The organism is Bacillus sp. EU52, from assembly GCF_037964975.1.
GTDB classification, from domain to species: domain Bacteria; phylum Bacillota; class Bacilli; order Bacillales; family Bacillaceae; genus Bacillus; species Bacillus subtilis.
This window is the reverse complement of the sequence record NZ_CP150177.1, coordinates 2,164,753-2,623,634: the sequence shown is the minus strand read 5'-3', so window position 1 is coordinate 2,623,634 and position 458,882 is coordinate 2,164,753. Positions and strand designations below refer to the sequence as shown.

Here is a 458,882-nt window from a genome sequence, read left to right as displayed (position 1 = left end):
CTTCAAATTGACGGCCGGTTTTATATCAGTATTGACACAAATACCGGTGAAAAAGAGAAAACGTATATTCAACTGCTGAAAGACCAGCATTTCAGGGATCTTTCTGTTATCAGGCGTGCTTCCTGTCTATGTATTGTGGCTGTTAAATAAAAAATTTCTCGGGAAATATATCCAAGATCCTTGTATTAGGATTTGGGTATATTTTCTTAATTTTTTATTTTTTGCATATACTTTATATTAAAAAAAGTTTTTTTCATATAAACTTATAACAGAAGAAAGAACAAAGAGGTGATATCAGACAGGGCAGACATTCTTTGTGAACAAAAGGAATGAATATTCATTCCGTAAACGAATCGGAGGTTGTCAGATTACATGATATCCGCATCCAGCAGTAAATACGACATGATTATGAAAGCGTCAGTCTCACTTTTTACGGAAAGGGGTTTTGACGCTACCACTATTCCTATGATAGCTGAACGTGCTCATGTAGGGACAGGAACGATCTATCGTTATTTTGACAGCAAAGAAACACTCGTTAACGTACTGTTTCAAGAAAGCATCCAGCGATTTACGGAAAAACTGAAGCAAGACGTTTCAGAATTGCCTGTCAGAGAAGGCTTTCACCACGTATTTTGCTGTCTCGTTCAGTTTACGAAAGAGAGCGACTATGCGCTTTTTTTTCTTGAAACCAAAAAAGACGCTCATTACTTAAATCATACAAGCAAAAAAATGATAGAAAATCTGACTCAAATGCTTGATGACTATTTTAATAAGGGAAAAGCGGAAGGCGTGATTCGCAGCCTGCCCTCTAATGTGTTAATTGCGATTGTATTAGGGGCGTTTCTCAAGATATATCAGCTCGTTCAAACAGGTGATATAGAGATGGACACTGATTTAATTACTGAATTGGAACAATGCTGCTGGGACGCCATTAAGCTTCATTCATCACAAAAATAGGAAAGGGAGATGTTAATGAAACAGGCAAGCGCAATACCTCAGCCCAAAACATACGGACCTTTAAAAAATCTTCCGCATCTTGAAAAAGAACAGCTTTCTCAATCCTTATGGCGGATAGCTGATGAATTGGGGCCGATTTTCCGTTTTGATTTTCCGGGAGTATCCAGTGTTTTTGTATCGGGTCACAATCTTGTGGCTGAAGTGTGTGATGAAAGCCGCTTTGACAAGAACCTTGGCAAAGGCTTGCAAAAGGTGCGCGAATTCGGGGGAGATGGCTTATTTACAAGCTGGACGCACGAACCGAACTGGCAAAAAGCCCACCGCATTTTGCTGCCGAGTTTTAGTCAAAAAGCGATGAAAGGCTATCATTCTATGATGCTGGATATCGCAACCCAGCTGGTTCAAAAATGGAGCCGGTTAAACCCTAATGAAGAAATTGATGTAGCAGACGATATGACACGTCTGACGCTTGATACGATTGGGTTATGCGGATTTAACTATCGATTCAACAGCTTTTACCGTGATTCACAGCATCCGTTTATCACCAGTATGCTCCGTGCCTTAAAAGAGGCGATGAATCAATCAAAAAGACTGGGCCTGCAAGATAAGATGATGGTGAAAACGAAGCTGCAGTTTCAAAAGGATATAGAAGTCATGAACTCCCTGGTTGATAGAATGATAGCGGAGCGAAAGGCGAATCCGGATGATAACATCAAGGATCTCTTGTCTCTCATGCTTTATGCCAAAGATCCAGTAACCGGTGAAACGCTGGATGATGAAAACATAAGGTATCAAATCATCACATTTTTAATTGCTGGACATGAGACAACAAGCGGTTTGCTTTCCTTTGCGATTTATTGTCTGCTTACACATCCGGAAAAACTGAAAAAAGCTCAGGAGGAAGCGGATCGCGTGTTAACGGATGACACGCCTGAATATAAACAAATCCAGCAGCTCAAATACACTCGGATGGTTTTAAATGAAACCCTCAGACTGTATCCAACAGCTCCGGCTTTTTCTCTATATGCGAAGGAGGATACTGTTCTAGGCGGGGAATATCCGATCAGCAAAGGGCAGCCAGTCACTGTTTTAATTCCAAAACTGCACCGGGACCAAAACGCTTGGGGGCCGGATGCGGAAGATTTCCGTCCTGAACGGTTTGAGGATCCTTCAAGTATCCCTCACCATGCGTATAAGCCGTTTGGAAACGGACAGCGCGCTTGTATTGGCATGCAGTTTGCTCTTCAAGAAGCGACAATGGTTCTCGGTCTTGTATTAAAGCATTTTGAATTGATAAACCATACTGGCTACGAACTAAAAATCAAAGAAGCATTAACGATCAAGCCGGATAATTTTAAAATTACTGTGAAACCGCGAAAAACAGCGGCAATCAATGTACAGAGAAAAGAACAGGCAGACATCAAAGCAGAAACAAAGCCAAAAGAAACCAAACCTAAACACGGCACACCTTTACTTGTTCTTTTTGGTTCAAATCTTGGGACAGCTGAGGGAATAGCCGGTGAACTGGCTGCTCAAGGCCGCCAGATGGGCTTTACAGCTGAAACGGCTCCGCTTGATGATTATATCGGCAAGCTCCCTGAAGAAGGGGCAGTCGTCATTGTAACGGCTTCTTATAATGGGGCGCCGCCTGATAATGCTGCCGGCTTTGTAGAGTGGCTGAAAGAGCTTGAGGAAGGCCAATTGAAAGGTGTTTCCTATGCGGTATTCGGCTGCGGGAACCGGAGCTGGGCCAGCACGTATCAGCGGATTCCCCGCCTGATTGATGACATGATGAAAGCAAAGGGGGCATCGCGTTTAACAGCGATTGGGGAAGGTGACGCCGCCGATGATTTTGAAAGCCATCGCGAGTCTTGGGAAAACCACTTCTGGAAGGAAACGATGGACGCATTTGATATTAACGAAATAGCCCAGAAAGAAGACAGGCCTTCATTATCGATTACTTTTCTCAGTGAAGCGACGGAAACGTCGGTTGCTAAAGCATATGGCGCGTTTGAAGGGATTGTGTTTGAGAATCGAGAACTCCAGACAGCTGACAGTACGCGTTCAACCCGCCATATTGAATTGGAAATTCCGGCTGGTAAAACATATAAAGAAGGCGATCATATCGGAATCCTGCCGAAGAACAGCAGGGAGCTTGTTCAGCGGGTTCTCAGCCGATTCGGTTTGCAGTCCAATCATGTGATAAAAGTAAGCGGAAGCGCTCATATGTCTCATCTGCCGATGGATCGGCCGATCAAAGTAGTGGATTTATTGTCGTCCTATGTAGAGCTGCAGGAACCGGCATCAAGGCTTCAGCTTCGGGAGCTGGCCTCTTATACAGTCTGTCCGCCGCATCAAAAAGAGCTGGAACAGCTCGTTTCAGATGCTGGCATTTACAAAGAGCAGGTACTTGCAAAACGTCTTACCATGCTTGATTTTTTAGAGGATTATTCTGCCTGCGAAATGCCGTTTGAACGGTTTTTAGCACTTTTGCCATCACTAAAACCGAGATACTATTCCATTTCAAGCTCACCGAAAGTTCATGCAAATATCGTGAGCATGACGGTAGGAGTTGTGAAAGCCTCAGCATGGAGCGGCCGAGGTGAATACCGGGGTGTTGCCTCTAATTACTTAGCAGAATTGAATACAGGTGATGCAGCAGCCTGCTTCATTCGTACACCGCAGTCCGGATTCCAGATGCCGGATGAGCCTGAAACGCCTATGATTATGGTCGGGCCGGGCACAGGAATTGCGCCATTCAGGGGCTTTATTCAGGCAAGATCGGTTTTGAAGAAGGAAGGAAGCACCCTTGGTGAAGCACTTTTATACTTCGGCTGCCGCCGTCCGGACCATGACGACCTTTACAGAGAAGAGCTGGATCAAGCGGAACAGGAAGGTTTGGTCACAATCCGCCGATGCTACTCGCGCGTCGAAAACGAACCAAAAGAATATGTCCAGCACTTGCTCAAGCAAGATACGCAGAAATTGATGACACTCATTGAAAAAGGGGCTCATATTTACGTATGCGGTGATGGATCACAAATGGCTCCTGATGTAGAGAAAACTTTGCGATTGGCATATGAAGCTGAAAAAGCAGCAAGTCAGGAAGAATCAGCTGTATGGCTGCAAAAGCTGCAAGATCAAAGACGTTATGTGAAAGACGTTTGGACAGGAATGTAAAATATAAAATCCCGCCAATCTGATTGGCGGGATTGCTTTGCATATGAGAAAACCGGCACGATAATGAAATCTACTGAAAAGGATGTTATAGGGAGTATCGCGCCGGCCTTATTATTCATATCGGCATGCAGAGGCAAAAGTTTAGTTCTTTTTACCTTGTTTTTAAAAATAAATAGTCTGAAAGTCTTGTTTTTGATTTTCGACTCAGGCTTTTGGCATTTTGTTCTTTCTTATTCCTTAAGATCAGTCATCTGTTGAAGATTGATGCTTGAATTGCTGTTCCACATGCTTACGGTAATGAAAGTCATGAATCAGCCGAATGGTCGGCCTGATTAACAGCAGCAAACTTCCGATCGCAAACAGCCATATCCCTGCCGACATTAACCGGTCATAAAAAAAGAAAAAACTTCCAACGAGAAACATAGCACCGATGATAAAATCGTTTACTGTATAAAGAACCTTATATCGTTTTTTGAAAAAAAGCTCATATCGTTTCAACTCTTTTTGGATGTCATGTTCTTCATTTCCTTTCATTATCATCCCTCCATTCAATTTTGGCTTACCCTTACGTAAACGGCATGTAAACATAAGGGCTGCCTTGCTGAAAGAAGACATAATCAACGATCAGAAACTAAAGTAAAAAAGTGATCTGTATAGGATCTCTTTTTTACGATTTCATCGCCTGAACAATAAGAGCAGTCAAAGTTTTTGCCCCTTTAGGAACCAAGTGAACACCATCAGGGGTAAAATATTCCGGATGCTGAAGAGCTTCTGTATGCCAGTCAACTAACGTAACATTTTGATGTGCGTGGGCCTGTTGCTGCAAAGATTCATTTACCTTGCTTTCCCATTGGCGGGGAACCCGTGTATTGACAAGATAAATATGAGCTTTTGAGAAAGATTGAAGCAGTTGTTCGATTTGGCTGTTTGTAAAATAGCCATTGGTTCCAAGCTCAATGATGACAGCCTTGTTGGGCTGATTAAAAGACTTGTATTCCCTTGCGAGTTCCAAAGCTTGAGACATTTGTCTCCCTACCTTTCCATCAATCGTCACATTTGAAAATGACTGACGCAGGTGTGAAGAAATATCAAGCATGACGGAATCTCCTATAGCTAAAACTTCTTTCGCAGTGTCTGCTGGTTTTTTCAACTGTTGGGATTGCGTGTCTTTCTTTTTATGAGTCTCTTGCCCACTATCTTTGTTTTCCTTTTGACCCTGATTGGAATCTGTTGTCTTTTGTTCAGGATTGTGTTTTTTATCTGCTGCAGCGTTCTTTTTATCCCCAGAAGCCTGGCTGGTGTCAGCATTTGTTTCTTGTGAGCTATAGGTCCATTTGGTAGGGTGCTTTTGCTCGCCGGCTAGCCCTGACAGCCCGCCTGCAAAAATAAGTATAGCGAAAATAATGAAACCAATTGACATTTTGCTGATGACAGATGTCGTTTTCCATTCCTTGATTCTATGTATAAAAACACGGCGGGAAAATGACCTAAATCCCTGTGTCCGTATCGGCTTCTCAATAAAATGGTAGGAGAGCTCGGCAAGTATACATGTCACAATGACCTTTAGCACGATATGCCAAAAAACAGGGTTTCCGATTTCTTGAACTGGCGTGCTTAACACAATAACAGGGTAGTGCCAAAGATAAATTCCGTAAGACCTCGTTCCAAGCCACCGAAGCGGCCTCCATGAAAGCAGATTGCCTAAAAAGCTGCTCGGATGGCAAACACATGCAATAAGGATTGCGGCAGTCACGCTAATGAATAGCATTCCGCCTCTGTAAAGAAAAGGCTCGTATTCATCTGTGAAATAGACACACAACACTAAAATACAAAATGCCAAAAATTCAGTGGCGTGCAAAGTGTGCTTCAGTTTGCTTGGCAGCCTGTTGGAAGACAGCCTTTTCATCGGCCATACCAAAGCCAAGGCACATCCGATGAGAAGTTCAAACGAACGAGTGTCTGTGCCATAGTAAACGCGGCTCGGATCTCCGCCAGGTTCATACAGTACGCTCATCATCACGGCTGAACAAAGCACAAGCAATGATATCACCGCAGCCAATCTGGCGCGGCTTTTCATTATGTACATTCCAACAACTAAAAACATCGGCCATATGATATAAAATTGTTCTTCAATCGCCAGCGACCAAAGGTTTTTTAGAGGTGATGGGGAACCGAAACTATCAAAATATGATAGCTTGTGAAAAATAAACCACCAATTGCTCATATAAAAGAGAGAAGAGATCGCATCTCCACGTACAGTGTGTAATAGTTCTCGATCAAACAATACGACCCACACAACAGTGGAAAAGATCATAAGGTAAGCCGCTGGCATAAGCCGCCGAATGCGGCGCACCCAAAAATCCCGAAAATCAAGATTGATATCATTTCCATATGCCGGTAATAGAATAGATGTAATCAAATATCCGGATAAAACAAAAAAGATATCAACTCCGATAAAACCACCGTTAGCCCAATTGAAATTTAGGTGATAAGCGATAACTGACAGGACGGCGAAAGCCCGAAGGCCATCAAGTCCAGGAATGTATCGATGATGCTGTGTCTTGTGATACATGGGTATTCCTCCAATAGTATGCAAATATTCTCGTTGTTTTTGGTAGCGAGGTTACGACCTCGAATAGAGAAGAGAGAAAACATCCATAATCTTAGATGGATGTTTTTATTTTATCGAATATAACGTTCTCCCACGAGCAAGTTTGAAATGACGCCGGTTGGAATTGTAAACTCTGTAACGCCCATATAGCCGGGGGCGACTTCATATTCGTCAAATGAGATCACAAGTTTATGGTCTTCAGTAATGTAAAACGTCTGATCAGGAAGAATCGTTTTGAACGGTTCTGCATCTTCGTCAGTGAGCCAATATATTTTATTTGGATCTTCCTTCATTTGCTGTTTCATTTGTTCTTTGATGTTTTGACTGATGACTTTGATATAGCGCTCATCTTTGAATAAGCTTTTTAATGTAAGTAAAATATCATTCTTTTTGTCAATTGTAATATAACGGCTTTGTGTGTAGGAAGATGCTTGTGTTGTTTCAATATTGCGCCGGATAGAGAGTAAATCTGGCGTGTCTGTGACCGTCTCGTAATCACTGTAGATGCTGAGATGCCCTTTTTTGTTTTTGGATGTGGACTGTATAAACTCTTTATACAGCTGCTGGCTTTCTTTCAAGTATTTCTGGTTAATGCTGTTTTCAAGCTCTTTATTAGAAAGCCCGGACAAAGCAGGTGTTTTGACATCAATGCTTGATTGGTCTTTTTCCTCTTTGATTTCAATAAAGGTGATCGCTTTGACGATTTTGCCGATGACAGGGATCTTGGACATAGCCTGAGCGGCGTCCGGGTTGATATTAACAAGCGCAGTGAATAAAATAGCTGCAGCGATTGCTGCTGATGTCGGCCACATGACGATTCTTTTCTTTTTTGGTTCTTGCTGAAGGGCTTTTTCAACAATGATATCCAATTCTTTAGGAATCGGAACATTTTTATATTCTTCTCTTAATTGCTGTAATCTCTTATCCATTAAGAAAGATCCTCCTTCGTCAACTGAATGCGCATCAGCTTCAATGCTCTGTATAGGCGCGTTTTGACGGTATTCGTGTTTTCTCCTGTAATTTCCGCAATTTCTTCTAATTTGAGGTCTTCAAAAAAACGTAAAATAATAACGGTTTTATAGCGGTACGGCAATTCGTCAAGCGCTTCATAGAGATCAGTATCCTTGTAATGGTCTTCCTTTCCTTTGCTTAAAAATTCTATCGTTTCGTCGTCCATCACTCTTATCTTTTTTTGTTTGCGCAAAAAATCAATGGCTGTCCGCACCAAAATTTTATAAAACCAGCTTTTTATCGTCTCAGGGTTTTTGACCGTTTCAACTGAGCTCAGCGCTTTTTTTATCGATTCTTGAACAATATCTAATGCGTCATCTTGATTTTTTACATAACTGAAAGCCAACCGGTAGAAATCTTGCTTATGATCAGTTATGCATGTGACAAGCAACGCTTTTGTTGTTTGTTTTTTCTTCATTGCAATAAAGGGCTCCTTTTTGAATATACGTATATCGTAGGCTGTTACCTAGGATAGACGCGGCAGGCTGAAAAATAGTTTGCGCAGAATCACATTTTTTAAAAGAGAGAAGTAAATCAGCATGGGGATGGGGGGGTTATGCATAAAAAAACAAGGCTTGTTTTGTACAAGCCTTGTTTTTGGGGTAAGAGATGCCAAACATTATTCCAAATAATGTTTTTTGAAATCTGAGTGAATAGAAAATTTACGGCGCAACTGGATGAGATTTTTCCCGAAGCTCTCTTCTAATAGCTCTCTATGCTTTTTCAGAATTTCCATGAGGTACAGATCATGAATGATCACTTCAGTAATAGGCATGACTAAACCTACATGCATCGTCCATGCAGCACGGCTGTCATTGCCAAGTGAGACAATGCCCGCTACTACTTCTGAATCATCTCCGCTATAGACAAGCCACCGTCCGTCATACTCTTCTGTAATTTCACTGCTCATATCATGAAGGTAAACATTGGAAAAATCAGATACGATGTCTCCGTACGCAATAATGGTGACAATAACGCCTTGTTCTGCCGCCTGTTTTAGCTCTGATTCTATCTCCTCAAAATCCTCTTTCCATATTTCTAAGAGGATTCTTTTTTTGGCAGATAAAATACAAGCCTTCACCTTTTCAAGAATTTCACTGCGGCCGGTGATATTCCAGATGTTTTCCCGGTCATTAGCAGTCTGCTCGAACTTTTCAAAATATTTCTCAGCCTGATCAAAATGCTCTTCCGCTTTGAGCCGGCGGTTTTTAATCAGTTCTTTTGCGGGGACTGGAACATACTGAGGTGTATTTCCATGACTGACAAAAACATCTCCCCTTATGACAAGGCTTTCCAAGACTTCATAAATTTTAGAACGGGGCACTCCGGATTTTTTGGCAACGGCATAGCCTGTTAAAGGTGATTCTTGCAATAATGCCAAATACGCTTTCGATTCATATTCTGTAAAATTGAGGTTTTTTAAAATGTCTAACATATTTTCTTTCATATATCCTCCAATATAAAGAGCAATCGCTGCCTTAGTAATCGCTATTTTAACAAACCATATTGATTTATTCCAAATGCATTGATACACTTTTATAAGTAGTTACTTTTGTAGTCACTATATGATTGAGGGGATTTTTAAAGGGGGAGAGAACAATGCACAGCTTACTCGCATACATACCGATCGCTGCCATGATGGTTATCATGCCGGGGGCAGATACGATGCTTGTGATGAAAAATACGCTTAGGTATGGTCCGAAAGCCGGCCGTTATAACATTCTCGGATTGGCGACAGGACTTTCCTTTTGGACGGTGATTGCCATTTTAGGATTATCAGTGGTAATCGCAAAGTCAGTGATTCTTTTCACAACGATCAAATATTTGGGAGCGGCATACTTAATTTATTTAGGTGTAAAAAGCTTTTTTGCTAAAAGTATGTTTTCGTTAGATGACATGCAATCCCAAGCAAAAAATATGGCAAGTTCTCCGAAACGTTATTATAAAACTTCCTTTATGCAAGGATCACTCAGTAACATTCTAAATCCTAAAACTGTTTTAGTGTATGTTACAATCATGCCCCAATTTATCAATTTGAACGGAAATATAAACCAGCAGCTTATCATTTTAGCTTCAATTCTAACCTTATTAGCGGTGTTGTGGTTTCTGTTTCTTGTTTATATTATTGATTACGCAAAAAAATGGATGAAAAACTCGAAGTTCCAGAAAGTGTTTCAAAAAATTACCGGAATAATATTAGTAGGTTTCGGCATCAAAACTGGTTTGAGTTAACACTTAAATGAAGTGAATGAGATTTGAAACCAAAGTTTAATTTAGTGTTTGACACATATAAAAAGACAAGGGAGTGAGTATCCCTTGTCTTTTTTTTATTTCATCTTATGTCCTCTGCGGGTTTGCACCTTATACAAAATAATCAATAAAACAAACCAGACCGGGGTGACAAACAAAGCAATACGTGTATCATTCGCCAGTGCCAATATGACAAGAATGAACGCGAGAAATGCAAGTGTTAAATAGTTGGATAATGGGTAAAAAGGCATTTTGAATTTGTTTGCTTTCGCTTCATGCTGCCTTGTTTTTCGATATTTCAAATGGCAAATCACCGTGATGCCCCAAATAAAAATGAAGCATATTGTAGAAACACTTGTAATCAGTGTAAAGACTTGTTCGGGCATTAAATAATTCAGACTAACGCCAATCAGAATGGCGACGGATGAAAAGAACAGCGCATTGCTTGGCACGTTAGAAGAAGTTAATTTCTTTAATAGTCCAGGTGCGTGATGATCCTTTGCAAGTGAATAGACCATTCGGCTTGTGCTGAATAAAGCGCTATTTGCAGCTGAGGCGGCTGATGTTAATACAACAAAATTGATCAAACTGGCAGCCACAACGATGCCTACTGCAGAGAAGACCTGAACAAATGGGCTTTCGTTTGGATTCAACACATTCCAAGGATAGATACACATAATCACGAAAAGTGCGCCAACATAAAAAAGTAAAATCCGGACAGGGATTTGATTGATGGCTTTAGGGATCACTTTTTGGGGATTTTCTGTTTCACCTGCTGTCAGTCCAACAAGTTCAATACCCACGAAAGCGAAGACGACCATTTGGAACGATAGGATAAACCCATGCCATCCATTTGGGAACATGCCGCCGTGGCTCCAAAGGTTGGTGAGGCTGGCAGGGCCGGAAGCTGCCGAAAAACCTTTCGCAATCAGGAAAATGCCAGTTACGATCAGAGCCAGTATGGCAATGACTTTGATCAATGCAAACCAAAATTCTAATTCTCCGAAAAGTTTAACGGTGGCAAGGTTCATGATCAGCAGGATAATAAGCGCAAGAAGACCCGGCAGCCATTGAGGCACATCGGGAAGCCAATATTGCGTATAAATGCCGACCGCCGTTAAATCAGCCATCGCGAGGGAAATCCAACAGAACCAGTAGGTCCACCCAGTGATAAATGCTGCCATGTTTCCTAAATAGTCCCTTACAAAATCAACAAAAGAGTGGTATCCCGCATTTGATAAGAGCAGTTCTCCGAGCGAACGCATAATGAAAAAGCAAAATACGCCGGTGATCAAGTAAGCAAATAAAATGGATGGTCCTGCAAAATGGATGGATTTACCTGAACCTAAAAATAAACCTGTACCGATTGCACCTCCAATCGCCATTAATTGTATATGCCTGTTTTTAAGGCCTCTAGACAATTTCTGTTGCTGGCCAAAATTGTCTTTGCTAGAATTGCCTATCAATTTTATTTTCCTCCAGTAATAAAAAGATGTGTAAAGTTTTATCGGATATTATAACATTTAAAAGAATAGATACTTTTATTTTTAAATTTTAAAACTATTTTAAGTGCTGTTACATGTCTTGTGGCTCTATTTTCACTCCTGATTCTACCTGAATAGCAGAGTAAAACAGGAAAGTCATTTGGACAATCTGACAGGCTAGTTTTAATCGGTAACGATTTGTATAATTGCATACCCACTATGTTTGAGGCCTACAGGGGGGATCAAATCGAGAGATATCGGAGATAAAGTTTTTAAGCTTACAGATTCCTTAACTTTGCAAAAATGACGAAGTTTTGCAAATTGTAATACTGTGGCGGTCACATAGAGTGCCCGTCTTTTTAGTTGTGAGCGAACTTAAGGGGTTATATTTGGGTAATTTGTCATGATCTATAAGATTCATTTTTTGTCATTGATGATTTTGACATCATTACATTCCCCGAGAATGATAAACTGTTTACTGATTATTACTTTTGAAGGGGACTGGCCCTCGAGAACTGAGCATCTATCATACTAATATGAGATGCAAATGATTCAACATGTAAACATATACGCATAAAAGCCAGTTTTGTCAATCTGCTATAGAGACCTTTTTAAACGTGTATCAGCAGATAATCTCAACGCGGACTATAAAGTTTCGAAATATTCTTGTTAATGGCTTATCTAATAAGGACAAAGGATGATAGACGTGAGAAGAATAGATAAAATATACCATCAGCTCAAGCATAATTTTCATGATTCAACCTTAGATCATCTTTTAAAAATACAAGGGAATTCAGCAAAGGAGATTGCCGAGCAGCTGAAAATGGAGCGGTCCAATGTCAGCTTTGAATTGAACAATCTCGTCCGGTCCAAAAAGGTCATCAAAATTAAAACGTTTCCTGTAAGATACATCCCAGTCGAGATAGCAGAAAAATTATTCAACAAGAAATGGGATACAGAGATGATGGAAGTGAAAGACCTTCAGGCGTTTTCCGGAAATTCAAAGCAAAATCATCAACACATTTCCACGAATCCCCTAGAGCTTATGATAGGGGCAAAAGGGAGTTTGAAGAAAGCGATCTCCCAGGCAAAAGCAGCTGTCTTTTATCCGCCGAACGGTCTGCATATGCTCCTCCTAGGGCCGACTGGTTCCGGTAAATCCCTTTTTGCGAACCGAATTTACCAGTTTGCCATTTACTCTGACATATTGAAGGCCGGCGCACCATTTATTACATTTAACTGTGCAGACTACTACAACAACCCTCAATTATTGCTTTCTCAATTATTCGGACACAAAAAAGGTTCATTTACAGGTGCTGCCGAGGATAAGGCGGGTTTAGTCGAACAGGCCAATGGGGGCATTCTTTTTATGGATGAAATCCACCGTCTCCCTCCCGAGGGACAAGAAATGCTGTTTTATTTTATTGACAGCGGTTCTTATAACAGGCTTGGAGAATCTGAACATAAACGAACATCGAACGTATTGTTTATTTGTGCGACTACAGAAAATCCGAGTTCTGCACTATTGAAAACGTTTTTGCGAAGAATCCCAATGACCATTCATATTCCTTCGCTTGAAGAACGATCGCTTAAAGAAAGAGTGGATCTGACGACGTTTTTATTAGGGAAAGAAGCAGAGCGAATTAAGAAGAATCTGAGTGTGCATATCGATGTCTATAATGCGCTTATTCACTCTGCGAAATTTGGGAATGTCGGACAGCTGAAATCAAATGTCCAGTTAGTTTGCGCACACGGATTTTTGCATAACCTTGACAGAAATGAAGTTATTGAACTGACTGTTCGCGATCTGCCTGATGAAATCAAGCAAGAATGGATGTCCAGCAGCAAAAACATGCAAAGAAGCAAAGCCATTTCTGAATATGTCAATATTACAACGATTATCTCTCCGATTGTAGAAGATGAAACAACAAAAATTGACGAAGACCTCTCATTTAACTTATATCATTTGATTGAGGAAAAAGTGAAAACGCTTATGAAAGAAGGTTTATCCAAAAAGGATATTAACCAATACATCTTGACTGATGTCCATTTGCATGTCAGAAGTTTTTTTCATCATCAAGCTTTTCAAAAAGACAGCCTGCTGACATTCGTTGAAGATGACGTGATTCAAATGACAAAACAGTTAAAAGAAATAGCTGAACATGAGCTGGATTGCACATTTGACCGCAAGTTTATTTATTTCTTGAGTATGCATATTGACGCATTTTTAAAGCGAGGAAAGCAAATTGATGTTTTAAATACACAGGAGACGGATGAAATTCGTGATACCCATGTGAAAGAATATCGGGTGGCGATGATTTTTAAAGATAAAATTCAGGAATATTTTAAAGTGGCTATTCCTGAAATAGAAGTCATCTACTTAACGATGTTAATCCATTCCATCAAATCGTTAAAGGAGAACAAAAGAGTCGGTATCATCGTGGCTGCTCATGGAAACAGCACGGCGAGTTCAATGGTTGAAGTCGCGACAGAACTGCTAGGGAGCACGCCGATTGCAGCAGTCGATATGCCGCTTTCTGTTTCACCTTCGGACATTCTTGAATGCGTAGCAGAAAAAATGAAACAGGTTGATGAAGGTGAAGGTGTTTTAATGCTGGTAGACATGGGGTCGCTTGCAATGCTGGAAAGCAGGCTGGAGGAAAAGACAGGCATTTCCATTAAAACGATCAGCAATGTTACGACTTCAATGGTGCTGGATGCTGTCAGAAAGGTCAACTATTTGAATTTAAATTTGCATGCGATCTATCAATCGGTCACGAAGGATTTTATCGAGTTGTGGGAGCGTCAGCCAGCGGCATCCGGCAAAAAGAAGGCATTGGTATCCATCTGCACGACGGGTAGCGGAACGGCCAAAAAGCTGGAAGACATTCTAACCACGATCGTAAACAAGGCCTCCGATACCCCGATTCACATATTGACCGTATCATCGATTAAGCTGGCCAACAGCATAAAAGAAATCGAAAAAGAGTATGAAATCCTTGCGACAGTCGGAACGAAAGACCCTAAAATCAATGCTCCGCATGTATCTTTAGAAGTGTTAATTGAAGGGGAGGGAGAGAAGCTGATTCAACAGGCGATTACAAAAGGAAGCATCCCCTTGAGCAATGGATTGAACGAAGCAAATATTATTGTCAGGGAGCTTTGCGAGGATAGCCTGAAAAAATACCTTGTGTTCTTGAATCCTCATCATGTGATCGAAATGTTATTGGAGTGGCTGCAAACCGTTCAAGATGAGCTGGGGGTCATTTTCAATAATGCGGTTTTGATCAAAGTCATTATGCACACGGCTTTCGCCTTTGAAAGGGTAATTAAGCAGAATCCGATCGCTTTCTCAGAGGAAGAAGAGATCAATGATCAGCTGAAGGAAATGGTGTACGTGACAGAGCGAACATTAGCCCCTTATGAAGAAAAGCTCGGACTTCGCATAAGTGATGATGAAAAATTATTTATAGCCGCCATATTTGCTGAAGAAGTGCATGGCCAGCTGTTTTAAAAACAGTTTTTTCATATGAACCTGTATTAAATGGAACACCATTTTAATACAGGTTTATTTTTTTCGTTTTAAGTGTTTCAACAACAAATTGCTATTGGCTGAAATAACAATGAAAACGCTTAACCCACCTGTGTTGGCACGATCCTTGCATTATATTTGGATGTACAAAACAGGAAAGGAGCAATAGATATGATTTCAGTTATTATCAGCGGTCATGGAGATTTTCCCATAGCATTAAAAGAGTCTTCAGGGATGATATTCGGTGAAGAAAATAACCTGATTGCAGTGCCGTTTTTTAAAGGGGAAGGAATACAAACGCTGCAAGAAAAATATCATCAGGCGCTCAAGGATATCCCGGAAGAACATGAAGTGCTTTTTTTAGTCGATATTTTTGGAGGGACGCCATATAACGCGGCAGCTTCCTTTATTGCTGAGGATCAAAGAATGGATATGGCAGCCGGCGTAAACCTGCCGATTCTGCTGGAGGTATTAAGCCAGAGAGAACATCTGGCTCTCAAAGATTTGCTGAACAACTTAAAAGCAATGAGTCAGCAAAGCTTTCAAGTGTGCAGTGAACATTTAGAAAAAGTAAAAACAGCCAATCAAGATACAAGAGAGGATGAATTATGATGAACATTGTGTTAGCAAGAATTGATGACCGCTTTATTCACGGCCAAATCCTGACAAGGTGGATAAAAGTCCATGCAGCCGACCGAATCATCGTTGTCTCCGACGATATTGCTCAGGACGAAATGAGAAAAACGCTGATCCTTTCTGTTGCGCCTTCAAATGTAAAGGCGAGTGCCGTCTCGGTTTCTAAAATGGCAAAAGCATTTCATAGTCCGCGCTACGAAGGGGTAACGGCAATGCTCTTGTTTGAAAATCCGTCTGATATTGTATCTCTTATAGAAGCAGGTGTACCGATCAAAACCGTAAACGTCGGGGGAATGCGTTTTGAAAATCATCGCAGGCAAATCACAAAATCAGTCAGTGTCACAGAACAAGATATAAAGGCATTTGAAACATTAAGTGACAAGGGCGTGAAACTGGAATTGAGGCAGCTGCCTTCAGATGCCAGTGAGGATTTTGTACAGATTTTACGGAACGTAACAAAATAATCAAGGGGATGAGAATATGTCTTCATTACAAATTATTTTGTTGTTAATCATTGCAGCAATCACCGGAATCGCAAGTGTATTGGATGAAGGGCAGACACACCGGCCGCTAGTGGCCTGTACGTTGGTTGGCTTGGTGCTCGGGGACTTAAAAACGGGAATTATTCTTGGAGGCACACTGGAGCTGATGGCGCTCGGCTGGATGAACGTCGGGCTTGCCATGGCACCTGATACAGCGATCGCCTCTGTCATCTCAACCATTTTAGTTATTACCGCTGATCAAGGAATTGGTGAAGGGATTGCTGTCGCTGTTGCTTTAGCAGCTGCGGGTCAGGCGCTGACGATTTTTGTTCGGACGATCACTGTCTTTTTCATCCACCGCGCTGATCAATATGCAAAAGCAGGAAATATAAAAGGAATTGAAATTATGCATATTACCGCGATGGTGTTTCAAGCTTTGCGCGTCATGATTCCTACATTGATTGTTGCTTTAATTAGTGTCAGCGCTGTTCAGGCGTTCCTGGGAAATATTCCTGATGTCATTACAAAAGGACTGCAAATAGGCGGAGGCATTATTGTGGTTGTCGGGTATGCCATGGTGATCAATATGATGAATATTCCTTATTTAAAGCCATTTTTCTATATTGGTTTCTTATTAGCGGCGTTTACCGATTTTAACTTAGTGGGATTTGGAGCCCTTGGTCTCTGTCTGGCGCTTTTATACCAGCAGGTGATGCAAAAACAAAGCGCTCACGGAGCAGTCGCGGCCGCATCAGACAGTGGCAGTGTTGCTGTTTATGATGACGATGATGATGATCTTGATGCCTAAACGATGAGGGGGGAAGAAAAGATGGAGAAAGAAAAACGATTAACGAAGAAAGAAATTTTCAGCATGTTTATTCGTTCAAATTTTTTACTCGGTTCCTTTAACTTCGAACGTGTGCAGGCAATGGGATATTGTTATGTCATGATACCGGCGATCAAAAAATTGTACGGTCCCGGAGCGAAAAGAAACGAAGCCTTGCAGCGGCATTTGGAATGGTTTAATACACATCCGTGGCTGACAGCGCCTATATTTGGTGTGACGGCAGCCATGGAAGAAGAAATGGCGAACAATAAAGGAATTGACGGAAAAGCGATAAGCGGAATGAAAATTGGTTTGATGGGACCAATAGCGGGCGTAGGCGACCCAATTTTCTGGGGAACGATTCGTCCTGTCTTAGCTGCGCTAGGAGCCTCCCTTGCTTTAGGAGGAAACATTGCCGGCCCTTTGCTATTCTTTTTCTTGCTGAATGCCATAAGATTAAGCACAAAATATTACGGATTAAAGTATGGCTATGTGAAAGGAATGGAGATTCTTCAGGATTTAGCGGGGAATCGCATTCAAAAGCTTACAGAGGGCGCTTCGATTCTCGGGTTATTTGTTATGGGGGCTCTCGTGTCCAAATGGACCACCATCAACATTCCAATCGTTGTATCCAGGATTAAGGATGAAAGCGGAAAAGTAGATGTTCAAACTGTACAAAACGTGTTAGACAGCATTATGCCGGGTGCGCTGCCTCTCGGATTAACGTTATTGGTGGCATGGATGCTTCGCAAAGGGGTGAATCCACTTCTCATTATTTGCGGCATCTTTGTCATCGGGATTCTCGGGTATTGGGCTGGATTCTTAGCATAAGGTGTGTGAAGGAAAGAGAGAGAAACTGCAGCAGTCTTTTCATATATAAATCATTCGGATAACAGTGTAACAGAGGAGAATTGCCAGAAACGGACCAGCTTGCGCAGCAGTCTCTCTTGAAAGTGTTCAAACATGAAGAGAGGAGCGAAGGAACAAATGAAAAAGAGACTGATTCAAGTCATAATCATGTTCACCCTGCTGTTGACTATGGCATTTTCGGCAGATGCAGCCGATTCAAGCTACTATGATGAGGATTACCGTCCTCAATACCACTTCACACCGGAGGCAAACTGGATGAATGACCCAAACGGAATGGTATATTATGCCGGGGAATATCACTTGTTCTATCAATACCATCCATACGGGCTTCAGTGGGGGCCCATGCATTGGGGGCATGCCGTCAGCAAAGATTTGGTTACATGGGAACACCTTCCTGTTGCGCTTTATCCGGATGAAAAAGGCACGATCTTTTCTGGAAGCGCAGTTGTAGATAAAAATAACACAAGCGGTTTTCAAACAGGCAAAGAGAAGCCGCTTGTGGCCATTTATACACAGGATCGGGAAGGCCATCAAGTGCAAAGTATTGCCTATAGCAACGACAAAGGAAGAACATGGACGAAATACGCTGGCAACCCTGTCATTCCAAACCCGGGTAAAAAAGATTTTCGCGATCCAAAAGTCTTTTGGTATGAGAAAGAAAAAAAGTGGGTGATGGTGCTTGCGGCCGGTGACCGAATCCTCATTTATACATCAAAAAATCTGAAGCAGTGGACGTATGCAAGTGAATTTGGACAGGATCAAGGAAGCCACGGGGGAGTATGGGAATGCCCGGATTTATTTGAGCTTCCGGTAGACGGCAATCCGAATCGAAAAAAATGGGTCATGCAGGTCAGTGTCGGAAACGGAGCGGTCTCGGGAGGATCAGGCATGCAATATTTTGTAGGGGACTTTGATGGAACTCATTTTAAAAATGAAAACCCGCCAAACAAAGTTCTCTGGACGGATTACGGCAGAGACTTTTATGCGGCTGTATCCTGGTCTGATATTCCATCCACAGACAGCCGCCGGCTATGGTTAGGGTGGATGAGCAATTGGCAATATGCGAATGATGTTCCGACATCCCCATGGAGAAGTGCAACGTCCATTCCAAGAGAGTTAAAATTGAAAGCGTTTACCGAAGGGGTTAGAGTGGTCCAAACACCGGTGAAAGAGCTGGAAACCATTCGCGGAACCTCTAAGAAGTGGAAGAATCTGACCATATCGCCTGCAAGTCATAATGTGTTAGCGGGGCAATCTGGAGATGCCTATGAAATAAATGCAGAATTTAAAGTAAGCCCTGGTTCAGCTGCTGAATTTGGTTTTAAGGTCCGAACAGGTGAAAATCAATTTACGAAGGTCGGCTATGACCGAAGGAACGCCAAATTGTTCGTTGACCGGAGCGAGTCAGGCAACGACACCTTTAATCCGGCCTTTAACACCGGAAAAGAAACAGCCCCGTTGAAGCCGGTAAATGGGAAGGTTAAGTTGCGCATTTTTGTTGACCGCTCCTCGGTTGAAGTATTTGGGAATGACGGAAAGCAGGTCATAACAGATATTATTCTCCCAGACCGATCAAGCAAAGGGCTTGAATTATATGCTGCAAAGGGCGGTGTAAAGGTAAAATCTTTAACCATACACCCTTTAAAAAAGGTATGGGGAACGTCACCTTTTATGTCCAATATGACTGGCTGGACGACTGTAAATGGCATGTGGGCCGACACAATTGAGGGGAAACAAGGGAGGTCGGACGGAGATTCCTTTATCTTGTCTTCAGCATCCGGGTCAGACTTCACTTATGAATCTGATATCACCATTAAGGATGGAAACGGAAGAGGGGCAGGAGCACTAATGTTTCGCTCTGACAAAGATGCCAAAAACGGTTACCTTGCCAATGTGGATGCGAAGCATGACCTAGTGAAATTCTTTAAATTTGAGAACGGTGCTGCTTCTGTCATTGCTGAATACAAAACACCGATAGACGTTAATAAAAAGTATCATCTGAAAACAGAGGCCGAGGGCGATCGCTTTAAAATCTATTTAGATGATCGTCTTGTGATTGATGCACATGATTCCGCATTTTCAGAAGGCCAATTTGGCTTGAATGTGTGGGACGCGACTGCTGTCTTTCAGAATGTAACGAAGGAGTCTTAATTTTAAAAAAGGCACAGACCTGAACAGTCTGTGCCTTCTCGTTTTATTTTAACAAATTTAATGATTCGCGGTTAAATGCTTCCAAATCATCAGGTGTTCTGCTTGTGACAATGTTGTGGCTGACGACTACTTCTGCATCTTTGTAGTTTGCACCGGCATTGATTAAATCTTTGCGGATGCTGCGGTAGCCTGTGATATCTTTGCCTTTTAGAAGATCCGTATCAATCAGTACTTGCGGGCCGTGGCAAATTGCGAAAACAGGTTTTTTGTTTTCGACAAATGCTTTTGCGAATTCACCCGGACGGTCATCTGCACGAAGCAAATCCGGAGAGAATCCTCCAGGAATTAGAAGTGCATCAAAGTCACTTGCATCCACATCAGAGATGGCTTTGTCAATCTTTACTTTCTCGCCATGTTTACCGGTGACTTCTTTGCCGGCTTCCAAATCGATAGCCACAACACTGTAGCCAGCTTCTTCGTATGCTTTTACCGGACTTGTATATTCGATGTCTTCGAATTGGTCTGTAACAAGAACTGCAATTTTTTTGCTCATAAAAAACCCTCCTAATAACTCTCTATTCATAGAATAACAGGAAGATTGACCGGCCTTCAAAATATTTGCTTAAAGAGATCGCTTTTCGTGAGTTTCAATAAAAGCGGGTCAGCCCATATAAGGACTAACCTATTACAATGTGGAAATATCAATCACAAATCGATAACGGACATCGCTTCGAAGGATACGTTCGTATGCTTCGTCCACTTGGTCAGCTCCGATGACTTCGATTTTAGGTTCGATGCCATGCTCAGCTGCGAAATCCAGCATCTCTTGAGTTTCTTGAATTCCGCCGACTAGAGAACCTGCAATGCTGCGGCGCCCCATGATTAGGGAAAACACACTGTATGTGTCCGGCTTGGCAGGAGCTCCAACGTTTACAAGTGTCCCGTCTATACGAAGCATTGATAAATAGGCATCTACATCGAGATTTGCCGATACCGTATTTAAGATCACGTCAAAACGCCCGGCCAATGCAGTGAATGTAGCTGGGTCACTTGTTGCAAAGTAATGATTTGCACCGAGTTCTAGAGCTTCCTCTTTCTTATTCATGGAACGGCTCAGGACGGTTACCTCTGCACCCATCGCATGTGCAAATTGAATCGCCAAATGTCCAAGGCCACCCACGCCTACAATCGCAACTTTTTTACCCGGGCCAACATTCCAGTGTTTCAGCGGAGAATATGTTGTGATACCTGCACACAACAGCGGACTGGCAACATCCATTTCCAAACGATCTGGGATTCGAACAACAAATCTGTCAGTGACAACGATTTTTTGGCTGTACCCGCCATAAGTGGGGTTTCCGTCGTAGTCTACTGAGTTATACGTTTGAACAACACCCTTCGTGCAGAACTGTTCCTCTCCGTTTAGACAGTATTCGCATTCTCCGCATGAGTCAACAAAACAGCCGACACCAACGCGGTCCCCGACAGCAAATTTGGTGACTTCTGCTCCAACGGCTGTTACGACACCGGCTATTTCATGTCCTGGCACCATTGGGAAGATGCCACCGCCCCATTCATCAAAAGCACTATGAATGTCTGAATGGCAAATACCGCTGAATTTAATATCGATTAAGACATCGTGCGGCCGTAATCCTCTTCGCTCAATCGTCGTTTGTTCAAATTTGGCTTTTGCATGTGACACGCTTAATACACGGGTTTGATGTTGATTACACATACGAACCTATCCTTTCTTCATCATAAGTGTTGTAAATAAAAACATGCACTTATTTATGTTTTATGGTGTCTTCAACATAACGATAAACCTTAAAGTCTGCTTTAAGGCAAGGGTTTTTTTTGAAAACCATCTAAAATGAACCTGATTTATAAGCTGAGAAACAGTCAGCAATTAATGCAGAAACTGTAATCATGCTGCGATCCCGGGATGAAAGTTCTTCTTCTCTTGCCCAAATGTCACCGAATAGAACATCATCATGAAGTTCAGCAAACTTTGGCGCAAATTCTCCTAATTGTTCTCTTCCGGCAGTGTGTTTATTTGCCATTCAACAATCCCTCCAACTACACTGTTTTTAGTGCATGGAGAAGTATAGAGTTTAAAGTGTGCTTTAAGGCAAGTCCCGAATATATAAACTCAGATTCAGCAGCTAACCAATTGTTTTGAGCTTGACTTAAAGTTAACTTTAAGTGTTACCTTCACAACATACAGGTTAGAGAGGTGAAGATCATGAATATTGCTCAGGTGGCAAAGCAGTTTGGCCTGACAGCCGCAACACTCCGATATTACGAACGTGTAGGATTAATCCCGCCTGTAAAACGAAAAAACAGCGGCATTCGCGACTATGATGAAGAAGATATCAAATGGATTGAATTCATTAAATGCATGCGAAATGCGGGACTATCGATAGAAGCGCTAATTGAATATACAACATTATTTACCGAAGGTGACCGTACAGTAGAAGCTCGAAAAAATATCCTGGCTGACGAACGACAGCGGCTGATAGAGAAGCGGAAAGAAATTGAGAAAACAATTAAAAGATTAGACACAAAAATTAAAGATTATGATGGGAAATTGCGCGAAAACGAGGCAAAGCTCAAAAGCAGGCCTAAAACGGAAAGTCTTCACGGATCAGTGGAGCAAAGAAGGTAGCATTCTTTGCGTGTGAAGAGGGCAGGTCAAAAACGAAGGATTTTGTTTCTGGCCTGTTTTCTCCATCAAGAAATCGCATAAAAAGAGGTGGTTACGAATTCTTATTTGATTGGAGAATTTGCAAACATTATCGGAGATCAGATGGGGAAAAGCGGGTTAATCTATTTACGGTCATAGGACCCGAACAAACAGTGCTCATTTTGAAGCTGAGGAACAGTTGTGGCCAATCAATACTGTTCCTCAGCAAATCAGTCATTGTATGTTAAAGGGTTGGCAATTGAATGGCTGTATCAATATTTTTTAAATTCAGCTTGACTTGTTCGTCAGGGTTCCAAGGATGGTACCAGCCTTTTTCCATCATATAGCTTGAGAGTTGTTCGTGCATATCGAGTGCTTCTTCCAAATGGCGGATAAGGACCTCTTTTACTTCAGGTGTTCCGGCTTCAGTGGCTGCCATCGCATAATTTCTGACTCCGTTCTTTGCTGAAATTAATAAGTCCATAGCAATGATTTGGTCTGTTAGAACATTCATGCCAGTCAGATATTCTATGATAGGATTCATGATTTATTCATCTCCTCATTCGTGCTTTGCATTAGATAAAATAGAGGCAAATTCCTGCAACTGGCGTGTGGTGATATCAACATCTTGCTGCATGATTTCTTTCAGCTTCGGATCAGATACCAGTGCTTTCATTGTTTTAGATTTCGTCAAACAAAGTGTCTTAAATGCAGTCATTTCCTGAACCTCAAGCACTTCGTGTAAGGCGTATTCCATTTCTGTAACCTCCGTTTTTTAAGGCTTTAACACAACTTTGATACAATCATCCATTTTTGAATCAAAAATGTCATAGCCATGCTTGGCTTCACTAAGCGGCAGGACATGGCTGACAACATCTCCCGGATCAATTTTCCCTGTCGATACTAGTTCAAACATGTACGGCATATAGTGGATCACTGGAGCCTGTCCAGAGCGTATATTGACGTTTCGCTGCATAATATCTCCTAACGGAAAACCGTTATATCTGCCTCCATACACACCTGTAATTTGTATGGTTCCTCCTTTGCGAACAGCTTGGGAAGCAATGACCAATGCACTCATCGTTCCGCCATGAAGCTTTAAGCCGCTGGCAAGGAACTCGAGATCGCTCATTTTACCATCCATCCCAACAGCGTCAATGACTACATCCGCTCCGCCTTTCGTGATTTCCTTTAAATAATTCCCTGTATTCTCATGGTCTTCAAAATTAACGATTTCTACTTTGTTTGTACGTTTCGCATGCTGTAAGCGATAGTTTACATAGTCAACTGCTATGACTCGTTTTGCGCCTTTTAGCCAACAAAACTTTTGAGCAAACAGGCCGACTGGTCCGCAGCCGAGAACGATAACTGTATCGTCTTTTTTTACGCCGGCATTATCCACACTCCAAAAGCCGGTGGTCATGGCATCGGCAATCACGCTTAATTTCTCATCGGGTTCCTCACAAGATTCAGGGATTTTAAAATGGGTAAAATTCGCAAACGGCACTCTTAAATATTCAGCTTGCCCGCCTGGATAACCGCCAGTTTGCCCTGAATAGCCGAAATAAGCACCCATTTCCCCATTGTCATTAGACTGATCACATTGGCTTTCCAGCTGGTTTTTACAAAAAAAACATTCACCGCATGCTATATTAAAGGGAATAATTACCCGATCTCCCTTTTTTAGTTTAGTCACACCAGAACCAACTTCTTCGACGATTCCCATCGGTTCATGGCCGATGACATAGTCTTCTTGCATATTCGGAATAAATCCATGGATTAAATGTAAATCTGATCCGCAAATGGCTGTACTGGTGACTTTGATAATCATGTCATCGGATTTTTCAATCTTTGGATCGGGGACATCTTTGACAACAACATTTTTAATGCCTTGATACGTTACTGCCTTCATGCTGTAAAACCTCCAGTGTTAGTGTTCATCAGGTGTCCGGTCAAACATCCCTTTGCGATTTGTTTCATCAGGAAAGAGGTTCATATTGCCGACCATGATCGTGTTTTTTGCAGAGAGCTGATCCAGCTTATACTGTTCGCTCAGCTCATATGGATGGAACCACTTTTTGCTGATCATCAGTTCCGTAATCTCTTGGTGCATCGCAATTCCTTGCATCAGCTGTTTCCGAAGCAGTGCTCTTACATCTGGTGAAGCGGTTTCTGTCAAAGCTACAGCAGTATTCCTTACGCCTTCCTTAGCTCGTATAAGAAAATCCATCGCGAATGTAGTGTCTGCTAGTTCAGGCACATTCAGCGAATTAATGGGGTCTAAATGATCATTATTCAAAGAGGCTTACCTTCCTTTCAATTGATGATTGGCGTTGGGCGGCTTTGAGGGACAGGGGCCTGAAATGAGGCACGCTCATAAACCGTTTGTAATTTAGTAAGGTCTTGAATGGATTGCTGTACATCTTTTTGCATCAAGTCCTTCAGTTCTTGGTCAAACACAAGTCCTTGCATTAACTTTGATTTCGCTATACAAAGTGTTTTAAAGTTCACGATTTCATGTAAGTCAACAGCCTCGTGAGCTGCTAATGTTTGATGATCCATATTGATGCAACCTCCTTTTATCAACATTACATTTCCCGAAATGCAGCTGAAGCATACAGAAAGTACTCTCGGTATCATTTTTTGTTTTAAGAATCGCTGTTTTTGCTCGTTCTTATGACATGGAATAAACTGCACTTAAATCTGAAATAAAGGTGAAGTATAAAAATTTATTAAAGGAAACTTGACATAGTGCTGTCAGGTTTCCTTTTGTATTGTTAAATTGGATGACCAGTAAAAAGTATGGTTTTATAGGAGGCACTCGATATGAAGCTGTTACAAATTAGACTGTTGGTGAATGATTTTAAGAAAAGCGTCGAGTTTTACAAAGATTCATTAGGACTTCCAATAAGTTGGTTAGAGAATGAAATGGAATATGCACTCTTTGATAATGGGGAAACGAAAATAGAGCTTTTATCTCGAGAAACGATGGCTGAAATCGTTGGAGAGGAAAAAAAATCGTTGGAAGGAGAAGCTCAATCAAAATTTTTGCTTCAGTTTAAGGTAGAAGATGTTGATAAAACATATGACGATTTACACGAAAAAGGAGTTAAATGTGTGAATAAACCGCATGATCGCAAGGAATGGAGTGCCCGAGTTGCTCACTTCAGAGATCCAGATCATAATCTGATTGAAATATATAAAATGTTATGATTTTTCGACTCGCAAAATCATAGAATATAACGTTTGATAACGTACCTAATCATTTTTATACGCCCTGGTAAAAGAAAGCAAAGTCATAATAGGTTACGGACACTGAACTTGCAGCATTTACGCTGATTTGTTTGGTGTCCGTTTTTGATTGGTGAAAAAGGTGGAGTATCTATGAATCGAGAAGAAGCATGGATACAAGGCAGAAGTACACTGATTGAATTGGTGGACACGGAACCGCTTGATCCATGTCTTTATTCCTGATTGTCAATCGTGATTACCGACTGGACAAATGATTAAGAGCCAAATGTAACACACACTCAATACCAAGCCTGACTACCATTTATTTGTATCCTTAATTGTCGAAAACATAGGAATAATTCCACTTTTGAAAGATCTAGTTTATGGTACATTGATAAATATATGGGAGGGGAGGGGGCATGGTATCTGAAAGTAAATCCTTAACTGGATGTAAGAAAGTCAAACGTACGGCATTTATAAGGGGAGGGTATTAGGTGAATAAGCTAAAGAGGCTAAGTATGCTAACGGTGATGATTGCATCTGTGTTCATTTTTTCTAGCCATGCACTTGCAGCTCAGTATTATACGGTTTCAACAAGCAGCGGTGCTCCTGTCAATATGCGCAGCGGCCCAGGTACAAGTTGGGGAATTGTAACGACCATTCCGAGCGGAACCCGCATCCCGATCTATTGCTACAAAACCGGTACAACTGTAACTGGAAAGTATGGAACGAGTAATATTTGGAATTACACAGAGCGGACGCTTGCCAGCGGGGAGATCGTTCCTGGATTTGTCTCTGATACATATATGTATACAGGCTCAGACGGTCCGGTTGTTCCTAAATGCAGCTGGTAGCATATGTTCTATCGTTTCTTAAAATGAAGGAATTGAAGAAAGAGGGATGACATTGACTAAACTGAAAATGCTGAGTATGTTAACCGTGATGATTGCATCTTTATTCATTTTTTCCAGTCAGGCACTTGCCGTGCAGTACTTTACTGTCTCAACAAGCAGCGGTGCGCCTGTCAATATGCGCAGCGGTCCTGGTACAAATTATCCTATTATGCTTTCCATTCCGAGTGGCTCCCGTGTTCCTTATTATTGTTACGCTTATGGAACGACTGTTACAGGGAAGTATGGAACGAGTAATATCTGGGACCAAATCCAGTGGAAAGATTCCCGGGGTGTCGTGAATATTGGATATGTGTCTGACACATATGTGTACACAGGTTCAGACGGCCCTGTCGGTTACAAATGCAATTAGCTAAATACTCCGTACAATAGAATCTCTTCTTAAGGGCCTATCTAGGACGAACCATACCAACAACAATAGTTGGTATGGTTTTTGCTGCGATGAAGTCTTCCATACCTGCATTTGTGGTTATTTTCAAAAGAGATTCATGATGTTAGACACTGGTTGTTGTTGAGGACAAAATAACGAGCCGCTTTAGAGTTGTATCTAATGGTATAAAATACGGAATTAAGATAGGAAATAATCAATAGGAGAACGTAATGTACAAACCTATTTTTCGATGAAATCCCTAATATCACTTTGGTTAAACATCTCACATTGCGTTCTCGTTAGTGAAAAGTTCTTTTTACGCTTTGTGAAATCTTCTCCAATTCCATAGTTAGTTTTACCTGTCCTATTTTGAAAATTTTAATCAATCCTTAACACGTATGTTTCTTTTCTTTTTCTAACATGTCGTGTAACCTCTCAGAAAATTCTTTATGGTACATTGTGTACCCCGTATGATTTCCGGGGAATTCAACCAATTCTGTTTCCAATTGTTCCGCTAGGGCGTTCGCGCAACGATAAGGAAAAAGCTCCCGAGAAGCACTTCCGCCAGCTGGGAGTACCTTTATCGGTGAAGATGTAAACACAGTTTTTAATGCTTCGAAATCTAATGTATAGTTGAGAATTCCTTGAATTTCATACTCAGTGAAATACGTTGAATTGCCGAGAAGCCGCTTTGTCAGCACAGCCTTTGATTGTTCGTCTGTCTCTAATCTTGACATTAACTTAATGACTTCACTTCGATGATTTTTCTTAAGGTCTTCCATGAATTGCTCGGCTTGTTTCAGCTCATTTCCATGCAGAAGCTGCAATAAGATTGGTTCGTGTGGGATCATGACATGTACTTGTTCGGGATGGCGTATGCACAGATCAAGCCCGATAACAGCCCCGGAGCTGCTTCCAAATACATAGGCCGGCTTATTGGTGATTTTGGCTAGAAGACGGTGAGCATCGTCACTGTGTGTTTCCACACGGTAATCCTCAATCTGATTGGCGAGATTGCTGCGGGAATGGCCGCGGCGATCATAAGTAACAACCGTGTACCAGTTAGCCAGATGATTGGCAACATGATGGAACTTGTCGGCATCACCGCCTCCGCCGTGGACCAAAAGAATGATTGGACCTGAGCCACGCACCTGATAGTGGATGTTCGCGCCGGGTACTTGCAACGTTCCATTGTTTATCGTCATTTGTAGGACCTTCCTTTCTTCTCATCTCCCTTAACTTTACACAATTGGCCAATGGTATCATATGCAGGAAATAACTAAGAAACAAACTCGCCATATAAAAAGCACTGATTATTTTTTATCAGTGCTTCCGTTTTGTTTATTTAGAGTAGACAATTTTTTTATTGTTTCAATAGAGAGGTGATATTCATCAGATAATTGATGAATGGTTTTGCCGTTTTTAAATGCTTTTTTAATAGAAGCGTTTCTGTCATCGATCAGCTTTCTTGTTCCTGAACACGCACCCCATTTTTGATGAGAGGATTCAGGTTTAGGGATATATATTGTTTTTCCTTGAACATACTTTTGAATTTCCGATATCAGCTTTTCAGGTAAAATAGCGGTTGCTTTTACATATGCCATTTCTGCCAGCTCCTTATTTTTTTATGTCAAATAAGGTGCAAAGCCACTATATCAGAAAAGCTTACTTGGGCGATCTTTTAGAAAGTCTACCCCATGCAAAGTATCGCCTTCCCAATAGTAGGCTTTGCATGGGACGTTGCGGAATCTGGCATTCTCATCTTGCTTGCCATTTACATCACCTCCCTAACGATTTTCGATGATCACTTCCATTATAAAATAGAGGAAAGCCTTATGGCATCTTGTTAATTAAAGTTGAAGCAGTATGAAAATCAAGGGACCTTCCCAGTGAGAGGGGCTAAGGCTGATTGGCAATGAATAGAGTAAGATTCAAGCTATATTACTTTAGATTCAAAATATTGACAAATTGATGTATTTTCAACAATAGGGCAGTTTCTTCATGTATACTGAGTCTGTATTTACAATATTTAGAAAGGGGAAGTAAAATGAAAATCAGTATGCAAAAAGCAGATTTTTGGAAAAAAGCAGCGATCTCATTACTTGTTTTCACCATGTTTTTTACCCTGATGATGAGCGAAACGGTTTTTGCGGCGGGACTGAATAAAGATCAAAAGCGCCGGGCGGAACAGCTGACAAGTATCTTTGAAAACGGCACAACGGAGATCCAATATGGATATGTAGAGCGATTGGATGACGGGCGAGGCTATACATGCGGACGGGCAGGCTTTACAACGGCTACCGGGGATGCATTGGAAGTAGTGGAAGTATACACAAAGGCAGTTCCGAATAACAAACTGAAAAAGTATCTGCCTGAATTGCGCCGTCTGGCCAAGGAAGAAAGCGATGATACAAGCAATCTCAAGGGATTCGCTTCTGCCTGGAAGTCGCTTGCAAATGATAAGGAATTTCGCGCCGCTCAAGACAAAGTAAATGACCATTTGTATTATCAGCCTGCCATGAAACGATCGGATAATGCCGGACTAAAAACAGCATTGGCTAGAGCTGTGATGTACGATACGGTTATTCAGCATGGCGATGGTGATGACCCTGACTCTTTTTATGCCTTGATTAAACGTACGAACAAAAAAGCGGGCGGATCACCTAAAGACGGAATAGACGAGAAGAAGTGGTTGAATAAATTCTTGGACGTACGCTATGACGATCTGATGAATCCGGCCAATCATGACACCCGTGACGAATGGAGAGAATCAGTTGCCCGTGTGTACGTGCTTCGCTCTATCGCCAAGGAGAACAACTATAATCTAAACGGACCGATTCATGTTCGTTCAAACGAGTACGGTAATTTTGTAATCAAATAAGCAGTGAGGAAAAGAAACCGCTGCAGATGAACTCAATCTAAAAGATACCAATGATGTTGGTATCTTTTTATTTGCAGTAAAAAGTATTCAATTTTCTCTATAATGATTATGTCATGCTTGAGGCAGATACATGAAAGGACCTTGGCGATTTCATAAAAAACAATATAGAGGCTTTTTTAAAAGCCATGCAAGATTACAATGGATCTGTGCAAGAAGGCGCATTCAATCCATCTATTAACGATGGAAAGGGGGAGGCTTTTTGCACAGTCCATCTACATCATTTGATAGTCTCCATGCGTATAAACTGTTCCGTCCATAATACGTCGTGCGGTACGGACGATCTTTATACCAGTGGGCTCCACCATTGTTTCAATAATACCAGAAGAATGAGCTAGCCGAACCTTTGTAGAGTGGTTTTTTGCTATTCTTGCAGGGATTGCACCTTCCACTGAAAGGGCTCTTGTTGTACATATCGCTCCAGTGACAGCCAGTGCTTGATGTGGCTTTTGCATGGACATCATCCTGATGTGTAAGTCCATCTCAACGCTTGAATGCCAAGCACCTGTACTATCTTTATATTTCTCTGGTTTTGCTACTATAGCCAGTTTGGGGACAGCCGGCGATAACTTTGTAGCTGAAAATCGACTGGCAAAGCCGCATTTCTCTGCCGCAATGGATCTTAATTCTTCAAATTGAGCCAACTGTAGATCAGTAAATTCTTCTGCAAGTTCCGTTCCATCTAGGCCGATACTGCTCGCTTCCACAAAAACTAATGGATTTGCATAGTCGATAATAGACACCTCTATTTGGCCTTGACTTGTATCTAAAAACTCCGAACTATTTCCAGTAGGCAATAAATGACCGGTAACTGAACCAGCGGCATCATGAAAGTTTAAATAGATTGGAGATCCAGATCCAGGTACTCCAGATATCGTAACATCTCCGTCATATTTGACCTGACCGTCTTCCACTTCTACTTCCGCAATGATCATTTTATTCGTATTGGTATTCAGGATCCTTACCGCAGTCATTGGTTCTGTCGCTTTTACAAGTCCTTCTTCGATAGCAAATGGACCAACAGCAGCGGAGATATTTCCGCAGTTCCCCTTAAAGTCCACTTTTTCTTCTGAAATGCTGACTTGACCGAAAGTATAGTGAACATCAATATCCGAAGTATATGCTTTCTTTATTATTGCCACTTTACTAGTAAGGGAATTACCGCCACCCAAACCATCTATTTGTCTTTTATCAGGACTTCCCATGACATCAAGCAAAAAGGGCTCCCATTCGTTTTTATTGTTAGGCATGGCTGATTCGTGGAAAAAAACGCCTTTGCTTGTTCCGCCTCTCATGATTGTTACATTCGTCTTGACCATCGTCATCATCCTCATCTTAAAGGTAGTATTTTTTATGTTTTTTAGTGTAGAAGGTAAAAAAATAAAAATAAAATATAAGTTTTCTTAATATTCGATAAAAAAACTTTTATAATTGTGAAAGAAGGACTAGAAAGGAAGATGAAAATGGATGAGAAAGATTGGATTTTATTGAAAATTCTTCACGAAGAACAAAGTGTAACAAAAACAGCAGAACGATTATTTACATCACAGCCTTCCATCACTTATCGGTTGAATAAGATTGAGGAGATTTTCGGAATTGAATTATTCACCAAAAGGCATAAAGGAATTACCTTTACTGCGGAAGGAGAACACTTGGTTGCTTATGCAAGAAGAATGCTACAGGAACTTCAAGATACCAAAGATCATATCTCTAATCTAAGCAAAGAGGTGCAAGGACATCTAAGGCTGGGGGTATCAAGCAATTTCGCTCAATATAAGCTCCCTAAGTTATTAAGGGAATTTTCCACTATGTATCCTAATGTCCAATATAGTGTACAAACAGGCTGGAGCACAGATGTCATGAAATTATTAGATGCTGGTATTGTACAAGTCGGTATACTGAGAGGAAGCCATCGCTGGAAAGGGGTGGAGGAACGGCTGACACGGGAAAAATTACATATCATCTCAAAAAAACCAATAACGATAGAGCAGCTTCCTTTTTTACCTTTTATCAAATATAAAACGGATGCTTCTTTAAAAACGATTATAGAAGATTGGATGCATACGAATCTAAAACAAGCCCCCATTATTGCAATGGAAGTGGATCGACAAGAGACTTGCAAAGAGATGGTAAAGCATGGTCTTGGTTACTCCATAGCACCAGAAATTTGCCTGCAGGAATCTGATCATTTGTACACAATGGAACTGTATAATGCTAAGGGTAAGCCTCTAATGAGAGATACTTGGCTAATGTACGATCAAAAATCATTAGGAATCAAACTCGTTAAAGCATTCATTGATTTTTTAAAGGGTGAACAAATGGTAACCATTTAAAGTTATGATAGAATTTTTTTTGAAACACAGTAAAAAAATATTTATTTAACTTATTACACCGTATAAGATATGTTAATCAAAAGTCATTTGAAAGCGCATTCTTGGAGGTGTAATATGCTTACTATTTTAGGTTTTTCGATGGTAACTGTTTTTACAATATTAATAATGACAAAGAAAGTCTCGCCTATTGTTGCCTTGACCATCACTCCCATTGTTTTTGCTCTTATTGGAGGTTTTGGTAAGGGTATTGGCGACATGATTTTAGAAGGAATTCAAACAGTTGCAAGTTCAGCGGCATTGCTATTGTTTGCTATTCTTTTTTTCGGAATTTTAATTGATGCAGGTTTATTTGATCCGCTAATAGAAAAAATTTTATCTATAGTAAAGGGAGACCCTGTGAAAATAGCGATAGGGTCTGCCGTCTTGGCAATGCTTATCGCTTTAGATGGGGACGGTACAACAACCTATATGATAACAGTCTCAGCAATGTTACCTTTGTATAAAAGAATTGGTATGAATCCCATGGTTATGGCGACATTAGCAATGCTGTCGTTGAGTATCGTTAGCGGAATGACTCCATGGGGCGGACCAGCTACAAGAGCGATTTCAGTGCTGGGTTTGGATCCTTCAGATTTTTTTGTGCCATTACTTCCGACCATGCTTGGAGGTATTGCTTGTGTGATATTTCTGGCTTTTCTAATGGGAAGGAAAGAGAGGAATCGAATAGGCATCGTTCAATTAGAGCCTAGACATATAACAAAGGACAGCTCTCAATCTTATATGGCTGCTAGTTTGGAGAGCGAGCAATTGAAAAGGCCACGCTTAATATATCTTAATTTATTCCTCGTTATAAGTATCATGGTGTTTATTGTGCTTGGAACTAAGCATCCGTCAGTTTTATTTTTAATTGGTTTTGTTCTTGCCCTTACTATAAATTATCCGAATGTAAAAATGCAGAAGGAGCGAATCGCCGAGCATTCTGGTAATGCCATAACTGTAGTATTATTGGTATTTTCAGCAGGAGTATTTGCTGGTATATTATCCGGGACAAAGATGGTGGATGCCATAGCAGGATCATTAATATCCATCATCCCCTCATCAATGGGAGGGTTTTTCCCCGTTATTGTAGCACTCACTAGTATTCCGTTTACTTTTGTTTTATCAAATGATGCATATTACTTTGGTATGGTACCTATCTTTGCAGAAGCTGCCTCAGCATATGGTATAGAACCAGTAGAAATTGCAAGGGCTTCTATAATGGGGCAGCCGGTTCATCTGATGAGTCCATTGGTTGCGTCAACAGTATTGCTAGTAAGCATGCTTAAAATGGACTTGGGGTCATTTCAAAGGTTTGCCGTTAAGTGGGCTGTAATTACATCATTAGTTATTACGTTGTTAGCAATCATTACAGGGGCTATTACTATTTTGTAAAGAAACAATAATAATATTTAGACTGCCAATGAATCATTAGTTTGATTGATTTAAATACAGCTGAAAGGGGTCCCAAGCTGATCAAGCCAGTTGTCTCTCCAGTTACTCTATTGTTTAGGGTTCTTTTTTAGAAGTGGCAGCATTTTTGTCGATGTTTAGCCAGCATTTCAGCATGATGTGGAAAAGACAAGAGACAAACATGCTCTTGTCTTTCTTAATATGATAGTTCAGTATAAATATTTAAGAAAAATGTCAGTATTGAGTAATGAATGTATCACCAGGCGTATGCCTCAGGTGTCTCTCCTCCAGGTCCGGGAAAGATATCATTTAACATGCGGAGAATCTCCTTATCCAGACTGATTTCAACGGCTTTTATCGTATCACGCAGCTGCTCAACCGTTCGTGGTCCGATGATCGGCGCAGTTAAAACTGGATTTGCCAGCACCCATGCCAAAGCCACATTTGCTTCTTTTTCTCCTAGTTCTTTGCATAAATCTGAAAATTTCTCGAGTTGCAAACGATGTTTTTCAATTAAATCTGCTCTTTTTGCTGTACGAGTTCCGGCATTGCTTTTCAATGCCTTCCCGCCAAGAAGCCCTCCTGCAAGGGGACTCCACGCCACTACTCCTAAACCAAGATCCCGTGCAGCCGGCAGCACTTCCATTTCAGCTGTTCGTTCTAATAAACTATACTTATGCTGTTCAGTGACGAGTCCCATGAATCGCCGTTTTTCAGCTTCAGCTTGCGCTTTAACTAAATGCCAGCCTGCAAAATTACTGGATCCAATATAGTCTACTTTGCCGGAGCGAACCTGAGTCTCAAAAGCTTCCCATATCTCATCCCACGGTGTCCGCCTATCGATATGATGCATTTGGTACAATTCGATATGATCTGTCTGAAGCCGCTTCAGTGATCCTTCCAGATGACGTCTGATTTTGTATAGAGACAAGCCCCTCATATCATTTGGTCCGTCATTCGGATCAGAAATCGGTTCATATACTTTTGTCGCCAGAACAACTTTCTCGCGGCGCTGTCCTCCTTGTGCAAACCATTTTCCAATGATGCTCTCTGTCAATCCTGCGTTTTTGCCCCAGCCGTAAATATTGGCAGTATCAAAAAATTGAATGCCGTTATCAAGCGCTTCATCCATGATACGGAACGCAGTCTTTTCGTCTGTATCAACTCCAAAATTCATCGTGCCTAAACATAAACGGCTCACCCGCAATCCTGTTCTCCCTAAATAGGTATACTCCACAACAAACCTCTCCTTTATCATTATTTTTGGCAACAGCTGCAATACAATTGATTCAACAATTGTTTGCTCTTTGTTACGATTAAAAAGACGAAGCAAATGTAAAGCAGACGCAAAATTATAGGAGGTTTTTTCAAATGAATATAGAGGATCTATGGGATCAATTTCATCAGCCGTTAAAAACATATATTTCACATAGGGTTAACGATCAATCTATCGTTGATGACCTCTTGCAAATCGTATTTATGAAAATACAAGTGCATCTCCCAAATCTGATCGATGAACAAAAGATCGACAGCTGGATTTATCGGATCACTAGAAATACGATTATTGATTTTTACCGTACAAAAAAAACAAGCGAAATATTGCCTGATGTTCTACATTTTAATGACAGTGCAGAGGAAGAAAATTTCACCAAGGAAGCAGCTGTGTGTATTCGATCGACCATCAAACGGTTGCCTGAAAAGTATCGAGAGGCGCTCGAGTTAACTGAATTCCAGGGGTTATCACAAAAAGAGTTGAGTGAAAAGCTCGGCATTTCTTACTCCGGAGCAAAATCAAGGGTACAACGCGGACGTGGAAAATTAAAACAGCTGCTTGAGGGGTGCTGTCATATTGAAGCGGATCGATATGGAAATATCGTAGACTTTCGTATTTTAAAGGAATAACTGATGAACATAGTCAGTTATTCCTTTAAAATAGGCCATCCGCATGAAGAGCATTTTTCCTTTGATGTTTGCAAGAGATGTATGTATAATATAAATCGTAATGTTTTCGATTTAATAAAAAAGGAGTGTTGGAATGAACATTTTATTTTCAAAACGGCTAGGCATATTAACGATTGGTTCATTACTAGTTTTGGCAGGATGTCAGACTTCCGGTTCTTCTGCAGGTGAGTCTAATCAAACAACATCATCCTCAGCAGTTGAAGAAGACTCTTCCAAAACGCAAGAGCAAACATCTGACAGTCATACACACGAACATTCTCACGATCATAGTCATGCGCATGATGAAGAAACAGAAAAAATATATGAAGGCTATTTTAAAAACAGCCAAGTAAAGGATCGCTTACTTTCTGATTGGGAAGGAGATTGGCAATCTGTATATCCATACCTGCAAGATGGTACTCTTGACGAAGTGTTTTCATATAAATCAGAGCACGAAGGCGGCAAGACAGCTGAAGAATATAAAGAGTATTATAAAAAAGGCTATCAAACAGATGTTGACCGTATTGTAATCCAGAAAGATACTGTAACGTTCTTCAAAAATGGAAAAGAATATTCTGGTAAGTATACGTATGACGGATACGAAATTCTAACCTATGATGCGGGCAATAGAGGGGTAAGATACATATTCAAACTAGCTAAAAAAGCAGAAGGGCTGCCTCAGTATATTCAGTTTAGTGATCATAGTATTTACCCGACTAAAGCTAGTCATTACCATCTCTATTGGGGGGACGACCGTGAAGCTTTACTTGATGAAGTCAAAAACTGGCCTACTTACTACCCGTCAAAAATGGATGGACACGATATTGCCCATGAGATGATGGCTCATTAAATGATGATTACTCTATGAAAGTTGTTCTGCCATAGCCATTTTTTCTGTGGAGAATTGATAGAATGGGGAAAAAACTGATTGAGACCATTCAGTATCCGCCATATTATTGTGACGTGGCATACCTTGAGTCATCTCACATGAAGAGTAGAAGAAACCTATTTCAAAATAAAAAATCATTGGATGTATGGCAGTGGATTACGCTTGAAATCTATTGGCTTATATGAAGCAAAGAAGAGACCCAAAAACCGCAAAGCTTCTTCAAGAAAGCTTTGCGGTTTTTTATATGTCTAAGCCTCGATTCATCTCACCATAAAAATGCATTTCAACTTTCTCTTTTGATCGACAATAGTCCATAAAGGGAAGAATATTTCCCTCACAAAGAAGTCGTGGCAGTAATCTCCATAGGTGTGTTTGCATGGCCCACTTTAATGGTTTTGTTTAAATCTAATAAAAAACAGACGCCATAAAGATTTCTTATGGCGTCTGATGGATATGAGGTAAGGTGTGTTCTTAATAGCCACCAAAGAAAGATGTCCCAACGATGATTAATAGGATGAATAGAACTACGATTAATGGAAATGACCTCATAACATCACCTTCCTTAAAAGAGGATAGTACATGATATGCAGATCGAGCTTATTCGATAGTGATGCTAGTTTAATTGATGTAAAAATATTTTTAAGGCTGGACTGCTAACTGATCTTTATTAGTTATTGGATCATACTTATGATTTTGGAATGAATCCGTTTCAAAGTGATGTGTTGTTCTCGGCCAATCGCTGGTTAATCTTCCTGGTGCAATCGAGCTATATGAAGCCATCCCTCTTTTATGAAAGTACATCCAAAACTTCTCTCTCTTGCAGACCCTTAATCATTTGACTTGCATATCGAGCGTAAGCATGCCTCATCTAAAAATAAAGTGCACCATCTGCTATTTGTTTTAACATTTTTAAGACAGTGATGCACACCTTTTGCGTTGAGCAAATGGAACAGGTTCAGAAGGGGCGAGCTGCTCCTTACTTCACCCAGATAAAAGACGGAGATAGACGGCATGTACCGAAGCTAACTGAAAGTTAAATTGAAATGAAAAAAGGGGCATGTTAAGCCCCCTTTAAGACTATCGAGAGCTTCTCAATAGCCTAACGCATTGTATGTTTAACATGTTTTAATTTTTGACAACGGATAAACTGACACTGTTGCCTGAGACTGTTACTTTAGCGAAGTCTTGTGTATCAATTACAGGTGTTATTGCTTTGTTGTCGATGGTGATGTTTGTAAAAGATGTTGAAAAATTTGATTTGATAGATTGGCGTGACCCTGTTGTTGCAACTGTAGCGAGCGCTTTCCATTTGGAGATAGAGCCGACATTTGTTTTGCTGATTTCTGAAATGAGACGGCCGTTGTATCCTGCATTGTTTGTGCCCCAGTATGTAGCGCGGGTATTGCCGTTAAGGTTTTTGTAGATGGTAAGTTGTACGGTGCTGCCGGGACGGAAGCCTTTCGTATTCGTGAATTGGCTTCCTCCTTCGAGGTACTGAACCTGATCCTGTCCTTTTGAACCGACTTTCATATATGGTTTCCATACGTTATATTTATCACTGTACTGAAATCCGATATCGGATTCTGTGCCCCCGCTAAAGCCAGAGTAGATGTAGGCTGTCCCATTTGAAACCTGAATGGAGCTAGGAAGCTGGATTTTCGTAACAAAAATGGCACCAGTGCTGTTCAAGTAAGCCCTTCCGCCGATTCCATCAGTTAGCTGTGATGCAGCTTTTGCGGTTTTTGGACTAATAATACCCGGCACATCTACTGCACATGTGCCAAAAAGCACAGTTGCCGTAAGCGCACCCGCAAGCAGTCCTTTTTTCATCATCATTATTTCCCCCTATCATTATAATTAGAAAGCGTTATCATCTTGTATTATAAAACATTATGAAAATAATTCCATAATCAACATGAAAATAGACACAGAATTTACACATTATGACTTTGTGTATCTGGCAAACGGTCGATTTCTAATCTCGAAAAATGTCCTGTGAAGTGTAAATGTTACGATAACTTTTCAATCGATAATTGTGCTTTATTGTAATAGAAAAGCTATAGAGATGGGGTAGAAATAAGAGGGGAAAGAGAGAAAACACTGTAATCAGATATGTGTGTATAACTCAATTGTTTGTTAGAAAAAAAGTGGGCTTTTTAAGCCCGCTTCTTAGTTCATGTTTCCCTTCAGGAGACTGTCTTTTTCATTTACATTGGATAACAAACCCGAATTCATACTTCTCTCTTTTGTACATTTACTGAAAAATTGTTTATAACCAGAGCCCCTTACATTCAATATCCAACATGACTCCTTTGAGTTGCATCTAATATTTCAAACAATCTTTTGTACTTTGATATGATTTCTTGGTCCACAATTTTGTGGCCAGAATCGAAAAAGGTGATTGAGCCCGATCCTTTACCAAGCTGATTACGATCTGCAAGAACTTTTTTCAACTGTTTTGCAGTACCGACACTGCCTGAAATCATATCAACTTTTATCCCAAACAGTTTTTCAAAACTGTTTTTGAAAAACGGAAAATGAGTGCATCCTAACACAATCGTTCCATATTGTTTCAGATCAAAAGAAGATAGTTCGTTCTTTAGATATTTAATGATTTTGTCTTCACTAAAATCAAAGTTCTCAGCAAATTCAACTAGTCCTGGAAGAGCTAAGCAATCAACAAGGTCATGGTGATCAATTTCTTTAACTAGATTATGAAATTTCTCTTCTTTAAGCGTCAAATTAGTAGCAACTACCAGAACTCTTTTTCTTTCCTCTGTACATTTATTTATAGCAGGCTTTACAGCGGGTTCGATTCCGATTATCGGAAAGTCGAAGTTTCTCCGAAGATCCTCTATCGCAATGCTAGTAGCTGTATTACACGCAATAACAAGAGCTTTGATATTTTGACTGGCCAGAAATTCAGCTGCATTGAAAATATATTCTTTAACTTTACCCTTTGATTTTTCACCGTATGGAACGTTTAACGTATCTGCATAAAAAATGTAATCTTCATAAGGAAGAACTTTTATGGCCTCATACAATACAGTCATGCCACCAATTCCAGAATCAAAAAATCCTATTTTCATCACTTCTCACGCTTTCTGTCTCATTCTTTTTTTATCATATGACTTTATATCATCTGAATCAAACGAAAAAGAACCATTTTACTATTCGAATTTAATATGGGAGTTATCGATTTTTCGAATAGGTAGCAAAATTTAAGAAGGGGAGATAAGATCGAAATGTTGGTGATGTATTGTGGTGAAATCATCAAGATCGCACCGTATCAGTGGGATGATTTTAGCTTTGAAAATGTAGAGTATTTAGATTTCCAGAGTCAGGGGATGAAATTACGAAAAAAAGCAAACTGCCTGTCGAAGTTTGCTTTTTGCTCTATCAATGAGGTGCGCCTATATTTTTATATCCTCTTGGCAAAGCTGATTTAAAAGCTGCTTAACCGAAATTTCCTCAGTCAATGACCGTATCCCTTGACCTGCCCATAAAGACATCTGATCATGGTTATTTTGAAGTGAAGCCTTCTGTCTCATTGCCTTCGTTAGTGTATTTTGATAAGGGTACGGAAGGGTTTGTGTCTCAAACTGTTCATTTTCTTCCATCCATTTATTTACGATTCCTCTGGCCTCTTTACCTGAAAATAATGTTGTAAGCTTTGTATCTGCTTCGTTTGCTTCTAGTATTTTCTGTTTATGTACTGGATGTGCGTTACTCTCGTGACAAATTAAAAAGGCAGAACCGATTTGAACTCCTTGGGCTCCGAGGGTTAAAGCTGCTTTTACTCCTCTGTGGTCTATCATTCCCCCAGCAGCTATGACAGGTACGCTCAGTGCATCTGCTGCTTGTGGAATCAGAGCCATTAAACCTACGGCAGATTCACCTTTGGAAGGTAAGAATGCTCCGCGATGTCCACCGGCTTCACTTCCTTGAAGGACTACTATATCCATTCCCCGTTCTTCCATTAACAATGCTTCTTCTACTGTTGAAGCGGTTCCTATTAAACAGCATCCAGCGGTTTTTAGCTCCTTTACTGCGTCTTCAGGCGGCAGATCAAAAGTGAATGAGCAAGCCTTAACCTTGTATTTTAAAATTAGATCAATTTTTTGATAGAAGTCATCCCACTCTTCTTGTACAGATGTGAATTGATTTACTTGATTAGCTAATGGTATGTTTTCTTTCCACTTTTTAATCTGATCTTCTGGTGGCATTTCTAGACCAAGCGGAACAAACACATTAATTTGAAAAGGAGCGTCTGTCAGCTCAAACATTTCTTTTATTTGTTGTTCTAGCAGGTCTGGTGTAAGATACCCCGATGCTAAGCTGCCAAGAGCACCTTGATTCGAAACTGCAGATGCAAGTCGGGGCTTTGTAATACCGCCGGCCATTGGAGCTTGAATAATCGGTTTTGTTAAGGAAAACTTCTTCATAAATTCATTCATACCGAATCCCCCCGTTAAGACATGATTTTTGAAAAAGTGTCATTTTTAAGTTTACTCAAAAACTCGTATTCGCTTAAATATATCGTTTTCCTTCTTTTTGTCAATCTCTCATACCAGTTAACATGTCGATAAAGCAGGGGGGATTAAAGTGTGTCAAAGATAGTGTCGTCCCATGGCGGCTCTACAAAAAACTGAATATTCATGTAGTCCGTCATAGTTGATATCTGATTTTGAGATGTCTTGCATCTTAATATTGAATGATACATAGGAGAACATCATGTAAAATAAAGCTTAGAAGAATACATCACATTCAAGAGTAAAAAAATCTATAAGACGTACAGATCAATATTCGGTTTTACAGTTAGATATTAAGGCTGAAACGGAGGAACATGTAATGCGAAGTGAGCAGGAAATGATGGACATTTTTTTGGACTTTGCTTTGAACGATGAGAGAATCCGATTGGTCACTTTGGAAGGGTCACGTACAAACAGAAATATCCCTCCTGACAACTTCCAAGATTATGACATCTCGTATTTTGTAACTGATGTAGATTCTTTTAAAGAAAATGATCAGTGGCTCGAAATCTTTGGGAAGCGCATTATGATGCAAAAACCAGAAGATATGGAGCTTTTTCCTCCCGAATTAGGTAATTGGTTTTCATACATCATTCTTTTTGAGGATGGGAACAAATTAGATCTAACCCTTATTCCAATTCGTGAAGCAGAAGATTATTTTGCTAATAACGATGGTTTGGTTAAGGTCTTGCTCGATAAGGATTCGTTCATCAACTATAAAGTGACCCCAAATGATCGCCAATACTGGATGAAAAAGCCGACTGCAAGGGAATTTGATGATTGCTGTAATGAGTTCTGGATGGTTTCGACTTACGTAGTAAAAGGACTAGCAAGAAATGAAATCCTTTTTGCCATTGACCATTTAAATGAAATTGTACGTCCTAATTTATTGAGAATGATGGCCTGGCATATCGCATCTCAGAAAGGGTATTCATTTAGTATGGGGAAGAACTATAAATTTATGAAGCGGTACCTTTCAAATAAAGAATGGGAGGAACTCATGTCTACATATTCTGTGAATGGGTATCAAGAAATGTGGAAGTCTTTATTTACTTGCTATGCATTATTTAGAAAGTATTCAAAAGCTGTATCAGAAAGTCTTGCATATCAGTATCCTGATTACGATGAAGGCATCACTAAGTATACCGAAGGGATTTATTGCTCAGTAAAGTAATAAGAATATAGGATTGTTTTCATATGATATTTGATTCTCGCTGACAATGGAGACCAAGGAGTCACCATGTTTGTAAAAAGATGCGTAAATCGTTATGTTTAAGAATGTCTACGCATTTTACTATGATTATTCTTGTCCAAAATTTTTGTTCTTTTTAACAAAACGAGGCATTATAATTAACCTATAGGCACATTGAAAAAACAAAAGAATAAAAAGGAGGATTTTTGTGTTTCAAACCTTAGACCATTTTTTGAATTCTTGGGAGTTCGAAGCAGATGCTACACAGAAACTATTAAATAGTCTGACTGATGAATCACTTAATCAAGAAATAACTTCACAAAATTGGACTCTAGGCCGTATTGCCTGGCACACTGTTGCTGCCATTCGCATCATTGCCTCAAACACAGACTTAACGTTCCATGCCCCAGCTGAAGATTATCCTGTTCCAACTTCTGCTCAGTTTATAGCTGACAGCTATCATCAAGCCAGTAATGCATTTGTACAGGCATTAAAAACCCAATGGACTGACCATACACTTCAAGAACGTATCAACTTTATCGGACAACAAATGCCTAACGGTTCACTTTTGATGTTTTTAATTCAACATCAAAACCACCATCGGGGACAAATGACTGTTCTTATGAGACAAGCAGGTTTAACTGTTCCAGGTATTTATGGTCCAGCAAAAGAAGAATGGGCAAAATTTGGTTTGGAAGCCCCGAAAATGTAATCAACCTTTTTATAAAAAGTTACGCTATGACAACATATAAGAAGATGTTTTGATCAATCTTTTTTCAAAACATGTTCTTTTTTTGTTCGTTTACCAATGATAAGAACATATTCGAATCATTTTTACTCCAAACCACTTCAAATGACAACGTTCTTCCGCTTTATTGTTGGCCTGTTCCCAACGATGTAAGTATTTTAATGCTGTCAAATCTTCTAGATACACATGTCTATAGATTCCTCTCTAACAAAACCCCCGTTTTTTCTGCCATCACTCGAGGTGGGTAAGGCATTTCATTTTTCAACCACCATTCGACTACTCCTACGTATGCATTTGTAACAAATTCAGCAACGATCTATGGTTCAGAAATTCCAATGAAACATTCAGGTGTTGCTCAATTTTTGAATAAAAGCAGCTGCGCCAAAAGGAAGCCTATTGGAAGAGTCTAGCTAAGTTGCAACAAATGGATATAAGAGAGGAACGTCTTCTCAAAAGGGAAGGTAGTGTATTACTGTAATTAATACAATGAGTAAAGCCTCCCAGGTATAATCTTTACTTCGTTCGACAAATTCTGCAAATTGTAGACAACTTCCTGATTATTTGGATAATTAACTGGATAGGAGGGGAAAAGTTGTCATATTTCATTATACTTATCATCGGTCTATTAATCGGAGCATTGGTAACAGCAGCAGTCGGTATCATCTCTTCAAAAGTGGAGGTAATCTCGACGAAACTACAATAGAATCTAAAGAGGAAGAACAGAAAAGTTTTTATACGCTGAAATAAAGCAGAGAAAGAGCATCTCCTACGGGGGTGTTTTTTATAGAGGAGTTGGAAAAACTGAATCAGACTAATTTACTTTTAAGATTCACCCTTGAAATGGCTGCACTAATCTCCTTAGGGGTGTTTGCTTGGATAAGCTTTAATGGTTATTTTAAATATGTTTCAACTTTGGTTTTACCTATTGCAGTTATGATTGTCTGGTCTGTATTTGCAGTACCTAATGATCCTAGTCGAAGCGGACAAACTGTAATAGCTGTAAACGGGGTAACAAGGTTAGTTATTGAATTATTGATCTTTGCACTGGCTGTTGCAGCGCTTTATTTTAGTCATTTAAAACCAGTTGGTATTGTCTTTTTATGTCTAATAATACTCCACTACATCTTTTCAGCTGAGCGTATCAAATGGCTTCTAAATCAATAGTTTTTCATTTCGGCACTCGTTATTAGAGTGCTTTTTATCATTCTCTGTAGAGCCAGTGATTCTCAGATTAGATTATTGAAGGTTAACGGCTTGGGCACAGTTGCAGTTTAGAACGCATTTTCCAATAAAGAAGGCGCTCATTTGAAATTCATCATTAAACAATTGTACAAAAGTAAAATTTGTATTTAGAATGTAGTAATAAATAGAAATTCTACATAGGAGGGTATCTTGTGGAAGAAAAGAAAAAAGCTTTAATCATTGTGGATGTACAAAAAGCCTTCGATGATAAAAAATGGGGGGAACGGAATAACGTAAAGGCGGAAGAAAATATTAGTAAAATACTAAAATTATGGAGAGAAAAAGGATGGACAGTCATATACATACAACACACTTCTGATAAACCTCATTCTTTATTCCATCCAAAGAATGAAGGGTTTGCGATAAAGGAAATAGTTAAGCCTATGGATGAAGAAGTCATTATAACCAAGACAGTAAATAGCAGCTTTATTGGTACGAATTTAGAAGAATTCTTAAAATTAAATGAAATAAACACTGTAGTCATAACTGGTTTAACCACGCCTCACTGTGTATCAACCACCACAAGAATGAGTGGTAATTTAGGGTTTGATACATACCTGATTTCAGATGCAACAGCAGCCTTCGGAATGAGAGACCAAAATGATACATATTATGATGCGGCGACTATTCATAATATATCTCTAGCTACATTGCATGATGAATTTGCCACAATATTGACAACTGATCAATTAATAAATGATTTTATAAAAACTCACTGATGAAAAACATTTTGGCACAGTAAAACGGCAGGCGCCTTTCCAATAGGAAGGGCGCTTTAATTCGATTTCCTTCTTTACTTGCTCAGAGGAGATGTATCAATGTTTCTTTATCGACAAGCTAGGGCAGATGAATAAGCTAAGTGGCAAAGCTACTCCATGAATCTTTTAATCAATATCCTTTTATGGATTTACTCGTAAAACGCGAAAAAAAGATCATTCATTTATTTTTGAAATGCATAAAGTACTGACAAGAGCATATTTTAAAAAGCATTTCTTTTTTGTTGACATTCAGTAATGGTGAAATGGTTGTCGCCGCTCGATTAAAACATCGTGATAAACCCGACATTAACTTGATCGATTATATAGCAGCAGGGGGGATAACATTAATCAAAATGAGGCTAAAAAATCTTCCAAATCCTTAAAAGAGCCGGCATAGAAGTATTAGGAGTTTCGCCATTTTATCAGGGAAAGAGTTTAGGCAGCAAAATGATTAATGACTGTCTCATATCTTTTATTTCAAAATGCGGGGGCGGCATTTTGGCCCTTATCATGAATACTGATCTCAATGGATCATTTTACAAATCGTCCTGATTTTATATTTAAAGATTATCATAACCTTTCATAAAGATGGAGGTCGAATGAATGTCTTCAAAAGAAAAAAAGAGTGTAACCATCTTGACGGAAAGTCAATTGTCTTCGAGAGCATTTAAAGATGAAGCGTATGAATTTTATAAAGAATTGCGAAAATCACAGCCTCTCTACCCATTATCTTTAGGAGCTCTGGGGAAAGGCTGGCTCATATCGAGATATGATGATGCAATACATTTATTAAAGAATGAAAAATTAAGGAAAAACTATGAAAATGTATTTACCGCAAAAGAAAAACGTCCTGCTCTATTGAAGAATGAAGAGTCTTTAACAAAACATATGCTTAATTCAGATCCCCCTGATCACAACCGCTTGCGAACTCTTGTTCAAAAAGCATTTACGCATCGGATGATTTTGCAGTTGGAAGACAAAATCCAACATATCGCAGATTCTTTATTGGATAAAGTGCAGCCCAACAAATTCATGAACCTAGTAGACGATTATGCGTTTCCATTGCCGATTATCGTGATAAGTGAAATGCTCGGCATTCCCTTGGAAGATCGTCAAAAATTCAGAGTGTGGTCGCAAGCAATTATTGATTTTTCAGATGCCCCTGAAAGACTTCAGGAGAATGACCATTTGTTAGGGGAATTTGTTGAATATCTGGAATCCTTAGTTCGCAAAAAAAGGAGAGAACCTGCAGGAGATTTAATCAGTGCATTAATTCAAGCGGAAAGTGAAGGCACACAATTAAGTACAGAAGAATTGTACTCGATGATTATGCTGCTTATCGTTGCAGGTCATGAAACAACCGTAAACTTAATCACCAATTTGACATATGCTCTGATGTGTCACCAAGATCAATTAGAAAAGCTCCGCCAGCAGCCGGACTTGATGAATTCAGCCATAGAAGAAGCATTGCGGTTTCACAGCCCTGTTGAACTAACGACAATTCGCTGGACGGCTGAACCGTTTATACTGCATGGGCAGGAGATTAAAAGGAAAGACGTGATCATCATTTCTTTAGCATCAGCAAACCGTGATGAGAAGATATTTCCAAATGCCGACATATTTGATATTGAAAGAAAGAACAACCGCCATATTGCTTTTGGCCATGGCAATCATTTTTGCCTTGGTGCACAGTTAGCCCGCTTAGAAGCCAAGATTGCGATTTCCACCTTATTACGCCGCTGTCCAAATATACAGTTAAAAGGCGAAAAGGAACAAATGAAATGGAAAGGGAATTTTCTGATGAGAGCAATCGAAGAACTGCCGCTTAGTTTTTAATTCTTTGGGGATATGTGATTTTCAAACATATTTCGTTTTACTCCTCAATTAGATTAAACGATAGTAAAAGCTGTAACATAAAAATTTGATATGATAGCTTTTCAAAAACAAAGTTTAGCATTATTTATGCCTACCGGGCATGAAAATGTCTTGTAAACACCAATAGTTTCCCCCTATCGGTGTTTTTTATTTGTTTTCAGCCTCATTTGGACAAACAGCTGTTACATAGAAAACGTTTGTTAAGATAAAATAATGGAGGGCATAGTTTCTAATGAGAAAAATAATGATAGATGGAAGAGACTTTGAAAATATAGAAGTTTTACATGATGTTTTAAAAGATAAACTAGACTTCCCAGACTACTATGGGAGAAATTTAGACGCTTTATGGGATTGCCTGACAGGGTGGGTGGATTTGCCGCTCACTTTAGTCTTGAAAAATTTTGAGTTCAGCAATACATTTTTAGGTTCATACGCAGATGATGTATTAGAAGTTTTACAAGAGGCTCAAGAGGAACTAGAGGACGAATTTAAAATAATAATAGAGTAGACTTTCTGTTTTGTGAATTTTAACAATTTTTGTTCGCAGAAAAAGGCAATAGGGCACCGCAAATTCAATTTTCGGTGAGACCGCAATAACTTTTTGGCTTCTGATAAGTTTCTTATGATGTTGGTATCAAGTCACACAAGTACATAACTCTCCCATGACTTCTTTCTGATGTAAGTTAATTTAATTATGAGGTAATCATGGGGATAATTTTATTCTGTGAATAATATTTTAAAAGGAATTAAATTTAAAAAATATTTGATTATCGAATGAAAATTCGTTATTGTTTAAATCGGATGAAATGTAATTCTGTTAAGTCGTATTGGGGGTTATGAAATGGGTATTATGCTTGACGAAACTGATAAGGCCATCTTAAGAGAATTGCAGGAAGATGCTTCAATATCAAATCTGAATTTATCTAAGAAAATTGGGCTTTCACCATCAGCTTGCCTTGCAAGAACAAAGAACCTAGTAGAAGCAGGTATAATTAAAAAGTTTACGACTATTGTTGATGAGAAAAAACTTGGAATCGAAGTCACAGCACTAGCTCTCATCAACTTATCACCCTTAAATAGGGAGACAATTCATTCATTTTTAGAGGATATAAACAAATTCCCACAGGTACAAGAATGCTACACACTTACAGGAAGCCATGACTATATGCTTAAGATTGTGGCGAAGGACATGGAGAGTTATCGGAATTTTATCATTGATTCATTAATGCAGAACCCTGCTATTAGTGGAGTTGACACAAGCATAGTCATGAGTACAGAAAAAAGAACTGTCAGTGTGCCAATTGATGAAATGTAGGAGGTTGTTGATTTGAATAAAAATAAAGAATCGTTACATTTAAGCTCTCCTGCTATAAACACTCATATGAATAAGAGAAGTCAAATATGGGCTGCATTTCGTTCTGCATTCCCATATACCATTCCGATTTTTGCGGGGTTTTTATTTTTGGGGATAGCTTATGGAATCTTTATGCATTCTTTGGGATTTAGCGCAATCTATCCAATCATCATGAGTTTTATGATATTTGCGGGCTCAATGGAGTTTGTTGCAGCGAATTTTTTACTTGGTGCGTTCAACCCTATGAATGCTCTTTTTTTGACGTTAATGGTCAATGCCCGGCATTTGTTTTATGGAATTTCCATGTTGGATAAGTACAGGGGGACTGGAAAGAAAAAGCTTTATCTGATTTTCGGAATGTGCGATGAGTCATTTTCTATCAATTATACCGCTAATGTTCCGGCGAATGTTGACAAGGGCTGGTTTATGTTTTTTGTGACACTGCTTAATCATTTATATTGGGTCGCGGGGGCAGCGATAGGAGGTATTTTTGGGTCGTACGTGAAGTTTAATACCGAAGGGCTTGATTTTGTGATGACTGCTCTGTTTATTGTGATATTCATAGAACAATGGATGAAAGAGAAAAAGCATTACAGTGCTCTCTCAGGACTTGGACTTTCAGTAGCCTGTCTTATCCTTTTTGGCGGAAACCAATTTATTATTCCTGCTATGCTCGCCATTTTAGGGGTACTGACTGTTCTGAGAAAACCATTGGAGAAAGCTGAGGTTTCCGTATGACGATGACGATGACGCAGCAAATGATCACCATTGCAATGGTCGTGCTAGGAACAATGCTGACACGGTTCCTTCCATTCATGATTTTCCCGTCTGGCAAACCGACACCGAAATATGTACAGTATCTTGGTAAAGTGCTGCCATCAGCGGTAATCGGGCTTTTGGTCATTTATTGTTTAAAAGATGTGAGTCTGCTTTCTGGAAGTCATGGCATTCCTGAATTAGTTGGAGCAGCTGCAGTTGTACTGCTTCACTTGTGGAAGAAAAATATGCTTCTTTCCATAGCGGGGGGAACCGTTGTTTATATGGTTTTGGTGCAATTGGTTTTTTAACCGATATCGGAAACTATCAAATCATGCTTTTATTAAACTTGATAAAAATATATAAAACTGACACAAGCTTATTTTGGAATCAACACTGTGCCAGTGCAAATAGCATCTGTAATGTTTCCTGGCTATTCAAGAAGTGTCTACTTTAATCGGAGGATATATAATGTCAAAAAAAGTGTCTGCTTCCTATATCATCATTATAGGATTAATGCTATTTGCATTGTTTTTTGGAGCAGGAAATCTCATTTTTCCACCTATGCTTGGTCAATTGGCCGGGAAAAATGTATGGGTCGCTAATGCAGGTTTCTTAGTGACCGGAGTTGGATTGCCATTACTGGTTATAACAGCATTTGTTTTTTCTGGTAAACAAAACTTACAGTCGTTAGCCAGCCGTGTTCACCCGGTGTTTGGCATTGTATTTACGACGATTCTCTATTTGGCAATCGGGCCTTTTTTCGCTATCCCGAGATCAGGAAACGTATCGTTTGAAATTGGGGTAAAACCTTTTTTATCAAATGATGCAGGCCCTGTCTCATTGATCATATTTACAATATTATTTTTCGGATTGGCATGCGTGTTATCACTTAATCCTTCAAAAATCATTGATATAGTTGGGAAATTTTTGACACCAATTAAGCTGACATTTATCGGATTGCTTGTAGTGGTAGCTCTTATTCGCCCAATTGGAACCATTCAAGCACCATCAAAAGGGTACACATCACAAGCGTTTTTTAAAGGATTTCAGGAAGGATACCTTACTCTGGATGCCCTTGTAGCATTTGTTTTTGGAATTATCATCGTGAATGCATTGAAGGAACAAGGAGCTTCTACCAAAAAACAGCTGATGGGTGTTTGTGCAAAAGCAGCCGCGATTGCAGCTGTATTCTTAGCAGTTATGTATACAGCTCTTTCCTATATGGGGGCTTCCAGCGTTGAAGAACTAGGGATTTTAGAAAATGGAGCAGAGGTTTTGGCTAAGGTTTCATCCTATTATTTTGGTTCTTATGGTTCAATCTTATTGGGCTTAATGATTACAGTGGCGTGTCTGACGACAAGTGTCGGACTGATCACTGCGTGTTCTTCATTTTTTCATGAACTATTCCCGAACATTTCTTATAAAAAAATTGCTGTCGTTTTATCAGTGTTTAGTACGCTTGTCGCAAATATAGGATTAACCCAGCTTATTAAGGTGTCAATGCCTGTCTTACTGACGATGTATCCTATCGCGATTTCCTTAATATTTTTAACGTTTTTGCATTCTGTATTTAAAGGGAAGACAGAAGTGTATCAAGGCAGTTTATTATTCGCATTCATCATCAGCTTATTTGACGGTTTGAAGGAGGCGGGAATAAAAATTGAAGTTGTGAATCATATTTTCACTCAGATTCTTCCTATGTATAACATAGGGCTGGGGTGGCTCATTCCAGCTATTACAGGGGGAATATGCGGCTATATACTGAGTATATTCCGAACAAAAACAAGTTGATCAATCAACAGCAATATCACTCAGATCTGCAGGATCTCCTCCATCAGTGGATACTTCAACTGTTACAATTGGATGTTCTGCCCCTGTCCAACCGAAAATATCAATCTTTCCGTTGGCACCCGAAATCTGTAGGTGAATATTTAATAGTTGTGAGAGCGACTGACTCTTTAGGAAATAGTCAGCCTTTAACTTCAAGACGCAACCAAGTGTCTAGGGCAATGATCTTCGTTCAAAATTCTTTGAATGAGGAAAATCTACATTCTAATATCGACTAGGTTTCACAATTCAGAGTGCAAAATCACGAAGAAAAAGCAAACTACATACCGAAGTTTGCTTTTTTGCTTTATACAAACAATGAGATGCTCCTATATTTTTATATCAGACAACTGATCAGAGGTATTTTGAGGCGAAGCCTGCCTTCCATCCATTTATTTACGATTAATCTGGCCTCTTTACCTGAAAATGATCCCTCATATGCGTTAAAAAAGCAGATAAAGCAGGGGTAATTAAAGTGTCTTTCCGCCTTATAAACATGGTTGATACGAAAGAATATTTGTCAGAGATAGTGTGGCTGCGGATGCGGCCTTCTTTTTCATGCGAAGCAATGATTGAACGAGGCAGCAGTGAAATCCCCAAGCCGGCGCTTACACAGCCAATGATCGCTTCAAGTATGCCAAATTCCATTAATTTTATAGGTAATAAACCTTCTTCTTGCAGGATATGATTGAGCTTTGCTCTGTAAGAGCATCCTTTACGGAATACAAGCATTGTTTGTGTTTGAACATCCTGAATGGAAGAAATCACAGGGTGTGAAGCGCTTGTAACAAGAACCATCTCTTCATCCAATACCTTTTCTTGAACTAAATCAGGGTGTTCAATAGGCCCTGAAATAAAAGCGCCGTTTAACTCATAATGTAAAACTGCTTGTATTTGTTGTTCCGTAGGGCCGGTTACTAGGTTCAAATCAACATTTGGATAGAGGTTATTATAATCTGCAAGGAGTTGAGGAAGCCAAACTGCAGCTGTTGTTTCCATTGATCCTATACGCAGTGGCCCAGAAGGCGCGGATGATTCGCCCATGGCTGCTCTAGCTTCTTCAATAGTATGTAGAATTTTCTCTGAGTAAGAAACAAGAATTTGCCCTGGGGGAGTAAGTGTGATTCCTCGACTATGGCGATAGAATAATTTTGTCTGTAAATCGTTTTCTAGTTGTTGTATCTTATTCGTTACATTCGATTGTGCATAATTTAAAGTCTGAGCAGCCTTGGAAATACTGCCTTCACGAGCAGTAGTGAGAAAAACCTGTAACAACTGAATATTCATGTAGTCCTCCATAGTTGATATCTGATTTTGAGATGTCTTCCATCATAATTTTGAATTATATATGATAGCAGAGCTTCATGTAAACTAAAGCTTAGAAGAATAAATGATTTCTAGAGTAAGTGATAAGGCTATTTCAAAAAATGGTTAATTTACTTGAAGTTGATTCTGTATATTGCCTATGGAAATACACATCATAACATAGGCTTGACTAACACCAGAATGAAGGGGTTATTGGGAAATTACTTTATTCTAAATGTAGCAGCTGCTTGGAAATAGCTGACACATTAACGAATGAAATTAAAAAGACTGTTGTAGTAGAAGGAGGGGATTTTATGCCATTACTTCGTTTTGACTTAATAGAAGGGCGAGATCAATCAAGTTTGAAAAAACTTTTAGATGTCGCTCACAATGTTGTAGTAGAGGCTTTTGATGTGCCTCAACAAGACCGTTATCAAATTGTTCATGAACATCCAGAAAATCATATGATTATTGAGGATACTGGGTTAGGATTTAACCGAACTAAAAATCTTGTTGTTCTTTCAGTTACAAGTAAATCCCGACCGGAAGAGAAGAAACAAAAATTTTACAGGCTGTTAGCTGAAAGACTGGAATCTGAGTGTGGTATCGCATCAACTGATTTAATTGTATCTATTGTTGAAAATGATAATGCTGACTGGAGTTTTGGACTTGGTGAGGCCCAATTTTTAACAGGTAAATTGTAGTTGAATACTACCCTCAAATGCTTGATTGAAGAAAAGGATAGAGAAACTAGGGTAGCGGAGCAAACCATGTGTTTGCTCCGCTTTTTTATGTTTATAAAAGAATAATTAAGGAGGTATTGTGGATTTCTATAAAAAATATTTTGACATTTCAGTAAAGAGCAGATATATTTATATATGAACACATGATCATATATAAATATTGTTTGCATTATGTTAGAATGCTTCATAACAGATTTGAAATAATAAATACATATGTATCAATAAACTTTAGGTAAGGAGGAGTTTTTTATGGGTCACAATCATAGTCACAATCATAATGAAGGAGCAAATAAAAAGGTTTTATTGATCTCTTTTATCATGATTACAGGTTATATGATAATAGAAGCTATAGGTGGATTTTTAACAAATAGTCTGGCGCTTTTATCTGATGCAGGCCATATGCTGAGTGATTCAATTTCATTAATGGTTGCCCTGATTGCTTTTACATTAGCTGAAAAAAAGGCAAATCACAATAAGACATTCGGCTATAAACGATTTGAGATTCTTGCAGCTGTGATAAACGGTGCTGCCTTAATTCTTATTTCTCTTTATATCATTTATGAAGCAATCGAACGCTTCTCTAATCCACCAAAAGTAGCAACAACCGGCATGCTTACAATTAGTATCATCGGGTTAGTTGTGAATCTATTGGTCGCTTGGATTATGATGAGTGGCGGAGATACAAAGAATAATCTGAATATAAGAGGAGCTTATTTACATGTAATAAGCGATATGCTCGGCTCTGTAGGTGCCATTTTAGCTGCCATCCTCATCATCTTCTTTGGATGGGGCTGGGCAGACCCATTGGCTAGTATCATTGTGGCTATTCTTGTTCTAAGAAGCGGTTACAATGTGACTAAAGATTCCATTCACATCTTAATGGAAGGAACTCCAGAAAATATCGATGTCTCTGATATCATTCGTACAATTGAAGGGACAGAGGGAATTCAAAACATTCATGATTTACACATATGGTCTATCACAAGCGGATTGAATGCTCTTTCTTGCCATGCAGTTGTTGACGATCAACTGACCATTTCAGAAAGTGAAAATATTTTACGCAAAATTGAACATGAACTTGAGCATAAAGGCATTACGCACGTAACCATTCAAATGGAAACCGAAGCGCATAATCACGACAATGCGATCCTTTGTCAGCCCAAAATGGAGAAGCCGCGTGACCACCATCACCATTAAATTTTTTATCTAACTTTATAGTGAGGAGATCAACTAGCATTTTGCAGATTCTGTCTACTGACAATTTGAAATTGGCGGGGTGATAATGTGTACGACACTATAGTAATCGGGGCTGGTCAAGCAGGGATCTCGATAGGGTATTATCTAAAGCAGTCCGATCAAAAGTTTATTATTTTGGATAAAAGTCATGGGGTGGGGGAGAGCTGGAAAGATCGGTATGACTCATTAGTTTTATTTACTTCTCGAATGTATAGCTCTTTGCCTGGAATGCATCTTGAAGGAGAAAAACATGGATTTCCTTCAAAAAATGAAATTGTTGCTTATCTAAAGAAGTATGTTAAAAAATTTGAAATTCCAATCCAATTACGGACAGAAGTAATAAGTGTCCTAAAAATAAAGAATTATTTCTTAATAAAAACAAATCGGGAAGAATATCAAACGAAGAATCTTGTCATTGCTACAGGGCCTTTTCATACCCCTAATATTCCATCAATATCAAAGGATTTATCCGATAATATTAATCAACTACACTCATCACAATATAAGAATTCAAAACAATTGGCATATGGAAATGTACTAGTAGTTGGTGGTGGGAATAGTGGTGCTCAAATAGCTGTTGAATTATCCAAAGAAAGAGTTACATATTTAGCTTGTAGTAATAAACTTGTTTATTTCCCTTTAATGATCGGAAAAAGAAGCATCTTTTGGTGGTTTGATAAACTAGGAGTTTTACATGCAAGTCATACATCAATAGTAGGCAAATTCATTCAAAAGAAAGGTGATCCAGTATTTGGGCATGAATTAAAACATGCAATAAAACAGAAGGAGATCATCTTAAAAAAAAGAGTCATTGCCGCAAAGCAAAATGAAATCATTTTTAAAGATTCATCTACATTAGAAGTAAACAATATTATTTGGGCTACTGGTTTCAGGAATCCCTTATGTTGGATAAATATAAAAGGTGTTTTGGATCAAGAAGGTCGAATCATACATCATAGAGGTGTTTCACCTGTAGAAGGATTGTACTTTATAGGTTTGCCTTGGCAGCATAAGCGAGGTTCAGCGTTGCTTCAAGGCGTAGGAAATGATGCTGAATACATTGTAAAACAAATGAACGGTGAATAAACGAAGCAGAGCAGTAACTCACATGTTTACTGCTCTATTTTTTGCGTGAATAAGGGTAGCGAAGTGGAGATGAGCCTTCTCTTTTATTTAAGAAGTTAGAATATAGAAAGAGAAAAATCACTTTAAGCCATACTCATATTTTTATGTTCAACAATGGTCTTAAGGAGGCTGCGCATTGAATTTGTCAGGTACGCATCTTTATGGCGTATAAAGATTGTGGAGATACAGCTGTCTTTCTCAGGCAATGGGTGGCAATAAACCTTACCTTGTACAGCTAGATGCATAACAGCAGATTCCGGTACCACTGTTATACCGAGTCCAAGTGCAACACTATTTAAGATTGTCTCCAGGATGTTAAATTCCATCATTCTGTTTGGGAGCACACCTTCATCTTTGAGCCACTGTTCAAGCCTAGACCGATACCCGCACCCCTGATTAAAAACAAGAATCGGAGTCGTTGAAAAATCCTCTATATTAAACGTTTTGTTACTGGTTACAAGAGTAAGTTTTTCAGTATAAACATCATACTGTTCCAGGATAGAATGTTTCAAAGGGCCTGAAATAAAAGCTCCGTCTAATTCGTGATTCATGACCTTTTTAATAAGTTCCTCTGTTAGACCAGCCTGCAATGATAAATCCACATTAGGATACTTTTTATAATAGGAAGCTATGATGGTCGGCAGTATCCTCACTGTTTCCACTGTACCGATTTTTAATATTCCAGACGGTATATCAGTATCTAGAAAGACTTGCTCCAGTTCTTCAACATCTTTCAAAATTTTGTTAACGTATTCAATCATTTTTCGGCCCTCTGGGCTTAGTGAAACCCCTTTTTTATGGCGATTGAAAAGAGGTGTTTTGAGTTCATTCTCTAATTGCTTAATCCGCGCAGTTACATTAGATTGTACATAATTTAACTCTTTTGCAGCACCGGTAATACTCTTGTGATGGGCTACGCATTTGAAAATTTGTAAGTCTCGCAGTTCCATGAAGATCCCCCCTTCATTAAAGTATCATTATCAATGATGTTTTTCATCACTTTTGTTCATTTTACTTGATGCTTACTTCTTTTTATAATTCTCATTGTAATTTTAAAGAAAAGGGGGGGAATTCAATGAAAAAAGGTCAATTATTCATTGGTGCCCTTACATGTTTAGTAGCAAGTATGTCTTGGGGCGCGATGTTTCCAGTTGCAGATCATGCATTAGAATTTGTTGATCCGTTTTATTTTTCATTTATTCGCTACGGTGTGGTAACGATTATGTTAGTGATTTTATTATTGGTGAGAGAAGGAAAAAAATCATTTTATTTAGAGGGTAAAGCAAAATGGATCATTTTATTTGGGGTGATGGCGTTTACTGTATACAATGTTCTTATTTTTTTAGGTCAAAGGTTGATGGGGAAGTCTGGAATTATGACAGCATCCATTGCCGAGGCACTCATGCCGATGCTTTCAATTGTTATTCTATGGGGATATAAACATGTGAAACCTAAAAAATACACAATGATCAGTATATTGATTGCCTTTTTGGGGGCTTCGATGGTCATAACCAAAGGTAATATAAGTTTCTTTTTTTCATTAGGGGATCATCTATTCTCGATACTCTTTATATTCATTGGTGTTTTAGGGTGGGTTGTCTACACAATGGGGGGACAGATATTCCGAGAGTGGTCCACACTTCGTTATTCAACTTTGACATGTTTATTCGGCACAGCTATAACAGGAATCATGACAGCTATACTTACCGCGCAAGGTTACGTGTCGGTACCGAGTATTAAAGTGATTGCAGCAATTAAGTATGATTTTTTATTTATGATTACTTTACCAGGTATCATAGCCCTCCTTAGTTGGAACTATGGCATTAAAATCCTATCATCCATTAATGGGATTTTATTTATTAACTTTGTCCCCATTACTACATTGTTAATCATGGTGATCAAAGGATATAACATAACTGCATTTGATATAGTAGGAACACTGTTTGTCATTATTGGACTCATTTTAAATAACATATATCAGCGTAAGGAAGATTATAAGCAGGTATTACAAAAAGAAAAAACAAATTTGACTATCACTTAGACGGTGGGGGATTTAAAATGTTTGAAGGTTTATTGTTTTTCATTTCAGCTGGAATTGTCTGTGAACTTGCTGCAATTAATAGAAATGGCCGCAAAAATATAAAGCAACAGGCGGAATTGATTCAAATTTTAAAAGAAAACCTTAATAAAGACATTAAATAAATCAAGACGGTTGGATATTATTGAAACACACCAGAAAATTCAGGTGTGTTTTTATTTTGCTTTCTTTTAAAACGTCACCAATCGCTAGTTGAATACTATGGGAACCACTCTCCATACGGAAAAAAATGATTATTTACATCATTCAGAGTTGATTTTAGGTTCTTTTGAACTTATAATGTTATATATACTGTTTTTTGTTTATTCAGAAAAAACGGGTTATAAAAATAAATATTTATATCGGAGGTGTACGCCTTACTAGGTAAGGCAAATCATTGACAACCATTAACCTTATAATCTTTACTATTTTAATTGTCTTAACAGCATTTTTTGTTGCGACTGAATTTGCGATAGTAAAGATCAGGTCATCAAAAATTGACCAACTCATATTAGAGGGAAAAAAAGGTGCCGTATCAGCCAAAAAGGTCATTACTCATTTGGACGAATATTTGTCAGCTTGTCAATTAGGGATCACGGTTACAGCGTTGGGAATTGGCTGGGTTGGAGAATCGACTTTTGAAGTGATTTTGCACCCCTTATTTGCTCATTTTCATGTAAGTGAAACAGTCTCACATGTATTGATCTTAGTGATTGCTTTTGTGATGGCGACTTTTTTGCACGTTGTAGTTGGAGAACTTGCTCCTAAAACACTCGCTATCCAAAAAGCGGAAACCATCACTCTTTTGACTGCAAAGCCAATTATTTGGTTTTACCGCATCCTGTTCCCTTTTATATGGTTTTTAAATGGTTCAGCCCGGTTTATAGTAGGACTCTTCGGTTTGAAACCTGCATCAGAACATGAACTTGCTCATTCTGAAGAAGAACTGCGCATCTTACTGTCTGAAAGCTATAAGAGCGGTGAAATCAATCAAAATGAGTTGAAATATGTAAATAATATTTTTGAATTTGATGAAAGAATCGCCAAAGAAATTATGATTCCGAGAAGAGAGATCGTAGCGATTTCTAGTGAGGATTCTTATGAAACTATTGTTAAGGCCATTAAGACAGAGAGTTATACAAGGTACCCAGTCCTAAATGGAGATAAAGATTCAATCATTGGTTTTATCAATGCTAAAGAATTCTTGTCAGCTTATATTGACACAGACCAGAAGATAAAAGAGGATTTCAAGTTAGAAAATCATATCAACCCTGTTATCCATGTTATTGAATCCGTTCCAATTCATGATTTATTGGTAAAAATGCAAAAAGAGCGAACACATATCGCTATTCTTGTGGATGAATATGGCGGAACTTCAGGTTTAGTCACTGCTGAAGATATTCTTGAAGAAATTGTCGGGGAAATCAGAGATGAATTTGATAAAGATGAAGTGCCTAATATTAGAAAAGTAAATGATAATCACTATATCTTAGATTCGAAAGTGCTCATTGAGGATGTAAATGATTTATTGGGAACGACGTTAGAAAGTGACGAAGTGGATACAATAGGCGGCTGGTTTATGACTCAACAAATAGACGCTGCAGTTGGGTCCGTTATAGAAGCCGATGGGTATATTTTTAAAGTGTACAAAACAGTTGGCCGGCATATTAATTATTTAGAAATTGTCTGGAAAAAAGAATAACATCTGGATAAAACACATGAGATTTTGACTAATAAGATGCTTAAAGCCTGAGATGAAATTTTCATCCAGGCTTTTTTAAACAATGATCTTGCAGTTTAAGTAGGTAATCATTATCGAAGTTCAAACGTTTCTCAGCAAACAAGGAGGCTTGGATATCTATAGCTCTTTTACCATTACCTTCTCACCATTAAAGTCGAGTTCACCATTAAATTGAAAACCAAACCTTTGATAAAGGCGTATAGCATGAATATTATTTTCAAATATACTTAAATAAATTCTTTTGCATTTATATAGCTCAGCAAGGTGCTGAATGAGGGCTTTAAGCATTTTCTTCCCTAATCCTTTTCCCTGATAGCGTTCGTCAATAAAAAATCGGTCAAGCCAGACTCGTCCGTTTTTATTATCTTCATCATACTCGGGAAACAATCCATACATTGCAAAACCGACTAGATCTCCTTCATAGTAAAGCCCGACAGGTTTATAATAGTGACATTCTTTTGCATCCTCTAAACATACTTTTGTAGTTTCAATATATGATAATTGATTCTGGCTGACATGCAGATCAAGAATTGCAGCACGATTATCATCAGTTACTCCTTTTATTTTTATACTCATACTACATTCTCCTTTTTTCTTATCCCGGTTAGGCTGCGGCTTAAGGTGATGGCAGATGAAATCCTGATATTGCTAAAACTCAGCTTAAACTATATTCACGTCAAGCAACATGTAGCCTATCATATTAAGTACCTTTCTTATTGTGCCTAACCAGGGGCATTCCCTGCATCCAAATGACTTGACTTTATAGAGGCTGAATTAATTCAAAGCTGCAGCATCATTCTTTTTTTCTTTCCAAACCATTGTAAGACCAAGGCCGACAATCATAACGAAACCTGCAAAAAGGAAAGGATAATGAATGTTAAGATCAAATAGTATACCGCCTAAAGCAGGTCCAAATATATTTCCCAGGCTGGTGTATGTGGAGTTCATGCCTGCTACGAAACCCTGCTGGTTACCGGCCATATTGGATAAATGAGCGGTTAAGGCCGGACGTAGCAAATCGAACGCCAGAAAAATAAAACAAGTTACAAGCAAAACAGTTAAAAATCCTGACATAACAGTAGACACGAAAGCCAAGATCGCACCGGTTATTAAGCACAGCTGAATCATTCTTTTCTCTCCAAGTTTGTTGACCAATTTCCCGAAAAGTAAAACTTGAATAACTACCGCAACAATGGAACTAATCGTAATAATGGCTGCAATATCTTTTGGTGTGAAGCCAAATTTATGATCAGAAAACAAGCTGAATACCGTTTCATAAGCTGATAAACCAAAAGCCATTACAAAGACGATAATAAATGCAATGAAATAGACAGGGTGAATGGATCTCTTCAAGTCTTTAATGAAATTTGATTCCTTTGTATGAGATGAGAGTTGATGGCGTTCTTCTATCGACAATGACTCTTTTAGTATAAAAACGGAAGTGACAGCTGCTATTAACGCGATGGCGGAGGCGAAGAAAAACGGCATGCGGATGCCAAAGCCGGCAATAAATCCTCCCGCACCAGGCCCAATAATAAAGCCTGTGCTAATTGCAGCAGAAACATACCCCATAGCCTTTGACCTTTCCTTTAGGGTTGTAATATCAGCTACATATGCTGTTACCGCGGGCATGATAAAAGCCGCACTTACACCACCCAATATCCTCGAGAAATAAAATATTGAAACATGGGTCCCTAATCCGAAAATCAACTCAGATAAACTGAATATAAGCAACCCGAGAATAATCATTTTTTTTCTCCCGAAACGGTCAACCCACCTACCTGCAAAAGGTGAAGTAATTAACTGAGAAATGGCAAAAGCCGCAACAAGATAACCCATTGTGCTGCCGGATAAATGCATGATTTTCATAAAAGAAGGCATAACTGGAATGATTAAACCGATACCAAGAAATGCTACGAAGATGTTGCTTAATAGTATAATGAATATCGTTTTTTGCTCATTTATTGATTTTTTCATCTGAATTCCCCTTTTACTCAATTGAACCCTTTTTACCTATCCTTTTCGCTTGAAGCTTTTTTCAAGTACAATCAAATCATAAGGTATATGGTTACCGTATAGTCAAGGAGGTTTTTATGAGCGAAGATGTTAAGAAGTATTTCACAACAGGGGAGTTTTCGAAGCTCTGCCGTGTAAAAAAACAAACCTTATTTCATTATGATGAGATTGGTCTTTTCTCGCCGGAAATAAAAAAAGAAAATGGGTATAGATATTATTCCTATCATCAATTTGAGATTTTTCAAGTCATCAGTCTATTTAAAGAGCTTGGGGTTCCATTAAAAGAAATAAAGTGTCTAATAAAAGGAAAAACACCAGACAAGATCCTGCATGTTCTAAAAGAAAAGTCTATTGAGATTGATAAAAAAATAAATGAGCTTAAGCAGTTGCAAACGATCTTACAAACAAAAGTGACGCTTACAGAACAAGCACTTGAGACTGATTTTTCCTCAATTTCTTTTGAATATTTAAATGAAGAAACATTCATGTTAAGCCGAAAAACATTAAACTTACCGGAACGAAAATATGTGGCAGCCATTTCAGAACTCATTCATGAAGTTCAGCAATATGAATTAGATGAAGGATATCCGATAGGCGGAATCTTTGCACGGGAACAAATCTTAGAAAAAGACTTCTACAATTACAGTTACTTTTATATAAAAGTAAAAAATGGGGGAGAGAACATAAATTATCATGTACGGCCAAAAGGCCTGTATGCAGTTGGATATGAAATAGGCGGAAATACTGAAGAGGCGTACCGGAGAATCATTGAGTTCATTGAAAAGAATGGAATGCAAATAGGGGAAAATGCATATGAGGAATATATGCTGGATGAGATGGTAGTTGACGGGTATGAAAATACATATGCAAAAATCCTCCTTCAAGTTAAAGAGGTGTAAGATTACGAAATTTTCATATGAAAAATTGCTTCTATTGTGTGCCCAAAAAGAATATAAACTAGTTTACTAAAAACGAGCCCACATACAGGTGACGGTACAAACGGCACTGGGAACCGCAAGTTTATCGGCGTTGAAATATGCTATAACGATTCAGGAGGCGCTAAATACTACGCTGCTGAAAAGCTGGCCATCAAGGCGCATACAAAGGGATAAATCTAAAAGAGCTGGGATAGGGGGGACAAACAACAGAATTCCGTATACTCTGTTGTTGTGCTATGTAAATGTCAAAAGCCATTTAGGATCGTCGACCTTTGATAATCCATCATATAAAGGTGTCATTCGATGTCTTGTTAACAAAGGCTAGTGAAATTCAACATCCAGAAAACGATTACAAGGTCGGTGATAAATTATTCATCCATGAATCAAACGGTGATCGAACATTCATTTTTGTGTTTAATATGAGTTTTCTTGATTTAGCACACTCCCTTAATAAATGCATAGGATACTATCACAAAAATTTATAATTGCGGGGATCAAAAAATGTACTATAACCCTTTTTCGCCTCAATGTTATTATTATGTGACTGTGCCGATGTATAATGATGGAAGATCTGTTTATTGGACTATTCCAAATGAGATGGAGAACGTACACAGAGGTGCCGATTTGCGCTCTTCATATGAAGATAGAAACCTTCTTTTGAAGGATTATGGACCAAAACCATTTGTTGTAAATATCAATAGAGCCACAAAACAAAACAATACATTCCGTACTGCTTTATGGACAGGAAAGCATTTTCAAGTTACTTTGATGAGTATTGGTATTGGAGAAGACATTGGTTTGGAAATCCATCCTAACGTTGACCAGTTCTTACGGATTGAGCAGGGGCGTGGGATCGTCAAAATGGGAAAGAGTAAAGATCATTTGAACTTTCAAAGAAATGTATATGATGATTCTGCCATTGTTGTCCCTGCCGGCACTTGGCACAACGTAATTAATACAGGAAATACGCCATTAAAACTTTACTCCATTTATGCTCCTCCTAACCATCCATTTGGTACAGTTCATGAAACCAAAGCAGATGCAGTGGCTGCGGAAGATTAGCACAGATATTCTGCAGAATTCTAGAATAATTAAAGTCACATTTAGCATGAAACATGGGGAACCAGTACCATGCTAATGAAACCCCATTTAATATCCAAGCAGCGTGTCTTGTGCTAATTTTAAGTAATTGATAAATAAAGCCGATTTAAAATTAAATCGGCTTATTGCTTTATTCGAGTTCCTTTTAGCAGAATTGGCATTATCCAAATGTAAGTATTTTTTCAATCCGCGGATATTGAAATGAATCTATCAGCTCAAAGAAAGTAACTTTCACACTTGACTATATACCTATGGGGGTATATTATTGTTTTGTGAATAACAAAGAGTTAATAAGGTGGTGTAAGTAGTATCAATTATTTAGTTATTGCATTCCTGCTTATTTTTGTGATTATCATTGCAACGTATAGACGGTATTATCCTATAACCGGAATCTCTTGTATCCATAAAGATAAATTAGAGGCTATGGACATCACAATATTAGATATTCGTCATTATAACGATGTACCCAATTTTTCGGATAATATTATTTTAAACATCCCATATGCGTATCTAAAACGTTTTTATTTAGAGATTCCACGTGATAAAATACACGTAATAGCTCGTGACCGGGTGGAATTAAATTTAGGAGTGCGTTTTCTAAAGCGCAAAGGTATCCATGTAAACAGTTATGAACTGGCAGCATGTAAATGTAAAAATAAATGAAAGAAAGGATTTCATTGATATATGGAGTATGATCAAAAGATTAAAAACCGCTTACGACGGATTGAAGGACAAATTAAAGGTGTATTGACTATGATGGAACAAGGAAAAGATTGTAGAGAGGTTGTGACCCAATTAGCAGCTTCCCGTAATGCGATCGATCGAGCGATGGGTTTAATTGTGAGCACAAACCTTGAACATTGTGTTCGTGAAAGTTTAGAAAAAGGCGAAGACACACAAAATTTAGTAAAAGAAGCAGTCGACTTATTGGTAAAGAGCCGATAAAAATTCATCAACCTAAGGTTGACGAATTTTTATATGCGTTATATTATACCCCCTATGGTATTTAAAGAGTTGAATAATAGCAGATCTTTCGAAAAAATTTTTTGACTTTAATATACCCGCGGGGGTAATTGGTTAGGAGAATAAACATGACAGAACAAACAAAACGCACAACAATTGTTTTATTTAGCGGGGATTATGATAAGGCAATGGCAGCCTATATTATTGCAAATGGTGCAGCTGCCTACGATCATGAAGTGACGATCTTCCATACTTTTTGGGGATTAAACGCTTTACGTAAAGAAGAGCTGATTCCAGTGAAAAAAGGATTTCTTGAAAAAATGTTTGGAAAGATGATGCCTCGTGGTGCTGATAAGATGGGTTTATCTAAAATGAACTTTGCAGGTATGGGCCCTAAAATGATTAAAAATGTGATGAAAAAGCATAATGCACTTACTTTACCTCAGTTGATTGAGATGGCTCAAGAACAGGGGGTAAAGCTCGTAGCTTGTACGATGACAATGGATCTTCTTGGTTTACAGGAAAAAGAACTATTAGATGATATTGACTATGCTGGTGTAGCAGCCTATTTGGCTGATGCTGAGGAAGGCAGTGTCAACTTATTTATCTAATGTTACTCATTTACTCATTGCTAAGCGGAATGAGAAGTTTAAAGGCAAGTAAAAATATTGAAGAAACAAGGATTTAAAAACATCACAAATATAAAAGGGGGCATGAATACATGGTATTAACTTCTAGTGAGAAACTTTTTGTATATTTATATACCCCCACCCCTATATGAAAAAAGGAGGAAAAAATGATGAAAGCAACTATTGTACTAGACGCTAAAGGTTTGGCGTGTCCAATGCCTATCGTAAAAACGAAGAAGAGAATGAAGGATTTAAAAGCTGGTGAAGTATTGGAAATTCAAGCAACAGATAAAGGTTCCACAGCAGATCTGGAAGCATGGGCAAAAAGTACAGGCCATGAATATCTAGGTACTGAAGCAGAGGGAGAAATACTTCGTCATTTTCTTCGAAAAGGAGGAGAGCATTCATCAGAAAATGCATCTTCAATTCCTGAGATTTCATTAGAAGCTTTCAAACAGAAAGTGGATAGTGACGAGTCTCTTAACATTTTAGATGTACGAGAGATAGAGGAGTATGAAAAAGCTCATATTCCTGGAGTTGTGCATATCCCTCTTGGTGAAGTGGAAAAGCGCTCTAATGAATTAAACAAAAATGATGAAATTTATATTATCTGCCATTCGGGAAGAAGAAGTGAAATGGCGGCCCACACCATGAAGAAACAAGGTTTTAAAAAGGTTATTAATGTTGTCCCCGGTATGCGGGATTGGACAGGTAAAACCGAATAAATAAAAAGCATGATGAACAGATGAGTACAAGAGTAGCGATTATTGCGGCAAATGGCGGTCTGTTTGATGCTTATAAAGTCTGTAATATTGCGACAAGGAAAAGAACATGTCGCAGAAGGTTGTAAGAAAGCAAATGTGCCTTCTATTCCTAAACTGATTGAAATGGGAGTTGCATGAATTGGTTGTCAAATAACGATGGACGTTATGGGTTTAACAAAAGATGAATTTATACAAGGAATCGAAGTAGGCGGGGCTGTTACCTTTTTAGATTTTGTTAAAGATGCTGATGTATCCTTAACGTTTTAGTTTCGCTAAAAGATTTGATATAGGAGGTATTGAAACATGACCGTAAAGGCAATGACCCCAAAAGAAGTGACAAAAAAAATCTATAACAAAGAACCTTTATTTATTTTGGATGTGCGTAATGAAAATGATTTTAATGATTGGAAGATAGAAGGGCATGACTTTGACCATTTGAATGTTCCTTATTTTGATCTTTTAGATGGCGTAGAAGATATATTGGAGAAAATTCCTTCTGATAAAGAAGTGCTGGTCGTTTGTGCAAAAGAAGGTTCATCCGTCATGGTATCCGAAATGCTATCTGAAGCAGGTCATTCTGTATCCTATCTTAAGGGTGGAATGAAAGCATGGAGCGAACATTTAGAGCCGGTAAAAGTCGGGGATTTAAAAGATGGCGGTGAGATGTATCAGTTTGTTCGAATCGGTAAAGGCTGCCTGTCATACATGGTCATTTCCAATGGTGAAGCAGCAATTATTGATGCGACACGTATGGTAGATTTCTTTATGGATTTTGCGAAGGAGAAGGGTGCAACGATTACTCACGTATTTGATACACATCTTCACGCGGACCATATTTCAGGCGGCAGAGTCATTGCTGAAAAAACAAAAGCAACCTACTGGTTACCGCCTAAAGATGCTGAAGAAGTGGTATTCGATTATCAGCCGTTGGAAGAAGGAAACGACATGATCATTGGAAATACAACGATTAAAATTCAACCGATTTATTCTCCGGGACACACGATTGGGTCCACTTCTTTCATTGTCGATGATCTGTATCTTCTTTCAGGTGATATTTTGTTTATTGATTCAATCGGCAGACCAGACTTAGCCGGTATGGCAGAAGATTGGGTAGGAGATTTAAGAAAAACGCTTTATAGCCGTTACAAAGCGTTATCAAAGGATTTAATTGTATTACCGGCACACTTTATGATCATTGACGAGCTAAATGAGGATGGAAGTGTTGGTAAAAAACTAAGTACATTATTTAGCGAGAACCATGGTTTGAACATTGCGGATGAAACAGAATTTAGACACCTAGTAACAGATCATTTGCCTCCGCAACCAAATGCATACCAAGAGATTCGAGAAACAAACATGGGGAAAATCAGCCCAGATGAAGAAAAACAGCGTGAAATGGAGATTGGCCCAAACCGCTGTGCAATACGGTAACACAAGTTTCTATTAATAAGAGGAGAGATGAACATGAAATCAGATAAAGTATTAGACGCAAAAGGCCTGGCATGCCCAATGCCAATCGTCAGGACAAAAAAAGCGATGAATGAACTGGAATCAGGTCAAATATTAGAAGTGCATGCAACAGATAAGGGAGCTAAAAATGATCTTGCAGCCTGGTCTAAATCAGGCGGACATGACCTTTTAGAGCAAACGGACGAGGGCGATGTATTGAAATTTTGGATTCAAAAAGGCTAATGAATGTGAAAGGGTATCGAATAGAAAGATACCCTTTTCCTTTGATAGGAGGAAACCAAAGTGGATATTGCCTTTATCACAACTCTTTTCATTATAGGGTTTATTGGTGCCTTTATTTCCGGAATGATTGGTATTGGCGGAGCAGTTATTAATTATCCAATGCTATTGTACATTCCTTCTTTAGTGGGAGTGATGTCATTAACTGCCCATGAAGTTTCAGGGATAGGGGCTATTCAAGTTTTCTTTGCGACACTCGGCGGTGTTTGGGCTTATCGTAAGAGTGGTCTTCTAAATAAAGCATTAATAATTTACATGGGAAGCAGCATCCTTTTAGGGAGTGTATTGGGGAGTTACTTTTCTCATTATATATCTGAAAAAGGAATTAACTTTATATACGGAATTCTGGCTATTATAGCAGTTATTTTAATGTTTATACCTAAAAGAGGGCAAGCCCATAGAGAAGGCGAAGAAGTGATATTTAATAAATGGTTAGCTTCGTCCATAGCCTTTATCATTGGCGGCGTATCAGGTATTTTAGGAGCTGGCGGCGCCTTTATCCTAGTCCCCATTATGTTATCGATTTTAAATATTCCTGTAAGAATCACTGTTGCTTCATCTCTTGCGATTACATTTCTATCATCTATTGGAGCAACAGTTGGAAAAGTAATCACGGGACAGGTGCTTTTTGTACCAGCCCTGGTTCTTATTATCGCTAGTTTCATTGCTTCTCCTATTGGCGCATCAGTTGGAAAAAAAGCAAATACAAAATTCCTGCAATGGATTTTAGCGCTATTAATAAGTGCGACAGCCATTAAAATTTGGTTAGAGCTCCTTTGATATAAGTCAGCGGGTAAAATGAAAGATTAACAGGTTGATACGGCTGAAGTTTTTGAAAATCAAATGAATATGAAACATCAATTGAGGGTTTTTTATTGAATGGTTTAAAACTGTGAGTCAGAGAGAGAAAAAGGCAATAGGGCACCGCAAATTAAAATTCTCAGTAGATCAAAATAACTTTTGGATTGGTATTAGAATCTTGATTATATGCTGCGGAGAAAGTGACGGGTTGGAACTGCTGTTAAGGAAAACATCAGATTATGAAAAACCAAGAAGAAAGAAACTAAGTTAGAGGAGTAAACCATACGTTTGCTCCTCTTTTTCTGTTTATAAAGGACTTTGTACCAAAAGTAACGTTTGCTGCTATGAATAGGGATCAAAATGATTTGTTTTTTGATTATTTTTTAAAATAATTTAAAAGGATAAAAAAGAGAGTGAAAATCATCCACCACTTAATATCGAAAATAATTCGACTTAACGAAATAGGTAATAAGGTTTAAATTCAAAAGGAAAAGTTTTCTTTATAGTCTGTAAGGTATAAAGTAAAAATAGGGAAAACGTCTGATGAAAGAAGATATTTTTCGGTTTAATATAATTAATGCCCAAAAAATGGAGATTTACAATGGGTAAATGCAAATATCTCTAAGGAAGGTCTCTCTTATTTTAAATATGAAAGGGGATGAAAAAGCGTAAATGACTTAATAGATTCTGTGCTTTATAAATCTTTAACAGAATAAATGATATAAATATATAAAAAGTAGAAGACGGAGAATATTATGTATAAAAAAATTGCTGTTTTTATATTACTATCTTTCATAATCGTTTCATCTTTTTCACAGTCGGCTCTTGCTCATACAGTTTACCCTGTGAATCCTAATGCACAGGCAACAACGAAAGAGTTGATGAATTGGCTGGCTCATCTGCCAAACCGATCTGAAAATCGCATACTGTCAGGTGCATTCGGCGGATTCACAAATGCTTCGTTTTCCATGAAAGAAGCCAACCGAATTAAGAATGCTACTGGCCAGCTACCCGCAATTTATGGTTGTGACTATTCCAGTGGATGGTTGGAGAAGCCCTATATTTCTGATATTACTGAGACGATCGACTATAGTTGCAACAGTGACTTAATCTCATATTGGAAAAGCGGTGGAATACCACAGATTAGCTTACATCTAGCTAATCCTGCATCCAGTACTTTTGGGAAAAATGCTTCCCATATTTCAAACAGTGAGTATGAAAAAATCTTAGACTCATCAACTACAGAGGGTAAGCGATTAGAGGCTGTTCTGAGCAAAGTTGCAGATGGCCTTGATCAGTTAAAAAATGAAGGTGTACCTGTTCTATTCAGACCTCTTCATGAAATGAATGGAGAATGGTTTTGGTGGGGACTAACCGAATATAACAAAAAAGACAGCCAGCGCTTCTCACTTTATAAACAACTGTATCAAAAAATCTATCATTATATGACTGATACAAGAGGTTTGGACAACCTGATATGGGTTTACTCACCGGACGCCAATCGAGACTTTAAGACTGACTTTTATCCTGGATCTTCATATGTTGATATTGTTGGATTAGATGCGTATTTCTCAGATGATTTTACAATTCAAGGATATGATGAGTTAACAGCTCTTAATAAGCCATTTGCGTTCACAGAAATCGGCACACAAAAACAAGATGGTAATTTGGATTATGCTGTGTTTCTTAATACAGTCAAACAAAAATATCCGAAAACCGTGTACTTTCTAACTTGGGATGAGGTTCACAGCCCTTCGGTTAATAAAGGTGGGTCTAATTTTTATAATGACAGCTGGACCCTTAATAAGGGAGAGGTATGGGCTGGTAGTTCACTTACACCAATAGTTGAATAACTGAAATGTCAAGGACATAAACAATTTCTTCATGTCGTTGAGTAACACTTGTTGAATTTCTTACAGAAAAATTGATCCAAAGAAGATACTAGACGTTGTGCAAAGAAAAACGTTAAGACGCAGACATCGGTTTGCTCCTCTTTTTCTGTCCATGAAAAGAGGAGTGGTGACTTTTGCGTAAATCGCAATTTGTGTAAATATCATTATTGTTTTTGATGATTCTAATCGTGTATTTAAAAGGAAGAGAGTAAAAAGCCCGACGTTTACTGTTTTGAGCTCACTTTTTAATATATAAGCTTCATAATCAATGATAGTGAGCGGAATAACTCGTGCGGGTTCAATTCTTCTAAACCACATTAATAATAAAGTGGGAGGATTTGAGAAGGGGATAGTTTAGCCGATTATGAGGGCTAAACTATCTTTTTTTACATATTTGATTAGTTTACAATACGGATTTAAATGTCATATGTTTACTAGCACTTAACTATTCAATTCAGGCTGCAATTTGTTCCTCAAAGCATAAAGCATGATGGCACCTACAAGGAATGCGACTGTATCTGCAATGACAAGTGACCAAACCACCCCATGAAAGCCGTTCACCTGATTGGCGATGAACAATACAGGAATCAGAGTAATTCCTTGAATAAATGACATAACAAAAGCGGCCGTTCCTTGCGCGGTAGCTTGGAAGATACCAGTAAATAATGAGGACATCCCTGTAATAAATATGGATAAAAACGTAACATGTAGAATGTAGCTGCCTATTTTAATTAATTGCGGGTCATTTGTAAATAAACCTATTAGATGGTCGGAAATTAAATAGACGATAACGCCAAACATTACTGCTAGCGTCACAATCGCTTTTAATGTAAATCCAATGGTATTTTTCATGCGTAATTTATCCGCTGTAAAAGAGAATGCAATTAACGGTACAACCCCTTCACATAGTCCCATCAAAATAAATTCAGGAAATTGAAATAAGCGGGATGAAATTCCGTATGCAGCAACGGCTTTGTCCCCATATTCGACAAGAAAATGATTAAAGATAAGAGACATTGCCCCCAAAAAAATACTCATAATAAAGACCGGAATGCCGATTTTTAATACATTGCTCAGAATATCCAGGCCAACCTTGAACCACTTTACGGAGACAGTTAAGAACTGGCTCTTATATCCCATGTGGAAGGCATAGAATGAACTCGCAGCCAAGTTGGAAATGACGGTAGCAGACGCAACTCCGATTACACCCCAATGGCATACGAAGATGACTAACGCATCAAGCATAATATTTACAACAACACTGAGAATCATACCGGTCATCGACGTGATTGCTGAACCCTCTGAGCGCACGATATTCTCCAGCGTGAAAAATAATACGACGAAAGGTGAACCAATAAGCATAACCATGACATAGTCCTTCGTGAAGCCGAAGGAGTCAGATGTTGCCCCCAGGCCATGAACAATTGGATCGATTAAAGGGAGACCCACTGCCATCACAATAAGACCAAGAACTAAACTGCTGTAAAAGGCAAATGAGGATACATGCTTTACATCATCATATTTTTTCTCCCCGAGCAAACGGGAGATGAATGTACCGCTGCCCATGCCAATCAAGTTGCCTAGCGCCATAATGATTGCAAATAACGGCAAGGTTAATGCGAGTGCGGTTAATATGGCGGTATTATGGAGTGTACCAAGGAAAAAGGCATTTAGAATGGAATATATGACACTCATTGATGTACCTAGCATCATCGGTATAGCGAAGTGAGCAACAGCTTTTGCGATCGGTGCTTTTTCAAAATAATAGAGGTTTTCTGTATCCATTATATTTCACTTCTTTCTTGTTTATATTTAATCTAACACTGTTAGTTTGAGTCTTACAGTGTTAGATGGTATCATCATTTTATAAACCTGTAAAGAGAAACTTACACTGTTAGATAAAAGGACGGATAATATGAAAAAGCAACAGCCTCAGATTTCAGAGGAAAAGATTTTAGAAACCTCGTGGGAACTTCTTGGGGAGGGAGGCATCGAAACATTCAGCATGAGACGATTGGCCAACAGGCTAGGGATTCAGGCTCCCTCTCTGTACTGGTATTTCAAGAGCAAACAGAAGCTTTACCAGCGTCTGGCTAACCAAGTATCGAAAATGATTCTGGAGGAGTTCCACTCCGAGGGAGACTGGAAGGAGCAGCTGATGGGGCTTGCGATAACGGTACGGAACGTGCTCAGCCGATATCCTTGCTCTACGCAGCTCATGATGATGACGCTGCCCCATGAACCGGACATCATCCGATTCACGAACCGAATGTTACTCTGCGTGGAATCAACACCACTTAAGCAAGAGCAGAAAATGCAAGTGGTTACTACGCTTGTAAACTATGTCTTCTACTTCGTTTTAGACGATTATCAGCATGAGCGCAATGTCACTGCTATCCTAAAGGACCAAGAAGAGCATCCGGGGGAGGAGATGATACGCCTTCTTGATTCCATGAGCGAGACAGATGCGGGATTATTCCGGAGGATGTTTACGAACGGGCTGTTTGAGTTGATGGGGACTGACAGAGCATTTGAGTTTGGCTTGAAACTGATTTTATATGGGATTGAGAGGGTGATAAAGGAACAGGAGAGGTAATAATTAAACTGCCCGCCATCGGATGGGCAGTTTTAATGAGATTTTCTCGTCCCTCTATATGTGTCACCGTACTGGAGGAGCACTTATTAGGGATTGGAGTCAACAGAAGAGATTGTGAAGAATTGTACTTAAACGATCAGTGATTAATTGAAGAAGAAATAAAATGAGTAGTTCTTTAAAACGAACTGCTGCTAACCAATGTTTTTTAACTGATTCTTCATATTCATTAAAAGTCCTCTCATTGTGATAGTCATATATGTAAGGGTATCGACAGCATAGATGAGGCCTCTATAAAGAAAGCAGTGACTAGGAATGTACTGAAGTATACCGATCTAAGGATTTTCTCAGGAGAGCTTTTAGAACGTCCGGCTTAGAATCGCTTGATGGAGGGAAGTAACGCCCCATAAGAGAAGCCATCTGCTATGATCCAGACGCTTTTCTCGAAGAGTTTATCAGTGATGACAAAACTGATTTTCATCACTCTTTTATATATTTTTTCTCTATTTCTTTTTAAAAAAACTTTAATGAAATAGAGAAAGCCGGAATATGAGATCCGGCTTTTTCCAAAATCATTTTCCCTTCGCCTTCTTCCGCTTCTCCTTCTCCGCTCGATAAAACTCATGAAACATCTTCATCAGCGCCCGTTTTTCAATCCGCGATACATAGCTGCGTGAGATACCGAGTTCTTTGGCAATCTCTCGCTGCGTTTTTTCCTTCTTCAAATCAAGTCCAAACCGCCCGACAATCACTTCTTTCTCACGGTCATCTAAAATGTCAATGTATTGTTTTACTTTTTCAAGCTCCATATTGAGCTGGATCATATCTATCACGTCTTCGTTTTCTGATTTCAAAACGTCAATCAGGCTTATTTCATTCCCTTCCTTATCCTGCCCGATCGGATCGTGAAGGGAGACGTCTTTTTTTGTTTTTTTCAATGCGCGCAAATGCATGAGGATTTCATTATTCATTACAAAAGGGGGGCGCATAGATTTCCCTTAATTGTTTGGCTAAATAAATGTTGAGTCAGCTTCCTGTAGTAAAGGTTCAAACGTTTCTTCGCAAACGAAGGGGATACCTTAAATAACCAAGCTATATTTTCTATTGCATGTGATTGTATGTACGAAAGATTAATATTACGCAACATGAAAGTTGGAATGCAAAAGTGGTATGTAAAATAATTGGACTGCCACTCTAAATAATATGTCCAAGTTGCAGGCATTGTTTTTTTATCACCTTCATGTCTGTATATATGGCAAAATACATGAGCGAAATCATACCATTGTTCAGTTCGGCTTTTTCGGCTGTCCAAGCATATATTATAAATTCCGCTGTGTTTAAGTGCGAAGCTTGTAACAGGTTTAAACGACAGCCTAATATCTAAAGCCTCGGCAATCCGTTCAAAATTAATTTGTTCAGGCTCTGTAATATTAATCTTCCTGTATAAGTTTTCAATCCAATCCTCTAAATGACTGTTTGTATACCTCAAGATGAAAAACCTCCTTAAAGACGACAATCTAAAAATTGGATTCGTTTAAATATTATAGGGAAATCAAGACTTTTTTCATAGGAAAATGCATCTGAGGAGATGGAATATGAATCCGTTTAATAATGACTGTTTTCGTAAGTATGATGATTTTAACACGCATTTGGATTTCTCTAGAAAAGTAAAGGTCTTTAGGGATTTATGTCAAAATAATAGTAAGTACCTTATGCAACAGGGAGTTTGGTTGCTTAATAAGGAGGGGGAAGTATGAAAAAAAATATTCACATATTGGGAGCCTCTGGGGTCGGAACGTCAACATTGGGTGCTGCATTATCAAAGCATTTGCCTCATACGCATCTTGATACCGATGATTACTATTGGTTAGATAAATTCACTAAAAAAAGAGAAATTCCTGAAAGACGAAAGTTGCTTGAAAAAGACTTAACAATAAATGAGAAATGGATTCTTTCTGGTGCAGTGTGTGGCTGGGGCGATAATCTAAAAAGTTATTTTGACCTTGTCGTCTTCTTATGGATTCCACAAGATATACGGCTTGAGAGATTAAGGCATAGGGAATTTCAGCGTTATGGAAATGAAGTGTTAGCCGGTGGCAGTAAATATGAACAATCAAAAGCATTTTTAGAGTGGGCTTCTTTATATGATACTGCTGGAATGGAAGTCAGAAGTAGAGCTTTGCATGATCATTGGATGGCAGATTTATCTTGTCCAGTGTTAAAAATTGAAGGCGATTGCTCAGTCAGCGAAAGAGTTCACCGCGTCTTGGATTATTTGAATTCTAATTAAACTAACGGCTAGCGATTGAAAAGAAGAACACGGAGCTGATTCACTTGCTCTTGTTGGGGGCAAGTGCTGACAACCCTATTACTGGTTTAATTAAAGAAGGAGTATAAAACCTGTATAAAAGATGTTACTAAATATCTACGACACAGGTTTTATATGTAGGTAACTAATATTCTTATTTTTAACTTTGCATTTTTTTATTCTGCAATAGTTGATTCTATTTCTGCTTTCAATTTTTCAAACCACTCTAAATTAACCAAGTGATGTGAACGGGAATTTTCGTTCATACGGCGAAAGTAATCGATTGTGCCGGGAATTTCTTGAGTGATGGACAGGTATTCATCAAGGAGCTCGATTCGAGTTTTAGTCTGATCGATTTGTGATTGGATCAGATCCAGTAATTTATTTTTGTCGAATTCATCTGCAAAGAGTAACGCCCCATAAAATTGCAGGTTCACATATTCCGATTTGGCGCCGTATTTGATCATTAATTTTTCGAATTCTGCCCTTCCCGAATCTGTGACTTTGTAGTTGCGGATTTCACGCCCGCTGGTTGAGGGTTTCTGCTCAATCTGTTCAATAAAACACTTTTCTTCAAGCTGCTGCAGATTGTAATAAAATGAACCTTTCGTGAAGTTAACAATGTATTTGTAATGACGTTTTTCCATTAAGGCCAAAAGTTCATAGCCGTGAGCTCCGGGGTTTTGGATTAGCAAGCCAAGGATAAGTAAGGGAATCATGGTTTCATCACCTTCGCCATCCGCGCCTCAAATTCCGCGTACGTGATTTTACCCGAAGCCAAATCCATACTATGAAGGTAAATCTGTTCTGTTTTAGAATAGTCACCATTCACTTTCAGCGATTGCTCCTCTCCCGAAATGGGTTTCAGGATATGGTACTTTTTCGAAAAAGCCTCGAAATAGCGGTAACCGAATTTGCGTTGTGAAGCTGCGTCTAAATGAATGCCATCAGGATTCGCAGTCAAACCTGCTGCAGTAACAAAATAACAATTCTGTTGTTCATTAGCAAAACGCAGCAATTGTTCATTAACCTGTCGAAATTCAGTCGCGTGCTGTCCAAAACCGGTCTTTCCAAGAAAGTCACCAAGCCCTCCAATAATCAACGGTACCTCATCAAGTTCCAACTCGTTTCTTAGTGTCTCGATGATAAGAGTTAATTTCTCGTAATAAGTTTCATGTAGCGAACGATAACTGTCACTCTCACCTTGGTGCCAAAGGATTCCACAAATTTGACTGGACCGGAGGGCGAAGCGGGCTTCGGACAAAGCATGCTGAAAAAGGATGCCTTCCGGATGCCAGTCATTCAATGAACTGCCACCTTCGGCACAAGGGATCAAGCCAATTTCTTCATCAGGATGAGCTTTCGACCAAGCATCTGCAAAAGATGCCGCCAGGCCAACGCCGGAGACCGGACGGTCGTAATTAATCGGCTCTGTCATCATCTGCCACTGTCCATTGCGCAACATTTTTATTTTTTCATTATAGATCGGGTCTACTTCATTCAAAAATCCACGGCCGGCCATATTCGACTGCCCCAACATTAAAAAAGACTTTATCATCTAATTTTTCCCTTCTTTACATCAATATTTTAGTCTAATTAGACTATAGTCGATTCAGTTTGTGTTGTAAAGTTTTAATAAGGTTTTACTTTTATTATTAGTATGTATGAAAAACAAACTAACATTGAACATTTGGTTGATGTATTTGAGAAATAGCAAGTTCTTTTGCTTTTTCTTATCCAACTATCGAGGGCTTTAGTTCAATAACGATCTTCCACAATCGGGCGCGATTATTGAACAAAAATTAAAGGAGTGATACATATTAGTCATGTATAATATGTATCACTCCTTATTTTTTATGGCTTTTTTTGATTTAGGTCTTGATAAACAATGAAAAAATAACACAAACCCTGTCATGTAAGGGTTCCTATGAGGTTCAAAATCATTTTTCATAGGAAATACGTTCAATGATGGGGGTGTATCCCAAATGAAATGGATTGTTAAAAAGGGAGGGCTATGTTGAAGGGGTTAAATATCAATAAAAAATTATTAAAAAGGTTAACGATTGTACCAATTCTATTCATTTCAGCAGAAGATTGACCCAGGGAAAGTTCAAATCATTGTTTTATATGGAAATCAAGGTACAGCCCATGTCTTAGATGCTCCGGAGCACGGGAAAACAGTGATTTCAAACTGTAAAGGGCAGTTTTGCGCGGGTTGACCATGAGATAGGTTACAAAATCAAATAGCAGTGGCTTTCCACTGCGGGGGGAGGAACGGTATGGATAAATTATAGGAAATTTAGTGACATCCACGAAAGATGACAGTTGAGCAGGAGGCGGAATATTTGAAAGTGCATCCGGATTACATAGCGATACTCGTGCCAAAGGCAGAGAAACAAGATCGGTGATGAAACAATTATTGCAAAGCGTGATAGGACAAACGATTGGCTCCTTGGTGCTATCGCTGTGGTTTTATTATTTGCGATTGCAGTCCTGCCGGGATAGGGGATAAAGGCATTGCAAGAATACGAGAAGTGGCATAATTTAAAAGAAGGCTGGAATAAAAAAAGGGAGAGCTATCTCCCCCTATATATTAGTAACAACGTTCATAATTTCCATACCATATCCCACTCCACGAGGTAACACCTTTCAGATACCACTTATAAACGCCGTCATCATAGACGTTAGGTATTTCATTTCTTGAATTATAAGGACCGAATTGTTCTACTATACAAGTTTTTAGTGCGTTTGCCTCGGTAGTTGTGTTTGTGGTCGAAGAAGTGGTTGCAAATGCAGGAGCTGCTGAAACAAGTAAAGCAAGTGATAAAGCTGAACCAGTTAACACTTTTTTTAATTTCATTTTAAACACTCCCTTTGTTTTTTTAATACAACTGTATTATCGCATGTCATCCATAAATATCCAAGTTATTTTTTGTTAATGTTTTGTGAACTTAGTTGAAATAAAGAAATCTGCCCGAATGCCTGTACCCCGAAAAGGGGGCACAGCATGGGCGATGAGGAGGTAATATTGTCCAAGATGGAAAACCTGCGGACACTGAACTTACAGCATTTACGCTGTTTGTTTGGTGTTCGTTTTTTATTTGAAAAAGGGGGATACAATCATGAATCAAAAAGAAATTGAAACTCTAATCACTGGATGGTGAAAGAGGTTCGTCGTTTGCAAAAGGTACTCTATGGTTCAGTAATTCCCATGAAGAATTGGAGTGTTGCACAATATGGATTAGAATCAGCTATGCCAAAAGGAAGTCCCGGGAAGAGTCAGGCAGAATTGCGGCAAATGGATTTAAGAGAGGAACGTCTTTTCAAACGACTTAAGTATTATGAAGAGCGAGTATATGCAGTTGAATTAGGGGCTGAAAAGATCAAAGGGGAGCAACATAAAGTCATTTATGATTGCATGATGGAGGGGATGAGTTACCGTGCTATTGGTCTTCATCTTGGTATTTCACGGGAAACTGTACGCAAAATGAAAGACGAGTTGATCAGCCAATTATGCCAAGATTGCCACTTTGAGCGTTTGTTGAATCTGAAAAAATCTGTGGTGTAAAATGGGAGGCAGGATCGGCGCGGCGGATTATTCCTGCGTCACCACTACATTCATGGAATGAGAAAACCCCCAGCGATAAGCGAGGATCAACTCAACTGGGAGGTTTTATACAGTTAATTCGGGTGATAAAACACCAGCAGTATTGCGTAAAAATTAATATTCCCGACAAAAACAAAATAAAGCCTCATGTTTGATGATGATAAGGGTTGAATGTGCTCTATCAAACGAGGCTTTTAGAGCGAATTCACTAATAACGGGTGCATTCGTTCGTAGGAGAATTATTTCCAAGAAAAATGGGTTCTATTCATATTGAGGAGCGCTTTTCATAATAAAACCCCACGTTGATCATAAAGAGTTGGAGAAACGTGGGGCAGAGCGATGGGGTATTTATGTGGAGAGTTGCTCTAATAAGTAATCTATACAGCTTTTGTTGTTATGTGCATGGTTTTGTTTGCTAAATCCTCATGGAGCGGTAAATAGGTGGTTGTAATAGTACTAGTAGATGCTTCTGAACATAGTTTATAACAGATAAAAAATAATGAAGGGAGAAGAAAATATGCATCATTGCAAAATTTTACCTCCAATTGTGCATCCGACTAAGTGTTGTGAACATCATACGTTCTCAAATACAATTGTTCCTCACATTCATCCGCAACATACAACTAGCGTGAATCATCAACATTATGAGCATGTTCATTACTTTCCGCATAGTTACTCAAGTTACGATCCTGTCACTGAGCATCATAAGTATTGCGGAAAACCTTGTTGTTAAGGATTTCCGAAAACAATTAATTAAAAAGAGAGGTTTTAAAGTGGCCTCTCTTTTATTGTCTATCCTATTTTGACAATTTAAGGGTGTTGTTAATAACATAGCAAAACGCCATAAAAACTTCTTATGGCGTCTTCGTACAGGGAGGTGAAATCCAAAAGGCCGCTTTGGATTAAAGTGCCTAAAGACTAATAAAGGAATGTAGCACCAACAATGATTAACAGGATGAATAGCACTACGATTAATGCGAAAGTGCTACCATAACCATTCGAGTATCCCATATAGTTACCTCCTTTAATAGTAGATTAAAATATTTCAAGACTAATAAAGGAATGAAGCACCCACAATGATTAACAGGATGAACAACACCACAACTAACACGAAGGAGCTATTGTAACCATTTGACATGTTATCACCTCTTTTAATGGAGTTAGTATAAGATATGTCAAACAATAATTTTCGACATAGATTTAAGTCTAAATAAGAGAAAATGAATATTTTGTCTAAAGGTGTAATAGCAGATACATCAGCAAAAACTATTAAAACAAACACAAACTCAAACATGAGGTCCGGAGGTGGGTAAGATGTAATGCCAAGACCACGAGATCCACGCAGAGACAAAGCTTTTCGTTTGTGGGAAGAGAGCCGGCGGGAGTAAGAAGTTAAAAGACATTGCTGAGCAATTAAACGTAACAAGTAGCACTGTCCGAAAATGGAAAGCAAACGATAAATGGGAAGAAAAAATAAAAGGGAGCGCTCCTAAATCGAAAGGGAGCGCTCTTTTGCGTCGAGGCCCACCTAAAGGGAACAAAAATGCAAAAGGAAATAAGGGAGGAAGAGCACCGCTTGGAAATAAAAATGCATTAGGAAATAAAGGTGGTGCAGCTCCACTGAGAAATCAAAACGCTGTGACTCATGGATTCTTCTCTAAGTTCCTGCCAGAAGAAACGCTATCCATCATGGAAGGTATTCAAGAACGTTTGTCTGTCGATATGATATGGGATCAGATACAGATCCAATATGCCGCAATTATAAGGGCGCAAAAAAATCATGTTCTTTTCTGATAAGCAAGAAATGATTAAGGAACTAAAAAAGAAAAAGTCTGTCCTATCTGAGACAAACGAAGTCGAAGAGGAAGAATACGAATTCCAATTTTCTTGGGATCGTCATGCAACGTTCTTGAACGCTCAATCTAGGGCAATGGCAGAGCTCAGGAACTTTATTAAACAGTTTGATGTAGCCCACTCGGAAGACGAACGACGCCTTAAATTGGAGAATATGCGTTTAAATATCAACAAGAAAAAATTAGAGATCGAAAAACTTACAGAAGAAGACAAACCTTTTGAGATCACCATTGTAAACAAGAGTGATGACAAATGATTAAACAAGTAAATCCTCATTTTAAAGAATTTCTCTTTGACTGGAATCAAAAGTTTCAGTTTCTTGTGGGTGGTTATGGATCATCCAAAAGCTATCATGTGGCACTCAAAATTGTTCTGAAATTGCTTAAAGAAAAACGAACTGCACTTGTTATCAGAGAGGTGTACGACACACATAGGGATATTTTACCTACGTGCGTCAGGAAGCTGTCGCTAATGAAGAATTGTCAATAACTGAAAATTTAGCACAGATCGGTGTTAAAATCCCTTCAACGATAACAGACCGATTACAAACCATTGAGAACGAAAAAGAACAGAGTAAGGATAACGCAGACAGAGCTGCTGGCTAAGCCAGTGGCTTTTTTTTATTACACAGACAGAAGGAGAGAGGATATATGGCCATTAAAGTTGTAAAGAATTTAGTCTCTAAATCAAAGTATGGATTGAAATGTCCTAATCCAATGAAAGCTGAATATATCACTATTCACAACACTGCGAATGATGCTTCAGCAGCCAATGAGATTTCTTACATGAAGAATAACTCTAGCTCAACAAGTTTTCACTTTGCAGTAGACGATAAACAAGTCATTCAAGGTATTCCAACGAATCGTAACGCTTGGCACACAGGAGATGGAACAAACGGCACAGGGAATCGAAAGTCGATTGGTATCGAAATTTGTTATAGTAAGTCAGGAGGGGCACGATATAAGGCAGCGGAAAAGCTCGCTATTAAGTTTGTGGCGCAGCTACTTAAAGAACGTGGATGGGGTATTGATCGAGTCCGCAAACATCAAGACTGGAATGGTAAGTATTGCCCGCACCGCATTTTGTCAGAGGGAAGATGGATTCAAGTTAAGACTGCAATTGAAGCAGAATTGAAAAAGTTGGGCGGAAAAACAAGCTCAAGCAAAGCAAGTGTAGCTAAAAAGAAAACAACAAACTCCAGCAGCAAAAAAACGTCATATGCGCTATCTTCTGGCATCTATAAAGTCACAAGCCCTATGCGAAAAGGGGATGACGTAAGGCAGATTCAAAAAGCTCTTGCTGCTCTTTATTTCTATCCGGACAAAGGAGCGAAGAATAATGGTATTGACGGCGTATACGGTCCGAAAACAGCAATGCAGTTAGACGATTTCAGTTGATGCATGGGTTTTCTGCTGATGGAATTTATGGACCTAAGACAAAAGCGAAAATTGAAGAGAAATTGAAGGATAACAGAAATTGAGAATAACCTTTATAATCCTATTGTGTCAAATTTATGAAGTTTAATCCGGGTGGGAGGATTTGTTAAATGAAGAGAAGTATTATTACAGTGAGTTAAATTTAAAAGGGGGAAATGTGAAATGAAAAAGTCGTTAGTATCAATGTTTTTTGTTCTGATTTTAATGTTTACTGCTATGGGAAGTGCTTCAGCCTATGAATTTAAAGGTATGCTGCCTCTTAATGACAAGGTAAGTGGATCTTTTGCTGATGCCGCTGCTGCTAAAGAAGGGCATGAGTGGCAATTCCATCCAGGATCAGCTGCAAAAGTAAAGTTTTATTTGTCCAAAGATAGTACAACAACTCCGTTAAAAGTTAGTATTTACAAAACGGATGTAAATGGTGGTGGGACAACTTTTGTGAATTCTTATGATTCCTCAGAATTATCGAAACATACTATTGCAGTCAGTAAAAGCTATACTTATAGCATAAGGGTTGCTGGATATAGCACTGCAAAAACTGGCGGATCATACACATTAGAAAGTTCTGTAATTCAGTGAACAAAAGGGAGCGATGGCTCCCTTTTAAAGTTACTACATCAGGGTAAACAGCAGGAACAATGATTCCTCGCTTGCTATTGTTCTCGTCAAGAATGTACCAACCGCCTCGATATGTAAAACCCTTCTTTATGTAAGAAGGGTTTTAATTTTATTCAACCTTTAAATATATCTGGAATCTTATCTCGCCATATTAATAGCAATTCTCTAAATTGATCGGTTTCAATTGAGTTTTCATAGGGTTCTTCTATCCTAAAAGAGTTTTCAACAATTGTCACATCTTTTTTGATGAGAACATTTGTAGCATTTAACTCAATCTCAAAGTCTTCATATATCCCTTCTGAAATTTTCTCAATGTAATCTATATACTCGTTGGTTTGTTCTTCTGTAGCGATGTTTTCAATGAAATCAGAGAAGATACTGATTTCTTCTGGCAATACTATTCCTAAATCACCAAATGGATCTTCTTCAAATTTATATGAATATTTCATATGTTATTTCACCTTAAAGATTATTATTTATATAACGGATATGCAGTTTTGTTTATATCTTAATATCATACTTTTCCTTAATTCTTTTCATGTAGTTCTCTACCTCGGGTTTATTTTCTGGGTGTCGTTCTACATATTCCCTAACAATTTCATTTAAATATTTATAGAAATTTTCATAATCTAATATGACTTCTTCATCTTCCTCGACTGCTGGGTAATCGAAATAAAAAGCTATACCCTCATCTCCAAAATAATCTTCTTCCCACTCTTCGTAGTCATCAGCAAATACACACCAGACATTCTCTATACCATAACCTTCTCCGTTGGAGAATTTCTCTAAAATTCGTATAAATCGTTCATCACCAATAACCTTAAAGAAATAATTAATTAATTCTTTATTTTTATTATCCATTTCATTTTTCCACCGAATTAAAGCCTCTCATAACGAGAAGGGCTTTCCACCTTTTAATACTCTCTCCTCAAAAAGAAGGGGAAAGGCTTTATCCGTTTATCCCTCGTATAGTTTATTAATCAACTCTGTAAATGAATCACAAACATAGCTAATGGAACTTTCCTTATCTTCATAAGCTATCTCATGATCCCAAAAAACAATTACGGGTTCTTGAGAAGACATTCTGTAATCAAAACAAAAAAGGTTTCCCCCTGCATCTGTAGCAAAAGGTATGATCTTATCAACTAACCGGTCTTTAACATTATCAATGGTACTAAGGAGATCAATTGGCCGAGTAGGATCTCCTATGCTCAGTAAATTGTTGATTGTTTCTCGAGAATTTTGGAATAAAACAACCTTTTTATCTATAGGGGAACATCCATTATGGTCTTTAATGAACTCTCTGTAATCTGTTGGGAACTTGATTTTTAATTTCTCTTCTACATACTCAATTTGATTGTTTGTAGCCTCTTGAAAAGTGCTTCGTTTTCTCCATTTAATACTTTGCATTTGTTAACCTCCTACTGTCATATACCGGGCAAAGTTATCCCTTGTATTAAATAAAAAGAGCCTTTCTCCTCAAAAAGAAGGGGAAAGGTCTTATCCGTTTATTCCTCGTATAGTTTATTAACCAACTCTGTAAATGAATCACATATATGACTCAAAGCTTTATCAGGATCTTCATATGCAATCTCGTGATCCCAGAAAACTACGGACGGATTCTCTTTATTAAGACGATAATCGAAGCAGATTTCGTTACCGAAAGGATCACAAGCAAAAGGAACTACCCCAGAAAGCATCCTTCCATCCTGGTAATCTTCAAAGACCTCTAAAATAAAACTTGAACTATCCTCAGTTAGACCATGTAATCGATTAAAAACAGCACCTTTTGTATTTTTAAAGTCAAATATCTTTTTATTTGGGCGCGCCCCATTGTTGTTTAATATAGTTGTAACATAGTTGCTAGGGAACTTAATATCTAATGCCTTTTCGATTTTTTTAACAGTTGTTTCCCCAATAGGTTTTTCGGCAAATCTCCACTCTGTCATATTGTCCAACTCCTATCTGTTCTTACTTCCTTCACCCCAAAGGTGTCGACCTCCTGTATGGCCTGTTTTCTGTTGCGTCTTTTGATCAACTAATTGCATCCTCCTGAATCTTGATGATATTGTCAAGTATAACCATTCGGTGTTATCTCATCTTCAAACAGAATAAGAATAGAAATATTGTCGAAGTTTTCTGGAGATAAGTTTCAGCCTTGGGATAGTGAATAAAATATAATCTCTTTCGGCCTTTGACGGAAATATCGTCTGAAACAGCAGACAGTTAGACGATTGTATAATGCATGGGCTTTCTGCTAATGGAATTTACGGACCTAAGACTAGAGAGAAAATAGAAGCGTTATTGAAATAAAAAAAGGCCTTCTTTTCAAGAGGACCTTTTTTATAATATTAATTCTCGATATTTTCAATTACCTGTCTAACCATCTCATGTATTTGGTCAAATTGCCATTCTATATCACCTATTACTAAATGTAATTGTAGTAATTCAGAAGTTAGTTTTTCTTTATCTTCAATTTGACTTAAGTTAGCTAAAACTTTATTCATTCTTTCATCTATTTGCGGAAGTTCTTTAATATTTTCCTCTTCTTCTAAAAGTTCTTCTGTTGAAATTAATGTACTATTATATTTTTCATTTAATTCTTTTAAAGCACTAAAGATTTTATCAATATTTTTCATGTATCATAACCACCTATTTTAATTTTCTTCCAATGGCATTCTTAGTCTTAACTTCGTTCAATGTTCCATCCAAATTCAACACTACTCTTAAATTTCCTCTTTTATCGAAAACTTCTAAATGATCCTTGTGCAAATTATCTAAATAAAATCTATCTCCTTTTTTCAGATACGGATTATCCAATTTTTTATTAACTTCATAGATTGATTGGCCTTGGAATTGATTTTTTGTTTTTGTAACATTGTTTTTTATACTTTTTCCAAACCCATCTTTAAAAAATTCTTTCATATTCGATACTGATTTAGCTTCACTAGTTACCTTACTACCATTACCATTCCCCTTAGAACCATGATCAACATCAAAAGACTTTTTAATTTGTTGAATTGTATCTTGTCCAGATTTTTGTAAGTTTAGCACATTTATAGGAACATCACTAGCTAACAGAAGTTCTTTAGCAAAAGGATTTGGTATTGACTCTAAACCTTTTTTTAAAAGTTTCCCAAAGTCTTTGGTGTCTGTTACTACTTTTTTTGATGCAGATTTACCAACATTTCCGGCGCTGTTTATCCCTTTTTTACCCGACTTGCTGATTCCCTTCTCTGCGACTCTCCCGACCTTTGAAACGACTGATCCACTCTTTGTAACAGCACCACCGCCGCCTGATATGAATAAGCTGGCTACATTTAAAGTGAAATATGTGGTGTAGTGCGATTGTGAATACATATCTCCGTGTACAAAGTTTTTGTCCCAGCTTTCTTTTACCTCATCCCAAGTAGAATCCCAGGCTTTTTTATAGTCGAATTCAAAAACGGACTTTATCGTTTCTTTTGGATCTAAACCGAGATCGATCCCGAATTTTGCAATTCCTAAAAGTCCTTCACCAGTTTCCTTCGAAAAATCATAATATGCCATTTGTTTGCCTTTATAGTATTCATATACTGGACCTAGATATTTTTTACCCGCCGCATCTATAGGGGCTAAATATTCTTTAACTGTCTTCTCTGTATCATCTATACCGGCTAATAAACCTTCATATACACCGTCAATCTGTTCTTTCAAAATATCCTTGGTCGCTCGAAGAGGATTATCCCAAAACTCGAGGGAATTAACATACTCCTGTTGTTCAGTGGTGAGGTTGTCGTATCCAATCTCTTTAGCAACTTTTAGATACTCGTCAGGATCATCAACTAACGTATTGAGCTTTTTCTTTAAATCTTTAATTTCCCGTTCTTTTTCTTCTTTCTTTTTAATCGTCAAATAAGCCTCTGTACGCTTCTCAATATCGCCTTTTTTCTTATGTATATCACTCTCACGGTATGCCTTGGCGTTGTAGTGGATGGGCGTAGCGTTTTTGCCTTTGCCCGTTGCTTCTTGGAGCTTTTGGAAGTCTGACTTGATGAATTGTTCATTAGGTTCTGACAGGGCATATTCTGTCAGTAAATCTTCGTCAAGGTCACCTAGTTTTTCAATTGTTTTTTTGCGTTTGTCATTGGCATCTGCAAGCTCATCCTTGAAGGTTTCTGTTGAAAATAGGTCGAGCGGAAGGATGTCGTCAATATCGTTTAGGATATCTTTCATGGCTTTTTTCTGTTCAGACATGATGGATTTTGATTTTTTATGGGCGTTAGCCAGTTCATGTTCTAAAAAAGACTCTTCAATATAAGCATCAGAGAGGCCCTTGTCCTCGACAGCTCCGGCAATGCTGTTAAAGAATGCGATTTTCATGTCAATGTAGTCGATCCATTGATCAGTGACACCAACATGATCGTGATAGAATGCTTTAATGTTATTAGCGCCTTTACCTGAGAATTCGCTGTTGTCAAGTTCAGCGACGCTTTGTAAAGCTTTTCTCAAGTTGACCATTTGCGTCCTTAGTTCTTTATATTCTTTGGCGCGGTCTGTAGCTTCAGACATAAGTGTTTTAGCTTCAAAGACTTTCATAATCATACCCTTTCATTTAATCATATATCAAAATATTACCATGGGAGAAAGAAGAAACGAACCTAAAATTAACTTGATTGATCGTATCAAAGATAGCGAATAAAAAGTTTGCGGTTTTTTTGCGGTCCGAACACTTTTTGGAAATGTTAGAATATTACATAAAAAGATATAAAAGGAGGGGTCCTGTGAATCCGGTTTTATCATCGTCAGAAGTTGGCGTAAAGATCAATGAATGGTATAAAATGATACGTCAATTTAGTGTCCCGGATGCAGAGATTTTAAAGGCAGAGGTCGAGCAAGAAATCCAACGGATGGAGGAAGATGAGTATTTACTCATTTACTTCTCCTTAATGAAATTCCGTCATCAGCTCATGTTAGATTATTTGGAACCCGTAACGACACGTATAAGACCAACTATTGAGGAACTTCTTGAAAAAATTGAGACTTCAAATAAAGGCATATCTGGCCTGTTATCGTATTATTCTCTGTTTTTCAGAGGGATGTACGAGTTTGATAAGAAGCAATACATGAAAGCTATCTACTATTATAGAGAAGCCGAAAAGCAGCTTATACATGTCCCTGATGAGATCGAAAGGGCAGAGTTTCATTTTAAGTTAGCTGAAGCATATTATGGTATGAAGCAAAGTCATGTGTCTATGCATCACGTTAAACAAGCATTGGATATTTATAATCAATATGAACTTTATAAGGTGCGAAAAGTTCAATGTATGTTTGTTATCTCAGGGAATTATACTGATTTTAAACATTACGAAAAAAGTCAGCCGCATCTTGAAAAGGCATTAAAGTTATCTAGGGAATTGAATAACAAAAGGTTGATTAGTTCTGCACTATATAATTTAGGCACTAATTTTGCTGACAGTGGTGATTACGAGCAGGCGGAAGTATACATAAAGCAAGCAGTGGAGATTACAGAAAAAGAAAAGCTCACAAACTTGCCACATTCTTTATTTTCTTATGCAAAAATCCTTTTTAAACAAGGAAAAATGAATGAGGCTATCCAAGTAAGTAAGAAAGGTTTGTCAGCAGCTCTTTATCAAGGTGATGAGCTTTTCGCAAAATTACAGGGATATTTAAAAGCTCTTTATGTCGATGCAGTGGACCAACAAGGTGTTAATCAAACAATAGAATACTTAGAAAAAAATAAGAACTATTCATATATTGAAGACATTGCCTGTGAGACCGCAGCTGCTTACGCAAACTCAAAAGAATTTGAAACATCCTATGTATATCATCAGAAAATGCTTGAGACTCAAACACAAATTCAAAGGGGAGAATGCCTGTATGACTTTTAAAAAGAAGGTATGCCTAATCCTGGGTTTGTCACTTGTTTTAGTGTGTGGTTTCGGATCCAGCTTAACAGAAAATCAAACTCAAAACACATTCCATATTGCCTCAGATCGTTTTCAAACTTGATAATATTACATTAAACCTCCTTCGCGAATGGATATTTTTAGCGAAAATAAAAGGCTGTCGAGATTTCTCGACAGCCTGACCATTCTACATAGGATGGTCTTTTTTCTGCAGGTGGCGTGCCAGTTCGCTTACCTGTCAGTTTCCTGGTCATGAAGCTGTTCTCAAGTGCCGCCGGCGCTGCTAATAAGTGAGTTGGATCGGTGCGCGATCCCGTGCGCGTTTAGGCAGTTCAGGGCCGTTCAATGCCCGCGAAGATGCGCAGGACTTCGGCCGCACGGGCGGTAGGGTCGTATGGTGGGTTGCCGATCCCATGTGAGATAGGTTCCGTGGTCACGGAGTTCCAAAGCTGGTCGTGGTTGCCTGCGGCGAAGTCGAGTAGGGCGTCGCGGACGAAGGTGTCCCGGATGGCTTGCTCGTCGCTATGTCGGGAGCGTTGCTGTCCGACGATGCCGTACATCTCCGTGCCGTGTACGGCTGGCGCATCCTCAACAGGGCCAACGGCCAACAGGTGGGCGTTGCCGCCTGCGGCGGAGTGGGCGAGTGCAGCACGGGCGGCGGGTAGGGTATAGAGATAGTCGGTTAAGAACGCCCCGCGAACCTCGACAGGAGTTCGTCCGTTGACGTCATAGGCGGCAATGATGGATCGGGCACGACTTCGGGGGATCCGCGACTTTGTTACTAGCTCGTCAACGAGGTTGTCGATCCTGCCCGGGTCGAACGTCTCGGTCGCATTGATGACCCACCAGTCCGCCTCGTTTGTCGCCGTACTAAAGAGAATGTCGACGTCGCGGTGACGCCCGGATTCGAGGACACGCAGCGGCGTGTCTGCGAGAATGGCCCCAGGCTGTGAGTGGTCGTTCACGATGCCTAGAGTCGTGTTGTCGATGCCGTTTCTATCGCCAATGTCGCGAGGGCTAACCTTGATGAGCGTCTCGGCGAGGAGATTCCCATCCATGGTGAGCAGTTGTTCGGGATCGTCCGCGATGCCGAGTTCGGTGAGAAACTTGAACGCTAGTTCTTCGGCCCACCAGGCGGGAACGATCCGGGATGCGCCGCCGGAGAATGCAGCGAGGCGATGGTAGAGACCGTCGGCCGCCGGAGCTGCGAGAAGGGCTATCGAGGAGAACGCGCCGGCGCTGTGGCCGGTGACGGTAACGTTCTGAGGATCGCCACCGAAGTGAGCGATGTTCTCCTGCACCCATCTGAGCGCGGTGATGATGTCCTGCAGGCCGAGGTTGGTGGCGTCCGCGAACGCGCCACCGTACTGGGAGAGCGAAAGCCAGCCGAACGGACCTAGCCGGTAGTTCAGGGACACCCCGATGGCTCGGCCGGTCGCGGCGAGACCTGAGGCGTTCGAGGTGGTCTGGGTGTTCGCGCCGCGTTCGAATCCGCCACCATAGATATAGACGACCACGGGGAGCGGTTCGTCGCCAGCGTCTTCGGGTACCCAGACGTTGAGGTTCAGGCAGTCCTCGCTGAATCCGTTGTCGGCCTCCAACCAGCTATTGTCGCCAGGTTGCAGCGGTGCGGGTCCCTTCTGATCGTATGGCAGGTCCGGGTTGAACGGTAGCAAAATGGGTCGGCGGAAGCGTTCTGCACTGGCGTAGGGGATGCCCAGCCAGGAGCGGACCGCTTGGGCAGCAGTATCGGTCTTGTGTTCGGTGCCTCCGTTGAGGGTGTGGTCATGTTTCATTTATATCGATCCTTTCATATGTAAGATGATATGATCATTTTAGGCCATTATTTATAATAATAAAAGGCGAAATCAAGACTATGAATGACATATTTCGGACATTCCAGTCAGCGCCATCGGCCTTGGATTAATTGATGATGCCGTGATGGTGAGCACGTCCAATAAGAGTGAAAATATCGAATGCCGTAGTTACCGACCGTTGAACAGCAAGATTATGAAAACTTTTTTTGAGAAGCAAATCTATTTAATTGCTAAACTATTTGCATATTTCATGGAACATCTTTGCTTTTTCACCTATTTTTGATTGATTTTATGTTTCCTGAAAGGCGTATGCCCACCTGAATACAGTAATCCCGTCTGAAATCCCAGGGATTTCACCAAAAGCAGCGGATCACATTCCTTTTGCTGTTCCAATAAATTTAACATAATTTGGGCACATGCCCGGGCATCATCGAGCGCATTATGGTGATTTAAACGAATTCCGAAATAGTTAGAGATGATGTTTAATTTATGGGAGGATAGCTCTTGTAGCAGCTTTTTCCCAATTCTATACGTACATAAATATTGTATCTCTGGATAGCTTTTTTCAGCGGCATCTAAACAACACCTTAGCACGCTTATATCAAAAACAGCATTATGTGCAATAATAATTTCTCCGGATACTAGTGGTTCAATGGTTGTCCATAGTTCTTCAAATATTGGTTGCCCGTCAACCATGGAAGGTGTAATACCATGGATGGCGATATTCATTCGATTAAAAGGCTGTTGTGGATCAATTAGCCATTCATATTCACCAGTTACAATTCCATCTCTAACTTGAACTAAACCCAGAGAGCACGCACTCGATCGGTTTAAGTTTGCGGTTTCAAAATCAATTGCTGTAAAGTTCAACTGTTCATTCTCCTTTATCTTCCTATACCATAAAAGTGGATAGGATCTGCCTATTTAAATACTTTTCCTTTTAAGGGATAAACTTTATCGGAAGAAATAAATATCATTTCTTTCGGAAAAAACTTTTTAAAATACTTTTCCACTCTAAGATGAATATCCGTTTTATACCATTCGGACAACTCGTTCTCTTTAAACAAAAATGGCATGCCTAAGCGCTCGGAACGTTTCCCTCTTGTTCCATCTCCAATATTAAGGGTGTCGATATAGATGCGATCAACGATGGACTCCAGTGTTTTAGGAAAATCGGGTGTGAATGGAAGTACAGGCGAAATGGAAGCTTGGGTAGCGATTCCTACATTATTCACTTCTTTTAATGCCTTCAAGCGTAACTTAATACCTGGAGCGTGGGGAGCGAACAATCGTTTCATATCTTCCCGGTCCGTTTCTATAGTCATAGAGACAAGGACCTCACATTTTTGATTTAGTTCAATTAATAGATTAAGATCCCTTACGACAAGAGGACTTCGTGTTTGTATCTGAAGGAAATCTGGAGGGTGTTTGACCATTTCCTCTAAAATAGAGCGTGTTAGTTCCGTCTTCCGTTCCAGTGGTTGATAGGGATCTGTTGCAGTAGATAAAAAAAGATTAATGGATTTATTTCTTCGGCGGAGATTGACCATCTCATTCCGATATTTATCGGCCGCATTTTTTTTAATGCTTATCCATTCTCCCCAGGGGGTATCACTGTACTTTTGAATAGGCATTTCTCTAACGTAGCAATACCTACATCCAAAAGCACAACCACTATACGGATTTAATGAATGTGTGAAACCAACACTTGAATCTCCTTTCATTTCAGTTAAGATTTTTTTTGCTGTTATGTTATTGATCTTCATGTTAGCCTCCCTTTTTGGGTGCTGATACTCAATTAAATTAAAGAGTACCGGATAAATCACTATGAGTAACGTAAAAATTTTATATAGGGATAATATGTACTGCTTTGTTGAGACACTAACGTAACAATTATTTTTTAATTGAACTAATTAAGTTAAGAGCATACCACTAAAATCCCCTACTAATCATTGGTTTTAATGTGTCTCACATTAGGATTACATGTTACTTCTATGCACTATCGATTTTGTTTCGTTCCAATATTATGTTATGATCATTTTAGGTCATTTATCAGAATCAATAAAGGTAAAAATGGGAATTTCAATGACACTTTACGGACATTTCAATTTACCGATTACTCTTAAAGGAGGTTATTGTAATCGTTCATTCATTCAAACAGGAAAAAAATATAAGGCCTATTAAATATAAACCAGTGTTTTCTTATCCATACGATCTGGAGATTTTTAGTGTATCTTCTCTCAAAGAGCGAACAACAGAGGATAGTATGAAAATCACTTATCGTTATGAATTTTATATGCTCATTTGTGTCACGGAAGGAATGTGTACTCAATGGGTCGATTTTGAACCCATCTCTTGTAAGAAAGGAACACTTATAGTAGTAACACCAGGACAAGTCCATAATTTTGGACAAGATGAAAACTGGGACGGATGGGTTATTCTATTCCGTGAAGAATTCCTTCTTCCTGCTTCACTTACGTTGAGTGAACTGAATTTAACGTTTGATATCGGAAGAACGCCTAATAGTTTGACTTTAAATAATACAGAGCTGCATCGGGCAAACACTTTAATAGAGCAAATGGTTCAAGACTCTTTAATACAAGTAGCCAAAGAGGATGTTCATATGTTGTTACGCTATCAGCTTTATGCATTCGTAGCTTGGCTCAACATTATTCATAAACAAAAAAATATCCCTACTACTTCTCAGGTCTCACAAAAGTTTTTAAAATTTCAAGAATTAGTGGAGAAAAATTATGCCAAGTTACATCATGTTAGTGACTATGCTGCCCTTTTAAATTGCACAGAAAAAACATTAACACGGGTTACGGTTGCAGCTGTTGGAATAAGTGCTAAAGCTTTCATATCAGCTCGAATTAGTCTCGAAGCGAAACGTTTATTAATGCATACAGATTACTTGATTAGCGACATTGCAGAAATGCTTAACTTTCAAGAAACCACTCACTTTAGTAAATTTTTCAAACGAGAAACTGGTTATACGCCTATAGAATTCCGAAAGCAGAACCTTTAACTATATCTTGTATAAAGTGTATTTTTGTTTTATATATTTTTTTATCATGCAAAAAGTACGTGGTAGGAGAGCATACATCTAAAAGGAATTGGTTGTTTAAAATTTTTAAGGAAACACATTTGTTCTACAAAAGGGAGTGATACTTTGATACAAGGAGCATTATTTGATAATGAACATGATCGACCGTTGGCTAATCGTGTGCGACCTCAATCGTTGGAAGACTTTATAGGTCAAAAACATTTACTTGGCCCTGGAAAAGTTCTGCAAGATATGATCAAAAATGATCAAGTGTCTTCTATGATATTTTGGGGTCCTCCTGGTGTTGGCAAAACAACACTAGCTAAAATCATTGCCAATCAAACCAAGTCTAAGTTTATTGATTTTAGTGCAGTAACTAGCGGTATTAAAGAAATCCGAAATGTAATGAAAGAAGCTGAAGAAAACAGGAAATTTGGGGAGAAAACCCTCTTATTCATTGATGAAATTCATAGATTTAATAAGGCACAACAGGATGCCTTTCTTCCGTATGTAGAGAAAGGGAGCATTATTCTCATCGGCGCAACAACCGAAAATCCATCGTTTGAAGTTAACTCAGCCTTGTTATCTCGTAGCAAAGTTTTTGTACTTCACCAACTAAGCAGTGAAGATATTGTTGAATTATTAAAAAAAGCGATTTTGAATCCTAAAGGATACGGAGATCAAAAGATAGGTTTAGAAGAGGGCGTACTTTCTGCTATTGCGGAATATTCAAATGGAGATGCCAGGGTGGCATTAAACACGTTAGAAATCGCTGTGCTAAACGGAGAGAAACAAGGTGAATATATTGAAATTAGCAAAGAAGGGCTGCAGCAAATTATTCATCGAAAATCACTTTTGTATGATAAAGATGGAGAAGAACACTATAATCTCATTTCCGCATTGCATAAATCCATGCGAAATAGTGATGTAAATGCATCTATTTATTGGTTGTCTCGAATGTTGGAGTCAGGTGAAGATCCTTTATTTATTGCTCGTAGGCTAGTTAGGTTTGCAAGTGAGGACGTGGGTTTGGCGGATAATAGAGCTTTGGAAATCACTGTTTCCGTGTTTCAAGCATGTCAATTCATAGGGATGCCAGAGTGCGATGTGCATCTAACACAAGCCGTTATATATCTGACCCTAGCTCCAAAATCGAATTCTGCTTACTTGGCTTACCGCTATGCGAAAAAAGATGCCCTGCATTCCATGAGCGAACCTGTTCCTTTGCAACTACGGAACGCTCCAACGAAGCTTATGAAAGAGCTGAACTATGGTAAAGGGTATCAGTACGCCCATGGCACAGAAGAAAAGCTAACAACGATGCAGACTATGCCAGATTCCCTGATCGGACGCGAATATTACCATCCGACAACACAGGGGTCAGAATTTAAAATTAAACAAAGGATGAAAGAAATTACAGCATGGCACAAGAAAAACAATAATCATGAATAGGCTTTACAGATAGGAGAATACCAAAATGAAATTAGAAGAGATCGTAGAATACTGTTTATCTTATCCAGCCTCATATGAGGATCATCCTTTTGGAGAAGGTTGGACAGCTATACGCCACAAAGGACACGAGAAGATCTTTTCGTTAATATTTGAAAAAGATGGTCATCTTTGTGTTAACTTAAAATATGATCCTGATCGATCTGATTTCTTTCGATACACATTTAAAGAAGTTAAGCCGGGATATCATATGAATAAAGAGCATTGGAATACGATTATCTTAGATGGAAACCTTCCGGAGGATATTCTTCACGATATGGTAAAACATAGTTTTGACCTAACGAAACCTAAACGTAAAGTGAAAAAATAACTTATATAGATACGTAATTCAATATAGGAACAATGCAATGAGTATTTCTTTAGGCGGGAAATCAATCAAACAGCGACATATAAGATTATATTGGAATTTGAATTTAATGTTCAGCAATATAGAATAGATGATTTAAACAAATTGATCTTTGTAACCCTTAAAACAGACAATATACTTCCTACGGACTAGTGGGTGTGGTATATGTCAGAAAAGAAACCGATGGTTCAAACCATCGGTTTTTTATTTGTTTTCACACTTATTGAAATCACCTCATTAGGAGAAACAGTTGTTATATAGCCATTACCCAAGGGGAGAGCATTTTATGATTGAATCAAAAGGAATAAAGGTTGTATCCCCTTTTTAATCCTTGAGGCCTAACTTTATTTTGGGGGAGAGAAAAAGGCAATAGGGCACCGCAATTTAAATTTTCGGTGGGACCGCAGTGACGTTTCTCCATTGTGGTTTTAATTTGTACATAACACTCTCTTGTAAATCGCACTAGATCTATATCAAGTTAACAATTAATAATTTTATTCTGTGAGGCTGTTTTGTAAAATTAAATTGACGTTGATATTGTGATTAACGAATAGTTCGTTTTACACCCTGATTGTTAGACATAACTAATAATCAGGGTGCAGTTTCTTAATAAAAAATATAATTTAAACACTCAATTAACAGCTATTTGAGTCATTTCCTGAGGGACAGAATCAGTTAGATTAGCACCCTTTTTTATTTATTTCCTTTGGTTAGAGTAAAACGTGCCAAATCGTTTCCAAATTTCCTCAAGTTTTTCAAGACGATCCTCAGAGTCATTCATTCTTTTTTTTCCAACAAACGCTATAAGTGTATTAATAAGACTTAGCGGAGCAACAAAAGAATCAAAAAAAGTTGGTAACTGACTTGAAGCAGTTAGTACTACATCCGCATGAGGGACGAGTGGAGAAAGGAAATTGTCAGTAATGACAATTGTGGCTGCACCTCGTTCTTTGGCAAAAGCAATCATATTAACAGTACTTGTTGAATAACGTGAGAAACTAATACCGACTACTACATCTTTCTCATTTAATCTATATAATTGTTCAGGTTTATTTTCAACGGGACCCAGTAATTGAGCGTTTCCTATGATAATATCCAAGTAGTATTGCAGAAATAGCCCAAGGGATGTGGCACTCCGATTCGCAGATATATAGACTTCTTTTCCGTTTGTCAGAAGGTTTGCTGCATCTAAAAATGCTTTCGAATCTAAATTTTCCATTGTCGATTTAATATTCGCTATATCATCTTTAAATATATCGTAGATGTCCTGGTTTGGATCATCATAAACTTGGGAAGACATTTTTAATCTGTCCTGCGTAGTCAATTGCATCTGAACAGAGTTCTGCATCTGGTTCTGCAGTTCACGATATCCGGAAAATCCTAAAAAGACAGCAAAACGTACCACCGAAGCTTCACTTACACCTGTTAGTTTCGCTAGAGTTGCAACTGTATAAAAAGGGACCGTGTTCGGGTTGTTAATGATATAGGCAGCCAGCTTTTCCTGGGACTTACTCATAGCAGGCATTTTCTCAGCTATTAATTGATAGACATTTTTCTGACCCATATAGTTACCTCTTTTTAATTTTTTCTTTATAAAAAGGATAGTTCAATTTATAAACAAATGCAATAGAACTTTCATTTTTAAAAGTTTTTTGAAATATTTCTGTCGTTTTTGTTCTAAAAGGTTTCCAAATAGACTTTTTTCGTCTAATATGAAATATATATTTCATTTCATATTTATTTTAGAATCGATTATTTCTTTTTGTGGGAGGATAATGAGATGACATTAATGAAAAAACATTTTTTAACAGAGTTTGAGAACCGAACATCAAAATCCAGAGCTTTCTTCTCAAAAGCAAAGGAAATCATGCCGGGCGGGGTAACAGCTAATATCAAATCTTTTGACCCCTATCCAATTATTATGGAAAAAGGAAAGGGAGCTTATTTATACGATCTTGATGGAAACAAGTATGTTGATTATCTGCTTTCCTACGGTGCTCTAATGCTTGGACATGGTCATCCCAAGATCATTAAAGCCATAAATCAACAGCTTGAGGAGGAGGGAACGATGTTATTTGGGACCCCTCATCAGCTTGAACTTAGTATGGGGGAGAAGATAAAAGAGCTTTATCCAAGTATGGAAAGAATCCGTTATACCAACTCTGGAACAGAAGCTACTCTTTTGACTTTACGTTTGGCATATGCGTACACGGGTAAAACCAAAATTGCTAAGTTTGAGGGTCATTATCACGGGGGGTATGATCAAGTTCTTTTAAGTGTAAATCCTTCTCTTGAAGAAGCAGGTCACCCTTACTCGCCAAAATCAGTGATCGAATCTAAAGGGGTTGACCCATATCATGAGAAACATACTATAACACTACCTTTTAATGACCTAGAACATACTTCTGACATCTTAATGAAAAAAAAGGATGAGATTGCCGCGGTTATCCTTGAGCCTATACAAGGAGGATTTATTCCGGCAGAACCTTCTTTTATGAAGGAGCTGAGAAAGTTAACGGAAGAGCTAGGCATCTTGCTAATTTTTGATGAAGTAAAAACAGGTTTTCGCTTAGGGCTTGGAGGAGCTCAAGGGCACTATAATATTAAACCGGATCTCACTGCACTAGGAAAAGTGATAGGTGGCGGTTTTCCTGTGGGAATCGTAGGGGGGAGAGAAGAAATATTGAGGATAAGCGCCCCCACCGCTTCGTCTGATGTTTTTGACAGCAGTCAGAGCAAAAAATCTAATGCTAAAGATGTTCTTTTTCACAGTGGAACATACAATGGACACCCTACGATTCTGGCAGCTGGTCTTGCTACTATAAAAGTTTTAGAACAAGAAATCGAACACGTTTTTAAGATGACCGCTAGATTAAAAAAGGGAATAGAAGGTCTTTTTGAATACCGAGGAATTACGGTGCAAACGATTGGACTGGGTTCCATTTTTAATGTTGTCATTACGGAAGAAGAAAAAGTAAGAAACTACAGAGATTTGCAACAAGCTAATTTTTCTATGAGAAAGGAATTGGATTTTGGATTACTTTCAAAAGGAATCTATACAAAGCCATTAAACAGATACAGCATGGCTACAGTGCATGGGGAGAAAGAAGTAGACTATACACTTGAGGCGTATGATACAGTTCTATCTAAAATGATTTAAGAATCATCTCCTAAGAAGATAACTGATTTTTCACTTTATCAATGATTTATTGTGCCATAACCCATAAAGGTTTATGTTCTCTCGATTGCACCTTGGATAATAATGACCTTTCTCTTTAATTTTTTTATAATATATTTAACTTGATTTTCATACTCTGATCATATTCTTAAATGTAGTCTTGATATTAAGGCTGTTAACTATAAGATAGTATTGAGAGACCATTACTAACATTTGTAACTGGTCTCTTTTTTTGAAAAAATAGAAATCCACAAAAAAAGAGGGGGTTCTGTTGAATGGATCACTATCTGACTAAACCTTTTGAGCCGAAAGAATTACTGTTTCGCATAAAAGCATTATTACTGCGACAAAAAAAGAAGCAACTACCTTAGGCAGATTCTTCTCTCTTTTAAAACCATATCAGATCGCACTCATATGTAATATAATATTGCTAAACCATATTAGTTGATTACTCTAAGAGAGGTGGCACGAGGAGGGAAAGGGAGATGGATTATCTCGTAGTATTTTTTTGTTTTGCTATTACACTGCATAATATTGAGGAAGCTATTTGGTTACCTGAGTGGTCACAACAATCTTCAAAGTTTCAAAAGCCAGTAACTGCAAATGAATTTCATTTTGCTGTCATTGTTATAACTATGTTGGCTTATATATCTGCATTTGTTTTTTTATATATGCCGGAATCAGAAATTGTAAAATGGCTTTTCATTGGCTTTCTAGGTTCTATGGTTATTAACGCTATTTTTCCACATCTTATTGCAACTGTTTTAATGAAAAAATATGCACGGACTTCTTACGGGCTTATTGCTTAACATTCCAGTAAACTCATTAGTTATTTATCAAATGTTTTTAAAGAATTTGATTGTATGGAAGGAATTAATAATATCTACTTTGGTTGTAGGAATTATTTTATTAGCACTTATTCCATTATTATTTAAAGTTGGTGATAAAGTATCTCCTTAATGAGTTTAAATTGGTAAGGGTTGAGGGAAAGGGTGGAAATTTTCTAAATAAGGGATTATTCTGTTATATCGGATTTCTACAAAACAATGTCTTAAGTCATCATTGATTTTGGTGCCCAATTAGTTGTCCTGAATTCATTGAAAAAGGATAAAATAGGTGTAAATAAAGTTGCTATTTTAAAATTAGAATCAATTCATTATCGTAAAAGCAATAATAACTAATTGGCGAAGAAAGGATAATAAGTAAAATGAAAACATTAGTTATCGTTATACACCCTAATTTGGAAACGTCTGTTGTCAACAAAACCTGGATGAATCGTTTAAAGCAAGAGAAAGACATTACGGTTCATGACCTGTACGGTGAATACCCTAATTTTATCATTGATGTAGAAAAAGAGCAGCAGCTCCTGTTAGATCATGAGCGTATCGTTTTTCAGTTCCCAATGTATTGGTACAGCAGTCCCGCGTTACTCAAACAATGGGAAGATGATGTGTTAACACATGGCTGGGCTTATGGAACTGGAGGAACTAAATTGCATGGAAAAGAACTACTCTTAGCTATCTCCTTAGGCGCACAGGAATCTGATTATCAAGCAGGCGGAGAATATAATATCACGATCAGCGAGCTTATCAGACCGTTTCAAGTCACTGCTAACTATATAGGAATGCGTTTTCTTCCTGCGTTTACACAATATGGGACACTTCATCTTTCAAAAGAAGAATGTAAGAACAGTGCGGAGAGATTGGTTGACTATCTTAAAGCCGAGCATTAATCCGGTATTCGCGAGGGAAGCTGAAACAAATGATGTGTTATGAAAATAAGAGTTTGTGATAGATTTTCATAAAACTTAATTTCAAAGTTACATCGAATACTGAATTCAGGGGGGCATAGAGCGAGGGCTTAAAATTAATTAAAGCAGGGCAATGAGTACATATTTCTTAATGAAATGTAGAGTTCCTTGGTCTCTAATAGGTGCCCAATTTGTGCCCAGAATTCATGAAAAATGATGAAAATAAGTATAAACAGATGCTTTGAATAAAAGCTTTTGTAACTCATGATATGTTTTTACTATGTTGAGGGACTAGTGTGCGTGGTATATGTCAAAAAAGAAACCGATGATTCAAACCATCGGTTTTTTTATTTGTTTTATACTCCTTGAAAATCACCTCATTAGGACAAACAGTTATTACATAGCATTACCCAAGGGATGATGCATTTTATGAAGGTAATAATCATCGAGGGACCGCGAGCTGACAAATGCATTAACGATTCCTATCATTATTTAATAAAATTTGATAGGAAGGAAATCCAGTGTAATGGCAACCTATGTAAGGGTATCAACGAGGAACAAGCGATCAAGGGATCGAGCATCGACAGCCATCGAGGCCTGCATAAAGAAAGCAGGGACTAAGGATGTGCTGAAGTATGCCGATAAAGGATTTTCTGGAGAGCTTATCAGCGATGAAAAAAATGATTTTCATAACTCTTTCAAATAGAGAAAGCCGGAATATGAGATCCGGCCTCTTCTGCATTATTTCCCCTTCGCCTTCTTCCGCTTTTCCTTCTCTGCCCGATAAAACTCATGAAACATCTTCATCAGCGCCCGCTTTTCAATCCGCGATACATAGCTGCGTGAGATCCCGAGTTCTTTGGCAATCTCTCGCTGCGTTTTTTCCTTCTTCAAATCAAGTCCAAACCGCCCGACAATCACTTCCTTCTCACGGTCATCTAAAATGTCAATGTATTGTTTCACTTTTTCAAGCTCCATATTGAGCTGGATCGTATCTATCACGTCTTCGTTTTCTGATTTCAAAACGTCAATCAGGCTTATTTCATTCCCTTCCTTATCCTGCCCGATCGGATCGTGAAGGGAGACGTCTTTTTTTGTTTTTTTCAATGCGCGCAAATGCATGAGGATTTCATTTTCAATACACCTCGCAGCATACGTCGCCAGCTTTGTCCCTTTACCAGCGGAATAGCTTTCAATTCCTTTTATCAGCCCGATCGTTCCGATGGAGATTAAGTCCTCTGCATCCTCACCTGTATTTTCAAATTTTTTCACAATATGGGCGACCAAGCGAAGATTATGCTCAATCAGCATGTTTCTGGCATGTTCATCCCCTTTAGCCATGAGCTCTAAGTATTTTTTTTCTTCGCTGCTTGAGAGCGGTTGTGGAAAGGCATTGTTTTTCACGTAAGATACTAAAAAGACAAGCTCTTTAACAACAAAGCCGAGCGCTGCGAAAACACCTGTCACCATCGTCACCTCCACAAAAGTATGTAGGCAAAAGCCTATATGTAAATGTATGTGACCGGGAGGCTGTCTGTGTCTGTACCGGGAAATTTCTCGCGGGGGAGTCCGGCTTTGGTAAGCAGCATACTAACTTCAAATGTTAAAAATATTCTTCATCAAGCGCCCATACATTGAAATGAACAAAGGTATGGGGGGATGGGAATGAAAAAATGGATGGCAGGCCTGTTTCTTGCTGCAGCAGTTCTTCTTTGTTTAATGGTTCCGCAACAGATCCAAGGCGCATCTTCGTATGACAAAGTGTTATATTTTCCGCTGTCTCGTTATCCGGAAACCGGCAGTCATATTAGGGATGCGATTGCAGAGGGACATCCAGATATTTGTACCATTGACAGAGATGGAGCAGACAAAAGGCGGGAGGAATCTTTAAAGGGAATCCCGACCAAGCCGGGCTATGACCGGGATGAGTGGCCGATGGCGGTCTGCGAGGAAGGCGGTGCAGGGGCTGATGTCCGATATGTGACGCCTTCTGATAATCGCGGCGCCGGCTCGTGGGTAGGGAATCAAATGAGCAGCTCCCCTGACGGCACCAGAGTGCTGTTTATTGTGCAGTAATAAAGAAGAGGCTCTTTCTTGAGCCTCTGTTGTTACAATCCTTCGCCGAGCTGAATTTTCGGGGGATAGGTTTCTGCTTTTCGCCAATATTGGCGTGTGCCTTCGTCCCGTACAACGATGCCCAGCTGTGCCAGTTCGAGACGGAATTCTTCAATATCGTCTTTTTCTTCGTCCTGCAGTGCTTTGTGACGAGCTTTTAATAAGGCATGGGCGCCTTGCGATAGGTCTGGTGCATCAGGAATCCATCGGCGAAATTGATCTTTAAACGGATCACCATCTGTTGCCCATTCGTAATGATGCTGTCTAAAGGCCTTCTCAACGTTTACTGGTTTTTCATCAATTTCTTCCCGTACCAATTCATATCCGGCTGTTCCCAGGAGGACAAGCCGTTTGTGATCCATAAATACAAGAGCGATGTCATCGGAATGAATTGTTTGCACTTTTTTTCCTTTGATGAATTCCACTGTGTGATCTGTAATTTTGACAGACAGCAGCATTGCAATAACAGAATGAGCGAACCAAATCCCCGCACACATACCGAGAAGAGCAGTGATAAATGAAGCTGTAGATCCCTGAAAAGAGGTAATGAGCCGAAGCGGTCCTTCAAGAGGGATCCAGGGGAGGGATAATGCCCATTTCGCAATCTGCGGAATAAAATACCCGATTGCAAAACCGATGATTGCAAGTGCAGCGTATAAAAAGAATACAGCGGTTTTCGTAACTCCGATAAGAGTATGAGATTGATTCTGCAACATGTCACCTTCTTTTTACTAAAAAAATCGAATACCTTCCCATATTTTAACTTAAACTGATGGTAAATCAAGGATAAAGTGATAATTATGGATATAAAGAGATTCAGTAATAGAACTGGCAGGCACAGTCAGTCATGAAAAATAAAATTTACATGCGCATACGATGTAAGCCCCATTTGTTTTCTGCGTATCACAATACAATCCAAAGGGAACATAAAGAGTAAAGGCTTTTTAGACAATCAGGAGGAACAGATATGAAAATCGGATTAATCGGCTTAGGGAAAATGGGCATAAACATAGGAAAGCAATTCATTGACCGCAATCATCAAGCGGTTGGATATGATGTAAATCAAGCGGCTGTTGATGAACTGAAAGCATACGGGGCTGAGGGGACAACGAATCTTAAAGAGTTCATTTCTTTATTAGACCCGCCGCGTATCCTATGGGTTATGGTACCGCATGGCATTGTCGATGCTGTTTTGCGTGATGTATCACCTTTATTAAGTAAAGGCGATATGATTATCGAAGCTGGAAACTCTCATTATAAAGAATCAATTCGCCGCTACAATCAAATGAAAGAAGCGGGTATCCATTATCTCGATGCCGGAACGTCGGGCGGAATGGAAGGCGCACGGCATGGAGCCTGTTTTATGGTGGGGGGCGATCATGAAGCATGGGAGATTGTGGAACCGCTTTTTCGTGATACTGCCGTCGAAAATGGTTATCTATACGCTGGTGAAGCGGGAAGCGGACATTTTTTAAAAATGATCCATAATGGAATTGAGTATGGAATGATGGCCGCGATTGGTGAAGGATTCGAAGTGCTTGAAAACAGCCAATTTGATTTTGACTACGAGAAGGTTGCCAGAGTGTGGAATCATGGTTCTGTCATTCGTTCTTGGCTTATGGGACTGACTGAGCGAGCTTTCGCTAAGGATGCGAAACTGGATCAGATCAAGGGCATTATGCATTCCTCAGGTGAAGGAAAATGGACGGTGGAAACCGCGCTTGATCTGCAGACGGCAACGCCGGTCATCGCCATGTCACTAATGATGAGATACCGTTCTTTAACAGACGATACGTTTACAGGAAAGGTGGTTGCTGCGCTTCGAAATGAATTTGGAGGCCATGCGACAGAAAAAAAGTAAGGGGGCCAACAAGCCTCCTTATTTTTTTGGCACCTTCAGAAGATGAGGGAACTTTTTATAAATGACCAGCATGATGATCAGAATATATGTACCGTAAATGCTGATAGACAATAATTTATTGCTGGTGAAATTGGCACCTGCAATAGTGACAACAACAATATTGGGGATTTTCCCTATTAAAGACGCAAAGAAAAAAACATGCCAGCGAACCTGGCTCAGCCCGCAGATCACGTTCATTACAAGTGAAGGTATGACAGGTATCAGCCTTCCTAATAAAACAGCGGTAAAAGCGTTTTTGTTGAAGGAAGCCTCGTAGCTTTGTATGGCAGGATAGGCCTGAACTTTTTTTCTGGCCCAATCTCTAAAACTGTACCTGGCGAGAAAAAACAGCAATATTGTACCAAGCATTGAGCCGGTCAGTGTAATCCAAATTCCATTTGCAGTCCCGAACACTGCGCCATTTAAAGCAGCAACCAAAGCAAACGGCACTATTGGGAAAAAAACATCGGCAGCAATCAGCAACATACTAAATAAAACGGAAAACATCCCTCCTGCTTTGATTGCATCAAGCCAAGCTTCTTTCTGAAAAAAACCGACTGCAATGATAGCGATAATCACAAGTATACCTATTACTTTTTTTAACATGTCTATGGTCACTCCCAACTTAGGTGATGTCAGGAGCCAAAACCTCCGTCATCTAAATTAGTATAACTGGTGCCATTTCAGCTGTTCAACTGAAAACCAGGTTAAGAACACAATTCTTTTTTACCTCATAAAAAAGGCTGTCCATCTCTCTGTTTTCTGCATTCTTAATAATAGGGAGGGATAGAAATGGTAACCATAAAAAAGGATTTTATACCGCTATCAAATGATAATCGTCCTGGCTATTCGATGACGCCTGCTTATATTACGGTGCATAATACAGCGAATACAGCAAAAGGCGCTGATGCGAAAATGCACGCCAATTTTGTGAAAAACCCGAACACATCCGAAAGCTGGCATTTTACAGTTGACGATTCAGTCATTTATCAGCATCTCCCGATAGATGAAAACGGCTGGCATGCGGGAGACGGTACAAACGGGACAGGAAACCGCAAATCGATCGGGATTGAAATCTGCGAAAATGCTGACGGCGATTTTGAAAAAGCAACATCAAATGCCCAGTGGCTGATCAGAAAGCTGATGAAGGAAAACAATATTCCGTTACATCGTGTTGTTCCCCACAAAAAATGGTCCGGGAAAGAATGTCCGCGGAAACTCTTGGGCCACTGGAACTCTTTTATAAACGGAATTTCTTCCTCGGATACACCTCCAAAAGAATCTTCACCATCATATCCTCTGCCGTCTGGGGTTATAAAGCTCACTTCGCCTTATCGAAAGGGCACAAACATTCTCCAGCTGCAAAAGGCTTTAGCTGCACTTCACTTTTACCCTGATAAGGGAGCCAAAAACAATGGCATAGATGGAGTTTACGGACCGAAAACAGCGAATGCCGTCAAGCGTTTTCAGCTCATGAACGGATTAACTGCAGACGGGATTTATGGGCCAAAAACAAAGGCCAAGCTTAAATCGAAGTTAAAGTAAATGCAGGATTTAACGGATAACCTGTTTCCGGTGCGGATTCAGGTTATTTTCTTTTTCTTTGGTTTGTGTGTTTTTCAGATTGGAAAGAAGGGAATTTTAAAAAATCATCAGCTGCGCCGCAATGAAAGCAGAATGATATTCACTGAGGGGGACACGTTAACTATAGGAAAAAACAGTGATAGCAAAAAACTCTTCATTGAACGAAGAGAAACAGAGGTATAACATTAAGGTGAGGCTTTTGGGGGTGTAAAGATGAAACATTTTATCATCCTTTTCCTTCTGCTGTTCGTTACAGCAGGATGCGCGGGAAGGGGATACGAAGACGTTGTAGCATTTGGTGACAGCAATACGCGTGGCTCTAATTGGGATTATCGCGATTATCCAAAAGCACAGCAGTGGGTCAATATATTAAAAACAGCTGAGCGCGGTAACCTTGATATACTCAATGCGGGAATCGGCGGACAGACGACAGAGGATGCCCGTCTCCGATTTCAGACAGATGTGCTGGATCAAAAACCGAAGTATTTGTTTATTATGTTCGGCACCAATGACGCTGCCATACTGACTGAGGGGAAACCGAGAGTGTCGAAGCAGCGTTTTAGAGAAAATCTGGTTTATTTTATTGAAGAAAGCAGAAAACACGGAATCAAGCCTATCTTAATGACGTGTATCCCAATTATAGAAGGTAATGGGAAGCATCATCTGTTTTACTATTCCAGATATCAAGCAGCTGCTTTTAAACCAAAAGGCGGAGCAAGGAAATGGCACAACTCATATAACGATATTACAAGAGATGTGTCGAAGCGCCTGGATGTCCCTCTTGTAGATAACTGGAAGCATTTTATAGAAGCAGACGGCGGAAAAGCAACTGATGAAGCGCTTATCCAATCTGGTTTAATAGATCCTTCTGGAAATCATATGACACCTAAAGGGGCAAGGATCGTATATGAAGGAATACAAGATGGGCAGATCCTGCAGCGTTGAGCCGGACAACCGCCTAGTCCGATTTATTTCTCCTACATAGGCTGTTATAAAACCTTATTAAGGAGGCGCTTCACATGTATTGGGCAGGCAGAGCATATGGATACGCTTTTATTGTTGTTTTAGTTGTTGTTCTCCTGGTTGTGGGCGGCATATACTGGTTAGCATAATAACCGGCCCTTTAAAACACCTCTTTTTAGGGGTGTTTTTTGCTGAAAGTAGTAGTAAAGCGCGCAGCCAAAGTGATATAATATCAGTCATCTGAGTAAAAAAAGGAAATACGCCCGGAAAAAATAGACAAATTCCTATTAAGAAGATACGGAAATAATATGTCCGAGCGATCTTCTTTTTATTTCGTTTTCAATTAACTCGATAAAGTCACGGTTTAAATTCATTTCGGTGGCTTTGAAATAAGATTCTATTAGTAATTCATCAGACAGTTTTCTCATGCTAGGAACCCAATTAATGGGAGAGGCACCTCCTTCAAAGTTGGAATCATTCATGATTTTAACGCATACAATGATAAGTTGTGTTCATCTGAGGTTGAAGTTATCTTTAATCTACCATGAAATGCATATAAGAACAATCGTTCTGTTATCCACACCAAAAAGTGGATAACTTGTGAGTATCGTGTTTATAATTTGTCTAAAGAGTGATGTAATAAGAGTGGATAGTGTGTGTAAATTTATCCACACCTGGTGAAGAAACCCAATTTTTGTCGAAATTTTTTTGCTCAGTTTTTCTTTAGGCGCAAGTTCGATTTTTTTCGACAATCATTTTGAGAGAAAGAAAAAAGGGAAGGGTGCGGGTTTTGTTAAAAAAGTTTTTTTTACCTGACGAGTTTGTAAAAAATATTTTTCATATTACACCTGAGAAATTAAAGGAACGAAATGTAAAAGGGATTATTACTGACCTGGATAATACGCTTGTTGAATGGGACAGGCCGAACGCGACGCCGCGATTGATCGAGTGGTTTGAAGAAATGAAGGAACACGGCATTAAAGTGACAATTGTCTCTAATAATAACGAAAGAAGAGTGAAACTTTTCTCAGAACCGCTTGGAATCCCATTCATCTATAAAGCAAGAAAACCGATGGGTAAAGCCTTTAATAGAGCGGTGCGTAATATGGAGCTAAAAAAAGAGGACTGCGTTGTCATCGGAGACCAGCTGCTGACCGATGTACTCGGGGGAAACCGAAACGGCTACCATACGATTTTGGTCGTGCCAGTCGCTTCCTCTGACGGATTCATTACGCGCTTTAACCGCCAGGTCGAACGCAGAATACTGAGTGCTCTTAAACGAAAAGGGCACATTCAGTGGGAGGAGTAAGAAATGGAAAAGGTTGTTTGTATCGGGTGCGGAGTTACGATCCAAACCGAGGACAAAACAGGTTTGGGGTACGCGCCGCCTGCATCGCTTACGAAAGAAAATGTGATTTGCCAGCGTTGCTTCAGACTGAAAAACTATAATGAAATACAAGATGTCTCCTTAACTGATGATGATTTTTTGAACATTCTTCACGGTATTGGAGAAACGGACTCTCTTGTCGTAAAAATTGTTGATATTTTTGATTTTAACGGCAGCTGGATTAATGGGCTGCAGCGCTTGGTGGGGGGAAACCCTATCTTATTAGTTGGCAATAAAGCGGATATTTTGCCTAAGTCACTGAAAAGAGAGCGTCTGATCCAATGGATGAAGCGTGAAGCGAAAGAGCTTGGCTTAAAACCGGTTGACGTATTTTTGGTCAGTGCGGGACGCGGCCAGGGAATCAGAGAAGTAATTGACGCGATTGAGCATTACCGCAACGGAAAAGACGTCTATGTTGTCGGATGTACAAATGTAGGAAAGTCAACCTTTATTAACCGGATTATTAAAGAAGTGTCAGGTGAAGAAGATATTATTACAACATCCCAATTTCCTGGCACAACCCTTGATGCGATTGAAATCCCGCTGGATGACGGTTCATCGCTTTATGATACACCGGGAATTATCAACAACCATCAAATGGCGCATTATGTCAATAAAAAGGACCTGAAAATATTATCTCCTAAAAAGGAGCTGAAGCCTCGCACATTCCAGCTTAATGATCAGCAAACACTGTATTTTGGCGGACTTGCAAGGTTTGATTATGTGTCTGGGGAAAGATCTCCTTTTATTTGCTATATGCCGAATGAGCTGATGATTCATAGAACAAAACTTGAAAATGCAGACGCGCTTTATGAAAAGCATGCAGGGGAATTGCTCACACCTCCGGGTAAAGATGAAATGGATGAGTTTCCTGAATTGGTCGCCCATACGTTTACGATAAAAGACAAAAAGACAGATATCGTTTTCTCTGGGTTAGGCTGGGTTACTGTCCATGACGCCGATAAAAAGGTAACTGCATACGCGCCAAAAGGCGTTCATGTATTTGTTCGGCGTTCATTAATTTAAGAAAAGGGGAGAGGAGTATGAAAAAGCTGTACGGGGTTATCGGAAATCCGATTGGCCATTCTATGTCACCTGATATTCATAACGCATCATTGAAAGACCTCGGGCTTGACGGACATTATCATGCCTTCAAGGTAGAAGAGAATGATCTGGAGGATGCGGTAAAAGGAATAAGAGCTCTAGGCGTACAAGGAATCAATGTGACTGTTCCGCACAAGGTTTCCATTATGGATTATCTGGATCATATTGATGAGAGTGCAAAATTGCTCGGTGCCGTAAACACGGTCAGAAGAGAGGGAGATAAGCTTGTCGGATACAATACCGATGGGGAAGGCTTCGTGAAGTCATTAATGAAGGTATTAGACAAGCCCATCTCTGAACTGTCATTCTTAATGATCGGCGCTGGCGGAGCGGCGAGAGCCATTTTTACAACAATTGTCCGAAATACCCCGAAAAAATTTGACATTTGCAACCGGACGTTAGAAAAAGCAAAGCGGCTTACAGAAGCTACTCCCTCGTTTCACAATAAAGAAGTATTAAGCATAAAAGAAGCAGAAGAACGTCTTGAGCAGTATGATGTTATCATCCATACAACGTCTGTGGGCATGTATCCGAACGTGGACGATGTGCCGCTTTCATTACAGCGTGCCGCGAGCAGTGCCGTCGTATGTGATATCGTGTATAATCCAATACAGACGGCCCTTTTAAAGGAAGCAAGCCAAAAAGGCTTGAAAACACTCGACGGTGTGGGCATGTTTGTTGAACAGGCAGCATTGTCTTTCCAATTGTGGACTGGACAAGAGCCTGATATTGAAAAAATGAGATCCATTGTAATAGGAAAATTAGGAGGAACAGAATGTTAACAGGTAAACAAAAACGTTTTTTGCGTTCAAAAGCGCATCATTTAACGCCGATTTTTCAAGTAGGTAAAGGCGGAGTAAACGACAACATGATTAAACAAATTGCTGAGGCGCTTGAAGCGAGAGAGCTGATTAAAGTCAGCGTGCTTCAGAATTGCGAAGAGGATAAAAACGATGTAGCGGAAGCTCTTGTAAAAGGAAGCCGCTCTCAATTGGTGCAGACAATCGGCAATACGATTGTGTTATATAAGGAATCAAAGGAAAATAAACAAATCGAGCTTCCTTAAAGGTGGTTGAAATGAAGAAAATCGGAATTTTCGGAGGCACGTTTGATCCTCCGCATAATGGTCACCTCTTAATGGCGAATGAGGTGCTGTACCAGGCGGGGCTTGATGAAATTTGGTTTATGCCTAATCAAATTCCGCCGCATAAACAGAACGAAGACTATACCGACAGCTTTCATCGCGTGGAAATGCTAAAGCTTGCAATTCAATCTAATCCGTCCTTTAAGCTGGAGCTTGTTGAAATGGAAAGAGAAGGGCCATCATATACCTTTGATACCGTTTCTTTACTGAAGCAGCGTTATCCAAATGATCAGCTGTTCTTTATTATCGGCGCTGATATGATTGAATATTTGCCGAAATGGTATAAGCTGGACGAGCTGCTGAACCTCATTCAATTTATTGGAGTAAAGCGCCCCGGTTTTCATGTTGAAACCCCTTATCCGCTTCTCTTTGCAGACGTTCCGGAATTTGAGGTATCATCAACTATGATAAGGGAACGGTTTAAAAGCAAGAAGCCCACTGACTACTTAATCCCTGATAAAGTGAAGAAGTATGTAGAGGAGAATGGTTTATATGAATCGTGAGGAGGCACTTGCATGCGTGAAGCAGCAATTGACCGAACACCGATATATCCATACGGTTGGCGTGATGAACACGGCGATCGAACTTGCGGAGCGTTTTGGAGCCGATTCTAAAAAAGCGGAAACAGCGGCAATCTTTCATGATTACGCCAAATTCCGCCCGAAAGAAGAAATGAAACAAATTATTGCGCGTGAAAAAATGCCTGCGCATTTATTGGATCATAATCCGGAGCTCTGGCACGCTCCGGTCGGCGCTTATTTGGTCCAAAGAGAGGCAGGGGTTCAAGATGAAGACATTCTTGACGCCATTAGGTATCATACCTCAGGGCGCCCCGGCATGACACTTTTAGAAAAAGTCATTTACGTTGCCGATTACATTGAGCCAAACCGGGCATTTCCCGGTGTCGATGAGGTGCGTAAGCTTGCTGAGACAGATTTGAATCAAGCGCTGATTCAGTCCATTAAAAATACAATGGTTTTTCTTATGAAAAAAAATCAACCGGTTTTTCCAGACACATTTTTAACGTATAACTGGCTTGTGTCTGGCAGCTGAACAGGAGGAATTTGTGAATGAACCAAAAGTCCATTTTAAAGATCGCAGCTGCGGCTTGCGATGATAAACGGGCAGAGGATATTTTAGCACTGGATATGGAAGGTATTTCTCTGGTTGCTGATTATTTTCTGATCTGCCACGGAAATTCAGATAAACAGGTACAGGCTATTGCCCGTGAAATCAAGGATCAAGCTGATGAAAACGGCATTCAAGTCAAAAAGATGGAAGGCTTTGATGAAGCAAGATGGGTTCTCGTTGATCTAGGCGATGTGATTGTCCATGTCTTCCACAAGGACGAAAGAAGCTACTACAACCTTGAAAAGCTGTGGGGAGACGCTCCACTCGCAGATCTTGATCTTGGAATGAATCAATGATTTATCAAGGCTTTGCAAGCGTGTATGACGAGTTAATGTCACACGCGCCTTACGATCAATGGACAAAATGGATTGAAGCATCTCTCCCGGAAAAAGGCCGTATTCTCGATCTGGCATGCGGCACGGGGGAAATCTCCATCCGGCTTGCCGAAAAAGGCTTCGAGGTTACAGGCATCGATCTCAGCGAAGAGATGCTTTCTTTCGCCCAGCAAAAGGTATCGAGTAGCCAGCCTATTTTATTTCTTCAGCAGGATATGAGAGAGATTACCGGCTTTGACGGTCAGTTTGACGCTGTTGTGATATGCTGTGACTCATTAAATTATTTAAAAACAAAAAATGATGTGATGAAAACCTTTAAAAGTGTATTTCGGGTATTGAAGCCTGAAGGCATTTTGCTGTTTGATGTTCATTCATCTTATAAAATTGCGGAAGTCTTTCCGGATAGCACATTTGCTGACCAGGACGAAGATATCAGCTATATTTGGCAGAGCTTTGCCGGAAGTGGCGAGCTTTCTGTCATTCATGATATGTCGTTTTTTGTGTGGAACGGAGAAGCGTATGATCGTTTTGATGAGACACACGAGCAAAGAACGTTCCCGGTGGAAGAGTACGAAGAAATGCTTAAGAGCTGCGGCTTTCAGCTCCATCGCGTGACAGCTGATTTTACGGATACCGAGCCATCAGCACAATCAGAACGCCTATTTTTCAAGGCGCAGAAATCAAAAACCATCGTTTCCTAAAACGATGGTTTTTTTAAATGCTTTTTTATGCCTTTGCAGTACAGACGAACGTATGACATACTCGTCTACACATGAAACTGCTTTTTCACTGCGGAAATATCCTCCTCGTACTTCATATGAGTATTTTGAAATACTCGGTGAAACATATCCTGCACACCGCTTTCCAGCGCTTTAATGCCTTCTCCTGTTACACCGCCTTTAACGCAAACCTTTTCCTGTAATGCAGGCAGGGTATACAATTCGGTTTCTAACAGTTTTCCCATTCCGACAAGCATTTCCTTACACATCAAAATCGCGTCCTGTTTAGACACTGATGTTTCCGAAACAGCTGCATCTATAAACCGCTGAATCAGATAGCTCATAAAAGCGGGGCCGCAGCTTACGATGTCTGATGCAACCCTTGTGATGTCACTTTCAATTTGCAACGGATGAGAGATATGCTGCATCAGCTCATTGATTTTCGCTTTTGCAGATTCGCCGCAGCTTGTGCCGAACGTGACAAGAGAAACACCTGCCAGCGCTCTGTTCGTAATACTTGGGATCACTCGCGCCACTTGACACGGTACATATTGTTCGAGCTGTTCGGTTTGAACGGGGCTTGTAATTGAGATGAGAATATGATCTTTTCTTAAATAAGGTAACGCTCTTGCCAGTAAAGGATATATATCCAGCGGCTTAACACAAATAAAAATCATCTCGTTCTCAGAAACGAGCTTTTCGAGACTTTCGGTAACGTTTATGCTGTTGTAGCGATTTTTTATGTGCAACGCTTTTTCAATTGTGCGGTTTGTGATTGTCATGTTTGAGGGATCGGCTGCTTTTGATTCAATAAATGATTCGATAAGGATCGTACCCATATTTCCTGTGCCGATAAAGCCTATCTTCAATGGTTTCCCCTCCTTTGAGCTATTATCCTCTAAACCATATGTGTTATGAAAATAAAATATGACGAAAGCGGGGAACATGCACGATGAATTGGTTGAATCAGCATAAGAAAGCAATTATTCTAGCGGCTTCTGCGGCTGTTTTCACAGCGATTATGATCTTTCTGGCCACAGGGAAAAATAAAGAGCCGGTGAAGCAAGCTGTACCAACAGAGACAGAAAATACAGTGGTAAAGCAGGAAGCAAACAACGACGAGTCAAGCGAAACAATTGTGATAGACATCAAAGGTGCTGTTCGGCATCCTGGCGTTTATGAAATGCGAACAGGGGACAGAGTATCTCAGGCAATTGAGAAAGCGGGCGGGACCAGTGAACAAGCAGACGAAGCGCAAGTAAATTTGGCGGAGATTCTGCAGGACGGGACAGTGGTGTACATCCCGAAAAAGGGAGAGGAAACAGCAGTGCAGCAAGGTGGCGGAGGGTCTGTCCAAAGCGATGGAGGGAAGGGAGCGCTGGTGAATATCAATACAGCAACCTTAGAGGAGTTACAAGGCATCTCAGGGGTGGGGCCATCCAAAGCTGAAGCTATTATTGCATACCGGGAAGAAAACGGGCGTTTCCAAACAATTGAAGATATCACTAAGGTTTCAGGAATAGGTGAAAAGTCATTTGAGAAAATAAAGTCTTCCATTACAGTAAAGTGATTTGACGGTCATGCATTATGATAGGTAAACTAAAGGTCAGGCAACACAACATTTGGAGGGAACAACGTGGAACGAATTTCATGGAATCAATACTTTATGGCTCAAAGCCATTTATTGGCGCTGCGCAGCACATGTCCGAGATTATCTGTCGGCGCTACTATAGTCAGAGACAAACGCATGATAGCAGGAGGCTACAATGGGTCAATCGCGGGCGGCGTACATTGTGCAGATGAAGGATGCTTAATGATAGATGATCATTGCGCAAGAACCATTCACGCTGAAATGAATGCGATTCTTCAATGCTCTAAGTTTGGGGTGCCGACTGATGGAGCTGAGATTTATGTGACGCATTATCCGTGCATTCAATGCTGCAAATCTATTATTCAAGCGGGTATCAAAACGGTTTATTATGCTGAGGATTACAAAACACATCCGTATGCGCAGGAATTATTTGAACAGGCGGGTGTAACAGTTGAACAGGTTGAACTCGATGAAATGATCGTTGATCTGAAAAACAGGGAAAAGCTTTCATTTGTAGCGGGTCTTATAGGGAAATTGGCTGATGCCGGTTTAGCGGAGGAAGAATTGAAAAAGATACATGAACAGGCGAATACACTTTTCACGAGCTACGTGTGATGAATGCGTAATTCGCGCTTATTATTGCCTATGGCGGCAGCTTCGGCAACGGCTGGAATTACTGCCGCCGCTTATTTCCCCGCTATTTTTCTTTTCATCCTCTTTCTCCTCATCATTTTAATCAAAACGAGGCACGCTTTTCTAATTATTGTTTGTTTCTTCTCTTTTATATTGTTTTTTGTACTGTATGCAGTCACAGATTCTCAGAATGTCTCTTCCTATCGGCAGGGAACTTATCAATTCAAGGCAGTGATTGACACTATTCCCAAAATTGACGGCGACCGTATGTCTATGATGGTTGAGACACCTGATAAGGAAAAATGGGCTGCTGCGTATCGCATTCAGTCTGCTGGTGAAAAAGAACAGCTGTTATACATAGAACCAGGAGTGTCATGTGAGTTAACTGGTACATTGGAAGAACCGAATCACGCAACTGTGCCGGGTGCATTTGATTATAACGAGTATCTTTATCGGCAGCATATTCATTGGAACTACTCTGTCACGTCTATCCAAAACTGCAGCGAACCTGAAAATTTTAAGTACAAGGTGCTCAGCTTGAGAAAACATATCATATCATTCACAAACAGCCTTTTGCCTCCTGATTCGGCAGGGATTGTACAGGCACTTACAGTTGGTGACAGATTTTATGTGGAGGACGAAGTGCTTACCGCGTATCAAAAGCTTGGTGTTGTCCATCTCTTGGCAATATCAGGGCTCCACGTGGGGATTTTGACAGCAGGTTTGTTTTATATCATGATTCGCCTTGGTATAACTAGAGAAAAGGCGTCAATTCTGTTGCTGTTATTTCTGCCGCTCTATGTGATGTTGACCGGCGCTGCTCCTTCAGTGCTACGCGCCGCTCTCATGTCGGGTGTTTACTTAGCTGGAAGCCTTGTCAAATGGCGTGTCCACTCTGCAACTGCAATTTGTCTTTCATACATCGTCCTTCTGCTCTTCAATCCTTATCATCTCTTTGAAGCCGGTTTTCAGCTATCGTTCGCCGTCAGTTTTTCTTTAATTCTATCCTCTTCTATTTTTCATCAGGTTAAAACCTCCTTGGGGCAGCTGACAATTGTATCACTCATCGCTCAGCTGGGCTCGCTTCCGATTCTCCTGTATCATTTTCATCAGTTTTCTATCATCAGCGTACCGATGAATATGTTGATGGTACCATTTTATACCTTCTGTATTTTGCCGGGAGCTGTAGCAGGTGTTCTTCTATTAAGTCTTTCCGCTTCGTTTGGGAGATTGTTTTTCAGCTGGTTTGATTTATTGATAAGCTGGACCAATAGGCTAATCACAAACATTGCAGATGTTGATGTGTTCACGATTATGATCGCACATCCTGCACCTGTTTTGCTTTTTTTATTCACAGTCACGATCATCCTATTGCTTATGGCGATTGAAAAACGCTCCTTGTCGCAGTTGATGGTAACCGGAGGCATTTGCTGCACGGTGCTGTTTCTGCTCTTTATATATCCGTGTCTTAGTTCCGAAGGAGAAGTGGATATGATAGATATTGGACAGGGTGACAGCATGTTTGTAGGTGCTCCGCATCAGCGGGGGCGTGTCTTAATTGATACCGGCGGCACTTTGTCTTACTCGTCAGAGCCTTGGCGCGAAAAACAGCATCCGTTTTCACTGGGGGAAAAGGTGCTGATTCCGTTTTTAACTGCTAAGGGAATCAAACAGCTTGACGCTTTAATTCTGACGCACGCTGACCAAGATCATATCGGAGAGGCGGAGACTCTGCTGAAGCATCATAAAGTAAAGCGCCTCGTGATTCCGAAAGGGTTCGTTTCTGAACCTAAAGATGAGAAAGTGCTGCAGACAGCCAGAGAAGAGGGAGTGACAATTGAAGAGGTGAAGCGAGGCGATGTATTGCAAATAAAGGATTTGCAGTTCCATGTACTGTCACCTGAAACACCTGATCCGGCAAGCAAAAATAATTCTTCTCTCGTTCTGTGGATGGAGACGGGCGTTCTGAGCTGGATTTTGACGGGTGATCTGGAGAAAGAAGGGGAACAGGAGGTGATGGACGTGTTTCCAAATATTAAAGCAGATGTCTTAAAGGTGGGGCACCATGGGAGCAAAGGCTCTACCGGTGAAGAATTCATCCAACAGCTTCAGCCGAAAACGGCCATTATCTCAGCCGGGAAAAACAATCGGTACCATCATCCTCATCAAGAAGTTCTGCAACTATTACAGAGACATTCTATCCGCGTGCTGCGAACAGATCAAAACGGAACGATCCAATATAGATACAAAAACAGAGTTGGAACCTTTTCTGTCTATCCTCCATATGATACATCAGATATAACAGAGACGAACTAAAAAAGACTGCCGAGAAATCAGCAGCCCGGGCAGTCGCTGTTATGAACCAACTAGGTGAATAACCGTTGCCATGACAAACAAGAAGGCGAAAAATCCGAAGGACACAACAAAACCAACAGCTGAATCTACAGCATCATTTCGTTTGCTTTGAACGTTTTTTTCAAAATCATTCAACTTTATCCCTCCTGACTGACTTAAGTATAATGGAATTGTTTTGAAAAATCTAGAAGCTAAGGTAACGTTTTCTGTTCTGGTGATTATCGCCTTTTTACAAGCTGTCCCGGGGGCTTGCGAACAGGCGTTTAATATAAATGGGGAAGCAGCAGTCAGGCTTCCTCTTTACTATTTTGCAAACTCAATTTAGGATAGTAGGGGATGATGAAAGAGAGGAAGTCGTACAACAATGGTATTTGATGTGTGGAAAAGCCTGAAAAAAGGAGAGGTCCATCCGGTTTATTGTTTATACGGAAAAGAGACATATCTGCTGCAAGAAACCGTCAGCAGGATCAGACAGACGGTCGTTGATCAGGAGACAAAGGATTTCAATCTGTCCGTTTTTGATCTGGAAGAGGACCCGCTGGATCAAGCAATTGCAGATGCTGAAACGTTTCCGTTTATGGGGGAGCGGCGTCTTGTCATTGTGAAAAATCCATATTTTTTAACAGGTGAAAAGAAAAAAGAAAAAATTGAGCACAACGTCAGTGCGCTTGAATCATATATACAATCACCTGCTCCTTACACAGTCTTTGTCCTGCTTGCTCCGTATGAAAAGCTTGATGAGCGGAAAAAGCTGACGAAAGCGTTAAAGAAGCACGCGTTTATGATGGAGGCGAAGGAATTAAACGTAAAGGAAACGACGGACTTTACTGTCAACCTTGCAAAAACAGAGCAGAAAACAATCGGCACGGAAGCGGCGGAGCATTTGGTTCTGCTTGTGAACGGGCATCTGTCATCGATTTTTCAGGAGATTCAAAAGCTCTGCACGTTTATTGGAGATCGTGAAGAAATTACGCTGGATGATGTGAAAATGCTTGTTGCTAGAAGCCTTGAACAAAATATTTTTGAGCTGATCAATAAAATCGTCAACCGAAAACGAACAGAGAGTCTGCAAATTTTTTATGATTTGCTTAAACAAAATGAAGAACCGATCAAAATTATGGCGCTTATTTCGAACCAGTTCCGGCTGATTCTGCAGACAAAGTACTTCGCGGAACAGGGATACGGACAAAAACAAATCGCTTCTAATCTAAAAGTTCACCCATTTCGGGTAAAGCTGGCGATGGATCAAGCAAGGCTTTTTTCAGAGGAGGAGCTCCGTTCAATTATTGAACAGCTTGCCGTCATGGACTATGAGATGAAAACCGGGAAAAAGGACAAGCAGCTCCTGCTCGAACTGTTCCTTTTACAGCTGTTAAAAAGAAATGAAAAAAACGATCCCCATTATTGAGGATCGTTTTTATATTATGCAGAAAGTCCGTTCACTTTTTTCGCTAGTCTTGATTTGTATCGAGCTGCGGTATTTTTGTGTACAAGACCTGTTTTCACTGCTTTATCAATACGTTTAGCTGCTTCAGTAAGAGCAGTTTTCGCTTTGTCAGCTTCGTTGTTGGCAACAGAAGCTTCAACTTGTTTGATTGCAGTACGCATAGCAGATTTGATTGTCGCGTTATGAACGCGGCGTTCGTTGTTTGTTTTTGTACGTTTAATCGCTGATTTAATGTTTGGCATGTGTTTCACCTCCTAAGATACAACCTGTAGCACAGTGTCTTAAGGTTAAATCTTCTTCACAATAGAACAAATTGTATTCTATCAAACACACCTTTAGATTGCAATATAAATGTAAAGTATTTTTCATTGAAGGTTCTCTTTTTAGCATGATTCATTCAGCAAATGGCAACAATATAGGTACTTAATGTGAAGGAGGCCCCTGTATGAAAAAGAGTGAGCTGGATGTGAATCAGTATTTGATACGTACCGATTTGGCAGTGGAAACGAAGGAAGCAATGGCCAATCAGCAGGCTGTGCCGACAAAAGAAATTAAAGGCTTTATTGAAAAAGAGCGTGATCACGGCGGCATTAAAATCCGCACAGTTGATGTTACAAAGGAAGGCGCAGAGCTTTCAGGAAAAAAAGAAGGGCGCTATTTAACGCTTGAAGCACAGGGAATCAGGGAGAATGATTCGGAAATGCAAGAGAAGGTCTCTGCTGTCTTTGCGGAGGAATTCTCAGCTTTTCTTGAAAACCTTAATATCTCAAAAGATGCGAGCTGTTTGATCGTTGGGCTCGGCAACTGGAACGTGACACCTGATGCGCTTGGACCGATGGCAGTAGAAAATCTGTTGGTAACAAGGCACTTGTTTAAGCTTCAGCCGGAAAACGTACAGGAGGGTTACAGGCCTGTCAGTGCTTTTGCACCGGGTGTCATGGGGATAACAGGAATCGAAACAAGTGACATTATTAAAGGTGTGATTGAGCAATCGAAGCCTGATTTTGTCATCGCCATTGATGCGTTGGCGGCGCGGGCGGTGGAAAGGGTCAACACAACCATTCAAATATCGGATACAGGCATTCACCCGGGATCTGGAGTGGGGAATAAACGAAAAGATTTAAGCAAAGACACGCTTGGTGTTCCGGTGATTGCTATCGGTGTTCCGACAGTAGTTGATGCCGTGACAATTGCCAGCGACACGGTAGACTACATATTAAAACATTTTGGCAGAGAAATGAAGGATAACAGGCCGTCAAGATCGCTTGTTCCGGCAGGCATGACGTTTGGGAAAAAGAAAGTGCTCACTGAAGAAGATCTTCCCGATCAAAAGCAGCGCCAATCGTTCCTAGGGATTGTCGGAACCCTTCAAGAAGATGAAAAACGGCAGCTCATTCACGAGGTGCTTTCGCCTTTAGGACACAACTTAATGGTTACGCCGAAGGAAGTCGATTCATTTATCGACGATATGGCAAATGTTTTAGCGAACGGACTAAACACAGCGCTTCATGAAAAAGTGTCACAAGAAAACAAAGGCTCCTACAATCACTAAACAGTTCTACTTCCTCTAGCTTGTTCATAGAGTAATTACTAGACAAGCGCTGGAGGGATTCAATGAGAAATAAACGCAGAAACAGACAGATTGTTGTTGCGGTAAATGGAGGGAAAGCGATAAAAGCCATCTTTCTATTTATCGTAAGCCTTATCGTGATTTTTGTTCTATCCGGTGTGCTGACGTCTCTCCGGCCGGAACTTAGGCCGTCGTCTGACTCTTTTTATGGGATTGCTGAAGAATTGCCGGGTGACGTATTTGCACATTTGCTGCGGATGGAAAACCATTATTTCGCTTCTGACCTCTCTCAAACCGACAGCTCATTTCATCTTTCTCGTCTTTCTTTAAAGCTGGCGACGAGCATTAACCTCGAAGATCCGCGGAGCTTTCTCGGTCGGGAGCTGCCAGGGTTTGCACAATTTGATACCGAGATTTTGTTAGCTGGACAAGGAACCGATTATACGAATATGCCTGCGGAATCGCCGCCGCCGTCTAAGGTGATGGAGGAAGAAAGGGAAGCGAATTTGGCAGAGATTGAAAAACAGCAAACGCAATCAGATAATGCGCAAAAAGATCCGCCCAAACAAACAACAGGTGATAAAAAGGTCGTGTTTATCTATCACACGCACAATACGGAATCATATCTCCCTCTATTAAAAGGTGAGACCGATCCTGACATGGCGCGCCATTCTAAAGCCAACGTCACGCTTGTAGGAGATATGTTCGGACAAGCGCTTGAATCCCAAGGCATCGGAGCCACAGTGAATAAAACCGATATACAATCAAAATTGAATAAAAAAGGCTTAAACTATGCCAGGTCCTATGATGAATCAAGGCCGGTCGTGAAAGACGCCCTCGCTTCAAACAAAAATCTGCAATATATCATTGACATCCACAGAGACTCACGGCGCAAAAAAGACACAACCGCAACGATTAAAGGGAAAAGCTATGCCAGGGTAGCCTTTGTCGTCGGGAAAAAAAGCAAAAACTTCGAAGAAAACTATAAAATTGCGAGTGAGCTTCATAAACTGATGGAGAAAAAATACCCCGGACTTAGCACAGGTGTCTTTTCCAAAGGCTCGCCAGGCGATAATGGTGTTTACAATCAGGATTTAACCGATAGAGCGCTTTTGCTCGAGTTTGGCGGAGTAGATAATAATCTCGAAGAGCTGCAGCGTGCGGCTAACGCGGCCGCGGACGTATTCAGCGAAATGTACTGGGATGCTGAAAAGGTCAACGCAGCGAGCGGGGAGACGAAAAAACAATAAGAAATAGGTGGTTGATTTGATTGCATACTTTGGAAAATGCTTACTGCTTATCACGATCATGTTTTTAGGCGTACTGTTCGGCATGCAGCAGGCAAACAACGGGATGCTGAGTATGAAAGGCTATCATGACCCTTCACTGAAGGGGGCGTTTACGCTCACCGACGGAAAAGATAATGAAAAAGAAGCCTCAATCCTAGGAGAAACAGTCACGGCAAAAGATTTAGAAGAAAAACAAAAAGAGCTGGAAAAGGTGGAGACATTCAATATGTTTTCAAAAGCCGGAAAAGCGCTTTCGGACACCGTAACCAATACTGCCCAGTCAATGTATGAATGGATACGGGATATGAATCAATAAGTACGTGAAAGAGAAAAGCAGCCCAGATATGATAGGGAACTTTTCTCTTTCTTGTTTTACATTGAATCTTTACAATCCTATTGATATAATCTAAGCTAGTGTATTTTGCGTTTAATAGTAGGAGTGATAGATTGTGACAGATAAAGAAAAGCGTTTAGAGAGGCAATCGAGAATACGGAATTTCTCTATCATTGCCCATATTGACCACGGAAAATCGACCTTAGCGGATCGTATTTTAGAAAAAACGTCGGCAATCACTCAACGAGAAATGAAAGAACAATTGCTCGATTCTATGGATCTTGAACGTGAGCGGGGCATAACCATTAAATTAAACTCTGTTCAGCTTAAATATAAAGCAAAAGACGGAGAAGAATATATCTTTCATCTAATCGATACGCCGGGACACGTCGACTTCACGTATGAAGTATCCCGAAGCCTTGCTGCCTGCGAGGGAGCGATTCTTGTCGTGGATGCAGCCCAGGGGATTGAAGCGCAGACGCTCGCCAATGTCTACTTAGCGCTTGACAACGATCTTGAAATCCTTCCGGTCATCAATAAAATCGACCTTCCGAGCGCCGAGCCCGAACGTGTGCGCCAAGAGGTAGAAGACGTTATCGGCCTTGACGCATCAGAAGCCGTGCTTGCTTCTGCAAAAGCCGGTATCGGGATTGAGGAGATTTTAGAACAAATCGTAGAAAAGGTGCCAGCTCCGACCGGAGATCCGGAGGCGCCGCTCAAAGCGCTGATCTTCGACTCGCTTTATGACGCCTACCGCGGTGTCGTGGCTTATATCAGAGTCGTTGAAGGAACGGTAAAGCCGGGACAAAAAATCAAAATGATGGCAACCGGGAAAGAATTCGAAGTAACAGAGGTGGGCGTGTTCACGCCGAAAGCAACTCCGACAAATGAACTGACGGTCGGTGATGTAGGCTTCCTGACTGCCTCAATCAAAAATGTCGGTGACACACGTGTCGGTGATACAATAACGAGCGCTGCCAATCCTGCAGAAGAAGCGCTGCCGGGATACCGCAAGCTAAACCCGATGGTGTACTGTGGTTTGTATCCGATTGATACAGCGAAGTATAATGATTTAAGGGAAGCTCTTGAAAAGCTTGAGCTGAATGATTCCTCCCTTCAATATGAAGCGGAAACTTCGCAAGCGCTTGGATTCGGGTTCCGCTGCGGATTTTTAGGCATGCTTCACATGGAGATCATTCAGGAGCGAATTGAGCGTGAGTTCAACATCGACCTGATTACGACAGCGCCAAGCGTTATCTATGACGTGTATATGACAGACGGCGAAAAGGTCGTTGTCGACAACCCGTCCAACATGCCGGATCCTCAAAAGATCGAAAGGGTTGAGGAGCCATACGTAAAAGCGACGATGATGGTGCCGAATGACTATGTCGGCGCTGTAATGGAGCTTTGCCAAGGAAAACGCGGCAATTTCATTGATATGCAGTATTTAGACGCAAACCGTGTCAGCATCATTTATGATATGCCATTAGCGGAAATCGTATATGAGTTTTTTGATCAGCTGAAATCAAGCACTAAAGGCTATGCGTCCTTTGATTATGAACTGATCGGCTACAAACCGTCCAAGCTTGTGAAAATGGACATTATGCTGAATGGTGAAAAAATCGATGCCCTTTCCTTTATCGTGCATCGTGATTACGCATATGAACGGGGAAAAGTGATCGTTGAAAAACTGAAAGAACTCATTCCGCGCCAGCAGTTTGAAGTTCCGGTACAAGCCGCAATCGGCCAGAAAATCGTGGCCCGCTCCACCATAAAAGCAATGCGTAAAAACGTATTGGCTAAATGTTACGGAGGGGACATCTCGCGTAAACGGAAACTTCTTGAAAAACAAAAAGAAGGAAAGCGCCGTATGAAGCAGGTCGGCTCAGTTGAAGTGCCGCAAGAAGCATTTATGGCAGTTCTGAAAATGGACGACAGTCCGAAAAAACAATAGAAGCCGCCGCAGTCTTGTACTGCGGCTTCTTTCTGTAAAGAAGGTGAATCCGTTGAAATCAGCTTATATCCATATCCCATTTTGTGAGCATATTTGCCACTACTGCGATTTCAATAAATATTTTATTCAAAGTCAGCCAGTCGACGAGTATTTAAACGCACTCGAACAGGAAATGATAAATACAATAGCAAAAACCGGGCAGCCTGATCTCAAAACAATCTTTATCGGAGGAGGCACGCCGACCTCCCTGTCTGAGGAACAGCTTAAAAAGCTGATGGATATGATCAACCGCGTGCTAAAGCCCTCAAGCGACTTATCGGAATTTGCGGTTGAAGCGAATCCGGACGATTTGTCCGCAGAGAAATTAAAAATATTAAAAGAAGCAGGCGTAAATCGCCTTAGCTTTGGTGTGCAAACGTTCGAAGACGATCTGTTAGAAAAAATCGGCCGAGTGCACAAGCAAAAAGATGTATTCACCTCTTTTGAAAGAGCGCGGGAAATCGGTTTTGAGAATATCAGTCTTGATCTCATGTTCGGGCTTCCGGGGCAAACCCTCAAGCATCTGGAACATTCCATAAACACTGCTTTATCATTGGACGCTGAGCATTATTCCGTTTACTCCCTTATTGTAGAACCGAAAACGGTATTTTATAATTTGATGCAAAAAGGGCGGCTTCATCTTCCGCCGCAGGAGCAGGAAGCTGAAATGTATGAAATAGTGATGAGCCAGATGGAAGCTCACGGCATTCATCAATATGAAATCAGCAACTTTGCTAAGGCAGGCATGGAATCTAAGCACAATCTAACGTATTGGAGCAACGAACAATATTTCGGTTTCGGAGCTGGCGCTCACGGATATATTGGCGGCACACGAACAGTGAACGTCGGACCTGTTAAGCATTACATTGACCTGATAGCTGAAAAGGGTTTTCCGTACAGAGATACACATGAAGTGACAACAGAAGAACAGATTGAGGAAGAAATGTTTTTAGGTTTGAGAAAAACAGCCGGTGTCAGCAAAAAACGATTCGCAGAAAAATACGGCCGCTCCCTGGATGGACTTTTCCCAAGCGTGTTAAAAGACCTCGCTGAAAAAGGGCTGATTCACAATTCGGAGTCTGCCGTTTATTTGACTCATCAAGGGAAATTATTAGGCAATGAAGTTTTTGGCGCTTTTTTGGGTGAGTTATAATTGACATTTTTCTTGTGGTTTGATACTTTTGTTATAGAATTAGCACTCGCTTATTGAGAGTGCTAACAGAGGTGATGATGATGTTAACAAATCGTCAGCTGCTGATCCTACAGGTTATAATCAACGATTTTATTAAATCGGCACAGCCGGTGGGATCAAGAACTCTTTCGAAAAAAGATGAAATCACATTTAGCTCTGCAACAATAAGAAACGAGATGGCTGACTTGGAGGAATTGGGCTTTATTGAAAAAACCCATTCATCCTCAGGACGTGTTCCGTCAGAAAAAGGGTATCGGTACTATGTTGACCATTTGCTGTCACCCGTCAAACTGACGAAAAGCGACCTGGACCAAATCCACTCGATCTTCAAAGAGAAAATTTTCGAGCTGGAGAAGACAGTTCAAAAATCAGCGCAAATTTTGTCCGATCTGACGAATTACACATCCATCGTACTCGGGCCGAAGCTGAGTGAGAATTACCTTAAACAGATTCAAATCATTCCGATTCAGCCTGATATGGCGGTAGCGATTCTCGTTACCAATACGGGGCATGTGGAAAACAAAACGATTAACTTTCCGACCAAAATGGATCTGTCTGATATTGAAAAACTGGTCAATATACTGAACGACCGATTAAGCGGCGTTCCAATGGATGAACTGAATGAGCGCATATTTAAGGAAGTTGTCATGTACCTAAGACAGCACATTAAGAACTATGACAATATACTCGACGCGCTTCGTTCAACCTTTCATTCCACAAATCACGTTGAAAAGTTGTTTTTTGGCGGGAAAATCAATATGCTGAACCAGCCTGAGTTCCATGATATCACCCGAGTTCGGTCGCTGCTTTCATTAATTGAGAAAGAACAGGATGTTTTAAAGCTGGTTCAATCCCCGCACACGGGAATTTCGATTAAAATCGGAAAAGAAAACGACTATGAAGAGATGGAAAATTGCAGTCTGATTACGGCTTCTTATTCCGTAGACCAGAAGCAGATCGGCTCAATTGCGATTATCGGCCCGACCCGCATGAATTATTCCAGGGTTGTCAGCCTGCTTCAGCATGTGACTTCGGACTTGTCAAAAGCATTAACAAGTCTGTATGATGAATAAGGGAATTTTGGCAAATTTTATCGAAGGGCAGCACCTGTCCTTCTCCTTACACTTTGAGGGAGGTGAACACAATGTCAGAAGAAAAACAAACCGTTGAACAAAACGAAACAGAAGAGCAAGAAATCATTGAAGAACAAGCTGCCGCTGATGAACAGCAGGAAGAAACAAATGAAAGCGAACTTCTTCAAAACCAAATTAACGAATTGCAAGGTTTGCTTGAGGAAAAAGAAAACAAACTTTTGCGTGTTCAAGCAGACTTTGAAAACTATAAACGACGCAGCCGTTTAGAGATGGAAGCGTCCCAAAAATACCGTTCTCAAAATATCGTGACTGATTTACTGCCGGCTCTTGACAGCTTTGAACGAGCGCTTCAGGTTGAAGCCGACAATGAACAGACGAAAAGTTTGCTCCAGGGAATGGAAATGGTCCACCGTCAGCTCGTAGAAGCCTTGAAAAAAGAAGGCGTCGAAGCCATCGAAGCTGTAGGGCAGGAATTTGATCCTAATCTGCACCAAGCTGTTATGCAGGCTGAAGACGAAAACTACGGCTCCAACATTGTTGTTGAGGAAATGCAAAAAGGCTATAAGCTGAAGGATCGCGTCATTCGCCCTTCCATGGTCAAAGTGAATCAATAATTACATAGCAGGAGGTTATTCAAGTGAGTAAAGTTATCGGAATCGACTTAGGAACAACAAACTCATGTGTGGCAGTGCTTGAAGGCGGCGAGCCTAAAGTTATTGCTAACGCTGAAGGAAACCGCACAACGCCATCAGTTGTTGCATTTAAAAACGGCGAACGTCAAGTAGGGGAAGTGGCTAAACGCCAATCTATTACAAACCCTAACACAATTATGTCTATCAAACGTCATATGGGTACTGATTATAAAGTTGAAATTGAAGGAAAGGATTACACTCCACAAGAAGTGTCTGCTATCATCCTTCAACACCTTAAATCATACGCTGAAAGCTATCTTGGCGAAACAGTATCAAAAGCAGTTATCACAGTTCCTGCATACTTTAACGATGCTGAGCGTCAAGCAACAAAAGACGCTGGTAAAATTGCAGGTCTTGAAGTAGAACGTATCATCAACGAGCCGACTGCAGCAGCGCTTGCATACGGACTTGATAAAACAGATGAAGATCAAACGATCCTAGTATACGACCTTGGCGGCGGTACATTCGACGTTTCCATCCTTGAGCTTGGCGACGGTGTATTCGAAGTTCGTTCAACTGCCGGCGACAACCGTCTGGGTGGGGACGATTTTGACCAAGTTATCATCGATCATCTGGTGTCTGAATTCAAAAAAGAAAACGGCATTGATTTGTCAAAAGACAAAATGGCGCTTCAGCGTTTGAAAGACGCAGCTGAAAAAGCGAAAAAAGATCTTTCCGGCGTATCTTCTACGCAAATTTCTTTACCGTTTATCACAGCTGGAGAAGCAGGACCGCTTCACCTTGAACTTACATTAACTCGCGCTAAATTCGAAGAGCTTTCTTCTCATTTAGTAGAGCGCACAATGGGTCCTGTCCGTCAAGCGCTTCAAGATGCAGGACTTTCTGCAAGCGAAATCGACAAAGTCATCCTTGTCGGCGGATCAACTCGTATCCCTGCCGTACAAGAAGCAATCAAAAAAGAAACTGGAAAAGAAGCGCATAAAGGCGTAAACCCGGATGAAGTTGTAGCGCTTGGTGCTGCGATTCAGGGCGGCGTTATCACAGGTGACGTAAAAGATGTTGTTCTTCTTGACGTTACACCGCTTTCTCTCGGTATCGAAACAATGGGCGGTGTGTTTACAAAACTGATCGACCGCAACACGACGATCCCAACAAGCAAATCTCAAGTGTTCTCAACTGCTGCTGATAACCAAACAGCTGTTGATATCCATGTTCTTCAAGGTGAGCGCCCAATGTCTGCCGACAACAAAACACTCGGCCGCTTCCAGCTTACTGATATCCCGCCAGCACCGCGCGGCGTGCCTCAAATCGAAGTTTCTTTCGATATTGACAAAAACGGTATCGTAAACGTAAGAGCAAAAGACTTAGGCACAGGAAAAGAACAAAACATTACAATCAAATCTTCTTCAGGTCTCTCAGATGAAGAGATCGAACGCATGGTAAAAGAAGCGGAAGAAAATGCTGACGCTGATGCGAAGAAAAAAGAAGAAATCGAAGTCCGCAACGAAGCAGATCAGCTTGTTTTCCAAACTGAGAAAACATTAAAAGATCTTGAAGGCAAAGTGGACGAAGAACAAGTGAAAAAAGCCAACGATGCCAAAGACGCTTTAAAAGCAGCGATTGAGAAAAACGAATTTGAAGAGATCAAAGCGAAAAAAGATGAGCTTCAAACAATCGTTCAAGAGCTTTCTATGAAGCTTTATGAAGAAGCTGCTAAAGCACAGCAAGCTCAAGGCGGAGCAAACGCTGAAGGCAAAGCGGATGACAACGTTGTCGACGCTGAATACGAAGAAGTAAACGACGACCAAAACAAAAAATAAGTTCTTTTTAGTGTCAGCCCCGCTTCCGGAGCTGACCGAAAAGAACACATTTCATAATCTGATTCAATGATTAGAAAGTCAAAGTCAGGCATCTCTTGGCTTTGACTTTTTTTCTTGCCCGGGATAAAAGGAATTGAAAAATCATAATTCAAAATGATACAATCTAATTTATGTGAGAAATTCGGGAGAGTGAAGCGAGATGAGTAAGCGTGATTACTATGAAGTGCTGGGAGTAAGTAAGAGCGCTTCAAAGGATGAAATTAAAAAAGCTTATCGGAAGCTGTCAAAAAAATATCATCCTGATATTAACAAAGAAGCCGGATCAGATGAAAAATTTAAAGAGGTAAAAGAAGCATACGAAACGCTGTCAGATGACCAAAAACGTGCGCATTACGATCAATTTGGTCACATTGACCCTAACCAAGGCTTCGGCGGCGGAGGTTTTGGCGGCGGCGATTTCGGCGGTTTTGGTTTCGATGATATTTTCTCAAGTATATTCGGCGGAGGCACAAGACGAAGAGATCCAAACGCTCCGCGCCAGGGTGCTGATTTACAGTATACGATGACCCTGTCGTTTGAGGATGCGGCTTTCGGTAAAGAAACAACCATCGAAATTCCCCGCGAGGAAACGTGCGAAACATGTAAAGGCTCAGGTGCGAAACCTGGAACAAATCCAGAAACATGCTCCCACTGCGGAGGCTCCGGCCAGTTAAACGTGGAGCAAAATACACCGTTTGGAAAAGTCGTTAACAGACGGGTCTGCCACCACTGTGAAGGTACAGGCAAAATCATTAAAAACAAATGTGCGGACTGCGGCGGCAAAGGAAAAATCAAAAAACGCAAGAAAATCAATGTGACAATTCCAGCCGGTGTAGATGACGGGCAGCAGCTTCGTCTCTCGGGACAGGGTGAACCAGGAATAAACGGCGGCCCTGCCGGGGATTTATTTGTCGTGTTCCATGTACGCGCACACGAGTTCTTCGAGCGTGACGGCGATGATATTTACTGTGAAATGCCGTTAACGTTTGCTCAGGCTGCTCTTGGAGATGAGGTAGAAGTGCCGACGCTGCATGGAAAAGTGAAATTGAAAATTCCGGCCGGTACACAAACAGGAACGAAATTCAGATTAAGAGGCAAAGGCGTTCAAAATGTCAGAGGCTATGGACAGGGTGACCAGCATATCGTCGTCCGCGTCGTTACGCCGACAAATCTGACTGATAAACAAAAAGACATTATCCGCGAATTTGCCGAAGTCAGCGGAAACCTGCCTGACGAACAGGAAATGAGTTTCTTTGACAAGGTAAAACGCGCGTTTAAAGGCGATTAATTATTGGATGAGGAGTTGGTAGTTTTGAAATGGTCCGAATTAAGCATTCACACAACACATGAAGCGGTCGAACCTATCTCAAATATATTGCATGAAGCTGGTGCAAGTGGGGTTGTGATAGAGGACCCGCTTGATTTAATTAAAGAACGTGAGAATGTGTACGGGGAAATCTACCAGCTCGACCCCAATGATTACCCAGATGAGGGTGTCATTGTCAAAGCATATCTGCCGGTTAACAGTTTTCTGGGCGAAACTGTAGACGGCATCAAAGAAACGATTAATAATCTCCTTCTTTACAATATTGATTTGGGCAGAAACCACATCACTATTTCTGAAGTAAATGAAGAAGAGTGGGCGACTGCCTGGAAAAAGTATTATCATCCTGTGAAAATTTCTGAAAAGTTTACAATTGTGCCGACGTGGGAGGAATATACGCCGGTCCATACTGATGAACTGATTATTGAAATGGACCCGGGAATGGCTTTCGGCACAGGGACACATCCGACAACCGTACTCTGCATTCAGGCGCTTGAACGCTTTGTGCAAAAGGGTGATAAGGTGATTGATGTCGGCACTGGTTCGGGAATTTTAAGTATTGCGGCTGCAATGCTTGAGGCTGAATCGGTTCATGCCTACGATCTTGATCCCGTGGCTGTAGAAAGTGCACGCCTCAATCTCAAGCTGAACAAAGTCAGCGATATTGCTCAAGTGAAGCAAAACAATTTGTTAGACGGGATTGAAGGGGAACATGATGTGATTGTGGCCAACATTTTGGCTGAAGTCATTCTTCGCTTTACTTCACAAGCGTACAGCCTGTTAAAAGAGGGCGGCCACTTTATTACGTCAGGAATCATCGGTCATAAAAAACAAGAAGTAAAAGAAGCACTGGAACAAGCTGGCTTTACCATTGTAGAAATCCTTTCAATGGAAGATTGGGTCAGCATTATTGCGAAAAAATAACAGTTAGTAGGTGTCACAGCGTATGCAACGATATTTTATCGAGCTCACGAAGCAGCAAATAGAGGAAGCGCCGGCTTTTTTGATTACTGGCGAAGATGTTCATCATATTGTGAACGTGATGAGAATGAATGAGGGAGACCAGATTATCTGCTGCTCTCAAGACGGCTTCGAGGCAAAATGTGAACTTCAATCTGTTTCCAAAGATAAAGTGTCCTGCCTTGTGATAGAATGGACGAATGAAAACAGAGAGCTTCCGATAAAGGTCTATATTGCGAGCGGCCTTCCGAAAGGAGATAAGCTTGAATGGATTATCCAAAAGGGGACTGAGCTCGGAGCTCATGCCTTTATTCCTTTCCAAGCCGCGCGTTCTGTTGTCAAGCTGGATGACAAAAAGGCAAAGAAAAAGCGGGAAAGATGGACGAAAATTGCGAAGGAAGCGGCTGAGCAATCGTACCGTAACGAAGTGCCGCGAGTGATGGATGTCCATTCTTTTCAGCAGCTTCTTCAAAGGATGCAGGATTTCGATAAATGTGTCGTTGCATACGAGGAGTCATCGAAGCAAGGGGAAATAAGCGCATTCAGCGCGATTGTAAGCAGCCTTCCGAAAGGATCATCTCTATTGATCGTATTTGGTCCCGAAGGCGGTTTAACAGAAGCGGAGGTTGAACGGCTCACAGAGCAAGACGGTGTGACGTGCGGCCTTGGACCGAGAATTTTAAGGACAGAAACCGCTCCGCTATACGCGTTGAGTGCGATTTCTTATCAAACAGAGTTATTAAGAGGTGATCAGTAATGGCAACTGTTGCTTTCCATACGCTTGGCTGTAAAGTCAACCATTATGAAACAGAAGCAATCTGGCAGCTTTTCAAAGAAGCGGGCTATGAAAGAAGAGACTTTGAACAAACAGCTGATGTATATGTCATTAATACATGTACGGTTACAAATACGGGAGATAAAAAAAGCCGCCAAGTGATCAGACGCGCCATTCGTCAAAATCCTGACGGTGTCATCTGTGTCACAGGCTGCTACGCGCAAACCTCACCTGCTGAGATTATGGCGATCCCCGGTGTCGACATTGTAGTCGGAACACAGGACCGTGAAAAAATGCTTGGCTACATTGACCAATACCGAGAAGAACGCCAGCCGATTAATGGCGTCAGCAACATCATGAAAGCAAGAGTATATGAAGAGCTTGATGTGCCTGCTTTCACGGACCGCACAAGAGCGTCATTGAAAATACAGGAGGGCTGCAATAATTTCTGCACATTCTGTATCATTCCGTGGGCGCGCGGCCTGCTCCGCTCCCGCGATCCTGAAGAAGTCATTAAACAAGCGCAGCAGCTTGTTGATGCCGGATATAAGGAAATTGTTCTTACGGGTATTCATACAGGCGGCTACGGCGAAGATATGAAAGATTACAACTTCGCGAAGCTTTTGAGCGAATTAGACACCCGTGTGGAAGGCGTGAAACGGATCAGAATTTCTTCAATCGAAGCCAGCCAAATCACTGACGAAGTGATCGAGGTCTTAGACCGCTCAGATAAGATAGTGAATCATTTGCATATTCCGATCCAATCCGGATCAAACACAGTGCTTAAACGGATGAGACGCAAATATACAATGGAATTCTTTGCAGACCGTTTAAATAAATTGAAAAAAGCACTGCCAGGCTTAGCTGTTACTTCTGATGTCATCGTCGGATTCCCTGGAGAAACAGAAGAAGAATTTATGGAAACCTATAACTTTATTAAAGAACATAAATTCTCTGAACTGCATGTTTTCCCTTACAGTAAACGTACAGGAACACCAGCTGCGCGAATGGAAGACCAAGTGGATGAAAACGTGAAAAACGAACGTGTGCACCGCCTGATTGCTCTTTCTGACCAGCTTGCAAAAGAATACGCTTCTCAGTATGAAAATGAAGTGCTTGAGATTATTCCTGAGGAAGCCTATAAAGAAACAGAAGAAGAGAACATGTTTGTCGGTTACACAGACAACTATATGAAGGTTGTTTTCAAAGGCACGGAAGATATGATCGGCAAAATCGTAAAAGTCAAAATCCTAAAAGCAGGTTATCCTTACAACGAAGGACAGTTTGTCCGTGTGGTTGAGGATGAAATAACTGAACACATGCGTTTGTCTTCTTAACCTAAAAAATCGGTGCATTAAAATGTACCGGTTTTTTATTTAGCCGGGATAAGAAGGTGAATCAATCGGTAAAACAAGTTTGTAAGCGGAAGAAACAAAAGAGCTGTCACCACATTAAATAAAAGGCTGAAATGAGCAATCCTTTGGGCAGGATCAGGTGATAACTGTTCTACAAAGCCGGTCGCTGCGGTCAGAAAAGGCAATACTAGAGCGACCCCTAGCACGTTAAATACCACATGGGCATACGCTGTCTGTTTCGCCGCATATCCGCCGGATACAGCAGCCATGACAGCTGTAATGCATGTCCCGATATTTGATCCGAGTACGACGCTCATCGCCTGTGTCAGTCCGATAATCCCTTCATTCATAAAACTCATCAAAATGCCGATACAGACAGAACTGGAGTGAATGATGGCAGTTAACACCATCCCGATGAGCAAAGCGGACCAGTTTGAATCGTTAACATGATATAGAACGTCGGCTCCCGTTTTCAGCTTCGTCAGCGGCCCGGCAAGATGGCTGAATCCGCTGATGCAAAAGAAGATGATGCCCAGTCCAAGGAAGCTTGTTCCCAGCTGTTTCAAAGGATACCTGCCAGTCAGAAAAAACAATAAACCTCCTATTAAAAGAACCCAAATCAAAATATCCATTTTGATAGCAATAAATTCAGTTGTAAAAGTAGAGCCAACATTTGTCCCCAGAATCATCGGTATCGTCCGCTTAAAAGAAAGAACGCCCGCACTTACAAAGCCGATGACAATGACCATAAAGGCTGAGCTGCTCTGAAGTATCCCCGTAAATACAATGCTGATAAGAAACGCTTTTAACGGATGGTCTGTAAATAAAAGCAAACGATCTTCAATTTTTGAGTACGCCATAGAAATTAAGCCTTTTCGAAGCATGTTCATGCCTGTGAGAAAGAATAATATAAGAGCAGTAAAGCTAATCAGAATTAACATCCTATTCACCAACCCCTTTCTATCATTATATAGACAGGCAGTCGCACTCATGACGGAAAAGTGAACTCACTTAGTTGACCTGACTGATGGCTTATATTATAATGTCAAAGTACATGTTTATATGTGTAACTTAAAGGTAGTCGATTGGTGTATTCGGAGGGAGGGAAAGAGAATGTCAAAAACGGTCGTTAGAAAAAACGAATCGCTTGAAGATGCTCTTCGTCGCTTCAAACGCAGTGTATCAAAGACAGGTACTTTGCAAGAAGCAAGAAAGCGTGAATTTTATGAAAAACCTAGCGTAAAGCGCAAGAAAAAGTCTGAAGCTGCTAGAAAACGCAAATTCTAAAAGAGGGTGGATTTATGAGTCTTCTTGAGCGTCTCAACCAGGATATGAAGCTGTATATGAAAAACCGTGAGAAAGACAAACTGACTGTCGTTCGAATGGTTAAGGCTTCACTTCAAAATGAAGCAATTAAGCTTAAGAAAGACAGTTTGACCGAGGATGAGGAACTCACTGTCCTTTCTCGTGAACTTAAGCAACGTAAAGACTCCCTCCAGGAATTTTCAAACGCTAATCGTTTAGATTTAGTAGATAAAGTTCAAAAAGAGCTGGACATTTTAGAAGTTTATTTACCTGAGCAGCTGTCAGAAGAAGAGCTGCGTACAATCGTAAATGAAACCATCGCGGAGGTCGGTGCGAGCTCAAAAGCGGACATGGGCAAAGTGATGGGGGCAATTATGCCTAAAGTAAAAGGTAAAGCTGACGGAAGTTTAATTAATAAGCTTGTGAGCAGTCAACTGTCTTAAATGGCAAAGAAAAGGACATCTTTCTAAGAGAGATGTCTTTTTTTATACATAAAAAAATGAAACCTTTGATACATTTGTTACGTATGAAGAGAAGGCACTTATTATAAAAGGAAGGAGGGATACACCGCCCTTGCTTCAAATCAAAGGATTTCGTGCTGCTCTTTTGGGTATATTTTTACTTTCTTTATTAGGCGTACAGCTGAACGCAAAAGCAGAAAAACAAACTGTTTATGTGATCCCGGTTGAAAAAAATGTCGAACAGGGTCTCGCCTCGTTTTTGTCCCGTTCGTTACAAGACGCAAAGGATGCACATGCAGACCATATTGTTCTTGATATCAATACCCCAGGGGGATTGGTCAAATCTGCTATTGATATGGCCGATTTGATAACCGAAAGCGAGATCCCCGTAACTGCATATGTCAACAAACGCGCGTTGTCTGCTGGTGCATATATTGCACTTCAAGCAGATCACATTTATATGGCGCCTGGCGGAAAAATGGGAGCCGCCGCGATTGTTGATGGCCAAGGCAATGCCGCTGACCAAAAAGCTCAATCACTTTGGCTGGCAGAGATGGAAGATGCCGCAGTGAAAAATAACCGCGATCCAAAATATGCGCTCGCAATGGCTGACCCAGATATAGATGCCAAGGAAGTCGACGCGCCTAAGGGAGATCTGCTGACACTTAACGCAGACAAGGCGATTGAGGTAGGCTATTCAGAAGGCACTGCTGACAATTTGTCCACGCTCGTAAAGAAGCTTGGGTTCGAAAAGGCGCAGATTAGCTACGCAAAGGAGAGCTTTGCGGAAAAGACAGCAAGATGGCTGACGAATCCGGTCATTGTCCCTATTCTGCTGACAATCGCTTTTTTAGGTCTGACGGTGGAGCTTTTTTCCCCGGGTGTCGGCCTCCCTGGAACGGCTGGACTCATTGCGTTATTGCTGTTCTTTTACGGGCATCTTGCAGCCGGCCTTGCCGGGTATGAGACGGTTCTCCTCTTTATAGCAGGGGTGATTCTCATTCTGCTTGAGATTTTTCTTCCCGGAGGAATCATTGGATTACTGGGCTTGGGAGCGATTATTGCGAGCCTGTTTTTAGCCGCGGGGAGCTTCACTGTCATGGCGGTTTCTCTCTTGATCGCCTCAGCTGTTTCGATTACAGCGTTTATTTTACTGACAAGGGTGTTGGGAAAGCGTATGAAATTCTTTAAGAAATTGATATTAAATGATTCTACAAACACGGAGAGCGGCTACGTTTCAAATCAAACGCGCACGGACTTAATGGGAAAAGTGGGTATAACCTTTACACCGCTGCGCCCTTCCGGTACCGTCATTATTGATGATGAACGCCTTGACGTTGTATCGGAGGGATCGTTTACAGAAAAAGATAAAAAAGTAAAAGTGATAAAAGTAGAAGGCTCACGCATTGTCGTGAGAGAAATTTAAATAGAAACGAGGAGAAGTTATATGGATCCGTCAACACTTATGATTCTGGCAATTGTCGCAGTAGCGATCATTGTTTTGGCAGTATTTTTTACATTTGTGCCTGTAATGCTTTGGATTTCAGCTTTGGCAGCCGGAGTGAAAATCAGCATTTTCACTCTAGTTGGGATGAGGCTTCGCCGCGTCATTCCGAATCGGGTTGTTAACCCGCTGATTAAAGCGCATAAAGCGGGACTTAATGTTGGAACAAACCAGCTTGAAAGCCACTATCTGGCTGGAGGTAATGTTGACAGAGTCGTCAACGCGCTTATCGCCGCTCAGCGAGCTAACATTGAACTCACATTCGAGCGCTGTGCTGCCATTGATCTTGCAGGCCGGGACGTGTTGGAAGCTGTTCAAATGAGCGTTAATCCTAAGGTGATTGAAACACCGTTCATTGCAGGTGTCGCAATGGACGGGATTGAAGTGAAAGCGAAAGCGAGAATCACAGTAAGAGCGAATATCGAGCGCCTCGTTGGGGGAGCAGGGGAAGAAACCATTGTAGCTCGTGTAGGTGAGGGGATCGTTTCTACAATCGGTTCATCTGATAATCATAAAAAAGTGCTTGAAAACCCTGACATGATTTCTCAGACAGTCCTTGGAAAAGGATTGGACTCAGGAACTGCGTTTGAAATTCTCTCAATTGATATTGCAGATGTAGATATCGGCAAAAACATCGGGGCAATTTTACAAACCGATCAGGCCGAGGCTGATAAAAACATCGCGCAGGCAAAAGCGGAAGAACGACGTGCGATGGCTGTCGCTCAAGAACAGGAAATGCGTGCCCGCGTAGAAGAAATGCGCGCGAAAGTGGTAGAAGCCGAGGCGGAAGTGCCGCTTGCGATGGCAGAAGCTTTGCGTGAAGGGAATATTGGCGTCATGGATTACATGAATATCAAGAACATCGATGCTGACACAGAAATGCGTGATTCATTCGGCAAGCTGACGAAAGACCCTTCGGATGAAGACCGCAAATCATAATCTCTCTAAGAAGGGAGAATGCTGATGGAAGATTTACTGACCAATCCGCTTATTATTGCAGCGATCATCGGAATCATTTCTGCGATTTTCGGCAAAAAGAGCAAAGAAGAAAAGCAAAACAGCCAAAAAAGTAAAAAACCTCAACACGTGCAATCTGCTTCTCCTCAAAAGAAGCAGTCAAAAGAAGATGCCCCTGCACCTATCCCTAACCGTATGGAACAGGCAAGACGGGAAGCGGAAGAAAGACGCAGGGAAACAGCAAGAAACCTGAAAGGGCTGGAACGAGATCTTGCTGCTGCGAAACAAAAAACAGTATACACAAAACAAAAAATGCTTCAGGTGAATAAAGACACCGTCGTACAGGGGATCGTTCTAGGAGAGGTGTTCGGACCTCCACGGGCGAAAAAACCACACCGTACGATGCGCCCGGCCCGTAAAAATTAAAGTGTTAGAACCTCCTTTCAAATCATACATATGAGATGAAAGGGGGTTCTTTTTGTATGGGGCAAAGAAAGAATCGTATGAAAGCTTGGCTGACAAGAGCATTGGAAATTCCCCCGGACGTTATGATGGATCTGCCGAGGATTACAATGGTTGGCAGACTTCATATCTACATAGAAAACCACAGAGGCCTTTTGCTTTTCAGTGAGAATGAAGTGCGGCTGATGCTGAAGCAGGGCCAGTGCATCATATCTGGTAAAAATTTTGTCATCAAGGCGATTCTTCCGGAAGAGATACTTTTGGAGGGTACGATTGATGTCGTTCGATATGTTGAGTCATAAAGCCGAGGGGGAAATGTTGTGAAAAATAAATGGCTGTCTTTTTTTTCGGGTAAGGTCCAGCTTGAATTGACGGGAAGAGGGATTGAGCGGCTCCTTAATGAATGCACAAGACAGGGGATTCCGGTCTTTCATGTCAAAAAAAAGAAAGAAGCCGTATCGTTATATATACAGCTTCAGGATGTACATGCCTTTCGGCGGGTGAGAAGTAAATTTAAATGTAAAGCCCGATTTATCAATCGGAAGGGTTTTCCCTTCCTGTTGCTTAAATCAAAGCTGAATATAGGGTTTACGATCGGTTTTGCGATTTTTTTCATCCTTTTGTTTTTGCTGTCCAATATGGTGTGGAAAATTGATGTGACAGGCGCTAAGCCTGAAACAGAACATCAAATGAGGCAGCATCTTAATGAAATCGGCGTCAAAAAGGGCCGTCTGCAGTTTTTAATGATGTCGCCCGAAAAAATACAGAAATCATTAACCAATGGAATAGACAATATCACTTGGGTCGGAGTTGATCTGAAGGGGACGACCATTCACATGAAAGTTGTGGAGAAAAATGAGCCCGAAAAAGAAAAGTATGTTAGCCCGCGCAATATTGTCGCCAAAAAGAAAGCAACCATTACGAGAATGTTTGTGCAAAAAGGACAGCCCATGGCTGCCATACACGATCATGTTGAAAAGGGGCAGCTGCTTGTTTCGGGACTGATCGGCAGCGAAGACCATCAGCAGGAAGTCGCCTCAAAAGCAGAAATTTACGGAGAAACCTGGTATAGATCAGAAGTGACTGTCCCGCTTGAAACATTATTTAACGTCTATACGGGCAAAGTAAGGACAAAGCACAAGCTTTCTTTTGGCTCGTTGGCAATCCCGATCTGGGGGATGACGTTTAAAAAAGAGGAATTGAAGCATCCAAAAACAGAACAAGAAAAGCATTCGCTTCATTTTCTCGGGTTTAAGCTCCCTGTATCCTATGTCAAAGAGCAAACGAGAGAAAGTGAAGAGGCTTTGCGAAAATATACAAAAGAAGAAGCAGTTCAAGAAGGCATTAAATTGGGTAAACAGGATGTAGAGGATAAAATAGGCGAAAACGGCGAGGTGAAAAGTGAAAAAGTTTTGCACCAGACTGTTGAGAATGGTAAAGTAAAGTTGATTATTCTCTACCAAGTTATAGAAGATATCGTTCAAACCACACCTATTGTCAGGGAGACTGAAGAATGACAGAACATTTACTTGCGATGAATCAAAAACTGAAAAACCCGGACGAGGCGCTTTCACTCTTCGGGAACCAAGATTCTTTTTTGAAATTGATGGAGAAAGATCTGAATGTAAATATCATTACGCGCGGCGAGACGATTTATGTTTCAGGCGATGATGAATCGTTTCAGATTGCAGACAGGCTGCTGGGATCGCTCCTCGCTTTAATTCGCAAGGGGATAGAGATCTCTGAACGTGATGTGATTTACGCCATCAAAATGGCAAAGAAGAATGAACTTGAATACTTTGAAAGCATGTATGAAGAAGAAATTACAAAAAACGCAAAAGGCAAATCAATCCGTGTAAAAACAATGGGACAGCGGGAATACGTGGCCGCTATGAAGCGGAATGACCTTGTATTCGGCATTGGTCCGGCGGGAACCGGGAAAACGTACCTGGCTGTCGTAAAAGCAGTCCATGCTTTAAAAAACGGACATATCAAAAAAATCATTTTAACAAGACCTGCCGTGGAAGCCGGTGAAAGCCTCGGTTTTCTCCCAGGTGACCTAAAAGAAAAAGTAGATCCTTATTTGCGCCCGCTGTATGACGCTCTCCATGATGTGCTTGGGGCAGATCATACAGAACGTCTGATGGAAAGAGGCATCATTGAAATTGCTCCGCTCGCATATATGAGGGGACGGACGCTCGATGATGCTTATGTTATACTTGATGAAGCACAGAATACCACGCCTGCTCAAATGAAAATGTTTTTGACGAGACTGGGTTTTGGCTCTAAAATGATCATTACAGGTGACGTCAGCCAAATTGATCTGCCGAAAGGCGTCAAATCGGGACTTGCAGTAGCGAAGGAGATGCTGAAAGGAATAGACGGCATTTCTATGATTGAGCTAGACCAGACAGACGTGGTCAGACATCCGCTTGTTGCGAAAATTATTGAAGCATACGATAAGCAAAATTAATGCTGAATGACCCGATCGCGCGTTATCGGGTCATTTTTATGATTGCTTATGGGCTTGATGTTTCAAGAGGAGGTTCTTGTGTTGAAAAAGAAGGCTAAGACCAAAAGCAGCTCGAAAAAATGGAGCAGTTTTAAAAATGCCCGCTCCATGCATGTACTGCTGTATCTTCTGCTGGCTGCCATTATGTTTGCTTTGCTTTTTGTACATGTTAAGCCGGAAACACTTGATTTAGACCTGTTTTCAGTCAGCGACAAGACCATTTACGCTCCGGCAACCGTAGAAGATCAAAAAGCCACAGAGGAAAAAAAGCAAGCCGCTGAGGATGCGGTTGAAGATCAATATACATTAAAAAAAGAATATACAGACAATCGGATTGACCTTGTGTCATCAATATTCGACAGTATTAGTGAAGTGAAAAAATCATCAGAAGAAGGCAGTAAATCACCATCGGAAAAATCAATGGTCAAATCTGTAAAGGACAAATTGACATCAGATGTGAATGATTCTATATCGGAGGATTCCATCAAGACATTGCTGAAAGCAGACAGTGAAGACTTTTCTTTTGTCAGAGATACGGTCATTACCGCAGTAAATACGGTCATGAGCAGTGAAATCCCTTCGGATAAACTATCTGATGCAAAGGATAAGGTAGAAAAAGAGCTAAAGAGCAATTCTATTCCGTCTAAATACTTGGGAGCCGCGACAGAAATCGGGCGTTTTGCTATTATTCCGAATTACGTCTTCGATCCGAAAGCAACAGAGGCAAAACGGCAGGAAGCCTCAGATAATGTCCAGCAGGTTCAAATCAAACAGGGGCAAGTGCTCGTGGAAGAAAATGACCTCATTGATCGGGAAGTGTACAGGAAACTTGAGCTGACCGGGTTATTAAATAACTCAAATCTCTTTAAACCGATCAGCGGGCTATTGATTATGATCGGACTTTTCATTGCAACACTTGTATATTATTTTGAAAAACAGAAACAAAATCTGAAGTTTAAAAACCAATCCATTCTGTTATTCTCCATAATCACAACACTTTTGCTTGTGATCATGGAGGTTGTCAGTTTGTTTCAGAAGATGGAGTATAATAATATCGGCTATCTGGTCCCCATTGCGGCCGGCGCCATCTTAATCAAACTGCTGATGAATGAACGCATTGCCATTTTGGGAAGTATCATTCTTGCGATTTGCGGAAGTATGATGTTTAATCAGGGTGTGACAGGAACATTCAATTATGTCATAGGGATTTATTATTTGATCAGCGGCATTTCAGGTGTATTATTTTTAGGAAAACACAATGCAAGATCAAAGATTTTGCAGACCGGGCTTTTCGTGGCGTTTATTAATATGGTTGTCGTTCTATCCTTATTATTGATCCAGAACACTGCGCTGTCGGGTCTTGAAATCGGCACGTTAATGCTCATGGGGGTTGTGTCGGGGTTTGCTTCATCTGTATTGATCATCGGCCTGATGCCGTTTTTTGAGACGGGCTTTGGCATTTTATCCACCATGAGGCTGCTCGAGCTGTCTAATCCTAACCATCCGCTATTGCGCAAAATACTGACGGAAACACCAGGTACATATCATCACAGTGTAATGGTTGCCAATTTATCAGAGGCAGCCTGTGAAGCGGTTGGGGCTAATGGTTTGCTTGCAAGAGTCGGCGCATATTATCACGATCTCGGAAAAACAAAGCGCCCGCAATATTTTATTGAAAACCAAATGAATATTGACAATCCGCATGACAAGCTGTCACCTCAGTTGAGCAAAAATATTATTATCTCGCATACGACAGACGGTGCGAATATGCTGAGAAGCTATAAATTTCCGAAAGAGCTTGTCGACATTGCTGAGCAGCATCATGGAACTTCGCTTTTAAAGTTTTTTTACTATAAAGCGAAGGAAAAAGGCGACCAGATTACAGAGGAAGAGTTCCGTTATCCGGGACCGAAGCCGCAGTCAAAGGAAGCCGCAATTATATCAGTGGCCGACAGTGTTGAAGCGGCCGTCAGATCCATGCATAATCCAAATCCTGAACGAATTGAAAAGCTTGTCCGGGGTATTATATCCGATAAGCTTCAGGACGGACAGTTCAGTGAATGCGATTTGACATTTAAAGAGCTGGATACAATCGCAAAAACGCTCTGTGCAACATTAAAAGGAATTTTCCACTCCCGGATTGAATATCCGGAGGCTACTAAGAAGGTGAAATAGATGAGTTTACTGATTGATATCGTTGATGAAACAGGAAGCGTCTCAGAAGAGATGCTCAAAGAAGTAGAAAATCTGCTTCAATTTGCCGCTGAGCGTGAAGGCGTTCAGGATCAGGCTGAAGTTTCTGTCACGATTGTTTCCAATGATGACATACATCAGATTAACAAAGAATACCGGGGAAAGGATGCTCCGACAGATGTCATCTCATTTGCTCTTGAAGAAGAGGGGGAAGGCGAGATCGAAATCGTGGGCGCCGAAATGCCTCCGGTTTTAGGTGATATTATCATCAGTGCCGATCGCACAAGAGAGCAGGCAGAGGAGTATAATCATTCTTTTAAAAGAGAGCTCGGATTTCTAGCTGTACACGGATTTCTGCACCTTTTAGGATATGACCATATGACGAAAGAGGAAGAAGAGGAGATGTTTACTAAGCAAAAGGAATTGCTGGACGCTTATGGACTCAAAAGATCATAGAAATGAGCTGAAGCGATTCTTCAAAAGCTTCGTGCATGCAGGCCGGGGCATATGGGAAACAGCGCGGACGGAGCGGAATTTCCAATTTCATGCCGCAGCCGCCTGCGCTGTTCTCATTTGCGGCTTCCTTGTAGAGCTCAGCATGATTGAGTGGATGATTATATTCCTTTTGATAGGCGGTATGTTTTCGCTTGAGCTTTTAAATACAGCCATTGAACATACGGTTGATTTAATAACTGACAAACATCACCCTCTTGCTAAAGCGGCCAAGGACGCTGCCGCCGGGGCTGTTTGCGTTTTTGCCGTGATTTCGTGTATCATTGGTTTACTTATTTTTTTGCCAAAGCTGTAATGGCTGAAAATTCTTACATTTATTTTACATTTTTAGAAATGGGCGTGAAAAAAAGCGCGCGATTATGTAAAATATAAAGTGATAGCGGTACCATTATAGGTAAGAGAGGAATGTACACATGAACAGACAAGAATTAATAACAGAAGCTTTAAAAGCGCGTGATATGGCATATGCGCCGTATTCCAAATTCCAAGTAGGAGCCGCTCTTCTTACCAAGGATGGAAAAGTGTACAGAGGCTGCAACATTGAGAACGCGGCATACAGCATGTGCAATTGCGCCGAGCGTACCGCTTTATTTAAAGCTGTTTCTGAAGGGGAAACAGAGTTTCAGATGCTGGCCGTTGCGGCTGACACCCCTGGACCGGTATCTCCGTGCGGAGCCTGCCGCCAGGTGATTTCTGAGCTTTGCACAAAAGACGTTATTGTCGTACTAACTAATTTACAAGGACAAATAAAAGAAATGACTGTGGAAGAATTATTGCCAGGCGCATTTTCATCGGAGGATTTACATGACGAACGAAAGCTTTAAATCAGGATTTGTATCCATTATTGGAAGACCAAACGTAGGAAAATCTACATTTTTGAACAGAGTCATTGGACAAAAAATCGCGATCATGAGCGATAAGCCCCAAACGACGAGAAACAAGGTGCAAGGAGTACTGACGACAGGCACATCACAAACCATTTTTATTGACACACCAGGGATTCATAAACCTAAGCATAAGCTTGGGGACTTTATGATGAAAGTGGCGCAAAATACATTAAAAGAAGTCGATTTGATCTTGTTTATGATCAATGCTGAGGAAGGCTACGGGAAGGGCGACGAATTCATCATTGAGAAATTGCAGACGATGTCTACGCCTGTATTCTTAATCGTAAACAAAATTGATAAAATTCATCCCGACCAATTGCTTCTGCTAATTGACGAATACCGCAAACGTTATCCTTTTAAGGAAATTGTTCCGATTTCTGCTTTAGAAGGAAATAACATCGAAACCTTGCTCGCTCAGATTGAAGCGTATTTGCCGGAAGGGCCGCAATTCTATCCGAGTGACCAGGTAACTGACCACCCTGAGCGATTTATCATTTCTGAATTAATCAGGGAAAAGGTGCTGCATTTGACGAGAGAAGAAATCCCGCACAGCATTGCGGTGGCCATCGAATCCATCAAAGGGCAGGACAACGGTTCTGTGCACGTAGCGGCAACGATTGTGGTCGAGCGGGATTCTCAGAAAGGCATCGTGATCGGTAAAAAAGGAAGCCTTCTAAAAGAGGTTGGAAAAAGAGCGAGAGCGGATATTGAAGCACTATTGGGCTCCCGTGTCTACCTTGAATTGTGGGTGAAAGTGCAGAAGGACTGGCGTAATAAAATGTCCCAGCTTCGCGATTTTGGCTTTAAAGAGGACGAATATTAATCTCTTCCCGTGTGTGTCATTATCTCACAGGAACAGGGATACATTAGCAAATTTTGTTTAACATGAAATGGAGGACATCTGGTCAAGATAAAGGTAAGAATTTGGAGTTTAGGTAAGCTAGTTTAACTACAGAAAGGTGGGTTTCTTGTGTTGAATTTTACCTGGAACGTATTTTCTCAAACAGGAAATGTTGATACGTATCTTCTTTTTAAAGAACTGGAAAAAGAGAACATGGAAAGACCCGAAGAACTAGAAGATGAGCTAGCCCGATTTGATTATCCAATTTTATAAACCTCTTGGCCGCTCCTGCTTGAGGAAGGTGCGGAAATGCTGACAAAATGTGAAGGAATCGTTCTTCGCACAAATGATTACGGAGAGACGAATAAAATCGTAACATTACTGACAAGAGAACACGGAAAAATAGGTGTTATGGCACGAGGCGCCAAAAAACCGAACAGCCGTTTATCAGCAGTCAGCCAGCCCTTTTTGTATGGTTCTTTCTTAATGCAAAAAACATCGGGCCTCGGAACGCTTCAGCAGGGGGAAATGATCCTCAGCATGAGAGGCATCAGGGAAGACTTGTTTTTAACAGCATATGCTGCCTATATTGCTGAGTTAGTCGACAGAGGCACAGAAGAAAAAAAGCCAAACCCTTATTTATTTGAATTCATATTAGAATCATTAAAACAGCTGAATGAAGGAACAGATCCGGATGTTATCACCTTCATTGTTCAAATGAAAATGCTCGGTGTCATGGGCCTGTATCCTGAGCTGAATCATTGTGTACATTGTAAAAGCCAGGACGGAACCTTTCATTTCTCTGTTCGTGATAATGGTTTTATATGCCACCGCTGTTTTGAAAAAGATCCTTACAGGGTACCGATTAAACCGCAAACGGCAAGGCTGTTAAGACTCTTTTACTATTTTGATCTGTCGAGGCTCGGCAATGTGTCCTTAAAAGAGGAAACAAAAGCTGAATTAAAGCAAGTGATTGATTTATATTACGAAGAATATTCGGGATTGTATTTAAAATCAAAGCGCTTTTTAGATCAAATGGAAAGCATGAAACATCTTATGGGTGAAAACAAAAGTTGACATTTGGTCCATCTTTTTATATGATCATTTATTATAAAATATGTTGCAGTGAGAGAAAGAAGTACTTGCGTTTACCTCATGAAAGCGACCTTAGGGCGGTGTAAGCTAAGGATGGGCACGCAACGAAAGGCATTCTTGAGCAATTTTAAAAAAAGAGGCTGGGATTTGGTTCTCAGCAACTAGGGTGGAACCGCGGGAGAACTCTCGTCCCTATGTTTGCGGCTGGCAAGCATAGAGACGGGAGTTTTTTGGTTGCTGCCGCAGGCAACTTATGAAAGAAAAGTGGAGGTGCTTGAAATGAATATTCAAGACATGATTCTAACCTTGCAAAAGCATTGGTCCAGTCAGGGCTGTGTGCTTATGCAGGCTTACGATGTAGAAAAAGGAGCCGGCACGATGAGCCCGTATACATTTTTGCGCAGTATCGGCCCTGAGCCGTGGAGAGTGGCTTATGTAGAGCCTTCCAGACGTCCTGCAGACGGCCGCTACGGGGAGAACCCGAACAGACTGTATCAGCATCATCAATTCCAGGTCATTATTAAACCGTCACCTGATAACATTCAAGAGCTGTATTTGGATTCCTTGCGTGCTCTTGGAATTGATCCGCTTGAGCACGATATTCGCTTTGTTGAAGACAACTGGGAGAATCCGTCTTTAGGCTGCGCGGGTCTAGGCTGGGAAGTTTGGCTTGACGGAATGGAAATAACACAATTTACGTATTTCCAGCAGGTCGGGGGATTAGAGTGTAAACCCGTTTCTGTAGAGATTACGTATGGAATTGAGCGTCTCGCGTCTTATATCCAGGATAAAGAAAACGTGTTTGACTTGGAATGGACGTCAGGGTTTACAGTAAAAGATTTATTCATGATGGCTGAATATGAGCATTCTGTTTATACGTTTGAAACATCAGACGTCGATATGCTGTTCCAATTGTTCAGCACATATGAAAAAGAAGCGATCAAGCAAATGGACAACGGACTTGTTCATCCAGCATATGACTATGTGCTGAAATGCTCGCACACCTTCAATCTGCTTGACGCCAAAGGTGCGATCTCTGTTACCGAGCGGACGGGCTATATCGCAAGAGTGCGGAATTTAGCTAGAAAAGTAGCAAAAACCTATTATGAGGAACGAGAAAAACTAGGGTTCCCAATGCTTAAAGGGGAGGGTTCTTCTCATGAGTAAACAGGATTTACTTTTAGAGATCGGATTAGAGGAAATGCCGGCGCGCTTTTTGAATGAAAGCATGGTTCAGCTTGGCGACAAGCTGACAGGCTGGCTTAAAGAAAAAAATATTACTCACGGTGAAGTGAAACTCTTCAATACACCGAGACGTCTTGCTGTGTTCGTTAAGGATGTCGCAGAAAAGCAGGATGATATAAAAGAAGAAGCAAAAGGGCCTGCGAAAAAAATTGCCCTTGATGCGGACGGGAACTGGACAAAAGCGGCAATCGGCTTTTCAAAAGGCCAAGGCGCGAATGTGGAAGACCTGTACATCAAAGAAGTAAAAGGCATAGAGTATGTATTCGTGCAAAATTTCCAAGCCGGCAAAGAAACGAAGTCGCTTCTGCCAGAACTGAGCGGTTTAATTACAAGCTTGCATTTCCCGAAAAACATGCGCTGGGGAAATGAAGATTTGCGTTATATCCGACCGATCAAATGGATTGTCGCATTATTTGGACAGGATGTCATTCCATTTTCGATCACAAACGTTGAGTCTGGACGGACAACACAGGGACACCGTTTCCTCGGACATGAAGTGTCAATTGAATCACCTTCAGCTTATGAAGAGCAGCTGAAAGAACAGCATGTTATTGCTGATCCTAGCGTCCGAAAGCAAATGATTCAATCTCAGCTGGAAGCAATGGCTGCTGAAAACGATTGGAGCATTCCAGTTGACGAAGACCTTCTTGATGAAGTGAATCATTTAGTAGAATACCCGACAGCTCTTTACGGTTCATTTGAATCCGAGTTTCTGTCAATTCCTGAAGAAGTGCTTGTCACAACAATGAAAGAGCATCAGCGCTACTTCCCTGTCAAAGACAAAAACGGTGACCTGCTGCCTCACTTTATCACAGTCCGAAACGGCAACAGCCACGCGATTGAAAATGTGGCCCGAGGTAATGAAAAAGTGCTGCGCGCACGTTTATCTGATGCTTCATTCTTCTACAAAGAAGATCAGAAACTAAACATTGATGCAAATGTGAAGAAGCTTGAAAATATCGTTTTCCATGAAGAGCTTGGTTCTCTTGCTGATAAGGTTAGAAGAGTCACATCAATCGCAGAGAAACTTGCCGTTCGCCTTCAGGCTGATGAAGATACATTAAAACATGTGAAGCGGGCTGCTGAAATTTCTAAATTCGACCTTGTGACGCATATGATATATGAATTCCCTGAACTTCAAGGAATTATGGGCGAAAAGTATGCGAGAATGCTTGGCGAAGATGAAGCTGTGGCGGCGGCAGTTAATGAACATTATATGCCTAGATCAGCGGGCGGAGAAACGCCTTCTACTTTCACCGGAGCTGTTGTAGCAATGGCGGATAAGCTTGACACAATCGCTTCATTCTTCTCTATCGGCGTAATTCCGACCGGTTCCCAGGACCCTTACGGACTGCGCCGCCAAGCAAGCGGTATTGTTGCGATTCTTCTTGACCGCAACTGGGGAATTTCATTTGAAGAGCTGCTTACTTTCGTACAAACCGATAAAGAAATTGAACTGCTGGATTTCTTCACTCAGCGCTTGAAATATGTCTTGAATGCTGAACAAATCAGACATGATGTCATTGACGCCGTGCTAGAAAGCTCTGAGCTTGAGCCGTACTCTGCCCTGCATAAAGCACAAGTACTGGAGCAAAAGCTTGGTGCACCTGGCTTTAAGGAAACAGCCGAAGCGTTAGGCCGAGTGATCTCTATCAGCAAAAAAGGAGTCCGCGGAGACATTCAGCCTGATCTGTTTGAAAATGAATACGAAGCAAAACTGTTTGATGCCTACCAAACAGCGAAGCAAAATCTGCAGGAAAACTTCAGCAAAAAAGATTATGAGGCGGCGCTTGCTTCACTTGCAGCCTTAAAAGAACCGATCGATGCTTACTTCGATCATACAATGGTTATAGCGGATAATGAGGCATTAAAGGCAAATCGTTTAGCGCAAATGGTAAGCTTGGCGGATGAGATCAAGTCCTTTGCGAATATGAATGCCCTTATTGTAAAATAAAGAGAGAAAAGGCGGTTGCTGTGTGATCGGTAATCGTCTTTTCCCCATTTATAAGTTTTTTGTTTGATTACAAGATATTTACGTTATAATATGGATTATTATTTCTTTACATAGCTATGAAGTGAAAAGGTGGTGAGTACGATCGAACTAAATAAACGGCAAGAACATATTTTGCAGATTGTAAAAGAAAACGGGCCGATTACAGGGGAGCATATTGCAGAAAAGCTGAACCTAACCAGGGCGACATTGCGCCCGGATTTAGCCATACTCACCATGTCAGGATTCCTCGAGGCGCGCCCGAGAGTCGGTTATTTCTATACGGGAAAAACCGGCACACAGCTTTTGGCGGATAAACTCAAAAAGCTTCAGGTGAAAGACTTTCAATCTATCCCCGTAGTGATTCACGAAAACGTTTCTGTGTACGATGCGATTTGCACCATGTTTTTAGAAGATGTAGGTACTCTGTTTGTGGTGGACCGCGATGCTGTTTTAGTCGGGGTGCTTTCACGAAAAGACTTGCTCAGAGCGAGCATTGGCCAGCAGGAGCTTACATCGGTCCCTGTTCACATCATCATGACAAGGATGCCGAACATTACGGTGTGCAGACGCGAGGATTATGTGATGGACATTGCAAAGCACTTAATAGAAAAACAAATTGATGCACTGCCTGTCATCAAAGACACCGATAAAGGCTTTGAAGTGATCGGCAGAGTGACAAAAACAAATATGACCAAAATACTTGTCAGTTTATCTGAAAATGAAATCCTATAAGATTGCAAACTAACGGGGGGATAATATGAATAACCGCATCATCTATGTTGTATCGGATTCCGTCGGTGAAACGGCTGAATTGGTAGTAAAAGCAGCACTCAGCCAATTTAACGGATCGGCGGATGATACCCATGTAAGAAGAATTCCTTATGTTGAAGATATAGGCACTATCAATGAAGTGATTTCACTTGCAAAGGCAGACGGCGGCATTATCTGTTTTACACTCGTGGTGCCGGAAATCAGAGAATATTTGATAGCCGAAGCGGAAAAAGCAAATGTTTTATATTATGATATTATCGGCCCGTTGATTGATAAAATGGAAACAGCCTACGGTTTAACAGCGAAATACGAACCGGGGCGGGTGCGCCAGCTTGATGAAGATTATTTCAAAAAAGTGGAGGCCATCGAGTTTGCAGTTAAATACGATGATGGACGTGATCCAAGAGGGATTTTAAAAGCTGATATCGTTTTGATCGGCGTGTCAAGAACGTCTAAAACACCGCTGTCTCAATATCTCGCACACAAACGCCTGAAGGTTGCCAATGTTCCGATTGTACCGGAGGTTGATCCGCCGGAAGAACTCTTTAACGTTGATCCGAAAAAATGCATCGGTTTAAAGATTAGCCCTGATAAACTGAATCATATCAGAAAAGAACGTTTAAAATCACTCGGGCTTAATGATAAAGCGATTTATGCAAATATCAACAGAATCAAAGAGGAACTCGAGTATTTCGAAAAGATTGTGGATCGGATCGGCTGCCAGGTTGTTGATGTTTCAAATAAAGCGGTTGAGGAAACAGCAAATATTATCCATCATCTCAAAACAAAAAACATATAACTCAGGACGCTCTATCCTGGGTTTTTGGCTGTGCCAAAAGGGAATAATGAAAAACAATAGCATCTTTGTGAAGTTTGTATTATAATAAAAAATTGTGATAAAATGATTAATTTTAGGTTTAAGGATCGTGTGATACGAATAAACTATTATGGGTAAGATGTCAAGAATTTCTCCCGGAAATTTTTCGACAAATTCATATACATCCACAATAATAAAGGATGTGCGATTTTGCTTGCTTTTATGCAGGAGTTTAATGGAGGGATGGAGAATTACTCTTCTTAATGAACAAGAAAAGACGATTTTTGTCGATGCTGATGCTTGTCCGGTAAAAGATGAAATTTTACAAACAGCATCCGAGTATGAAGTTCAAGTTCTTTTTGTCGCTTCATTTGAACATTATCAGCTTTCCAGAAGCAATGAAGAAAAATGGAAGTATGTTGATCCTCATAAAGAAGCCGCTGATTTATATATCGCAAATCACGTGAAACCGGGAGATATTGTTGTGACGCAGGACATCGGATTAGCATCTCTGCTGTTGAACAGAAATGTCTCCGTTATGTCGGAAAGAGGTCGTCTTTACAAAGAAGACACGATTGATTTTGCCCTAGAGGGCCGTCATTTTTCCGGCAAACAAAGAAGAAAAGGCGTATATGCCAAAGGGCCTAAAAAATTGAATAAAGAAGATCGAGAACGATTTATTACACTGCTGCAAAAAATCCTGTCGAACGATGAAGGGATTTTGCACTAAAGCATCGAATAATGTACGACGGAGTGTTATAAGATGGGAAATCGGATACCAGATGAAATTGTGGATCAGGTGCAAAAGTCGGCAGATATCGTTGAAGTCATAGGTGATTATGTTCAATTAAAGAAGCAAGGCCGAAACTACTTTGGACTCTGTCCTTTTCATGGAGAAAGCACACCTTCGTTTTCCGTATCGCCCGACAAACAGATTTTTCATTGCTTTGGCTGCGGAGCGGGCGGCAATGTTTTCTCTTTTTTAAGGCAGATGGAAGGCTACTCATTTGCCGAGTCGGTTTCTCACCTTGCTGACAAATACCAAATTGATTTTCCAGATGATATAACAGTCCATTCCGGAGCCCGGCCAGAGTCTTCTGGAGAACAAAAAATGGCTGAGGCACATGAGCTCCTGAAGAAATTTTACCATCATTTGTTAATAAATACAAAAGAAGGTCAAGAGGCACTGGATTATCTGCTTGCTAGGGGCTTTACGAAAGAGCTGATTGATGAATTTCAGATTGGCTATGCTCTTGATTCTTGGGACTTTATCACGAAATTCCTTGTAAAGAGGGGATTTAGTGAGGCGCAAATGGAAAAAGCGGGTCTCCTGATCAGACGCGAAGACGGAAGCGGATATTTCGACCGCTTCAGAAACCGTGTCATGTTTCCGATCCATGATCATCACGGGGCTGTTGTTGCTTTCTCAGGCAGGGCTCTTGGCAGCCAGCAGCCTAAGTATATGAACAGTCCTGAAACCCCGCTCTTTCATAAAAGTAAACTGCTTTACAATTTTTATAAGGCCCGCCTTCATATCAGAAAGCAGGAAAGAGCAGTCTTATTTGAAGGGTTTGCTGATGTCATATCGGCCGTAAGCTCGGGTGTAAAAGAAAGCATAGCCACGATGGGAACGTCTCTTACAGATGATCATGTCAAAATCCTGAGAAGAAACGTCGAAGAAATCATTCTTTGCTATGACTCTGATAAAGCCGGTTATGAAGCCACCTTAAAAGCTTCGGAGCTTCTGCAAAAAAAAGGCTGCAAAGTCAGAGTTGCAATGATTCCTGACGGATTGGACCCTGATGATTACATCAAAAAATTCGGCGGGGAAAAATTTAAAAATGACATTATTGACGCCAGTGTCACCGTAATGGCGTTCAAAATGCAATATTTCCGAAAAGGAAAGAACCTGTCCGATGAAGGCGACCGACTAGCTTACATTAAAGACGTACTGAAAGAAATCAGCACGCTTTCAGGGTCTCTAGAGCAGGAAGTCTATGTAAAGCAGCTTGCTTCAGAGTTTTCGCTTTCACAGGAGTCTTTAACTGAGCAGCTGTCTGTTTTCAGCAAGCAAAACAAACCTGCTGACAATAGCGGTGAAACAAAAACGCGGCGAGCGCATCTGACGACAAAAGCAAGGCAAAAACGTTTGCGTCCGGCGTATGAAAATGCAGAAAGGCTGTTACTCGCTCACATGCTTCGAGATCGGAGCGTCATCAAAAAAGTGATTGACCGGGTAGGGTTTCAATTTAATATTGATGAGCACCGGGCATTAGCCGCCTATCTTTATGCTTTTTATGAAGAGGGAGCCGAGCTGACGCCTCAGCATCTGATGGCCAGGGTGACGGATGATCATATAAGCCAGCTCTTGTCTGATATATTAATGCTTCAGGTTAATCAAGAGCTTAGCGAAGCCGAGTTATCAGATTATGTAAAAAAAGTGTTGAATCAAAGAAATTGGTCAATGATAAAAGAAAAAGAGGCGGAAAGAGCCGAAGCCGAAAGGCAAAAAGATTTTTTAAGAGCTGCTTCTCTGGCTCAAGAAATCGTTACATTGAACCGATCTTTAAAATAACTGGAGAACTGATGAGGAGCATGTATTGGCAATGATTCCTTGCGGAGGAGCAAATAGATCGCTTAACCTCATCATGAATTGTCATTTCATTATTCGCACATTATTAAAGGCAGTTCACATAGAAAACGCCTGAATGGACCGAATAAGAATCATACCGCTTATAGAATTCGTTGCAAGCTTTGGAAGGAGGGATCCATAATGGCTGATAAACAAACCCACGAGACAGAATTAACATTCGACCAAGTAAAAGAGCAATTAACAGAGTCTGGTAAAAAACGTGGCGTTTTGACATATGAAGAAATTGCTGAGCGTATGTCCAGCTTTGAAATTGAATCAGACCAAATGGATGAGTATTATGAATTTTTAGGTGAACAAGGTGTTGAATTAATTAGTGAGAATGAAGAAACAGAAGATCCTAATATTCAGCAGCTTGCCAAAGCCGAAGAAGAATTTGACCTTAATGACCTAAGTGTACCGCCTGGCGTTAAAATCAATGACCCAGTTCGTATGTATTTAAAGGAAATCGGTCGGGTTAACCTTCTTTCTGCAAAAGAAGAAATCGCCTACGCTCAAAAGATTGAAGAAGGTGACGAAGAATCTAAACGCAGATTGGCTGAAGCGAACCTGCGGCTTGTTGTCAGTATCGCAAAACGGTATGTCGGACGCGGTATGCTGTTCCTTGATCTGATCCAGGAAGGAAACATGGGTCTGATGAAAGCCGTTGAAAAATTTGATTATCGCAAAGGTTATAAATTCAGTACGTATGCTACGTGGTGGATCAGACAGGCGATTACACGCGCCATTGCCGATCAGGCGAGAACGATCCGGATTCCCGTTCATATGGTTGAAACCATTAATAAATTAATCCGTGTGCAGCGTCAATTACTGCAAGACTTAGGCAGAGAACCAACACCTGAAGAAATTGCGGAAGATATGGATTTAACGCCTGAAAAAGTACGCGAAATCTTAAAGATTGCTCAAGAGCCGGTATCTCTGGAAACACCGATCGGTGAAGAGGATGACTCGCACCTTGGTGATTTCATTGAAGACCAAGAAGCAACTTCACCTTCTGACCACGCCGCATACGAGCTATTGAAAGAGCAGCTGGAAGATGTGCTTGATACGTTAACTGATCGTGAAGAAAATGTATTGCGTCTTCGATTCGGTCTTGATGACGGCCGTACAAGAACATTAGAAGAGGTCGGCAAAGTATTTGGAGTAACGAGAGAGCGTATTCGACAAATCGAAGCCAAAGCGTTGCGGAAACTAAGACATCCTAGCAGAAGTAAACGTTTGAAAGATTTCCTTGAATAAGATGGAACGGGTCTTGAAGATCCGTTCTTCTTTTTTTAAAAAGATATATGGATAATATGCCTTTATTTTACTGAAAAATGATGTCATTTGCAAATGAACATTGTGGTGAAAAATTTCAAAATCTAATTCCATATTTTCTATTGTAAGCGTATACAATACATTATACAATAGAATAAAAAGGATATTAGAGATTTAGGCATGTTTCTATTCAATTTTGTATAAAGTGTGAATAAAAAACTTTTGTATAGCAATCCATTTACTTTTTGTAAAAATAAGTTAGAATTAGAAGTGTTTACATAGGGGGAAGGATCAAAAAGGGGGAAGGGAAATGAAATGGAACCCGCTTATTCCATTTTTGCTGATCGCTGTTTTAGGAATTGGTCTAACTTTCTTTTTATCAGTAAAAGGACTTGATGACTCTCGGGAGATTGCGAGCGGAGGAGAAAGCAAATCTGCTGAAAAGAAAGATGCGAACGCTTCACCAGAAGAAATTTACAAGGCAAACTGCATCGCATGCCACGGTGAAAATTATGAAGGTGTTTCGGGTCCTAGCTTAAAAGGTGTAGGGGATAAGAAAGATGTCGCTGAAATTAAAACAAAGATCGAAAAAGGCGGTAATGGAATGCCTTCCGGTCTTGTACCGGCCGATAAGCTGGATGATATGGCAGAGTGGGTGTCAAAAATTAAATAAAAGAACCATTTTTCTCTTTATACATTCACAGGCCGCCGAGATGTTCTCGACAGCCTTTTATTTTTGACTGCCGCGTGCAGACCCGCATCAAAAGAAATAATCTCAAAATCATTTGCTTCAGCTTGGATTCCGGGCTGATTTTTTATATGATAGTAAAGGAAAAAATGATTGAGAAAAGTTGTGATGACAAGTGAACGAATTAAAATTATCTAAACGATTGCAAACAGTAGCGGAGTACATACCGAATGGAGCGGTGATGGCCGATATCGGCTCTGACCACGCCTACCTTCCTTGTTATGCGGTGCTGAATCATAAAGCCAGCGGGGCGATTGCCGGAGAAATAACAGACGGCCCATTTTTGTCTGCAAAGCGGCAGGTTGAAAAATCAGGCTTAAACTCGCACATTTCTGTAAGGCAGGGAGACGGACTGGAAGTGATTAAAAAAGGTGAAGCTGATGCCATTACGATTGCCGGAATGGGCGGGGCTTTGATCGCTCACATTTTAGAAGCGGGCAAAGACAAATTAACGGGGAAGGAACGGCTCATTTTACAGCCGAATATTCATGCTGTTCATATCAGGGAGTGGCTTTATAAAGAAAGATATGCGCTGATAGATGAGGTAATCCTTGAAGAGGACGGAAAGTGCTATGAGGTGCTGGTGGCAGAAGCGGGAGACAGGGATGCGGCTTATGACGGTATTTCTTTATCAGCCGGGATGCTCGTCGGCCCTTTCTTAGCAAAAGAAAAAAATGCTGTCTTTTTGAAAAAGTGGACACAAGAGCTTCAGCACACTCAAAGCATTTATGAACAGATCAGCCAAGCGGCGGATACAGAGCAAAACAAACAAAAATTAAAGGAGCTCGCCGATCGAATGGAGCTGTTAAAGGAGGTAATCGATCATGGCTAAAAGTGTAAATGGGCAGCAGATCATCCAGCTGTTTGAACAATTTTCCCCGAAAGCCTATGCGGTTGAAGGAGATAAAATCGGCCTGCAAATCGGCACTTTAAACAAACCAATTGAAAATGTGATGGTTACACTTGATGTGTTAGAGAGCGTTATCGATGAAGCGATTGAAAAAGAGGTTGACTTGATTATTGCACACCATCCTCCTATTTTCCGGCCGCTAAAGCATATTTCAACAGATCAGCCTGCCGGAAGGTTAATTGAAAAGTGTTTGAAGCATGATATTGCTGTTTATGCAGCTCATACAAATTTAGACGTTGCGGACGGCGGCGTGAATGATTTGCTTGCTGAAGCATTAGAGCTGAGTGAGATGGAAGTGCTGGCACCTACTTATACGGATCCTTTGAAAAAGCTGGCAGTATACGTGCCGAAGGAATATGAAGAGCAGGTCAGAGCCGCGGTCGGAAATGCGGGGGCCGGCCATATCGGTGAATACAGCCATTGCGCGTTTTCATCTGAAGGAATCGGCAGCTTTAAGCCATTGGACGGAGCTAAGCCTTTTATCGGTGAAGTGGGAGAGCTTGAGCTTGTTCATGAAGTAAGGCTTGAGACTGTATTTCCTAAAAGCGTCGAAAAAGCTGTTATCAATGCAATGATAAAAAGCCATCCATATGAAGAAGTTGCTTACGATATCTATCCTGTCGAACAGACTCCCGCCGAAAAAGGGCTCGGCCGTGTCGGAACCCTTAAAAATGAGATGACGCTTAAGGAATTCGCTTTATTTGTGAAAGACAAGCTTGACGTCAATGGTGTCAGAATGGTGGGAGATGCAGACAGCATGGTGAAAAAGGTAGCTGTTCTTGGTGGAGATGGAAACAAGTATATTCATCATGCAAAACGAAAGGGAGCCGATGTTTACGTCACAGGGGATTTATACTTCCATGTGGCCCATGATGCGATGATGCTTGGCCTAAATGTGGTTGATCCGGGCCATTACGCGGAAAAAATCATGAAAGAAGGCGTCACGAGAAAACTGACATCAATGTGTAACGATAAAAAGTTTGACGTGAATATCTTTGTTTCTGAAACAGATACAAATCCATTTACATTTCTATAAAAAAACTGAGGCTTTTACAGCCTCAGTTTTTTGCTTTTACTTTTGGAAGTATTTTTTTGAGCGGTATATTATGTTCAGTTGTCCAAGTTGATGGATCTTCGTGATCAAACTGCTCTAAAAAGCGAATGACTTCTTTTGTGATCGGCGTCGGTGTTGAAGCTCCCGCTGTAACTGCAACGGTATTAACGCCTTTCAGCCATTCGAGCTTCAATTCGCTTAAGTCGCCGATCCGGTATGCTTTTGTCCCGGCTATTTCCTCTGACACTTGAGCAAGCCTATTTGAATTGTTGCTTTTCGGGTCTCCGACAACGATTGTTAAGTCCGCTTTTTTTGCCTGCTCTGATACAGCTTCCTGCCGCACTTGAGTAGCGAGGCAAATCTCTTGGTGATATTCGACATGAGGATATTTTTCTTTGACAAGCTCCATAATGTCGTGAACATCCCATTGAGACATTGTTGTTTGATTCGTCACGATTAACTTCTCGGCTTGGATATCAAGGTTCTTTACATCTTCTTCTGTTTCAACTAAGTGAACGATCTCCGGCGCTACGCCAACGGCTCCCTCAGGCTCTGGATGCCCTTTTTTGCCGATATAGATCACGTGATATCCTTTTTCTTTCATCTCTAAGATTAGATTATGAGTTTTCGTCACATCCGGACATGTAGCATCAATTGCGACTAACCCTTTTTCTTCTGCGATTCTTCTGACTTCGGGAGAAACACCGTGCGCAGTGAAAATGACAGTTCCTTTGTCAACCTGCTTTAAGATGTCCAGACGGTTAGAGCCGTCCAATGTAAAAATCCCTTCCTCTTCAAACGCATCAGTGACGTGTTTATTATGAACAATCATCCCGAGTATATAGATGGGTCTTGGCAAGCTTTTATCTAGTGACGCATTTTTGGCAATGACCATAGCATCAACAACACCATAGCAATAGCCGCGCGGTGAAATTTTAATTACGTCCATTTTCGGTTGTCCTCCAATACTGAAGTGAGTAAAGGCAATATAAAAAGCCGTAATCAAACGGCTCTATTCTTGCATTCTTCTGATCTCATTATAGCCAATCTCACTTCAGATATCAAAGAATGTTAAATATATAATCTCGGTTTTGAACTGCCTGATGTTCTTTTCGGAGCAGGAGAGGCAGCTTCCTTTTTCTTCGGGGCAGATGTTTTTGATTCTTGTTCTTTATTGTCAGTTGTTTTAGATTTCTTTGGGAGAGAAGAACTTTTTGGTTTTGATTTTTTGTTCCCATCTGAGGTTTTTGTTTCAGTCTCTTTTTCTTTTTCTGATGATTCTTCTGAAACGGATTGTTTTTCACTTTCCTCATTGGTCTCTGTCTCAGTATCATCACTTTTACTTAATTGGCTGTACAGCTTCATCATTGCTGGCAGATTGCGGACTAATGGGCCGTACTGCTGGATCATAGGGGTGACTTGCTGCGCCATGCCGAGTACTTTTTGCACATTTCCAAGCATACTGGATAATGATGCAGGATTGGCGATATTTTGAATGCCTTGCAGGCCAGCACCTCCGCTCGCTGCGGCACCTGCTCCTGGAACTCCGGCGCTGCCAGCGCCTCCTCCGCCGGGTAGGAATCTTGACAGCATTCCTTTTAAGCCTCCGCCTGCACCTGCACTATTTCTCGCTCCGGCATTTGCCTGAGGAAGAAATTGTCCGGCTTGCTGAAAACCTTGCTGCTGTGCTCCAAATGAAGGTCCTCGCATATTAGGCGGTCTTCTGCCCATCATTCGCTGATTTGGCATGGGGCGGGGCGGTCCGGGCTGTGGGTAATTTCTCATTGGCTGCTGCGGTGAAAACATACTTGTACCTCCTTTCAGCTCTCTCTGCTATTAGAATATGCATGGGCTGCGGTATTTGCTTTACATAACTGAATAAAACAAACGCCTTGCAAACGTGGTGTTTTTAAGCAAAATCGGGTATAATGTGATGATGGACACATAATGTGCCGCTTTAAGGAGCTGGGAAAAATGAAAGAAACGAAATTTGAACTTTATGAATTGAAACCATTTATTATAGATGCAGTACATCGCCTTGGTTTTTACGAACCGACTGATATCCAGAAAAGGCTGATTCCTGCAGTGTTAAAAAAAGAAAGCGTCATCGGCCAGTCTCAGACGGGTACTGGAAAGACTCACGCTTATTTACTGCCTTTATTAAACAAAATCGATCCTGCTAAGGATGTCGTTCAGGTAGTCATTACGGCTCCGACAAGAGAGCTAGCCAACCAGATTTATCAGGAAGCGCTTAAAATCACGCAGGGTGAGGAAGGCAGTCAGATTCGCTCGAAATGTTTTATCGGAGGCACTGATAAACAAAAATCAATTGATAAATTGAAAATACAGCCGCATCTTGTTGTCGGTACACCCGGACGGATTGCTGACTTAATCAAAGAACAGGCGTTAAGTGTTCATAAAGCGGAATCTCTTGTTATTGATGAAGCGGATTTAATGCTGGACATGGGATTTCTTGCAGATGTAGATTACATCGGTTCCCGCATGCCTGAGGATCTGCAAATGCTTGTGTTCTCAGCGACCATACCGGAAAAGCTGAAACCATTCTTGAAGAAATACATGGAAAATCCGAAATACGCCCATGTGGAGCCAAAACAGGTGACTGCTGCGAAAATCGAGCATATCCTCATTCCTTCGAAACATCGTGACAAGGACAAGCTCCTTTTTGACATCATGTCGCATCTGAATCCATACCTGGGGATTGTGTTTGCCAACACGAAAAATACGGCTGACCATATTGCCCAGTATCTGACTGGCAAAGGCATGAAAATCGGCTTGCTGCACGGCGGATTAACACCACGTGAGCGGAAAAAAGTCATGAAGCAGATCAATGATTTGGAATTCACATATATCATTGCAACTGACCTTGCCGCAAGAGGTATTGATATTAAAGGTGTCAGCCATGTTATCAACTATGAGCTGCCGGATGATCTCGATTTCTATGTTCACCGTGTGGGCAGAACGGCTCGTGCCGGCTCATCAGGACAAGCGATGACCATTTATGAGCTTACTGATGAGGATGCATTAGTAAGACTTGAAAAAATGGGCATCGAATTTGATTACTTAGAGCTTGAAAAGGGCGAATGGAAAAAAGGCGATGACCGTCAGCGCCGCAAAAAGCGTAAAAAAACGCCGAATGAAGCGGATGAAATTGCTCATCGTCTCGTGAAAAAGCCGAAGAAGGTTAAGCCTGGGTATAAAAAGAAAATGAGCTATGAGATGGAGAAAATCAAGAAAAAACAGAGAAGAAACCAATCTAACAAAAGAAAGTAGGGGAACCTGTTGCTGAGAATAGGCTCACACGTCTCTATGAGCGGAAAACATATGCTTCTGGCAGCAAGCCAGGAAGCAGTCTCTTATGGGGCGAATACGTTTATGATTTATACAGGCGCACCGCAAAATACACGCCGAAAGAAAATTGAAGACTTAAATATAGAAGCAGGCCGGGCACATATGCAAGAAAACGGCATTGACGAGATTATCGTGCACGCGCCTTATATTATTAATATTGGCAACACGACAAATCCGTCCACTTTTGAGCTGGGTGTTGATTTTCTTCGTTCAGAAATTGAACGGACAGCGGCCATCGGAGCGAAGCAAATTGTCCTTCATCCTGGCGCTCACGTAGGGGCAGGAGCTGAAGCCGGCATCAAAAAAATTATTGAAGGCTTAAATGAAGTGATTGATCCGAATCAAAATGTCCAGATTGCATTAGAAACAATGGCTGGAAAAGGATCAGAATGCGGCAGAAGCTTTGAGGAGCTTGCGCAGATTATCGAAGGCGTTACACACAATGAGCAGCTGTCAGTGTGCTTTGACACGTGCCATACACATGATGCCGGATATAACATTGTCGAAGACTTTGACGGAGTGCTAAATGAGTTCGATAAAATCATTGGCATTGACCGTATTAAAGTGCTTCATATCAATGACAGCAAAAATGTTAAAGGGGCGAGAAAAGACCGCCATGAAAATATTGGCTTTGGTGAAATAGGTTTTGACGCACTGCAATATGTTGTTCACCATGAGCAGTTAAAAGACATTCCAAAAATTCTTGAAACACCATACGTCGGTGAAGATAAAAAGAACAAAAAACCGCCATACCGTTTTGAGATTGAAATGCTGAAAGAAAAACAATTTGATGATACATTGCTCGAAAAGATTTTACAGCAATAAAAAATGGGGGATAACACCCCCATTTTTTAGCTTGTAAATTGTTTGAATAGTTCATTAACTGTTTGAGCTGTTTCTTTCGATGTAATCGTCTCTACTTGTTTCAACAGCCGCATTCGTTCACTCTCATTAAAGATGTTTACATTTTTCCCGTATAACAAGTTCGCTACTTCAACGGCCTGCGATCTTGTTAAGCTGATTCCGTATTGTTTAGAGTACTTCAGCAAATCATCAGCAGTAGCCTGATTAAGCCGCTGTAAAATAATTCTTTGAAATAAAATCATCGGTCATTCCACCTCCAGACTTAATGTATGGGCAAATCAGTAAAATGTGTCAGTGTTTAATGGTAAAATAGATTTATAATGTATTTAAAATAGTTATTGCAGGAAAGGAGATTTTATGACCCCAACAAAACAACATAAGAAAGAAACATTTACCCATTTTATTTTCAGGGTCTTTATGATTCTGGTAGGAGCTGCATCTGCGGCTGTAAGTATTGAATTATTTTTAATCCCCAATGATTTTATTGATGGCGGGATTATCGGTGTATCACTTATTTTAGACCACCTCTTTATGTCAAACCCCTTTCTCAATTTCGCTTTTTTCGTTGTCATATTAAATATTCCTTTTATGATCTTCGGATATAAATATATCGGTAAGACCTTTCTAGTCTCTACGTTTATAGGGATTGTCGGGCTTGCCGTTATTGAATCCTCACTTCACCATGTAGAAGCCATTACAACCCAGCCTATTTTGGCTACTGTGTTCGGAGGTCTTTTACTCGGCTTTGGCGTCGGGCTTGTTATTCGAAACGGAGGTTCAATGGATGGTACAGAAATTCTCGGTATTTTGCTGACCAAAAAACTCCCGTTTTCAGTAGGTGAGTTCGTTATGTTCATCAATGTGTTCATCTTCATTTGGGCAGTTTTTGTGTTCGGTCCTGAGCAAGCGATGTACTCATTCATGACTTATTATATTGCGATGAAAACGATTGATGCTGTGATCCAAGGGCTTGATGAAACAAAAGCTGTCATTATTGTGTCTGAGCAGTATGATGAGATTTCCGACGCGATTTTGCACCGTCTTGGTCGGGGCACAACGAAGCTGAAGGGGAAAGGCGGGTATACGGACGAAGAAAAAGACGTAATTTACGCGGTTGTCACAAGGCTGGAAGTGACAAAGCTCAAATCGATCGTGTTTGAAGTTGATCAAAATGCATTCATAACAATTATGAATACTCATGAAACGAGAGGCGGAAAATTCAAAAACGCAATCCACTAGGCTTTCATTTACTTTTATTCATTTTATGGGTATAATTTTATCTGCAGTAAAGACAATGGCTTGCTGGACAGACAGCTGCCATTTTCTTTTTCATACATGTGATACGTTCTTAAGCAAAGCGAAAAGGGGGACCCTTCATGAACGTACAAGAAGCGCTGAACCTACTAAAAGAAAACGGATATAAATATACAAACAAACGGGAGGATATGCTGCAGCTTTTTGCTGATTCAGACAGATATCTTACCGCTAAAAACGTACTGTCTGCACTGAATGATGATTATCCAGGCTTAAGCTTTGATACAATCTACAGAAATCTTTCTTTATATGAAGAACTTGGGATTTTGGAAACAACTGAGCTGTCCGGTGAAAAGCTTTTCCGATTTAAATGTTCATTCACCCATCACCACCATCATTTTATTTGTCTTGCCTGCGGCAAAACAAAGGAAATTGAATCATGTCCGATGGACAAGCTTTGTGATGATTTGGATGGCTATCAGGTCAGCGGACATAAATTTGAGATTTACGGCACATGCCCTGATTGTACAGCGGAAAACCAAGACAACACTACTGCGTAAAATGCGTATATATGAAAAAGGGGCCCGGTTTGGGCTCCTTTTTCAGTTATTGACGCGTATTAAGTGATGCTTGTTGTTGTTCATCCATTGAACGGCTTCTAGCCAGTTGTTTACTCTGATGATGTTTGAATCAATCGGAAGCTGATTATAAGGGGAATTGAACAAAATCACCGGTATCCCGGCTTCTTTCGCAATCATCATGGCGTTACCGTGATGATCCTCAAAAAACAGGTCGATGTTATGATTCTTGACCGCTTCAACTTTGTGATGACCGCCAACGAGTTCGATGTGGTCATAATGAATGTTTTGTCTGTCAAACCATTCATAGGTAATATCAGTTAAATGAGTCCGTCTCGCTGTAATATAAATAAGCTTGTGCTCCTCTTTGAGAAGATCAAGTGACTGTTTCGCATGCTGTGCAAGCAATGCTTCCTTATATATGATCGCTTCATTTTGATTCATCCAATCCCAAAATTCTTCCTGGGTAATGTTTAACAGCTTTGTTAAATCATAATCCGTCATATCGTTTAATGAAATGGAAAGATTAAACGAACGGTTCAAATAAGGGACGAATGTATCCTGAGCCGTGATTGTGCCGTCAATATCTATTCCTAAGCGTAACATGCCCACACTCCTTCAGTTTCATCCCTTCAAGTGTAACATAAACAATTGACATTAACAGAAAAGTTTAGCAAACATGAATCAGGCAAAATGGATCAAACTATAAAAGCTCCTTTAATAAAACAGAAGGGGGAATTGAAGGTGGCAAACGATTACGAAAAGCGTGATAACGACAGTTACTATGTTGATCATGGGTCTGAAGGGACAAATATTACCCGCGACAATGACGGTTTTTTTGAGGAAACAGCTGCTGAAATCGCAGAGCCTTATCGTGCTGCTGACCGCAGCAATGACCAAGACAATGATCGCAGCGGCGGCAATGTCAATGAAGGACGGGGAATAGGATATATCGCTTTAGCCTTGTCCATCATTTCATTGTTTGTACTGCCTGTTTTATTGGGAGCTGCTGGTATTATTGTCGGCTATATCGCAAGAAGAAGAGGTGCTCAAGGCCTTGGAGCCTGGGCAATGGGTATCGGTGTCGTTTCATTAGTGCTTGGAATATTTATTATTCCATTTTTCTAACACAAAAAAGCTTGACGGGTTCCCGTCAAGCTTTTTGTGTTTCTTCTTTTAATTTTGCTTTTTCAGCTTCAAGTTTTGCGTAGTGTTCCTCAGCAAGAATGTCAATTTCTTTTTTGAGTTCTTCTACCATCGTTTCCTCTGGAACCTTACGGACAATTTTCCCTTTCCGGAACAGCAGTCCTTCACCGCGTGCGCCGGCGATTCCGATATCAGCTTCTCTCGCTTCACCAGGTCCGTTTACAGCGCAGCCGAGAACAGCAACTTTAATTGGCGCTTTTACCTTAGAAATATACTCTTCCACTTCATTGGCAATGCTGATTAGATCAATTTCAATACGGCCGCAAGTCGGGCATGAGATGAGCGTGGCAGCATTGGAGGCTAAGCCGAAAGATTTCAGAAGCTCCCTTGCTACTTTTACCTCTTCTACAGGGTCTGCGCTTAGTGAAATGCGCATGGTGTTCCCGATGCCTTTGCTTAAAATGGCGCCGAGTCCTGCTGCGCTCTTTACTGTGCCGGCAAACAGTGTTCCTGACTCGGTGATCCCGAGGTGAAGCGGGTAGTCAAACGCTTTCGCCGCTTTTTCATAAGCCTCGATTGCAAGGTTCACGTCAGAGGCCTTCATGCTGACAATAATATCGTGAAAATCAAGATCCTCAAGAATTTTAATGTGATGAAGTGCGCTTTCTACCATTCCATCGGCAGTCGGATAACCGTATTTTTCTAAAATGCGTTTTTCCAATGAACCGGCGTTTACTCCGATTCTGATCGGAATGCCTTTGTCTTTGGCCGCTTTAACAACCGCTTCAACTTTTTCGCGCCGGCCGATGTTGCCGGGGTTGATTCGGATTTTATCTGCGCCGCCTTCAATGGCTTTCAACGCAAGTTTATAATCGAAATGTATGTCAACAACGAGAGGAATGGAAATGCGCTTTTTAATATCCGCAATGGCGTTTGCTGCCCGTTCATCCGGACATGCTACCCGAACGATTTGGCATCCGGCTTCAGCCAAACGGTTAATTTCTGCAACCGTTGCTTCTACATCATGTGTTTTTGTTGTTGTCATGCTTTGGATGACAACTTCATTGTTGCCGCCTATTGTTAAAGGTCCCACTTTGACGGGACGCGTTTTTGTACGATGTGTGATTTCACTCACTTGCAATCGCTCCTTAATTGTAGTTGCCGCTTCTAGATATAACAATTCTAGTATGGTTTATGTGAATTTATTTTACAAATTACATTGTAACAGTGTCTTCGCCGAACTGACAAGAAATTAACGTTAAATTAAGGGTAGACCGGGAATTTATACGCTGTTCCCGCTTGAATGGCATTGGCTTTCACATTTGGATTCAGTGCTTCAAAATCCTTTACAATGTCATCCGGAGAACCTGCTGATCCGACTATCGACATAACCGTATCACCCGGCTTTACCTTCACCGTTTTATAAGCCGGTTCTTGTACAGCCGTTTTTGCTGATGCTTCATAGACAGGGAGGTCCTGAATGGGGATGGTTCCAATTTTAAGGTCATAAAAAAGAATAAAAAGTATAAAAACAATGCTGCATACTAAGGTGAGACGCTTCATCGCTTTTCCTCCCGCATACGAAATTTTATACCATAGTATGCTTGTCCATTTCGATTCATGACAAAAGAAAAGAGACTGCGAATGCAGCCTCGGTTTATACAGCAGCTTTTTTGGACGGAATCTCTTTTAAAACGAGAAACAGGATGACAAAATTGACAAACCAGTTCAGCAAAAATTCACTTGGTACGGTTGCTTCTAATGCCCGCATGATTGTAAAGAATACAGTTGAAAGGGTGATGGAATAAGCAGAAAGCTTCCAGAGCTGATGATAGGATAAATGTTTTTTCTGCGAATTCTTAATGATTAACCCGATAAGCGCTAAAAACGATACTTCAATAAATTTTCCCGCTGCAGTTACGAGAAAAATAAGAGCTGAGAGAACAGTTACAATCATCGCTTTATTTTGGTTTAAACCTGCAATGACATCTTTTTTCTGTAACTCTGACGGCATCATTGAGTAAGACATTTCTTGGGCTTGTCCGTCAATGGCCAAAACAAATTTGTTCTGAAGGATGCCGATTGCGTTTTGCTTTGCTTCAATTTGTTCAGTGCCATAGGAGTCTGTTGGATCGAACACGATAACGAAACCATTTGCTTGAGATTCCGTGGCTTTTTTCTCATCCGTTTGAAGTTTGCCGTTTGAAATTGTGAAATCAGGGAAATCTTTGTTTAAAACAGTTTTAAAGCCGTTCATTGATTTTACGGTCCCTGTACTTACATAATAAGCGGTAGGGATTGCAAACAGGACAGAGAGCAAAAATACATAAAGAATCGCTTTTCCGATTCCTTGAAATCTTGTTTTTGCAATATCACGGGGAGAGTATGTACTTTTAATGAAAAGCTGAAACACATTCACTATCTTCACTTCCTAGCTAAACTAATATATGTTGCTTATTGTATCGTTGCATGCGTGTGAATACAAGGAAGACATAAAGAAGAAAGAGTAAAATGGGAGGATGGAAGCTATGGATATGTTGTATTGGCTGTTGATTGCAGCGGTTTTTATCATTGCCTTTATCGGGCTGGTGTATCCTGTTATTCCGAGCGTAGTATTTATTGTTGCCGGATTTGTATTGTACGGATTTTTATTTTCATTCAGTCCGTATTCTTATATGTTCTGGCTTGTTGAGGCAGTTTTTGCGGCAGTATTATTCGCAGCAGATTACGTGTCGAATCTGCTTGGAGTAAAAAGGTTCGGAGGAAGCAAAGCTGCCATATGGGGAAGCACGATCGGTTTATTAATCGGGCCTTTTGTCATTCCGGTTGCAGGGATCATATTGGGGCCGTTTATCGGGGCTGTTTGCGCAGAACTTATCGTCCATCAGAAGGACTTAAAGTCAGCGTTTAAAATTGGCCTCGGCTCACTCATTGGTTTTTTAACAGGGGTTATTGCAAAGGGCATCATACAGCTTTTGATGATCGGATACTTTTTATGGACGGTCCTATAAGAAATGCTGGCGGCAGGTTTAATGGGGCAGATTATCGGTTAAAGTGAAATATGTCCGCTGAAATGAGCCAAATCGTGAGCTTTTTCATTGATTACAAAGCATTCTTTTGTTACATTGAATGAAGAAAGGCTCGCTGTGAAGCGGCATTTCAGTACATATATACTAAGGAGGAATTATCATGGCTTACGAACTTCCAGAATTACCTTATGCGTACGATGCTTTAGAACCGCATATCGACAAGGAAACTATGACTATTCACCATACGAAACACCACAACACATACGTGACAAATTTAAACAAAGCGGTTGAAGGAAACACTGCTCTTGCCAACAAATCAGTTGAAGAGCTTGTTGCAGATCTTGATTCTGTTCCTGAAAACATCCGCACTGCAGTCCGCAACAACGGCGGCGGACACGCGAACCACAAATTATTCTGGACACTTTTATCTCCAAACGGCGGAGGCGAACCGACTGGCGCGCTTGCTGAAGAGATCAACAGTGTATTTGGAAGCTTTGACAAATTCAAAGAGCAATTCGCAGCAGCAGCAGCTGGACGCTTCGGTTCTGGCTGGGCATGGCTTGTTGTGAACAACGGTAAACTTGAAATCACAAGCACGCCAAACCAAGATTCTCCGCTTTCAGAAGGCAAAACGCCTATCTTAGGTCTTGACGTTTGGGAGCATGCTTACTACCTTAACTATCAAAACCGCCGTCCTGATTACATTTCAGCTTTCTGGAATGTTGTAAACTGGGACGAAGTGGCTCGTCTATACAGCGAAGCAAAATAATGGCACAAACAAGGTCCTCATTATGGGACCTTGTTTTTTTATGTCTTCTTTTTACATATCTCGGTTTGAGTGAGACAGACTAAGGGATAGTAAAGGGGAGTCAGTAATGAGCAAACTAAAAAAAGTGATAGGCGATGTAGACGTAAACAAAGGGTTACTCTTTCTGCTGACCATTGGCGGGCTTTATTCGCTGGGAATTGCACTGTCCAATACATTTGTTAATGTGTATCTTTGGAAGCAGTCAGGGAAATTTATTGATTTGGCGATATATAATTTATCCATTGTGACAATGCAGCCGATAACCTTTTATTTGGCTGGACGGTTAGCCAAAAAAATAGACAGGGTATTCATTTTAAGGTTCGGCGTCATTTTTTTAGCTGCCTTTTATTTAAGTGTGCTTTTAGCCGGAGAAACGGCGGCCAGCCGCCTCGTGCTAATCGGCGCGGTGCTCGGAGTGGGCTATGGCTTTTATTGGCTAGCGTTTAACGTGCTGACCTTTGAAATAACAGAGCCGGATACGCGAGACTTTTTCAACGGGTTTATGGGCATTCTGTCTTCCTCTGCAGGAATGATCGGCCCGATTGTAGCCGGATTCGTGATCTCAAGGCTTGAAAATAATACGGGTTATACAGTGATTTTCAGTCTCTCCCTCAGTTTATTTGCCCTGGCCGTCGTGATGAGCTTTTTCTTAAAACGGAGAGAATCAAAGGGCCGTTTTATGCTGAGCAAAGTATTTGGAGAGCGCCATAGCAATATGAATTGGCGGAGAATCACGAATGCGCATTTTTTTCAGGGTTTGAGAGAAGGGATTTTTGTCTTTTTAATCAGTGTGTTTGTATTTATTGAGACAAACAGCGAACTTGCTCTCGGTACATTCGGTCTTGTCAATTCAGCTGTTTCCTTCTTTGCCTACTACTTTGCATCCAGGCTGATTAAGAAAAAGGCGAGAAAAAAATCGATTTTGCTGGGCGGACTTATTTTGTATGGCGCGCTGTTTTTGATTCTGTTCCATATGAGCTTTTCGACATTATTAACGTACGGCGTTTTTATTGCCATCGGCTATCCTCTGTTGCTTGTGCCATATGTATCACTTACATATGATGTGATAGGGCGGGCGAGGCATGCCAGAAAAGCAAGAATTGAATATATCGTGCTTAGAGAAATGTTCTTGAACGCCGGCCGAATTGTTTCCATTTTGTGCTTTCTCCTGATTGTGGCCCTTCTGAAAGAGGATGTGGGAATTCCTTTGTCACTTGCGATATTGGGTATAGGACATCCTTTGATTTATTACTTTGTCAAGGATATTCGTTTTAAGGAGAAAGAAGGGGAAAATGAAACCATGGAAGAAGACGGCCAAAAACGGGTAACAGAACCGACCCTGTTAAAAGGCGAGAGATAATTTTTTTGCCAAAAAGGGGTTATCTGTAGAAAAAAGTCGAAAAAACCTTTAAAATGAAAACTGGCACTCTTACTTGAGTGTCTTTTCTTTCTGTAAATAGAAAAGGTGATGTTATGAGGAGAAATAAACCAAAAAAGCAAAATCATAAAGAGAAAAAGAAGTCGCTTCCGATCCGGCTGAATATTTTATTTTTAGCTGCCTTTGTTATATTTACCTGGATTATTGTGGAACTGGGCATCAAGCAGATCGTGCAAGGCGATGATTACAAAAACCAAGCGAATAAGCAGGAACAAAGTGAAGTCAGCTCAGCGGTACCACGCGGGAAAATTTATGATCGAAACTTTAATGCCATTGTGACAAATAAGGCTTTAAATGCAATCACATACACGAGATCTAAATCGACCACGCAAGAACAGCGCTTAAAGATCGCAAAAAAGCTGTCTGACATGATCAAAGTCGATACAAAAAAAGTAACAGAACGGGATAAAAAAGATTATTGGATTTTGACTAGACCGAAAGAAGCGAAAAAGCTCATTAGCTCTAAAGAAAGACAGCAGGTTGAAGACAAAAAAATATCCGATGACGATTTATACCAGCTTCAGCTAAAACGGATTACTGATAAGCAGCTGAATGAATTGACGGATAAAGATATGCAGATCCTTGCTATCAAAAGACAGATGGATTCGGGCTATGCATTAACCCCTCAATATATCAAAAACGAAGATGTATCAGCGAAGGAAATGGCAGTGGTAAGTGAACATTTAGACGAACTGCCAGGTGTTGATGTCACGTCCGATTGGGAACGTGAATATCCTTATAAAAACCTTCTTCGCTCAGTGCTCGGAAGTGTTTCCAGCTCTAATGAAGGATTGCCGTCCAACTTGCTCGACCATTATCTGTCGCTTGGCTACAGCCGTAATGACAGGGTAGGAAAAAGCTATTTGGAATACCAATACGAAAGCCTTCTGCAGGGCCAAAAAGCCAAAGTCGAAAATATCACAGATTCAAACGGCAATGTCACGGGAACGAAAACCGTTTCTGAAGGTAAAGCCGGTAAAGATCTCGTGCTTACGATTGACATTGATTTGCAAAAAGAAGTGGAAAAAATCATTGAGAAGAACCTCAAATCTGCTAAAGCAAGACCAAGCACGCAATTGTTAGACCGGGCATTCGTTGTCATGATGGACCCAAGAAACGGTGAAGTGCTTTCAATGGCGGGCAAGCAGATTAAACAAGAAAATGGGAAATATAAAATTGATGATTACGCTTTAGGTACAATGACGTCATCTTACGCCATGGGTTCAGCAGTCAAAGGCGCAACAGTCTTGACAGGCCTTCAAACCGGAGCTATCAATCTGAATACTGTTTTTCAAGATGAACCTTTATATATTGGTCAGGATAAACGCGGTAAAAAGTCATGGACTAACTTAGGACCGGTCAATATTCAAAGAGCCTTAGAGCAGTCTTCTAACGTATTTATGTTTAAAACAGCGATCGCGCTCGGAAAAGGTGAATATAAACCGCACCAAGCTTTACCGATTGATACGACGGCCTTTGATACGTTCCGTAATTATTTCAGCCAATTTGGATTAGGTGTCAAAACTGGAATTGATCTTCCGAATGAAATGACAGGCTATAAAGGAACAGACAGATTGACGGGATTCTTGCTTGACTATGCAATCGGCCAATACGACACATATACACCGCTGGAACTGGCGCAATACGTATCAACGATTGCAAACGGCGGGTATCGCTTAAAACCTCAGCTTGTGAAAGAAGTCAGGGATCCTAATCCTGAAAAAGGAATCGGTGCTGTCGTACAATCCGTTCAGCCGGAAGTGCTGAATAAAATCGACATGAAGAGTGAATATATTAAAGAGGTTCAGGCCGGATTCAGACGGGTGATGACAAAAGGGACAGCTGCCAGCCAATTTGCTTCAGCGTCATATCAGCCTGCCGGTAAAACAGGAACAGCACAATCGTTCTATGATGGACCTGATAAATCAAAAACAGGAACATCGACTTATAATACGACACTTGTTGCCTATGCACCGGCTGATAATCCTGAGATTGCGATCTCTGTAGTAGTCCCTTGGGCTTATATTGATTACAGCGCTAAATATACCATTACAAACGAAATCGGCAGGGAAGTAATGGATAAATATTTTGAGCTGAAATCGAAGCAGGACAAAGAAGATACTCAGCAAAAGAATAAAGACAAAATTGAAGAAAATGCAGAAAACACAACGTCTTCTGATAACTAAAAAGAAACGCTCACATGATGTGGGCGTTTTTTTTATACAAAAAAACGCACTGATTTACAAAACCTTAACATTCGGTTCAAACCCTTTTTACATAGAACCTTTACTCTATACGTGTAGGACAAATTACACATTATACGCAGGGGGAATTCAGGAAATGAAAAAAAACAAATTGGTGCTTATGCTTCTGATGGCTGCATTTATGATGATTGCAGCTGCATGCGGAAATGCAGGAGAAAGTAAAAAATCGAATAGCGATTCTGCAAAAGGAGAAGAAAAGGCATCAGGTTCTTTAACCATTTCTGGTTCATCGGCCATGCAGCCACTAGTACTTGCAGCCGCGGAAAAATTTATGGAAGAAAACCCTGATGCTGATATACAGGTACAAGCTGGCGGTTCTGGAACAGGGCTTTCTCAAGTCTCTGAAGGAGCTGTTCAGATCGGGAATTCAGACGTTTTTGCTGAAGAAAAAGAAGGCATCGATGCAAAAGCGCTTGTCGATCATCAAGTCGCTGTAGTTGGTATGGCAGCAGCTGTAAACCCTGATGCTGGTGTAAAGGATATTTCAAAAGATGAATTGAAAAAAATCTTCACTGGCAAAATTAAAAACTGGAAAGAGCTCGGCGGCAAAGACCAAAAGATTACACTTGTAAACCGTCCTGATTCTTCTGGCACACGTGCTACATTTGTGAAATATGCGCTTGACGGAGCGGAGCCTGCAGAAGGCATTACTGAAGATTCCTCCAACACGGTGAAAAAGATCATTGCTGATACTCCGGGAGCGATTGGATATCTTGCATTCTCATATTTAACAGATGACAAAGTAACTGCTCTATCTATTGACGGTGTTAAACCTGAAGCGAAAAATGTAGCAACTGGCGAGTATCCGATCTGGGCTTATCAGCATTCTTATACAAAAGGTGAAGCGACAGGTTTAGCTAAAGAATTTCTTGATTATCTAAAGAGTGAAGACATTCAAAAAAGCATTGTTACTGACCAAGGCTACATTCCGGTTACTGATATGAAAGTGACACGCGATGCCAAAGGGAAGCAAAGCTGATCTTAATAAAAAGAGGAGTGCGGGGACAACCGTTTCTCCTCTTAACACATTCATAGGAGTGTAAAACAATGATAAACAATAGAGAAAATATGTCTGTGAGCGAGCGTTTAATCAGCTCAAGGCAAAATCGGCAATTGGATGAAGTTCGGGGAAGAATGATTGTAACAGCATGTGCGCTGATTATGATTGCGGCATCTGTTGCAATCACCATTTTCCTCGGCGTGAAGGGGCTGCAATCTTTTCTTGTAAATGGTGTAAGCCCAATTGAATTCTTAACGAGCTTAAATTGGAATCCTACAGATAGTGATCCGAAATACGGAGTGCTGCCATTTATTTTTGGCTCATTTGCAGTAACGATTCTTTCTGCTCTAATCGCTGCGCCGCTTGGCATTGCAGGTGCGATTTTTATGACAGAGATTGCCCCGAATTGGGGAAAGAAAGTGCTGCAGCCGGTGATTGAGCTTTTAGTCGGTATTCCATCTGTTGTTTATGGATTCATAGGTCTTACAGTATTGGTGCCGTTTATCGCCCAGTTCAAATCGAGCGGAACAGGGCACAGTTTATTGGCGGGAACGATTGTCCTTTCCGTCATGATTCTGCCGACGATCACATCGATTTCTGCTGATGCAATGGCTTCTCTTCCGAAGAGTTTACGAGAGGGTTCTTACGCGCTTGGTGCGACAAGATGGCAGACGATCAGAAAAGTACTTGTGCCTGCAGCTTTTCCAACATTGATGACAGCTGTTGTGTTAGGCATGGCTCGGGCGTTCGGCGAAGCTTTGGCTGTTCAGATGGTCATTGGAAATACAAGAGTATTGCCGGAAAGCCTGTTTGACACTGCGGGAACGCTGACAACGATCATCACGCTGAATATGGGCCACACCACATACGGAAGTGTTGAAAACAATACGCTGTGGTCAATGGGGCTTGTGCTTCTGGTGATGTCATTCCTGTTCATCCTGCTTATTCGCTACTTGTCATCTAGGAGGAAAGTGTAATGAACCGCAAAATAACAGATAAACTAGCGACCGGAATGTTTGGTTTGTGTGCAGCCATTATCGCTGCCATTTTAGTAGGTTTGTTTTCCTATATTATTATAAACGGTGTTACTCAGCTCAGTTTTCAATTTATTACAACAAAATCGAGCGCCATTGCAGCTGGAGGAGGCATACGAGATCAGCTGTTTAACTCCTTTTATATTTTGTTTATTACAATGCTGATTACAATCCCGCTCGGTGTGGGCGGCGGAGTCTTCATGGCTGAATACGCGCCTAATAACAAAGTAACTGACTTCATCAGAACATGTATAGAGGTGCTTTCATCTCTTCCGTCTATTGTCATTGGGATGTTTGGATTATTGATGTTTGTCAACTTAACAGGCTGGGGATATACGATCATAGGCGGAGCGCTTGCGTTAACTGTTTTTAACCTTCCTGTCATGGTGCGTGTGACAGAAGACGCGATCCGTTCAGTCCCTAAAGATCTGAAGGAAGCCTCTCTCGCTTTAGGTGTATCACGCTGGCATACCGTAAAAACAGTTTTAATTCCAAGTGCGATTCCTTCTATCATCACAGGAGCAATTTTAGCGTCAGGAAGGGTGTTCGGGGAAGCGGCCGCATTATTATTTACGGCAGGCCTGACAACACCGCGTCTTAATTTTACGGAGTGGAACCCGTTTTCGGAAACATCACCGCTTAATATTTTCAGGCCCGCTGAAACACTTGCGGTCCACATTTGGAACGTCAATACACAAGGAATGATTCCGGATGCTGAAGCGATTGCCAACGGTGGTTCTGCCGTGCTGGTGATTTCTGTTCTTGTGTTTAATCTCGCGGCGAGATGGCTTGGCACGATGATCTACAAAAAGCTTACGGCAAATTAGAACGGAAAGAGGCGAAAAACATGTCTGAACAAATGGTAAAAGAAAAAACTGAGCGAGCTGTTATTGTTCCGAAGCAGAATCACGTGCTTGAGGTCAAAGATCTGTCTATTTTTTACGGAAATAAACAAGCCGTTCATCATGTAAACATGGATATTGAAAAAAATGCGGTGACTGCTTTAATTGGGCCGTCGGGATGCGGAAAATCTACTTTTTTGAGAAATATTAACCGAATGAACGATTTAATTCCATCTGCAAGAGCGGAAGGTGAAATCCTTTATGAAGGATTAAATATATTGGGCGGCAATATTAACGTTGTCAGCTTGAGAAGAGAAATCGGAATGGTTTTTCAAAAACCAAATCCATTTCCGAAATCGATCTATGCGAATATCACACATGCATTGAAATATGCCGGAGAGCGGAATAAAGCTGTTTTAGATGAAATTGTGGAAGAAAGTTTAACAAAAGCAGCGCTCTGGGATGAGGTGAAGGATCGTTTACATTCATCCGCACTCTCGTTATCCGGCGGCCAGCAGCAGCGTTTATGCATCGCGAGAACGCTTGCGATGAAGCCGGCTGTTCTTCTGCTTGATGAACCAGCTTCAGCGCTTGATCCGATTTCAAATGCAAAAATAGAGGAATTAATTACAGGATTGAAAAGAGAATACTCAATTATTATTGTCACACACAATATGCAGCAGGCTCTGCGGGTTTCTGACCGGACGGCATTCTTTTTAAACGGCGAGCTTGTAGAGTACGGACAGACCGAACAGATTTTCACGAGTCCGAAAAAGCAAAAGACAGAGGATTATATTAACGGGAAATTCGGATAGGAGGGCGGCAATGAGTATTGCTACCGAAGCTGTAATGAAACAGGAAGTCTATCAAGTCAATGGAATGAACTTATGGTATGGAAAGCATCATGCTTTAAAAAATATCAATTTGAGCATTTATGAAAGTGAGGTTACGGCGATTATCGGGCCATCCGGATGCGGGAAATCGACCTTTATCAAGACATTGAATTTAATGATTCAAATGACGCCGAATGTAAAGCTTGCAGGTGAGCTGAACTATAATGGCAGCAATATTTTAAAGGATAAAGTGGACATCGTGGATTTGCGAAAAAATATCGGCATGGTATTCCAAAAAGGGAATCCGTTTCCGCAATCTATTTTTGATAATGTGGCTTACGGACCGAGAGTCCACGGCACCAAAAATAAGAAGAAGCTTCAGGAAATTGTGGAAAAGTCATTAAAAGACGTGGCGTTATGGGATGAGGTGAAGGATCGATTGCATACGTCCGCGCTATCGCTGTCAGGGGGCCAGCAGCAGCGTCTTTGCATCGCCAGAGCACTTGCGACCAATCCTGATATTTTGCTGATGGATGAACCGACATCTGCACTAGATCCAATCTCAACGAGAAAAATTGAAGAACTCATTCTAGAGCTGAAAAATAAATACACAATTGTCATTGTCACGCATAACATGCAGCAGGCAGCAAGGGTTTCTGATCAAACCGCCTTTTTCTACATGGGCGAGCTTGTTGAATGCGACAATACGAATAAAATGTTCTCTAACCCGAAGGACCAAAGAACGCTCGATTACATTTCAGGAAAGTTTGGATGAAAAAACAGGCTGAGTCAGCCTGTTTTTTTATCGTGTTAACGTTTTTACGATCTTTTTGAAACTCATGTCTGATTTTACTTTAAACTCGCCGGCACGAATTTCTTTGTGATAGCCGGCATCAATGACATAGTCATTAAAGTCTTGAGCCGAAGAGATAATGCCCTCTTTTTCAAGAATAGCAGATACATCCGCAGTGCTCATGCCATCTTTAATTTTGAGCTTGTACGTTTTGACTTTGTCTGTTTTCGTGTCTGAGCTGTTGTCATCGGTCAACGATTTCTCTTTTGAATCAAGAAGTTTTTGATATTCATCACGGTTCACAGAAACCATTTTTTTAGAATCAAGGTAATTGTTCACGTCTTGTTCAGTTACTGTTTTATTATCTTTTACAGCAGCGGCTTGGTCTTCGTCAGTCAGATAAAAAACAGCTGCAAGAACGGCTGTCGCTAAAATGATGCCGCCAGCAAATGCCTGAATGCCCCGTTTTGTCATACGAGCACCTTCTCATTATCTTTGATAATCGTATTCACGTCTTCCACTGATACATGCTCAGCTTTAGCAATCGCTTCAGCTGACATACCGTTATTATATTTAGAAAGTATTTGTTTAGCGATTTTTTGATTGATATCGTTCTGCTTTGATTTGCGAATGACAAGGTTTGTTTCCAGTAATTCTTCCTCAAGCACTGTCATTTTCTTTTTGAGCTTGTAAATTTCCTGCATCGCAGAAAGCTGCAGTGTTTCGAGCTCCTGTTCTACATCTTTCATCGGGTCTCTTTGAGAATATGAGAATGCAATTAGCGCTATACTGACGATAAACAACGCAATAATAGCAATTTCCACGTTTCATCACCTTCTATTCTTTTTTTATCCTTCTTTTTTATACCATAAAACCAATAGTTTCTAAAGGAATTCGCGAAAAAAACGAGATTTTGTCGAGAAATCTTTCTTTGCTTCTTCTTTATGTAATGGTTTAATAGGAACACGAAGTGAACGATTGGAAAGGAGAATGTTAGGAGTCCATGGATAAACACCCATTTCCCTATAATATACGACATAAGCTTTCCTTTTTTAGGGACACATTCGACATAATCATTCAAAACGCTCACACCTTGACCGTAAGCTGGGAAATCTCAGAAGAAACAATGCGGCTGGCTGAAGCGGTCCTTTTCGAAAAAACGCAGGATATGATAAAAGAATTGCGCATTGTCATCAAAAGAAAAGACATTGAAGCTGTCAGGACAAAACGCACAACGTATGATAAAGGAGAATGGACGATTAGACAGGCGGCTGGTGATGCTGTATATCGGGCTGAATACAGAATTGTGAATTCAATGAATGTCTCTCTCAAGCTTGCCGGTACAGACGACATCTATCTTGATGAAAATGGGATTCGTCATATAAACAGTTTTCAGATTGAAGAAGCGCACACCAGGTGGGAGGCGCAATTTTCTGCATACACCTGTTATGGGAGAGGGGAAAAAGAACGGTGAACATTCTCATGCTTTCACCCGAACATCCCGATGAGCCGAAAAGCGGGCTCGGTGTCCATTTAAACCGCCTCATTTCCTATTTAAAGCCTCATATCAACATTACAGTTTGTACTCCGAGCGGGCAGCTGTTTTCGTATGCGAAGTTTGAAGATTACATAGCTGATGCTAACTTTACAATGGTTCGCCATGTGTTATCACACAATAAACGCTTTGATATGATTCATGCCCATGATGACACAACTGCCCCTGCCGCCCAGTATTTGAAACAACGGCTTGGCCTTCCGCTTACTGCGACAATCCACGGTCTTGAAAGAGAAAGGAAGAAGGTGTGCCGAGAAGCCCCACACCCATACAGGCTCAAGACCGAACGGCTCCTTATAGAATCGGCTGATGCATTGATCGTATTAAGCACATTTATGAAGCGGTCTCTTAATAAGGCAGCACATAAAAAAATAACCGTTATCCCAAGCCCTGCATCTATGGAGGAAGAGAAGGGGAAAATCCAAAGAAGCATAAATAGAAGATTCCTCTTTTCATATGGAAGGTTCGTTCCGGAAAAAGGATTTTCGCAGCTGTTAAAGGTATTTGCCATCTTGAAACAGCGTCAGCCTGACCTCTATCTAGTGCTGGCTGGGGAGGGGCCGTCTCTGTCCTCCTATGAGAAATTGGCTGCGGCATATAACCTGAAGGATCGTGTCATGTTTCTGCCGTTTCTAAATAGGAAAGACATCAGAACGTTACTGTCTCACTGTGAAATGGCTGTTTTCCCTAGTTCTTATGAACCGTTTGGGCTTGCCGCGCAAGAAAGCATGGAACAAGGTGTGCTGACTGTCGTTTCTCAGTCGGGTGGTTTTTGTGATTATGCCGTTCATGACAAAACGGCAATCATCGCTAATTTTACGCTCGTACAGGAAGCGGCTGATCTGCTGGACAGTTTTTTAAAAGACCGGGGAAAAGCCCGCCGGATAAAAGAAGCTGGCAGACAACAAGTGTTCAAGCTCCACCACCCCCGACTCATTACGTCATCATATTTGCAGCTTTATGAGCGTATCTTCAATAATTCAGCAATTCATTGAAAAACAGCCTAGCATTCCGTCCATTATAGTGGTATTATATATAAGTCTGAATAAGTAAATGATTTTAGTTTGGAGGGAAAATAATGCGCGTTAATATTACTTTGGCTTGCACTGAATGTGGTGAGCGTAACTATATTTCTAAAAAGAACAAACGCAACAATCCAGACCGCGTTGAATTTAAAAAATATTGCCCACGTGATAAAAAATCTACGTTACACCGTGAAACAAAATAACAGCCTTGCTGTTTGAGGTGTAAGAAAAAAGCCAGAGCTTTGAAAAAGGTTCTGGCTTTTTTCTATTCCGAGGGGGATGAGAGATGAAATCACAATTAAGAAAAAAGACGCTGGAGGCACTGTCTGCTTTATCAAATGAAGATATTCTTCAAAAAACGGAACGTATGTATAAGTACTTGTTTTCTCTGCCGGAGTGGCAAAATGCCGGCACCATTGCCGTCACTATTTCCAGAGGATTAGAGATACCGACGCGTCCTGTCATTGAGCAGGCTTGGGAAGAAGGGAAACAAGTTTGCATCCCAAAATGCCATCCGGACACGAAGAAAATGCAATTTCGCACATATCAGACTGATGATCAGCTCGAAACCGTGTACGCCGGACTGCTCGAGCCGGTAATTGAAAAAACAAAAGAAGTAAACCCATCACAAATTGACTTGATGATCGTTCCAGGTGTTTGTTTTGATGTTAACGGGTTTAGGGTCGGCTTTGGAGGCGGCTATTATGATCGCTATTTAAGTGAATATGAAGGGAAGACAGTCTCATTGCTTTTGGAGTGCCAGTTGTATGCGCACGTACCCAGTCTACCACATGACATCCCGGTACATAAGCTGATAACAGAGGATCGGATTATTTCTTGTTTTTCATAACTTTCCTGTCCCTTATTCGAGAATAAATAAGGCAGAATAACAAACCCTATTGGCAGGAGGGATATCATGAAAAAACTTTTGATTTATGCCATTTTCGCGGTTTCTGCCGTCATGTTTTATCAAAATCGCTACCGTCTTATGAATACTGTACTCAGCCAGCCAGGAATCAGGCGGTCTTTTATCCATTTGTTTTTAAGAATTCCATTTATCCGCAATAAGTTTATACAGCAAGCTTTCTAAAATCCCGTGAAAAACGGGATTTTTTGCTTTCAGTAGGCGTTTGGGAGCGCCAGCTGTTATAATGAAAAAAAACTATTGGAGCGGTAAACATGTTTTTGCTGGAGTATACATATTGGAAAATTGCGGCGCACCTGGTGAATAGCGGGTATGGCGTCATACAAGCCGGTGAGTCAGATGAAATATGGCTGGAAGCGCCGGACAAGTCCTCTCATGATCTAGTTCGTCTTTATAAGCACGATCTTGATTTCCGTCAAGAAATGGTTAGAGACATCGAAGAGCAGGCCGAACGAGTAGAACGAGTCAGACATCAATTGGGCAGACGAAGGATGAAGCTGCTGAATGTGTTTTTTTCAACGGAAGCCCCTGTTGATGACTGGGAAGAGATTGCAAAAAAAATGTTTGAGAAGGGAACTGTGTCAGTTGAGCCGGCGATCGTTAGAGGAACGATGCTTCGAGATGATCTTCAAGCGGTTTTTCCATCATTTCGTACAGAAGATTGTACAGAGGAACACGCTTCGTTTGAAGACGTGCAAATGGCGCGAGAACGTTTCCTTTCGCTAGTGCTGAAACAAGAAGAACAGAGAAAAACTGAAGCGACGGTTTTTCAAAACGGAAAACCGTTTTTTGCATATTTATTTATTGCGCTTCAGATCCTAATGTTTTTCTTGCTCGAAATAAACGGAGGGAGCACTAATACGGAGACGCTGGTCGCTTTTGGAGCAAAAGAAAACAGCCTGATTGCACAAGGAGAATGGTGGCGGCTTCTGACACCGATCGTGCTTCACATCGGCATAGCGCATTTAGCTTTTAATACGCTGGCTTTATGGTCGGTTGGTACAGCGGTTGAGCGGATGTATGGATCGGGGAGATTTTTGCTGATTTATCTGGCTGCTGGCATTACGGGTTCGATTGCGAGTTTTGTGTTCAGCCCGTATCCTTCGGCAGGGGCATCAGGAGCCATATTCGGATGCTTAGGTGCATTACTGTATGTTGCTTTGTCTAATCGAAAAATGTTTTTAAGAACTATAGGAACTAATATTATTGTCATTATTATCATCAATCTGGGCTTTGGTTTTGCGGTTTCGAATATTGATAATTCAGGACATATCGGCGGCTTGATTGGCGGCTTTTTCGCTGCAGCAGCACTGGGGTTGCCTAAAGCCGGAGCCTTTGGAAAAAGATTGTTGTCAGCGGTTTTGCTGATTGCTTTGGCTGTTGGATTTTTATATTACGGATTGCATTCGCCTTCACACCAGGAGTCAGCGCTGATTCAGCAGGCAAGCGAGCTGTATCAGGAAGGAAAGTATGAAGAAGTAACAGAATTGCTGAACGGAGAAGCAGCGCAAAAAGATGCCTCTGCCGATCTTTTGAAAATTCTTGCTGTTTCTGATATTCAAATCGGCGAATATGATCAGGCGGTTTCCCTTTTGGAACGAGCAGTGAAAAAAGAACCTAAAGACCATGCTTCCTATTACAATTTAGCGTTATTGTATGCGGAAAAAAATGAGCTTGCACAAGCAGAAAAGGCCATCCAGACGGCTGTGAAACTGAAGCCGAAGGAGCAGCGCTACAAGGAGCTGCAGCGGCAAATTGAAAACAATAAAGAATCATAGAGGTGGAATATGGAAAGGAAGCTGGCTTTTTTGTCAGCGTTTTCTTCTTGACTGACCGCTTCCTTATGAATACGCTTATGATAGTTAAGTTCAAGAAATGGTGAGGAAAATGAATACATTTTATGATGTGCAGCAGCTGTTAAAAACGTTTGGCCACATTGTTTATTTTGGAGACAGAGAGCTTGAAATTGAGTTTATGCTGGATGAATTAAAGGAATTATACATGAACCACATGATTGAAAAGGAGCAGTGGGCCAGAGCGGCAGCTGTCCTTCGAAAAGAATTGGAACAAACAAAAAACGGAAGAGATTTTTATAAAGGCTAAGGTGATAAAAATGGACGAGATATGGTTTGCGGGCATTGACCTGGGAGGAACGACGATTAAACTCGCTTTTATTAATCAATATGGCGAAATTCAGCATAAGTGGGAAGTTCCGACTGATAAAACCGGCGACACGATTACTGTCACAATTGCAAAAACTATCGACGGCAAGCTGGATGAGCTGCAAAAACCGAAGCACATCATCAAATACATCGGAATGGGTGCACCAGGCCCTGTAGATATGGCGGCAGGAGTTGTTTATGAAACAGTAAATCTAGGGTGGAAAAATTATGCTTTGAAAAACCATCTGGAGACAGAAACCGGCATCCCAGCTGTTATAGAAAATGACGCGAATATTGCTGCGCTCGGGGAAATGTGGAAGGGAGCGGGTGATGGCGCAAAAGACGTCATTCTCGTGACGCTTGGCACAGGAGTTGGCGGCGGCATCATTGCAAATGGTGAAATTGTACATGGCATAAATGGCGCCGGCGGAGAAATCGGCCATATTTGCAGCATCCCTGAAGGCGGAGCGCCCTGCAACTGCGGCAAAACGGGCTGTATCGAAACAATTGCGTCAGCAACCGGAATTGTAAGAATTGCAAAAGAAAAAATAGCAAATGCTAAAAAGACGACACGTTTACAAGCAACCGAACAATTGTCAGCGCGGGATGTGTTTGAAGCGGCGGGTGAAAATGATGAAATTGCCCTTGAGGTGGTTGATTATGTAGCCAAGCACCTTGGTTTGGTGCTCGGAAATTTGGCAAGCTCGCTTAATCCATCCAAAATCGTTCTTGGCGGCGGCGTATCGAGAGCCGGAGAACTGCTGAGATCAAAAGTCGAGAAAACATTCCGCAAATGCGCGTTTCCGCGGGCAGCCCAAGCTGCTGATATTTCAATCGCAGCACTTGGAAATGATGCCGGCGTTATCGGAGGCGCTTGGATCGCTAAAAATGAATGGCTGAAACATCAAAATTGTTAAAATTGTGTAAATGAAATTGATTTTTTGTTGTACTCAGGTTAAGATTTAATTTGATGTGTTAATGAGAATGTTGGGAATAGACTGATTTTTTTGAGCGTGCTGCATAGGAGGTTGAAATGCGAAAAACGTTTTTTTCGAAGATTTCATTTATGCTGATTGCCATTTTATTGATGTGGCTGAAAACGTATGCTGTTTACAAAACCAGTTTTCATATTAAAATCGACAATCTAACACAGGAATTTATTCTGTTTATCAACCCATTGAGTTTTTTGTTGCTTATTTTTGGCCTCAGCCTGTTTTTAAAAGGCAAAAACAGAAATCGCTACATTATCGCGATGAGCTGTCTTGTCACGTTTGTATTGCTGGCAAATATGGTTTTTTACCGTTTTTACAATGATTTCTTAACAATCCCTGTTCTTTTTCAAACGAGCAATATGGGTGATCTCGGAAGCAGCATCGGAACACTTCTTGAGCCGACAGACCTCCTATTAGCTGTAGATATTGCGGTTTTAATATGGCTTCACATCCGGCAAAAAGCTTTTCAATCGGACATTCCCTCAACGAAAAATGAACGGGCGGCTTATTTTTTGTTCGTTGCTTCTGTTTATTTCTTCAACCTGGGCTTGTCTGAGGCGGAAAGGCCTCAGCTATTGACACGCTCATTTGACAGAGAAATGCTTGTTAAAAACATTAGCCTGTTTAATTTTCATATTTACGATGGCGTTCTTCAGTCAAAGCAATCCGCACAGAGAGCGTTGGCAGACAGCAACAGCCTGACGGAGATTGAAAACTACGTAACCGCTAATGCGAAGGATGCCAACAAACGCTTATTCGGCGCTGCAAAAGGAAGGAACGTCATTCTCGTATCCTTAGAGTCGACGCAAAGCTTCGTGATTAATGAAAAATTGAATGGAGAAGAAATCACGCCTTTTCTGAATGACTTTATAAAACAGAGCTACAACTTTAATAATGTTTACCACCAAACAGGCCAGGGGAAAACCTCGGATTCTGAATTTATCGTGGACAATTCACTGTATCCGCTTGGACGAGGTGCCGTGTTTTTTACGAATGCGGGCAATCAATATATGGCCGCTCCTGAAATTTTGAAAAACAGCGGATACTATTCAGCGGTGTTCCACGCTAATAATAAGAGCTTTTGGAATCGTGATTTAATGTACGACTCATTTGGATATGATTCGTTTTTTGATATTAACTCGTATGATGTAACTGACGAAAATTCAGTCGGCTGGGGACTTAAGGATAAAGAATTTTTTGAGCAGTCTTCAGAGCTGATGAAAAATCTGCCTCAGCCGTTTTACTCGAGGCTGATTACACTGACGAACCACTTCCCGTTTGATCTTGATGAAGAGGATCAATTGATTGATGAATATGATTCAAGCAGCCAGACGCTAAATAAATATTTTCCGACAGTGCGTTATCAGGATGAGGCGCTGAAACGGTTTATCGAAAAGCTGAAGGAAGACGGGTTATACGACAACTCTGTTATTGTATTATATGGTGACCATTATGGTATATCAGAAAACCATAATGAAGCGATGGGGCAGTTTTTAGGAAAAGAAATAACCCCATTTGAAGAGGTACAGCTCCAAAAAGTGCCGCTGGTCATTCATATTCCGGGTATTACTGATAAAAAGCCGCAAACCATTGAAACAGTAGGCGGGCAGATTGATATCAGGCCGACGCTGATGAATCTTTTAGGGATTGATACGAAAGATCAAATTCAATTCGGCAACGATCTGCTTTCAGACGAAAAACTGGACTTCACGGTGCTCCGGGACGGGAGCTTTATCACAGATCAGGTTGTTTATACAGACGGTGCGTGTTATGACAAAGAGACGGGAAAACCGTTAGAAGAGACAAAACAATGTGAAGCATTTGCTGATAAAGCAAAACAGGAGCTATCACTTTCTGATGAAATCATTTATGGGGATTTGTTGCGATTTTATGACCAGAAAAGGCTGGACAATTCGTCAAAGCGGAAAGAAAAACAAATGCTTGATCAGGCATCATAATCACAATGTCTCCCGCATCGAAGTGAGCGGGAGGCTTTCTTTTTTTAAATACGCTGTCATATAGTAACAAAAAAGGGGGATGATGATGGCGTTTATTACTGTGAAACCTGAGATCAAGAACAATTTGGCCAATGTGGCGAAAGAACTGAAGATAGACGAGGCATTGCTTAAAAGTGCAAATCGCTCCGCACAAAAACATCAATTGTATTGCCCTGGTTATGTGATAGAGGAGCATAGCGGCAAAGAGCTTCAAACCATTCAGGACATAAAGCGCTTTTTACAGCCTCGGCAGCTGAAACTTTCAGATAGCTGGATTGAGCAAGAGAAAATCTATGATGATTCAGCTGTTGAAAAGGAAATAAAGAAGATTATTGATGTTTTTCCGTTTGTCTCATGCCGGGAAATTGGCCGTTCTGTACTCGGCAGGCCTATCTGGGAGCTGAAGGCTGGTGGGGAGCATGCCGTAAAAAAGGTCCATATGAACGCGTCATTTCATGCGAATGAGTGGATTACAACGTCTGTCCTGCTAAAATGGTTGAAGGAATACTGTATGTCATTATGCTGCAATTCGCCTTTCTTTGGCTTTTCTCCCATAAAGCTGTTTAACAGCACATCCTTATCCCTCGTTCCTCTTGTCAATCCGGATGGCGTTGATCTTGTTTTAAACGGATCAGAAGTCATGGGAGCCAGAAGAGATGAGCTCGAAAGGCTAAATGAACATCGTTCAAATTTTAATGAATGGAAGGCGAATATAAACGGGGTTGATTTAAATAAACAATTTCCATCATTATGGGAAATTGAAAAATACCGAAAACCGACAGCACCCAGCTACCGTGATTTTCCGGGAATCTCTCCGCTTACGGAGCCGGAATCTATTGCGATGTACCGGCTGATCACGGAGAATCCGCCTGACAGACTGCTGGCTCTTCATACTCAAGGAGAAGAAATTTATTGGGGCTATAAAGGCCTTGAGCCTGAGGAATCTGCTGCCGTCATAAAGGATTTTGAGGAGTTAAGCGGGAACATTTATAAGGGAGTAAGGGATATAGACAGCTATGCTGGATTTCGTGATTGGTTTATTCACCATTATTTTAAGGAAGGGTATACGGTGGAACTTGGAAAAGGCCAAAATCCTTTGCCGTTTCAGCAGTTTTCACACATATATAACGCCACAAGCGGTATCTTGTGGAGGGCGTTATTTTTTCATGAGTAACTGAAACTTTTTCTTTTTTCTGCCGAAGCAAATATGAGAGAATAAAGATGATCGGAGGGGAATGCTGATGAGATCAGTTTGTTTTATTCTGCTGGCGGTATTGCTGTTTAGTTTATCGGCATGCGAACCATCTCATCAGCAGCAAAAACAGGCATCGGCGGCAAAAGATGAGAAAAAAGACATCATACCGCTTTCCGCGGAAAAAGCGGATGGGGCGGAAGGCTGGCTGAATAACAGCACAATATTATATACTGCGTCTAATCCGACGAAAACAGAGCTTTTTGCGTACCGCATCTTTACAGGCAAAGCGAAAAAGCTCTATCAAACGGATGGTCAAATCGTTGATGTTCAAATCAATGCGAGGGAGCAGATGATTCTGCTGCAAATCACACATAGCCAAAAGACGGCAGTGGTTTTGCTTAATGCAGAAGGAGAGACGCTTTACGAAAAAGATTACGAAACGTATGAGCTTGAGGCTGCTTGGAATCAGTATGATCCTTATCAAATGATGGTGACGGAATTCAATGAAAACTGGGATTTCCATACATATCAGGTGAATGCTAAAAAAGACGAATCTTTCTTAAGCCCGGTACAGGTTCCGTTCATTCATTGGACATCCAAAAATACATTTGATTATGTAAAAGAGGGAAGAGACGATAAAACAGGGCCTTTATATACGTTCGATACAGCTTCTAAGACGGAACAGAAGCTTGAGGATGACGTTCTATTCTTCGATTCTTTCCATCAAATGAGTTTTACTGTCAAATCAGCTTCCGGAGGAAAAGGGACGTATCAGTTTAAAACGCCGCAATCAACATCACCTGTTACAGCGAAATGGCCGCTCCAAGCGAAATATACAAATTTGGCTCCAATGGAGTATGACTATGATGAAGCAGGAGGCCTGTTTTATACATTCAAACAAAGCGGCGATGCATATAAGCTCGCAGCAGTCAATGTAGCATCGGGAGAGACAAAAGATCTTGTGTCTCTGCGGGAAATGGAGCCGATTCAAATATCTCCGAACGGGAAATATGCGTTATACGGCTTTCATTTTGAGCAAATTATTTTATTGAAATCACATGAAACGAAGCAACTCATCATTGATCAAAAGGAGATGGAATAACGATGGCTATCGCAGATGTAACCATTATCCCAATCGGTACGGAAACACCCAGTGTCAGTGCTTACGTAGCCGATGTGCAAAAGATATTAGAAGGATATCAAGCAGAAGGGAAAATCAAATATCAGCTGACACCGATGAATACGCTGATCGAGGGAGAACTCAGTGACCTTTTTGCAGTCATTCAGGCAATTCACGAAGCGCCATTTCAAAAAGGATTGCACAGAGTGGCAACGAATATCCGTATCGATGACAGGCGTGACAAAAAAACGACGCTTGAGAGCAAAATAGAAAGTGTCAATAAACATTTACAGCCATAAAAATAAACCTGTATCCGATCGGATACAGGTTTTAATGTGCGGTTGGATACCCGCTGTTTATTACGGTCATCACGGTAAACCATCCAAAGACAAATAAGGTGGCACCGGCTAATAAAAACCCCAGTATATTTTTATTTCTAACAGAACGCAAGACTCCCCATAAAGCGAAAAGAGCGACAAGGCCGAAAATCACGACAAGTAACATAACACAGCCCCCTTTACATTGAAAAACCTGCAATTCTTTCCAGTTTTATTCTACCTGTTTTTTATAGGTTTGTCGATAGCGTTTTCATTGCGATTGTTTGAATCTTTTTTTAAAAACCCTCATAATAAGAGCATAAAAAAGAAAGAGGTGATAATAGTGAAATGGAGACGAATGCCAGTAGGGCCGATTCAAGCGAACGCATATTTTCTCATCAGTGATGATCAATGCCTGATTTTTGATCCGGGCGGCGAGGGACATAAAATCAATCAATACATAAAAGAAAAAGGGCTGACGCCTTTAGCCATTTTGCTTACACATGCCCATTTTGACCATATTGGGGCGCTTGATGAAGTGAGAGAAAAATGGGATATCCCTGTTTACCTGCATCAAAATGAAAAAAATTGGCTTACGGACGCTTCTTTAAATGGCTCCGGCATGCTGCGAGGGATAGAAGTCACAGCTAGGCCTGCAGATCATTTAATTGAAGGTGACGGTGAGTTGAATATCGGGCCGTTTCATTTGGAAACATTATTTACGCCGGGACATTCACCAGGCAGTGTGTCTTACTACGTGAAAGATGCAGACTTGGTCATCTCCGGAGATGTTTTGTTCCAAGGCGGTATAGGACGTACGGATTTAATAGGCGGCGATCAAGAGACGCTGCTGACGTCCATTCATGAAAAACTGCTTACACTTCCGGAACACACGCTGGTGTTAAGCGGCCATGGACCTGAAACAGACGTACTGACTGAGCAGGATCAAAATCCGTTTTTAAATGGGTTTTCATTGTAAAAAAAGAGACAAACCGATAAGGTTTGTCTCTTTCTGCATTTAATGGCCTCCGCCGCCGGGCATCATAATAAAAATTGAGTAATATGTAAAGCCGGCGAAGAAAATTGTTAAATAAGCGCCAAAAATATAAATATACATGCGTTCGGTTAAGTTCAAATACGATAGAAACACAAATAAGATCGTCTGTCCAAAAAATAAAAGGGAAGCATCTTTCATATCACCTAAATAAAACATGACTGCAAAAATTCCCGTCCAAAATCCTAACACCCGGAACATGCGATTCATTTTTATCCCCTCCCGAGAGTCCCTCTGACTGTTATTATAATAGATCACACCTAGTAATGTAAACATTTTCATTATTAATATACAAATGGAATTTGTCCCTTTGATTGTGTTTTCTATTGTATGAATGTTTTTTTAAAAATAATCCGAAAAAAGTTCTGTAAATGGTTTAAATGAAAAATGATCCGGGTAGTTATTCTACAAAGAGATGGTTAACTGAGGAGGAAAACGAATGGAACAACAATTAACTTTTTACTCATATCCAAGCTGCACGTCATGCCGAAAAACAAAACATTGGCTTAAAGCACATCAAATTGAATTTAACGAACGGCACTTATTCAGAGAAACCCCGACAATAGAAGAATTAAAGTACATTTTATCGTTAACGACAGAAGGAATTGATGAAATTTTGGCGACAAGAAGCCAGACTTTCAAAAATTTAAATTTAAACATTGAAGAAATGACGGTAAATGAGGTGCTGGAACTTTTAATCGAGAAGCCGAAGCTTTTGCGACGCCCGATTCTAGTAGACAACAAAAAGCTGGTGATTGGTTATAACCCGGGAGAACTGTTGAAGTTATCGAAGAAGAAAACGGTTCATCAATCTGCATGATGAAAAACCGAAGATCCGCTGATTTATACGAATCAGCTTATCTTCGGTTTTTCACCTGTTCAGAAACTGGGCTAGCTGGATTCGAACCAACGATCACGGAGTCAAAGTCCATTGCCTTACCGCTTGGCTATAGCCCATTGAATCTAAACATAGTATGTGTAAAGGCAGACGCGTTATACATATATAGCGTACATTTTTCAAAAACAGGAGGTAGCTCATTAAGATGATAGCTCTTGATCAGCACTTAACAGAGCACAAAGAAGATATCACACAACAATGGCTGGAAGTTTGTACATCAACAGGCAGCTGGCTGTATTCAGCGAAAGATCAGCAAAAACTAGAACAAAAGTTAAAAGACCAGCATGAATTATTGGTGACCATCGTAGCAAAATCCCTTAGAAAAGAAGACGTAGAGGATGAGCTCAACCGGTGGTCTCTTCAATGCGCCAGAGACCGTGCCGTTCATGAAGTGACGGTTACACAAAGTGTCGGCCAGTTTAACACTTTCAGGCACATCATGTTTGAATGGATTCAGAAATTCAGCGAAGCTTCTTCTCAAGACATCAGCATTCAGGAATTTTATGAGTGGAGCCGGATCTTGAATCAAAACATTGATGAGATCATCGAAGTGTTTACGGAAGAATATCACCAGGTGACCATGATACAATTAAACGCGCAAAAAGAAATGATTAATGAATTGAGTGCGCCGATTATGCCGATTACTGATGGAATTGGGATTCTTCCGCTTGTCGGTGAAATTGATACGCACAGAGCGAGGACGATTTTGGAGTCTGTGCTGGAGCAGTGCTCAGCGTTAAAGCTCTCGTATTTATTTTTAGATATTTCGGGCGTTCCTATCGTTGATACCATGGTAGCCTATCAAATTTTTAAAGTGATTGACAGCACCAAATTGCTCGGCATTGAGACGATTATTTCAGGAATCAGGCCGGAAATTGCCCAAACTGTCGTGAAGCTGGGTCTGGATTTTTCGAATGTGAAAACCGAGCAAAGTCTTGCTAAAGCCCTGGCCAATAAAGGGTTTAAAATAAAAGAGTGTTGATGCCTTTGCCATGTTTATCTTGAAAGATAGCAGCTGAACAGCCTTTCACGGGCTATTCAGCTTTTTTTAACTTCTATAAATAAAATGTGATGGCTGTTGATGTCTTTTACCTTAAAAGAGTAGCCATCATATTCTATGGTACTTTCAGGCTCAGCGTCTATGTTTTGTGTCAAAAACCAGCCGCCCAAGGTGTCTACTTCTGTGTCTGATAAATCGGTTCCAAGCAGGCTGTTAACATCGCTGATTAATAATTTTGCATTTAACAAGTAATGATCCTTTCCAAGTTCGCGGATATGAGGCACTTCATCCGCATCAAATTCATCACGGATTTCTCCTACAATTTCCTCGATAATATCTTCGACAGTGACCAAACCGGACGTCCCGCCATATTCATCTATGAGGATCGCCATATGAGTGCGTTCCTTTTGCATTTTCAGCAGTAGTTTATAAATAGGAATCGTCTCAATGACATGGATAACGGGCTGTACGAAAGGTTCAATTTGATGCTTCTTGATTGAAAAATCTTTCGTCAGCATGGAAAACAGCACTTCTTTCATATTAATCACGCCAATGACGTTATCTTTATCCTCTCTTACAACCGGGTACCGTGTATATTTTGTTTGCTTGACTGTTTCCTGAAGATTTGAAATGGAGTCTTCATCTAGTGACAAACTGACCATTTCATTTCGCGGCACCATAATTTCCTTTGCCATTCGTTTATCAAAGGTGAAGATATTATTCATGTACTTTAATTCACTTTTTCTGATCTCGCCGCTTTTATAGCTTTCAGCCAATAGGACCCGAAGTTCTTCCTCTGTATATGCCAGCTCATGCTCTGATGCCGGCTTCAGCCCAAACACTCCTGTAATCAATCGGGCAGAGTGGTTCAACAGCCAAATGAATGGAAACATGATCTTATAAAACCAAATAAGCGGTTTAGCGAACAACAAGGTAATGCTTTCTGCTTTTTGAATGGCGAAACTCTTTGGAGCCAGCTCCCCGATAACGACATTTAAATACGTAACCGCTAAAAATGCGATGACGAGTGAAAGCAGGTGGGTAAGCGATTCATTCAAGCCTGCTTTATGAAAAAGCGGTCGAAGCAGAGTTTGCACAGTCGGTTCCCCAAGCCATCCCAGTCCTAAGGCTGCGACTGTGATGCCCAGCTGACAGGCTGATAAATATTCATCAAGGTGAGTGATGACATGCTTTGCCGCTTTAGCACCTTTCTTTCCTTTTGCGACAAGCTGATCAATTTTGGATCGCCGCACTTTTACGATTGAAAATTCTACGGCAACAAAAAATCCTGTTAACAAAATGAGAATAGCTACTGCTAGTAAATTGACAAATTCCAAAACAACTGCCTTCTCCAAGGAAGGCATGCACCTCCCTTTTCCGATGTCTTTCTACATTCCATACCACCTGAAAATGCTCATAAAACATGTGTTGAAGCGGCAGACTGGTTTAGTGACACGGTTATTGGGCAATTAAAGAATAAAGAAAAAAAGTTTGGAGGAGCTTGACATGAAGGCACATACGGGAAAGGATTGGTTTTGGTACCAAATGGGGCCTCAAGAAAGAAGTAAGGCAAGGGATCTAATCCATTTTTCTCACTGGCCTCAGTGTGAAAAGTGGTTTGAAAATAACCATCACGTTAATTTTTTACGAGTAGATACAACTGAAACGGAAAATGAAGCGGTATTTGGGTCGATTGTTTATGATCAGGGGCTTGGTGAAGAAAAAGATCATACTGTTTTTCACTTTTATATCACCAGACAATATTTTTTTACAATCAACTTTGATTTTTCGATTTTGAGAGAGATTAAAGGCAAAGAAGTTGTTCGGCAAATGGAAAGAGCGGACAATGCGATAGAGGGGTTTTTAATTCTTCTCGGCGAACTAATGAATGCGTATTTAATCGGTGTTGATGAATTTGAAGTAAAGCTGAGAAAGCTCAGATGGCAAATTAAAGACGACAATAGCAAAAGCATTTTAAACCGCGTCCATCTCCTGCGCCATGAACTGATGATTTGGAAAAATTTGATATTAAGCGCTAAAAAAATTGAAATGGCGTTGAAAGAAACCTTTTTACCTCAAAATGAAGGGAAAAAGGATTATCAGCGGACACAACTGAAAATTGACAGGGGATTTACATACATCAGCGAATTTGAAGGGGAGCTTAACAATCTGCTGCATTCAGAGGAAGTCATTACCTCACATAGGGGGAATGAAATTGTAAAAGCGCTGACCATTTTTACGACGCTTTTTACGCCGATTACAGCTCTGGGGGCCTTATGGGGGATGAACTTTTCAGTGATGCCGGAACTGAATTGGAAATACGGATATCTCTTTTCTCTCTTATTGATTGTCACATCTACAGTTCTGATCTATCTCTATTTGAGGAAAAAAGGCTGGACGGGAGATATGCTGCAGGAGCGGAAGAAGAAAAAGAAACCTCGAAAAAGGCGGACTCTATAGGATGTTTCATATTTTGTGCAGCGTGCCCCGCTTTTTCATCAGACATATCAGGGTGACCGGATACGATGTCAAGGGGCTTATGACAGAGCATTAAATCCGCAGTTTATCGATTCTTGAAAATGACCAAATGACCGGTAATGTTGCATTAGGCGACCTTTCCGTTGAGAAAGATACTGGTCAATAAGCGAAAACAGCATAATGAAAATGGAATCTAGCAGGCATGGTGACCATGTCTGCTTTTTTATTTATAGGGAAAATTATAATGACAGGGGTACATTCAGTTGAAAGTCTTTTTTCTTGCCAGAAAGAATTGGTTTTTCAGCATATAACATCTCACAAAATCACGTTTTCCCTGTTTGATTACCTTTTCTTCTTTTTCTACAATATGCGTTGAAAGGAGAGGGAATCAAATTGGATTCAATAGAAAAGGTAAGCAAAAACTTGATTGAAGAGGCATATCTAACAAAGGCTTCTGATATTCACATTGTGCCGAGGGAGCGGGACGCTATCATTCATTTTCGGGTCGATCATGCCTTGCTGAAAAAAAGGGACATGAAAAAAGAAGAGTGCGTAAGACTGATTTCACATTTTAAATTTCTTTCAGCAATGGATATAGGTGAAAGGCGAAAGCCGCAAAACGGTTCGCTTACGTTAAAGCTGAAAGAGGGAAATGTTCATTTAAGAATGTCAACGCTGCCCACAATTAATGAAGAAAGCCTCGTGATCAGAGTGATGCCCCAATACAATATCCCTTCGATTGATAAATTGTCGCTATTTCCGAAGACAGGAGCCACATTACTCTCGTTTTTAAAACATTCCCATGGCATGCTCATTTTTACCGGGCCGACTGGTTCAGGGAAGACTACCACATTATACTCTCTCGTTCAATATGCAAAAAAACACTTTAATCGAAATATTGTCACATTAGAGGACCCTGTTGAAACAAGGGACGAAGATGTTCTTCAGGTTCAGGTGAATGAAAAAGCCGGTGTAACTTATTCCACAGGTCTGAAAGCAATTTTGCGCCATGATCCCGATATGATTATTTTAGGTGAGATCAGAGACGCGGAAACAGCTGAAATTGCGGTGCGGGCAGCGATGACGGGACATCTGGTACTGACGAGCCTTCATACGAGAGACGCAAAGGGCGCCATTTACAGACTGCTTGAATTCGGTATCAATATGAATGAAATCGAACAGACTGTCATTGCAATAGCGGCTCAGCGCTTGGTTGATTTGGCTTGCCCGTTTTGTGAAAACGGATGTTCATCAGTGTATTGCCGACAGTCACGAAATACCAGGAGAGCTAGCGTTTATGAGCTTCTATACGGGAAAAATCTTCAGCAATGTATCCAGGAGGCAAAAGGAAATCATGCAAATTACCAATATCAAACGCTTCGTCAAATTATCAGAAAAGGAATTGCACTCGGCTATTTAACGACAAACAACTATGACCGGTGGGTTTATCATGAAAAAGATTAGAAAAGTCTGGTCGTTAAAGGATCAAGCCAGGTTATTAAAGAGGCTCGGTGAAATGACTGCGGGCGGATATACGCTTCTGGATGGATTACGCCTGATGGAACTTCAGATGAATAAGAGGCAGGCGGCTGACTTGACTGATACGGTCACTTGTTTGAGGGAAGGGGCTCCGTTTTATCAAGTACTAAAGAGTTTGTCATTTCATAAGGAAGCCGTAGGTATTTGTTATTTTGCTGAAACACATGGTGAACTGCCTGCTTCAATGATCCAGAGCGGAGAGCTGCTGGAACGAAAAATTGCACAGGCAGACCAGCTGAAAAGAGTGCTGCGCTATCCGCTTTTCCTCATCTTTACGGTCGCTGTCATGTTTTATATGTTACAGTCCATCATCATTCCTCAGTTTTCCGGTATCTATCAATCGATGAATATGGAAACCTCACGTTCAACCGATATGCTTTTTGCTTTTTTTCAGCATATTGATCTTGTGATCATTTTGCTTGTTCTTTTTACTGCAGGTATCGGGATTTATTATTGGCTTGTGTTTAAGAAAAAATCACCTGCCCGGCAAATGCTGATTTGTATCAGGATTCCTTTGGTTGGAAAGCTTGTCAAGCTGTTTAACAGCTACTTTTTTTCTTTGCAGCTAAGCAGCCTTTTAAAATCAGGCCTCTCAATTTATGACAGCCTTAATGCATTTAAACATCAAACGTTTCTCCCTTTCTACCGCTGCGAGGCTGAACAATTGATTGAACGGCTAAAAGCCGGTAAGTCAATTGAATCCGCTATTTGTGGAAGCCCTTTTTATGAAACTGATTTATCAAAAGTCATATCTCACGGCCAGCTGAGCGGCCGATTGGATCGGGAGCTTTTCACATACAGCCAATTCATATTACAGCGGCTGGAACACAAAGCGCAAAAATGGACAGGCATCCTTCAGCCAATGATTTATGGATTTGTTGCAGCGATGATCTTACTTGTGTATTTATCTATGCTTGTGCCTATGTATCAGATGATGAATCAAATGTGAAAGGAAGAGGCTGATGAATGAGAAAGGATTTACACTTGTTGAAATGTTAATCGTGCTCTTTATTATTTCGATTTTGCTTTTAATTACGATACCGAACGTCACGAAACATAATCAAACCATTCAAAAAAAGGGCTGTGAAGGCTTGCAAAACATGGTTAAGGCACAAATGACTGCATTTGAGCTTGATCATGAAGGACAAACTCCGAGCCTTGCCGATTTACAGTCAGAGGGCTATGTGAAAAAGGATGCTGTCTGTCCAAATGGTAAGCGCATTATCATCACCGGCGGAGAAGTTAAGGTTGAACATTAAATTAAACGAGGAGAAGGGGTTTACCCTTTTAGAAAGTTTGCTTGTGTTAAGCCTTGCCTCTATCCTCCTGATTGCCGTCTTCACCACACTTCCTCCTGCTTATGACAATACAGCTGTCCGACAGGCAGCAAGGCAGCTGAAAAATGATATTATGCTCACACAGCAGACTGCTATTTCCCGTCAACAAAGAACAAAAATTCTCTTTCATAAAAAAGAATATCAATTAGTCATTGGTGATACGGTCATTGAACGTCCGTATGCAACGGGACTTTCTATAGAACTGCTGACATTAAAAGACCGTTTGGAATTTAATGAGAAAGGGCACCCGAATGCAGGCGGAAAAATACGAGTAAAAGGCCATGCCGTTTATGACATAACAGTTTATCTAGGGAGCGGGAGAGTCAATGTGGAGAGAAAATAAAGGTTTTTCTACAATAGAAACAATGTCTGCGCTAAGTCTGTGGCTGTTTGTGCTGCTGACAGTCGTTCCCTTGTGGGACAAGCTAATAGCTGATGAAAAAATGGCGGAATCACGAGAAATCGGCTATCAGATCATGAATGAGAGCATTAGCAAATATGTCATGAGTGGTGAAGGAGCCGCGTCAAAAACGATTACAAAGAACAATCATATCTATGCAATGAAGTGGGAGGAGGAGGGCGATTATCAAAACGTATGTATCAAAGCCACAGCTTATAAAGAGAAATCATATTGCCTCAGCATCCTGCAGACAGAATGGCTACACGCTTCTTAACGTATTATTTTCGCTCTCAGTCTTTTTGCTCATATCAGGATCGTTAGCTGCGATTTTCCATCTGTTTTTGTCTCGACAGCAGGAACATGACGGTTTCACACAGCAAGAATGGATGATTTCGATAGAACAGATGATGAATGAATGCAAGGAGTCACAGGCAGTTAAGACAGCCGAGCATGGGAGCGTGTTAATCTGCACCAATCTTTCCAGACAAGACATCCGTTTTGACATTTATCATTCAATGATAAGAAAAAGAGTGGATGGCAAAGGGCATGTTCCGATTTTAGATCATATTACTGCCATGAAAGCTGATTTTGAAAATGGTGTTGTTTTGCTGAAAATTGAGAGTGAGGACCAAAAAGTGTATCAAACTGCTTTTCCAGTCTATTCGTATTTAGGAGGGAGGTGAATGTATCGTACAAGAGGGTTTATTTATCCAGCAATTCTTTTTGTGTCAGCGCTTGTGCTGTTAATCGTGAACTTTGCTGCTGCTCAATATATTTCACGCTGCATGTTTGAGAAGGAAACAAAAGAGTTATACATAGGAGAGAATTTGCTTCAAAATGGGGTGCTTCTTTCGATTCGGCATGTTCTAGAGGAACGGAAAGGCCAGGAGGGGACGGAGCAATTTCCATATGGACGGGTTTCTTATTACATTCATGATACATCGATAAAAGAACAAAAAGAAATCAACTTAAGAGTGTCAACGGAGTCGGGAACAGAAAGAACTGCACAGATCGTGTTTGACCAAAAACAGAAAAAGCTGCTGAGATGGACAGAATAAAACAGTGTAAAGGGTATAAAAAAAGTCATGTGAGACAACACTCATAATAATTGAATGATGAGGTGATCACGTGAAAACGAATGATTATGTTAAATATATGACGCAGCAATTTGTCAAATATATAGATACTCCGAGAGATGAGCGAAAAGAACGAAAAGAGGTGCGGAAAGAAACAAAAACGCCTGCTTCCCAGCAGTGGTTCGGTATTTTACCCTATGGCTTCCGACTTTGGCTGAAACGGAAAAAATAACCGCAAATAAATGAATAAGGTCCTTCAAAAAATGGAGGACCTTATTGATATTCTTCTAATATGGCAATTTTATTGACCTTTTGGCTATAAGGATCAAATGAAATCGTTACAAAAACGCCGAATTCTTTTGACCCTTCCCTCAGAGTTAAATGGTATTGCTTCACTGCTTCATCTTTTCTTTTACGGTCCCATACTTTTTGTTTGAACAGTACCTGTGCGAGCGGGTACCTTTTTTTTGCTTCTTTTACAGCAATCTCTTCCCATTTGGACATGTGGCGGGCGGTTACAAGCGGTGTTTCTTCTGCGTGAGCGGCTGTGGTGCCAAAGACGAGAAGAGATAGACAAATCACACATTGTTTGATCATCATGCTGTCACCCTTTCTTTGTTTATTATTACCAAATAATAATGGGATATGCATTTAAATTCTCACATAACAATCCCAAAAATTTCTAAAAAATTGAAAAAATGAGTAATACTGAGCAAGACTTTGTAATATGATGAAAACATTCTTTTAAACGAACGAAATGGGCGATTTTGGTGTTTTTAAATCTATAAATCGTTGATTATACTCTATTTGTGAAGTTCTTTAAAGAGAACGATTGTCATATCAAGTTACAGTGTTTTACAGGAGGTAAGATATGTTTCGATTGTTTCACAATCAGCAAAAGGCGAAGACGAAATTGAAAGTTCTGCTTATCTTTCAGCTTTCAGTCATTTTCAGTCTGACTGCCGCAATATGCTTACAATTTTCCGATGATACAAGCGCTGCTTTTCATGATATTGAAACATTTGATGTCTCACTTCAAACGTGTAAAGACTTTCAGCATACAGATAAAAACTGCCATTATGATAAACGCTGGGATCAAAGTGATTTGCACATATCAGATCAAACGGATACGAAAGGAACTGTATGCTCACCTATCACCTTATTTGCTGTGCTCGAAAATATAGGTGAGAAACTTAAGAAATCAAAGTGGAAGTGGGAGCTTCATAAGCTTGAAAATGCCCGCAAACCGTTAAAGGATGGGAACGTGATCGAAAAAGGATTTGTCTCCAATCAAATCGGCGATTCACTTTATAAAATTGAGACCAAGAAAAAAATGAAACCCGGCATTTATGCATTTAAAGTATATAAACCTGCAGGCTACCCGGCAAACGGCAGTACATTTGAGTGGTCGGAGCCTATGACGCTTGCAAAATGCGATGAAAAACCGACAGTCCCTAAAAAAGAAACAAAGTCGGACGTCAAGAAGGAGAATGAAACAACACAAAAGGATATACAGGAAAAAACAATGAAAGAAGAAACATCTCAAGAAGCTGTAACCAAAGAAAATGAAACTCAATCAGACCAGAAGGAAAGCGGGGAAGAGGATGAAAAAAGCAATGAAGCTGATCAGTAATATTTTATACGTGATCATCTTTACTCTTATTATTGTGCTGACACTTGTCGTGATTTCAACACGTTCATCCGGGGGAGAGCCGGCGGTGTTTGGGTATACGCTGAAATCAGTTCTGTCAGGTTCGATGGAGCCGGAGTTCAATACAGGTTCCTTAATATTGGTAAAAGAAATCGCTGATGTGAAAGAGCTTCAAAAAGGTGACGTTATTACATTTATGCAGGATGCAAATACGGCTGTCACCCACAGAATTGTTGACATAACAAAGCAAGGAGACCATTTGTTATTTAAAACAAAAGGTGATAATAATGCAGCAGCTGATTCAGCGCCTGTATCGGACGAAAATGTTCGCGCGCAATACACAGGTTTTCAGCTTCCATATGCAGGCTATATGCTTCATTTTGCCAGCCAGCCGATTGGAACGGCTGTATTATTGATTGTTCCCGGCGTGATGCTGTTAGTGTACGCTTTTGTGACGATCAGCAGCGCCATTAGAGAAATTGAAAGAAAGACAAAAGCCTTGGAAACAGATACAAAGGACAGCACCATGTCTACTTAACTTCAGTTGTAAACCTGGCAACAGGTTTCGATATAAAATCATTCAATAAAAGGGGAGTTTACCATGGGTATGAAAAAGAAATTGAGTTTAGGAGTTGCTTCTGCAGCACTAGGATTAGCTTTAGTTGGAGGAGGAACATGGGCAGCATTTAACGACATTAAATCAAAGGATGCTACTTTTGCATCAGGTACGCTTGATTTATCTGCTAAAGAGAATTCAGCGAGTGTGAACTTATCAAATCTAAAGCCGGGAGATAAGTTGACAAAGGATTTCCAATTTGAAAATAACGGATCACTTGCGATCAAAGAAGTTTTAATGGCGCTTAATTATGGAGATTTTAAAGCAAACGGCGGCAGCAATACATCTCCAGAAGATTTCCTCAGCCAGTTTGAAGTGACATTGTTGACAGTTGGAAAAGAGGGCGGCAATGGTTACCCGAAAAACATTATTTTAGATGATGCGAACCTTAAAGACTTGTATTTGATGTCTGCTAAAAATGATGCAGCGGCTACTGAAAAAATCAAAAAACAAATTGACCCTAAATTCTTACATGCAAGCGGTAAAGTCAATGTAGCAACAATTGACGGTAAAACCGCTCCTGAATATGATGGTGTTCCAAAAACACCAACTGACTTCGATCAGGTTCAAATGGAAATCCAATTCAAGGATGATAAAACAAAAGATGAAAACGGGCTTATGGTTCAAAATAAATATCAAGGCAACTCCATTAAGCTTCAATTCTCATTCGAAGCTACACAGTGGAACGGCTTGACAATCAAAAAGGACCATACTGATAAAGATGGTTACGTGAAAGAAAATGAAAAAGCGCATAGTGAGGATAAAAATTAATAACAGCCATAAAAAGAGACGGCCCAGTATTCATATACTGGGCCGTCTCGATGGTTATTGACAAAAGAGGAGTTAGTGCCTCTGCTCAGGCACTACTCCTCTTTTTGGGATTTTCTCCATTTTTGATAATCTAAAAATTCACGAAATTGTTTTTTCGATACCCCGGATGTCATCGCATCGCGAACCAATTTCTCCCATTCACTATCTAATTGACCATCGTATTCGGTTTCATGTTTCTCATCGAGCAAAGTATGAACCGAGACGTCCAGAACAGCGGAGACTTTTTCGAGAAATTGAATGGAGGGGTTCGTTTGTAGATTTCGTTCTATTGAGCTTAAATAAGACTTCGCTACCCCAGCTTTTTCAGCTAGTTCTGATAGTGAGTAGCCTTTTTCTTTACGGTATTGTTTAATACGCTGGCCAATCAATGTCATCACCTTCCTTGTGATATTATAGCACATTCAGAAAGGATTTACGGTATGACTTCTGGCTGCCGGACCAGGATGAGCAGACTTTTTGTTTAAAAGTAAATATTTTCGTATTTCTTCCGGGCTGATATTTGCCTCTTTGGCTTCCACCATTAATTCAACCCATTCTTGATCCAATTCAAAGTGCTCTTGTTTTGCATTCTTCATGCAGTTTCTCCTCCTAAAATACTTGTTTATGTATTTCAGCCAGTCCGGCCATGACTTATTGTATGCTTCATTAGTCTCTGGAAGTCATTTGCCATTAAATCACCAGAATTTTTTTCCAATATACCTTTATTATAATCGTATTTTCTCAAAAAAAACGAGAATGATGTCGAATGGTAAAAAAGTTAGCTTGAAATATTATTTTGCAGATAAAACAATCCGCCATTTTCAATTTCAACTGATATCTTTGGTTGATACAAGGTTTTCAGCGCCTGTTTTTCTAGATGGTATTCTTCTGGTTTTTCTTCTATATGCTCGTAAAACTTATCAAGCAATGTCATATCATTCTTCCACCTGTTAACCGCCTGTTCCGCCCAGTCGGATGGCTCCTGCATAGCGGATTTGGAAATATAGTTTTCCATACGCTTAAGTCCGCTTTCTGGTTTGATCATAGGTGAAATGGTGAAGCAATAGTCACATATTTGAGACGTCAGTGAAAACTGGGTCAGCTTGCTTTGAAAATCTTCAATTATCGTTCCAGAGACTAGGTGAAGACCTAGTGACAATAACTTATCCTTTTTCATGTCGGACTGGTATGAAATCGTGACATTTATACCAAGCCAAGGCTGAAGTGGGACTTTAGCTCCGGCTGATTCAATTTTCTCATACATTCTGGTAAATCTCCCATTTTGTTTAACAGCTTTAAATATTTGAAAAAGACGCGGGGCCCCAAAATATATAAATTCACCATCTAGGTCTTTTGGCGCATTTTCTTTATCTGTAATAAAAGTGATTTTCATTGGATTCGGATCACCGCCTGTCTTCTCGCGCCAATGCCAGTAGAAAGGGCGGTTCATGATTTGTTTGTCCATTTCAACTGTAAGCTGCACTGTCATATAGCCTAAGCCTTGATCGACGATTTGGCAGCTGTTTGCTTGAAAAAAACGCAGCAGAAAATCGTGAACCTCTTGCTGTCTCACTAATAAAACCTCCTTACAGGCTAAGATCCTCTTTTTTCAGCAGGCTGCTGTTTTTTATAAGACAAAAATGAGGTTAAGTTATCCATTTTTATTTTCATTTCTTCTTCTGTTGCTGAGTGATACAAAATGTCATGCAGATGCTCTTCAAAATTGTTCACTTGAATTTTCGTTAAAATATCATCAAGTTCGCCGACCACTTTTTCAAACAAATGAATTTTTTCATATAAAAGCTTTAGAATATGCTCTTCCACCGTATGTTTTGTCGCCATGTTATAAATGTGCACGTCACGCTCCTGCCCGAGTCTGTGAATTCTTCCGATTCTTTGCTCAAGTCGCATCGGGTTCCATGGCAGGTCATAGTTGATCATATGATTGCAAAATTGCAGGTTAATTCCCTCACCGCCTGCTTCAGTTGCAATAAGGACTTGGATTTTCCCGCGGAAAAGATCCTTCATCCAGTCTTTTTTCCCACGTTTAAATCCGCCTCTAAACGGCACAGAACTGATGCCGTTTTGCTGAAGAAACCACTGCAAATAAATCTGGGTTGCACGGTATTCTGTAAAAATGATGACCTTATCGTCGATTTTTTTGATCAAATCAACGACTTGAAGCGCTTTAGAGTTTTGTGTCACTTGATTGATGCGATCTATTAAAACTGAAATCGTATCCTCATCAATGGCAGGTGCTTGTTTCTCTTTTTGATCTAGCATCTTTTTCAGCGTCATATACACCGCTTCTCTGCTCGAACAGCATTCTCTTTGCAAGGTCATAATCGAGAACATGCTGGCTGGTTTATTGATACTTTCCTTCAAGCGAGAAATTTCATCATAAAGCGCCTGCTCTGATGGAGAAAATTGAATCGGCACTGTTTCAACATGGCGCTGTTTCCAATTCAGCCCTGTATCATGCCGCCTGTTACGGATCATGACTTTATTCACAAGATCTTTTAAATGTTCATGCGCTTCTAAACTGGATTTCTTCTTGGCGAACTCCTCCTGAAAGTGATTCTGACTGCCTAAATGGCCGGGTTTTAATAAGGACACCAAATTGAAAATCTCTTCGATACGGTTCTGGATTGGCGTCGCGGTAAGAAGCAGGCAATATTTTTTTACGAGATTCCGGACAAATTCATAGTTCTTCGTTTTGCTATTTTTCAGTTTGTGTGCCTCATCAATAATGACAAGATCATATGGGATAGACAGAACGATTTCTCGATGGGGCGAGCGCTTCGCGGTGTCTATTGATGAGACGACAATATCGCATTGCTCCCACACATAGCTTTTCTTTTGTTCAACAGCCGGAATCAAAAATTTTTCCTGAAGCTCTTTGACCCACTGTGACACAAGGGAAGCGGGCACAAGGATCAAAATTTTTTTTGCTAATCCGCGAATCATATATTCTTTTAAAATTAAACCGGCTTCCACCGTTTTCCCGAGACCAACCTCATCTGCTAAAATCGCTTTCCCGTTCATTTTTTCAACCACTTTTTGCGCCACTTCAAGCTGGTGGGGGAGCGGCGTAAAGGAAGGCAGATATAAAGGAGCCCGTAAGCCTTCAAAATCTGGAATTGCTAATGTTTTCTGGATTTCTGCAGAGAGCTTGTACAGTTCCCAGTTTGCCCAAGGGCCATCGTTTTTCAGTCTTTCAGCAAATTCTTCAGGCCATTTTGCATCGTAGATCATTTCTGTATTCATTGCTTTGAAACCGCCTTTCTAATTCTTCGATTCTTAAGATGAATAATATAAGAAAAATCTGCCCAAATTGCTGTTGCCCAGCATATAGTGATGATGGTAGGATATGAGTATGTATTTGATGTAAGATATTGCTATAGTATGTCCATAACAGCATGAAAATATGAGCGAATGACAGCAAGGGGAGAGACCTGACCGAAAACCTCGGGATACAGGCGCCGAAGGAGCAAACTGCGGAGTGAATCTCTCAGGCAAAAGAACTCTTGCTCGACGCAACTCTGGAGAGTGTTTGTGCGGATGCGCAAACCACCAAAGGGGACGTCTTTGCGTATGCAAAGTAAACTTTCAGGTGCCAGGACAGAGAACCTTCATTTTACATGAGGTGTTTCTCTGTCCTTTTTTGTATGTTTTTTAGCTGCGCCGTTGATAAAGGGGAGGAATTAGATGCTGAAAAGAACGCCGTTATTTGACCTGTATAAGGAATATGGAGGAAAAACGATTGATTTCGGAGGTTGGGAGCTTCCTGTTCAATTTTCTTCTATAAAAAAAGAACACGAGGCTGTCCGAACTGCAGCCGGTTTGTTTGATGTATCTCATATGGGAGAAGTCGAAGTGTCAGGGAACGACAGTCTGTCTTTTTTGCAAAGATTGATGACAAATGATGTTTCCGCGTTAACGCCAGGCCGTGCTCAATATACAGCGATGTGTTACCCGGATGGCGGAACCGTCGATGATTTGCTTATCTATCAAAAAGAAGAGAACCGCTATCTGCTTGTCATTAATGCTTCTAATATAGATAAAGACTTGGCTTGGATGAAAGAACATGCAGCAGGTGATGTACAGATTGACAACCAGTCAGATCAAATCGCGCTCTTGGCTGTACAGGGACCGAAAGCAGAAGCGGTCTTAAAAAATCTGACAGATGCAGATGTGTCTGCATTAAAGCCGTTTGCGTTTATTGATGAAGCCGATATCAGCGGCCGCAAAGCACTTATTTCACGCACTGGCTATACGGGAGAAGACGGGTATGAAATTTACTGCCGCAGTGATGATGCTATGCATATTTGGAAAAAAATCATCGATGCAGGGGATGCATACGGATTGATTCCATGCGGTCTTGGTGCACGTGATACACTCCGGTTTGAAGCGAAGCTCCCGCTCTACGGTCAGGAGCTGACCCGGGATATTACACCGATTGAAGCAGGTATAGGCTTTGCTGTAAAGCACAATAAGGAGTCTGACTTTTTCGGTAAGTCAGTATTGAGTGAACAAAAAGAAAACGGAGCGAAGCGCAAACTTGTCGGTCTCGAAATGATTGAAAAAGGGATACCGCGGCACGGATATGAGGTTTTCCAAAATGGCAAGTCTGTCGGAAAGGTGACAACCGGCACGCAGTCACCGACATTAGGGAAAAACGTCGGCCTTGCCTTAATTGATTCGGAAACAAGTGAGATCGGGACTGTTGTAGATGTAGAGATTCGCAAAAAATTAGTGAAAGCAAAGGTTGTCAAAACACCATTTTATAAACGCTAATATTTTTTCTTGGAGAGAGGAGACAACACATGAAGCACCGTTATTTGCCCGCAACAGAAAAGGATAAACAGGAGATGCTTGCTACTATCGGCGTAAGCAGCATCGATGATTTATTTGCTGATATACCGGAAAACGTCAAATATAAAAAAGAGTATCAAATCAAAAAAGCGAAATCAGAAACAGAATTAACAAGAGAACTGACAAAGCTGGCCTCTAAAAATCGTGATACCGTACAATACGCTTCTTTCTTAGGAGCGGGTGTATATGACCACTATCAGCCTGTCATTGTGGATCATGTCATTTCGCGCTCTGAGTTTTATACCGCATATACGCCTTATCAGCCAGAGATTTCACAAGGAGAGCTCCAGGCTATTTTTGAATTCCAAACGATGATCTGTGAACTGACAGGCATGGATATCGCCAACTCCTCGATGTATGACGGCGGAACAGCCTTGGCAGAAGCAGCAATGCTTGCTTCAGGCCACACGAAAAAGAAAAAAATTGTTGTGTCAAAAACCGTGCATCCTGAATCGCGAGAGGTGCTGAAAACGTACGCAAAAGGTCAGTATATTGATGTTGTTGAAGTACCCGCTGCGGATGGCGTTACGGATCTTGATGCATTGCGCCAAACCGTTTGCGAGAACACAGCCGCAGTGATCGTTCAGTACCCGAATTTTTTCGGCAGGATCGAGCCGCTAAAGGATATTGAGCCTATCGCTCATCAAGGGAAATCCATGTTTATTGTTTCAGCTAACCCGCTGGCGCTAGGTCTTCTCACTCCGCCGGGCAAGTTTCAGTCTGATATCGTCGTCGGTGATGCGCAGCCTTTCGGCATTCCTTCAGCATACGGCGGCCCGCATTGCGGCTTTTTTGCCGTTACTAAAAAATTAATGAGAAAGGTGCCGGGCCGTCTCGTCGGACAAACGGAAGACGAAAACGGAAAAAGAGGCTTTGTGCTTACCCTGCAAGCCAGGGAGCAGCATATCCGCCGGGATAAAGCAACATCAAATATATGCTCGAACCAAGCTTTAAATGCGCTGGCAGCATCAGTGGCCATGACTGCTCTCGGAAAAAACGGCGTAAAAGATATAGCCCGCCAAAATCTCTTAAAAGCCAACTATGCAAAGCAAGAAGCAAAAAAAGCAGGCCTTACTGTTATGTTTGACGGGCCGATGTTTAATGAATTTGTCATCAAACTGGATGAGCCGGTGAGAGCTGTGAACAAGCGTTTGCTGGCAAAAGGCATGATTGGCGGATATGATCTTGGGTTGACGTATCCGGAGCTGGACTGCCATATGCTGATTGCTGTAACGGAGCTGAGAACAAAAGAAGAAATTGACGCACTCATTCAGGAATTGGGGGATCGCCATGAGTAATCAGGACCAGGCACTTATTTTTGAACTTTCAAGAGAAGGCCGAATCGGCTATAGTCTGCCGGAGCTCGATGTACCGGAAATCGAATTGGGGGACCTCTTGTCAGACACCTATATTCGTGACGAAGACGCAGCGCTGCCGGAGGTTTCAGAGCTGGACATCATGCGCCATTATACAGCGCTGTCCAAACGCAATCACGGGGTGGATTCCGGTTTTTATCCTCTTGGTTCTTGCACGATGAAATATAATCCGAAAATCAATGAAAAAATCGCACGTATTCCTGGTTTTGCTGCGATTCATCCTCTTCAGGATGAAGACACGGTGCAAGGCGCATTAGAGCTTTTATATGATTTAAGCAAACACCTTGAAGAAATAACGGGAATGGATGAGGTTACGCTTCAGCCTGCTGCCGGAGCGCACGGCGAATGGACGGGGCTGATGATGATCCGTGCCTATCATGAAGCTCGCGGGGATTTCAAGCGGACGAAGGTCATTGTCCCTGATTCCGCGCATGGGACGAATCCTGCATCAGCAACAGTAGCAGGCTTTGAAACCGTTACGGTGAAATCGAATGAAAAAGGGCTTGTTGATTTAGAGGATTTAAAAAGAGCAGTGAATGAAGAAACTGCAGCTCTTATGCTGACGAATCCGAACACGCTCGGCTTGTTTGAGGAGCAGATTACAGAGATGGCGGAAATTGTACACCAAGCGGGGGGGAAACTGTATTATGACGGCGCTAATTTAAATGCCGTTTTAAGCAAGGCGAGACCTGGTGATATGGGATTTGACGTGGTGCACCTCAACCTGCATAAAACATTCACAGGCCCTCATGGCGGCGGAGGCCCCGGCTCAGGCCCTGTCGGCGTAAAACAAGATCTGATTCCTTATTTGCCAAAGCCAGTTTTAGTCAAAAAAGAAGGGCGCTTTACGTTTGATTATGACCGCCCTCATGCGATCGGCCGTGTGAAGCCGTATTACGGCAACTTTGGCATTAATGTGAGAGCGTATACGTATATTCGCTCCATGGGGCCTGACGGATTAAAGGCTGTTACTGAGAACGCAGTGTTAAACGCCAATTATATGATGAGAAAACTCGCGCCTTATTACGATCTTCCGTTTGACCGCCATTGCAAGCATGAATTTGTATTATCAGGGAAGCGGCAGAAAAAGCTGGGAGTGCGTACGCTTGATATTGCAAAACGGCTGCTTGATTTCGGCTATCATCCGCCGACGATTTATTTCCCGCTTAATGTTGAAGAATGCATCATGATCGAGCCGACAGAGACCGAATCAAAGGAAACACTGGACGCGTTTATTGATGCTATGATTCAAATCGCAAAAGAAGCGGAGGAGAATCCGGAACTTGTTCAGGAGGCCCCGCATACAACGATTGTAAAAAGAATGGATGAAACAAAAGCGGCGAGACACCCGGTGCTCAGATACGAGGCGGTAGAAAGATAAATAAAAACAGCTGTCTACCAGACAGCTGTTTGCTTTATTTCTTCGCTTTAATCTTTCCGCCCCATTTTTTAAAGCCGCCTTTTAGGTTGTAAATCTCAGTGCAGCCGTTTTTGCGCAGGGTTTGTGCCGCGCGTCCGCTGCGGACACTGTTTTGGCAGTACAGGTAAACAGGCTTGTCCGTACGGATCTCATTTTTTCTCTGTTTCAGCTGGGAAAGCGGGATGTTGCGGGCGCCTAAAATATGTCCGCCCTCAAACTCATTTGGCTCACGAACGTCAATAAGCTGCGCTTTGCGGTAACCCGCGCGGAATTCTTCTTCGGTAAGTGTTTTCATAATTCGCTGCTGATAGACATATGAAGCAATCATATAGATGATAAACGCAGCAAAAATAATCAAAACGATCATATTAGACAATGTGATTCTACTCCTTTAGCATATAAAATCAAAACCCTGCTTCATAAAACAAGGTCATAGAGCCGTTTTCGACAAATACTATTATAGTAAAGCACAGCGTGATTGTCATCTATAATGGAACTAAAATATTTTTCATTTTCCCGACAGTTTGATAAACTGATTCTATTAAAACGGTAAGGAAGGTCTTAAAATGCAAAAAGAAACTTGGCGGTTTATAGACTCAGGCAATGCAAGTCCTGCATTCAATATGGCGCTTGATGAAGCGCTTTTATATTGGCACAGCGAAAAGAAAATCCCCCCGGTTATCCGTTTTTACGGCTGGAATCCGGCGACACTTTCTGTAGGGTATTTTCAAAATATTAAAAAGGAAATCAATTTTGAAGCAGTACATAAATATAATCTCGGATTCGTCAGACGCCCGACCGGCGGGAGAGGTGTGCTGCACGATCAGGAACTGACATACAGCGTAATTGTTTCGGAAGAGCACCCCGAGATGCCGGCGACTGTTACTGAGGCTTACCGGGTTATTTCAGAAGGCATACTTCAAGGCTTTAGAAATCTCGGTCTGGACGCTTACTTTGCCATCCCGAGAACTGAAAAAGAAAAAGAAAGCTTAAAAAATCCGCGGTCATCTGTTTGTTTTGACGCGCCTTCATGGTATGAGCTAGTGGTTGAGGGGCGCAAGGTGGCGGGAAGCGCGCAAACGAGACAAAAAGGCGTGATTCTTCAGCATGGCTCCATTCTTCTTGATTTAGATGAGGACAAGCTGTTCGATCTGTTCTTATATCCAAGTGAAAGAGTAAGAGAGCGGATGCAGCGCAATTTCAAAAATAAAGCGGTTGCCATTAATGAACTCACCGAAAAGCGGGTGACGATGGATGAGGCTCGCAAAGCCTTTAAAGAAGGATTTGAAACAGGTCTTAACATTCATTTGGAGCCATATGAACTTTCTCAGGAAGAGCTTGATTTTGTTCATCACTTGGCTGAAACAAAGTATGCTTCAGATGAATGGAATTATAAGCGGTAAACAGGGCTTTTGACCCGCGGAGCATCCTTGTTTTTTCAAGTTCATTAGTGTAAACTTGTAATGGTTTATAAAGTTAAGGTGCTTTTTGGGAGGGTTTCGATGACAACACCAAGTATGGAAGATTATATTGAACAGATTTATATGCTGATTGAAGAAAAAGGATATGCACGAGTTTCCGATATCGCGGAAGCATTGGCAGTCCATCCCTCCTCTGTAACAAAAATGGTTCAAAAACTAGATAAAGACGAATATTTAATTTATGAAAAATATCGCGGTCTCGTGTTAACGTCTAAAGGGAAAAAAATAGGCAAACGGCTGGTATACAGACATGAATTGCTTGAGCAGTTTTTAAGAATCATTGGTGTTGATGAAGAGAAAATATATAACGATGTCGAAGGAATCGAACATCATTTAAGCTGGAACAGTATTGATCGCATCGGGGATCTTGTTCAATATTTTGAAGAAGATGATGCCCGTAAAAAAGATCTGAAATCAATCCAAAAGAAAACAGAACATCATAATCAGTAAAAAGGCGGTCTCGAAGGAGGCCGTCTTTTTTGATACGCTGACGCCGCCCGTCATTCATTGGTCTATTTCTTCGCGTGTTTTCTTAAAATGGTAATAAACGATCGGATGGAGGGGGAGGGAATGAGATGTATATTGACGGTGTGTTTTCCGGCGGAGGAGTAAAAGGCATTGCGCTTGCAGGCGCTTATGAAGCGCTTGAGGAAAAAGGCTTCCGCTTTAAAAGGGTTGCGGGTACAAGCGCGGGCGCCATTATTGCCGCTTTCATTGCGTCAGGTTACACCAGTAAGGAAATCCACGCTTTAATTGAAGAAGTGGACGGAGAGAAATTGCTGGATCAGAGGTACTCATTTCTCCCCTTAAAGATGCTCCAGTGGGTGTCCATCTACTGGCGTCTTGGCTTATACAAAGGCGATACGATAGAAAAATGGATTGCTGATCTGTTAAGAGCGAAAGGCATAAGGGTTTTCGGCGATTTGCAGAAAGGGTCTCTGCGCCTTATTGCTTCTGATCTGACAAACGGCACCATGATTGTTTTGCCGGACGATTTGGCCCGTTACGGGTTAAATCCAGATATGTTCCCGGTTGCCAGAGCGGTCAGAATGAGCTGCAGCATCCCGTATTTCTTTGAACCGATAAAATTAAAAACGGACACAGGCACCGCCACGGTTGTCGACGGAGGCGTGTTAAGCAATTTTCCAATCTGGCTGTTCTCAAAGGAAAGAAAGCGCCCTGTGATCGGTGTCACGCTTGCGCCACGTGAAAGAGAGCGTCCGAAAAAAAATATCCGCAACGCTTTTGAACTGTTCGGCGCCCTGTTTGAAACGATGAAGGATGCCCATGACGCAAGGCACATTGCGTCACGCTATGAACAAAATATCATTTTTCTCCCGGTTGATGGCGTAATGGCAACTGATTTTCATTTAACACAACAAAAAAAACTAGCCCTGATTGAGCTAGGTAAAAGACGGACAGAGCTGTTTTTAAAGCAGTGGACCTATTAAAAAAGCGCCCTGTTTTTCTTTTTATTTTTTTTCCCTTCTATAACAGTCAGCTGAGTCTGGCTTTTTTTCTTGAGAATCATCGGCTTAGGCTTGCTGGCGCTCGGAACGCTTCGCAGGTGGCTGACACGTCCCTTATGTCCGGCGCGGTGTTTTGCTTTTTGTTCTTTCATCCGGCGCCGCGATTGTTTCGCCGCTTTTTTGAAGGCTGCTCCTTCGCTGCCCGCATTTCGATTCATTACATATTTCACAATAAAATAAATAATGATACCTGCCACGATGACGGTTACCGCCATTTTTGCCATTTCTCCGGGATTGGTTACCAGCACATAGAGGAAACCGAACGCTCCCAGCGCAATTAATACAGCAATAATAGGTTGTACACGATGATTCATAACTGTCCACCTCCGAAAGTAATAGCAGGGCAACGGATTTTAGATGACGTTGTGAGAAGGCTTCTGATTTTGCTCAGACAATGCTTCGAGTCTGAGAAGTTCGTTAAAGCTTTCGATGGCAACTTCAACCTGGTCATCCTTAGGTTCCTTTGTGGTTAACAGCTGAAGCCAAAGACCCGGGTACCCAAGTAATTTCAGACCGGGAATGTCACGCACTTTGTTTGTCAGCTGCAGAACTTCAAAGGATATACCAAGCACGACCGGTATCAGTGCGACACGATCTATAACACGCAGCCAAAGCGGATCTGTCGGAACGAGTAAATAAACAAACATGCCGACAATAATCGTAAATAAAATAAAGCTTGATCCGCAGCGGTAATGAAGCCGAGATTGGTTTTGGACGTTCTCCACAGTAATTGGCAAATTCTGTTCATAACAGTTTATGACTTTATGTTCGGCTCCATGATATTGAAACACTCTTTTAATAAGCGGTGTCATGGACAAAAAATAGATGTAACCGAGCAGCAAAATCAACTTAAACAGGCTTTCAACCGCGATTTGCGCCGTGTCCGAGGAAAAAATCGGCCTTGTCAGTTCCGCTAAGAAAACTGGAACCAATGTAAATACGAATTTACTGAACAAAAATGATAGAACGCCTATAACTGCGAGGCTGAGATACATAGACAGCCCGGAGGATTTTTTTTCTTCCTGCTCAAGTGTCTCGTCTTCAGATGGATCGAGCCCGTAACGTTCGCTTGAAAAATTCAAATGCTTTGTGCCGTTTGCACTCGCTTCGATAATGGCCGCGATCCCCCGTAAAAACGGGATCTTTTTCACGATGTTCAGTTTCGGGTTGTGTTTGCGTGGAAGCTTAAAAAAGTCAATGCTTCCATCCGTTCTTCTGATGGCTGTAACGTAATGATGCTTTCCGCCAAACATAACGCCTTCCACAACAGCCTGCCCGCCGTAAGCGGGCGGAACTTTATGTTTTGACATATTATCAACCTGCCTATTTCTTTAGGATTGCTAACCATTTCCTTTCACTCTATTGTACAGGAAACAACGCTAAACCTCTAGATTGACAGGCTGAAAAAATTGCCATAGCCTTGCTTTTTCTACATGCATTATACCCGTTATTTTCAAATTTTACTCGCAGCTGTCAAAAAGTGTGAGCTTTTTTATTGACATTTCATTTTTTGGGCACACTTTAACTGGAGGTGCCATGATGACAAGCGAAAAAGATACAGAACAAAATGAAGAATTGAATGAGAAGCAAAAGCCGCCTGTTTCAATGGCCGGCAGGGTGGCGGCAACAGGTTTTTGCGGAGGCGTACTTTGGAGTTTCGTTGCTTATATCGCATATTTGTTTCATTTTTCCGAAATCAGCCCGAATATGATATTGCAGCCATTTGTGCTCGGAGAGTGGAAAAAACATGGGCTGGGAACGGTAATCAGCATCATTTTGATTGGAGTAATTTCAATTGGCGCAGCATTTCTTTATTTTCTTCTATTGAAACGTTTAAAAACAATGTGGCCGGGTATTTTATACGGCTTGGTGCTTTGGCTGCTCGTGTTTTTTGTTTTTAATCCGATTTTTCCAGATGTGCGCACGGTGACCGAACTGACATCAGATACAATTATTACGACCATTTGCATTTATTTGCTTTACGGGCTGTTTGTCGGGTATTCTATTTCATTTGAATACAATGAGCTGAATTCGGAAAAGCTTGCACGTGCGCTGGGAATGCATAGAGAATAGTGTATAATCCTTTTCCAGTATGATAAAATGTTCACGAGAAGTGAACATTTTTTACATGAGAAACCCTCGCAAAAAGGAGAGATTATGTGCCTCATTTTTTGATTTTGAACGGACCGAATGTTAACCGGCTTGGGAGTCGTGAGCCTGAAGTATTCGGCCGCCAGACACTGACCGATATTGAAACAGATCTTTTTCAGTTTGCTGAAGCCTTACATATCCAGCTCACTTTCTTCCAGTCTAATCACGAAGGTGATTTGATAGATGCGATACATGAGGCTGAGGAGCAATACAGCGGGATTGTTCTGAACCCCGGCGCCCTGAGTCATTACAGCTATGCGATCAGGGATGCTGTTTCAAGCATCAGTCTTCCTGTGGTAGAGGTGCATTTATCAAACTTATACGCCAGGGAAGAATTTAGGCATCAGTCGGTTATCGCTCCTGTTGCGAAAGGGCAGATTGTCGGTCTTGGAGCTGAAGGCTACAAGCTTGCTGTTCGCTACTTATTAAGCCAGCAAGGGGGAGAATCAAGATGAAGCTAGAGAAATTAAGAAACCTGTTTGGACAGCTGGGAATTGACGGCATGCTGATTACAAGCAGCACGAATGTACGCTATATGACAGGGTTTACAGGTTCGGCGGGTTTGGCTGTTATATCGGGTGACAAAGCAGCGTTTATTACGGATTTTCGTTATACTGAGCAGGCGAAGGTTCAGGTAAAGGGTTTTGAGATCATTGAACATGGCGGCAGCTTGATTCAGACCACTGCCGACACTGTTGAATCGTTTGGCATCAAGCGTCTCGGTTTTGAACAGAACAGCATGACATATGGCACTTACGCTTCATACAGCGCCGTTATCAGTGATGCCGAATTAGTGCCTGTGGCTGAATCCGTGGAAAAGTTGCGCTTGATTAAGTCTAGTGAAGAGATTAAGATATTAGAGGAAGCTGCGAAGATTGCAGATGATGCCTTCAGACATATCTTGACGTTTATGAAACCCGGCATTTCTGAAATCGCTGTTGCCAATGAGCTGGAGTTTTATATGAGAAGCCAGGGAGCAGACAGCTCTTCTTTTGATATGATTGTCGCCTCAGGCCTTCGTTCAAGCCTTCCGCACGGTGTGGCCAGTGACAAACTGATTGAAAGCGGAGACCTTGTTACGCTTGATTTTGGCGCTTATTATAAAGGATATTGTTCTGATATTACCCGGACGGTCGCTGTAGGTCAGCCCAGTGATCAATTGAAGGAGATCTATCAGGTTGTATTTGATGCTCAGGCGCTTGGCGTCGCACATATTAAGCCGGGAATGACAGGAAAAGAGGCTGACGCCCTCACAAGGGATCATATTGCTGCAAAAGGCTACGGTGACTATTTCGGCCATTCAACCGGGCACGGGCTCGGCATGGAAGTTCATGAATCGCCGGGATTATCCGTCAGATCTTCAGCTATCCTTGAACCGGGTATGGTGGTCACAGTGGAGCCGGGCATTTACATACCAGAAACAGGCGGTGTCCGCATTGAAGATGACATCGTGATTACAGAAAACGGCAACCGGACAATCACCCATTCCCCAAAAGAACTTATTATTTTGTGATTGGAATATAGGAGGACATTAAACATGATTTCAGTTAACGATTTCCGTACAGGATTAACAATTGAAGTAGATGGCGGCATTTGGCGCGTCGTTGACTTCCAGCACGTAAAACCTGGAAAAGGTGCGGCATTTGTCCGCTCTAAACTCCGCAACCTTCGCACTGGCGCCATTCAGGAAAAAACATTCCGCGCTGGTGAAAAAGTAGCGAAAGCGCAAATCGAAACCAAAACAATGCAATATCTATATGCAAACGGAGATCAGCACGTATTTATGGATACTTCTTCTTATGAGCAGCTTGAACTGAGCGCAACTCAAATCGAAGAAGAATTAAAATACCTGCTAGAAAACATGTCTGTGCATATCATGATGTACCAGGATGAAACACTTGGTATCGAACTTCCAAACACAGTTGAGCTGAAAGTTGTTGAAACTGAACCTGGTATTAAAGGTGATACAGCGTCAGGCGGTACAAAACCTGCGAAAACTGAAACCGGGCTTGTTGTAAACGTGCCGTTCTTTGTGAATGAAGGCGACACACTTGTTGTCAATACATCAGACGGTTCTTACGTTTCAAGAGCATAGAAAGAAAAAAAGAAGTCTGTTCCCAAATGGGAGCAGGCTTTTTTTTGTGCCCAAAAACAGAATCTTTCTTTTATACGAAAATGACAAGACTACTTCAGCAAGCTAGAGCATATCATATAAAAAAATGGGAGGTTGGGAGAGTGCTATGAAATTTTTACTTGGAAATATCAATTCTACTGTTTTAACAATGGCGGGATTACGAGTTTTATCCTCTATGATTGAGCTGACGGCAGCAATTGTCATGCTTGTGACCAACGATGTCCGGAAGGCGGTTGTGGTTAACAGCATTCTCGCTATTGTCGGTCCGTTGATTTTTATCATTACGATGACTGTCGGAATCTACCAAATTGCCGGGCAGCTTTCGTATGCAAAGCTGATTCTGATTTTTACGGGTGTTGTTTTGATTTTGGCGGGTGTTCATAAATAAAGAGAGGCTTGTCATAAAGTCTGCCTCACATCATACATTTTAAAGAAGCCAATCGGTAGAAAGGAGGAGGCTCTGTTGAATGAAATCGCTGAGGTTCTCCCCGAATCCATGAAAAACGCCCTTTCTGAAATACCGGAACAACAATGGCTGGAAATCGAAGAAGTCAGAATTCGGATCAACCGCCCTGTTGAATTGATTCGAAGAGGACAACCTGTTTATTTGTCCTATGCGGGCACGGCCGAGGATGCCCATCTGATCCTGGGCCGGCTTAGCAACTATAGTATGTATACTCTTGAAGAAGAGCTGAAGAAAGGGTATGTCACGATCAGAGGCGGCCACAGAGTCGGACTGGCGGGCAGAGTCATTACGGAAAACGGAGGTGTGAAAGGCCTCCGTGACATCGCATCTTTTAATATACGAATTGCCCGGCAAAAGCTGGGGATTGCGGAGCCGCTGCTTCCATATTTATATCAAGACAGCTGGCTGAATACGCTGATTATCGGACCGCCCCAAACAGGCAAAACAACACTTCTCCGGGACCTTGCGAGGCTCTCAAGCACCGGCAAAAAACCCATGCTGCCCGTTAAGACAGGAATCGTCGATGAACGGTCAGAAATTGCCGGATGTCTTCGCGGCATTCCGCAGCATCAATTTGGTCAGAGAATTGACGTGTTAGACGCCTGTCCAAAAGCTGAAGGGCTGATGATGATGATTCGATCCATGAGCCCTGAGGTGATGATTGTCGATGAAATCGGGCGTATGGAAGATACAGATGCACTTCTGGAGGCACTGCATGCCGGTGTTTCAGTAATCGTATCGGCGCATGGCTGGAGCATATCCGACCTGATGAAGCGGCCTTCATTGAAGCGTTTGTGGGAAGAAAGAGCCTTTGACCGCTATTTGGAATTATCAAGAGCAAAAGGGCCGGGCACAGTGAGCCAAATTTATGACAAAGACGGAAATGTGCTGTCTAGGACGACGGGCGTGAAAACATGCTGAAGCTGCTGGGCGCTGTATTCATTGTGGTAGCGACAACATGGACAGGTTTTGAGATGGCGAAGATTTATACAGAACGGCCGCGGCAAATCCGCCAGCTGCGTGCGGCGCTTCAATCCCTCGAGGCTGAAATCATGTACGGCCATACACCGCTTCATACTGCTTCACAGCAGATTGCCAAACAGCTCGCACAGCCTGTTTCAGCTCTTTTTTCCGCATTCAGTGATCAGCTGGACAAGGGAAGTGATTCCGCGAAAACGGCGTGGGAGCAAAGCTTAAAGAAGGTATGGGATACCCTGTCTTTGAAAAAAAGCGAATACGAAGTGCTGAAGCAGTTTGGCGAGACGCTCGGGATTCATGATCGAATCTCTCAGCAAAAGCACATCAAGCTGGCGCTGACACATTTGGAAGCCTCTGAAGCGGATGCTGAGCAGGCGCAAGCGAAAAATGAAAAGATGATAAAAAGTTTGGGCTTTTTAGCGGGCTTGTTACTCATTCTTCTATTGATGTAAACGTGAGGGGAGCAAAAATAAAATGGGAGTAGACGTGAATGTCATATTTCAAATTGCCGGAGTGGGAATCGTGGTCGCTTTTTTACACACGATATTGGATCAGATGGGCAAGAAAGAATACGCTCAGTGGGTGACGCTGTTAGGTTTTATCTATATTTTATTTATGGTCGCCACGATTGTAGATGACCTATTTAAAAAGATAAAAGCTGTGTTTTTATTCCAAGGATAGGGGGGCTTGCAGATTGACATTGTTCAAATTGTAGGTTTAGGGCTGATCGCCACCTTCCTTTCTTTAATTGTAAAAGAACAAAAGCCGACTTTTGCGTTTTTAATCGTCGTTTTTGCCGGATGTACCATTTTTCTTTATTTGGTAGACCAAATCTACGACATTATTCGAATGATAGAAAAAATTGCGATTAATGCAAATGTCAACATGGTCTATGTTGAAACCATTTTAAAGATTATCGGAATCGCCTATATTGCTGAATTCGGGGCACAGCTCACAAAAGATGCCGGTCAAGGAGCCATCGCCTCGAAAATAGAATTGGCGGGGAAAATTTTAATACTCGTAATGGCTGTGCCTATTTTAACCGTCATTATCGAAACGATTCTCGGACTTATACCTTCTATGTCATAACCGAAAGGAGGCGGTAGATTGAAGCGCTTTCAATGGGTTTTGCTTTTGGCCGTGCTGATTATAGCAGGCCATGCAGAAATTGTACAAGCAGCTGGTAATGCAGAACAAACGGAAGACCATGCTGAAACAGCCGAGCAATTAGCGGAAAGGACAGCAGCCTCGCTTGAAACAGATAAGATCGGGAAATTTTGGAATGACATTATGACAGAATACGGCGGACTGCTGCCGGAAAGCCAAAAAGGCAGCTTAATGGAGTTTATCAATGGCGATAAATCATTCTCACCGCAAGAATGGCTGAAAGCTCTCTTTTCTTATTTGTTTCATGAAGTGCTTGCCAACGGAAAGCTGCTGGGCACATTGATTTTGCTCACGATTTTTTGCGTCATTCTGCAGCTTTTGCAAAATGCTTTTCAGCAAAGCACCGTCAGTAAGGTCGCTTACTCAATTGTGTACATGGTGCTGATTATCCTTGCGCTTAATAGCTTTCATGTGGCGATTAACTATGCAACTGAGGCGATTCAGACGATGACCAGCTTTATCCTGGCGCTCATTCCGCTCCTCTTGGCGCTTTTGGCTTCCTCAGGCGGAGCTGTATCTGCTGCCTTCTTTCATCCTGTTATCCTCTTCCTGATGAACACGAGCGGTCTCTTGATTCAGAATATCGTCATGCCGCTGATTTTTTTATCAGCGATTCTGAGCATTGTCAGCACGATGACTGAACAATACAAAGTAACACAGCTGGCCAACCTGCTCAGAAATATCGCCATCGGAGCACTGGCTGTTTTTCTTACCATCTTTCTCGGCGTCATCTCTGTTCAGGGAGCCTCAGCTGCAGTGACAGACGGCATTACGCTCAGGACGGCTAAATTTATAACCGGAAATTTTATTCCTGTGCTTGGCCGAATGTTTACAGACGCAACAGATACAGTAATCAGCGCCTCTTTACTGCTGAAAAATACGGTAGGGATTCTCGGTGTCGCTATTTTGATCTGTATCGCGGCATTTCCGGCAATCAAAGTGCTTTCCCTCGCTTTTATTTATAAGCTGGCAGCCGCGATTCTTCAGCCGCTTGGAGGCGGGCCCGTCATCACCTGCCTCGACGTCATCAGCAAAAGCGTCATTTATATTTTTGCAGCTCTCGCTATTGTGTCTCTCATGTTTTTTTTAAGCCTTACTGTCATAATCACAGCCGGAAACCTCACGATGATGATGAAATGAAGGAGGCAGGCGAATGAGTTTTTTAACGGAATGGCTTACCACCATCGTGTTGTTTATCCTATTTGCAATTGTGATTGATATGCTGCTGCCGAGCTCCAGCATGCAAAAGTACGCAAAAATGGTAGTCAGCCTGCTCTTGATTGTCGTCATGCTTACGCCGATTTTTAAACTTTTCAAGACAGACCCCGAAATCATCTTTGAATATCTCACAAAAAACGGGCAGTCAGAGTCTGCCGACATAAAAAATCAAATCAATTCAAAAAAAATAGAAATACAAGCTTCCCAGCGCGCATATATTCTAGAAGAAATGGCTGTCCAACTAAAAAAGAAAGCGGAGGAGAGATTCAGTCATGATGAATATAAAGTAGGCCGCATCAAACTCACGGCAGGAGAAAAGGTAGATTCAGAAGAGGATATTAAAACAATCAGCGTGTATATGGCCCCGTCTTCTGAAAAAACGGTCCAAACGGTCGCGCCGGTCCACATTGATACAGATCATGCATACGTAACGAAAGAAGCAGCCGAACAAAAAGAAGCCAAACAGATAAAAACGCAGCTCGCGGACATTTGGGAAATCGGAAGTGAGAAAATTACGGTTCATATGGAAGGCGGGGAGAGTGTCGGCAATGAATAAAAACGGATTATGGAATGTATTGAAAAAGCAGTTTCTTCCGGGACAAACGAAGGACGGCGAAAAGCCGAAGCTGACCAAATATCATTACTTTCTATTCGTTTTTGTTCTCGGAGTTTCCTTTATGCTTGTCAGCCAGCTGTTTTCTTCACCTGAGAAAACAGAAAACGCCAAAACGATAACGGCCGTATCATCACAACATTCCGCAGACAGCAAAGAGAAAACAGCCGAAGTGTTTAAAGCCTCAAAATCTGATAAACCTAAAGACTCGATCGATGACTATGAAAAAGAATACGAAAATCAGCTGAAAGAAATTCTTGAAACAATCATTGGTGTGGACGATGTCTCGGTTGTCGTGAATGTAGATGCAACGTCGCTGAAAGTATACGAAAAAAACAAATCAAACAAAAATACAACCACTGAAGAAACTGATAAAGAAGGCGGAACAAGAAGCGTTACAGACCAAACATCGGAGGAAGAAATCGTCATGATCAAAAACGGCGATAAAGAAACACCTGTCGTCGTCCAAACGAAAAAACCTGATATACGCGGTGTACTCGTTGTTGCTCAAGGAGTGGACAACGTTCAAATAAAACAAACCATTATCGAAGCGGTGACACGGGTCCTGGATGTTCCAAGCCACCGGGTTGCGGTTGCCCCTAAAAAAATAAAGGAGGATTCATAAATGCTTAAAAAACAAACCGTTTGGCTATTAACAATGCTCAGTCTTGTCGTGGTGTTAAGCGTCTACTATATCATGTCGCCGGAAAGCAAAAACGCCGTGCAGATGCAAAGTGAAAAAAGCGCGTCTGACAGCGGAGAGGTCGCAACTGAAAAAGCGCCTGCCAAGCAAGACACGAAGGAAAAAAGCGGTACAGAAACTGAAAAAGGAAAAGAAGATGGAACAAAGGGAACGAAAGATTCATCAGCAGACAAGGAAACATCCGCTGAAGCCAGTGAAAAAGGAACTGTTGTTACGGAAACAGCCGATGATGATTTGTTTACAACGTACCGTCTTGATTTAGAAGATGCCAGAAGCAAAGAAAGAGAAGAGCTGAATGCCATTGTGTCAAGCGATGATGCAACAGCCAAGGAGAAAAGCGAAGCATACGATAAAATGACGGCTCTCAGTGAAGTGGAAGGAACAGAAAAACAGCTGGAAACGCTGATTAAAACACAAGGTTACGAGGATGCGCTTGTTAATGCTGAAGGAGATAAAATCAATATTACAGTCAAATCAGACAAACACTCTAAATCGAAGGCGACAGCCATTATAGACCTTGTGGCAAAAGAAATCAAAACAATGAAAGATGTCGCTGTCACATTTGAACCATCCAAGTAAGAAAGAGGAAAAAGAAGTCCGCTAAACAAGCGGGCTTTTTGCGTTGCTGTCATATTAGAGTTGAATTCAAAAGTCCGCTCCTGTAAGATGAACATAGTATGTACTTTTAGTAGTAACCTATAAAAAAGAAATTTCATACATAGGAGTGCGATTGAATGTTAAATATCAAAGAAATCCACGAGCTGATTAAAGCAATTGACGAGTCTACAATTGACGAATTCGTATATGAAAATGAAGGTGTATCCTTAAAACTGAAAAAACACGAAGCAGGCACGGTTCAAGTCATGCAGCAGGCACCGGCAGCACCTGTACAAGCACAGGCTCCGCAGGCAGTCCAGCCGCAAGCGCAGCAAGCAGCGGCACCTGCCCAAGAAGCACCAAAGCAAGATGAGAATCTGCATAAAATCACTTCACCAATGGTAGGAACATTTTATGCTTCTTCATCACCGGAAGCTGGCCCGTATGTAACAGCCGGTTCAAAAGTAAATGAAAACACAGTTGTCTGCATTGTAGAAGCGATGAAGCTTTTCAACGAAATCGAAGCAGAAGTGAAAGGCGAAATCGTTGAAGTATTAGTAGAAAACGGCCAGCTGGTCGAATACGGACAACCTCTATTTCTTGTAAAAGCGGAGTAAGGAGACTGAACATGATTAAAAAGCTATTGATCGCCAACAGAGGAGAAATTGCTGTCAGAATCATCAGAGCCTGCAGAGAGCTCGGAATTGAGACTGTCGCTGTTTATTCAGAAGCTGATAAAGATGCCCTTCATGTTCAAATGGCCGATGAAGCTTTTTGTATCGGACCGAAAGCATCAAAAGACAGCTATTTAAACGTTACAAATATTGTGAGTGTTGCAAAGCTGACTGGTACCGACGCCATTCATCCGGGATACGGATTTTTAGCTGAAAATGCTGATTTCGCTGAATTATGTGAAGAAGTGAATGTCACGTTTGTCGGCCCTAGCGCTGACGCCATTTCAAAAATGGGAACAAAAGACGTTGCGCGGGAAACGATGAAACAGGCCGGCGTGCCAATCGTACCGGGTTCACAGGGAATTATAGAAAATGTGGAAGAAGCGGTTTCGCTTGCTAATGAAATTGGGTATCCTGTAATTATAAAAGCCACCGCAGGCGGAGGCGGAAAAGGAATTAGGGTTGCCCGCACTGAAGAGGAATTGATTAATGGCATTAAGATTACACAGCAGGAAGCGGCAACTGCATTCGGAAATCCAGGTGTATACATCGAAAAATACATAGAAGATTTTCGCCACGTTGAGATCCAAGTGCTTGCTGATAACTATGGAAATACGATCCATTTGGGCGAACGCGACTGCTCGATCCAAAGACGCCTGCAAAAGCTTTTGGAAGAATCACCATCTCCTGCCCTTGATTCAGAAATCAGGGAGCAAATGGGAGATGCAGCGGTAAAGGCTGCAAAAGCGGTTGGCTATACAGGTGCTGGAACAGTTGAATTTATCTATGACTACAATGAACAGCGCTATTACTTCATGGAAATGAACACCAGAATTCAGGTGGAGCACCCAGTCACAGAAATGGTGACGGGAACTGACCTGATCAAGGAACAAATCAAAGTGGCATCAGGAATGGAACTGAGCCTCAAGCAAGAAGATGTTGAATTTGAAGGCTGGGCCATCGAATGCCGAATCAACGCAGAAAACCCAAGTAAAAATTTCATGCCGTCACCTGGTGAAATTAAAATGTACCTGCCTCCTGGCGGTCTTGGTGTCCGTGTCGATTCAGCTGCGTACCCTGGCTATTCCATCCCACCGTACTATGACAGCATGATTGCAAAGGTAATCACATACGGAAAAACGAGGGATGAAGCGATTGCCCGCATGAAGCGCGCATTGAGCGAATTCGTCATCGAAGGCATTGAGACAACAATCCCTTTCCATTTAAAACTGCTTGAACACGAAACATTTGTGAGCGGAGAGTTTAATACGAAATTTTTAGAAACATATGATGTAATGGGCTCATAATTTTTACGGAGGTGAATTGAATGAAAGACAACAGCTTGCTTAAAATGGATCACGAAGATACGCATTTGGGTAAGGTTGAGATTGCACCGGAGGTCATTGAGGTCATTGCCGGCATTGCAGCATCAGAAGTTGATGGGGTTGCCGAAATGCGCGGAAACTTTGCGACAGGCGTCGTTGAGCGTTTTGGCAAAGTGAATCATGGCAAAGGTGTCAAAGTCGACCTGGCGGATGACGGAATTACGATCGATGTATACTGTGTCGTTACATTTGGCGTTTCGATTCCGAAAGTTGCAGCATCCGTTCAGGAAAACATTCGTCAAACCTTATTAAATATGACGTCTCTTTCGATTAACGAGATCAATATTCACATCGTCGGCATTCAATTTGACACAAAAGCCCAAGAAGTCCAAATCGACGAAGAAATGTAAATGGCTTAACACGAAACCAAGGGGAGGGCGGCCCTTTGGTTTTTTTACACGTTACCCTTTATTTCAAAGCATGAAGAAAGCCGGCTTACATAGCCGAGTTTCTTCATGAACGTGAAATCCGAATAATCATATTAAGGTGTGTGAAAATATTCGGTAATAGGGTAAAAAAACCTTGATTTCAATATGCGGATACGAAAAAAATATGTTATGATCTCTTTGTGGCTTAACGACAAGCGGATAAAGAGGATCAAAGGAGAAAGAAAATGAAAAGAAGAACAGCAAGAGAAAAAGCTTTGCAGGCACTATTTCAAATTGATGTCAGCGATATTGCAGTGAATGAAGCCATAGAACACGCACTGGATGAAGAAAAAACAGATCCTTTCTTTGAACAGCTTGTACACGGGGTATTGGAACACCAAGACCAGCTGGATGAAATGATCTCCAAGCATCTGGTGAATTGGAAGCTCGATCGGATTGCCAATGTTGACCGTGCGATTTTGCGCCTGGCAGCATATGAAATGGCATATGCCGAAGACATTCCGGTGAATGTCTCCATGAACGAAGCGATTGAGCTGGCAAAACGGTTTGGTGATGACAAAGCGACAAAGTTTGTAAACGGGGTTCTTTCTAACATTAAATCTGATATTGAACAATCATAGGAGGAAAGAAAATGACTGCAACAATCATCGACGGAAAAGAAACGGCTAGAGAAAAACGCGAACAATTGGCAAAAGAGGTAGAAGAGCTTAAAAAGCAAGGCGTCACTCCCGGACTGGCGGTTATTTTGATTGGAGATGATCCTGCTTCTCACTCTTACGTGCGAGGAAAGAAAAAAGCGGCAGAAACAATGGGAATGAATTTCAAGCTCGATCAATTTGACAGCAGCCTCACAGAAGCTGAACTGCTTTCCATTATTGATCAATATAACCAAGACCCTGAGTTTCATGGCATTCTCGTTCAGCTTCCGCTCCCAGACCATATTTCTGAAAAAGCGGTGATCGAACGTATCTCCCCTGATAAAGATGTAGACGGTTTTCATCCGTTAAACGTAGGGAAAATGCTGCTTGGCGAAGATACGTTTCTTCCTTGCACGCCTCATGGAATTGTTGAGCTTTTGAAGAAAACCAATATTGACCTTTCCGGTAAAGAGGTTGTTGTAGTCGGCCGAAGCAACATTGTCGGCAAACCTGTCGGCCAGCTTTTATTAAATGAAAACGCGACGGTTACTTACTGTCATTCAAGAACAGAAAATATTACTGAACATACGAAAAAAGCGGACATCCTGGTGGTGGCAGTCGGCAGAGCCAACTTCATCAGTGCAGACCAGATCAAAGAGGGCGCTGTTGTCATTGACGTCGGCGTTAACCGTCTGGAAAACGGAAAGCTTTGCGGAGACGTTGAATTTGAAGGGGCAAAGGAAAAAGCGTCCTTCATCACGCCGGTTCCGGGCGGAGTAGGTCCGATGACCATCACGATGCTTGCGCATAATACTGTTAAATCTGCGAAACGTACGTTATCATAGATAATTGGAGATATTCACAGGCGAAATGTTTGCCCGCCTTGAATATGAGCACGATACCCGCTTCTTCAGGCTCCTAAAGCCAGGGCGGGTTTTCTTTAGTTATGGTGCAGGAATGCTTAGGAGAGGAGTTTTTAGACATGGGTGAAGCAGCGTATGTGACCGTCTCAGCGCTGACAAAGTATATAAAACGAAAATTCGATGTAGATCCTCACCTTGAAAATATTTGGATTAAAGGCGAATTGTCGAATGTAAAGATACACACACGAGGGCATATTTATTTCACTTTAAAAGACGAAAACGCAAGAATGCAGTCGGTGATGTTCGCGAGACAAAGCGAGCGTCTGCCTTTTAAACCTGAAAACGGAATGAAAGTGCTGGTAAGAGGCGGAATTTCCGTATATGAACCGAGCGGAAACTATCAATTATATGCCAAAGAAATGCAGCCTGACGGGGTTGGAGCGCTTTATTTAGCGTACGAAGAATTAAAAAAGAAGCTTGCCGGAGAAGGTTTATTTGACGACCGCTACAAAAAACAAATCCCCGCATTTCCAGCCACAATCGGGGTTGTGACATCTCCAACGGGTGCCGCTGTCAGAGACGTTATTACAACTCTAAAAAGAAGATATCCCCTTGTAAAAGTCATTGTTCTTCCAGCGCTCGTACAAGGTGAAAATGCGAGCAGATCCATCGTTACGCGCATTGAAGAGGCAAATGAAAAAGAGATTTGCGACGTATTAATTGTCGGGAGAGGCGGCGGTTCGATAGAAGAACTGTGGGCATTCAATGAAGAAATTGTAGCACGCGCCATCTTTGCTTCCAATATTCCGATTATATCGGCAGTCGGACATGAGACGGATTTTACGATCAGTGATTTTGTCGCCGATATCAGAGCCGCGACGCCGACAGGAGCAGCTGAGATTGCTGTGCCTCATACCACTGATTTAATCGAACGGACAAAAACAGCGGAAGTCAGAATGACAAGAGCGATGCAGCAGCATCTCGGCCAGAAAAAAGAACGGATTCAAACGTTGCAATCGTCCTATGCCTTTCGTTTTCCAAAGCGTTTGTATGCGCAAAAAGAGCAGCAGTTTGACCTCGCGTACCAGCAGTTTCAAGCACAGCTGACCGCTCTTTTAGATCGGAAAAGCAGACAGCTGGAGCGTGAAACGTACAGATTAGAGGCACTGCATCCTCATGAACAGCTGAAACAAGCGAGAACACGATACCAGGAACAAACAAATCAGCTGAGAAAAAATATGAATATCCAAATGAAGCAGCTGCATTCCCAATTTCAAACCGTTCTTGGCAAGCTGAATGCACTAAGTCCTCTTCAAGTGATGGAGAGAGGATACAGCTTGGCTTATAAAGAAGATAAACTCATTAAAAGTGTCAGTCAGATAGAAGAGCAGGACCGGCTTGAAGTCAAGCTGAAGGATGGCGTGCTGACCTGTGAAGTATTAGAAAAGAGAGGGGAAGAAAAATGACAGACGTGAAAAAAAATGAAAACATGACATTTGAAGAAGCGATGAAAGGGCTTGAGAGCATTGTATCAAAGCTTGAAGAGGGAGATGTGCCTCTAGAGCAAGCCATTAACTATTTCCAAGAAGGCATGGCTCTGTCAAAAATGTGCCATGAAAAGCTACAAAAAGTCGAAAAGCAAATGGACTTCATTTTAAAAGAAGACGGTGAACTGGCACCTTTCAGTGTTCAGGAGGAAGACGAAGGTGACAAATAAATTAACGAGCTTTCTGGCGGACCGGAAAAAAACAATTGAAAATCAGCTTTCTGTCTATACAGAAAAGCTTGATATGCCGGACTCATTAAAGAAATCTATGCTGTATTCTCTAGAGGCCGGCGGAAAGCGGCTGCGGCCTCTGATTGTACTGGCTGTTTTAAACGCATATGGAAAAAGCGAAAAAGACGGCATTCCGGTGGGCTGTGCTGTCGAAATGATTCACACGTATTCGTTAATTCATGATGATCTTCCATGCATGGATGATGACGATTTGCGCCGCGGGAAGCCGACAAACCATAAAGTGTTTGGTGAAGCGACGGCAGTATTAGCGGGTGACGGGCTGCTCACAGAAAGCTTTAAGCTGATTACCTCCCACGTGTCAGACGAGGTGTCAGCAGAAAAGCGCCTGCGGCTTGTGAATGAACTGATTTCAGCGGCAGGCACCGAAGGCATGGTCGGTGGGCAAGTAGCTGATATGGAAGCGGAAAACCGACAAGTCACGCTTGAAGAGCTCGAATCCATTCATGAACGGAAAACTGCCAAGCTCCTTGGCTTTTGTGTAATCGCCGGTGCTATTTTGGCTGATGCGCCTGAGGAAGACATTGAAACACTGCGTACCTTCAGCAGCCACATTGGAATCGGATTTCAAATCAGAGACGATATTTTAGATTTAGAAGGCAGTGAAGAGAAAATCGGCAAACGTGTCGGCTCGGATACCACAAATGACAAATCGACATACCCGTCGCTTCTTTCATTGGAAGGGGCCAAACATAAATTGGATGTTCATATAAAAGAGGCGAAGCGATTGATCGGCGGACTCTCTCTTCAAAAAGACCTTTTATATGAGCTTTGTGATTTAATTGCGGCAAGAGATCACTAAAACGATCCTAATTTGAAGCGGCTGCACGAGGTATGGTAAAATGTAAGCAGTTTATATGAAAAATGAAAAGGAAAAGCGCGTTTGTCTTTTTTTATGTCTGAGATTATTGTCAGCTCGGCATGCAAAAGACATGTATCATTGCAGAAATTCATGCTGAAAGTGAGTTGATCCGCTTTGGATCTTTTATCAATACAGGACCCGTCGTTTTTAAAAAACATGTCCATTGATGAATTAGAGAAATTAAGTGATGAAATCCGTCAGTTTTTAATTACAAGTTTATCCGCTTCCGGCGGCCACATCGGCCCAAACTTAGGTGTCGTAGAGCTTACTGTTGCCCTGCATAAGGAATTTAACAGCCCGAAAGACAAATTTTTATGGGATGTAGGCCATCAGTCGTATGTCCATAAGCTGCTGACAGGACGCGGAAAAGAATTTGCGACGCTTCGCCAGTACAAAGGGCTTTGCGGATTTCCAAAGCGGAGTGAAAGCGAGCACGATGTTTGGGAAACCGGGCACAGCTCGACTTCTCTGTCAGGCGCGATGGGAATGGCAGCTGCCCGTGATATTAAAGGAACGGATGAATATATTATTCCGATCATTGGTGACGGCGCGCTGACCGGCGGTATGGCGCTCGAAGCCCTTAACCACATCGGCGACGAGAAAAAAGACATGATTGTCATCCTTAATGATAATGAAATGAGTATTGCGCCAAACGTCGGTGCCATTCACTCTATGCTCGGACGGCTCCGCACTGCGGGGAAATACCAGTGGGTCAAAGATGAGCTTGAATACTTATTTAAAAAGATTCCGGCAGTTGGGGGCAAGCTTGCCGCCACGGCGGAACGGGTCAAAGACAGCCTGAAATACATGCTCGTCTCCGGAATGTTTTTCGAGGAGCTCGGTTTTACGTATTTGGGCCCAGTGGACGGACATTCTTATCATGAGCTGATTGAGAATCTTCAATACGCCAAAAAAACGAAAGGCCCTGTTCTTCTGCACGTCATTACGAAAAAAGGGAAGGGGTACAAACCGGCTGAGACCGATACGATTGGGACATGGCATGGTACCGGACCATATAAAATTAATACCGGTGACTTTGTAAAGCCGAAAGCCGCAGCTCCTTCGTGGAGCGGTCTTGTCAGCGGAACTGTGCAGCGAATGGCGCGCGAGGACGGACGCATTGTAGCCATTACGCCGGCTATGCCTGTCGGTTCAAAGCTTGAAGGCTTCGCAAAGGAATTCCCTGACCGGATGTTCGACGTAGGAATCGCAGAACAGCATGCCGCAACAATGGCTGCAGCTATGGCAATGCAGGGTATGAAGCCGTTTTTGGCGATTTACTCAACCTTCCTGCAAAGGGCATATGACCAAGTTGTTCATGACATCTGCCGCCAAAACGCTAATGTGTTTATTGGAATTGACCGTGCAGGACTCGTTGGCGCTGATGGAGAGACACATCAAGGCGTGTTTGATATTGCGTTTATGCGCCACATTCCAAACATGGTCTTAATGATGCCGAAAGACGAAAATGAAGGCCAGCACATGGTTCATACAGCACTTAGCTATGACGAAGGCCCGATAGCAATGCGTTTTCCGCGCGGAAACGGACTCGGCGTAAAAATGGATGAACAGTTGAAAACGATTCCGATCGGTACGTGGGAGGTGCTGCGTCCAGGGAACGATGCTGTCATCTTAACATTCGGCACAACAATCGAAATGGCGATTGAAGCAGCCGAAGAGCTGCAGAAAGAAGGCCTTTCCGTGCGCGTTGTGAATGCGCGTTTTATTAAGCCGATTGATGAAAAGATGATGAAGAGTATCCTAAAAGAAGGCTTGCCAATTTTAACAATTGAAGAAGCGGTCTTAGAAGGCGGTTTCGGAAGCTCGATTTTAGAATTCGCTCATGATCAAGGTGAATATCATACTCCGATTGACAGAATGGGTATACCTGATCGGTTTATTGAACACGGAAGTGTAACAGCGCTTCTTGAGGAAATTGGACTGACAAAACAGCAGGTGGCAAATCGTATTAGATTACTGATGCCGCCAAAGACACACAAAGGAATTGGATCATGACGTCAAAGAAAGAACGATTAGATGTATTATTAGTGGAAAGAGGGCTGGCGGAAACGCGTGAAAAAGCCAAAAGAGCCATTATGGCGGGGATCGTCTATTCAAACGAAAACCGCTTGGACAAGCCTGGAGAAAAAATTGACCGCGACCTTCCGTTAACTGTCAAAGGAAACCCGCTGAGGTATGTGAGCAGGGGCGGCTTAAAGCTCGAAAAAGCGTTGAAGGAATTTCCCGTCTCTGTCAAAGATAAAATTATGATTGATATTGGCTCCTCCACCGGCGGTTTTACGGACTGCGCTTTGCAAAATGGAGCTAAACAGTCATACGCTGTGGATGTAGGCTATAATCAGCTTGCATGGAAGCTTAGACAGGATGAACGGGTCGTCGTGATGGAACGGACGAACTTTCGTTATGCAACACCGGCAGACTTTACAAAGGGCATGCCGGAGTTTGCCACAATTGATGTGTCCTTTATTTCACTGCGGCTCATCCTGCCTGTCCTAAGGACTTTGCTCGTACCGGGCAGCGACTGCATGGCTTTAGTTAAGCCTCAGTTTGAAGCGGGACGGGAATCCGTCGGCAAAAAAGGGATTGTCAGAGATCCTAAAGTGCATGCTGATGTGCTCAAGCGAATGATCAGTTTTTCTGCCGCTGAAGGCTATATCTGTAAAGGCTTGTCATTTTCTCCAATCACGGGAGGAGACGGAAATATTGAGTTTCTCCTTCATTTGCATTGGCCGGGAGAGGGACAGGAAGGCCAGGAGCTGCCGGAAGAAGAGATCATGCGCGTTGTAGAAGAAGCACATAAGACGTTAAAAGAAAAAAAAGCAGATGTACCGGAATAATAGGGCGCTATTATTCCTTTTTTCTGCATTCATGTACAATGTGCAGAGAATCATATAACATAAAAGAACAGATAAGCTTGGAAATAGAGGTGCTTACATGAACAAAGGCCAGAGGCATATTAAAATCAGAGAGATCATTACAAGCAATGAAATCGAAACGCAGGATGAATTGGTCGACATGCTAAAGCAGGATGGATACAAAGTAACGCAGGCCACGGTATCACGGGATATTAAAGAACTTCACCTTGTAAAAGTGCCTACAAATAATGGTTCTTACAAATACAGTCTTCCGGCGGACCAGCGTTTCAATCCGCTGTCAAAGCTAAAGCGGGCATTGATGGACGCATTTGTGAAAATAGACTCAGCAAGCCATATGATTGTGCTGAAAACGATGCCGGGCAATGCCCAGGCAATCGGGGCGCTGATGGACAATTTGGACTGGGATGAAATGATGGGGACCATTTGCGGGGATGATACGATTTTAATTATTTGCCGGACTCCTGAAGATACAGAAGGCGTAAAAAACAAGCTCCTTGAACTGCTGTAACAGAAAATCTAACAAAGATAAGAGGTGTAATGCTGTTTGTTAGCTGAACTATCGATTAAAAACTTTGCCATTATTGAGGAACTGACGGTTTCTTTTGAACGCGGGCTTACGGTTTTAACAGGAGAAACCGGAGCCGGCAAATCCATCATCATAGATGCCATTTCTCTTTTAGTCGGAGGCCGCGGATCATCTGAATTTGTTAGATATGGGGAAGCAAAAGCCGAACTTGAAGGGCTGTTTCTGTTGGAGAGCGGCCATCCTGTTTTAGGCGTATGCGCTGAGCAGGGAATCGACGTTTCAGACGAAATGATCGTCATGAGAAGGGATATCAGCACGAGCGGGAAAAGCGTTTGCCGTGTCAATGGCAAGCTTGTCACGATTGCTTCGCTAAGAGAGATCGGCAGGCTTTTATTAGATATTCACGGGCAGCACGATAACCAGCTGTTAATGGAAGACGAAAATCATCTCCAGCTTTTGGACAAGTTTGCCGGGGCCGAAGTGGAAAGCGCGCTCAAAACGTATCAGGAAGGGTACCAGCGGTATATGAAGCTACTCAAAAAGCTTAAGCAGCTTTCTGAAAGCGAACAGGAAATGGCCCATCGTCTTGATCTTATTCAATTTCAGCTCGAAGAAATCGAATCGGCAAAGCTTGAGCTTAACGAAGATGAACAGCTCCAAGAAGAGCGCCAGCAAATTTCAAACTTTGAGAAGATATATGAGTCGCTGCAAAATGCATATAACGCGCTTCGCAGTGAGCAGGGCGGATTGGACTGGGTTGGAATGGCATCAGCGCAGCTTGAAGATATATCTGATATAAACGAACCGCTGAAAAAAATGTCTGAAAGTGTTTCGAACTCCTACTATTTGCTTGAGGATGCCACATTTCAGATGAGAAATATGCTGGATGAGCTTGAATTTGATCCGGAACGCCTGAACTATATTGAGACGCGACTTAATGAAATCAAACAGCTGAAACGAAAATACGGTGCCACTGTTGAAGACATTTTGGAATATGCTTCTAAAATTGAAGAAGAGATTGACCAAATTGAAAACAGGGACAGCCACCTTCAAAGCTTGAAAAAGGAGCTTGACTCCGTCGGCAAAGATGTCGCAGTGGAAGCGGCAAATGTGTCACAAATCCGAAAAACATGGGCGAAAAAGCTGGCTGATGAGATTCATCGGGAATTAAAAAGCCTGTACATGGAAAAATCAACTTTTGATACGGAATTTAAGGTCAGAACAGCGTCACGCAATGAAGAGGCGCCGCTTGTAAACGGCCAGCCCGTTCAGCTGACTGAACAAGGGATTGACCTGGTGAAGTTTTTAATTTCAACCAATACAGGCGAGCCGCTGAAATCCCTTTCGAAAGTCGCTTCAGGTGGAGAGCTGTCACGGGTGATGCTTGCCATAAAAAGCATTTTTTCCTCACAACAGGATGTGACATCGATCATTTTTGATGAGGTTGATACCGGTGTAAGCGGCAGGGTCGCACAGGCAATCGCTGAGAAGATCCATAAGGTGTCAATAGGATCACAAGTGCTGTGTATTACACACCTCCCTCAGGTGGCTGCCATGGCCGATACGCATCTTTATATTGCGAAGGAGTTAAAAGACGGCAGAACGACGACACGTGTCAAGCCGCTCTCTAAGCAGGAAAAGGTAGCGGAAATCGGGCGCATGATTGCAGGTGTCGAAGTAACCGACTTAACGAAACGCCATGCGAAAGAACTTTTAAAACAAGCGGATCAAGTCAAAACAACTGGGTAAGCTGCGCGAGAAGCGCAGCTTATTTTTTTCGTGCACATCCATTCGTTCATCAGTATATCCAATGTTTTTCTTCATATGACAGTTATAAATAAGCCGTCAGAAGGCAAAATTAAATGATGTAGCAGCAAGTCATAAAGAAGGTGTGGGATAGGAGCGAGGAGAGTGAAGTAGTGAATGCCCGATAACATCAGAAAAGCAGTAGGTTTAATTCTCCTTGTTTCGTTATTAAGTGTAGGTTTATGCAAACCGCTAAAAGAATATTTACTGATTCCAACGCAAATGAGAGTATTTGAAACCCAAACACAAGCGATTGAAACGAGTTTATCGGTAAACGCTCAGACATCAGAATCCTCAGAAGCGTTTACAGTAAAGAAAGATCCGCATGAAATCAAGGTGACGGGCAAAAAATCAGGTGAGTCAGAATTGGTATATGATCTTGCCGGATTTCCAATTAAAAAAACAAAAGTGCATGTTCTTCCTGATTTAAAAGTTATACCTGGCGGACAATCAATCGGTGTAAAACTTCATTCCGTCGGTGTTCTTGTCGTCGGATTTCATCAAATCAATACAAGTGAAGGCAAAAAATCTCCGGGAGAAACGGCAGGAATTGAGGCGGGCGACATCATTATTGAGATGAATGGACAGAAAATTGAAAAAATGAATGATGTAGCCCCATTTATTCAAAAGGCTGGGAAAACTGGTGAATCTTTAGACTTACTGATCAAACGTGATAAACAGAAAATCAAAACGAAGCTGATCCCAGAAAAGGATGAAGGAGAAGGCAAATACAGAATCGGGTTATATATCAGAGATTCTGCTGCCGGCATAGGCACTATGACCTTTTATGAACCGAAAACAAAAAAATACGGAGCACTTGGCCACGTGATTTCCGATATGGACACAAAGAAACCAATTGTAGTGGAGAATGGAGAAATTGTTAAATCCACTGTAACATCAATTGAAAAAGGGACAGGCGGTAATCCGGGAGAAAAACTGGCGCGATTTTCCTCAGAACGCAAAACGATCGGGGATATTAACAGAAACAGCCCGTTTGGGATTTTCGGCACACTGCATCAGCCGATTCAAAACAACATATCAGATCAAGCATTGCCGGTTGCGTTTTCTACCGAAGTCAAAAAAGGGCCGGCTGAAATTTTAACGGTTATTGATGATGACAAAGTAGAAAAATTCGATATTGAAATCGTCAGCACAACGCCGCAAAAATTCCCTGCGACAAAAGGAATGGTGTTGAAAATTACCGATCCAAGGCTGTTGAAAGAAACAGGAGGCATCGTACAGGGGATGAGCGGAAGCCCGATTATTCAAAATGGAAAAGTGATCGGTGCTGTCACCCATGTATTTGTAAATGACCCGACAAGCGGCTACGGTGTTCATATTGAATGGATGCTGTCAGAAGCAGGAATCGATATTTATGGAAAAGAAAAAGCAAGCTGACTGCCGGAGTTTCCGGCAGTTTTTTTATTTTGATCCCTCTTCACTTCTCAGAATACATACGGTAAAATATACAAAAGAAGATTTTTCGACAAATTCACGTTTCCTTGTTTGTCAAATTTCATTTTTAGTCGAAAAACAGAGAAAAACATAGAATAACAAAGATATGCCACTAATATTGGTGATTATGATTTTTTTAGAGGGTATATAGCGGTTTTGTCGAATGTAAACATGTAGCAAGGGTGAATCCTGTTAACTACATTTGGGGAGGAAGAAACGTGGAGAAAATTAAAGTTTGTGTTGCTGATGATAATCGAGAGCTGGTAAGCCTGTTAAGTGAATATATAGAAGGACAGGAAGACATGGAAGTGATCGGCGTTGCTTATAACGGACAGGAATGCCTGTCGCTGTTTAAAGAAAAAGATCCCGATGTGCTCGTATTAGATATTATTATGCCGCATTTAGACGGACTTGCAGTTTTAGAGAGGCTGAGGGAATCAGATCTGAAAAAACAGCCGAATGTCATTATGCTGACAGCCTTTGGGCAGGAAGATGTCACGAAAAAGGCCGTCGATTTAGGCGCGTCCTACTTTATTCTCAAACCGTTTGATATGGAAAACCTTGTCGGTCATATCCGCCAGGTCAGCGGAAATGCCAGCAGTGTGACGCATCGTGCGCCATCATCTCAAAGCAGTATTATACGCAGCAGCCAGCCTGAACCAAAGAAGAAAAATCTCGACGCGAGCATCACAAGCATTATCCATGAAATCGGCGTCCCAGCCCATATTAAAGGCTATCTCTATCTGCGCGAAGCAATCTCAATGGTATACAATGACATCGAATTGCTCGGCAGCATTACAAAAGTCCTCTATCCGGACATCGCCAAAAAATTTAACACAACCGCAAGCCGTGTAGAAAGAGCGATCCGTCATGCAATTGAAGTGGCATGGAGCAGAGGAAACATTGATTCCATTTCCTCGTTGTTCGGTTATACTGTCAGCATGACAAAAGCTAAACCGACAAATTCGGAATTCATTGCAATGGTTGCGGATAAGCTGAGATTAGAACATAAGGCTTCTTAAACATGAGCTTATTAAGTGGTCATTAAATCAAACGTCTTTTATTTATTAGTTTGCGCTGATAAATAGGAGGCGTTTTGTTTTGGGGACATTTGTAGTATGGGAGAAGAATATTAAGTATCCGCATATAGTAAAGGATAGGTTTGAAAAGTAAGGAAAGCAAATGGCGGTATTACCTGCACTCTTGGTCCATTCATACATCTTATAGGATCACGAAGCATGATCGACCCTAGATGTGTCCGTTATAAAATGAAACCTTTCTCCTGCAAAATCGTAAGTAAGGCGTATTCATGTAAAAAGGAGACGTACGATTGAAAAAGAAAAAGCAAGAAAGCGTGAGGGGTTTTTCCTGGATTTTCTTTTCGAAGTTGGTGGGGAGCTCTTTCTTTTGCTGTTTAGATGTGTACACAAACTATTTATATAAAGGGAAAAAAGACTGCCGAATCGTTTCGGCAGTCTTTGCACATTAATCTTTATAAGGCACCCAGCCTGGCGTGTTCACAATTGCTTGCCATAGCGGTTCAGGCAAATGATATTTTTCTTTATCTGTGCCTTTGATCACTGTTTCGATTTGCTTTTCACGGCCTTCTTTTACTTTTACCGTCCAGTTAGGGTCAACTAGAATTTCGCGTCCCATAGCGACTAGCGGAATACCGTTTTCGATGACGGCAAGCGCGTCATCAGCGGAATGGATGGAACCGACGGCGATCAGCGGCACTTTGTTTCCGACACGTTCATTCAATAAGTCCATGCGTGTGCGAGTCGGATCTGCACCGCGGCGCGCTTTTGAGTTCACGTCCATCAGTGAGATATGAAGATAATCCAATTCTTTATCCCCTAAAGCATCAACAAGCGTATAAGTTTCAGTCATTGTCAATCCCGGTGTCTCAGGTTCTTCTGGAGACAGGCGGTATCCGACTAAGAACGCACCCTTCGCATGTTCTGAAGCGGCTTTTTTCACTTCATCGACAATAGCGAGCGGGAAGGTTAATCGTTTTTCATCGTTTCCTCCCCAGCGATCCGTGCGCTGGTTGGTTTTCGGAGAATAAAACTGCTGAATTAAGTAGCCGTTTGCACCGTGAATTTCGACACCGTCAAAGCCGGCTTCAATGGCGCGTCTTGTCGCTTCTCCAAACGCCTTCACAATGTTTTCCACTTCTTCTTCTTTTAATGCGCGAGCAATTTGTTTGCCGTTATCAAACACGTCACTTGGCCCCACAACATCCTGTTGAGGAACGAGCTCAGACGGGCACTCAATACCGCCGTGATGAATTTGTACAACAGCTTTAGCGCCTTGTGCCTGAATGGCTTGTGCTAACTTTTTTAAACCTGGAATGTTGGAATCGTCATGGATGGCCGGCTGCCCGGGGAATGCTTTTCCGTCCGGTGTAACATTTGCGCAGGCTGTAATCACCATTCCCATCTCTTTTGAACGGGGGATGATGTAGTCGAGCTCCGCTTCAGATATTGTACCGTCTTCATTAGAAGCGTAATGAGTCATCGGTGCTACTGCGATCCGGTTGTCGATTGTAACGCCGCTTTTAAACGTAAATGGTTCAAAAAGTGGCTTATACTTAGGGTTCATTTGATCATCTTCTTTCGTTTGGATTCGCACATATTCTAGCCTATATGTAAAAATTAATGCAATTGATCTGCTTTACCGACTGAATATCTTGAGTGCAGAGTGATGTTTTCGCCGCTCTTTTTCGGGGCCTTTGTAGCCGCCGCTGATTTGGTGGCCGATGGAGCATGTGATGACAGCTGCCGCCAGCAGCAGAACGAATTTTTTCATGGCTTTAACTTCTTTCAATAAAGTAAATATCCTTTAAAAGGTTACGCTTGGCTGACCCACCCGTCAAACGATTTGCTCACCCTATTCTCAAATTTTTAAAAATGAATAAAAAGTTGCTTCTTTCCGCTAATTTTTTCTAATTGGCGCCTCAATTAGAGCCATCCTCATAGACAAATCTGCTCGTTATCTTTCTAACAACAGGAAATGATCGGGTCGTATAGCCCTTTTGAAAATCATGGAACTTGCTCGCCTACATTCGCGTTGTCTTTACAAATTTGCCATTCTGGTCAAAGATAAAAGCCAAACATCAGGAAGAGGTGGTCATGTGAAACAAACGGTTCTTTTGCTGTTTACTGCGCTCTTTCTTTCGGGGTGCAGTGTCGCAAGTGCGGATGACTCAGTGCCAAGGTTTACCGAAGAGGGAAAATACATTGGCTCGGCTGATCCTCATACGATTGCGGTTTCTCTTAATGGAGAAGAAACCATGATACAAGTTCCGAAGGATAAACGTGATGAATGTGAATCACTGCCAGATCAGACACATGTCCTGGTGAAATATACAAAGAAGGATAATGGAACTTTACAGCTGGAAGATATTCAGCTGCGAAAGAACTCGTCATAAAAAGACCGGAGGGAGTAAGTTGAGAATGTTATGGAGGAGCTTGGCGCTGTGCGGATTGGCTTTGACGCTCGCGCCTTGTGCACAGGCAGCAGAGCCGATAGAAGGGAAAACAGTGTATATTGATGCCGGACACGGCGGTGAAGATAGTGGAGCGGTCGGAAACGGGCTCTTTGAAAAGGATATTAATTTGGCTGTCTCAGAGCATGTGACAGACAAACTAAAAGAGGAGGGAGCCAATCCTGTTGCATCCCGGTCTGACGATCATTTTCTGACCTTGGAAGAAAGAGTGGCTAAGGCAAGTGCCAATCAGGCTGACCTTTTTGTCAGCATTCATGTGAATTCAGGGGTTGCTTCAGCTTCAGGAACAGAAACGTATTTTCAATCTGATTATGAAGGGGAGAACAGCCGGCGTCTGGCATCCGATATTCAGTCAGAGCTCGTTTCTTCCTTACAAACGAGAGACAGGGGCGTGAAAGAATCAGACTTTTACGTCATTACATATTCACAAATGCCAAGTGTGTTGGCGGAGCTTGGGTTTATCACTAACAGCTCTGACGCGGACAAGCTGGGAAGTGAAGAATACCAGCAAAAGGCCGCAGATGCGATTGTCAACGGCATTGATTCTTATTATGATCAGTAGATTGATACAGCCTTAATCCTAGAGTGGAACCGACAAAATAAGTATAATGGAGAAAACTTTAGGGTTTGAGGTGAAACGATGACAAAGATTTTTGCCCACCGGGGGGCATCAGGTCAATTTCCCGAAAATACAATGCTTGCATTTGAAAAAGGAATTGAAGCCGGAGCGGATGGGATAGAGCTTGATGTACAGCTGACGAAAGACGGACGCATTGTTGTAATTCATGATGAAAGACTTAATCGCACGACATCACTTAAAGGATTCGTGAAGGATACAGCCTATGATGAGGTAAAGACTGCGAATGCGGCCGCTGGTCACGATCAAGCGTACAGCGATATAAAAGTGCCGCTGCTAGAAGATGTGCTCTCGTGGGCGGTAAAAAAGGATTTTCTCATCAACATTGAATTAAAAAACAGCGTGATCCGCTATGAGGGAATGGAAGAAAAAGTGCTGGAGGCAGTGAAGCGATTTAATGTAGAGGACAGAGTCATCCTATCCACGTTTAATCATGACAGCTTGGCGCTATGCGCCCGGCTTGCACCGCATATCGACCGTGCAGTATTAACTTCAGATGTGCTTTATCAGGCAGATCGATATATCGCGTCTATTCCGGCTTCCGGCTATCACCCGAAGCTAAACAGCCCAGGGGTCACAGATGAAGTGCTGAAGAAAATGAGGAACAGTTCGATTAAGGTAAGGCCGTATACAGTTAATCGTCCGGAAGATATGAAGCGTCTCATTGAAGCGGGAGCAGACGGCATGTTTACCGACTTTCCAGAAAAGGCTTCGGCATTGCTGAAAAATGAATAGTTGTTAGAAGGAGGCTGTTTGACGCAGCCTTCTTTTTTCATTCATTCATGCCCGTTTCAAAGCATACATTCATAGAAGACAACTAGAAATTGTAAGCGCTGTCTATCTTCTGAATGAGGTGAAACCATGAGGAAAACAGTCATTGTAAGTGCTGCAAGAACGCCATTTGGCAAATTTGGCGGAGTATTGAAAGAGGTGAAAGCTGCTGAGCTTGGGGGCATTGTGATGAAGGAGGCGCTGCAACGGGCTGGAGTCTCTGGAGATGATGTAGAAGGAAACGTCATGGGCATGGTTGTCCAGGCCGGCTCAGGGCAGATACCTTCCCGTCAAGCTGCCCGTCTGGCGGGAATGCCTTGGAGTGTGCCGTCAGAAACACTGAATAAAGTCTGTGCTTCCGGCCTTCGCGCTGTCACTTTATGTGATCAAATGATTCGGGCGCAGGATGCGGACATACTTGTTGCGGGGGGGATGGAAAGCATGAGCAATATTCCGTATGCCGTTCCCGCCGGGCGCTGGGGAGCACGGATGGGGGACGGCGAGCTTAGGGACTTAATGGTGTATGACGGATTAACGTGCGCATTTGACGAGGTGCACATGGCTGTTCACGGAAATACAGCTGCCAAGGAATATGCAATCTCACGAAGAGAGCAGGACGAATGGGCGTTGAGAAGTCATGCAAGGGCAGCTAAGGCCGCCGATGAAGGGAAGTTTCAGGATGAAATTGTTCCCGTCAACTGGATTGGTCGAAAAGGAAAACCAAACGTTGTTGATAAAGATGAAGCGATTCGCCGTGACACAAGTCTGGATCAGCTCGCGAAACTTGCTCCGATTTATGCAAGTGACGGTTCTATCACAGCCGGCAATGCTCCTGGAGTCAATGACGGAGCCGGCGCGTTCGTGCTGATGTCTGAGGAAAAAGCTGCTGAGCTTGGCAAACGGCCTCTGGCTACAATTCTTGGTTTTTCAACTACGGGAATGCCAGCGCGCGAGCTGGCGGCAGCGCCGGGGTTTGCCATTAACAAGCTCCTGAAAAAGAACGGTTTAGCTGTCCAAGATATTGACTTGTTTGAAGTAAATGAAGCTTTTGCTTCAGTTGTTTTGACATGTGAAAAAATCGTAGGTTTCGATCTTGAAAAAGTAAATGTAAATGGCGGTGCGATCGCGCTCGGACACCCGATCGGCGCGAGCGGTGCGAGAATTCTCATGACGCTTGTTTATGAATTAAAGCGACGGGGAGGGGGTCTGGGCGTTGCCGCTATTTGCAGCGGGGCAGCACAGGGAGACGCCGTCTTAGTGCAGGTTCATTAAAACATGATGAAAAAGGGGATTTGAATGGAAATCAAACAAATAATGGTAGCTGGCGCAGGTCAGATGGGAAGCGGAATTGCTCAAACAGCTGCCGACGCGGGCTTTTATGTGCGGATGTATGATGTGAATCCAGAGGCCGCGGAGGCAGGATTGAAACGGCTGAAGAAACAGCTGGCCCGTGATGCTGAGAAAGGAAAAAGGACCGAGACGGAAGTGAAGAGCGTAATCAACCGCATTTCGATTTCTCAAACGCTTGAGGAGGCAGAGCATGCGGACATTGTGATTGAGGCTATCGCAGAAAACATGGCGGCAAAAACTGAGATGTTTAAAACGCTTGATCGCATTTGCCCGCCTCATACGATTTTGGCCAGCAATACATCTTCCTTGCCTATTACAGAAATCGCTGCTGTAACAAACCGGCCTCAACGGGTTATTGGCATGCATTTTATGAATCCCGTCCCTGTAATGAAGCTGGTAGAAGTGATTCGAGGCTTGGCTACATCAGAAGAAACGGCCTTAGATGTTATGGCATTAGCGGAAAAGATGGGGAAAACAGCGGTAGAAGTCAATGATTTTCCTGGGTTTGTTTCCAACCGTGTGCTTCTTCCAATGATTAATGAAGCCATCTATTGCGTGTATGAGGGAGTGGCGAAGCGGGAGGCAATAGATGAAGTGATGAAGCTGGGCATGAATCATCCGATGGGTCCGCTTGCATTAGCGGATTTTATCGGACTGGATACGTGTTTATCAATTATGGAAGTCCTTCACTCAGGCCTTGGCGATTCCAAATACCGTCCTTGCCCGCTGCTCCGCAAGTATGTCAAAGCAGGCTGGCTTGGCAAAAAGAGCGGACGCGGTTTTTATGACTATGAGGAGAAGACTTCCTGAAGTCTATTCCATCCGGGGGTGGCCGAGTTGCATGTAACCCAAGAGCAAGTCATGATGCGAAAAATGGTGCGTGATTTTGCACGAAAAGAAATTGCTCCCGCTGCGGAAATCATGGAGAAAACGGACGAATTTCCCTTTCAGCTGATCAAAAAAATGGGTAAACACGGACTGATGGGAATACCGGTGCCGGAACAATACGGCGGTGCTGGAGCGGACGTTGTTTCTTATATTTTGGCAATTCATGAGATTTCTAGAATCAGTGCGGCTGTCGGCGTGATTCTCTCCGTTCATACCTCAGTCGGCACGAATCCGATTCTGTATTTTGGCAACGAAGAACAGAAGATGAAATATATACCAAATCTCGCGTCAGGAGACCATTTGGGCGCATTTGCACTAACGGAGCCTCACTCGGGGTCGGATGCCGGGAGCCTCCGCACAACAGCAATCAAAAAGAACGGCAAATACCTATTAAACGGATCGAAAATATTCATAACGAATGGCGGAGCAGCTGATATCTATATCACATTTGCTTTAACAGCTCCAGATCAAGGCAGGCACGGGATTTCGGCTTTTATTGTTGAAAAAAACACACCCGGTTTTACCGTTGGAAAAAAAGAAAGAAAGCTGGGGCTTTATGGCTCCAATACTACGGAACTGATTTTTGATAATGCAGAAGTGCCTGAAGCCAATTTGCTTGGCAAAGAGGGGGATGGCTTTCACATTGCCATGGCGAATTTAAATGTCGGTCGGATCGGCATTGCGGCACAGGCCCTCGGAATTGCAGAGGCGGCTCTTGAGCATGCCGTTGATTATGCGAAGCAGCGAGTGCAATTTGGAAGGCCGATTGCAGCCAATCAAGGCATATCATTTAAGCTGGCTGATATGGCGACTAGAGCTGAGGCGGCAAGACATCTTGTCTACCACGCTGCAGACCTTCATAACCGCGGCCTAAACTGTGGAAAAGAAGCGTCTATGGCTAAACAATTTGCTTCCGATGCAGCCGTAAAGGCGGCGTTAGACGCCGTTCAAATTTATGGGGGATATGGCTATATGAAGGATTATCCAGTTGAGCGCTTGCTTCGCGATGCAAAGGTGACGCAAATTTATGAAGGGACGAACGAGATTCAAAGACTGATTATTTCCAAGTATTTGCTTGGCGGAACCTGATAGACAAAAAACGCAAAAACGGAGGTTGAGGATATGGAGGAGAAACAGCATTATTCTCCAGGGTTGGACGGTGTGATTGCGGCAGAAACTCATATTTCTTATCTTGACACGCAGTCCAGCCAGATTTTGATAAGAGGCTATGATTTAATAGAACTTTCTGAAACAAAAAGCTATCTGGAGCTTGTCCATTTATTGCTGGAGGGCAGGCTGCCAGAAGAAAGTGAAATGGAGACGCTGGAACGTAAAATAAAAAGTGCCTCAAGCCTGCCTGCTGATCATCTCCGTCTGCTTGAGCTGCTCCCTGAGGACACTCATCCAATGGATAGTCTGCGTACCGGCCTGTCGGCACTTGCTGGCTATGATAGGCAAATTGATGATCGGTCTCCTTCCGCAAACAAAGAACGCGCCTATCAGCTTCTTGGGAAAATGCCTGCCCTCACTGCTGCCAGCTACAGGATCATTAATAAGAAAGAACCGATTCTTCCGCTTCAAACCCTATCCTACAGTGCGAATTTTCTCTACATGATGACAGGGAAACTGCCGTCTGCATTGGAAGAACAGATTTTTGACCGGTCGCTCGTCCTGTACAGTGAGCATGAGATGCCGAATTCAACCTTTGCGGCCAGGGTCATTGCATCTACACATTCAGACCTTTATGGCGCTTTGACTGGGGCTGTCGCTTCCCTGAAAGGGAATCTTCACGGAGGAGCAAACGAAGCTGTGATGTATTTGCTTTTGGAGGCAAAAACGACATCTGATTTTGAGCAGCTTCTGCAAACAAAACTAAAAAGAAAAGAAAAAATCATGGGCTTCGGCCACCGGGTGTATATGAAAAAAATGGACCCGAGAGCACTCATGATGAAAGAGGCGCTGCAGCAATTATGCGATAAAGCCGGTGACTATCGTTTATATGAGATGTGTGAAGCGGGTGAGCGGCTGATGGAGAAGGAAAAAGGGCTTTACCCGAATTTGGATTACTATGCTGCCCCGGTGTATTGGATGCTCGGCATACCGATTCCTTTATATACGCCGGTCTTTTTCAGCGCGAGAACGTCCGGTTTATGCGCCCATGTGATCGAACAGCATGCCAATAATCGGCTCTTCCGTCCCCGTGTCAGTTACACGGGCCCGCGATATCAAACAAAACCATGAAAGGAACTGGTAGAATGCCGAAAACGGATCGTGTTATCGAAGAAATCACAGACTATGTGCTTGAGAAAGAGATTACTAGTGCCGAAGCGTATACAACAGCGGGGCATGTATTGCTGGATACCCTGGGCTGCGGGATCTTGGCGCTACGGTATCCGGAATGCGCAAAGCTGCTTGGCCCGATTGTTCCAGGAACGACTGTGCCGAATGGAAGCAAAGTGCCGGGAACGTCATATGTTCTCGATCCTGTGAGGGCAGCGTTTAATATCGGCTGCATGATTCGCTGGCTCGATTACAACGATACGTGGCTGGCGGCGGAGTGGGGGCATCCATCCGATAACTTGGGAGGGATCCTTGCCGCTGCTGATTATGTATCAAGAGTGAGGCTGTCTGAAGGAAAAGAGCCGTTAACGGTACGCGACGTACTTGAGATGATGATCAAAGCACACGAGATCCAAGGTGTGCTGGCGTTAGAAAACAGCTTAAATCGAGTTGGCCTTGACCATGTGCTGTTTGTCAAAGTTGCGACAACTGCTGTTGCGGCAAAGCTTTTGGGCGGCGGAAGAGAAGAAATCAAAAATGCGCTTTCGAATGCATGGATTGACAATGCAGCATTGAGGACATACCGCCATTCACCGAATACAGGCTCGCGTAAATCATGGGCGGCAGGAGATGCAACGAGCAGAGGTGTTCATTTGGCGCTGATGTCGTTAAAAGGGGAAATGGGTTATCCGACAGCCCTGAGTGCACCGGGTTGGGGGTTCCAAGACGTTTTATTCAATAAGAAAGAGATCAAGCTTGCCCGTCCGCTTGACGCTTATGTCATGGAAAATGTGTTATTTAAAGTGTCTTATCCTGCGGAATTTCACGCCCAGACAGCGGCGGAGTGCGCCGTCATTCTTCACCCGCAGGTAAAGAACCGGATTGACGAGATTGACCGAGTAGTCATCAGAACGCATGAATCCGCTATCCGTATCATTGATAAAAAAGGCCCGCTCCACAATCCGGCAGACCGTGATCACTGTCTCCAATACATTACAGCAATCGGTTTGCTTTTTGGTGATATCACCGCACAGCATTATGAAGCTGAAACAGCGAGTGATCCGAGAATAGATAAACTTCGTGATAAAATGAAAGTGACTGAAAATAAAACATATACCGAGGATTATTTAAAACCTGATAAACGTTCCATCTCAAATGCCGTTCAGGTTCATTTTAAAGACGGAACGAGCACGGAAATGGTGGAATGTGAGTTTCCCCTCGGCCATCGTTTTCGAAGAGAGGAAGCAGTGCCGAAACTGCTGAAAAAGTTTTCTGACAATCTCAAAACCCATTTTCCTGATAAACAGCACAAACACATTTATGAGCGCTGTACCAGCTATGAGACATTACAAACGATGCGCGTAAATGAATTCGTAGACATGTTCTGCATGTAAAAGGGGGATTTTGTTTCATGTCGTGGATCGTCAATAAGCAATCGTCACAAGAGGAGCTTGCCGGGCGTTTCCGCAAGCTGATGTCAGCACCGGACATTCTTCAAATTCCCGGCGCCCATGACGGGATGGCCGCTTTGCTTGCGAAAGAAGCCGGTTTTTCTGCTATTTATTTGTCCGGTGCTGCCTATACAGCCAGCAGGGGGCTGCCTGATTTAGGGATCATCACATCGGCAGAGATAGCTGAACGGGCCAAAGATCTTGTGCGTGCAGCTGATCTGCCTTTGCTTGTGGATATCGATACGGGATTTGGCGGTGTCTTAAATGCCGCCCGAACAGCCCGGGAGATGCTTGAAGCCAGGGTAGCAGCCGTTCAAATAGAAGACCAGCAGCTCCCAAAAAAATGCGGACATTTAAATGGCAAACAGCTAGTTCCGATCAAGGAAATGGCGCAAAAAATCAAAGCCATTAAACAAGCGGCACCCTCCCTTATTGTTGTTGCCCGTACTGATGCCAGGGCGCAGGAAGGGCTTGATGCCGCAATAAAACGTTCAGAGGCTTACATTGAGGCGGGGGCGGACGCAATTTTCCCGGAAGCACTACAGGCGGAGAATGAATTCCGCCAGTTTGCTGAGCGTATCTCCGTTCCGCTCCTTGCGAATATGACTGAATTTGGGAAAACGCCGTATTATCGTGCCGATGAATTCGAAGATATGGGGTTTCACATGGTGATATATCCTGTCACCTCGCTTCGAGCGGCGGCAAAAGCTTGTGAGCGGATGTTTGGTTTGATGAAGGAGCACGGCTCACAAAAAGAAGGACTTCATGATATGCAGACACGAAAAGAACTGTACGATACGATTTCTTATTATGACTATGAAGCGTTAGACAAAACGATTGCCAAGACCGTTTTGCCTGACGAATAATGCAACAAAAAAAGCCGGAGCATTCTCCGGCTTTTTTGCAGCTATCGTTTTCTGAATCGCGGGCTGACTTGATTGCGTTTTCTGTCTCTGTATAGAATGAACCCGGCCAGCACATAGAGGCCGATCGCAAAAAAGATGAATCCTGACAACCCTTGGAGCCAAAGAGCTGAAAATGGCTTGATTGTATGGCCGAAAAGTGTATCTCTCATCAGTTTAATGCCTAAAGCAGAAATAGCCCCGGGGATGACTAATATTAAAAGCGCAAGAAGTCGGCTCATATCTTCAGAAAACCCCTTTATCTTTTCATTTCCTTTATTGTCCAGCGGAAAAAATATTTTGTCAAGAGAAGAAAACGTGGTAACATAGGGTTGTGCAAATTATTGCAACGGAATAAATAGGTGTGCAAATTTTTTCATACAAAGGGGTATCGGGATGCAAAAGGTACTGATAGTAGGTGCCGGCAAAAGGGGAACGGCGTTATTACATATTCTGATTAAAACAGCCATCATAGATATCATTGCCGTAGTTGACAAAGACCCCGAGGCGCCGGGATTGAAAGAAGCAGAACAGTATGGGATTGCCGTATCATCTGATTGGAAACCTTACATACAACAAAAACCGGATATCGTCATTCATACCACCGGCGATCAAGCCGTGTTTGACGAGCTCCTTCAAAGAAAGCATGAAGATACCATTGTCATGCCGGGAAAAATGGCATACATCGTTTTTCAGCTGATGGAAGAAAAGCAGCACCTGATTCAAATGCTAAAAGAGCAAACCTATAAATATGACAGAATTTTTAATTCCACCCATGATGGAATGATTTTTATTGATATCAATGAAGAAATCATTCTCTTTAACCATATGGCCGAAAAAATGGTCGGGAAAAAACGTGAGGAAGTCATTGGGCGCCCAATAAAAGAAGTGATTCCGAGCACTAAGATGCCGCGGATTTTAAAAACAAGAGTGCCTGAATACAACCAGAAGCAACTGTTAGGCGATCATTTGCAAATTGTAACCACAAGACTGCCGATTATTGATGAAGGCGGACGTCTGCTCGGTGCTCTTTGTGTGTTTAAAGATATCACTGATGCGGTCGAGCTGGCAGAGGAAGTGACCAACTTAAAGCAGGTCCGTACGATGCTGGAGGCGATTATTCAATCCTCCGATGAGGCGATTTCTGTCGTTGATGAAAACGGCATCGGCCTGCTAATCAATAAAGCGTATACGAAAATGACGGGGCTTTCTGAAAAAGAAGTCATCGGCAAGCCTGCAAACACTGATATTTCCGAAGGCGAAAGCATGCATTTAAAGGTGCTTGAAACAAGACGTCCTGTCCGCGGTGTTAGAATGAAGGTCGGCCCGAATGAAAAAGAGGTCATCGTTAATGTAGCACCGGTGATTGTGGACGGGATTTTGAAAGGCAGCGTCGGCGTGATTCACGATGTTTCCGAAATTAAAATGCTGACAGCGGAGCTTAATCGCGCCAGACAAATTATTCGCACGCTTGAAGCGAAATACACGTTTGACGACATTATTGGCAAAAGCGAGCAAATGCTGGTTGCGCTTGAGCAGGCGAAGCTCGGTGCGAAAACACCGGCAACCATCTTGCTGCGCGGGGAATCAGGAACAGGAAAAGAACTGTTCGCCCATGCCATCCATAACGAAAGTGACCGGAAATACAATAAATTTATTCGCGTGAATTGTGCAGCCCTTTCTGAAAACCTGCTCGAATCAGAATTGTTCGGCTATGAGGATGGTGCATTTTCAGGAGCGAAACGCGGCGGTAAAAAGGGTTTATTTGAGGAAGCAAATAACGGCAGTATTTTCTTAGATGAAATCGGTGAGCTGACACAAAATATGCAGGCCAAATTGCTGCGCGTCCTTCAAGAAAAGGAAATCGTCAGAGTGGGCGGCACGAAAGCGATCCCTGTCAACGTCAGAGTGATCGCGGCGACAAATGTAAATATTGAAAAGGCGATGGCGGACGGAACGTTCCGGGAAGACCTGTATTACCGGATCAACCGCTATCCGATCTCCATCCCGCCTTTGCGTCAGCGGTTGGAGGACATTGAAGCTCTGAGCGTCAGACTTATCCAAAAGATCAACCGGGATTACGGTAGGAATGTAAAAGGGCTCTCACAGCAAGCCTTGCGCGCCTTATCTGCCTACCATTGGCCTGGGAATGTCCGGGAGCTTGAAAATGTCCTTGGACGAGCCATGATTTTTCTGAATCCGCATATGGAATGGATTGAAAAAGATCACTTGCCTGTATTCGAACTTGAGCAAAAAGAAAATGACACAGACCAGGGAACAGGTTTTGATTTTCCGGATATTGAAGGCGAAAAGCTGTCTGTCGCAGTAGAAAAATTTGAAGCACATTTGATCCAGCAAACGCTTGAAAAGCATCATTTTAACCGGACAAAAACAGCAAAAGCTCTCGGTGTCAGCATTCGGAACTTATATTACAAAATGGATAAATATGGCCTTGCAAATGAAGGCATGCAATAATTTGCAGAATAAACGCAAACATCTGCACGAATGTTTCAATATACCTGGTATGACAGCACCCTTAAGAGCTGGCATGGAACTTGCATAATAAAAGGCGGAGTCGAAACAAGAAAGGTGGTAACAGATGAAGCTGAAAGATTTAATCGGCAAAGCGTCGATACACAAAAATAAGACCATTGCGGTTGCTCATGCTGAGGATGAGGAAGTGATCCGGGCTGTAAAGCTGGCAGCCGAGCACCTATCCGCCCGTTTCTTGTTAACGGGCGACAGCACAAAACTGAACGAGCTGACATCATCCATGCAAGGGCATCAAGTGGAAATCGTCCATGCCGATACTCCTGAGGAATCGGCGAATTTAGCGGTTCGTGCTGTGCATCATAAAACAGCGGACGTTTTAATGAAAGGCAATGTGCCGACTTCTGTTTTGCTTAAAGCGGTATTGAACAGACAGGAGGGGCTTCGGTCAGCAAGTGTCCTTTCCCACGTGGCTGTCTTCGATATACCGGATTTTGACCGGCTGATGTTTGTGACAGATTCGGCAATGAATATTGCTCCTTCGCTGGAAGAGCTCCGGCAGATTTTGCAAAATGCCGTTCATGTGGCCCATGCAGTGGGGAACAATATGCCAAAAGCAGCTGCCCTTGCAGCGGTCGAAACGGTGAACCCTAAGATGGAAGCGACCGTGAATGCAGCTGCTCTAGCTCAAATGTACAAAAGGGGCCAGATCAAAGGCTGCATTGTTGATGGACCGCTTGCTTTGGATAACGCAGTTTCTCAAATTGCCGCGGCCCAGAAAAAAATTTCGGGAGACGTAGCGGGCAACGCAGATATCCTTCTCGTCCCAACAATTGAGGCCGGCAATATTTTATACAAATCTCTGATTTATTTTGCCAAGGCCAGCGTGGCGGCTGTCATTACAGGAGCCAAAGCACCGATTGCCTTAACAAGCAGAGCGGACTCTGCTGAAAATAAACTGTATTCCATTGCGCTGGCAATATGCGCATCTGAAGAATACACACATTAGGAGGAACGAACATGGAACTTTTTAAATATATGGAGAAATACGATTACGAACAATTGGTATTCTGCCAGGATGAACAATCTGGATTAAAAGCGATTATCGCGATTCATGATACAACGCTTGGTCCGGCGCTTGGCGGAACGAGAATGTGGACATATGAAAATGAAGAAGCGGCAATTGAAGATGCGCTCAGATTGGCTAGAGGCATGACCTATAAGAACGCGGCGGCAGGCTTAAACCTTGGCGGCGGAAAAACAGTCATTATCGGCGATCCGCGCAAAGACAAAAATGAAGAAATGTTCCGCGCGTTTGGCCGCTATATTCAAGGGCTGAATGGCAGATACATCACGGCTGAAGATGTGGGTACAACGGTCGAGGATATGGATATCATTCATGATGAGACAGACTATGTCACAGGGATTTCTCCTGCTTTCGGCTCTTCTGGAAATCCGTCCCCAGTCACAGCGTACGGGGTGTACAGAGGAATGAAGGCAGCAGCTAAAGCTGCTTTCGGAACCGACTCTCTTGAAGGAAAAACCATTGCTGTACAGGGTGTTGGGAACGTAGCCTATAACCTTTGCCGCCACCTGCATGAAGAAGGAGCAAACTTAATCGTTACGGATATCAACAAACAATCTGTACAGCGTGCAGTTGAAGATTTTGGCGCCCGGGCGGTAGATCCTGATGATATTTATTCACAAGACTGCGATATTTATGCGCCATGTGCCCTTGGTGCGACTATTAACGACGACACCATTAAACAGCTGAAGGCGAAAGTGATCGCAGGTGCGGCTAACAACCAATTAAAAGAGACACGCCATGGTGATCAAATTCACGAAATGGGCATCGTTTATGCACCGGATTACGTGATTAACGCGGGCGGTGTCATCAACGTGGCAGATGAGCTTTACGGCTATAATGCAGAACGTGCATTGAAAAAAGTTGAAGGCATTTACGGCAATATCGAGCGTGTACTTGAGATTTCTCAGCGTGACGGCATTCCTGCATATTTAGCGGCTGACCGCTTGGCAGAGGAACGGATTGAACGCATGCGCCGCTCAAGAAGCCAGTTTTTGCAAAACGGCCACAGTGTATTAAGCAGACGTTAAGAAATTGATCTGGAGGTTATGAAAGTGCTACATGACGAAAAACGCATTCTCACAATTAATCCAGGCTCAACTTCAACGAAAATCGGTGTTTTTCATAATGAAAGAAGCATTTTTGAAAAAACATTGAGACACAACATAGAAGAGCTGCAGCGATTTGACCGAATTATTGATCAGTATGAATTTCGTAAAAACCATATTCTCGAAACGCTTCATGAACAGGGAATCAATATCTCGAAGTTTGATGCAGTCTGCGCAAGAGGCGGCCTTCTCCGGCCAATTGAAGGCGGGACCTACGTAGTGAATGATGACATGATTGAGGACTTGAAAAGCGGTTACGCCGGTCAGCATGCTTCTAATCTCGGCGGCATTATCGCGCGGGAAATCGCTGACGGCCTGAATATCCCTTCGTATATCGTCGACCCTGTTGTCGTAGACGAAATGTCAGTGCTTGCGAAAGTTTCAGGCATGCCTGAAATTGAACGGAAAAGCATTTTCCATGCGTTAAACCAAAAAGCTGTCGCTCGTAAAGCGGCAGCCTCCCTTGGCAAACGATATGAGAACATGAAAATGATTATTACCCATATGGGCGGAGGTATTACAATTGGCGTCCATGACCGCGGGCGAGTGGTAGATGTCAATAACGGCCTGCACGGCGAGGGACCATTCAGTCCTGAACGAGCAGGAACAGTGCCTGCGGGAGATCTTGTTGATCTATGTTTTTCAGGGGAATATACAAAAGAAGAAATCATGAAAAAGCTTGTTGGCACCGGCGGACTTTTAGGCTATCTCGGTACAAATGATGCAGTAAAAGTGGAACAGATGATTCAAGGGGGCGATGAAAAAGCCCGCTTCATTTATGATGCCATGGCATATCAGGTAGCAAAGGAAATCGGGGCAGCCAGCGCAGCGTTAAAAGGAGAAGTTGAAGCGATTGTGCTGACGGGAGGCCTTGCGTACGGCAAAAGCTTTGTTTCTGCTATCAGATCATACATAGATTGGATTTCAGACGTTTTAGTCTATCCGGGTGAAAATGAACTGCAGTCTCTTGCCCAAGGGGCGCTCAGAGTATTGCAGGGCGAAGAGCAATCCAAACAATATCGTATTGAATAGACAGACAGGAGTGAGTCACCATGGCAACTGAGTATGACGTAGTCATTCTGGGCGGCGGTACCGGCGGTTATGTTGCGGCCATCAGAGCCGCTCAGCTCGGCTTAAAAACAGCCGTTGTGGAAAAGGAAAAACTCGGAGGAACATGTCTGCATAAAGGCTGTATCCCGAGTAAAGCGCTGCTTAGAAGCGCAGAGGTATACCGGACAGCTCGTGAAGCCGATCAATTCGGGGTGGAAACGGCTGGCGTGTCCCTCAACTTTGAAAAAGTGCAGCAGCGTAAGCAAGCCGTTGTTGATAAGCTTGCAGCGGGTGTAAATCATTTAATGAAAAAAGGAAAAATTGACGTGTACACCGGATATGGACGTATTCTTGGACCGTCAATCTTCTCTCCGCTGCCGGGAACAATTTCTGTTGAGCGGGGAAATGGCGAAGAAAATGACATGCTGATCCCGAAACAAGTGATCATTGCAACAGGATCAAGACCGAGAATGCTTCCGGGTCTTGAAGCGGACGGTAAGTCTGTACTGACTTCAGATGAGGCGCTCCAAATGGAGGAGCTGCCACAATCAATCATCATTGTCGGCGGAGGGGTTATCGGTATCGAATGGGCGTCTATGCTTCATGATTTTGGTGTGAAGGTAACGGTTATTGAATACGCGGATCGCATATTGCCGACTGAAGATCTAGAGATTTCAAAAGAAATGGAAAGTCTTCTTAAGAAAAAAGGCATCCAGTTCATAACAGGGGCAAAAGTGCTGCCTGACACAATGACAAAAACATCAGACGATATCAGCATACAAGCGGAAAAAGACGGAGAAACCGTTACCTACTCTGCTGAGAAAATGCTTGTTTCCATCGGCAGACAGGCAAATATCGAAGGCATCGGCCTAGAGAACACCGATATTGTTACTGAAAATGGCATGATTTCAGTCAATGAAAGCTGCCAAACGAAGGAATCTCATATTTATGCAATCGGAGACGTAATCGGTGGCCTGCAGTTAGCTCACGTTGCTTCACATGAGGGAATTATTGCTGTTGAGCATTTTGCAGGTCTCAATCCGCATCCGCTTGATCCGACGCTTGTGCCGAAGTGCATTTACTCAAGCCCTGAAGCTGCCAGTGTCGGCTTAACAGAAGACGAAGCAAAGGCGAACGGGCATAATGTCAAAATCGGCAAGTTCCCATTTATGGCGATTGGAAAAGCGCTTGTATACGGTGAAAGCGACGGTTTTGTCAAAATCGTGGCGGACCGAGATACAGATGATATTCTCGGCGTTCATATGATCGGCCCGCATGTCACCGACATGATTTCTGAAGCGGGTCTTGCCAAAGTGCTGGACGCAACGCCGTGGGAGGTCGGGCAAACGATTCACCCGCATCCAACGCTTTCTGAAGCAATTGGAGAAGCAGCGCTTGCCGCAGATGGCAAAGCCATTCATTTTTAAAAGCATAAAGGAGGGGCTTGAATGAGTATAAACCGACATCAAGCACTAGGGCTGACTGATCAGGAAGCCGTTGATATGTATAGAACCATGCTGTTAGCAAGAAAAATCGATGAAAGAATGTGGCTGTTAAACCGTTCTGGCAAAATTCCATTTGTAATCTCTTGTCAAGGACAGGAAGCAGCACAGGTAGGAGCGGCTTTCGCACTTGACCGTGAAATGGATTATGTATTGCCGTACTACAGAGACATGGGTGTCGTGCTCGCGTTTGGCATGACAGCAAAGGACTTAATGATGTCCGGGTTTGCAAAAGCAGCAGATCCGAACTCAGGAGGCCGCCAGATGCCAGGACATTTCGGACAAAAGAAAAACCGCATTGTGACGGGATCATCTCCGGTTACAACGCAAGTGCCGCACGCAGTCGGTATTGCGCTTGCGGGACGTATGGAGAAAAAGGATATCGCAGCCTTTGTTACATTCGGGGAAGGGTCTTCAAACCAAGGCGATTTCCATGAAGGGGCAAACTTTGCCGCTGTCCATAAGCTGCCGGTTATTTTTATGTGTGAAAACAACAAATACGCAATCTCAGTGCCTTACGATAAGCAAGTCGCATGTGAGAACATTTCCGACCGTGCCATAGGCTATGGGATGCCTGGCGTAACTGTGAATGGAAATGACCCGCTGGAAGTTTATCAAGCGGTTAAAGAAGCACGCGAAAGGGCACGCAGAGGAGAAGGCCCGACATTAATTGAAACGATTTCTTACCGCCTTACACCACATTCCAGTGATGACGATGACAGCAGCTACAGAGGGCGTGAAGAAGTAGAGGAAGCGAAAAAAAGTGATCCCCTGCTTACTTATCAAGCTTACTTAAAGGAAACAGGCCTGCTGTCCGATGAGATAGAACAAACCATGCTGGATGAAATTATGGCAATCGTAAATGAAGCGACGGATGAAGCGGAGAACGCCCCTTATGCAGCTCCTGAGTCAGCGCTTGATTATGTGTATGCGAAGTAGGGAGGAAGAACAAATGTCAGTAATGTCATATATTGATGCAATCAATTTGGCGATGAAAGAAGAAATGGAACGAGATTCTCGCGTCTTCGTCCTTGGGGAAGATGTAGGAAGAAAAGGCGGTGTGTTTAAAGCGACAGCCGGACTCTATGAACAATTTGGGGAAGAGCGCGTGATGGATACGCCGCTTGCTGAATCTGCGATCGCAGGAGTCGGTATCGGAGCGGCAATGTACGGAATGAGACCGATTGCTGAAATGCAGTTTGCTGATTTCATTATGCCGGCAGTCAACCAAATTATTTCTGAAGCAGCTAAAATTCGCTACCGCAGCAACAATGACTGGAGTTGTCCGATTGTCGTCAGAGCGCCATACGGCGGAGGCGTGCACGGAGCCTTGTATCATTCTCAATCAGTCGAAGCAATTTTCGCCAACCAGCCCGGACTGAAAATTGTCATGCCATCAACACCATATGACGCGAAAGGGCTCTTAAAAGCCGCAGTTCGTGACGAAGACCCCGTGCTGTTTTTTGAGCACAAGCGGGCGTACCGTCTGATAAAGGGAGAGGTTCCGGCTGATGATTATGTCCTGCCAATCGGCAAGGCTGACGTAAAACGGGAAGGCGACGACATTACGGTGATCACATACGGTCTGTGTGTCCACTTCGCCTTACAAGCTGCAGAACGTCTCGAAAAAGATGGCATTTCAGCGCATGTGGTGGATTTAAGAACAGTTTACCCGCTTGATAAAGAAGCCATCATCGAAGCTGCGTCCAAAACTGGAAAGGTTCTTTTGGTCACAGAAGATACAAAAGAAGGCAGCATCATGAGCGAAGTAGCCGCAATTATATCCGAGCATTGTCTGTTCGACTTAGACGCGCCGATCAAACGGCTTGCAGGTCCTGATATTCCGGCTATGCCTTATGCGCCGACAATGGAAAAATACTTTATGGTCAACCCTGATAAAGTGGAAGCGGCGATGAGAGAATTAGCGGAGTTTTAAAGACGTAAGGGAGGATACAATCATGGCAATTGAACAAATGACGATGCCGCAGCTTGGAGAAAGCGTAACAGAGGGGACGATCAGCAAATGGCTTGTCGCCCCCGGTGATAAAGTGAACAAATACGATCCGATCGCGGAAGTCATGACAGATAAGGTAAATGCAGAGGTTCCGTCTTCTTTTACTGGTACGATAACAGAGCTTGTGGGAGAAGAAGGCCAAACCCTGCAAGTCGGAGAAGTGATTTGCAAAATTGAAACAGAAGGCGCGAATCCGGCTGAACAAAAACAAGAACAGCCAGCGGCTTCAAAAGCCGCTGAGACTCCTGCTGCAAAAAGTACCGAAGCAGCTGATCAGCCCAATAAAAAGCGCTACTCGCCAGCTGTACTCCGTTTGGCCGGAGAGCACAGCATTGATCTAGAACAAGTAACAGGAACAGGTGCCGGCGGGCGCATCACCCGAAAAGATATTCAGCGCTTAATTGAAACAGGCGGCGCGCAAGAACAGAAGGCTGAGGAGCCGAAAACAGCAGCTCCTGCACCGAAGTCTGCATCAAAACCTGAGCCAAAAGAAGAGACGTCATATCCTGCGTCTGCAGCCGGTGATAAAGAAATCCCTGTCACAGGTGTAAGAAAAGCAATTGCTTCCAATATGAAGCGAAGCAAAACAGAAATTCCGCATGCTTGGACGATGATGGAAGTCGACGTCACAAATATGGTTGCATATCGCAACAGTATAAAAGATTCTTTTAAGAAGACAGAAGGCTTTAATTTAACGTTCTTCGCCTTTTTTGTAAAAGCGGTCGCTCAGGCGTTAAAAGAATTCCCGCAAATGAATAGCATGTGGGCGGGGGACAAAATTATTCAGAAAAAGGATATCAATATTTCAATTGCAGTTGCCACAGAGGATTCTTTATTTGTTCCGGTGATTAAAAACGCTGATGAAAAAACAATTAAAGGCATTGCGAAAGACATTACCGGCCTAGCTAAAAAAGTAAGAGACGGAAAACTCACTGCAGATGACATGCAGGGAGGCACGTTTACCGTCAACAACACAGGTTCGTTCGGGTCTGTTCAGTCGATGGGCATTATCAACTACCCTCAGGCTGCGATTCTTCAAGTAGAATCCATCGTCAAACGCCCGGTTGTCATGGACAATGGCATGATTGCTGTCAGAGACATGGTTAATCTGTGCCTGTCATTAGATCACAGAGTGCTTGACGGTCTCGTGTGCGGACGATTCCTCGGACGAGTGAAACAAATTTTAGAATCGATTGACGAGAAGACATCTGTTTACTAAATAAGAAAAAAGAGCATTTTTTGAAGTTTTGTTTCAAAAAATGCTCTTTTTCTATTATTCAGCGATTCGTATTTTCATTTCGACACGATATTCTTCTTGTTTTTTCGGGGAGTAATGAATCGGTATGATTAACTCGTATACATCACTGACAACTGTTAATTGGCGGTCTGCGATATACTTGATAAGCTTCTGTAAGTTGAGAAAATAATGTTCAGGCGAAAAATTATACGCGATACACGCATACCTCCCTTTAGGGATCGTTGTGATTTCCATATCCGGCGTAATTGATGAAATCTGTTTATTCGTCAATACAGGCGTGAAAATATGACGGTAAGTCATTTCATCAATGCTGGTGTAGGGCTGAAAAGAGAAAGTAGCGCCGTAGCTATTGTTCGTAAATCCATCTGCTGACTCGATAAATTTTTTTAATTTGCTGTAGGAGGCATTGAGCACGTTTTCAGGCCCGATTCCTTCTGCCTCTGTCTGAATAATCCGTAATTCTTCTTCATCTAACACAAACACCTCACCGAGTGCTGGGTATTCCATCTGCCGTTTCATCCGCTTTTTCACCAACGAAATCGTTTGCTCCAGTGCTGATAAAAAGTCTAATTTCTCCCTGATTTGCCTCTCCTGCTCTGTATAAAAAGCAAACAGTTCTTCCATCTCTAAGTCCTGTGCTTTTTTCATTTCTTCTAAAGGTGTGCCGATATATTTCAATGATTTGATCAAATCCAGATGAATGAGCTGAGAATCTGTATAATAGCGGTAGCTGGTATCCGGGTCGACGTAGGCGGGTTTAAATAAATCAATTTTATCGTAATAACGGAGCGCTTTTATCGACACGTTTGCCAGTTTTGATACTTCCCCAATTGAGTAATACGATTCCTTCATGCCATCACTCCTTCTATCATCAGTATAAAGAAGAAGCGCATTCTTTGCAGTACACAAAGAATGCGCTTCTTATCACGTGCTGGCTTTAAGATGTGCAGGCGCTTTCCAAGCAATGGTCAGTGCAATCCCTATGGCTAAGGTGACCGTTGCAAAGTAGAAGGGATAGTTTACATCAATATCGAACAGCATTCCGCCGATAATAGGCCCGAATACATTGCCGATACTTGTAAACATTGAATTCATACCGCCGGCAAACCCCTGTTCATTTCCCGCAATCTTTGACAGGTAAGTCGTTACCGCAGGCCGCATGAGATCAAATCCGACAAATACGGTGACTGTCACCAGCAGAATCGCAACATATGAATGTACCGTTGTCAGCAAGAATACCAGACTCGTAGAGAGAATTAAGCTGTACCGAATTAAATGGATTTCACCAAACCATCTTGTGAAGCGGTCGAATAAGACGACTTGCGTAATGGCGCCAACAATCGCTCCTCCTGTAATCATAATGGCAATGTCGCTGGCCGTAAATCCGAATTTATGATCCACGAATAATGCAAATAAAGATTCAAATGATGCTAAACCAAAAGACGAAATTAAGATAATGAGAAAAGCTATGAAATACATGGGGGCAAAAATTCGTTTAAAGCCTGTCTTCTGTCCTTTTATTTCCTGATTTTCAGGGTTTCGTTCCGGCTCGCGCAGCGTGAGGATTGATAAAATGGCTGCTAACAGTGCAAAAGCTGCCGCAAAGAAAAAAGGCAGCCGGGAATGGACTTCTGCTAAAAATCCCCCGATGCCGGGGCCGATAATAAATCCTGTTGAAATAGCGGCTGACATATAACCGAGCGCTTTTGGCCGTGTTTTAATGGTCGTGATATCTGCAATAAAAGCCGTGACCCCGGGCATAATGAAGGCTGCGCTGATACCGCCCAGCATACGGGAGATAAATAACATCTCAACTGTTTTTCCAATGCCGAACAAAAACTCCGACACACTAAAGAACAACAGGCCGATTATGATCATGATCTTGCGCCCGAAGCGATCAACCCATCGTCCGGCTATTGGTGAGACAATGAGCTGTGTAATAGCGAAGCAGGCAACCATATAGCCGACCGCGGTCCCCGATAAATGCAATTCATTCATAATGGTCGGCGTTACTGGAATCACAAGCCCGATCCCCAAAAAAGCAATAAATAAATTGGTTAATAATATAGTTAAGGTAATATTTTTCTTCTCCATATGACTTCCCCTTTTTCAAGTGTGTATCCCTTATACTGTAAGACCTCCTCCTAGGGGAGAGTCAACGGATTTGCAAAATCTTTCTAAAGCCCTATGACAGTTATTCATTTGCGGGAACAAGCATGTCGATATGCTGCGGCAGGACCTGAATGACTGCGGGTGTATGTGTATAAACTTCTCCATCCATATCCGCCTTTTTGGCAGTGTCTGTTTCAATCTCGATACGGGAAGCCTGGACATAGGACAACTCTCCGGTAAAACGATCAATTGAACCCTGTTCCATGCTCATCAGCTCCCGCAGCGCGGTGAGGTTGGTATTGCGGCATATGAGAACATCAAGTAAGCCGTCTTCAATACTGGCATCGGGGAGAGGAATTCGATTCGTTCCAATATATTGGCCATTCATCACAAGCAGCATAACGGCTTCTTCTTTAATTTCTTCTCCATCAATTTTTAATGTCATCGGAAACGATGCAGCGGATGAGACGGTTCGCAAGGCACTTGTAAAATAGCTGATTTTTCCCAATAATGCTTTTTCCGTTTCGTTGATTTGATTCGACGTTTCTGCAATTAAGCCGATCCCCCAGAAATTCAAAAAATAACGGTCATTCATCTGACATACGTCTACGCTGGTTTTTTTTCCTGACATAAGTGCTTCCGCAGCCTTTGCAAGATTTTGAGGGATGCCAAGCACTCTTGAAAAGTCGTTGCACGTGCCGCCGGGCAAAATTCCGACCGCGGGTTTTCTTTCTAGAGCGCTGATAGCATTTATGCATTGATGGATCGTGCCGTCGCCGCCGAGAATGAAGACGGTGTCGACAGAATCATCAATGGATTGGCAAAAATGATACGCATCATCCTTTTTCTTTGTCTGCTTAATAATCACCTCATCTAAATCGTGAGATAAAACCGGCACCACAGCACCAAGTGCTTTTTCTATATTTTTGTTGCCGGCATTTCCGTTATGAATCAGTAACGCTTTCCTGTGGCTCATATACAACTGCTCCTTTATTTTGCTTCTGGTTATATAATCCCCTTTTTCTGTAAGCAGTAAACGAAGAGCAAAAAAAGTGCACGGCGAAGCAAAGTCATTTGCCGATATGGACGTTTCCTTGCTATCATAAGAACAGATGATGAAAAAGGAGAGGTCTTCATTGAACATGGACTTTAATTTATTTATGAATGATATTGTCCGCCAAGCGAGACAAGAAATAACAGCTGCCGGATATACCGAGCTTAAAACAGCCGAAGAGGTGGATGAGGCACTTACGAAAAAAGGAACGACGCTCGTCATGGTAAACTCTGTTTGCGGATGCGCCGGAGGAATTGCAAGACCGGCAGCCTACCATTCCGTTCACTATGATAAAAGACCTGATCAGCTCGTCACCGTTTTTGCCGGACAGGATAAAGAAGCGACAGCGCGTGCGCGTGACTATTTTGAAGGTTATCCGCCATCTTCTCCGTCCTTTGCGATTTTGAAAGACGGAAAGATCATGAAAATGGTAGAGCGCCATGAAATTGAAGGCCACGAGCCGATGGCCGTAGTGGCAAAGCTGCAGGAAGCCTTTGAAGAATATTGTGAAGAAGTATAAGACGAACAACCCGGATGCTCAAGCGGCCCGGGTTTTTTTGTGCATAAATTTCCAAGGGTATATGAATAAATATTAAGGGATTATTCAATCGGATTGTACAGTGATTTTATTTTTATCTAGTAATATCAAAAAGAGATCACTGGAAAGATAAGCTTGAAGATAATTTTTAAAAATAGTATTGCATAAAAATAAGAAACTGTTTAAAATACAAATTAACGAATAAATATTCAAATACACCAAAAGTAATGAATACGGGGGAAATGGATCATGAAAAAATGGCTCTTATTACTTGTAGCTGCCTGCATTACCTTTGCATTATCTGCTTGCGGCTCAAGCAATTCAGGTTCAGAAGGCGGCAAGAAAAAATTAATTATGGGTACTTCGGCGGATTACAAACCGTTTGAATATAAAGAAGGCGATAATATTGTCGGCTTTGATGTAGAGTTGGCAAAAGCTCTGGCGAAGAAGGCAGGCTATGAAATTGAAGTGCAGGATATGGACTTCAACAGCTTAATTACAGCGCTTAAATCAAAACAGGTGGATCTCGTTTTGTCAGGAATGACACCAACGCCTGAGCGTAAAAAACAAGTTGATTTTTCCGATGTGTATTACACAGCGAACCATATGATTGTCAGCAAAAAAGACAGCGGCATTCAATCTTTGAAAGACCTGAAAGGAAAAACAGTTGGCGTTCAGCTTGGCTCTATTCAGGAAGAGAAGGGGAAAGAGCTTTCTCCGGAATATGGTTTTAAAACAGAAGACCGCAACAGAATTTCTGATTTGGTGCAGGAAATCAAATCTGACCGCTTCGATGCCGCGATTATTGAAGACATTGTTGCAGAAGGGTATTTCAAATCAAATGATGACCTGCAAGGCTTTGTGATTCCTGATGCGAAAGCGGAAGAAGCCGGTTCAGCAATTGCTTTCAGAAAGGACAGTGAACTGACAGACAAATTCAATAAAGCGCTCAAGGAAATGGAAGGTAACGGAGAGCTTGAGAAATTGAAGAAAAAATGGTTCACTGGCGAGAAGTAAAAAAAAAGCGGCTCAACTTTTTCGTTGAGCCTTTTTATTGAATAGGAAATCTTTTTTCCTGTAAGAAAAGGAGACAAAGGCTATGAATTTGGATTTTTCAGCAACGATCCCCCAAATTCCTTTTATATTAGAAGGCTTGGCAATTACATTAAAAATTGTTGTTGTATCTGCTATTATCGGACTTATACTCGGTATTGTGCTAAGCTTATGCAAGATCAGCACATTCCGCCCGTTTATCTGGATCGCTGATTTTTATACATCAGTGTTCCGAGGCACGCCTTTAGTGCTGCAGCTTATGATTGTCTATTTTGGCCTTCCTCAGCTGCTCGGATTTCAAATTGACCAGTTTTGGGCTGCGGTTGTCGCATTGTCTTTGAATTCCGCCGCTTATGTATCGGAAATTATCAGAGCCGGAATCAATGCCATTGATAAAGGGCAAAAAGAAGCTGCTGTTGCACTCGGTGTCCCATATGGAAAAATGATGAAGGATCTGCTGCTGCCGCAGGCCTTCAAAAATATCTCACCTGCAATTGTGAATGAATTAATTACGTTAACAAAAGAATCGGCGATCGTCACCGTTATCGGGCTTGGTGATGTCATGAGACGCGCATATCAAGCTGGCGCAGCCACTTACAATTACCTTGAGCCGCTCATTATCGCGGGATTGATTTATTATGTGCTTGTCCTGATTTTAACGTTTATCGGCAAGGCTGTAGAAAGGAAGCTGAAATCCAATGATTAAGGTTGAAAAGCTGTCAAAATCATTTGGGAAACACGAAGTATTAAAAAACATTTCAACAACAATCGCTGAGGGTGAGGTTGTTGCCGTGATCGGTCCTTCAGGCTCAGGCAAATCAACGTTCCTACGCTGTTTAAACCTGTTGGAAAAGCCTAACGGCGGAACCATTACAATAAAAGACACAGAGATTACGAAGCCGAAAACCAACACATTAAAGGTCCGGGAAAACATCGGGATGGTTTTTCAGCATTTTCATCTCTTTCCGCACAAAACGGTTCTCGAAAACATCATGTACGCGCCTGTCAATGTAAAAAAAGAATCAAAACAGGCTGCACAGGAGAAAGCTGAGGACCTGCTTCGCAAAGTCGGTTTGTTTGAAAAGCGAAATGACTATCCAAACCGTTTGTCTGGCGGACAAAAACAGCGTGTCGCGATTGCCAGGGCTCTTGCGATGAATCCGGACATCATGCTGTTTGACGAGCCGACCTCCGCCCTTGATCCAGAGATGGTCAAAGAAGTGCTACAGGTGATGAAAGAGCTGGTCGAAACCGGCATGACCATGGTGATTGTCACACATGAAATGGGCTTCGCAAAAGAAGTGGCAGACCGTGTGCTATTTATGGACCAAGGAATGATTGTCGAAGACGGCAATCCGAAGGAATTTTTTATGTCGCCAAAATCCAAAAGAGCGCAGGACTTTTTAGAGAAAATATTATAGAATATAAAAAAGAAGAAGGCTGGCCGCCTCTTCTTTTTTATTGAAGAAACAAATAGAAATGGAGTCCGACATGTTTAAAATTGGTTATCGCACAATAAAGACCGCGCTAGGAACAGCTTTGGCTATTTATATAAGCCAGTTATTGCATTTGCAAAACTTCGCATCAGCAGGAATCATCACCATTTTGTGCATACAAATCACACAAAAACGGTCGCTTCAGGCCTCATGGGCCCGCTTTGCGGCATGCTGTCTGGCAATTGTTTTTTCTTATCTCTTTTTCGAGCTTATTGGCTACCACCCGTTTGTGATCGGAGCGCTTCTTTTGATATTCATTCCGATAACGGTTCTGTTAAAAATTAACGAGGGTATCGTCACCAGTTCCGTTATTATCCTTCATTTATACATGTCCGGCGGCATTACGCCTACTTTCATCTGGAATGAAGTTCAGCTGATTACGGTCGGCATCGGCGTCGCTCTATTGATGAACTTGTATATGCCGAGTCTTGATCGGAAGCTGATTGCTTACCGTAAAAAGATAGAGGATAACTTTGCTGTCATTTTTGCAGAAATCGAACGGTATTTGTTAACTGGTGAGCAAGATTGGTCAGGAAAAGAAATTCCGGAAACGCACCAGCTTATTACGGAGGCTAAAAACCTGGCATATCGAGATGTGCAAAACCACATTTTACGTTACGAAAATCTGCATTATCATTATTTTAAAATGAGAGAAAAGCAATTTGAAATTATTGAACGCCTTCTCCCTAAAGTGACATCGATCTCCATCACGGTAGATCAGGGAAAAATGATCGCTGAATTTATTCATGATTTGCGGGAGGCGATACACCCTGGGAATACAGCGTATAAATTTCTGAAAAGACTTGCTGACATGAGAAAAGAATTTGAGGAGATGCCGCTTCCTGCGACTAGAGAGGAATTTGAAGCGAGGGCCGCTCTCTTCCATATTCTCGGCGAAATGGAACAATATTTAGTGATTAAAAGTTATTTTAAAGGAATAAAAGCGCAAAAATCACTCGGATGATTCGCATGAGCTCTTCCTTCATTGGTCAACCTAATGAAAAAGGAGGAGCTTATGCGTTTTTTCTTATGTTCGATTTTCATGATGATTTCACCGATTTGGCCGCTCGGCGAAAATCCCCTGCCGGGTGATCCGTATGTTATTGTCAACAAGCGAACAAATGAACTTGCTGTTATCCTCGACAACAAAGTAGAAGGCGTGTATAGTGTGGCGACTGGAAAAACAGATGATTTGACGCCTGAAGGAGAGTTTTCGGTAACGGTAAAAGCGGAAAATCCTTACTACAGAAAGAAAAATATTGAAGGGGGATCTCCTGATAACCCGCTTGGGGCAAGATGGATCGGATTTGACGCGAAAGGAACGGACGGGCGGATTTATGGAATTCATGGGACAAACCGAGAGGAATCAGTAGGGAAATTTGTGTCTAACGGCTGTATACGTATGCATAACGATGAGGTTGTTCATTTGTTTCAAACGATACCAGTAGGAACGAGAGTGCTGATCACGGACGACAACCGTTCTTTTGAGGAGATTGCCATCGAGCATAAAGCTCTGATAAAAAAGCAGGATATTCCCATTGAATAAGGCGCCTGCTTTTTTATCGTTATAGAAACATGACGATTCCTGAGAGTACAGTTGAAAGAATAAAAACTCCCAAAATCACGATCAAAACGCTTTTCATCAGTTTTTGAGACATGATTTTCACTCCTTAAACAATCTGTCTATATTTTAGCGTGTTTTGAATGGGCGGACAAGCGATATCTATTAGCGAAAGCAGGGATGAAAATGAACAGGCTTGACCATATCGGGATAGCCGTTTTTTCGATAAAAGATGCAAGAAGCTTTTATGAAAATGTATTGGGGCTTGCATTTCTTCATCAAGAAACGGTTGAAGAGCAAAAGGTGAATGTTGCTTTTTTTCAAGCTGGTAGCGTCAAACTTGAGCTGATAGAGCCGTTGACAGCTGACAGCCCCGTCCATTTATTTTTGGAGAAGAAAGGGCAGGGACTGCATCATATTGCGTTTTTGTGCAACGGCCTATCTGAACAACTTCAAGCATTGTCTGACCAGCATGTTCAATTGATTGACAGGTTTCCAAGACAGGGAGCGAACGGGAAAAAGATCGCGTTTATTTCCCCTCGGGAAACAAACGGTGTTCTTGTAGAGCTTTGTGAACCGAAAGGAGACCAACACAATGAGCATGAATGAGCACATGGATCATTTATACACGAAACGCAAGCAGGCAGAAGAAGGCGGAGGACGGGAAAAGCTGGCTCAGCAGCGGCAAAAGGGCAAGCTCACTGCTCGGGAAAGGATCATATTTCTTCTAGATCAGGACAGCTTTATCGAATTACACCCCTTCATGGAAAGTCAAGTGTTAACAAGAGAACAGCGCATGTTAGGGGATGGGGTCGTGACAGGGTACGGCACAATTGACGGTCGCTCAGTTTATGTATTTGCGCAAGACTTCACAGTGTACGGAGGGGCGCTTGGCGAAACCCATGCCAGGAAAATCTGCGCTTTGATGGATCTGGCAGCAAAAAATAAGGCGCCGATTATCGGGCTGAATGACTCAGGTGGTGCGAGAATTCAAGAGGGTGTGTTATCATTAGATGGATACGGTCACATATTTTACCGAAACGTCTTATATTCCGGAGTCATTCCGCAAATATCGGTTATTTTAGGGCCGTGCGCTGGAGGCGCTGTATATTCTCCGGCACTCACAGATTTTATATTTATGGCTGAACAGACCGGCCGGATGTTTATTACCGGCCCGAAGGTGATTGAAAAAGTGACAGGGGAACAGGTTGATGCGGAGAGCTTAGGCGGAGCGGGGATACATAATGCCGTCAGCGGAAACGCCCACTTTTCCGGGCATACGGAGAAGGAGGTTCTGACAGGGGTGAGAAAACTGCTGTCTTATTTGCCGCTGAATGGCCGGACAACAGAGCCGAAGCCAGAGAAAGAGGCGTCCAGACCGTTATTAAACCGTCTTGTCCCTGCTGATACGACAAAGCCTTATGATGTTCGGAAGGTGATTAGGGAGCTGGCTGACCCGCAATCTTTTTTTGAGATTCAGCCATTTTTTGCGAAGAACATTGTCATTGGGTTTGCAAGGCTGGGTGAAAAAGCAATCGGCATCGTGGCGAGCCAGCCGAAGCATCTGGCGGGAAGCCTGACGATTGACGCTGCTGATAAAGCAGCAAGGTTCATCCGTTTTTGTGACGCATTTGATATCCCGCTATTGACTGTCGAAGATGTCCCGGGGTTTCTGCCGGGTATTCAGCAAGAGCACAATGGAATCATCAGGCATGGAGCAAAATTATTGTTTGCTTATGCTGAAGCGACTGTCCCAAAAGTCACACTCATCATTAGAAAAGCGTACGGCGGCGCCTATGTGGCCATGAACAGCAAAGCGATCGGAGCGGACCTTGTGTTTGCATGGCCGAATGCTGAAATCGCAGTGATGGGTCCAGAAGGTGCGGCATCGATTTTGTATGAAAAGGAAATCAAAGCTTCAGCTGACCCGCAAAAGACGAAACGCGAAAAAACAGCTGAATACAAAAAGCAAAACGCCGGCCCATACAAAGCGGCAGCTTGTGGAATGGTCGATGACATCATTTTGCCGGAAGAATCAAGGGGAAAACTGATTCAAGCTTTTCATATGCTTGCACATAAGACAGAAGAGAGACCGAAAAAAAAGCACGGTAACATACCGCTTTAATATGGAGGGACTTACAAATGGTGAATGAAAAACGCCTGCTGGAAGAATTTTTAGAGCTTGTCCAAATTGACTCAGAAACAAAGCACGAAGCTGAAATCTGCAAAGTGCTGAAACGAAAATTTTCTGATTTAGGTGTGGACGTTAAAGAAGACGATACAATGGATATCACGGGCCACGGAGCCGGTAACCTGATTTGCACGCTAAAAGGGACAAAACAAACAGATACGATCTATTTTACATCTCATATGGACACAGTTGTACCCGGAAACGGCGTAAAACCAGTTGTAGAGAACGGTTACGTCAAAACTGACGGCACGACGATTTTAGGCGCTGATGATAAAGCGGGATTGGCTGCAATGTTTGAGGCGATTAAGGTGCTGAAAGAAGAAAACATTGAACACGGCACGATTGAATTCATCATCACAGTAGGGGAAGAATCGGGTCTGATCGGAGCGAAGGCGCTTGACCGTTCTATGATCACTGCATCCTACGGCTATGCTCTTGATTCAGACGGAAAAGTCGGAAATATCATTGTGGCCGCGCCGACACAGGCGAAGGTAAGAGCGGCAATTTTCGGGAAAACCGCTCACGCCGGGGTTGAACCTGAAAAAGGCATTTCAGCGATTACAATCGCTAGCAAAGCCATTTCAAAAATGCCATTGGGCCGTATCGATGAAGAAACAACAGCTAATATCGGCCGGTTTGAAGGCGGCACACAAACAAACATTGTGTGCGACGAAGTTCATATTCTTGCTGAAGCGCGCTCTTTAGTTCCTGAGAAAATGGAAGCTCAGGTTCAAAAAATGAAAGCTGCTTTTGAAGAGGCAGCTGCTGATATGGGCGGACGCGCAGAAGTCGAAATTGAGGTTATGTATCCGGGCTTTAAATATCAAGACGGCGACCAAGTTGTTGAAATCGCGAAAAAAGCGGCTGCTAAAATCGGACGTCCAAGCGAGCTGCAAACGAGCGGCGGCGGAAGCGACGCGAACGTAATCGCTGGTCATGGCATCCCGACGGTCAATCTTGCTGTCGGTTATGAGCAAATCCATACAAAAAATGAAAAAATGCCGATCGAAGAGCTCGTTAAAACGGCAGAAATGGTTGTTGCCATTATTGAAGAGGCGGCAAAATAAAAAAAGAAAACCCGAGTGCGATTTCCCGCATCGGGTTTTTTTAGCTCCATTTCCTAAGCGGCCAAAATAACACATCCTGTTTTTTAGCGTAATGAAGCAAGGGGTCTGACTCTGGCAATGTAATGCCGTGAGCATCAGTCACCGTATTGACTGAAATTTCCGCTTCGGCGTTTTGCAGCAGCCATGGATGATGATGGATGTCTTCGTAATAGAGCTTATTGCGATAAGTAGTGTAGAGCCTGTATCGTTCTGTCAGCCAGTAATCGAGCGAATCCTTTTCTGCTGTAAAAGGCGCTGAAATGGGCCGGTATGCGGCGTGGAATGCTGCTTCTTTGTCATTTTTCCGCTTGCTGACATAGTCAATGGCATCACCGTTTTTTTCGGACTTCATATCCGCGTAAAAATAAGGCAGATGAAAGAATGTGCGAGCGCCAAGGACCGCCAGACGATCATCGGCATCTAAGCTAAAAAAATAAATGCCGGGCTTGCCTTTATACGTGACATAGGTGCGGAGGTTAAGCTCAGGAAATGCACGCGCACCGGGAATGACAGGAAGATAACGCGCCCTCAGGTTCGTGAGCATAAAGGGAAGCATGCTGATCCAAGCTTGCCCGTTATATGTATCTAATTCTAAAACGGACGGTACCAAAGCGCGAAGGATAGAAACATCAACAGGCCAGTGAGCAAATAAGACATCATTCCAGGTTTGTCTCATGATCCAGATTCCATCAGGTACAGAAATATTTTTTTGCTGAAAGCGTTCCGTCAACGTATATGCTCCTTTCGGTTGGAGGTGAGTAAAGGTATTCCCGATTTCCTTCTTTTTAAACGATACGGCTATTTTTTAGGATGGCCATTTCTGCTTCAGCCATGATAAACAAGACTGTTTGGCGCGGTACTTTACAAGTAACAAAAAACAACCCCGGCTTTTCGCACGGGGTTGCTTTTTTATTTCACCGACTCAGTAAGAGCGGCTGTTTTTTTACTTTTATGATGCGTCATCTGAAGGACGATGTTTTGCACTGTCAAAAACAGTCCGCTTGTAAACCAGTACAGCGGAAGGGCTGCCGGGACATTAAGCGAGAAAATCGTCATCATCACAGGGAAGATGAACACCATCAATTTTGCGGATTGCTGCGCCGCAGGGTTTTGCGGGACAGCGGAATATTTCGCGCTCAGTTTTTGAGCGATATAGGCTTGGACAAAATACATAATCCCTGCACTAAGGGACATGAGAATATCAGATTGCCCTAAACTGAACCATAGAAACGAGTGTGACGCAATTTCAGGTGTTGAGCGAATCGCGTAATAAAGCCCAATCATAATCGGAGACTGAATCAGCATTGGAAGACAGCCCATCGCAAGCGGGTTGATATTATGCTCCTGATACAGCTTCATCATTTCCATTTGCAGCTCTTTTTGCTTTTCCGGGTCCTTCGTCTTTTTCAACTTAACCTGGATACTGTCAACCTGAGGTTTAATAACGGCCATTTTCTCTTGGAAGATGCGCTGTTTTTTGAACTGATTGACAAACAAAGGCAATACAACTATACGCACAATAATGGTTACGAGGATAATAGAGAGTCCGTATTCTCCGTGAAACAGCCCGGCAACACCCTTAAGCAGAGCGGAAAACGGTTCGATTAAATAATCGTGGAAAAAACCTACGTTGCTGAGGCCTCCCACCTGATTAGTCGCTGCAAATGCAGCATTGCCCGAGCATAATACGATCAAAAAGATACCCATAGCCAAAAGTTTTTGATATGTTTTTAACAATTTTGTTCTCCTCCTTTTTATAAATGCGGTTTATAAAAGAAGAGAACCGGCGTCTTCCTCATCGTTCACAGGCGAATTCATGCGGAAGACTTTACGTATCCAAGTTGTAATGCGATGATATATAATAATAAGAAAGTCTGTTCGGTTAATGTGAAAGACCGTCTGATGTTCATCTGTTCGTTTTGATTTCCATTGCTCGCCCGCACGGCACTCCCGTAAGAGGAATGCAATCCCGATTGCCGTTAGAGCAGGAAGAATAATTGTGAAAAAATCGACTAAGAATAAAACGTCATTTATCGATTCCACAAACATTGTCATCACATCCATTCAATAGCTTCATTTTACTATATGTACAAGCTGTTGTCTAATGACCGAAAAGGAGATTTGTTTATGCCGGGAAAGAGCCGAATTATTTTCCATATTGATATGAATAGCTTTTATGCGTCGGTTGAAATGGCATATGATCCGGCTCTCCGGGGAAAGCCGGTCGCAGTTGCCGGAAACGTAAAAGAGCGAAAGGGCATTGTGGTAACATGCAGCTATGAAGCAAGAGCGCGCGGCGTCAAAACAACGATGCCGGTTTGGCAAGCGAAGCGCCATTGTCCTGAGCTCATCGTTCTTCCGCCGAACTTTGACCGCTATAGAAACTCTTCACGAGCGATGTTTACCATTCTTCGTGAATATACTGACCTGGTGGAGCCTGTCTCTATCGACGAAGGCTATATGGACATGACCGATACACCATACAGCAGCCGCGCTCTAGAGACGGCAAAAGAAATCCAAAGCAGGCTGCAAAAAGAGCTGCTGCTCCCGTCAAGCATAGGGATTGCGCCGAATAAATTTCTCGCTAAGATGGCGTCTGATATGAAAAAACCGCTTGGAATTACGATCTTAAGAAAGAGGCAAGTGCCTGATATCCTGTGGCCGCTTCCTGTTGGAGAGATGCACGGAGTCGGCAAAAAGACAGCGGAAAAACTGAAGGGACTCGGCATCCATACAATCGGAGAGCTAGCTGCAGCTGATGAACACTCGCTGAAGCGCCTGCTTGGCATCAACGGTCCGCGCCTTAAAAATAAAGCAAATGGCATTCACCATGCGCCGGTTGACCCGGAGCGCATTTACGAATTTAAAAGCGTCGGCAACTCATCGACACTTTCCCATGATTCCAGTGATGAAGAAGAGCTGTTAGGCGTCTTTAGAAAGCTTGCCGCTTCTGTGAGTGACCGTTTACAGCGCAAGGAAGTCATGGCTTCGAAGCTTTTTATTATGATTAGATATGCGGATTGGAAAACCATCACAAGAAGCACTACGCTGAGAAACCCGATTGATCAAAAAAATGACATTTTGAAAGAAGCGGAGCACCTCTTTTTTAAACATTGGAATAAAAATCCTGTCAGGCTGCTTGGCATTACCGGAACGGATTTAGTAGAAAAAGAGCAGGCCTATAAACAGCTCGATTTGTTCAGCTTTAATGAAGATGCGAAGGATGAGCCCATTCAGCAGATGATGGAAAAGCTGAATAAAAAGTACGGTACCAAACTGATCAGAAAAGGGGCAACGTTAAAAAAAGAGGAGAGCAAAACAAAGGGAACAAGCTTTAATAAAGATTTTTTTCAAGATGAAAAGAAAAGCTGAATCGCTTGAAAAAAAGGGTGAATGTATGGTAATTTCTTTATTATAAATATCATTTTATTTTAATTTAAATTTTAAAATGATTAAACGTTTGCAGAAGGGACGTTAGAATATGTCAAAACAACAAATCGGCGTTATCGGACTTGCGGTCATGGGTAAAAATCTGGCTTTAAATATCGAAAGCCGGGGATTTTCTGTTTCTGTTTACAACAGATCAAGCAGTAAAACTGAGGAGTTTTTACAGGAGGCAAAAGGAAAAAATGTTGTTGGCACTTACAGCATTGAAGAATTTGTCCAATCCTTGGAAACACCGCGCAAAATCTTATTAATGGTTAAAGCGGGAACTGCAACAGATGCGACAATTCAATCTCTTCTTCCTCATCTAGAGAAGGATGATATTTTAATTGACGGCGGTAATACATACTATAAAGATACACAGCGCCGTAACAAAGAACTCGCTGAAAGCGGCATTCATTTTATCGGAACAGGCGTTTCCGGCGGAGAAGAAGGGGCGCTTAAAGGACCTTCTATCATGCCTGGCGGACAAAAAGAAGCACATGAGCTTGTAAAACCGATTCTTGAAGCCATTTCTGCAAAAGTTGACGGAGAACCTTGTACGACATATATCGGTCCGGACGGCGCCGGCCATTACGTAAAAATGGTGCACAACGGAATTGAATACGGAGATATGCAGCTGATCTCTGAATCATATTTCATTCTGAAACAGGTGCTGGGCCTTTCTGCTGATGAGCTTCATGAAGTTTTCGCTGAATGGAATAAAGGTGAGCTTGATAGCTACCTGATTGAGATTACGGCTGACATCTTCACAAAAAAAGACGAAGAGACAGGCAAACCGCTTGTTGATGTGATTCTTGATAAAGCAGGCCAAAAAGGAACAGGAAAATGGACAAGCCAAAGCGCACTTGACTTAGGCGTTCCGCTTCCGATTATTACTGAATCTGTATTCGCACGCTTTATCTCAGCTATGAAGGAAGAGCGTGTAAAAGCGAGCGGACTTCTTTCAGGACCAGAAGTGAAGCCTGTTACAGAAAATAAAGAAGAGCTGATTGAAGCGGTCAGAAAAGCGTTGTTCATGAGTAAAATCTGTTCATACGCGCAAGGATTTGCCCAAATGAAAGCTGCTTCTGAAGAATACAACTGGGATCTGAAATATGGTGAAATCGCTATGATCTTCCGCGGTGGCTGCATCATTCGCGCGGCATTCCTTCAGAAGATCAAAGAAGCTTACGATCGCGAGCCTGAGCTTGACAACCTGCTTCTTGACAGCTATTTCAAGAATATTGTAGAAAGCTATCAAGGAGCGCTTCGCCAAGTGATTTCACTTGCAGTTGCCCAAGGTGTGCCGGTGCCATCATTCTCAAGCGCATTAGCCTACTATGACAGCTACCGCACAGCCGTACTGCCTGCAAACTTAATCCAAGCACAGCGCGACTACTTTGGCGCTCATACGTATGAGCGTACTGACAAAGAAGGCATCTTCCATACTGAATGGATGAAGTAATCAATAGAAACCCCCAAAGCTATAGAGCTTCGGGGGTTTTGTTATTAATGAGAGTGCTATACCTCTGTGACAGCTGCAAAAAAGCCGAAAATGCTTGTAAACATTTTCGGCTTTTTTCTTCTTATTATATATTCCACCAGTGTAAGCCGTCTTTCGCCAAAAGATCATCAGATACTTTCGGTCCCATTGAGCCTGATTCGTAGTTAGGAGATAAGGTTTTGTTTGCTGCCCATGTTTCAGAAATAGAGTCGACAAAGCTCCAAGAAAGGGCAACTTCATCCCAGTGTGCAAAGTTTGTTGCATCGCCAAGAAGACAGTCGTGAATTAGTTTTTCATATGCTTCAGGGGTGTTCAACTCGTCATTGCAATTGCTGCAATAATCGAGTTTGATTGGCTGTGCGTGTGCTGCTCCGCCAAGCTTTTTAGCATTTAAGTAAAGCGTAATGCCTTCGTCAGGCTGGATATGAATGACAAGCAAGTTCGGATTCATGTTGTTTTCATTACCGTAGTACAGGTTCATCGGAATGTCCTTAAATTGAACGACAATTTTTGTGGACTTTTCTTTCATTCGTTTTCCGGTTCTGATGTAGAATGGAACACCAGCCCATCTGAAGTTGTCGATCAGGAGCTTGCCGGCAACAAAGGTTTCTGTATTGGAGTCAGGAGCGACATTATCTTCATCTGTATAAGCAGGAACCGGTACACCGTCAATTTCACCAGCTTGATATTGTCCGCGCACAAAGTATTCATCCACTTCGTCTTTTGCAATAGGACGCAGTGCTCTCAGCACCTTCACTTTCTCGCTGCGGATTTCTTCTGTGTTCAATTTGATAGGCGGCTCCATTGCAAGAAGGGCAACCATCTGCATAATATGGTTTTGCACCATGTCGCGAAGGGCGCCTGATTTTTCGTAATATCTTGCGCGGTCTTCAACGCCTAGTGATTCGCTAGATGTGATTTGAATGTTTGAAATGTAGCGGTTTGTCCAAAGCGGTTCGAAAATCGCATTGGCAAATCGAATCACTTCAATGTTCTGAACCATTTGTTTGCCTAGATAATGGTCGATTCTGTAAATTTGATCTTCCGTAAATGCTTCGCGGATTTCTTTATTCAATGCCTGTGCGCTTGGCAGATCATGGCCGAACGGTTTTTCGATGACAAGGCGAGACCAGCCGGTTGTAGCTGTTACACCCTCTGATTTTAATGTTTTTGCAATCGTTCCGAAGAATTCAGGAGCCATTGCCAAGTAGAACATTCTGTTGTTAGGAATTTGATATGTATCTTCCAGCTGGTTAAGCAATACGTTTAGCTCTTGATAAGAACCAGGGTTTGTCACGTCAAACGGGTGATAGTAAAAATGAGACGTGAAATCATCTATATGCTTATCTGCAGATGAGGAAATGGATGTTTTAACAGTTTGGCGAAGATCCTCATTAGACCAAGGTCTTCTTCCAACTCCTACCACTGCAAACTCTTCTCCGATTTGTCCGTTTTGATATAAACGGTGAATAGACGGATACAATTTTCGTTTTGCTAAATCTCCAGTTGCACCGAATATGACAATTACTGCTTTTGGTTGTTGGTTTGTTTTCACTAAAAGTACCTCACTTTATTCGAAGCTTTATTTTAGTACACCCCGTATATTTCCTTCATTTTAAATCTAAAATTCAACGAAAGCAAACATTTAAGCCCTTTTTTAAGCAGAATGCTGAAAAAATGTTTCTAGCACGAAAGGATTGTTCTTTTCAGAGGCAAGATTCACATTTTCCGCTTGATCCTGTATTCTTGTAGGTATCTGGTTCTAGTAGGAGGAAGGAAACGTGGAATTACTTTTTTTAGGGACGGGAGCCGGCATCCCCGCCAAGGCGAGAAATGTAACGTCGGTGGCATTAAAATTGCTTGAAGAAAGGCGTTCGGTATGGCTTTTTGACTGCGGGGAAGCCACACAGCATCAAATTTTACATACAACGATTAAACCTCGTAAAATAGAGAAAATCTTTATTACACACATGCACGGCGATCATGTATACGGACTTCCGGGGCTTCTGGGGAGCCGTTCCTTTCAAGGCGGAGAGGACGAGCTGACAGTGTACGGACCTAAAGGGATCAAGGCGTTTATTGAAACAAGCCTTGCCGTCACGAAAACCCATTTGACATATCCGCTTGCGATCCAGGAAATTGAAGAAGGAATCGTGTTTGAGGACGATCAGTTTATTGTCACAGCGGTATCTGTTATTCATGGAGTGGAAGCCTTCGGGTACCGTGTGCAGGAAAAAGACGTACCGGGTTCCTTGAAGGCTGACGTATTAAAAGAAATGAACATCCCGCCCGGACCTGTATATCAGAAAATCAAAAAAGGCGAAACGGTAACGCTTGAAGACGGACGAATCATCAATGGGAATGATTTTCTGGAGCCTCCTAAAAAGGGAAGATCTGTTGTGTTCTCCGGTGATACGAGAGTAAGTGACAAACTAAAAGAGCTTGCGAGGGATTGTGATGTGCTTGTTCATGAAGCAACCTTTGCTAAGGAAGACCGTAAACTTGCTTATGATTATTATCACAGTACAACGGAACAAGCGGCTGTAACAGCGAAAGAAGCAAGAGCGAAGCAGCTCATTTTAACCCATATCAGCGCAAGATATCAGGGAGATGCTTCTTTGGAGCTTCAAAAAGAAGCGGTTGACGTTTTCCCCAATAGCGTGGCGGCATATGATTTCTTAGAGGTAAACGTCCCGCGAGGCTGAAGGCAGAGCTCTTATTTGACAATTTGTGATGATGTTGTATAATAAAACGTAATCATTACGTTTTATAAGGAGATGTTAATTATGAGAGTAAATGTTACTTTAGCCTGCACTGAAACGGGAGACCGAAATTACATCACAACAAAAAATAAACGCACCAATCCAGACCGTTTGGAGCTGAAAAAATATTCACCGCGTTTAAAGAAATATACCCTTCACCGTGAAACAAAATAATATAAAAGACCGGGAATCCCTTACGGCCCGGTCTTTTTTTACGTTAATTGACTGCCTGGTAAAGAGGAGCGGCCTGCTGGCACGCTGCGCACCATACGTCATAAATAGCCAAGTGAACGATATGAGGTTCATCATGATGGATGTTGTGGGAGCTGTTTTTAGCTTGAATCCAGCCGCTTTGGTTAGATAGAGACAATATGCTGCTGTGCAAGTTTTGCCACTCCTGTTCAGCAGCGAATTTCTCAGTCCGTTCTCCTGATGACAACACAAGGAGAGGCATGTTTCCTAAGTGGACTTGCCGCTTTTTGAGCTCCTGCAGACTTTTTGAAAACTCTGCATGCGTGCCCTCAAGCATCATCTTTCTCGTATGTGATTTGTGCATTTCTTCGGGTATAAAGGTAAAGCTGGCGCAATCGCCTAAAGCTGGGTCAAGAAGGACCATGCCGATAATATCATACTTGTTTTGGCAGGCCCATAAACCGGTGATGACAGCTCCGTATGAGTGTGAAACAGCCAAATAAGGAGGTTTTACATCAGCTGCTTTAAGCAAACTCTCCAATTCTTTCACTTGTTGATCAGCTGTTCGTTTAGCTCTGCTTTGCCCGCTTTTTCCTATGCCTGCCCGATCATATGTGAAAATGCCAAATTCATCATCAATGTCCGCCATTAATGGTTTCCACGTCTCAGAAGAAGTACCATAGCCGGCCTCAAAGACAATCGTTACACCGCTTGATCCTTTCCGGTGCTGTGTATGAAACGCACATCCGTCAATTGTATATGTCTTTTCCATCCAAGCTGATTTCATTGGAGTCATCTCCTCTAATTGGTTCTACTAGGGAGACGGAGAACCTTAGCCGATCGTTTCTCTAAAAATAAAAAAAGAGATATCCTCTACAGGATATCTCTTATGGGCATTACCAGCCTCTTTCGTATTGAACAGGGGCCGGAATCTCTGTGTTGAGCTGTTTCGCAGCAGTTCTTGCAAAGAATGGATCCCGCAAAAGCTCTCTGCCGATAAAGATGAGGTCGGCACGTCCGTTTTGCAGAATTTCTTCAGCCATTGAACCGTCTGTAATCATGCCGACGGCACCAGTAGCCATGTCCGCCTGTTCACGGATTTTCTCAGCGAAGCTGACCTGATAGCCAGGGAATACGTTAATGTCTGCGTGAACAAGGGCGCCTGAGCTGCAGTCAATTAAGTCAACACCCTGCTCCTTCATCCATTTTGCAAAACCGATGTGATCGGCAATGTCTAAGCCTTTATCAGTGTAGTCAGAAGCAGATACACGGACAAATAAAGGACCGTCCCATACTTGTTTGACTTCATCAATGATCTCTCTCAAGAAACGATAGCGGTTTTCAGGTGAGCCGCCATATTCATCTGTGCGATGGTTGGAAAGCGGAGACAAAAATTCATGAATTAAATATCCGTGCGCCGCATGAATTTCAATCACATCAAAGCCGGCTTCTTTTGCGCGGGCAGCCGCTTGCTTGAACTCCTGGACCGTTTCTTTTACTTTTTCTGCTGACATTTCTACAGGTGTTGCTGATTGTTCGTCAAACGCAATCGCCGATGGAGCGAAGATATCTCCTTCAAGCTCAGCTTTACGTCCGGCATGGGCAAGCTGAATGCCGATTTTTGAACCTTGTTCTTTGACCTGCTCAGTCAGTTTTGCAAAGCCTTCAATATGCTCGTCGCTCCAAATGCCTAAGTCTTGGTTAGTGATTCGTCCTTGAGGGTTAACCGCTGACGCCTCTACAATAATCAGTCCGACCTGGCCGATTGCGCGCGATATGTAATGTGCCATGTGGAACGGTGTTAATTTTCCGTCCTTTTCATGAGAAGAATACATGCACATTGGCGACATGACAATGCGGTTTTTTAACGTCATATCTTTAATTATAATAGGTGTAAATAATTTTCTGGCCATTTCTTTCGCCTCCCGTAAGGTTTTTAGAGATTGATTATATCAAGTCATTTCTTTCCCGTCATATAAACTGCTCAAAAGAACCGCTTTTGTCAAACATTTCTGTATAATAGACGAGAAATCAGTTTATTTTTCAGTATAGAAGCATTTTTATTCATAGGAGGGGCGGAATCAATGAATTGGCAGACGAAGGACGAATTGCTGGCACTTTTAATTTCTCTTGTGCAATACGAAAGCATCACCGGTTCAAAGGGCGAGGCAGCGCTTGCAGAGTATCTTTATTTTATTTTGAAGGACAAGCCCTATTTTCAAAAGCACCCTGATGATGTAACACTTCATCCGATGGACGATGGCAGATCTTTTCTTACGGCTCTAGTCAAAAAGAAGAATGTCAAAAAGACAGTGCTTCTGCTGAGTCATTTTGATGTCGTTGACATAGAAGATTACGGCGAATTTAAACATATGGCTTGCAAGCCTGCTGAGCTTTTGAGCTCCTTTTTAGAGAAAAAAGAGCTGCTCCCGGAACGTGTGAGAAGAGATGCCGAAAGCGGAGACTGGCTGTTCGGAAGAGGGACGATGGATATGAAAGCGGGGCTTTGTGTTCAACTGTCGATGCTGGAGAGGGCAATGAACGGGCATTTTGAGGGCAATCTGCTGTTGATAACGGTTCCGGACGAGGAAGTGAATTCAAGAGGCATGATTGAAGCGGTTCCTGCATTGAAGGAGATGGAGAAAAAGCATGATATCACATTAACCGCTTGCCTGAATGCCGAACCGATGTTTGAAAAATTTCCCGGCGATCAGCAGCAATATTTTTATACAGGAAGCATTGGCAAGGTGCTTGCGGGTTTTTTCTGCAAGGGGATTGAGACACATGTTGGAGAGCCGTTTTCAGGCCTAAACGCAAATTTAATGGTATCTGAGATTAACCGTTTGCTTGAACTGAATGCTGATTATTGCGAAAAGGTTGATGGCGAGGTCACTCCGCCGCCGGTAAACTTAATGCAAAAGGACTTGAAAGAGGCATATTCAGTCCAGACACCGCATACAGCCGTCACATTATTTAATGTGCTGTCAATGAAACGCTCAGCTAGTGAGCTGCATCAGATGCTGCTTAAAACAGCAGAACAGGCGGCGGAGGAAATCATGTCGAACGTTCGGAAGAAAACACAGGATTTTCAACAATTTGAGCCATTTCAGCCGATTGAGCGGGACGTCACTGTTTTGACATTTGATGAGCTGGTCTCGCGTGCAAAAAAGCGTGCGGGGATCTCGGAAACAGAGCGGGCTCTAAATTATGCCTTTGCTAACAGGGGCGAGCTTGGAGATAGGGATTTTTCGACGAAAATTGTTTCTGAGCTTGCTTCACTTTGTAAGGAGGATGCGCCGCTCATCGTTCTGTTTTATAGTCCGCCGCTTTATCCAGCTGTTTCTTCAAAGGATGATCAATTGATCAGAAATACAGCAGAACAGTTAAAGCATTATGCGGCTGAGCGATACGGCATTGCATTACAGGAGGTTCAGTACTTCCCCGGACTTTCCGACTTGAGTTATCTTCAGCTGGAAAAGCAGGAGGTTGATGCATACACAAGCAATATGCCGCTCTTTAACAGAGGATATTCATTGCCAAGCGGTAAAAATCAGGCTTTATATGTCCCGGTTTTAAATGTCGGTCCGGCTGGTAAAGACCCGCATAAATGGACGGAAAGATTGTATATGCCTTATTCCTTTGAAGTGCTTCCCGATTTGCTTTCATTTACGATCTCCGCGCTATTAAAGCAATCAGAATCTGCCGGCCAGCTGCTGCGGGAAAAATAAAAAACAGAAGGCACTGTGCCTTCTGTTTTTGTCTTACATCTAAGAATGTCTCTCTAAGGCGGCGCCGGCAAACTGTTCTTTGATTTCTGCGCTCCGTTTAGCTGTTTCTTCAATACAGTGAATAATTGCTTCTTCAAAGCGGGAGTCCTGTAAAGCGCGAAGACCTGCCTCTGTAGTGCCCCCAGGACTGGTGATTTCTTTACGCAGCTTTTCCGGCTGTTTGCCGCTTTGAAGGAGCATATCTGTTGCCCCTGCCATTGTCTGCAAAATGAGTGCTTTTGCCGTTTCTTTATCTAATCCTACTTTTTGTGCCGCTTTTTCCATCGCCTCAATATAACGATACACATAGGCCGGGCCGCTGCCTGCGATTGCAGTGACAGCGTCAAGATGCCGCTCCTCAACCAGTGTTGCATCACCGATTGTTTCCAATAGAGCTTTTGCGGCAATAATATCATTCTTGCTTGCTTCCGTGCTTACGGAAAATCCGGTTGCTGATTTTCTGATTGCCGCTGATGTATTAGGCATGACGCGAATGACTGCGAGCTTTCTGCCAAAATAATGCTGAATGGTTTCGATGGTAAGGCCTGCAAGTACTGAAATGACAAGCTGGTCCTTGATATACGGCCGGATGCTGTCGATGCTTTCCGCCGCGTCTTTCGGTTTGAAAGCGAGGATAATGATATTGGTGTGAGTGAAAAACTCATTTTTATCTCTGCATGGACGCACGCCGTACGTTTCCTTTAATTCAATCAGACGCTCGTCATTTGAGCGATTTGTAATATAGATATGTTCTGGTTTTGTGATGCCGCTTTGCAAAATGCCGTTGATCATTGCTTCTGCCATTGACCCGGCGCCGACAAATCCTATCTTTTTCATTGATATCCTCCTTCTATCAGAACAACAAAAAAACCTTTTCATCACGTAAAGGACGAAAAGGTTCGCGGTACCACCCTCATTAGCACAAATTGTGCTCAGCTCAAATCCCGTAACGCGGGAAACGTTTAGGTTTTCCTAACCGCGACTTGAGGGCAGGTTCTACAAACAAGCGGGCCGCAACACCTTTCAGCCGGGGGTATCGCTCTCTTAGGCCATTGCCTTGTATACTATTCCTCGTCATAGCGTTCCAATGGTTCTCGTTTTAGTTTGTTGTTCATTATGCAATGGCGGACAAGCTAATGTCAATAGCTTTTTCAAAAAGGTTTGTTCTCATTCTGCAATAATGACACAAGACCGAGAAAAAGCTAAAATATGAATAATGAATGAAGACAAGGAGCGAAAGGATGACAACTGAAGATGTAATTGCGATCCGCGTCCCGACGCCGTTTGCTGTCGGCGATGTTATCGTTTACCTCGTAAAAGGTGAAGCACTGACACTTATCGATGCCGGGCCGAATACAAAAGAGGCTGCCAGAGCCCTACAAGAGCAGCTTGCCGCTGTAAATGTGAAAATGTCAGATATCGAGCAGGTTGTACTGACTCACCATCATGCTGATCATGCAGGCTTGCTTGATGTCTTTTCAGATGAAATCGAAGTGATTGGGCATACATTCAACGAACCTTATATCAGCCGAAATCAAGCCTTTATGGATTGGCAAAAACGTTTTTTTCAAAAGCTGCTGCCTGAATTAGGCGTTCCATTTGATACGGGGAAGGCGGAAAAGCTGATTCGATCAGCGTACGCATTTTCCTGTACGAGATCTCTGACAAAATCAATCAGAGAAGGTATGGGCATAGATGGGCTTGAGGGCTGGTCTGTGTTGGAGATGCCTGGACATGCTGAATCGCATATCGTTCTGTTCCATGAAAAAAGCGGAAGGATGCTTGGCGGCGATCTACTGCTGGCAAACAGCTCGTCTAATCCGATTTTGGAAGCGCCGAAAGCGGGAGACGTTAGGTCAAAGCCTTTAGTGGATTATCAGCGGTCATTGCGAAGGCTGTCTCAACTTGATCCAACAATCGTATTTCCTGGTCACGGCGAGCCTATCACCAGTGTACAAGCGCTGATTGAGAAGCGTTTTGACAAGCAGAGGAACAGGACGGAGGATGTTCGTCGCATGCTGGATGAAAAGCCGATGACCGCTTTTCAGGTCTGTCAGCAGCTTTTTCCTGCTGTATATGAAAAGGAATTGTTTTTAACGATGTCAGAAACGGCAGGTCACCTTGATGTGTTAGAGGCTGAAGAAGCCATTACGTCATATTGGGAAGGAAATACCGCATACTTTAAAACAATGAAGAGGTGAAATGGGTGAAACATATAGCGGGAAAAAGGATTTGGATAACCGGCGCTTCAGGAGGGCTTGGTGAAAGAATCGCATACTTATGCGCAGCTGAAGGAGCCCATGTCCTGCTGTCGGCTAGACGCGAGGATCGTTTGATAGAAATCAAAAGGAAAATAACCGAGGAATGGAGCGGACAGTGTGAGATTTTTCCTCTGGATGTCGGCCGCCTAGAGGATATCGCCCGGGTCCGCGATCAGATCGGCTCGGTTGATGTACTGATTAACAATGCGGGCTTCGGTATATTTGAAACGGTTTTAGACTCTACATTGGATGACATGAAAGCGATGTTTGATGTGAATGTCTTCGGCCTGATCGCCTGTACAAAAGCGGTGCTTCCGCAAATGCTTGAGCAAAAAAAGGGCCATATCATCAATATCGCCTCTCAAGCGGGGAAAATCGCAACACCGAAGTCTAGCCTTTATTCCGCGACCAAACATGCCGTGTTAGGTTACTCAAACGCTTTGCGGATGGAGCTTTCGGGAACCGGCATTTATGTGACAACAGTCAACCCGGGCCCGATTCAGACGGACTTTTTTTCCATTGCTGATAAAGGCGGGGACTACGCCAAAAATGTCGGCCGCTGGATGCTTGATCCTGATGACGTGGCAGCTCAAATTACAGCTGCAATTTTTACGAAAAAGCGGGAGATCAATCTTCCGCGTTTAATGAATGCCGGCACTAAGCTGTATCAGCTGTTTCCAGCTCTTGTAGAAAAGCTGGCAGGACGCGCGCTCATGAAAAAATAATGATGGAACTGCCTGTGGTGGAGTGGCTTGTTTCTCACGAGGCAGTTTTTGATAGTGGAAGGGAGAGATTGTTGAATGTCAGTTCATTCAGAAGTCCTTCATGCTCTGCTTAAAGATCCGTTTATTCAGAAACTGATTGATGCAGAGCCTGTATTCTGGGCAAATTCAGGCAAGAAAGAGGGGCCAATACCCCGTGCAGATGAGTGGGCAACCGAGATAGCGGAAGCGGAAAAAAGAATGCGGCGGTTTGCACCTTACATTGCCGAGGTGTTTCCTGAGACGAAAGGCGCTAAAGGAATCATCGAGTCTCCGCTTTTTGAGGTGCAGCATATGAAGGGAAAGCTGGAAGCGGCATATCAGCAGCCATTTCCCGGAAGATGGCTTTTAAAGTGCGACCATGAGCTTCCGATTTCAGGATCGATTAAAGCGAGGGGCGGGATTTATGAAGTGTTAAAGCATGCTGAAAATCTCGCGCTTCAAGAAGGGATGCTTCAGGAAACCGATGATTACCGCATCTTACAGGAAGAGCGGTTTGCCGGGTTTTTCTCCCGCTATTCGATTGCTGTCGGTTCGACAGGAAACCTGGGTTTAAGCATCGGCATCATCGGCGCGGCACTCGGCTTTCGCGTGACAGTGCATATGTCCGCCGATGCTAAGCAGTGGAAAAAGGATCTCCTCCGCCAAAAGGGAGTCACTGTTATGGAGTACGAAACAGATTACAGCGAAGCGGTGAACGAGGGGAGACGGCAGGCGGAACAAGATCCATTCTGTTATTTTATTGATGATGAACATTCTCGTCAGCTGTTCTTAGGATATGCTGTTGCCGCAAGCCGATTAAAAACACAGCTTGACTGTATGAATATAAAGCCAAGTCTTGAGACGCCCTTGTTTGTGTATCTGCCGTGCGGAGTCGGCGGAGGACCGGGCGGTGTAGCATTTGGGCTGAAGCTTTTATACGGAGATCATGTTCATGTGTTTTTCGCAGAACCAACTCATTCACCTTGTATGCTGTTAGGGCTTTATTCAGGACTTCACGAGAAGATCTCCGTCCAGGATATCGGCCTGGATAATCAGACGGCTGCTGACGGACTTGCCGTAGGGAGGCCGTCAGGATTTGTCGGCAAGCTGATTGAACCGCTTCTGAGCGGCTGTTATACGGTAGAGGACAATACGCTTTATACTTTGCTTCATATGCTGGCTGTATCTGAAGATAAATATTTAGAGCCCTCTGCTCTTGCCGGCATGTTCGGGCCGGTTCAGCTTTTTTCGACAGAAGAGGGAAGGCGCTATGCTCAGAAATATAAGGTGGAACATGCCGTACATGTCGTCTGGGGAACGGGAGGAAGCATGGTTCCAAAAGATGAAATGGCTGCGTATAACCGAATCGGTGCTGATTTGCTAAAAAAACGAAATGAAAAATAAGCAGACAGTGAAAAGGTTTTCCGTTACAATCTTTGTAAGGGTTTTAACCTACAGAGAGTCAGGTGTAAACAGTGAAAAATAAAGAACTTAACCTACATACTTTATATACACAGCACAATCGGGAGTCTTGGTCTGGTTTTGGGGGGCATTTGTCGATTGCTGTATCTGAAGAAGAGGCAAAAGCTGTGGAAGGATTGAATGATTATCTATCTGTTGAAGAAGTGGAGACGATCTATATTCCGCTTGTTCGCTTGCTTCATTTACATGTCAAGTCTGCGGCTGAACGCAATAAGCATGTCAATGTTTTTTTGAAGCACCCACATTCAGCCAAAATTCCGTTTATTATCGGCATTGCCGGCAGTGTCGCAGTCGGAAAAAGCACGACGGCGCGGATCTTGCAGAAGCTGCTTTCGCGTTTGCCTGACCGTCCAAAAGTGAGCCTTATCACGACAGATGGTTTTTTATTTCCTACTGCCGAGCTGAAAAAGAAAAATATGATGTCTAGAAAAGGGTTTCCTGAAAGCTATGATGTAAAGGCGCTGCTCGAATTTTTGAATGACTTAAAATCAGGAAAGGACAGCGTAAAGGCCCCGGTGTATTCCCATCTAACCTATGACCGCGAGGAAGGTGTGTTCGAGGTTGTAGAACAGGCGGATATTGTGATTATTGAAGGCATTAATGTTCTTCAGTCGCCCACCTTGGAGGATGACCGGGAAAACCCGCGTATTTTTGTTTCCGATTTCTTTGATTTTTCGATTTATGTGGATGCGGAGGAAAGCCGGATTTTCACTTGGTATTTAGAGCGTTTTCGCCTGCTTCGGGAAACTGCTTTTCAAAATCCTGATTCATATTTTCATAAATTTAAAGACTTGTCTGATCAGGAGGCTGACGAGATGGCAGCCTCGATTTGGGAGAGTGTCAACCGGCCGAATTTATATGAAAATATTTTGCCGACTAAATTCAGGTCAGATCTCATTTTGCGTAAGGGAGACGGGCATAAGGTCGAGGAAGTGCTGGTAAGGAGGGTATGAAATTGTGCATCATATTGAACTGTATGTCTCTGATTTGGAGGCGTCTAGGCGGTTTTGGGGCTGGTTCTTAAAAGAACTTGGCTATAAAGAGTATCAAAAATGGAGCTCAGGCATCAGCTGGAAGAAAGATCGTTTTTACCTAGTGATTGTGCAGGCGAAAGAGCCATTTCTAGAGCCGGAATACCATAGATGCCGAGTCGGTCTGAACCATCTCGCATTTCATGCTGAATCCAAGCTTCAAGTCGATCAGATGACTGAAAAATTGACGGCAAAAGGTTATCGTGTGTTGTACCGAGACAGGCATCCTTTTGCCGGAGGAGACGGGCATTATGCAGTCTATTGTGAGGATCCGGACCGGATTAAGGTAGAGCTCGTTGCCCCAAGCTGTTAATCGTGATCTTCGGACAGGCTGTTCAGCTTTTTCTCAATGCGATCCAGCTGCGCTTTTCGGTTTTTCGCATACTTGAAGCCTGTAACAGCCGCAAAGACGACAGCGGCAAATATAATAAATACAAACAGCTGAAACATCACATCACCTATATTCATGTTCTTCACCTCATGTTTGCGGGAGAGTTTCATTCTCTTCCGTTTTTTATTTAAAGCGGCTTTTCCAGACGGGAACGGTGTTTTGTGGTCTCTGTTTTCATTTGCCGATAGGCGAACGCTAAAAATGGCAGGCCGAGCAGGGTAATGCCGCTCAGGACAGAAAAAATATAAATCGGCCGGCCAGCGCCAAACAGGTCTATACATATCCCCCCGACCCAAGGGCCGATGACGTTTCCGAGCTGTGAAAAACCGATTGCCCCGAAATAAGTGCCTTTTAATCCTGGTTTTGCAATCTGGTCTACATACAAATCCATCATAGAGAATAAAAGCACTTCGCCGATTGTAAATGTGATGACAATCATCACAATTGAAGGAACACCGTGTGATACGGTAAAAATGGCCATGCTGATACTAACCATCACATTACCGAGCATAAGAGAACAAAGCGGCGAAAAACGTTTTGCAAAATGGACAATGGGAAATTGCGTCGCCAACACAACGATTGCGTTTAATGTCAGCATCAGCCCATACAGCTTCGTTCCATTGTCGATCAAGGGGTTCTGCGCCATATACTGAGGGAATGTGGAACTGAATTGTGAGTAGCCGAAGGTGCATAGCGTAATGCCGACCAAAGCAATGGTAAAAAGATAATCCTTTTGCGTGACCATAAACGCTTCCCGCACGCTCATATTTCGGGACTGGGCTGGTGCTGATAAGGATGGATGTTTTTTAAATTGGAGGGCAAGCACAATTCCGTATAGTCCGTAAATGACTGCAGGCACCAAAAAGGGCGTAGTCGATTGCGATGAGCCGAAATATAGGCCAAGCACAGGTCCGAAGACAACGCCGATATTAATAGCCGCATAGCGTAAATTAAAAACTAGCAGTCTCGTTTTTTCTTCTGTCATATCAGACAGCAAGGCCTTTGAAGCGGGCTCAAACAGTGATTTGCAAAGACCGTTTAATGCGTTAACTACAAAAAACACCCAGAGATGAGATGCCGCCGCAAAGCCTGCAAATACCAGCATCCATCCGAAAATTGATACAAGCATCATGTTTTTTCTGCCGAATTTATCTGAGATATATCCGCCGTAAAAGCTTGCGAGGATGCCGACTGATGAGCTCGCGGCGATGACCAGCCCTGCATAGGAAGCTGATGCGCCTTGGACGGCTGTCAAATAAATCGCTAAAAAAGGAATGCTCATCGATGTTGCCATTCTGCCGAAAATGGTTCCGATTATAATTGTCCAGCTGATCGGGTGGATATCTTTCCATTTCTTCATGAATTATATTCTCTCCTGTATGTATGATCTTTCTCTATCATATATGAAAAAATTTCCTTCTCCAATAGATCGTTCAAAATATTTCGTTATTGACATGTAGTATGCCTGATTGTATGGATGGCAATATACTTTGCGTTGAGGATGCGTGTGGCTGACGGAGTTTACATCTTGAAAGAAGGAAAATGACGGGATGTCCGATTTCAGTGAGGGTGTGTTTGAAACATTAAAAGAGTTTAAGCCGCCAGGACGTGGATCATATCGGCAGTGAAACCGGCTATGAGATCAAGATGTACGCTGAAAACCGGCATGGGCCTCATGACAGAACAAGAGAGCACATCTCTTCGAAAAAGTGTATACGCGTGATCATGGACAGCTTATTCCGTTTTGCGCGAGTTCTGAGGGGGAATTTTACGCCAGGCCATATGAATCTATGGAGCGTGAGAAAATCCTGCTTTTTCTGTAAGCCTGAGACTGTTTATTTGTTTCAGGCGGTGTTTTCAAAGGGAAGCCGCATCAGCGGCTGAAAGACTGACAGTCATGCGTTTAAGAGAACAGGCCTTGGTTTGTGACATAGTCATAAATGATATCTTCTATATGCGCATGCAAATCCTCATCTGGTTCTTCATTCCGTCTCTCTTGTAGAGCCGCTTTCAGGCTTTGTTTTTCATACGGGCTTAACGGATCTATAGCAACGTTTCTGCCGTATTGCCGCAATGCCTGTCCCAGCATTTTTTCGACAAATTTCTCCATCATGACTCTCCTATCCTTATGCTTCGCTTTTATTCTACTAAATGTTTTTCTTCTCTCAAACCCTTGGATCATATTTTCTGTCAGACAAGAATCATTTACCAGTATAAAACGAACATACTTTCGCATATAATGAAAAGCGAACATAAGTTCTTTTTAGAGGTGTGTATGATGAAAGAAAAAGTGATTTTTCTCGTTGACATGCAATCGTTTTATGCATCTGTAGAGAAAGCGGAAAATCCACATTTGAAAAATAGGCCCGTCATTGTTTCGGGTGACCCTGAAAAAAGGGGCGGAGTCGTATTGGCTGCCTGCCCGCTGGCGAAACAAAAGGGTGTGGTGAATGCTTCACGGCTGTGGGAGGCGCAGGAAAAGTGTCCTGAGGCTGTTGTGCTCCGGCCGCGTATGCAGCGGTATATTGATGTATCACTGCAAATTACGGCCATTCTCGAGGAGTATACAGACCTTGTGGAGCCGTATTCCATCGATGTTCTGTTACTATTAATTACACGATATAATCATAGTTTACAAAGTTCGACTTTATCCTCAAGGTTATCACATAACAGCTAACAAAAATGTATAATATAAACTGTGAGTTTGGGGGAGGGAAAGATTTCTTGAAAGATGATAATGGACTTGAACTAAGAGTTGAATTAGCTAAGGCAAAAAACGATCTGCGTTATATGATTACTGATAATGGAATACCAATACATGATGCTTGTCTTTGGCTTGATTTTGTGAGTTTGAATAGTTATCTCACTGGCGAAAGATATGCATATGCGCTTTTACGTTACTTTCGCTTTTTAAAAGTTAATAAAATTCATTATAAAGAAGTTGTGGATAAGACTGTAATTGAGGAATACATTAAAGATCTCCTTGGACTAGGTAACAAAATAATTGATTATGAAAGTCAAATTACATACAATGCAATGTCACTGTACATTACCGTAGTAAAATCATTTTACCTTTGGCTTGAAGATGAAAGGAAAATAAGCGTTAATCCATTACTTGTTCATAGTATTACTGACACAAATAAAACTTTTAATAAAACCAAATTATTGTATGGACAGATATGGAAGTTTGATATAGAAACGACTTTATTATCAAGAGTGACTTATCGTAAGCAAAGAGATCATTTGAAATGGTATACGGAAAAAGAAGTCGAAACAATCAGAAAAAATCTACCCACTATTAGAGATGAAGCAGTTTTCGCAATTAGTGTCGAAACAGGAATGAGAATCGGTGAAATTTTAGGATTAAAAATAAATCATTTTAATCCATTTGAGGCAACATTAGAGATAGTTAGAGAACGGAATATTGAGAATCGGGCACAAGTTAAAACAGCTGAACGTACAATACATATTTATAGCTCGTTAGTTGATTTAATCCAAGAATATATTATAACTGAAAGGGCTTCTGCTGATATTAATTATTCGAATTTTTTATTCTTAAATCTTAAAGGCAAACACATGGGGCAACCTCTAAAACCTAGAAATTTTTTGCGTATATTAAAAGATTCAGGAGAGAAGTCAGGTTTAAAAAGAAACGAAATCAGAACGCATAGTGGCAGAAGCACAAGAGTGCAGCAACTAGTGGAATTGATGAGAGACAAACCTGAATTAGGTATTACTCAAACATACATTGATGAAGAGCTTGGATGGAGAAGCGAGAGAAGCATAAAAAGTTATGAGAAGGGATATAGTATGAGACAAAAACGAAAAATTTTAGAGAGAATAAAAAACGTATCAATCAATAAAGGAGAGGGTTAAATTTGATAAATATAAAGCTGGTCAAATCTTTAACCCCTACGAATTATATAATTGATGTAAATCAAAATAGCATTCATTTACTCAATATTCAATTAGGTTATGCCGAATTAAAAGAATTTATAATGAAAATTGAAAAAGTGTTTACTGAAAGGAATATAAACTCTTTTTACTTGGTTTTTAACAACTATGGAATTAAATCTTTTAAAAATGTTGAAGAACTTTTCATTTTAGGATTTCCTAATCAGTTTCAAGACTTTTTATTATATATAGGACAGCAATATTTAGAGCAGGGTACCTATTTTTCTGTAACAAAGATTCTCAAAAATCTGAATCCTAAAGGTAGTGGAATGCAAAAAAGTGAAGATCTAAAAAATTTTATTGTAATGGTTGAGAAAAAATTTCTTATTCAAATTACTTTACCCCAACTTCGTAGTGCATTTAAAGGTGGAGAAAGAAGCAAAGTAGCTCTTTTTTATAAATGTTTAACCTATTCAAAATTTATGAATTTGAGCCTAAAAGAATTAAAACAAGAATTTGTGTCTTATCTATATTCATGTACAGATGCACTATTCAAAAAAAATAAAGTTGTGTCTTATTCGAATCTTTATTCTTTTGCATTTGGTGTGCAATATTTACAGTACAGTTATTTGTCTGAACCTCTAAAGAGTTTATTTACTAATTTATTAAACAATAAAAAATACTCTTTAGAGAAAAGCATTGTTGGAGTTGGCTTAGATAAATGGTTTTTGTTGATTAAGAATATACAGCAGGTTAATGTACAGGTATTAAAGTTTGAATGCTTACCGAACAATTTGAAGTCTGAGATTCAACAATATCTTTTTAATTGGTGGCAAAAAGGAGAAAATGAAAAAGCAATTGCACGGAGATACTCTAATGTAATGAGGATAGGGAATGCTCTCGTTAGCACTGGGATAAGCTTTCAATCATTGCTAGATCTAACTTATGTAGATGTACTAAATATTAATGATGTTTTGCATCAACTTAAATTAAAGGGGAAAAATAAATATTCACCTAAAACCATTCAGGGATCTTTCTCTGAGGCTCGAATGTTTTTTGACTGGTTAAATAAAAAAAGAAACCCTAATAACTCATTAAATAATCCTTTTAGACGTTTTAAGTATTACAATATAAATTCGTTTGTGAAGAATGCAAAGTATATTCCTGAAGAAATAATTGAACAGTTAACTAATGTTATTCATGAATGTTCCAGAAGTATTCAACTTATTTGGCTGATTATGATGAATACGGGAATGAGAGTTTCAGAGGTATTAAATCTAACAACAGATTGCTTAGTCTACGACCAAAAAGAAAAAACGTTTTTCCTCGAGTTTTTAGCTTCAAAAAATTTAAAAGAACGACGTAAAAAAGGTTTAGATGATTTTCATACGATTCCTTTGACTAATGAGGAACTTATAACAAAAATTCGAGAGCAAATTGATAATACCTCTGACCTTAGGGCTTTAGGTAATACAAATTTTATTTTTATCCTTATCGATGATATACATAGAAGCTCTATAAAACGTTATACGGGCAATATGGTTTCCAATGAGATTAATAAATGTATAAAAAAACATCAGATTAAAGATCATACAGGTAATCTTTTTCATTATGCCAATCATCAATGCAGAAAAACATTAGCTGTTTCTTTATTAAGTGAGGGAAGTTCTATCACAGATGTTTCTCAGATATTAGGGCATTTAGTAGAAAAAACAACCCAACAATATTATCAAGATGTTGATTCGTTAAAGATAGCTAAGCTTGATCAAAAACTTTTTGAGGAGTTATTCCATACACTTGATAAAAAAACTGTTGAATCTTATAATCCTCATGATTTTGAGCAGCTTAAGCAAGAAATTATGTTAGGTGCTCGGGAAACGCCTGAAGGTCATGGTAGCTGTGTTAAACATGTTTCTTTTGGTCCCTGCAAAAAAAGGTCCTGTGTGGGTTGTTCTTTCCTGTTAACTGGACCGCAAAAACTTCCTATGTGGAGAAAACTTTATCGAGAACAACAGAAATATGTTTACGATTTACGTTCGCTAATGATAAGGCAGGGTATCGAAAACTATAAAGACTATAGAGATTTTCAGCATGAGAATCATCTGCTTAATCTGTACAAGAATACTATTGAACAGCTAGAAAAATTTATGAAAGAGAGGGATTTGAATTTTTAATGAATATAAAAAAACAGTTTCATTTAAGAGAGAATTATTCAAAAAATCTTAAAGAATTTTTAATACGTCGTATAGACCAACTTGGGTACTTTGATTTTTTTGATGACTCTTGGTATTTCGAAAAGAGACATAAAGATTCCCTTCCTAAAGGCTCCTATACCTTAGTTTTTCATCAGGTACCAATTCAATATAAAGAGTCGGTGAAATATTATGCTCTCTTATGTGATAATCAAGTGAGCACCATACAAAAAAAGTGTTTAAATATTGCCCGTTTTTTAAAATTCATTGTAAAGCAATTTGGTTATTTAGAGATAGAAAAAATAACTAGACAACATGTTAATGCCTTTGAATATTCTTTGAACCTCTCTTCTTATTCAATGAACAACAAACAAGTGACTTATGCTTCAGTTCATAATTTCTTTACAAAGATTTCTGATTTTGATGAAAACCTTAAGAACATACCATCTAAAAGAATAAATCCTTTTAAGCAAAGTAGATATAAAAAAGAAAATTTAATTAGTTCTGAGGATCTTAAAATCTGGGATACTCTTCTGAAAGATGAACAATTAAATATACCATTAGAATTTCGAACATTGTATTGGCTTATTCGTTCCTTTCCAAATCGCATTACGGAAGTATTATCTATGAAAAGGGATTGTCTTAAGAGTTTTTATAGTGAATATGTAATTCAAATCCCCACTTTTAAACAAAGTGGAGGCTATGGTAAGCCTGTAATTAAATCAATCCCTGTAGTATATCAAGGCCATGGAAAATACGTAATTGACCTCATTAAAAAACTTCAAGAACAAACTAACTCAAATCTTTCTAAATATCCAATCGCCCAAAATCAAAAACACGACTACCTTTTTCTTATTAGGAGATGGAATTTTTATGATGACAACGGTTTAAACTTTCGTTTTAATCAAAAATTTACTAATCAACTATATAATTGGACAGGACCAAAAATAAATGATTTGTTGAAACAAATGGGTTTAATTATGAACATAAGAAATAAACATAATCAATTAATAATCCCCACCACTCATCATTTTCGGCATAGCGCTGTAACTGAGAGGTTATATACCGTTGGATATACAATTGAACAAGTTCGCCGCCTAACTGGACATAAAAATGAATCCATGACAAAATTCTACACTCATCAGCTGGTTGAAAAGCACAAGAAAATTCATTTAGGAATTTCCCAATTGAGTAAACCTTATGAAAGTGCTGTGGAATTCAAAGGGAAAATTCTAAATTTAGATGAAAGGACAACTCACCAATTATCTAAAGATCCTAGGCGTTATTTAACGTGGGAGGCTAATGGGAAAAAGGGTGTCGGTATTTGCAGTGATATCTCAGGCTGTAATCCTCAAGGTACTTCAGTGCATTTTGAGTGTTATGCATGTGATTGGTTTGTACCAAAAATTGAATATCTATCTGATTATAGGGTCGAATATGCTTACTGGGAGAAAGTTATTGATAGAACTTCAGGAGATTCCAGGCGTGCAGCCCATTTTGAAAATGCTGTTCGCAATCTAAGTTATCTCGAAAGGATTATTTCCATATGCGAAAATGGGGTTGCTCATTTTAAGGAAAAGTTGGTCTTAAATAAAGCTAAAAAGGATTTGAAACCATATAATTGGGAGTGATTTTTCGTATGCCTAATGAGGGAATCTTAATGTTGCAGCAGAGAAAGAGAAACGAAAGTATTGAAAAAGTCAATTGGGCAATTCAGTATTTTCGTGATTTAGAAGGACCAAATTCTCGAATTACTGCAAAAAAACTCTCGGAGTTAACACAATTAAGCCGCACAGTGCTCTATAAACCACATTTGCGTTCTCTTTGGGATAAAAATTGGCACGGTGAGAATATAAAGATTTCTAAAAAAAATGACCTTACTGAGGAAGATAAACTTGAAAAAAAAATTGCTTGTTTAAAAGCTGAATTACAAAAAAAAGAAACTAAAATTCATCGACTTGAAGAAGCATACAAAAATGAAAAGAATCGTTCGAAGGCACATGCGCAAGATTATGAAGAGTTGAAAGTTCGGCATCAAAGATTATTGCATCATAATTTGATGTTAACTAGAAAATTACACTTGCATGGTCTTGAATATGATGATCAGCCTGATTTATAACATGGATCAAAGAAGCCGACTATTTTGAGATAGTCGGCTTCTAATAAGACAGTTCAACTGAAATAATTTGTTGATAGGGTATTGTTATTGCATCTTCATCGTTAATGATTTTTAATTGGTGTTGCTTAACTTGTGTCACCCATCCCCAAAAATGTTTTTTCTCATAAGTTGAAGCATACGTGATCGTGATAGCGCGATCCTCGTTTATAGATTGTAAAATGATACGATTGATTTCATCTAATTGGTCGTCACTAAGCTTGCTTTGGCGAAATTCTCTCTCTTTCCGCCTTTTATCTAGTAATAACTCTCGATGTTCAGGTAGCATCATACGGCTTGATTCCCACATGAGGTTATAGCCTGGTGTTAACTTATTGGGATTCATAAATATCACCTCGATTATTTGTAATGTCCTCCTATTTTTTCAGCACGATGGTTCGCTTGGCCGGCCTTTGTTAAAGAAGAGGCATGAAGTAAAGAAGCAGGACCGTACTTTGTGTGAATTTCATCAAATACTTTACTCAAGTTTTCTTTTTTTTGATGAAGTTCAAACAAGTTAAGTTGATAATAGCGATCTGACTGTAATTGAGAAAGGGTAATTCCGATACTCCGAACAGGTTGGCCATCCCAATGTTGCTGAAATAATTCTACGGCTGCATTAAAAATGTCCATTCCGAAATGGGTAGGAGAATCTAGCTTTTTTTGCCGATGAAATCCTGAGATAAAATTAAAATCAGCTCCACGAATGCTTACAGATACTGTATGTCCAATGTAGTGCTTAAAACGAGCTCTGCGAGCCACCTCTTCACTTAGTTCAAGTAAAATAACCTTAATATCTTCAAAGGTACTGTAGTCGTAAGGAAGGGTCATATTATGTCCAATCGCCTTTTGTTGGTCATGTGTGTTTACTGTTACAGGGGAAGGGTCTATTCCATTGGCGGTTCTTTGCAAAAGTTCTCCATTAATTCCCCAACGTTTTTTCAGGAGTGCTCTGGGATGAACTGCTAATCCTCCAATTGTGCTGATTCCCATTCTGTTTAAATGTTTTTCCATCCGTTTTCCTACACCAAACAGCTTACCAACAGGTAATGGCCATAAATCTTGCTTTAAATTTGAGAAATTCAGTTCATAGATACCTGATGTATTTTTTTTAGCAAAATGATCACACGCCATTTTGGCCAATACTTTATTTGGACCTATTCCAACACGGGCATAAATGCCTGTTTTACTCCTAATAGAGGCTTGTATTTTTTTTGCGATAACTTCAGGAGCACCAAATAGTTTAGTGCTTCCAGTTATATCAAGGAATTGTTCGTCGATTGAAAACGGTTCAACTAAGTCTGTATACTGCTCAAGTAATTCAGTAATCATAACAGAGACATTAATGTATTGTTGCATGTGAGGACGCAAGATAATCGCATTTGGACATTTTATTTGTGCCTCCCAGAGCAGTTCAGCATTTTTTACACCAAATTGTTTAGCTATGGGACAAGCAGCTAGCACAATACCGCTGCGTCTTTCGGGATCCCCTGATACGATAACAGGCTGATTTCTAAGGTGAGGTGCTGTTGATTTTTCTACAGAAGCGTAGAATGACTCCATATCGACAAGAAGAATGTTTCTTTCAGTCATAAAACCACTCCCGAACGTTTGTTCTGTTTATATTTTAACCGAAATGCTGCTGAATTTATACTGGTAAATAAAGCGTTCAATGGTTATAAATGATAAGGAGTGCACAAAGTTTTTCGAAAAAAATGGAAGTCTAGAAAAATATGTCGATTATAAAGATAAAGGAGCAAAACAAATATGTGATTACAATAAACAAGGAGGAAAGTATGTATATATCTCAGGTTCATATTCAAAATTATAGGAGCTTTAATGATTTTAAAATAAGCTTAAATGAAGGATTGTCCATAATAATAGGCGAAAATAATGTTGGAAAATCAAATTTCTTAGAGAGCCTCAATTTAGTTTTTAATAGAAACTATTCATTAGCTAAAAAGACTTTGCAGCAAGAAGATTTTTGGAGTGGCTTAATCATTAAGGATAAATGGCCAGAGGTTAAAATAGAAATAACACTGAGAGGCATTAAGACAGAAGATGAACTAGCTGTGACTAGTAAGTGGTTAACTAGAAATCCAGAAGAAGCAAAGCTCACTTATAAATTTAGGCCTAAATCAAATATTTCTGCCAAACTTCCAAAAAAGTCTAAGTCCATTAGTGAAATTCAACTTCCATTACACGAGTACGAATGGGTGATTTATGGAGGGGACATTGAAACAACTGATGCATTTGATTTTAACATGTTAGCTAAGTTTGGGATTGAGTACGTAGGAGCACTAAGAGATGCGACGTCTGAATTAAAAAAGTCATCAGGGCAATTACAACAGATATTGAAAAGTCTTGATATAAAAGAGAATGAATTAGACAGGATATCTAAAAAATTAGAAGCACTAAATAAAGAAATTATAAAAGGTAACGGTGTGCAAGAGACACAAGCTCATATTAATAGGTTCTTGGGGAAAATTACTGGTTTTTCAAGACAAGAAGTAAAGATACAAATGAGCGAAAATGATTATGCTTCTCTTCTAAGGGATTTGAAGGTTTTAATTGGATCGGTCGGCGAAAATGCGCATCCAGTTAATATAAACGGATTAGGCTATAACAATTTACTTTACATAAGCATGTTATTAACAAAATTTACAACCCTAAAAGAGTTAAAACAGAATTCAAACTATCTATTTCCTATTTTAATTGTTGAAGAACCAGAAGCGCATCTCCATACGCATTTACAAAAATACTTAGCTAAATATTTTTTTGGGCAAGAAGTAGTTGGACAAGTAATTATGACAACACATTCCACTCATGTGAGTTCTCATGCAGATTTAGACAGTTTAATTGTTTTTTATAAGAAATCTGGAAGAAACTATTCAAGACGAATTGGCACAATTTTTGATTCGAACAATAAAGAGCAAAGGGAATATAAACAACACTTGAAAAGGTGGCTGGACGCAACTAAATCCGACATTTTCTTTGGGAAAAAAGTTTTATTATTAGAAGGTATTGCAGAACGGCTATTAATGCCAAAGTTTTTTTCTATATTGTACAACTCTAAAGATAATGGTTCAGGTTGGGAGAATACCTTGGAAAGTGAGGGAATATCCTTAATTTCAGTAGACGGGGTAGCATTTAGGCCATTCTTACAGTTGTTTAGCGATAAAGGATTGGATATAAAGTGTGCAGTTTTAACGGATAGTGATCCAGAAGCTATTCCAGTGAGAAATGAAAACGGAGAAGAAGTTCGAGGGACGGATGGTAAGATTCTCAAGGAAAAAGTTTATCCCTTTAAAGAAGGTCAATATGAAATATGCTCGAGAACAGCGAACCTTAAATCAGACTATTGTGAACAAGAAAATGTATATATATCAACCAATTTAAAAACCTTTGAGTATGATTTAATTTTAGAAAATAATCAACAATTCTTTCTTGAATTAATTGAAAAACACAAAATAGGAACAGCTAAAGATCGTACAATCATTAGAGGTTTAGAAGGTCACGAGTTTGCCAAAGAAGCCTATGAATTAATCTCAAAAGAAAAAGGTCAGTTTTCTCAATATATATTAGATGAAATAAACGATGGAAAAACGATTAATATACCATCATATATTAGAAAAGCCTTTGAATTTCTTAAAGAACGGGATGAATCTGATGCTACTAATAGATAATGAAAAGTACAGGCGAGAAATTATAGAACAACCCATAGAAAATTCAATTGTTGTACATGCAGGACCTGGGAGCGGTAAAACAACTTTACTGATCCAAAGATTAAAATATATAATTGAAAATCGCAAAAAGTCTTACTCTGGAATTGCATGTATTACTTATACAAATGCAGCAAAAGACGAGATTATATCAAGATTGCAAAAGGAACAAATTGTACCGCCAAAAGAGTTCTTTATTGGAACAATTCATTCATTTCTATATGAGAATGTTATAAAACCATATTCTCATTTGTTAAATCAGAATGAACAATTTAAGGTTACACCAATTGGTTTTGTAAGAGGATTAAAGAGAGAAGTGGGTGAGATGTTAAATAAGTCTCAATACACTATAACAGAAAGTGAATTAGCGGCTTTTGAAAGTTTGGGACATGATAAAGATGGTCGTCCTTATTGCTTTAGAGGACAAATACCTTCACAAGTAGCTAGGGAATGGAAAAAAATGTTGAAACAGAAGGGGTACATAGATCAACAAACAGCAATCTATGTTTCTTATGAAATTTTAAAAAAATATGAGCATATAAAAAAAGCTTTCAGTTTACGTTTTCCTTTTATATTAATGGATGAATATCAAGATGTAACATATTATCAAGATAAAGTGTTCTCCTTGTTAACGCATTCTTCATTTTTTTGTGTAGGAGATGCTAATCAATCTATATTTAGCTTTACGGGAGCAGAACCAATTATTTTTACGTCTAAGGATAAAGATGAAAAATTCAAAAGGTATAATTTAATCAATAATTTTCGAAGTACGAGTAATATTGTACAGTTTACCAATCGAAAAACGGATATTATCCAAAATGATGCTAGTGAACATACATCCTTAAAGGAAAAAGTTTTATTTATAACAAATAAAAAAGAAATGAAAGAAGTTATTGAAATTTTTCAGAGAGAACAAGCAAAGATAAAAATTGATGAAGGTCAAATCCCATTTCTAATATTAACGAGGCAAAATAAACTTCATAAGCAGATAAACCAAATTATAAAAGAAAGTAACTTCGAGGTGAACCCATTTTTAGATAAATTAAAGAACCATCACTATAGGAGATATCTTATACTAAAAAATCTATTAATCGCTATTGCTTTCAAAAAGAGCAACCAATTAGATGAGGCAATAAATTATATTTCAGAAAGCTTAAGTTATCTCTTCTTCAATGCTCCTCCAGCGTACATTAAGTTAACCGACATTCAATATGATGCTTTTATGTGGAAGAAATTAAATGTATTCACAATACTTTATATAGATAGCTTAGACCTTAATCAAATGACTCCAGATAAACTGTTTGTGGAGCTGAAAGAATTTATAGGTGAAACATCTGAAAAGGTATTTGAGAGAAAAGTAAATAGAAAGTTGAGGATGCTCGATTATGATTGGAAGGGGTCAAAAAGAGAAGTAAAAACAATTAAACTGTCTGAACTGGTTGAAAGCCTATTGTATGAACATCAATACACTCAGAAACTGAGTAATATTAAGAGTATACATTCAGCTAAAGGGATGGAGGCCGAATGTGTATTAGTACTAGCTGAAACACAAAATGAACTTAACGAGTGGTTGGCTAATAATCAAAAGTCAGAAGAGGCCAGAATAGGGTATGTAGCGTTTTCTAGGGCAAGAAAACTCCTATGTATATGGGCGCCTTTATTAAAAGCTGAAGAACTCGAGTATTTGCAAGACAACGTAAAGTTTATATAGAGAATTAAAGGTTGAAAAAACTGATAAATGAAAATCAGTTTTTTCAACCTTTATTTTTTTCGTTAAATTCAAGGACAACTTTTGATATTTGATTTATAAGCTCTATTTCAGAAATAGATCTAGTAGACAAAAATTCGGTATGCTCCTTAAGCTTTGCTAATTGGATATTCTCAGTGAAAAAAAACATTGAGGGAGTAATCTCAAGGACTTCAAGTAATCGATCAAGTGTATCCAACGTTATGTTTCTCTCGCCGCGCTCCACACCTGCTATATACGAGCTCTGAAAACCGGATTTTTCTGCAAAATTTTCTTGTGTCCAGCCCTTTGCTTTTCTTAAATCTCTTATTTTGTGACCAACAAATAAAATTAGCTCATTCATTCTTAACTCACCTCTCTCTCAAGATTAGAGAGAGGTGAGTTAAGTTAACAGATAATTAAATTGTAATATTACCATTGAAAATTGAACTTATAAGTACTATATTGTTTTTTATATTTTATTGTTCGATTAAGGAGGTCAATTTTTTAAATGTTTGAAGAGAAAAAGCAGTTGTCAAATACAATAGTAATTGAAAATGTTATTCAATCTAAGATGAGAGGCAAAGTGGTTTATCAAAGCAGTGTAGCAGCTACTGATGCAATTAAAATGACTTTTATAAAGCCTTATAATGATCCATCTGAGAAAGGGTATCAAAGACCGGTTAGTAAAAAAAGATGCGTTGACTTTTCAATCTATTTATCAAAAGGAAACGAGGCTTTGTTCACACCTATATTGATAAATGCAGGGGGAGAATGGGATTTTACACCCTATGATAAATCAAGAACTTCATTTGGACGTCTAGTATGCAAGAAAAAAGGTTCCTTAATGGATGGTCAACACAGATTAGGCGGCATTGAGCTATATTTAAAAGAAACGAATGCACAAATAAATGTACCAATACTAGCATTTCATTATCTAGATGATGATGAAGAAATCAGACTGTTTGATACGATAAATACAGAAGCTAAGGGAATAGGTTCATCTCTCAGCAGGTATTTAAAAAGGGAATCAGATGATTTAAGTTGGGTGGCTACCCAATTAATTACCCAAGCGGACAGTCCATTTCACGAATTGGGAACAATTGTGGGAAAAAGAAGTACTGCAAAGCATATAACTCTTCAAAACATATACAAAGCGCTTATTTACTTAACGAAGCATCCTAAGTTGAAAAAACTAAATAAAGAGAAGATACTTATCATTTCAATGCTTTATTTCGAAAATATCAAAAAAGTTTTTCCGGATGATTGGGGCAACTATAAAGAATCAAAACTTACTCATATTGTATGTATTAACGCTTTATCAATTTTAGGCTCAAAATTATTAGTAAAGTGCATGATTGAAGAGAGTAACCAAGTAGACAGTTCAAAATTGAATAAATATCTTACAAGGATAAACAAAGTGAATTGGTCAAACCAAGGGGAAATGAAATATTTAAAAGGACTCTCAGGCTCTAAAACACTTGCAAAAGATTTAGAAGTCCAAATGAATATTTAAGTTTTTGTTATCAATTTTAGTAGTAACCATGCCTATATTATATCTGCAAAATTGGTGAAAGAATTTGGTGGAAAAAACCTTTACACTGCATAGTCATTGTGGTTTTGATAGCAGTAAATATACATTAACAACTCGATCCTACCGGCTTCCCGACTGGTGTTTTCAAAGAAAGATGAGAAGGAGAACGGTAATACAAATTCAGAAAGCTCTAGCGCCTCTTTAACAGAAAACAATGAACGGCCTCGTTCCTCATTTTTTCTTAAATCTATCCGGACAAAGGGGCGAAGAATAACGGTAGTGACGGCGTGTATGGTCCGAAAACAGCAACGCAGTCAAACGGTTTCAACTGATGAATTGGCTTTCTGCTGATGGAATTTATGAACCTAGGACTAAAGCGAAACTTGAAGCTCTACTATAATAGTGAAAAATCCCTCTCTTTTTACCAAGGGAGGGTATTTTGTTCGCCTTCGAGTTAAATATAATACACAATATAGTGAGACAATACATATTGCTTTTTACCTTTCTCCCGGCAAAGTTTGAACATTCATTTAAAAAAACACCTCAATTAGAATTATATGTAGATTAAGAATTAAGACTCTTCTTCAAAATGATTTTCTAATTTAATATAAAATTGCAATTAAAATTCCAATTTAAGGAGGAAGAAGCGATGAAAATCTCTAGAAAGTTAGTTGGGGCATGCTTAGCTTTATCTTTAACTTTACCTATTGCAGAAAGTGCATCTGCGGCTAGTAAGCCAAACGAAATTAGTGCACCTCAAGTTTCAGCTGTGGTCAATCCATTAGAAATTGCACAAGAATCAAATTCAAACTTTAAAGCCTCTGGTGTTGGTGGGAATGTAAATGTGGATTTTGACGTACTTGGTATCGCTGATCGCATTGCCAATGCTGTTAAATCTAATCAAAACCGAGGCGGATGGGTCAAAAATGTAATGGAAACTGCTTTCTATGCTGCAAATGGAAACTATAATGTTATGGTATTTAATTTAAACCAAGAATATCAAGAACGGTTTAGAGGTGTAAAATTCTACGGCTCTGCTGTTTATGATGGTATTACTTACGGAATTTGGGTCTTTGAAGATGGCTCATTTGATAATAATGGAGACGGCAGTTGGATTAACTGGGCATTCAAAGGTTGGTTCGATCGCGATAATAAACATGTTGAGTTTCATAAACGTTAATCAAAAGAAATAGATTGCAAGGATATATTCTTGCAATCTATTTTATAGTAGTTACGCTTTGTGTTCTCCAGTAAGTCCAGCTCGATGAAGTGCTGTTCCGGCAGGTGTCCAGGTAACTGCCCTAAGAACCGCTTCCGAGTATAGAAAGTGGTGAAGAATTGACCGAGCAAGAAAAGCTTGATTTTTACAAAATTAATAGCGTTTCAATATTGTGCCCATATTTGATCATTTATATCGTATTTTACAAGTGAAAGAAACGAAGCACCTATTATATTGCCAATCATGAATACGGCAATAATGATCAAAGATCAAGAGCTGCTGAATTAGCAAACTCATAAAAGCTTACTAAAGAAAGTGAGCGTTTGATTATTTACGTCCCATTCCTCTTTTCTTTTATCCCACTTCAATTTCCCATACGTCATTAGACTTTTCACAGCTGCACGAATATCCTGTTCATTCTCTTCAGTTCTTCTTATCAAATGATTCAGAGTCGGATTCTTTCCGTACAAATGAATAGCCCTCTGTTTTACCTTTTCTATGTAACGAACATGTTCAGTTGTGTTGATAATAGGTATCCCTAAAGCACTAATCTATATCTAAAACGAAATTCCCTCCTTTTAAAAAAACCAAACGACAAATTAACTAACCAAAAAAAGATACGCTTAGTATTTATTAACCAAATAATGGGTTAGGGGTTTTTTTCTATTTTAAAGTTTGTTAGGGTTTAACCAAGGAGGAGGAAATATTATGAAATTAAAAATCTTTAGTTCTGTAATGTCTGTTGCACTCGTTTCTAGTCTTACGTTGCCATCCTTTGCATCCGCAAAAACTGCTGAGCCTGAGGTTTCTAAAGGTTGTAATCAACCATTAACTGAAGAGGAGTTTACTGAAAAATATGGAACTCCTACAGATCTTAGTGAAGATAATACTGACTTAGATTTAGCGTTTGAAATTGCTAACTCAGATTTAGAAGAAAAAGCTATTGTTAATAACAAAGGATTAGCGGAAAACTACTATAAAAATGCAAAAGAAGCAAATGTAAGTGAAAAAGCATACAATGAATTTAATGCTGTATTGGAGAACTTAAACGATGGAATTAATTCTGGGCAATATACTCTAGGTGAAAATATCTCCGATATTCATTTCGCTGAATCAAGTGGTGATGTCTCACAAAAAGGCTCTTGGTACATCTCACACTCAAAAGCATCGAAAGCAACCAAGTTAATTGCAGCAGGGGCGGGAGTAGCTTTGCTTGCTTCTGAATTAGGTGTTCCGGTATTAGTGGCTTCTGGATTAGCGGCATTGTCGGCAGGCGTAGGGCTCTGTGATTGGAATGACAAAGGTTTCTATATTATGTATATCGGAAATGTTTGGACTTGTGTACCTAAAGTTTAATAAAAATTAAGATTCAGGGTGATAACATGCACAAAATTATTAATTACATCTTAGTGGGGTTATTATTACTCTACATCATTGTTTCTTTCACATTAAATATAAATAATGATACTCCTTATATAACAGTTGCTCTGGTTCTTATCATTGTATCTTTTGTTATAGAAAGAAAAAAAGTACACAAAAATTAGTAAGACCCTCTTCTGATTTGGAGAGGGTCTTTACTTTTGTAAATTTGCTGCAATACAGAATCTAAGCTAATAAAACTGGTAGCTCCTTTTAAATCCTTCACGCGTAACTGTCCAAAACATCATATGGGGTCAAACGGTACCCAGTCAATGTACGGGCTGGCTGCTGATGGGATTTATGGTCCTAAAATGAAAGCCGAGTTGGAAAAGTTACTAAAATGACAAAAAGCTCTGTCCCTAATGGATGGTTCTTGTGAAACGTTTTTGAAGTGATTATTCTTTACCGAATTTAAAGACATGAGAAAAATTCAAATAATACTTTTGTAGCAAATATTGTAAAACTTTTAAATTCATATTGAATTTATTTAAAATTCATGATAATTAATAATTATCTAAATTTTTAAAAGGAGTTAGTATAATGCACAAGTTTTTCTTGGTTCTGTTTTTATCTGTATTCACTTCTATCAGCATTGTTTCAACAGCAAATGCAGCTGTACTCGATCATGACAAGGTTGTCAGTTTTAAAGAGGTGTCGCCCACCACTGTTACTCAAAAAGCGGCCAAACGTTTTCAGCCATATTTGAAGGTTTATAGCGGCTGTGTGCCTTTTCCTGCAGTCGATGCACAAGGCAATACGAGTGGAGGTTTAGAACCTACTGGGGCGCCTGAAGGACATTGTAGTAAAAATATTGGACAAGTATATTCCCGTTCTACTTGGTACAATGGAGTTTGGGCAATTATGTATGCCTGGTATTTTCCTAAAGATGAGCCTTCTACGGGAATAGGGCATAGACACGACTGGGAAGGAATCGTAGTATGGGTTGATAATCCAGAAAATCAAAATCCAAAAGTTTTATCAATTGCATATTCCGGACATGGAAAATTTACAAACGCAGCACCGAGTGGAAGTAACATGAGAGATAATCATCCTTTGATTGCGTATGATAGCACTTGGCCACTGGACCATGAACTACTTATGAGCGATGATGTAGTAGGCGGAACTCAACCGTTAATTGGATGGGATGATTTAACTCCTGCCGCAAGGAATGCATTAAATACAACAGATTTCGGTAAAGCGAACGTTCCTTTTAATGATAGTAATTTTACTAACAATTTAAAGAAAGCTTGGTTTAAATAAAAATTCAATATATTTTTATCTAGGTATTGAGAAGAGTCCTACTTAAGGAAGGACTCTTTTTTCTTTACTGAACTTTAGGTCCTTTTTTAATTTGCTTAAATAAAAGATGCGGTATGATTGTTCCAGCTAAAAAAACAGAATAAAGCCTAATTGATTTAATGATCAAAACTCCTTTATTGATCGAAACGCTAGTGTACTATATTTCGAGATGTCTAATTAATTTAGCTGGATCTACCCCCAACCATAGCATTATCTGGCACATTTTTAGTAACAACAGAACCAGCAGCAATAACCACATTGTTACCTATCGTAACTCCTGGATTAATGACTGAGCTTCCTCCAATCCATACATTATTTCCAAAAGTAATGGGTTTTCCATATTCTAACCCTGAATTGCGTTCTGTTGGATGAAGAGGGTGTGTTGCCGTATAGATTTGTACACTAGGGCCAAGCATACAATTGTCACCAAATCGCACTTCACATACATCTAAAATTGTACAATCAAAATTTGCGAAAAAGTTATCACCTACATAAGTGTTATATCCATAATCAAACCTAATATTGGGTTGCATATATACGTTTTCTCCTGATGAACCAAGTAACTCTTTCAATAAATTAACTCGTTTAACCACTTCGGTTTCTGTAGTTTGATTGTAAATTCTAACAAGTTGACTTGCTTTTTGTCTGTCTTTTGCTAACTCGGAGTCCGACGGATCATATAAATCTCCGGCTAACATTTTCTCTTTTTCTTTTATCATTAATATCCCCCTTGTTATGTTTTAATAATGGGCGATTTTAAATTAGGTTTAAAAAGTTGGTACAGTGCAAGAGAAATAATCCACTCTTCTTTAGTGATATGAGTGGATTATTTCTAAGCTCTTATTTCTCTTGGATTTCCGTCCTCGCTGAAATAAAGTTTAGTACATGCTGTCTGTCCGGTGCAGCGTGAATTGCTCCTTTTACAGAAGCAGTGAGAGCTCCGCTTGCATTTGCAAACGTCAGCAAGCGTCGGTGATGTTTACTTATTTGTTCGCACAGCGTCTCCTTTGATATGCCGATTGACATCAATTCAGATAAAAAACCGCCGATAAAGGCATCGCCCGCACCGGTTGTATCGGAAACAGCGACTTTAAACCCTTTATGTTCGTACGACTCGCCATTTTTTAAATAAATCGCTGCACCGTCGCTTCCTTTTGTCAGAACAACGACATTAACAAGTCCGGTGAAAAGCGATGTGGCTGCTTTTTGTTCATCATCAATGTTTGTGATAAACTGCAGTTCCTCATCGGACACTTTTACGATATCCGCAAGAGGCAAAAACCTCTGAATCGTTTCACGGCAGCTTGCCTCATCAGGCCATAAAGGAAGCCTGATATTGGGGTCAAAGCTTATGATTCCACCATTTTTTTGAAAGTCCTCAATAACTTTGATATGGGCTTGTTTCATTGGGCTGTCAACTAAATCGATTGAACAAAAGTGAAGCATATCTCCTTGGTTAAACCTTTCCGACATCAACTCATCCGGTGAAAGCAGCAAATCAGCGGCATTTTTCCGATAAAAATGAAAGCTTCTTTCCCCAGACTTGTCTACGGATACAAATGCCAGTCCGGTTTCACCTTCATCGCTTTGAATAATATAAGAAGTATCTACGCCATTTTCTTTAAGAACGCCAACTATATAATCCCCGAAATGATCGTTAGCAATCTTCGTCAGCATGACGGCATGCGCGCCGTATTTTGCAGCAGCGATTGCCGCATTCATCGGCGCGCCGCCGGCAACGCGCTCAAAGGAAGTGACATCTTGTAAAGCCTTTTCTTTTTGGACGGGAATGAAATCAATCAGTGTTTCACCGATACAAAATATTTTTTTCAAGCGATTCATCTTCCTTCCAGATGTCTTTTAAAGTCCAATAAGTGAATTCCTCAACCCTTACAGCGCCTTTCTCAGAAAAAAGCTCAATTCCCAATCGGCCTTCTTTCGGATAAATGCGGCTTGTCATCGTTGTTTCCCCATGGTTTGCGAATACTTCTATTGAGGATCTGTCAATAAATATACGAAGTGTCAGCTTTCCATTTGCTTCTAGCGGCGCAGTTCTCACACTGTCTCGCGATTTCCCCATCTTAGAGCAATCGAGTGAGAGCTTTTGATCAGTTATGCTGTATTTGATAGCTGTTTCTTCTTCTTCAAGGCCTCGAATCTTCAAACCTACTGTTTCCGCACTGCAATCTGTTAAATCATACACGACTTGAATTTCAAGAAGCTCTTCGGCTGTTTCTGCCAAGAAATTCCCTGAAATCAACTGTTTAGCACAATCCATATGTTTTGATTTTCGCAACAACTTAGTTTCTGCCACAGGATTCATCAAAATTTTATGATCATCCCGCAATGTTAATTCTCTCGGCAATGTCAAAGCGCCGCACCATCCATCTGCTTTTGTCGGCATCTCAGATTCCCACATATCCATCCAGCCTATGGCAATTCTGCGTCCTTTATCATCTAATAACGTTTGTACAGCATAAAAGTCATGGCCGTGATCCAGCTCTGTAAAAGCGCCATACACAAATTCGTTTGTTTCATCATTATATTCTCCAATTAAATAGCCGGTTTGATGCAAATTCTTATATAAATCACCGTCTGCCTCAATGCCCTGCGGAGATATCAGCAAGACATGTTTGCCGCCCAATTCGAAGAAGTCAGGACATTCCCACATATAGCCGAGATCTCCCTCACTTTGGGCAAGAACACCTTTGTATTCCCAATCTCGCAAATTGGGCGAGCGGTATAAAATAACTCGTCCGACGTTTTCTTTCGTTGAATTTCCGACTACCATATACCAGCTGTTACGATGCTTCCATACTTTCGGATCGCGGAAATGGCGGGAGCTGTCTTCCGGCGGTTTCGCGATGACAGGGTTTTCCTGAAGCTTTTCAAACACGATCCCATCTTGACTGACAGCGATATTTTGATTTTGATAGAAAATGTCTTTCTCTTGATCTATCACATTATGCCCTGTATAAATTAAAGCAAGTTTTCCGTTATAATCTACTGCGCTTCCTGAGAAACAGCCGCTTTTATCAAAAGAGTCACCGGGAGCTAAAGCGACCGGAAGATGTTCCCAATGAATGAGATCTTTACTTTTTACATGGCCCCAATGCATTTGTGCCCAATTTTCATCATACGGATGATGCTGATAAAAGACATGGTATTCTCCTTTATAGTGAATAAGCCCGTTCGGGTCATTTATCCAGTTTGCCCGGGGCATAATATGGTACCCTAATCGATAACGAGTGTTCATTTTTTCCTCCGCTTTTTTCAACGCTTCCTCTGCCTGTTTGATTCTATCCATTTGTGACATCCTCTCTATATCTGTTTTTTTGAAAAGGTTGAGCATATGCAACGCCTTTCTTTGAATCTAATAAAGTGAAAATCGAAATAATTGTGAAGCATAGAGCCAGGGTTCCCATGAAAAGGTATGTGTGACGGAAACCTATACTATCGTATAAACCACCCGCAATCGGGGAGAAAATCGATGTACCTACTTGAGATGCAAATTGAAAGCCGACAAGGTAAAGAACTGATGAAAGACGTGTATCAAAATTCGCGGCTAAATACTTAAAAATCGCAATCAGCATGATTGGCAATTCTAAAGCATGAATAAGTTTCATTGATGAAATTCCGAACGGTCCGATGACAATTCCAGACCCAATAATTCGGAAAGACATCAAAAGCCCCGCGAGAATCAAGCTTTTTTTAGGTCCGAGTCTATTAACAATAAAGGGGGCTAAAAACAACATGCCCGCTTCAATAAATACTTGAAATGAGTTTAAATATCCAAATATTTGATTTCCCATAGCTGAAGTGGGGAATAAAGAAGCGTAGTAAATCGGGAATTGCTGATCATAGACGCCGTACACGCATGTCACTCCGATTACGTACAACATTAAAAACCAAAAGTCTTTTAATAGAAAAAGTCCTCCTACGTCTTTTAACCGGATCGAACCCGCTCTTTCCTTATCATAATCCGTCATCTCAATTTTTATGGACATAATAATGGCCACCAATATGACTGCTGAAAGGGACGCAATCCAGAAATTGATATTCGGATTGATGTTGAACAGCTGCCCTGCAAAAAAAGTTGCTACCGCCCAGCCGAGTGAACCCCACATCCTTGTCTTGCCGTATTCGAACTGATATTTTCGGCTGACCTTTTCAATATAGGTTTCAATAGCGCCGACTCCAGCAAGAAAAGCAGTTCCTAGATAAATACCACCGACAATGGCGCCAAGGAAGATATCATATTGTAAAAGCGGTCCGTAGATAAAGATATAAAACGGTCCGGTAAAAACGATAAGTACACTAATCATAAATAATATGTTTTTCTTCAGGCCGAGTTTATCAGAGATAAAGCCATATAAAGGCTGCATGCACAAAGTAAAGATAGCGTTTACAGAAAAGATAATCCCAGTCGCCGATCCATTCAATTTGACTTCCTGTCCCAACCAAATCGCAAACAAAGAGTAGCTGGAAGACCATGTAAAAAAGAAAAAGAAAAGATAAGCGCTCAGTTTCCAATACAGACTTTTTGAGCCTTTCATTTCTACAGCTCCTTTAACCCAACATTGATATCTATTTAATACCTGTTCCTGAACCGCTAAGACCTTCCAAAATGTAGCGCTGAGCCACAATATAAATCAAGATCAATGGGATGGTGGAAATCGTCAATACAGCCATAACTTGATTTGTGTAGACAGGCTCTGTGCTGTTGATAGCTGTAATTGCAACTTGAATCGGAAATTTCGACTTATCCGTTAAAACCATTAGCGGCCAAATATAATCATTCCAGCTGCCGATAAAGGCTAAGGTTCCGACAGTGGCGACAGCTGGTTTAGACATCGGTATCATAATTCGCCAGAAGATTTGCCATGTATTTGCCCCGTCAAGCTTGGCCGATTCAATCATTTCCTCCGGAATTGCCATGAAAAAGTTTCGGAACAAATAAATATTGAATGCCCCCGCTAATGCCGGCAAAATAACGGCAAGGCGTGTATCGACCAGACCGATTTTATGAATAATTGTAAACTGTGAGATTAAAATCGTTTCAAACGGTACAATTAAAAGCGCCAACAAAATGCCAAAGAGCATCTTTTTCCCTGAAAATTGCAGTTTGGCGAATGCAAACCCTGCCATTCCGTTAATCACAACAGATCCGGCTGCTACGCACAAACCATAAAAAAGACTGTTACCAATATACATAAGCAAATCAAACCGAGTCAGCACTTCCCTATAGGACGAAAACCATTCTGCCAGATGAAGAGAGGGCAGAAACGCTTTAAAGCTGTTCATATTGTTGTAAATTTCCGCTTCCGGTTTCATTGAGGATGCGATCATCCAAATTAGCGGAAAAATAAATAGAACGGCCAGCAAAACAAGACACGTATACTCCAGAATTGTCAAAGGCCCGAACTTACGTCTCAATGGTCTTCACCCTCCTTAACCAGCTTGCGTTGTGCGAGTGTCACCAATCCAATAATCGTTCCAAACAAGAGCGCGATCGAGCTTGCATATCCGACCATCCGATCGGTAAATCCAGTTTGATAAATATAATAGACAACTGTCATCGTTGAATTGACTGGTCCGCCCTGGGTCATAACCATGGGCTGAACAAGGAGTTTAAACGCGCTGATCAGCGTTGTGATAAAGATAAAAACAGATGTCGGTTTTAACAAAGGTAATGTAATGTAAATAAAACGCTGCCATTTATTCATACCATCTAATTGTGCCGCCTCGTAGACATCCTCGGGAATGTTTTGCAAACCAGCTAAAAAAATGAGCATCTGAAAACCTGCTCCCTGCCAAGCGGAAACGACAACGATCGTAAAGATTGCTTGCTTAGGGCTCGTCAAGAAAGGCTGTGGTGATAGACCGAAGTGCGCCAATACATTATTTATCATACCTTCATTCGGATTCAGCAAGTACATCCACAAAACGGAGATGACAACCAGTGACATGACGACAGGACTAAAGTATGCGACTTTGAAAAATGCGTTGGCTTTGCGCTTTTTATTCAATAGGAGGGCAAGCCCAAGTGCTGCCCCGATCTGTAACGGTATCAATAAGACAACAAATTTTATGGTGTTGCCCAAACTTTTTAAGAATATTGGGTCCTGAAAAAGTTTGATGAAATTATCAAAGCCAATAAACTTACGCAAATCAGGCGTCAACAAATAGTAATCTGTAAATGCGTAGTACACAGCCATGATAGAAGGAATCACAAGAAACATTAATAAAATAAGCAACGCCGGTCCTAAGAACATATATGCGACTGCGTTTTCCCGCCAGCGTATTCTATTCAATGTCTTTCTTTCTATTGGAAAGGCCGGCCTAGTCTCTTTCAATATTGTTTTATTCATGGCGTCCACCTGCTAGTTTGCCTTATCGATGGCAGATTGCATTTCTTTTACACGTGTATCCAGCACTTTTTGAATATCCTGATTTTGATCATAAAAGCTAATATCATCGATTGTTTGTTGAAATGCTCGAGTTACCTGCGGATATGCCGGTGTCACCGGACGTGCATGGCCTGTTTCTTTCAGTTGCTGCATAAAGACATTCATCTCATCAGAAAATTCTTTTGTCAGCACTTTCTCTGATGAATAACGTACAGGCAGGGCGGCGATTGATCGGCTCAATTCGATATTGGATTCCTTATTAGTCATCCAATCTACTAATTTTGCTGCCCATTCTTTATTTTCAGACGCTTGTGTCATTGCGAACTGCCAGCTTCCCGAAGGAGAGACGAGCTTTTTAGTTTTTGGTGATACAGGATACGGCATCACTCCATAATCGACGTTGGAAAAGTTTGTTTTTAGATCGGTTATTGTCCACACGCCGCTCATCTTCATCGGGTATTTCTCCGTTTCAAACGCTTGTTTGACAGGGGTGCGTGTTGTGTAGCCCTCTTTAAGCATCGTTTGTATAAACGTCATCGCTTCAGCGGTTGGTTTTTTGTCAAAGACGCCATCCGCTTTCTTCCCGTTTTCTGAAAGAATATCCCCGCCAGCTGACCAAACAAACGGTAAAAGCGCATAAGTCAATATTTCGTCTTTTGACTGTAATTGCATATCGATGGCTGGTTTATCGTATTTATTTTTCAGCTTTTTGCAAAGCTCAAGAAATTCTTTCCATGTCCAAGGATCTTTTACTGTTGGTAGCGTTTTCAAATCAACCCCGGCATCTTTAAGCATTTTTTTGTTATAGTAGATGCCGACCGACGATTCACTGACGCCGATGGCATACAGTTTACTTTGGTAGGTGCCTTGCTGCTTAATACTTGGCAATAAATCATCCTGGTCTTTAATATACTCATCCAAAGGTGCAATAACGCCAGATTTCGCATAAGCCGCAGTATTTGGTCCGTCCAAAGTGATGACATCAGGCAGGGTGTTCGTTGTTAATGCCGCATTCACTTTGTCTTCATAACCTCCGCCGTTTCCGCTACGGGGAATGAATTCAATTTTTGCCTCGACATTTTCTGAAGCGTACTTTTTGTTAAAGGCATCAACCCTTTTTTTATAAACCTTTCCTTCTTCGTTATCATCAGATACATGCACCCACATCGAAATCATTTTCTTTCCACCGTTATTTGCACTTTCGCTTTTATTACAACCCCAGACTGCAAACATGAGCAACAGTGACAAACTTCCTAACATCAACCTTTTCATATTCGTTAATTTCCCTCCTTTTGCGCAAAATTTAAAAGCGCTTTCAAGAAGAATTGTATGTCAACCGGTTTCATGTGTCAACCGGTTGACATAAATTTATGCATAATTCTAAATTTAAGAACAAACTTGTGCATAGCAATATGATCTATGGAAAATCCTTGCACATGTCAGTCTGATTCTCTAAAATAAGTGCGTGACGAGAATTGTAAGCTATTTCAGTAAAGCAGGGGGAAAGGGAATGAAGCCTAGCATTCATGATGTTGCAAAAATAGCGGGAGTTTCATCTACAACCGTTTCGAGAGTATTAAATAATCGCGGCTATATTAGCGAAAAAACTAAAGAGAAAGTTTACAAGGCGATGGAAGAAATCAATTACTTTCCAAATGATTTGGCCCGTTCTTTATTTCGAAAGCGCACCAATTTAATAGGGCTTATCATTCCAAACTCCAGCAATCCATTTTTTGGCGAACTCGCCTTTTATATTGAAAGCATTTGCACGTCCATGGGCTATAAACTGCTGCTTTGCAACAGTTTAAATCGAATAGATAAAGAAGAAAAATATCTTGAAATGCTGATTAGAAATCAAGTGGATGGTGTCATTGCCGTCACTTACAACCGGGGAATACTCAATTATCACCAACAAAATCTTCCGATTGTCGCAATTGACCATTACTTATCGGAAAAAGTTCCTGTTGTAGGCTCAGATAACTTTGACGGAGGAAAAAAGGCAGCAGAACTACTTATACAAAAGGACTGTCAGCACATCATTCACATCAATGGGCCGATTGAACTTGAAACACCTGCAAATCTCAGAAGAAAAGCATATGAAGATGTTATGCGTGAACACGGAAGACAGCCTATTACATATGAAGTGTCGTTTCATGAAAACTACCGGAACATCATTTCAAAACTATTTGATGAACAGCCTGCAGTTGACGGAATTTTTGCCAGTGATGATATCATGGCTGCCGGAGTCATTACGGAAGCCAAAAAACGTGGAAAAGACATTCCAGGTCAATTAAAAGTGATTGGTTATGACGGTACAGAAACCATTCAGGCTATTCTGCCAGAATTGACTACTATCCAACAGCCGATCGAATTAATTTCCAAAACGGCCATTGAGATTTTAGAAAAACAAATTGAAGGCAAATTTGATGATTTGCCACTTGAAACGTATTTGCCCGTACAGCTTTTCGAAGGTAGCACAACTTAAAAATTGCTTGAGTAGGTACTCTATTGTGTAATCGAGTAATATTATTTCTCCAAAATCAGGGAAGGGTGTCTGTTTCGAGCTCATTCAGAATCGGTACACGATATGAAACGGGTAGGAATAGAATTTCTGCCGTTTATTATTTACATGGTGCTAGGAGCCGTTAAAACTGCTTCTATTTGTTCTGCTTTTATAATTTAAGGTATTTCTTAACTGTTCATTACATGAAAGTAATGTTCTGATGACTATACTAGATGATGGAAATATGAACCATTCCTAAATTACTTGGCAAAACCTAATGGAATCATATAATATATAAACTAAACTTTGCGATTAAGGTGTGAGAAATTTGTCTAAAAAGCATGAAATAATATCAGCTGCAAGAGAGATTATATATTCTAAGGGATATCAAGCAACCTCTATAAATGATATTCTTATGGCTGCAGAGATTGGAAAAGGCCAATTTTATCATTACTTCTCATCTAAATATGATTTAGGATTAGCAGTAGTGGAATCTATAGTCCATGAATGGCAAACAGAGTTAATATCAGATATTCTTCAGTCAGATAATACTCCAGTAAATAAGTTAAATATGATGCTGGACAGAACACTTACTTTTCATACTGAAGTGAAGAATAAATCAGGTTGTCCTATAGGAAACTTAGCTATTGAAATGAGTGAGCATGATGAAACGTTTCGTGTGAAAATTCAACATTTGTTTGAATGTTGGATAGGGGCTATAGAGATTACATTAAATGAAATGGTTGAACAAGGTCTGTTAGATTCCTTTGATACTAAAAAAGATGCTCAAGCAATTGTAGCTATGATTGAAGGAGGAATTTTGCTAATGAAAAACCAACAAAACGTCAACTTTTTAAGTGACATTATAGAAGTAATCCGAAAACAATTTAATCTAGAATAGTCAACTGTTTTTTTTCTTGCAATATTTTTTTTCTTATGTTAAGCTCTTTTTGTACCGACTGGTAGGTACAATCCTGTACTGAAGGAGAGATAAACAATGGCAAAATTAAATGGTGTTGATATGAGTATTATTGAAGGTTTAGTGGAGCAATACAAAAAAAATCCTGCTGAAGGTACTGGAAGTTGGTCATCTTCTGTAAAATGGGATAACGGATTCCATGTTGAGGCAAAAGTAGGTGATCATGCTCCTATTCATGTTGATGAGCCAAAATGGTTAGCAGGTTCCAATAAGGGAGCAAACCCAGTGGAATATTTATTAAGCGCACTAGGTTCTTGCTTGTCAGTGGGGTTTATTGCAACTGCTAGTGGAATGGGAATCAAGATAAACTCATTAGAAGTAGAGGTTTCAGGACAACTAGATTTGAATGTCTTTTTAGGATTAAAGGAAGGAAATCCTGGTTTTGATGAAATCAATGCGCATTTTAATGTCGATAGTGATGCGGATGAACATCAGATTGAAGAACTTGTTGCACAGGCCATGAAACTTTCACCTGTAAAAAATACAATCCAAAGAAATGTTCATGTTCAGGCATCTTTAAGTCACAATAAGAAAAAAGAATAATTATAAGAGTATTTTTCAAAAGTTACTGTACCAAATAGTAGGTACAGTAACTTGCTTATAACTGACTGAAGGAGTACAACAGATATGTATTATTCTAAAGAACATTTATGGGTAAAGGTTGATAACAGCATTGCTACCTTAGGAATTACTGATTATGCTCAATCAACGCTTGGAGAAATTGTATTTCTAGAACTCCCAGAAATGGGAACTTCAACAGTGAAAGATGCTAGCTTTGGGAGTATTGAATCAGTTAAAACTACATCTGAGCTTTTTTCTCCGATTAACGGACAGATTATAGAAGTGAATACAGAATTAGAAGATAGTCCAGAATTTGTGAATGAATCACCTTATGATAAAGGGTGGTTACTGAAAGTAAAAGCTTCTAACACAGAGGAGATAAAAGAACTTCTAAATGCGGAGGAATACGATAATTACGTAAGTCAAATTTAAATAATTTAATTAAAGGAGTGTTCATATGAAAATTGAAGTTTGGTCTGATGTAGCATGTCCCTTTTGTTATATAGGTAAACAAAATTTAGAAAAAGCATTGAAACAATTCCCTTTTAAAGATGAAGTTAAAGTTGAATATAAAAGCTTTGAATTAGATCCTAGTGCGCCAGTATATAACGGGCAAAGTTATTATGAAAAATTACTCCCTAAATTTGGGGATTCCGAACAAACAAAACAGTTCCTTGAAAACTTAACTCAAAGTGCAAAAAAGGTTGGATTAACATTTAATTTAGAAGGTTTGAAACCAACTAATACGTTTGATTCCCATCGCTTAACAAAATGGGCAAAAACAAAAGGAAAAGAAGCTGATATCTCGGAAACTCTGCTTTATGCACACTTTACTGATTCTAGGGATGTAGGTGATCATGAAACTCTTGCAGATTTAGCAGAAGCTTCTGGTTTAGATAGACAAGAGGCTCTGAAGGTCCTAAATGACAAGTCTCTTTATGCAGATGAGGTAAGATCAGATCAAATAGAAGCTAAGCGTTATGGTATCTCTGGAGTTCCCTTTTTAATTATAAATCAGAAATACGCCGTTTCTGGGGCACAACCAGCAGAGGCTTTCTTAGAGGCACTCAACAAGGTATGGGAAGAAGAAAATCCGTTACTGAAACTTAAGAATCTATCAGTGAATAGTGAGGATGACACACTTTGTACTGATGGAAGCTGCGGAATTCCTACAAGTAAAAAATAAGTGGGAGCAACAAATTTCTCTTAGATGAGTTTGTTTTTAAACTCTAACTTCTCTTCTAAAACTGATCTGATCTCTTTAGCAATGGCAATTTTAAGTTTAATCCTATTAAAGACTAGTATTAGGAGGGAGAGAACTAATGGTAGAAACAGTTGAATTAACATCTTTAGATTCAATAGATAACTTTATCCATCAAAATAAATTTAGTTTTTTGTATATTTCAAGGCCGGATTGTGGAGTATGCCATGCAGTCTTGCCTCAACTCAGAGAATTACTTGATAAATTTCCACATATCAAATTAGGGTATATCAATGCTTACAACGTAGAGGAGATAGCCTCAAGGTTTTCAATTCTTACGGTTCCTGCACTCCTTTTATTCATTGAAGGAACTGAATATTTGAGAGAAGCACGCTTTGTTCATTTTGAACAATTAGAAGAAAGACTAGAAAGAGTAAGTAAAATATATACAACATGATGTTTTAACAATGTTAAAAAAGTATGGCAACCAAAAACTAGAGGAGTGTTTCATATGTCTAATTTGAATGTAAAACTGAATGCTGTTTGGAAAGGAGGAGTAGAAGGAAACGGCATCATCAAATCTCAATATATTGATACACCCATTGCTATAGGAACAGAGTATGGAGGTAATGGGGAAGGAGCATCACCTAAAGAAATCCTTGTGTCATCAGTACAAGCTTGTTATGTAGCAACATTAGTGTCGATGGTTGAATCAAGAAAACTGCCAGTAGTGAGTATTGAGGTTGATTCTGAGATGGTTGCTTCTGACAGTAGTTTTGATATTATCCATTATCCTCGTGTTGTTTTATCTGCTGATGCAACAGAAAAAGAAGTACAGTCAATGCAAAGAGTGAATGAAGCAGCTGATAGAGCATGTATAGTAGGTAATATGATCAAAAAAGCAGGCGTAGAAATAGAAGTCAAAGGTAAAGTGTCTACTCTTTAATCCGATTTAATTAATTATTAAAAAAGCTTTTTACAACTCAGGAGGAAAAACAAAATGACTATAATCAAAGTAACAGATGGTAATTTAGAAAAGAACTTAAATACAGATAAAGTGGTTTTACTAAACTTTTCAGCATCTTGGTGTGGACCATGCCGGGTTTTTGCTGAGACATTAGAGGAGTTTGACAAAGAGTATGGTGATAAAGTACAAGTTGTTAAAGTTGATGTGGATGAGAATCCGGAGCTTGCTGCAGAATTTGGTGTAATGAGTATCCCTAATACACGCTTCTATTCTAATAATAAATTCGAAAAACCTTTTGCTGGTATTGTTGGTATTGCGCAATTAAAAGAAGAAGTTTCAAAAATTAAGTCCCTTTAATCAAATGTGCATTAATGGATTCTTTTAAAGGAGGGAGAACATATTGGAGGAAATGAAAATTTATGATGTCATCATAGTTGGGGCAGGTCCTGCGGGAATGACAGCAGCAGTTTACACTTCACGTGCTAATTTGAACACATTGCTTATTGAACGTGGAATACCTGGTGGACAAATGGCTAATACGCAGGATGTAGAGAATTATCCTGGTTTTGATCATATTTTAGGTCCAGACCTCTCTAATAAAATGTTTGAGCACGCCAAAAAGTTTGGTGCTGTATATGAATATGGAGATATAAAAGAAATTATAGATAAAGGTCGTTTAAAAAAAGTAGTGACTACAAAGAAAGAATTTTATGCAAAATCTGTTATCATCGCTACTGGGGCAGACCATAAAAAGCTTGGAGTTCCAGGGGAGAATGAGCTTGGTGGTCTAGGAGTTTCATATTGTGCCGTGTGTGATGGGGCATTCTTTAAAGGACGTGAACTTGTTGTTGTGGGTGGAGGAGACTCAGCTGTAGAAGAAGCTGTGTATCTTACACGTTTCGCTTCAAAAGTCACCATTATTCACCGTCGAGATCAGTTGCGTGCTCAAAAAATACTCCAAGAAAGAGCATTTAGCAATGAAAAGATTGAATTCATTTGGAATAAAGAAGTTACAAGTATAAACGCAGGAAATGGAACAGTGAATACAGTAACGTTAAAAGATACAAAAACAGGGGAACAATCTCAATTCCCTGCGAATGGTGTATTTATTTACGTGGGTACACTTCCGTTAAATGGTGCATTCAAAAACTTAGATATAACCAATGAAGAAGGTTATGTAATGACGGATGAAGCAATGGCTACAAAGATTCCTGGTATTTATGCAGCTGGAGATATCCGTGATAAAACCCTGCGCCAAATTGTCACAGCTACGGGTGATGGATCAATAGCAGCTCAAAGCGTCCAACATTATATTGAAAACCTTGAGAATTCATAAGAAACGACATTGATCTATTTTGGTAATATATCATCACACCTAATTGTACCGAATAGTAGGTACAATTAGGTGTGAAATAAAAAAGTTAGAGGGGAAAATTATGAATTTGAACGATAGTTTATACAAAAAATCACATTTTAACCGTTTAGGTGAATTTAGTACACTTTCACCTGAAAGCTTTAAAACATTTGTAGCTTTTGACAGAAAAGCGTTATCTGAAGGAAAGTTAACAGCTAAATTAAAGGAATTAATTGCAGTTGCTGTTGCTCATACGACTGGATGTCCCCATTGTATTGATTTTCATGTTAAACAAGTTAAAAAACATAGAGCTTCTAGGGAGGAAATGGCTGAATCCATTATGGTAGCAACAGCATTGAAAGCCGGATCTGCTCTTGCTCATGGCGTCAATGCTTTAAACGCTTATGATGGAACAGCTGATGATGAATTATATAGAGCTCCTTATATCAACCGGCTAAAAGAGTTTTCTCAGTTAGATGGAGATGCCTTTAAAGCGTTTATGACATTTGACCAACAAGCGATGAAGGCGGGATTACTTAGTGTGAAGGAAAAAGAGTTGATTGCTATAGCAGTGGCGCATACAACAGGTTGCCCTTACTGTATTGATATCCACACCAAGGCAGCTAAAAAAGCGAAAGCAACAAAGGAAGAAGTCGCTGAATCAATTATGGTAGCAACTGCACTTAAAGCCGGATCTGCTCTTTCTCATGGAGTTAATGCATTAGTTGCATATGATGAATAATCTTATGGAGGGTTTTGTACTGTTGGCAGCTGTGTCATTCCCCAAAAAAATCATAATAACTTTTATTAGATAACGAGCGTAGAAAGAGATAATCCTTATAAAAAACAAAATGAAGGAGATATAAAAATGACAAAAATTAATGGAGTCGATACAAAAGTTATTGAAAACTTAGTACAAAATTATAAGAAAAATCCTGAGGAAGGAATGGCAGGATGGTCTTCTTCGGTAAAATGGAAAGATGGATTTTACGCTGAAGCGCATGTAAGTGACCACAAACCCATTCCGATTGATGAGCCAGATTGGTTCTCAGGATCTAATAAGGGTCCAGGCCCAGCTGAACTTTTATTAAGTGCTCTGGGTGGTTGTTTATCACTTGCATTTATTGCAACAGCTAGTTTAAAGGGTATTAAGGTGAATTCCCTAGAAGTTAGCACTTCAGGACAATTAGACTTAAATGTAATGTTGGGCTTAAAAGAAGGAAATCCAGGTTTTAACGAAGTTGATGTTCAATTCACAGTAGATAGTGACGCAGACGATAAACAACTTGAAGAGTTAGTTTCAAAAGCAATGGAAATTTCTCCTGTGAAAAATTCACTAGAAAGAAATGTTCACGTGAATTCAACTCTTAAACGTAACAAGTAAAAAAGCTTTATGATAGGGCCGACCTTACTTTACCTTTGTATAACTAATTTTAAAAAGAACGTAGATATACGCGACATATTCCATGCGTAATGTCTACGTTCTCATACGTTGCTGGCAGAATTGGAAACGCGAGAGGAGGAAAAAACCCAATTATGTCTGATGTGAACAGTATTAATAGATGGAGAGCTCTATTTTTGATTGCATTGGCTGAACTATTTGCCCTCAGTTTATGGTTTAGCGCTTCAGCCGTTCTTCCCCAATTAAGACATCAATGGGGAATGAGTGCAACAGAAGGGTCATGGATGACCACATCCGTACAGGTTGGGTTCATTATTGGAGCCATTTGTTTTGCTTTTCTAGGGTTGGCAGACCGTTATAACCCAAGAAAAATATTTGCTATTGCCAGTATATTCGGAGCTGTTATCAATAGTTTATTTACTTTAAGCACTGGAATGGTAATGGGATTAAGTTTACGTTTTCTAACAGGAATTACTATGGCAGGTGTTTATCCAACTGCCGTGAAACTACTCTCTACTTGGTTTCAAAATAGACGAGGATTTGGTATTGGAATCCTAATTGCAGCTCTGACATTAGGTTCTTCATTGCCACATCTTTTTAATTTATTTATTCCGAATGTCAGCTGGAAGATATTAATGCTGGTCAGCTCTTTATTAGCATTAATCGCAGCTGGTATTATGCATTGGGGTCTTCCAGATGCTCCGGAGTCTAAAAAAGAAGTAGCTACTGTGTCGGTGAATACACTCAAATACATCTTAAAAAATCGACCTGTAATGCTAGCTAACTATGGATACTTTGGTCATATGTGGGAATTGTATGCTATGTGGACATGGCTTCCATATTTCTTAACAGCCAGCTTTAAAGCATCCTTAAAGGGAACAACTTTACAAGAGACCAGTACACTATTTGCATTTTTAACAATTGGAATTTCGGGGGCTATAGGTTCGATAATAGGTGGATTATGTGCTGATAAAATTGGAAAATCACGACTTTCTATGATTGCCATGATTGTTAGTGCTGTATCTTCTTTATGTATCGGACTTACCTTTGGTCTTTCTATATGGATTACCGTTATTGTAGCAATCATTTGGGGGATATCAGTTGTTGCAGATTCAGCACAATTTTCAGCAATGGTTACAGATTTCGCAAAATCAGAATGTGCAGGAACTGCCTTGACATTTCAAATGGCTATAGGTTTTCTTATTACGGTCTTTTCTATTTATTTGATTCCGGTCTTTGAAGATATCGTAGGGTGGAAATGGGCATTCTCCATCCTTGCGATCGGTCCTGTTATAGGAGTTTGGGCAATGATTTCTCTAATCCGTTATAAACATTAAACGATGTACTCATTTTGTTTTTTAACACAGTAATGACATGTATTTTTCGTTTTTAGAGAACTTGACAGATTCTCTTTCCATTTTTACCTGTTTAATCTTTGTTCTTTAATTAAAGAAAATTCTTTAGTTGAATAGGAACAGCTTTACTTTCACCTTTTTTTTAACACTATTATTGTTATTATTCCACTGCATAAGTGAGGAAGGTCCATGGAATTATGGAGCTTTAGGTCAAACCAACTGTTGGAGTAACAGTACAGTATCAGGCTTAATCTTAAAAACTTTAACAAAGCAATGGATTTTCCGGATTTCCCTACCGTTACTGATTATAGCATTATTGTTTGGTGATTCTTTATGCAAAAATGTAACAGAACCAACAAAGCCGAGAAAAGTAGTTTCGGTAAAGGAGGGTGAATGAGGATAGACAAGAAGTTACTCACGGAAGCTGGTTATAATGCGTTGAAGAAAGAATTGCTTTATTTAAAGAAAAAAAGATGGAAAGAAGTTAGTGAAAAAGTTCAAGAGAGTAGAAATTTTTGTGATTTTAATGAAGATCCTGAGTATCAAATTTCAGTAGATGAATTTGCTACACTTAAAAAGAAAATAAATGATTTGGAATACATTATAAAGCAAGCAAAAATAATTAAAAATGCAAATATACGAGAAGTAGGGATCGGATCCATTGTCACTGTTAAAGAAATGACAGGAAAATATGAAATGCATCTTAAACTTGTTAGTTCTGCAGAATCACATTTATCTGAAAACTATATATCTGATGAGTCTCCAATCGGAAAAAGTCTAATTGGTCACAAATTAAATGATGATGTAATAGTCATGACTCCTTCTGGAATGATACATTTATTAATCATGGAAATACAGTGATTTTTTTCTTAAGCTACTCTGTTGTACTCTATATTAAATAAGGTAGATAATTGATGGTTGGTAGTAACAATTGTGCTTTGTGAATAATGTTGAATATTAGTCTTTTTATTTTTTAAAAGATACAGGGTTGCAAAAACCTAAAAAAGCATGCTAATATAATATTGTACCGACTGGTAGGTACAAAAGTTTAGTTGTTGATAGAAGGAGGTTAAGTGATTACACCAACCGAACTGTACAGGACCCTATTTTGGCAAAAGTTGAAGATCGAGTACGTTTGGGGATTACAGAATATGCTCAAACAACGATTTGATGAAATTATATTCTTAGATCCCCCGAGGAAGGGAACTCATTAACGATAAACAATAGCTGTGGTGATGTGGAGTCCATTAAAACTACTCCGAACTTATCTCATCCTTTAAATTCTAAAAGTAAACACAGAATTAGAGGATAGTCCTGAATATTAAATGAATCCCCTTATGATTAAGGATGGATGCGAGAAGTTCAAATGGATAATATAGATGATATCCAACATCTTATACGTGCAAAAGAATACAAAGACTATGTATATGAAAAAATGGAGGGAATCATGATGAAAAAATTACAATCAATGGATCAATTTGAGAAGCTAAAAAAAACAGAGCGTGTTGTCTTTATGTTTTCAGCGGACTGGTGCCCAGACTGTCGGGTGATCGAGCCAATTTTGCCGGACATTGAAGCAAATTATTCGGAATATCAGTTTATTTATGTAGACCGGGATGACTTTATTGATTTGTGCATCGAACTGAATGTATTTGGTATTCCAAGTTTTATCGCTTATCATAACGGAGAAGAAGCAGGGCGGTTTGTTAGCAAGGCTCGAAAAACACAAGAAGAAATCGAAACATTTCTTAACAGCTTGTCCGCCTAATCTGCTAACATAAAATTGTACCAAACGGTAGGTACGGATAAAAAGAATTAGAGGGAAGAATTATTAGTCAAGACGATGTTAAACAAGTTAAAAAACATAGATTCCAAAGAAGAAGTTGCTGAATCAATTATGGTAGCAACTGCCTTGAAAGTCGGATCTGCTCTTGATCATGGAGTTAATGCATAATGAATAAGTCTTAAAGTATAAAACTTGGAGGTTTTTATGAATAATTTTCAGTCAGTTGAAGCTCTTTTTAAACCATTCGAAATGGGAAATCTGAAACTATCTAATCGTATTTTGATGGCACCTATGACGCGAAACTTTTCTCCAAATGGAGTACCAGGGGAGGATGTCGCTGAGTATTATCGTCGTAGAGCTGAAAATGGTGTTGGACTTATTGTGACAGAGGGGACGTTTATCAACCATCCTGATGTTGCATCCGAGGTGCCAGCATGGCAGGAGGACGTACCACACTTATACGGAGAAGAGGCGCTAAACGGTTGGTCAAAAGTAGTTGATGGGGTACACGAGGCCGGTGGGAAAATTTTCTCTCAATTGTGGCACATGGGTGCACGAGGCAACGCTAATGATTACTCAAAACAAGAAATTTTGGAATTGGTTGAAGCTTTTGCACAGGCAGCAGCCAATGCTAAAAAGGTTGGTTTTGATGGCATTGAGATTATGGCAGCCCATGGATTTTTAATTGATCAGTTCTTTTGGGAAAAAACAAACACACGTACTGATGAATACGGTGGCGACATAGTTAAGCGCACACGCTTTGCGAGTGAGGTCATCGCAGCTTGCCGACGTGTTGTTGGACCAGATTTTCCAATCTCGTTGCGAATCTCACAGTGGAAATATGATTTCTATACAGCAAAATTAGTAGAAACTCCAGAAGAACTAAAACGTTTCTTAACGCCATTAGTTGATGCAGGTGTTGACATCTTTCATGCATCTATTCGTCGTTTTTGGGAACCTGCTTTTGAAGGATCTGAACTGAATCTATCAGGATGGATTAAAAAGTTGACAGGAAAACCAACAATTACAGTTGGATCTGTCGGTCTTGATGGCGCTGATTTCGTGGATTTCTTCGCTACTGGAGAAGAGGCCAATGGCAAAGCCAACAAAATGGGCAATTTGATCGAGAGATTAGAACGTGAAGAATTTGATTTGATAGCTGTCGGTCGCGCATTATTGGCTGACCCTGACTGGGTAAACAAAATCCGAGATGGACGAACAGAAGAATTAATTCCGTTTACGCGTGAGGCAATTGAAACATTATATTAAACAGAGCTTAAAAAATAATAAAGAACCCATTTTGATTGATTTTTTTCAAAATGGGTTCTTTTTAGTTGCTTTCAGATAAAGATCCCATAACACTATTATTTATATTTTAGTGAATGATTTTTTAAGGTATATGAAATTAATGGAAACTTTTTCGAGTTGAGTCTTTCATATGGTCGTTTACTACAGAAGCAATTTTCATGAAATTTATAAAATCTTCTGTTGAAAATTGATCCAGTCTACTCAATATTTTTCCATATTCCATTCGATCAAGTTCTTTGTGATACTTATAAGCTTGTTTTCCTTTTTCCGACAACTCTATGATAACTTCTCGACTATTGGTTGGATTTTTATATTTTATAACCAACCCTTTTTTAAATAATTTATCCACCATTTGAGAAATGGCACCTTTTGTTTTATTGGTAAGCTTCACAAGGTGCGAAGGGCTAACTTTCACATTTTCTCCAATTAAATCAATGGTATGTGCTTCAACCATATATAGTTCATCTTCTGTTCCATATTTTCGAGGTATGTTTTCGTATGCACTCGTGTTACGAGAGAGTTCATAAATAGATTCTAGTAGTTCATTAAAAATTTCTTCTCTTGTCTTCATACATTTCACCTGGTATCACTTTAGTTATTTATTCCTCAGTATAGCATACCTATTTACTCTTAATTGAACATGAACAACATAGCCCATATTTAATCTTTGACGGTAAGCCAGATTTAAGACCCCATACTCAAATTGACTCCTAATAGTTTAGGTGCTAAACTATTAGGAGTCAATTTGAGATTTAATTACTCATTTAGAAAGGATATGGTAAAGATATGTCTTTCAAACAATTTAGCACCTTACTATTGCTGGCTAGCCTTTTTGGTGCATCATTTTTATTCATCAAAATAGCTTCACCTTCATTAGGCCCTTTATTTCTTATAGAAAGCCGTGTAGGAATTGCAGCTATCTCTCTTATTATTTTTGCACGATTACTAAAACAAAAAATAGAAATCAAGCACAAATGGAAAGAGTTAATGATTCTGGGTGCCATTAATGCAGCCATTCCATTCGTTTTAATTGCTTACGCTGAGTTAAACCTTTCCGCGTCACTCGCTGCTATTATTAATTCTACAACGCCCTTGTTTTCCGTAATCATATCTATTTTATGGCTTAAAGAAGGTAAAAATATGCGTACTTTCCTTGGTATTATTATGGGATGCATAGGAGTAGGAATCCTGGTTGGTTGGAGTCCTATTCAACTAAATGTAAAGGTTATATTATCAATAGTAGCTATTTCTTTAGCAGCTTTATTCTATGGAATAGGAGGAGTATATAGTAAAAGAGCTTTTCAAGATATGAAATCTTTTGATTTAGCTATTGGACAGCAATTAGGAGCAAGTATTGTTTTACTGCCTTTTGCACTCCTTAATATGCCTAACAAGTTACCAAGTATAGGTGTGACTATTTCAGTTTTAGGATTAGCCATATTTTCTACAAGTGTTGCTTATCTTCTCTATTTTTATCTGATAAAAAATATAGGGCCAACTAAAACCGTTAGTGTAACCCTATTGGTACCCATATTCGGTATAATCTGGGGTGTTTTATTTTTAGATGAACGAACTACCTTGAGTACTTATATAGGCTTATCGGTAGTATTAATGAGTATACTCTTAGTGTCTAATACAAAGCAGAAAGCATCAAATATACCCGAACAAGTAGTTAAATAGAGAAACTCTTCTTAATTTAATGGGTTGCTAGATCCCTAACTGATAGAAGAGTGAATAATATGCTGTTGACTCTTTAGTTACTCTATTCTTCATAATGAGAAAGAAAATCTGAAATCAAAATTTATAAATTGTTTATTTTAACCAGATAAATTAACATAAGTTTAAAAGAAAGAGCCATTAAACCATTTCAAAGCAAAATGGATAGTAGGGAAGTAAACTCTGTGATATCATTACGCAATGTTCAGAATATAAAGATGAGTGAAACGAGGGTATAATGATGGAGAAAAAGCATTCATTAGGGTTTGAAACAATTGCTCTTCATGGAGGACAAGTACCTGACCCCACTACAAATTCTAGAGCAGTCCCTATTTATCAAACAAGCTCATATATCTTTAACGACACAGATCATGCTGCAGATTTGTTTTCTTTAAAAGAACCCGGAAATATTTATACACGTATCATGAATCCTACTCATGATGTTTTTGAGCAACGTGTTGCCCTAATGGAAGGCGGCGTAGGGGCATTAGCAACTTCATCGGGACAGTCAGCTATTACATATTCTATTTTGAATATTGCAGAAGCAGGAGATGAAATTATCGCTTCCAGCAGCCTGTATGGGGGAACCTATGCTTTATTTGCTCATACTTTTCCAAAGCTTGGAATTAAATTTCACTTTGTTGATGTAGACGATCCAGCTCAATTTCAAGAAAAAATTAATGATAAAACAAAGGCTGTGTTTATAGAAACGATTGGAAATCCTCGAATTAATATTGCTGATATTCAAGCAATTGCCGATATTGCACATGCAAATAATGTTCCGCTTATCGTTGATAATACATTTGCCTCCCCATATTTATGCAGGCCAATTGAGTATGGCGCAGATATTGTGGTTCATTCAGCTACCAAATTTATTGGCGGCCATGGAACCTCTATCGGCGGTGTTATTGTAGATTCTGGAAAATTCAATTGGGCTAACGGAAAATTTTCAGGTTTGTCAGAACCAGATCTAAGTTATCATGGGCTAGTTTATACAGATGCACTGGGATCGTTAGCTTATATTACAAAAGCACGCGTTACGTTGCTTAGAGACATTGGGGCTTCCGCTTCGCCATTCAATACATTTATGTTTCTTCAGGGATTAGAAACTCTTCCTCTACGGATGGAGCGCCATGTGGAAAATGCCCTTAAGGTTGCACAATTTTTAGAAAAACATCCCCATGTCTCATGGGTTAATTATCCAGGCCTTGCATCAAACCCTTATCACGAACTTGCTCAAAAGTATTTGCCAAAAGGAGCAGGATCCATTTTCACATTTGGTATTAAAGGCGGTGTGGAAGAAGGGAAGAAATTTATTAACAGCGTGAAGATTTTCAGTCATTTGGCGAATGTTGGCGATGCGAAATCACTGGTTATTCATCCTGCCAGCACGACCCATCAACAGCTGGATGAAGAAAGTCAGGTAAAAGCCGGTGTTACTCCGGATATGATTCGTCTTTCTATTGGTATTGAAACGATTGATGATATTCTTTACGATTTAGACAACGCTCTCCAAGCCAGTCAGCAATAACATTAACCTCACCGCAAAATAAATCCTCCTAAACCATTTTGATGAACAAATTTCATATAATTGATTAATAGAACTATATGTTATGGTTTACAAATGGTTAAAACTTATTGACAACAGAATTGATGAACAGTTCATGGACATTACAGGCAGCCAGAAGCTGTTTGGGACGCCGATGGAGATCGCGAAAAGCATTCAGGGCAGAATCATGCGGGAGATCGGCGTTTATGCACGGGTCGGAATCGGCCCTAACAAAGCGCTGGCCAAAATTGCGTGTGACAATTTTGCCAAAAAGAATAAGAACGGTATTTTTACCTTAACGAAAGAAAATATGAAAACCGAAATGTGGCCGCTCCCGGTGGGCAGCATGTTTGGCGTCGGGAGCCGCATGAAGCATCATTTAAATCGAATGGGCATCAGCACGATCGGCGGGCTCGCGGCTTTTCCGCTCGATCTTTTAAAAAAGAAATGGGGCATTAACGGCCACGTGCTGTGGATGACGGCAAACGGAATCGACTATTCCCCTGTGTCAACTTCGTCTCTGGACGGGCAAAAGGCGATAGGTCATGGAATGACTCTCCCGAGAGACTACGAACACTTTGACAAAGAAATCAAGGTCGTATTGCTTGAGCTGAGTGAAGAGGTGTGCAGGCGAAGCCGAAACGCCGGGGTCATGGGGCAGACAGTGTCAGTGAGCTGCCGGGGTGCTGATTTTGATTGGCCGACGGGCTTCAACCGGCAAGTGAAGCTGGCAGAGCCGACTAATTCTACGCAGGATGTATATGAGGCTGTACGACGGCTGTTTCTTACATTTTGGGACGGGAAACCCGTCCGCCGCCTCGGTGTCAATCTGTCTCAGCTCTCATCTGATGACATATGGCAGCTCAATTTATTTCAGGATTATGCAAAGAAAATGAGCCTAGGCTATGTGATGGATGGCATTAAAAATCGATTCGGCGATACAGCAATCATCAGGGCGGCGTCACTGACAGCGGCAGGCCAGGCATTTGAACGTGCGGCTAAAATAGGGGGGCATTATAAATGAACGACCATTTAAAAAGGGGCAACCTGCTGTGGGAAGGGAGCAGGATGTTTCTGCCGGAACATAAGCAAAGCCTGCTGGAGAGAAAGCGACTTAAACAGAAGCTGCAAAAGCCGATCCTTGACCCCGATAAGCTGGAAGAGATGAATCAAACGCTTTGCGCCGCGATGGAGTTTGCTCAGGATATCACTGTCAGCTGCTTTCAGGACGGTGAGATTGTCTGCTGCACCGGGAAAATCTGCCGGTATGAAGAGTTTGAAAAAGCAGTATGGATAAAAGGAGACGAGGATCAGCTTTATAAGCTGAAACTTGATCAAGTGCTTGATATTGTGCTGTAAAGTCTCTCCTCCTGTTTGGGGGAGAAATAGGCGTAAAATGATCAAACATTGTTCCCTCGGCAGTCTGGAAACGTATGATACAGGAAAGAAGGCATTTACAATTCCAGCCAGGCAAAATATAATTTTTATATTGTGAGAAAAAGAGCTGACATTCGTTTTGCCAGACGGAGGGAGATCAAATCGTAATGGATATTCGAACAATCACGTCTTCAGATTATGAAATGGTAACGTCTGTACTGAATGAATGGTGGGGCGGCAGACAGCTGAAAGAAAAATTGCCGAGACTATTTTTTGAGCATTTTCAGGACACAAGCTTTATTACATCCGAACATAACAGCATGACGGGATTTTTAATCGGATTTCAATCGCAATCCGATCCTGAAACGGCGTACATTCATTTTTCCGGTGTGCATCCGGATTTCAGAAAAATGCAAATTGGGAAACAATTGTATGATGTATTTATCGAAACAGTAAAACAAAGGGGCTGCACCCGGGTGAAGTGTGTCACTTCACCTGTGAATAAGGTATCAATCGCATATCACACAAAATTGGGGTTTGATATTGAAAAGGGCACCAAAACGGTAAATGGCATCTCAGTGTTTGCAAACTATGATGGCCCGGGCCAAGACAGGGTACTGTTTGTCAAAAACATATGAGGGGGAAATATGATGGATTTTTTATCAAAAACACCTGAGCCTCCTTACTATGCAGTCATTTTTTCTTCTGTCAAAAGCGAAAATGACACAGGATATGAAGAAACAGCGGAGCGGATGGTATCGCTTGCGGCGGATCAGCCTGGATTTTTAGGCGTGGAAAGCGTACGTGAAGCGGATGGAAGGGGCATCACAGTTTCCTATTGGGACAGTATGGACGCAATTAACCATTGGAAGCATCACACTGAACATCAAGCGGCAAAAGAAAAAGGAAAAAGCCTTTGGTACGAGTCGTATGCAGTCCGCGTCGCAAAAGTCGAAAGACAGCGGCTGTTTCAGGAGGAACACGAATGATTGAATTTCTCCAGCATAAGGAAGACACTATAGCGCGTGAGATTTTAGCCGTACAGATCCCCGCCTACATAAAGGAAACAGAGATTATCGGTTTTGACGGTATTCCCGCTTTACAAGAGAAGGTGAAGGATATTCAAGCATCCCATGAGCGGTTTGCGGGATATCGGAAAAACGGCAAGCTGATCGGTGTCATTTCATATGAGAAAAACATGCATTATCTCACCATTTGCAGGCTTGTTGTGCATCCTGACGGTTTCAGAAAAGGAATTGGACGAGCGCTTCTGCAATTTGTCATTGATCATAATAAAGACGCTGAGAAAATCGAAGTAGTCACAGCCGAGAACAATACCCCGGCTGTGTCACTCTATACACAGGCCGGATTCCAAAAGGCAGAAACCGTCAAAGCAGCGCAGGGTCTATTGCTGTCGGTCTTTCATTTGTATCCGAAAAGAAAAGTTGAGATCATTCTCTACAACGAAAAATGGGCAGAATGTTTCGATGAAGAAAAAGAACGGCTGAAACTTGTGTTCGGGCCGGAGATTATCGCTATTCATCACATCGGAAGCACATCAATACCTAACATGGCAGCGAAGCCAATCATTGATATGTTAATTGAAGTCAGAAGCATTGAAGCCGTGAGCCAATTTGATGAACAAATGAAGGCCAACGGCTATACACCAAAAGGTGAGAACGGTATAGCGGGCAGGCGTTATTTCCAAAAGGGCGGAAATAAACGCACTCATCATGTCCATATGTACGAACAGGGAAACCCTGCTATTGAAAGGCATCTGTTATTCAGAGATTATCTCAGAGCTCATCCAAACATAGCGAAAGAATACGCCGTTCTCAAAAAACAGCTGGCGGCCCAGCACCCTGACAGCATCAATCAGTATATACAAGGGAAAGATGAGTGGATCAAGACTGCAGAAGAAAATGCGAAGCGGTGGAAAAAAGGCAGAAACAATGCGAATGGCAGTATTGTATGCTACAATAGCGAAAATGATGAAAACGGGGGTTTCACCTTATGAACATACATGTGACAGATGCAGCAAAACAGGCACTGCAGCAGGCGTTTGACGCCAACCCGGGAAAAAAAGCCCAGCTTCGTTACGATGCAGAAGGATGCGGCTGCGCGGTAAGCGGTGTCCCGACAATCTGGCTGGCAGAAGAATTAACGGGACAGTGCGAGCAGCTGGAAACGAACGGCATTCCGCTGTATATCCAATCGTCGCAAAAAGTGTTTTTTGACGATCAAATGACGATCGATTACAATGAAAAAGCCAAAACATTGGCGCTGAAAAGCCCGGCTGAAATGCTCAGCCCCAGAATGAGCATATTAGTAAAGTAGGAGACGCGAAACGTGGAACAAAAGCTGAAGGCAATGAAGAACACAGCACAAAATAAAACGTGGGTATCCTTCCTGAATCAAAACCATCCCTATACCTTGCTTCACTGGTCAATCGGAGGAGCAGAGTCCATCAAGAAAGATGTCTGGCTATTGCAGGATGAAATGACCTTCGAGACGCAGGAGTTTACAACGATAGATCTTGCGATTGAATGGATCAGAGAAAATATGGATGGCATTACCGACGTTCTGTAACATAAAAAAGCGAAAGAGCCGAAGAGGCCTTTCGCTTTTTTATTCTGTTTAATCATTCATGTTGTCTAAAAACTCCTGCACTGTTTTTCGGTACGTATCCCGATTTTTGGTATATGACATGGCGTGTTCACCGTTCTCGGCAATGTACAGCGCTTTCGGCCCGCGTTTCTTTTCATAAAGCCGCTCGGTCGAAGAAACAGGAATGTAGTCATCATCCTTACTGTGAATAAAGAGGACCGGCTTTTCGATTTTATCAATGACAGCAAGCGGAGATACTTCGCGTGCGCGATAGCCGCCCCTCAGCTTCAAAAAAGAAGTCGGCGATAGGGAGCAGGGGCCAAGACGGGAGCCTGTATTCCGCTCTCAGCCGGTAGGCAAGCTGTTCATCAAAACATGCGAACGGACAATCGGCAATATAAAAATCAGCGCCATCGCTGCAGTGTGCACCAGCATAAAGCAGGGCGGTCACAGCCCCCATCGACTCACCATGAATTCCGATCAATCCGCGATGATTTGTTTTGTTTTTGAGCCAGCTGACAACCTTATTGAGATCATCCTTTTCGTAAAACCCGTAGCTGGTCGTCTTTCCGCCGCTTTGGCCATGCCGGCGGTGGTCATAAATGAGCACATTCCAGCCGAGATCAAGAAATAAATGCATATACTTAAGAGAATTCAGCACATTCATGGTTACCCCGTGGCAGATGATGATGGTATTTGGTGTGTCATGCGGTGCGACATGGTATCCTTTTATGTCGTACCCGTAAGCGGAGGGTATCACAAAAGCGGTTTTCTCCATTTGTTCAAATGATTCAAACACATCATGTCCGTTGTCTGTCTCTCTTTTGATAATGTCTTCATCCGTTTTTTTCTTGATGAATAGAATCATATTTGAAAAAACAATTCCGATTGCGATGACAGCTGTTACGAGAGCGCCAATGGCCAAAAGGATTTTCTTCAAAAGTCACAGCACCTTTCAACTAAATATAGGTAATTCGTGTTTAAAATCATTATACCTAAACACCGCTCCGCTGAGAAAGTGACCAGAAGAGAGTCTGCTTGTTCAGTGTATATGCTCCGTGATAAACTGTCTTCAAAACAAAACATGGGGGAAGTCTGAATGAAAAAACAAAAATCCGCTGACAAACACCAGCTAAAAGACGGCCTTCAATCCGATATCAAAGCAAAGCTTATGGAGATGAAGAGCCAATTGAAGGAAGAGGATGAAAAGAGGCAGGAAAGAGAAAAAGCAGAACAGATCAGAAAGAAAAAAGAGATCGAAAAAAATAAGAGCTTTGAAGAACTCCTAAATGAAAGCCAAATGGATTGGCATCAATATAAATAAACCAGCACCTGTACGGGTGCTGGTTTTTCTGCTATGAGCGATGAGCTTTGTAAATGTCTTGTTTCGTATGAGATTGGAGCGCTTTGATTTCCTCCTCGGTTAAACGCCGTGCATTTGCTGCCTGAATATTTTCCCGTAACTGCTCAATCTTACTGGCGCCTGTAATCACTGAAGCGACAGCCGGCTGTGCTAGCAGATACTGCAGCGACTTTTCTGTCATGGAAAGATCGGGAGCCACTTCCTCCATTGCCTTGCGGGCATTTGTCAGTTCCTCGAATGAATAGGACAAGTACCCGTTTTGTTTCATACTGTCTGAAGCTTGATCAAGCGGTTTTTCAGTTAAGAGCCCTTTGGCAACAGGACCTCTGGCGACTACGCTGATTTGATGTCCCTCTAAAAGCGGGAGCCATTCCTCAGGGCGTCTGTCAAACAGGCTGAATTGCATCATAATGCTGACGATGTTTGATTTTTTTACATATTCTTTAATCACATTCGGGCGGATGGAAGAAATGCCGTAGTAGCGGATGACACCTTCTTGTTTTAATTCCTCAAACGCTTCAATCGTTTCATCAATGTTGTCCTCTATCGTGCCGCCGTGGAGCTGATAAAGGTCGATATAATCTGTTTTCAGCCGTGTAAGGCTCTTTTTTACCGCCTCTTTTATGTAAGCTTTTGAAGGGTCCCAATACCAGCCCTCGCTTCCGTCATCCCAACGGTTTCCCGCTTTTGTTGCCAGAATAATATCCTGGCGTCTGTTTTGGATCGCATCACCGACAATTTCTTCATTGCGTCCCCGGTCATACAAATCCGCTGTGTCCAAATAGTTGATGCCGAGCTCGATCGCTTCATCCAGAATGGACAATGCTTTGTTTTTTTCAGTTCCAAGAGACATACAGCCGAGTCCGACTTCGCTAATGTCTAAATCAGATGTACCCAATTTGCGCTTTCTCATGTGCACACTCCTTTTTTAGGCTTTGTATTGACCGTAATATAAAGGAGCTAAAGTTTCAACTTTTATGGCTTTGAGATCCAATCTTTCACATATTGAAATGTGCGTCCATACTCTTTTAACTTCGCCCGAATTTCCCATGCTTTTCCGACTAAGACAACACCTTTTGGCATGCGGTGCACTTTCACAAAGAAGCCCCCTTTTGCTCTAGTATGATAAAATGTATGGGGCATCATATAGAGACAGAACGGGAGATGAAGAAATGAAATCATTAGAAGAAAAAACAATTGCCAAAGAACAGATCTTTTCGGGTAAAGTCATTGATCTTTATGTCGAGGATGTAGAGCTGCCAAACGGCAAAGCCAGTAAACGTGAAATTGTGAAACACCCTGGAGCTGTAGCGGTACTAGCCGTCACAGATGAAGGGAAAATCATCATGGTCAAACAATTCCGTAAGCCGCTTGAGCAGACGATCGTTGAAATTCCGGCCGGTAAGCTTGAAAAAGGTGAGGAGCCGGAGTATACGGCACTTCGGGAACTTGAAGAGGAAACCGGTTATACAGCAAAAAAACTGACAAAAATAACTGCGTTTTATACATCACCCGGATTTGCAGATGAAATCGTTCACGTTTTTCTTGCTGAGGAGCTTTCTGTGCTTGAAGAAAAACGGGAGCTTGATGAGGACGAGTTTGTTGAAGTGATGGAGGTGACGCTTGAAGATGCGCTAAAGCTGGTTGAATTGCGTGAAGTATATGATGCTAAAACAGCCTACGCGATTCAGTATCTTCAGCTGAAAGAAGCGCTCCAAGCACAAAAATGAAAAAGATTTACGCGGATTTGCACATTCATATCGGCCGAACCTTTACAGGAAGGGCTGTCAAAATAACAGGCGCCAAAACATTAACGCTGGACAGAATTTTGGTTGAAGCCAGTGAACATAAAGGAATTGAACTCCTCGGCATTATCGACTGTCATTCTCCGGAAGTCATTCTAGAGCTTGAGGAAGGCATTTCATCTGGAAAATATCGCGAGCTTGACGGGGGAGGAATCCGTTATCGCAGCACGACTCTTTTATTGGGGAGCGAGCTGGAGATTTATGATGAAGCCTGCAGCGGACCGATCCATGTGCTCGTATTTATGCCGACGCTGGCTGATATGAAACAGTTTTCAAACTGGCTGTCAGCCCGGCTGAAAAATATTCATTTGAGCTCGCAGCGGATTTATGAAACGGGCTTAAACCTGCAAAAAAAAGTGCAGGATATGGGCGGCCTGTTTATCCCCGCCCATATCTTTACGCCGCATAAAAGCTTATATGGAAAAGGGGTTAAATCAAGCTTAACTGAGGTTTTTGATCCATCTATGATAGACGCGGTGGAGCTTGGATTAAGCTGTGATACAGACATGGCATCACACGTATCGCAATTGAATCCGTATCCTTTTTTAACAAATTCTGATGCGCATTCGTTGGGGAAAATCGGCAGAGAATATAATGAATTATATGTGCAGTCAGCTGATTTTACTGAATTTGCTCTTGCATTAAAGGGACAAGATGACAGGAAAATTATCGCAAATTATGGCTTGGACCCGTTATTGGGGAAATATTATCAGACGGCTTGCGAAGCGTGCGGAGAGCCTGCTGTAAGCGGGGAAACAGCGTGCGCGAATTGCGGAAAAGCCAGATTTACCAAGGGAGTCAGCGATAGATTGCGTGAATTGAGTGATCAGCTTGAAGTTCGCGTCCCGCGTCCGCGATATGTACATCAGATCCCGCTGCAATTTGTTCCGGGTGTAGGCCCGAAAACGCTGGACAAACTAAAAAAAGCCTTCGGAACAGAAATGGCTGTTCTTCATGAGGCTGCAGAAGAAGATTTGGCTCGCGTTGTCCCGCCGAAAACCGCGGCGCTTATCGTAAAAGCGAGATCCGGAAAACTGGAATTGAAAGCCGGAGGAGGAGGAACCTACGGTAAAATTAAACCGTGAGTTAAAGATTAACTCAGTTCCTCCTGTACTTTTCTTTTTGTGCGTATAAAGGTAATCAGCTGGATGATTTCATCTTCACTCAGCGGCTGGCCATCAACAGAAATGGTAAAGTCAAGGCTGCTCCACGTGGCCAATTCTATGGCCTGAGGAGCAGTCTGCTTTTGTTTCTCGCGGCCTAAAAGTTCATCGCAGGTTGTGTCAAAGAGGTCAGCCAGCATGGCAAGCGCTTCAAGTGAAGGCCGTCGGTAGCCTGACTCGTAGCCGGCATATGTGCTTTTTGCGATACCGAGAAGGTCAGCTGTATATTGAAGCGACCAATTTTTCTTTTTTCTCAATTCAGTTAAACGATCTAGATTCATGAACTTCCGCTCCTTTTTCACCTTGAGCTGATTATATCATATAGGTATTAGGAAGTGTACGCGAATTGAATAATAATGTCTTGCGTATTTTATTTTCCGTGTCTATAATTGCATTAAAAGTATGCGAAAAGCGAATACCTTCTCGCAACCCATCTTTAGATACAGTGAAGAGGTGCATGGTATGAAAAAATTATTGATGTTGACAACTGGGGGAACGATTGCTTCAGTTGAAGGGGAAAATGGGCTGGCTCCCGGAGTCAAGGCTGATGAATTATTAAGTTACGTATCAAAACTTGATAACGATTACACAATGGAAACTCAGTCGCTTATGAATATAGACAGCACCAATATGCAGCCTGAATACTGGGTGGAAATAGCGGAAGCCGTTAAGGAAAATTATGATGCCTATGACGGGTTTGTTATTACTCACGGTACAGATACAATGGCCTATACATCTGCCGCACTATCGTATATGCTGCAGCATGCCAAAAAGCCGATTGTCATCACCGGCTCGCAGATTCCGATCACGTTCCAAAAAACCGATGCCAAAAAAAATATTACTGATGCCATTCGATTTGCCTGTGAAGGCGTGGGCGGCGTTTATGTTGTGTTTGACGGCAGAGTCATTCAGGGAACACGTGCGATCAAATTAAGAACGAAAAGCTACGACGCATTTGAAAGCATCAATTACCCATATATCGCTTTTATCAATGAAGACGGGATCGAATACAACAAACAAGTAACGGAACCTGAGAACGACACCTTCACAGTTGACACTTCACTATGCACAGATGTATGTCTGCTGAAGCTGCATCCAGGCTTAAAGCCCGAAATGTTTGATGCCCTGAAAAGCATGTACAAAGGAATTGTCATTGAGAGTTATGGCAGCGGAGGGGTGCCGTTTGAAGGCAGAGACATTTTGTCAAAAGTGAATGAACTGATCGAAAGCGGCATTGTCGTCGTCATTACGACTCAATGTCTTGAAGAAGGCGAAGACATGAGCATTTACGAGGTTGGCCGCAGAGTCAACCAAGACTTAATTATCCGATCAAGAAATATGAACACAGAAGCCATTGTGCCAAAATTGATGTGGGCGCTAGGTCAGTCTTCGGATCTTCCTGTCGTCAAGAGAATTATGGAAACGCCGATAGCTGATGACGTTGTCCTGTAAAATGTAAAAACGATAACCAGCAAAGAGAAAGAAGGTTAAAGATTATGTTAAACGGCCAAAAAGAATATCGCGTGGAAAAAGACTTCCTTGGGGAAAAACAAATTGAAGCAGATGTTTATTACGGAATTCAGACGCTCCGTGCTTCTGAAAATTTCCCGATCACAGGATACAAAATCCATGAGGAAATGATTAACGCACTGGCGATTGTGAAAAAAGCTGCGGCTCTTGCCAACATGGACGTGAAACGGCTGTATGAAGGAATTGGCCAAGCTATCGTACAAGCCGCTGACGAGATTCTGGAAGGCAAGTGGCACGATCAGTTTATCGTCGATCCGATTCAGGGCGGTGCCGGAACTTCTATGAACATGAACGCGAATGAGGTTATCGGAAACCGGGCGCTTGAAATCATGGGACATAAAAAGGGAGATTATATCCATTTAAGTCCAAACACACATGTGAACATGTCACAGTCTACGAACGATGTGTTCCCGACTGCTATCCATATTTCCACATTGAAGCTCTTAGAAAAACTGCTGAAAACAATGGAAGATATGCATAGTGTGTTTAAGCAAAAAGCACAGGAGTTTGACTCTGTTATTAAAATGGGCCGGACACACCTTCAAGATGCGGTTCCGATCCGTCTTGGCCAGGAATTCGAAGCTTACAGCCGTGTTCTCGAGCGTGATATCAAACGAATCAAGCAATCGCGCCAGCACCTGTATGAAGTCAACATGGGCGCAACTGCTGTTGGTACAGGGCTGAACGCTGATCCTGAATATATCAAACAGGTAGTAAAGCACCTTGCTGATATTAGTGGGCTTCCTCTTGTCGGCGCTGACCATCTTGTTGATGCGACACAAAATACAGATGCCTATACAGAGGTATCAGCTTCATTAAAAGTCTGCATGATGAACATGTCGAAGATCGCAAACGACCTGCGCTTAATGGCGTCGGGACCGCGCGCCGGACTTGCGGAAATTTCTCTGCCTGCACGTCAGCCGGGTTCATCTATTATGCCGGGGAAAGTCAATCCGGTTATGGCGGAGCTGATCAACCAAATTGCGTTCCAGGTTATCGGAAACGACAATACAATCTGCCTTGCTTCAGAAGCCGGCCAGCTTGAGTTGAACGTCATGGAGCCCGTGCTTGTCTTTAATTTGCTTCAATCCATCAGCATCATGAACAACGGCTTCCGTTCGTTCACTGACAACTGCTTAAAAGGCATTGAAGCCAACGAAAAGCGGTTGAAGCAATACGTAGAAAAAAGCGCAGGCGTGATCACAGCTGTCAATCCGCATCTTGGATATGAAGCGGCTGCCAGAATTGCCAGGGAAGCGATTATGACAGGCCAATCAGTCCGTGACCTTTGCCTGCAGCATGATGTGCTGACAGAAGAAGAATTGGATATTATTTTAAACCCATATGAGATGACCAAACCAGGTATCGCAGGGAAAGAACTATTAGAAAAATAAAATTTGTATAAAATACAGCTTATTCATCTCCGAATAGTCGGATGAATAAGCTGTTTACAACATAGGGATGAGGAAGTATAGTATACGTGTTGCACTATATATTGAAAGCGTTTTAGCTTTTACATGAAGGGGGACTTCTTTTGAAGGATGTAAGATTGCCAACACTATTTGAAATTATTATTGTACTAGGAGTATTTTTAGCACTTGTTCTATCGTTTACAGTCTTTCTCGACTTGCCGATACAGCTGGCGCTTTTTGTTTCATGGTTTATTGCAATGCTTTTAGGTATTAGACTCGGTTATTCTTATAAAGATTTACAAAATGCGATTGTACATGGGATATCAAATGGCCTTGAAGCCGTACTGATTCTCGTTTCAGTTGGGGCGCTCATCGGAACATGGATTGCCGGAGGCGTTGTGCCGACTTTGATTTATTACGGACTGGAATTTATTCACCCAAGTATCTTTTTACTGGCAACGTTAATTATTTGTTCCATTATGTCTGTGGCAACAGGAACGTCATGGGGAACAGTCGGAACTGCCGGCATTGCCATGATCGCAATTGGAGAGGGGTTAGGCATTCCGCTTCCTCTAGTAGCGGGAGCTATTCTTTCAGGTGCTTATTTTGGGGACAAGCTGTCTCCGCTGTCTGACAGTACAGTTCTAGCTTCTTCACTATCAAAAGTCGATGTATTGGCTCACGTGAGAGCAATGCTTTATTTATCAATACCTGCTTATGTCATTACAGCTATACTCTTTACAGTTGTTGGATTTATGTACGGCGGGAAAAATATTGATCTTGATAAAGTTGAATTCTTAAAATCATCTTTGCAAAACACGTTTGACATTCATATTTGGATGCTGATCCCGGCAGTTCTCGTCATAGTCTTATTGGCGATGAAAAAGCCATCTATGCCAGTTATCGTAATTGGCGCTTTACTCGGTGCAATCTGGGCTGTTGTTTTCCAAGGAATGGATATTGCCCATGCGATTGCAACTGCGTACAACGGCTTCTCTATTAAAACGGATGTTGAATTTTTGAACGGCTTGTTAAACCGCGGTGGAATTGTCGGTATGCTTGATTCTCTCGTCGTCATCATCTTTGGCCTTGGTTTTGGCGGTCTGCTTGAGAAACTCGGCGTGTTAAAAGTCATTGTTTCAACGTTTGAAAAGAAATTAACTTCAGCCGGCAATGTCACATTGTCTACACTGATCGTAGCGTTTTTAGCAAACATCTTCGGCTGTGCGATGTATGTATCTCTTATTTTGACTCCGAAAATTATGGAAGACAGCTATGATCGCTTACATCTGGACAGAAGAGTGTTATCACGTAACTCAGAGGTCGGGGGAACATTGACTTCGGGGATGGTTCCTTGGTCTGATAATGGGATTTACATGGCTGGTATTTTAGGTGTTTCTACCTTCTCTTATCTGCCGTTTATGTGGCTCAGTTTTGTAGCAATAGGTCTTGCAATTATCTATGGTTATACAGGAAAATTTATATGGTATACGAAAAACAATACAGTTAAAGCCGAAAAACTAGGCTAATAGGGGAGGATCACTGAATGATAGCGAAACACATGATTCGGACACTGATGATCGAAACGCCTTCGGTTCCCGGAAATCTTGGAAGGGTGGCTACGGCCATCGGCCTTCTGGGCGGGGATATTGGTGAAGTGGAGACGGTAAAAGTCGGACCCAATTACACAATGCGGAATATTACCGTTCAAGTGGAGAATGAAGAACAGCTTCAGGAAGTGATCGCGGCTGTACAGGCCCTCGGAGAAGGGATCAGGCTTCACACCGTATCTGATGAAGTCCTGTCCGCACATGAAGGCGGAAAAATCCAAATGAAAAGCAAAATGCCGATCCGTTCACTGGCAGAGCTGGGACGTGTCTACACACCAGGTGTTGCGGACGTGTGCCGACTGATCGAAAAAGAACCTGAAAAAGCTTCTATTTATACAACGATCAGCAATTCTGTTGCAATTGTAACGGATGGAACCGCAATTTTAGGCCTTGGGAATATCGGCTCTGTGGCTGGCATGCCTGTCATGGAAGGAAAGGCTGCTTTATTTGATCAGCTGGCGGGTATTAGCGGCATTCCGATACTGCTTGATACGAGTGATCCTGAAGAAATCATCAAAACAGTAAAACATATTTCTCCGGGCTTTAGCGGCATCCTTCTTGAGGATATCGGTTCGCCGCATTGTTTTGAAATCGAGGATCGCCTAAAAGAGGAGCTGAACATCCCTGTTATGCACGATGACCAGCATGGTACAGCTGTAGTGACGCTGGCAGCTGCCATTTCGGCATGCAGGAGTGCGGGGGTTGACCTGAAGGAAGCGAAAGTGGGGCAAATCGGCCTTGGCGCAGCAGGCGTGGCCATCTGCCGGATGTTCATGGCTTATGGTGTGAATGCTGTATACGGAACAGACAAATCAGAGTCAGCAATGAACCGTCTCGAACAATACGGCGGACAGGCAGTTTCCAGTATTGAGGAGCTTATGGAAACATGTGATATTGTCATTGCTACAACGGGCGTTCCGGGTTTAATAAAACCGGCATTTGTACGTTCTGGTCAAGTGATTCTGGCTTTATCGAATCCGAAGCCGGAAATTGAGCCGGAGGCCGCACTGCAGGCTGGCGCCGCATATGCAGCTGACGGGCGTTCTGTTAATAATGTACTCGGTTTTCCAGGGATTTTTAGAGGAGCGCTTAACGCAAAAAGCACGGAGATTAATCATGATATGCTTGTCGCAGCAGCAGAGGCCATCGCAGCTTGCACTAAACAAGGTGATGTTGTCCCTCAGCCGCTTGATTCAAAAGTCCATCATGCGGTAGCAGCAGCTGTCGAGCATGCAGCTCTTACAGCAGTGAAATAAATGTAGCTAAACAGCACCTGTCGTAGCAGGTGCTGTTTTTTTCTTATCATTGTTCAATTTTGTTATCATTACTATGAAAATAAAAAAGGGAGTGATCACATGGCAAAAAGCCAAGCGAAAAAGAAGCGGGGGCATCGATTGAGAAACGGCGGACGTGACGTCTTATTATCAAGAGGCAGCACACCATCTTTCAGCACACATGGAAGAATGACAAAAAGCAAAAAAGAGATTTTGAATAAACGGAAGCATAAGAATCCTTATGATCATACAGCAGTTGATGATAAGGATTTTTTTGTGCCCCAAAAAGCCGCCTAGCATTCATCTCTATTGTTTCTTTTTGAAAAAGGGCATGTTTTTCTGTTTCTTTCATACAATCTATTAAATCAAATCACTAGAGCGGGCGGGAGGAAACGGTATGCGAAAAATCTCTTATAAGGACATGTTTCTCAGGCATGTCAAAGATCATCTCTCTCTTTATATATTTGTGTCAGTGCTGTTTTTCATGGGTGTCATCTTTGGCGCGATTATTGTCAACAGTATGACCATCAGCCAGAAAGAAGATTTATACTACTACTTAAGTCAATTTTTTGGACAGCTTTCGGATGGAAAACAGGCAAGTTCAGCTGATATGTTTGGGCAAAGTATCTTTCATAATGCAAAGTATTTAGGCCTGATGTGGATACTGGGAATTTCCGTCATTGGGATGCCGATTATTTTCATTATGATCTTTCTGAAAGGGATCGTCGTCGGCTTTACTGTCGGGTTCCTAGTCAATCAGATGGGAGTAAGCGGGTTTTTCCTATCATTTGTCTCCGTTTTGCCGCAAAATGTGCTGCTGATTCCGGCTTATCTCATTATGGGCACATGTGCAATTGCGTTTTCTTTAAAGTTAATCAGACAGCTGTTCGTGAAACGAAGCCTGCATGACGCGCCGATTCAATGGTTCGGGCGGTATGCCTTTGTGCTGCTGGTCATTCTGTTTTTAGCGCTGATTTCATCTCTCTTTGAAGCATACTTATCTCCTGTTTTAATGGAAAAGCTTACATCTAGACTTTTTTAAAATCATTATTAAAAGAAAACCATTTTATTTATCAGTTTATAATAATTATAGTTGGAACTCTGCGCGTATTTTGTTATAATGAGTCATGGAATGCGGCGTAGGAGGGAAAGACATGGAAAACCGTATTGATCGTATTAAGAAACAACTGCACTCATCCAGCTATAAACTTACGCCACAGCGTGAAGCGACAGTAAGAGTGCTGCTTGAAAACGAAGAAGACCATTTAAGCGCAGAAGATGTATACCTCCTCGTAAAAGAGAAATCTCCTGAGATCGGTCTCGCTACAGTATACCGTACGCTTGAATTATTAACTGAATTAAAAGTCGTAGATAAAATTAACTTTGGAGACGGTGTGTCCCGTTACGACCTTCGGAAAGAGGGAGCAGCTCACTTTCATCACCACTTGGTGTGCATGGAGTGCGGAGCCGTTGATGAAATTGAAGAAGATTTGCTTGAAGACGTGGAAGAAATCATTGAACGTGATTGGAAATTTAAGATTAAAGATCATAGATTGACGTTTCACGGCATTTGCCACCGCTGTTACGGAAAAGAAACTGAATAGACGGTGCCGAGCGCGAACCTTTTCTCATAGGGAAAGGGTTTTTTGCTGTTTCTATGTATAAAACCTTTCTGATTTGGCATATGGTTTATATAACTGGAACCATAGGGAAAGGATCGATTAGGACATGGGAAGATTCCTGAAAACAGCTGTCGATGCATTGAAAGTTTTCATCCTGTTTACCGGTTTTACCGCTTTGTTCTATTATGCTATGATATGGGTGAATCAAGAGTATGAAAACTATCATCGGTATGATAAACCGGAAGGCTCCGCTGTAAAAGTTGTTGAAATGGATCAGGATGAAAAAGGCGGATGGTTCGACCGGTTGATCTTTTTTTACCAAAACGGGGAGTAGATCAAGAGTGAAAGATCAAATAAAGGATTTCATCCACTACGTTATGGTAGAGAGAGGGCTCTCTCAAAATACGATCGTATCCTATGAACGTGACTTGAAAAGCTATTCTCTCTACTTAACAGAAACCCTTCATGTTACAGATTGGAATCACGTTACCCGCATACATATTATCCAATATTTAAAGCATTTGAAGGACTCGGGGAAATCCGGCAAGACATCGGCGCGGCATTTGGCATCCATTCGCTCTTTTCATCAATTTCTGCTCAGGGAAAAAGTAACGGATAAGGACCCTTCCGTTCATATCGAAACACAAAAGACGGAACGGGCGCTTCCGAAGGTGCTCGCACTCAATGAAGTCGAGCGATTATTGGACACGCCTAAGCTGACGAGCCCATTCGGCTATCGGGATAAAGCAATGCTGGAGCTGCTTTATGCGACAGGCATACGAGTCAGTGAAATGATTGAGTTGAAAACGGCAGATGTTCATTTATCTATGGGGTTTATCCGATGCTTTGGCAAAGGAAGAAAAGAACGGATTGTGCCAATTGGTGAAGCCGCCGCTTCCGCCATTGAGGAATATATGACAAAAGCCAGGGGAAAACTGTTAAAGAACAATGTGTCTGACGCCCTCTTTTTAAATCATCACGGCAAACAGATCAGCCGCCAGGGATTTTGGAAGAACCTGAAAAAAATCGCGTTGGAAGCCGGCATTAAGAAAGAGCTGACTCCGCATACGCTTAGGCATTCCTTTGCGACGCATCTGCTTGAGAACGGGGCAGATTTAAGAGCGGTGCAGGAAATGCTCGGTCATGCGGATATATCCACGACGCAAATTTATACGCATGTGACGAAAACAAGGCTGAAGGATGTGTACAAGCAGTTTCATCCGCGAGCATAGCCGCAGGTGGCTGCGGCTTTTTTGTTTAGAGCGACAGAAAATATTGAAGTTTCTCATTATTTCCAAATACATTGTCAACGGGAATGAAAACGGTTTATACTTGAGTTGTCAGACCTCTTAGCGATACAATAGACGTATAGAAAAAAAGGAGGCTTTCAAGATGCCTGCATACAAATATAATCGTGTGTTTTTAATTGTGATGGACTCAGTCGGAATCGGCGAAGCGCCGGATGCCGCTGACTTTAATGACGAAGGCGCTCATACGCTCGGTCATATTGCCGAGCATATGAACGGATTACATATGCCGAATATGGCAAAGCTCGGCCTTGGTCTTATCGAAGATATCAAAGGTGTAGAAAAAACAGAACATCCGCTTGCGTATTATGGAAAAATGCAAGAAGCGTCAAACGGAAAAGATACGATGACCGGCCATTGGGAGATTATGGGTTTATACATTGATAAACCATTTAAAGTGTTCCCGGAAGGCTTTCCTGATGAATTGCTTCAAGAGCTGGAAAAGAGATCTGGCCGCAAAATTATTGGAAACAAGCCGGCTTCCGGCACAGCGATTTTGGATGAGCTTGGTCAGGAGCACATGGAGACAGGGGCTTTAATTGTTTACACGTCTGCTGACTCTGTTCTGCAAATTGCCGCTCACGAAGAGGTTGTGCCGCTTGAGGAGCTGTATCGCATTTGCGAAACGGCGAGAGAGCTAACGCTTGATCCGAAATATATGGTTGGCCGCATTATTGCACGGCCGTTCGTCGGAGAGCCGGGTCAATTCAAACGGACGCCAAACCGCCATGATTATGCGCTGAAGCCGTTTGATCGCACTGTCATGAATGAATTGAAAGACAGCGGCTTAGATGTGATTTCAATCGGAAAAATCTCTGATATTTACGACGGAGAAGGCATTACTTCTTCACGCAGAACGGTTTCTAATATGGACGGAATGGACAAGGTGATCGATACGCTGGGAGAAGACTTTACGGGTCTGAGCTTTGCGAACCTTGTTGATTTTGACGCGTTATTCGGACACCGCCGTGACCCTGAAGGCTACGGACGCGCGCTTGAAGAATTTGATGCGCGGCTTCCGGAAGTGTTTGAAAAAATGAGAGAAGACGATCTGTTAATTATTACAGCCGACCACGGCAATGATCCGATTCATCATGGGACTGACCATACACGCGAGTATGTGCCGATTCTCGCTTACAGCAAAAAACATAAGAAAGCGCAAATGCTGCCGCTTGCAGATACATTTGCTGATATCGGTGCAACGATCGCTGATAATTTCCAAACGAATAAACCGAAATACGGGAAAAGCTTTTTATCTTTATTACAATAGGGGGACTGTTTCTTGAAGGACAGAATTGAACGCGCAGCCGCTTTTATTAAACAAAACCTGCCGGAATCTCCGAAGATCGGCCTTATTTTAGGCTCAGGTCTTGGCATTTTGGCGGACGAAATTGAAAATCCGGTCAAGCTGAAATATGAAGATATACCTGAATTCCCGGTATCTACTGTTGAAGGGCATGCCGGACAGCTTGTGCTTGGCACTCTTGAAGGAGTTTCCGTCATTGCAATGCAGGGCCGCTTTCATTTTTATGAAGGCTACTCAATGGAGAAAGTCACATTCCCTGTACGCGTGATGAAAGCGCTCGGTGTGGAAGCGTTGATCGTGACAAATGCCGCAGGCGGTGTCAACACTGAATTCCGTGCGGGAGACTTAATGATTATTACCGATCATATCAACTTTATGGGAACAAACCCGTTAATCGGGCCAAACGAAGCAGATTTCGGCGCCAGATTTCCAGATATGTCTTCAGCCTATGACAAAGATCTGTCCAGCCTGGCTGAAAAGATTGCGAAAGACCTTAATATCCCAATTCAAAAAGGCGTGTACACTGCAGTGACAGGACCTTCTTACGAAACACCGGCAGAAGTCCGGTTCTTAAGAACGATGGGCTCTGATGCAGTCGGCATGTCTACTGTTCCGGAAGTCATTGTAGCGAATCATGCGGGAATGCGGGTTCTTGGCATTTCCTGCATCTCTAACGCGGCAGCCGGAATTCTGGATCAGCCTTTAAGTCACGATGAAGTTATGGAAGTGACCGAAAAAGTAAAAGCTGGATTCTTAAAGTTTGTTAAAGCGATCGTCGCTCAGTACGAATAAAAATGAATCAATGCAGGACCAAAAGACAGCTGTGTCTGATATCACACAGCTGTCTTTTTTTATGCCCAAAATTCGAAACATTTTCCATCAGTGGCGTATAAAACCATCCCGCTTGGAAAAAATAAAAAGGATTATGAAATGGAGGGCTTTTGAGATGAAACGTCTTTTATCCACTTTGTTGATTGGTATAATGCTGCTTACATTTGCACCGTCTGCATTTGCAAAACAAGACGGAAAACGTACATCGGAGCTTGCTCATGAAGCGAAGTCTGCGGTGCTGATAGAACGTGACACAGGAAAAGTGCTTTACAACAAGAACAGCAATGAGAGACTGGCGCCTGCAAGCATGACGAAAATTATGACGATGCTTTTGATTATGGAAGCTTTAGATAAAGGCAAAATCAAAATGAGTGATAAGGTCCGTACAAGCGAGCATGCGGCGTCAATGGGCGGCTCACAGATCTTCCTTGAGCCCGGCGAAGAAATGACTGTCAAAGAAATGCTGAAAGGCATCGCAATCGCTTCGGGAAATGACGCTTCCGTCGCCATGGCTGAATTTATTTCCGGCTCGGAAGAAGAATTTGTGAAGAAAATGAACAAAAAAGCAAAAGAGCTGGGATTGAAAAATACATCCTTCAAAAACCCGACCGGATTGACCGAGGAAGGACATTACAGCTCTGCTTATGACATGGCAATCATGGCTAAGGAATTATTGAAATACGAATCAATTACGAAGTTTACCGGCACGTATGAAGATTACCTTCGTGAAAATACAGATAAAAAGTTTTGGCTTGTGAATACAAATCGCCTTATCAAATTTTATCCTGGTGTAGACGGCGTAAAAACAGGCTATACAGGCGAAGCGAAATATTGTCTGACTGCTTCGGCAAAAAAAGGAAACATGCGGGCCATAGCGGTTGTATTCGGAGCGAGCACGCCTAAAGAAAGAAACGCGCAAGTGACAAAAATGCTTGACTTCGCCTTTAGCCAATATGAAACGCATCCTTTATATAAACGAAATCAAACAGTAGCAAAAGTAAAGGTCAAAAAAGGGAAACAAAAATTTATCGAACTCACTACATCTGAGCCGATTTCAATATTGACGAAAAAAGGCGAGGATATGAACGATGTGAAAAAAGAAATCAAGATGAAGGACAATATTAGTGCTCCGATTCAAAAAGGCCAAGAGCTTGGCACTCTTGTTCTGAAAAAGGATGGAGAAGTACTCGCTGAAAGTCCTGTTGCTGCAAAAGAAGATATGAAGAAAGCCGGGTTTATCACATTCTTGAAGCGGACGATGGGAGACTGGACAAAATTTAAGTAATTATGCCGAATGACCACTAGTTTTGTCACGGTGAAGGAATTCATTCCGTCGAAATCGAAACACTCATTATCCGATCATATCAAGGAGGAATGAGCATGAGCCTTGGAATTGACATGAATGTCAAAGAATCTGTGCTTTGTATTCGATTAACAGGCGAACTCGATCACCATACGGCTGAAACCCTGAAGCAAAAAGTGACTCAATCATTGGAGAAGGATGATATTCGCCATATCGTGCTGAACTTGGAGGACCTTTCCTTTATGGACAGCTCGGGGCTTGGCGTTATTTTAGGAAGATACAAGCAAATTAAGCAAATTGGCGGGGAAATGGTCGTTTGCGCTATCTCTCCTGCGGTGAAGCGATTGTTTGATATGTCGGGTCTGTTTAAAATTATCCGATTTGAACAATCTGAACAGCAGGCACTCCTGACACTGGGGGTGGCATCATGAAAAATGAAATGCACCTTGAGTTTTCTGCCCTCAGTCAGAATGAATCGTTCGCCCGTGTGACAGTTGCATCATTTATAGCTCAGCTGGACCCGACAATGGATGAACTGACTGAAATCAAAACAGTCGTGTCAGAGGCTGTCACGAATGCGATTATCCATGGATATGAAGAGAACTGTGAAGGGAAAGTTTACATTTCAGTGACGCTGGAAGATCATGTCGTATATATGACTATTCGTGATGAAGGCTTAGGCATTACAGATCTTGAAGAAGCCCGTCAGCCTCTATTTACGACTAAGCCTGAGCTTGAGCGCTCTGGAATGGGCTTTACCATTATGGAAAATTTCATGGATGATGTCAGTATCGATTCATCGCCTGAAATGGGAACAACGATTCGCTTAACAAAGCACTTATCAAAAAGCAAAGCGCTTTGTAATTAAGGAGATTTGTTATGGATGTGGAGGTTAAGAAAAACGGCAAAAACGCTCAGCTGAAGGATCATGAAGTAAAGGAATTAATCAAACAAAGCCAAAATGGCGACCAGCAGGCAAGAGACCTCCTCATAGAAAAAAACATGCGTCTTGTTTGGTCTGTCGTACAGCGGTTTTTAAACAGAGGATACGAGCCTGACGATCTCTTCCAGATCGGCTGCATCGGGCTGTTAAAATCTGTTGACAAATTTGATTTAACCTATGATGTGCGTTTTTCAACGTATGCAGTGCCGATGATTATCGGAGAAATCCAACGATTTATCCGTGATGACGGAACCGTAAAGGTATCAAGGTCATTAAAAGAGCTTGGAAACAAAATCCGGCGCGCGAAGGATGAGCTTTCGAAAACACTGGGCAGAGTGCCGACAGTGCAGGAGATCGCTGACCATTTGGAGATTGAAGCTGAGGATGTTGTACTGGCCCAAGAGGCGGTAAGGGCTCCATCTTCGATTCACGAAACCGTTTATGAAAATGACGGAGATCCGATTACCCTGCTTGATCAAATCGCTGACAACTCAGAAGAAAAATGGTTTGACAAAATTGCGCTGAAAGAAGCAATCAGCGATTTGGAGGAAAGGGAAAAACTAATCGTCTATCTCAGATATTATAAAGACCAGACACAGTCCGAGGTGGCTGAGCGGCTCGGGATCTCTCAGGTGCAGGTTTCCAGGCTTGAAAAGAAAATATTAAAACAGATCAAGGTTCAAATGGATCATACGGATGGCTAGTCTGCAGTGCAGGCTAGCTTTTTTGTGTGCAAAAGCGTGGTAATTTATGGTCTTTTCGAGCGGATGAATGAGAACAAAATCGAACCACATACTACATATATAACCACCGAAAGATGGTGATCAATGATGGAACGACGAATATTTATCCGGCTTCGCCACCGGGTGCTGGCACATCCAGGGGATATTATTACCGTTGGAGATGCCGCGCAAATAGAAGGGCAGCTTCAGCTGAAAAAGAAACTTTCGGCTATGCCGCTTTATCAGGTGAGCGAAAAAGATAAAAATATCGTAATTCTGGATATCATACAAGTCCTCAGAGCCATTCATTTACAAGATCCGACACTTGATGTTCAAACCGTAGGCGGAGCAGAAACCATTGTTGAAATTCAATATCGAAAGCGAAATTTATCAACGGTTCTATTTATCGGTGTCTGGCTGCTTCTGTTTATTGGATCGTGTCTTGCCATCATGAACTTTCATGAGGATGTAAGCATGAGAGATGTTCATATCGCACTATATGAAATCATAACCGGAGAGAGGAATGACTATCCATATTTGCTTCAAATCCCATACAGCATCGGTTTGGGACTGGGGATGATCGTGTTTTTTAACCACATATTTAAAAAGCGCCTAAATGAAGAGCCCAGCCCGCTGGAGGTTGAGATGTTTAACTATCAGCTTGATCTCGATCAATATGTGGCCATGCATGAGAATCAAGAAACCATAAAGGATCTGCATGATCGTTAGTGTATTGTTCATTATTTTTGTCGGGCTCGGCGGAGGCATAACGGTGGGGGCGGGTTTCGTTGCTTTTTTAACCGTAATGGGAATCATTCCGCGGCTGATGCAGCTCACCAAAACAATGAGATTTGTTCAGGCTTATGAAGCGGCTGTTATTCTTGGCGCGGTTTGCGGGGGATGGGAGACGCTTCATATGAATCATCTTTATCTAACAAAATGGATAGCTGTGCCGGTCGGGCTTCTGGCAGGTTTGTTCGTCGGGATGCTAGCGGCTGCTCTTACAGAGGTTTTAAATGTCCTGCCGATTTTGGCGAAACGAATCGGGCTCAGAAGTAAAATCATTATTCTGTTAATGGCCATCGTGATTGGGAAAATCGCGGGATCTTTATTTCACTGGCTGTACTTTATTGACCATTCATAAGGAGGTTTCAAGATGACAAACATAAAAGAAAATTACAAATCAAAAGTGAAAACATATCAGCCTAAGCCGCCTTACGTCTGGAACTGTGTAAAAGCCTTTTTAGTGGGCGGACTGATTTGTGCAATCGGGCAAGGTCTGCAAAATTTTTATATCCATTTTTTTGATTTCAATGAAAAAACTGCGGGGAATCCAACAGCTGCAACGCTGATATTAATCTCTGCCCTGCTTACAGGGCTTGGCATCTATGACAGAATCGGACAATTCGCAGGCGCAGGTTCAGCCGTACCTGTCACAGGTTTTGCCAACAGTATGGCAAGCGCGGCTCTTGAATATAAAAGTGAAGGATTAGTGCTTGGAGTAGCGACAAATATGTTTAAACTGGCAGGAAATGTTATTGTTTTCGGAGTTGTAGCTGCATACATCGTTGGAATGATTCGGTTTGCTTTTGAGAAACTGATGTCATAGGAGGAGAAGAAAATGAAATTAACAGGAAAGCAAACCTGGGTATTTGAACATCCCATATTTGTCAACTCAGCGGGAACGGCAGCAGGACCAAAGGAAAAAGACGGACCGCTCGGCTCTTTATTTGATAAAACCTATGACGAAATGCATTGTAATCAAAAAAGCTGGGAAATGGCGGAACGGCAGCTGATGGAAGACGCTGTTAATGTTGCACTTCAAAAAAACAATCTGACAAAAGATGATATTGACCTATTGCTGGCAGGCGACTTGCTGAACCAAAACGTGACGGCTAACTATGTCGCAAGACACTTGAAAATCCCATTTCTTTGTATGTTTGGCGCCTGTTCAACATCAATGGAAACAGTGGCTGTCGCATCAGCCTTAGTTGATGGCGGGTTTGCCAAAAGGGCACTCGCTGCCACTAGCAGTCACAATGCAACTGCGGAAAGACAGTTTCGCTATCCGACAGAATACGGAGGCCAAAAACCGGACACTGCTACCTCCACTGTAACCGGAAGCGGTGCAGTTGTCATCAGTCAGACACCGGGTCCGGGTGATATCCAAATCACAAGTGCGACTGTCGGGAAGGTTTCTGATTTAGGAATTACAGATCCTTTTGATATGGGATCGGCTATGGCTCCGGCTGCAGCTGATACGATTAAGCAGCACTTTAAAGATCTCAACCGGACAGCGGATGACTATGATCTAATCCTGACAGGTGACCTGTCAGGCGTCGGTTCTCCAATCGTAAAAGACATTTTAAAAGAAGATGGATATCCAGTCGGCACAAAGCATGATGATTGCGGGCTTCTGATTTACACTCCGGATCAGCAGGTCTTTGCCGGGGGGAGCGGCTGTGCTTGTTCAGCGGTTGTCACCTACTCTCATATTTTTAAGCAGCTGAGAGAAGGAAAACTAAACCGTGTATTTGTCGTGGCGACCGGGGCGCTATTAAGCCCGACGATGATCCAGCAAAAAGAAACCATCCCGACTATCGCCCACGGGGTTGTATTTGAGCGTGCAGGAGGTGCATCTTAACATGGACTACCTTTTGGCTTTTGTCTGCGGCGGGGCCATTTGTATCGTCGGCCAGCTGCTCTTGGATATTTTTAAATTGACGCCAGCTCATGTCATGACATCATTTGTTGTAATCGGTGCAATATTAGATGGTTTCGGCATTTACGATAAATTTATTGAATTTGCCGGAGGAGGCGCCACCGTTCCGATCGTCAGCTTCGGTCACAGTCTTCTGCACGGCGCCATGCATCAGGCGCATATACACGGATTTATCGGAATCGGCATGGGGATTTTTGAGCTGACCTCGGCCGGTATCTCAGCCGCTATTCTTTTCGCCTTTATCGTAGCTGTTATTTTCAAACCGAAAGGATAATGCCGACATGACGACAAAACGCAAGGTCATACTGGTAACAGACGGGGATGTTTATGCCGCTAAAACAATTGAATACGCCGCAAGCAAAGTGGGAGGCCGATGTATTTCACAATCAAAAGGGAATCCTTCCACCCGCAGCGGCGCCGAGCTTGTCAAGCTGATCGCCTCAGCACCGTATGATCCTGTATTTGTCATGTTTGACGACTCCGGCCTTCAAGGAGAGGGTCCGGGAGAAGCCGCTCTAACCTATGTCGCAACCCATCCGTCTATTGAAGTGCTCGGTGTGATTGCGGTCGCGTCAAAAACACATCAGGCTGAATGGACCAGGGTCGATGTAAGCATTGACCGCAATGGAGAAATAACTGAATACGGCGTCGATAAAGTCGGGGAAAGGGAATTTGATGACCACAGAATGAGTGGAGATACAGTCTATTGCCTTGATAAACTTGATCTCCCACTTATTGTCGGTATCGGGGATATCGGCAAAATGGGCAGAAAAGACGATATCTCAAAAGGGTCGCCAATCACCATGAAAGCGGTCGAGTTTATTTTAGAAAGGAGCGGGTATCATGCCGGACCACAAGGAAGAGAAAATTCGGGTTTATCGGAATCCAGCTAAAAATGAAGAGTATTTCAAAAACCGTGTTGGGATGGGGACGAGCTATGATGTAGGTGTTCGCAAGCTCACGATTTTAGATAAAGAGATCCAGCTTTACTATCTAAATGGATTATGCGATACAGCCTATATTATTCATTTAATGAGAGAGCTTGTTGCCATTAACAATCGGAAAGAAGACCCTGATGAGCTGGTCGACATCGTCGAAAACAGGCTGCTTAACGCCCAGGTCGAAAAAGTAAAAACCTTGGATGAAACCACCGACCAAGTGCTGTCCGGGCTCGTCGCTGTCATTGTTGAAGGTGCAGGCTTCGCATTTATAATTGACGTCAGAAGCTATCCGGGCAGAAACCCGGAAGAACCTGATACGGAAAAGGTAGTCAGGGGAGCCAGAGACGGATTTGTTGAAAATATCGTCGTCAATACGGCCCTTCTCAGAAGGCGGATCAGAGACGAACGCCTTCGAGTCAAGATGACTAAAGTTGGTGAGCGGTCAAAGACGGATTTAAGCATTTGTTATATAGAAGATATAGCTGATCCGGATCTGGTTGAGATCGTAGAAAAAGAAATTGCATCCATTGATGTCGATGGATTAACAATGGCAGACAAAACTGTCGAGGAATTCATTGTTAATCAAAGCTATAATCCTTTTCCGCTCGTGCGCTATACAGAAAGACCGGATGTGGCCGCAAATCATGTTCTAGAAGGCCATGTTATCATTATAGTGGACACATCGCCGAGTGTGATCATTACCCCGACGACTTTATTTCACCATGTGCAGCATGCTGAAGAATATAGGCAGGCGCCTTCAGTCGGGACCTTTTTAAGATGGGTAAGATTTTTCGGTATTCTTGCTTCTACTTTATTTCTTCCGATCTGGTTTCTCTTTGTGCTTCAGCCTGATCTGCTCCCGGACAACATGAAATTTATCGGTTTAAATAAAGATACGCATATCCCGATCATCCTGCAGATATTTTTAGCTGACTTAGGAATCGAGTTTCTCAGAATGGCTGCCATTCACACCCCGACGGCTTTATCGACAGCAATGGGTTTAATTGCCGCTGTTCTGATCGGGCAGATTGCGATTGAGGTCGGCCTTTTTTCTCCTGAGGTGATTCTGTACGTCTCACTTGCGGCGATTGGAACCTTTACGACGCCTAGTTATGAATTAAGCTTGGCAAACAAAATGAGCCGTCTTGTCCTCATGATACTCGTTGCCTTATTTCATATAAAAGGGCTCGTCATCGGATTTACAGTGCTAATTATTGCCATGGCAAGCATCAAATCCCTTCAGACACCGTACTTATGGCCGCTGATTCCCTTTAACGGAAAGGCGCTGTGGCAGGTTCTTGTCCGCACAGCGAAACCTGGCGCAAAAGTAAGACCCAGTATCGTTCACCCCAAAAATCGCTTAAGACAGCCTACCAATTCATAATCGCATTGAAACTGACTGAAGAGTATGATAATGTATGTCTTAATCATGAAGGGACAGTCCATAAAACTGTCCTTTCATCCATAAGCGGAGAAAGAGGGAATGACATTGTTCTTACACGGCACAAGCAGACAAAATCAACATGGTCATTTAGAAATCGGAGGTGTGGATGCTCTCTATTTAGCGGAGAAATATGGTACACCTCTTTACGTATATGATGTGGCTTTAATACGTGAGCGTGCTAAAAGCTTTAAGCAGGCGTTTGTTTCTGCAGGGCTGAAAGCACAGGTGGCATATGCGAGCAAAGCATTCTCATCAGTCGCAATGATTCAGCTCGCTGAGGAAGAGGGACTTTCTTTAGATGTCGTATCCGGAGGAGAGCTATATACGGCTGTTGCGGCAGGCTTTCCGGCAGAACGCATCCACTTTCATGGAAACAATAAGAGCAGGGAAGAACTGCGCATGGCGCTTGAGCACCGCATCGGCTGCATTGTGGTGGATAATTTCTATGAAATTGCGCTTCTTGAAGACCTATGTAAAGAAACGGGTCACTCCATCGATGTTCTTCTTCGGATCACGCCCGGAGTAGAAGCGCATACGCATGACTACATTACAACGGGCCAGGAAGATTCAAAGTTTGGTTTCGATCTTCATAACGGACAAACTGAACGGGCCATTGAACAAGTATTACAATCGGAACACATTCAGCTGCTGGGTGTCCATTGCCATATCGGCTCGCAAATCTTTGATACGGCCGGTTTTGTGTTAGCAGCGGAAAAAATCTTCAAAAAACTAGACGAATGGAGAGATTCATATTCATTTGTATCCAAGGTGCTGAATCTTGGAGGAGGTTTCGGCATTCGTTATACGGAAGATGATGAACCGCTTCATGCCACTGAATACGTTGAAAAAATTATCGAAGCTGTGAAAGAAAATGCTTCCCGTTACGGTTTTGACATTCCGGAAATTTGGATCGAACCGGGCCGTTCTCTCGTGGGAGACGCAGGCACAACCCTTTATACGGTTGGCTCTCAAAAAGAAGTGCCGGGTGTCCGCCAATATGTGGCTGTAGACGGAGGCATGAACGACAATATTCGTCCTGCGCTTTACCAAGCTAAATATGAAGCTGCGGCAGCCAACAGGATCGGAGAAGCGCATGACAAAACGGTATCAATTGCCGGAAAGTGCTGTGAAAGCGGAGATATGCTGATTTGGGATATTGACCTGCCGGAAGTAAAAGAAGGCGATCTTCTTGCCGTTTTTTGTACAGGCGCTTATGGATACAGCATGGCCAACAATTATAACCGTATTCCGAGACCCGCCGTTGTATTTGTCGAAAACGGTGAGGCTCATTTAGTCGTGAAGCGAGAAACATACGAAGATATTGTAAAACTTGATCTGCCATTTAAAACGGGTGTAAAGCAATAAAAGAAAGCGCCGATTTTTCGGCGCTTTTCCTATTTGAATATAGATACAATCGCATTCCAGATAGATACGAAGAAATCAATGACTTTCTGGATGAAGTTTTTGCCTTCATCTGATTCTATAAATTTCGTAATCTTATCTTTCGCTTTATCTAGCTGGTCACTGACCTGTCCCCAGTCAATGTCAGCGTTTTTCATCTTATTGAATAGGGAGACAAGCTGATTCTTTTGGCTGTCTGTAAGTGTGACGTTTAAATCAGAAGCTGCGTCGTCCACTTGTTTTTCGATGTCAGCTTTATTATCAGGCACCCCGTTTTTAGCAAACTCTTCTTTGATTTTTGCAATCAGGGCTGCCGCATTTTCGTTACCGATTTTGTCTCCAAGCTCTGATGTCGTGACAAGCTCTTGGTTGGCGACCTGCTTAACATCCTCCGAGATCGCTTCGTCAGAAGAAACTTCATACGCCTTAATCAATCCAGTTAAAGCGGCAGTCCCGGATACTTCAAACGGTGCTGTAACATACACCTTCGCATCTTTAACACCGGCTGTCATCAGTGCATTCAGGTACATTTCATCCGTGATGCCGCTGATATTATGGGTCTCAACATTCAATCCGGAGCCTTTTTTGGCAATGGTGATTGACGATGAAGAAATCGCTCTCGATCCGATTTGCGCGTTTGATATATATTTTCCTAAATATTCATGTTCTTCTTTATTGGTCACGGTTACCGTTGTGGCATTATCAGGGACATTCATTTCATCAAGCACTTTTTGTTTGTCGGATTCTGACAAATCAGCACCAAGTGTTACAATGACATCTCCAACTGCGGCATCCGCGAGACTGACCTTCGGAACCGTCAGCAGCAAAACGGTCGCTGCCAGCATTCCAATCCAAATTTTCTTCAAAGCAGTTTGACCTCCTTCAATTTCACAAGCAGCTGGATAGTGCTGCTTTGTGAGGACCTGAATCATGAAAAATACAGTTCCGTTAGGTTAGACGGAGATAAAGAGATTCAGGTTTCATTTTTATTTTTTAGTAAAGCTCGGGAGATTCGTTTTCCCCCGAAAGGTGTGGTATAATAGCCGCGACAAGGAGAGACAGGCTATAACCTATCATACATAATCTCCTTTGAAAATTAAAATAAAGAAAGTAGGCATACAATTGAAAACAGGTTACTTTTTATTAGAAGACGGGAACAAAATTGAATTTGAACTTTATCCTGAAGCTGCACCTGGAACTGTTGCAAACTTTGAAAAGCTTGCGAACGAAGGCTTTTATGACGGGCTTACATTCCACCGAGTGATTCCTGGCTTCGTCAGCCAAGGCGGCTGCCCGCACGGAACTGGTACTGGCGGTCCGGGATACACAATCAAATGTGAAACAGAAGGCAACCCGCATACACATGAGGCGGGCGCACTTTCTATGGCACATGCCGGAAAAGACACTGGCGGCAGCCAATTTTTCATCGTTCATGAGCCACAGCCTCATTTGAACGGTGTTCACACTGTATTCGGTAAAGTAACAAGCGGATTAGAATTCGCGAAAAACATGTCTAACGGCGATGTCATGAAAGAAGTTCGCGTAGAAGGCTAATTGGCAGGCAAAAGGCTTCCTCATATAGAGGGAGCTTTTTTATTGGGTAAAAATGTTCAATAAAAAACCGCCGAGTGCTGATGGCGGTTGGAAAAACCAGGTGTTTAGTTAGTGAGACATCGCAAGCCCCCGTAATGAATAGATTAAAAAGTTTTGGTGACGTTCTGATCAGTAAATTGATGATTAATCATTTTAGCCTTGCTTACAAAGTTATTTTCAAAGACAATTCCTGTGTTTAAACCTCCGGAGCCAAACACAGATTTGGACAAAGTTAAAGGCCTGATCATAAAAGCGCCGCCTACGTTAATTACACTGTTCCCGGAAACGTTGTTTATATTAATAGGATAATCAATCATACTATCAAGTCTCCTTTCATATCATTCTATTTTTTATATGTATTAGTGCTAGAGTTGATTAGCGTAAACTTAATGGCAAAAATATTTAGGAGATGCCTGTTTTCATTGATATAAAAAAACTCGAAAAAAGCGCCTCCTTTAAAGCTTCCGGAAGACTAGCTATCTGTCTATTCTTTTAACTACTCTGAATGCGGCAGCTGCTTTTCTGGCGAATGTAATAGGATCATCCTGTGCTGACTCAAAATGCATATACATTGCACCCGGCTCACTAAATAACTAGGGGTTATGCAATGCAGTAATCGTCATGCGCCGCTATCCTAGTTCGGTGAGCAAAGAATTTACCTCTTCATGTACGAAACTAAGTGAAATACTTTATCATTTCGAACCTCAAACATGTTGTTGAACGACTGAAGGTGAAATTGTGCTGATTATACAAAAAGTGGATTGGGAATGATAAAAGAACAAAAAAGTTTAAGGAAAATCCGTGCAAGTTTTGACGGGTTTGCTCGAACAGTACGGATATGCCGTCTTGTTTATTGTCTTGATGTTAGAGCTTCTAACTTTACTTGGACCGGGAGAGTTTTCCGGTGTCCTCGTGTTTCAAGAAAAGTTAAACTGGGTGCTAAGCATGTTAGCGGCCGGATTGGGGAGCTGTGTGGGAGTGAGCATGTCGTATTGGATCGGGTATAGACTGGGCCCAGCTGCAATTCAGAAAGCTTTTGCGTCTAGAGATGTTCTGTTAGCAGTTATTGTTCTAACTTTTCTTTGGACAGTATTCAAAGGGCAAGACCGGAAAATCGAACTCTCTTTCTTATTTTTCCTAGTCGTTGGTGCGAGAGCTTTATGGAGAGGGAATTAGACGGCTCTTTCATTCCCTTCATCCTGTTCACGCTCCTTTGGAAAGTCATGTATTATATCCATTCCCGAGCGAACAGACGTTAACGGCATTTGTCATTTTTGGTTTTTGTGCTTATCTTTTTGTTCGTCATTCTCACAAGGCTCGTCTGCAAACTGTTGCGTTTTTTGTTGATTATCGTTTTATTCCTCATCGGGCTGATCGTGTGTACGCGTTAATGAGCAGTATCCGAGTGATGTTGCTGCGGGTTGCGCCTTCGGCGGTGTTTGGCTGGGTTTAAATGTTTTGGTCATGGAGCTTTTCCGTTTCTCCAGAAGATTTACCAAGCTGAGAAACGAACCTAATTAGTATGTAAAGAACGGGGGATCAAAATTAAGCAAACTTTAAAGTAGTACGGTTCATTGGGATTGGTATTTTGTAGTAAAATAAATCAAACAAACGTGATGTAATGAAAAGGAGATCGCGATATGGACAACAAAGGCTGTATAAAATGCGGCAGTACTGAAGCCGGACAAAAAGAAATAGCCACAACCGGCACGGGATTATCAAAGCTGTTTGACGTGCAGCATAACCGATTTCTAGTCGTTTACTGTAAGAACTGCGGATATTCAGAGTTTTATAATAAAGAGTCTTCAACTGCCGGGAATATATTGGATTTATTTTTTGGAGGCTGATCCATGTTTTCGAGCTTGAATGATTTTAAACATATTATGAAAGCAAAAAACGTGGTGCGGTTATCACCTGTGAAATAGGCTGCCGCAAACATTCCAGTAACCTTCATGACGTGAATTGTTTTGTCAAGTGCCATGGGTATCATGGACTGGGAGATCAATGGAATGCAGTAAATGAACAAACTGCCCGTAACCTCATGCTTTATATACGATCTAAAGATTTAGCATATGAGAACTCTCTTTCTTCTGAGTCCATCGCTTCTGAATTATGCGATTCATTTCTTTCAATATTTGCAGGCTTAGTTATGATCGACAAGAAAAATAGGCATGATGTGGGTAGAAGATGTGTTTGTAAAATCACTTCAATGGTCCTAATGGGATTTTTTTTCGATTCGTGATAACATAAATTGAAGACCGTTGTTTATTGGAGGAAATCAGTTGAAATCAGAAAATGTTTCGAAGAAAAAATCAATATTAGAATGGGCAAAAGCAATTGTGATTGCTGTCGTTCTTGCTTTGCTCATCCGCAACTTTATTTTTGCGCCGTATGTCGTTGATGGTGACTCTATGTATCCTACACTTCACAACCGTGAAAGGGTCTTTGTTAATATGACAGTCAAATACATCGGCGAGTTTGATAGAGGAGACATCGTCGTGTTAAACGGAGATGATGTTCACTATGTCAAACGTATTATCGGCCTTCCCGGCGATACGGTTGAGATGAAAAATGACCAGCTCTATATCAACGGGAAAAAGGTGGACGAACCTTATTTGGCGGCTAATAAAAAGAGAGCGAAACAGGACGGTTTTGACCATTTGACCGATGATTTCGGCCCGGTTAAAGTGCCTGATAACAAGTATTTTGTGATGGGCGACAATCGTCGGAATTCCATGGACAGCCGTAACGGACTTGGCCTCTTCACGAAAAAACAAATTGCGGGTACGTCAAAGTTTGTTTTCTACCCGTTTAACGAAATGCGCAAAACAAATTAGGATCAAGCAGTTTCCCATTGGGGCTGCTTTTTTTATATCTTTTTTACGTTCATCCCCTAAAAACAGAACATAAATTCGTATATCTATAGAAAAGAAATTTTTGCAGAAATGTGAAACATATTCCCGTTATGCATCGTTATATTAATAATTTACGAGAATTTACGGTTTTTTATTCATGAAAAAAAGGAATAACTCATATGAATGAATAGATTCATATTGGCTGGAGGTTTAGAAATGGGAAGAATAAAAACCAAGATTACCATTCTGTTAGTGCTTTTGCTTTTACTTGCAGGCGGTTATATGTACATAAATGATATTGAGCTGAAGGATGTTCCGACAGCAATTGGACAAACCTTGTCCTCGGAAGAAGAGGAATACACCATCCAGGAATATAAAGTGACGAAAATTGACGGCTCAGAGTATCATGGAGTAGCAGAAAACGGAACGAAAATCATCTTCAACGGAAAAAAATTAAATCAGGATTTATCTGATATAAAAGAAGGTGACAAGATTAAGGCATACTTCAGCAAATCAAAGCGGATCGACGGATTAATCAAGGTTGCAAAAGTGAATGATTAACAAAACATCACCTTTCGGATCGAAGGGTGATGTTTTGTTTTTCTCAAATTGTAAGTTTATTTCATTGCGTACTTTAAAAAGGATCGCTATAATAGCCAATAAGGACAAATGAATAAAGATTGTATCCTTCGGGGCAGGGTGGAAATCCCGACCGGCGGTAGTAAAGCACATTTGCTTTAGAGCCCGTGACCCGTGTGCATAAGCACGCGGTGGATTCAGTTTAAGCTGAAGCCGACAGTGAAAGTCTGGATGGGAGAAGGATGATGAACCGCTATGCAAATGGTCAAAAATGCATAGTGTTATTTCCTATTGCGTAAAATACCTAAAGCCCCGAATTTTTTATAAATTCGGGGTTTTTTTGACGGTAAATAACAAAAGAGGGGAGGGAAACAAATGGAAGAGTATTATATGAAGCTGGCATTAGATCTTGCGAGGCAGGGCGAAGGACAGACCGAATCCAATCCGCTCGTCGGTGCTGTTGTCGTAAAGGACGGACAAATTGTCGGAATGGGCGCCCATTTAAAATATGGTGAAGCTCATGCAGAAGTTCATGCCATCCATATGGCTGGAGCACATGCAGAGGGTGCCGACATTTACGTTACACTCGAACCGTGCAGCCATTACGGAAAAACACCGCCATGTGCAGAATTGATTATCAACTCTGGCATCAAAAGAGTGTTCGTGGCGATGAGAGATCCTAATCCGCTTGTGGCTGGAAGAGGGATCAGCATGATCAAAGAAGCCGGCATTGAGGTAAGGGAAGGCATCCTGGCAGACCAGGCGGAGAGGCTGAATGAAAAATTTCTGCACTTTATGAGGACAGGCCTTCCGTACGTCACGCTAAAAGCGGCTGCCAGCCTTGACGGCAAGATAGCTACCAGCACGGGTGACAGCAAATGGATCACGTCAGAGGCTGCAAGACAGGATGCTCAGCAATACAGGAAAACACACCAAAGCATTTTAGTCGGAGTTGGCACAGTGAAAGCCGACAATCCGAGCTTAACCTGCAGACTGCCGAATGTAACAAAACAGCCGGTTCGGGTCATACTTGATACCGTACTCTCGATTCCTGAGGACGCTAAAGTGATTTGTGATCAAATAGCGCCGACATGGATTTTTACGACGGCACGCGCAGAAGAGGAAAAGAAAAAACGGCTTTCAGCTTTCGGAGTGAACATATTTACACTTGAAACCGAGCGCATTCAAATTCCCGATGTTTTGAAGATCCTAGCGGAGGAAGGCATCATGTCGGTGTATGTGGAAGGCGGTTCAGCTGTTCACGGAAGCTTTGTCAAAGAAGGCTGTTTTCAAGAAATCATCTTCTATTATGCCCCTAAACTAATCGGAGGAACGCATGCTCCCAGCTTAATCTCCGGTGAAGGTTTTCAATCAATGAAAGATGTCCCCTTATTACAATTCACTGATATAACCCAAATCGGCCGTGATATCAAACTGACGGCAAAACCGACAAAGGAATAGGATGGTGACCATGTTTACAGGAATTATCGAAGAAACAGGCACAATCGAATCCATGAAAAAAGCAGGGCATGCAATGGCCTTAACTATTAAATGCTCAAAGATTTTAGAGGATGTTCATCTTGGCGACAGCATTGCAGTGAACGGCATTTGTCTGACTGTCACTGATTTTACAAAAAATCAATTCACAGTGGATGTTATGCCTGAAACAGTCAAAGCTACGTCACTGAATGATTTAACAAAAGGAAGCAAAGTAAATCTGGAAAGAGCGATGGCGGCAAACGGCCGTTTCGGAGGCCATTTCGTCTCAGGCCATGTCGACGGAACTGCGGAAATCACACGAATTGAAGAGAAAAGCAACGCAGTTTACTATGATTTAAAAATGGACCCATCATTAACAAAAACATTGGTTTTAAAGGGATCAATTACGGTGGATGGCGTGAGCTTAACCATATTCGGCCTGACAGAAGACACAGTGACGATCTCCTTAATACCGCATACGATCAGCGAAACGATTTTTTCAGAAAAAACGATCGGCTCTAAAGTGAATATCGAATGCGATATGATCGGAAAATATATGTATCGATTTTTGCATAAAGCCAATGAAAATAAGACCCAACAAACCATTACAAAAGCCTTCTTAAGCGAAAACGGCTTTTAGAGAGGAAGATTAGCATGTTTCATCCGATAGAAGAAGCACTGGACGCTTTAAAAAAAGGCGAAGTCATCATCGTTGTAGATGATGAAGACAGAGAAAATGAAGGAGACTTTGTGGCTCTTGCCGAGCATGCAACGCCGGAAGTCATTAACTTTATGGCGACACATGGGAGAGGACTGATCTGCACGCCGCTCAGTGAGGAAATCGCAGACAGGCTTGATCTTCACCCTATGGTTGAGCATAATACAGACTCTCACCACACTGCATTTACCGTAAGCATAGACCATCGTGAAACGAAGACAGGTATCAGCGCTCAAGAAAGATCTTTTACCGTTCAAGCATTGCTGGACAGCAAATCCGTGCCATCTGATTTTCAGCGTCCGGGGCACATTTTTCCACTGATTGCGAAAAAAGGAGGTGTCCTGAAAAGAGCGGGCCATACAGAAGCTGCTGTTGATCTTGCTGAAGCTTGCGGATCTCCAGGAGCCGGCGTCATTTGTGAAATTATGAATGAAGACGGAACGATGGCGAGAGTGCCTGAGCTCATTGAAATTGCGAAAAAGCATCAATTAAAAATGATCACCATTAAGGATTTGATTCAATACCGTTACAATCTGACAACACTTGTCGAGCGTGAAGTTGACATTACGCTGCCTACTGATTTTGGGACATTTAAGGTTTATGGATACACAAATGAGGTAGATGGAAAAGAGCATGTCGCATTTGTGATGGGAGAGGTGCCGTTCGGAGAAGAACCGGTATTGGTCCGGGTACATTCAGAATGTCTCACAGGTGACGTGTTTGGCTCTCATCGCTGTGATTGTGGACCGCAGCTGCACGCTGCGCTGAACCAAATTGCCGCAGAAGGCCGTGGAGTGCTTCTGTACTTGCGCCAAGAAGGACGAGGCATCGGTTTAATCAATAAATTAAAAGCTTATAAGCTTCAGGAACAAGGCTATGACACCGTAGAAGCCAATGAGGCGCTTGGATTCTTGCCGGATCTTCGCAACTATGGCATCGGAGCACAAATTTTACGCGACCTCGGTGTCCGGAATATGAAGCTTTTGACGAATAATCCGCGAAAAATCGCAGGCCTTGAAGGCTACGGACTCAGTATTTCAGAAAGAGTGCCGCTTCAAATGGAGGCGAAAGAACACAATAAAAAATATTTGCAAACCAAAATGAACAAGCTAGGTCATTTACTTCATTTCTAATCACAAATATCACAAAAAAGGATGGGAATCATATGAATATCATACAAGGAAATTTAGTTGGTACAGGTCTTAAAATCGGAATCGTAGTAGGAAGATTTAATGATTTTATTACGAGCAAGCTGCTGAGCGGAGCAGAAGATGCGCTGCTCAGACATGGCGTAGACACAAATGACATTGATGTGGCTTGGGTTCCAGGCGCATTTGAAATACCGTTTGCTGCGAAAAAAATGGCGGAAACAAAAAAATATGATGCTATTATCACATTGGGCACTGTCATCAGAGGCGCAACGACACATTACGATTATGTCTGCAATGAAGCTGCAAAAGGCATCGCGCAAGCAGCAAACACTACTGGTGTACCTGTCATCTTTGGAATTGTAACAACTGAAAACATCGAACAGGCTATCGAGCGTGCCGGCACAAAAGCGGGCAACAAAGGTGTAGATTGTGCTGTTTCTGCCATTGAAATGGCAAATTTAAACCGCTCATTTGAATAATTTGCTGAAAACAGTTTAAAAATATGGCGAAAATGATATAATGTGAGAAAACGGATCACCTATTCGTATCCGTTAATAGCAGACTGGACATTTTGGATATAGAGGGGTTTTTATGTTAATTCGTTATAAAAAATCGTTTGAAAAGATTGCGATGGGGCTTCTTTCGTTTATGCCGAATGAAAAAGACCTTAAGCAGCTTCAGCAGACAATTAAGGACTACGAAACGGATACAGACCGCCAGCTCTTTCTTTGGAAAGAGGACGAGGATATCGTCGGAGCAATCGGAGTCGAAAAAAAGGATTCTGAGGTTGAGATCCGGCATATCAGTGTGAATCCTTCTCATCGCCATCAAGGAATCGGAAAACAGATGATGGATGCTTTAAAGCATTTATTCAAAACGCAAGTACTGGTTCCAAATGAATTAACGCAGAGCTTTTTCGAACGTTGTCAAGGTCAGCAGGATCAAGACATTTCATACAATAATTAAGCAGAGGCTGTCATCAGCCTCTGCTTTTTTTTCTGCGTTCTATTTCTCTTTCACGTTCACGGATGACGTCAGTCCGATCCCGCAAACGGTGTTTGTCGATCAGAAATATGTTCCTGAGTGCACTGGGCTGCCCCCATGTATACTTTTTTTTCCTGCATTCGATCCTGCATGCTTCCTCCAGTTTCTCATCTTTGATTGGCAGCATAATGCTTTTATAGGCAGAGCCGGTTTCGATTTGTTCGTAAACCGATTGCATAAGTTCGAGCAAACGGCCATGATCGAGCCCTAAGTCTTCGACTGCCCGGTGTTCTGCTTGAAGAATCCGGATGCTGTTCGCCATCAGTCTTTTTGCCCCGGCTGTATTCTGCCTTCTGTGATGATATAAAGCCACTGCAAGCTGAATAAAGCCGACCCAATAGCGTTTTCGTTTCTTTGGCGGATCTTCCTTCCAATATTCTTCTAATATTTCATGGCATTCAAAATAATCCCGTGTCGCGTGAAACTCAACGAGATAATCTATATAAGCTTTCGGATACAAGGTGCTTCCTCCTTTAATGTGCTTTTAGTGTACCATAGAAGGGATAAAAGGAAAAAAGAACGCCCGGCCTCTAGTGCTTCTTAGAAAGGAAAACCAGAAGCAAAGGCTTTTTCTCCCGCTTCTGCGCTCCGAGCAAACACCTCTTGTGTTTTGAATATTCTGTACAAACTCCTTCAAAACAGGATATGAAATAGTATTGGACGAGAGCTTTTTGGTGGCTTATACTATAGGGTAGCCAGTTTTTCCGGCAATGAGAGTGATACTTGAAAATGGTGAGATGATGGAAGAATATCAAGTGAAAATTGATACGTTTGAGGGCCCATTGGACCTGCTGCTTCATTTAATCAATCGTCTTGAAATTGACATATATGATATACCTGTGGCGAAGATCACTGAACAATATTTATTATATGTACATACGATGCGCGTGCTTGAGCTCGATATGGCCAGCGAGTATTTGGTTATGGCTGCCACGCTGCTCAGCATTAAAAGCAGAATGCTGCTCCCGAAGCAAGAGGAGGAGCTTTTTGAAGATGAATTACTTGAAGAAGAAGATCCGCGGGAGGAACTGATTGAAAAGCTGATTGAGTACCGAAAATATAAAGATGCGGCGAAGGATTTAAAAGAACGGGAAGAAGAAAGACAAAAATCGTTCACGAAACCGCCGAGTGATTTGAGTGAATATGCAAAAGAAGTAAAACAGTCTGAGCAAAAGCTCTCTGTCACGGTCTATGATATGATCGGAGCTTTTCAAAAAGTGCTGAAACGCAAAAAAATAAACAGGCCGATGGAAACAACAATTACAAGACAGGACATACCAATCGAAGCCAGAATGAACGAAATCGTGCACAGCTTGAAATCTAGAGGAACGAGAATTAACTTTATGGATCTGTTTCCATATGAGCAAAAAGAACATTTAGTAGTGACCTTTCTAGCTGTTCTTGAGCTGATGAAAAATCAGCTGGTCCTCATTGAACAGGAGCACAATTTTTCAGATATTTACATTACGGGGAGTGAATCCATTCATGGGGCTTGATATCGTGAATTGGAAAGCTATTGTGGAAGCCCTTCTTTATGCGGCAGGCGATGAAGGGCTTACAAAAAAGCAGCTGTTAACAGTGCTTGAAATCGAAGAGCCTGAACTGAACACTATCATGGCGGATGTGGCGGACGAATACCGCGGAGATACACGAGGGATTGAACTTATTGAGTATGCAGATACGTACATGCTCTCTACCAAAAAAGACTTTGCGCCTTACTTGAAAAAACTGATTGAAGTGCCGTCAAAGGGTCTTTCTCAAGCATCTTTAGAAGTACTGGCCATTGTTTCATACAAACAGCCAATTACGAGAGCAGAAATTGAAGAAATCAGAGGAGTAAAATCAGAGCGGATTTTACACAGTCTTGTCGCGAAGGCGCTATTGTGTGAAGTAGGGCGTGCCGATGGTCCGGGGCGGGCCATTTTATACGGTACTACGCCGACTTTTCTTGAACAATTCGGTCTGAAAACGCTGGACGAGCTTCCGCCGCTGCCTGAAAATGCGGAAGAAGACGTTCTTCAAGAAGAAGCAGATTTATTTTTTGAAAACTTTAACCAAACCTTCGAAGATATAAAATAGAAGTTTAATGAATCGCGCTTTTTCATCATCATAAGATATAAGGAAGAAGCTATCATGAAAGAAGCAAAATGTGAGAGACAAATACATGAGGGGAAGATACCAAACGAAATGGGACATTCGATTGTGCGAGCGCAGACTCAAAAAACAGGCGAATTCTTATCAATGGTTGTCAATACCGTGAACGATTACCTAAATCAAACGACGCTTGAGTCCTTACAGGCTGAATTGCCTATTGAAAAAGGATACTGCTGTGATGTGCTTAGCACTCTGAGAAGAATGGCAGTATTTTGTGAAGGAGGCGCAGAAGCGTGCCGTCGTCTCCTGATGCAGGAGCCTTTTCAGGAAGCCAGAGCGGAAAAAACACTTTATAATGTGTATCACCAATGCATTGAAGAGTTCTTTATGCCGAAAAAAGACACGTGGTGTGAAAATAGCCGGGCGTCTTATACCGGGGTCAGCGCAATTGAGTTTTATCATGCTGTTCCTGCGTCGCTTGAGCAATTATTATTGCCGTTGAGCGCGGCCTTTCTGAAGATGAGGGAAGAGCTGGCTCATTACGAAGCGTCCGGATCAAGCATGGCGCCAATCAGATAACGTTTACTCTCCCTTTTTCAGGGAGAGTTTTTTTATGTTTGCTTCCAGAAATATAATTGTTATTCATAACTGATGGACATGCGCATAAACTTGTACAAACCACCACAAGGACGTGAGCAAACATGCGCATTTTCAAAAAAGCAGTATTCGTGATCATGATTTCTTTTCTTATTGCAACCGTAAATGTGAATACAGCACATGCTGCTATAGATGTCAGTGCAAAAAGCGCGATCATTATTGACGGTGCGTCAGGCAGAGTGTTATATGCCAAGGATGAGCATCAAAAAAGGCGGATCGCGAGCATCACAAAAATTATGACCGCCGTCCTCGCCATCGAATCCGGCAAAATGGATCAAACGGTGACGGTTTCGGCAAATGCTGTCAGAACAGAAGGCTCCGCCATTTATTTAACAGAAGGTCAAAAAGTGAAGCTGAAAGATCTTGTGTATGGCCTGATGCTAAGATCAGGAAACGACGCCGCTGTCGCGATTGCTGAGCATGTCGGTGGGAGCCTCGATGGGTTTGTTTATATGATGAATCAAAAAGCCGAGCAGCTTGGTATGAAAAACACCCGTTTTCAAAACCCGCACGGATTGGACGACCATGAAAATCATTATTCAACAGCCTATGACATGGCCATTTTAACTAAGTATGCTATGAAGCTGAAAGACTATCAAAAGATTTCAGGCACAAAAATATACAAAGCGGAAACGATGGAAAGCGTATGGAAAAACAAAAATAAACTGCTGACCATGCTATATCCGTACAGCACAGGAGGAAAAACAGGCTATACAAAACTTGCAAAACGGACACTGGTCTCTACGGCTTCAAAGGACGGCATTGACCTGATAGCCGTCACCATTAATGACCCTAATGATTGGGATGACCATATGAAGATGTTTAACTATGTGTTTGAGCATTATCAAACCTATTTAATTGCAAAAAAAGGGGATATTCCAAAGCTGAAAGGCACATTTTATGAATCGAAGGCTTTTATCAAACGTGATATCACCTATTTGCTGACCGAAGAGGAAAAAGAAGATGTGAAAATTAATACCACACTGCTCAAGCCGAAAAAAGTATGGGAAAAAGATGCCTCGAAAATCCCTGACATCGTAGGGCACATGGAGATCATGTTCAACGATGCAACCATCGCAAAAGTGCCGATCTATTATGAAAATGAGCGGCATCAAAAACCGAAGAAACAATTTTTTGAAACGTTTAAATCAATCTTTCTGAATGCGGCAGGCGGAGCAAAATGGTCAATATAATTTGGGTTAGTTTAACCGTGATCGGACTCGTTTTTGCGATGTGCAACGGAACTCTGCAAGATGTAAATGAAGCCGTGTTTAAGGGTGCGAAAGAAGCGATTACGATCTCATTCGGATTGATGAGCGTGCTTGTTTTCTGGCTTGGCTTAATGAAAATCGCCGAGCAGTCAGGGCTTTTGGATATTTTCAGCCGGATGTGCAGGCCTTTTATATCTAAACTGTTCCCTGATATACCGCCGGATCACCCGGCGATGGGCTATATTTTATCTAATCTTATGGCGAATTTCTTCGGCCTTGGAAATGCAGCAACTCCGCTTGGCATTAAAGCAATGGAACAAATGAAAAAGCTGAATGGAAACCGATCGGAAGCAAGCCGGTCAATGATTACTTTTTTAGCTGTTAATACGTCCTGCATCACACTCATCCCGACAACGGTGATCGCTGTCCGAATGGCTTATTCCTCCAAAACGCCGACAGATATCGTCGGGTCAAGCATTTTGGCAACGCTTATTTCCGGAATCGGTGCCATTATCATTGATCGGTATTTTTATTACCGCCGCAAAAAGAAGGGAAGGTGAGCGGATGGAAATCATCAACTGGCTGTCTTTAGCCATGATTCCAATCATTATTGCCGGAATTCTTCTTTATGGAACGATCAAAAAGGTTCCGACATATGAATCGTTTGTCGAAGGCGGGAAAGAGGGGATAGAAATTGCCTTTTCCATTATCCCCTATTTAGTCGGAATGCTTGTCGCTATAACTGTTTTCAGATCATCAGGCGCGCTTGATTTTATAATGGATCTTTTAAAACCGGCTTTCTCCGCTATCGGCATCCCTGCTGAAGTAGTGCCGCTTGCTCTGATCCGCCCGATCTCCGGTACGGCCGCACTCGGAATGACGACCGATTTAATTGCAGTATACGGGCCCGATTCCTTTATCGGCAGGCTGGCTTCCGTCATGCAGGGATCTACAGATACAACGCTTTACGTACTGACTGTGTATTTCGGAGCAGTCGGCATTAAAAAAATGGGTGATGCATTAAAGGTGGGACTTCTTGCAGATTTAATCGGCGTAGTTGCATCTATCATCATCGTTACGTTATTATTTGGGAGCGCCTGAAAACGGCGTTTTTTTTAGATTTGGCATAGGAATTTGAAAAAGCTTGTTTGTTAAGGTTGAAAAAAGTAAGATAATACTTGAGGTGAAAGACATGGAAAGACTGCAAAAAGTGATTGCTCATGCCGGAGTTGCGTCGCGCAGAAAGGCAGAAGAGCTGATTAAAGAAGGAAAAGTAAAGGTGAATGGCAAAGTAGTAACAGAGCTAGGTGTTAAGGTCACCGGTTCTGATCAGATTGAGGTAAACGGGTTAAAGGTTGAACGCGAAGAGCCGGTTTACTTTCTCTTATATAAACCAAGAGGCGTTATTTCCGCAGCGCAAGATGATAAAGGACGCAAAGTGGTGACGGACTTTTTTAAAAATATTCCGCAGCGCATTTATCCGATTGGGCGTCTGGACTATGATACGAGCGGTCTTTTGCTTTTAACCAATGACGGTGAATTCGCCAATAAGCTGATGCACCCTAAGTATGAAATAGACAAAACATACGTGGCGAAGGTGAAAGGAATCCCGCCTAAAGAGCTGCTCAGAAAGCTGGAGCGCGGAATTAGGCTGGAAGAAGGCAAAACAGCGCCTGCTAAAGCGAAGCTGCTGTCCTTGGATAAGAAAAAGCAGACAAGCATTATTCAGCTGACGATCCATGAGGGACGCAACAGACAGGTGCGCCGCATGTTTGAAGCGATCGGACATGAGGTAATCAAGCTGAAGCGTGAGGAATACGCGTTTTTAAACCTGCGAGGCCTGCACACGGGCGATGCCAGAGAGCTTACGCCCCACGAAGTAAAAAGGCTCAGAGCACTGGCGGATCACGGTAAAAACGCTTTCTAAATTTCACATAACCTTCAAAAAGTAAGAAATGTGAAATGAACGTGCAATGATATAATTGAATGGATCTGCAATAGGGGGAAGGGGGCAGTGGACAATGAAGAAAAAAAGGCGTTTATTCATTCGGACCGGCATCCTTCTCGTTTTAATCTGCGCACTCGGCTATACCATTTACAATGCTGTATTTGCCGGCAAAGAGAGTATATCCGAAGGGTCCGACGCACCGAATTTTGTCCTAGAGGATACGAATGGGAAACGTATCGAGCTCAGTGACTTAAAAGGGAAAGGTGTTTTTTTGAATTTCTGGGGTACATGGTGTGAACCGTGCAAAAAAGAGTTTCCTTATATGGCAAACCAATATAAGCATTTTAAAAGCCAAGGTGTTGAAATTGTCGCTGTAAATGTTGGGGAGTCAAAGATAGCAGTACATAATTTTATGAAATCCTACGGAGTCAATTTCCCGGTTGTTCTGGATACAGATCGCCAAGTGCTTGATGCCTATGACGTATCTCCGCTTCCGACAACCTTTTTGATCAATCCGGAAGGAAAAGTTGTCAAGGTGGTGACCGGCACTATGACAGAAAGCATGATACACGATTATATGAATCTCATAAAACCCGGAGAGACTTCGGGATGAAGCAAGTCAAATGTGAATGCGGACATATAAACCCGGTCGGAACCGTTTTATGCGAATCGTGCGGAAGAGCTCTTCAGGAAACTCAACCTCCGCTCGCTGATATGAGATATGACGGAAGCGCAAGACGTTCGCAAACCTATAACAAAACGATCATCGACAAAATTTGGAATTTCTTTTCCTCGGTTAAGGTGGGAATATGGCTTATCGTCATAACCCTTGCCGCATCAGCGTTCGGCACCATTTTTCCCCAGGAAGCCTATCTGCCTCCGGGCGCACAGGCTGATACTTATTACAAGGAGCAGTACGGCACGTTTGGCCAGCTTTATTATTTGCTCGGGTTTCATCATTTATATGGTTCTTGGTGGTATTTGCTGCTCATTGCCTCGATCGGCATTTCACTCGTGATTTGCAGCCTTGATCGGGTCATTCCGTTGTACAGAGCGTTAAAAAACCAAGGCGTCAGAAGGAGCCCAGCTTTTTTAAGAAGGCAGCGCTTGTTCAGTGAAACAGTTACTGTGCTGAACGGGGAATCGAAAGAAAAGATAGTTGCTCTATTAAAGAAAAAACATTATAGAATCAGAGAAAAAGAGGGCAGCATTCTTGCTGAAAAAGGACGCTTTTCCCGCTGGGGCCCGTATGTCAACCATATTGGATTGATCATCTTTTTGATTGGTGCGATGCTGAGATTTGTGCCTGGCATGTACGTCGATGAGACGCTTTGGGTCAGAGAAGGCGAAACCGCCGCAATTCCGGGTACAGACGGAAAATATTATTTGAAAAACAATCAATTCAGCGTAGAGACCTATAACAGCAAAACGGAAAAAAAGGTATTTGCAGATGCCATTGACAGAGTCGGGGACGGTAGAGTGGCAAAGAACTTTCAAACCGATGCCGTACTCTACAAGAGAGAAGGAAAAATTGTTTATGGCGAGAAGCCGAAGCTGAAAAAAGTAACAGAAGAAGACATCCGTGTCAATCAGCCGCTGCGTTTTGATTCTTTTTCCGTTTACCAGGTGGATTATAAAGAGAATCAGCTTGACCAAATGGTGTTCCAGCTGATTGATAAAAAAACAAAAAAATCCTTTGGGAGCCTGAAGATCAACCTTCTGGATCCAGATTCGGTCTATGATCTTGGCAACGGTTACAAAGTGGAAATCGCCAGCTACCTGCCAGACTTCTATTTTAATCAGGACGGAGAGCCGAGCACAAAAACAAAGATCCCTAACAATCCGGCTTTTGTCTTTAATATTATAACGCCGGACAAACCGAAAGGCGAAAAGAGCTTTGTCGCCATCCAAGAAACCATCGAAGGATCAGGCAATAATAAATACAAGCTGAAATTTGACCATGTCGAAACGAAAAACATTACTGGACTTACAGTCAGAAAGGATCTGACACTCTGGGTGCTTGCTGTCGGCGGAGCCATTTTTATGATCGGTGTTATTCAAGGTATGTACTGGCAGCATCGAAGAATTTGGCTGCACTCACAGGACGGTGCAGTTATGGTAGCAGGGCATACCAATAAAAACTGGTTTGGCCTGAAGAAGGATTTAGCATTTATATTGGCTGATTCCGGACTGACTGAACCGGTGGACCAAAAAGAATTAATCAAAACACAGAAATAGGCGAAAAGGGAGTGATGTCATGGCAGAGCTGAGCGGAAATTTTCTTTATGCGGCCTTTCTTGTGTATTTAATCGCTGTCCCAATCTTCGGCGGGGCCATACGCGGGAATAAAGATAAAAAGGGCAGGCCAAACCGATGGGCCAACATTGGAATCACCCTTTCTATTGTTGGTTTTTTCTGCCACCTTGGATATTTCATCACAAGGTGGGCTGCCAGCGGCCATGCGCCTGTCAGCAATATGTTTGAATTCACCACCGCTTTTGGCATGATGCTTGTTTTGGCGTTTATCATTCTTTATTTTCTCTATAGATTGCCTTCATTAGGTCTGTTTACGCTGTCAATTGCTTTATTGCTGATTGCCTACGCCAGCATGTTTCCAACAGATATCTCGCCTTTAATTCCTTCGCTCCAAAGCAACTGGCTGTATATTCATGTAACAACGGCCGCGCTTGGGCAAGCTATACTTGCCATCAGCTTTGTCGCTGGTGTCATCTTTCTTTTGAAGCATGTAGACCAGACAAAGCCAAGCAAAAAGACCTTCTGGCTTGAAGCGATTATGTTTATCCTGGTCACAACCGTCGCCTTTATTGCAATCACATCAGCATTTCGTCTTGCAGGCTATGAAGCGGAGTTTAACTGGGTGGACAAAAATAAAGAAAAAAGCGTGATGGTGTACGAAATGCCCGCGCTTGTCGGTCCGCATCAGGGAGAGCTTTTGACCGAAGGAAGAATGGAACCGCTTGTTGATCTTCCCGCGCTTTTCTCAGGCAGAAAAGTGAACACTGTCATTTGGTCATTTGGAGCAGGTCTTGTGTTGTATGGGGCTCTCCGTCTGATCATCAGAAAAAGAATCAGCGCTCTATTACATCCGCTGGTGAAAAACGTCAATCTTGATCTGGTGGATGAGGTTGGGTACAGGGCCGTATCAATCGGATTTCCGATCTTTACACTCGGCGCGCTGATCTTTGCAATGATTTGGGCTCAGCTCGCGTGGACCAGATTTTGGGGCTGGGACCCTAAGGAAGTATGGGCGCTGATCACATTTTTGTTCTATGCCGCTTACTTGCATTTAAGACTGTCAAGAGGCTGGCACGGTGAGAAGTCAGCATGGCTGGCCGTAATCGGTTTTGCTATTATTATGTTTAATTTAATATTCGTAAATCTTGTGCTTGCCGGACTTCATTCTTATGCATAGTCCTTTGAAAGCGACACAGTTCTCAAACTTTCTCACGATTTGATAAAATGAAAGTAACAGAAGGAAAGCAGGGGGAAAACATGGACCAAACGAACGAAACAAAAATATTAGTAGTTGATGACGAAGCCAGAATTCGCCGCCTTTTAAGAATGTATCTTGAACGTGAAAATTATGCTATAGATGAAGCGGAAAATGGTGATGAGGCCATTGCCAAAGGGCTTGAAGCCAATTATGACTTAATTTTGCTTGATCTGATGATGCCGGGGACTGATGGAATTGAAGTGTGCCGGCAAATTCGTGAAAAAAAAGCGACACCCATTATTATGCTGACCGCAAAAGGAGAAGAAGCAAACCGGGTGCAGGGGTTTGAAGCGGGAACAGATGATTATATTGTTAAGCCGTTCAGCCCGAGAGAAGTCGTGCTGCGTGTAAAGGCCCTTTTGAGAAGAGCATCCCAAACCTCTTATTTCAATGCCAATACACCGACGAAAAATGTGCTCGTGTTTTCACATCTGTCCATAGACCATGACGCTCACCGCGTAACAGCTGATGGTACAGAAGTGAGCCTGACGCCAAAAGAGTATGAGCTTCTATATTTCTTAGCGAAAACGCCTGACAAGGTGTATGATCGGGAAAAGCTTCTGAAAGAAGTGTGGCAATATGAGTTTTTTGGTGATTTACGGACAGTGGACACTCACGTCAAACGCTTGAGAGAGAAGCTGAACAAGGTTTCTCCGGAGGCTGCGAAAAAAATTGTCACCGTATGGGGTGTAGGTTATAAATTTGAGGTCGGCGCTGAATGAAATTTTGGAAAAGCGTAGTAGGCAAGCTGTGGTTTACGATCCTTTCACTCGTCTTGATCGTATTGTTCATTTTAACGGTTCTTTTGCTGGAGTTTATTGAAAACTACCATGTGGAAGAAGCCGAGAATGATTTAACACAGCTTGCGAATAAAGTTGCTGTCATCCTAGAAAATCACGAGGACCAGGCACTGGCAAGGTCAATCACTTGGGAGCTCGCTGATAACTTAACAAGCATTGCCATCATCCAGGATGAGAAGAACCACTGGTATTCTCCGAATGATAAAAATCGCCTGTCGTCTATTACGGTTGAGCAAATACAGCATGACAAAGACTTAAATAAAGCTCTCAAAGACCATAAAAAAGTAAGCAAACGGACGGGACTGAGCGATACAGACACGGATAATGAACGCCTGATTGTAGGTGTCCCGTATGAAAAAGACGGAAAGAAAGGCATGGTCTTTTTATCCCAGTCTTTGCTTGCCGTTAAAGATACAACAAAACATACGACCCGCTATATTTTTCTTGCCGCTGGAATTGCGATTGTGCTGACCACATTTTTCGCATTCTTTTTATCAAGCAGGGTCACGTACCCTCTCCGAAAAATGAGAGAAGGCGCGCAGGATTTGGCGAAGGGCAAGTTCGATACAAAAATCCCGATTTTAACTCAGGATGAAATCGGTGAACTGGCGACCGCTTTTAATCAAATGGGCCGGCAGCTTAACTTTCATATCAATGCGCTCAATCAAGAAAAAGAGCAGCTTTCTAACATTTTGAGCAGTATGGCTGACGGGGTTATTACCATTAATATTGACGGTACGATTCTTGTGACCAACCCGCCGGCTGAACGTTTTCTTCAGGCTTGGTATTATGAACAGAACATGAATATCAAAGAAGGCGACAACCTTCCGCCTGAAGCAAAAGAGCTGTTTCAAAACGCTGTCAGCACTGAAAAAGAACAAATGATTGAGATGACGCTGCAAGGCAGATCATGGGTGCTTTTGATGTCGCCGCTTTATGCGGAATCGCACGTAAGAGGAGCGGTTGCCGTACTGCGTGACATGACAGAAGAACGCCGCCTTGATAAGCTGCGGGAGGACTTTATCGCAAATGTCAGTCATGAGCTGAGAACACCGATCTCCATGCTTCAGGGATACAGTGAAGCAATTGTTGATGACATTGCAAGCTCTGAAGAAGACCGGAAAGAAATTGCCCAAATCATTTATGACGAATCACTCCGAATGGGCCGTTTAGTTAATGATTTGCTTGATTTAGCCCGAATGGAATCAGGCCATACAGGCTTACATTATGAAAAAATCAATGTGAATGAGTTTTTAGAAAAGATCATCCGGAAGTTTTCCGGTGTTGCGAAAGAAAAAAATATTGCTTTAGATCATGACATTTCTCTCACAGAAGAGGAATTTATGTTTGATGAAGACAAGATGGAGCAGGTATTTACCAATTTGATTGATAACGCGCTGCGGCATACTTCAGCCGGCGGCAGTGTCTCCATTTCAGTCCATTCTGTGAAGGATGGATTGAAAATTGATATCAAAGACTCCGGGTCCGGCATACCGGAAGAAGATCTGCCATTTATCTTTGAGCGGTTTTATAAGGCAGATAAAGCGCGGACAAGGGGCAGAGCAGGAACCGGGTTAGGGCTGGCTATCGTTAAAAATATCGTGGAAGCCCACAACGGATCAATCACTGTGCACAGCCGAATAGATAAAGGAACAACATTTACTTTTTATATTCCGACAAAACGGTAAAATCGAGTCTGAATTTGCCGAAGAATCTTGTTCCATAAGAAACACCCGCTGACTGAGCGGGTGTTTTTTTAATAGCCAACATTAATAAAATTTAAGGATATGTTAATATAAATTCCCTTCCAAATTCCAGTTACTCGTAATATAGTTGTAATGTAACTTTTCAAGCTATTCATACGACAAAAAAGTGAACGGAGGGGTTTCAAATGGAAGAAACCTTTCAATTATTATATGATACATATCATCAAGATTTGTACCAATTTTTATTTTATATGGTAAAGGATAAAAACCAGACAGAAGACCTTCTTCAAGAGGTTTATATCCGGGTATTAAATTCTTATCATACGTTTGAAGGAAGAAGCAGTGAAAAAACATGGCTATTGTCTATCGCACGCCATGTTGCGATAGACTGGTTCCGTAAACAGCAAACAATCAGACAGCGTATACTCGGTACATTTGACTGGGATACACAGGATGTCAGGGATCAGCAATTGCTACCGGACGAACTTGCGGTTCAACATGAAAATGTCCGGGAAATTTATGCTGCGCTTGATCAATGTACAATCGATCAAAGAGCTGTGATTATCTTGCGGTTTATTCAGGGATATTCAATACAGGAAACAGCCAAGGCTCTGCGCTTCTCGGAAAGCAAAGTAAAAACGACCCAACACAGAGGGCTCAAAGTACTTCGGAAACATATGGAGCTTTTGAGGGAGGAGCTAATGGATGATGAAGTCAGAATGGAACGAAGAACAGATAAAGGAGTTGTTAAGTCAACTTCCGGCAGTTAAAGACCATCGTTCGCCTCAGGATATTTACAAGCGGCTGACGATGGCAAAGCGTAAAAATAAGCCCGCTGTCAGGTGGATTGGCCCCGCGTGTGCCGCTGCAATTGCGGTTTATATCGCCTTCATTATTTCTCCTCATTTCTTTGATCAGGCACAGCCTCAACAAAAAGAAGCGTCCCAAGAGAACGCAGTAACGAAAACTGAGACAGAAGACAGCCCAAAAGCTGCATCGTCCTTGGATCATACATCGTTTGTTGTACCTGAAAAGGAACAAGACAATTACATCACTGTAGCAGTTGCTGATGCCGATACATCCGCAATCATACCCGTCAGCATCCAAAAAACAAATGCAGACCAAACGATCCAGGATATGCTGTTTGAAAGTAGTGAATTGGGCATCCTTGATCATGCCATTACAATTCCAACCTTCATAGATGAAGTAGAAATAAAGGAAAAACCAAAGCAGAAGGAATTAAGTATACGAGTCCATCAGCCAGCTACGGCATTTTCTGTAAAAGATGATACACTGTTAAAAAAATTGCTTAAAGAATCCTTAAAATGGAGTCCTTATGAAAAAGTCAAATTTTTATCGGATCAAAATGAGACTGGGGTTCGGATTGGCTCATATGGCACTTTTACGGAAATTTCGATTCCCAAACAGTCAAAACGATCCTACTACTTGTACCAAAATAAACAAGGACAAGACTTTCTCGTTCCGTCAAATCATTCTTTTGATACAGTAAAAGAAGCGATTAAGGAAATGGAATCGAGCAGCCAAGAAGATACGACACCTCTTATTCAAGCGGGTGCTGTCCAATCTGTAACGAAGAAACAGAAACACTTATATATCCGCTTTTCAAAGGACTCAGAAGTTGAGGATTCTATTGCCGGTATTTTAATGATTGAGGGACTTCTTTTAACCGCAAAAGAGTTTGGCTTCACAGAAGTGACCTTTGCGGAAACCAGAACGAAAAAAATCGGCAAATATGACGTATCAGATGCAATTCCGGTGCCAGCTGCTCCAAATCCGATTTCCTTAAACTAAAAAGAGCCCTTTAAGGCTCTTTTTTAGTTGCTATTCATATAATAGAAATTTTCAAAAAAAAGTTGTACGTGTATAATAAAACAAGGTAACGATTGAAAGGATTTGAGATGAGTGAACGTGTTAACGATTAAAGGAGTTTCCATTGGGGAAGGGATGCCGAAAATCATCGTTCCGCTGATGGGAAAGACGGAAAAACAAATTCTGAATGAAGCAGAGGCTGTAAAATTACTGAATCCGGACATTGTTGAATGGAGAGTCGACGTATTTGAAAAAGCTAATGACAGAGAAGCGGTCACAAAGCTCATTTCTAAGCTTCGTAAATCTTTAGAAGACAAGCTATTTCTATTTACATTCAGAACCCACAAAGAGGGCGGGAGCATGGAGATGGACGAAAGCTCCTATCTTGCTTTGCTGGAATCGGCAATCCAAACAAAAGACATCGATCTGATAGACATCGAATTATTTTCAGGAGATGCAAATGTAAAAGCGTTAGTATCGCTGGCGGAAGAAAACAACGTCTATGTGGTGATGTCAAATCACGACTTTGAAAAAACACCTGTAAAAGATGAAATTCTTTCCAGACTTCGAAAAATGCAGGACTTAGGCGCGCATATTCCAAAAATGGCTGTCATGCCGAATGATACTGGAGATCTCCTAACACTGCTTGATGCGACGTATACAATGAAAACAAAATATGCAGACCGCCCCATTATTACAATGTCAATGGCTGCAACAGGGCTCATCAGCAGGCTGAGCGGTGAGGTTTTTGGATCGGCTTGTACTTTTGGAGCTGGAGAAGAGGCGTCCGCACCAGGTCAAATACCTGTTTCTGAGCTAAGGAGTGTCTTAGACATTTTGCATAAAAACACACGAGGATAGAACAATAAAAAAACTCAAGCTATATAGCTTGAGTTTTTTTGATTATGGCAGATCAATGAGTTTCACAGACACAATATCAGGGACATTTGTTAGTTCTTTCACAATTTTATCTTCCAGATGTCTGTCAAAGGAAAGCATCATGATGGCTTCTCCGCCTTTTTCCTTACGGCCAACCTGCATGGTTGCAATGTTAATATCGTTATCTCCGAGAATACGTCCTACTCGGCCGATGACACCTGTTGTATCTTGATGCTGGATATACACCAAGTGACCTGTCGGATAAAAATCAATATTAAATCCATTGATCTCGACAATTCGTTCTCCGAAATGAGGAATATACGTAGCCGTTACAGTAAAGGTGCTGCGGTCTCCTGTCACTTTTACGCTGATGCAGTTATCGTATCCAGATTCAGAAGAGGAAATTTTTTCACTGAAGCTGATGCCGCGTTCTTTTGCGACACCCCCGGCATTGACCTCATTAACAGTAGAGTCAACGCGCGGTTTTAAAAAGCCTGACAGAAGGGCTTTTGTAATGAACGATGTTTCAAGTTTAGCAATTGTGCCTTCATATTGAATGGCAACATCCTGTACTGGTTCTTTCATGCACTGTGATACAAGGCTGCCAATTTTTCCTGCAATTTGATGGTAAGGCTTAATTTTAGCAAATTCATCTTTTGTCATGGCAGGCAGGTTGATAGCTGACATGACAGGCAGGCCTTTTGCGAACTGCAGAACTTCTTCTGACACTTGGGCGGCGACATTGAGCTGTGCTTCTTTCGTTGATGCTCCCAAGTGAGGAGTGGCAATGACTAATGGATGATCAACAAGTTTGTTGTCAACTGGCGGTTCGACTTCGAAAACGTCAAGAGCCGCTCCCGCAACATGCCCGTTTTCCAAAGCTTCGAGAAGTGCTGCTTCATCGATAATTCCGCCTCGCGCACAGTTAATTAAGCGAACGCCTTTTTTCGTTTTTGCAATCGTTTCTTTATTCAATAAGCCTTTTGTTTCTTTTGTTAAAGGCGTGTGAACGGTAATGATATCCGCACTTTCAAGCACTTCTTCAAATGTACGGCTGTTTACGCCGATTTTTTTCGCTCTTTCTTCCGTTAAGAAAGGATCAAAAACGTGCACAGTCATACCGAATGCTCTCGCACGCTGTGCAATTTCACTTCCGATTCGGCCTAATCCTACAATACCAAGCGTTTTTCCATAAAGCTCTGAACCGACATAAGCTGTGCGGTTCCACTCTCTGGATTTCACTGAGATATTAGCCTGCGGAATGTGTCTCATTAAAGAAGAGATCATTGCAAATGTATGCTCAGCTGTCGAAATGGTGTTGCCGTTCGGAGCATTGATCACGATTACCCCGTGTTTCGTAGCCTCATCAATATCGATATTATCGACACCGACACCGGCTCTTCCGACAATTTTTAAAGAAGTCATTTTGTTGAAAAGGTCTTCTGTTACTTTTGTCGCGCTTCGCACCAAAAGAGCATCAAAAGTATGTAATTCATCTTCTGCATCTGCTACTTTTTTTTGAACGATTTCAATAAAGTCTGATTCAATAAGTGGCTGTAAACCGTCGTTGCTCATTTTGTCTGAGACCAATACTCGAAACATCGTTAGATTTCCTCCTAAATTGACAAACTAAATATCTGATAATTTAACATATTCTCAAAAGAGTGTCAACGTGTATTGACGCAGTAAAGGATAAAAGTAAAGCCTAATAAATCAATGATCTGACAGCTTGCAGGTAATATATTTAATTTGAAGCAATTCTCTATACAGCCAACCAGTTATCGTTTATAATGTAATTAAATTTCATATGATCAATCTTCGGGGCAGGGTGAAATTCCCTACCGGCGGTGATGAGCCAATGGCTCTAAGCCCGCGAGCTGTCTTTACAGCAGGATTCGGTGAGATTCCGGAGCCGACAGTACAGTCTGGATGGGAGAAGATGGAGGTTCATAAGCGTTTTGAAATTGAATTTTTCAAACGTTTCTTTGCCTAGCCTAATTTTCGAAACCCCGCTTTTATATATGAAGCGGTTTTTTTATTGGCTGGAAAAGAACCTTTCCGTTTTCGAGTAAGATGTGATCGAAAAGGAGAGAATGAAGTGAAAGTAAAAAAATTAGTTGTGGTCAGCATGATGAGCAGCATTGCATTTGTTTTGATGCTGTTAAATTTCCCGTTTCCGGGTCTTCCGGATTATTTAAAAATCGATTTTAGCGACGTTCCCGCTATTATTGCCATTCTGATTTACGGACCTTTGGCGGGTATTGCCGTAGAAGCGATAAAAAATGTTCTTCAGTATATCATTCAGGGAAGCATGGCCGGAGTTCCTGTAGGGCAAGTTGCGAATTTTATTGCAGGAACACTCTTTATATTACCGACTGCTTTCTTATTTAAAAAACTCAACTCAGCAAAGGGCTTGGCTGTCAGCCTGCTTTTGGGAACTGCAGCGATGACCATTTTAATGAGTATTTTAAATTATGTTCTGATTCTTCCGGCATACACGTGGTTTTTACATTCACCGGCATTATCCGACAGCGCGCTAAAAACAGCAGTCGTCGCAGGTATCCTGCCGTTTAACATGATAAAAGGTATTGTAATTACGGTTGTATTCTCACTAATTTTTATCAAGCTTAAGCCATGGATTGAGCAGCAGCGAAGTGCACATATCCATTAAATAAAAAAGCTCCCGTTCGGGAGCTTTTTTTAGTTACTTCTATTCAAATTTAAGCGGGTCGCCTTCAAATGGCTCATCCGCCACTTTGATGGAATCAGTAGGGCATCCTTCAAATGCGTCAATCATATCTTCTTCCAGTACCTCAGGAACTTCGACAACACCTTTGTTTTCATCAAGCGTTACGAACGCGATGCCTTCATCATCGTAATCGTAAATGTCTGGTGCAGCAGCTCCGCAAGCGCCGCATGCAATACATGTATCTTTGTCTACGATTGTGTACTTTGCCATGAATAAAACCTCCCAGATTGTTCTTGGTGGAACAAATGGATCAATCTTTATATTTAATCAATTTAACACCTATTCCTCTTACTTATTGTAATGATGTTGCTGCCACATTTCAACAGAAAAATGATTGAGAATGCTTATCACATAAGGGGTTATCTACATAACATCCCCCTTAATGATGACTTTAAACGTCGATTTCTGTTTGAAATCTGTTAAAATAAAAAGAGCAAATCAACGATTTTTGTCAGGAAGAATGTAGGTGGATAGGTTGTCATTAAATTACTTCGATATTATGGTTCTCGATTGTCTTTGCAAAATAAACGGGGAACGGTCGGGAAGCGCTGTTTTTCACCTATTCAAAGGCAAGAGATCGTCACAGACCATTCAAGATGCCGGCTTATTTCAGACTGCAAAATACTTTGGAATGGCGGCAAAATGTTCGAGAAGCGATATTTCTGCGTCGCTTGACAAGCTTGAAAAGCATTCATATCTCGCGCCAATGTCTGAATCAGATACATACAAAGTGACAGCCAGCGGCGCAGCAGTTTTGAGACATGCCCTTAGCGAGCGGCCTTGGCCCGTTCATTGTCACGGCGCTCATTATCAGCAGGCTGCCGGCGTGCTTTGGAAAAGGCTTTCGCTGCTTGTGCAGGTCCTATCCCATAAACAGCAAGGGAGCAGGCAGTATATCCCTGTCACAAAGGATCATAAGACACTTCACTGGGTAAAGAAATACCTGTCCCGGCATACGGATCATATAGAGATGGCAAAAAGCCTTTTTGCCATGCTTGAGGCGCATTTGAAAAAGATTGAAAACAAAGCAGCGCAAATTTTTGTCTACTCCTTAACCTCGCACCATCGGATCGGTTATACGAGCAGGCAGCTTGCTGATACGCTGAAAGAAGACGAATGGTATGTCTATATCATGTTTTGGGCTTCGGTACATTATTTTATTCATTCTCTTCCGGAGTGTGAAGATGCTTTGTTAAAGGATCTCCTTTCTGATGTGCACTTAGATAATGCCCTGACAGAGTCGACGAGGAAAACATGGCAGATGGTCAAACAAGGGTTTCCGATACAGCGAATTGCTGAAATCAGAAAGCTGAAAACAGCGACGATTGAAGACCACATTGTCGAGATTTCTCTCCATGAGCCTGCGTTTATGATTAATGACTATGTATCAGCAGAAGACCAGCTCCAAATCGCAGAGTTTGCCAAACGGATGCGGACGAATAAAATCAAACAAATTCGTGACGGGCTGGAACAGCGGTTCAGCTACTTTCAAATCAGACTGGCATTGACAAAGCAGGTGCAGCAATATGACTAAATTACAGCAAACGTTATATCAGTTTTTTGGTTTTACTTCCTTTAAAAAAGGGCAGCAGGACATTATTGAAAGCATACTCAGCGGGAAGGATACCATTGCAATGCTCCCGACTGGGGGAGGGAAATCGCTTTGCTACCAGCTGCCTGGTTATATGCTTGACGGCATGGTATTAATCGTTTCTCCACTGCTTTCTTTAATGGAGGATCAGGTGCAGCAGCTCAAAGCCCGGGGGGAAAAGCGTGCTGCAGCTTTGAACAGCATGCTTAACAGGCAGGAAAGACAATTTGTTTTAGAACATATTCATCGATATAAATTTTTGTACTTGTCTCCTGAAGCTTTACAGTCTCCATATGTATTGGAAAAATTGAAAAGCGTCCCGATCAGCCTATTTGTTATTGACGAAGCGCATTGTATTTCTGAATGGGGACACGACTTCAGGCCTGATTATTCAAAGCTCGGACAGCTGAGAAAAAAACTTGGTCGCCCGCCCGTTCTGGCATTGACCGCCACGGCTACAAAGGAAACGCTGCAAGATGTCATGAACCTGCTGGAGCTGCAGCATGCTGTACGCCATCTCAACTCAGTCAACCGCCCAAACATCGCACTGAGGGTTGAAAATGCGGTGGATACTGCCGAAAAAATAGATAGGGTCATTCAGCTGGTTGAAAACCTGCAAGGTCCGGGAATTGTTTATTGTCCGACACGGAAATGGGCCGAGGAATTAGCGGGTGAAATTAAAAGCAAAACGAGCAGCAGAGCCGACTTTTACCATGGCGGTTTGGAGTCAGGGGACCGGATTTTAATTCAGCAGCAGTTTATTCATAACCAGCTTGATGTGATATGTTGTACGAATGCGTTTGGAATGGGTGTCGATAAACCCGATATCAGATATGTGATTCATTTTCACCTCCCGCAGACGGCAGAAGCTTTTATGCAGGAAATCGGCAGAGCGGGCCGTGATGGAAAGCCGAGTGTCAGCATTTTGCTGCGGGCGCCAGGGGATTTTGAATTGCAGGAACAGATTATCCAGATGGAGAGTGTCACAGCTGAAGAAATCGCCGACGTGATCCGTGTGCTAGAGAAGACGGAGGAGCGGGATGAGAGAAGGCTGCGTGACGTATTACTTCAGTATGGCGTCGGAGAGACACAGGCCCGTATGATGATTCATCTCTTTATGCAGGGAAAAACATCAGTTGAACTGATGAAGAAAGAAATTTCATATCGCATGGAGCTGAAGCTGGAAAAAATGCACCGTGTATCATTTTTGCTTCAGCGTGACGGCTGTTTAAGGCAGGCACTGTTAACCTACTTTGATGAATCATACGAGCCTGATGACGGAAACCTCCCGTGCTGTTCACATTGCGGTTTTGATTTATCCTTGTATGAACAAAAAGGGGAACGGAGTAAAATGGCGCCATTAGACAGCTGGAGTTCGGAATTGCACCGGATATTCAGCTTGCAGACTGTAGGTGAGCTGAACTGAAACAGCAAAAAGATTATATTCAGCATATGACTGACCATGATATGCTGAAGCAGTTATATTTGACGCAGCTACTCATCATCTTTGCCGCTGCTGCAGCAGGACTGTTCTTTTTTGAGGATGTACGGGACGTATTAAAGCTCTGGGACATTCGCGATATGCGAATCATCTGGTATGGTGTTTCTATAGCTGTTATTGTTATTTTAGCCGATATGGCAGTAATGAAATGGTTTCCGTCTCATTTATATGATGACGGCGGAATCAATAAAAAAATATTCAGTAAGAGGTCAATCCCTCATATTATATTTTTAACGCTTCTGATTGCTTTCGCGGAAGAAATGTTATTCAGAGGAGTGCTGCAGACTCATATCGGTTTATGGGCGGCCAGCCTTATATTTGCCGCTCTGCACTTTCGGTATTTGTCAAAATGGCTGTTATTTATTATGGTGACAGCAATCAGCTTTTTGCTCGGTCTGATGTATGAATGGACCGGCAACTTATTTGTTCCGATGACGGCGCATTTTATCATTGATGCCGTGTTTGCCTGTCAGATTCGTTTTGAACATGTGAGGAGGGATAAACATGACGAACATGTCGAGAGTAGAGAGAAGAAAAGCCCAGAATCTTTATGAAGATCAAAACGCCGCATTGGCGGACGATTATGTCGATGATGGAGAAAGCCTTCCGACAAGACAATCTGTAAAAAATCAAAGAGAACAGAAAAAAAAGCAAGGCAAAACAAAAACGCCATTATTCACAGTACTCGCAGTAATATTTGTATTTGTGCCGGTTATCGTTTTAGTCACCTTATTTTATCTAAAGAGCCACCCGGATAATCATGACGATTATGAAGATGTTTTTATTGACAGCAGCCAAAGCAAATATGAGGTTGTCCCGAAATCAGAGGATAAAAACGATACCGCAGACACTAAAGAAACCGCACTGCAGAAGGAGTCAAAAAAAGAGCCAGAAGATTCCAAGCCAAAAGAGCAAACAGCTGCTGATAAGAAACAGACTGCTGTAGCGGAAAAAGAAGACTCGGCAAATAAGGAGGAAGCAACCGCCGCGGCTGCTTCCTCTTCCCAATCAACAGTACAACAGCAAGAACAGCAACAGCAGCCGGCTGAGCCAGTTCAAAATGTGCCGAATCGCGTTGTTAAGCACACCGTCCAAAAGAAAGAAACGCTATACCGCATTTCCATGAAGTATTATAAAAGCCGGACAGGAGAAGAAAAAATTCGAGCATATAATCATCTGAATGGAAATGATGTTTACACCGGACAAGTTTTGGACATCCCTTTAATGGATGAATAGGGTATTATTTTTATTTTACGTTCATATATTGTAGCAATGAAAATGGACAAGGTGTGAAGCGTATGGAATCCTTATGGAATCAGCTGGATCAGTTTACAGACGCGCCGACCAAACAGATGCTCCAAGCGCTGGTAAAACGAAAACAAAAATTCGAAAATTATGCAGCACAATGCCGCAGATGGCGATGGGCTTCACTTATCTGCCTAGGCTTATTATGTGTTATGATCATGATCAAAAGCCCGGAGCCTCAGCTTATACTTCAAGAAATACTTAGCCATACCTTTTATTTATTTTGGATGCTGGCAACCGCTTTTGCCTACTGCACTTCATATTATTTCAAGAAAAAGGAAGAAAAATCCGAGGCTGATTTCCATAAACTGAGATGTGAAATTATTCAGAAAAGCACTGATCTCTGGCCGCAGCCCGATAAATGGAAGGCGAGAGAGTCTGTTTTTCATATGATGAAGCACAAATATGACATTAATCTATATTTTGAAAGTAAATAAAATGGGGCGTTTTCTCAAACGATAGAAACGTCTTTTTTTTATTGTCCGTCTTATTGATAAGTTCTAAAAAGAATGGAGAGTTTTTTATGAAGCTATCAGTGAAAATTGCCGGTGTACTAACTGTTGCGGCAGCGGCAATGACGGCAAAAATGTATGCAACAGCAAAAGGCAATCATTTGAAGACACATACGTTTCCTTTGTCAAAGATGAAGGGCAAGCCGCCTCTGACAATCTTTTTTATTTCAGACATTCACAAACGTCTCATCGATCAAGACCTTTTAGAAAAAGCGCGAAGCCATGCCCCTCACTTGGTTATAATCGGCGGTGATTTAGCTGAGGGCGGGGTGCCCAGTGCGAGAATCGAGGAAAACATCAAAAGGCTCGTACATTTCGGGGTCCCTATCGTGTTTGTGTGGGGGAATAATGATTATGAAGTCAGGCAGCATAAGCTGTATTCCATATTTAAAGCACACGGCGTCATCACTCTGAGAAATGAGTCAGTCCCGTTTTCATACAATGGGCATACGATTGCGATTGCGGGGGTTGATGATATCAGGATGGAGATGGATCATTATGAGGAAGCCATCAAAGAACTTGATGAAAGCCAGCTGAATATTCTGGTTTGCCATAATCCGGAGATTCATGAACAAATCAATGAAGATGACGGTATTGATGTGATACTCAGCGGACATACCCATGGAGGCCAGATCAGGTTTGGAAAATTCGGTCCTTATGAACTGGGGAAAACAGGTATTGTTAAAAACGCGGCATATCTGATCAGCAACGGCTACGGCACGACAAAAGTGCCTCTTCGTTTAGGTGCTGAGCCTGAAACACACATTGTGACTCTTTGCGGGCCAGAATAACTTCTAAAAAGCAAAAATCCATATGGCAATAAAAACTGCATTGTGCTTGTCTTACTAGTGAACTCAGTGTAAACTGATAACAATTAAGAACCTATGACTCATCATCTCATATAATGTGTTATATGATTTGTGTGCAAGTAGAGGCAGGAGGGAACGTTATGCGGCTTGAGCGTCTGAATTATAATAAGATCAAAATCTTTTTAACCCTCGATGATTTGACAGACCGGGGATTGACAAAAGAAGACCTCTGGAAGGACTCATTTAAAGTCCACCAGTTATTTAAAGATATGATGAATGAAGCAAATACAGAGCTCGGCTTTGAAGCGAATGGACCGATTGCAGTGGAAGTGTATTCTCTCCAAGCACAAGGGATGGTCGTGATTGTAACAAAGAACCAAGACGCCGATTCAGAAGACGATGAGTATGATGATGATTACATCGAAATGCAAGTCAAGCTTGATGAAAGCGCGGACATCATATATCAATTCCATTCCTTTGAAGATATCATTCAGCTTTCAGAAAGCTTACAGCGAATCGGTATCACAGGGGGAACTGTCTACCACTATGACGGGCAGTACTTTTTAAGCCTTGAAGATCTAGGGTCACATACGGCTGAAGGGGTTGTGGCGGTTCTGGCTGAATACGGCAATCCGACAACTTTAACGATTTATCGCCTGCAAGAGTATGGTAAGCTCATTATGGACGGTAATGCCGTAGAGACGATACAAACTCATTTTTCATAAGAATGCAACGGAAAACTGCTGATTTCAGCAGTTTTTTTTCGTTAAAAAACATGGAAAAACATAACGTTTATTCTATGCACAGATCATATGAAGGTGTATACTATTCTCTGAAAGGGAGCATGTGAGAAACAGAAGATTCTAGGAGGTTAACTCAAATGGCAGCCGATCGAAACACCGGTCATACAGAAGAGGACAAACTTGATGTATTAAAATCAACCCAAACCGTAATACATAAGGCTCTGGAAAAATTGGGATATCCCGAAGAGGTATACGAATTGTTAAAAGAGCCGATGAGATTATTAACGGTAAAAATACCTGTTCGTATGGACGACGGTTCAGTAAAGATTTTCACAGGATATCGTGCGCAGCACAATGACTCTGTCGGTCCAACGAAAGGCGGGATACGTTTTCACCCGAACGTAACAGAAAAAGAGGTGAAGGCGCTTTCAATTTGGATGAGTTTAAAATGCGGCATAATTGATCTTCCATATGGCGGTGGTAAAGGCGGAATTGTTTGTGATCCAAGGGATATGTCGTTTAGAGAGCTTGAGCGTCTGAGCAGAGGGTATGTCAGAGCGATCAGCCAAATTGTCGGCCCGACAAAAGACGTGCCGGCACCGGATGTATTTACAAACTCACAAATCATGGCTTGGATGATGGATGAGTATTCAAGAATTGATGAATTTAATTCGCCTGGATTTATTACAGGCAAACCGCTTGTGCTTGGCGGATCTCACGGGAGAGAATCTGCGACAGCAAAAGGTGTTACCATCTGTATTAAAGAAGCGGCTAAGAAGAGAGGCATCGATATTAAAGGTGCGCGTGTCGTTGTCCAAGGCTTCGGAAACGCGGGAAGCTATTTGGCAAAATTTATGCATGATGCGGGGGCAAAAGTTGTCGGCATCTCAGATGCGTATGGCGGACTTTATGATCCGGAAGGCCTTGATATCGATTATTTACTTGACCGACGCGACAGCTTCGGTACCGTAACAAAGCTTTTCAACGATACCATTACCAACCAAGAGCTGCTGGAGCTGGATTGTGATATTCTCGTTCCTGCTGCGATTGAAAATCAAATTACAGAAGAAAATGCCCATAATATCCGGGCTAAAATTGTCGTTGAAGCAGCGAATGGGCCAACAACGCTTGAAGGAACAAAGATTCTTTCAGACCGGGACATTCTGCTTGTACCAGACGTGCTGGCAAGTGCCGGTGGCGTAACAGTTTCTTATTTTGAATGGGTTCAGAATAACCAAGGCTTCTACTGGAGTGAAGAAGAGGTAGAAGAAAAATTAGAAAAAATGATGGTCAAATCATTTAACAATATTTATGAAATGGCTAACAACCGAAGAATTGACATGAGGCTCGCTGCATATATGGTCGGCGTTCGCAAAATGGCTGAAGCTTCGCGTTTTAGAGGCTGGATATAAGTTGATGATTTGCATAAAAATAAAAAATCTCCTATGATAAAATAGGAGATTTTTTTATTCGGAAATAGAAAATATGAAGTGAAATGCCAATCGCAGGAGTTGACAGAAATGATTCAAGAAAAAGCAATTATTATAGGCGGAGGACCTTGTGGACTATCTGCTGCCATTCACCTAAAACAAATTGGCATTGATGCCCTCGTCATTGAAAAAGGCAATGTCGTTAACAGTATTTACAATTATCCGACGCATCAAACCTTTTTCAGCTCAAGTGAAAAGCTCGAAATCGGAGATGTCGCATTTATTACAGAGAACAGGAAGCCTGTCAGAATCCAGGCTTTATCGTATTACCGTGAAGTCGTTAAACGGAAAAACATCCGTGTTAATGCGTTTGAAATGGTGCATAAAGTGACGAAAACGCAAAAAAACACATTCGTTATTGAGACGTCAAAAGAGACCTACACGACGCCATATTGTATCATCGCCACAGGCTATTATGATCATCCAAACTATATGAATGTACCCGGTGAGAATTTGCCGAAAGTATTTCATTATTTTAAAGAAGGCCACCCGTATTTTGATAAAGATGTTGTTGTCATCGGCGGGAAAAATTCAAGCGTGGATGCTGCCCTTGAACTCGTGAAATCTGGGGCGCGTGTCACAGTTTTATATAGGGGCAATGAGTATTCTCCAAGCATTAAGCCGTGGATTCTGCCGGAATTTGAAGCCCTCGTCAGAAACGGTACAATCCGTATGGAATTTGGCGCTTGTGTCGAAAAAATCACCGAGGATGAAGTTGTGTTTCGCTCCGGAGAGAAAGAACTCATTACCATTAAAAATGATTTTGTATTTGCCATGACAGGCTATCATCCTGATCATCAATTTCTTGAAAAAATTGGTGTTGAAATTGATAAAGAAACAGGGCGTCCATATTTCAACGAAGAAACGATGGAAACGAACGTTGAAGGTGTCTTTATTGCCGGGGTTATTGCTGCGGGAAACAATGCAAATGAAATATTTATTGAAAACGGCAGATTTCACGGGGGGCATATCGCAGCGGAAATCGCCAAAAGAGAAAACCATTAAAGATAAGGAGCATATGATGCATTCGTATGCTCTTTTTGTTTTTTTAAGTGCAGACAGATGTAAAATTTTAAACAACATGGTAGGATAGACGTAGGAATATAAAGGAAAGAGGTTGCCTGATGTTTGCAATCATCTCTGCAGGAATTGCCCCCGGCATCGCGTTATTAAGTTATTTTTATTTAAAAGATCAGTATGATAATGAACCTGTACATATGGTGCTACGGTCGTTTTTTCTCGGGGTTGTTCTTGTATTTCCCATCATGTTTATCCAGTATGTACTTGAAAAAGAGAATGTAGGAGGCGGAAGCTTTTTCGTTTCTTTTTTATCTTCGGGGTTTTTGGAGGAATCATTAAAATGGTTTATACTGATGATCAGTGTCTACCCGCACGCCCACTTTGATGAGCATTATGACGGGATTGTGTACGGTGCAAGTGTATCACTCGGTTTTGCAACCCTCGAAAATATTCTTTATTTAATTGGCCACGGCGTGGAGCATGCGTTTGTCAGGGCGCTGCTGCCTGTTTCATGCCATGCCTTGATTGGCGTTATAATGGGATTTTACCTTGGAAAAGCCCGTTTTTCCGCTGATAAGGCGCGTGTAAAGTGGCTTACTCTTTCTTTAGTTGTCCCATCCCTTTTGCATGGATCATATGATTTTATCCTAACAGCGCTTAGCAATTGGATTTATTATATGCTTCCATTTATGGTATTTTTATGGTGGTTTGGTTTGCGTAAAGCGAAAAAAGCCCGTTCCGTTAATATGATGCAAGTATAGAAGCCGCACAGCAACCGTGCGGCTTTTTTGTGTGCAGTTTTTATGTTCTGAGGGATAACAAGGAAAGAGTGTATAAAAATAACCTCGTTACAGAAAATACGATTACACTTAAAAATTTGCAGTAGGAGGCTTGAAAAGATGAAGTCCAAAGGATCGATTATGGCATGTCTCATCCTTTTTTCCTTTACAATAACGGCGTTTATTAATACTGAAACGATCTCTGCCTTTTCGAATCAGGTCATTCAAAGAGGGGCAACCGGGGATGATGTGGTCGAGCTTCAGGCGCGTCTTCAATACAACGGATATTATAACGGAAAAATTGACGGGGTTTATGGATGGGGGACGTACTGGGCAGTTCGAAATTTTCAGGATCAATTCGGGTTAAAAGAGGTTGACGGCCTTGTAGGAGCTAAAACAAAGCAAACCTTAATATGTAAATCAAAATACTATCGTGAATATGTCATGGAACAGCTCAATAAAGGGAATACATTCACGCATTACGGAAAAATTCCGCTAAAGTATCAGACGAAACCATCAAAAGCAGCAACACAAAAGGCAAGACAACAAGCAGAAGCACGGCAGAAACAGCCTGCGGAAAAAACAACGCAGCAGCCTAAAGCGAATGCGAATAAACAGCAAAACAATACACCAGCAAAAGCAAGAAAACAGGATGCGGTAGCAGCGAACATGCCTGGTGGATTTTCCAACAACGATATCAGGCTGCTTGCTCAAGCGGTTTATGGCGAAGCCCGGGGCGAGCCGTACGAGGGGCAGGTTGCTATTGCAGCAGTCATTTTAAACCGTTTGAACAGCCCGTTATTTCCAAATTCAGTAGCGGGGGTTATTTTTGAGCCGCTTGCCTTCACAGCAGTAGCCGACGGACAAATTTACATGCAGCCGAATGAAACGGCACGAGAAGCAGTGCTGGATGCCATCAATGGCTGGGACCCATCAGAGGAAGCACTTTACTACTTTAATCCGGATACGGCTACAAGTCCGTGGATTTGGGGGCGTCCGCAGATTAAAAGAATCGGTAAACACATTTTCTGTGAGTAGCAGATATGAGAAAGCATAAAAAGAGGTGTGATAAATGATCAGAGGAATTTTAATCGCCGTGCTTGGTATTGCAATAGTCGGTACAGGCTACTGGGGATACAAAGAACACCAGGAAAAAGACGCAGTTCTTCTTCATGCTGAAAATAACTATCAGCGGGCGTTTCATGAGCTTACCTATCAGATGGATCAACTTCATGATAAAATCGGAACAACACTTGCCATGAACAGCCAAAAATCACTGTCGCCTGCATTGATCGATGTGTGGAGGATTACATCAGAAGCTCATAACAGTGTCAGTCAGCTGCCGCTTACATTAATGCCGTTTAATAAAACTGAAGAGCTATTATCAAAGATCGGCGATTTCAGCTATAAAACGTCAGTCAGAGATTTGGACCAAAAGCCGCTTGATAAAAACGAGTATACATCACTAAATAAGCTATATCAGCAGTCCGAAGATATACAAAACGAATTGCGTCATGTTCAGCACCTTGTCATGAGCAAAAACCTTCGCTGGATGGACGTAGAAATGGCCTTGGCTTCTGACGAAAAACAAAGTGATAATACGATTATCAACAGCTTTAAAACAGTCGAAAAAAATGTTGGTGCATTCTCCACTGGCACTGATCTTGGTCCGAGTTTTACCAGCACGAAAAAAGAAGAGAAAGGCTTCAGCCATCTGAAGGGAAAACAAATTTCTGAACAGGAAGCAAAACAAATTGCTGAGCGCTTTGCCCCAGATGACAATTATTCAATTAAAGTGGTAAAGAGCGGAAAAAAAACAAATCGCGATGTATATAGCATCAGCATGAAAGATCCAGACCATAAAGCAGTGATTTATATGGATATTACGAAGAAGGGCGGGCATCCGGTATACTTGATCCAAAACAGAGAAGTGAAAGATCAGAAAATCAGTTTAAATGACGGATCGAACCGAGCGCTTGCATTTTTAAAGAAAAACGGATTTGAAACAGATGATTTGGAAATTGATGAAAGTGCGCAATATGATAAAATCGGTGTATTTTCATATGTTCCTGTTGAAAATAAAGTCCGGATGTACCCGGAGGCAATTCGTATGAAAGTGGCCTTGGATGACGGTGAGGTTGTCGGCTTTTCAGCAAGAGACTTCCTCACATCTCACAGAAAAAGAACCATACCTAAGCCTGCAATTACTGAAGCAGAGGCAAAGTCTAAATTAAATAAAAATGTACAAGTGAGAGAAACAAGGCTCGCTTTGATTACAAATGAACTAGGTCAAGAAGTGTTATGTTACGAAATGCTTGGAACAATTGAAAATGACACATTCAGAATGTATATCAATGCCAAAGACGGATCGGAAGAAAAGGTTGAAAAACTAAAAAATGCAGAACCTATATATAAAGACCTATAAAAAACAGGAGGAAAGGACTAAATGTCTTTTCCTTTTTTTCATTACGTGCTTTAATAAAAACGTGAGTATATTGAATGCGAAAGAGTGAAGTCAATGATAGAGATTGGAGAAACTGTACTTTTAGAATATATAGAAGAAAATGAATTGAAAAAGGCAAAAAGCAAGGCGGTCAGCATCGAAAACAATGAACTTTTGATCGCGTATCCTGTTGATGTATTTACAGGGCGAACTGTGATTTTACATAACGATATGGAAGTAACGGTAGAGTTTGTGGGAAAAGACGAAGTTCCTTATCGCTTTATAAGCCGTATAAAAGGTAAAGTGAAGGACAAACTTCAAATGATCTGTCTTGAAGTGCCTCCACGTGAAAAAATGAAAAGAATCCAGCGCCGCCAATATGTAAGAACTGATGCGGTATTAGATGTGCAAATTCAGCCGGGAAATAAAGAAGAGATCCGCACACTATCTTATAACATCAGTGCAGGCGGCATCGCCGTGGTTTTAGCTGATGGCCTTTCTTTTCAATCGGGGGAATCATTGCGCCTGATCATCCGTCTTCCTGAAGAGGAGCACACACGTCAAATAGAAACAGAAGCAGTTGTCAGACGAATCTTTAATGACCCCAAGTCAGAAAAACGAAAAATGACTTTAGAGTATTCAGAAATTGCAGCAGGTGACCAGCAGGCTTTGCTTCAATACTGCATCCGGCGCCAGTTAAATAAGAGAAGAAAGGCCCGAATGGAATAAACATCGGCAAACACTTCCATACTATTTGTAATGGAGGTGCTCCAATGAAAACATTTGAACGGCTGCTGATTAAATTATTGTTCATTCAGGCCATCATTTTACTTGGTGTCCAATTTCTTTTTCACTATCAGCATATTGAACCATACGTATCAAAAGTGATTCAATATGAAGGGGTGGATAAAATGGAGGAAAACAATAGGATTGAAACCTTCAAACATTAATTATTCATCAATTTTTCACCCTTTTTCATAAAGTTCGTGATACAATCCATAGAGGAGAAAAGAGCAAGGAGAGGAATTATGGAAAAGAAATTATCGATTGCAATCGACGGCCCGGCAGCTGCGGGGAAAAGCACCGTTGCCAAAATTGTGGCTGAGAAAAAATCGTACATATATATTGATACAGGAGCGATGTATCGGGCGATTACGTACGCGGCTTTACAGGAAAACGTTGATCTGACAGATGAAGAAAAACTGGCTGAGCTGCTAAAGCGGACAGACATTGAGCTGATTACAACAAAAGATGGACAAAAAGTGCTTGTAAACGGCACCGATGTAACTGAGGCGATCAGAACAGATGAAGTCAGCAACCAAGTTTCAATTGCGGCCAAGCACAGAAGTGTCAGAGAAGAAATGGTGAAACGCCAGCAGCAGCTTGGGGAAAAAGGCGGCGTCGTCATGGATGGTCGTGACATCGGGACGCATGTGCTGCCAAATGCAGAAGTAAAAATCTTTCTTTTGGCATCTGTTGAAGAGAGAGCGAAACGCCGTTATGAAGAAAATGTGAAAAAAGGCTTTGATGTCAACTTCGAAACATTAATTGAGGAAATTGCAAGAAGAGACAAGCTTGATTCAGAGCGCGAAGTATCTCCGCTGCGTAAAGCAGAAGACGCTCTTGAAATCGACACGACATCGCTTTCCATTCAAGAGGTAGCTGATAAAATCCTCGAGGCTGTGGAGCAAAAGTCCCGCTGAGGATGGCAAATGCCACTTTTTTTGAATTTTTCAACGAAGATAGAATGTTATTGCTTGACAAACCTGTCCTTTTATTAGAAGTTAATACTAATAAAACTTTTTATTGATCATTCAAAAAACTTTTTTGGATGATTCTTTAATACATATTCGGCTAAAAGCGGGCATGTTATATGTTCAGCTTTCAAACCGTTTTAATTAAGCTGTGTAGGTTTGGACCAAGGAGGTTATTCAAATGACAGAGGAAATGAATCAAATTGATGTTCAAGTGCCAGAGGTTGGAGATGTAGTTAAAGGGATTGTGACAAAGGTAGAAGACAAACATGTAGATGTAGAAATTATCAATGTCAAACAATCCGGTATTATTCCAATCAGTGAATTATCAAGTCTTCATGTAGAGAAAGCATCGGATGTTGTTAAAGTAGACGACGAGCTTGACCTGAAAGTAACAAAAGTGGAAGACGATGCTTTGATTTTATCTAAACGTGCTGTTGATGCAGACCGCGCTTGGGAAGACCTTGAGAAAAAATTTGAAACAAAAGAAGTGTTTGAAGCTGAAGTGAAAGATGTCGTGAAAGGCGGCCTTGTCGTTGATATCGGCGTTCGCGGTTTTATTCCGGCATCACTTGTTGAAGCACATTTCGTTGAAGACTTCACTGACTATAAAGGAAAAACACTGTCACTGCTCGTTGTAGAGCTTGACCGTGATAAAAACCGCGTGATCCTTTCACACCGTGCTGTTGTTGAAAGTGAACAAGCGAATAAAAAACAAGAACTTCTTCAGTCTCTTGAAGTTGGAAGTGTACTTGATGGCAAAGTACAGCGCCTGACTGACTTTGGCGCATTTGTTGATATCGGCGGCATCGACGGACTTGTACACATTTCACAGCTTTCCCACTCTCATGTAGAGAAGCCGTCTGACGTTGTTGAAGAGGGACAAGAAGTAAAAGTGAAAGTGTTATCGGTTGACCGTGATAATGAACGTATTTCTTTATCGATCAAAGATACACTGCCTGGACCTTGGAGCCAAATCGGCGAAAAAGTGAAGCCTGGCGATGTGCTTGAAGGAACTGTACAGCGTCTTGTAAGCTTCGGTGCCTTTGTTGAAATCCTTCCAGGTGTTGAAGGTCTCGTTCATATTTCTCAAATTTCCAATAAACACATCGGCACGCCGCATGAAGTCCTTGAAGAAGGACAGACTGTAAAAGTGAAGGTTCTTGATGTGAATGAAAATGAGGAGCGCATTTCATTAAGCATGCGTGAACTTGAAGAAACGCCTAAAGCTGATCAGGAAGATTACCGTCAATATCAAGCGAAGGAAGAAACAAGCACTGGCTTCCAGCTTGGAGATCTGATCGGAGATAAGCTGAATAAACTAAAATAATTGGTGATAAACGTGACTCGAGCAGAACGAAAAAGACAACACATCAATCATGCCTTGTCCACCGGCCAGAAGCGGGAAACAGGTCTTGATGATATTACGTTTGTTCACGTCAGTCTGCCCGATCTTGCATTAGAACAAGTAGATATTTCCACAAAAATCGGCGAACTTTCAAGCAGTTCGCCGATTTTTATCAATGCAATGACTGGCGGCGGCGGAAAACTTACATATGAGATTAATAAATCGCTTGCGCGAGCGGCTTCTCAGGCTGGAATTCCCCTTGCTGTGGGATCGCAAATGTCAGCATTAAAAGATCCATCAGAGCGTCTTTCCTATGAAATTGTTCGAAAGGAAAACCCAAACGGGCTGATTTTTGCCAACCTGGGAAGCGAGGCAACGGCTGCTCAGGCAAAGGAAGCCGTTGAGATGATTGGAGCAAACGCACTGCAGATCCACCTCAATGTGATTCAGGAAATTGTGATGCCTGAAGGAGACAGAAGCTTTAGCGGCGCACTGGAACGTATTGAACAAATTTGCAGTCATGTCAGTGTACCGGTCATTGTGAAAGAAGTCGGATTCGGTATGAGCAAAGCATCAGCAGGGAAGCTGTATGAAGCTGGTGCTGCAGCTGTTGACATTGGCGGTTACGGGGGAACAAATTTCTCGAAAATCGAAAATCTCCGAAGACAGCGGCAAATCTCCTTTTTTAATTCGTGGGGCATTTCGACAGCTGCAAGTTTGGCGGAAATCCGCTCTGAGTTTCCTGCAAGCACCATGATCGCCTCTGGCGGTCTGCAAGATGCGCTTGACGTGGCAAAGGCAATTGCGCTGGGGGCCTCTTGCACCGGAATGGCAGGGCATTTTTTAAAAGCGCTGACTGACAGCGGTGAGGAAGGACTGCTTGAGGAGATTCAGCTGATCCTTGAGGAATTAAAGTTGATTATGACCGTGCTGGGTGCCAGAACAATTGCCGATTTACAAAAGGCGCCCCTTGTGATCAAAGGTGAAACCCATCATTGGCTCACAGAGAGAGGGGTCAATACATCAAGCTATAGTGTGCGATAAATGATAAAAGCCCAAAACCATATGTGGTTTGGGCTTTTTGTATTATGATTTTCGCTTTTTGAATCTTCCGTTTTGTTCAAGGCTTGTCGCTCCGTCATAGTGAATGGACTGGTCGCGGTCTGATTCGACTCTGCCTGAAGCTTTGAGTTTTTTCTCTTGTCTGTCTTTTCCCATGATCATACTCCTTAATGTGAGATCGATTGTTTAAAAAATGTGCTTGAACTCCATACTGGGAATATGGAGGAAGTAAAATGGAACAATTTTATTACTATTGGTCAATGTGGTTTCTGTGGGTTCTGACAACATTTATTTTTGAAAAGACGAAAAGACGAATTGCCGTCTCTGTCTTTATTTTAACTAATATTATTCTAAGCATACATGACATCGCTTTATATTTTTCCCTGAATGCTGCATATTTGATGTTTTTCGTTTGCGGATGTGTCTATGCCGGGTATTTGGGAATGTATCGTTTTCGTTACATCATGGTCTATCTGACGCTTGTTGCCGCGTATGCGTTTGTTTATCTTTTTGCATTATATGACCCGGTTTGGTTCATCATAAAACCTGAGTGGGCTGCTGTTATATTAATAGTGCTTTTAACAGCTTCTGTTGAAAGGAATTTTGAGAAGCAGCTTGTCTTATTTGTCCTAGGGATGTGCCAAGGCGAACTGGTGTATTCATTTGTGATCCAGAAGTTGGCCGGGGCTATGGCTGTCGGCGGCTTTCAATGGCTGAATGCGTGTTCTGCGGGGATGATATTGCTGTTTGGCATATCTAAATACGAACACCTCGCAAGCCAGATTGGTCAGAAAAGCAAAAGATCAAACAAAGGAGCTACCAAAATGTCATGAGTGATTACATCTATCCGATTATTGCTGGGGTCATTGCCGGAATTGCGACAAGGCTTTATATGCTGAAAACGGATTACCGCCAGTATCCGACCTATGTTCATGGGAAAGTGATTCACATCGCACTGGGGTTGATAGCGGCTGGTTTAGGTGCAATTATTATGCCGGCGCTTTTGCAGGAGGAATTTACGGCCATCACATTTTTAACATTGGCAGCGACGCAATTTAGAGATGTCCGAAACATGGAGCGGAACACATTGACGCAAATGGATTCGTATGAACTTGTCTCAAGGGGTAGCACATATATTGAGGGGATTGCCATTGCGTTTGAAAGCAGAAATTATATTGTGATCTTTACAGCGCTTTTGACAACCTCTGCGTATGTGTTTTTATCCATCTGGGCTGCAGTCATAGCGGCTGTCGTTTGTTTTTTACTGGCCATGAAATTTATGTCGGGCAGTGTGTTGAAGGATATTGTAGACATCGAGTACATAAAGCCGCGCTTTGACGGTCCGGGACTGTTTGTTGATAATATTTATATGATGAATATCGGGCTTCCAGAGAAACAGGAACTGATTTTAAAGCATGGCATGGGCTTTATTTTAACGCCGAAAAACTTTAATTCAGCAGCGACGATAGCAAATTTAGGGCAGCGTCAGGCCATTTTATTTGATGTTTCCAATGTGCTCGGGGTTTATCGGGATTCAGGAGAACCATCTTTGACACCAATTGCAAAACGGGATTTAAATGATGGGAGAGTGGCAGTATTTGTTCTTCCGCAAATTCACCATCCCGAAACGGCTGTTCAAATTATTAGCAATGTTCCAACCCTGGAAAATGCGATTAGAATGCCGACTGAATTTATCAAGAATCAGGATAAGGTGATAGGATGAGTGAATCTCTTACGAAAGTGATTTTGTCTGTAATCACGACAAATCCAAACAGGGTTGCAGGGGGAGCACCTGTCTTTTTTTGCAATGACCAAAAGGAGATGGAGCTTTTCGCTAAAAATCTTGAGGCGATCCTTGATGGAATAGCTCACAGAATCGGAGATGACGTGTATTTGATCGTGAAACATTTTTAAGAATAGTTGTGATCCCAGTAAAAACTGATATAATAAATGAGTTAAGCCCTTCCTCTGAAGGGTTTCTTTTCATAAAAGTGAATGAAATGATTTTAATAACCGGTTGAAAATTTATGTAAAAATGAAAGCGGCTGGATTGAAAGGAAGGGTACTATGGGTAAACCTGTCGTAGCCATTGTCGGGAGACCAAATGTAGGAAAATCCACAATCTTTAACCGGATTGCGGGAGAAAGAATTTCAATAGTAGAAGATACCCCTGGCGTGACAAGGGATCGGATATACAGCTCGGCTGAATGGCTGAATTATGATTTTAATTTGATTGATACGGGCGGTATTGATATCGGTGATGAGCCGTTCTTAGCGCAGATTCGCCAGCAGGCTGAAATCGCCATAGATGAAGCGGACGTGATTATTTTTATGGTGAACGGCCGTGAAGGCGTGACAGCTGCTGATGAAGAAGTGGCGAAAATTTTGTACCGCACAAAAAAGCCTGTTGTTTTAGCTGTTAATAAACTGGATAACACAGAAATGAGAGCGAATATTTATGATTTTTATTCGCTAGGCTTTGGCGAGCCGTATCCAATTTCGGGAACACACGGACTCGGACTGGGTGATTTACTGGATGCCGTTGCAGAGCATTTTAAAAACATTCCAGAAACGAAATACAATGAGGAAGTTGTTCAATTCTGTCTGATCGGACGTCCGAATGTCGGAAAGTCTTCACTTGTGAACGCAATGCTCGGCGAAGAACGCGTTATTGTCAGCAACGTGGCTGGAACGACAAGAGATGCTGTTGATACGTCATTTACTTACAACCAGCAGGAGTTTGTCATTGTCGATACTGCAGGTATGCGAAAAAAAGGGAAAGTCTATGAAACGACTGAGAAGTATAGTGTGCTGCGGGCGCTGAAAGCGATTGACCGCTCAGAAGTCGTGGCGGTTGTGCTGGATGGCGAAGAAGGCATTATTGAACAGGACAAGCGTATCGCCGGTTATGCACACGAAGCGGGCAAAGCCGTCGTAATTGTCGTAAACAAATGGGATGCTGTTGACAAAGATGAGAGCACAATGAAAGAATTTGAAGAAAGTATTCGCGATCATTTTCAATTTCTGGATTATGCGCCAATCCTATTTATGTCTGCCTTAACGAAAAAACGGATCCATACGCTGATGCCTGCGATTATTAAAGCAAGTGAAAATCATTCACTTCGAGTTCAGACGAACGTCTTAAATGATGTCATCATGGATGCTGTGGCAATGAATCCGACACCGACTCATAACGGTTCTCGTTTGAAGATTTACTATGCGACTCAAGTGTCGGTAAAGCCGCCAAGCTTCGTTGTGTTTGTAAACGATCCGGAATTGATGCATTTTTCATACGAACGGTTTTTAGAAAACCGAATCAGAGACGCGTTCGGTTTTGAGGGGACACCAATCAAAATATTTGCAAGAGCTAGAAAATAAAAAGGTGTGAATCAAACATGAAAAAAGTCACAATGCTTGGAGCGGGGAGTTGGGGAACAGCACTGGCTTTAGTTCTAACTGATAATGGAAATGAAGTGTGTGTGTGGGCTCACCGTGCAGATTTAATTCATCAAATTAATGAGTTGCATGAAAACAAAGATTATTTGCCGAATGTTAAGCTGTCTACATCCATTAAAGGAACAACAGATATGAAAGAGGCTGTTTCAGACGCAGATGTCATTATCGTTGCGGTCCCGACAAAAGCAATTCGGGAAGTGCTGAGACAGGCTGTCCCTTTTATAACGAAAAAGGCAGTCTTTGTTCATGTCAGCAAGGGTATTGAGCCAGATTCACTTCTGCGCATTTCTGAAATTATGGAAATTGAGATCCCGAGTGATGTCAGAAAAGATATCGTTGTCCTTTCCGGCCCGAGTCATGCGGAAGAAGTAGGGCTGCGGCACCCCACAACTGTTACTGCATCTTCAAAGAGCATGAGGGCAGCAGAAGAGGTGCAGGATCTATTTATTAATCACAATTTTCGGGTGTACACAAATCCTGATATTATCGGAGTTGAAATCGGAGGGGCTTTAAAGAATATTATTGCCCTTGCTGCAGGAATTACAGATGGTTTAGGGTACGGCGACAATGCCAAAGCTGCTTTGATTACACGCGGACTTGCCGAAATCGCGAGACTCGGAACGAAAATGGGCGGAAATCCCTTGACGTTCTCTGGATTGACAGGAGTAGGCGATCTGATTGTGACGTGCACAAGTGTTCATTCCAGAAACTGGCGTGCGGGCAATTTGCTCGGAAAAGGGTACAAGCTTGAAGATGTTCTTGAAGAGATGGGAATGGTAGTCGAAGGCGTCCGCACGACGAAAGCGGCTTACCAACTTTCGAAGAAATATGATGTTAAAATGCCGATTACAGAAGCTCTCCATCAGGTCCTATTCAACGGACAAAAAGTGGAAACCGCTGTTGAATCTTTAATGGCGAGAGGGAAAACCCACGAGATGGAGGATTTGGTAAATACGTTTGAAAATCAAGTGAAGTAAAAGTGTCAATCGTATGATGAAACGCATATCTTAATTGAACGAAAGCCCGAAAAACAGAAGAACACCCAAGTCTTGGGATCTCCTGAAACATTTTGCCGATTTAGGCAATAGAGGATGCATCTGTATGCCAAGTCGCATACTATAGCATCGAAGTCCAAGAGAGTGTTTCTTAAACGTGCAGGTGAATATAGTCAAGTTGACTGAAGCGAAGGTCCCCCTCTTTGCTTCAGTTTTTTTTGTTCTATCAAAGGATGGAAAATCTGGTTGATCTTTTCCGGCGCTGTATATTAAAATATAATATAACGCTTACATCATACATATCGGGGAGGCGCACGTCATTGAATCTGGCATTGATGAAAATGTGGTTTGCTCTAGGGTCCATGGGTCTGATGTTTTTGGCTGTAGCTTCCATCTATTTAAGCCGCTTTAAGTGCCAAAACCGTTTTTTGAAGATTGCGATTTCATCATTCGCATACATGTGTATGCTCATATCCGGAATTATTGTGTTTGTCGTGGTTTTTAGCGGCCCTGTCAATGAATAAAGCTGTAAAAGGAAGTGCTGTATGGGTAAACTGAAGTGCGCAATCATTTTTGCGGCAGTCGTGTTTTTATCCGGATGTTTATATCCAAATGAACGGAAAAGCAGTGTGCATGCCATTCCTTATCAAGACCAGCTAAAGCAGATTCAATCTGCTGTTGATGAATTTCAAAAGGCAAATGGAGGGCTGCTTCCTATTCAAACCAAAGATATGTCGACACCGCTATATCAAAAATATCCGATAGACTTTAACCGGTTAGCGCCAAGATACATAGCTGAACCTCCAAGTACGGCATTTGAAAGCGGGGGAGACTATCAATACGTGCTTGTTGACGTAGAGAACGATCCGACTGTTAAATTAATTGATCTAAAGATGGCAGAAAAAATTCGCGATGTGAAATTGCGCATCCAAATGTATCGTCAGGAGCATCAATATCCGCCTTACAAGGATGTGCTATCTCGTGATTTATTTACACTCGATGAGAAGAAGCTTGGGGGTGGCAGCTCTCTTACAGTGACAAGCCCAATCTCAGGGAATTCCTTGCCGCTTATGATTGACGGAGACGGAGAAATATATGCCGATTACCGGACTGAGCTGGCTTCTTGCCTCAAAAAAAGCAAGAAAACCTTTAAACCCGGGACTGAAATCCAGGATATGATTTGGCAGGAAACCCCCTTTGTCCCCGCGTTTTCTGTAAAATATACGGTAAATGACAAACAGGAACCTGTTTTTTTAGAAAATGATATGAAAAAGGAATGAACCTTTCTCCCTTGCATACAAATAGGGAGAAAGGTTTTTTTATACTTTAATAGATTGAGGATGAGAAATTTTCTAAAGATGTCATATTCAAATAGGACAACGTCATACACATATAGTGTCCTGTGTTTGATTGAAAGAGCTTAATAAAATTGAAAAGGATAGGAAGTCCGGGAGGGGATCACTTGGAAAAGGTCGATATTTTCAAGGATATCGCTGAACGAACAGGAGGCGATATATACTTAGGAGTCGTAGGTGCTGTCCGTACAGGAAAATCCACGTTCATTAAAAAATTTATGGAGCTTGTGGTGCTCCCGAATATCAGTAACGAAGCAGACCGGGCCCGAGCGCAGGATGAACTGCCGCAGAGCGCAGCCGGCAAAACCATTATGACTACAGAGCCTAAATTTGTTCCGAATCAGGCGATGTCTGTTCATGTGTCAGACGGACTCGATGTGAATATAAGATTAGTAGATTGTGTAGGTTACACAGTGCCCGGCGCTAAAGGATATGAAGATGAAAACGGGCCGCGGATGATCAATACGCCTTGGTACGAAGAACCGATCCCATTTCATGAGGCTGCTGAAATCGGCACTCGAAAAGTCATTCAAGAACACTCGACCATCGGAGTTGTCATTACGACAGACGGCACCATTGGAGATATCGCCAGAAGTGACTATATAGAGGCTGAAGAAAGAGTCATTGAAGAGCTGAAAGAGGTTGGCAAACCTTTTATTATGGTCATCAACTCAGTCAGGCCGTATCACCCGGAAACGGAAGCCATGCGCCAGGATTTAAGCGAAAAATATGATATCCCGGTATTGGCAATGAGTGTAGAGAGCATGCGGGAATCAGATGTGCTGAGTGTGCTCAGAGAGGCCCTCTACGAGTTTCCGGTGCTAGAAGTGAATGTCAATCTCCCAAGCTGGGTAATGGTGCTGAAAGAAAACCATTGGCTGCGTGAAAGCTATCAGGAGTCCGTGAAGGAAACGGTTAAGGATATTAAACGGCTCCGGGACGTAGACAGGGTTGTCGGCCAATTCAGCGAGTTTGAATTCATTGAAAGTGCCGGATTAGCCGGAATTGAGCTGGGGCAAGGGGTGGCAGAAATTGATTTGTACGCGCCGGATCATCTATATGATCAAATCTTAAAAGAAGTTGTGGGCGTCGAAATCAGAGGAAGAGACCATCTGCTTGAGCTCATGCAAGACTTCGCCCATGCGAAAACAGAATATGATCAAGTGTCTGATGCCTTAAAAATGGTCAAACAGACGGGATACGGCATTGCAGCGCCTGCTTTAGCTGATATGAGTCTCGATGAGCCGGAAATTATAAGGCAGGGCTCGCGATTCGGTGTGAGGCTGAAAGCTGTCGCTCCGTCGATCCATATGATCAAAGTCGATGTCGAAAGCGAATTCGCCCCGATTATCGGAACGGAAAAACAAAGTGAAGAGCTTGTACGCTATTTAATGCAGGACTTTGAGGATGATCCGCTTTCCATCTGGAATTCCGATATCTTCGGAAGGTCGCTGAGCTCAATTGTGAGAGAAGGGATTCAGGCAAAGCTGTCATTGATGCCTGAAAACGCACGGTATAAATTAAAAGAAACATTAGAAAGAATCATAAACGAAGGCTCTGGCGGCTTAATCGCCATCATCCTGTAATACCGGTAGACCTCTTTATAGAATGGGAGGTCTTTTTTCTTTGCTCTTAATAATGGAAAAGGATCAAGGAATAGGATGAAAAAAGGAAAAAAAGGAATATTCGTTCGGTAAATCACCTTAAATCCTTGACGAGCAAGGGATTGACGCTTTAAAATGCTTGATATGGCTTTTTATATGTGTTACTCTACATACAGAAATTCTTCACTTTGTTGGACAAACATTCCTCAGAGTGCAGTTTTTCTTAAAAAGCCGTTTAATTGTCTTTCTCTTACTTGCTCTCATTTTTTTCTGAGACAGGTTTAGAATCAGACTGAACTGTGAAGAAATGATAATAAACGAACTGAATGTATCCTTTTGGGAGGAGGTGAAAGGCATGAACAAAACAGAACTTATCAATGCGGTTGCAGAAGCAAGCGAATTGTCTAAAAAAGACGCTACAAAAGCAGTTGACTCTGTTTTTGATACGATCTTAGATGCACTTAAAAACGGTGATAAAATCCAACTGATCGGTTTTGGTAACTTCGAGGTGCGTGAACGTTCTGCACGTAAAGGACGCAATCCTCAAACAGGTGAAGAAATCGAAATTCCAGCAAGCAAAGTACCTGCTTTCAAACCAGGTAAAGCGCTTAAAGACGCAGTTGCCGGAAAATAATTGTGAATATAGATCGTGTATGCATCTAGCTTACATACACTTTATTTCTTCACAGAAAAGCCCCTTTCTAAGGGGCTTTTCATATTTCAAGAGCATGGGCTTCCTGACAGGGCATTCACTTTGCTTTTAGCGGGGCATATGTGCTAGAATCGAAATTAAATGTATTCATTGGTGGAGGACATAGAACATGAAAGAAGTTAATAAAAAGCAAATCGAACAAGCTGTTCGTCAAATTTTAGAAGCGATCGGAGAAGACCCGAATAGAGAAGGGCTTCTTGATACTCCGAAAAGAGTCGCAAAGATGTATGCCGAAGTATTCTCCGGCTTGAATGAAGATCCAAAAGAACATTTCCAGACTATCTTCGGTGAAAACCATGAGGAGCTTGTTCTTGTAAAAGATATCGCATTTCATTCTATGTGTGAGCATCACCTTGTTCCCTTTTATGGAAAAGCACATGTTGCATATATCCCGCGAGGCGGAAAGGTCACAGGGCTCAGCAAACTGGCACGTGCCGTTGAAGCCGTTGCAAAGCGCCCGCAGCTTCAGGAACGCATCACTTCTACAATTGCAGAAAGCATCGTAGAAACGCTTGATCCGCATGGCGTAATGGTAGTGGTTGAAGCGGAACACATGTGCATGACGATGCGCGGTGTAAGAAAACCGGGTGCGAAAACTGTGACTTCAGCAGTCAGAGGTGTTTTTAAAGATGATGCCGCTGCCCGTGCAGAAGTATTGGAACATATTAAACGCCAGGACTAATAAAGATAGAGGGTGCTATAAATGAACCAAAAGCATTCAAGTGATTTTGTCGTCATTAAAGCCGTTGAGGACGGAGTGAATGTGATCGGCCTGACAAGAGGAACAGACACAAAGTTTCACCATTCCGAAAAACTCGACAAGGGAGAAGTGATCATCGCTCAGTTTACAGAGCATACTTCTGCCATTAAAGTCAGAGGAGAGGCACTGATTCAAACCGCGTACGGAGAAATGAAAAGCGAAAAAAAATAAGCTGGCTGTCCCCGCTGTTAAAAGCAAATGCTCGCAAACAGCGGGAGGATACAGCCAATTTCTTTTTTTTATGCTATAATGATACCTGCGTAAGCGAATGAAAAGATAAAACTCATACATAGATTAAGAAATAAATGTGAATTTGGGGACAAGGGTGATATTTTTGCAAGACATCTACGGAACTTTAGCCAATCTGAACACGAAATTAAAACAAAAGCTGTCTCATCCTTATTTAGCGAAGCATATTTCTGCGCCGAAAATTGATGAGGATAAGCTTCTTCTTTTTCATGCTTTATTTGAAGAAGCTGACATAAAAAACAACGACAGAGAAAATTATATTGTAACAGCGATGCTTGTACAAAGCGCCCTTGATACCCATGATGAAGTGACGACAGCTAGAGTCATAAAACGAGACGAAAACAAAAACCGCCAATTGACTGTTCTCGCGGGCGATTATTTCAGCGGGCTGTACTACTCTTTACTATCTGAAATGAAGGATATCTACATGATTCGGACGCTTGCTACAGCCATTAAAGAAATCAACGAACATAAAATTCGTCTGTATGACCGTTCTTTCAAGGACGAAAACGATTTTTTCGAAAGTGTCGGCATCGTTGAATCAGCTTTATTCCATCGTGTGGCGGAACACTTCAGTCTCCCGCGCTGGAAAAAGCTGTCGAGTGATTTTTTTGTATTTAAGCGGCTTATGAACGGGAATGATGCATTTCTGGATGTGATCGGCAGTTTTATACAGCTGGGAAAAACAAAAGAAGAGATATTAGAAGATTGTTTTAAAAAAGCGAAAAACAGCATTGAGTCACTTCTGCCTCTAAATTCACCTATTCAGAACATTTTAATAAACCGTCTGAAGACAATCAGCCAAGATCAAACCTATCATCAGAAAGTGGAAGAAGGGTAAACCATTATGCAGGACTCAAAAGAACAGCGCGTACACGGAGTATTTGAAAAAATATATAAAAATTATGACCAAATGAACTCTGTCATCAGTTTTCAGCAGCATAAAAAATGGCGCGACAAAACGATGCGCATCATGAATGTAAAAGAAGGCGCAAAAGCACTTGATGTCTGCTGCGGAACGGCTGACTGGACGATCGCTCTTGCAAAAGCGGCCGGCAAAAGCGGCGAGATCAAGGGCTTGGATTTCAGTGAAAATATGCTGAGTGTCGGCGAGCAGAAAGTAAAAGACGGCGGATTCAGCCAAATTGAACTGCTGCACGGAAATGCGATGGAGCTTCCTTTTGATGATGATACATTTGATTATGTCACCATTGGTTTCGGGCTCCGCAATGTCCCTGATTACTTGACTGTACTGAAAGAGATGAGACGTGTAGTGAAGCCGGGCGGGCAGGTGGTATGTCTGGAAACGTCCCAGCCGGAAATGTTCGGATTCAGACAGGCTTACTTTATGTACTTTAAGTATATTATGCCGTTTTTCGGGAAACTGTTTGCGAAGAGCTATAAAGAATATTCTTGGCTTCAAGAATCAGCCAGAGATTTCCCTGGAATGAAGGAACTGGCAGGCCTGTTTGAAGAGGCGGGCCTGAAAAATGTTAAATATCATTCGTTTACTGGCGGAGTCGCTGCCACGCATATCGGATGGAAATGAAAACACAGATGTTTGGGTGAATGATATGAAATTTAAAATGGCCTACTCTTTTTTAAATGACGATATTGATGTAATCGAAAGAGAACTTGAACAAACCGTACGTTCCGATTACCCGCTTTTAAGCGAGGCAGGTCTTCACCTGCTGCAGGCCGGAGGGAAACGTATTAGGCCTGTTTTCGTGCTGCTTTCCGGCATGTTTGGCGATTACGATATTAATAAGATTAAATATGTCGCCGTCACTCTGGAAATGATTCACATGGCATCTTTGGTTCATGATGATGTCATTGATGATGCGGAGCTTCGCCGAGGAAAACCGACAATCAAAGCAAAGTGGGACAATCGTATTGCGATGTACACAGGCGATTATATGCTTGCGGGATCTCTTGAAATGATGACGAGAATTAACGAACCGAAAGCCCATAGGATTTTGTCACAGACGATCGTTGAAGTTTGTCTAGGGGAAATTGAGCAGATCAAAGACAAATACAACATGGAACAAAATCTCAGAACGTATCTCCGCCGTATCAAAAGAAAAACAGCTCTCTTGATCGCGGTCAGCTGCCAGCTTGGTGCTATTGCGTCTGGAGCTGATGAGAAGATTCATAAGGCATTGTACTGGTTTGGGTATTACGTCGGCATGTCTTATCAGATTATTGATGATATTCTTGATTTTACTTCAACTGAAGAAGAGCTGGGTAAACCCGTTGGAGGAGATTTGCTTCAAGGAAACGTCACATTGCCAGTGCTGTATGCCCTGAAAAATCCTGCATTAAAAAACCAGCTTAAATTGATTAACAGTGAGACAACGCAGGAACAGCTTGAACCAATCATTGAAGAAATCAAAAAAACAGATGCAATTGAAGCATCTATGGCAGTAAGCGAAATGTATCTACAGAAAGCTTTTCAGAAATTAAACACGCTTCCTCGAGGGCGCGCACGCTCGTCTCTTGCAGCCATCGCAAAATATATCGGTAAAAGAAAATTTTAATTTTTGTAGATATTAAGAAATTTCTCCGCCCCGGATTGATTAATTATCAGAAAGATGTTACGATTTCGGTGTGCAGTGTGAAAGCCTATACATACATAATGATGGGGTGGAGAATATGATGGAAAAGACTTTTATCATGGTGAAACCAGACGGTGTCCAACGTCAGCTCATTGGGGACATTTTATCTAGATTCGAACGTAAGGGCTTACAATTAGCTGGCGCCAAGTTAATGAGAGTGACTGAACAAATGGCTGAGAAACACTACGCCGAACATCAAGGAAAGCCTTTCTTCGGAGAGCTCGTTGAGTTTATTACTTCAGGACCTGTATTCGCAATGGTGTGGGAAGGCGAAAATGTCATTGAAGTGACGAGACAGCTGATCGGGAAGACAAACCCTAAAGAAGCTTTACCTGGTACGATTCGTGGGGATTATGGCATGTTTGTCGGAAAAAACATCATCCACGGCTCTGATTCTCTCGAAAGTGCAGAACGCGAGATTAACATTTTCTTTAAGAATGAAGAATTAGTATCATATCAGCAGCTTATGGCAGGCTGGATCTATTAATCATTGTGAAAATAAGTAACAGAGCCGGCATCATATAACGCCGCCGGTTTTTGATCTGTTTTGTAAAGGTTTACATTAAAGTGAATAAAGGGTTGAATGGCAGTGTGCATCAGACCTCTGCCTTTCCCAACGATCTAAAATCAGCTGAAAAGCTGATTTTTTTATTGAAACAATACAATTTCCTGATAAAACAAGCTATACTAGGACAAAAAGACAGCGAGACTGGGAGAGTAGAGATGGATACATACAGCGTATTTACAACGAAATGGAAACAATTAACCGGAGTCGATTTAACACTATATAAAGAAGCACAAATGAAGAGAAGGCTAACGTCACTTTATGAGAAAAAGGGGTTCCAAAGCTTTAAGGACTTTGCTGCGGCATTGGAAAAGGATCAAGCTCTCTTAAATGAAACATTGGACAGAATGACGATCAATGTTTCAGAATTTTATCGTAATTATAAAAGATGGGAAGTTCTTGAGACTGCAATTCTGCCGTTAATCAAGACCTCTAGGCCTTTAAAGATTTGGAGTGCCGCCTGCTCAACGGGGGAGGAGCCATACACGCTTGCCATGCTTTTGGACCAGCAAAAAGGTCTTCCGGGCTATCAGATTTTGGCGACGGATATTGATGAAAAAGCATTGGAAAAAGCGAAAAAAGGCGTTTATCAGGAGCGGTCTTTACAGGAAGTGCCGCTATCTGTGAAAGATTGTTATTTTACGCAAAACGCAAATAGAAGTTATGAAGTGAAACCGGAAATCAAAAAGCATATTACATTCAAAAAGCACAATTTGCTGGCGGATCGTTATGAACAAGACTTTGACTTAATCGTGTGCCGCAATGTATTTATTTATTTTACAGAAAGCGCGAAGGAAGAGCTGTATTTAAAAATGGCACATAGCTTGAAGAAGAATGGAGTTCTTTTTGTCGGCAGCACCGAGCAAATCTTCAATCCCGAGAAATTTGGCCTAGTCCCAGCCGATACATTCTTTTATCAAAAAAGATAGACTGACTTTTTGCTGAAAAATATGTTATAGTAGTCTTACTTAAAAGCGTTAATGCGATGAAGGGAGAAGAAGTCATGAGATATTTAACAGCCGGAGAATCACACGGCCCCCAACTGACAACCATTATTGAGGGTGTACCTGCCGGGCTTTACATAACGGAGGAAGATATCAATTTTGAGCTTGCCAGACGCCAAAAAGGACACGGCCGCGGCCGCCGCATGCAGATCGAAAAAGACCAGGCCAAAATTATGAGCGGGGTGCGCCATGCACGTACACTCGGTTCACCAATTGCTCTCGTAGTTGAAAATAACGATTGGAAGCATTGGACAAAAATCATGGGCGCCGCTCCAATTACAGAAGATGAAGAAAAGGAAATGAAGCGCCAGATTTCCAGACCTAGACCTGGGCACGCTGACTTAAACGGTGCAATTAAATATAATCATCGTGATATGAGAAATGTGCTTGAGCGTTCTTCAGCAAGGGAAACAACTGTCAGAGTGGCGGCAGGGGCTGTAGCTAAAAAGATTCTTTCTGAGCTTGGCATTAAGGTGGCGGGCCACGTGTTGCAAATTGGCGCTGTTAAAGCTGAAAAAACAGAATATACGTCAATTGAAGACCTGCAGCGCGTAACGGAAGAGTCTCCTGTCAGATGCTACGATGAAGAGGCAGGCAAAAAAATGATGGCTGCCATTGATGAAGCAAAGGCAAACGGAGATTCCATCGGCGGAATAGTAGAAGTCATTGTCGAGGGAATGCCGGTAGGCGTGGGCAGCTATGTCCATTATGACCGCAAACTGGATAGCAAGCTTGCTGCCGCTGTACTGTCAATTAATGCATTTAAAGGTGTGGAATTCGGGATCGGATTTGAGGCGGCAGGCCGAAATGGAAGCGAAGTCCATGACGAGATCATTTGGGACGAGGAAAAAGGATACACCCGTGCTACTAACAGACTTGGCGGACTGGAAGGCGGCATGACGACAGGGATGCCAATCGTTGTCCGCGGAGTCATGAAGCCGATTCCGACTTTGTATAAACCGCTGAAAAGTGTCGATATTGAAACGAAAGAACCGTTTTCCGCCAGCATTGAACGTTCAGACAGCTGTGCTGTTCCTGCGGCAAGTGTAGTCGCTGAAGCGGCTGTCGCTTGGGAAATTGCGAACGCAGTCGTTGAACAATTCGGATTAGATCAAATTGACCGCATTAGAGAAAATGTGGAGAATATGAGAAAACTGTCGAGGGAATTTTAATGAAGACACTGCATGTTCAAACTGCTTCCTCGTCATATCCTGTTTTTATCGGACAAGGTATCAGAAAAAAGGCTTGCGAACTATTAACCTCTTTAAACAGGCCTTTAACAAGGATTATGCTTGTCACGGATGAAGAAGTGGACCGCCTGTATGGTGATGAAATGCTCCATTTGCTGCAAGATAAATGGCCTGTGAAAAAAGTGACGGTACCGAGTGGAGAGCAGGCAAAATCCATGGACATGTACACAAAATTGCAGAGTGAAGCGATTCGTTTTCATTTGGATCGCTCCTCATGCATCATCGCATTCGGTGGCGGTGTTGTAGGAGATCTTGCCGGTTTTGTGGCAGCCACTTTTATGCGCGGCATTGATTTCATTCAAATGCCTACAACGCTTTTGGCACATGACAGCGCAGTCGGAGGAAAAGTAGCCGTGAACCATCCGCTTGGAAAAAATCTAATCGGTGCGTTTTATCAGCCGAAAGCCGTGCTCTATGATACAGATTTCCTGCGTTCTCTGCCTGAAAAAGAGCTTAGGTCCGGAATGGCAGAAGTGATTAAACACGCTTTTATCTATGACAGAGCGTTTCTGGAGGAGCTGCTGAATATCCACTCACTGCGTGATATCACTAATGATCAGCTGAATGACATGATTTTTAAAGGCATTTCAATTAAAGCGTCTGTCGTTCAGCAGGATGAAAAAGAAGAGGGGATAAGAGCTTACTTAAACTTTGGGCATACGCTCGGCCATGCCGTTGAGGCGGAATATGGATACGGGCAGATCACTCACGGTGATGCCGTAGCCCTCGGAATGCAGTTTGCTTTATATATAAGCGAAAAGACTGTAGGCTGTGAAATGGACAGAAAACGTTTGGTCAGCTGGCTAAAAAGCCTGGGTTATCCAAGTCAAATCAGAAAAGAGACGGAAACTTCGGTTCTCTTGGACCGTATGATGAATGATAAGAAAACCCGTGGCGGGAAGATTCAGTTTATTGTGCTCAACGAATTAGGGAAAGTTGCTGATCATACATTTTCCAGAAATGAACTTGAGAGCTGGCTGAACAAATGGCGATTGGAGGAGACATCATGATGATTCGCGGAATTCGCGGAGCAACTACAGTTGAACGGGATACTGAAGAAGAAATTTTACAAAAAACAAAACAGCTGTTAGAGAAAATCATAGAAGAAAATCATACAAAACCGGAAGATGTTGTTCAAATGCTTCTGTCGGCTACACCTGATTTGCACGCTGTTTTCCCGGCAAAAGCTGTTCGCGAGCTTTCAGGATGGCAGTATGTACCGGTAACATGTATGCAGGAAATGGACGTAACAGGCGGTCTGAAAAAGTGCATAAGAGTCATGATGACCGTCCAGACAGATGTCCCTCAGGATCAGATCAGACATGTATATTTAGAAAAAGCCGTCGTATTGAGGCCCGATTTATCATTGACAAAAAATACTGAATTGTAATACGATAAGAATAGCTTAGAAATACACAAGAGTGTGTATAAAGCGATTAGAATGAGTTGAGTTAGAGAATAGGGTAGCAGAGAATGAGTTTAGTTGAGCTGAGACATGTATGTTTATTCTACCCAAAAGAAGTCTTTCTTTTGGGTTTATTTGTTATATAGTATTTTATCCTCTCATGCCATCTTCTCATTCTCCTTGCCATAAGGAGTGAGAGCAATGAATTTCCAATCAAACATTTCCGCATTTTTAGAGGACAGCTTGTCCCACCACACGATACCGATTGTGGAGACCTTCACAGTCGATACACTGACACCCATTCAAATGATAGAGAAGCTTGACAGGGAGATTACGTATCTTCTTGAAAGCAAGGACGATACATCCACTTGGTCCAGATATTCGTTTATCGGCCTGAATCCATTTCTCACAATTAAAGAAGAGCAGGGCCGTTTTTCGGCCGCTGATCAGGACAGCAAATCTCTTTACAGAGGAAAAGAACTAAAAGAAGTGCTGAACTGGATGAATACCACATACAAAATCAAAACACCTCAGCTTGGCATTCCTTTTGTCGGCGGAGCTGTCGGGTACTTAAGCTATGATATGATCCCGCTGATTGAGCCTTCTGTTCCTTCGCATACAAAAGAAACAGACATGGAAAAGTGTATGCTGTTTGTTTGCCGGACATTAATTGCGTATGATCATGAAACCAAAAACGTCCACTTTATCCAATATGCAAGGCTCACTGGAGAGGAAACAGAAAACGAAAAAATGGATGTATTCCATCAAAATCATCTGGAGCTCCAAAATCTCATCGAAAAAATGATGGACCAAAAAAACATAAAAGAGCTGTTTCTCTCTGCTGATTCATACAAGACACCCAGCTTTGAGACGGTATCTTCTAATTATGAAAAATCGGCTTTTATGGCTGATGTAGAAAAAATCAAGGGCTATATAAAAGCAGGAGATATCTTCCAGGGTGTTTTATCACAAAAATTTGAGGTGCCGATAAAAGCAGATGCTTTTGAGTTATACCGAGTGCTTAGGATCGTCAATCCTTCGCCGTATATGTATTATATGAAACTGCTAGACAGAGAAATAGTCGGCAGCTCTCCGGAACGGTTAATCCACGTTCAAGACGGACACTTGGAAATCCATCCGATTGCCGGTACGAGAAAACGCGGTGCAGACAAAGCTGAAGATGAGAGACTGAAGGTTGAGCTCATGAAGGATGAAAAAGAAAAAGCGGAGCATTACATGCTCGTTGATCTTGCCCGAAACGATATCGGCAGAGTAGCAGAGTATGGTTCTGTTTCTGTGCCGGAGTTCACAAAAATTGTTTCCTTTTCACATGTCATGCACATTATCTCGGTGGTTACAGGCCGATTGAAAAAAGGGGTTCATCCTGTCGATGCACTGATGTCTGCTTTCCCGGCGGGGACTTTAACAGGCGCACCCAAAATCCGTGCCATGCAGCTTTTGCAAGAGCTCGAGCCAACACCGAGAGAGACATACGGAGGATGTATTGCCTACATTGGGTTTGACGGGAATATCGACTCTTGTATTACGATTCGCACGATGAGTGTAAAGAACGGCGTTGCATCGATACAGGCAGGTGCTGGCATTGTTGCTGATTCTGTTCCGGAAGCCGAATACGAAGAAAGCTGTAATAAAGCCGGTGCGCTGCTGAAAACGATTCATATTGCAGAAGACATGTTTCATAGCAAGGAGGATAAAGCTGATGAACAGATTTCTACAATTGTGCGTTGACGGAAAAACCCTTACTGCCGGTGAGGCTGAAACGCTGATGAATATGATGATGGTAGCGGAAATGACTCCTTCTGAAATGGGCGGTATATTGTCTATTCTTGCTCATCGGGGGGAGACGCCAGAAGAGCTTGCGGGTTTTGTGAAGGCAATGCGGGCACACGCTCTTACAGTCGATGGACTTCCTGATATTGTTGATACATGCGGAACAGGGGGAGACGGTATTTCCACTTTTAATATCTCAACGGCCTCGGCAATTGTTGCCTCGGCAGCTGGCGCGAAAATCGCTAAGCATGGCAATCGCTCTGTCTCTTCTAAAAGCGGAAGCGCTGATGTTTTAGAGGAGCTAGAGGTTTCTATTCAAACCACTCCCGAGAAGGTCAAAAGCAGCATTGAAACAAACAACATGGGATTTCTTTTTGCGCCGCTTTACCATTCGTCTATGAAACATGTAGCAGGTACTAGAAAAGAGCTAGGTTTCAGAACGGTATTTAATCTGCTTGGGCCGCTCAGCAATCCTTTACAGGCGAAGCGTCAGGTGATTGGGGTCTATTCTGTTGAAAAAGCTGGACTGATGGCAAGCGCACTGGAGACGTTTCAGCCGAAGCACGTTATGTTTGTATCAAGCCGTGACGGTTTAGATGAGCTTTCAATTACAGCACCGACCGACGTGATTGAATTAAAGGACGGAGAGCGCCGGGAATATACCGTTTCACCCGAAGATTTCGGTTTCACAAATGGCAGACTTGAAGATTTACAGGTGCAGTCTCCGAAAGAGAGCGCTTATCTCATTCAGAATATTTTTGAAAATAAAAGCAGCAGTTCCGCTTTATCTATTACGGCTTTTAATGCGGGTGCTGCGATTTACACGGCGGGAATTACCGCCTCACTGAAGGAAGGAACGGAGCTGGCGTTAGAGACGATTACAAGCGGAGGCGCTGCCGCGCAGCTTGAACGACTAAAGCAGAAAGAGGAAGAGATCTATGCTTGAAAAAATCATCAAACAAAAGAAAGAAGAAGTGAAAACACTGGTTCTGCCGGTAGAGCAGCCTTTCAAGAAACGTTCATTTAAGGAGGCGCTGGCAAGCCCGAATCGGTTTATCGGGTTGATTGCCGAAGTGAAGAAAGCATCGCCGTCAAAAGGGCTTATTAAAGAGGATTTTGTGCCTGTGCAGATTGCAAAAGACTATGAGGCTGCGAAGGCAGATGCGATTTCCGTTTTAACAGACACCCCGTTTTTTCAAGGGGAAAACAGCTATTTATCAGACGTAAAGCGTGCTGTTTCGATTCCTGTACTTAGAAAAGATTTTATTATTGATTCTCTTCAAGTAGAGGAATCAAGAAGAATCGGAGCGGATGCCATATTGTTAATCGGCGAGGTGCTTGATCCCTTACACCTTCATGAATTATATCTTGAAGCAGGTGAAAAGGGGATGGACGTGCTAGTGGAGGTTCATGATGTATCAACGCTAGAACAAATATTGAAAGTGTTCACACCCGACATTCTCGGTGTAAATAATCGAAACCTAAAAACGTTTGAAACATCTGTAAAGCAGACAGAACAAATCGCATCTCTCGTTCCGAAAGAATCCTTGCTTGTCAGCGAAAGCGGAATCGGTTCTTTAGAACATTTAACATTTGTCAATGAACATGGGGCGCGAGCTGTACTTATCGGTGAATCATTGATGAGACAAACTTCTCAGCGTAAAGCAATCCATGCTTTGTTTGGGGAGTGAGGTTGTGAAGAAACCGGCATTAAAATATTGCGGTATTCGGTCACTAAAGGATTTGCAGCTTGCGGCGGAATCACAGGCTGATTACCTAGGATTTATTTTTGCTGAAAGCAAACGAAAAGTATCTCCGCAAGATGTGAAAAAATGGCTGAACCAAGCTCGTGTCGAAAAACAGGTTGCAGGTGTTTTTGTTAATGAATCAATAGAGACGATGTCACGTATTGCCAAGAGCTTGAAGCTCGACGTCATTCAGCTTCACGGTGATGAAAAACCGGCGGATGCTGCTGCTCTTCGCAAGCTGACAGGCTGTGAAATATGGAAGGCGCTTCACCATCAAGGTAACACAACTCAAGATATAGCCCGCTTTAAAGATAATGTTGACGGCTTTGTGATTGATTCATCTGTAAAAGGGTCTAGAGGCGGAACTGGTGTTGCATTTTCTTGGGAATGTGTGCCGGAATATCAGCAGGCGGCTATTGGTAAACGCTGCTTTATCGCTGGCGGCGTGAATCCGGATAGCATCACCAGCCTATTGAAATGGCAGCCAGAAGGAATTGACCTTGCCAGCGGAATTGAAAAAAACGGACAAAAAGATCAGAATCTGATGAGTCTTTTAGAAGAAAGGATGAACCGATATGTATCCATATCCGAATGAAATAGGCAGATACGGTGATTTTGGCGGAAAGTTTGTTCCGGAAACACTCATGCAGCCGTTAGATGAAATAGAAACAGCATTTAAACAAATCAAGGATGATCCCGCTTTTCGTGAAGAGTATTATAAGCTGTTAAAGGACTATTCCGGACGGCCGACTGCATTAACATACGCTGATCGAGTCACTGAATACTTAGGCGGCGCGAAAATCTATTTGAAACGAGAAGATTTAAACCATACAGGTTCTCATAAAATCAATAATGCGCTAGGTCAAGCGCTGCTTGCTAAAAAAATGGGCAAAACGAAAATCATTGCTGAAACCGGTGCCGGCCAGCATGGTGTTGCCGCTGCAACAGTTGCAGCCAAATTCGGCTTTTCCTGTACTGTGTTTATGGGTGAAGAGGATGTTGCCCGCCAGTCTCTGAACGTTTTCCGCATGAAGCTTCTTGGAGCGGAGGTAGTGCCTGTAACAAGCGGAAACGGAACATTGAAGGATGCCACAAATGAGGCGATCCGGTACTGGGTTCAGCATTGTGAGGATCACTTTTATATGATTGGATCAGTTGTCGGCCCGCATCCTTATCCGCAAGTGGTCCGTGAATTTCAAAAAATGATCGGAGAGGAAGCGAAGGATCAGTTGAAACGTATTGAAGGCACTCTGCCTGATAAAGTAGTGGCATGTGTAGGCGGAGGAAGCAATGCGATGGGTATGTTTCAGGCATTTTTAAATGAAGATGTTGAACTGATCGGCGCTGAAGCAGCAGGAAAAGGAATTGATACGCCTCTTCATGCCGCCACTATTTCGAAAGGAACCGTAGGGGTTATTCACGGTTCATTGACTTATCTCATTCAGGATGAATTCGGGCAAATTATTGAGCCCTACTCTATTTCAGCCGGTCTCGACTATCCTGGAATCGGTCCGGAGCACGCATACTTGCATAAGAGCGGCCGTGTCACTTATGACAGTATCACTGATGAAGAAGCGGTGGATGCATTAAAGCTTTTGTCAGAAAAAGAGGGGATTTTGCCGGCAATCGAATCTGCCCATGCGTTAGCGAAAGCATTCAAACTCGCCAAAGGAATGGATCGCGGTCAACTCATTCTCGTCTGTTTATCAGGCCGGGGAGACAAGGATGTCAACACATTAATGAAGGTATTGGAAGAAGAGGTGAAAGCCCATGTTTAAATTGGATCTTCAACCATCAGAAAAATTGTTTATCCCGTTTATTACAGCGGGCGATCCAGTTCCTGAGGTTTCGATTGAACTGGCGAAGTCACTCCAAAAAGCAGGCGCCACAGCATTGGAGCTTGGTGTTGCATACTCTGACCCGCTTGCAGACGGTCCGGTGATCCAGAGGGCTTCAAAGCGGGCACTTGATCAAGGAATGAATATCGTAAAGGCAATCGAATTAGGCGGAGAAATGAAAAAAAACGGAGTGAATATTCCGATTATCCTCTTTACGTATTATAATCCTGTGTTACAATTGAACAAAGAATACTTTTTCGCTTTACTGCGGGAAAATCATATTGACGGTCTGCTTGTTCCGGATCTGCCACTAGAAGAAAGCAACAGCCTTCAAGAGGAATGTAAAAGCCATGAGGTGACGTATATTTCTTTGGTTGCGCCGACAAGCGAAAGCCGTTTGAAAACCATTATTGAACAAGCCGAGGGCTTCGTCTACTGTGTGTCTTCTCTGGGTGTGACCGGTGTCCGCAATGAGTTCAATTCATCCGTGTACCCGTTCATTCGGACAGTGAAGAATCTCAGCACTGTTCCGGTCGCTGTAGGGTTCGGTATATCAAACCGTGAACAGGTCATAAAGATGAATGAAATTAGTGACGGTGTCGTAGTGGGAAGTGCGCTCGTCAGAAAAATAGAAGAATTAAAGGACCGGCTCATCAGCGCTGAAACGAGAAATCAGGCGCTGCAGGAGTTTGAGGATTATGCAATGGCGTTTAGCGGCTTGTACAGTTTAAAATGAGGTGACTGATTTGCGTATCAAAGAACATTTAAAACAGCTGAAGCCTTATCAGCCTGGAAAGCCGATTGAAGCAGTGAAATCAGAATATGGCTTGGATAAAGTTGTGAAGCTTGCTTCAAACGAGAATCCTTACGGCTGTTCAGAGGCTGCAAAAGAGGCGCTTCATCATGAGATTCAACAGCTAGCCCTTTACCCGGACGGGTATAGCGCCGCTTTGCGGACAAGGCTCAGTAAGCACCTCAATGTCAGCGAAACATCACTTATTTTCGGCAACGGTTCTGATGAAATCATTCAGATCATCTGCCGGGCATTTCTAAACAATAAAACCAATACGATCACTGCTGCCCCGACTTTTCCGCAATATAAACATAATGCGGTTATTGAAGGTGCTGAAGTGCGTGAAATTGCACTTCGTCCCGACGGCTCACATGATTTAGACGCCATGTTAGAAGCCATCGACGAACAGACACAAGTCGTTTGGATATGCAGCCCGAATAATCCGACTGGCACTTATACATCTGAAGGAGAATTACTCGCATTTCTGGAGCGCGTTCCTTCACGTGTCCTTGTTGTTCTTGACGAAGCATATTATGAATATGTAACAGCAGAGGATTACCCGGAAACTGTGCCGCTCTTAAGCAAGTATTCCAATTTGATGATTTTGCGCACATTTTCAAAGGCATACGGTCTGGCAGCGCTCAGAGTCGGATACGGAATTGCTGACGAGAACCTGATTCGCCAGATTGAGCCGGCGAGAGAGCCGTTTAATACGAGCCGTCTGGGCCAGGCTGCGGCGATTGCCGCACTTGATGATCAAGCGTTTATTGCTTCCTGTGTCGAGCAAAATAATGCAGGCCTTCAGCAGTATTATGATTTTGCGAAAACTCATGGTTTAAAGTGCTACCCTTCACAGACAAATTTTGTGTTAATTGACTTTAAACGTCCTGCTGATGAACTGTTTCAGGCTCTGCTGGAAAAAGGCTATATCGTCCGGTCAGGAAATGCATTAGGTTTCCCGACATCACTCCGGATTACGATCGGAACAAAAGAGCAAAATGAAGAAATACTTGCCATTTTAGCTGAAATTTTATAAGAGGTGATCGAATATCACCTCTTTAGTCTATAAACCAGGTGATGACGTATGAATCAAATGAAAGATACAATATTGCTCGCCGGTCTCGGATTGATAGGCGGTTCGATTGCCCTAGCCATCAAAAAAAATCATCCCGGCAAACGGATTATCGGAATCGATATCTCTGATGAACAGGCGGTAGCGGCATTAAAATTAGGCGTGATAGACGATCGTGCTGATTCGTTTATTAGCGGTGCGAAAGAGGCAGCTACAGTAATCATTGCGACACCTGTTGAACAAACACTGGTTATGCTTGAAGAGCTGGCTCATTCAGGAATTGAACATGAGCTTTTGATTACGGATGTAGGAAGCACAAAGCAAAAAGTGGTTGATTACGCTGATCAAGTGCTGCCTAGCCGCTATCAATTTGTCGGAGGGCATCCGATGGCGGGTTCACATAAATCAGGAGTGGCCGCTGCGAAGGAGTTCCTGTTTGAAAATGCATTTTATATTTTAACCCCAGGCCAGAAAACAGACAAACAAGCTGTGGAACAGTTAAAAAATCTGCTGAAGGGTACGAATGCCCATTTTGTGGAAATGTCGCCGGAGGAGCATGATGGCGTTACAAGTGTAATCAGTCATTTTCCGCATATTGTAGCAGCTAGTCTTGTTCACCAAACCCATCATTCGGAAAACCTGTATCCGCTTGTTAAGCGTTTTGCTGCCGGCGGGTTCAGAGATATTACAAGGATTGCATCAAGCAGCCCGGCAATGTGGCGGGATATTTTATTACATAATAAAGATAAAATCTTAGACCGTTTTGATGAGTGGATTCGTGAAATTGACAAGATCCGTACATATGTAGAACAAGAAGATGCGGAAAATCTATTTCGTTATTTTAAAACCGCCAAGGATTATCGCGACGGGTTGCCGCTTCGGCAGAAGGGAGCGATACCTGCATTTTATGATTTATATGTGGATGTACCCGATCATCCGGGTGTGATATCCGAGATAACAGCGATCTTAGCTGCGGAGCGCATCAGTATCACGAATATCCGCATTATCGAAACACGAGAGGATATTAACGGGATTTTAAGGATCAGTTTTCAGTCTGATGACGACCGCAAAAGGGCAGAACAATGCATTGAAGCCCGGGCGGAATATGAAACTTTTTATGCTGATTGAGGTGGAAAAAATGAAACGAGAAAAGGTGCAGACCTTACATGGAGAAATACATATTCCCGGTGATAAATCCATTTCTCACCGCTCTGTTATGTTTGGCGCGCTAGCGGCAGGCACAACAACTGTTAAAAACTTTCTGCCGGGAGCAGATTGTCTGAGCACGATCGATTGCTTTAGAAAAATGGGTGTTCACATTGAGCAAAGCGGCAGCGATGTCGTGATTCATGGAAAAGGAATCGATGCCCTGAAAGAGCCAGAAAGCCTTTTAGATGTCGGAAATTCAGGTACAACGATTCGCCTGATGCTCGGAATATTGGCGGGCCGTCCTTTTTACAGCGCGGTAGCCGGAGATGAGAGCATTGCGAAGCGCCCAATGAAGCGTGTGACTGAGCCTTTGAAAAAAATGGGGGCTAAAATCGACGGCAGAGCCGGCGGAGAGTTTACACCGCTGTCAGTGAGCGGCGCTTCATTAAAAGGAATTGATTATGTATCACCTGTTGCAAGCGCGCAAATTAAATCTGCTGTTTTGCTGGCCGGATTACAGGCTGAGGGCACAACAACTGTAACAGAGCCCCATAAATCTCGGGACCACACTGAGCGGATGCTTTCTGCTTTTGGCGTTAAGCTTTCTGAAGATCAAACGAGTGTTTCCATTGCTGGTGGCCAGAAACTGACAGCTGCTGATATTTTTGTTCCTGGAGACATTTCTTCAGCCGCGTTTTTCCTTGCTGCTGGCGCGATGGTTCCAAACAGCAGAATTGTATTGAAAAACGTAGGTTTAAATCCGACTCGGACAGGTATTATTGATGTCCTTCAAAACATGGGGGCAAAACTTGAAATCAAACCATCTGCTGATAGCGGTGCAGAGCCTTATGGAGATTTGATTATAGAAACGTCATCTCTAAAGGCAGTTGAAATCGGAGGAGATATCATTCCGCGTTTAATTGATGAGATCCCTATCATCGCGCTTCTTGCGACTCAGGCGAAAGGAACGACCGTTATCAAGGACGCGGCAGAGCTAAAAGTGAAAGAAACAAACCGTATTGATACTGTTGTTTCTGAGCTTCGCAAGCTGGGTGCTGAAATTGAACCGACAGCAGATGGAATGAAGGTTTATGGCAAACAAACGTTGAAAGGCGGCGCTGCAGTGTCCAGCCACGGAGATCATCGAATCGGAATGATGCTTGGTATTGCTTCCTGTATAACGGAGGAGCCGATTGAAATCGAGCACACGGATGCCATTCACGTTTCTTATCCAACCTTCTTCGAGCATTTAAATAAGCTTTCGAAAAAATCCTGAAGTTTTACTTCAGGATTTTTTATGCAGATCATAATTCGAGGCGAAAAAACATAGCTTGTCTTATAGAGGGGATAGAAAAACGAAAAGGGGGGATGTGCTTTACTTACAAGCCGGCAGGTCAAAGAGCTGCTTTACTGTACAGAGGGCGATCTTCCTTTTTTCATTTTCTATCTCAAGATCTTTTGGTAAACTAATAAGACTCAATAATTCCCTTCCGTACAGAAGCATCTTATTTGCCGGGGGCATTCGTCTGAATTATGATAAGATTAACCCGAACAAATAAAGCTTTTTTGTATGGTTGATGTTGTATAGGAAAAGAAAGGACCGGTCCGATTTGAATACATTGATTCAAGAAGCCATAAAATTAGTTGAAGCAGGTGAAACAGAAAAAGGCCTCAACACGCTCTCGAAGGCTGAAAAACAGCTGCATGATGAAGATAAAGCCATTGCAGCCCAGCTTTATTACGAGTGGGGCGATGTAGAAAAAGCAATTTCACTGATTAGTGATCTACATGATTTATATCCAAATGAAACAGAACTGACGAATTTCTACGCTGAACTTTTAATAGATATTGACGAAGAAGAAAAAGCCCTCGCTGTGCTGGAGACTATTCCGGAAACAGATCCATCATATCCGGAAAGTTTGCTGCTTATGGCGGATCTTTATCAGATGCAGGGGTTATTCGAAGTCAGTGAACAAAAGCTTTTACAGGCAAAGTCCATTCTGGACAATGAACCTGTTATTGATTTTGCACTGGGAGAACTTTACTTTGCTCAGGGAGCCTATGCAAAAGCGGTTCAATATTTTAAAACAACGGCTGAGGAGCAGAGTGAGATCGGAGGCGTTAATGTCCATCAAAGACTGGCAGAATCGTTAAGTGCCTCAGGTGAATTTGAGGATGCCATTCCATGGTATGAGAAAGCTGTCGATGAGAATCCTGATCCTAATACGATTTTCGGCTATGGTTTTACAGCCTTACAGGCGGGGCTTGTGAAAACAGCTATTAAGCAGCTGTCTGATTTAAAGGAGCTTGATCCATCTTATACTTCACTTTATATGCCGCTCTCGAAAAGCTATGAAGCTGAAGGAATGTATGAAGAGGCATTAAAAACGGCAAAAGAGGGGATCAGATATGATGAATATAACAAAGAACTTTTCCTTTATGCCGCCAAAATGGCCTTAAAAATCGGGAAGTCAGAAGAGGGGAAAAAGCTGCTTCAGGAGGCGCTTGCGCTTGATCCGGGCTTTGTCGAGGCGCTTCATACACTTCTTGCCGTGTATCACAAAGAAGAGGATTATGATCAGATCATTGATCTTATTCAAGAGGTTCGAAGCTACGGTGAAGAAGATCCTAAATACAATTGGTATCTTGCAAGCGCATATACTGAATTAGAGCAATACGAGGAAGCAAAACAATCCTTTGAGGCTGCCTATCTTCATTACCGGGAGGATAGAGATTTCTTATATGAATACGCAAGCTTCCTATTAGAAGAAGGCCTTCAAAAAGAAGCGCTGCCGCTTTTGAAAAAGGTTCTTGAAATGGACGGAGCCAATGAAGAGCTTGAAGAAACGATTTTGCGAATCGAGGATGAATTTTCTAGATAAGCAGGAATATTAACCATTCATGTGGAACATATAAGTATATAGATTATACGAACGATAGAGGAGGGAATTACATGCAGACCCCTGTTTCTGTCAATGAGAAAAAAGATTTTATCCGTTGGTTTTTAAACCATTATCAGTTAAAGCGCCGAGAGTGCGTTTGGATCTTGAACTACTTAATGAGCCATGATTCTCTCATGGAGAAGGTTCATTTTGTGGAGCAGGCTGAATTTTGCCCGAGAGGCATTATAATGTCAACACATTGTGTTGAAGAAGTTCCGTTCCGGTTCTATAAAGAGAATGTCATGACTACCGACGCGGAAAAATCTTTTCATGATATTAGATTAAATAAACAGCAGGATTTGTTTATCCAGCTTAATTTCCGTTCGGCTTACAGCTCACCTGAATATGCGGCGGTGCTGGAGTCCAACCCGCATATTCCGAAAAACCTTTTTGAGAATAAAAAAGATCAGGGATTGGCGGAACAGATTTTAGAGCACGCTATTTCCACATTCCAAAGAGAAAAATTATTAAAAGACATTGACGAGGCGTTAGATCGTCATGATAAAGAGGCATTTGAACAATTATCGCGCCAATTAAATCAGCTCACATAATATGACCAGCCTTGCAGTGAATTGCAAGGCTTGTTGCCGTAAAGGGGGAGAACGATGAGGTGGAGAATCACTGATGCCAAGGACTATTTACAAGCTAAGGATTACATTGATACCGCTGTCATACCATTAATTAACATAAGGGTTAATAACCATTTTAAAATGGCGGCGGAGAAAGGCGAGTTTACGCAGCTTCTCTCAGAAGAACTTGAAAGGCAGTTAAAGGGACGGGTATATTTACTTCCGCCTTATACATATGTTGATAGAAATGAAATAACCGTTCAAGGGCTTAAGGATTTGCGGGAAGAGCTGATAACGGAATTTCCGCATGTTGTCCTGCTCACATCTGACGAAAGTTGGAGAGCTGAGGAGGCGTTAGGCAAAATGATTGTTACACCGTCTGTTCCATTAGAGCATTTAAATGACTCTTTAAAAAGAAAAATATTGGATGAACGCACTGCTGAAATTTTGAACGTTTTGTTACAGTTATGGAGCACTTCATAAAAACACTTACATTTCCTTATAAACAATATTTTGGCTATATTGACCTTGCTGAGAGATTCATATATTATGAGGGTGTCTAGAGTTATTGCAATATTTTCTATTTTAGTCAGTTTGCAGGGGTGACCTAGAGGGGGGAGAAGAGATGGGCGGAAAACATGATATATCCAGACGTCAATTTTTGAATTACACGCTCACAGGCGTAGGAGGTTTTATGGCGGCTAGTATGCTCATGCCTATGGTTCGCTTCGCACTCGACCCGGTATTAAAATCGACAGGGAAGCAGGATATGGTTCAGGTTGTCAGCGTTGATGAGTTGACAAAAGAGCCGCAGCGCTTTGATTTTAAAATTAATCAAGTCGATGCCTGGTATGAGTCAGAAGAGTCAAGATCAGCCTGGGTCTTCAAAAACGGGGATGAAATTGTAGCACTTTCGCCAATTTGTAAGCATTTAGGGTGTACGGTGAACTGGAATAGTGATCCTAAAAACCCGAATAAATTCTTTTGTCCATGCCATTACGGACTCTATGAAAAGGACGGCACCAATGTCCCTGGCACGCCGCCGCTTGCGCCTCTTGATCATTATGAGCAAGAAGTAAAAGACGGCTTCCTGTATCTTGGAAAAGCAAAGCCTAAGGGGGAAGGGTGACATGCTGAACAAAATTTATGACTGGGTAGACGAGCGGCTTGATATTACACCGATGTGGAGGGATATTGCCGATCACGAAGTACCGGAACATGTGAATCCCGCCCATCATTTCTCTGCGTTTGTGTATTGCTTTGGGGGACTGACGTTTTTTGTAACCGTTATCCAAGTATTATCTGGAATGTTTTTAACGATGTATTATGTGCCTGATATCAAAAATGCCTGGGAATCGGTATATTATTTGCAAAATGAAGTGGCATTCGGCCAGATTGTCAGGGGGATGCACCACTGGGGTGCGAGTCTGGTCATTGTGATGATGTTTTTACATACGCTGAGGGTCTTTTTCCAAGGCGCGTATAAAAAACCGCGCGAGCTGAACTGGATTGTCGGTGTGCTGATCTTCTTTGTTATGCTCGGTCTTGGCTTTACAGGCTACTTGCTTCCTTGGGATATGAAGGCTCTGTTTGCAACAAAAGTCGGGCTGCAGATCGCCGAAGCCACGCCTTTGATCGGAACGCAAGTTAAAACGCTCCTTGCAGGGCATCCGGATATTGTAGGCGCCCAAACGCTGACTAGGTTTTTTGCGATCCATGTATTTTTTCTTCCTGCCGCATTGTTCGGGCTGATGGCTGCACATTTTATTATGATCCGGAAGCAGGGGATTTCAGGACCGCTTTAAACTCTTGATCTGCGAATAAAAGGGAGGGGATGACATGCACCGGGGCAAAGGCATGAAATTTGTAGGCGACTCAAGGATACCGGCTGAAAAAAAGCCGAATATACCGAAGGATTATTCGGAGTATCCGGGTAAAACAGAGGCTTTCTGGCCAAATTTCTTGTTAAAGGAATGGATGGTTGGAGCTGTCTTTCTCATCGGTTTTCTCGTTTTGACGATTGTGCATCAGCCGCCTTTAGAGCGGATGGCGGACCCGACTGATACTGGTTATATTCCGCTGCCGGATTGGTATTTTCTTTTCTTATACCAGCTGTTGAAGTATGAATACGCCGCCGGAAGCTTTACAGTGGTCGGCGCCATGATTATGCCAGGTCTCGCTTTTGGGGCCCTGCTTTTGGCTCCATTCCTAGACAGAGGGACAGAAAGAAGGCCGTGGAAGCGTCCGGTCGCTGTCGGTATGATGCTTCTGGCCATTTCCGCTGCTGTATTTTTGACGTGGCAGTCAGTTGCTACTCATGATTGGGCCAAGGCAGAGGAACAGGGGAAAATCACAAAAGAAGCCGACATTGACACCAATGCAGAAGGATATAAGGTCTTTAAGGAACAGGGCTGTATTTCTTGCCATGGGGATAACCTTCAGGGAGGAGCGGCTGGGCCTTCATTGGTTGACAGCGGGCTGAAACCGGAAGAAATCAAAAAAATCGCTGTAGAAGGGAAAGGCAAAATGCCGGCGGGTGTGTTCAAAGGAAATGATAAACAGCTCGAAGAACTTGCAAAATTTATTTCTGAAACAACCGCAAAATAACGTATTGTGAATTGTCAAATGGAAGGATATACTTTTATTATCAAAAGCTGACCCGGCGTCAGCTTTTTTATATGGACATATTATTTTTACAGACTGAGAGTTGATTCGATGTGAAATGGTTTCAATATGTATTAGGGCAGCGGCCGATGCTTATTCTTGTCTTAGCCATTAATTTTCTAGGAACGGTTTACGGCTACTATTGGTACTTGCCGCAGCTTTTGGAGACACCGGCCCGTTTCCTGATTTTTGTTCCGGACAGTCCGACAGCAACGTTTTTCTTTCTGTTTGTGCTGCTTGCCTTTCTCATGAAACGGAATGCTCCGCTCTTTGAGGCGCTTGCGCTAGTTACCCTCGTAAAGTATGGCCTATGGGCGGTGGCTATGAATTTTCTTGTGCTTGCAGTAACTGGTGACTTGCCGTGGGAGGGCTACATGCTAATTGCTTCGCATTTTGCAATGGCAGTTCAAGGCGTATTATACAGTCCGTATTTTCGTTTTTCATTTTGGCATCTTGCAATTGCTGCAGTCTGGACACTGCATAACGATGTCATTGACTACTTGTTTGATATGATGCCGCAATACTCTATGCTTTCTGATTATATGACTGAAATAGGATACGGAACATTTTGGCTAAGCATCTTTTCAATCGGGCTTGCTTACTTTCTTGTGGTCTCAAAAAAGCAAACGAAGCTTGAGCTGATGTAAAGACAATGTTGGTCTATCCTTGTCCCTTTCTTCATATTCTGTAAGGAGAGAGAGTGGGAGGGACCTGCATGAAACGAAAGCTGACGATCTGTTTGTTGATTGCACTTATTTTTTATAATGGAAATGCCAAGGCTGCAGAGCGGGGAAGCCTCGAGGAATTGAATGATTTATCCGATACAGTCTTTCAAATGACCCGACAGGCGAAATATGAAGAGGCGCTTCAAGTCTTGGAGTATTTTGAAAAAACATTAAAATCCGCTGAGAAAAAACAGCAAGACCCCATGCTAACGGGAGCCCAAATCCGTCAAATCACATTGGGCTATAATGATATGGTTCGGAGTTTAAAGCAAGCTGATACATCAGACACACAAAAACTCAGAGCAGCCGCGCAGTTCAGAATGCTGATGGATGCGGTTGACAATCGGTCGGACCCGCTTTGGGGCTCACTGGAAAAACCGATTATGGAAGCTTTTACTGAGCTGAAGCGAGATGTCCAGAAGAATGGAAGCACAAGCTTTCATGAAAAATGGAATGAATTTATCAGTTTATATGACTTGATTTACCCCAGTCTTACAATCGATGTATCAGAGGATCAGCTTGAAACAGTCGGAAAACATATAGATGTTATTGAGCAAGAGGAATTTCAGCAAATGACAGAGAGCACGAAGCTTGAACGGCTTTCCCTTCTTCAGCATGACCTGAAAAATGTGTTTGACAGGGTGGAGGAGGATGATGCCGATCCGTCTTTACTCTGGGTGATCATTACAACCGGCAGTATCATCATTACTGCTCTTACCTATGTTGGTTACAGAAAGTACAAGGCGGAAAAAAACAAGCTGAAAAAAAGGGACTACCCTAAATAAGGATGAGGGGCGGCGGTCAGCCGCCTTTTTTCTATTACATGTCAGCGCGGAAGCGGATTTTTATTTTCATCAAGCGTAAATCCTTCTCCGAGCACATCGTGAACATCGCTTACCGCTACAAAGGCATGGGGATCAATGGAGTTAATCACGCTTTTCAGCATCACCAATTCGTTTTTCGGCACCACACAATAAAGTACATCTATATCCTCTTTTGTGTAGGAACCTTGTCCTTTCAAAATGGTGACGCCCCGTTCCATTTCTTCAAGAATCTTTTTCTGAATCAGGTCGTTTTTCGAAGAGATGATCGTAGCGCCTTTAGCAGCGTATCCGCCTTCCTGAATAAAATCGATTAATCTTGCCGCTACAAATACAGCTACCAGCGTATACATCGCTTCTTTATAGGAGAGATAAGTAAGCAAAGACAAAATGATGACGCAGGCATCGAAAGCAAACATCGTTCTGCCCATCGGGATTCCAAAATACTTATTCACTAAACGTGCGATGATATCAACACCGCCTGTCGTACCGCCGAACTTGAATATAATACCCAGTCCGGCTCCGATGAATACGCCGGCAAATAAAGCGGCGAGCGCTAAGTCGTGCTGAAGGGGCATATGGATTTCATATCGCTGAAAGATGCTGAGGAACAAAGACAAGGCTACAGTGCCGACAAGAGTATAAACAAACATTGTCCTGCCGAGCAAACGCCAGCCAATAAAAAAAATCGGAATGTTTAACACCAGGTTCGAGATAGAGGGGCTGATGTGGAAAAGGGCATAAAGCAAAAGTGTAATACCTGTAAAACCGCCCTCAGCCAGATTGTTCTGCATATTGAAATGAACCAAGCCAAATGAAAAAATTGCCGCTCCGATTAAAATAAAAAATATGTTTTTTAATCTAATTTCTCCAAGCATCACACAAAACCCCTTTTCCTTCCATTAGATAGCGTTTATATTATAGTGGATGAAAAAGAAAACAGCAAACGTGCTTAAACATTTGTCAAACGTATCTGAATTAGCTAACATGTAAGAGGATGATAGGAGGTTTCGTTCAGTGAGTGATAAAACAATGAAAGACATACAGGCTGAAGTAGACCGTTACATCGGCCAATTTAAAGAAGGATATTTCAGCCCGCTGGCCATGATGGCGAGGCTGACTGAAGAACTGGGCGAGCTTGCCAGAGAAGTGAATCACCGTTATGGAGAAAAACCAAAAAAAGCGACTGAAGATGATAAAAGCATGGAAGAGGAAATGGGCGATGTGCTATTTGTATTGGTTTGTTTAGCTAACTCCCTTGATATCTCTTTAGAGGAAGCCCACGACCGAGTCATGCATAAATTTAATACAAGAGATAAAGATCGCTGGACCAGAAAAGAAGAAGGAAAGTAGAGGAGATCAAGATGTCAAACGAAACAATTAAAGTAGTCATTGCGGGACCGCGTGGAAGAATGGGGCAGGAAGCTGTTAAATTGGCAGAACGAACACCACATTTTGACCTTGTCGGGGCCATAGACCATACATACGATCAGCAAAAATTATCTGATGTGATGCCTGTTGAGTCAGATGCTTACATTTACACAGATATCCATGCCTGTTTTACAGAAACACAACCGGATGTCTTGATTGACTTAACAACGCCCGAAATCGGAAAAGTACATACAAAAATTGCATTAGAGCACGGAGTCCGTCCAGTTGTCGGAACAACCGGTTTCTCAGAAGCTGATTTAAAAGAGCTCACATCTTTAACAGAAGAAAAAGGGATCGGAGCCATCATCGCGCCAAATTTTGCGCTCGGTGCGATACTGATGATGAAATTTTCAAAAATGGCTGCCAACTATTTTGAGGATGTTGAGATTATTGAGCTTCATCATGACCAGAAGCTTGACGCACCAAGCGGGACTGCGCTTAAAACAGCGGAAATGATTTCAGAAGTCCGTAAAGAAAAGCAGCAAGGACATCCAGATGAAAAAGAAATTCTCCCAGGAGCAAGAGGAGCGGAGCAAAACGGCATTCGCTTGCACAGCGTCCGTCTTCCGGGACTGATCGCGCATCAGGAGGTCATGTTCGGCATGGATGGCCAAACGCTTCAGATACGCCATGATTCTTATAACCGTGCTTCTTTCATGTCAGGCGTTAAACTGTCAGTCGAACAAGTCATGAAGATTGATCAGCTTGTGTATGGTTTAGAAAATATCATTGATTAGACGGGGGGATAAACAATGAAAATTGCTTTGATCGCGCATGACAAGAAAAAACAGGATATGGTTCAATTTACGACTGCCTATCGGGATATTTTAAAGAATCATGATCTATACGCAACCGGAACCACAGGGTTGAAAATTCAAGAGGCGACAGGTCTTCAAATTGAACGTTTTCAATCCGGCCCTTTAGGGGGAGACCAGCAAATCGGTGCACTGATCGCTGCCAATGCACTCGATCTTGTCATTTTTTTGCGCGACCCGCTGACCGCGCAGCCGCATGAACCGGATGTCTCGGCATTAATCCGGTTATGTGATGTGTATTCCATTCCGCTCGCCACAAATATGGGTACTGCGGAAATTCTTGTCCGCACACTTGATGAAGGTGTTTTCGAATTCCGTGACCTTCTTCGGGGAGAAGAGCCGAATGTATAATGCTGACGTTCTTGCTTTTGGCGCCCACAGTGATGATGTCGAGATCGGAATGGGCGGCACAATAGCGAAGTTTGTCAAACAGGGAAAAAAAGTAATGATATGCGACTTGACAGAAGCGGAACTCTCTTCTAACGGTACGGTCAGTTTACGTAAAGAAGAAGCAGCTGAAGCAGCCCGCATATTAGGCGCAGATAAAAGAATTCAGCTGACGCTTCCAGACCGCGGCCTAATAATGAGTGATCAGGCAATTCGGTCGATTGTCACTGTCATCAGAACCTGCCGCCCAAAAGCGGTTTTTATGCCGTATAAAAAGGATCGCCATCCGGATCACGGCAATGCGGCTGCACTGGTGGAAGAAGCGATCTTTTCCGCCGGAATCCATAAATATAAAGATGAAAAAAGCCTTCCGGCGCATAAAGTCAGCAAGGTTTACTATTATATGATAAATGGTTTTCATCAGCCGGATTTTGTTATTGATATCTCGGATACAATAGAGGCAAAGAAACAAAGCCTCAACGCCTACAAAAGCCAGTTTATCCCGTCAAAGGATTCAGTTTCTACTCCTCTGACGAATGGTTATATCGAGATCGTTGAAGCGAGAGAAAAGCTTTACGGTAAAGAAGCGGGCGTGGAGTATGCCGAAGGTTTCTTTTCCAAACGGATGCTGATGCTTGATCATGATGCGCTTGGGGGCGAACAATGAGAAAACTAAAAATAGGAATCACATGCTATCCGAGCGTTGGAGGCTCAGGTATCATTGCGACAGAACTGGGGAAGCAGCTTGCTGAAAAGGGACATGAAATCCATTTCATCACATCAAGCATTCCGTTTAGACTGAATACATATCATCCCAATATTCATTTTCATGAAGTTGAGGTTAATCAATATGCTGTTTTTAAATATCCTCCGTATGATTTGACATTGGCAAGCAAAATCGCTGAGGTGGCGGAACGGGAGAATTTAGACATTATCCATGCTCACTATGCTCTTCCGCATGCCGTTTGCGCCTATCTTGCAAAACAAATGCTGAAACGCAATATCGGCATTGTTACAACTTTGCATGGCACGGATATCACGGTGTTAGGTTATGATCCGTCTCTAAAAGATCTGATCCGTTTTGCTATTGAGTCATCAGACAGGGTGACGGCCGTCTCCTCAGCGCTTGCTGCTGAAACATACGATTTAATTAAACCGGAGAAAAAAATTGAAACGATTTATAACTTTATAGACGAGCGCGTGTATCTGAAGAAAAACACAGCGGCAATTAAAGAGAAACATGGAATTTTACCAGATGAAAAAGTCGTCATCCATGTGTCCAACTTCAGAAAAGTTAAACGCGTGCAGGATGTCATCCGTGTGTTCCGCAATATCGCTGGCAAAACGAAAGCGAAGCTGCTTTTAGTCGGAGACGGTCCGGAGAAATCGACAGCCTGCGAGCTTATCAGAAAATATGGCTTGGAAGACCAAGTCTTAATGCTTGGAAATCAAGACCGTGTTGAAGAGCTTTATTCTATTAGCGATTTGAAGCTGCTGCTATCTGAAAAAGAAAGCTTTGGCCTTGTCCTGCTTGAAGCGATGGCTTGCGGAGTGCCTTGTATCGGAACAAACATTGGCGGTATCCCTGAGGTTATTAAAAACAATGTGAGCGGATTTTTGGTGGACGTCGGTGATGTTGGGGCCGCAACAGCCCGCGCGATGAGCATTTTAGAAGATGAACAGCTAAGCAATCGTTTTACAAAGGCGGCAATAGAGATGCTTGAAAATGAATTTTCTTCCAAAAAAATTGTCAGCCAGTATGAACAGATTTATGCCGATTTAGCAGAACCGGAGTGATCACATGGAAAAAGTTTTTATCAAAGCACTTCCCGTGCTCCGCATCTTAATCGAAGCAGGCCATCAGGCTTATTTTGTCGGAGGCGCAGTTCGTGACAGCTATATGAAACGAACGATCGGAGATGTCGATATCGCGACAGATGCGGCACCTGATCAAGTAGAACGGCTGTTTCAGCGGACTGTTGATGTAGGCAAAGAGCATGGGACCATTATTGTGCTCTGGGAGGATGAAACCTATGAAGTCACGACATTCCGGACTGAATCTGATTATGTTGATTTCAGAAGACCGTCAGAAGTGCAATTTATCTCATCATTAGAAGAGGATCTAAAACGCAGAGATTTAACGATCAATGCGATGGCCATGACAGCGGACGGGAAGGTGCTTGATTATTTTGGCGGCAAGAAAGATATTGATCAGAAAGTGATTCGAACCGTTGGAAAGCCTGAGGATAGATTTCAAGAGGATGCGCTTCGTATGCTGAGAGCCGTACGCTTTATGAGCCAGCTTGGCTTTACGCTTTCACCGGAAACAGAAGAAGCCATTGCGAAAGAAAAATCACTCCTCTCCCATGTTTCAGTCGAACGAAAAACTATAGAGTTCGAGAAATTGCTGCAGGGAAGAGCTTCTCGCCAGGCGCTTCAAACACTCATTCAAACGAGATTGTATGAAGAGCTTCCTGGTTTTTATCATAAACGAGAAAACCTGATTTCAACGAGTGAGTTTCCATTCTTCTCTTTAACATCCCTTGAGGAGCTTTGGGCTGCTCTTTTAATTAACCTTGGCATAGTTTTGAAAGACGCGCCCCTTTTCCTGAAAGCATGGAAGCTCCCGGGAAAAGTGATCAAGGAAGCCATTCACATTGCCGATACGTTTGGCCAGAGCCTTGACGCAATGACAATGTACAGAGCTGGGGAAAAAGCACTGCTCTCAGCGGCCAAAATATCGCAGCTTCGGCAAAACGAAAAACTGGATGAAAAGAAACTGAAGGACATTCAGTACGCTTATCAAAACCTGCCGATCAAAAGCCTTAAGGATCTTGATATCACGGGTAAGGACTTGCTTGCGCTTCGAAACCGGCCGGCCGGAAAATGGGTATCAGAAGAATTACAGCGGATCGAGCAGGCTGTTGTGACAGGGAAGCTCTCCAATCAAAAGAAACACATAGAGGAGTGGCTGAAGACATGCGGTCAACATTAAGAAAAGACCTTATTGAATTATTTTCTCAGGCCGGCAATGAATTTATTTCCGGCCAAAAAATCAGTGATGCTCTCGGCTGTTCAAGAACTGCTGTGTGGAAGCATATTGAAGAGCTTCGGAAAGAGGGTTATGAAGTAGAAGCCGTTAGAAGAAAAGGATATCGGCTCATCAAAAAGCCCGGAAAACTCAGTGAAAGCGAAATCCGCTTTGGATTAAAAACGGAAGTGATGGGCCAGCATCTTATTTATCATGACGTTCTTTCAAGCACGCAAAAAACGGCTCATGAGCTTGCGAATAATAACGCACCGGAAGGCACCCTCGTGGTGGCTGACAAACAAACAGCCGGAAGGGGCCGAATGTCTAGGGTATGGCATTCTCAAGAAGGAAACGGCGTTTGGATGAGCCTGATTTTGCGGCCTGACATTCCGCTCCAAAAAACACCGCAGCTAACTCTGCTTGCTGCAGTAGCTGTTGTGCAGGGAATAGAAGAGGCAGCAGGCATCCAAACGGATATTAAATGGCCAAATGATATTTTGATTAACGGAAAAAAAACAGTCGGCATCCTAACGGAAATGCAGGCTGAAGAAGACCGCGTACGTTCAGTGATCATTGGGATCGGCATTAACGTTAACCAGCAGCCTAATGATTTTCCAGATGAATTGAAGGACATCGCGACAAGCCTCAGCCAAGCTGCTGGGGAAAAAATTGATCGGGCCGGCGTCATCCAGCATATTTTACTATGCTTTGAGAAACGGTACCGGGATTATATGACGCACGGATTTACGCCGATTAAGCTTTTATGGGAAAGCTATGCGCTCGGTATTGGCACTAATATGAGAGCCAGAACGTTAAACGGAACCTTTTACGGTAAGGCGTTAGGTATAGATGATGAAGGCGTTCTGCTTTTAGAAACGAACGAAGGCATTAAAAAAATCTATTCTGCCGATATCGAATTGGGCTAATGTGTTGGTACAAGCCCGTTGATTTTGGTATACTTCCATTGGGCAGTATCGCCTGCGAACTGCACCTATTATTAAAATAGATAGACATTGCAGCAGTCTGCCTTGATCCAAAAAAGGACTGGGACAGAGGGATGAAACTCGCCGAACTTTAGAAAGTGAAGAATCCTTCTCGTTGTAACGGAAGGTTTTTTTGGCTTGTAGAAGAAAACGGCAGATCATCTCCTCTAAACATAAGGAGGAGAAAACATGAAAACAAAACTGGATTTTCTAAAAATGAAGGAGTCTGAAGAACCGATTGTCATGCTGACCGCTTATGATTATCCGGCAGCTAAACTTGCTGAACAAGCGGGAGTTGACATGATTTTAGTCGGTGATTCACTCGGAATGGTCGTCCTCGGCCTTGATTCAACTGTCGGTGTGACAGTTGCGGACATGATCCATCATACAAAAGCCGTTAAAAGGGGGGCGCCGAATACCTTTATTGTGACAGATATGCCGTTTATGTCTTATCACCTGTCTAAGGAAGATACGCTGAAAAATGCAGCGGCTATCGTTCAGGAAAGCGGAGCTGACGCACTGAAGCTTGAGGGTGGAGAAGGCGTGTTTGAATCCATTCGCGCATTAACGCTTGGAGGCATTCCAGTAGTCAGTCACTTAGGTTTGACACCGCAGTCAGTCGGCGTACTGGGCGGCTATAAAGTACAGGGCAAAGACGAACAAAGCGCCAAAAAATTAATAGAAGACAGTATAAAATGCGAAGAAGCAGGAGCTATGATGCTTGTGCTGGAATGTGTGCCGGCAGAACTCACAGCCAAAATTGCCGAGACGCTAAGCATACCGGTCATTGGAATCGGGGCTGGTGTGAAAGCAGACGGACAAGTTCTCGTTTATCATGATATTATCGGCCACGGTGTTGAGAGAACACCTAAATTTGTAAAGCAATATACGCGCATTGATGAAACCATCGAAACAGCAATCAGCGGATATGTTCAGGATGTAAGACATCGTGCTTTCCCTGAACAAAAGCATTCCTTTCAAATGAACCAGAAAGTGCTGGACGGCTTGTACGGGGGAAAATAAGATGAGACAGATTACTGATATTTCACAGCTGAAAGAAGCCATAAAACAATACCATTCAGAGGGCAAGTCAATCGGATTTGTTCCGACGATGGGGTTTCTGCATGAGGGGCATCTAACCTTAGCAGACAAAGCAAGACAAGAAAACGACGCCGTTATTATGAGTATTTTTGTGAATCCTGCACAATTCGGCCCTAATGAAGATTTTGAAGCATATCCGCGCGATATTGAGCGGGATGCAGCTCTTGCAGAAAACGCCGGAGTCGATATTTTATTTACGCCAGATGCTCATGATATGTATCCCGGTGAAAAGAATGTCACGATTCATGTAGAAAGACGCACAGACGTGTTATGCGGGCGCTCAAGAGAAGGACATTTTGACGGGGTCGCGATCGTACTGACGAAGCTTTTCAATCTAGTCAAGCCGACTCGTGCCTATTTCGGTTTAAAAGATGCGCAGCAGGTAGCTGTTGTTGATGGGTTAATCAGTGACTTCTTCATGGATATTGAATTGGTTCCTGTCGATACGGTCAGAGAGGAAGACGGCTTAGCCAAAAGCTCTCGCAATGTATACTTAACAGCTGAGGAAAGAAAAGAAGCGCCTAAGCTGTATCGGGCCCTTCAAACAAGTGCGGAGCTGATCCAAGCCGGTGAAAGAGATCCTGAAGCGGTGATAAAAGCTGCAAAAGAAATCATTGAAACGACAAGCGGAACTATAGACTATGTAGAGCTTTATTCCTATCCGGAACTCGAGCCTGTGAATGAAATTGCTGGAAAGATGATTCTCGCTGTTGCAGTTGCTTTTTCAAAAGCGCGTTTAATAGATAATATCATTATTGATATTCGAGAAATGGAGAGAATATAATATGTATCGAACAATGATGAGCGGCAAACTTCACAGGGCAACTGTTACGGAAGCAAACCTGAACTATGTGGGAAGCATTACAATTGATGAAGATCTCATTGATGCTGTGGGAATGCTTCCTAATGAAAAAGTACAAATTGTGAATAATAATAATGGAGCACGTCTTGAAACGTATATTATTCCTGGTAAACGGGGAAGCGGCGTCATATGCTTAAACGGTGCAGCCGCACGCCTTGTGCAGGAAGGAGATAAGGTCATTATTATTTCCTACAAAATGATGTCTGATCAAGAAGCGGCAAGCCATGAGCCGAAAGTGGCTGTTCTGAATGATCAAAACAAAATTGAACAAATGCTGGGGAACGAACCAGCCCGTACAATTTTGTAGAAGAAAAGCCCCCTTTATCGGGGGTTTTCTTTTAAGATTTTGAGAGTAAAACGGTTTTGCCGCTCCATTTCCGTACAAAACGTGTTACACTTTTGTCGTATGCAAGAATTGAGGTGTCCATTTTAATGAATAAGCAACGGTTCGTTGTTATAGATGTAGAGACAACAGGGAATTCGCCGAAGAAAGGCGATAAAATCATACAAATCGCAGCGGTTGTAATCGAAAATGGACAAATTACTGAGCGGTTTTCAAAATACATTAATCCAAATAAATCAATCCCTGCTTTTATTGAGCAGCTTACTGGAATCTCTAATCAAATGGTCGAGAATGAGCAGCCATTTGAAGCAGTTGCTGAAGAAGTATTCCAATTGCTTGACGGCGCTTATTTTGTCGCCCACAATATCCATTTTGACCTTGGATTTGTCAAGTATGAGCTACATAAGGCGGGCTTTCAGCTCCCAGATTGTGAAGTGCTTGATACTGTCGAGCTCTCACGTATTGTTTTTCCGGGATTTGAAGGGTATAAGCTGACGGAATTAAGCGAGGAGCTTCAGCTGCGGCATGATCAGCCGCACCGGGCTGACAGCGATGCTGAAGTGACAGGGCTTATTTTTTTGGAAATCCTTGAAAAGCTGCGGCAGCTTCCTTATCCGACATTAAAGCAGTTAAGAAGGCTTTCGCAGCATTTCATCAGTGATCTGACGCATTTGTTGGATATGTTCATTAATGAAAACAGACATACCGAGATACCGGGCTATACGCGCCTTTCTTCGTTTTCTGTCAGAGAACCTGAAGCTATCGCTGTTCGTATAAATGAGGACGAGAACTTCTCATTTGAGATCGAAAGCTGGGAAGCGGGAAATGAAAAAGCGCTGTCAGAGTTAATGCCTGGGTATGAAAAAAGAGACGGCCAAATGATGATGATGAGAGAGGTGGCTGATGCGTTTGCCAATCGTGAGCATGCGCTGATTGAAGCTCCTCCAGGCATTGGAAAAACGATTGGCTATCTGATTCCGGCTGCGCTTTTTGCCAAGAAATCAAAAAAGCCGGTCATAATCAGCACGTATTCGACGCTTTTACAGCAGCAGATTCTCACAAAGGATTTGCCGATTGTCCAAGATCTGTTTCCATTTCCGGTAACAGCGGCGATTTTAAAAGGGCAATCGCATTATTTATGCCTGTATAAATTTGAGCAGGTGCTTCATGAAGAAGATGATAATTATGATGCCGTACTGACAAAGGCACAGCTTCTTGTTTGGCTGACAGAGACAAATACAGGAGATGTAGCGGAACTGAATTTGCCTTCAGGCGGAAAATTGCTGTGGGACAGATTGGCTTATGACGATGACTCCTATAAAAGAAGTCGCAGTGAGCATGTGATCGGTTTTTACGAGCGGGCCAAACAGATTGCTATGCGCTCTGATTTGGTGATCACCAATCATTCCCTTTTGCTGACCGATGAAGGCAGCCAGAAAAAAAGGCTTCCCGAAAGCGGCACATTTATTATTGATGAAGCACACCATTTTGAACGTGCGGCAAGCGAACATTTAGGGAAAAGAGCCACGTACATAGAATTGCATACGAAATTGAGCAGAATCGGCACTCTGAAGGAGCAGGGACTTCTTAAAAAGATGAGACAGCTATTCCAGCGAAACAGCCTGCCGGTTGATTCATTTTTCGAATTGGAAGAGTGGCTTCAGCACGTTCAAGCAGAAAGTGATGCTTTCTTCAGCTCTGTACATTCTTTTGTCAAACGAAGAAAACCTAAAGAAGACTTAAACCGTCTAGTGTTTAAGGTGAACAAAGAAAGCCAGGATAAAAGCTGGTCGATCTTAACGGATGGTGCGGAGAGGCTTTGTTCCATGCTGACACATTTGCAGCAGCTTTTTGAGGCACAGTCATCCCTGATGGAAAAACATTTGAAGGGTATGAAGAGCAAAACCGTCTTTTTAGCCGATGAATACCAAAGAAGCATGAAAGGCTTGCAGCATTACTGTCAGACGTTGCAGAAGCTCTTCTTTGGGTCTGATGACGATGAAGCGGTTTGGATTGAAATAGATGCAAAGGGTGCGAAAAATGCAGTGGCCATTTACGCACAGCCTCTTGAACCTGGTGAACTTCTGGCTGATCAGTTTTTCGCGCGCAAAAATAGTGTGGTGCTGACATCTGCAACCCTTACAGTCGAAGGTTCTTTTCAATTTATGATTGAACGACTGGGACTGAGTGACTTTTTCCCGCGGACAATGAGAATTGAGTCACCCTTTTCTTACGATGAGCGTATGCAGGTGATGATTCCAAAAGAAATGAAATCAATTCAGGATACAGGGCAACCTGAATTTATACAGGATACAGCCCGTTATATCGAACTGATGGCAAAGGAAAAACAGCCTAAAATCCTTGTGCTGTTTACATCCCATGATATGCTGAAAAAGGTTCACCAGGAGCTTAAGCATAACATGAGTGCTTCCGGCATTCAGCTCTTGGCACAAGGGATTACAGGCGGAAGTCCCGGCAAGCTGATGAAGACTTTTAAAACATCCAATCAGGCGATCCTGCTCGGAACAAATCATTTTTGGGAAGGCGTTGATTTCCCTGGTGATGAGCTGACGACAGTAATGATCGTGAGGCTCCCATTCCGGTCCCCTGATCACCCGCTTCATGCTGCAAAATGTGAGCTTGCCCGCAAAAAAGGAAAGAATCCGTTTCAAACAGTGTCATTACCGGAAGCTGTGCTGACCTTCAGGCAAGGAATCGGACGCTTGCTGCGTTCTGCGGGAGACAAGGGAACGATTATTATATTGGACAGACGGATTAAAACCGCTGGTTACGGCCGGCTGTTTCTTGATGCCTTGCCGACAACCTCAGTATCCGAAATGACTGACAGCGAGCTTGAAGCTTATGTTGCAGGGGAAAAAGAATAAAAGCCGCATAAAGCGGCTTTTGCGGTGTGGGAGTAGGATGGTGTTTTATTTAAAAGCGGATTTCCCGCTCTGTGATACTAGTATGGCGTGTCCTGAAATGGAGTATGACTAACAATATTTGTTCAAACTGGAGGATGAAAAAATGGAAAGTAAAATCGAAATTCTTTCAACAATTAATGTAGAGCATTCTGATGATCTGTATAAAATTGTGGACACATTGAATCGTACACTGAAAAGAGAAAATCTGATGTTCGGCCTTGCACTGGATGAAGAAAACAAAAACCAAGCCGTTTTTACCATTTATCGTACGTAGGTGAGAAGATGAGAAAAAAAGCATTAATATTTACCGTCATTTTTGGTATTATTTTTTTAGCAGTACTTCTTGTCTCGGCAAGCATTTATAAATCAGCCATGGCACAAAAGGAAGAGGGGCACGAAGCAGCAGCTGCTGAAGCTAAAAAAGAAACCGATCTCGCCAATGTTGATCAAGTCGAAACATTTGTCGGAAAAGAAAAATATTATGTTGTAAAGGGAACGGATAAAAAAGGCACTGCATTATATGTCTGGGTTCCTGCTGATAAAAAAGCAAAAATTCTCTCAAAAGAAGCGAAAGAGGGAATCTCTGAAGACAAAGCGGCGAAAATCATAAAGGATGAAGGGCTGGTTTCAAAGCAAAAAGAGGTTCATCTGGCAAGAGAAGGAAACGTCCTGCTTTGGGAAGTGACGTACTTAGACAAAGAAGGGCAATACAGTTTAAGTTATGTGGACTTTACAACTGGAAAGATTCTCAAAAATATCACGCCTTAAGACGAATTAGGGGGAGTTCAAGTTGAAACTGGCAAGAAGAGTATCCGCATTAACACCATCAACCACACTGGCAATCACAGCGAAAGCGAAAGAACTGAAAGCCGCAGGCCATGATGTCATCGGCTTAGGAGCAGGAGAACCTGACTTCAATACACCGCAGCATATTATTGATGCCGCTGTGCGTTCGATGAACGAGGGCCATACGAAATACACGCCTTCCGGTGGTTTGGCTGAACTGAAAAACAGCATTGCAGAGAAATTTAAACGCGACCAGAATATTGAATACAAACCGTCTCAAATTATTGTCTGCACTGGTGCCAAACATGCTCTGTATACCCTTTTCCAAGTGATTTTGGATGAAGAAGATGAAGTTATTATTCCAACGCCTTACTGGGTAAGCTACCCGGAACAGGTGAAACTCGCTGGCGGAAAGCCTGTTTATGTAGAAGGGCTTGAGGAAAATCACTTCAAAATTTCGCCTGAGCAGCTGAAAAATGCAATTACGGAAAAAACAAAAGCAATCGTTATTAACTCTCCAAGCAACCCGACTGGTGTCATGTATACGGAAGAAGAACTATCTGCACTCGGTGAAGTGTGCCTTGAACATGATATCTTGATTGTGTCAGATGAAATTTATGAAAAACTTACATACGGCGGAAAGAAACATGTTTCCATTGCACAGCTGTCAGACAGACTGAAAGAGCAAACGGTCATTATAAACGGCGTATCGAAGTCCCACAGCATGACAGGCTGGAGAATCGGTTATGCGGCAGGCTCTGAAGACATTATTAAAGCGATGACGAACCTTGCAAGCCACAGCACGTCAAACCCGACATCAATCGCACAATACGGAGCGATTGCTGCTTATAACGGGCCTTCTGAGCCATTGGAAGAAATGAGAGAAGCATTTGAACATAGATTAAATACGATCTATGCAAAGCTCATAGAAATTCCAGGGTTCAGCTGTGTGAAGCCGGAAGGTGCTTTTTACTTGTTCCCAAATGCAAAAGAGGCAGCTCAATCTTGCGGTTTCAAAGATGTAGATGAATTTGTTAAAGCGCTTCTCGAGGAGGAAAAAGTTGCGATTGTTCCAGGATCCGGATTTGGCTCTCCTGAGAATGTCCGTCTTTCTTATGCAACATCGTTAGATCTTCTTGAAAAAGCCATTGAAAGAATCAAGCGTTTTGTAGAAAAACATAGCTAACAGATCAAAAAGCGGCTGACAGAAAAGCCGCTTTTTATCTGCATTGACCCGGTTAGTTAAGAGCGGGTATAATAAAGTGATGATAAAAGAGTTCGCGGGGCAATGAGCTTCCGAATGTCTTTCTTGTTTTGGAGGGAAATATGTTGAAAACAACAATCAACCAAGTGTACAAGCACGTAGGTGAGGAAGTAACGATCGGAGCTTGGGTCGCTAATAAGCGTTCAAGCGGGAAAATTGCGTTTTTACAGCTTCGGGACGGTACCGGTTTTATTCAGGGTGTCGTAGTAAAAGCGGAAGTGGAAGAAAGCATTTTCCAAACAGCTAAATCAGTGACGCAGGAAACGTCGCTCTATATAAAAGGGATTGTCAAAGAGGACGAGCGTTCTCCGCTTGGATATGAACTTGCTGTGACAGATATTGAAGTCATTCACGAAGCGACCGATTATCCAATTACACCAAAAGAACACGGAACGGAATTTTTGATGGATCACAGACATTTATGGCTGCGTTCAAAGCGCCAGCATGCGATCATGAAAATCCGTAATGAAATCATTCGCGCGACTTACGAATTCTTTAATAACGAAGGCTTCGTAAAAGTGGATCCGCCAATTTTGACTGGAAGCGCACCTGAAGGAACAACAGAACTCTTTGCGACAAAGTACTTTGATGAAGATGCATATCTGTCTCAAAGCGGCCAGCTCTACATGGAAGCTGCGGCAATGGCTTTAGGAAAAGTATTCTCTTTCGGACCGACATTCAGAGCGGAAAAGTCTAAAACAAAGCGCCACTTAATCGAATTCTGGATGATCGAACCGGAAATGGCGTTTGTAGAATTTGAAGAAAACCTTCAAGTACAGGAAAATTACGTTTCTTTCATCGTGCAATCAGTTCTTAAAAATTGCAAAATTGAACTAAACACATTGGGAAGAGACACGTCAAAACTTGAGCAAATCAAAGCTCCGTTCCCAAGAATTACGTATGATGAAGCGATTGAATTTCTGAAAGAAAAAGGCTTTAACGATATCGAGTGGGGAGATGATTTCGGAGCGCCTCATGAAACAGCGATTGCTGAACATTATGACAAACCGGTATTCATCACTCGCTATCCGACGTCCTTAAAACCGTTCTATATGCAGCCGGCTTCTGACCGTGAGGACGTTGTGCTTTGCGCTGACTTGATTGCGCCGGAAGGCTATGGAGAAATCATCGGCGGGTCTGAACGGATTCACGATATGGAACTTTTGGAATCGCGTCTAAAAGAACATGGACTGGATTCTGACGCATATAAATGGTATGCTGAACTTAGAAAATATGGATCAGTTCCTCATTCCGGCTTCGGCCTTGGATTAGAGCGGACAGTAGCTTGGATCAGCGGAGCGCCTCACGTTCGTGAAACGATCCCGTTCCCAAGACTGTTAAACCGTCTGTATCCGTAATACATTCAAATGAAACAAAAAAGAGTCTCCTGCAAGGGAGGCTTTTTACAGTAAAGGGGCAATCACAATCCTTTACAGTAAGAGGTGTGACGATGAAAAAACAGCAATTTATTGATATGCAGGAGCAGGGAACATCAACCATCCCCAATCTTCTGCTCACGCATTATAAACAGCTTGGGCTTAATGAAACTGAACTTATTCTGCTGTTAAAAATTAAAATGCATTTAGAAAAAGGATCATATTTTCCTACACCGAATCAGCTGCAGGAAGGTATGTCAATTTCTGTTGAAGAATGCACAAACAGATTGCGGATGTTTATTCAAAAAGGCTTTCTGTTTATTGAAGAATGCGAGGATCAAAACGGCATCAAATTTGAGAAATATTCTCTTCAGCCTTTATGGGGGAAACTGTACGAGTATATTCAGCTTGCACAGAATCAAACAAAGGAAAGAAAAGCAGAAGGGGAACAAAAAAGCCTTTATACCATTTTTGAGGAAGAGTTCGCAAGGCCGTTATCGCCTTTGGAGTGTGAAACGCTGGCGATCTGGCAGGACCAGGATCAGCATGACGCACAACTGATCAAACACGCGTTAAAAGAGGCTGTACTATCAGGAAAACTCAGTTTCCGCTACATTGACCGGATTTTGTTTGAATGGAAGAAAAACGGGCTTAAAACTGTGGAGCAGGCGAAAATACACAGCCAAAAATTCCGGCGTGTACAAGCAAAGCAGAATGAACCGCAAAAAGAGTATAAAAGGCAGGTTCCTTTTTACAATTGGCTTGAACAATAAAGTGAAAAGGTGACAATCGTGTTAAATCTAAAACAAATTGAATTCTGTTTAGACAAGATAGGTGACATGTTTCCTCATGCGGAGTGTGAACTGGTTCATTCCAATCCTTTTGAATTAGTGGTGGCTGTTGCTTTATCTGCGCAATGTACAGATGCACTTGTAAACAGAGTGACCAAAACATTATTCCAAAAATACAAACGGCCGGAAGACTATTTGGCTGTTCCGCTGGAAGAGCTTCAGCAAGATATTAAATCAATCGGTTTATATCGTAATAAAGCGAAAAATATTCAAAAGCTGAGTAAAATGATTATTGAAGATTACGGCGGAGAAGTGCCGAGAGACCGCGATGAGCTTGTCAAACTGCCAGGGGTCGGGAGAAAGACTGCAAACGTAGTGGTATCCGTTGCGTTTGGCGTGCCGGCCATTGCTGTAGATACCCATGTGGAGAGAGTCAGCAAACGATTGGGCATTTGCCGGTGGAAGGACTCGGTTCTGGAAGTTGAAAAGACGCTGATGCGCAAGGTTCCCAAAGAAGACTGGTCCGTTACGCATCACCGGCTTATTTTTTTCGGCAGATATCACTGTAAAGCCCAATCTCCGCGCTGTGCGGAGTGTCCGCTGCTTTCTTTGTGCAGAGAAGGGCAGAAGAGGGATAAAAAAGGACTGGTGAAACGATGACGCAAGCAAAAGAAGTGTTGGCTTCCTATGAGCAATACTTGCGCAGTCTTGGCCAGAAGAGTTCCTCGGATATGAAGAAAACCTTGCAGACCAATCCCGTGTATTTTGATTTCTGCACGGAATTACAAGGCGATTTGCCATGGGAGGACAGCGGGAAATACGTTCCGCTTTTATTTGAAGTGTGGGATGACATCAAAGCATCACTTCTCCCAGTCTTTCAAACACGAAAATCGAGATGTGACCAAAACGAAATGTTAAAGGGCATTGTGTGTTTGCTGGCTTCGTTACATTGGACAGCAGGTGAGCCGGTGAAATCGCTCGATTGGCAAGAACTGAGGGAGAAATCATATCCCGCAAAGCCGATTAATTGGGCTGAACGAGTGGAATTTATTCTTCTTAAGCCGACCCAATACCATTGCTTTATTCAGCTTGATGAGCTGATTACCGAAATGAAAAAGCATTTTTATAAATATCATGCGATGAATCGATAAAACCTCCTGTTAAAACGGGAGGTTTTTTATTGTGTACCAAAAAAGCCATCACCCCAAAGGTGACGGCTTTTTTGGTTAATTTGTTTTTTCAATTGATGATGAGTTTGTTTGTGTTTTATTAGATGTGTCTGTTTTATTTTTATTCGTGTCAGTACCTGTTGAGTCATTCGTATCTGAGTTCGAATCACCATCCGACGTATCCTGGTTGTTGCTGTTATTACTGTTATTGTTATTACTATTGTTAGATTGGTCTTGGTTACTGTTGTCAGACGGATTGGTGTTCGTGTTGTCTTGTTTTTTGTCTTGATCATTTGTTGAATCATCTGTCTGATCTTGATCCGTCTTACCGTCATCTTTTTGAGAATCATCAGTTTGTGTATCATCCTGAGTCTTCTCATCATCTTGTTTTTCATCATCCGTTTGTTGCTGGTCTTTTTTATCTTCATCGTCTTCAGCTTTTGGCACCTCATAAGATGTGGAAGCTGTACTTTTGCCATCATCACTGACGGCTGTTACTTCGAATTTGTACACAGATCCTGGCTGCACACCCGAAATGACTGCCTCTTTTGCAGAGCTGTTTTGAATTTCCGAGTAGCTGCCGCCGTCAACAGATTGCTTTACAGCAAAGGTCGCATCTCCGTCGTAATTCCAGCTTAACGTTAAAGATTGATTGTCTTTATCGTATTTCACGTTTAAACCAGACAGTTTAGCTGTTTCCTCTTTTTCTTCTTTCTCATATGTTTTAGAAACAGTAGAAGGAGCTGTGCCTTTAACAAAGTACTCTGTGAGCTTCTTATCGCTTGGCGTATTTGGCCCTGCCAGTTTTGCAGGGTTTGAGCCTTTTTCTACAGAGGCTTCCACTACGCTGTCAGGTTTCTCAAATGATCCGCTTCCGTCATCGACATCGGCGATGAGCTGGGCGAAGATGCGCTTTGCAATCTGTTGCTCTGTTTTATTTAAAGATTTTTTTCCTATCTTATTTTGAGAATCTACACCTGTCCAAACAGCAGCGGTATATTGAGGTGTATATCCTACAAACCATGAATCTGGTACACCGCCTTGTGCAATATTGTATTTTTGCATATCCGCTTCATCAAAGTTGGTTGTACCTGTTTTACCTGCAACTTCCACTCCCGGAACTTGTGCAAGCTGTCCAGTACCTGTTTTAACAGCTGTTTTCAGCATATCTGTAATCATAAACGCAGTATAATCGCTCATTGCTGACTTTGATTTTGGTGTTAAATCAAGCTTTGTGCCATCGTTAAATTCAATAGACTTTACAAAATGCGGTTCGTTATATGTTCCGTTATTTCCGAATGCACTGTATGCTCCAGCCATAGTTAGAGTAGAGACACCGGGATTACCTTCTCCGAATCCTCCGATAGAATATGATTCATACACTTTTTCTTTATTTAATCCGAGCCCCAGTCCATTAGCAAAATCAACTGCTGCATCTTTTCCGACTGCTTGGAATGCTTTTAGAGCCGGAATGTTACGTGATTGGGCGAGGGCTTCACGCATAGACATGACCCCTTTATAGGAACGGTCAAAGTCTCGAATAGGTGTTCCATCTGAATACGTGTAAGCTGAATCATCAATTTGCTCGTAAGTTGACCATTTTTTATTTTCAATCACTGGACCGTAGTCGAGAATAGGTTTAATGGTAGACCCAGGCTGTCGCTGGGCTTGGGTCGCGTAATTATAGCCACCAACCGTAGAATCTCTTCCGGAGCCAATCGCCCGCACTTCTCCGGTTTTCGTATCGAGAAGGGTAACGCCGCCCTGCATGCCTTCAGTAAATCCGACGGTGTCTCCGTCCATTAATTCATCTAGTTTATCTTGTGCTTTTGTATCTAATGTCGTATAGATCTTTAATCCGTCAGCAGATGGATCGACATCAGATTTTTCATCAATTTCCTTCATAACCTCTTCAACAAATGCGCTGTATTTGTTTGTACTTGCTTTTTCATATTCCTTCTGTGACACGACGCCTTCGTCTTTCACTGCCACTTTTTTCGCTTTGTTATATTGAGAATCAGAAATAAATCCTTGCTTTTTCATCAGACTGAGTACGATGTTCCGTCGTTTTTCCGCTTTATCCGGGTTTTTGACCGGGTTGTACGCTGTTGGGCTCTGCGGCATTCCTGCAAGCGTCGCAGCCTGTTCGACAGTCAATTTGCTTAAATCTGTAACGCCGAAAAATTCTTCCGCCGCTTTTCCGATTCCGTATGCTCTAGGAGAAAAATAAATCCGGTTTAAATACATTTCTAAAATTTCATCTTTAGAGTAATTGCGCTCCAGCTGAATCGAAAGCCATACTTCCTGCACCTTCCGTTTCAACGTTTTCTGATGTGAAAGAAGGGAGTTTTTGACGACCTGCTGGGTGATCGTACTTCCGCCTTCAGCCCCGAAGCCGTCTTTAAAGTTGGCAACTAAAGCACCGCCGATACGGACAGGGTCAATCCCGTGGTGCTCATAAAAACGAGCGTCTTCTGTCGCGATAAAGGCTTCTTTTACAACATCGGGAATTTCATCTATCGAGACGTAGGTCCGTTTTTCGGCGCCGACTTCGGCGATCTCTTTTCCATTTTTATCATAAATCGTTGATGAATAAGGCGTCTTCAATTTGCTTTCATCAAGTGACGGCGCATCAGAAACCATGACGGCAAATGTAACAGCACCGCCGACTACGCCTAAAACAAACAGAATGAGTAAAGTGAAAAGGGTCTTTTTAAACAATCCGCCCTTTTTTCGTTTCTTGCCTTTTTTCGGTGAAGGACTCGACTTGCTGTTCGCTTTTCGTCGAGCTTCACGGCTGTTAAATTGATCTGACATAACATCTCAACCTTTCGTTAATCAACCTTTCGCACCAGATGATGGCGAAAAATAAAGCTGTTCAATAATACTAATATAATCAATTCTGGGTGCGTATCCAAGAGAAATCGGATAAGCTGTTTCTTCCAACTCATCTTTTCGAATTGATTTTCTGCCGTTTTTTTCTTTTCTGTCCCAGAAATAAAACAGCTTATCGGCTTCCAAAAAATAAACCTGGTCGAAAGCGGATATAATAACAAAACAAATACCGTCTTGAGCCTTTACCTGCTTCATGTGCTCGATTTGATGGTCATGAAAATTCTGCAGGGGGAAAGAGGTCTTGTTTTTCGTTTCTTTCGCCTCAAAATCAATATACCGCCCTTTGTAAATCCCATTGTAGTCTGTTGTCGATGATTGTTTAAAGTAAGCTTCTTTAATCACTGCGGCACTTCTTTTTGGATAATGGACATTTACAATTTGAACAGGTGTCGGCTTTTTGTGTATAACGGCAATTTGGTTTGTCAGATAATACTTATTCGTTTCGTTTAAGTCATCTTCGAGGGTCATTCCGCGATTACTGTAAGACGGGGCCCTTTTCTGACTGTTTTGGGATGAAACCGAATGTTTCGGCTGAAATGTTTTTCCGTTAGGATACCGAATCACTTTCTCATCCTCCTTATTAAACTAATCATGACGGAAGTGAATGAACGTGCAAGAACAACAGACCATTAGAAAGCTTCTGAGCCGGATTGAGCGGCAGACAAAAATAAAAAACGCGGATAACATTTCAAGAACAAATGCTTATAAAGCATTTTACGACCGTCATCCGGAAATCAAATGGTCACTCTTGGCTTCTTTCGTTTCTCGTAATGCCGGCTGGTCAATGACTGACTTAAAAGGCAGTCTGTTTCAGCTTGGACTCCGTGAGAGACAGCAAAAATGGTTCTTTTTAGCCTATGAAAGAGCGAACTGGCTTATTTTTTCGGATGCCTATCCGCAGCTTCTTTTATACCACTGGTCAAAAAGAGTTGGGAAGCCGCTGTTTCATCTGCTGCATGTGTTTGGCGTCTCGCAATTTATGTCGGAAGAATGGACCCGTTTTTGGCATGAGCGAAATACGGAGCGGCTAATGTATGCCCTCATTATAAATGAACAAAACACTATCCAAACACCTATTATACAAAATCCTTCGTTTAAAAAGAATGTTTTTGACACGATTCCTTTTTATTTAAGTGACTGGTTTCATTTTAACACCGTTATTTTTCCTTCCTCAAATGGGTTTTTTTACGGCATTTCAGTGAAACGCTTTTCAAAGGCGGAGGAAAGGATAAGGCTGGGAAAGCAGCTGTCTCAATTGCTGTTCAAGCCAGAATTGTTCTCCTCTTTTTATCACTTTTTGCACACAGTGCCGCACACAGGTTCCCGTTTTGATATGGAAAAGATGATCGGGATTACAAAAAGAACATCTCCTATGCTAAGGACATGCTACCCTGAGTTAATCCACTCATTAGACGGAACGAAAACAGATTGGTTTCATGGAAAGATAAAGAAAACGTTCTTTAGGCGCGAGGAATTGCCGAAGCAGATTGAATTGACAGACTGGTATTTACATAAAAAGCGCCAGCTTCATGCGCTTTTTGCGGTGGAGCAGTGGCTGAAAAAATAAAGAAGCAAGGAAATTCCTTGCTTCTTACGTAGAAGGGCGGTTCGGGCCGCCTAATTTTTTATCTAAAGAATCGATTGCCTTTGATTCAGTCTTTTTTTGCTGGCCGGCTTTTTTCGGTCTTGTTTTCATACGGCACCTCCTCACAAGTATCGTTTGCATTAACGAGGAGGATCATACAATTTTGCGGGTGTTTTTGTCGAAAACTTCAGCTTTTCGTGGAATACCTGTTTGTTTGGCGATTTGCTTCTAGTTTTGTCATGAGGAAGGAAAGAGCCTTGAGAGCAAAGAATGTTAACCGGGAGAGACAAGAAAGGGAGGTACACGAATGTCCGGTTATGTATGCAAGACAGATATTCTCCGTATGCTTTCTGATATAGAAGATGAATTAACGCGAGCTGAGCAAAGCCTGAATCATTCTGTAAATGCATTAGAGGCTGAGATGCGGGAAACGGAAAACGATCGCCTGAGTGTGCTGGAAGAAGAAATCATAGATCTTCATATTTGTATAAATGAGCTGTATCAATCGCCTGAACACAGGTATGCGTTTGAGAAGGTATACCGCATCGGCTGAATTTGCGAGTGAAATTTGGTACGATAGGCATTGAGGTGAAAGATATTGCTATCACAAACTTTGCTGGAAATGACCGAGCAAATGATTGAAGTTGCTGAAAAAGGCGCTGATCGGTATCAGGAAGGAAAAAACAGTAATCATTCTTATGATTTTTTTGAGACGATAAAGCCTGCAGTTGAAGAGAATGATGAACTGGCTGCTCGCTGGGCAGAGGGTGCTCTTGAATTGATAAAAGTCCGCCGGCCAAAATATGTGCATAAAGAGCAAATTGAGGCCGTAAAGGATAATTTCCTGGAATTGGTCCTTCAATCTTATGTTCATCATATTCATAAAAAACGATTCAAGGACATCACTGAGTCAGTCCTTTATACATTGCACGCAGTAAAGGATGAAATTGCAAGAGAAGACAGCCGGTAAAAGGCTGTCTTCTTTTCGTTTTTATAGGGGGCCGGACGTTAATTCATCTCATATGCCGGGCTTTCTGCTCCATTTGCTTCGAGAACCTTCATACTGTTACGAAACTCAGTTATGCTGAGATGTCCTTGAATATAGAGGAACTTGGCAAAGTCCATCAGTTTATTCATACAGTCTGTTTCATATTTCTTCATTTCTGCAAAACGTTTGCTTAAGTATGATACGTTCATTATGGTGCATCCCCTCTCATCTGTATTGAAAATATGGTACCATAATGATTCGACTTTTTTCTGTTTTTAAAAAATTTAAACTTTCGACACAATTTGACAAATGCTAATCATCACTTGTGACACAAACAATAGAAGTCATTCATACATATATAGAAGAGAAATATGTTGTGTTTAGGGGGAATCGCAATGAACGGGAGCTCTCGAAGCTATCCTCGGCAAATGGGCTATTATTATCCTCAGCATATGCAAGGATATTATCAGCAGGCTGCACCCGGTTATTTAGAGCAACAACTGCCTCAGCAGCATTATGGACAGCAGGATTATTATCAGCCTTATGCTCCGATCCAGCCTATGCCTATGCAGCCGCCTGTATTTTCTAACCCTTATCCTATCCCAAGGCCTAATCAACAGCAGCCTTCACAATTTCAAAGCATTATGTCGCAGTTCAAAAAAGCCAATGGGCAATTTGATTTTAATAAAATGATGGATACGACAGGTCAAGTAATGAGTGCAATGAATCAGGTCGGATCTTTAATAAAGGGATTTACCAGCTTTTTTAAATGATAGAAGCATGAATGAATCGTTCATTCATGCTTATTTTTTGGAAAGAAAAGTGTCATTGTCTGCTCGTTCCAAGACGTTTCCATATCTTCTTGGCGAACTTCATAAGGCAGCTGAACCGTTCTTGTCATGCTTGTAAAGGTAGCCTCATTTTGGTGTTTCTGTTTTTCTTGGAGTGTTACATGGAGATACCTCGATTTAACATCAACGACGATCTCGCCATCTCGAAACGTCGCCGGAATGGTAATATCGATATACAGCCCAGTATCTCTTTCTCTGACATGTATGGTCGTCTGCACATCCTTTAAACTCGAGTTGATTAGGTTCTGAAATCCGTTTATAAGGTTGCCGAACGCTGAGGATTGAAAAAGAGTGTCGATTGCCTCCGTTATGATTTCTTCTTTCTTTTGCAGTTCGTTCTTTTTGTCATCATGGAATTCCAATATCGCCACCGCCTTTTTTAACCAGATTATGCGTCTATGCCAGATGTTGTTATAAATTGAAGCAAAATTGAAAGTGTGGTTAAATAGTGGTGAATGAAGGGATAACGGTTGAAGTGAATGAGAAGGGAGAAAATACATTGCTGAAAAAATTATTCGGAATGGGCAAAACTCAGGAAAAGGTGACAGAAGAGGTTATTTATTCTCCGGCAGACGGTACAGTAATGGACCTGTCAGATGTGCCGGACCCTGTTTTTTCACAGAAAATGATGGGAGAAGGAATAGCGGTGGAACCTTCTAGCGGTGAAATCGTATCTCCCGCTGAAGGTGAAGTCATTCAGATTTTCCACACCAAACACGCCGTTGGCATTCGGACTCGCTCGGGAATTGAGCTGTTAATTCATGTCGGGCTGGAGACAGTTAATATGAACGGAGAAGGATTTACTGCCCACATTAAAGAAGGGGATAAAGTGAAGGTCGGTGACCCGCTGATTACATGTGATTTGGAATTAATAAAAGAAAAAGCGAGCAGCACAGTCATCCCAATCGTTATAATGAATGGTGAGGCTGTAGGATCAATTGTACCGGCAGGCGAAAAGGCTGCTCGTAAAGGCGAATCAAAGCTCCTTACAATAAAAGCGAAATAAGCAGGGCGTATGCCTTGCTTTTTTTATTCAACTGTATAAAATTTGCACCTAGCCATGCAAACAAATATTCGGTAAACTGTACTTGACAAAGAGGTGTAAAGAATGAAAAAGAAATCACTGACTGAACTCATTTCTGATTTAAAAGGAAATGAAAACGTTGTGAATTGGCATGAAATTGAGCCTCGGGAAGCAAAAACAAGGCCTATGCCCGAAAGTATAGACGAGAGAATCAAAGCGGCCCTTTCGAAAAGGGGCATTGATGAACTATATACTCACCAATATTCCGCTTTTCAATATGTGCAAAAAGGAGAGAGCATCGTTACCGTAACGCCAACAGCATCAGGAAAAACGTTATGCTACAACCTCCCAGTCCTGCAGTCCATCGCCCAAGATGAAACAAACCGGGCGTTATATTTATTTCCGACTAAAGCGCTGGCACAAGACCAAAAGAGCGAGCTAAATGAAATTATTGATGAAATGGGCATTGATATTAAAAGCTTTACATATGACGGGGATACGTCTCCGGCAATCAGACAAAAGGTGAGAAAAGCAGGTCATATTGTCATTACAAACCCCGATATGCTGCATTCTGCCATTCTACCGCATCATACGAAATGGGTCAGTTTGTTTGAAAACCTTAAGTATATCGTCATCGATGAGCTTCATACGTATCGAGGTGTGTTCGGCAGCCATGTGGCAAATGTGATCCGGCGGCTAAAGCGGATCTGCCGGTTTTATGGAAGTGATCCGGTTTTTATTTGTACTTCCGCAACAATTGCCAACCCAAAGGAATTGGGAGAACAGCTGACAGGTAACCCGATGCGGCTGGTCGATGACAACGGCGCACCGAGCGGACGCAAGCATTTTGTGTTTTACAATCCGCCAATTGTGAACAAACCGCTCAATATTAGAAGGAGCGCAACCGCAGAAGTGAATGAACTGGCGAAAGAGTTCCTTAAAAACAAAGTGCAGACCATTGTTTTTGCCAGAAGCAGAGTTCGGGTGGAAATTATTTTAAGCCATATTCAGGAGCTTGTGAAAAAAGAGATTGGAACAAAATCAATCAGAGGCTATCGGGGAGGCTACCTGCCGAAAGAGCGAAGAGAAATCGAAAAAGGCCTGAGAGAAGGCGACATTTTAGGAGTGGTCAGTACGAATGCCTTAGAGCTTGGTGTTGATATCGGCCAGCTGCAAGTGTGTGTAATGACGGGGTATCCCGGAAGTGTTGCAAGTGCTTGGCAGCAGGCGGGACGAGCCGGCAGAAGACACGGTGAATCTTTGATTATCATGGTAGCCAATTCAACACCGATTGACCAATATATTGTGCGGCATCCTGAATATTTCTTTAATCGTTCGCCTGAATCTGCAAGAATCAATCCGGAGAATTTGATTATTTTAGTAGACCACTTAAAGTGTGCGGCTTATGAGCTTCCTTTTAGAGCTGATGAAGAATTTGGACCCATGGAAGTCAGTGATATTCTTGAGTATCTTGAGGAAGAGGCTGTTCTTCACCGCAACGGCGAACGGTACCATTGGGCAAGTGAGTCGTTCCCTGCTTCAAACATCAGTTTGCGTTCCGCCTCCCAGGAAAATGTCGTGATAGTTGATCAGTCGGATATTGCAAATGTAAGGATTATCGGTGAAATGGACCGTTTTAGTGCGATGACGCTTTTGCATGATGAAGCGATTTATTTGCATGAAGGCGTTCAGTATCAAGTTGAGAAGCTCGATTGGGACCATAAAAAGGCGTATGTCAGAAAAGTCGATGTCGAATATTATACGGATGCAAACCTGGCAGTTCAGCTGAAGGTATTAGAAATCGATAAAACGAAAGAAAAAAGCCGTACGTCATTGCACTACGGAGACGTCACTGTCAATGCCCTGCCGACCATTTTTAAAAAAATAAAAATGACCACTTTTGAAAATATTGGGTCTGGACCTATTCATTTGCCGGAAGAAGAACTGCATACAAGTGCAGCTTGGCTCGAAATCAAAACAGCGGATGAAGACATCGGGGAAAAGACACTGGAACAGCTGCTTCTTGGCATCTCGAATGTGCTGCAGCATATTGTCCCTGTGTATATCATGTGTGATCGAAATGATGTTCATGTTGTTTCTCAAATTAAAGCAGCCCATACCGGATTGTCAACCATATTTTTATATGATCATTATCCGGGCGGTATCGGTTTGGCGGAGGAAGTCTTTAAACGTTTTTCAGACATTAATGAAGCGGCGAAACAACTGATTACACATTGTCCTTGTCATGACGGCTGTCCGTCTTGTATAGGTACGGAAATAGAAGGGATAAAAGCAAAGGAAAGAATTTTGCAGCTGTTGGATCAAATGTCGTAAGGAGGGAGGCCGGATATGTCATTAAAAGGGAAACTCCAACGGATGAAAAAGCACATGGCGCTCGACGAAGGAGAACAAAAAATAGAAGCAGGCAAACAAGAAAACCACTTTGATGACATCCCGTTTTTAGAAGAGTGGGAGGCTTTTGGCATGAAGCCTTTCATCTTCGAAGATGAATATTGCCTCATCAGAGAAGTAGAATATCCGCTTTCTCACCGCCATGGGTTATACAGCTTTTCTGAGCTTGAGGAAGTGATCACACTGTGGAATCAAAGCGGCCTGTCGCATACATTGTCAGCAAAAGGGTATAACAAAAACAACCTCTTTTTCTTTGATACAGAAAC

501 protein-coding genes, 1 tRNA gene, 25 pseudogenes and 3 riboswitches (2 of these 530 only partly in view) are annotated in these 458,882 nt (G+C 41.7%); of the genes and pseudogenes, 404 read left to right on the top strand and 123 right to left on the bottom strand.

Annotated elements, in window-relative coordinates:
* From NSU05_RS13515 to cypB, 3 genes are all read left to right on the top strand, one after another.
* Positions 1–150 carry the final stretch of a class I SAM-dependent methyltransferase gene (locus tag NSU05_RS13515; protein WP_004398716.1) on the top strand. The gene continues 393 nt to the left of window position 1, outside the view, so 150 of the gene's 543 nt are visible here — the last part of the coding sequence; the start codon falls outside the window, past its left edge; it ends in the stop codon at positions 148–150.
* Between the two features lie 222 nt (positions 151–372).
* On the top strand, positions 373–957 hold the full coding sequence (gene fatR / locus NSU05_RS13510; protein ID WP_009967878.1) for a transcriptional regulator FatR: 585 nt from the start codon (positions 373–375) through the stop codon (positions 955–957).
* A 15-nt stretch (positions 958–972) separates the two neighbouring features.
* Positions 973–4,137 carry a bifunctional cytochrome P450/NADPH--P450 reductase CypB gene (gene cypB, locus NSU05_RS13505; RefSeq protein ID WP_038429384.1) on the top strand — a complete coding sequence of 1,055 codons (3,165 nt, stop codon included), beginning with the start codon at positions 973–975 and terminating at the stop codon, positions 4,135–4,137.
* Positions 4,138–4,380: 243 nt separating this feature from the next.
* On the opposite strand, the gene NSU05_RS13500 is transcribed toward cypB, so the two are convergent.
* The 5 genes from NSU05_RS13500 to NSU05_RS13480 all read right to left on the bottom strand — a co-directional run bounded on the left by NSU05_RS13500 (position 4,381) and on the right by NSU05_RS13480 (position 9,206).
* Positions 4,381–4,671, bottom strand: a complete 291-nt coding sequence (locus tag NSU05_RS13500) for a YrhK family protein (protein WP_004398584.1) — start codon at positions 4,669–4,671, stop codon at positions 4,381–4,383.
* 133 nt (positions 4,672–4,804) lie between these two features.
* Positions 4,805–6,709, bottom strand: coding sequence for a peptidoglycan O-acetyltransferase OatA (gene oatA / locus NSU05_RS13495; RefSeq protein ID WP_038429383.1), 1,905 nt, complete (start codon positions 6,707–6,709; stop codon positions 4,805–4,807).
* Between the two features lie 110 nt (positions 6,710–6,819).
* Positions 6,820–7,677, bottom strand: a complete 858-nt coding sequence (gene rsiV / locus NSU05_RS13490; RefSeq protein ID WP_038429382.1) for an anti-sigma-V factor RsiV — start codon at positions 7,675–7,677, stop codon at positions 6,820–6,822.
* A complete protein-coding gene (sigV, locus tag NSU05_RS13485) occupies positions 7,677–8,177 on the bottom strand; it encodes an RNA polymerase sigma factor SigV (protein ID WP_038429381.1) in 501 nt (166 codons plus the stop codon). The genes rsiV and sigV overlap by 1 nt, the downstream gene beginning before the upstream one ends.
* Positions 8,178–8,378: 201 nt before the next feature.
* Positions 8,379–9,206: a TrmB family transcriptional regulator gene (locus NSU05_RS13480; RefSeq protein ID WP_029727150.1), complete on the bottom strand. Its 828-nt coding sequence runs from the start codon at positions 9,204–9,206 to the stop codon at positions 8,379–8,381.
* A gap of 152 nt (positions 9,207–9,358) precedes the next feature.
* On the opposite strand from NSU05_RS13480, the gene NSU05_RS13475 reads away from it, so the two are divergent.
* A complete protein-coding gene (locus NSU05_RS13475; protein ID WP_014477480.1) occupies positions 9,359–9,991 on the top strand; it encodes a LysE family transporter in 633 nt (210 codons plus the stop codon).
* Positions 9,992–10,086: 95 nt separating this feature from the next.
* Here NSU05_RS13475 and NSU05_RS13470 read toward each other — a convergent pair whose 3' ends face one another.
* Both NSU05_RS13470 and NSU05_RS13465 read right to left on the bottom strand, forming a co-directional pair.
* Positions 10,087–11,475 (bottom strand): amino acid permease, encoded by a 1,389-nt coding sequence (locus NSU05_RS13470; protein WP_015483487.1) that lies wholly within the window; start codon positions 11,473–11,475, stop codon positions 10,087–10,089.
* 38 nt (positions 11,476–11,513) lie between these two features.
* Positions 11,514–11,653 (bottom strand): annotated as a pseudogene (locus NSU05_RS13465) (hypothetical protein).
* Between the two features lie 546 nt (positions 11,654–12,199).
* On the opposite strand from NSU05_RS13465, the gene levR reads away from it, so the two are divergent.
* The 7 genes from levR to sacC all read left to right on the top strand — a co-directional run bounded on the left by levR (position 12,200) and on the right by sacC (position 19,990).
* Positions 12,200–15,007, top strand: coding sequence for a transcriptional regulator LevR (gene levR, locus NSU05_RS13460; protein ID WP_131227694.1), 2,808 nt, complete (start codon positions 12,200–12,202; stop codon positions 15,005–15,007).
* Positions 15,008–15,196: 189 nt separating this feature from the next.
* Positions 15,197–15,637 (top strand): PTS fructose transporter subunit IIA, encoded by a 441-nt coding sequence (gene levD, locus NSU05_RS13455; protein ID WP_014480391.1) that lies wholly within the window; start codon positions 15,197–15,199, stop codon positions 15,635–15,637.
* Positions 15,637–16,125, top strand: coding sequence for a PTS fructose transporter subunit IIB (gene levE, locus NSU05_RS13450; RefSeq protein ID WP_004399158.1), 489 nt, complete (start codon positions 15,637–15,639; stop codon positions 16,123–16,125). The genes levD and levE overlap by 1 nt, the downstream gene beginning before the upstream one ends.
* Positions 16,126–16,141: 16 nt before the next feature.
* Positions 16,142–16,951: a PTS fructose transporter subunit IIC gene (gene levF, locus NSU05_RS13445; RefSeq protein ID WP_003229833.1), complete on the top strand. Its 810-nt coding sequence runs from the start codon at positions 16,142–16,144 to the stop codon at positions 16,949–16,951.
* Between the two features lie 21 nt (positions 16,952–16,972).
* A complete protein-coding gene (gene levG, locus NSU05_RS13440; protein WP_003229834.1) occupies positions 16,973–17,800 on the top strand; it encodes a PTS fructose transporter subunit IID in 828 nt (275 codons plus the stop codon).
* 80 nt (positions 17,801–17,880) lie between these two features.
* Positions 17,881–18,048 carry a hypothetical protein gene (locus NSU05_RS13435; RefSeq protein ID WP_231940257.1) on the top strand — a complete coding sequence of 56 codons (168 nt, stop codon included), beginning with the start codon at positions 17,881–17,883 and terminating at the stop codon, positions 18,046–18,048.
* Positions 17,987–19,990, top strand: coding sequence for a levanase (gene sacC, locus NSU05_RS13430; RefSeq protein ID WP_250540530.1), 2,004 nt, complete (start codon positions 17,987–17,989; stop codon positions 19,988–19,990). Before NSU05_RS13435 ends, sacC begins: the two co-directional genes overlap by 62 nt.
* 43 nt (positions 19,991–20,033) lie before the next feature.
* On the opposite strand, the gene yraA is transcribed toward sacC, so the two are convergent.
* The 3 genes from yraA to NSU05_RS13415 form a co-directional block, all read right to left on the bottom strand.
* Positions 20,034–20,543 carry a cysteine protease YraA gene (gene yraA, locus NSU05_RS13425; RefSeq protein WP_003229836.1) on the bottom strand — a complete coding sequence of 170 codons (510 nt, stop codon included), beginning with the start codon at positions 20,541–20,543 and terminating at the stop codon, positions 20,034–20,036.
* Positions 20,544–20,675: 132 nt separating this feature from the next.
* Positions 20,676–21,725 (bottom strand): formaldehyde dehydrogenase AdhA, encoded by a 1,050-nt coding sequence (gene adhA / locus NSU05_RS13420; RefSeq protein ID WP_014480388.1) that lies wholly within the window; start codon positions 21,723–21,725, stop codon positions 20,676–20,678.
* Positions 21,726–21,855: 130 nt separating this feature from the next.
* Complete coding sequence (locus NSU05_RS13415) at positions 21,856–22,050, bottom strand: carboxymuconolactone decarboxylase family protein (RefSeq protein ID WP_014480387.1); 195 nt, start codon at positions 22,048–22,050, stop codon at positions 21,856–21,858.
* A 182-nt stretch (positions 22,051–22,232) separates the two neighbouring features.
* Here NSU05_RS13415 and adhR point away from each other — a divergent pair, with 182 nt between their 5' ends.
* Positions 22,233–22,655 (top strand): aldehyde stress transcriptional regulator AdhR, encoded by a 423-nt coding sequence (gene adhR, locus NSU05_RS13410; RefSeq protein ID WP_015714398.1) that lies wholly within the window; start codon positions 22,233–22,235, stop codon positions 22,653–22,655.
* 262 nt (positions 22,656–22,917) lie between these two features.
* Here adhR and NSU05_RS13405 read toward each other — a convergent pair whose 3' ends face one another.
* From NSU05_RS13405 to NSU05_RS13385, 5 genes are read right to left on the bottom strand one after another with little or no spacing between them, the layout of a single operon-like run.
* Positions 22,918–23,217, bottom strand: coding sequence for a spore coat protein (locus NSU05_RS13405; RefSeq protein WP_003246006.1), 300 nt, complete (start codon positions 23,215–23,217; stop codon positions 22,918–22,920).
* A gap of 15 nt (positions 23,218–23,232) precedes the next feature.
* Entirely contained in the window at positions 23,233–23,430 is a 198-nt protein-coding gene (locus tag NSU05_RS13400) for a hypothetical protein (RefSeq protein ID WP_014480384.1), read from the bottom strand.
* Positions 23,431–23,448: 18 nt separating this feature from the next.
* Positions 23,449–24,585: a zinc-dependent alcohol dehydrogenase gene (locus NSU05_RS13395; protein WP_038429378.1), complete on the bottom strand. Its 1,137-nt coding sequence runs from the start codon at positions 24,583–24,585 to the stop codon at positions 23,449–23,451.
* An 18-nt stretch (positions 24,586–24,603) separates the two neighbouring features.
* Positions 24,604–24,972: a spore coat protein gene (locus NSU05_RS13390; RefSeq protein WP_009967868.1), complete on the bottom strand. Its 369-nt coding sequence runs from the start codon at positions 24,970–24,972 to the stop codon at positions 24,604–24,606.
* A gap of 17 nt (positions 24,973–24,989) precedes the next feature.
* On the bottom strand, positions 24,990–25,235 hold the full coding sequence (locus tag NSU05_RS13385) for a hypothetical protein (protein ID WP_038429377.1): 246 nt from the start codon (positions 25,233–25,235) through the stop codon (positions 24,990–24,992).
* Between the two features lie 264 nt (positions 25,236–25,499).
* Here NSU05_RS13385 and NSU05_RS13380 point away from each other — a divergent pair, with 264 nt between their 5' ends.
* From NSU05_RS13380 to NSU05_RS13365, 4 genes are all read left to right on the top strand, one after another.
* A complete protein-coding gene (locus NSU05_RS13380) occupies positions 25,500–25,886 on the top strand; it encodes a VOC family protein (RefSeq protein ID WP_015251599.1) in 387 nt (128 codons plus the stop codon).
* A 144-nt stretch (positions 25,887–26,030) separates the two neighbouring features.
* Complete coding sequence (locus NSU05_RS13375) at positions 26,031–26,147, top strand: hypothetical protein (RefSeq protein WP_250540522.1); 117 nt, start codon at positions 26,031–26,033, stop codon at positions 26,145–26,147.
* Between the two features lie 251 nt (positions 26,148–26,398).
* On the top strand, positions 26,399–26,758 hold the full coding sequence (locus NSU05_RS13370; RefSeq protein ID WP_004399021.1) for an SH3 domain-containing protein: 360 nt from the start codon (positions 26,399–26,401) through the stop codon (positions 26,756–26,758).
* Positions 26,759–26,810: 52 nt separating this feature from the next.
* Entirely contained in the window at positions 26,811–27,167 is a 357-nt protein-coding gene (locus NSU05_RS13365; protein ID WP_004398671.1) for an SH3 domain-containing protein, read from the top strand.
* A 407-nt stretch (positions 27,168–27,574) separates the two neighbouring features.
* On the opposite strand, the gene NSU05_RS13360 is transcribed toward NSU05_RS13365, so the two are convergent.
* On the bottom strand, positions 27,575–28,390 hold the full coding sequence (locus tag NSU05_RS13360; protein ID WP_038429376.1) for an alpha/beta hydrolase: 816 nt from the start codon (positions 28,388–28,390) through the stop codon (positions 27,575–27,577).
* 108 nt (positions 28,391–28,498) lie between these two features.
* Positions 28,499–28,789, bottom strand: coding sequence for a CD3324 family protein (locus NSU05_RS13355; protein WP_038429375.1), 291 nt, complete (start codon positions 28,787–28,789; stop codon positions 28,499–28,501).
* A 443-nt stretch (positions 28,790–29,232) separates the two neighbouring features.
* Here NSU05_RS13355 and csn point away from each other — a divergent pair, with 443 nt between their 5' ends.
* On the top strand, positions 29,233–30,066 hold the full coding sequence (csn, locus tag NSU05_RS13350) for a chitosanase (protein ID WP_038429374.1): 834 nt from the start codon (positions 29,233–29,235) through the stop codon (positions 30,064–30,066).
* Positions 30,067–30,338: 272 nt separating this feature from the next.
* On the opposite strand, the gene NSU05_RS13345 is transcribed toward csn, so the two are convergent.
* Positions 30,339–31,442 (bottom strand): 2-methylaconitate cis-trans isomerase PrpF family protein, encoded by a 1,104-nt coding sequence (locus tag NSU05_RS13345; RefSeq protein WP_019712533.1) that lies wholly within the window; start codon positions 31,440–31,442, stop codon positions 30,339–30,341.
* Between the two features lie 144 nt (positions 31,443–31,586).
* On the opposite strand from NSU05_RS13345, the gene NSU05_RS13340 reads away from it, so the two are divergent.
* Both NSU05_RS13340 and NSU05_RS13335 read left to right on the top strand, forming a co-directional pair.
* Positions 31,587–32,456 (top strand): LysR family transcriptional regulator, encoded by an 870-nt coding sequence (locus NSU05_RS13340; protein ID WP_015251604.1) that lies wholly within the window; start codon positions 31,587–31,589, stop codon positions 32,454–32,456.
* A 114-nt stretch (positions 32,457–32,570) separates the two neighbouring features.
* Positions 32,571–33,887 (top strand): CitMHS family transporter, encoded by a 1,317-nt coding sequence (locus NSU05_RS13335; protein WP_038429373.1) that lies wholly within the window; start codon positions 32,571–32,573, stop codon positions 33,885–33,887.
* Between the two features lie 274 nt (positions 33,888–34,161).
* Here the strand turns inward: NSU05_RS13335 and NSU05_RS13330 are convergent, their stop codons facing one another.
* Positions 34,162–35,142, bottom strand: coding sequence for an aldo/keto reductase (locus NSU05_RS13330; RefSeq protein WP_004398762.1), 981 nt, complete (start codon positions 35,140–35,142; stop codon positions 34,162–34,164).
* 134 nt (positions 35,143–35,276) lie between these two features.
* Between NSU05_RS13330 and sigZ the strand changes: the two genes are divergently transcribed.
* The 3 genes from sigZ to NSU05_RS13315 all read left to right on the top strand — a co-directional run bounded on the left by sigZ (position 35,277) and on the right by NSU05_RS13315 (position 36,920).
* On the top strand, positions 35,277–35,807 hold the full coding sequence (gene sigZ / locus NSU05_RS13325) for an RNA polymerase sigma factor SigZ (protein ID WP_014480374.1): 531 nt from the start codon (positions 35,277–35,279) through the stop codon (positions 35,805–35,807).
* Positions 35,808–35,940: 133 nt separating this feature from the next.
* Complete coding sequence (locus tag NSU05_RS13320; protein ID WP_003229858.1) at positions 35,941–36,696, top strand: metal-binding protein ZinT; 756 nt, start codon at positions 35,941–35,943, stop codon at positions 36,694–36,696.
* Positions 36,697–36,758: 62 nt separating this feature from the next.
* On the top strand, positions 36,759–36,920 hold the full coding sequence (locus NSU05_RS13315; protein WP_003245984.1) for a hypothetical protein: 162 nt from the start codon (positions 36,759–36,761) through the stop codon (positions 36,918–36,920).
* Between the two features lie 286 nt (positions 36,921–37,206).
* Here the strand turns inward: NSU05_RS13315 and NSU05_RS13310 are convergent, their stop codons facing one another.
* From NSU05_RS13310 to NSU05_RS13295, 4 genes are all read right to left on the bottom strand, one after another.
* Positions 37,207–37,284: a YjcZ family sporulation protein gene (locus NSU05_RS13310; protein ID WP_072175780.1), complete on the bottom strand. Its 78-nt coding sequence runs from the start codon at positions 37,282–37,284 to the stop codon at positions 37,207–37,209.
* Between the two features lie 576 nt (positions 37,285–37,860).
* Positions 37,861–38,568, bottom strand: a complete 708-nt coding sequence (locus NSU05_RS13305) for a YrpD family protein (RefSeq protein ID WP_038429372.1) — start codon at positions 38,566–38,568, stop codon at positions 37,861–37,863.
* Between the two features lie 458 nt (positions 38,569–39,026).
* On the bottom strand, positions 39,027–39,824 hold the full coding sequence (murI, locus tag NSU05_RS13300; RefSeq protein ID WP_038430035.1) for a glutamate racemase: 798 nt from the start codon (positions 39,822–39,824) through the stop codon (positions 39,027–39,029).
* Positions 39,825–40,148: 324 nt separating this feature from the next.
* Entirely contained in the window at positions 40,149–41,192 is a 1,044-nt protein-coding gene (locus NSU05_RS13295; RefSeq protein WP_029727169.1) for a nitronate monooxygenase, read from the bottom strand.
* A gap of 394 nt (positions 41,193–41,586) precedes the next feature.
* On the opposite strand from NSU05_RS13295, the gene aadK reads away from it, so the two are divergent.
* A complete protein-coding gene (gene aadK, locus NSU05_RS13290; RefSeq protein WP_038429371.1) occupies positions 41,587–42,441 on the top strand; it encodes an aminoglycoside 6-adenylyltransferase AadK in 855 nt (284 codons plus the stop codon).
* A gap of 226 nt (positions 42,442–42,667) precedes the next feature.
* Positions 42,668–43,171: a DinB family protein gene (locus NSU05_RS13285; protein ID WP_038429370.1), complete on the top strand. Its 504-nt coding sequence runs from the start codon at positions 42,668–42,670 to the stop codon at positions 43,169–43,171.
* 226 nt (positions 43,172–43,397) lie between these two features.
* Here the strand turns inward: NSU05_RS13285 and NSU05_RS13280 are convergent.
* A pseudogene (locus NSU05_RS13280) lies at positions 43,398–43,541 on the bottom strand (TetR-like C-terminal domain-containing protein); the annotation flags it as partial.
* A 458-nt stretch (positions 43,542–43,999) separates the two neighbouring features.
* On the opposite strand from NSU05_RS13280, the gene NSU05_RS13275 reads away from it, so the two are divergent.
* The 9 genes from NSU05_RS13275 to NSU05_RS13235 all read left to right on the top strand — a co-directional run bounded on the left by NSU05_RS13275 (position 44,000) and on the right by NSU05_RS13235 (position 51,261).
* Positions 44,000–44,371 (top strand): DUF2568 domain-containing protein, encoded by a 372-nt coding sequence (locus tag NSU05_RS13275; protein WP_082201014.1) that lies wholly within the window; start codon positions 44,000–44,002, stop codon positions 44,369–44,371.
* Between the two features lie 230 nt (positions 44,372–44,601).
* The gene (locus NSU05_RS13270) at positions 44,602–45,168 is read left to right on the top strand and encodes a cysteine hydrolase family protein (protein WP_019712537.1); all 567 of its coding nucleotides are present in this window, start codon (positions 44,602–44,604) and stop codon (positions 45,166–45,168) included.
* A gap of 642 nt (positions 45,169–45,810) precedes the next feature.
* On the top strand, positions 45,811–47,043 hold the full coding sequence (locus tag NSU05_RS13265) for a cytochrome P450 (protein ID WP_038429369.1): 1,233 nt from the start codon (positions 45,811–45,813) through the stop codon (positions 47,041–47,043).
* 271 nt (positions 47,044–47,314) lie between these two features.
* Positions 47,315–47,590, top strand: a complete 276-nt coding sequence (locus NSU05_RS13260) for a barstar family protein (protein WP_038429368.1) — start codon at positions 47,315–47,317, stop codon at positions 47,588–47,590.
* 333 nt (positions 47,591–47,923) lie between these two features.
* On the top strand, positions 47,924–48,397 hold the full coding sequence (gene azlB, locus NSU05_RS13255) for an azlBCD operon transcriptional regulator AzlB (RefSeq protein ID WP_015251617.1): 474 nt from the start codon (positions 47,924–47,926) through the stop codon (positions 48,395–48,397).
* 12 nt (positions 48,398–48,409) lie between these two features.
* Positions 48,410–49,174, top strand: a complete 765-nt coding sequence (gene azlC, locus NSU05_RS13250) for an azaleucine resistance protein AzlC (protein WP_015251618.1) — start codon at positions 48,410–48,412, stop codon at positions 49,172–49,174.
* Positions 49,171–49,503: a branched-chain amino acid transporter AzlD gene (gene azlD / locus NSU05_RS13245; RefSeq protein ID WP_003245988.1), complete on the top strand. Its 333-nt coding sequence runs from the start codon at positions 49,171–49,173 to the stop codon at positions 49,501–49,503. The genes azlC and azlD overlap by 4 nt, the downstream gene beginning before the upstream one ends.
* 160 nt (positions 49,504–49,663) lie before the next feature.
* Positions 49,664–50,986, top strand: coding sequence for a branched-chain amino acid transport system II carrier protein (gene brnQ, locus NSU05_RS13240; RefSeq protein ID WP_038429367.1), 1,323 nt, complete (start codon positions 49,664–49,666; stop codon positions 50,984–50,986).
* Positions 50,944–51,261: a hypothetical protein gene (locus NSU05_RS13235; protein WP_038429366.1), complete on the top strand. Its 318-nt coding sequence runs from the start codon at positions 50,944–50,946 to the stop codon at positions 51,259–51,261. Before brnQ ends, NSU05_RS13235 begins: the two co-directional genes overlap by 43 nt.
* Before the next feature lie 163 nt (positions 51,262–51,424).
* Here the strand turns inward: NSU05_RS13235 and gltR are convergent, their stop codons facing one another.
* Entirely contained in the window at positions 51,425–52,309 is an 885-nt protein-coding gene (gene gltR / locus NSU05_RS13230) for a glutamate biosynthesis transcriptional regulator GltR (protein WP_038429365.1), read from the bottom strand.
* 332 nt (positions 52,310–52,641) lie between these two features.
* On the opposite strand from gltR, the gene NSU05_RS13225 reads away from it, so the two are divergent.
* From NSU05_RS13225 to NSU05_RS13215, 3 genes are all read left to right on the top strand, one after another.
* Positions 52,642–53,031, top strand: a complete 390-nt coding sequence (locus NSU05_RS13225; RefSeq protein WP_004398711.1) for a tautomerase family protein — start codon at positions 52,642–52,644, stop codon at positions 53,029–53,031.
* A 288-nt stretch (positions 53,032–53,319) separates the two neighbouring features.
* Positions 53,320–54,267 (top strand): CDF family zinc transporter CzcD, encoded by a 948-nt coding sequence (gene czcD / locus NSU05_RS13220; RefSeq protein WP_038429364.1) that lies wholly within the window; start codon positions 53,320–53,322, stop codon positions 54,265–54,267.
* Between the two features lie 87 nt (positions 54,268–54,354).
* The gene (locus tag NSU05_RS13215) at positions 54,355–55,392 is read left to right on the top strand and encodes an NAD(P)/FAD-dependent oxidoreductase (protein ID WP_015714361.1); all 1,038 of its coding nucleotides are present in this window, start codon (positions 54,355–54,357) and stop codon (positions 55,390–55,392) included.
* A gap of 122 nt (positions 55,393–55,514) precedes the next feature.
* Here the strand turns inward: NSU05_RS13215 and czcR are convergent, their stop codons facing one another.
* On the bottom strand, positions 55,515–56,381 hold the full coding sequence (gene czcR, locus NSU05_RS13210) for a LysR family transcriptional regulator CzcR (RefSeq protein WP_015714360.1): 867 nt from the start codon (positions 56,379–56,381) through the stop codon (positions 55,515–55,517).
* A 125-nt stretch (positions 56,382–56,506) separates the two neighbouring features.
* Here czcR and NSU05_RS13205 point away from each other — a divergent pair, with 125 nt between their 5' ends.
* The 3 genes from NSU05_RS13205 (at position 56,507) to NSU05_RS13195 (ending at position 59,210) form a co-directional block, all read left to right on the top strand.
* Positions 56,507–57,472, top strand: coding sequence for a DMT family transporter (locus NSU05_RS13205; protein ID WP_015714359.1), 966 nt, complete (start codon positions 56,507–56,509; stop codon positions 57,470–57,472).
* 17 nt (positions 57,473–57,489) lie between these two features.
* Positions 57,490–57,633 carry a YrzO family protein gene (locus NSU05_RS13200; RefSeq protein ID WP_014477437.1) on the top strand — a complete coding sequence of 48 codons (144 nt, stop codon included), beginning with the start codon at positions 57,490–57,492 and terminating at the stop codon, positions 57,631–57,633.
* A gap of 272 nt (positions 57,634–57,905) precedes the next feature.
* Positions 57,906–59,210: a hemolysin family protein gene (locus tag NSU05_RS13195; protein WP_038429363.1), complete on the top strand. Its 1,305-nt coding sequence runs from the start codon at positions 57,906–57,908 to the stop codon at positions 59,208–59,210.
* Positions 59,211–59,366: 156 nt separating this feature from the next.
* Here NSU05_RS13195 and bltD read toward each other — a convergent pair whose 3' ends face one another.
* On the bottom strand, positions 59,367–59,825 hold the full coding sequence (bltD, locus tag NSU05_RS13190) for a spermine/spermidine acetyltransferase (RefSeq protein ID WP_017697683.1): 459 nt from the start codon (positions 59,823–59,825) through the stop codon (positions 59,367–59,369).
* 198 nt (positions 59,826–60,023) lie between these two features.
* A complete protein-coding gene (gene blt, locus NSU05_RS13185; RefSeq protein WP_003229880.1) occupies positions 60,024–61,226 on the bottom strand; it encodes a multidrug efflux MFS transporter Blt in 1,203 nt (400 codons plus the stop codon).
* A 116-nt stretch (positions 61,227–61,342) separates the two neighbouring features.
* On the opposite strand from blt, the gene bltR reads away from it, so the two are divergent.
* The 14 genes and pseudogenes from bltR to NSU05_RS13115 all read left to right on the top strand — a co-directional run bounded on the left by bltR (position 61,343) and on the right by NSU05_RS13115 (position 70,063).
* The gene (bltR, locus tag NSU05_RS13180) at positions 61,343–62,164 is read left to right on the top strand and encodes a multidrug efflux transcriptional regulator BltR (RefSeq protein ID WP_038429362.1); all 822 of its coding nucleotides are present in this window, start codon (positions 61,343–61,345) and stop codon (positions 62,162–62,164) included.
* Between the two features lie 63 nt (positions 62,165–62,227).
* Positions 62,228–62,359: pseudogene (locus tag NSU05_RS13175) on the top strand (hypothetical protein); the annotation flags it as partial.
* Positions 62,337–62,479, top strand: a pseudogene (locus NSU05_RS13170) (hypothetical protein). The pseudogenes NSU05_RS13175 and NSU05_RS13170, both read left to right, overlap by 23 nt.
* Positions 62,480–62,704: 225 nt before the next feature.
* A complete protein-coding gene (locus NSU05_RS13165) occupies positions 62,705–63,265 on the top strand; it encodes a cupin domain-containing protein (RefSeq protein ID WP_038429361.1) in 561 nt (186 codons plus the stop codon).
* Positions 63,266–63,649: 384 nt separating this feature from the next.
* On the top strand, positions 63,650–63,967 hold the full coding sequence (locus NSU05_RS13160) for a sulfurtransferase (protein WP_080497365.1): 318 nt from the start codon (positions 63,650–63,652) through the stop codon (positions 63,965–63,967).
* A gap of 21 nt (positions 63,968–63,988) precedes the next feature.
* Entirely contained in the window at positions 63,989–64,249 is a 261-nt protein-coding gene (locus NSU05_RS13155) for a metal-sensitive transcriptional regulator (protein WP_003237170.1), read from the top strand.
* Positions 64,250–64,395: 146 nt separating this feature from the next.
* Positions 64,396–64,878, top strand: coding sequence for a DsrE/DsrF/DrsH-like family protein (locus NSU05_RS13150; RefSeq protein WP_024572226.1), 483 nt, complete (start codon positions 64,396–64,398; stop codon positions 64,876–64,878).
* Between the two features lie 23 nt (positions 64,879–64,901).
* Positions 64,902–64,998: pseudogene (locus NSU05_RS13145) on the top strand (rhodanese-like domain-containing protein); the annotation flags it as partial.
* A 65-nt stretch (positions 64,999–65,063) separates the two neighbouring features.
* Positions 65,064–65,621: a sulfurtransferase TusA family protein gene (locus NSU05_RS13140; RefSeq protein ID WP_015251636.1), complete on the top strand. Its 558-nt coding sequence runs from the start codon at positions 65,064–65,066 to the stop codon at positions 65,619–65,621.
* A 20-nt stretch (positions 65,622–65,641) separates the two neighbouring features.
* A pseudogene (locus tag NSU05_RS13135) lies at positions 65,642–65,927 on the top strand (DsrE/DsrF/DrsH-like family protein).
* Between the two features lie 29 nt (positions 65,928–65,956).
* Positions 65,957–67,091: pseudogene (locus tag NSU05_RS13130) on the top strand (MBL fold metallo-hydrolase).
* Positions 67,092–67,124: 33 nt separating this feature from the next.
* Complete coding sequence (locus NSU05_RS13125) at positions 67,125–67,352, top strand: sulfurtransferase TusA family protein (RefSeq protein ID WP_038429358.1); 228 nt, start codon at positions 67,125–67,127, stop codon at positions 67,350–67,352.
* Between the two features lie 60 nt (positions 67,353–67,412).
* Positions 67,413–68,189, top strand: a complete 777-nt coding sequence (locus tag NSU05_RS13120; RefSeq protein WP_038429357.1) for a sulfite exporter TauE/SafE family protein — start codon at positions 67,413–67,415, stop codon at positions 68,187–68,189.
* Between the two features lie 776 nt (positions 68,190–68,965).
* Positions 68,966–70,063, top strand: coding sequence for a glycosyl hydrolase (locus NSU05_RS13115; RefSeq protein ID WP_038429356.1), 1,098 nt, complete (start codon positions 68,966–68,968; stop codon positions 70,061–70,063).
* Positions 70,064–70,543: 480 nt separating this feature from the next.
* Here NSU05_RS13115 and NSU05_RS13110 read toward each other — a convergent pair whose 3' ends face one another.
* Positions 70,544–71,887, bottom strand: a complete 1,344-nt coding sequence (locus NSU05_RS13110; RefSeq protein WP_038429355.1) for an MATE family efflux transporter — start codon at positions 71,885–71,887, stop codon at positions 70,544–70,546.
* A gap of 130 nt (positions 71,888–72,017) precedes the next feature.
* Between NSU05_RS13110 and NSU05_RS13105 the strand changes: the two genes are divergently transcribed.
* The gene (locus NSU05_RS13105) at positions 72,018–72,698 is read left to right on the top strand and encodes a TetR/AcrR family transcriptional regulator C-terminal domain-containing protein (RefSeq protein ID WP_015714344.1); all 681 of its coding nucleotides are present in this window, start codon (positions 72,018–72,020) and stop codon (positions 72,696–72,698) included.
* Between the two features lie 569 nt (positions 72,699–73,267).
* On the opposite strand, the pseudogene NSU05_RS13100 reads toward NSU05_RS13105, so the two are convergent.
* Both NSU05_RS13100 and NSU05_RS13095 read right to left on the bottom strand, forming a co-directional pair.
* Positions 73,268–73,660, bottom strand: a pseudogene (locus tag NSU05_RS13100) (sigma-70 family RNA polymerase sigma factor); the annotation flags it as partial.
* A gap of 5 nt (positions 73,661–73,665) precedes the next feature.
* The gene (locus tag NSU05_RS13095) at positions 73,666–74,184 is read right to left on the bottom strand and encodes an ImmA/IrrE family metallo-endopeptidase (protein WP_038429353.1); all 519 of its coding nucleotides are present in this window, start codon (positions 74,182–74,184) and stop codon (positions 73,666–73,668) included.
* Positions 74,185–74,448: 264 nt separating this feature from the next.
* Between NSU05_RS13095 and NSU05_RS13090 the strand changes: the two genes are divergently transcribed.
* Entirely contained in the window at positions 74,449–74,985 is a 537-nt protein-coding gene (locus NSU05_RS13090) for an AAA family ATPase (protein ID WP_038429352.1), read from the top strand.
* A 194-nt stretch (positions 74,986–75,179) separates the two neighbouring features.
* Here NSU05_RS13090 and NSU05_RS13085 read toward each other — a convergent pair whose 3' ends face one another.
* Positions 75,180–75,722, bottom strand: coding sequence for a PadR family transcriptional regulator (locus NSU05_RS13085; RefSeq protein WP_038429351.1), 543 nt, complete (start codon positions 75,720–75,722; stop codon positions 75,180–75,182).
* The gene (locus NSU05_RS13080; RefSeq protein WP_038429350.1) at positions 75,719–76,561 is read right to left on the bottom strand and encodes a sialate O-acetylesterase; all 843 of its coding nucleotides are present in this window, start codon (positions 76,559–76,561) and stop codon (positions 75,719–75,721) included. Before NSU05_RS13080 ends, NSU05_RS13085 begins: the two co-directional genes overlap by 4 nt.
* 505 nt (positions 76,562–77,066) lie before the next feature.
* Here NSU05_RS13080 and NSU05_RS13075 point away from each other — a divergent pair.
* Positions 77,067–77,250: pseudogene (locus NSU05_RS13075) on the top strand (XtrA/YqaO family protein).
* A gap of 71 nt (positions 77,251–77,321) precedes the next feature.
* Positions 77,322–77,508 (top strand): annotated as a pseudogene (locus NSU05_RS13070) (hypothetical protein).
* A gap of 88 nt (positions 77,509–77,596) precedes the next feature.
* Here the strand turns inward: NSU05_RS13070 and NSU05_RS13065 are convergent.
* Positions 77,597–77,863, bottom strand: coding sequence for a hypothetical protein (locus NSU05_RS13065; protein ID WP_029318115.1), 267 nt, complete (start codon positions 77,861–77,863; stop codon positions 77,597–77,599).
* 297 nt (positions 77,864–78,160) lie between these two features.
* Here NSU05_RS13065 and NSU05_RS13060 point away from each other — a divergent pair, with 297 nt between their 5' ends.
* Positions 78,161–78,571, top strand: coding sequence for a sigma factor-like helix-turn-helix DNA-binding protein (locus NSU05_RS13060; RefSeq protein ID WP_052124610.1), 411 nt, complete (start codon positions 78,161–78,163; stop codon positions 78,569–78,571).
* A gap of 556 nt (positions 78,572–79,127) precedes the next feature.
* Positions 79,128–79,343 (top strand): spore coat protein CotD, encoded by a 216-nt coding sequence (gene cotD, locus NSU05_RS13055; RefSeq protein WP_076458314.1) that lies wholly within the window; start codon positions 79,128–79,130, stop codon positions 79,341–79,343.
* A 185-nt stretch (positions 79,344–79,528) separates the two neighbouring features.
* Here the strand turns inward: cotD and NSU05_RS13050 are convergent, their stop codons facing one another.
* Both NSU05_RS13050 and NSU05_RS13045 read right to left on the bottom strand, forming a co-directional pair.
* The gene (locus tag NSU05_RS13050) at positions 79,529–79,621 is read right to left on the bottom strand and encodes a YjcZ family sporulation protein (RefSeq protein ID WP_080019512.1); all 93 of its coding nucleotides are present in this window, start codon (positions 79,619–79,621) and stop codon (positions 79,529–79,531) included.
* Between the two features lie 40 nt (positions 79,622–79,661).
* Complete coding sequence (locus tag NSU05_RS13045) at positions 79,662–79,748, bottom strand: YjcZ family sporulation protein (protein ID WP_073991391.1); 87 nt, start codon at positions 79,746–79,748, stop codon at positions 79,662–79,664.
* Positions 79,749–79,929: 181 nt separating this feature from the next.
* On the opposite strand from NSU05_RS13045, the gene NSU05_RS13040 reads away from it, so the two are divergent.
* The 6 genes and pseudogenes from NSU05_RS13040 (at position 79,930) to NSU05_RS13015 (ending at position 82,479) form a co-directional block, all read left to right on the top strand.
* Positions 79,930–79,998 (top strand): phage terminase small subunit-related protein, encoded by a 69-nt coding sequence (locus tag NSU05_RS13040; protein WP_250540529.1) that lies wholly within the window; start codon positions 79,930–79,932, stop codon positions 79,996–79,998.
* A 13-nt stretch (positions 79,999–80,011) separates the two neighbouring features.
* A pseudogene (gene terS, locus NSU05_RS13035) lies at positions 80,012–80,720 on the top strand (phage terminase small subunit).
* Positions 80,717–80,902, top strand: a pseudogene (locus tag NSU05_RS13030) (phage terminase large subunit); the annotation flags it as partial. The pseudogenes terS and NSU05_RS13030, both read left to right, overlap by 4 nt.
* A gap of 26 nt (positions 80,903–80,928) precedes the next feature.
* A pseudogene (locus tag NSU05_RS13025) lies at positions 80,929–81,069 on the top strand (phage holin family protein); the annotation flags it as partial.
* 45 nt (positions 81,070–81,114) lie between these two features.
* Positions 81,115–81,944: pseudogene (locus tag NSU05_RS13020) on the top strand (N-acetylmuramoyl-L-alanine amidase).
* Between the two features lie 118 nt (positions 81,945–82,062).
* The gene (locus tag NSU05_RS13015) at positions 82,063–82,479 is read left to right on the top strand and encodes a hypothetical protein (protein ID WP_038429348.1); all 417 of its coding nucleotides are present in this window, start codon (positions 82,063–82,065) and stop codon (positions 82,477–82,479) included.
* A 152-nt stretch (positions 82,480–82,631) separates the two neighbouring features.
* Here NSU05_RS13015 and NSU05_RS13010 read toward each other — a convergent pair whose 3' ends face one another.
* The 7 genes from NSU05_RS13010 to NSU05_RS12980 form a co-directional block, all read right to left on the bottom strand.
* A complete protein-coding gene (locus tag NSU05_RS13010; protein ID WP_038429347.1) occupies positions 82,632–82,967 on the bottom strand; it encodes a hypothetical protein in 336 nt (111 codons plus the stop codon).
* Positions 82,968–83,019: 52 nt separating this feature from the next.
* Complete coding sequence (cdiI, locus tag NSU05_RS13005) at positions 83,020–83,379, bottom strand: ribonuclease toxin immunity protein CdiI (protein WP_038429346.1); 360 nt, start codon at positions 83,377–83,379, stop codon at positions 83,020–83,022.
* A 96-nt stretch (positions 83,380–83,475) separates the two neighbouring features.
* Positions 83,476–83,928: an SMI1/KNR4 family protein gene (locus NSU05_RS13000; RefSeq protein WP_038429345.1), complete on the bottom strand. Its 453-nt coding sequence runs from the start codon at positions 83,926–83,928 to the stop codon at positions 83,476–83,478.
* 98 nt (positions 83,929–84,026) lie between these two features.
* A complete protein-coding gene (locus tag NSU05_RS12995) occupies positions 84,027–84,467 on the bottom strand; it encodes an SMI1/KNR4 family protein (RefSeq protein ID WP_014480332.1) in 441 nt (146 codons plus the stop codon).
* A gap of 12 nt (positions 84,468–84,479) precedes the next feature.
* Complete coding sequence (locus tag NSU05_RS12990) at positions 84,480–84,566, bottom strand: hypothetical protein (protein ID WP_072176383.1); 87 nt, start codon at positions 84,564–84,566, stop codon at positions 84,480–84,482.
* A 303-nt stretch (positions 84,567–84,869) separates the two neighbouring features.
* A complete protein-coding gene (locus tag NSU05_RS12985) occupies positions 84,870–85,157 on the bottom strand; it encodes a hypothetical protein (RefSeq protein WP_038429344.1) in 288 nt (95 codons plus the stop codon).
* Positions 85,158–85,170: 13 nt separating this feature from the next.
* Positions 85,171–87,096, bottom strand: a complete 1,926-nt coding sequence (locus NSU05_RS12980) for a T7SS effector LXG polymorphic toxin (RefSeq protein ID WP_038429343.1) — start codon at positions 87,094–87,096, stop codon at positions 85,171–85,173.
* Positions 87,097–87,281: 185 nt separating this feature from the next.
* Here NSU05_RS12980 and NSU05_RS12975 point away from each other — a divergent pair, with 185 nt between their 5' ends.
* Positions 87,282–88,409 (top strand): Rap family tetratricopeptide repeat protein, encoded by a 1,128-nt coding sequence (locus NSU05_RS12975; RefSeq protein ID WP_038429342.1) that lies wholly within the window; start codon positions 87,282–87,284, stop codon positions 88,407–88,409.
* 350 nt (positions 88,410–88,759) lie between these two features.
* Here NSU05_RS12975 and NSU05_RS12970 read toward each other — a convergent pair whose 3' ends face one another.
* The 3 genes from NSU05_RS12970 to NSU05_RS12960 form a co-directional block, all read right to left on the bottom strand.
* Positions 88,760–90,223: a carboxylesterase family protein gene (locus NSU05_RS12970; RefSeq protein WP_052124609.1), complete on the bottom strand. Its 1,464-nt coding sequence runs from the start codon at positions 90,221–90,223 to the stop codon at positions 88,760–88,762.
* A gap of 294 nt (positions 90,224–90,517) precedes the next feature.
* A complete protein-coding gene (locus NSU05_RS12965; RefSeq protein WP_038429341.1) occupies positions 90,518–91,114 on the bottom strand; it encodes a 3'-5' exonuclease in 597 nt (198 codons plus the stop codon).
* Between the two features lie 50 nt (positions 91,115–91,164).
* Positions 91,165–92,010 carry a radical SAM protein gene (locus tag NSU05_RS12960; RefSeq protein ID WP_038429340.1) on the bottom strand — a complete coding sequence of 282 codons (846 nt, stop codon included), beginning with the start codon at positions 92,008–92,010 and terminating at the stop codon, positions 91,165–91,167.
* A 500-nt stretch (positions 92,011–92,510) separates the two neighbouring features.
* Between NSU05_RS12960 and NSU05_RS12955 the strand changes: the two genes are divergently transcribed.
* From NSU05_RS12955 to NSU05_RS12945, 3 genes are all read left to right on the top strand, one after another.
* The gene (locus NSU05_RS12955; RefSeq protein ID WP_250540521.1) at positions 92,511–93,272 is read left to right on the top strand and encodes a helix-turn-helix transcriptional regulator; all 762 of its coding nucleotides are present in this window, start codon (positions 92,511–92,513) and stop codon (positions 93,270–93,272) included.
* Between the two features lie 144 nt (positions 93,273–93,416).
* On the top strand, positions 93,417–94,742 hold the full coding sequence (locus tag NSU05_RS12950; RefSeq protein WP_038429338.1) for a replication-associated recombination protein A: 1,326 nt from the start codon (positions 93,417–93,419) through the stop codon (positions 94,740–94,742).
* A 25-nt stretch (positions 94,743–94,767) separates the two neighbouring features.
* Complete coding sequence (locus NSU05_RS12945) at positions 94,768–95,109, top strand: MmcQ/YjbR family DNA-binding protein (protein WP_038429337.1); 342 nt, start codon at positions 94,768–94,770, stop codon at positions 95,107–95,109.
* 733 nt (positions 95,110–95,842) lie between these two features.
* On the opposite strand, the gene NSU05_RS12940 is transcribed toward NSU05_RS12945, so the two are convergent.
* Positions 95,843–96,709, bottom strand: a complete 867-nt coding sequence (locus NSU05_RS12940; RefSeq protein WP_038429336.1) for a MurR/RpiR family transcriptional regulator — start codon at positions 96,707–96,709, stop codon at positions 95,843–95,845.
* Between the two features lie 216 nt (positions 96,710–96,925).
* Here NSU05_RS12940 and NSU05_RS12935 point away from each other — a divergent pair, with 216 nt between their 5' ends.
* The 4 genes and pseudogenes from NSU05_RS12935 to NSU05_RS12920 all read left to right on the top strand — a co-directional run.
* The gene (locus NSU05_RS12935; protein ID WP_038429335.1) at positions 96,926–98,305 is read left to right on the top strand and encodes an aspartate aminotransferase family protein; all 1,380 of its coding nucleotides are present in this window, start codon (positions 96,926–96,928) and stop codon (positions 98,303–98,305) included.
* Between the two features lie 503 nt (positions 98,306–98,808).
* Positions 98,809–99,283, top strand: a pseudogene (locus NSU05_RS12930) (HXXEE domain-containing protein).
* Between the two features lie 247 nt (positions 99,284–99,530).
* Positions 99,531–100,055 carry an NAD(P)H-dependent oxidoreductase gene (locus tag NSU05_RS12925; protein WP_038429334.1) on the top strand — a complete coding sequence of 175 codons (525 nt, stop codon included), beginning with the start codon at positions 99,531–99,533 and terminating at the stop codon, positions 100,053–100,055.
* Positions 100,056–100,599: 544 nt separating this feature from the next.
* Positions 100,600–100,740 (top strand): annotated as a pseudogene (locus NSU05_RS12920) (recombinase); the annotation flags it as partial.
* Here the strand turns inward: NSU05_RS12920 and NSU05_RS12915 are convergent.
* Both NSU05_RS12915 and sigK read right to left on the bottom strand, forming a co-directional pair.
* Positions 100,723–100,815, bottom strand: a pseudogene (locus tag NSU05_RS12915) (hypothetical protein); the annotation flags it as partial. The pseudogenes NSU05_RS12920 and NSU05_RS12915 overlap by 18 nt on opposite strands.
* The gene (gene sigK / locus NSU05_RS12910) at positions 100,815–101,543 is read right to left on the bottom strand and encodes an RNA polymerase sporulation sigma factor SigK (protein ID WP_013308023.1); all 729 of its coding nucleotides are present in this window, start codon (positions 101,541–101,543) and stop codon (positions 100,815–100,817) included. The gene sigK and the pseudogene NSU05_RS12915, both read right to left, overlap by 1 nt.
* A 195-nt stretch (positions 101,544–101,738) precedes the next feature.
* Here sigK and nucB point away from each other — a divergent pair, with 195 nt between their 5' ends.
* Positions 101,739–102,149, top strand: a complete 411-nt coding sequence (gene nucB, locus NSU05_RS12905) for a sporulation-specific Dnase NucB (protein WP_038429332.1) — start codon at positions 101,739–101,741, stop codon at positions 102,147–102,149.
* Between the two features lie 32 nt (positions 102,150–102,181).
* Here nucB and NSU05_RS12900 read toward each other — a convergent pair whose 3' ends face one another.
* The gene (locus NSU05_RS12900; protein WP_010886572.1) at positions 102,182–102,904 is read right to left on the bottom strand and encodes a hypothetical protein; all 723 of its coding nucleotides are present in this window, start codon (positions 102,902–102,904) and stop codon (positions 102,182–102,184) included.
* A gap of 251 nt (positions 102,905–103,155) precedes the next feature.
* Here NSU05_RS12900 and gnd point away from each other — a divergent pair, with 251 nt between their 5' ends.
* Positions 103,156–104,049, top strand: a complete 894-nt coding sequence (gene gnd, locus NSU05_RS12895) for a phosphogluconate dehydrogenase (NAD(+)-dependent, decarboxylating) (RefSeq protein WP_038429331.1) — start codon at positions 103,156–103,158, stop codon at positions 104,047–104,049.
* An 18-nt stretch (positions 104,050–104,067) separates the two neighbouring features.
* Here the strand turns inward: gnd and NSU05_RS12890 are convergent, their stop codons facing one another.
* On the bottom strand, positions 104,068–104,694 hold the full coding sequence (locus NSU05_RS12890; RefSeq protein WP_038429330.1) for a TVP38/TMEM64 family protein: 627 nt from the start codon (positions 104,692–104,694) through the stop codon (positions 104,068–104,070).
* 186 nt (positions 104,695–104,880) lie between these two features.
* On the opposite strand from NSU05_RS12890, the gene cwlH reads away from it, so the two are divergent.
* The gene (cwlH, locus tag NSU05_RS12885) at positions 104,881–105,633 is read left to right on the top strand and encodes an N-acetylmuramoyl-L-alanine amidase CwlH (RefSeq protein WP_038429329.1); all 753 of its coding nucleotides are present in this window, start codon (positions 104,881–104,883) and stop codon (positions 105,631–105,633) included.
* A gap of 252 nt (positions 105,634–105,885) precedes the next feature.
* Positions 105,886–106,617 carry an SGNH/GDSL hydrolase family protein gene (locus NSU05_RS12880; protein WP_015714294.1) on the top strand — a complete coding sequence of 244 codons (732 nt, stop codon included), beginning with the start codon at positions 105,886–105,888 and terminating at the stop codon, positions 106,615–106,617.
* A gap of 305 nt (positions 106,618–106,922) precedes the next feature.
* Here the strand turns inward: NSU05_RS12880 and NSU05_RS12875 are convergent, their stop codons facing one another.
* Positions 106,923–107,063: a sporulation histidine kinase inhibitor Sda gene (locus tag NSU05_RS12875; protein WP_003226124.1), complete on the bottom strand. Its 141-nt coding sequence runs from the start codon at positions 107,061–107,063 to the stop codon at positions 106,923–106,925.
* A 362-nt stretch (positions 107,064–107,425) separates the two neighbouring features.
* Here NSU05_RS12875 and NSU05_RS12870 point away from each other — a divergent pair, with 362 nt between their 5' ends.
* The 8 genes from NSU05_RS12870 to NSU05_RS12835 are packed head-to-tail and all read left to right on the top strand — an operon-like array spanning position 107,426 to position 112,437.
* Positions 107,426–107,944: a YqeG family HAD IIIA-type phosphatase gene (locus NSU05_RS12870; protein ID WP_003226126.1), complete on the top strand. Its 519-nt coding sequence runs from the start codon at positions 107,426–107,428 to the stop codon at positions 107,942–107,944.
* Between the two features lie 3 nt (positions 107,945–107,947).
* Positions 107,948–109,048, top strand: coding sequence for a ribosome biogenesis GTPase YqeH (gene yqeH / locus NSU05_RS12865; protein WP_003229966.1), 1,101 nt, complete (start codon positions 107,948–107,950; stop codon positions 109,046–109,048).
* A 17-nt stretch (positions 109,049–109,065) separates the two neighbouring features.
* Positions 109,066–109,908 (top strand): shikimate dehydrogenase, encoded by an 843-nt coding sequence (aroE, locus tag NSU05_RS12860; RefSeq protein WP_038429328.1) that lies wholly within the window; start codon positions 109,066–109,068, stop codon positions 109,906–109,908.
* Positions 109,902–110,192 (top strand): ribosome assembly RNA-binding protein YhbY, encoded by a 291-nt coding sequence (yhbY, locus tag NSU05_RS12855; protein WP_003226133.1) that lies wholly within the window; start codon positions 109,902–109,904, stop codon positions 110,190–110,192. The genes aroE and yhbY overlap by 7 nt, the downstream gene beginning before the upstream one ends.
* Positions 110,193–110,203: 11 nt before the next feature.
* A complete protein-coding gene (locus tag NSU05_RS12850; RefSeq protein ID WP_004398676.1) occupies positions 110,204–110,773 on the top strand; it encodes a nicotinate-nucleotide adenylyltransferase in 570 nt (189 codons plus the stop codon).
* Positions 110,763–111,323 (top strand): bis(5'-nucleosyl)-tetraphosphatase (symmetrical) YqeK, encoded by a 561-nt coding sequence (gene yqeK, locus NSU05_RS12845; RefSeq protein WP_014480316.1) that lies wholly within the window; start codon positions 110,763–110,765, stop codon positions 111,321–111,323. The genes NSU05_RS12850 and yqeK overlap by 11 nt, the downstream gene beginning before the upstream one ends.
* A gap of 17 nt (positions 111,324–111,340) precedes the next feature.
* Positions 111,341–111,697, top strand: coding sequence for a ribosome silencing factor (gene rsfS / locus NSU05_RS12840; protein ID WP_014480315.1), 357 nt, complete (start codon positions 111,341–111,343; stop codon positions 111,695–111,697).
* Complete coding sequence (locus NSU05_RS12835; RefSeq protein ID WP_038429327.1) at positions 111,694–112,437, top strand: class I SAM-dependent methyltransferase; 744 nt, start codon at positions 111,694–111,696, stop codon at positions 112,435–112,437. The genes rsfS and NSU05_RS12835 overlap by 4 nt, the downstream gene beginning before the upstream one ends.
* A 65-nt stretch (positions 112,438–112,502) precedes the next feature.
* Here the strand turns inward: NSU05_RS12835 and comER are convergent, their stop codons facing one another.
* On the bottom strand, positions 112,503–113,324 hold the full coding sequence (gene comER, locus NSU05_RS12830; RefSeq protein ID WP_004398597.1) for a late competence protein ComER: 822 nt from the start codon (positions 113,322–113,324) through the stop codon (positions 112,503–112,505).
* A gap of 83 nt (positions 113,325–113,407) precedes the next feature.
* On the opposite strand from comER, the gene comEA reads away from it, so the two are divergent.
* The 3 genes from comEA (at position 113,408) to NSU05_RS12815 (ending at position 116,995) form a co-directional block, all read left to right on the top strand.
* Complete coding sequence (gene comEA, locus NSU05_RS12825) at positions 113,408–114,025, top strand: competence protein ComEA (protein ID WP_038429326.1); 618 nt, start codon at positions 113,408–113,410, stop codon at positions 114,023–114,025.
* A 66-nt stretch (positions 114,026–114,091) separates the two neighbouring features.
* The gene (locus NSU05_RS12820; RefSeq protein WP_003229978.1) at positions 114,092–114,661 is read left to right on the top strand and encodes a ComE operon protein 2; all 570 of its coding nucleotides are present in this window, start codon (positions 114,092–114,094) and stop codon (positions 114,659–114,661) included.
* Positions 114,662–114,664: 3 nt separating this feature from the next.
* Entirely contained in the window at positions 114,665–116,995 is a 2,331-nt protein-coding gene (locus NSU05_RS12815) for a DNA internalization-related competence protein ComEC/Rec2 (protein WP_038429325.1), read from the top strand.
* Between the two features lie 39 nt (positions 116,996–117,034).
* Here NSU05_RS12815 and NSU05_RS12810 read toward each other — a convergent pair whose 3' ends face one another.
* A complete protein-coding gene (locus NSU05_RS12810) occupies positions 117,035–117,169 on the bottom strand; it encodes a YqzM family protein (protein ID WP_003229983.1) in 135 nt (44 codons plus the stop codon).
* 40 nt (positions 117,170–117,209) lie between these two features.
* Here NSU05_RS12810 and NSU05_RS12805 point away from each other — a divergent pair, with 40 nt between their 5' ends.
* Positions 117,210–117,359: a hypothetical protein gene (locus NSU05_RS12805; RefSeq protein WP_003229985.1), complete on the top strand. Its 150-nt coding sequence runs from the start codon at positions 117,210–117,212 to the stop codon at positions 117,357–117,359.
* Between the two features lie 39 nt (positions 117,360–117,398).
* Positions 117,399–118,442 carry a DNA polymerase III subunit delta gene (gene holA / locus NSU05_RS12800; protein ID WP_038429324.1) on the top strand — a complete coding sequence of 348 codons (1,044 nt, stop codon included), beginning with the start codon at positions 117,399–117,401 and terminating at the stop codon, positions 118,440–118,442.
* Between the two features lie 14 nt (positions 118,443–118,456).
* Here holA and rpsT read toward each other — a convergent pair whose 3' ends face one another.
* Positions 118,457–118,723, bottom strand: a complete 267-nt coding sequence (gene rpsT / locus NSU05_RS12795) for a 30S ribosomal protein S20 (RefSeq protein WP_003229989.1) — start codon at positions 118,721–118,723, stop codon at positions 118,457–118,459.
* Positions 118,724–118,926: 203 nt separating this feature from the next.
* On the opposite strand from rpsT, the gene gpr reads away from it, so the two are divergent.
* The 12 genes from gpr (at position 118,927) to mtaB (ending at position 132,861) form a co-directional block, all read left to right on the top strand.
* Positions 118,927–120,033: a GPR endopeptidase gene (gpr, locus tag NSU05_RS12790; RefSeq protein WP_014480309.1), complete on the top strand. Its 1,107-nt coding sequence runs from the start codon at positions 118,927–118,929 to the stop codon at positions 120,031–120,033.
* Positions 120,034–120,095: 62 nt separating this feature from the next.
* Positions 120,096–121,301, top strand: a complete 1,206-nt coding sequence (gene spoIIP, locus NSU05_RS12785) for a spore autolysin SpoIIP (protein ID WP_038429323.1) — start codon at positions 120,096–120,098, stop codon at positions 121,299–121,301.
* Positions 121,302–121,317: 16 nt separating this feature from the next.
* Entirely contained in the window at positions 121,318–121,656 is a 339-nt protein-coding gene (locus NSU05_RS12780) for a YqxA family protein (RefSeq protein WP_038429322.1), read from the top strand.
* 133 nt (positions 121,657–121,789) lie between these two features.
* Positions 121,790–123,628 carry a translation elongation factor 4 gene (gene lepA / locus NSU05_RS12775; RefSeq protein WP_003229999.1) on the top strand — a complete coding sequence of 613 codons (1,839 nt, stop codon included), beginning with the start codon at positions 121,790–121,792 and terminating at the stop codon, positions 123,626–123,628.
* Positions 123,629–123,680: 52 nt separating this feature from the next.
* Positions 123,681–124,820 carry a radical SAM family heme chaperone HemW gene (gene hemW, locus NSU05_RS12770; RefSeq protein ID WP_038429321.1) on the top strand — a complete coding sequence of 380 codons (1,140 nt, stop codon included), beginning with the start codon at positions 123,681–123,683 and terminating at the stop codon, positions 124,818–124,820.
* 80 nt (positions 124,821–124,900) lie between these two features.
* Entirely contained in the window at positions 124,901–125,932 is a 1,032-nt protein-coding gene (gene hrcA, locus NSU05_RS12765; protein ID WP_003246126.1) for a heat-inducible transcriptional repressor HrcA, read from the top strand.
* Between the two features lie 71 nt (positions 125,933–126,003).
* Entirely contained in the window at positions 126,004–126,567 is a 564-nt protein-coding gene (gene grpE / locus NSU05_RS12760) for a nucleotide exchange factor GrpE (protein ID WP_003230005.1), read from the top strand.
* Positions 126,568–126,590: 23 nt separating this feature from the next.
* Complete coding sequence (dnaK, locus tag NSU05_RS12755; protein WP_004398786.1) at positions 126,591–128,426, top strand: molecular chaperone DnaK; 1,836 nt, start codon at positions 126,591–126,593, stop codon at positions 128,424–128,426.
* A gap of 199 nt (positions 128,427–128,625) precedes the next feature.
* Positions 128,626–129,753 (top strand): molecular chaperone DnaJ, encoded by a 1,128-nt coding sequence (dnaJ, locus tag NSU05_RS12750; protein WP_038429320.1) that lies wholly within the window; start codon positions 128,626–128,628, stop codon positions 129,751–129,753.
* Between the two features lie 24 nt (positions 129,754–129,777).
* Positions 129,778–130,713, top strand: a complete 936-nt coding sequence (gene prmA, locus NSU05_RS12745; protein WP_004398884.1) for a 50S ribosomal protein L11 methyltransferase — start codon at positions 129,778–129,780, stop codon at positions 130,711–130,713.
* 22 nt (positions 130,714–130,735) lie between these two features.
* On the top strand, positions 130,736–131,506 hold the full coding sequence (locus tag NSU05_RS12740; RefSeq protein ID WP_024572268.1) for a 16S rRNA (uracil(1498)-N(3))-methyltransferase: 771 nt from the start codon (positions 130,736–130,738) through the stop codon (positions 131,504–131,506).
* A complete protein-coding gene (gene mtaB, locus NSU05_RS12735; protein WP_014114458.1) occupies positions 131,506–132,861 on the top strand; it encodes a tRNA (N(6)-L-threonylcarbamoyladenosine(37)-C(2))-methylthiotransferase MtaB in 1,356 nt (451 codons plus the stop codon). Before NSU05_RS12740 ends, mtaB begins: the two co-directional genes overlap by 1 nt.
* A 35-nt stretch (positions 132,862–132,896) precedes the next feature.
* On the opposite strand, the gene NSU05_RS12730 is transcribed toward mtaB, so the two are convergent.
* Entirely contained in the window at positions 132,897–133,820 is a 924-nt protein-coding gene (locus NSU05_RS12730) for a Na/Pi symporter (protein ID WP_014480301.1), read from the bottom strand.
* A gap of 172 nt (positions 133,821–133,992) precedes the next feature.
* On the opposite strand from NSU05_RS12730, the gene rpsU reads away from it, so the two are divergent.
* The 25 genes from rpsU (at position 133,993) to NSU05_RS12605 (ending at position 157,036) form a co-directional block, all read left to right on the top strand.
* Complete coding sequence (gene rpsU / locus NSU05_RS12725) at positions 133,993–134,166, top strand: 30S ribosomal protein S21 (protein ID WP_003152957.1); 174 nt, start codon at positions 133,993–133,995, stop codon at positions 134,164–134,166.
* A 14-nt stretch (positions 134,167–134,180) separates the two neighbouring features.
* Positions 134,181–134,627: a GatB/YqeY domain-containing protein gene (locus tag NSU05_RS12720; protein WP_003230022.1), complete on the top strand. Its 447-nt coding sequence runs from the start codon at positions 134,181–134,183 to the stop codon at positions 134,625–134,627.
* Between the two features lie 130 nt (positions 134,628–134,757).
* On the top strand, positions 134,758–136,071 hold the full coding sequence (locus NSU05_RS12715) for a nodulation protein NfeD (RefSeq protein ID WP_046381193.1): 1,314 nt from the start codon (positions 134,758–134,760) through the stop codon (positions 136,069–136,071).
* A 21-nt stretch (positions 136,072–136,092) separates the two neighbouring features.
* Entirely contained in the window at positions 136,093–137,088 is a 996-nt protein-coding gene (gene floA / locus NSU05_RS12710) for a flotillin-like protein FloA (protein WP_003230026.1), read from the top strand.
* A gap of 24 nt (positions 137,089–137,112) precedes the next feature.
* Positions 137,113–137,532 carry a hypothetical protein gene (locus tag NSU05_RS12705; protein ID WP_015714280.1) on the top strand — a complete coding sequence of 140 codons (420 nt, stop codon included), beginning with the start codon at positions 137,113–137,115 and terminating at the stop codon, positions 137,530–137,532.
* 56 nt (positions 137,533–137,588) lie between these two features.
* Positions 137,589–137,870, top strand: a complete 282-nt coding sequence (gene yqfC / locus NSU05_RS12700; RefSeq protein ID WP_003226191.1) for a sporulation protein YqfC — start codon at positions 137,589–137,591, stop codon at positions 137,868–137,870.
* An 18-nt stretch (positions 137,871–137,888) separates the two neighbouring features.
* Positions 137,889–139,085: a sporulation protein YqfD gene (gene yqfD / locus NSU05_RS12695; RefSeq protein WP_003230033.1), complete on the top strand. Its 1,197-nt coding sequence runs from the start codon at positions 137,889–137,891 to the stop codon at positions 139,083–139,085.
* Positions 139,082–140,041 carry a PhoH family protein gene (locus NSU05_RS12690; RefSeq protein WP_014477373.1) on the top strand — a complete coding sequence of 320 codons (960 nt, stop codon included), beginning with the start codon at positions 139,082–139,084 and terminating at the stop codon, positions 140,039–140,041. The genes yqfD and NSU05_RS12690 overlap by 4 nt, the downstream gene beginning before the upstream one ends.
* A gap of 78 nt (positions 140,042–140,119) precedes the next feature.
* On the top strand, positions 140,120–142,255 hold the full coding sequence (pgpH, locus tag NSU05_RS12685) for a cyclic-di-AMP phosphodiesterase PgpH (RefSeq protein WP_010886570.1): 2,136 nt from the start codon (positions 140,120–140,122) through the stop codon (positions 142,253–142,255).
* Positions 142,256–142,729, top strand: coding sequence for an rRNA maturation RNase YbeY (gene ybeY, locus NSU05_RS12680; protein WP_003230039.1), 474 nt, complete (start codon positions 142,256–142,258; stop codon positions 142,727–142,729).
* Positions 142,710–143,081, top strand: coding sequence for a diacylglycerol kinase family protein (locus tag NSU05_RS12675; protein WP_015384119.1), 372 nt, complete (start codon positions 142,710–142,712; stop codon positions 143,079–143,081). The genes ybeY and NSU05_RS12675 overlap by 20 nt, the downstream gene beginning before the upstream one ends.
* Positions 143,082–143,199: 118 nt before the next feature.
* Entirely contained in the window at positions 143,200–143,610 is a 411-nt protein-coding gene (locus tag NSU05_RS12670; protein ID WP_032722130.1) for a cytidine deaminase, read from the top strand.
* Entirely contained in the window at positions 143,591–144,496 is a 906-nt protein-coding gene (gene era / locus NSU05_RS12665) for a GTPase Era (protein WP_003230051.1), read from the top strand. Before NSU05_RS12670 ends, era begins: the two co-directional genes overlap by 20 nt.
* Before the next feature lie 147 nt (positions 144,497–144,643).
* Complete coding sequence (locus tag NSU05_RS12660; protein WP_003230053.1) at positions 144,644–144,787, top strand: YqzL family protein; 144 nt, start codon at positions 144,644–144,646, stop codon at positions 144,785–144,787.
* Positions 144,788–144,823: 36 nt separating this feature from the next.
* Complete coding sequence (recO, locus tag NSU05_RS12655) at positions 144,824–145,591, top strand: DNA repair protein RecO (protein ID WP_076458122.1); 768 nt, start codon at positions 144,824–144,826, stop codon at positions 145,589–145,591.
* A gap of 297 nt (positions 145,592–145,888) precedes the next feature.
* A complete protein-coding gene (glyQ, locus tag NSU05_RS12650; RefSeq protein ID WP_076458153.1) occupies positions 145,889–146,776 on the top strand; it encodes a glycine--tRNA ligase subunit alpha in 888 nt (295 codons plus the stop codon).
* Positions 146,769–148,808, top strand: coding sequence for a glycine--tRNA ligase subunit beta (glyS, locus tag NSU05_RS12645; protein WP_339204006.1), 2,040 nt, complete (start codon positions 146,769–146,771; stop codon positions 148,806–148,808). The genes glyQ and glyS overlap by 8 nt, the downstream gene beginning before the upstream one ends.
* 132 nt (positions 148,809–148,940) lie before the next feature.
* Positions 148,941–149,579 (top strand): transcriptional regulator CcpN, encoded by a 639-nt coding sequence (gene ccpN / locus NSU05_RS12640; RefSeq protein ID WP_003237058.1) that lies wholly within the window; start codon positions 148,941–148,943, stop codon positions 149,577–149,579.
* A 25-nt stretch (positions 149,580–149,604) separates the two neighbouring features.
* Complete coding sequence (locus NSU05_RS12635; protein WP_003230064.1) at positions 149,605–150,417, top strand: pyruvate, water dikinase regulatory protein; 813 nt, start codon at positions 149,605–149,607, stop codon at positions 150,415–150,417.
* 253 nt (positions 150,418–150,670) lie between these two features.
* Positions 150,671–151,165 carry a YaiI/YqxD family protein gene (locus NSU05_RS12630; protein WP_003230065.1) on the top strand — a complete coding sequence of 165 codons (495 nt, stop codon included), beginning with the start codon at positions 150,671–150,673 and terminating at the stop codon, positions 151,163–151,165.
* 33 nt (positions 151,166–151,198) lie between these two features.
* On the top strand, positions 151,199–153,010 hold the full coding sequence (gene dnaG / locus NSU05_RS12625) for a DNA primase (RefSeq protein WP_038429315.1): 1,812 nt from the start codon (positions 151,199–151,201) through the stop codon (positions 153,008–153,010).
* 198 nt (positions 153,011–153,208) lie between these two features.
* Complete coding sequence (gene rpoD / locus NSU05_RS12620) at positions 153,209–154,324, top strand: RNA polymerase sigma factor RpoD (RefSeq protein WP_003226225.1); 1,116 nt, start codon at positions 153,209–153,211, stop codon at positions 154,322–154,324.
* Positions 154,325–154,652: 328 nt separating this feature from the next.
* Positions 154,653–155,015 carry a cytochrome c550 gene (gene cccA, locus NSU05_RS12615; RefSeq protein ID WP_003230068.1) on the top strand — a complete coding sequence of 121 codons (363 nt, stop codon included), beginning with the start codon at positions 154,653–154,655 and terminating at the stop codon, positions 155,013–155,015.
* 256 nt (positions 155,016–155,271) lie between these two features.
* Positions 155,272–155,922: a tRNA (adenine(22)-N(1))-methyltransferase TrmK gene (gene trmK, locus NSU05_RS12610; RefSeq protein WP_003246178.1), complete on the top strand. Its 651-nt coding sequence runs from the start codon at positions 155,272–155,274 to the stop codon at positions 155,920–155,922.
* A complete protein-coding gene (locus NSU05_RS12605) occupies positions 155,915–157,036 on the top strand; it encodes a Nif3-like dinuclear metal center hexameric protein (RefSeq protein ID WP_038429314.1) in 1,122 nt (373 codons plus the stop codon). The genes trmK and NSU05_RS12605 overlap by 8 nt, the downstream gene beginning before the upstream one ends.
* 22 nt (positions 157,037–157,058) lie before the next feature.
* Here the strand turns inward: NSU05_RS12605 and NSU05_RS12600 are convergent, their stop codons facing one another.
* Both NSU05_RS12600 and vrrA read right to left on the bottom strand, forming a co-directional pair.
* Complete coding sequence (locus NSU05_RS12600; protein ID WP_014477361.1) at positions 157,059–158,003, bottom strand: 4-hydroxy-3-methylbut-2-enyl diphosphate reductase; 945 nt, start codon at positions 158,001–158,003, stop codon at positions 157,059–157,061.
* A gap of 122 nt (positions 158,004–158,125) precedes the next feature.
* Entirely contained in the window at positions 158,126–158,860 is a 735-nt protein-coding gene (gene vrrA / locus NSU05_RS12595; RefSeq protein ID WP_038429313.1) for a VrrA/YqfQ family protein, read from the bottom strand.
* Between the two features lie 168 nt (positions 158,861–159,028).
* Here vrrA and cshB point away from each other — a divergent pair, with 168 nt between their 5' ends.
* Together cshB and NSU05_RS12585 are read left to right on the top strand one after the other, a co-directional pair.
* Positions 159,029–160,345 carry a DEAD-box ATP-dependent RNA helicase CshB gene (cshB, locus tag NSU05_RS12590; RefSeq protein ID WP_038429311.1) on the top strand — a complete coding sequence of 439 codons (1,317 nt, stop codon included), beginning with the start codon at positions 159,029–159,031 and terminating at the stop codon, positions 160,343–160,345.
* A 9-nt stretch (positions 160,346–160,354) separates the two neighbouring features.
* Complete coding sequence (locus NSU05_RS12585; RefSeq protein WP_009967756.1) at positions 160,355–161,248, top strand: deoxyribonuclease IV; 894 nt, start codon at positions 160,355–160,357, stop codon at positions 161,246–161,248.
* Between the two features lie 26 nt (positions 161,249–161,274).
* On the opposite strand, the gene NSU05_RS12580 is transcribed toward NSU05_RS12585, so the two are convergent.
* Positions 161,275–161,529, bottom strand: a complete 255-nt coding sequence (locus tag NSU05_RS12580; protein WP_003230076.1) for a DUF2624 domain-containing protein — start codon at positions 161,527–161,529, stop codon at positions 161,275–161,277.
* Between the two features lie 115 nt (positions 161,530–161,644).
* Here NSU05_RS12580 and NSU05_RS12575 point away from each other — a divergent pair, with 115 nt between their 5' ends.
* Both NSU05_RS12575 and zur read left to right on the top strand, forming a co-directional pair.
* A complete protein-coding gene (locus NSU05_RS12575; protein WP_003230077.1) occupies positions 161,645–162,526 on the top strand; it encodes a YitT family protein in 882 nt (293 codons plus the stop codon).
* Positions 162,527–162,663: 137 nt separating this feature from the next.
* Positions 162,664–163,101, top strand: a complete 438-nt coding sequence (zur, locus tag NSU05_RS12570) for a zinc uptake transcriptional repressor Zur (RefSeq protein ID WP_003230079.1) — start codon at positions 162,664–162,666, stop codon at positions 163,099–163,101.
* A gap of 42 nt (positions 163,102–163,143) precedes the next feature.
* Here zur and NSU05_RS12565 read toward each other — a convergent pair whose 3' ends face one another.
* Positions 163,144–163,725 carry a nucleotidase gene (locus tag NSU05_RS12565; protein WP_003246215.1) on the bottom strand — a complete coding sequence of 194 codons (582 nt, stop codon included), beginning with the start codon at positions 163,723–163,725 and terminating at the stop codon, positions 163,144–163,146.
* A gap of 132 nt (positions 163,726–163,857) precedes the next feature.
* Between NSU05_RS12565 and NSU05_RS12560 the strand changes: the two genes are divergently transcribed.
* Complete coding sequence (locus NSU05_RS12560; RefSeq protein WP_082201012.1) at positions 163,858–164,247, top strand: DUF308 domain-containing protein; 390 nt, start codon at positions 163,858–163,860, stop codon at positions 164,245–164,247.
* A 25-nt stretch (positions 164,248–164,272) separates the two neighbouring features.
* Here the strand turns inward: NSU05_RS12560 and ispG are convergent, their stop codons facing one another.
* From ispG to NSU05_RS12545, 3 genes are all read right to left on the bottom strand, one after another.
* Entirely contained in the window at positions 164,273–165,406 is a 1,134-nt protein-coding gene (ispG, locus tag NSU05_RS12555) for a flavodoxin-dependent (E)-4-hydroxy-3-methylbut-2-enyl-diphosphate synthase (protein WP_082200963.1), read from the bottom strand.
* 122 nt (positions 165,407–165,528) lie between these two features.
* Positions 165,529–165,828 (bottom strand): LysM domain-containing protein, encoded by a 300-nt coding sequence (locus tag NSU05_RS12550; protein ID WP_003230087.1) that lies wholly within the window; start codon positions 165,826–165,828, stop codon positions 165,529–165,531.
* 94 nt (positions 165,829–165,922) lie between these two features.
* Positions 165,923–166,684 carry a DUF1189 domain-containing protein gene (locus tag NSU05_RS12545; RefSeq protein WP_015384107.1) on the bottom strand — a complete coding sequence of 254 codons (762 nt, stop codon included), beginning with the start codon at positions 166,682–166,684 and terminating at the stop codon, positions 165,923–165,925.
* 109 nt (positions 166,685–166,793) lie between these two features.
* Here NSU05_RS12545 and NSU05_RS12540 point away from each other — a divergent pair, with 109 nt between their 5' ends.
* The 9 genes from NSU05_RS12540 (at position 166,794) to pstB (NSU05_RS12500) (ending at position 176,288) form a co-directional block, all read left to right on the top strand.
* The gene (locus NSU05_RS12540; protein ID WP_004398518.1) at positions 166,794–167,276 is read left to right on the top strand and encodes a DUF456 domain-containing protein; all 483 of its coding nucleotides are present in this window, start codon (positions 166,794–166,796) and stop codon (positions 167,274–167,276) included.
* 178 nt (positions 167,277–167,454) lie between these two features.
* A complete protein-coding gene (gene sodA, locus NSU05_RS12535; RefSeq protein WP_004398583.1) occupies positions 167,455–168,063 on the top strand; it encodes a superoxide dismutase SodA in 609 nt (202 codons plus the stop codon).
* Between the two features lie 106 nt (positions 168,064–168,169).
* Positions 168,170–169,462 carry an MFS transporter gene (locus NSU05_RS12530; RefSeq protein WP_003230095.1) on the top strand — a complete coding sequence of 431 codons (1,293 nt, stop codon included), beginning with the start codon at positions 168,170–168,172 and terminating at the stop codon, positions 169,460–169,462.
* A 113-nt stretch (positions 169,463–169,575) separates the two neighbouring features.
* Positions 169,576–171,726, top strand: a complete 2,151-nt coding sequence (pbpA, locus tag NSU05_RS12525; protein ID WP_014477354.1) for a penicillin-binding protein 2A — start codon at positions 169,576–169,578, stop codon at positions 171,724–171,726.
* Positions 171,727–171,880: 154 nt separating this feature from the next.
* Complete coding sequence (locus tag NSU05_RS12520; RefSeq protein WP_015714269.1) at positions 171,881–172,783, top strand: phosphate ABC transporter substrate-binding protein; 903 nt, start codon at positions 171,881–171,883, stop codon at positions 172,781–172,783.
* Positions 172,784–172,851: 68 nt separating this feature from the next.
* Positions 172,852–173,781 carry a phosphate ABC transporter permease subunit PstC gene (gene pstC, locus NSU05_RS12515; protein WP_014477352.1) on the top strand — a complete coding sequence of 310 codons (930 nt, stop codon included), beginning with the start codon at positions 172,852–172,854 and terminating at the stop codon, positions 173,779–173,781.
* A complete protein-coding gene (pstA, locus tag NSU05_RS12510) occupies positions 173,781–174,665 on the top strand; it encodes a phosphate ABC transporter permease PstA (RefSeq protein WP_038429307.1) in 885 nt (294 codons plus the stop codon). Before pstC ends, pstA begins: the two co-directional genes overlap by 1 nt.
* 20 nt (positions 174,666–174,685) lie before the next feature.
* Positions 174,686–175,495 (top strand): phosphate ABC transporter ATP-binding protein PstB, encoded by an 810-nt coding sequence (gene pstB / locus NSU05_RS12505; protein WP_038429306.1) that lies wholly within the window; start codon positions 174,686–174,688, stop codon positions 175,493–175,495.
* 10 nt (positions 175,496–175,505) lie between these two features.
* Complete coding sequence (gene pstB / locus NSU05_RS12500) at positions 175,506–176,288, top strand: phosphate ABC transporter ATP-binding protein PstB (protein WP_038429305.1); 783 nt, start codon at positions 175,506–175,508, stop codon at positions 176,286–176,288.
* Between the two features lie 27 nt (positions 176,289–176,315).
* On the opposite strand, the gene NSU05_RS12495 is transcribed toward pstB (NSU05_RS12500), so the two are convergent.
* Positions 176,316–176,780 carry an endolytic transglycosylase MltG gene (locus tag NSU05_RS12495; RefSeq protein WP_038429304.1) on the bottom strand — a complete coding sequence of 155 codons (465 nt, stop codon included), beginning with the start codon at positions 176,778–176,780 and terminating at the stop codon, positions 176,316–176,318.
* Positions 176,777–177,130, bottom strand: coding sequence for a hypothetical protein (locus NSU05_RS12490; protein ID WP_003245993.1), 354 nt, complete (start codon positions 177,128–177,130; stop codon positions 176,777–176,779). Before NSU05_RS12490 ends, NSU05_RS12495 begins: the two co-directional genes overlap by 4 nt.
* 179 nt (positions 177,131–177,309) lie before the next feature.
* Here NSU05_RS12490 and NSU05_RS12485 point away from each other — a divergent pair, with 179 nt between their 5' ends.
* The 12 genes from NSU05_RS12485 (at position 177,310) to NSU05_RS12430 (ending at position 187,576) form a co-directional block, all read left to right on the top strand.
* The gene (locus NSU05_RS12485) at positions 177,310–177,780 is read left to right on the top strand and encodes a hypothetical protein (protein WP_009967744.1); all 471 of its coding nucleotides are present in this window, start codon (positions 177,310–177,312) and stop codon (positions 177,778–177,780) included.
* Positions 177,777–178,856 carry a glycosyltransferase family 4 protein gene (locus tag NSU05_RS12480; RefSeq protein WP_038429303.1) on the top strand — a complete coding sequence of 360 codons (1,080 nt, stop codon included), beginning with the start codon at positions 177,777–177,779 and terminating at the stop codon, positions 178,854–178,856. The genes NSU05_RS12485 and NSU05_RS12480 overlap by 4 nt, the downstream gene beginning before the upstream one ends.
* 83 nt (positions 178,857–178,939) lie before the next feature.
* Entirely contained in the window at positions 178,940–179,089 is a 150-nt protein-coding gene (rpmG, locus tag NSU05_RS12475; RefSeq protein ID WP_003153056.1) for a 50S ribosomal protein L33, read from the top strand.
* Between the two features lie 83 nt (positions 179,090–179,172).
* The gene (locus NSU05_RS12470; RefSeq protein WP_038429302.1) at positions 179,173–179,736 is read left to right on the top strand and encodes a 5-formyltetrahydrofolate cyclo-ligase; all 564 of its coding nucleotides are present in this window, start codon (positions 179,173–179,175) and stop codon (positions 179,734–179,736) included.
* Positions 179,737–179,802: 66 nt separating this feature from the next.
* Positions 179,803–179,976: a hypothetical protein gene (locus tag NSU05_RS12465; RefSeq protein WP_003230126.1), complete on the top strand. Its 174-nt coding sequence runs from the start codon at positions 179,803–179,805 to the stop codon at positions 179,974–179,976.
* An 89-nt stretch (positions 179,977–180,065) separates the two neighbouring features.
* Positions 180,066–181,589: a rhomboid protease YqgP gene (gene yqgP, locus NSU05_RS12460; protein WP_038429300.1), complete on the top strand. Its 1,524-nt coding sequence runs from the start codon at positions 180,066–180,068 to the stop codon at positions 181,587–181,589.
* A gap of 109 nt (positions 181,590–181,698) precedes the next feature.
* Positions 181,699–181,914, top strand: a complete 216-nt coding sequence (locus NSU05_RS12455) for a YqgQ family protein (protein ID WP_004399107.1) — start codon at positions 181,699–181,701, stop codon at positions 181,912–181,914.
* A gap of 10 nt (positions 181,915–181,924) precedes the next feature.
* Positions 181,925–182,890 carry a glucose kinase GlcK gene (gene glcK, locus NSU05_RS12450; RefSeq protein ID WP_015714264.1) on the top strand — a complete coding sequence of 322 codons (966 nt, stop codon included), beginning with the start codon at positions 181,925–181,927 and terminating at the stop codon, positions 182,888–182,890.
* Positions 182,891–183,006: 116 nt separating this feature from the next.
* A complete protein-coding gene (locus NSU05_RS12445) occupies positions 183,007–184,923 on the top strand; it encodes an LTA synthase family protein (protein WP_029317906.1) in 1,917 nt (638 codons plus the stop codon).
* Positions 184,924–185,005: 82 nt separating this feature from the next.
* Positions 185,006–186,136 carry a M14 family metallocarboxypeptidase gene (locus tag NSU05_RS12440; protein ID WP_082200962.1) on the top strand — a complete coding sequence of 377 codons (1,131 nt, stop codon included), beginning with the start codon at positions 185,006–185,008 and terminating at the stop codon, positions 186,134–186,136.
* A gap of 61 nt (positions 186,137–186,197) precedes the next feature.
* Complete coding sequence (locus NSU05_RS12435) at positions 186,198–187,259, top strand: hypothetical protein (RefSeq protein ID WP_082200961.1); 1,062 nt, start codon at positions 186,198–186,200, stop codon at positions 187,257–187,259.
* Positions 187,260–187,261: 2 nt separating this feature from the next.
* A complete protein-coding gene (locus tag NSU05_RS12430; RefSeq protein WP_003230139.1) occupies positions 187,262–187,576 on the top strand; it encodes an MTH1187 family thiamine-binding protein in 315 nt (104 codons plus the stop codon).
* A 31-nt stretch (positions 187,577–187,607) separates the two neighbouring features.
* Here the strand turns inward: NSU05_RS12430 and NSU05_RS12425 are convergent, their stop codons facing one another.
* On the bottom strand, positions 187,608–187,781 hold the full coding sequence (locus NSU05_RS12425) for a DUF2759 family protein (protein WP_003230141.1): 174 nt from the start codon (positions 187,779–187,781) through the stop codon (positions 187,608–187,610).
* Between the two features lie 156 nt (positions 187,782–187,937).
* On the opposite strand from NSU05_RS12425, the gene NSU05_RS12420 reads away from it, so the two are divergent.
* Complete coding sequence (locus NSU05_RS12420; protein ID WP_038429296.1) at positions 187,938–188,573, top strand: MBL fold metallo-hydrolase; 636 nt, start codon at positions 187,938–187,940, stop codon at positions 188,571–188,573.
* Between the two features lie 39 nt (positions 188,574–188,612).
* Here the strand turns inward: NSU05_RS12420 and NSU05_RS12415 are convergent, their stop codons facing one another.
* Positions 188,613–188,858 (bottom strand): DUF2626 domain-containing protein, encoded by a 246-nt coding sequence (locus NSU05_RS12415; protein ID WP_038429295.1) that lies wholly within the window; start codon positions 188,856–188,858, stop codon positions 188,613–188,615.
* 229 nt (positions 188,859–189,087) lie between these two features.
* Between NSU05_RS12415 and mgsR the strand changes: the two genes are divergently transcribed.
* Positions 189,088–189,468, top strand: coding sequence for a transcriptional regulator MgsR (gene mgsR / locus NSU05_RS12410; protein ID WP_014477337.1), 381 nt, complete (start codon positions 189,088–189,090; stop codon positions 189,466–189,468).
* 66 nt (positions 189,469–189,534) lie between these two features.
* Here mgsR and NSU05_RS12405 read toward each other — a convergent pair.
* Positions 189,535–189,605, bottom strand: a tRNA-Gln gene (locus NSU05_RS12405).
* A gap of 86 nt (positions 189,606–189,691) precedes the next feature.
* Here NSU05_RS12405 and rsbRD point away from each other — a divergent pair.
* Complete coding sequence (rsbRD, locus tag NSU05_RS12400) at positions 189,692–190,528, top strand: RsbT co-antagonist protein RsbRD (protein WP_038429294.1); 837 nt, start codon at positions 189,692–189,694, stop codon at positions 190,526–190,528.
* Between the two features lie 56 nt (positions 190,529–190,584).
* Here the strand turns inward: rsbRD and NSU05_RS12395 are convergent, their stop codons facing one another.
* Positions 190,585–191,910, bottom strand: coding sequence for a hemolysin family protein (locus tag NSU05_RS12395; protein WP_038429293.1), 1,326 nt, complete (start codon positions 191,908–191,910; stop codon positions 190,585–190,587).
* A gap of 142 nt (positions 191,911–192,052) precedes the next feature.
* Between NSU05_RS12395 and corA the strand changes: the two genes are divergently transcribed.
* The 9 genes from corA to NSU05_RS12350 all read left to right on the top strand — a co-directional run bounded on the left by corA (position 192,053) and on the right by NSU05_RS12350 (position 197,608).
* Positions 192,053–193,006 carry a magnesium transporter CorA gene (gene corA, locus NSU05_RS12390; RefSeq protein ID WP_004399136.1) on the top strand — a complete coding sequence of 318 codons (954 nt, stop codon included), beginning with the start codon at positions 192,053–192,055 and terminating at the stop codon, positions 193,004–193,006.
* Between the two features lie 411 nt (positions 193,007–193,417).
* Complete coding sequence (comGA, locus tag NSU05_RS12385) at positions 193,418–194,488, top strand: competence protein ComGA (RefSeq protein WP_015714258.1); 1,071 nt, start codon at positions 193,418–193,420, stop codon at positions 194,486–194,488.
* A complete protein-coding gene (comGB, locus tag NSU05_RS12380) occupies positions 194,475–195,512 on the top strand; it encodes a comG operon protein ComGB (RefSeq protein WP_015714257.1) in 1,038 nt (345 codons plus the stop codon). Before comGA ends, comGB begins: the two co-directional genes overlap by 14 nt.
* A 13-nt stretch (positions 195,513–195,525) precedes the next feature.
* Entirely contained in the window at positions 195,526–195,822 is a 297-nt protein-coding gene (comGC, locus tag NSU05_RS12375) for a comG operon protein ComGC (protein WP_003230162.1), read from the top strand.
* Complete coding sequence (comGD, locus tag NSU05_RS12370) at positions 195,812–196,243, top strand: comG operon protein ComGD (RefSeq protein ID WP_014480256.1); 432 nt, start codon at positions 195,812–195,814, stop codon at positions 196,241–196,243. Before comGC ends, comGD begins: the two co-directional genes overlap by 11 nt.
* Positions 196,227–196,574: a ComG operon protein 5 gene (gene comGE / locus NSU05_RS12365; RefSeq protein WP_015714254.1), complete on the top strand. Its 348-nt coding sequence runs from the start codon at positions 196,227–196,229 to the stop codon at positions 196,572–196,574. Before comGD ends, comGE begins: the two co-directional genes overlap by 17 nt.
* A gap of 25 nt (positions 196,575–196,599) precedes the next feature.
* The gene (gene comGF / locus NSU05_RS12360; RefSeq protein WP_038429292.1) at positions 196,600–196,983 is read left to right on the top strand and encodes a ComG operon protein ComGF; all 384 of its coding nucleotides are present in this window, start codon (positions 196,600–196,602) and stop codon (positions 196,981–196,983) included.
* The gene (gene comGG / locus NSU05_RS12355; RefSeq protein WP_015714252.1) at positions 196,984–197,358 is read left to right on the top strand and encodes a ComG operon protein ComGG; all 375 of its coding nucleotides are present in this window, start codon (positions 196,984–196,986) and stop codon (positions 197,356–197,358) included.
* 70 nt (positions 197,359–197,428) lie between these two features.
* Positions 197,429–197,608: a YqzE family protein gene (locus tag NSU05_RS12350; protein ID WP_014480252.1), complete on the top strand. Its 180-nt coding sequence runs from the start codon at positions 197,429–197,431 to the stop codon at positions 197,606–197,608.
* A 41-nt stretch (positions 197,609–197,649) separates the two neighbouring features.
* On the opposite strand, the gene NSU05_RS12345 is transcribed toward NSU05_RS12350, so the two are convergent.
* Positions 197,650–197,976, bottom strand: a complete 327-nt coding sequence (locus tag NSU05_RS12345) for a YqzG/YhdC family protein (RefSeq protein WP_003246051.1) — start codon at positions 197,974–197,976, stop codon at positions 197,650–197,652.
* A 271-nt stretch (positions 197,977–198,247) separates the two neighbouring features.
* Between NSU05_RS12345 and tapA the strand changes: the two genes are divergently transcribed.
* The 3 genes from tapA to tasA all read left to right on the top strand — a co-directional run bounded on the left by tapA (position 198,248) and on the right by tasA (position 200,414).
* Positions 198,248–199,009 carry an amyloid fiber anchoring/assembly protein TapA gene (gene tapA, locus NSU05_RS12340; protein ID WP_015714251.1) on the top strand — a complete coding sequence of 254 codons (762 nt, stop codon included), beginning with the start codon at positions 198,248–198,250 and terminating at the stop codon, positions 199,007–199,009.
* Complete coding sequence (locus NSU05_RS12335) at positions 198,993–199,565, top strand: signal peptidase I (protein WP_003230181.1); 573 nt, start codon at positions 198,993–198,995, stop codon at positions 199,563–199,565. The genes tapA and NSU05_RS12335 overlap by 17 nt, the downstream gene beginning before the upstream one ends.
* A 63-nt stretch (positions 199,566–199,628) precedes the next feature.
* Positions 199,629–200,414 (top strand): biofilm matrix protein TasA, encoded by a 786-nt coding sequence (tasA, locus tag NSU05_RS12330; protein ID WP_014480250.1) that lies wholly within the window; start codon positions 199,629–199,631, stop codon positions 200,412–200,414.
* A gap of 92 nt (positions 200,415–200,506) precedes the next feature.
* Here tasA and sinR read toward each other — a convergent pair whose 3' ends face one another.
* From sinR to NSU05_RS12310, 4 genes are all read right to left on the bottom strand, one after another.
* Entirely contained in the window at positions 200,507–200,842 is a 336-nt protein-coding gene (gene sinR, locus NSU05_RS12325) for a transcriptional regulator SinR (protein ID WP_003226345.1), read from the bottom strand.
* A 33-nt stretch (positions 200,843–200,875) separates the two neighbouring features.
* A complete protein-coding gene (locus NSU05_RS12320; RefSeq protein ID WP_003230187.1) occupies positions 200,876–201,049 on the bottom strand; it encodes an anti-repressor SinI family protein in 174 nt (57 codons plus the stop codon).
* Between the two features lie 182 nt (positions 201,050–201,231).
* The gene (locus NSU05_RS12315; RefSeq protein ID WP_003230200.1) at positions 201,232–202,026 is read right to left on the bottom strand and encodes a YqhG family protein; all 795 of its coding nucleotides are present in this window, start codon (positions 202,024–202,026) and stop codon (positions 201,232–201,234) included.
* Between the two features lie 20 nt (positions 202,027–202,046).
* On the bottom strand, positions 202,047–203,720 hold the full coding sequence (locus NSU05_RS12310) for an SNF2-related protein (protein ID WP_003230203.1): 1,674 nt from the start codon (positions 203,718–203,720) through the stop codon (positions 202,047–202,049).
* 168 nt (positions 203,721–203,888) lie between these two features.
* Positions 203,889–203,990, top strand: a riboswitch (glycine riboswitch).
* Between the two features lie 171 nt (positions 203,991–204,161).
* On the opposite strand from NSU05_RS12310, the gene gcvT reads away from it, so the two are divergent.
* From gcvT to gcvPB, 3 genes are read left to right on the top strand one after another with little or no spacing between them, the layout of a single operon-like run.
* On the top strand, positions 204,162–205,250 hold the full coding sequence (gene gcvT / locus NSU05_RS12305) for a glycine cleavage system aminomethyltransferase GcvT (RefSeq protein ID WP_015714248.1): 1,089 nt from the start codon (positions 204,162–204,164) through the stop codon (positions 205,248–205,250).
* A gap of 29 nt (positions 205,251–205,279) precedes the next feature.
* Positions 205,280–206,626 carry an aminomethyl-transferring glycine dehydrogenase subunit GcvPA gene (gene gcvPA, locus NSU05_RS12300; RefSeq protein ID WP_029317920.1) on the top strand — a complete coding sequence of 449 codons (1,347 nt, stop codon included), beginning with the start codon at positions 205,280–205,282 and terminating at the stop codon, positions 206,624–206,626.
* Positions 206,619–208,085 carry an aminomethyl-transferring glycine dehydrogenase subunit GcvPB gene (gcvPB, locus tag NSU05_RS12295; protein ID WP_015714246.1) on the top strand — a complete coding sequence of 489 codons (1,467 nt, stop codon included), beginning with the start codon at positions 206,619–206,621 and terminating at the stop codon, positions 208,083–208,085. Before gcvPA ends, gcvPB begins: the two co-directional genes overlap by 8 nt.
* Before the next feature lie 34 nt (positions 208,086–208,119).
* Here gcvPB and NSU05_RS12290 read toward each other — a convergent pair whose 3' ends face one another.
* The gene (locus tag NSU05_RS12290) at positions 208,120–208,500 is read right to left on the bottom strand and encodes a rhodanese-like domain-containing protein (protein ID WP_004398485.1); all 381 of its coding nucleotides are present in this window, start codon (positions 208,498–208,500) and stop codon (positions 208,120–208,122) included.
* A 190-nt stretch (positions 208,501–208,690) separates the two neighbouring features.
* Here NSU05_RS12290 and lipM point away from each other — a divergent pair, with 190 nt between their 5' ends.
* The 3 genes from lipM to NSU05_RS12275 all read left to right on the top strand — a co-directional run bounded on the left by lipM (position 208,691) and on the right by NSU05_RS12275 (position 211,056).
* Complete coding sequence (gene lipM / locus NSU05_RS12285; RefSeq protein ID WP_014664579.1) at positions 208,691–209,527, top strand: octanoyltransferase LipM; 837 nt, start codon at positions 208,691–208,693, stop codon at positions 209,525–209,527.
* Positions 209,528–209,626: 99 nt separating this feature from the next.
* A complete protein-coding gene (mntR, locus tag NSU05_RS12280) occupies positions 209,627–210,055 on the top strand; it encodes a transcriptional regulator MntR (RefSeq protein ID WP_003236923.1) in 429 nt (142 codons plus the stop codon).
* Positions 210,056–210,180: 125 nt separating this feature from the next.
* Positions 210,181–211,056, top strand: coding sequence for a patatin-like phospholipase family protein (locus NSU05_RS12275; protein ID WP_015251724.1), 876 nt, complete (start codon positions 210,181–210,183; stop codon positions 211,054–211,056).
* Here NSU05_RS12275 and NSU05_RS12270 read toward each other — a convergent pair.
* On the bottom strand, positions 211,053–211,448 hold the full coding sequence (locus NSU05_RS12270; RefSeq protein ID WP_003226367.1) for an SA1362 family protein: 396 nt from the start codon (positions 211,446–211,448) through the stop codon (positions 211,053–211,055). The genes NSU05_RS12275 and NSU05_RS12270 overlap by 4 nt on opposite strands.
* A gap of 39 nt (positions 211,449–211,487) precedes the next feature.
* On the bottom strand, positions 211,488–212,444 hold the full coding sequence (locus NSU05_RS12265) for a DUF1385 domain-containing protein (RefSeq protein WP_017696209.1): 957 nt from the start codon (positions 212,442–212,444) through the stop codon (positions 211,488–211,490).
* Between the two features lie 226 nt (positions 212,445–212,670).
* On the opposite strand from NSU05_RS12265, the gene NSU05_RS12260 reads away from it, so the two are divergent.
* The 27 genes from NSU05_RS12260 to spo0A all read left to right on the top strand — a co-directional run bounded on the left by NSU05_RS12260 (position 212,671) and on the right by spo0A (position 235,473).
* Complete coding sequence (locus NSU05_RS12260; protein WP_003230222.1) at positions 212,671–213,207, top strand: YqhR family membrane protein; 537 nt, start codon at positions 212,671–212,673, stop codon at positions 213,205–213,207.
* 86 nt (positions 213,208–213,293) lie between these two features.
* On the top strand, positions 213,294–213,740 hold the full coding sequence (gene aroQ / locus NSU05_RS12255) for a type II 3-dehydroquinate dehydratase (protein WP_003230223.1): 447 nt from the start codon (positions 213,294–213,296) through the stop codon (positions 213,738–213,740).
* Positions 213,737–214,798 carry an aminopeptidase PapA gene (papA, locus tag NSU05_RS12250; RefSeq protein ID WP_015251726.1) on the top strand — a complete coding sequence of 354 codons (1,062 nt, stop codon included), beginning with the start codon at positions 213,737–213,739 and terminating at the stop codon, positions 214,796–214,798. Before aroQ ends, papA begins: the two co-directional genes overlap by 4 nt.
* Before the next feature lie 24 nt (positions 214,799–214,822).
* Positions 214,823–215,380 carry an elongation factor P gene (gene efp / locus NSU05_RS12245; protein ID WP_003226377.1) on the top strand — a complete coding sequence of 186 codons (558 nt, stop codon included), beginning with the start codon at positions 214,823–214,825 and terminating at the stop codon, positions 215,378–215,380.
* Positions 215,381–215,525: 145 nt separating this feature from the next.
* A complete protein-coding gene (locus NSU05_RS12240) occupies positions 215,526–215,807 on the top strand; it encodes a YqhV family protein (protein WP_004398639.1) in 282 nt (93 codons plus the stop codon).
* A 75-nt stretch (positions 215,808–215,882) separates the two neighbouring features.
* Entirely contained in the window at positions 215,883–216,806 is a 924-nt protein-coding gene (spoIIIAA, locus tag NSU05_RS12235; RefSeq protein ID WP_038429291.1) for a stage III sporulation protein AA, read from the top strand.
* Entirely contained in the window at positions 216,800–217,315 is a 516-nt protein-coding gene (gene spoIIIAB / locus NSU05_RS12230; RefSeq protein WP_014477309.1) for a stage III sporulation protein SpoIIIAB, read from the top strand. The genes spoIIIAA and spoIIIAB overlap by 7 nt, the downstream gene beginning before the upstream one ends.
* 22 nt (positions 217,316–217,337) lie before the next feature.
* A complete protein-coding gene (gene spoIIIAC, locus NSU05_RS12225) occupies positions 217,338–217,544 on the top strand; it encodes a stage III sporulation protein AC (RefSeq protein ID WP_003153142.1) in 207 nt (68 codons plus the stop codon).
* Between the two features lie 6 nt (positions 217,545–217,550).
* Positions 217,551–217,952 (top strand): stage III sporulation protein AD, encoded by a 402-nt coding sequence (gene spoIIIAD, locus NSU05_RS12220; RefSeq protein WP_082200960.1) that lies wholly within the window; start codon positions 217,551–217,553, stop codon positions 217,950–217,952.
* Positions 217,953–217,970: 18 nt separating this feature from the next.
* Positions 217,971–219,170, top strand: coding sequence for a stage III sporulation protein AE (gene spoIIIAE, locus NSU05_RS12215; protein ID WP_339203998.1), 1,200 nt, complete (start codon positions 217,971–217,973; stop codon positions 219,168–219,170).
* A gap of 13 nt (positions 219,171–219,183) precedes the next feature.
* Positions 219,184–219,804 (top strand): stage III sporulation protein AF, encoded by a 621-nt coding sequence (gene spoIIIAF, locus NSU05_RS12210; RefSeq protein ID WP_015251730.1) that lies wholly within the window; start codon positions 219,184–219,186, stop codon positions 219,802–219,804.
* A complete protein-coding gene (gene spoIIIAG / locus NSU05_RS12205) occupies positions 219,797–220,486 on the top strand; it encodes a stage III sporulation protein AG (protein ID WP_014477307.1) in 690 nt (229 codons plus the stop codon). The genes spoIIIAF and spoIIIAG overlap by 8 nt, the downstream gene beginning before the upstream one ends.
* Positions 220,487–221,143, top strand: a complete 657-nt coding sequence (spoIIIAH, locus tag NSU05_RS12200) for a stage III sporulation ratchet engulfment protein SpoIIIAH (RefSeq protein ID WP_003230250.1) — start codon at positions 220,487–220,489, stop codon at positions 221,141–221,143.
* Between the two features lie 155 nt (positions 221,144–221,298).
* Entirely contained in the window at positions 221,299–221,778 is a 480-nt protein-coding gene (accB, locus tag NSU05_RS12195) for an acetyl-CoA carboxylase biotin carboxyl carrier protein (protein ID WP_003230252.1), read from the top strand.
* 11 nt (positions 221,779–221,789) lie between these two features.
* Positions 221,790–223,142 (top strand): acetyl-CoA carboxylase biotin carboxylase subunit, encoded by a 1,353-nt coding sequence (accC, locus tag NSU05_RS12190; protein ID WP_003230253.1) that lies wholly within the window; start codon positions 221,790–221,792, stop codon positions 223,140–223,142.
* Positions 223,143–223,162: 20 nt separating this feature from the next.
* Positions 223,163–223,570, top strand: coding sequence for a fatty acid biosynthesis protein YqhY (gene yqhY / locus NSU05_RS12185; protein WP_003230254.1), 408 nt, complete (start codon positions 223,163–223,165; stop codon positions 223,568–223,570).
* Between the two features lie 263 nt (positions 223,571–223,833).
* Positions 223,834–224,229 (top strand): transcription antitermination factor NusB, encoded by a 396-nt coding sequence (gene nusB / locus NSU05_RS12180; protein WP_003230256.1) that lies wholly within the window; start codon positions 223,834–223,836, stop codon positions 224,227–224,229.
* Positions 224,230–224,240: 11 nt separating this feature from the next.
* Positions 224,241–225,092 carry a bifunctional methylenetetrahydrofolate dehydrogenase/methenyltetrahydrofolate cyclohydrolase FolD gene (gene folD, locus NSU05_RS12175; RefSeq protein ID WP_003230259.1) on the top strand — a complete coding sequence of 284 codons (852 nt, stop codon included), beginning with the start codon at positions 224,241–224,243 and terminating at the stop codon, positions 225,090–225,092.
* A 137-nt stretch (positions 225,093–225,229) separates the two neighbouring features.
* On the top strand, positions 225,230–226,576 hold the full coding sequence (gene xseA, locus NSU05_RS12170; protein WP_015251733.1) for an exodeoxyribonuclease VII large subunit: 1,347 nt from the start codon (positions 225,230–225,232) through the stop codon (positions 226,574–226,576).
* Positions 226,573–226,827 (top strand): exodeoxyribonuclease VII small subunit, encoded by a 255-nt coding sequence (locus tag NSU05_RS12165; protein WP_003226409.1) that lies wholly within the window; start codon positions 226,573–226,575, stop codon positions 226,825–226,827. The genes xseA and NSU05_RS12165 overlap by 4 nt, the downstream gene beginning before the upstream one ends.
* On the top strand, positions 226,817–227,707 hold the full coding sequence (locus NSU05_RS12160; RefSeq protein WP_015483424.1) for a polyprenyl synthetase family protein: 891 nt from the start codon (positions 226,817–226,819) through the stop codon (positions 227,705–227,707). Before NSU05_RS12165 ends, NSU05_RS12160 begins: the two co-directional genes overlap by 11 nt.
* A gap of 174 nt (positions 227,708–227,881) precedes the next feature.
* Entirely contained in the window at positions 227,882–229,783 is a 1,902-nt protein-coding gene (gene dxs, locus NSU05_RS12155; protein WP_003245985.1) for a 1-deoxy-D-xylulose-5-phosphate synthase, read from the top strand.
* Positions 229,780–230,625 carry a TlyA family RNA methyltransferase gene (locus tag NSU05_RS12150; protein WP_003230264.1) on the top strand — a complete coding sequence of 282 codons (846 nt, stop codon included), beginning with the start codon at positions 229,780–229,782 and terminating at the stop codon, positions 230,623–230,625. Before dxs ends, NSU05_RS12150 begins: the two co-directional genes overlap by 4 nt.
* Positions 230,626–230,722: 97 nt before the next feature.
* Complete coding sequence (argR, locus tag NSU05_RS12145) at positions 230,723–231,172, top strand: arginine repressor ArgR (protein WP_029317927.1); 450 nt, start codon at positions 230,723–230,725, stop codon at positions 231,170–231,172.
* Between the two features lie 36 nt (positions 231,173–231,208).
* Positions 231,209–232,939: a DNA repair protein RecN gene (gene recN / locus NSU05_RS12140; RefSeq protein ID WP_029317928.1), complete on the top strand. Its 1,731-nt coding sequence runs from the start codon at positions 231,209–231,211 to the stop codon at positions 232,937–232,939.
* Positions 232,940–233,113: 174 nt separating this feature from the next.
* Positions 233,114–234,394 (top strand): SpoIVB peptidase, encoded by a 1,281-nt coding sequence (gene spoIVB, locus NSU05_RS12135; protein ID WP_004398697.1) that lies wholly within the window; start codon positions 233,114–233,116, stop codon positions 234,392–234,394.
* Between the two features lie 275 nt (positions 234,395–234,669).
* Positions 234,670–235,473, top strand: a complete 804-nt coding sequence (spo0A, locus tag NSU05_RS12130; RefSeq protein ID WP_003226427.1) for a sporulation transcription factor Spo0A — start codon at positions 234,670–234,672, stop codon at positions 235,471–235,473.
* A 463-nt stretch (positions 235,474–235,936) separates the two neighbouring features.
* Here the strand turns inward: spo0A and NSU05_RS12125 are convergent, their stop codons facing one another.
* Both NSU05_RS12125 and NSU05_RS12120 read right to left on the bottom strand, forming a co-directional pair.
* Positions 235,937–237,055 (bottom strand): NADH-dependent flavin oxidoreductase, encoded by a 1,119-nt coding sequence (locus tag NSU05_RS12125; RefSeq protein WP_038429287.1) that lies wholly within the window; start codon positions 237,053–237,055, stop codon positions 235,937–235,939.
* Between the two features lie 72 nt (positions 237,056–237,127).
* Positions 237,128–237,280, bottom strand: a complete 153-nt coding sequence (locus NSU05_RS12120) for a hypothetical protein (RefSeq protein ID WP_014480226.1) — start codon at positions 237,278–237,280, stop codon at positions 237,128–237,130.
* Between the two features lie 307 nt (positions 237,281–237,587).
* Between NSU05_RS12120 and NSU05_RS12115 the strand changes: the two genes are divergently transcribed.
* The 9 genes from NSU05_RS12115 to prpB all read left to right on the top strand — a co-directional run bounded on the left by NSU05_RS12115 (position 237,588) and on the right by prpB (position 246,205).
* Entirely contained in the window at positions 237,588–237,884 is a 297-nt protein-coding gene (locus NSU05_RS12115) for a hypothetical protein (RefSeq protein WP_014480225.1), read from the top strand.
* Between the two features lie 19 nt (positions 237,885–237,903).
* Complete coding sequence (locus tag NSU05_RS12110; RefSeq protein WP_072173938.1) at positions 237,904–238,524, top strand: N-acetylmuramoyl-L-alanine amidase; 621 nt, start codon at positions 237,904–237,906, stop codon at positions 238,522–238,524.
* A 78-nt stretch (positions 238,525–238,602) separates the two neighbouring features.
* Positions 238,603–239,334, top strand: a complete 732-nt coding sequence (locus tag NSU05_RS12105) for a glycerophosphodiester phosphodiesterase (protein WP_038429286.1) — start codon at positions 238,603–238,605, stop codon at positions 239,332–239,334.
* Positions 239,335–239,460: 126 nt separating this feature from the next.
* A complete protein-coding gene (locus tag NSU05_RS12100; protein WP_038429285.1) occupies positions 239,461–240,642 on the top strand; it encodes an acetyl-CoA C-acetyltransferase in 1,182 nt (393 codons plus the stop codon).
* 24 nt (positions 240,643–240,666) lie between these two features.
* Positions 240,667–241,530: a 3-hydroxybutyryl-CoA dehydrogenase gene (locus NSU05_RS12095; RefSeq protein ID WP_038429284.1), complete on the top strand. Its 864-nt coding sequence runs from the start codon at positions 240,667–240,669 to the stop codon at positions 241,528–241,530.
* Between the two features lie 27 nt (positions 241,531–241,557).
* Positions 241,558–242,697, top strand: coding sequence for an Acyl-CoA dehydrogenase (locus tag NSU05_RS12090; protein ID WP_003245999.1), 1,140 nt, complete (start codon positions 241,558–241,560; stop codon positions 242,695–242,697).
* 33 nt (positions 242,698–242,730) lie between these two features.
* The gene (gene mmgD / locus NSU05_RS12085) at positions 242,731–243,849 is read left to right on the top strand and encodes a citrate synthase (RefSeq protein ID WP_038429282.1); all 1,119 of its coding nucleotides are present in this window, start codon (positions 242,731–242,733) and stop codon (positions 243,847–243,849) included.
* Positions 243,850–243,863: 14 nt separating this feature from the next.
* A complete protein-coding gene (locus NSU05_RS12080) occupies positions 243,864–245,282 on the top strand; it encodes a bifunctional 2-methylcitrate dehydratase/aconitate hydratase (RefSeq protein ID WP_082200959.1) in 1,419 nt (472 codons plus the stop codon).
* Positions 245,283–245,299: 17 nt separating this feature from the next.
* Positions 245,300–246,205 (top strand): methylisocitrate lyase, encoded by a 906-nt coding sequence (prpB, locus tag NSU05_RS12075; RefSeq protein ID WP_014480218.1) that lies wholly within the window; start codon positions 245,300–245,302, stop codon positions 246,203–246,205.
* Between the two features lie 41 nt (positions 246,206–246,246).
* Here prpB and NSU05_RS12070 read toward each other — a convergent pair whose 3' ends face one another.
* Positions 246,247–246,483 (bottom strand): DUF2627 domain-containing protein, encoded by a 237-nt coding sequence (locus tag NSU05_RS12070; protein WP_003230304.1) that lies wholly within the window; start codon positions 246,481–246,483, stop codon positions 246,247–246,249.
* Between the two features lie 154 nt (positions 246,484–246,637).
* On the opposite strand from NSU05_RS12070, the gene NSU05_RS12065 reads away from it, so the two are divergent.
* From NSU05_RS12065 to bfmBB, 8 genes are all read left to right on the top strand, one after another.
* On the top strand, positions 246,638–248,716 hold the full coding sequence (locus NSU05_RS12065) for a sigma-54-dependent Fis family transcriptional regulator (RefSeq protein WP_004398669.1): 2,079 nt from the start codon (positions 246,638–246,640) through the stop codon (positions 248,714–248,716).
* Between the two features lie 124 nt (positions 248,717–248,840).
* A complete protein-coding gene (yqiS, locus tag NSU05_RS12060; protein ID WP_015251745.1) occupies positions 248,841–249,740 on the top strand; it encodes a phosphate butyryltransferase in 900 nt (299 codons plus the stop codon).
* Between the two features lie 11 nt (positions 249,741–249,751).
* Positions 249,752–250,846 carry a branched-chain amino acid dehydrogenase gene (gene bcd, locus NSU05_RS12055; protein ID WP_003230309.1) on the top strand — a complete coding sequence of 365 codons (1,095 nt, stop codon included), beginning with the start codon at positions 249,752–249,754 and terminating at the stop codon, positions 250,844–250,846.
* Between the two features lie 18 nt (positions 250,847–250,864).
* Positions 250,865–251,956 carry a butyrate kinase gene (buk, locus tag NSU05_RS12050; RefSeq protein ID WP_029317935.1) on the top strand — a complete coding sequence of 364 codons (1,092 nt, stop codon included), beginning with the start codon at positions 250,865–250,867 and terminating at the stop codon, positions 251,954–251,956.
* Between the two features lie 20 nt (positions 251,957–251,976).
* Positions 251,977–253,401 carry a dihydrolipoyl dehydrogenase gene (gene lpdA / locus NSU05_RS12045; protein ID WP_015384052.1) on the top strand — a complete coding sequence of 475 codons (1,425 nt, stop codon included), beginning with the start codon at positions 251,977–251,979 and terminating at the stop codon, positions 253,399–253,401.
* Positions 253,402–253,422: 21 nt separating this feature from the next.
* A complete protein-coding gene (gene bfmBAA, locus NSU05_RS12040) occupies positions 253,423–254,415 on the top strand; it encodes a 3-methyl-2-oxobutanoate dehydrogenase subunit alpha (RefSeq protein WP_015251748.1) in 993 nt (330 codons plus the stop codon).
* 13 nt (positions 254,416–254,428) lie between these two features.
* Positions 254,429–255,412 (top strand): 3-methyl-2-oxobutanoate dehydrogenase subunit beta, encoded by a 984-nt coding sequence (gene bfmBAB / locus NSU05_RS12035; RefSeq protein WP_004398638.1) that lies wholly within the window; start codon positions 254,429–254,431, stop codon positions 255,410–255,412.
* Between the two features lie 22 nt (positions 255,413–255,434).
* A complete protein-coding gene (gene bfmBB / locus NSU05_RS12030; protein ID WP_038429280.1) occupies positions 255,435–256,709 on the top strand; it encodes a branched-chain alpha-keto dehydrogenase complex dihydrolipoyllysine-residue (2-methylpropanoyl)transferase in 1,275 nt (424 codons plus the stop codon).
* A gap of 54 nt (positions 256,710–256,763) precedes the next feature.
* Here the strand turns inward: bfmBB and bmrR are convergent, their stop codons facing one another.
* The 3 genes from bmrR to NSU05_RS12015 form a co-directional block, all read right to left on the bottom strand.
* Positions 256,764–257,600, bottom strand: coding sequence for a multidrug efflux transcriptional regulator BmrR (bmrR, locus tag NSU05_RS12025; RefSeq protein WP_038429278.1), 837 nt, complete (start codon positions 257,598–257,600; stop codon positions 256,764–256,766).
* A 72-nt stretch (positions 257,601–257,672) separates the two neighbouring features.
* On the bottom strand, positions 257,673–258,842 hold the full coding sequence (bmr, locus tag NSU05_RS12020) for a multidrug efflux MFS transporter Bmr (protein ID WP_038429276.1): 1,170 nt from the start codon (positions 258,840–258,842) through the stop codon (positions 257,673–257,675).
* A gap of 100 nt (positions 258,843–258,942) precedes the next feature.
* Positions 258,943–259,836: a diacylglycerol kinase family lipid kinase gene (locus NSU05_RS12015; protein ID WP_038430030.1), complete on the bottom strand. Its 894-nt coding sequence runs from the start codon at positions 259,834–259,836 to the stop codon at positions 258,943–258,945.
* Positions 259,837–259,996: 160 nt separating this feature from the next.
* Between NSU05_RS12015 and brxB the strand changes: the two genes are divergently transcribed.
* From brxB to NSU05_RS11985, 6 genes are all read left to right on the top strand, one after another.
* Complete coding sequence (brxB, locus tag NSU05_RS12010; protein WP_003226477.1) at positions 259,997–260,434, top strand: bacilliredoxin BrxB; 438 nt, start codon at positions 259,997–259,999, stop codon at positions 260,432–260,434.
* Between the two features lie 267 nt (positions 260,435–260,701).
* Complete coding sequence (gene artP / locus NSU05_RS12005) at positions 260,702–261,469, top strand: arginine ABC transporter substrate-binding protein ArtP (protein WP_038429275.1); 768 nt, start codon at positions 260,702–260,704, stop codon at positions 261,467–261,469.
* 82 nt (positions 261,470–261,551) lie between these two features.
* A complete protein-coding gene (artQ, locus tag NSU05_RS12000) occupies positions 261,552–262,211 on the top strand; it encodes an arginine ABC transporter permease ArtQ (RefSeq protein ID WP_003230340.1) in 660 nt (219 codons plus the stop codon).
* Entirely contained in the window at positions 262,204–262,926 is a 723-nt protein-coding gene (artR, locus tag NSU05_RS11995) for an arginine ABC transporter ATP-binding protein ArtR (protein WP_004398740.1), read from the top strand. Before artQ ends, artR begins: the two co-directional genes overlap by 8 nt.
* A 70-nt stretch (positions 262,927–262,996) precedes the next feature.
* The gene (locus NSU05_RS11990; RefSeq protein WP_038429274.1) at positions 262,997–263,965 is read left to right on the top strand and encodes an aromatic acid exporter family protein; all 969 of its coding nucleotides are present in this window, start codon (positions 262,997–262,999) and stop codon (positions 263,963–263,965) included.
* A 51-nt stretch (positions 263,966–264,016) separates the two neighbouring features.
* Entirely contained in the window at positions 264,017–264,547 is a 531-nt protein-coding gene (locus NSU05_RS11985; protein WP_004398604.1) for a L,D-transpeptidase, read from the top strand.
* Positions 264,548–264,566: 19 nt separating this feature from the next.
* Here NSU05_RS11985 and prli42 read toward each other — a convergent pair whose 3' ends face one another.
* On the bottom strand, positions 264,567–264,659 hold the full coding sequence (prli42, locus tag NSU05_RS11980; protein WP_003226489.1) for a stressosome-associated protein Prli42: 93 nt from the start codon (positions 264,657–264,659) through the stop codon (positions 264,567–264,569).
* Positions 264,660–264,748: 89 nt separating this feature from the next.
* Between prli42 and mce the strand changes: the two genes are divergently transcribed.
* Genes mce through NSU05_RS11965 form a run of 3 tightly spaced genes read left to right on the top strand, consistent with a single transcriptional unit; the run spans position 264,749 to position 267,820 of the window.
* Complete coding sequence (gene mce, locus NSU05_RS11975) at positions 264,749–265,171, top strand: methylmalonyl-CoA epimerase (RefSeq protein ID WP_029726744.1); 423 nt, start codon at positions 264,749–264,751, stop codon at positions 265,169–265,171.
* Positions 265,164–266,687 carry an acyl-CoA carboxylase subunit beta gene (locus NSU05_RS11970; RefSeq protein WP_074794484.1) on the top strand — a complete coding sequence of 508 codons (1,524 nt, stop codon included), beginning with the start codon at positions 265,164–265,166 and terminating at the stop codon, positions 266,685–266,687. The genes mce and NSU05_RS11970 overlap by 8 nt, the downstream gene beginning before the upstream one ends.
* A 17-nt stretch (positions 266,688–266,704) precedes the next feature.
* On the top strand, positions 266,705–267,820 hold the full coding sequence (locus tag NSU05_RS11965) for a tripeptidase T (RefSeq protein ID WP_003230352.1): 1,116 nt from the start codon (positions 266,705–266,707) through the stop codon (positions 267,818–267,820).
* 40 nt (positions 267,821–267,860) lie between these two features.
* Here the strand turns inward: NSU05_RS11965 and NSU05_RS11960 are convergent, their stop codons facing one another.
* From NSU05_RS11960 to mifM, 3 genes are all read right to left on the bottom strand, one after another.
* Positions 267,861–268,589: a DUF2071 domain-containing protein gene (locus tag NSU05_RS11960; protein ID WP_038429273.1), complete on the bottom strand. Its 729-nt coding sequence runs from the start codon at positions 268,587–268,589 to the stop codon at positions 267,861–267,863.
* A gap of 179 nt (positions 268,590–268,768) precedes the next feature.
* Entirely contained in the window at positions 268,769–269,596 is an 828-nt protein-coding gene (locus tag NSU05_RS11955) for a membrane protein insertase YidC (RefSeq protein ID WP_003230359.1), read from the bottom strand.
* A 30-nt stretch (positions 269,597–269,626) separates the two neighbouring features.
* On the bottom strand, positions 269,627–269,914 hold the full coding sequence (gene mifM / locus NSU05_RS11950; RefSeq protein WP_010886563.1) for a membrane protein insertion/folding monitor MifM: 288 nt from the start codon (positions 269,912–269,914) through the stop codon (positions 269,627–269,629).
* Between the two features lie 72 nt (positions 269,915–269,986).
* Between mifM and NSU05_RS11945 the strand changes: the two genes are divergently transcribed.
* The gene (locus tag NSU05_RS11945; RefSeq protein WP_015251756.1) at positions 269,987–271,231 is read left to right on the top strand and encodes a DNA polymerase IV; all 1,245 of its coding nucleotides are present in this window, start codon (positions 269,987–269,989) and stop codon (positions 271,229–271,231) included.
* Positions 271,232–271,340: 109 nt separating this feature from the next.
* Complete coding sequence (gene gndA, locus NSU05_RS11940) at positions 271,341–272,750, top strand: NADP-dependent phosphogluconate dehydrogenase (RefSeq protein ID WP_003230365.1); 1,410 nt, start codon at positions 271,341–271,343, stop codon at positions 272,748–272,750.
* A gap of 124 nt (positions 272,751–272,874) precedes the next feature.
* Here gndA and zwf read toward each other — a convergent pair whose 3' ends face one another.
* Positions 272,875–274,344, bottom strand: a complete 1,470-nt coding sequence (gene zwf, locus NSU05_RS11935; protein WP_014480196.1) for a glucose-6-phosphate dehydrogenase — start codon at positions 274,342–274,344, stop codon at positions 272,875–272,877.
* Positions 274,345–274,570: 226 nt separating this feature from the next.
* On the opposite strand from zwf, the gene rnz reads away from it, so the two are divergent.
* Together rnz and rpmG (NSU05_RS11925) are read left to right on the top strand one after the other, a co-directional pair.
* Complete coding sequence (rnz, locus tag NSU05_RS11930) at positions 274,571–275,494, top strand: ribonuclease Z (RefSeq protein ID WP_004398681.1); 924 nt, start codon at positions 274,571–274,573, stop codon at positions 275,492–275,494.
* 81 nt (positions 275,495–275,575) lie between these two features.
* The gene (gene rpmG / locus NSU05_RS11925; RefSeq protein WP_003226511.1) at positions 275,576–275,725 is read left to right on the top strand and encodes a 50S ribosomal protein L33; all 150 of its coding nucleotides are present in this window, start codon (positions 275,576–275,578) and stop codon (positions 275,723–275,725) included.
* A 43-nt stretch (positions 275,726–275,768) separates the two neighbouring features.
* Here rpmG (NSU05_RS11925) and NSU05_RS11920 read toward each other — a convergent pair whose 3' ends face one another.
* Both NSU05_RS11920 and namA read right to left on the bottom strand, forming a co-directional pair.
* Entirely contained in the window at positions 275,769–276,530 is a 762-nt protein-coding gene (locus NSU05_RS11920; RefSeq protein WP_038429272.1) for an alpha/beta hydrolase, read from the bottom strand.
* A 109-nt stretch (positions 276,531–276,639) separates the two neighbouring features.
* Positions 276,640–277,656 (bottom strand): NADPH dehydrogenase NamA, encoded by a 1,017-nt coding sequence (namA, locus tag NSU05_RS11915; RefSeq protein WP_038429271.1) that lies wholly within the window; start codon positions 277,654–277,656, stop codon positions 276,640–276,642.
* A 171-nt stretch (positions 277,657–277,827) separates the two neighbouring features.
* On the opposite strand from namA, the gene NSU05_RS11910 reads away from it, so the two are divergent.
* On the top strand, positions 277,828–279,471 hold the full coding sequence (locus NSU05_RS11910) for a M20/M25/M40 family metallo-hydrolase (RefSeq protein ID WP_038429270.1): 1,644 nt from the start codon (positions 277,828–277,830) through the stop codon (positions 279,469–279,471).
* Positions 279,472–279,510: 39 nt separating this feature from the next.
* On the opposite strand, the gene proC is transcribed toward NSU05_RS11910, so the two are convergent.
* The gene (gene proC / locus NSU05_RS11905; RefSeq protein ID WP_029317946.1) at positions 279,511–280,347 is read right to left on the bottom strand and encodes a pyrroline-5-carboxylate reductase; all 837 of its coding nucleotides are present in this window, start codon (positions 280,345–280,347) and stop codon (positions 279,511–279,513) included.
* Between the two features lie 404 nt (positions 280,348–280,751).
* Here proC and NSU05_RS11900 point away from each other — a divergent pair, with 404 nt between their 5' ends.
* The 5 genes from NSU05_RS11900 to NSU05_RS11880 all read left to right on the top strand — a co-directional run bounded on the left by NSU05_RS11900 (position 280,752) and on the right by NSU05_RS11880 (position 285,340).
* Positions 280,752–281,711 (top strand): MBL fold metallo-hydrolase, encoded by a 960-nt coding sequence (locus tag NSU05_RS11900; RefSeq protein ID WP_038429269.1) that lies wholly within the window; start codon positions 280,752–280,754, stop codon positions 281,709–281,711.
* 5 nt (positions 281,712–281,716) lie between these two features.
* Complete coding sequence (locus NSU05_RS11895; RefSeq protein WP_015483409.1) at positions 281,717–282,496, top strand: SDR family oxidoreductase; 780 nt, start codon at positions 281,717–281,719, stop codon at positions 282,494–282,496.
* A 75-nt stretch (positions 282,497–282,571) separates the two neighbouring features.
* Positions 282,572–283,918, top strand: a complete 1,347-nt coding sequence (gene dsdA / locus NSU05_RS11890; RefSeq protein WP_038429268.1) for a D-serine ammonia-lyase — start codon at positions 282,572–282,574, stop codon at positions 283,916–283,918.
* 71 nt (positions 283,919–283,989) lie between these two features.
* Positions 283,990–284,949, top strand: a complete 960-nt coding sequence (gene coaA, locus NSU05_RS11885) for a type I pantothenate kinase (protein WP_003245966.1) — start codon at positions 283,990–283,992, stop codon at positions 284,947–284,949.
* A 4-nt stretch (positions 284,950–284,953) separates the two neighbouring features.
* The gene (locus tag NSU05_RS11880) at positions 284,954–285,340 is read left to right on the top strand and encodes a VOC family protein (RefSeq protein WP_080287617.1); all 387 of its coding nucleotides are present in this window, start codon (positions 284,954–284,956) and stop codon (positions 285,338–285,340) included.
* Here the strand turns inward: NSU05_RS11880 and NSU05_RS11875 are convergent.
* The 3 genes from NSU05_RS11875 to NSU05_RS11865 form a co-directional block, all read right to left on the bottom strand.
* Positions 285,337–285,495: a hypothetical protein gene (locus tag NSU05_RS11875; RefSeq protein ID WP_004398585.1), complete on the bottom strand. Its 159-nt coding sequence runs from the start codon at positions 285,493–285,495 to the stop codon at positions 285,337–285,339. The two genes, NSU05_RS11880 and NSU05_RS11875, sit on opposite strands and share 4 nt — an antisense overlap.
* Before the next feature lie 50 nt (positions 285,496–285,545).
* Positions 285,546–286,778, bottom strand: a complete 1,233-nt coding sequence (locus NSU05_RS11870; RefSeq protein WP_038429267.1) for an MFS transporter — start codon at positions 286,776–286,778, stop codon at positions 285,546–285,548.
* A 543-nt stretch (positions 286,779–287,321) separates the two neighbouring features.
* Positions 287,322–287,528, bottom strand: coding sequence for a YqzH family protein (locus tag NSU05_RS11865; protein ID WP_004398642.1), 207 nt, complete (start codon positions 287,526–287,528; stop codon positions 287,322–287,324).
* Between the two features lie 165 nt (positions 287,529–287,693).
* Between NSU05_RS11865 and NSU05_RS11860 the strand changes: the two genes are divergently transcribed.
* Genes NSU05_RS11860 through NSU05_RS11840 form a run of 5 tightly spaced genes read left to right on the top strand, consistent with a single transcriptional unit; the run spans position 287,694 to position 293,623 of the window.
* Positions 287,694–288,095 carry a hypothetical protein gene (locus NSU05_RS11860; RefSeq protein WP_339203985.1) on the top strand — a complete coding sequence of 134 codons (402 nt, stop codon included), beginning with the start codon at positions 287,694–287,696 and terminating at the stop codon, positions 288,093–288,095.
* A gap of 47 nt (positions 288,096–288,142) precedes the next feature.
* Positions 288,143–289,294: a tyrosine-type recombinase/integrase gene (locus NSU05_RS11855; RefSeq protein ID WP_038429264.1), complete on the top strand. Its 1,152-nt coding sequence runs from the start codon at positions 288,143–288,145 to the stop codon at positions 289,292–289,294.
* Positions 289,295–289,296: 2 nt separating this feature from the next.
* Positions 289,297–291,486 carry a site-specific integrase gene (locus NSU05_RS11850; protein WP_052124608.1) on the top strand — a complete coding sequence of 730 codons (2,190 nt, stop codon included), beginning with the start codon at positions 289,297–289,299 and terminating at the stop codon, positions 291,484–291,486.
* Complete coding sequence (locus NSU05_RS11845; protein ID WP_082200956.1) at positions 291,486–293,135, top strand: site-specific integrase; 1,650 nt, start codon at positions 291,486–291,488, stop codon at positions 293,133–293,135. Before NSU05_RS11850 ends, NSU05_RS11845 begins: the two co-directional genes overlap by 1 nt.
* 8 nt (positions 293,136–293,143) lie before the next feature.
* Positions 293,144–293,623, top strand: coding sequence for a DUF6262 family protein (locus NSU05_RS11840; protein ID WP_038429263.1), 480 nt, complete (start codon positions 293,144–293,146; stop codon positions 293,621–293,623).
* A gap of 40 nt (positions 293,624–293,663) precedes the next feature.
* Here the strand turns inward: NSU05_RS11840 and NSU05_RS11835 are convergent, their stop codons facing one another.
* On the bottom strand, positions 293,664–294,005 hold the full coding sequence (locus NSU05_RS11835; RefSeq protein WP_038429262.1) for a YolD-like family protein: 342 nt from the start codon (positions 294,003–294,005) through the stop codon (positions 293,664–293,666).
* 14 nt (positions 294,006–294,019) lie between these two features.
* On the bottom strand, positions 294,020–295,252 hold the full coding sequence (locus NSU05_RS11830) for a DNA polymerase IV (RefSeq protein WP_038429261.1): 1,233 nt from the start codon (positions 295,250–295,252) through the stop codon (positions 294,020–294,022).
* A gap of 203 nt (positions 295,253–295,455) precedes the next feature.
* Here NSU05_RS11830 and NSU05_RS11825 point away from each other — a divergent pair, with 203 nt between their 5' ends.
* On the top strand, positions 295,456–297,345 hold the full coding sequence (locus NSU05_RS11825) for an AAA family ATPase (RefSeq protein WP_038429259.1): 1,890 nt from the start codon (positions 295,456–295,458) through the stop codon (positions 297,343–297,345).
* The gene (locus tag NSU05_RS11820; protein ID WP_038429258.1) at positions 297,329–299,092 is read left to right on the top strand and encodes an ATP-dependent helicase; all 1,764 of its coding nucleotides are present in this window, start codon (positions 297,329–297,331) and stop codon (positions 299,090–299,092) included. The genes NSU05_RS11825 and NSU05_RS11820 overlap by 17 nt, the downstream gene beginning before the upstream one ends.
* A gap of 43 nt (positions 299,093–299,135) precedes the next feature.
* On the opposite strand, the gene NSU05_RS11815 is transcribed toward NSU05_RS11820, so the two are convergent.
* Positions 299,136–299,471 carry a helix-turn-helix transcriptional regulator gene (locus NSU05_RS11815; protein WP_038429257.1) on the bottom strand — a complete coding sequence of 112 codons (336 nt, stop codon included), beginning with the start codon at positions 299,469–299,471 and terminating at the stop codon, positions 299,136–299,138.
* 147 nt (positions 299,472–299,618) lie between these two features.
* On the opposite strand from NSU05_RS11815, the gene NSU05_RS11810 reads away from it, so the two are divergent.
* The 3 genes and pseudogenes from NSU05_RS11810 to NSU05_RS11800 all read left to right on the top strand — a co-directional run bounded on the left by NSU05_RS11810 (position 299,619) and on the right by NSU05_RS11800 (position 301,821).
* Positions 299,619–300,623, top strand: coding sequence for a DGQHR domain-containing protein (locus tag NSU05_RS11810; RefSeq protein WP_038429256.1), 1,005 nt, complete (start codon positions 299,619–299,621; stop codon positions 300,621–300,623).
* Positions 300,624–300,798: 175 nt separating this feature from the next.
* Positions 300,799–301,041: pseudogene (locus NSU05_RS11805) on the top strand (peptidoglycan-binding domain-containing protein); the annotation flags it as partial.
* A 249-nt stretch (positions 301,042–301,290) separates the two neighbouring features.
* Positions 301,291–301,821 (top strand): hypothetical protein, encoded by a 531-nt coding sequence (locus NSU05_RS11800; RefSeq protein WP_038429255.1) that lies wholly within the window; start codon positions 301,291–301,293, stop codon positions 301,819–301,821.
* Positions 301,822–301,872: 51 nt separating this feature from the next.
* Here NSU05_RS11800 and NSU05_RS11795 read toward each other — a convergent pair.
* Positions 301,873–301,959: pseudogene (locus tag NSU05_RS11795) on the bottom strand (hypothetical protein); the annotation flags it as partial.
* 609 nt (positions 301,960–302,568) lie between these two features.
* Here NSU05_RS11795 and NSU05_RS11790 point away from each other — a divergent pair.
* Positions 302,569–303,216, top strand: a complete 648-nt coding sequence (locus NSU05_RS11790; protein ID WP_038429254.1) for a hypothetical protein — start codon at positions 302,569–302,571, stop codon at positions 303,214–303,216.
* 603 nt (positions 303,217–303,819) lie between these two features.
* Positions 303,820–304,539, top strand: coding sequence for an NPP1 family protein (locus NSU05_RS11785; RefSeq protein ID WP_038429253.1), 720 nt, complete (start codon positions 303,820–303,822; stop codon positions 304,537–304,539).
* 196 nt (positions 304,540–304,735) lie between these two features.
* Here NSU05_RS11785 and NSU05_RS11780 read toward each other — a convergent pair.
* The 7 genes and pseudogenes from NSU05_RS11780 to NSU05_RS11750 form a co-directional block, all read right to left on the bottom strand.
* A pseudogene (locus NSU05_RS11780) lies at positions 304,736–305,297 on the bottom strand (sugar O-acetyltransferase).
* Positions 305,298–305,418: 121 nt separating this feature from the next.
* A complete protein-coding gene (locus tag NSU05_RS11775) occupies positions 305,419–306,411 on the bottom strand; it encodes a carbohydrate kinase (RefSeq protein ID WP_038429252.1) in 993 nt (330 codons plus the stop codon).
* Positions 306,386–307,885: a glycoside hydrolase family 32 protein gene (locus NSU05_RS11770; protein WP_038429251.1), complete on the bottom strand. Its 1,500-nt coding sequence runs from the start codon at positions 307,883–307,885 to the stop codon at positions 306,386–306,388. Before NSU05_RS11770 ends, NSU05_RS11775 begins: the two co-directional genes overlap by 26 nt.
* Positions 307,878–309,134 (bottom strand): MFS transporter, encoded by a 1,257-nt coding sequence (locus tag NSU05_RS11765; protein WP_038429250.1) that lies wholly within the window; start codon positions 309,132–309,134, stop codon positions 307,878–307,880. The genes NSU05_RS11770 and NSU05_RS11765 overlap by 8 nt, the downstream gene beginning before the upstream one ends.
* 31 nt (positions 309,135–309,165) lie before the next feature.
* Positions 309,166–310,014 (bottom strand): carbohydrate ABC transporter permease, encoded by an 849-nt coding sequence (locus tag NSU05_RS11760; RefSeq protein WP_038429249.1) that lies wholly within the window; start codon positions 310,012–310,014, stop codon positions 309,166–309,168.
* Entirely contained in the window at positions 310,011–310,949 is a 939-nt protein-coding gene (locus tag NSU05_RS11755) for a sugar ABC transporter permease (RefSeq protein ID WP_038429248.1), read from the bottom strand. The genes NSU05_RS11760 and NSU05_RS11755 overlap by 4 nt, the downstream gene beginning before the upstream one ends.
* 12 nt (positions 310,950–310,961) lie before the next feature.
* Positions 310,962–312,164, bottom strand: coding sequence for a sugar ABC transporter substrate-binding protein (locus NSU05_RS11750; protein WP_250540520.1), 1,203 nt, complete (start codon positions 312,162–312,164; stop codon positions 310,962–310,964).
* Between the two features lie 334 nt (positions 312,165–312,498).
* On the opposite strand from NSU05_RS11750, the gene NSU05_RS11745 reads away from it, so the two are divergent.
* The 16 genes and pseudogenes from NSU05_RS11745 to NSU05_RS11670 all read left to right on the top strand — a co-directional run bounded on the left by NSU05_RS11745 (position 312,499) and on the right by NSU05_RS11670 (position 324,365).
* Complete coding sequence (locus tag NSU05_RS11745; RefSeq protein ID WP_038429246.1) at positions 312,499–313,473, top strand: LacI family DNA-binding transcriptional regulator; 975 nt, start codon at positions 312,499–312,501, stop codon at positions 313,471–313,473.
* A 346-nt stretch (positions 313,474–313,819) separates the two neighbouring features.
* The gene (locus NSU05_RS11740) at positions 313,820–314,392 is read left to right on the top strand and encodes a TetR/AcrR family transcriptional regulator (protein WP_010788730.1); all 573 of its coding nucleotides are present in this window, start codon (positions 313,820–313,822) and stop codon (positions 314,390–314,392) included.
* A gap of 96 nt (positions 314,393–314,488) precedes the next feature.
* Positions 314,489–315,013: an OsmC family protein gene (locus NSU05_RS11735; RefSeq protein ID WP_022553777.1), complete on the top strand. Its 525-nt coding sequence runs from the start codon at positions 314,489–314,491 to the stop codon at positions 315,011–315,013.
* A gap of 84 nt (positions 315,014–315,097) precedes the next feature.
* Complete coding sequence (gene gcvH, locus NSU05_RS11730; protein WP_038429244.1) at positions 315,098–315,463, top strand: glycine cleavage system protein GcvH; 366 nt, start codon at positions 315,098–315,100, stop codon at positions 315,461–315,463.
* A 25-nt stretch (positions 315,464–315,488) separates the two neighbouring features.
* The gene (locus NSU05_RS11725; RefSeq protein ID WP_038429243.1) at positions 315,489–316,217 is read left to right on the top strand and encodes a DsbA family oxidoreductase; all 729 of its coding nucleotides are present in this window, start codon (positions 315,489–315,491) and stop codon (positions 316,215–316,217) included.
* A gap of 136 nt (positions 316,218–316,353) precedes the next feature.
* Positions 316,354–316,689, top strand: a complete 336-nt coding sequence (locus tag NSU05_RS11720; RefSeq protein WP_038429242.1) for a thioredoxin family protein — start codon at positions 316,354–316,356, stop codon at positions 316,687–316,689.
* A gap of 54 nt (positions 316,690–316,743) precedes the next feature.
* The gene (locus NSU05_RS11715) at positions 316,744–317,178 is read left to right on the top strand and encodes an OsmC family protein (RefSeq protein ID WP_038429241.1); all 435 of its coding nucleotides are present in this window, start codon (positions 316,744–316,746) and stop codon (positions 317,176–317,178) included.
* A 36-nt stretch (positions 317,179–317,214) separates the two neighbouring features.
* A pseudogene (locus tag NSU05_RS11710) lies at positions 317,215–317,556 on the top strand (thioredoxin domain-containing protein); the annotation flags it as partial.
* Positions 317,557–317,599: 43 nt separating this feature from the next.
* Positions 317,600–318,535 (top strand): thioredoxin-disulfide reductase, encoded by a 936-nt coding sequence (gene trxB / locus NSU05_RS11705; protein ID WP_038429239.1) that lies wholly within the window; start codon positions 317,600–317,602, stop codon positions 318,533–318,535.
* Between the two features lie 100 nt (positions 318,536–318,635).
* The gene (locus NSU05_RS11700) at positions 318,636–319,295 is read left to right on the top strand and encodes a carboxymuconolactone decarboxylase family protein (protein ID WP_038429238.1); all 660 of its coding nucleotides are present in this window, start codon (positions 318,636–318,638) and stop codon (positions 319,293–319,295) included.
* 126 nt (positions 319,296–319,421) lie between these two features.
* Positions 319,422–319,937, top strand: a complete 516-nt coding sequence (locus tag NSU05_RS11695; RefSeq protein WP_038429236.1) for an OsmC family protein — start codon at positions 319,422–319,424, stop codon at positions 319,935–319,937.
* Between the two features lie 152 nt (positions 319,938–320,089).
* Entirely contained in the window at positions 320,090–321,292 is a 1,203-nt protein-coding gene (locus NSU05_RS11690) for an MFS transporter (protein ID WP_038429235.1), read from the top strand.
* 153 nt (positions 321,293–321,445) lie between these two features.
* Positions 321,446–321,677, top strand: a pseudogene (locus NSU05_RS11685) (MFS transporter); the annotation flags it as partial.
* 26 nt (positions 321,678–321,703) lie between these two features.
* The gene (locus tag NSU05_RS11680; protein WP_052124605.1) at positions 321,704–322,171 is read left to right on the top strand and encodes a GreA/GreB family elongation factor; all 468 of its coding nucleotides are present in this window, start codon (positions 321,704–321,706) and stop codon (positions 322,169–322,171) included.
* A 574-nt stretch (positions 322,172–322,745) separates the two neighbouring features.
* Complete coding sequence (locus NSU05_RS11675; RefSeq protein WP_167860622.1) at positions 322,746–323,078, top strand: thioredoxin family protein; 333 nt, start codon at positions 322,746–322,748, stop codon at positions 323,076–323,078.
* Positions 323,079–323,300: 222 nt separating this feature from the next.
* Positions 323,301–324,365, top strand: a complete 1,065-nt coding sequence (locus NSU05_RS11670) for an NADH:flavin oxidoreductase (RefSeq protein ID WP_038429233.1) — start codon at positions 323,301–323,303, stop codon at positions 324,363–324,365.
* Between the two features lie 136 nt (positions 324,366–324,501).
* Here NSU05_RS11670 and NSU05_RS11665 read toward each other — a convergent pair whose 3' ends face one another.
* Complete coding sequence (locus NSU05_RS11665) at positions 324,502–324,975, bottom strand: MarR family transcriptional regulator (RefSeq protein WP_038429232.1); 474 nt, start codon at positions 324,973–324,975, stop codon at positions 324,502–324,504.
* Between the two features lie 215 nt (positions 324,976–325,190).
* Between NSU05_RS11665 and NSU05_RS11660 the strand changes: the two genes are divergently transcribed.
* From NSU05_RS11660 to NSU05_RS11620, 9 genes and pseudogenes are all read left to right on the top strand, one after another.
* A complete protein-coding gene (locus NSU05_RS11660) occupies positions 325,191–326,084 on the top strand; it encodes an EamA family transporter (protein WP_038429231.1) in 894 nt (297 codons plus the stop codon).
* Positions 326,085–326,361: 277 nt separating this feature from the next.
* A complete protein-coding gene (locus NSU05_RS11655) occupies positions 326,362–327,651 on the top strand; it encodes a homocysteine synthase (RefSeq protein ID WP_038429230.1) in 1,290 nt (429 codons plus the stop codon).
* 67 nt (positions 327,652–327,718) lie between these two features.
* Positions 327,719–328,693, top strand: a pseudogene (locus tag NSU05_RS11650) (DNA polymerase IV); the annotation flags it as partial.
* Positions 328,690–329,028 carry a YolD-like family protein gene (locus tag NSU05_RS11645; RefSeq protein ID WP_004398477.1) on the top strand — a complete coding sequence of 113 codons (339 nt, stop codon included), beginning with the start codon at positions 328,690–328,692 and terminating at the stop codon, positions 329,026–329,028. The pseudogene NSU05_RS11650 and the gene NSU05_RS11645, both read left to right, overlap by 4 nt.
* Before the next feature lie 185 nt (positions 329,029–329,213).
* Entirely contained in the window at positions 329,214–329,684 is a 471-nt protein-coding gene (locus tag NSU05_RS11640) for a GNAT family N-acetyltransferase (RefSeq protein WP_004398668.1), read from the top strand.
* Between the two features lie 9 nt (positions 329,685–329,693).
* Positions 329,694–330,035, top strand: a complete 342-nt coding sequence (locus NSU05_RS11635) for an antibiotic biosynthesis monooxygenase (protein ID WP_038429229.1) — start codon at positions 329,694–329,696, stop codon at positions 330,033–330,035.
* The gene (locus NSU05_RS11630; RefSeq protein WP_033884658.1) at positions 330,032–331,063 is read left to right on the top strand and encodes a bifunctional GNAT family N-acetyltransferase/GrpB family protein; all 1,032 of its coding nucleotides are present in this window, start codon (positions 330,032–330,034) and stop codon (positions 331,061–331,063) included. Before NSU05_RS11635 ends, NSU05_RS11630 begins: the two co-directional genes overlap by 4 nt.
* Positions 331,060–331,383, top strand: coding sequence for an iron-sulfur cluster biosynthesis family protein (locus NSU05_RS11625; protein WP_003226552.1), 324 nt, complete (start codon positions 331,060–331,062; stop codon positions 331,381–331,383). The genes NSU05_RS11630 and NSU05_RS11625 overlap by 4 nt, the downstream gene beginning before the upstream one ends.
* A gap of 12 nt (positions 331,384–331,395) precedes the next feature.
* Positions 331,396–331,635 (top strand): YqkC family protein, encoded by a 240-nt coding sequence (locus NSU05_RS11620; RefSeq protein WP_003230411.1) that lies wholly within the window; start codon positions 331,396–331,398, stop codon positions 331,633–331,635.
* Between the two features lie 48 nt (positions 331,636–331,683).
* Here the strand turns inward: NSU05_RS11620 and NSU05_RS11615 are convergent.
* Positions 331,684–332,593: pseudogene (locus tag NSU05_RS11615) on the bottom strand (alpha/beta hydrolase).
* Between the two features lie 159 nt (positions 332,594–332,752).
* Between NSU05_RS11615 and NSU05_RS11610 the strand changes: the two are divergent.
* Positions 332,753–332,977 carry a YqkE family protein gene (locus NSU05_RS11610; protein ID WP_003230416.1) on the top strand — a complete coding sequence of 75 codons (225 nt, stop codon included), beginning with the start codon at positions 332,753–332,755 and terminating at the stop codon, positions 332,975–332,977.
* A 31-nt stretch (positions 332,978–333,008) separates the two neighbouring features.
* Here the strand turns inward: NSU05_RS11610 and NSU05_RS11605 are convergent, their stop codons facing one another.
* Together NSU05_RS11605 and mciZ are read right to left on the bottom strand one after the other, a co-directional pair.
* Entirely contained in the window at positions 333,009–333,929 is a 921-nt protein-coding gene (locus tag NSU05_RS11605; RefSeq protein ID WP_032730391.1) for an aldo/keto reductase, read from the bottom strand.
* 62 nt (positions 333,930–333,991) lie between these two features.
* Positions 333,992–334,114 (bottom strand): Z-ring formation inhibitor MciZ, encoded by a 123-nt coding sequence (gene mciZ / locus NSU05_RS11600; RefSeq protein WP_003230420.1) that lies wholly within the window; start codon positions 334,112–334,114, stop codon positions 333,992–333,994.
* A 74-nt stretch (positions 334,115–334,188) separates the two neighbouring features.
* Here mciZ and nudF point away from each other — a divergent pair, with 74 nt between their 5' ends.
* Entirely contained in the window at positions 334,189–334,746 is a 558-nt protein-coding gene (nudF, locus tag NSU05_RS11595) for an ADP-ribose pyrophosphatase (RefSeq protein WP_038429227.1), read from the top strand.
* Entirely contained in the window at positions 334,743–335,906 is a 1,164-nt protein-coding gene (locus NSU05_RS11590; protein ID WP_003246128.1) for a TIGR00375 family protein, read from the top strand. The genes nudF and NSU05_RS11590 overlap by 4 nt, the downstream gene beginning before the upstream one ends.
* 8 nt (positions 335,907–335,914) lie before the next feature.
* On the opposite strand, the gene ansR is transcribed toward NSU05_RS11590, so the two are convergent.
* On the bottom strand, positions 335,915–336,265 hold the full coding sequence (gene ansR, locus NSU05_RS11585) for an HTH-type transcriptional regulator AnsR (RefSeq protein ID WP_004399024.1): 351 nt from the start codon (positions 336,263–336,265) through the stop codon (positions 335,915–335,917).
* Between the two features lie 181 nt (positions 336,266–336,446).
* Here ansR and ansA point away from each other — a divergent pair, with 181 nt between their 5' ends.
* From ansA to lysA, 23 genes are all read left to right on the top strand, one after another.
* Positions 336,447–337,436 carry an asparaginase gene (ansA, locus tag NSU05_RS11580; protein WP_004399032.1) on the top strand — a complete coding sequence of 330 codons (990 nt, stop codon included), beginning with the start codon at positions 336,447–336,449 and terminating at the stop codon, positions 337,434–337,436.
* A gap of 44 nt (positions 337,437–337,480) precedes the next feature.
* Positions 337,481–338,908, top strand: a complete 1,428-nt coding sequence (gene aspA, locus NSU05_RS11575) for an aspartate ammonia-lyase (RefSeq protein ID WP_014477246.1) — start codon at positions 337,481–337,483, stop codon at positions 338,906–338,908.
* 140 nt (positions 338,909–339,048) lie between these two features.
* Positions 339,049–340,455, top strand: a complete 1,407-nt coding sequence (mleN, locus tag NSU05_RS11570) for a malate-H+/Na+-lactate antiporter MleN (RefSeq protein WP_003230432.1) — start codon at positions 339,049–339,051, stop codon at positions 340,453–340,455.
* Between the two features lie 17 nt (positions 340,456–340,472).
* On the top strand, positions 340,473–341,792 hold the full coding sequence (locus NSU05_RS11565) for an NAD-dependent malic enzyme (protein WP_004398731.1): 1,320 nt from the start codon (positions 340,473–340,475) through the stop codon (positions 341,790–341,792).
* 99 nt (positions 341,793–341,891) lie between these two features.
* A complete protein-coding gene (locus tag NSU05_RS11560) occupies positions 341,892–342,107 on the top strand; it encodes a hypothetical protein (RefSeq protein WP_003246030.1) in 216 nt (71 codons plus the stop codon).
* Between the two features lie 100 nt (positions 342,108–342,207).
* Positions 342,208–342,852: a stage II sporulation protein M gene (spoIIM, locus tag NSU05_RS11555; protein ID WP_004398593.1), complete on the top strand. Its 645-nt coding sequence runs from the start codon at positions 342,208–342,210 to the stop codon at positions 342,850–342,852.
* Positions 342,853–342,964: 112 nt separating this feature from the next.
* Positions 342,965–343,414 (top strand): ferric iron uptake transcriptional regulator, encoded by a 450-nt coding sequence (gene fur, locus NSU05_RS11550; RefSeq protein ID WP_029726750.1) that lies wholly within the window; start codon positions 342,965–342,967, stop codon positions 343,412–343,414.
* 124 nt (positions 343,415–343,538) lie between these two features.
* On the top strand, positions 343,539–343,766 hold the full coding sequence (locus NSU05_RS11545) for a YqzK family protein (RefSeq protein ID WP_003230440.1): 228 nt from the start codon (positions 343,539–343,541) through the stop codon (positions 343,764–343,766).
* 7 nt (positions 343,767–343,773) lie between these two features.
* The gene (xerD, locus tag NSU05_RS11540) at positions 343,774–344,664 is read left to right on the top strand and encodes a site-specific tyrosine recombinase XerD (protein WP_004398985.1); all 891 of its coding nucleotides are present in this window, start codon (positions 343,774–343,776) and stop codon (positions 344,662–344,664) included.
* 160 nt (positions 344,665–344,824) lie between these two features.
* Positions 344,825–346,009: a phosphopentomutase gene (gene deoB, locus NSU05_RS11535; protein ID WP_015251776.1), complete on the top strand. Its 1,185-nt coding sequence runs from the start codon at positions 344,825–344,827 to the stop codon at positions 346,007–346,009.
* Between the two features lie 12 nt (positions 346,010–346,021).
* The gene (locus tag NSU05_RS11530; RefSeq protein ID WP_017695927.1) at positions 346,022–346,837 is read left to right on the top strand and encodes a purine nucleoside phosphorylase I, inosine and guanosine-specific; all 816 of its coding nucleotides are present in this window, start codon (positions 346,022–346,024) and stop codon (positions 346,835–346,837) included.
* A gap of 154 nt (positions 346,838–346,991) precedes the next feature.
* A complete protein-coding gene (dacF, locus tag NSU05_RS11525; protein ID WP_004398637.1) occupies positions 346,992–348,161 on the top strand; it encodes a D-alanyl-D-alanine carboxypeptidase DacF in 1,170 nt (389 codons plus the stop codon).
* Positions 348,162–348,256: 95 nt separating this feature from the next.
* The gene (gene spoIIAA, locus NSU05_RS11520; protein WP_004398633.1) at positions 348,257–348,610 is read left to right on the top strand and encodes an anti-sigma F factor antagonist; all 354 of its coding nucleotides are present in this window, start codon (positions 348,257–348,259) and stop codon (positions 348,608–348,610) included.
* The gene (gene spoIIAB / locus NSU05_RS11515; RefSeq protein WP_003230452.1) at positions 348,607–349,047 is read left to right on the top strand and encodes an anti-sigma F factor; all 441 of its coding nucleotides are present in this window, start codon (positions 348,607–348,609) and stop codon (positions 349,045–349,047) included. The genes spoIIAA and spoIIAB overlap by 4 nt, the downstream gene beginning before the upstream one ends.
* 11 nt (positions 349,048–349,058) lie before the next feature.
* Positions 349,059–349,826, top strand: coding sequence for an RNA polymerase sporulation sigma factor SigF (gene sigF, locus NSU05_RS11510; RefSeq protein WP_003230458.1), 768 nt, complete (start codon positions 349,059–349,061; stop codon positions 349,824–349,826).
* A 126-nt stretch (positions 349,827–349,952) separates the two neighbouring features.
* Positions 349,953–350,573, top strand: coding sequence for a stage V sporulation protein SpoVAA (gene spoVAA, locus NSU05_RS11505; protein WP_015714205.1), 621 nt, complete (start codon positions 349,953–349,955; stop codon positions 350,571–350,573).
* Positions 350,563–350,988 (top strand): stage V sporulation protein SpoVAB, encoded by a 426-nt coding sequence (spoVAB, locus tag NSU05_RS11500; protein ID WP_003230463.1) that lies wholly within the window; start codon positions 350,563–350,565, stop codon positions 350,986–350,988. The genes spoVAA and spoVAB overlap by 11 nt, the downstream gene beginning before the upstream one ends.
* 12 nt (positions 350,989–351,000) lie before the next feature.
* A complete protein-coding gene (gene spoVAC, locus NSU05_RS11495; protein WP_029726751.1) occupies positions 351,001–351,453 on the top strand; it encodes a stage V sporulation protein AC in 453 nt (150 codons plus the stop codon).
* A 12-nt stretch (positions 351,454–351,465) separates the two neighbouring features.
* Positions 351,466–352,488, top strand: coding sequence for a stage V sporulation protein AD (gene spoVAD, locus NSU05_RS11490; RefSeq protein ID WP_038429225.1), 1,023 nt, complete (start codon positions 351,466–351,468; stop codon positions 352,486–352,488).
* Position 352,489: 1 nt separating this feature from the next.
* On the top strand, positions 352,490–352,840 hold the full coding sequence (gene spoVAE, locus NSU05_RS11485) for a stage V sporulation protein AE (RefSeq protein WP_003230467.1): 351 nt from the start codon (positions 352,490–352,492) through the stop codon (positions 352,838–352,840).
* Between the two features lie 7 nt (positions 352,841–352,847).
* Entirely contained in the window at positions 352,848–353,459 is a 612-nt protein-coding gene (gene spoVAEA, locus NSU05_RS11480; RefSeq protein ID WP_003230469.1) for a stage V sporulation protein SpoVABEA, read from the top strand.
* Complete coding sequence (gene spoVAF, locus NSU05_RS11475) at positions 353,410–354,891, top strand: spore germination protein SpoVAF (RefSeq protein ID WP_003230471.1); 1,482 nt, start codon at positions 353,410–353,412, stop codon at positions 354,889–354,891. The genes spoVAEA and spoVAF overlap by 50 nt, the downstream gene beginning before the upstream one ends.
* A 105-nt stretch (positions 354,892–354,996) precedes the next feature.
* Entirely contained in the window at positions 354,997–356,316 is a 1,320-nt protein-coding gene (gene lysA / locus NSU05_RS11470) for a diaminopimelate decarboxylase (RefSeq protein ID WP_038430022.1), read from the top strand.
* Positions 356,317–356,345: 29 nt separating this feature from the next.
* On the opposite strand, the gene NSU05_RS11465 is transcribed toward lysA, so the two are convergent.
* The gene (locus NSU05_RS11465; protein WP_038429224.1) at positions 356,346–357,218 is read right to left on the bottom strand and encodes a DUF1002 domain-containing protein; all 873 of its coding nucleotides are present in this window, start codon (positions 357,216–357,218) and stop codon (positions 356,346–356,348) included.
* A gap of 256 nt (positions 357,219–357,474) precedes the next feature.
* Between NSU05_RS11465 and NSU05_RS11460 the strand changes: the two genes are divergently transcribed.
* Positions 357,475–357,906, top strand: a complete 432-nt coding sequence (locus tag NSU05_RS11460; RefSeq protein WP_003223931.1) for a peptidylprolyl isomerase — start codon at positions 357,475–357,477, stop codon at positions 357,904–357,906.
* Positions 357,907–358,049: 143 nt separating this feature from the next.
* Here NSU05_RS11460 and NSU05_RS11455 read toward each other — a convergent pair whose 3' ends face one another.
* Positions 358,050–358,262 (bottom strand): spore germination protein, encoded by a 213-nt coding sequence (locus tag NSU05_RS11455; protein WP_003230479.1) that lies wholly within the window; start codon positions 358,260–358,262, stop codon positions 358,050–358,052.
* A 484-nt stretch (positions 358,263–358,746) separates the two neighbouring features.
* Between NSU05_RS11455 and NSU05_RS11450 the strand changes: the two are divergent.
* Together NSU05_RS11450 and NSU05_RS11445 are read left to right on the top strand one after the other, a co-directional pair.
* Positions 358,747–358,952, top strand: a pseudogene (locus tag NSU05_RS11450) (hypothetical protein).
* Positions 358,953–359,585: 633 nt separating this feature from the next.
* Positions 359,586–359,792, top strand: a complete 207-nt coding sequence (locus NSU05_RS11445) for a zinc ribbon domain-containing protein (protein ID WP_003230483.1) — start codon at positions 359,586–359,588, stop codon at positions 359,790–359,792.
* Here NSU05_RS11445 and NSU05_RS11440 read toward each other — a convergent pair.
* Positions 359,735–359,971, bottom strand: a complete 237-nt coding sequence (locus NSU05_RS11440; protein WP_082200955.1) for a hypothetical protein — start codon at positions 359,969–359,971, stop codon at positions 359,735–359,737. The two genes, NSU05_RS11445 and NSU05_RS11440, sit on opposite strands and share 58 nt — an antisense overlap.
* Before the next feature lie 256 nt (positions 359,972–360,227).
* Between NSU05_RS11440 and lepB the strand changes: the two genes are divergently transcribed.
* The 7 genes from lepB (at position 360,228) to ribT (ending at position 365,693) form a co-directional block, all read left to right on the top strand.
* The gene (gene lepB / locus NSU05_RS11435) at positions 360,228–360,782 is read left to right on the top strand and encodes a signal peptidase I (protein ID WP_003246166.1); all 555 of its coding nucleotides are present in this window, start codon (positions 360,228–360,230) and stop codon (positions 360,780–360,782) included.
* A 234-nt stretch (positions 360,783–361,016) separates the two neighbouring features.
* Positions 361,017–361,361: a hypothetical protein gene (locus tag NSU05_RS11430; protein ID WP_004398735.1), complete on the top strand. Its 345-nt coding sequence runs from the start codon at positions 361,017–361,019 to the stop codon at positions 361,359–361,361.
* Between the two features lie 120 nt (positions 361,362–361,481).
* Positions 361,482–361,626: riboswitch (FMN riboswitch) on the top strand.
* Positions 361,627–361,754: 128 nt separating this feature from the next.
* On the top strand, positions 361,755–362,840 hold the full coding sequence (gene ribD, locus NSU05_RS11425) for a bifunctional diaminohydroxyphosphoribosylaminopyrimidine deaminase/5-amino-6-(5-phosphoribosylamino)uracil reductase RibD (protein WP_033884145.1): 1,086 nt from the start codon (positions 361,755–361,757) through the stop codon (positions 362,838–362,840).
* A 10-nt stretch (positions 362,841–362,850) separates the two neighbouring features.
* Positions 362,851–363,498 (top strand): riboflavin synthase subunit alpha, encoded by a 648-nt coding sequence (gene ribE, locus NSU05_RS11420; protein ID WP_004398505.1) that lies wholly within the window; start codon positions 362,851–362,853, stop codon positions 363,496–363,498.
* A 14-nt stretch (positions 363,499–363,512) separates the two neighbouring features.
* Positions 363,513–364,709: a bifunctional 3,4-dihydroxy-2-butanone-4-phosphate synthase/GTP cyclohydrolase II gene (locus NSU05_RS11415; protein WP_003230496.1), complete on the top strand. Its 1,197-nt coding sequence runs from the start codon at positions 363,513–363,515 to the stop codon at positions 364,707–364,709.
* 32 nt (positions 364,710–364,741) lie between these two features.
* Positions 364,742–365,206 (top strand): 6,7-dimethyl-8-ribityllumazine synthase, encoded by a 465-nt coding sequence (ribH, locus tag NSU05_RS11410; protein ID WP_003223915.1) that lies wholly within the window; start codon positions 364,742–364,744, stop codon positions 365,204–365,206.
* A 112-nt stretch (positions 365,207–365,318) separates the two neighbouring features.
* Positions 365,319–365,693 (top strand): GNAT family N-acetyltransferase RibT, encoded by a 375-nt coding sequence (ribT, locus tag NSU05_RS11405; RefSeq protein WP_003223910.1) that lies wholly within the window; start codon positions 365,319–365,321, stop codon positions 365,691–365,693.
* A gap of 13 nt (positions 365,694–365,706) precedes the next feature.
* On the opposite strand, the gene NSU05_RS11400 is transcribed toward ribT, so the two are convergent.
* On the bottom strand, positions 365,707–366,231 hold the full coding sequence (locus NSU05_RS11400) for a DUF309 domain-containing protein (RefSeq protein ID WP_032722049.1): 525 nt from the start codon (positions 366,229–366,231) through the stop codon (positions 365,707–365,709).
* A 280-nt stretch (positions 366,232–366,511) separates the two neighbouring features.
* On the opposite strand from NSU05_RS11400, the gene scpA reads away from it, so the two are divergent.
* From scpA to aroD, 15 genes are all read left to right on the top strand, one after another.
* Positions 366,512–367,267, top strand: coding sequence for a segregation/condensation protein A (gene scpA, locus NSU05_RS11395; protein ID WP_014477220.1), 756 nt, complete (start codon positions 366,512–366,514; stop codon positions 367,265–367,267).
* On the top strand, positions 367,257–367,850 hold the full coding sequence (gene scpB / locus NSU05_RS11390; protein ID WP_003223904.1) for an SMC-Scp complex subunit ScpB: 594 nt from the start codon (positions 367,257–367,259) through the stop codon (positions 367,848–367,850). Before scpA ends, scpB begins: the two co-directional genes overlap by 11 nt.
* Before the next feature lie 54 nt (positions 367,851–367,904).
* Positions 367,905–368,444 carry a YpuI family protein gene (locus tag NSU05_RS11385; protein ID WP_004399065.1) on the top strand — a complete coding sequence of 180 codons (540 nt, stop codon included), beginning with the start codon at positions 367,905–367,907 and terminating at the stop codon, positions 368,442–368,444.
* A 122-nt stretch (positions 368,445–368,566) separates the two neighbouring features.
* Positions 368,567–369,715, top strand: a complete 1,149-nt coding sequence (dacB, locus tag NSU05_RS11380; protein WP_038429223.1) for a D-alanyl-D-alanine carboxypeptidase DacB — start codon at positions 368,567–368,569, stop codon at positions 369,713–369,715.
* Positions 369,703–370,293 carry a spore maturation protein SpmA gene (gene spmA / locus NSU05_RS11375; protein WP_038429222.1) on the top strand — a complete coding sequence of 197 codons (591 nt, stop codon included), beginning with the start codon at positions 369,703–369,705 and terminating at the stop codon, positions 370,291–370,293. Before dacB ends, spmA begins: the two co-directional genes overlap by 13 nt.
* Before the next feature lie 4 nt (positions 370,294–370,297).
* On the top strand, positions 370,298–370,834 hold the full coding sequence (spmB, locus tag NSU05_RS11370) for a spore maturation protein SpmB (protein ID WP_003230509.1): 537 nt from the start codon (positions 370,298–370,300) through the stop codon (positions 370,832–370,834).
* Positions 370,835–370,925: 91 nt separating this feature from the next.
* Entirely contained in the window at positions 370,926–371,660 is a 735-nt protein-coding gene (rluB, locus tag NSU05_RS11365; RefSeq protein WP_004398815.1) for a 23S rRNA pseudouridine(2605) synthase RluB, read from the top strand.
* Between the two features lie 94 nt (positions 371,661–371,754).
* Complete coding sequence (gene resA, locus NSU05_RS11360) at positions 371,755–372,294, top strand: thiol-disulfide oxidoreductase ResA (protein ID WP_003230513.1); 540 nt, start codon at positions 371,755–371,757, stop codon at positions 372,292–372,294.
* The gene (gene resB, locus NSU05_RS11355; protein ID WP_038429221.1) at positions 372,291–373,919 is read left to right on the top strand and encodes a cytochrome c biogenesis protein ResB; all 1,629 of its coding nucleotides are present in this window, start codon (positions 372,291–372,293) and stop codon (positions 373,917–373,919) included. The genes resA and resB overlap by 4 nt, the downstream gene beginning before the upstream one ends.
* A gap of 19 nt (positions 373,920–373,938) precedes the next feature.
* The gene (resC, locus tag NSU05_RS11350) at positions 373,939–375,114 is read left to right on the top strand and encodes a cytochrome c biogenesis protein ResC (protein ID WP_015714189.1); all 1,176 of its coding nucleotides are present in this window, start codon (positions 373,939–373,941) and stop codon (positions 375,112–375,114) included.
* A gap of 80 nt (positions 375,115–375,194) precedes the next feature.
* A complete protein-coding gene (gene resD / locus NSU05_RS11345) occupies positions 375,195–375,917 on the top strand; it encodes a DNA-binding response regulator ResD (RefSeq protein ID WP_003246107.1) in 723 nt (240 codons plus the stop codon).
* On the top strand, positions 375,914–377,683 hold the full coding sequence (gene resE, locus NSU05_RS11340; protein ID WP_029726754.1) for a sensor histidine kinase ResE: 1,770 nt from the start codon (positions 375,914–375,916) through the stop codon (positions 377,681–377,683). Before resD ends, resE begins: the two co-directional genes overlap by 4 nt.
* 203 nt (positions 377,684–377,886) lie before the next feature.
* A complete protein-coding gene (gene sigX, locus NSU05_RS11335) occupies positions 377,887–378,471 on the top strand; it encodes an RNA polymerase sigma factor SigX (RefSeq protein WP_003230521.1) in 585 nt (194 codons plus the stop codon).
* Positions 378,407–379,513, top strand: coding sequence for an anti-sigma-X factor RsiX (rsiX, locus tag NSU05_RS11330; protein ID WP_015251796.1), 1,107 nt, complete (start codon positions 378,407–378,409; stop codon positions 379,511–379,513). Before sigX ends, rsiX begins: the two co-directional genes overlap by 65 nt.
* Positions 379,514–379,624: 111 nt before the next feature.
* Positions 379,625–380,392, top strand: coding sequence for a type I 3-dehydroquinate dehydratase (aroD, locus tag NSU05_RS11325; RefSeq protein WP_015714185.1), 768 nt, complete (start codon positions 379,625–379,627; stop codon positions 380,390–380,392).
* Positions 380,393–380,434: 42 nt separating this feature from the next.
* On the opposite strand, the gene serA is transcribed toward aroD, so the two are convergent.
* Positions 380,435–382,012, bottom strand: a complete 1,578-nt coding sequence (gene serA / locus NSU05_RS11320; protein ID WP_038429220.1) for a phosphoglycerate dehydrogenase — start codon at positions 382,010–382,012, stop codon at positions 380,435–380,437.
* A gap of 208 nt (positions 382,013–382,220) precedes the next feature.
* Positions 382,221–382,355, top strand: a riboswitch (FMN riboswitch).
* Positions 382,356–382,508: 153 nt separating this feature from the next.
* Between serA and fmnP the strand changes: the two genes are divergently transcribed.
* Positions 382,509–383,081, top strand: a complete 573-nt coding sequence (gene fmnP / locus NSU05_RS11315) for a riboflavin transporter FmnP (RefSeq protein ID WP_038429219.1) — start codon at positions 382,509–382,511, stop codon at positions 383,079–383,081.
* 39 nt (positions 383,082–383,120) lie between these two features.
* Here fmnP and NSU05_RS11310 read toward each other — a convergent pair whose 3' ends face one another.
* Positions 383,121–383,369 carry a ferredoxin gene (locus NSU05_RS11310; protein ID WP_003225461.1) on the bottom strand — a complete coding sequence of 83 codons (249 nt, stop codon included), beginning with the start codon at positions 383,367–383,369 and terminating at the stop codon, positions 383,121–383,123.
* Positions 383,370–383,634: 265 nt separating this feature from the next.
* Here NSU05_RS11310 and NSU05_RS11305 point away from each other — a divergent pair, with 265 nt between their 5' ends.
* The 17 genes from NSU05_RS11305 (at position 383,635) to fni (ending at position 399,498) form a co-directional block, all read left to right on the top strand.
* Entirely contained in the window at positions 383,635–384,693 is a 1,059-nt protein-coding gene (locus tag NSU05_RS11305) for a helix-turn-helix domain-containing protein (protein ID WP_004398594.1), read from the top strand.
* Complete coding sequence (locus NSU05_RS11300) at positions 384,686–386,176, top strand: ATP-dependent DNA helicase RecQ (RefSeq protein WP_038429218.1); 1,491 nt, start codon at positions 384,686–384,688, stop codon at positions 386,174–386,176. Before NSU05_RS11305 ends, NSU05_RS11300 begins: the two co-directional genes overlap by 8 nt.
* A 26-nt stretch (positions 386,177–386,202) precedes the next feature.
* Positions 386,203–386,805, top strand: a complete 603-nt coding sequence (locus tag NSU05_RS11295; RefSeq protein WP_038429217.1) for a CPBP family intramembrane glutamic endopeptidase — start codon at positions 386,203–386,205, stop codon at positions 386,803–386,805.
* Entirely contained in the window at positions 386,756–387,487 is a 732-nt protein-coding gene (locus NSU05_RS11290; RefSeq protein ID WP_038429216.1) for a LysM peptidoglycan-binding domain-containing protein, read from the top strand. Before NSU05_RS11295 ends, NSU05_RS11290 begins: the two co-directional genes overlap by 50 nt.
* Positions 387,488–387,549: 62 nt before the next feature.
* Entirely contained in the window at positions 387,550–387,993 is a 444-nt protein-coding gene (locus NSU05_RS11285; protein ID WP_029317972.1) for a YpbF family protein, read from the top strand.
* 86 nt (positions 387,994–388,079) lie between these two features.
* Positions 388,080–388,859: a metallophosphoesterase gene (locus NSU05_RS11280; protein ID WP_003230532.1), complete on the top strand. Its 780-nt coding sequence runs from the start codon at positions 388,080–388,082 to the stop codon at positions 388,857–388,859.
* A 158-nt stretch (positions 388,860–389,017) separates the two neighbouring features.
* Positions 389,018–389,602 (top strand): genetic competence negative regulator, encoded by a 585-nt coding sequence (locus tag NSU05_RS11275; protein WP_003230533.1) that lies wholly within the window; start codon positions 389,018–389,020, stop codon positions 389,600–389,602.
* A 155-nt stretch (positions 389,603–389,757) separates the two neighbouring features.
* Complete coding sequence (gudB, locus tag NSU05_RS11270; RefSeq protein ID WP_003230536.1) at positions 389,758–391,032, top strand: NAD-specific glutamate dehydrogenase; 1,275 nt, start codon at positions 389,758–389,760, stop codon at positions 391,030–391,032.
* 108 nt (positions 391,033–391,140) lie between these two features.
* Entirely contained in the window at positions 391,141–392,115 is a 975-nt protein-coding gene (locus NSU05_RS11265) for a YpdA family putative bacillithiol disulfide reductase (protein ID WP_038429215.1), read from the top strand.
* Positions 392,116–392,234: 119 nt separating this feature from the next.
* The gene (gene prsW, locus NSU05_RS11260) at positions 392,235–392,891 is read left to right on the top strand and encodes a glutamic-type intramembrane protease PrsW (RefSeq protein WP_003230542.1); all 657 of its coding nucleotides are present in this window, start codon (positions 392,235–392,237) and stop codon (positions 392,889–392,891) included.
* Positions 392,892–393,029: 138 nt separating this feature from the next.
* Complete coding sequence (gene sleB, locus NSU05_RS11255) at positions 393,030–393,947, top strand: spore cortex-lytic enzyme (protein WP_038429214.1); 918 nt, start codon at positions 393,030–393,032, stop codon at positions 393,945–393,947.
* Between the two features lie 34 nt (positions 393,948–393,981).
* The gene (gene ypeB / locus NSU05_RS11250) at positions 393,982–395,334 is read left to right on the top strand and encodes a germination protein YpeB (RefSeq protein WP_029726759.1); all 1,353 of its coding nucleotides are present in this window, start codon (positions 393,982–393,984) and stop codon (positions 395,332–395,334) included.
* 93 nt (positions 395,335–395,427) lie between these two features.
* Entirely contained in the window at positions 395,428–396,081 is a 654-nt protein-coding gene (gene dgrA, locus NSU05_RS11245; RefSeq protein ID WP_038429213.1) for a cyclic di-GMP receptor DgrA, read from the top strand.
* 44 nt (positions 396,082–396,125) lie between these two features.
* The gene (locus NSU05_RS11240; protein ID WP_003230553.1) at positions 396,126–396,302 is read left to right on the top strand and encodes a YpfB family protein; all 177 of its coding nucleotides are present in this window, start codon (positions 396,126–396,128) and stop codon (positions 396,300–396,302) included.
* A 78-nt stretch (positions 396,303–396,380) separates the two neighbouring features.
* Positions 396,381–397,055: a (d)CMP kinase gene (gene cmk, locus NSU05_RS11235; RefSeq protein WP_024572170.1), complete on the top strand. Its 675-nt coding sequence runs from the start codon at positions 396,381–396,383 to the stop codon at positions 397,053–397,055.
* A 232-nt stretch (positions 397,056–397,287) separates the two neighbouring features.
* The gene (gene rpsA / locus NSU05_RS11230; RefSeq protein WP_014477197.1) at positions 397,288–398,436 is read left to right on the top strand and encodes a 30S ribosomal protein S1; all 1,149 of its coding nucleotides are present in this window, start codon (positions 397,288–397,290) and stop codon (positions 398,434–398,436) included.
* Between the two features lie 12 nt (positions 398,437–398,448).
* The gene (fni, locus tag NSU05_RS11225) at positions 398,449–399,498 is read left to right on the top strand and encodes a type 2 isopentenyl-diphosphate Delta-isomerase (protein WP_038430019.1); all 1,050 of its coding nucleotides are present in this window, start codon (positions 398,449–398,451) and stop codon (positions 399,496–399,498) included.
* Positions 399,499–399,540: 42 nt separating this feature from the next.
* On the opposite strand, the gene NSU05_RS11220 is transcribed toward fni, so the two are convergent.
* Entirely contained in the window at positions 399,541–399,672 is a 132-nt protein-coding gene (locus tag NSU05_RS11220; RefSeq protein ID WP_003225499.1) for a YpzI family protein, read from the bottom strand.
* A gap of 77 nt (positions 399,673–399,749) precedes the next feature.
* Here NSU05_RS11220 and NSU05_RS11215 point away from each other — a divergent pair, with 77 nt between their 5' ends.
* The 36 genes from NSU05_RS11215 (at position 399,750) to ypjB (ending at position 431,562) form a co-directional block, all read left to right on the top strand.
* Positions 399,750–400,349: a hypothetical protein gene (locus NSU05_RS11215; RefSeq protein ID WP_003230560.1), complete on the top strand. Its 600-nt coding sequence runs from the start codon at positions 399,750–399,752 to the stop codon at positions 400,347–400,349.
* Positions 400,346–401,239 (top strand): YIEGIA family protein, encoded by an 894-nt coding sequence (locus tag NSU05_RS11210; RefSeq protein WP_003230562.1) that lies wholly within the window; start codon positions 400,346–400,348, stop codon positions 401,237–401,239. Before NSU05_RS11215 ends, NSU05_RS11210 begins: the two co-directional genes overlap by 4 nt.
* Entirely contained in the window at positions 401,236–401,430 is a 195-nt protein-coding gene (locus NSU05_RS11205; protein ID WP_014480135.1) for a hypothetical protein, read from the top strand. Before NSU05_RS11210 ends, NSU05_RS11205 begins: the two co-directional genes overlap by 4 nt.
* Before the next feature lie 153 nt (positions 401,431–401,583).
* Positions 401,584–402,894 carry a ribosome-associated GTPase EngA gene (gene engA, locus NSU05_RS11200; protein WP_038429212.1) on the top strand — a complete coding sequence of 437 codons (1,311 nt, stop codon included), beginning with the start codon at positions 401,584–401,586 and terminating at the stop codon, positions 402,892–402,894.
* Between the two features lie 17 nt (positions 402,895–402,911).
* The gene (locus NSU05_RS11195; protein WP_015714177.1) at positions 402,912–403,949 is read left to right on the top strand and encodes an NAD(P)H-dependent glycerol-3-phosphate dehydrogenase; all 1,038 of its coding nucleotides are present in this window, start codon (positions 402,912–402,914) and stop codon (positions 403,947–403,949) included.
* Between the two features lie 338 nt (positions 403,950–404,287).
* Positions 404,288–404,491 (top strand): DUF2768 domain-containing protein, encoded by a 204-nt coding sequence (locus NSU05_RS11190; RefSeq protein WP_004399143.1) that lies wholly within the window; start codon positions 404,288–404,290, stop codon positions 404,489–404,491.
* Between the two features lie 21 nt (positions 404,492–404,512).
* Complete coding sequence (locus NSU05_RS11185) at positions 404,513–405,247, top strand: hypothetical protein (protein ID WP_038429211.1); 735 nt, start codon at positions 404,513–404,515, stop codon at positions 405,245–405,247.
* Between the two features lie 182 nt (positions 405,248–405,429).
* Positions 405,430–406,908, top strand: a complete 1,479-nt coding sequence (gene spoIVA / locus NSU05_RS11180) for a stage IV sporulation protein A (RefSeq protein ID WP_003230572.1) — start codon at positions 405,430–405,432, stop codon at positions 406,906–406,908.
* Between the two features lie 373 nt (positions 406,909–407,281).
* A complete protein-coding gene (gene hbs, locus NSU05_RS11175) occupies positions 407,282–407,560 on the top strand; it encodes a non-specific DNA-binding protein Hbs (protein ID WP_003153447.1) in 279 nt (92 codons plus the stop codon).
* Positions 407,561–407,747: 187 nt separating this feature from the next.
* Positions 407,748–408,320 (top strand): GTP cyclohydrolase I FolE, encoded by a 573-nt coding sequence (folE, locus tag NSU05_RS11170; RefSeq protein WP_038429210.1) that lies wholly within the window; start codon positions 407,748–407,750, stop codon positions 408,318–408,320.
* Positions 408,321–408,341: 21 nt separating this feature from the next.
* A complete protein-coding gene (gene mtrB, locus NSU05_RS11165; RefSeq protein ID WP_003230576.1) occupies positions 408,342–408,569 on the top strand; it encodes a trp RNA-binding attenuation protein MtrB in 228 nt (75 codons plus the stop codon).
* A 163-nt stretch (positions 408,570–408,732) separates the two neighbouring features.
* A complete protein-coding gene (gene hepS / locus NSU05_RS11160) occupies positions 408,733–409,488 on the top strand; it encodes a heptaprenyl diphosphate synthase component 1 (protein WP_014480130.1) in 756 nt (251 codons plus the stop codon).
* A 6-nt stretch (positions 409,489–409,494) separates the two neighbouring features.
* Entirely contained in the window at positions 409,495–410,196 is a 702-nt protein-coding gene (menG, locus tag NSU05_RS11155) for a demethylmenaquinone methyltransferase (RefSeq protein WP_003230580.1), read from the top strand.
* A 25-nt stretch (positions 410,197–410,221) separates the two neighbouring features.
* Positions 410,222–411,184 carry a heptaprenyl diphosphate synthase component II gene (gene hepT / locus NSU05_RS11150; RefSeq protein ID WP_003246013.1) on the top strand — a complete coding sequence of 321 codons (963 nt, stop codon included), beginning with the start codon at positions 410,222–410,224 and terminating at the stop codon, positions 411,182–411,184.
* Between the two features lie 115 nt (positions 411,185–411,299).
* Positions 411,300–411,749, top strand: coding sequence for a nucleoside-diphosphate kinase (gene ndk / locus NSU05_RS11145; protein ID WP_010886554.1), 450 nt, complete (start codon positions 411,300–411,302; stop codon positions 411,747–411,749).
* A gap of 236 nt (positions 411,750–411,985) precedes the next feature.
* Positions 411,986–412,756 carry a protein-glutamate O-methyltransferase CheR gene (cheR, locus tag NSU05_RS11140; protein ID WP_038429209.1) on the top strand — a complete coding sequence of 257 codons (771 nt, stop codon included), beginning with the start codon at positions 411,986–411,988 and terminating at the stop codon, positions 412,754–412,756.
* Between the two features lie 74 nt (positions 412,757–412,830).
* The gene (gene aroC, locus NSU05_RS11135; RefSeq protein ID WP_004398727.1) at positions 412,831–414,003 is read left to right on the top strand and encodes a chorismate synthase; all 1,173 of its coding nucleotides are present in this window, start codon (positions 412,831–412,833) and stop codon (positions 414,001–414,003) included.
* Positions 414,003–415,091 (top strand): 3-dehydroquinate synthase, encoded by a 1,089-nt coding sequence (aroB, locus tag NSU05_RS11130; protein ID WP_014480126.1) that lies wholly within the window; start codon positions 414,003–414,005, stop codon positions 415,089–415,091. Before aroC ends, aroB begins: the two co-directional genes overlap by 1 nt.
* Positions 415,088–415,471, top strand: a complete 384-nt coding sequence (aroH, locus tag NSU05_RS11125) for a chorismate mutase (protein ID WP_004398675.1) — start codon at positions 415,088–415,090, stop codon at positions 415,469–415,471. The genes aroB and aroH overlap by 4 nt, the downstream gene beginning before the upstream one ends.
* A gap of 216 nt (positions 415,472–415,687) precedes the next feature.
* Positions 415,688–417,235: an anthranilate synthase component I gene (gene trpE / locus NSU05_RS11120; protein WP_029726769.1), complete on the top strand. Its 1,548-nt coding sequence runs from the start codon at positions 415,688–415,690 to the stop codon at positions 417,233–417,235.
* Positions 417,207–418,223, top strand: a complete 1,017-nt coding sequence (gene trpD, locus NSU05_RS11115) for an anthranilate phosphoribosyltransferase (protein WP_038429208.1) — start codon at positions 417,207–417,209, stop codon at positions 418,221–418,223. The genes trpE and trpD overlap by 29 nt, the downstream gene beginning before the upstream one ends.
* The gene (gene trpC, locus NSU05_RS11110; protein WP_038429207.1) at positions 418,216–418,968 is read left to right on the top strand and encodes an indole-3-glycerol phosphate synthase TrpC; all 753 of its coding nucleotides are present in this window, start codon (positions 418,216–418,218) and stop codon (positions 418,966–418,968) included. Before trpD ends, trpC begins: the two co-directional genes overlap by 8 nt.
* 4 nt (positions 418,969–418,972) lie before the next feature.
* Complete coding sequence (locus NSU05_RS11105) at positions 418,973–419,620, top strand: phosphoribosylanthranilate isomerase (RefSeq protein WP_038429206.1); 648 nt, start codon at positions 418,973–418,975, stop codon at positions 419,618–419,620.
* Positions 419,601–420,803, top strand: coding sequence for a tryptophan synthase subunit beta (gene trpB, locus NSU05_RS11100; RefSeq protein WP_015383968.1), 1,203 nt, complete (start codon positions 419,601–419,603; stop codon positions 420,801–420,803). The genes NSU05_RS11105 and trpB overlap by 20 nt, the downstream gene beginning before the upstream one ends.
* Positions 420,796–421,599: a tryptophan synthase subunit alpha gene (trpA, locus tag NSU05_RS11095; RefSeq protein WP_003230608.1), complete on the top strand. Its 804-nt coding sequence runs from the start codon at positions 420,796–420,798 to the stop codon at positions 421,597–421,599. Before trpB ends, trpA begins: the two co-directional genes overlap by 8 nt.
* 10 nt (positions 421,600–421,609) lie before the next feature.
* Positions 421,610–422,692, top strand: coding sequence for a histidinol-phosphate transaminase (hisC, locus tag NSU05_RS11090; protein ID WP_014480119.1), 1,083 nt, complete (start codon positions 421,610–421,612; stop codon positions 422,690–422,692).
* A 48-nt stretch (positions 422,693–422,740) separates the two neighbouring features.
* The gene (locus NSU05_RS11085) at positions 422,741–423,856 is read left to right on the top strand and encodes a prephenate dehydrogenase (protein WP_014480118.1); all 1,116 of its coding nucleotides are present in this window, start codon (positions 422,741–422,743) and stop codon (positions 423,854–423,856) included.
* Between the two features lie 10 nt (positions 423,857–423,866).
* Positions 423,867–425,153, top strand: a complete 1,287-nt coding sequence (aroA, locus tag NSU05_RS11080) for a 3-phosphoshikimate 1-carboxyvinyltransferase (RefSeq protein ID WP_029726773.1) — start codon at positions 423,867–423,869, stop codon at positions 425,151–425,153.
* 334 nt (positions 425,154–425,487) lie between these two features.
* The gene (locus NSU05_RS11075) at positions 425,488–426,759 is read left to right on the top strand and encodes a tetratricopeptide repeat protein (protein WP_021481536.1); all 1,272 of its coding nucleotides are present in this window, start codon (positions 425,488–425,490) and stop codon (positions 426,757–426,759) included.
* 71 nt (positions 426,760–426,830) lie between these two features.
* Complete coding sequence (locus NSU05_RS11070; RefSeq protein ID WP_015251820.1) at positions 426,831–427,370, top strand: ReoY family proteolytic degradation factor; 540 nt, start codon at positions 426,831–426,833, stop codon at positions 427,368–427,370.
* Positions 427,371–427,424: 54 nt separating this feature from the next.
* A complete protein-coding gene (locus NSU05_RS11065) occupies positions 427,425–427,871 on the top strand; it encodes a YpiF family protein (protein WP_029726774.1) in 447 nt (148 codons plus the stop codon).
* A 142-nt stretch (positions 427,872–428,013) separates the two neighbouring features.
* Entirely contained in the window at positions 428,014–428,517 is a 504-nt protein-coding gene (locus NSU05_RS11060; protein WP_003230627.1) for a ubiquinol-cytochrome c reductase iron-sulfur subunit, read from the top strand.
* A gap of 1 nt (position 428,518) precedes the next feature.
* The gene (gene qcrB / locus NSU05_RS11055) at positions 428,519–429,193 is read left to right on the top strand and encodes a menaquinol-cytochrome c reductase cytochrome b subunit (RefSeq protein ID WP_003225560.1); all 675 of its coding nucleotides are present in this window, start codon (positions 428,519–428,521) and stop codon (positions 429,191–429,193) included.
* A gap of 34 nt (positions 429,194–429,227) precedes the next feature.
* Positions 429,228–429,995, top strand: a complete 768-nt coding sequence (locus NSU05_RS11050; protein WP_004398051.1) for a menaquinol-cytochrome c reductase cytochrome b/c subunit — start codon at positions 429,228–429,230, stop codon at positions 429,993–429,995.
* 110 nt (positions 429,996–430,105) lie between these two features.
* Positions 430,106–430,699 (top strand): DUF1405 domain-containing protein, encoded by a 594-nt coding sequence (locus NSU05_RS11045; RefSeq protein ID WP_017696530.1) that lies wholly within the window; start codon positions 430,106–430,108, stop codon positions 430,697–430,699.
* A 68-nt stretch (positions 430,700–430,767) separates the two neighbouring features.
* Positions 430,768–431,562, top strand: coding sequence for a sporulation protein YpjB (gene ypjB, locus NSU05_RS11040; protein ID WP_003230633.1), 795 nt, complete (start codon positions 430,768–430,770; stop codon positions 431,560–431,562).
* A 41-nt stretch (positions 431,563–431,603) separates the two neighbouring features.
* Here ypjB and NSU05_RS11035 read toward each other — a convergent pair whose 3' ends face one another.
* Entirely contained in the window at positions 431,604–432,476 is an 873-nt protein-coding gene (locus NSU05_RS11035) for a YitT family protein (RefSeq protein ID WP_003230635.1), read from the bottom strand.
* Between the two features lie 139 nt (positions 432,477–432,615).
* On the opposite strand from NSU05_RS11035, the gene NSU05_RS11030 reads away from it, so the two are divergent.
* The 18 genes from NSU05_RS11030 (at position 432,616) to NSU05_RS10945 (ending at position 448,843) form a co-directional block, all read left to right on the top strand.
* Complete coding sequence (locus NSU05_RS11030; protein WP_004398044.1) at positions 432,616–432,951, top strand: nucleotide pyrophosphohydrolase; 336 nt, start codon at positions 432,616–432,618, stop codon at positions 432,949–432,951.
* Positions 432,952–432,962: 11 nt separating this feature from the next.
* Positions 432,963–433,766 carry a 4-hydroxy-tetrahydrodipicolinate reductase gene (dapB, locus tag NSU05_RS11025; protein ID WP_038429205.1) on the top strand — a complete coding sequence of 268 codons (804 nt, stop codon included), beginning with the start codon at positions 432,963–432,965 and terminating at the stop codon, positions 433,764–433,766.
* 15 nt (positions 433,767–433,781) lie between these two features.
* A complete protein-coding gene (gene mgsA, locus NSU05_RS11020) occupies positions 433,782–434,195 on the top strand; it encodes a methylglyoxal synthase (protein ID WP_014477171.1) in 414 nt (137 codons plus the stop codon).
* Positions 434,188–434,898, top strand: coding sequence for a bacillithiol biosynthesis deacetylase BshB1 (gene bshB1, locus NSU05_RS11015; RefSeq protein WP_038429204.1), 711 nt, complete (start codon positions 434,188–434,190; stop codon positions 434,896–434,898). Before mgsA ends, bshB1 begins: the two co-directional genes overlap by 8 nt.
* Complete coding sequence (gene bshA / locus NSU05_RS11010; protein ID WP_033884169.1) at positions 434,895–436,028, top strand: N-acetyl-alpha-D-glucosaminyl L-malate synthase BshA; 1,134 nt, start codon at positions 434,895–434,897, stop codon at positions 436,026–436,028. The genes bshB1 and bshA overlap by 4 nt, the downstream gene beginning before the upstream one ends.
* Positions 436,029–436,032: 4 nt before the next feature.
* On the top strand, positions 436,033–437,226 hold the full coding sequence (locus NSU05_RS11005; protein WP_038427780.1) for a CCA tRNA nucleotidyltransferase: 1,194 nt from the start codon (positions 436,033–436,035) through the stop codon (positions 437,224–437,226).
* Positions 437,211–438,188, top strand: coding sequence for a bifunctional biotin--[acetyl-CoA-carboxylase] synthetase/biotin operon repressor (locus NSU05_RS11000; protein WP_003230650.1), 978 nt, complete (start codon positions 437,211–437,213; stop codon positions 438,186–438,188). The genes NSU05_RS11005 and NSU05_RS11000 overlap by 16 nt, the downstream gene beginning before the upstream one ends.
* 246 nt (positions 438,189–438,434) lie before the next feature.
* Entirely contained in the window at positions 438,435–439,268 is an 834-nt protein-coding gene (panB, locus tag NSU05_RS10995) for a 3-methyl-2-oxobutanoate hydroxymethyltransferase (RefSeq protein WP_015714158.1), read from the top strand.
* Between the two features lies 1 nt (position 439,269).
* Positions 439,270–440,130 carry a pantoate--beta-alanine ligase gene (gene panC / locus NSU05_RS10990; protein ID WP_024571841.1) on the top strand — a complete coding sequence of 287 codons (861 nt, stop codon included), beginning with the start codon at positions 439,270–439,272 and terminating at the stop codon, positions 440,128–440,130.
* Position 440,131: 1 nt separating this feature from the next.
* Positions 440,132–440,515, top strand: coding sequence for an aspartate 1-decarboxylase (panD, locus tag NSU05_RS10985; RefSeq protein WP_003225586.1), 384 nt, complete (start codon positions 440,132–440,134; stop codon positions 440,513–440,515).
* Positions 440,516–440,640: 125 nt separating this feature from the next.
* Positions 440,641–443,436, top strand: coding sequence for an ATP-dependent DNA helicase DinG (dinG, locus tag NSU05_RS10980; RefSeq protein ID WP_029726779.1), 2,796 nt, complete (start codon positions 440,641–440,643; stop codon positions 443,434–443,436).
* 142 nt (positions 443,437–443,578) lie between these two features.
* A complete protein-coding gene (locus NSU05_RS10975) occupies positions 443,579–443,749 on the top strand; it encodes a YpmA family protein (RefSeq protein ID WP_015251828.1) in 171 nt (56 codons plus the stop codon).
* Positions 443,750–443,757: 8 nt separating this feature from the next.
* Complete coding sequence (tseB, locus tag NSU05_RS10970) at positions 443,758–444,243, top strand: cell wall elongation/penicillin-binding protein regulator TseB (protein WP_014477164.1); 486 nt, start codon at positions 443,758–443,760, stop codon at positions 444,241–444,243.
* A gap of 22 nt (positions 444,244–444,265) precedes the next feature.
* Positions 444,266–445,447 carry an aspartate transaminase AspB gene (gene aspB / locus NSU05_RS10965; RefSeq protein ID WP_029317995.1) on the top strand — a complete coding sequence of 394 codons (1,182 nt, stop codon included), beginning with the start codon at positions 444,266–444,268 and terminating at the stop codon, positions 445,445–445,447.
* Between the two features lie 143 nt (positions 445,448–445,590).
* Positions 445,591–446,883, top strand: coding sequence for an asparagine--tRNA ligase (asnS, locus tag NSU05_RS10960; RefSeq protein WP_038430016.1), 1,293 nt, complete (start codon positions 445,591–445,593; stop codon positions 446,881–446,883).
* Between the two features lie 92 nt (positions 446,884–446,975).
* Positions 446,976–447,674, top strand: coding sequence for a DNA replication protein DnaD (gene dnaD, locus NSU05_RS10955; protein WP_029726781.1), 699 nt, complete (start codon positions 446,976–446,978; stop codon positions 447,672–447,674).
* Between the two features lie 18 nt (positions 447,675–447,692).
* Positions 447,693–448,352 (top strand): endonuclease III, encoded by a 660-nt coding sequence (nth, locus tag NSU05_RS10950; protein WP_009967580.1) that lies wholly within the window; start codon positions 447,693–447,695, stop codon positions 448,350–448,352.
* Complete coding sequence (locus NSU05_RS10945; protein ID WP_009967579.1) at positions 448,349–448,843, top strand: YpoC family protein; 495 nt, start codon at positions 448,349–448,351, stop codon at positions 448,841–448,843. The genes nth and NSU05_RS10945 overlap by 4 nt, the downstream gene beginning before the upstream one ends.
* 75 nt (positions 448,844–448,918) lie before the next feature.
* On the opposite strand, the gene NSU05_RS10940 is transcribed toward NSU05_RS10945, so the two are convergent.
* Both NSU05_RS10940 and recU read right to left on the bottom strand, forming a co-directional pair.
* On the bottom strand, positions 448,919–451,678 hold the full coding sequence (locus NSU05_RS10940; RefSeq protein WP_038429203.1) for a PBP1A family penicillin-binding protein: 2,760 nt from the start codon (positions 451,676–451,678) through the stop codon (positions 448,919–448,921).
* 21 nt (positions 451,679–451,699) lie between these two features.
* A complete protein-coding gene (gene recU / locus NSU05_RS10935; protein ID WP_004399067.1) occupies positions 451,700–452,320 on the bottom strand; it encodes a Holliday junction resolvase RecU in 621 nt (206 codons plus the stop codon).
* Positions 452,321–452,360: 40 nt separating this feature from the next.
* Here recU and NSU05_RS10930 point away from each other — a divergent pair, with 40 nt between their 5' ends.
* Positions 452,361–453,323 (top strand): DUF2515 domain-containing protein, encoded by a 963-nt coding sequence (locus NSU05_RS10930; RefSeq protein WP_015251830.1) that lies wholly within the window; start codon positions 452,361–452,363, stop codon positions 453,321–453,323.
* Between the two features lie 24 nt (positions 453,324–453,347).
* Here the strand turns inward: NSU05_RS10930 and sspM are convergent, their stop codons facing one another.
* Positions 453,348–453,452, bottom strand: coding sequence for an acid-soluble spore protein SspM (sspM, locus tag NSU05_RS10925; protein WP_003225606.1), 105 nt, complete (start codon positions 453,450–453,452; stop codon positions 453,348–453,350).
* Between the two features lie 196 nt (positions 453,453–453,648).
* Here sspM and NSU05_RS10920 point away from each other — a divergent pair, with 196 nt between their 5' ends.
* Both NSU05_RS10920 and NSU05_RS10915 read left to right on the top strand, forming a co-directional pair.
* A complete protein-coding gene (locus tag NSU05_RS10920) occupies positions 453,649–453,894 on the top strand; it encodes a YppD family protein (RefSeq protein ID WP_004398488.1) in 246 nt (81 codons plus the stop codon).
* Between the two features lie 45 nt (positions 453,895–453,939).
* Complete coding sequence (locus tag NSU05_RS10915) at positions 453,940–454,311, top strand: YppE family protein (RefSeq protein WP_003246080.1); 372 nt, start codon at positions 453,940–453,942, stop codon at positions 454,309–454,311.
* Between the two features lie 38 nt (positions 454,312–454,349).
* Here NSU05_RS10915 and NSU05_RS10910 read toward each other — a convergent pair whose 3' ends face one another.
* Entirely contained in the window at positions 454,350–454,538 is a 189-nt protein-coding gene (locus tag NSU05_RS10910; protein ID WP_003230690.1) for a YppF family protein, read from the bottom strand.
* Between the two features lie 186 nt (positions 454,539–454,724).
* Between NSU05_RS10910 and NSU05_RS10905 the strand changes: the two genes are divergently transcribed.
* Entirely contained in the window at positions 454,725–455,102 is a 378-nt protein-coding gene (locus NSU05_RS10905) for a YppG family protein (protein WP_004398696.1), read from the top strand.
* Between the two features lie 20 nt (positions 455,103–455,122).
* On the opposite strand, the gene NSU05_RS10900 is transcribed toward NSU05_RS10905, so the two are convergent.
* Positions 455,123–455,542, bottom strand: a complete 420-nt coding sequence (locus NSU05_RS10900) for an Hsp20/alpha crystallin family protein (RefSeq protein ID WP_004398640.1) — start codon at positions 455,540–455,542, stop codon at positions 455,123–455,125.
* Between the two features lie 137 nt (positions 455,543–455,679).
* Between NSU05_RS10900 and NSU05_RS10895 the strand changes: the two genes are divergently transcribed.
* The 3 genes from NSU05_RS10895 to mrfB form a co-directional block, all read left to right on the top strand.
* Complete coding sequence (locus NSU05_RS10895; RefSeq protein WP_015483368.1) at positions 455,680–456,186, top strand: PTS glucose transporter subunit IIA; 507 nt, start codon at positions 455,680–455,682, stop codon at positions 456,184–456,186.
* 102 nt (positions 456,187–456,288) lie between these two features.
* Complete coding sequence (mrfA, locus tag NSU05_RS10890) at positions 456,289–458,538, top strand: ATP-dependent helicase MrfA (RefSeq protein ID WP_038429202.1); 2,250 nt, start codon at positions 456,289–456,291, stop codon at positions 458,536–458,538.
* 15 nt (positions 458,539–458,553) lie between these two features.
* Positions 458,554–458,882, top strand: the start of a protein-coding gene (mrfB, locus tag NSU05_RS10885; protein WP_003230703.1) for a metal-dependent exonucleaseMrfB. It continues 913 nt past the right edge of the window; 329 of the gene's 1,242 nt are visible here — the first part of the coding sequence; its start codon is at positions 458,554–458,556; its stop codon lies beyond the right edge, outside the window.

Coding starts and splice junctions, on each gene's coding strand:
- NSU05_RS12015 (WP_038430030.1), bottom strand. CDS start 259,836: ATGAGCCACAGGAAAGCGTTACTGATTCATAACGGAAATGCCGGCAAC.
- NSU05_RS11655 (WP_038429230.1), top strand. CDS start 326,362: ATGGAGAAAAAGCATTCATTAGGGTTTGAAACAATTGCTCTTCATGGA.
- NSU05_RS13335 (WP_038429373.1), top strand. CDS start 32,571: ATGCTTACTATTTTAGGTTTTTCGATGGTAACTGTTTTTACAATATTA.
- rsiV (WP_038429382.1), bottom strand. CDS start 7,677: ATGGATAAGAGATTACAGCAATTAAGAGAAGAATATAAAAATGTTCCG.
- NSU05_RS12935 (WP_038429335.1), top strand. CDS start 96,926: ATGACATTAATGAAAAAACATTTTTTAACAGAGTTTGAGAACCGAACA.
- glcK (WP_015714264.1), top strand. CDS start 181,925: ATGGACGAGATATGGTTTGCGGGCATTGACCTGGGAGGAACGACGATT.
- fur (WP_029726750.1), top strand. CDS start 342,965: ATGGAAAACCGTATTGATCGTATTAAGAAACAACTGCACTCATCCAGC.
- spoVAC (WP_029726751.1), top strand. CDS start 351,001: ATGACAAACATAAAAGAAAATTACAAATCAAAAGTGAAAACATATCAG.
- NSU05_RS12925 (WP_038429334.1), top strand. CDS start 99,531: ATGAAAACATTAGTTATCGTTATACACCCTAATTTGGAAACGTCTGTT.
- NSU05_RS13295 (WP_029727169.1), bottom strand. CDS start 41,192: ATGAATGAATTTATGAAGAAGTTTTCCTTAACAAAACCGATTATTCAA.
- NSU05_RS11870 (WP_038429267.1), bottom strand. CDS start 286,778: ATGAAGAAATGGAAAGATATCCACCCGATCAGCTGGACAATTATAATC.
- NSU05_RS12900 (WP_010886572.1), bottom strand. CDS start 102,904: ATGTTGCAGAATCAATCTCATACTCTTATCGGAGTTACGAAAACCGCT.
- resA (WP_003230513.1), top strand. CDS start 371,755: ATGAAGAAAAAAAGGCGTTTATTCATTCGGACCGGCATCCTTCTCGTT.
- NSU05_RS13140 (WP_015251636.1), top strand. CDS start 65,064: ATGATGAAAGCAACTATTGTACTAGACGCTAAAGGTTTGGCGTGTCCA.
- NSU05_RS11385 (WP_004399065.1), top strand. CDS start 367,905: ATGAAAGAAGCAAAATGTGAGAGACAAATACATGAGGGGAAGATACCA.
- tseB (WP_014477164.1), top strand. CDS start 443,758: ATGAGAAAAAAAGCATTAATATTTACCGTCATTTTTGGTATTATTTTT.
- NSU05_RS11735 (WP_022553777.1), top strand. CDS start 314,489: ATGGCAAAATTAAATGGTGTTGATATGAGTATTATTGAAGGTTTAGTG.
- cheR (WP_038429209.1), top strand. CDS start 411,986: ATGGATACATACAGCGTATTTACAACGAAATGGAAACAATTAACCGGA.
- NSU05_RS13320 (WP_003229858.1), top strand. CDS start 35,941: ATGAACATTTTATTTTCAAAACGGCTAGGCATATTAACGATTGGTTCA.
- artQ (WP_003230340.1), top strand. CDS start 261,552: ATGAATTTGGATTTTTCAGCAACGATCCCCCAAATTCCTTTTATATTA.
- xseA (WP_015251733.1), top strand. CDS start 225,230: ATGGGTGAAGCAGCGTATGTGACCGTCTCAGCGCTGACAAAGTATATA.
- gudB (WP_003230536.1), top strand. CDS start 389,758: ATGGCAGCCGATCGAAACACCGGTCATACAGAAGAGGACAAACTTGAT.
- NSU05_RS11430 (WP_004398735.1), top strand. CDS start 361,017: ATGGGAAGAATAAAAACCAAGATTACCATTCTGTTAGTGCTTTTGCTT.
- artP (WP_038429275.1), top strand. CDS start 260,702: ATGAAAAAATGGCTCTTATTACTTGTAGCTGCCTGCATTACCTTTGCA.
- ribH (WP_003223915.1), top strand. CDS start 364,742: ATGAATATCATACAAGGAAATTTAGTTGGTACAGGTCTTAAAATCGGA.
- NSU05_RS12850 (WP_004398676.1), top strand. CDS start 110,204: ATGAAGAAAATCGGAATTTTCGGAGGCACGTTTGATCCTCCGCATAAT.
- NSU05_RS13155 (WP_003237170.1), top strand. CDS start 63,989: ATGGAGTATGATCAAAAGATTAAAAACCGCTTACGACGGATTGAAGGA.
- NSU05_RS11840 (WP_038429263.1), top strand. CDS start 293,144: ATGCCTAATGAGGGAATCTTAATGTTGCAGCAGAGAAAGAGAAACGAA.
- NSU05_RS12550 (WP_003230087.1), bottom strand. CDS start 165,828: ATGAAGCGTCTCACCTTAGTATGCAGCATTGTTTTTATACTTTTTATT.
- NSU05_RS11560 (WP_003246030.1), top strand. CDS start 341,892: ATGGCAAAAAGCCAAGCGAAAAAGAAGCGGGGGCATCGATTGAGAAAC.
- comGG (WP_015714252.1), top strand. CDS start 196,984: ATGTATCGTACAAGAGGGTTTATTTATCCAGCAATTCTTTTTGTGTCA.
- trmK (WP_003246178.1), top strand. CDS start 155,272: ATGGCCGATATCGGCTCTGACCACGCCTACCTTCCTTGTTATGCGGTG.
- NSU05_RS11700 (WP_038429238.1), top strand. CDS start 318,636: ATGAATTTGAACGATAGTTTATACAAAAAATCACATTTTAACCGTTTA.
- comGB (WP_015714257.1), top strand. CDS start 194,475: ATGAAAAAGATTAGAAAAGTCTGGTCGTTAAAGGATCAAGCCAGGTTA.
- scpB (WP_003223904.1), top strand. CDS start 367,257: ATGGGGCTTGATATCGTGAATTGGAAAGCTATTGTGGAAGCCCTTCTT.
- NSU05_RS11715 (WP_038429241.1), top strand. CDS start 316,744: ATGTCTAATTTGAATGTAAAACTGAATGCTGTTTGGAAAGGAGGAGTA.
- NSU05_RS12395 (WP_038429293.1), bottom strand. CDS start 191,910: ATGCCTTCCTTGGAGAAGGCAGTTGTTTTGGAATTTGTCAATTTACTA.
- gltR (WP_038429365.1), bottom strand. CDS start 52,309: ATGAATATTCAGTTGTTACAGGTTTTTCTCACTACTGCTCGTGAAGGC.
- sodA (WP_004398583.1), top strand. CDS start 167,455: ATGGCTTACGAACTTCCAGAATTACCTTATGCGTACGATGCTTTAGAA.
- prli42 (WP_003226489.1), bottom strand. CDS start 264,659: ATGTCTCAAAAACTGATGAAAAGCGTTTTGATCGTGATTTTGGGAGTT.
- prsW (WP_003230542.1), top strand. CDS start 392,235: ATGTTTGCAATCATCTCTGCAGGAATTGCCCCCGGCATCGCGTTATTA.
- levF (WP_003229833.1), top strand. CDS start 16,142: ATGTCTTCATTACAAATTATTTTGTTGTTAATCATTGCAGCAATCACC.
- NSU05_RS11865 (WP_004398642.1), bottom strand. CDS start 287,528: ATGGAGAAATTTGTCGAAAAAATGCTGGGACAGGCATTGCGGCAATAC.
- spoVAE (WP_003230467.1), top strand. CDS start 352,490: ATGGACTACCTTTTGGCTTTTGTCTGCGGCGGGGCCATTTGTATCGTC.
- proC (WP_029317946.1), bottom strand. CDS start 280,347: ATGAAAAAGATAGGATTTGTCGGCGCCGGGTCAATGGCAGAAGCAATG.
- sigF (WP_003230458.1), top strand. CDS start 349,059: ATGGATGTGGAGGTTAAGAAAAACGGCAAAAACGCTCAGCTGAAGGAT.
- NSU05_RS11835 (WP_038429262.1), bottom strand. CDS start 294,005: ATGAATCCCAATAAGTTAACACCAGGCTATAACCTCATGTGGGAATCA.
- spoIIIAG (WP_014477307.1), top strand. CDS start 219,797: ATGAATAAAAACGGATTATGGAATGTATTGAAAAAGCAGTTTCTTCCG.
- tapA (WP_015714251.1), top strand. CDS start 198,248: ATGTTTCGATTGTTTCACAATCAGCAAAAGGCGAAGACGAAATTGAAA.
- NSU05_RS11695 (WP_038429236.1), top strand. CDS start 319,422: ATGACAAAAATTAATGGAGTCGATACAAAAGTTATTGAAAACTTAGTA.
- NSU05_RS12675 (WP_015384119.1), top strand. CDS start 142,710: ATGGACTCAAAAGATCATAGAAATGAGCTGAAGCGATTCTTCAAAAGC.
- yqgP (WP_038429300.1), top strand. CDS start 180,066: ATGTTTTTGCTGGAGTATACATATTGGAAAATTGCGGCGCACCTGGTG.
- NSU05_RS12985 (WP_038429344.1), bottom strand. CDS start 85,157: ATGAAAAATATTGATAAAATCTTTAGTGCTTTAAAAGAATTAAATGAA.
- NSU05_RS11610 (WP_003230416.1), top strand. CDS start 332,753: ATGAAAAAACAAAAATCCGCTGACAAACACCAGCTAAAAGACGGCCTT.
- NSU05_RS12445 (WP_029317906.1), top strand. CDS start 183,007: ATGCGAAAAACGTTTTTTTCGAAGATTTCATTTATGCTGATTGCCATT.
- dnaD (WP_029726781.1), top strand. CDS start 446,976: ATGAAAAAACAGCAATTTATTGATATGCAGGAGCAGGGAACATCAACC.
- NSU05_RS12630 (WP_003230065.1), top strand. CDS start 150,671: ATGGAGGGATGGAGAATTACTCTTCTTAATGAACAAGAAAAGACGATT.
- NSU05_RS12530 (WP_003230095.1), top strand. CDS start 168,170: ATGAGCAAACTAAAAAAAGTGATAGGCGATGTAGACGTAAACAAAGGG.
- lipM (WP_014664579.1), top strand. CDS start 208,691: ATGCAAAAAGAAACTTGGCGGTTTATAGACTCAGGCAATGCAAGTCCT.
- NSU05_RS11000 (WP_003230650.1), top strand. CDS start 437,211: ATGCGGTCAACATTAAGAAAAGACCTTATTGAATTATTTTCTCAGGCC.
- csn (WP_038429374.1), top strand. CDS start 29,233: ATGAAAATCAGTATGCAAAAAGCAGATTTTTGGAAAAAAGCAGCGATC.
- NSU05_RS13305 (WP_038429372.1), bottom strand. CDS start 38,568: ATGATGAAAAAAGGACTGCTTGCGGGTGCGCTTACGGCAACTGTGCTT.
- aroC (WP_004398727.1), top strand. CDS start 412,831: ATGAGATATTTAACAGCCGGAGAATCACACGGCCCCCAACTGACAACC.
- spoIIAB (WP_003230452.1), top strand. CDS start 348,607: ATGAAAAATGAAATGCACCTTGAGTTTTCTGCCCTCAGTCAGAATGAA.
- lpdA (WP_015384052.1), top strand. CDS start 251,977: ATGGCAACTGAGTATGACGTAGTCATTCTGGGCGGCGGTACCGGCGGT.
- NSU05_RS12485 (WP_009967744.1), top strand. CDS start 177,310: ATGGATAAACACCCATTTCCCTATAATATACGACATAAGCTTTCCTTT.
- NSU05_RS11280 (WP_003230532.1), top strand. CDS start 388,080: ATGAAGCTATCAGTGAAAATTGCCGGTGTACTAACTGTTGCGGCAGCG.
- NSU05_RS11985 (WP_004398604.1), top strand. CDS start 264,017: ATGCGTTTTTTCTTATGTTCGATTTTCATGATGATTTCACCGATTTGG.
- ybeY (WP_003230039.1), top strand. CDS start 142,256: ATGAGTTTACTGATTGATATCGTTGATGAAACAGGAAGCGTCTCAGAA.
- NSU05_RS11590 (WP_003246128.1), top strand. CDS start 334,743: ATGAAAAAGATTTACGCGGATTTGCACATTCATATCGGCCGAACCTTT.
- yqeK (WP_014480316.1), top strand. CDS start 110,763: ATGAATCGTGAGGAGGCACTTGCATGCGTGAAGCAGCAATTGACCGAA.
- NSU05_RS13045 (WP_073991391.1), bottom strand. CDS start 79,748: ATGTCAAATGGTTACAATAGCTCCTTCGTGTTAGTTGTGGTGTTGTTC.
- NSU05_RS11900 (WP_038429269.1), top strand. CDS start 280,752: ATGACAACTGAAGATGTAATTGCGATCCGCGTCCCGACGCCGTTTGCT.
- NSU05_RS12335 (WP_003230181.1), top strand. CDS start 198,993: ATGAAGCTGATCAGTAATATTTTATACGTGATCATCTTTACTCTTATT.
- yqfC (WP_003226191.1), top strand. CDS start 137,589: ATGGGGCAAAGAAAGAATCGTATGAAAGCTTGGCTGACAAGAGCATTG.
- comGE (WP_015714254.1), top strand. CDS start 196,227: ATGTGGAGAGAAAATAAAGGTTTTTCTACAATAGAAACAATGTCTGCG.
- rsfS (WP_014480315.1), top strand. CDS start 111,341: ATGAACCAAAAGTCCATTTTAAAGATCGCAGCTGCGGCTTGCGATGAT.
- ribD (WP_033884145.1), top strand. CDS start 361,755: ATGGAAGAGTATTATATGAAGCTGGCATTAGATCTTGCGAGGCAGGGC.
- dnaJ (WP_038429320.1), top strand. CDS start 128,626: ATGAGTAAGCGTGATTACTATGAAGTGCTGGGAGTAAGTAAGAGCGCT.
- NSU05_RS12880 (WP_015714294.1), top strand. CDS start 105,886: ATGAAACATTTTATCATCCTTTTCCTTCTGCTGTTCGTTACAGCAGGA.
- spoIIAA (WP_004398633.1), top strand. CDS start 348,257: ATGAGCCTTGGAATTGACATGAATGTCAAAGAATCTGTGCTTTGTATT.
- zur (WP_003230079.1), top strand. CDS start 162,664: ATGAACGTACAAGAAGCGCTGAACCTACTAAAAGAAAACGGATATAAA.
- adhA (WP_014480388.1), bottom strand. CDS start 21,725: ATGTGTAATCAACATCAAACCCGTGTATTAAGCGTGTCACATGCAAAA.
- NSU05_RS12320 (WP_003230187.1), bottom strand. CDS start 201,049: ATGAAGAATGCAAAACAAGAGCACTTTGAATTGGATCAAGAATGGGTT.
- gcvPB (WP_015714246.1), top strand. CDS start 206,619: ATGAGTAATCAGGACCAGGCACTTATTTTTGAACTTTCAAGAGAAGGC.
- NSU05_RS13050 (WP_080019512.1), bottom strand. CDS start 79,621: ATGGGATACTCGAATGGTTATGGTAGCACTTTCGCATTAATCGTAGTG.
- NSU05_RS11065 (WP_029726774.1), top strand. CDS start 427,425: ATGAGGTGGAGAATCACTGATGCCAAGGACTATTTACAAGCTAAGGAT.
- NSU05_RS13200 (WP_014477437.1), top strand. CDS start 57,490: ATGTTTGAAGGTTTATTGTTTTTCATTTCAGCTGGAATTGTCTGTGAA.
- NSU05_RS11455 (WP_003230479.1), bottom strand. CDS start 358,262: ATGATTGATTATCCTATTAATATAAACAACGTTTCCGGGAACAGTGTA.
- NSU05_RS12095 (WP_038429284.1), top strand. CDS start 240,667: ATGGAAATCAAACAAATAATGGTAGCTGGCGCAGGTCAGATGGGAAGC.
- NSU05_RS11800 (WP_038429255.1), top strand. CDS start 301,291: ATGAAAATCTCTAGAAAGTTAGTTGGGGCATGCTTAGCTTTATCTTTA.
- NSU05_RS12575 (WP_003230077.1), top strand. CDS start 161,645: ATGACCCCAACAAAACAACATAAGAAAGAAACATTTACCCATTTTATT.
- NSU05_RS11765 (WP_038429250.1), bottom strand. CDS start 309,134: ATGAAAGGCTCAAAAAGTCTGTATTGGAAACTGAGCGCTTATCTTTTC.
- mifM (WP_010886563.1), bottom strand. CDS start 269,914: ATGACAATGTTTGTGGAATCGATAAATGACGTTTTATTCTTAGTCGAT.
- ribE (WP_004398505.1), top strand. CDS start 362,851: ATGTTTACAGGAATTATCGAAGAAACAGGCACAATCGAATCCATGAAA.
- NSU05_RS12125 (WP_038429287.1), bottom strand. CDS start 237,055: ATGAACCCTAAGTATAAGCCACTTTTTGAACCATTTACGTTTAAAAGC.
- pstB (WP_038429306.1), top strand. CDS start 174,686: ATGTCTGAACAAATGGTAAAAGAAAAAACTGAGCGAGCTGTTATTGTT.
- bfmBAA (WP_015251748.1), top strand. CDS start 253,423: ATGAGTATAAACCGACATCAAGCACTAGGGCTGACTGATCAGGAAGCC.
- NSU05_RS12105 (WP_038429286.1), top strand. CDS start 238,603: ATGACAAAGATTTTTGCCCACCGGGGGGCATCAGGTCAATTTCCCGAA.
- floA (WP_003230026.1), top strand. CDS start 136,093: ATGGATCCGTCAACACTTATGATTCTGGCAATTGTCGCAGTAGCGATC.
- NSU05_RS13235 (WP_038429366.1), top strand. CDS start 50,944: ATGCGGCTATATACTGAGTATATTCCGAACAAAAACAAGTTGATCAAT.
- NSU05_RS11310 (WP_003225461.1), bottom strand. CDS start 383,369: ATGGCAAAGTACACAATCGTAGACAAAGATACATGTATTGCATGCGGC.
- NSU05_RS11210 (WP_003230562.1), top strand. CDS start 400,346: ATGAGTGATTACATCTATCCGATTATTGCTGGGGTCATTGCCGGAATT.
- nusB (WP_003230256.1), top strand. CDS start 223,834: ATGAAAAGAAGAACAGCAAGAGAAAAAGCTTTGCAGGCACTATTTCAA.
- NSU05_RS13085 (WP_038429351.1), bottom strand. CDS start 75,722: ATGATTCCCTTACTTATCCTTGGCTTGCTAATCCAAAACCCCGGAGCT.
- NSU05_RS12310 (WP_003230203.1), bottom strand. CDS start 203,720: ATGAATACAGAAATGATCTACGATGCAAAATGGCCTGAAGAATTTGCT.
- ansR (WP_004399024.1), bottom strand. CDS start 336,265: ATGAATCTAGATCGTTTAACTGAATTGAGAAAAAAGAAAAATTGGTCG.
- NSU05_RS12720 (WP_003230022.1), top strand. CDS start 134,181: ATGAGTCTTCTTGAGCGTCTCAACCAGGATATGAAGCTGTATATGAAA.
- trpA (WP_003230608.1), top strand. CDS start 420,796: ATGTTTAAATTGGATCTTCAACCATCAGAAAAATTGTTTATCCCGTTT.
- dacF (WP_004398637.1), top strand. CDS start 346,992: ATGAAACGTCTTTTATCCACTTTGTTGATTGGTATAATGCTGCTTACA.
- cwlH (WP_038429329.1), top strand. CDS start 104,881: ATGGTAACCATAAAAAAGGATTTTATACCGCTATCAAATGATAATCGT.
- mgsR (WP_014477337.1), top strand. CDS start 189,088: ATGGAACAACAATTAACTTTTTACTCATATCCAAGCTGCACGTCATGC.
- NSU05_RS13010 (WP_038429347.1), bottom strand. CDS start 82,967: ATGAAATATTCATATAAATTTGAAGAAGATCCATTTGGTGATTTAGGA.
- mmgD (WP_038429282.1), top strand. CDS start 242,731: ATGGAGGAGAAACAGCATTATTCTCCAGGGTTGGACGGTGTGATTGCG.
- NSU05_RS13340 (WP_015251604.1), top strand. CDS start 31,587: ATGGATGAGAAAGATTGGATTTTATTGAAAATTCTTCACGAAGAACAA.
- mgsA (WP_014477171.1), top strand. CDS start 433,782: ATGAAAATTGCTTTGATCGCGCATGACAAGAAAAAACAGGATATGGTT.
- glyQ (WP_076458153.1), top strand. CDS start 145,889: ATGAATATTCAAGACATGATTCTAACCTTGCAAAAGCATTGGTCCAGT.
- NSU05_RS11670 (WP_038429233.1), top strand. CDS start 323,301: ATGAATAATTTTCAGTCAGTTGAAGCTCTTTTTAAACCATTCGAAATG.
- NSU05_RS10910 (WP_003230690.1), bottom strand. CDS start 454,538: ATGAACGTATCATACTTAAGCAAACGTTTTGCAGAAATGAAGAAATAT.
- sspM (WP_003225606.1), bottom strand. CDS start 453,452: ATGAAAACAAGACCGAAAAAAGCCGGCCAGCAAAAAAAGACTGAATCA.
- NSU05_RS13415 (WP_014480387.1), bottom strand. CDS start 22,050: ATGGCAAATAAACACACTGCCGGAAGAGAACAATTAGGAGAATTTGCG.
- spmB (WP_003230509.1), top strand. CDS start 370,298: ATGGAAATCATCAACTGGCTGTCTTTAGCCATGATTCCAATCATTATT.
- ypjB (WP_003230633.1), top strand. CDS start 430,768: ATGAAACGAAAGCTGACGATCTGTTTGTTGATTGCACTTATTTTTTAT.
- NSU05_RS11635 (WP_038429229.1), top strand. CDS start 329,694: ATGATGGATTTTTTATCAAAAACACCTGAGCCTCCTTACTATGCAGTC.
- resD (WP_003246107.1), top strand. CDS start 375,195: ATGGACCAAACGAACGAAACAAAAATATTAGTAGTTGATGACGAAGCC.
- sigZ (WP_014480374.1), top strand. CDS start 35,277: ATGAATATAGAGGATCTATGGGATCAATTTCATCAGCCGTTAAAAACA.
- NSU05_RS13395 (WP_038429378.1), bottom strand. CDS start 24,585: ATGAAGGCAGTAACGTATCAAGGCATTAAAAATGTTGTTGTCAAAGAT.
- aspA (WP_014477246.1), top strand. CDS start 337,481: ATGTTAAACGGCCAAAAAGAATATCGCGTGGAAAAAGACTTCCTTGGG.
- NSU05_RS11815 (WP_038429257.1), bottom strand. CDS start 299,471: ATGAATGAGCTAATTTTATTTGTTGGTCACAAAATAAGAGATTTAAGA.
- resE (WP_029726754.1), top strand. CDS start 375,914: ATGAAATTTTGGAAAAGCGTAGTAGGCAAGCTGTGGTTTACGATCCTT.
- vrrA (WP_038429313.1), bottom strand. CDS start 158,860: ATGTTTTCACCGCAGCAGCCAATGAGAAATTACCCACAGCCCGGACCG.
- comGC (WP_003230162.1), top strand. CDS start 195,526: ATGAATGAGAAAGGATTTACACTTGTTGAAATGTTAATCGTGCTCTTT.
- pstB (WP_038429305.1), top strand. CDS start 175,506: ATGAGTATTGCTACCGAAGCTGTAATGAAACAGGAAGTCTATCAAGTC.
- pstA (WP_038429307.1), top strand. CDS start 173,781: ATGAACCGCAAAATAACAGATAAACTAGCGACCGGAATGTTTGGTTTG.
- NSU05_RS12600 (WP_014477361.1), bottom strand. CDS start 158,003: ATGGACGTAATTAAAATTTCACCGCGCGGCTATTGCTATGGTGTTGTT.
- NSU05_RS11005 (WP_038427780.1), top strand. CDS start 436,033: ATGGAAAAAGTTTTTATCAAAGCACTTCCCGTGCTCCGCATCTTAATC.
- grpE (WP_003230005.1), top strand. CDS start 126,004: ATGTCAGAAGAAAAACAAACCGTTGAACAAAACGAAACAGAAGAGCAA.
- prpB (WP_014480218.1), top strand. CDS start 245,300: ATGTCGTGGATCGTCAATAAGCAATCGTCACAAGAGGAGCTTGCCGGG.
- engA (WP_038429212.1), top strand. CDS start 401,584: ATGGGTAAACCTGTCGTAGCCATTGTCGGGAGACCAAATGTAGGAAAA.
- NSU05_RS13480 (WP_029727150.1), bottom strand. CDS start 9,206: ATGAAAGAAAATATGTTAGACATTTTAAAAAACCTCAATTTTACAGAA.
- NSU05_RS11265 (WP_038429215.1), top strand. CDS start 391,141: ATGATTCAAGAAAAAGCAATTATTATAGGCGGAGGACCTTGTGGACTA.
- NSU05_RS11240 (WP_003230553.1), top strand. CDS start 396,126: ATGAAAACATTTGAACGGCTGCTGATTAAATTATTGTTCATTCAGGCC.
- NSU05_RS11820 (WP_038429258.1), top strand. CDS start 297,329: ATGCTACTAATAGATAATGAAAAGTACAGGCGAGAAATTATAGAACAA.
- bcd (WP_003230309.1), top strand. CDS start 249,752: ATGGAACTTTTTAAATATATGGAGAAATACGATTACGAACAATTGGTA.
- spoVAB (WP_003230463.1), top strand. CDS start 350,563: ATGATCGTTAGTGTATTGTTCATTATTTTTGTCGGGCTCGGCGGAGGC.
- gnd (WP_038429331.1), top strand. CDS start 103,156: ATGAAAATCGGATTAATCGGCTTAGGGAAAATGGGCATAAACATAGGA.
- NSU05_RS11785 (WP_038429253.1), top strand. CDS start 303,820: ATGCACAAGTTTTTCTTGGTTCTGTTTTTATCTGTATTCACTTCTATC.
- NSU05_RS12995 (WP_014480332.1), bottom strand. CDS start 84,467: ATGACAGAGTGGAGATTTGCCGAAAAACCTATTGGGGAAACAACTGTT.
- folE (WP_038429210.1), top strand. CDS start 407,748: ATGAAAGAAGTTAATAAAAAGCAAATCGAACAAGCTGTTCGTCAAATT.
- NSU05_RS11965 (WP_003230352.1), top strand. CDS start 266,705: ATGGTGAATGAAAAACGCCTGCTGGAAGAATTTTTAGAGCTTGTCCAA.
- hbs (WP_003153447.1), top strand. CDS start 407,282: ATGAACAAAACAGAACTTATCAATGCGGTTGCAGAAGCAAGCGAATTG.
- glyS (WP_339204006.1), top strand. CDS start 146,769: ATGAGTAAACAGGATTTACTTTTAGAGATCGGATTAGAGGAAATGCCG.
- trpB (WP_015383968.1), top strand. CDS start 419,601: ATGTATCCATATCCGAATGAAATAGGCAGATACGGTGATTTTGGCGGA.
- NSU05_RS13310 (WP_072175780.1), bottom strand. CDS start 37,284: ATGAGGTCATTTCCATTAATCGTAGTTCTATTCATCCTATTAATCATC.
- NSU05_RS13000 (WP_038429345.1), bottom strand. CDS start 83,928: ATGCAAAGTATTAAATGGAGAAAACGAAGCACTTTTCAAGAGGCTACA.
- panD (WP_003225586.1), top strand. CDS start 440,132: ATGTATCGAACAATGATGAGCGGCAAACTTCACAGGGCAACTGTTACG.
- ypeB (WP_029726759.1), top strand. CDS start 393,982: ATGATCAGAGGAATTTTAATCGCCGTGCTTGGTATTGCAATAGTCGGT.
- NSU05_RS11215 (WP_003230560.1), top strand. CDS start 399,750: ATGGAACAATTTTATTACTATTGGTCAATGTGGTTTCTGTGGGTTCTG.
- NSU05_RS12690 (WP_014477373.1), top strand. CDS start 139,082: ATGACAGAACATTTACTTGCGATGAATCAAAAACTGAAAAACCCGGAC.
- papA (WP_015251726.1), top strand. CDS start 213,737: ATGAAGCTAGAGAAATTAAGAAACCTGTTTGGACAGCTGGGAATTGAC.
- levG (WP_003229834.1), top strand. CDS start 16,973: ATGGAGAAAGAAAAACGATTAACGAAGAAAGAAATTTTCAGCATGTTT.
- nudF (WP_038429227.1), top strand. CDS start 334,189: ATGAAATCATTAGAAGAAAAAACAATTGCCAAAGAACAGATCTTTTCG.
- NSU05_RS10940 (WP_038429203.1), bottom strand. CDS start 451,678: ATGTCAGATCAATTTAACAGCCGTGAAGCTCGACGAAAAGCGAACAGC.
- dsdA (WP_038429268.1), top strand. CDS start 282,572: ATGTCAGTTCATTCAGAAGTCCTTCATGCTCTGCTTAAAGATCCGTTT.
- bfmBAB (WP_004398638.1), top strand. CDS start 254,429: ATGTCAGTAATGTCATATATTGATGCAATCAATTTGGCGATGAAAGAA.
- serA (WP_038429220.1), bottom strand. CDS start 382,012: ATGTTTCGAGTATTGGTCTCAGACAAAATGAGCAACGACGGTTTACAG.
- comEA (WP_038429326.1), top strand. CDS start 113,408: ATGAATTGGTTGAATCAGCATAAGAAAGCAATTATTCTAGCGGCTTCT.
- NSU05_RS12150 (WP_003230264.1), top strand. CDS start 229,780: ATGACGTCAAAGAAAGAACGATTAGATGTATTATTAGTGGAAAGAGGG.
- NSU05_RS11860 (WP_339203985.1), top strand. CDS start 287,694: ATGATGAAAGAAAAAGTGATTTTTCTCGTTGACATGCAATCGTTTTAT.
- NSU05_RS12670 (WP_032722130.1), top strand. CDS start 143,200: ATGAACAGACAAGAATTAATAACAGAAGCTTTAAAAGCGCGTGATATG.
- sleB (WP_038429214.1), top strand. CDS start 393,030: ATGAAGTCCAAAGGATCGATTATGGCATGTCTCATCCTTTTTTCCTTT.
- NSU05_RS13090 (WP_038429352.1), top strand. CDS start 74,449: ATGAAAAAAAATATTCACATATTGGGAGCCTCTGGGGTCGGAACGTCA.
- accC (WP_003230253.1), top strand. CDS start 221,790: ATGATTAAAAAGCTATTGATCGCCAACAGAGGAGAAATTGCTGTCAGA.
- adhR (WP_015714398.1), top strand. CDS start 22,233: ATGAATATTGCTCAGGTGGCAAAGCAGTTTGGCCTGACAGCCGCAACA.
- NSU05_RS12240 (WP_004398639.1), top strand. CDS start 215,526: ATGAAATTTTTACTTGGAAATATCAATTCTACTGTTTTAACAATGGCG.
- recO (WP_076458122.1), top strand. CDS start 144,824: ATGCTGACAAAATGTGAAGGAATCGTTCTTCGCACAAATGATTACGGA.
- NSU05_RS11755 (WP_038429248.1), bottom strand. CDS start 310,949: ATGAATAAAACAATATTGAAAGAGACTAGGCCGGCCTTTCCAATAGAA.
- NSU05_RS13355 (WP_038429375.1), bottom strand. CDS start 28,789: ATGGCATATGTAAAAGCAACCGCTATTTTACCTGAAAAGCTGATATCG.
- NSU05_RS10945 (WP_009967579.1), top strand. CDS start 448,349: ATGACGCAAGCAAAAGAAGTGTTGGCTTCCTATGAGCAATACTTGCGC.
- NSU05_RS11830 (WP_038429261.1), bottom strand. CDS start 295,252: ATGACTGAAAGAAACATTCTTCTTGTCGATATGGAGTCATTCTACGCT.
- dinG (WP_029726779.1), top strand. CDS start 440,641: ATGAATAAGCAACGGTTCGTTGTTATAGATGTAGAGACAACAGGGAAT.
- tasA (WP_014480250.1), top strand. CDS start 199,629: ATGGGTATGAAAAAGAAATTGAGTTTAGGAGTTGCTTCTGCAGCACTA.
- NSU05_RS11810 (WP_038429256.1), top strand. CDS start 299,619: ATGTTTGAAGAGAAAAAGCAGTTGTCAAATACAATAGTAATTGAAAAT.
- NSU05_RS13065 (WP_029318115.1), bottom strand. CDS start 77,863: ATGAAATTAAAAAAAGTGTTAACTGGTTCAGCTTTATCACTTGCTTTA.
- NSU05_RS12540 (WP_004398518.1), top strand. CDS start 166,794: ATGGATATGTTGTATTGGCTGTTGATTGCAGCGGTTTTTATCATTGCC.
- fatR (WP_009967878.1), top strand. CDS start 373: ATGATATCCGCATCCAGCAGTAAATACGACATGATTATGAAAGCGTCA.
- qcrB (WP_003225560.1), top strand. CDS start 428,519: ATGCTGAACAAAATTTATGACTGGGTAGACGAGCGGCTTGATATTACA.
- resC (WP_015714189.1), top strand. CDS start 373,939: ATGGCAGAGCTGAGCGGAAATTTTCTTTATGCGGCCTTTCTTGTGTAT.
- era (WP_003230051.1), top strand. CDS start 143,591: ATGACGAACGAAAGCTTTAAATCAGGATTTGTATCCATTATTGGAAGA.
- mce (WP_029726744.1), top strand. CDS start 264,749: ATGAACAGGCTTGACCATATCGGGATAGCCGTTTTTTCGATAAAAGAT.
- yqeH (WP_003229966.1), top strand. CDS start 107,948: ATGGAAAAGGTTGTTTGTATCGGGTGCGGAGTTACGATCCAAACCGAG.
- azlD (WP_003245988.1), top strand. CDS start 49,171: ATGACGATGACGATGACGCAGCAAATGATCACCATTGCAATGGTCGTG.
- NSU05_RS13125 (WP_038429358.1), top strand. CDS start 67,125: ATGAAATCAGATAAAGTATTAGACGCAAAAGGCCTGGCATGCCCAATG.
- NSU05_RS12565 (WP_003246215.1), bottom strand. CDS start 163,725: ATGTTACGCTTAGGAATAGATATTGACGGCACAATCACGGCTCAGGAT.
- NSU05_RS12440 (WP_082200962.1), top strand. CDS start 185,006: ATGATGGCGTTTATTACTGTGAAACCTGAGATCAAGAACAATTTGGCC.
- gcvPA (WP_029317920.1), top strand. CDS start 205,280: ATGAAGCACCGTTATTTGCCCGCAACAGAAAAGGATAAACAGGAGATG.
- czcD (WP_038429364.1), top strand. CDS start 53,320: ATGGGTCACAATCATAGTCACAATCATAATGAAGGAGCAAATAAAAAG.
- NSU05_RS11920 (WP_038429272.1), bottom strand. CDS start 276,530: ATGAAATCAGCTTGGATGGAAAAGACATATACAATTGACGGATGTGCG.
- yhbY (WP_003226133.1), top strand. CDS start 109,902: ATGTTAACAGGTAAACAAAAACGTTTTTTGCGTTCAAAAGCGCATCAT.
- cypB (WP_038429384.1), top strand. CDS start 973: ATGAAACAGGCAAGCGCAATACCTCAGCCCAAAACATACGGACCTTTA.
- blt (WP_003229880.1), bottom strand. CDS start 61,226: ATGAAAAAATCAATAAATGAGCAAAAAACGATATTCATTATACTATTA.
- sigK (WP_013308023.1), bottom strand. CDS start 101,543: ATGGTGACAGGTGTTTTCGCAGCGCTCGGCTTTGTTGTTAAAGAGCTT.
- bltD (WP_017697683.1), bottom strand. CDS start 59,825: ATGAGTATAAAAATAAAAGGAGTAACTGATGATAATCGTGCTGCAATT.
- oatA (WP_038429383.1), bottom strand. CDS start 6,709: ATGTATCACAAGACACAGCATCATCGATACATTCCTGGACTTGATGGC.
- NSU05_RS13105 (WP_015714344.1), top strand. CDS start 72,018: ATGAAAAAGCAACAGCCTCAGATTTCAGAGGAAAAGATTTTAGAAACC.
- NSU05_RS13115 (WP_038429356.1), top strand. CDS start 68,966: ATGTATAAAAAAATTGCTGTTTTTATATTACTATCTTTCATAATCGTT.
- NSU05_RS13400 (WP_014480384.1), bottom strand. CDS start 23,430: ATGGAATACGCCTTACACGAAGTGCTTGAGGTTCAGGAAATGACTGCA.
- bfmBB (WP_038429280.1), top strand. CDS start 255,435: ATGGCAATTGAACAAATGACGATGCCGCAGCTTGGAGAAAGCGTAACA.
- folD (WP_003230259.1), top strand. CDS start 224,241: ATGACTGCAACAATCATCGACGGAAAAGAAACGGCTAGAGAAAAACGC.
- NSU05_RS11745 (WP_038429246.1), top strand. CDS start 312,499: ATGAAGCCTAGCATTCATGATGTTGCAAAAATAGCGGGAGTTTCATCT.
- rpmG (WP_003226511.1), top strand. CDS start 275,576: ATGAGAGTAAATGTTACTTTAGCCTGCACTGAAACGGGAGACCGAAAT.
- NSU05_RS11725 (WP_038429243.1), top strand. CDS start 315,489: ATGAAAATTGAAGTTTGGTCTGATGTAGCATGTCCCTTTTGTTATATA.
- NSU05_RS13345 (WP_019712533.1), bottom strand. CDS start 31,442: ATGGTCAAGACGAATGTAACAATCATGAGAGGCGGAACAAGCAAAGGC.
- NSU05_RS13225 (WP_004398711.1), top strand. CDS start 52,642: ATGCCATTACTTCGTTTTGACTTAATAGAAGGGCGAGATCAATCAAGT.
- aroH (WP_004398675.1), top strand. CDS start 415,088: ATGATGATTCGCGGAATTCGCGGAGCAACTACAGTTGAACGGGATACT.
- mntR (WP_003236923.1), top strand. CDS start 209,627: ATGACAACACCAAGTATGGAAGATTATATTGAACAGATTTATATGCTG.
- NSU05_RS12580 (WP_003230076.1), bottom strand. CDS start 161,529: ATGATTTTATTTCAAAGAATTATTTTACAGCGGCTTAATCAGGCTACT.
- bltR (WP_038429362.1), top strand. CDS start 61,343: ATGAGCGAAGATGTTAAGAAGTATTTCACAACAGGGGAGTTTTCGAAG.
- NSU05_RS12980 (WP_038429343.1), bottom strand. CDS start 87,096: ATGAAAGTCTTTGAAGCTAAAACACTTATGTCTGAAGCTACAGACCGC.
- NSU05_RS12990 (WP_072176383.1), bottom strand. CDS start 84,566: ATGCAATTAGTTGATCAAAAGACGCAACAGAAAACAGGCCATACAGGA.
- NSU05_RS11545 (WP_003230440.1), top strand. CDS start 343,539: ATGGGAAGATTCCTGAAAACAGCTGTCGATGCATTGAAAGTTTTCATC.
- NSU05_RS11050 (WP_004398051.1), top strand. CDS start 429,228: ATGCACCGGGGCAAAGGCATGAAATTTGTAGGCGACTCAAGGATACCG.
- NSU05_RS10975 (WP_015251828.1), top strand. CDS start 443,579: ATGGAAAGTAAAATCGAAATTCTTTCAACAATTAATGTAGAGCATTCT.
- trpE (WP_029726769.1), top strand. CDS start 415,688: ATGAATTTCCAATCAAACATTTCCGCATTTTTAGAGGACAGCTTGTCC.
- NSU05_RS12875 (WP_003226124.1), bottom strand. CDS start 107,063: ATGAGAAAACTGTCTGATGAATTACTAATAGAATCTTATTTCAAAGCC.
- NSU05_RS13405 (WP_003246006.1), bottom strand. CDS start 23,217: ATGAATCCTATCATAGAATATCTGACTGGCATGAATGTTCTAACAGAC.
- azlB (WP_015251617.1), top strand. CDS start 47,924: ATGGGTATTATGCTTGACGAAACTGATAAGGCCATCTTAAGAGAATTG.
- NSU05_RS11720 (WP_038429242.1), top strand. CDS start 316,354: ATGGTAGAAACAGTTGAATTAACATCTTTAGATTCAATAGATAACTTT.
- pbpA (WP_014477354.1), top strand. CDS start 169,576: ATGAGGAGAAATAAACCAAAAAAGCAAAATCATAAAGAGAAAAAGAAG.
- NSU05_RS11630 (WP_033884658.1), top strand. CDS start 330,032: ATGATTGAATTTCTCCAGCATAAGGAAGACACTATAGCGCGTGAGATT.
- resB (WP_038429221.1), top strand. CDS start 372,291: ATGAAGCAAGTCAAATGTGAATGCGGACATATAAACCCGGTCGGAACC.
- NSU05_RS13080 (WP_038429350.1), bottom strand. CDS start 76,561: ATGATAAAGTCTTTTTTAATGTTGGGGCAGTCGAATATGGCCGGCCGT.
- bmrR (WP_038429278.1), bottom strand. CDS start 257,600: ATGAAGGAATCGTATTACTCAATTGGGGAAGTATCAAAACTGGCAAAC.
- NSU05_RS13380 (WP_015251599.1), top strand. CDS start 25,500: ATGAAGCTGTTACAAATTAGACTGTTGGTGAATGATTTTAAGAAAAGC.
- NSU05_RS11690 (WP_038429235.1), top strand. CDS start 320,090: ATGTCTGATGTGAACAGTATTAATAGATGGAGAGCTCTATTTTTGATT.
- NSU05_RS11990 (WP_038429274.1), top strand. CDS start 262,997: ATGTTTAAAATTGGTTATCGCACAATAAAGACCGCGCTAGGAACAGCT.
- bshB1 (WP_038429204.1), top strand. CDS start 434,188: ATGTATAATGCTGACGTTCTTGCTTTTGGCGCCCACAGTGATGATGTC.
- NSU05_RS11290 (WP_038429216.1), top strand. CDS start 386,756: ATGACGAACATGTCGAGAGTAGAGAGAAGAAAAGCCCAGAATCTTTAT.
- NSU05_RS12260 (WP_003230222.1), top strand. CDS start 212,671: ATGATGACAAGCGAAAAAGATACAGAACAAAATGAAGAATTGAATGAG.
- spoIVB (WP_004398697.1), top strand. CDS start 233,114: ATGCCCGATAACATCAGAAAAGCAGTAGGTTTAATTCTCCTTGTTTCG.
- cmk (WP_024572170.1), top strand. CDS start 396,381: ATGGAAAAGAAATTATCGATTGCAATCGACGGCCCGGCAGCTGCGGGG.
- NSU05_RS13475 (WP_014477480.1), top strand. CDS start 9,359: ATGCACAGCTTACTCGCATACATACCGATCGCTGCCATGATGGTTATC.
- NSU05_RS12070 (WP_003230304.1), bottom strand. CDS start 246,483: ATGAGCCGACTTCTTGCGCTTTTAATATTAGTCATCCCCGGGGCTATT.
- spoIIIAF (WP_015251730.1), top strand. CDS start 219,184: ATGAGTTTTTTAACGGAATGGCTTACCACCATCGTGTTGTTTATCCTA.
- buk (WP_029317935.1), top strand. CDS start 250,865: ATGAAAGTGCTACATGACGAAAAACGCATTCTCACAATTAATCCAGGC.
- NSU05_RS11675 (WP_167860622.1), top strand. CDS start 322,746: ATGGAGGGAATCATGATGAAAAAATTACAATCAATGGATCAATTTGAG.
- NSU05_RS11945 (WP_015251756.1), top strand. CDS start 269,987: ATGCCGGGAAAGAGCCGAATTATTTTCCATATTGATATGAATAGCTTT.
- NSU05_RS12435 (WP_082200961.1), top strand. CDS start 186,198: ATGCTGATGAGATCAGTTTGTTTTATTCTGCTGGCGGTATTGCTGTTT.
- NSU05_RS13500 (WP_004398584.1), bottom strand. CDS start 4,671: ATGAAAGGAAATGAAGAACATGACATCCAAAAAGAGTTGAAACGATAT.
- NSU05_RS11605 (WP_032730391.1), bottom strand. CDS start 333,929: ATGAGAAAGCGCAAATTGGGTACATCTGATTTAGACATTAGCGAAGTC.
- NSU05_RS12470 (WP_038429302.1), top strand. CDS start 179,173: ATGAAATCACAATTAAGAAAAAAGACGCTGGAGGCACTGTCTGCTTTA.
- NSU05_RS10920 (WP_004398488.1), top strand. CDS start 453,649: ATGTCCGGTTATGTATGCAAGACAGATATTCTCCGTATGCTTTCTGAT.
- NSU05_RS11275 (WP_003230533.1), top strand. CDS start 389,018: ATGCGGCTTGAGCGTCTGAATTATAATAAGATCAAAATCTTTTTAACC.
- brnQ (WP_038429367.1), top strand. CDS start 49,664: ATGTCAAAAAAAGTGTCTGCTTCCTATATCATCATTATAGGATTAATG.
- rpsU (WP_003152957.1), top strand. CDS start 133,993: ATGTCAAAAACGGTCGTTAGAAAAAACGAATCGCTTGAAGATGCTCTT.
- NSU05_RS12165 (WP_003226409.1), top strand. CDS start 226,573: ATGACAGACGTGAAAAAAAATGAAAACATGACATTTGAAGAAGCGATG.
- deoB (WP_015251776.1), top strand. CDS start 344,825: ATGCCTGCATACAAATATAATCGTGTGTTTTTAATTGTGATGGACTCA.
- NSU05_RS12815 (WP_038429325.1), top strand. CDS start 114,665: ATGCGTAATTCGCGCTTATTATTGCCTATGGCGGCAGCTTCGGCAACG.
- aroA (WP_029726773.1), top strand. CDS start 423,867: ATGAAACGAGAAAAGGTGCAGACCTTACATGGAGAAATACATATTCCC.
- efp (WP_003226377.1), top strand. CDS start 214,823: ATGATTTCAGTTAACGATTTCCGTACAGGATTAACAATTGAAGTAGAT.
- ansA (WP_004399032.1), top strand. CDS start 336,447: ATGAAAAAATTATTGATGTTGACAACTGGGGGAACGATTGCTTCAGTT.
- spoVAA (WP_015714205.1), top strand. CDS start 349,953: ATGGAACGACGAATATTTATCCGGCTTCGCCACCGGGTGCTGGCACAT.
- rsiX (WP_015251796.1), top strand. CDS start 378,407: ATGATGAAGTCAGAATGGAACGAAGAACAGATAAAGGAGTTGTTAAGT.
- NSU05_RS12635 (WP_003230064.1), top strand. CDS start 149,605: ATGAATAACCGCATCATCTATGTTGTATCGGATTCCGTCGGTGAAACG.
- NSU05_RS12605 (WP_038429314.1), top strand. CDS start 155,915: ATGGCTAAAAGTGTAAATGGGCAGCAGATCATCCAGCTGTTTGAACAA.
- gndA (WP_003230365.1), top strand. CDS start 271,341: ATGTCAAAACAACAAATCGGCGTTATCGGACTTGCGGTCATGGGTAAA.
- NSU05_RS11300 (WP_038429218.1), top strand. CDS start 384,686: ATGACTAAATTACAGCAAACGTTATATCAGTTTTTTGGTTTTACTTCC.
- hrcA (WP_003246126.1), top strand. CDS start 124,901: ATGTTAACAAATCGTCAGCTGCTGATCCTACAGGTTATAATCAACGAT.
- trpC (WP_038429207.1), top strand. CDS start 418,216: ATGCTTGAAAAAATCATCAAACAAAAGAAAGAAGAAGTGAAAACACTG.
- spoIIM (WP_004398593.1), top strand. CDS start 342,208: ATGCGAAAAATCTCTTATAAGGACATGTTTCTCAGGCATGTCAAAGAT.
- NSU05_RS11565 (WP_004398731.1), top strand. CDS start 340,473: ATGATAGCGAAACACATGATTCGGACACTGATGATCGAAACGCCTTCG.
- spoVAEA (WP_003230469.1), top strand. CDS start 352,848: ATGACGACAAAACGCAAGGTCATACTGGTAACAGACGGGGATGTTTAT.
- holA (WP_038429324.1), top strand. CDS start 117,399: ATGGTATTTGATGTGTGGAAAAGCCTGAAAAAAGGAGAGGTCCATCCG.
- yqhY (WP_003230254.1), top strand. CDS start 223,163: ATGAAAGACAACAGCTTGCTTAAAATGGATCACGAAGATACGCATTTG.
- sigX (WP_003230521.1), top strand. CDS start 377,887: ATGGAAGAAACCTTTCAATTATTATATGATACATATCATCAAGATTTG.
- NSU05_RS11790 (WP_038429254.1), top strand. CDS start 302,569: ATGAAATTAAAAATCTTTAGTTCTGTAATGTCTGTTGCACTCGTTTCT.
- rpmG (WP_003153056.1), top strand. CDS start 178,940: ATGCGCGTTAATATTACTTTGGCTTGCACTGAATGTGGTGAGCGTAAC.
- spoIIIAH (WP_003230250.1), top strand. CDS start 220,487: ATGCTTAAAAAACAAACCGTTTGGCTATTAACAATGCTCAGTCTTGTC.
- cshB (WP_038429311.1), top strand. CDS start 159,029: ATGAAAGAAACGAAATTTGAACTTTATGAATTGAAACCATTTATTATA.
- hepT (WP_003246013.1), top strand. CDS start 410,222: ATGAAATTTAAAATGGCCTACTCTTTTTTAAATGACGATATTGATGTA.
- NSU05_RS11085 (WP_014480118.1), top strand. CDS start 422,741: ATGAATCAAATGAAAGATACAATATTGCTCGCCGGTCTCGGATTGATA.
- scpA (WP_014477220.1), top strand. CDS start 366,512: ATGGAAGAATATCAAGTGAAAATTGATACGTTTGAGGGCCCATTGGAC.
- artR (WP_004398740.1), top strand. CDS start 262,204: ATGATTAAGGTTGAAAAGCTGTCAAAATCATTTGGGAAACACGAAGTA.
- dnaG (WP_038429315.1), top strand. CDS start 151,199: ATGGGAAATCGGATACCAGATGAAATTGTGGATCAGGTGCAAAAGTCG.
- NSU05_RS11970 (WP_074794484.1), top strand. CDS start 265,164: ATGAATGAGCACATGGATCATTTATACACGAAACGCAAGCAGGCAGAA.
- NSU05_RS12275 (WP_015251724.1), top strand. CDS start 210,181: ATGTATATTGACGGTGTGTTTTCCGGCGGAGGAGTAAAAGGCATTGCG.
- NSU05_RS11625 (WP_003226552.1), top strand. CDS start 331,060: ATGAACATACATGTGACAGATGCAGCAAAACAGGCACTGCAGCAGGCG.
- NSU05_RS11205 (WP_014480135.1), top strand. CDS start 401,236: ATGAGTGAATCTCTTACGAAAGTGATTTTGTCTGTAATCACGACAAAT.
- bmr (WP_038429276.1), bottom strand. CDS start 258,842: ATGGAGAAGAAAAATATTACCTTAACTATATTATTAACCAATTTATTT.
- bshA (WP_033884169.1), top strand. CDS start 434,895: ATGAGAAAACTAAAAATAGGAATCACATGCTATCCGAGCGTTGGAGGC.
- NSU05_RS12940 (WP_038429336.1), bottom strand. CDS start 96,709: ATGGGTCAGAAAAATGTCTATCAATTAATAGCTGAGAAAATGCCTGCT.
- spoIIP (WP_038429323.1), top strand. CDS start 120,096: ATGAGAAATAAACGCAGAAACAGACAGATTGTTGTTGCGGTAAATGGA.
- NSU05_RS11770 (WP_038429251.1), bottom strand. CDS start 307,885: ATGGATAGAATCAAACAGGCAGAGGAAGCGTTGAAAAAAGCGGAGGAA.
- spoVAF (WP_003230471.1), top strand. CDS start 353,410: ATGCCGGACCACAAGGAAGAGAAAATTCGGGTTTATCGGAATCCAGCT.
- panB (WP_015714158.1), top strand. CDS start 438,435: ATGAAAACAAAACTGGATTTTCTAAAAATGAAGGAGTCTGAAGAACCG.
- NSU05_RS12945 (WP_038429337.1), top strand. CDS start 94,768: ATGAAATTAGAAGAGATCGTAGAATACTGTTTATCTTATCCAGCCTCA.
- mtrB (WP_003230576.1), top strand. CDS start 408,342: ATGAACCAAAAGCATTCAAGTGATTTTGTCGTCATTAAAGCCGTTGAG.
- pstC (WP_014477352.1), top strand. CDS start 172,852: ATGATAAACAATAGAGAAAATATGTCTGTGAGCGAGCGTTTAATCAGC.
- NSU05_RS11910 (WP_038429270.1), top strand. CDS start 277,828: ATGAATTGGCAGACGAAGGACGAATTGCTGGCACTTTTAATTTCTCTT.
- NSU05_RS12415 (WP_038429295.1), bottom strand. CDS start 188,858: ATGAATCGCATGTTCCGGGTGTTAGGATTTTGGACGGGAATTTTTGCA.
- spoIIIAC (WP_003153142.1), top strand. CDS start 217,338: ATGGGAGTAGACGTGAATGTCATATTTCAAATTGCCGGAGTGGGAATC.
- ndk (WP_010886554.1), top strand. CDS start 411,300: ATGATGGAAAAGACTTTTATCATGGTGAAACCAGACGGTGTCCAACGT.
- dgrA (WP_038429213.1), top strand. CDS start 395,428: ATGATAGAGATTGGAGAAACTGTACTTTTAGAATATATAGAAGAAAAT.
- NSU05_RS11660 (WP_038429231.1), top strand. CDS start 325,191: ATGTCTTTCAAACAATTTAGCACCTTACTATTGCTGGCTAGCCTTTTT.
- NSU05_RS13150 (WP_024572226.1), top strand. CDS start 64,396: ATGACAGAACAAACAAAACGCACAACAATTGTTTTATTTAGCGGGGAT.
- NSU05_RS11070 (WP_015251820.1), top strand. CDS start 426,831: ATGCAGACCCCTGTTTCTGTCAATGAGAAAAAAGATTTTATCCGTTGG.
- NSU05_RS12465 (WP_003230126.1), top strand. CDS start 179,803: ATGAAAAAACTTTTGATTTATGCCATTTTCGCGGTTTCTGCCGTCATG.
- rpsA (WP_014477197.1), top strand. CDS start 397,288: ATGACAGAGGAAATGAATCAAATTGATGTTCAAGTGCCAGAGGTTGGA.
- rpsT (WP_003229989.1), bottom strand. CDS start 118,723: ATGCCAAACATTAAATCAGCGATTAAACGTACAAAAACAAACAACGAA.
- dapB (WP_038429205.1), top strand. CDS start 432,963: ATGTCAAACGAAACAATTAAAGTAGTCATTGCGGGACCGCGTGGAAGA.
- rluB (WP_004398815.1), top strand. CDS start 370,926: ATGGAAAGACTGCAAAAAGTGATTGCTCATGCCGGAGTTGCGTCGCGC.
- NSU05_RS12955 (WP_250540521.1), top strand. CDS start 92,511: ATGAAAATCACTTATCGTTATGAATTTTATATGCTCATTTGTGTCACG.
- levD (WP_014480391.1), top strand. CDS start 15,197: ATGATTTCAGTTATTATCAGCGGTCATGGAGATTTTCCCATAGCATTA.
- NSU05_RS10905 (WP_004398696.1), top strand. CDS start 454,725: ATGAACGGGAGCTCTCGAAGCTATCCTCGGCAAATGGGCTATTATTAT.
- NSU05_RS11680 (WP_052124605.1), top strand. CDS start 321,704: ATGAGGATAGACAAGAAGTTACTCACGGAAGCTGGTTATAATGCGTTG.
- NSU05_RS11875 (WP_004398585.1), bottom strand. CDS start 285,495: ATGAATATAGGTGATGTGATGTTTCAGCTGTTTGTATTTATTATATTT.
- NSU05_RS12495 (WP_038429304.1), bottom strand. CDS start 176,780: ATGACAAAACGGGGCATTCAGGCATTTGCTGGCGGCATCATTTTAGCG.
- NSU05_RS12520 (WP_015714269.1), top strand. CDS start 171,881: ATGAAAAAAAACAAATTGGTGCTTATGCTTCTGATGGCTGCATTTATG.
- NSU05_RS13015 (WP_038429348.1), top strand. CDS start 82,063: ATGAAAAAGTCGTTAGTATCAATGTTTTTTGTTCTGATTTTAATGTTT.
- NSU05_RS11415 (WP_003230496.1), top strand. CDS start 363,513: ATGTTTCATCCGATAGAAGAAGCACTGGACGCTTTAAAAAAAGGCGAA.
- NSU05_RS11640 (WP_004398668.1), top strand. CDS start 329,214: ATGGATATTCGAACAATCACGTCTTCAGATTATGAAATGGTAACGTCT.
- aadK (WP_038429371.1), top strand. CDS start 41,587: ATGCGAAGTGAGCAGGAAATGATGGACATTTTTTTGGACTTTGCTTTG.
- sacC (WP_250540530.1), top strand. CDS start 17,987: ATGTTCACCCTGCTGTTGACTATGGCATTTTCGGCAGATGCAGCCGAT.
- NSU05_RS12430 (WP_003230139.1), top strand. CDS start 187,262: ATGGCTATCGCAGATGTAACCATTATCCCAATCGGTACGGAAACACCC.
- panC (WP_024571841.1), top strand. CDS start 439,270: ATGAGACAGATTACTGATATTTCACAGCTGAAAGAAGCCATAAAACAA.
- NSU05_RS11035 (WP_003230635.1), bottom strand. CDS start 432,476: ATGCTTGGAGAAATTAGATTAAAAAACATATTTTTTATTTTAATCGGA.
- dacB (WP_038429223.1), top strand. CDS start 368,567: ATGCGCATTTTCAAAAAAGCAGTATTCGTGATCATGATTTCTTTTCTT.
- NSU05_RS11295 (WP_038429217.1), top strand. CDS start 386,203: ATGACTGACCATGATATGCTGAAGCAGTTATATTTGACGCAGCTACTC.
- NSU05_RS10930 (WP_015251830.1), top strand. CDS start 452,361: ATGAACGTGCAAGAACAACAGACCATTAGAAAGCTTCTGAGCCGGATT.
- NSU05_RS11060 (WP_003230627.1), top strand. CDS start 428,014: ATGGGCGGAAAACATGATATATCCAGACGTCAATTTTTGAATTACACG.
- NSU05_RS13385 (WP_038429377.1), bottom strand. CDS start 25,235: ATGGATCATCAAACATTAGCAGCTCACGAGGCTGTTGACTTACATGAA.
- mrfA (WP_038429202.1), top strand. CDS start 456,289: ATGAAAAAGAAATCACTGACTGAACTCATTTCTGATTTAAAAGGAAAT.
- murI (WP_038430035.1), bottom strand. CDS start 39,824: ATGAAAATAGGATTTTTTGATTCTGGAATTGGTGGCATGACTGTATTG.
- mtaB (WP_014114458.1), top strand. CDS start 131,506: ATGGCAACTGTTGCTTTCCATACGCTTGGCTGTAAAGTCAACCATTAT.
- NSU05_RS11845 (WP_082200956.1), top strand. CDS start 291,486: ATGAATATAAAAAAACAGTTTCATTTAAGAGAGAATTATTCAAAAAAT.
- namA (WP_038429271.1), bottom strand. CDS start 277,656: ATGGCCAGAAAATTATTTACACCTATTATAATTAAAGATATGACGTTA.
- accB (WP_003230252.1), top strand. CDS start 221,299: ATGTTAAATATCAAAGAAATCCACGAGCTGATTAAAGCAATTGACGAG.
- NSU05_RS11825 (WP_038429259.1), top strand. CDS start 295,456: ATGTATATATCTCAGGTTCATATTCAAAATTATAGGAGCTTTAATGAT.
- NSU05_RS13110 (WP_038429355.1), bottom strand. CDS start 71,887: ATGGATACAGAAAACCTCTATTATTTTGAAAAAGCACCGATCGCAAAA.
- NSU05_RS11195 (WP_015714177.1), top strand. CDS start 402,912: ATGAAAAAAGTCACAATGCTTGGAGCGGGGAGTTGGGGAACAGCACTG.
- rsbRD (WP_038429294.1), top strand. CDS start 189,692: ATGATAGCTCTTGATCAGCACTTAACAGAGCACAAAGAAGATATCACA.
- yqiS (WP_015251745.1), top strand. CDS start 248,841: ATGAAGCTGAAAGATTTAATCGGCAAAGCGTCGATACACAAAAATAAG.
- NSU05_RS12265 (WP_017696209.1), bottom strand. CDS start 212,444: ATGTCAAAACATAAAGTTCCGCCCGCTTACGGCGGGCAGGCTGTTGTG.
- NSU05_RS12455 (WP_004399107.1), top strand. CDS start 181,699: ATGAATACATTTTATGATGTGCAGCAGCTGTTAAAAACGTTTGGCCAC.
- spmA (WP_038429222.1), top strand. CDS start 369,703: ATGGTCAATATAATTTGGGTTAGTTTAACCGTGATCGGACTCGTTTTT.
- NSU05_RS12740 (WP_024572268.1), top strand. CDS start 130,736: ATGCAACGATATTTTATCGAGCTCACGAAGCAGCAAATAGAGGAAGCG.
- NSU05_RS13265 (WP_038429369.1), top strand. CDS start 45,811: ATGTCTTCAAAAGAAAAAAAGAGTGTAACCATCTTGACGGAAAGTCAA.
- NSU05_RS13315 (WP_003245984.1), top strand. CDS start 36,759: ATGGGGAAAAAACTGATTGAGACCATTCAGTATCCGCCATATTATTGT.
- aroE (WP_038429328.1), top strand. CDS start 109,066: ATGAAAAAGCTGTACGGGGTTATCGGAAATCCGATTGGCCATTCTATG.
- cdiI (WP_038429346.1), bottom strand. CDS start 83,379: ATGGATAATAAAAATAAAGAATTAATTAATTATTTCTTTAAGGTTATT.
- NSU05_RS11185 (WP_038429211.1), top strand. CDS start 404,513: ATGGGTAAACTGAAGTGCGCAATCATTTTTGCGGCAGTCGTGTTTTTA.
- cotD (WP_076458314.1), top strand. CDS start 79,128: ATGCATCATTGCAAAATTTTACCTCCAATTGTGCATCCGACTAAGTGT.
- spoVAD (WP_038429225.1), top strand. CDS start 351,466: ATGAAATTAACAGGAAAGCAAACCTGGGTATTTGAACATCCCATATTT.
- corA (WP_004399136.1), top strand. CDS start 192,053: ATGAAGGCACATACGGGAAAGGATTGGTTTTGGTACCAAATGGGGCCT.
- NSU05_RS12970 (WP_052124609.1), bottom strand. CDS start 90,223: ATGAAACATGACCACACCCTCAACGGAGGCACCGAACACAAGACCGAT.
- NSU05_RS12345 (WP_003246051.1), bottom strand. CDS start 197,976: ATGATGATCAAACAATGTGTGATTTGTCTATCTCTTCTCGTCTTTGGC.
- NSU05_RS11220 (WP_003225499.1), bottom strand. CDS start 399,672: ATGGGAAAAGACAGACAAGAGAAAAAACTCAAAGCTTCAGGCAGAGTC.
- gpr (WP_014480309.1), top strand. CDS start 118,927: ATGAAAAAGAGTGAGCTGGATGTGAATCAGTATTTGATACGTACCGAT.
- NSU05_RS12705 (WP_015714280.1), top strand. CDS start 137,113: ATGGAAGATTTACTGACCAATCCGCTTATTATTGCAGCGATCATCGGA.
- ribT (WP_003223910.1), top strand. CDS start 365,319: ATGTTAATTCGTTATAAAAAATCGTTTGAAAAGATTGCGATGGGGCTT.
- sigV (WP_038429381.1), bottom strand. CDS start 8,177: ATGAAGAAAAAACAAACAACAAAAGCGTTGCTTGTCACATGCATAACT.
- NSU05_RS13165 (WP_038429361.1), top strand. CDS start 62,705: ATGTACTATAACCCTTTTTCGCCTCAATGTTATTATTATGTGACTGTG.
- NSU05_RS12960 (WP_038429340.1), bottom strand. CDS start 92,010: ATGAAGATCAATAACATAACAGCAAAAAAAATCTTAACTGAAATGAAA.
- nucB (WP_038429332.1), top strand. CDS start 101,739: ATGAAAAAATGGATGGCAGGCCTGTTTCTTGCTGCAGCAGTTCTTCTT.
- rpoD (WP_003226225.1), top strand. CDS start 153,209: ATGGCTGATAAACAAACCCACGAGACAGAATTAACATTCGACCAAGTA.
- NSU05_RS13360 (WP_038429376.1), bottom strand. CDS start 28,390: ATGACGATAAACAATGGAACGTTGCAAGTACCCGGCGCGAACATCCAC.
- aroB (WP_014480126.1), top strand. CDS start 414,003: ATGAAGACACTGCATGTTCAAACTGCTTCCTCGTCATATCCTGTTTTT.
- NSU05_RS12080 (WP_082200959.1), top strand. CDS start 243,864: ATGCCGAAAACGGATCGTGTTATCGAAGAAATCACAGACTATGTGCTT.
- yraA (WP_003229836.1), bottom strand. CDS start 20,543: ATGAGCAAAAAAATTGCAGTTCTTGTTACAGACCAATTCGAAGACATC.
- NSU05_RS11285 (WP_029317972.1), top strand. CDS start 387,550: ATGGAATCCTTATGGAATCAGCTGGATCAGTTTACAGACGCGCCGACC.
- NSU05_RS13060 (WP_052124610.1), top strand. CDS start 78,161: ATGGTGAAAGAGGTTCGTCGTTTGCAAAAGGTACTCTATGGTTCAGTA.
- czcR (WP_015714360.1), bottom strand. CDS start 56,381: ATGGAACTGCGAGACTTACAAATTTTCAAATGCGTAGCCCATCACAAG.
- argR (WP_029317927.1), top strand. CDS start 230,723: ATGAACAAAGGCCAGAGGCATATTAAAATCAGAGAGATCATTACAAGC.
- levE (WP_004399158.1), top strand. CDS start 15,637: ATGAACATTGTGTTAGCAAGAATTGATGACCGCTTTATTCACGGCCAA.
- NSU05_RS11645 (WP_004398477.1), top strand. CDS start 328,690: ATGAACGACCATTTAAAAAGGGGCAACCTGCTGTGGGAAGGGAGCAGG.
- NSU05_RS12425 (WP_003230141.1), bottom strand. CDS start 187,781: ATGTTACTTGTCGTGATTTTCGGCCTTGTCGCTCTTTTCGCTTTATGG.
- NSU05_RS11750 (WP_250540520.1), bottom strand. CDS start 312,164: ATGATTTCGATGTGGGTGCATGTATCTGATGATAACGAAGAAGGAAAG.
- NSU05_RS12270 (WP_003226367.1), bottom strand. CDS start 211,448: ATGAATCATCGTGTACAACCTATTATTGCTGTATTAATTGCGCTGGGA.
- gcvT (WP_015714248.1), top strand. CDS start 204,162: ATGCTGAAAAGAACGCCGTTATTTGACCTGTATAAGGAATATGGAGGA.
- menG (WP_003230580.1), top strand. CDS start 409,495: ATGCAGGACTCAAAAGAACAGCGCGTACACGGAGTATTTGAAAAAATA.
- NSU05_RS12835 (WP_038429327.1), top strand. CDS start 111,694: ATGATTTATCAAGGCTTTGCAAGCGTGTATGACGAGTTAATGTCACAC.
- gcvH (WP_038429244.1), top strand. CDS start 315,098: ATGTATTATTCTAAAGAACATTTATGGGTAAAGGTTGATAACAGCATT.
- NSU05_RS13205 (WP_015714359.1), top strand. CDS start 56,507: ATGAAAAAAGGTCAATTATTCATTGGTGCCCTTACATGTTTAGTAGCA.
- cccA (WP_003230068.1), top strand. CDS start 154,653: ATGAAATGGAACCCGCTTATTCCATTTTTGCTGATCGCTGTTTTAGGA.
- NSU05_RS12890 (WP_038429330.1), bottom strand. CDS start 104,694: ATGTTAAAAAAAGTAATAGGTATACTTGTGATTATCGCTATCATTGCA.
- spoIIIAB (WP_014477309.1), top strand. CDS start 216,800: ATGCTGAAGCTGCTGGGCGCTGTATTCATTGTGGTAGCGACAACATGG.
- NSU05_RS11665 (WP_038429232.1), bottom strand. CDS start 324,975: ATGAAGACAAGAGAAGAAATTTTTAATGAACTACTAGAATCTATTTAT.
- trpD (WP_038429208.1), top strand. CDS start 417,207: ATGAACAGATTTCTACAATTGTGCGTTGACGGAAAAACCCTTACTGCC.
- NSU05_RS12065 (WP_004398669.1), top strand. CDS start 246,638: ATGCAAAAGGTACTGATAGTAGGTGCCGGCAAAAGGGGAACGGCGTTA.
- NSU05_RS12100 (WP_038429285.1), top strand. CDS start 239,461: ATGAGGAAAACAGTCATTGTAAGTGCTGCAAGAACGCCATTTGGCAAA.
- NSU05_RS11445 (WP_003230483.1), top strand. CDS start 359,586: ATGGACAACAAAGGCTGTATAAAATGCGGCAGTACTGAAGCCGGACAA.
- NSU05_RS12730 (WP_014480301.1), bottom strand. CDS start 133,820: ATGTTAATTCTGATTAGCTTTACTGCTCTTATATTATTCTTTCTCACA.
- NSU05_RS13260 (WP_038429368.1), top strand. CDS start 47,315: ATGAGAAAAATAATGATAGATGGAAGAGACTTTGAAAATATAGAAGTT.